The organism is Blautia coccoides, assembly GCF_034355335.1.
Lineage (GTDB): Bacteria > Bacillota > Clostridia > Lachnospirales > Lachnospiraceae > Blautia > Blautia producta.
In genome coordinates this window covers 2,624,923-3,086,295 of sequence record NZ_CP136422.1, presented here as the reverse complement: position 1 = coordinate 3,086,295, position 461,373 = coordinate 2,624,923, and the positions used below count along the sequence as shown (strand labels likewise).

Annotated in this window: 400 protein-coding genes, 1 tRNA gene, 1 other RNA gene, 5 pseudogenes, 1 CRISPR repeat array, 4 riboswitches and 3 other annotated features (2 of these 415 cut by a window edge); of the genes and pseudogenes, 91 read left to right on the top strand and 316 right to left on the bottom strand. The window is 46.2% G+C overall.

Going from position 1 to position 461,373, the window contains the following annotated elements:
- The 6 genes from BLCOC_RS13685 to BLCOC_RS13660 all read right to left on the bottom strand — a co-directional run.
- A protein-coding gene (locus tag BLCOC_RS13685; RefSeq protein WP_115622491.1) for an FtsK/SpoIIIE family DNA translocase crosses the window boundary here: on the bottom strand, positions 1 to 1,596 show its 5' portion. Its footprint begins 939 nt before the window's first position; only the first 1,596 of its 2,535 coding nucleotides appear in the window; its start codon is at positions 1,594 to 1,596; the stop codon falls past the left edge of the window.
- 36 nt (positions 1,597 to 1,632) lie between these two features.
- Complete coding sequence (locus tag BLCOC_RS13680) at positions 1,633 to 2,508, bottom strand: undecaprenyl-diphosphate phosphatase (RefSeq protein WP_018594001.1); 876 nt, start codon at positions 2,506 to 2,508, stop codon at positions 1,633 to 1,635.
- A gap of 144 nt (positions 2,509 to 2,652) precedes the next feature.
- On the bottom strand, positions 2,653 to 3,360 hold the full coding sequence (locus tag BLCOC_RS13675; RefSeq protein WP_115622490.1) for a ClpP family protease: 708 nt from the start codon (positions 3,358 to 3,360) through the stop codon (positions 2,653 to 2,655).
- Positions 3,361 to 3,482: 122 nt separating this feature from the next.
- Positions 3,483 to 4,061, bottom strand: a complete 579-nt coding sequence (locus BLCOC_RS13670; protein WP_018594003.1) for a hypothetical protein — start codon at positions 4,059 to 4,061, stop codon at positions 3,483 to 3,485.
- Positions 4,062 to 4,238: 177 nt separating this feature from the next.
- Positions 4,239 to 4,967 carry a YebC/PmpR family DNA-binding transcriptional regulator gene (locus BLCOC_RS13665; protein ID WP_018594004.1) on the bottom strand — a complete coding sequence of 243 codons (729 nt, stop codon included), beginning with the start codon at positions 4,965 to 4,967 and terminating at the stop codon, positions 4,239 to 4,241.
- Positions 4,937 to 6,316 carry a hemolysin family protein gene (locus BLCOC_RS13660; RefSeq protein ID WP_018594005.1) on the bottom strand — a complete coding sequence of 460 codons (1,380 nt, stop codon included), beginning with the start codon at positions 6,314 to 6,316 and terminating at the stop codon, positions 4,937 to 4,939. Before BLCOC_RS13660 ends, BLCOC_RS13665 begins: the two co-directional genes overlap by 31 nt.
- Before the next feature lie 246 nt (positions 6,317 to 6,562).
- Here BLCOC_RS13660 and BLCOC_RS13655 point away from each other — a divergent pair, with 246 nt between their 5' ends.
- Complete coding sequence (locus BLCOC_RS13655; protein ID WP_018594006.1) at positions 6,563 to 7,534, top strand: uroporphyrinogen decarboxylase family protein; 972 nt, start codon at positions 6,563 to 6,565, stop codon at positions 7,532 to 7,534.
- On the opposite strand, the gene BLCOC_RS13650 is transcribed toward BLCOC_RS13655, so the two are convergent.
- The 4 genes from BLCOC_RS13650 to BLCOC_RS13635 form a co-directional block, all read right to left on the bottom strand.
- A complete protein-coding gene (locus BLCOC_RS13650; protein WP_018594007.1) occupies positions 7,527 to 7,877 on the bottom strand; it encodes a type II toxin-antitoxin system PemK/MazF family toxin in 351 nt (116 codons plus the stop codon). The two genes, BLCOC_RS13655 and BLCOC_RS13650, sit on opposite strands and share 8 nt — an antisense overlap.
- An 82-nt stretch (positions 7,878 to 7,959) precedes the next feature.
- Positions 7,960 to 9,165 (bottom strand): alanine racemase, encoded by a 1,206-nt coding sequence (alr, locus tag BLCOC_RS13645; RefSeq protein ID WP_018594008.1) that lies wholly within the window; start codon positions 9,163 to 9,165, stop codon positions 7,960 to 7,962.
- On the bottom strand, positions 9,162 to 10,664 hold the full coding sequence (locus tag BLCOC_RS13640) for an NAD(P)H-hydrate dehydratase (RefSeq protein WP_115622489.1): 1,503 nt from the start codon (positions 10,662 to 10,664) through the stop codon (positions 9,162 to 9,164). The genes alr and BLCOC_RS13640 overlap by 4 nt, the downstream gene beginning before the upstream one ends.
- A gap of 71 nt (positions 10,665 to 10,735) precedes the next feature.
- Positions 10,736 to 11,380 carry a redox-sensing transcriptional repressor Rex gene (locus BLCOC_RS13635; RefSeq protein ID WP_029469133.1) on the bottom strand — a complete coding sequence of 215 codons (645 nt, stop codon included), beginning with the start codon at positions 11,378 to 11,380 and terminating at the stop codon, positions 10,736 to 10,738.
- 208 nt (positions 11,381 to 11,588) lie between these two features.
- Between BLCOC_RS13635 and BLCOC_RS13630 the strand changes: the two genes are divergently transcribed.
- Complete coding sequence (locus tag BLCOC_RS13630) at positions 11,589 to 13,496, top strand: ABC-F family ATP-binding cassette domain-containing protein (protein ID WP_115622488.1); 1,908 nt, start codon at positions 11,589 to 11,591, stop codon at positions 13,494 to 13,496.
- 21 nt (positions 13,497 to 13,517) lie between these two features.
- Here the strand turns inward: BLCOC_RS13630 and BLCOC_RS13625 are convergent, their stop codons facing one another.
- The 8 genes from BLCOC_RS13625 to BLCOC_RS13590 all read right to left on the bottom strand — a co-directional run bounded on the left by BLCOC_RS13625 (position 13,518) and on the right by BLCOC_RS13590 (position 21,404).
- Positions 13,518 to 14,315 carry an ABC transporter permease subunit gene (locus BLCOC_RS13625; RefSeq protein WP_174717615.1) on the bottom strand — a complete coding sequence of 266 codons (798 nt, stop codon included), beginning with the start codon at positions 14,313 to 14,315 and terminating at the stop codon, positions 13,518 to 13,520.
- Positions 14,312 to 15,211 (bottom strand): ABC transporter ATP-binding protein, encoded by a 900-nt coding sequence (locus tag BLCOC_RS13620; RefSeq protein WP_115622486.1) that lies wholly within the window; start codon positions 15,209 to 15,211, stop codon positions 14,312 to 14,314. Before BLCOC_RS13620 ends, BLCOC_RS13625 begins: the two co-directional genes overlap by 4 nt.
- Positions 15,208 to 15,858, bottom strand: coding sequence for a TetR/AcrR family transcriptional regulator (locus BLCOC_RS13615; protein WP_115622485.1), 651 nt, complete (start codon positions 15,856 to 15,858; stop codon positions 15,208 to 15,210). Before BLCOC_RS13615 ends, BLCOC_RS13620 begins: the two co-directional genes overlap by 4 nt.
- A 166-nt stretch (positions 15,859 to 16,024) precedes the next feature.
- Positions 16,025 to 16,960 carry a CPBP family intramembrane glutamic endopeptidase gene (locus tag BLCOC_RS13610; protein WP_115622484.1) on the bottom strand — a complete coding sequence of 312 codons (936 nt, stop codon included), beginning with the start codon at positions 16,958 to 16,960 and terminating at the stop codon, positions 16,025 to 16,027.
- Positions 16,961 to 17,119: 159 nt separating this feature from the next.
- On the bottom strand, positions 17,120 to 18,331 hold the full coding sequence (locus tag BLCOC_RS13605; RefSeq protein WP_115622483.1) for an NADP-dependent isocitrate dehydrogenase: 1,212 nt from the start codon (positions 18,329 to 18,331) through the stop codon (positions 17,120 to 17,122).
- Positions 18,318 to 19,016, bottom strand: a complete 699-nt coding sequence (locus BLCOC_RS13600) for a GntR family transcriptional regulator (RefSeq protein WP_115622482.1) — start codon at positions 19,014 to 19,016, stop codon at positions 18,318 to 18,320. Before BLCOC_RS13600 ends, BLCOC_RS13605 begins: the two co-directional genes overlap by 14 nt.
- A 28-nt stretch (positions 19,017 to 19,044) precedes the next feature.
- A complete protein-coding gene (locus BLCOC_RS13595) occupies positions 19,045 to 20,433 on the bottom strand; it encodes a beta/alpha barrel domain-containing protein (protein WP_018594016.1) in 1,389 nt (462 codons plus the stop codon).
- A 119-nt stretch (positions 20,434 to 20,552) separates the two neighbouring features.
- A complete protein-coding gene (locus tag BLCOC_RS13590; protein ID WP_115622481.1) occupies positions 20,553 to 21,404 on the bottom strand; it encodes a S8 family peptidase in 852 nt (283 codons plus the stop codon).
- Positions 21,405 to 21,521: 117 nt separating this feature from the next.
- On the opposite strand from BLCOC_RS13590, the gene BLCOC_RS13585 reads away from it, so the two are divergent.
- Together BLCOC_RS13585 and BLCOC_RS13580 are read left to right on the top strand one after the other, a co-directional pair.
- Positions 21,522 to 23,216, top strand: coding sequence for a S8 family peptidase (locus tag BLCOC_RS13585; protein WP_115622480.1), 1,695 nt, complete (start codon positions 21,522 to 21,524; stop codon positions 23,214 to 23,216).
- A gap of 80 nt (positions 23,217 to 23,296) precedes the next feature.
- Positions 23,297 to 23,560, top strand: coding sequence for a chorion class high-cysteine HCB protein 13 (locus BLCOC_RS13580; protein WP_115622479.1), 264 nt, complete (start codon positions 23,297 to 23,299; stop codon positions 23,558 to 23,560).
- A 114-nt stretch (positions 23,561 to 23,674) separates the two neighbouring features.
- Here the strand turns inward: BLCOC_RS13580 and BLCOC_RS13575 are convergent, their stop codons facing one another.
- On the bottom strand, positions 23,675 to 23,833 hold the full coding sequence (locus BLCOC_RS13575; RefSeq protein ID WP_018594020.1) for a hypothetical protein: 159 nt from the start codon (positions 23,831 to 23,833) through the stop codon (positions 23,675 to 23,677).
- 108 nt (positions 23,834 to 23,941) lie between these two features.
- On the opposite strand from BLCOC_RS13575, the gene BLCOC_RS13570 reads away from it, so the two are divergent.
- Together BLCOC_RS13570 and BLCOC_RS13565 are read left to right on the top strand one after the other, a co-directional pair.
- Entirely contained in the window at positions 23,942 to 24,274 is a 333-nt protein-coding gene (locus tag BLCOC_RS13570) for a hypothetical protein (RefSeq protein ID WP_018594021.1), read from the top strand.
- A gap of 14 nt (positions 24,275 to 24,288) precedes the next feature.
- The gene (locus BLCOC_RS13565) at positions 24,289 to 25,167 is read left to right on the top strand and encodes a hypothetical protein (protein ID WP_242998951.1); all 879 of its coding nucleotides are present in this window, start codon (positions 24,289 to 24,291) and stop codon (positions 25,165 to 25,167) included.
- A 64-nt stretch (positions 25,168 to 25,231) separates the two neighbouring features.
- On the opposite strand, the gene BLCOC_RS13560 is transcribed toward BLCOC_RS13565, so the two are convergent.
- The 7 genes from BLCOC_RS13560 to BLCOC_RS13530 all read right to left on the bottom strand — a co-directional run bounded on the left by BLCOC_RS13560 (position 25,232) and on the right by BLCOC_RS13530 (position 30,547).
- On the bottom strand, positions 25,232 to 26,515 hold the full coding sequence (locus BLCOC_RS13560; RefSeq protein ID WP_115622477.1) for a competence/damage-inducible protein A: 1,284 nt from the start codon (positions 26,513 to 26,515) through the stop codon (positions 25,232 to 25,234).
- 45 nt (positions 26,516 to 26,560) lie between these two features.
- A complete protein-coding gene (gene pgsA, locus BLCOC_RS13555) occupies positions 26,561 to 27,103 on the bottom strand; it encodes a CDP-diacylglycerol--glycerol-3-phosphate 3-phosphatidyltransferase (protein ID WP_018594024.1) in 543 nt (180 codons plus the stop codon).
- Positions 27,087 to 28,427, bottom strand: coding sequence for a 30S ribosomal protein S12 methylthiotransferase RimO (gene rimO / locus BLCOC_RS13550; RefSeq protein ID WP_115622476.1), 1,341 nt, complete (start codon positions 28,425 to 28,427; stop codon positions 27,087 to 27,089). The genes pgsA and rimO overlap by 17 nt, the downstream gene beginning before the upstream one ends.
- Before the next feature lie 66 nt (positions 28,428 to 28,493).
- Positions 28,494 to 28,754, bottom strand: coding sequence for a DNA-directed RNA polymerase subunit omega (rpoZ, locus tag BLCOC_RS13545; RefSeq protein WP_018594026.1), 261 nt, complete (start codon positions 28,752 to 28,754; stop codon positions 28,494 to 28,496).
- 3 nt (positions 28,755 to 28,757) lie between these two features.
- On the bottom strand, positions 28,758 to 29,390 hold the full coding sequence (gmk, locus tag BLCOC_RS13540; protein WP_018594027.1) for a guanylate kinase: 633 nt from the start codon (positions 29,388 to 29,390) through the stop codon (positions 28,758 to 28,760).
- Positions 29,383 to 29,655 carry a DUF370 domain-containing protein gene (locus BLCOC_RS13535; protein ID WP_018594028.1) on the bottom strand — a complete coding sequence of 91 codons (273 nt, stop codon included), beginning with the start codon at positions 29,653 to 29,655 and terminating at the stop codon, positions 29,383 to 29,385. The genes gmk and BLCOC_RS13535 overlap by 8 nt, the downstream gene beginning before the upstream one ends.
- Before the next feature lie 13 nt (positions 29,656 to 29,668).
- A complete protein-coding gene (locus tag BLCOC_RS13530) occupies positions 29,669 to 30,547 on the bottom strand; it encodes a YicC/YloC family endoribonuclease (RefSeq protein ID WP_115622475.1) in 879 nt (292 codons plus the stop codon).
- 245 nt (positions 30,548 to 30,792) lie between these two features.
- On the opposite strand from BLCOC_RS13530, the gene BLCOC_RS13525 reads away from it, so the two are divergent.
- Positions 30,793 to 32,541 (top strand): Rqc2 family fibronectin-binding protein, encoded by a 1,749-nt coding sequence (locus tag BLCOC_RS13525; RefSeq protein ID WP_018594030.1) that lies wholly within the window; start codon positions 30,793 to 30,795, stop codon positions 32,539 to 32,541.
- Between the two features lie 45 nt (positions 32,542 to 32,586).
- On the opposite strand, the gene BLCOC_RS13520 is transcribed toward BLCOC_RS13525, so the two are convergent.
- The 17 genes and pseudogenes from BLCOC_RS13520 to BLCOC_RS13440 all read right to left on the bottom strand — a co-directional run bounded on the left by BLCOC_RS13520 (position 32,587) and on the right by BLCOC_RS13440 (position 51,353).
- On the bottom strand, positions 32,587 to 34,209 hold the full coding sequence (locus BLCOC_RS13520; RefSeq protein WP_115622474.1) for an amidohydrolase: 1,623 nt from the start codon (positions 34,207 to 34,209) through the stop codon (positions 32,587 to 32,589).
- Between the two features lie 18 nt (positions 34,210 to 34,227).
- Positions 34,228 to 35,922, bottom strand: coding sequence for a molecular chaperone HscC (locus BLCOC_RS13515; RefSeq protein ID WP_115622473.1), 1,695 nt, complete (start codon positions 35,920 to 35,922; stop codon positions 34,228 to 34,230).
- Between the two features lie 17 nt (positions 35,923 to 35,939).
- Positions 35,940 to 39,236: a J domain-containing protein gene (locus BLCOC_RS13510; protein ID WP_115622472.1), complete on the bottom strand. Its 3,297-nt coding sequence runs from the start codon at positions 39,234 to 39,236 to the stop codon at positions 35,940 to 35,942.
- Positions 39,237 to 39,287: 51 nt separating this feature from the next.
- A complete protein-coding gene (locus BLCOC_RS13505) occupies positions 39,288 to 41,003 on the bottom strand; it encodes a GGDEF domain-containing protein (protein WP_115622471.1) in 1,716 nt (571 codons plus the stop codon).
- Between the two features lie 134 nt (positions 41,004 to 41,137).
- Positions 41,138 to 41,590 (bottom strand): chemotaxis protein CheW, encoded by a 453-nt coding sequence (locus tag BLCOC_RS13500; RefSeq protein ID WP_029469153.1) that lies wholly within the window; start codon positions 41,588 to 41,590, stop codon positions 41,138 to 41,140.
- A complete protein-coding gene (locus BLCOC_RS13495) occupies positions 41,577 to 43,643 on the bottom strand; it encodes a chemotaxis protein CheA (protein WP_115622470.1) in 2,067 nt (688 codons plus the stop codon). Before BLCOC_RS13495 ends, BLCOC_RS13500 begins: the two co-directional genes overlap by 14 nt.
- Positions 43,644 to 43,656: 13 nt before the next feature.
- Positions 43,657 to 44,598, bottom strand: coding sequence for a GGDEF domain-containing response regulator (locus BLCOC_RS13490; RefSeq protein ID WP_029469155.1), 942 nt, complete (start codon positions 44,596 to 44,598; stop codon positions 43,657 to 43,659).
- A 26-nt stretch (positions 44,599 to 44,624) separates the two neighbouring features.
- Positions 44,625 to 45,101 carry a chemotaxis protein CheD gene (locus tag BLCOC_RS13485; RefSeq protein WP_115622469.1) on the bottom strand — a complete coding sequence of 159 codons (477 nt, stop codon included), beginning with the start codon at positions 45,099 to 45,101 and terminating at the stop codon, positions 44,625 to 44,627.
- Position 45,102: 1 nt separating this feature from the next.
- Positions 45,103 to 45,717, bottom strand: coding sequence for a chemotaxis protein CheC (locus BLCOC_RS13480; RefSeq protein ID WP_115622468.1), 615 nt, complete (start codon positions 45,715 to 45,717; stop codon positions 45,103 to 45,105).
- A 47-nt stretch (positions 45,718 to 45,764) separates the two neighbouring features.
- Positions 45,765 to 47,441: a methyl-accepting chemotaxis protein gene (locus BLCOC_RS13475; protein ID WP_029469157.1), complete on the bottom strand. Its 1,677-nt coding sequence runs from the start codon at positions 47,439 to 47,441 to the stop codon at positions 45,765 to 45,767.
- A gap of 13 nt (positions 47,442 to 47,454) precedes the next feature.
- The gene (locus BLCOC_RS13470) at positions 47,455 to 47,826 is read right to left on the bottom strand and encodes a response regulator (protein WP_115622467.1); all 372 of its coding nucleotides are present in this window, start codon (positions 47,824 to 47,826) and stop codon (positions 47,455 to 47,457) included.
- A 4-nt stretch (positions 47,827 to 47,830) separates the two neighbouring features.
- The gene (locus BLCOC_RS13465; protein ID WP_115622466.1) at positions 47,831 to 48,655 is read right to left on the bottom strand and encodes a CheR family methyltransferase; all 825 of its coding nucleotides are present in this window, start codon (positions 48,653 to 48,655) and stop codon (positions 47,831 to 47,833) included.
- Complete coding sequence (locus tag BLCOC_RS13460) at positions 48,642 to 48,968, bottom strand: hypothetical protein (RefSeq protein ID WP_029469160.1); 327 nt, start codon at positions 48,966 to 48,968, stop codon at positions 48,642 to 48,644. Before BLCOC_RS13460 ends, BLCOC_RS13465 begins: the two co-directional genes overlap by 14 nt.
- The gene (locus BLCOC_RS13455) at positions 48,956 to 49,351 is read right to left on the bottom strand and encodes a CheW domain-containing protein (RefSeq protein WP_115622465.1); all 396 of its coding nucleotides are present in this window, start codon (positions 49,349 to 49,351) and stop codon (positions 48,956 to 48,958) included. The genes BLCOC_RS13460 and BLCOC_RS13455 overlap by 13 nt, the downstream gene beginning before the upstream one ends.
- 117 nt (positions 49,352 to 49,468) lie before the next feature.
- Positions 49,469 to 50,162, bottom strand: a pseudogene (locus tag BLCOC_RS13450) (recombinase zinc beta ribbon domain-containing protein); the annotation flags it as partial.
- Positions 50,119 to 50,894 (bottom strand): annotated as a pseudogene (gene mobV / locus BLCOC_RS13445) (MobV family relaxase). The pseudogenes BLCOC_RS13450 and mobV, both read right to left, overlap by 44 nt.
- Before the next feature lie 57 nt (positions 50,895 to 50,951).
- Positions 50,952 to 51,353: a cysteine-rich VLP domain-containing protein gene (locus tag BLCOC_RS13440; protein ID WP_089774948.1), complete on the bottom strand. Its 402-nt coding sequence runs from the start codon at positions 51,351 to 51,353 to the stop codon at positions 50,952 to 50,954.
- A gap of 330 nt (positions 51,354 to 51,683) precedes the next feature.
- On the opposite strand from BLCOC_RS13440, the gene BLCOC_RS13435 reads away from it, so the two are divergent.
- The 3 genes from BLCOC_RS13435 to BLCOC_RS13425 all read left to right on the top strand — a co-directional run bounded on the left by BLCOC_RS13435 (position 51,684) and on the right by BLCOC_RS13425 (position 53,488).
- Complete coding sequence (locus BLCOC_RS13435) at positions 51,684 to 52,097, top strand: DUF3795 domain-containing protein (RefSeq protein WP_057572610.1); 414 nt, start codon at positions 51,684 to 51,686, stop codon at positions 52,095 to 52,097.
- A gap of 21 nt (positions 52,098 to 52,118) precedes the next feature.
- Complete coding sequence (locus BLCOC_RS13430; protein WP_057572611.1) at positions 52,119 to 52,922, top strand: helix-turn-helix domain-containing protein; 804 nt, start codon at positions 52,119 to 52,121, stop codon at positions 52,920 to 52,922.
- Between the two features lie 86 nt (positions 52,923 to 53,008).
- Positions 53,009 to 53,488 carry a GNAT family N-acetyltransferase gene (locus tag BLCOC_RS13425; protein ID WP_330378533.1) on the top strand — a complete coding sequence of 160 codons (480 nt, stop codon included), beginning with the start codon at positions 53,009 to 53,011 and terminating at the stop codon, positions 53,486 to 53,488.
- Positions 53,489 to 54,299: 811 nt separating this feature from the next.
- Here the strand turns inward: BLCOC_RS13425 and leuS are convergent.
- The 3 genes from leuS to BLCOC_RS13410 form a co-directional block, all read right to left on the bottom strand.
- Positions 54,300 to 56,714, bottom strand: a complete 2,415-nt coding sequence (gene leuS / locus BLCOC_RS13420) for a leucine--tRNA ligase (RefSeq protein WP_115622464.1) — start codon at positions 56,712 to 56,714, stop codon at positions 54,300 to 54,302.
- A gap of 93 nt (positions 56,715 to 56,807) precedes the next feature.
- Positions 56,808 to 57,037 (bottom strand) — a binding site (T-box leader).
- 91 nt (positions 57,038 to 57,128) lie between these two features.
- A complete protein-coding gene (locus tag BLCOC_RS13415) occupies positions 57,129 to 58,721 on the bottom strand; it encodes a CvpA family protein (protein WP_115622463.1) in 1,593 nt (530 codons plus the stop codon).
- A gap of 126 nt (positions 58,722 to 58,847) precedes the next feature.
- Positions 58,848 to 60,938: an elongation factor G gene (locus BLCOC_RS13410; RefSeq protein WP_029469162.1), complete on the bottom strand. Its 2,091-nt coding sequence runs from the start codon at positions 60,936 to 60,938 to the stop codon at positions 58,848 to 58,850.
- 268 nt (positions 60,939 to 61,206) lie between these two features.
- On the opposite strand from BLCOC_RS13410, the gene BLCOC_RS13405 reads away from it, so the two are divergent.
- The 4 genes from BLCOC_RS13405 to BLCOC_RS13390 all read left to right on the top strand — a co-directional run bounded on the left by BLCOC_RS13405 (position 61,207) and on the right by BLCOC_RS13390 (position 66,146).
- Positions 61,207 to 62,304: a prephenate dehydrogenase gene (locus tag BLCOC_RS13405; protein WP_018594046.1), complete on the top strand. Its 1,098-nt coding sequence runs from the start codon at positions 61,207 to 61,209 to the stop codon at positions 62,302 to 62,304.
- Positions 62,305 to 62,313: 9 nt separating this feature from the next.
- Entirely contained in the window at positions 62,314 to 63,585 is a 1,272-nt protein-coding gene (aroA, locus tag BLCOC_RS13400; RefSeq protein ID WP_115622462.1) for a 3-phosphoshikimate 1-carboxyvinyltransferase, read from the top strand.
- A 25-nt stretch (positions 63,586 to 63,610) separates the two neighbouring features.
- Positions 63,611 to 64,177, top strand: coding sequence for a dihydroxyacetone kinase transcriptional activator DhaS (dhaS, locus tag BLCOC_RS13395; protein WP_029469163.1), 567 nt, complete (start codon positions 63,611 to 63,613; stop codon positions 64,175 to 64,177).
- 199 nt (positions 64,178 to 64,376) lie between these two features.
- Positions 64,377 to 66,146, top strand: coding sequence for an oleate hydratase (locus BLCOC_RS13390; RefSeq protein ID WP_115622461.1), 1,770 nt, complete (start codon positions 64,377 to 64,379; stop codon positions 66,144 to 66,146).
- Between the two features lie 47 nt (positions 66,147 to 66,193).
- Here the strand turns inward: BLCOC_RS13390 and BLCOC_RS13385 are convergent, their stop codons facing one another.
- From BLCOC_RS13385 to BLCOC_RS13365, 5 genes are all read right to left on the bottom strand, one after another.
- Positions 66,194 to 68,233, bottom strand: coding sequence for an ABC transporter permease (locus tag BLCOC_RS13385; RefSeq protein ID WP_115622460.1), 2,040 nt, complete (start codon positions 68,231 to 68,233; stop codon positions 66,194 to 66,196).
- Entirely contained in the window at positions 68,217 to 68,984 is a 768-nt protein-coding gene (locus tag BLCOC_RS13380) for an ABC transporter ATP-binding protein (protein WP_115622459.1), read from the bottom strand. Before BLCOC_RS13380 ends, BLCOC_RS13385 begins: the two co-directional genes overlap by 17 nt.
- 86 nt (positions 68,985 to 69,070) lie before the next feature.
- Complete coding sequence (locus BLCOC_RS13375) at positions 69,071 to 70,078, bottom strand: sensor histidine kinase (RefSeq protein ID WP_165907224.1); 1,008 nt, start codon at positions 70,076 to 70,078, stop codon at positions 69,071 to 69,073.
- A gap of 13 nt (positions 70,079 to 70,091) precedes the next feature.
- A complete protein-coding gene (locus BLCOC_RS13370) occupies positions 70,092 to 70,760 on the bottom strand; it encodes a response regulator transcription factor (protein ID WP_115622457.1) in 669 nt (222 codons plus the stop codon).
- 92 nt (positions 70,761 to 70,852) lie between these two features.
- Positions 70,853 to 74,023 carry a PAS domain-containing hybrid sensor histidine kinase/response regulator gene (locus BLCOC_RS13365; protein WP_115622456.1) on the bottom strand — a complete coding sequence of 1,057 codons (3,171 nt, stop codon included), beginning with the start codon at positions 74,021 to 74,023 and terminating at the stop codon, positions 70,853 to 70,855.
- A gap of 244 nt (positions 74,024 to 74,267) precedes the next feature.
- Between BLCOC_RS13365 and BLCOC_RS13360 the strand changes: the two genes are divergently transcribed.
- Both BLCOC_RS13360 and BLCOC_RS13355 read left to right on the top strand, forming a co-directional pair.
- Positions 74,268 to 75,134 carry an RNA polymerase sigma factor gene (locus BLCOC_RS13360; RefSeq protein WP_018594055.1) on the top strand — a complete coding sequence of 289 codons (867 nt, stop codon included), beginning with the start codon at positions 74,268 to 74,270 and terminating at the stop codon, positions 75,132 to 75,134.
- A complete protein-coding gene (locus tag BLCOC_RS13355; RefSeq protein WP_115622455.1) occupies positions 75,135 to 75,821 on the top strand; it encodes a DUF2461 domain-containing protein in 687 nt (228 codons plus the stop codon).
- A 110-nt stretch (positions 75,822 to 75,931) separates the two neighbouring features.
- On the opposite strand, the gene BLCOC_RS13350 is transcribed toward BLCOC_RS13355, so the two are convergent.
- The 6 genes from BLCOC_RS13350 to BLCOC_RS13325 form a co-directional block, all read right to left on the bottom strand.
- Positions 75,932 to 79,282, bottom strand: a complete 3,351-nt coding sequence (locus BLCOC_RS13350; RefSeq protein ID WP_115622454.1) for a response regulator — start codon at positions 79,280 to 79,282, stop codon at positions 75,932 to 75,934.
- The gene (locus tag BLCOC_RS13345) at positions 79,279 to 80,556 is read right to left on the bottom strand and encodes an ABC transporter substrate-binding protein (protein WP_115622453.1); all 1,278 of its coding nucleotides are present in this window, start codon (positions 80,554 to 80,556) and stop codon (positions 79,279 to 79,281) included. Before BLCOC_RS13345 ends, BLCOC_RS13350 begins: the two co-directional genes overlap by 4 nt.
- Positions 80,557 to 80,692: 136 nt before the next feature.
- Positions 80,693 to 82,369, bottom strand: a complete 1,677-nt coding sequence (locus BLCOC_RS13340) for a bifunctional diguanylate cyclase/phosphodiesterase (protein ID WP_115622452.1) — start codon at positions 82,367 to 82,369, stop codon at positions 80,693 to 80,695.
- A 151-nt stretch (positions 82,370 to 82,520) separates the two neighbouring features.
- Positions 82,521 to 84,182, bottom strand: a complete 1,662-nt coding sequence (locus BLCOC_RS13335; RefSeq protein WP_115622451.1) for an FAD-dependent oxidoreductase — start codon at positions 84,180 to 84,182, stop codon at positions 82,521 to 82,523.
- Between the two features lie 71 nt (positions 84,183 to 84,253).
- Positions 84,254 to 84,817 (bottom strand): alkyl hydroperoxide reductase subunit C, encoded by a 564-nt coding sequence (ahpC, locus tag BLCOC_RS13330; protein WP_018594061.1) that lies wholly within the window; start codon positions 84,815 to 84,817, stop codon positions 84,254 to 84,256.
- 330 nt (positions 84,818 to 85,147) lie between these two features.
- Positions 85,148 to 85,729 (bottom strand): hypothetical protein, encoded by a 582-nt coding sequence (locus BLCOC_RS13325; protein ID WP_029469173.1) that lies wholly within the window; start codon positions 85,727 to 85,729, stop codon positions 85,148 to 85,150.
- Between the two features lie 382 nt (positions 85,730 to 86,111).
- On the opposite strand from BLCOC_RS13325, the gene BLCOC_RS13320 reads away from it, so the two are divergent.
- Complete coding sequence (locus tag BLCOC_RS13320) at positions 86,112 to 87,326, top strand: FprA family A-type flavoprotein (RefSeq protein ID WP_029469175.1); 1,215 nt, start codon at positions 86,112 to 86,114, stop codon at positions 87,324 to 87,326.
- 57 nt (positions 87,327 to 87,383) lie between these two features.
- Here BLCOC_RS13320 and BLCOC_RS13315 read toward each other — a convergent pair whose 3' ends face one another.
- The 7 genes from BLCOC_RS13315 to BLCOC_RS13285 all read right to left on the bottom strand — a co-directional run bounded on the left by BLCOC_RS13315 (position 87,384) and on the right by BLCOC_RS13285 (position 97,520).
- Complete coding sequence (locus BLCOC_RS13315) at positions 87,384 to 89,981, bottom strand: ABC transporter permease (RefSeq protein ID WP_115622450.1); 2,598 nt, start codon at positions 89,979 to 89,981, stop codon at positions 87,384 to 87,386.
- A gap of 13 nt (positions 89,982 to 89,994) precedes the next feature.
- Complete coding sequence (locus BLCOC_RS13310; RefSeq protein ID WP_018594066.1) at positions 89,995 to 90,660, bottom strand: ABC transporter ATP-binding protein; 666 nt, start codon at positions 90,658 to 90,660, stop codon at positions 89,995 to 89,997.
- Between the two features lie 99 nt (positions 90,661 to 90,759).
- The gene (locus BLCOC_RS13305; protein WP_115622449.1) at positions 90,760 to 91,707 is read right to left on the bottom strand and encodes a sensor histidine kinase; all 948 of its coding nucleotides are present in this window, start codon (positions 91,705 to 91,707) and stop codon (positions 90,760 to 90,762) included.
- Complete coding sequence (locus tag BLCOC_RS13300; RefSeq protein WP_029469178.1) at positions 91,704 to 92,414, bottom strand: response regulator transcription factor; 711 nt, start codon at positions 92,412 to 92,414, stop codon at positions 91,704 to 91,706. The genes BLCOC_RS13305 and BLCOC_RS13300 overlap by 4 nt, the downstream gene beginning before the upstream one ends.
- Positions 92,415 to 92,436: 22 nt before the next feature.
- The gene (locus BLCOC_RS13295) at positions 92,437 to 94,452 is read right to left on the bottom strand and encodes a sensor domain-containing diguanylate cyclase (protein WP_226827543.1); all 2,016 of its coding nucleotides are present in this window, start codon (positions 94,450 to 94,452) and stop codon (positions 92,437 to 92,439) included.
- Positions 94,453 to 94,491: 39 nt separating this feature from the next.
- Positions 94,492 to 96,891, bottom strand: a complete 2,400-nt coding sequence (locus BLCOC_RS13290; RefSeq protein ID WP_115622448.1) for a PAS domain-containing hybrid sensor histidine kinase/response regulator — start codon at positions 96,889 to 96,891, stop codon at positions 94,492 to 94,494.
- Between the two features lie 296 nt (positions 96,892 to 97,187).
- Positions 97,188 to 97,520, bottom strand: a complete 333-nt coding sequence (locus tag BLCOC_RS13285; protein ID WP_029469179.1) for a CGGC domain-containing protein — start codon at positions 97,518 to 97,520, stop codon at positions 97,188 to 97,190.
- 199 nt (positions 97,521 to 97,719) lie between these two features.
- Here BLCOC_RS13285 and BLCOC_RS13280 point away from each other — a divergent pair, with 199 nt between their 5' ends.
- The gene (locus BLCOC_RS13280) at positions 97,720 to 98,289 is read left to right on the top strand and encodes a TetR/AcrR family transcriptional regulator (protein ID WP_029469180.1); all 570 of its coding nucleotides are present in this window, start codon (positions 97,720 to 97,722) and stop codon (positions 98,287 to 98,289) included.
- A gap of 9 nt (positions 98,290 to 98,298) precedes the next feature.
- Here BLCOC_RS13280 and BLCOC_RS13275 read toward each other — a convergent pair whose 3' ends face one another.
- Both BLCOC_RS13275 and BLCOC_RS13265 read right to left on the bottom strand, forming a co-directional pair.
- Positions 98,299 to 99,489, bottom strand: a complete 1,191-nt coding sequence (locus BLCOC_RS13275; protein WP_330412015.1) for an ABC transporter permease subunit — start codon at positions 99,487 to 99,489, stop codon at positions 98,299 to 98,301.
- Positions 99,489 to 100,400 (bottom strand): ABC transporter ATP-binding protein, encoded by a 912-nt coding sequence (locus BLCOC_RS13265; RefSeq protein WP_115622447.1) that lies wholly within the window; start codon positions 100,398 to 100,400, stop codon positions 99,489 to 99,491. Before BLCOC_RS13265 ends, BLCOC_RS13275 begins: the two co-directional genes overlap by 1 nt.
- A 155-nt stretch (positions 100,401 to 100,555) precedes the next feature.
- Here BLCOC_RS13265 and BLCOC_RS13260 point away from each other — a divergent pair, with 155 nt between their 5' ends.
- Both BLCOC_RS13260 and BLCOC_RS27600 read left to right on the top strand, forming a co-directional pair.
- On the top strand, positions 100,556 to 101,143 hold the full coding sequence (locus BLCOC_RS13260) for a TetR/AcrR family transcriptional regulator (protein WP_115622446.1): 588 nt from the start codon (positions 100,556 to 100,558) through the stop codon (positions 101,141 to 101,143).
- Between the two features lie 185 nt (positions 101,144 to 101,328).
- Positions 101,329 to 101,862: pseudogene (locus BLCOC_RS27600) on the top strand (thioester domain-containing protein); the annotation flags it as partial.
- An 808-nt stretch (positions 101,863 to 102,670) separates the two neighbouring features.
- On the opposite strand, the gene BLCOC_RS13250 reads toward BLCOC_RS27600, so the two are convergent.
- The 19 genes from BLCOC_RS13250 to BLCOC_RS13160 all read right to left on the bottom strand — a co-directional run bounded on the left by BLCOC_RS13250 (position 102,671) and on the right by BLCOC_RS13160 (position 128,642).
- A complete protein-coding gene (locus BLCOC_RS13250; protein ID WP_242999123.1) occupies positions 102,671 to 103,105 on the bottom strand; it encodes a hypothetical protein in 435 nt (144 codons plus the stop codon).
- A gap of 151 nt (positions 103,106 to 103,256) precedes the next feature.
- On the bottom strand, positions 103,257 to 104,711 hold the full coding sequence (locus BLCOC_RS13245) for a GntR family transcriptional regulator (RefSeq protein WP_115622444.1): 1,455 nt from the start codon (positions 104,709 to 104,711) through the stop codon (positions 103,257 to 103,259).
- Positions 104,712 to 104,865: 154 nt separating this feature from the next.
- Positions 104,866 to 107,580 carry an EAL domain-containing protein gene (locus BLCOC_RS13240; RefSeq protein ID WP_115622443.1) on the bottom strand — a complete coding sequence of 905 codons (2,715 nt, stop codon included), beginning with the start codon at positions 107,578 to 107,580 and terminating at the stop codon, positions 104,866 to 104,868.
- Between the two features lie 8 nt (positions 107,581 to 107,588).
- Positions 107,589 to 109,037: a sensor domain-containing diguanylate cyclase gene (locus BLCOC_RS13235; RefSeq protein WP_115622442.1), complete on the bottom strand. Its 1,449-nt coding sequence runs from the start codon at positions 109,035 to 109,037 to the stop codon at positions 107,589 to 107,591.
- A 213-nt stretch (positions 109,038 to 109,250) separates the two neighbouring features.
- Positions 109,251 to 110,276 carry a tRNA preQ1(34) S-adenosylmethionine ribosyltransferase-isomerase QueA gene (gene queA / locus BLCOC_RS13230; RefSeq protein WP_115622441.1) on the bottom strand — a complete coding sequence of 342 codons (1,026 nt, stop codon included), beginning with the start codon at positions 110,274 to 110,276 and terminating at the stop codon, positions 109,251 to 109,253.
- 74 nt (positions 110,277 to 110,350) lie between these two features.
- Positions 110,351 to 110,953 carry a histidine phosphatase family protein gene (locus BLCOC_RS13225; RefSeq protein WP_174717614.1) on the bottom strand — a complete coding sequence of 201 codons (603 nt, stop codon included), beginning with the start codon at positions 110,951 to 110,953 and terminating at the stop codon, positions 110,351 to 110,353.
- Between the two features lie 40 nt (positions 110,954 to 110,993).
- Positions 110,994 to 113,411, bottom strand: coding sequence for a phenylalanine--tRNA ligase subunit beta (gene pheT / locus BLCOC_RS13220; RefSeq protein WP_115622439.1), 2,418 nt, complete (start codon positions 113,409 to 113,411; stop codon positions 110,994 to 110,996).
- Positions 113,412 to 113,474: 63 nt separating this feature from the next.
- The gene (gene pheS, locus BLCOC_RS13215; RefSeq protein ID WP_018595864.1) at positions 113,475 to 114,494 is read right to left on the bottom strand and encodes a phenylalanine--tRNA ligase subunit alpha; all 1,020 of its coding nucleotides are present in this window, start codon (positions 114,492 to 114,494) and stop codon (positions 113,475 to 113,477) included.
- An 85-nt stretch (positions 114,495 to 114,579) separates the two neighbouring features.
- Positions 114,580 to 114,810 (bottom strand) — a binding site (T-box leader).
- A gap of 43 nt (positions 114,811 to 114,853) precedes the next feature.
- The gene (locus tag BLCOC_RS13210) at positions 114,854 to 115,825 is read right to left on the bottom strand and encodes a YihY/virulence factor BrkB family protein (RefSeq protein ID WP_242998950.1); all 972 of its coding nucleotides are present in this window, start codon (positions 115,823 to 115,825) and stop codon (positions 114,854 to 114,856) included.
- Positions 115,826 to 115,966: 141 nt separating this feature from the next.
- Positions 115,967 to 117,424, bottom strand: coding sequence for a SpoIID/LytB domain-containing protein (locus tag BLCOC_RS13205; protein ID WP_115622438.1), 1,458 nt, complete (start codon positions 117,422 to 117,424; stop codon positions 115,967 to 115,969).
- A gap of 95 nt (positions 117,425 to 117,519) precedes the next feature.
- On the bottom strand, positions 117,520 to 119,088 hold the full coding sequence (locus BLCOC_RS13200; protein WP_115622437.1) for a spermidine synthase: 1,569 nt from the start codon (positions 119,086 to 119,088) through the stop codon (positions 117,520 to 117,522).
- Between the two features lie 128 nt (positions 119,089 to 119,216).
- The gene (locus BLCOC_RS13195) at positions 119,217 to 120,281 is read right to left on the bottom strand and encodes an aldose epimerase family protein (RefSeq protein WP_018595860.1); all 1,065 of its coding nucleotides are present in this window, start codon (positions 120,279 to 120,281) and stop codon (positions 119,217 to 119,219) included.
- A 148-nt stretch (positions 120,282 to 120,429) separates the two neighbouring features.
- Positions 120,430 to 120,611: non-coding RNA, 6S RNA (ssrS, locus tag BLCOC_RS13190), on the bottom strand.
- A gap of 55 nt (positions 120,612 to 120,666) precedes the next feature.
- Positions 120,667 to 121,437: an HD domain-containing protein gene (locus BLCOC_RS13185; RefSeq protein ID WP_115622436.1), complete on the bottom strand. Its 771-nt coding sequence runs from the start codon at positions 121,435 to 121,437 to the stop codon at positions 120,667 to 120,669.
- A gap of 161 nt (positions 121,438 to 121,598) precedes the next feature.
- Entirely contained in the window at positions 121,599 to 123,290 is a 1,692-nt protein-coding gene (locus BLCOC_RS13180; protein WP_029469232.1) for a phosphoenolpyruvate carboxykinase (ATP), read from the bottom strand.
- Between the two features lie 123 nt (positions 123,291 to 123,413).
- The gene (gene thrC / locus BLCOC_RS13175; RefSeq protein ID WP_115622435.1) at positions 123,414 to 124,901 is read right to left on the bottom strand and encodes a threonine synthase; all 1,488 of its coding nucleotides are present in this window, start codon (positions 124,899 to 124,901) and stop codon (positions 123,414 to 123,416) included.
- Positions 124,902 to 124,921: 20 nt separating this feature from the next.
- A complete protein-coding gene (locus tag BLCOC_RS13170; RefSeq protein WP_018596712.1) occupies positions 124,922 to 125,752 on the bottom strand; it encodes a cell wall hydrolase in 831 nt (276 codons plus the stop codon).
- Between the two features lie 325 nt (positions 125,753 to 126,077).
- Complete coding sequence (locus tag BLCOC_RS13165) at positions 126,078 to 126,809, bottom strand: hypothetical protein (protein WP_115622434.1); 732 nt, start codon at positions 126,807 to 126,809, stop codon at positions 126,078 to 126,080.
- A gap of 177 nt (positions 126,810 to 126,986) precedes the next feature.
- A complete protein-coding gene (locus tag BLCOC_RS13160) occupies positions 126,987 to 128,642 on the bottom strand; it encodes a 2-isopropylmalate synthase (RefSeq protein ID WP_029469234.1) in 1,656 nt (551 codons plus the stop codon).
- 135 nt (positions 128,643 to 128,777) lie between these two features.
- Positions 128,778 to 129,041, bottom strand: a binding site (T-box leader).
- 359 nt (positions 129,042 to 129,400) lie between these two features.
- Between BLCOC_RS13160 and BLCOC_RS13155 the strand changes: the two genes are divergently transcribed.
- The gene (locus BLCOC_RS13155) at positions 129,401 to 129,793 is read left to right on the top strand and encodes a pyridoxamine 5'-phosphate oxidase family protein (RefSeq protein WP_029469235.1); all 393 of its coding nucleotides are present in this window, start codon (positions 129,401 to 129,403) and stop codon (positions 129,791 to 129,793) included.
- Positions 129,794 to 130,039: 246 nt separating this feature from the next.
- Positions 130,040 to 130,113, top strand: a tRNA-Pro gene (locus BLCOC_RS13150).
- A 249-nt stretch (positions 130,114 to 130,362) separates the two neighbouring features.
- On the opposite strand, the gene BLCOC_RS13145 is transcribed toward BLCOC_RS13150, so the two are convergent.
- On the bottom strand, positions 130,363 to 131,244 hold the full coding sequence (locus BLCOC_RS13145; RefSeq protein WP_115622433.1) for a hypothetical protein: 882 nt from the start codon (positions 131,242 to 131,244) through the stop codon (positions 130,363 to 130,365).
- Positions 131,245 to 131,616: 372 nt separating this feature from the next.
- A complete protein-coding gene (locus BLCOC_RS13140; RefSeq protein ID WP_115622432.1) occupies positions 131,617 to 132,648 on the bottom strand; it encodes a uroporphyrinogen decarboxylase family protein in 1,032 nt (343 codons plus the stop codon).
- A 156-nt stretch (positions 132,649 to 132,804) separates the two neighbouring features.
- Here BLCOC_RS13140 and BLCOC_RS13135 point away from each other — a divergent pair, with 156 nt between their 5' ends.
- From BLCOC_RS13135 to BLCOC_RS13125, 3 genes are all read left to right on the top strand, one after another.
- Positions 132,805 to 134,256 (top strand): helix-turn-helix domain-containing protein, encoded by a 1,452-nt coding sequence (locus BLCOC_RS13135; RefSeq protein WP_165907225.1) that lies wholly within the window; start codon positions 132,805 to 132,807, stop codon positions 134,254 to 134,256.
- 142 nt (positions 134,257 to 134,398) lie between these two features.
- The gene (locus tag BLCOC_RS13130; RefSeq protein ID WP_115622430.1) at positions 134,399 to 134,866 is read left to right on the top strand and encodes a TspO/MBR family protein; all 468 of its coding nucleotides are present in this window, start codon (positions 134,399 to 134,401) and stop codon (positions 134,864 to 134,866) included.
- 14 nt (positions 134,867 to 134,880) lie between these two features.
- Positions 134,881 to 135,513, top strand: coding sequence for a DUF3298 and DUF4163 domain-containing protein (locus tag BLCOC_RS13125; RefSeq protein ID WP_029469239.1), 633 nt, complete (start codon positions 134,881 to 134,883; stop codon positions 135,511 to 135,513).
- On the opposite strand, the gene BLCOC_RS13120 is transcribed toward BLCOC_RS13125, so the two are convergent.
- From BLCOC_RS13120 to leuC, 3 genes are all read right to left on the bottom strand, one after another.
- On the bottom strand, positions 135,494 to 135,955 hold the full coding sequence (locus BLCOC_RS13120) for an NUDIX domain-containing protein (protein ID WP_115622429.1): 462 nt from the start codon (positions 135,953 to 135,955) through the stop codon (positions 135,494 to 135,496). The two genes, BLCOC_RS13125 and BLCOC_RS13120, sit on opposite strands and share 20 nt — an antisense overlap.
- An 81-nt stretch (positions 135,956 to 136,036) precedes the next feature.
- Complete coding sequence (gene leuD, locus BLCOC_RS13115) at positions 136,037 to 136,525, bottom strand: 3-isopropylmalate dehydratase small subunit (RefSeq protein ID WP_018596726.1); 489 nt, start codon at positions 136,523 to 136,525, stop codon at positions 136,037 to 136,039.
- Between the two features lie 14 nt (positions 136,526 to 136,539).
- On the bottom strand, positions 136,540 to 137,808 hold the full coding sequence (gene leuC, locus BLCOC_RS13110; protein WP_115622428.1) for a 3-isopropylmalate dehydratase large subunit: 1,269 nt from the start codon (positions 137,806 to 137,808) through the stop codon (positions 136,540 to 136,542).
- Between the two features lie 211 nt (positions 137,809 to 138,019).
- On the opposite strand from leuC, the gene BLCOC_RS13105 reads away from it, so the two are divergent.
- On the top strand, positions 138,020 to 138,916 hold the full coding sequence (locus BLCOC_RS13105) for a LysR family transcriptional regulator (RefSeq protein ID WP_018596728.1): 897 nt from the start codon (positions 138,020 to 138,022) through the stop codon (positions 138,914 to 138,916).
- Positions 138,917 to 139,015: 99 nt separating this feature from the next.
- On the opposite strand, the gene ilvC is transcribed toward BLCOC_RS13105, so the two are convergent.
- The 13 genes from ilvC to BLCOC_RS13040 all read right to left on the bottom strand — a co-directional run bounded on the left by ilvC (position 139,016) and on the right by BLCOC_RS13040 (position 153,869).
- Positions 139,016 to 140,029 carry a ketol-acid reductoisomerase gene (ilvC, locus tag BLCOC_RS13100; protein WP_018596729.1) on the bottom strand — a complete coding sequence of 338 codons (1,014 nt, stop codon included), beginning with the start codon at positions 140,027 to 140,029 and terminating at the stop codon, positions 139,016 to 139,018.
- Between the two features lie 71 nt (positions 140,030 to 140,100).
- A complete protein-coding gene (gene ilvN, locus BLCOC_RS13095) occupies positions 140,101 to 140,613 on the bottom strand; it encodes an acetolactate synthase small subunit (RefSeq protein ID WP_018596730.1) in 513 nt (170 codons plus the stop codon).
- A gap of 133 nt (positions 140,614 to 140,746) precedes the next feature.
- The gene (locus BLCOC_RS13090; protein ID WP_242998949.1) at positions 140,747 to 141,904 is read right to left on the bottom strand and encodes a DHHW family protein; all 1,158 of its coding nucleotides are present in this window, start codon (positions 141,902 to 141,904) and stop codon (positions 140,747 to 140,749) included.
- A gap of 142 nt (positions 141,905 to 142,046) precedes the next feature.
- The gene (locus tag BLCOC_RS13085; RefSeq protein WP_115622426.1) at positions 142,047 to 143,438 is read right to left on the bottom strand and encodes an MBOAT family O-acyltransferase; all 1,392 of its coding nucleotides are present in this window, start codon (positions 143,436 to 143,438) and stop codon (positions 142,047 to 142,049) included.
- 46 nt (positions 143,439 to 143,484) lie between these two features.
- Entirely contained in the window at positions 143,485 to 143,955 is a 471-nt protein-coding gene (locus BLCOC_RS13080) for a DUF4358 domain-containing protein (protein ID WP_165907226.1), read from the bottom strand.
- Positions 143,956 to 143,959: 4 nt separating this feature from the next.
- Complete coding sequence (locus BLCOC_RS13075; RefSeq protein ID WP_044954688.1) at positions 143,960 to 144,739, bottom strand: GDSL-type esterase/lipase family protein; 780 nt, start codon at positions 144,737 to 144,739, stop codon at positions 143,960 to 143,962.
- A gap of 173 nt (positions 144,740 to 144,912) precedes the next feature.
- Positions 144,913 to 146,523 (bottom strand): ATP-binding cassette domain-containing protein, encoded by a 1,611-nt coding sequence (locus BLCOC_RS13070; RefSeq protein WP_115622424.1) that lies wholly within the window; start codon positions 146,521 to 146,523, stop codon positions 144,913 to 144,915.
- 40 nt (positions 146,524 to 146,563) lie between these two features.
- A complete protein-coding gene (locus BLCOC_RS13065) occupies positions 146,564 to 148,147 on the bottom strand; it encodes an ABC transporter substrate-binding protein (protein ID WP_029469243.1) in 1,584 nt (527 codons plus the stop codon).
- Positions 148,148 to 148,195: 48 nt separating this feature from the next.
- A complete protein-coding gene (locus BLCOC_RS13060; RefSeq protein WP_018596737.1) occupies positions 148,196 to 149,014 on the bottom strand; it encodes an ABC transporter permease in 819 nt (272 codons plus the stop codon).
- Entirely contained in the window at positions 149,011 to 150,003 is a 993-nt protein-coding gene (locus BLCOC_RS13055) for an ABC transporter permease (RefSeq protein ID WP_018596738.1), read from the bottom strand. Before BLCOC_RS13055 ends, BLCOC_RS13060 begins: the two co-directional genes overlap by 4 nt.
- 120 nt (positions 150,004 to 150,123) lie before the next feature.
- Positions 150,124 to 152,115: an oxidoreductase gene (locus BLCOC_RS13050; RefSeq protein WP_115622423.1), complete on the bottom strand. Its 1,992-nt coding sequence runs from the start codon at positions 152,113 to 152,115 to the stop codon at positions 150,124 to 150,126.
- An 85-nt stretch (positions 152,116 to 152,200) separates the two neighbouring features.
- Entirely contained in the window at positions 152,201 to 153,079 is an 879-nt protein-coding gene (locus tag BLCOC_RS13045; protein ID WP_115622422.1) for a LysR family transcriptional regulator, read from the bottom strand.
- A gap of 31 nt (positions 153,080 to 153,110) precedes the next feature.
- Positions 153,111 to 153,869 (bottom strand): DUF3784 domain-containing protein, encoded by a 759-nt coding sequence (locus BLCOC_RS13040; RefSeq protein ID WP_165907227.1) that lies wholly within the window; start codon positions 153,867 to 153,869, stop codon positions 153,111 to 153,113.
- A gap of 242 nt (positions 153,870 to 154,111) precedes the next feature.
- Between BLCOC_RS13040 and BLCOC_RS13035 the strand changes: the two genes are divergently transcribed.
- From BLCOC_RS13035 to BLCOC_RS13020, 4 genes are read left to right on the top strand one after another with little or no spacing between them, the layout of a single operon-like run.
- Positions 154,112 to 155,239 (top strand): helix-turn-helix domain-containing protein, encoded by a 1,128-nt coding sequence (locus tag BLCOC_RS13035; RefSeq protein WP_115622420.1) that lies wholly within the window; start codon positions 154,112 to 154,114, stop codon positions 155,237 to 155,239.
- Entirely contained in the window at positions 155,236 to 155,436 is a 201-nt protein-coding gene (locus BLCOC_RS13030) for a PLDc N-terminal domain-containing protein (protein ID WP_018596743.1), read from the top strand. Before BLCOC_RS13035 ends, BLCOC_RS13030 begins: the two co-directional genes overlap by 4 nt.
- Positions 155,437 to 156,339: an ABC transporter ATP-binding protein gene (locus BLCOC_RS13025; protein WP_115622419.1), complete on the top strand. Its 903-nt coding sequence runs from the start codon at positions 155,437 to 155,439 to the stop codon at positions 156,337 to 156,339.
- The gene (locus BLCOC_RS13020; protein ID WP_115622418.1) at positions 156,336 to 157,106 is read left to right on the top strand and encodes an ABC transporter permease; all 771 of its coding nucleotides are present in this window, start codon (positions 156,336 to 156,338) and stop codon (positions 157,104 to 157,106) included. Before BLCOC_RS13025 ends, BLCOC_RS13020 begins: the two co-directional genes overlap by 4 nt.
- A gap of 121 nt (positions 157,107 to 157,227) precedes the next feature.
- Here BLCOC_RS13020 and atpC read toward each other — a convergent pair whose 3' ends face one another.
- The 9 genes from atpC to BLCOC_RS12975 form a co-directional block, all read right to left on the bottom strand.
- Entirely contained in the window at positions 157,228 to 157,641 is a 414-nt protein-coding gene (atpC, locus tag BLCOC_RS13015) for an ATP synthase F1 subunit epsilon (protein WP_018594302.1), read from the bottom strand.
- A 27-nt stretch (positions 157,642 to 157,668) separates the two neighbouring features.
- Complete coding sequence (gene atpD / locus BLCOC_RS13010; RefSeq protein WP_018594303.1) at positions 157,669 to 159,057, bottom strand: F0F1 ATP synthase subunit beta; 1,389 nt, start codon at positions 159,055 to 159,057, stop codon at positions 157,669 to 157,671.
- A 44-nt stretch (positions 159,058 to 159,101) separates the two neighbouring features.
- Positions 159,102 to 160,001, bottom strand: a complete 900-nt coding sequence (atpG, locus tag BLCOC_RS13005; RefSeq protein ID WP_018594304.1) for an ATP synthase F1 subunit gamma — start codon at positions 159,999 to 160,001, stop codon at positions 159,102 to 159,104.
- 4 nt (positions 160,002 to 160,005) lie between these two features.
- Positions 160,006 to 161,514, bottom strand: coding sequence for a F0F1 ATP synthase subunit alpha (gene atpA / locus BLCOC_RS13000; RefSeq protein WP_018594305.1), 1,509 nt, complete (start codon positions 161,512 to 161,514; stop codon positions 160,006 to 160,008).
- A gap of 5 nt (positions 161,515 to 161,519) precedes the next feature.
- Entirely contained in the window at positions 161,520 to 162,029 is a 510-nt protein-coding gene (gene atpH, locus BLCOC_RS12995) for an ATP synthase F1 subunit delta (protein WP_174717612.1), read from the bottom strand.
- On the bottom strand, positions 162,004 to 162,501 hold the full coding sequence (gene atpF, locus BLCOC_RS12990; RefSeq protein WP_018594307.1) for a F0F1 ATP synthase subunit B: 498 nt from the start codon (positions 162,499 to 162,501) through the stop codon (positions 162,004 to 162,006). Before atpF ends, atpH begins: the two co-directional genes overlap by 26 nt.
- Before the next feature lie 19 nt (positions 162,502 to 162,520).
- Positions 162,521 to 162,736: an ATP synthase F0 subunit C gene (gene atpE, locus BLCOC_RS12985; protein ID WP_018594308.1), complete on the bottom strand. Its 216-nt coding sequence runs from the start codon at positions 162,734 to 162,736 to the stop codon at positions 162,521 to 162,523.
- A gap of 71 nt (positions 162,737 to 162,807) precedes the next feature.
- Positions 162,808 to 163,476, bottom strand: coding sequence for a F0F1 ATP synthase subunit A (locus tag BLCOC_RS12980; protein ID WP_026255364.1), 669 nt, complete (start codon positions 163,474 to 163,476; stop codon positions 162,808 to 162,810).
- Positions 163,477 to 163,866: 390 nt separating this feature from the next.
- Positions 163,867 to 164,604, bottom strand: a complete 738-nt coding sequence (locus tag BLCOC_RS12975; RefSeq protein WP_115622417.1) for an SIR2 family NAD-dependent protein deacylase — start codon at positions 164,602 to 164,604, stop codon at positions 163,867 to 163,869.
- A 163-nt stretch (positions 164,605 to 164,767) separates the two neighbouring features.
- Here BLCOC_RS12975 and BLCOC_RS12970 point away from each other — a divergent pair, with 163 nt between their 5' ends.
- Both BLCOC_RS12970 and trxA read left to right on the top strand, forming a co-directional pair.
- Positions 164,768 to 165,643 (top strand): NAD(P)/FAD-dependent oxidoreductase, encoded by an 876-nt coding sequence (locus BLCOC_RS12970; RefSeq protein ID WP_115622416.1) that lies wholly within the window; start codon positions 164,768 to 164,770, stop codon positions 165,641 to 165,643.
- Positions 165,644 to 165,736: 93 nt separating this feature from the next.
- Complete coding sequence (trxA, locus tag BLCOC_RS12965; RefSeq protein WP_018594312.1) at positions 165,737 to 166,045, top strand: thioredoxin; 309 nt, start codon at positions 165,737 to 165,739, stop codon at positions 166,043 to 166,045.
- Positions 166,046 to 166,309: 264 nt separating this feature from the next.
- Here trxA and BLCOC_RS12960 read toward each other — a convergent pair whose 3' ends face one another.
- Complete coding sequence (locus BLCOC_RS12960) at positions 166,310 to 166,981, bottom strand: Crp/Fnr family transcriptional regulator (protein WP_115622415.1); 672 nt, start codon at positions 166,979 to 166,981, stop codon at positions 166,310 to 166,312.
- 100 nt (positions 166,982 to 167,081) lie between these two features.
- Between BLCOC_RS12960 and BLCOC_RS12955 the strand changes: the two genes are divergently transcribed.
- A complete protein-coding gene (locus tag BLCOC_RS12955; RefSeq protein ID WP_115622414.1) occupies positions 167,082 to 167,774 on the top strand; it encodes a GDSL-type esterase/lipase family protein in 693 nt (230 codons plus the stop codon).
- Between the two features lie 407 nt (positions 167,775 to 168,181).
- Here the strand turns inward: BLCOC_RS12955 and BLCOC_RS12950 are convergent, their stop codons facing one another.
- The 14 genes from BLCOC_RS12950 to BLCOC_RS12885 all read right to left on the bottom strand — a co-directional run bounded on the left by BLCOC_RS12950 (position 168,182) and on the right by BLCOC_RS12885 (position 181,939).
- Positions 168,182 to 168,646 carry a low molecular weight protein-tyrosine-phosphatase gene (locus BLCOC_RS12950; protein ID WP_115622413.1) on the bottom strand — a complete coding sequence of 155 codons (465 nt, stop codon included), beginning with the start codon at positions 168,644 to 168,646 and terminating at the stop codon, positions 168,182 to 168,184.
- A gap of 570 nt (positions 168,647 to 169,216) precedes the next feature.
- On the bottom strand, positions 169,217 to 169,309 hold the full coding sequence (locus tag BLCOC_RS27890) for a VapE domain-containing protein (RefSeq protein ID WP_330412013.1): 93 nt from the start codon (positions 169,307 to 169,309) through the stop codon (positions 169,217 to 169,219).
- A gap of 216 nt (positions 169,310 to 169,525) precedes the next feature.
- The gene (locus BLCOC_RS12940) at positions 169,526 to 171,631 is read right to left on the bottom strand and encodes a DNA/RNA helicase domain-containing protein (protein ID WP_115622412.1); all 2,106 of its coding nucleotides are present in this window, start codon (positions 171,629 to 171,631) and stop codon (positions 169,526 to 169,528) included.
- The gene (locus BLCOC_RS12935) at positions 171,615 to 171,803 is read right to left on the bottom strand and encodes a hypothetical protein (protein ID WP_131918328.1); all 189 of its coding nucleotides are present in this window, start codon (positions 171,801 to 171,803) and stop codon (positions 171,615 to 171,617) included. Before BLCOC_RS12935 ends, BLCOC_RS12940 begins: the two co-directional genes overlap by 17 nt.
- A gap of 87 nt (positions 171,804 to 171,890) precedes the next feature.
- On the bottom strand, positions 171,891 to 172,559 hold the full coding sequence (locus BLCOC_RS12930; protein ID WP_115622411.1) for a DUF7225 domain-containing protein: 669 nt from the start codon (positions 172,557 to 172,559) through the stop codon (positions 171,891 to 171,893).
- Positions 172,507 to 173,865 carry an McrC family protein gene (locus BLCOC_RS12925; protein ID WP_115622410.1) on the bottom strand — a complete coding sequence of 453 codons (1,359 nt, stop codon included), beginning with the start codon at positions 173,863 to 173,865 and terminating at the stop codon, positions 172,507 to 172,509. The genes BLCOC_RS12930 and BLCOC_RS12925 overlap by 53 nt, the downstream gene beginning before the upstream one ends.
- A 14-nt stretch (positions 173,866 to 173,879) precedes the next feature.
- A complete protein-coding gene (locus BLCOC_RS12920) occupies positions 173,880 to 176,933 on the bottom strand; it encodes an AAA family ATPase (RefSeq protein WP_272868250.1) in 3,054 nt (1,017 codons plus the stop codon).
- A gap of 250 nt (positions 176,934 to 177,183) precedes the next feature.
- On the bottom strand, positions 177,184 to 178,302 hold the full coding sequence (locus tag BLCOC_RS12915) for an HNH endonuclease domain-containing protein (protein ID WP_242998948.1): 1,119 nt from the start codon (positions 178,300 to 178,302) through the stop codon (positions 177,184 to 177,186).
- 50 nt (positions 178,303 to 178,352) lie between these two features.
- Positions 178,353 to 178,949: a class I SAM-dependent methyltransferase gene (locus BLCOC_RS12910; RefSeq protein ID WP_115622409.1), complete on the bottom strand. Its 597-nt coding sequence runs from the start codon at positions 178,947 to 178,949 to the stop codon at positions 178,353 to 178,355.
- 253 nt (positions 178,950 to 179,202) lie between these two features.
- A complete protein-coding gene (locus BLCOC_RS12905) occupies positions 179,203 to 179,547 on the bottom strand; it encodes an arsenate reductase family protein (protein ID WP_029469260.1) in 345 nt (114 codons plus the stop codon).
- Between the two features lie 368 nt (positions 179,548 to 179,915).
- Entirely contained in the window at positions 179,916 to 180,302 is a 387-nt protein-coding gene (mutT, locus tag BLCOC_RS12900; RefSeq protein ID WP_115622408.1) for an 8-oxo-dGTP diphosphatase MutT, read from the bottom strand.
- On the bottom strand, positions 180,262 to 180,480 hold the full coding sequence (locus BLCOC_RS27885; RefSeq protein ID WP_330412010.1) for a DUF3427 domain-containing protein: 219 nt from the start codon (positions 180,478 to 180,480) through the stop codon (positions 180,262 to 180,264). The genes mutT and BLCOC_RS27885 overlap by 41 nt, the downstream gene beginning before the upstream one ends.
- A gap of 307 nt (positions 180,481 to 180,787) precedes the next feature.
- On the bottom strand, positions 180,788 to 181,129 hold the full coding sequence (locus BLCOC_RS12890) for a nucleotide pyrophosphohydrolase (RefSeq protein ID WP_018594324.1): 342 nt from the start codon (positions 181,127 to 181,129) through the stop codon (positions 180,788 to 180,790).
- Between the two features lie 21 nt (positions 181,130 to 181,150).
- Positions 181,151 to 181,939 (bottom strand): DNA/RNA helicase domain-containing protein, encoded by a 789-nt coding sequence (locus BLCOC_RS12885; RefSeq protein WP_242998947.1) that lies wholly within the window; start codon positions 181,937 to 181,939, stop codon positions 181,151 to 181,153.
- A 223-nt stretch (positions 181,940 to 182,162) separates the two neighbouring features.
- On the opposite strand from BLCOC_RS12885, the gene BLCOC_RS12880 reads away from it, so the two are divergent.
- Entirely contained in the window at positions 182,163 to 183,371 is a 1,209-nt protein-coding gene (locus tag BLCOC_RS12880; RefSeq protein WP_115622407.1) for an IS110 family RNA-guided transposase, read from the top strand.
- 106 nt (positions 183,372 to 183,477) lie between these two features.
- On the opposite strand, the gene BLCOC_RS12875 is transcribed toward BLCOC_RS12880, so the two are convergent.
- The 5 genes from BLCOC_RS12875 to BLCOC_RS12855 form a co-directional block, all read right to left on the bottom strand.
- A complete protein-coding gene (locus tag BLCOC_RS12875; protein ID WP_242998946.1) occupies positions 183,478 to 184,338 on the bottom strand; it encodes a DEAD/DEAH box helicase family protein in 861 nt (286 codons plus the stop codon).
- Positions 184,339 to 184,599: 261 nt separating this feature from the next.
- Positions 184,600 to 184,797 (bottom strand): helix-turn-helix domain-containing protein, encoded by a 198-nt coding sequence (locus tag BLCOC_RS12870; protein ID WP_018594326.1) that lies wholly within the window; start codon positions 184,795 to 184,797, stop codon positions 184,600 to 184,602.
- A 174-nt stretch (positions 184,798 to 184,971) separates the two neighbouring features.
- Positions 184,972 to 185,124, bottom strand: coding sequence for a hypothetical protein (locus tag BLCOC_RS12865; protein WP_165907353.1), 153 nt, complete (start codon positions 185,122 to 185,124; stop codon positions 184,972 to 184,974).
- A 368-nt stretch (positions 185,125 to 185,492) separates the two neighbouring features.
- Complete coding sequence (locus tag BLCOC_RS12860; RefSeq protein WP_115622406.1) at positions 185,493 to 186,938, bottom strand: MATE family efflux transporter; 1,446 nt, start codon at positions 186,936 to 186,938, stop codon at positions 185,493 to 185,495.
- Positions 186,939 to 186,944: 6 nt separating this feature from the next.
- Positions 186,945 to 187,382, bottom strand: a complete 438-nt coding sequence (locus BLCOC_RS12855; RefSeq protein ID WP_115622405.1) for a MarR family winged helix-turn-helix transcriptional regulator — start codon at positions 187,380 to 187,382, stop codon at positions 186,945 to 186,947.
- Between the two features lie 389 nt (positions 187,383 to 187,771).
- Between BLCOC_RS12855 and BLCOC_RS12850 the strand changes: the two genes are divergently transcribed.
- Together BLCOC_RS12850 and BLCOC_RS12845 are read left to right on the top strand one after the other, a co-directional pair.
- Complete coding sequence (locus BLCOC_RS12850; protein ID WP_165907352.1) at positions 187,772 to 188,872, top strand: GGDEF domain-containing protein; 1,101 nt, start codon at positions 187,772 to 187,774, stop codon at positions 188,870 to 188,872.
- 134 nt (positions 188,873 to 189,006) lie between these two features.
- A complete protein-coding gene (locus tag BLCOC_RS12845) occupies positions 189,007 to 190,248 on the top strand; it encodes an IS256 family transposase (protein ID WP_115622403.1) in 1,242 nt (413 codons plus the stop codon).
- 427 nt (positions 190,249 to 190,675) lie between these two features.
- Here the strand turns inward: BLCOC_RS12845 and BLCOC_RS12840 are convergent, their stop codons facing one another.
- From BLCOC_RS12840 to BLCOC_RS12830, 3 genes are all read right to left on the bottom strand, one after another.
- Positions 190,676 to 192,166, bottom strand: coding sequence for an AAA family ATPase (locus BLCOC_RS12840; protein ID WP_115622402.1), 1,491 nt, complete (start codon positions 192,164 to 192,166; stop codon positions 190,676 to 190,678).
- A gap of 191 nt (positions 192,167 to 192,357) precedes the next feature.
- Positions 192,358 to 192,552, bottom strand: coding sequence for a hypothetical protein (locus BLCOC_RS12835; protein WP_115622401.1), 195 nt, complete (start codon positions 192,550 to 192,552; stop codon positions 192,358 to 192,360).
- Positions 192,553 to 192,786: 234 nt separating this feature from the next.
- Positions 192,787 to 193,023: a hypothetical protein gene (locus BLCOC_RS12830; RefSeq protein ID WP_330412006.1), complete on the bottom strand. Its 237-nt coding sequence runs from the start codon at positions 193,021 to 193,023 to the stop codon at positions 192,787 to 192,789.
- A gap of 570 nt (positions 193,024 to 193,593) precedes the next feature.
- Here BLCOC_RS12830 and BLCOC_RS12825 point away from each other — a divergent pair.
- Both BLCOC_RS12825 and BLCOC_RS12820 read left to right on the top strand, forming a co-directional pair.
- Complete coding sequence (locus tag BLCOC_RS12825; RefSeq protein WP_018594331.1) at positions 193,594 to 193,794, top strand: cold-shock protein; 201 nt, start codon at positions 193,594 to 193,596, stop codon at positions 193,792 to 193,794.
- A gap of 475 nt (positions 193,795 to 194,269) precedes the next feature.
- On the top strand, positions 194,270 to 194,860 hold the full coding sequence (locus BLCOC_RS12820) for a hypothetical protein (RefSeq protein ID WP_026255368.1): 591 nt from the start codon (positions 194,270 to 194,272) through the stop codon (positions 194,858 to 194,860).
- A gap of 101 nt (positions 194,861 to 194,961) precedes the next feature.
- Here the strand turns inward: BLCOC_RS12820 and BLCOC_RS12815 are convergent, their stop codons facing one another.
- The 10 genes and pseudogenes from BLCOC_RS12815 to BLCOC_RS12770 form a co-directional block, all read right to left on the bottom strand.
- A complete protein-coding gene (locus BLCOC_RS12815; RefSeq protein WP_115622400.1) occupies positions 194,962 to 195,858 on the bottom strand; it encodes a putative manganese transporter in 897 nt (298 codons plus the stop codon).
- A gap of 194 nt (positions 195,859 to 196,052) precedes the next feature.
- Positions 196,053 to 196,820 (bottom strand): pyruvate formate-lyase-activating protein, encoded by a 768-nt coding sequence (gene pflA / locus BLCOC_RS12810; protein ID WP_029469270.1) that lies wholly within the window; start codon positions 196,818 to 196,820, stop codon positions 196,053 to 196,055.
- The gene (gene pflB, locus BLCOC_RS12805; RefSeq protein WP_115622399.1) at positions 196,807 to 199,059 is read right to left on the bottom strand and encodes a formate C-acetyltransferase; all 2,253 of its coding nucleotides are present in this window, start codon (positions 199,057 to 199,059) and stop codon (positions 196,807 to 196,809) included. The genes pflA (BLCOC_RS12810) and pflB (BLCOC_RS12805) overlap by 14 nt, the downstream gene beginning before the upstream one ends.
- Before the next feature lie 92 nt (positions 199,060 to 199,151).
- Positions 199,152 to 199,231: riboswitch (ZMP/ZTP riboswitch) on the bottom strand.
- Positions 199,232 to 199,376: 145 nt separating this feature from the next.
- Positions 199,377 to 200,186, bottom strand: coding sequence for a bifunctional hydroxymethylpyrimidine kinase/phosphomethylpyrimidine kinase (gene thiD, locus BLCOC_RS12800; RefSeq protein ID WP_115622398.1), 810 nt, complete (start codon positions 200,184 to 200,186; stop codon positions 199,377 to 199,379).
- Positions 200,183 to 200,833 (bottom strand): HAD family hydrolase, encoded by a 651-nt coding sequence (locus tag BLCOC_RS12795; protein ID WP_115622397.1) that lies wholly within the window; start codon positions 200,831 to 200,833, stop codon positions 200,183 to 200,185. Before BLCOC_RS12795 ends, thiD begins: the two co-directional genes overlap by 4 nt.
- Positions 200,830 to 201,489, bottom strand: a complete 660-nt coding sequence (gene thiE / locus BLCOC_RS12790) for a thiamine phosphate synthase (RefSeq protein ID WP_018594339.1) — start codon at positions 201,487 to 201,489, stop codon at positions 200,830 to 200,832. Before thiE ends, BLCOC_RS12795 begins: the two co-directional genes overlap by 4 nt.
- On the bottom strand, positions 201,476 to 202,300 hold the full coding sequence (gene thiM, locus BLCOC_RS12785; RefSeq protein ID WP_115622396.1) for a hydroxyethylthiazole kinase: 825 nt from the start codon (positions 202,298 to 202,300) through the stop codon (positions 201,476 to 201,478). The genes thiE and thiM overlap by 14 nt, the downstream gene beginning before the upstream one ends.
- 97 nt (positions 202,301 to 202,397) lie before the next feature.
- Positions 202,398 to 202,505: riboswitch (TPP riboswitch) on the bottom strand.
- Positions 202,506 to 202,620: 115 nt separating this feature from the next.
- Positions 202,621 to 203,862 carry a GGDEF domain-containing protein gene (locus BLCOC_RS12780; protein WP_242999085.1) on the bottom strand — a complete coding sequence of 414 codons (1,242 nt, stop codon included), beginning with the start codon at positions 203,860 to 203,862 and terminating at the stop codon, positions 202,621 to 202,623.
- Between the two features lie 51 nt (positions 203,863 to 203,913).
- A pseudogene (locus BLCOC_RS27585) lies at positions 203,914 to 204,378 on the bottom strand (YbaK/EbsC family protein); the annotation flags it as partial.
- Between the two features lie 15 nt (positions 204,379 to 204,393).
- On the bottom strand, positions 204,394 to 204,747 hold the full coding sequence (locus tag BLCOC_RS12770) for an arsenate reductase family protein (protein WP_029469277.1): 354 nt from the start codon (positions 204,745 to 204,747) through the stop codon (positions 204,394 to 204,396).
- Between the two features lie 274 nt (positions 204,748 to 205,021).
- Between BLCOC_RS12770 and pflB (BLCOC_RS12765) the strand changes: the two genes are divergently transcribed.
- The 5 genes from pflB (BLCOC_RS12765) to BLCOC_RS12745 all read left to right on the top strand — a co-directional run bounded on the left by pflB (BLCOC_RS12765) (position 205,022) and on the right by BLCOC_RS12745 (position 212,349).
- Complete coding sequence (pflB, locus tag BLCOC_RS12765; RefSeq protein WP_018594343.1) at positions 205,022 to 207,247, top strand: formate C-acetyltransferase; 2,226 nt, start codon at positions 205,022 to 205,024, stop codon at positions 207,245 to 207,247.
- 19 nt (positions 207,248 to 207,266) lie between these two features.
- The gene (gene pflA, locus BLCOC_RS12760) at positions 207,267 to 208,034 is read left to right on the top strand and encodes a pyruvate formate-lyase-activating protein (protein WP_115622394.1); all 768 of its coding nucleotides are present in this window, start codon (positions 207,267 to 207,269) and stop codon (positions 208,032 to 208,034) included.
- A gap of 362 nt (positions 208,035 to 208,396) precedes the next feature.
- On the top strand, positions 208,397 to 209,824 hold the full coding sequence (locus BLCOC_RS12755) for a PucR family transcriptional regulator (RefSeq protein WP_165907244.1): 1,428 nt from the start codon (positions 208,397 to 208,399) through the stop codon (positions 209,822 to 209,824).
- 333 nt (positions 209,825 to 210,157) lie between these two features.
- Positions 210,158 to 211,333: an MFS transporter gene (locus BLCOC_RS12750; protein WP_044953917.1), complete on the top strand. Its 1,176-nt coding sequence runs from the start codon at positions 210,158 to 210,160 to the stop codon at positions 211,331 to 211,333.
- 26 nt (positions 211,334 to 211,359) lie between these two features.
- Positions 211,360 to 212,349, top strand: coding sequence for a uroporphyrinogen decarboxylase family protein (locus tag BLCOC_RS12745; protein WP_115622392.1), 990 nt, complete (start codon positions 211,360 to 211,362; stop codon positions 212,347 to 212,349).
- 50 nt (positions 212,350 to 212,399) lie between these two features.
- Here the strand turns inward: BLCOC_RS12745 and BLCOC_RS12740 are convergent, their stop codons facing one another.
- On the bottom strand, positions 212,400 to 213,500 hold the full coding sequence (locus BLCOC_RS12740; protein WP_115625393.1) for a DUF362 domain-containing protein: 1,101 nt from the start codon (positions 213,498 to 213,500) through the stop codon (positions 212,400 to 212,402).
- Positions 213,501 to 213,801: 301 nt separating this feature from the next.
- Between BLCOC_RS12740 and BLCOC_RS12735 the strand changes: the two genes are divergently transcribed.
- Positions 213,802 to 214,590, top strand: a complete 789-nt coding sequence (locus BLCOC_RS12735; RefSeq protein WP_115622391.1) for an arylamine N-acetyltransferase family protein — start codon at positions 213,802 to 213,804, stop codon at positions 214,588 to 214,590.
- On the opposite strand, the gene BLCOC_RS12730 is transcribed toward BLCOC_RS12735, so the two are convergent.
- From BLCOC_RS12730 to BLCOC_RS12690, 9 genes are all read right to left on the bottom strand, one after another.
- Entirely contained in the window at positions 214,572 to 214,949 is a 378-nt protein-coding gene (locus tag BLCOC_RS12730; RefSeq protein ID WP_115622390.1) for a hypothetical protein, read from the bottom strand. The two genes, BLCOC_RS12735 and BLCOC_RS12730, sit on opposite strands and share 19 nt — an antisense overlap.
- 14 nt (positions 214,950 to 214,963) lie before the next feature.
- Positions 214,964 to 216,211, bottom strand: coding sequence for a DNA polymerase Y family protein (locus tag BLCOC_RS12725; RefSeq protein ID WP_174717611.1), 1,248 nt, complete (start codon positions 216,209 to 216,211; stop codon positions 214,964 to 214,966).
- 90 nt (positions 216,212 to 216,301) lie between these two features.
- Positions 216,302 to 216,889 (bottom strand): SOS response-associated peptidase, encoded by a 588-nt coding sequence (locus BLCOC_RS12720; protein ID WP_018594353.1) that lies wholly within the window; start codon positions 216,887 to 216,889, stop codon positions 216,302 to 216,304.
- 106 nt (positions 216,890 to 216,995) lie between these two features.
- Positions 216,996 to 217,214 (bottom strand): hypothetical protein, encoded by a 219-nt coding sequence (locus BLCOC_RS12715; RefSeq protein WP_018594354.1) that lies wholly within the window; start codon positions 217,212 to 217,214, stop codon positions 216,996 to 216,998.
- Positions 217,215 to 217,378: 164 nt separating this feature from the next.
- Complete coding sequence (locus tag BLCOC_RS12710; RefSeq protein WP_115625391.1) at positions 217,379 to 218,704, bottom strand: replication-associated recombination protein A; 1,326 nt, start codon at positions 218,702 to 218,704, stop codon at positions 217,379 to 217,381.
- 199 nt (positions 218,705 to 218,903) lie between these two features.
- Positions 218,904 to 221,033 carry an aldehyde ferredoxin oxidoreductase N-terminal domain-containing protein gene (locus BLCOC_RS12705; protein ID WP_115622389.1) on the bottom strand — a complete coding sequence of 710 codons (2,130 nt, stop codon included), beginning with the start codon at positions 221,031 to 221,033 and terminating at the stop codon, positions 218,904 to 218,906.
- On the bottom strand, positions 221,030 to 221,542 hold the full coding sequence (locus BLCOC_RS12700; protein ID WP_029469291.1) for a 4Fe-4S dicluster domain-containing protein: 513 nt from the start codon (positions 221,540 to 221,542) through the stop codon (positions 221,030 to 221,032). Before BLCOC_RS12700 ends, BLCOC_RS12705 begins: the two co-directional genes overlap by 4 nt.
- 153 nt (positions 221,543 to 221,695) lie before the next feature.
- A complete protein-coding gene (locus tag BLCOC_RS12695; protein WP_029469292.1) occupies positions 221,696 to 222,736 on the bottom strand; it encodes a HAMP domain-containing sensor histidine kinase in 1,041 nt (346 codons plus the stop codon).
- 2 nt (positions 222,737 to 222,738) lie between these two features.
- Positions 222,739 to 223,410, bottom strand: a complete 672-nt coding sequence (locus tag BLCOC_RS12690) for a response regulator transcription factor (RefSeq protein ID WP_029469293.1) — start codon at positions 223,408 to 223,410, stop codon at positions 222,739 to 222,741.
- Positions 223,411 to 223,758: 348 nt separating this feature from the next.
- Between BLCOC_RS12690 and BLCOC_RS12685 the strand changes: the two genes are divergently transcribed.
- Genes BLCOC_RS12685 through BLCOC_RS12675 form a run of 3 tightly spaced genes read left to right on the top strand, consistent with a single transcriptional unit; the run spans position 223,759 to position 225,469 of the window.
- Positions 223,759 to 224,331 (top strand): TetR/AcrR family transcriptional regulator, encoded by a 573-nt coding sequence (locus BLCOC_RS12685; RefSeq protein ID WP_115622388.1) that lies wholly within the window; start codon positions 223,759 to 223,761, stop codon positions 224,329 to 224,331.
- Positions 224,328 to 224,831 carry a flavodoxin family protein gene (locus BLCOC_RS12680; RefSeq protein WP_115622387.1) on the top strand — a complete coding sequence of 168 codons (504 nt, stop codon included), beginning with the start codon at positions 224,328 to 224,330 and terminating at the stop codon, positions 224,829 to 224,831. Before BLCOC_RS12685 ends, BLCOC_RS12680 begins: the two co-directional genes overlap by 4 nt.
- A complete protein-coding gene (locus tag BLCOC_RS12675) occupies positions 224,828 to 225,469 on the top strand; it encodes an NADPH-dependent FMN reductase family protein (protein WP_115622386.1) in 642 nt (213 codons plus the stop codon). Before BLCOC_RS12680 ends, BLCOC_RS12675 begins: the two co-directional genes overlap by 4 nt.
- A 63-nt stretch (positions 225,470 to 225,532) precedes the next feature.
- On the opposite strand, the gene BLCOC_RS12670 is transcribed toward BLCOC_RS12675, so the two are convergent.
- Entirely contained in the window at positions 225,533 to 225,883 is a 351-nt protein-coding gene (locus BLCOC_RS12670; protein WP_018594359.1) for a DUF2200 domain-containing protein, read from the bottom strand.
- 169 nt (positions 225,884 to 226,052) lie between these two features.
- Positions 226,053 to 226,364, bottom strand: coding sequence for an L-rhamnose mutarotase (rhaM, locus tag BLCOC_RS12665; protein WP_018594360.1), 312 nt, complete (start codon positions 226,362 to 226,364; stop codon positions 226,053 to 226,055).
- Between the two features lie 294 nt (positions 226,365 to 226,658).
- On the opposite strand from rhaM, the gene BLCOC_RS12660 reads away from it, so the two are divergent.
- Complete coding sequence (locus BLCOC_RS12660) at positions 226,659 to 228,758, top strand: M56 family metallopeptidase (RefSeq protein ID WP_115622385.1); 2,100 nt, start codon at positions 226,659 to 226,661, stop codon at positions 228,756 to 228,758.
- 152 nt (positions 228,759 to 228,910) lie between these two features.
- Here the strand turns inward: BLCOC_RS12660 and BLCOC_RS12655 are convergent, their stop codons facing one another.
- The 3 genes from BLCOC_RS12655 to BLCOC_RS12645 form a co-directional block, all read right to left on the bottom strand.
- Positions 228,911 to 230,806, bottom strand: a complete 1,896-nt coding sequence (locus tag BLCOC_RS12655; RefSeq protein WP_369846313.1) for an ABC transporter ATP-binding protein — start codon at positions 230,804 to 230,806, stop codon at positions 228,911 to 228,913.
- 35 nt (positions 230,807 to 230,841) lie between these two features.
- Positions 230,842 to 232,605: an ABC transporter ATP-binding protein gene (locus BLCOC_RS12650; RefSeq protein ID WP_018594363.1), complete on the bottom strand. Its 1,764-nt coding sequence runs from the start codon at positions 232,603 to 232,605 to the stop codon at positions 230,842 to 230,844.
- 65 nt (positions 232,606 to 232,670) lie between these two features.
- On the bottom strand, positions 232,671 to 233,105 hold the full coding sequence (locus tag BLCOC_RS12645; protein ID WP_018594364.1) for a MarR family winged helix-turn-helix transcriptional regulator: 435 nt from the start codon (positions 233,103 to 233,105) through the stop codon (positions 232,671 to 232,673).
- 156 nt (positions 233,106 to 233,261) lie between these two features.
- On the opposite strand from BLCOC_RS12645, the gene BLCOC_RS12640 reads away from it, so the two are divergent.
- Positions 233,262 to 234,149, top strand: coding sequence for a LysR family transcriptional regulator (locus BLCOC_RS12640; RefSeq protein WP_115622383.1), 888 nt, complete (start codon positions 233,262 to 233,264; stop codon positions 234,147 to 234,149).
- Positions 234,150 to 234,190: 41 nt separating this feature from the next.
- On the opposite strand, the gene BLCOC_RS27580 is transcribed toward BLCOC_RS12640, so the two are convergent.
- The gene (locus tag BLCOC_RS27580; protein ID WP_322255281.1) at positions 234,191 to 234,313 is read right to left on the bottom strand and encodes a DUF6783 domain-containing protein; all 123 of its coding nucleotides are present in this window, start codon (positions 234,311 to 234,313) and stop codon (positions 234,191 to 234,193) included.
- On the opposite strand from BLCOC_RS27580, the pseudogene BLCOC_RS27575 reads away from it, so the two are divergent.
- Positions 234,272 to 234,388: pseudogene (locus BLCOC_RS27575) on the top strand (DUF6783 domain-containing protein); the annotation flags it as partial. The gene BLCOC_RS27580 and the pseudogene BLCOC_RS27575 overlap by 42 nt on opposite strands.
- Entirely contained in the window at positions 234,385 to 234,429 is a 45-nt protein-coding gene (locus tag BLCOC_RS27775; protein WP_369846310.1) for a hypothetical protein, read from the top strand. The pseudogene BLCOC_RS27575 and the gene BLCOC_RS27775, both read left to right, overlap by 4 nt.
- A 15-nt stretch (positions 234,430 to 234,444) precedes the next feature.
- Here the strand turns inward: BLCOC_RS27775 and BLCOC_RS12625 are convergent, their stop codons facing one another.
- The 4 genes from BLCOC_RS12625 to BLCOC_RS12610 form a co-directional block, all read right to left on the bottom strand.
- Positions 234,445 to 235,995 (bottom strand): hydantoinase/oxoprolinase N-terminal domain-containing protein, encoded by a 1,551-nt coding sequence (locus tag BLCOC_RS12625; protein ID WP_115622382.1) that lies wholly within the window; start codon positions 235,993 to 235,995, stop codon positions 234,445 to 234,447.
- On the bottom strand, positions 235,988 to 237,088 hold the full coding sequence (locus BLCOC_RS12620; RefSeq protein WP_018594367.1) for a DUF917 domain-containing protein: 1,101 nt from the start codon (positions 237,086 to 237,088) through the stop codon (positions 235,988 to 235,990). The genes BLCOC_RS12625 and BLCOC_RS12620 overlap by 8 nt, the downstream gene beginning before the upstream one ends.
- A 109-nt stretch (positions 237,089 to 237,197) precedes the next feature.
- Positions 237,198 to 238,826 carry a PucR family transcriptional regulator gene (locus BLCOC_RS12615; protein ID WP_115622381.1) on the bottom strand — a complete coding sequence of 543 codons (1,629 nt, stop codon included), beginning with the start codon at positions 238,824 to 238,826 and terminating at the stop codon, positions 237,198 to 237,200.
- The gene (locus tag BLCOC_RS12610) at positions 238,823 to 239,725 is read right to left on the bottom strand and encodes an RluA family pseudouridine synthase (protein WP_115622380.1); all 903 of its coding nucleotides are present in this window, start codon (positions 239,723 to 239,725) and stop codon (positions 238,823 to 238,825) included. The genes BLCOC_RS12615 and BLCOC_RS12610 overlap by 4 nt, the downstream gene beginning before the upstream one ends.
- 162 nt (positions 239,726 to 239,887) lie before the next feature.
- On the opposite strand from BLCOC_RS12610, the gene BLCOC_RS12605 reads away from it, so the two are divergent.
- Positions 239,888 to 241,741 (top strand): ATP-dependent nuclease, encoded by a 1,854-nt coding sequence (locus BLCOC_RS12605; protein WP_115622379.1) that lies wholly within the window; start codon positions 239,888 to 239,890, stop codon positions 241,739 to 241,741.
- Between the two features lie 98 nt (positions 241,742 to 241,839).
- On the opposite strand, the gene BLCOC_RS12600 is transcribed toward BLCOC_RS12605, so the two are convergent.
- The 7 genes from BLCOC_RS12600 to BLCOC_RS12570 all read right to left on the bottom strand — a co-directional run bounded on the left by BLCOC_RS12600 (position 241,840) and on the right by BLCOC_RS12570 (position 249,938).
- Entirely contained in the window at positions 241,840 to 243,738 is a 1,899-nt protein-coding gene (locus BLCOC_RS12600) for a sensor domain-containing diguanylate cyclase (protein ID WP_115622378.1), read from the bottom strand.
- A gap of 82 nt (positions 243,739 to 243,820) precedes the next feature.
- Complete coding sequence (locus BLCOC_RS12595) at positions 243,821 to 244,204, bottom strand: hypothetical protein (RefSeq protein ID WP_044953913.1); 384 nt, start codon at positions 244,202 to 244,204, stop codon at positions 243,821 to 243,823.
- A 2-nt stretch (positions 244,205 to 244,206) separates the two neighbouring features.
- On the bottom strand, positions 244,207 to 245,163 hold the full coding sequence (locus BLCOC_RS12590; RefSeq protein WP_115622377.1) for a tRNA dihydrouridine synthase: 957 nt from the start codon (positions 245,161 to 245,163) through the stop codon (positions 244,207 to 244,209).
- Positions 245,164 to 245,169: 6 nt separating this feature from the next.
- A complete protein-coding gene (gene fliB, locus BLCOC_RS12585; RefSeq protein ID WP_115622376.1) occupies positions 245,170 to 246,276 on the bottom strand; it encodes a flagellin lysine-N-methylase in 1,107 nt (368 codons plus the stop codon).
- Positions 246,277 to 246,292: 16 nt separating this feature from the next.
- On the bottom strand, positions 246,293 to 248,380 hold the full coding sequence (gene glgX / locus BLCOC_RS12580) for a glycogen debranching protein GlgX (protein ID WP_115622375.1): 2,088 nt from the start codon (positions 248,378 to 248,380) through the stop codon (positions 246,293 to 246,295).
- A 180-nt stretch (positions 248,381 to 248,560) separates the two neighbouring features.
- The gene (locus tag BLCOC_RS12575) at positions 248,561 to 249,232 is read right to left on the bottom strand and encodes a YkgJ family cysteine cluster protein (RefSeq protein WP_115622373.1); all 672 of its coding nucleotides are present in this window, start codon (positions 249,230 to 249,232) and stop codon (positions 248,561 to 248,563) included.
- Positions 249,233 to 249,263: 31 nt separating this feature from the next.
- Positions 249,264 to 249,938 (bottom strand): alpha/beta hydrolase-fold protein, encoded by a 675-nt coding sequence (locus BLCOC_RS12570; protein ID WP_165907243.1) that lies wholly within the window; start codon positions 249,936 to 249,938, stop codon positions 249,264 to 249,266.
- Positions 249,939 to 250,310: 372 nt separating this feature from the next.
- Here BLCOC_RS12570 and BLCOC_RS12565 point away from each other — a divergent pair, with 372 nt between their 5' ends.
- The gene (locus BLCOC_RS12565) at positions 250,311 to 250,841 is read left to right on the top strand and encodes a hypothetical protein (RefSeq protein WP_115622371.1); all 531 of its coding nucleotides are present in this window, start codon (positions 250,311 to 250,313) and stop codon (positions 250,839 to 250,841) included.
- 123 nt (positions 250,842 to 250,964) lie between these two features.
- On the opposite strand, the gene BLCOC_RS12560 is transcribed toward BLCOC_RS12565, so the two are convergent.
- Entirely contained in the window at positions 250,965 to 251,852 is an 888-nt protein-coding gene (locus BLCOC_RS12560) for a fructose bisphosphate aldolase (protein ID WP_029469320.1), read from the bottom strand.
- Positions 251,853 to 252,067: 215 nt separating this feature from the next.
- Positions 252,068 to 253,504 carry an aspartate ammonia-lyase gene (aspA, locus tag BLCOC_RS12555; RefSeq protein ID WP_029469321.1) on the bottom strand — a complete coding sequence of 479 codons (1,437 nt, stop codon included), beginning with the start codon at positions 253,502 to 253,504 and terminating at the stop codon, positions 252,068 to 252,070.
- A gap of 569 nt (positions 253,505 to 254,073) precedes the next feature.
- Here aspA and BLCOC_RS12550 point away from each other — a divergent pair.
- A complete protein-coding gene (locus tag BLCOC_RS12550; RefSeq protein WP_115622370.1) occupies positions 254,074 to 255,024 on the top strand; it encodes a LysR family transcriptional regulator in 951 nt (316 codons plus the stop codon).
- Positions 255,025 to 255,078: 54 nt separating this feature from the next.
- Here the strand turns inward: BLCOC_RS12550 and BLCOC_RS12545 are convergent, their stop codons facing one another.
- The 7 genes from BLCOC_RS12545 to BLCOC_RS12515 form a co-directional block, all read right to left on the bottom strand.
- Positions 255,079 to 256,116, bottom strand: a complete 1,038-nt coding sequence (locus tag BLCOC_RS12545) for a uroporphyrinogen decarboxylase family protein (RefSeq protein WP_115622369.1) — start codon at positions 256,114 to 256,116, stop codon at positions 255,079 to 255,081.
- Positions 256,117 to 256,131: 15 nt separating this feature from the next.
- Positions 256,132 to 257,451, bottom strand: a complete 1,320-nt coding sequence (locus tag BLCOC_RS12540) for a GntP family permease (protein ID WP_115622368.1) — start codon at positions 257,449 to 257,451, stop codon at positions 256,132 to 256,134.
- A gap of 158 nt (positions 257,452 to 257,609) precedes the next feature.
- Complete coding sequence (locus tag BLCOC_RS12535; protein WP_115622367.1) at positions 257,610 to 259,118, bottom strand: helix-turn-helix domain-containing protein; 1,509 nt, start codon at positions 259,116 to 259,118, stop codon at positions 257,610 to 257,612.
- A 204-nt stretch (positions 259,119 to 259,322) separates the two neighbouring features.
- Entirely contained in the window at positions 259,323 to 260,021 is a 699-nt protein-coding gene (locus tag BLCOC_RS12530) for an ABC transporter permease (RefSeq protein WP_018594399.1), read from the bottom strand.
- A 1-nt stretch (position 260,022) separates the two neighbouring features.
- Positions 260,023 to 260,877 carry an ABC transporter ATP-binding protein gene (locus tag BLCOC_RS12525; protein ID WP_115622366.1) on the bottom strand — a complete coding sequence of 285 codons (855 nt, stop codon included), beginning with the start codon at positions 260,875 to 260,877 and terminating at the stop codon, positions 260,023 to 260,025.
- 1 nt (position 260,878) lies between these two features.
- A complete protein-coding gene (locus BLCOC_RS12520; protein WP_115622365.1) occupies positions 260,879 to 261,370 on the bottom strand; it encodes a hypothetical protein in 492 nt (163 codons plus the stop codon).
- Positions 261,371 to 261,373: 3 nt separating this feature from the next.
- Positions 261,374 to 261,814: a LytTR family DNA-binding domain-containing protein gene (locus BLCOC_RS12515; protein WP_226828346.1), complete on the bottom strand. Its 441-nt coding sequence runs from the start codon at positions 261,812 to 261,814 to the stop codon at positions 261,374 to 261,376.
- Positions 261,815 to 262,075: 261 nt separating this feature from the next.
- Between BLCOC_RS12515 and BLCOC_RS12510 the strand changes: the two genes are divergently transcribed.
- Both BLCOC_RS12510 and BLCOC_RS12505 read left to right on the top strand, forming a co-directional pair.
- Entirely contained in the window at positions 262,076 to 262,846 is a 771-nt protein-coding gene (locus BLCOC_RS12510) for a C45 family autoproteolytic acyltransferase/hydolase (RefSeq protein ID WP_242998945.1), read from the top strand.
- A complete protein-coding gene (locus BLCOC_RS12505) occupies positions 262,797 to 263,570 on the top strand; it encodes a GyrI-like domain-containing protein (protein WP_242998944.1) in 774 nt (257 codons plus the stop codon). The genes BLCOC_RS12510 and BLCOC_RS12505 overlap by 50 nt, the downstream gene beginning before the upstream one ends.
- A 76-nt stretch (positions 263,571 to 263,646) precedes the next feature.
- On the opposite strand, the gene BLCOC_RS12500 is transcribed toward BLCOC_RS12505, so the two are convergent.
- The 6 genes from BLCOC_RS12500 to BLCOC_RS12475 all read right to left on the bottom strand — a co-directional run bounded on the left by BLCOC_RS12500 (position 263,647) and on the right by BLCOC_RS12475 (position 268,562).
- On the bottom strand, positions 263,647 to 264,330 hold the full coding sequence (locus BLCOC_RS12500) for a peptidase dimerization domain-containing protein (RefSeq protein ID WP_242998943.1): 684 nt from the start codon (positions 264,328 to 264,330) through the stop codon (positions 263,647 to 263,649).
- On the bottom strand, positions 264,297 to 265,091 hold the full coding sequence (locus BLCOC_RS12495; RefSeq protein ID WP_242998942.1) for a M20/M25/M40 family metallo-hydrolase: 795 nt from the start codon (positions 265,089 to 265,091) through the stop codon (positions 264,297 to 264,299). The genes BLCOC_RS12500 and BLCOC_RS12495 overlap by 34 nt, the downstream gene beginning before the upstream one ends.
- A gap of 12 nt (positions 265,092 to 265,103) precedes the next feature.
- Positions 265,104 to 265,769 (bottom strand): hypothetical protein, encoded by a 666-nt coding sequence (locus BLCOC_RS12490; protein WP_115622364.1) that lies wholly within the window; start codon positions 265,767 to 265,769, stop codon positions 265,104 to 265,106.
- Positions 265,770 to 265,773: 4 nt separating this feature from the next.
- Positions 265,774 to 266,499 carry a DUF5058 family protein gene (locus BLCOC_RS12485; protein WP_115622363.1) on the bottom strand — a complete coding sequence of 242 codons (726 nt, stop codon included), beginning with the start codon at positions 266,497 to 266,499 and terminating at the stop codon, positions 265,774 to 265,776.
- An 81-nt stretch (positions 266,500 to 266,580) separates the two neighbouring features.
- Complete coding sequence (locus BLCOC_RS12480; RefSeq protein ID WP_115622362.1) at positions 266,581 to 267,981, bottom strand: MATE family efflux transporter; 1,401 nt, start codon at positions 267,979 to 267,981, stop codon at positions 266,581 to 266,583.
- Entirely contained in the window at positions 267,978 to 268,562 is a 585-nt protein-coding gene (locus BLCOC_RS12475) for a histidine phosphatase family protein (RefSeq protein WP_029469333.1), read from the bottom strand. The genes BLCOC_RS12480 and BLCOC_RS12475 overlap by 4 nt, the downstream gene beginning before the upstream one ends.
- A 181-nt stretch (positions 268,563 to 268,743) precedes the next feature.
- Between BLCOC_RS12475 and BLCOC_RS12470 the strand changes: the two genes are divergently transcribed.
- From BLCOC_RS12470 to BLCOC_RS12455, 4 genes are all read left to right on the top strand, one after another.
- On the top strand, positions 268,744 to 269,418 hold the full coding sequence (locus tag BLCOC_RS12470; protein ID WP_115622361.1) for a response regulator transcription factor: 675 nt from the start codon (positions 268,744 to 268,746) through the stop codon (positions 269,416 to 269,418).
- Entirely contained in the window at positions 269,415 to 270,449 is a 1,035-nt protein-coding gene (locus tag BLCOC_RS12465; protein ID WP_029469335.1) for a sensor histidine kinase, read from the top strand. Before BLCOC_RS12470 ends, BLCOC_RS12465 begins: the two co-directional genes overlap by 4 nt.
- A 125-nt stretch (positions 270,450 to 270,574) precedes the next feature.
- Entirely contained in the window at positions 270,575 to 271,339 is a 765-nt protein-coding gene (locus BLCOC_RS12460) for an ABC transporter ATP-binding protein (RefSeq protein ID WP_018594412.1), read from the top strand.
- The gene (locus BLCOC_RS12455; protein ID WP_115622360.1) at positions 271,329 to 273,362 is read left to right on the top strand and encodes an ABC transporter permease; all 2,034 of its coding nucleotides are present in this window, start codon (positions 271,329 to 271,331) and stop codon (positions 273,360 to 273,362) included. Before BLCOC_RS12460 ends, BLCOC_RS12455 begins: the two co-directional genes overlap by 11 nt.
- A 49-nt stretch (positions 273,363 to 273,411) precedes the next feature.
- Here BLCOC_RS12455 and BLCOC_RS12450 read toward each other — a convergent pair whose 3' ends face one another.
- From BLCOC_RS12450 to BLCOC_RS12425, 6 genes are all read right to left on the bottom strand, one after another.
- Complete coding sequence (locus BLCOC_RS12450; protein ID WP_115622359.1) at positions 273,412 to 274,284, bottom strand: MerR family transcriptional regulator; 873 nt, start codon at positions 274,282 to 274,284, stop codon at positions 273,412 to 273,414.
- A gap of 340 nt (positions 274,285 to 274,624) precedes the next feature.
- Positions 274,625 to 275,341, bottom strand: coding sequence for an anti-sigma-I factor RsgI family protein (locus tag BLCOC_RS12445; RefSeq protein ID WP_029469337.1), 717 nt, complete (start codon positions 275,339 to 275,341; stop codon positions 274,625 to 274,627).
- A complete protein-coding gene (locus BLCOC_RS12440) occupies positions 275,338 to 275,814 on the bottom strand; it encodes an RNA polymerase sigma factor (RefSeq protein ID WP_115622358.1) in 477 nt (158 codons plus the stop codon). The genes BLCOC_RS12445 and BLCOC_RS12440 overlap by 4 nt, the downstream gene beginning before the upstream one ends.
- 38 nt (positions 275,815 to 275,852) lie before the next feature.
- Positions 275,853 to 276,584: a hypothetical protein gene (locus BLCOC_RS12435; protein ID WP_115622357.1), complete on the bottom strand. Its 732-nt coding sequence runs from the start codon at positions 276,582 to 276,584 to the stop codon at positions 275,853 to 275,855.
- 156 nt (positions 276,585 to 276,740) lie between these two features.
- Positions 276,741 to 277,088: a TIGR04076 family protein gene (locus BLCOC_RS12430; protein ID WP_018594418.1), complete on the bottom strand. Its 348-nt coding sequence runs from the start codon at positions 277,086 to 277,088 to the stop codon at positions 276,741 to 276,743.
- Between the two features lie 241 nt (positions 277,089 to 277,329).
- Positions 277,330 to 279,915 carry a glycoside hydrolase family 3 protein gene (locus BLCOC_RS12425; RefSeq protein ID WP_115622356.1) on the bottom strand — a complete coding sequence of 862 codons (2,586 nt, stop codon included), beginning with the start codon at positions 279,913 to 279,915 and terminating at the stop codon, positions 277,330 to 277,332.
- Positions 279,916 to 280,164: 249 nt separating this feature from the next.
- Here BLCOC_RS12425 and BLCOC_RS12420 point away from each other — a divergent pair, with 249 nt between their 5' ends.
- The 3 genes from BLCOC_RS12420 (at position 280,165) to BLCOC_RS12410 (ending at position 282,417) form a co-directional block, all read left to right on the top strand.
- Positions 280,165 to 281,022, top strand: coding sequence for an AraC family transcriptional regulator (locus tag BLCOC_RS12420; RefSeq protein ID WP_115622355.1), 858 nt, complete (start codon positions 280,165 to 280,167; stop codon positions 281,020 to 281,022).
- Between the two features lie 28 nt (positions 281,023 to 281,050).
- Positions 281,051 to 282,046, top strand: a complete 996-nt coding sequence (locus tag BLCOC_RS12415) for an SPL family radical SAM protein (RefSeq protein ID WP_115622354.1) — start codon at positions 281,051 to 281,053, stop codon at positions 282,044 to 282,046.
- A 137-nt stretch (positions 282,047 to 282,183) separates the two neighbouring features.
- Entirely contained in the window at positions 282,184 to 282,417 is a 234-nt protein-coding gene (locus tag BLCOC_RS12410; RefSeq protein ID WP_018594423.1) for a hypothetical protein, read from the top strand.
- Positions 282,418 to 282,501: 84 nt separating this feature from the next.
- On the opposite strand, the gene BLCOC_RS12405 is transcribed toward BLCOC_RS12410, so the two are convergent.
- The 6 genes from BLCOC_RS12405 to bcp form a co-directional block, all read right to left on the bottom strand.
- Positions 282,502 to 282,987, bottom strand: a complete 486-nt coding sequence (locus tag BLCOC_RS12405; RefSeq protein ID WP_115622353.1) for a GNAT family N-acetyltransferase — start codon at positions 282,985 to 282,987, stop codon at positions 282,502 to 282,504.
- 120 nt (positions 282,988 to 283,107) lie between these two features.
- Positions 283,108 to 283,869 (bottom strand): hypothetical protein, encoded by a 762-nt coding sequence (locus BLCOC_RS12400; protein ID WP_115622352.1) that lies wholly within the window; start codon positions 283,867 to 283,869, stop codon positions 283,108 to 283,110.
- A gap of 28 nt (positions 283,870 to 283,897) precedes the next feature.
- Positions 283,898 to 284,677 carry a hypothetical protein gene (locus BLCOC_RS12395; protein WP_115622351.1) on the bottom strand — a complete coding sequence of 260 codons (780 nt, stop codon included), beginning with the start codon at positions 284,675 to 284,677 and terminating at the stop codon, positions 283,898 to 283,900.
- Positions 284,678 to 284,705: 28 nt separating this feature from the next.
- The gene (locus BLCOC_RS12390) at positions 284,706 to 285,044 is read right to left on the bottom strand and encodes a hypothetical protein (protein ID WP_115622350.1); all 339 of its coding nucleotides are present in this window, start codon (positions 285,042 to 285,044) and stop codon (positions 284,706 to 284,708) included.
- Positions 285,025 to 286,116 carry a hypothetical protein gene (locus tag BLCOC_RS12385; protein ID WP_115622349.1) on the bottom strand — a complete coding sequence of 364 codons (1,092 nt, stop codon included), beginning with the start codon at positions 286,114 to 286,116 and terminating at the stop codon, positions 285,025 to 285,027. Before BLCOC_RS12385 ends, BLCOC_RS12390 begins: the two co-directional genes overlap by 20 nt.
- A 9-nt stretch (positions 286,117 to 286,125) precedes the next feature.
- The gene (bcp, locus tag BLCOC_RS12380) at positions 286,126 to 286,578 is read right to left on the bottom strand and encodes a thioredoxin-dependent thiol peroxidase (RefSeq protein ID WP_018594430.1); all 453 of its coding nucleotides are present in this window, start codon (positions 286,576 to 286,578) and stop codon (positions 286,126 to 286,128) included.
- A gap of 337 nt (positions 286,579 to 286,915) precedes the next feature.
- On the opposite strand from bcp, the gene BLCOC_RS12375 reads away from it, so the two are divergent.
- Complete coding sequence (locus tag BLCOC_RS12375) at positions 286,916 to 287,128, top strand: cold-shock protein (RefSeq protein WP_018594431.1); 213 nt, start codon at positions 286,916 to 286,918, stop codon at positions 287,126 to 287,128.
- 137 nt (positions 287,129 to 287,265) lie between these two features.
- On the opposite strand, the gene BLCOC_RS12370 is transcribed toward BLCOC_RS12375, so the two are convergent.
- The 6 genes from BLCOC_RS12370 to BLCOC_RS12345 all read right to left on the bottom strand — a co-directional run bounded on the left by BLCOC_RS12370 (position 287,266) and on the right by BLCOC_RS12345 (position 293,974).
- On the bottom strand, positions 287,266 to 289,674 hold the full coding sequence (locus BLCOC_RS12370) for a transglutaminase-like domain-containing protein (RefSeq protein ID WP_115622348.1): 2,409 nt from the start codon (positions 289,672 to 289,674) through the stop codon (positions 287,266 to 287,268).
- Positions 289,634 to 290,731 (bottom strand): DUF58 domain-containing protein, encoded by a 1,098-nt coding sequence (locus BLCOC_RS12365; RefSeq protein ID WP_115622347.1) that lies wholly within the window; start codon positions 290,729 to 290,731, stop codon positions 289,634 to 289,636. The genes BLCOC_RS12370 and BLCOC_RS12365 overlap by 41 nt, the downstream gene beginning before the upstream one ends.
- A 3-nt stretch (positions 290,732 to 290,734) precedes the next feature.
- Positions 290,735 to 291,682, bottom strand: a complete 948-nt coding sequence (locus tag BLCOC_RS12360; RefSeq protein WP_018594434.1) for an AAA family ATPase — start codon at positions 291,680 to 291,682, stop codon at positions 290,735 to 290,737.
- Between the two features lie 74 nt (positions 291,683 to 291,756).
- Positions 291,757 to 292,368, bottom strand: a complete 612-nt coding sequence (locus BLCOC_RS12355; RefSeq protein ID WP_242998941.1) for a flavodoxin — start codon at positions 292,366 to 292,368, stop codon at positions 291,757 to 291,759.
- Between the two features lie 97 nt (positions 292,369 to 292,465).
- Positions 292,466 to 293,485, bottom strand: a complete 1,020-nt coding sequence (locus BLCOC_RS12350; RefSeq protein WP_029469351.1) for an aromatic acid exporter family protein — start codon at positions 293,483 to 293,485, stop codon at positions 292,466 to 292,468.
- 57 nt (positions 293,486 to 293,542) lie between these two features.
- Positions 293,543 to 293,974, bottom strand: coding sequence for a hypothetical protein (locus BLCOC_RS12345; protein WP_165392493.1), 432 nt, complete (start codon positions 293,972 to 293,974; stop codon positions 293,543 to 293,545).
- 284 nt (positions 293,975 to 294,258) lie between these two features.
- On the opposite strand from BLCOC_RS12345, the gene BLCOC_RS12340 reads away from it, so the two are divergent.
- Positions 294,259 to 295,218 (top strand): NYN domain-containing protein, encoded by a 960-nt coding sequence (locus BLCOC_RS12340; protein WP_029469353.1) that lies wholly within the window; start codon positions 294,259 to 294,261, stop codon positions 295,216 to 295,218.
- 67 nt (positions 295,219 to 295,285) lie between these two features.
- On the opposite strand, the gene BLCOC_RS12335 is transcribed toward BLCOC_RS12340, so the two are convergent.
- From BLCOC_RS12335 to BLCOC_RS12315, 5 genes are all read right to left on the bottom strand, one after another.
- On the bottom strand, positions 295,286 to 295,972 hold the full coding sequence (locus BLCOC_RS12335; RefSeq protein WP_115622344.1) for an L-2-amino-thiazoline-4-carboxylic acid hydrolase: 687 nt from the start codon (positions 295,970 to 295,972) through the stop codon (positions 295,286 to 295,288).
- A gap of 1 nt (position 295,973) precedes the next feature.
- Positions 295,974 to 296,510 (bottom strand): nitroreductase family protein, encoded by a 537-nt coding sequence (locus BLCOC_RS12330; protein WP_115625388.1) that lies wholly within the window; start codon positions 296,508 to 296,510, stop codon positions 295,974 to 295,976.
- A 191-nt stretch (positions 296,511 to 296,701) separates the two neighbouring features.
- Positions 296,702 to 296,962 (bottom strand): hypothetical protein, encoded by a 261-nt coding sequence (locus BLCOC_RS12325; protein WP_029469356.1) that lies wholly within the window; start codon positions 296,960 to 296,962, stop codon positions 296,702 to 296,704.
- Positions 296,963 to 297,308: 346 nt separating this feature from the next.
- Positions 297,309 to 298,166 carry a tyrosine-type recombinase/integrase gene (locus BLCOC_RS12320; RefSeq protein ID WP_029469357.1) on the bottom strand — a complete coding sequence of 286 codons (858 nt, stop codon included), beginning with the start codon at positions 298,164 to 298,166 and terminating at the stop codon, positions 297,309 to 297,311.
- Positions 298,167 to 298,317: 151 nt separating this feature from the next.
- Positions 298,318 to 299,214: an AraC family transcriptional regulator gene (locus BLCOC_RS12315; RefSeq protein WP_115622343.1), complete on the bottom strand. Its 897-nt coding sequence runs from the start codon at positions 299,212 to 299,214 to the stop codon at positions 298,318 to 298,320.
- A 369-nt stretch (positions 299,215 to 299,583) separates the two neighbouring features.
- Here BLCOC_RS12315 and BLCOC_RS12310 point away from each other — a divergent pair, with 369 nt between their 5' ends.
- A complete protein-coding gene (locus BLCOC_RS12310) occupies positions 299,584 to 300,798 on the top strand; it encodes an enolase C-terminal domain-like protein (RefSeq protein ID WP_115622342.1) in 1,215 nt (404 codons plus the stop codon).
- Between the two features lie 96 nt (positions 300,799 to 300,894).
- Here the strand turns inward: BLCOC_RS12310 and BLCOC_RS12305 are convergent, their stop codons facing one another.
- The 3 genes from BLCOC_RS12305 to BLCOC_RS12295 form a co-directional block, all read right to left on the bottom strand.
- A complete protein-coding gene (locus BLCOC_RS12305) occupies positions 300,895 to 301,380 on the bottom strand; it encodes a pyridoxamine 5'-phosphate oxidase family protein (protein ID WP_029469360.1) in 486 nt (161 codons plus the stop codon).
- A 16-nt stretch (positions 301,381 to 301,396) separates the two neighbouring features.
- Positions 301,397 to 302,059 (bottom strand): ECF transporter S component, encoded by a 663-nt coding sequence (locus tag BLCOC_RS12300; RefSeq protein ID WP_115622341.1) that lies wholly within the window; start codon positions 302,057 to 302,059, stop codon positions 301,397 to 301,399.
- A gap of 66 nt (positions 302,060 to 302,125) precedes the next feature.
- Positions 302,126 to 302,263, bottom strand: a riboswitch (FMN riboswitch).
- Between the two features lie 201 nt (positions 302,264 to 302,464).
- Positions 302,465 to 302,902: a hypothetical protein gene (locus BLCOC_RS12295; RefSeq protein WP_115622340.1), complete on the bottom strand. Its 438-nt coding sequence runs from the start codon at positions 302,900 to 302,902 to the stop codon at positions 302,465 to 302,467.
- A gap of 898 nt (positions 302,903 to 303,800) precedes the next feature.
- On the opposite strand from BLCOC_RS12295, the gene BLCOC_RS12290 reads away from it, so the two are divergent.
- Entirely contained in the window at positions 303,801 to 304,757 is a 957-nt protein-coding gene (locus BLCOC_RS12290; protein ID WP_115622338.1) for a hypothetical protein, read from the top strand.
- Between the two features lie 98 nt (positions 304,758 to 304,855).
- Complete coding sequence (locus BLCOC_RS12285) at positions 304,856 to 306,403, top strand: AraC family transcriptional regulator (RefSeq protein ID WP_115622337.1); 1,548 nt, start codon at positions 304,856 to 304,858, stop codon at positions 306,401 to 306,403.
- 10 nt (positions 306,404 to 306,413) lie between these two features.
- On the opposite strand, the gene BLCOC_RS12280 is transcribed toward BLCOC_RS12285, so the two are convergent.
- Genes BLCOC_RS12280 through BLCOC_RS12220 form a run of 13 tightly spaced genes read right to left on the bottom strand, consistent with a single transcriptional unit; the run spans position 306,414 to position 323,622 of the window.
- Positions 306,414 to 307,721 carry a DUF4832 domain-containing protein gene (locus BLCOC_RS12280; protein ID WP_115622336.1) on the bottom strand — a complete coding sequence of 436 codons (1,308 nt, stop codon included), beginning with the start codon at positions 307,719 to 307,721 and terminating at the stop codon, positions 306,414 to 306,416.
- A gap of 16 nt (positions 307,722 to 307,737) precedes the next feature.
- Entirely contained in the window at positions 307,738 to 308,739 is a 1,002-nt protein-coding gene (locus BLCOC_RS12275; protein WP_115622335.1) for a glycosyltransferase family 2 protein, read from the bottom strand.
- A gap of 12 nt (positions 308,740 to 308,751) precedes the next feature.
- Positions 308,752 to 309,828, bottom strand: coding sequence for a glycosyltransferase family 2 protein (locus tag BLCOC_RS12270; protein WP_165907242.1), 1,077 nt, complete (start codon positions 309,826 to 309,828; stop codon positions 308,752 to 308,754).
- Positions 309,829 to 309,841: 13 nt separating this feature from the next.
- Positions 309,842 to 311,155, bottom strand: a complete 1,314-nt coding sequence (locus tag BLCOC_RS12265; RefSeq protein WP_115622333.1) for a hypothetical protein — start codon at positions 311,153 to 311,155, stop codon at positions 309,842 to 309,844.
- Positions 311,152 to 312,651 carry a polysaccharide biosynthesis protein gene (locus BLCOC_RS12260; RefSeq protein ID WP_115622332.1) on the bottom strand — a complete coding sequence of 500 codons (1,500 nt, stop codon included), beginning with the start codon at positions 312,649 to 312,651 and terminating at the stop codon, positions 311,152 to 311,154. Before BLCOC_RS12260 ends, BLCOC_RS12265 begins: the two co-directional genes overlap by 4 nt.
- A 33-nt stretch (positions 312,652 to 312,684) precedes the next feature.
- On the bottom strand, positions 312,685 to 314,127 hold the full coding sequence (gene pelG, locus BLCOC_RS12255; protein ID WP_115622331.1) for an exopolysaccharide Pel transporter PelG: 1,443 nt from the start codon (positions 314,125 to 314,127) through the stop codon (positions 312,685 to 312,687).
- A 1-nt stretch (position 314,128) separates the two neighbouring features.
- Positions 314,129 to 315,550: a GT4 family glycosyltransferase PelF gene (gene pelF / locus BLCOC_RS12250; protein WP_115622330.1), complete on the bottom strand. Its 1,422-nt coding sequence runs from the start codon at positions 315,548 to 315,550 to the stop codon at positions 314,129 to 314,131.
- Positions 315,547 to 317,196: a DUF2194 domain-containing protein gene (locus BLCOC_RS12245; RefSeq protein WP_165907241.1), complete on the bottom strand. Its 1,650-nt coding sequence runs from the start codon at positions 317,194 to 317,196 to the stop codon at positions 315,547 to 315,549. Before BLCOC_RS12245 ends, pelF begins: the two co-directional genes overlap by 4 nt.
- A gap of 10 nt (positions 317,197 to 317,206) precedes the next feature.
- Complete coding sequence (locus BLCOC_RS12240; RefSeq protein ID WP_115622328.1) at positions 317,207 to 317,938, bottom strand: glycosyltransferase family 2 protein; 732 nt, start codon at positions 317,936 to 317,938, stop codon at positions 317,207 to 317,209.
- On the bottom strand, positions 317,928 to 320,183 hold the full coding sequence (locus BLCOC_RS12235) for a pilus assembly protein (RefSeq protein ID WP_115622327.1): 2,256 nt from the start codon (positions 320,181 to 320,183) through the stop codon (positions 317,928 to 317,930). The genes BLCOC_RS12240 and BLCOC_RS12235 overlap by 11 nt, the downstream gene beginning before the upstream one ends.
- Before the next feature lie 10 nt (positions 320,184 to 320,193).
- On the bottom strand, positions 320,194 to 321,102 hold the full coding sequence (locus tag BLCOC_RS12230; RefSeq protein WP_115622326.1) for a hypothetical protein: 909 nt from the start codon (positions 321,100 to 321,102) through the stop codon (positions 320,194 to 320,196).
- Positions 321,103 to 323,235 carry an NAD-dependent epimerase/dehydratase family protein gene (locus BLCOC_RS12225; RefSeq protein ID WP_115622325.1) on the bottom strand — a complete coding sequence of 711 codons (2,133 nt, stop codon included), beginning with the start codon at positions 323,233 to 323,235 and terminating at the stop codon, positions 321,103 to 321,105. It abuts the gene before it with no gap.
- 30 nt (positions 323,236 to 323,265) lie between these two features.
- Complete coding sequence (locus BLCOC_RS12220) at positions 323,266 to 323,622, bottom strand: DUF2304 domain-containing protein (RefSeq protein ID WP_018596195.1); 357 nt, start codon at positions 323,620 to 323,622, stop codon at positions 323,266 to 323,268.
- Between the two features lie 303 nt (positions 323,623 to 323,925).
- Between BLCOC_RS12220 and BLCOC_RS12215 the strand changes: the two genes are divergently transcribed.
- Both BLCOC_RS12215 and BLCOC_RS12210 read left to right on the top strand, forming a co-directional pair.
- Positions 323,926 to 324,651 (top strand): LytR/AlgR family response regulator transcription factor, encoded by a 726-nt coding sequence (locus tag BLCOC_RS12215; protein ID WP_115622324.1) that lies wholly within the window; start codon positions 323,926 to 323,928, stop codon positions 324,649 to 324,651.
- Between the two features lie 774 nt (positions 324,652 to 325,425).
- Complete coding sequence (locus tag BLCOC_RS12210; protein WP_115622323.1) at positions 325,426 to 326,667, top strand: IS256 family transposase; 1,242 nt, start codon at positions 325,426 to 325,428, stop codon at positions 326,665 to 326,667.
- A 171-nt stretch (positions 326,668 to 326,838) separates the two neighbouring features.
- Positions 326,839 to 327,464: direct repeats of the CRISPR family, unit length 32 nt; unit sequence ATTTCAATCCACACTTCCACAAGGGAAGTGAC.
- A gap of 408 nt (positions 327,465 to 327,872) precedes the next feature.
- Here BLCOC_RS12210 and cas6 read toward each other — a convergent pair.
- Positions 327,873 to 328,781 carry a CRISPR system precrRNA processing endoribonuclease RAMP protein Cas6 gene (cas6, locus tag BLCOC_RS12205; protein ID WP_115622322.1) on the bottom strand — a complete coding sequence of 303 codons (909 nt, stop codon included), beginning with the start codon at positions 328,779 to 328,781 and terminating at the stop codon, positions 327,873 to 327,875.
- A gap of 399 nt (positions 328,782 to 329,180) precedes the next feature.
- On the opposite strand from cas6, the gene BLCOC_RS12200 reads away from it, so the two are divergent.
- Both BLCOC_RS12200 and BLCOC_RS12195 read left to right on the top strand, forming a co-directional pair.
- Positions 329,181 to 329,873 (top strand): flavodoxin family protein, encoded by a 693-nt coding sequence (locus BLCOC_RS12200; RefSeq protein WP_115625387.1) that lies wholly within the window; start codon positions 329,181 to 329,183, stop codon positions 329,871 to 329,873.
- A gap of 179 nt (positions 329,874 to 330,052) precedes the next feature.
- Entirely contained in the window at positions 330,053 to 330,982 is a 930-nt protein-coding gene (locus BLCOC_RS12195) for an alpha/beta fold hydrolase (RefSeq protein ID WP_029469378.1), read from the top strand.
- 241 nt (positions 330,983 to 331,223) lie between these two features.
- On the opposite strand, the gene tsf is transcribed toward BLCOC_RS12195, so the two are convergent.
- The 8 genes from tsf to BLCOC_RS12155 all read right to left on the bottom strand — a co-directional run bounded on the left by tsf (position 331,224) and on the right by BLCOC_RS12155 (position 341,903).
- Positions 331,224 to 332,156 carry a translation elongation factor Ts gene (gene tsf, locus BLCOC_RS12190; protein WP_018596187.1) on the bottom strand — a complete coding sequence of 311 codons (933 nt, stop codon included), beginning with the start codon at positions 332,154 to 332,156 and terminating at the stop codon, positions 331,224 to 331,226.
- Between the two features lie 73 nt (positions 332,157 to 332,229).
- Positions 332,230 to 332,970 (bottom strand): 30S ribosomal protein S2, encoded by a 741-nt coding sequence (rpsB, locus tag BLCOC_RS12185; RefSeq protein WP_029469379.1) that lies wholly within the window; start codon positions 332,968 to 332,970, stop codon positions 332,230 to 332,232.
- A 202-nt stretch (positions 332,971 to 333,172) separates the two neighbouring features.
- The gene (locus BLCOC_RS12180) at positions 333,173 to 334,000 is read right to left on the bottom strand and encodes an alpha/beta hydrolase (RefSeq protein WP_115622321.1); all 828 of its coding nucleotides are present in this window, start codon (positions 333,998 to 334,000) and stop codon (positions 333,173 to 333,175) included.
- A gap of 15 nt (positions 334,001 to 334,015) precedes the next feature.
- On the bottom strand, positions 334,016 to 335,968 hold the full coding sequence (locus tag BLCOC_RS12175) for a fructose-bisphosphatase class III (protein ID WP_018596184.1): 1,953 nt from the start codon (positions 335,966 to 335,968) through the stop codon (positions 334,016 to 334,018).
- A 24-nt stretch (positions 335,969 to 335,992) separates the two neighbouring features.
- Complete coding sequence (locus BLCOC_RS12170; protein WP_115622320.1) at positions 335,993 to 337,444, bottom strand: hypothetical protein; 1,452 nt, start codon at positions 337,442 to 337,444, stop codon at positions 335,993 to 335,995.
- Positions 337,441 to 339,078 (bottom strand): serine/threonine-protein kinase, encoded by a 1,638-nt coding sequence (locus BLCOC_RS12165; RefSeq protein WP_165907253.1) that lies wholly within the window; start codon positions 339,076 to 339,078, stop codon positions 337,441 to 337,443. The genes BLCOC_RS12170 and BLCOC_RS12165 overlap by 4 nt, the downstream gene beginning before the upstream one ends.
- Before the next feature lie 173 nt (positions 339,079 to 339,251).
- Positions 339,252 to 341,018 carry an arginine--tRNA ligase gene (gene argS, locus BLCOC_RS12160; RefSeq protein ID WP_115622318.1) on the bottom strand — a complete coding sequence of 589 codons (1,767 nt, stop codon included), beginning with the start codon at positions 341,016 to 341,018 and terminating at the stop codon, positions 339,252 to 339,254.
- A 9-nt stretch (positions 341,019 to 341,027) separates the two neighbouring features.
- Positions 341,028 to 341,903, bottom strand: a complete 876-nt coding sequence (locus BLCOC_RS12155) for a DegV family protein (RefSeq protein WP_026255570.1) — start codon at positions 341,901 to 341,903, stop codon at positions 341,028 to 341,030.
- Between the two features lie 155 nt (positions 341,904 to 342,058).
- Here BLCOC_RS12155 and BLCOC_RS12150 point away from each other — a divergent pair, with 155 nt between their 5' ends.
- Positions 342,059 to 342,694 carry a lactate utilization protein gene (locus tag BLCOC_RS12150; protein WP_029469383.1) on the top strand — a complete coding sequence of 212 codons (636 nt, stop codon included), beginning with the start codon at positions 342,059 to 342,061 and terminating at the stop codon, positions 342,692 to 342,694.
- Between the two features lie 145 nt (positions 342,695 to 342,839).
- Here the strand turns inward: BLCOC_RS12150 and BLCOC_RS12145 are convergent, their stop codons facing one another.
- Genes BLCOC_RS12145 through BLCOC_RS12135 form a run of 3 tightly spaced genes read right to left on the bottom strand, consistent with a single transcriptional unit; the run spans position 342,840 to position 347,604 of the window.
- Positions 342,840 to 344,093, bottom strand: a complete 1,254-nt coding sequence (locus BLCOC_RS12145; protein ID WP_029469384.1) for an ABC transporter permease — start codon at positions 344,091 to 344,093, stop codon at positions 342,840 to 342,842.
- A 56-nt stretch (positions 344,094 to 344,149) separates the two neighbouring features.
- A complete protein-coding gene (locus tag BLCOC_RS12140; RefSeq protein ID WP_115622317.1) occupies positions 344,150 to 346,195 on the bottom strand; it encodes an efflux RND transporter periplasmic adaptor subunit in 2,046 nt (681 codons plus the stop codon).
- A 14-nt stretch (positions 346,196 to 346,209) separates the two neighbouring features.
- A complete protein-coding gene (locus BLCOC_RS12135; RefSeq protein ID WP_115622316.1) occupies positions 346,210 to 347,604 on the bottom strand; it encodes an efflux RND transporter periplasmic adaptor subunit in 1,395 nt (464 codons plus the stop codon).
- A 350-nt stretch (positions 347,605 to 347,954) separates the two neighbouring features.
- Here BLCOC_RS12135 and BLCOC_RS12130 point away from each other — a divergent pair, with 350 nt between their 5' ends.
- On the top strand, positions 347,955 to 348,287 hold the full coding sequence (locus BLCOC_RS12130) for a sporulation initiation factor Spo0A C-terminal domain-containing protein (protein ID WP_018596174.1): 333 nt from the start codon (positions 347,955 to 347,957) through the stop codon (positions 348,285 to 348,287).
- A gap of 101 nt (positions 348,288 to 348,388) precedes the next feature.
- On the opposite strand, the gene BLCOC_RS12125 is transcribed toward BLCOC_RS12130, so the two are convergent.
- The 7 genes from BLCOC_RS12125 to rbsK form a co-directional block, all read right to left on the bottom strand.
- Positions 348,389 to 349,393, bottom strand: coding sequence for an ADP-ribosylglycohydrolase family protein (locus BLCOC_RS12125; protein WP_115622315.1), 1,005 nt, complete (start codon positions 349,391 to 349,393; stop codon positions 348,389 to 348,391).
- A 10-nt stretch (positions 349,394 to 349,403) separates the two neighbouring features.
- Positions 349,404 to 350,327 (bottom strand): carbohydrate kinase family protein, encoded by a 924-nt coding sequence (locus tag BLCOC_RS12120; protein ID WP_115622314.1) that lies wholly within the window; start codon positions 350,325 to 350,327, stop codon positions 349,404 to 349,406.
- Positions 350,328 to 350,386: 59 nt separating this feature from the next.
- Complete coding sequence (locus BLCOC_RS12115) at positions 350,387 to 352,525, bottom strand: ADP-ribosylglycohydrolase family protein (protein WP_115622313.1); 2,139 nt, start codon at positions 352,523 to 352,525, stop codon at positions 350,387 to 350,389.
- Between the two features lie 31 nt (positions 352,526 to 352,556).
- Complete coding sequence (locus BLCOC_RS12110) at positions 352,557 to 353,405, bottom strand: carbohydrate ABC transporter permease (RefSeq protein WP_115622312.1); 849 nt, start codon at positions 353,403 to 353,405, stop codon at positions 352,557 to 352,559.
- Positions 353,398 to 354,282: a carbohydrate ABC transporter permease gene (locus BLCOC_RS12105; RefSeq protein ID WP_131918349.1), complete on the bottom strand. Its 885-nt coding sequence runs from the start codon at positions 354,280 to 354,282 to the stop codon at positions 353,398 to 353,400. The genes BLCOC_RS12110 and BLCOC_RS12105 overlap by 8 nt, the downstream gene beginning before the upstream one ends.
- Positions 354,283 to 354,412: 130 nt before the next feature.
- Positions 354,413 to 355,801, bottom strand: a complete 1,389-nt coding sequence (locus BLCOC_RS12100; protein ID WP_165907254.1) for an ABC transporter substrate-binding protein — start codon at positions 355,799 to 355,801, stop codon at positions 354,413 to 354,415.
- Positions 355,802 to 355,858: 57 nt separating this feature from the next.
- Complete coding sequence (gene rbsK / locus BLCOC_RS12095; protein WP_165907255.1) at positions 355,859 to 356,797, bottom strand: ribokinase; 939 nt, start codon at positions 356,795 to 356,797, stop codon at positions 355,859 to 355,861.
- A 235-nt stretch (positions 356,798 to 357,032) separates the two neighbouring features.
- Here rbsK and BLCOC_RS12090 point away from each other — a divergent pair, with 235 nt between their 5' ends.
- Positions 357,033 to 358,934 (top strand): PfkB family carbohydrate kinase, encoded by a 1,902-nt coding sequence (locus BLCOC_RS12090; protein ID WP_115622309.1) that lies wholly within the window; start codon positions 357,033 to 357,035, stop codon positions 358,932 to 358,934.
- A gap of 96 nt (positions 358,935 to 359,030) precedes the next feature.
- Entirely contained in the window at positions 359,031 to 360,152 is a 1,122-nt protein-coding gene (locus BLCOC_RS12085; RefSeq protein WP_115622308.1) for a hypothetical protein, read from the top strand.
- Between the two features lie 107 nt (positions 360,153 to 360,259).
- Here the strand turns inward: BLCOC_RS12085 and aspS are convergent, their stop codons facing one another.
- The 13 genes from aspS to BLCOC_RS12020 form a co-directional block, all read right to left on the bottom strand.
- Positions 360,260 to 362,056 carry an aspartate--tRNA ligase gene (aspS, locus tag BLCOC_RS12080; protein ID WP_018594945.1) on the bottom strand — a complete coding sequence of 599 codons (1,797 nt, stop codon included), beginning with the start codon at positions 362,054 to 362,056 and terminating at the stop codon, positions 360,260 to 360,262.
- Between the two features lie 22 nt (positions 362,057 to 362,078).
- On the bottom strand, positions 362,079 to 363,326 hold the full coding sequence (hisS, locus tag BLCOC_RS12075) for a histidine--tRNA ligase (RefSeq protein ID WP_029469395.1): 1,248 nt from the start codon (positions 363,324 to 363,326) through the stop codon (positions 362,079 to 362,081).
- A gap of 46 nt (positions 363,327 to 363,372) precedes the next feature.
- Positions 363,373 to 363,921 (bottom strand): HD-GYP domain-containing protein, encoded by a 549-nt coding sequence (locus BLCOC_RS12070; RefSeq protein ID WP_029469396.1) that lies wholly within the window; start codon positions 363,919 to 363,921, stop codon positions 363,373 to 363,375.
- Positions 363,893 to 365,407 (bottom strand): coproporphyrinogen dehydrogenase HemZ, encoded by a 1,515-nt coding sequence (hemZ, locus tag BLCOC_RS12065; RefSeq protein WP_115622307.1) that lies wholly within the window; start codon positions 365,405 to 365,407, stop codon positions 363,893 to 363,895. The genes BLCOC_RS12070 and hemZ overlap by 29 nt, the downstream gene beginning before the upstream one ends.
- Before the next feature lie 24 nt (positions 365,408 to 365,431).
- The gene (locus BLCOC_RS12060) at positions 365,432 to 366,064 is read right to left on the bottom strand and encodes an MBL fold metallo-hydrolase (protein WP_029469398.1); all 633 of its coding nucleotides are present in this window, start codon (positions 366,062 to 366,064) and stop codon (positions 365,432 to 365,434) included.
- Positions 366,065 to 366,077: 13 nt separating this feature from the next.
- Positions 366,078 to 368,387: a RelA/SpoT family protein gene (locus tag BLCOC_RS12055; RefSeq protein ID WP_029469399.1), complete on the bottom strand. Its 2,310-nt coding sequence runs from the start codon at positions 368,385 to 368,387 to the stop codon at positions 366,078 to 366,080.
- Positions 368,388 to 368,404: 17 nt separating this feature from the next.
- On the bottom strand, positions 368,405 to 368,929 hold the full coding sequence (locus tag BLCOC_RS12050; RefSeq protein ID WP_018594939.1) for an adenine phosphoribosyltransferase: 525 nt from the start codon (positions 368,927 to 368,929) through the stop codon (positions 368,405 to 368,407).
- Positions 368,930 to 369,030: 101 nt separating this feature from the next.
- Positions 369,031 to 370,746: a single-stranded-DNA-specific exonuclease RecJ gene (gene recJ, locus BLCOC_RS12045; protein WP_115622306.1), complete on the bottom strand. Its 1,716-nt coding sequence runs from the start codon at positions 370,744 to 370,746 to the stop codon at positions 369,031 to 369,033.
- A 101-nt stretch (positions 370,747 to 370,847) separates the two neighbouring features.
- Positions 370,848 to 373,082, bottom strand: a complete 2,235-nt coding sequence (gene secD / locus BLCOC_RS12040) for a protein translocase subunit SecD (protein WP_115622305.1) — start codon at positions 373,080 to 373,082, stop codon at positions 370,848 to 370,850.
- A 90-nt stretch (positions 373,083 to 373,172) separates the two neighbouring features.
- Positions 373,173 to 374,531, bottom strand: a complete 1,359-nt coding sequence (gene scfB / locus BLCOC_RS12035; protein ID WP_115622304.1) for a thioether cross-link-forming SCIFF peptide maturase — start codon at positions 374,529 to 374,531, stop codon at positions 373,173 to 373,175.
- A gap of 209 nt (positions 374,532 to 374,740) precedes the next feature.
- Entirely contained in the window at positions 374,741 to 374,881 is a 141-nt protein-coding gene (gene scfA, locus BLCOC_RS12030; protein ID WP_018594935.1) for a six-cysteine ranthipeptide SCIFF, read from the bottom strand.
- 274 nt (positions 374,882 to 375,155) lie between these two features.
- Positions 375,156 to 375,530, bottom strand: a complete 375-nt coding sequence (locus BLCOC_RS12025; protein ID WP_115622303.1) for a TIGR04086 family membrane protein — start codon at positions 375,528 to 375,530, stop codon at positions 375,156 to 375,158.
- 93 nt (positions 375,531 to 375,623) lie between these two features.
- Entirely contained in the window at positions 375,624 to 377,567 is a 1,944-nt protein-coding gene (locus tag BLCOC_RS12020; RefSeq protein WP_115622302.1) for a hypothetical protein, read from the bottom strand.
- A gap of 315 nt (positions 377,568 to 377,882) precedes the next feature.
- On the opposite strand from BLCOC_RS12020, the gene BLCOC_RS12015 reads away from it, so the two are divergent.
- The gene (locus BLCOC_RS12015; protein ID WP_018594932.1) at positions 377,883 to 379,166 is read left to right on the top strand and encodes an HlyC/CorC family transporter; all 1,284 of its coding nucleotides are present in this window, start codon (positions 377,883 to 377,885) and stop codon (positions 379,164 to 379,166) included.
- Positions 379,167 to 379,233: 67 nt separating this feature from the next.
- Entirely contained in the window at positions 379,234 to 379,956 is a 723-nt protein-coding gene (locus BLCOC_RS12010) for a YesL family protein (RefSeq protein WP_115622301.1), read from the top strand.
- Between the two features lie 60 nt (positions 379,957 to 380,016).
- Here BLCOC_RS12010 and BLCOC_RS12005 read toward each other — a convergent pair whose 3' ends face one another.
- The 5 genes from BLCOC_RS12005 to BLCOC_RS11985 form a co-directional block, all read right to left on the bottom strand.
- Complete coding sequence (locus BLCOC_RS12005) at positions 380,017 to 380,622, bottom strand: YdcF family protein (RefSeq protein ID WP_029469408.1); 606 nt, start codon at positions 380,620 to 380,622, stop codon at positions 380,017 to 380,019.
- A complete protein-coding gene (locus BLCOC_RS12000) occupies positions 380,622 to 381,179 on the bottom strand; it encodes an NUDIX hydrolase (RefSeq protein ID WP_242998940.1) in 558 nt (185 codons plus the stop codon). The genes BLCOC_RS12005 and BLCOC_RS12000 overlap by 1 nt, the downstream gene beginning before the upstream one ends.
- 12 nt (positions 381,180 to 381,191) lie before the next feature.
- Entirely contained in the window at positions 381,192 to 383,663 is a 2,472-nt protein-coding gene (locus BLCOC_RS11995) for a beta-mannosidase (protein ID WP_115625384.1), read from the bottom strand.
- A 62-nt stretch (positions 383,664 to 383,725) separates the two neighbouring features.
- Entirely contained in the window at positions 383,726 to 384,013 is a 288-nt protein-coding gene (locus BLCOC_RS11990; RefSeq protein WP_018594927.1) for a GNAT family N-acetyltransferase, read from the bottom strand.
- 59 nt (positions 384,014 to 384,072) lie between these two features.
- Positions 384,073 to 385,500: an MATE family efflux transporter gene (locus BLCOC_RS11985; RefSeq protein WP_242998939.1), complete on the bottom strand. Its 1,428-nt coding sequence runs from the start codon at positions 385,498 to 385,500 to the stop codon at positions 384,073 to 384,075.
- Positions 385,501 to 385,707: 207 nt separating this feature from the next.
- Here BLCOC_RS11985 and BLCOC_RS11980 point away from each other — a divergent pair, with 207 nt between their 5' ends.
- Both BLCOC_RS11980 and BLCOC_RS11975 read left to right on the top strand, forming a co-directional pair.
- The gene (locus tag BLCOC_RS11980; RefSeq protein WP_029469412.1) at positions 385,708 to 386,154 is read left to right on the top strand and encodes a MarR family winged helix-turn-helix transcriptional regulator; all 447 of its coding nucleotides are present in this window, start codon (positions 385,708 to 385,710) and stop codon (positions 386,152 to 386,154) included.
- Positions 386,142 to 386,789: a YczE/YyaS/YitT family protein gene (locus tag BLCOC_RS11975; RefSeq protein ID WP_115622300.1), complete on the top strand. Its 648-nt coding sequence runs from the start codon at positions 386,142 to 386,144 to the stop codon at positions 386,787 to 386,789. Before BLCOC_RS11980 ends, BLCOC_RS11975 begins: the two co-directional genes overlap by 13 nt.
- A gap of 79 nt (positions 386,790 to 386,868) precedes the next feature.
- On the opposite strand, the gene BLCOC_RS11970 is transcribed toward BLCOC_RS11975, so the two are convergent.
- Positions 386,869 to 387,708, bottom strand: coding sequence for a DegV family protein (locus BLCOC_RS11970; RefSeq protein ID WP_029469413.1), 840 nt, complete (start codon positions 387,706 to 387,708; stop codon positions 386,869 to 386,871).
- A gap of 153 nt (positions 387,709 to 387,861) precedes the next feature.
- Here BLCOC_RS11970 and BLCOC_RS11965 point away from each other — a divergent pair, with 153 nt between their 5' ends.
- From BLCOC_RS11965 to BLCOC_RS11945, 5 genes are all read left to right on the top strand, one after another.
- Positions 387,862 to 388,365, top strand: a complete 504-nt coding sequence (locus BLCOC_RS11965; RefSeq protein WP_018594922.1) for a DUF5721 family protein — start codon at positions 387,862 to 387,864, stop codon at positions 388,363 to 388,365.
- Positions 388,366 to 388,404: 39 nt separating this feature from the next.
- A complete protein-coding gene (locus BLCOC_RS11960) occupies positions 388,405 to 389,340 on the top strand; it encodes an acyltransferase domain-containing protein (RefSeq protein WP_115622299.1) in 936 nt (311 codons plus the stop codon).
- Entirely contained in the window at positions 389,337 to 390,182 is an 846-nt protein-coding gene (gene nudC / locus BLCOC_RS11955) for an NAD(+) diphosphatase (RefSeq protein ID WP_029469415.1), read from the top strand. Before BLCOC_RS11960 ends, nudC begins: the two co-directional genes overlap by 4 nt.
- A gap of 87 nt (positions 390,183 to 390,269) precedes the next feature.
- Entirely contained in the window at positions 390,270 to 390,953 is a 684-nt protein-coding gene (locus BLCOC_RS11950) for an ABC transporter ATP-binding protein (protein WP_018594919.1), read from the top strand.
- On the top strand, positions 390,950 to 393,619 hold the full coding sequence (locus BLCOC_RS11945) for an ABC transporter permease (RefSeq protein WP_115622298.1): 2,670 nt from the start codon (positions 390,950 to 390,952) through the stop codon (positions 393,617 to 393,619). The genes BLCOC_RS11950 and BLCOC_RS11945 overlap by 4 nt, the downstream gene beginning before the upstream one ends.
- Before the next feature lie 29 nt (positions 393,620 to 393,648).
- Here the strand turns inward: BLCOC_RS11945 and BLCOC_RS11940 are convergent, their stop codons facing one another.
- The 11 genes from BLCOC_RS11940 to BLCOC_RS11890 all read right to left on the bottom strand — a co-directional run bounded on the left by BLCOC_RS11940 (position 393,649) and on the right by BLCOC_RS11890 (position 403,251).
- Positions 393,649 to 394,860, bottom strand: a complete 1,212-nt coding sequence (locus BLCOC_RS11940) for a sensor histidine kinase (RefSeq protein ID WP_115622297.1) — start codon at positions 394,858 to 394,860, stop codon at positions 393,649 to 393,651.
- On the bottom strand, positions 394,853 to 395,533 hold the full coding sequence (locus tag BLCOC_RS11935) for a response regulator transcription factor (protein WP_115622296.1): 681 nt from the start codon (positions 395,531 to 395,533) through the stop codon (positions 394,853 to 394,855). Before BLCOC_RS11935 ends, BLCOC_RS11940 begins: the two co-directional genes overlap by 8 nt.
- 12 nt (positions 395,534 to 395,545) lie before the next feature.
- Positions 395,546 to 395,752, bottom strand: coding sequence for a helix-turn-helix transcriptional regulator (locus tag BLCOC_RS11930; protein ID WP_029469419.1), 207 nt, complete (start codon positions 395,750 to 395,752; stop codon positions 395,546 to 395,548).
- An 11-nt stretch (positions 395,753 to 395,763) separates the two neighbouring features.
- Positions 395,764 to 396,081: a DUF6442 family protein gene (locus BLCOC_RS11925; RefSeq protein ID WP_029469420.1), complete on the bottom strand. Its 318-nt coding sequence runs from the start codon at positions 396,079 to 396,081 to the stop codon at positions 395,764 to 395,766.
- Positions 396,082 to 396,317: 236 nt separating this feature from the next.
- Positions 396,318 to 398,399 carry a molecular chaperone HtpG gene (htpG, locus tag BLCOC_RS11920; RefSeq protein WP_018594913.1) on the bottom strand — a complete coding sequence of 694 codons (2,082 nt, stop codon included), beginning with the start codon at positions 398,397 to 398,399 and terminating at the stop codon, positions 396,318 to 396,320.
- A gap of 184 nt (positions 398,400 to 398,583) precedes the next feature.
- Positions 398,584 to 399,240 (bottom strand): class I SAM-dependent methyltransferase, encoded by a 657-nt coding sequence (locus BLCOC_RS11915; RefSeq protein ID WP_044953999.1) that lies wholly within the window; start codon positions 399,238 to 399,240, stop codon positions 398,584 to 398,586.
- 53 nt (positions 399,241 to 399,293) lie between these two features.
- Positions 399,294 to 400,661: an aldehyde dehydrogenase gene (locus BLCOC_RS11910; protein WP_115622295.1), complete on the bottom strand. Its 1,368-nt coding sequence runs from the start codon at positions 400,659 to 400,661 to the stop codon at positions 399,294 to 399,296.
- A 290-nt stretch (positions 400,662 to 400,951) separates the two neighbouring features.
- Positions 400,952 to 401,215 (bottom strand): hypothetical protein, encoded by a 264-nt coding sequence (locus BLCOC_RS11905; RefSeq protein ID WP_018594910.1) that lies wholly within the window; start codon positions 401,213 to 401,215, stop codon positions 400,952 to 400,954.
- The gene (locus tag BLCOC_RS11900; protein ID WP_115622294.1) at positions 401,212 to 402,000 is read right to left on the bottom strand and encodes an HAD family hydrolase; all 789 of its coding nucleotides are present in this window, start codon (positions 401,998 to 402,000) and stop codon (positions 401,212 to 401,214) included. Before BLCOC_RS11900 ends, BLCOC_RS11905 begins: the two co-directional genes overlap by 4 nt.
- The gene (locus BLCOC_RS11895) at positions 401,978 to 402,661 is read right to left on the bottom strand and encodes an HAD family hydrolase (RefSeq protein ID WP_115622293.1); all 684 of its coding nucleotides are present in this window, start codon (positions 402,659 to 402,661) and stop codon (positions 401,978 to 401,980) included. Before BLCOC_RS11895 ends, BLCOC_RS11900 begins: the two co-directional genes overlap by 23 nt.
- Entirely contained in the window at positions 402,658 to 403,251 is a 594-nt protein-coding gene (locus BLCOC_RS11890; RefSeq protein WP_018594907.1) for a Maf family protein, read from the bottom strand. The genes BLCOC_RS11895 and BLCOC_RS11890 overlap by 4 nt, the downstream gene beginning before the upstream one ends.
- A 293-nt stretch (positions 403,252 to 403,544) precedes the next feature.
- On the opposite strand from BLCOC_RS11890, the gene BLCOC_RS11885 reads away from it, so the two are divergent.
- Together BLCOC_RS11885 and BLCOC_RS11880 are read left to right on the top strand one after the other, a co-directional pair.
- Positions 403,545 to 404,348, top strand: a complete 804-nt coding sequence (locus BLCOC_RS11885) for a Cof-type HAD-IIB family hydrolase (RefSeq protein WP_115622292.1) — start codon at positions 403,545 to 403,547, stop codon at positions 404,346 to 404,348.
- A gap of 117 nt (positions 404,349 to 404,465) precedes the next feature.
- The gene (locus BLCOC_RS11880) at positions 404,466 to 405,002 is read left to right on the top strand and encodes a hypothetical protein (protein ID WP_018594905.1); all 537 of its coding nucleotides are present in this window, start codon (positions 404,466 to 404,468) and stop codon (positions 405,000 to 405,002) included.
- A 56-nt stretch (positions 405,003 to 405,058) separates the two neighbouring features.
- Here the strand turns inward: BLCOC_RS11880 and BLCOC_RS11875 are convergent, their stop codons facing one another.
- The 11 genes from BLCOC_RS11875 to truA form a co-directional block, all read right to left on the bottom strand.
- The gene (locus BLCOC_RS11875) at positions 405,059 to 405,808 is read right to left on the bottom strand and encodes an ABC transporter ATP-binding protein (RefSeq protein ID WP_115622291.1); all 750 of its coding nucleotides are present in this window, start codon (positions 405,806 to 405,808) and stop codon (positions 405,059 to 405,061) included.
- Between the two features lie 23 nt (positions 405,809 to 405,831).
- Positions 405,832 to 406,875, bottom strand: a complete 1,044-nt coding sequence (locus BLCOC_RS11870; RefSeq protein ID WP_115622290.1) for an ABC transporter substrate-binding protein — start codon at positions 406,873 to 406,875, stop codon at positions 405,832 to 405,834.
- 26 nt (positions 406,876 to 406,901) lie between these two features.
- Positions 406,902 to 407,666 (bottom strand): ABC transporter permease, encoded by a 765-nt coding sequence (locus tag BLCOC_RS11865; RefSeq protein WP_029469427.1) that lies wholly within the window; start codon positions 407,664 to 407,666, stop codon positions 406,902 to 406,904.
- Positions 407,635 to 407,931 carry a thiamine-binding protein gene (locus BLCOC_RS11860; protein WP_018594901.1) on the bottom strand — a complete coding sequence of 99 codons (297 nt, stop codon included), beginning with the start codon at positions 407,929 to 407,931 and terminating at the stop codon, positions 407,635 to 407,637. The genes BLCOC_RS11865 and BLCOC_RS11860 overlap by 32 nt, the downstream gene beginning before the upstream one ends.
- 151 nt (positions 407,932 to 408,082) lie before the next feature.
- Positions 408,083 to 408,195, bottom strand: a riboswitch (TPP riboswitch).
- A 112-nt stretch (positions 408,196 to 408,307) separates the two neighbouring features.
- Complete coding sequence (gene pdxR / locus BLCOC_RS11855; protein ID WP_029469428.1) at positions 408,308 to 409,774, bottom strand: MocR-like pyridoxine biosynthesis transcription factor PdxR; 1,467 nt, start codon at positions 409,772 to 409,774, stop codon at positions 408,308 to 408,310.
- A 49-nt stretch (positions 409,775 to 409,823) separates the two neighbouring features.
- Entirely contained in the window at positions 409,824 to 411,497 is a 1,674-nt protein-coding gene (locus tag BLCOC_RS11850) for a glutamine--tRNA ligase/YqeY domain fusion protein (RefSeq protein WP_018594898.1), read from the bottom strand.
- A 231-nt stretch (positions 411,498 to 411,728) separates the two neighbouring features.
- A complete protein-coding gene (ygfK, locus tag BLCOC_RS11845; RefSeq protein ID WP_115622289.1) occupies positions 411,729 to 414,722 on the bottom strand; it encodes a putative selenate reductase subunit YgfK in 2,994 nt (997 codons plus the stop codon).
- A gap of 23 nt (positions 414,723 to 414,745) precedes the next feature.
- Positions 414,746 to 416,080, bottom strand: a complete 1,335-nt coding sequence (ssnA, locus tag BLCOC_RS11840) for a putative aminohydrolase SsnA (protein WP_018594896.1) — start codon at positions 416,078 to 416,080, stop codon at positions 414,746 to 414,748.
- Positions 416,081 to 416,318: 238 nt separating this feature from the next.
- Positions 416,319 to 416,771 carry a PaaI family thioesterase gene (locus BLCOC_RS11835; protein ID WP_115622288.1) on the bottom strand — a complete coding sequence of 151 codons (453 nt, stop codon included), beginning with the start codon at positions 416,769 to 416,771 and terminating at the stop codon, positions 416,319 to 416,321.
- Positions 416,758 to 418,860, bottom strand: a complete 2,103-nt coding sequence (locus tag BLCOC_RS11830; RefSeq protein WP_165907256.1) for an EAL domain-containing protein — start codon at positions 418,858 to 418,860, stop codon at positions 416,758 to 416,760. Before BLCOC_RS11830 ends, BLCOC_RS11835 begins: the two co-directional genes overlap by 14 nt.
- A gap of 154 nt (positions 418,861 to 419,014) precedes the next feature.
- Positions 419,015 to 419,749 carry a tRNA pseudouridine(38-40) synthase TruA gene (gene truA / locus BLCOC_RS11825; protein ID WP_115622286.1) on the bottom strand — a complete coding sequence of 245 codons (735 nt, stop codon included), beginning with the start codon at positions 419,747 to 419,749 and terminating at the stop codon, positions 419,015 to 419,017.
- Positions 419,750 to 420,276: 527 nt separating this feature from the next.
- On the opposite strand from truA, the gene BLCOC_RS11820 reads away from it, so the two are divergent.
- Positions 420,277 to 421,656 carry a TrpB-like pyridoxal phosphate-dependent enzyme gene (locus BLCOC_RS11820; RefSeq protein ID WP_115622285.1) on the top strand — a complete coding sequence of 460 codons (1,380 nt, stop codon included), beginning with the start codon at positions 420,277 to 420,279 and terminating at the stop codon, positions 421,654 to 421,656.
- 94 nt (positions 421,657 to 421,750) lie between these two features.
- Here BLCOC_RS11820 and BLCOC_RS11815 read toward each other — a convergent pair whose 3' ends face one another.
- The 6 genes from BLCOC_RS11815 to udp form a co-directional block, all read right to left on the bottom strand.
- Positions 421,751 to 422,095 carry a hypothetical protein gene (locus BLCOC_RS11815; RefSeq protein WP_131918351.1) on the bottom strand — a complete coding sequence of 115 codons (345 nt, stop codon included), beginning with the start codon at positions 422,093 to 422,095 and terminating at the stop codon, positions 421,751 to 421,753.
- Positions 422,096 to 422,143: 48 nt separating this feature from the next.
- Positions 422,144 to 423,550: an MATE family efflux transporter gene (locus BLCOC_RS11810; RefSeq protein ID WP_115622283.1), complete on the bottom strand. Its 1,407-nt coding sequence runs from the start codon at positions 423,548 to 423,550 to the stop codon at positions 422,144 to 422,146.
- The gene (locus BLCOC_RS11805) at positions 423,501 to 424,127 is read right to left on the bottom strand and encodes a TetR/AcrR family transcriptional regulator (RefSeq protein WP_115622282.1); all 627 of its coding nucleotides are present in this window, start codon (positions 424,125 to 424,127) and stop codon (positions 423,501 to 423,503) included. Before BLCOC_RS11805 ends, BLCOC_RS11810 begins: the two co-directional genes overlap by 50 nt.
- A 102-nt stretch (positions 424,128 to 424,229) precedes the next feature.
- Positions 424,230 to 425,186 carry an adenosine deaminase gene (gene add / locus BLCOC_RS11800; protein WP_131918353.1) on the bottom strand — a complete coding sequence of 319 codons (957 nt, stop codon included), beginning with the start codon at positions 425,184 to 425,186 and terminating at the stop codon, positions 424,230 to 424,232.
- Positions 425,183 to 426,397: a phosphopentomutase gene (locus BLCOC_RS11795; protein WP_115625382.1), complete on the bottom strand. Its 1,215-nt coding sequence runs from the start codon at positions 426,395 to 426,397 to the stop codon at positions 425,183 to 425,185. The genes add and BLCOC_RS11795 overlap by 4 nt, the downstream gene beginning before the upstream one ends.
- Positions 426,394 to 427,191 carry a uridine phosphorylase gene (gene udp / locus BLCOC_RS11790; RefSeq protein ID WP_018594887.1) on the bottom strand — a complete coding sequence of 266 codons (798 nt, stop codon included), beginning with the start codon at positions 427,189 to 427,191 and terminating at the stop codon, positions 426,394 to 426,396. The genes BLCOC_RS11795 and udp overlap by 4 nt, the downstream gene beginning before the upstream one ends.
- Positions 427,192 to 427,390: 199 nt before the next feature.
- On the opposite strand from udp, the gene BLCOC_RS11785 reads away from it, so the two are divergent.
- Entirely contained in the window at positions 427,391 to 429,031 is a 1,641-nt protein-coding gene (locus BLCOC_RS11785; RefSeq protein ID WP_029469441.1) for a potassium/proton antiporter, read from the top strand.
- Between the two features lie 227 nt (positions 429,032 to 429,258).
- Here the strand turns inward: BLCOC_RS11785 and BLCOC_RS11780 are convergent, their stop codons facing one another.
- The 12 genes from BLCOC_RS11780 to BLCOC_RS11725 form a co-directional block, all read right to left on the bottom strand.
- Positions 429,259 to 431,058: a glycoside hydrolase family 2 protein gene (locus BLCOC_RS11780; RefSeq protein WP_029469442.1), complete on the bottom strand. Its 1,800-nt coding sequence runs from the start codon at positions 431,056 to 431,058 to the stop codon at positions 429,259 to 429,261.
- Positions 431,059 to 431,101: 43 nt separating this feature from the next.
- On the bottom strand, positions 431,102 to 431,935 hold the full coding sequence (locus tag BLCOC_RS11775) for a carbohydrate ABC transporter permease (protein WP_018594884.1): 834 nt from the start codon (positions 431,933 to 431,935) through the stop codon (positions 431,102 to 431,104).
- On the bottom strand, positions 431,925 to 432,824 hold the full coding sequence (locus BLCOC_RS11770) for a carbohydrate ABC transporter permease (protein ID WP_029469443.1): 900 nt from the start codon (positions 432,822 to 432,824) through the stop codon (positions 431,925 to 431,927). The genes BLCOC_RS11775 and BLCOC_RS11770 overlap by 11 nt, the downstream gene beginning before the upstream one ends.
- A gap of 94 nt (positions 432,825 to 432,918) precedes the next feature.
- Positions 432,919 to 434,103, bottom strand: a complete 1,185-nt coding sequence (locus BLCOC_RS11765; protein WP_242999084.1) for an ABC transporter substrate-binding protein — start codon at positions 434,101 to 434,103, stop codon at positions 432,919 to 432,921.
- A gap of 688 nt (positions 434,104 to 434,791) precedes the next feature.
- Entirely contained in the window at positions 434,792 to 435,712 is a 921-nt protein-coding gene (locus BLCOC_RS11760; protein ID WP_018594880.1) for an ArsR/SmtB family transcription factor, read from the bottom strand.
- Between the two features lie 107 nt (positions 435,713 to 435,819).
- Positions 435,820 to 437,199: an alanine/glycine:cation symporter family protein gene (locus BLCOC_RS11755; RefSeq protein WP_115625380.1), complete on the bottom strand. Its 1,380-nt coding sequence runs from the start codon at positions 437,197 to 437,199 to the stop codon at positions 435,820 to 435,822.
- Between the two features lie 137 nt (positions 437,200 to 437,336).
- Complete coding sequence (gene fba, locus BLCOC_RS11750) at positions 437,337 to 438,206, bottom strand: class II fructose-1,6-bisphosphate aldolase (protein ID WP_029469447.1); 870 nt, start codon at positions 438,204 to 438,206, stop codon at positions 437,337 to 437,339.
- A 208-nt stretch (positions 438,207 to 438,414) separates the two neighbouring features.
- Positions 438,415 to 439,539, bottom strand: coding sequence for a carboxynorspermidine decarboxylase (gene nspC, locus BLCOC_RS11745; protein WP_115625379.1), 1,125 nt, complete (start codon positions 439,537 to 439,539; stop codon positions 438,415 to 438,417).
- Between the two features lie 3 nt (positions 439,540 to 439,542).
- A complete protein-coding gene (locus tag BLCOC_RS11740) occupies positions 439,543 to 440,745 on the bottom strand; it encodes a saccharopine dehydrogenase family protein (RefSeq protein WP_115625378.1) in 1,203 nt (400 codons plus the stop codon).
- A gap of 66 nt (positions 440,746 to 440,811) precedes the next feature.
- Positions 440,812 to 441,663: an agmatinase gene (gene speB, locus BLCOC_RS11735; protein WP_115625377.1), complete on the bottom strand. Its 852-nt coding sequence runs from the start codon at positions 441,661 to 441,663 to the stop codon at positions 440,812 to 440,814.
- The gene (gene speE, locus BLCOC_RS11730; protein ID WP_026255428.1) at positions 441,653 to 442,504 is read right to left on the bottom strand and encodes a polyamine aminopropyltransferase; all 852 of its coding nucleotides are present in this window, start codon (positions 442,502 to 442,504) and stop codon (positions 441,653 to 441,655) included. Before speE ends, speB begins: the two co-directional genes overlap by 11 nt.
- Positions 442,504 to 443,964 (bottom strand): aminotransferase class I/II-fold pyridoxal phosphate-dependent enzyme, encoded by a 1,461-nt coding sequence (locus BLCOC_RS11725; protein ID WP_029469451.1) that lies wholly within the window; start codon positions 443,962 to 443,964, stop codon positions 442,504 to 442,506. The genes speE and BLCOC_RS11725 overlap by 1 nt, the downstream gene beginning before the upstream one ends.
- 617 nt (positions 443,965 to 444,581) lie before the next feature.
- Here BLCOC_RS11725 and BLCOC_RS11720 point away from each other — a divergent pair.
- Positions 444,582 to 445,808, top strand: a complete 1,227-nt coding sequence (locus tag BLCOC_RS11720) for a 6-phosphofructokinase (protein WP_029469452.1) — start codon at positions 444,582 to 444,584, stop codon at positions 445,806 to 445,808.
- Positions 445,809 to 445,862: 54 nt separating this feature from the next.
- Here BLCOC_RS11720 and BLCOC_RS11715 read toward each other — a convergent pair whose 3' ends face one another.
- The 10 genes from BLCOC_RS11715 to BLCOC_RS11670 form a co-directional block, all read right to left on the bottom strand.
- Complete coding sequence (locus tag BLCOC_RS11715) at positions 445,863 to 446,486, bottom strand: TetR/AcrR family transcriptional regulator (protein WP_029469453.1); 624 nt, start codon at positions 446,484 to 446,486, stop codon at positions 445,863 to 445,865.
- A complete protein-coding gene (locus BLCOC_RS11710; RefSeq protein WP_018594869.1) occupies positions 446,467 to 450,477 on the bottom strand; it encodes an efflux RND transporter permease subunit in 4,011 nt (1,336 codons plus the stop codon). Before BLCOC_RS11710 ends, BLCOC_RS11715 begins: the two co-directional genes overlap by 20 nt.
- A 185-nt stretch (positions 450,478 to 450,662) precedes the next feature.
- A complete protein-coding gene (locus BLCOC_RS11705) occupies positions 450,663 to 451,646 on the bottom strand; it encodes an ABC transporter ATP-binding protein (RefSeq protein ID WP_018594868.1) in 984 nt (327 codons plus the stop codon).
- A 1-nt stretch (position 451,647) separates the two neighbouring features.
- The gene (locus BLCOC_RS11700) at positions 451,648 to 452,622 is read right to left on the bottom strand and encodes an ABC transporter ATP-binding protein (RefSeq protein WP_115625376.1); all 975 of its coding nucleotides are present in this window, start codon (positions 452,620 to 452,622) and stop codon (positions 451,648 to 451,650) included.
- A gap of 13 nt (positions 452,623 to 452,635) precedes the next feature.
- The gene (locus BLCOC_RS11695; protein ID WP_018594866.1) at positions 452,636 to 453,526 is read right to left on the bottom strand and encodes an ABC transporter permease; all 891 of its coding nucleotides are present in this window, start codon (positions 453,524 to 453,526) and stop codon (positions 452,636 to 452,638) included.
- A 5-nt stretch (positions 453,527 to 453,531) separates the two neighbouring features.
- A complete protein-coding gene (locus BLCOC_RS11690) occupies positions 453,532 to 454,548 on the bottom strand; it encodes an ABC transporter permease (RefSeq protein ID WP_018594865.1) in 1,017 nt (338 codons plus the stop codon).
- A gap of 168 nt (positions 454,549 to 454,716) precedes the next feature.
- Positions 454,717 to 456,399 (bottom strand): ABC transporter substrate-binding protein, encoded by a 1,683-nt coding sequence (locus BLCOC_RS11685; RefSeq protein WP_115625375.1) that lies wholly within the window; start codon positions 456,397 to 456,399, stop codon positions 454,717 to 454,719.
- Between the two features lie 685 nt (positions 456,400 to 457,084).
- Positions 457,085 to 457,399 carry a hypothetical protein gene (locus tag BLCOC_RS11680; RefSeq protein ID WP_242999081.1) on the bottom strand — a complete coding sequence of 105 codons (315 nt, stop codon included), beginning with the start codon at positions 457,397 to 457,399 and terminating at the stop codon, positions 457,085 to 457,087.
- Positions 457,400 to 457,666: a DUF1905 domain-containing protein gene (locus tag BLCOC_RS11675; RefSeq protein WP_026255420.1), complete on the bottom strand. Its 267-nt coding sequence runs from the start codon at positions 457,664 to 457,666 to the stop codon at positions 457,400 to 457,402.
- Between the two features lie 59 nt (positions 457,667 to 457,725).
- Positions 457,726 to 458,451 (bottom strand): hypothetical protein, encoded by a 726-nt coding sequence (locus BLCOC_RS11670; RefSeq protein ID WP_174717658.1) that lies wholly within the window; start codon positions 458,449 to 458,451, stop codon positions 457,726 to 457,728.
- 273 nt (positions 458,452 to 458,724) lie between these two features.
- On the opposite strand from BLCOC_RS11670, the gene BLCOC_RS11665 reads away from it, so the two are divergent.
- Complete coding sequence (locus BLCOC_RS11665) at positions 458,725 to 459,900, top strand: ISL3 family transposase (protein WP_115622724.1); 1,176 nt, start codon at positions 458,725 to 458,727, stop codon at positions 459,898 to 459,900.
- 212 nt (positions 459,901 to 460,112) lie between these two features.
- Here the strand turns inward: BLCOC_RS11665 and BLCOC_RS11660 are convergent, their stop codons facing one another.
- Complete coding sequence (locus BLCOC_RS11660; protein ID WP_242999079.1) at positions 460,113 to 460,988, bottom strand: aminoglycoside 6-adenylyltransferase; 876 nt, start codon at positions 460,986 to 460,988, stop codon at positions 460,113 to 460,115.
- A 173-nt stretch (positions 460,989 to 461,161) separates the two neighbouring features.
- On the bottom strand, positions 461,162 to 461,373 hold the 3' portion of the coding sequence (locus BLCOC_RS11655; protein WP_115625374.1) for an NAD(P)-dependent oxidoreductase. 1,012 nt of this gene lie beyond the right edge of the window; only the last 212 of its 1,224 coding nucleotides appear in the window; the start codon falls outside the window, past its right edge; its stop codon occupies positions 461,162 to 461,164.

Below are 461,373 nucleotides of genomic sequence, written 5' to 3'. Positions count from 1 at the left end.
TTCCGGGGTGGCTTTGTAAAGGATACTCATGATCAATGTATTGATACACACAGACTTACCGGAGCCTGTGGCACCTGCTATGAGCAGATGGGGCATCTTGGCAATATCCGCAATGACCGGCTGTCCCGCAATATCTTTTCCCGCTGCAAACGCCAGTTTTGATCCGCACGCGGAAAAGGCTTCGGACTGTATCAGTTCACGAAGCATAACTGCACTGTTTGTGGCATTGGGTACCTCTATTCCCACAGCGGCCTTACCTGGAATAGGTGCCTCAATACGGATATCCGTTGCCGCCAGATTCAATTTAATGTCATCTGTCAGGCTGACAATTTTGCTGACCTTTACGCCTTGTTCCGGCTGAAGCTCATAGCGTGTGACCGTTGGACCGCAGCTTACATTCGTCACTGTGACATTGACACCGAAATTGTGCAGTGTCTCCTGCAGCTTTTTCGCTGTGCTGCGAAGATGGGTATCAGAATCACCTTTTCCGCCGCTTCCTTTTTTCAGCAGTGAGACAGGAGGGATTTCATATTCCTTTTTTATCTCCTGTTCTTTGTCTGCGATCTCATCCTTTATATTTTCAATACCGTCCGCGATCTCATCCTTTGAGGAACGCGTTTTCTTTGAAGAACCTGTTTTGTGGGGCTTTTCCTCCACAGCCGGTTCTTCCGGTATCTCTTCCACGATTTCTTCCACCTCTGCCGGCGCCGTGTCGGAACGGTGGATAGGGAAAGCATTTTCAGGTTTCAGAAGGATATCCTCTGCCGGGATCTCTTCGGCAGGTTCTATAACAGCAGCCTCCGCCGCAGCCGCTTCCTTCTTGATATCACTTATATTTTCAGCAGCCGGATTCGCTGCAGCATTGTCTTCGTTCTTATTTCTTCTTGTTTTCAATTTTAAAGGTTCGGATTCTTCGGTTTTCTCTCCGTGTTTTGCTCTTCTTCCTGAGACAGGTCTATCTTTTTGTTCTGCCGCGTATTGTTTTCTGCGGGCATGTCCTGCTTTTGCACTTCCGTATACACGGGTACTGCCCTTTTTGAGAAGCGCAAACATGGATTTCTGTGTGATCAGGATCAAAGCGATGACCATTGCAATGACAACGATCACATATGTTCCAATGATGCCGAAGGCTTTCCCGAAGATATTGCAGAGGAGACCGCCTAGGATACCGCCGCCGGTCTGGTACGCGGAGGAGTTTTTGTAGTAATCCATAATGGAAGTCCCGTCAAAATAACCGTCTGTCAAAAGCTGCATCAAAGCGCAGGCAGAAAGGAACAGCAAAAGAAAGCCTGCCATTTTCCGGTAAGCTTTCGGATTCCTGTTATTTGATATGACAAAGGATACGGCCAGGAATAAAAAGATAGGAAATATGTATGCCACCAGGCCAAACAGACCGAAAAACACTCCGCTGACGGTCTTTCCTACCAGGCCTCCCATGCCAAAATTGCTCAGTAACAGCAGGATAGAACCTGCCAGTGTTATCCATAATATGATCTCAGTATACAGGCCGATACCCTCGTCCTGTTTTTTCTTATTTCTGCTTCCAGAGCGGGTGCCCGTCTTTTTTCTTGTGTTGTTTTTTTTCGTCGCTGCCATTTTCTTGACTCCCCTTAAAGTTCCTGCGGTCTGTACCTACAGGACAAAATTACACGTTACAGCAGCAATTCCCATAATAAAACAGTAAATACTGAAATACCGGAATTTCTTTCGCTGTATAAGCCGCAGCATTGTCTTGATACAGAAGTACCCCGCTGCTCCTGCAAGAGCTGCTGCTGCCAGATATTCCCCAAACACAGGAAGTGTGACTCCTGAGCCGGGTATGTCCTTAAGTTCCAGGACTGCAGCCCCCAATACAGCCGGAATGGACATGATAAATGAATATTTCACTGCAAATTTTCTGTTGAGACCGCAGAGCAGGCAGGCTGCTATGGTCATACCGGACCGTGAAATTCCGGGGAAAACTGCGATTCCCTGGAAAAAGCCGATAGCCAGTGCGATCCAAAATGATACGTCTTTTGGAATCTTATTACCTGCCGGGAAGAAATCCACCACCAAAAGCAGAATGCCTGTGATAAATAGTCCAACCCCGGGTGCCAGCAGATTGGCGCTGGCCGTCACCACCACATTCTGCAAAAGCAGACCTACAACCGCGGTAGGAATGGTAGAGACAACAATAAGCAGGATAAATTTACGGTAATTGGTGGACACGATTTTTTTATAACGTCTGGCATCGTGTTCCCTTCTGTTATGTGACCATATCTTACAATTCTGAATGATGTCATAGATCATTCCACAGCCGTCCAGAATCAGCTTCTTAATGTCTTTCCAGAACGCGATAAAAATAGCAGTCAGCGTTCCCAAATGTAAAATCACATCGAACAACACGCCTGTATCGGTATTGATGTTTAATAGATTCTGCATAATAGCCAGATGCCCGGAACTGCTCACCGGAAGGAATTCTGTGATTCCCTGCACCAGTCCAAGCAGAAGTGCCTGTAATAATGACATGTGGTCAACCTCTTCATATGTATTTTCTCCATCTGATTTCTGTATACAGACAGCAGATGGAGTAATAAACTTTATCAAATGTTTATTCTATCATAAAATTGCATTTCATACAACTTAAAAGTCTTTACAAAATTTAAGAAATTTCTATTGTTCCTCTTTTTTTCTGCTTTCTTCTATTAGTTCATACAGTTTTTCCAGTGACTGGGATATACCGCCGACTTCGTCGATCAGGCCTTCCTTAACTGCTTCTTCCCCCTCCAGCATAGTTCCCACATCTTTTACAAGCTGGGTAGGGTCCAGCATCAGCTCTTCGATACGCTCCTGGGACATTTTTGAATGAGAGGATACAAATCCTGTAATGCGGTCCTGTATTTTTTCAATATTTTTATAAGACTGCATGACTCCAATGAACATGCCGTTGCTCCGTACCGGATGAATCACCATGGTTGCAGATGGGACAATAAAAGAATAGTCAGCGGAGACAGCCATAGGCACACCGATGGAGTGGCCGCCGCCCAGTACCAGGGAAACAGTTGGCTTGCTCAGGGATGCGATCATCTCCGCGATAGCAAGTCCTGCCTCCACATCTCCGCCCACAGTGTTGAGCAGGATCAGAAGGCCGTCCACATCCTTGCTGTCCTCGATCACGGCAAGCTTTGGAAGGACATGCTCGTATTTTGTGGTCTTGCTGTTGTTCGGCAGGGATTCATGGCCTTCCACCTCTCCAATGATGGACAGAAGATGGATATGATACTGTTTTTCATTGTCGGATAAATCTAACTGCCCCATATCTTCTATCTGTTCATTTTGTTTTTCTGTTTTTTCCAGTTCTTTTCTCTTTTCTTCAGACATAAAACTACCTCCAAGAATTTATTCCTGGAGGTAGGATGCGTAATTTGGTGATTATTATGCATAGTCCGGGTCAGAGACATAGGCTGCATTTTATTCTGCCGGTTTTGCGGGATATTGTAAAATCATCTCTTCTTTTTTTTCTTGTCACGGCCCGGATCAAACCATAATTTGGAAGGAAAACGCTTTAAATAGCGGTTGACAGCAGGATGAAAATTCATGAATATACAGCACAAATATGCCAATATAATATAAGTTATAGTGAGCCATGGGGAAAGCTGCATTTTATCAAATTCTTTTATATATGCGTCTGTCAGCCAAAGCGCTAGTGCACCACCTAATGAAGTGAAAACTGTGCCTCCTATTTTACTCAATCCCCCGATATATTCCCCTATCATAACCAAAACAGGCAGAACAAGCGGGGTGAGAGGATATGTTTCTCTGCCTAATTGGGCTGTGCGTTCCGTGATCGGATAATGAATAGCAGCTTCTATCACACTTATTACCAGACTGATACACCAGGATATCAGTGCTATATTCTGAAAGGCATTAAATGCAGAAATGATCTTACAGGTCTTTTCCGTATGAAGATCAATAAATTCTATTTGTTTCTGTTTATTATACTCATCTACCATGCGCTTAATTTCTTCCGGTTCATATGTAAGTCGGTCTTCAGGTTCCATTTGTTTCTTATCATCCGCCATTTCATCCCCCCATTCTTATCCTCCCGCGGAAAATAAAATACTTCTTTTCAATAACTCGGATACCTGCTTTTATAATACCATTTATCCGGAATCACGTCCAATGGATATAAAAAAAGATACCTCCCTGCACGGCTCTGCATGCAAAGAGATACCTGTTTTTATTGTTCGGAACGTATCTTACTCGTCCCAGTTATGCCATACATACTGCACGTCATCGTCATCCTCGAGCAGATCCAGTGTTCTCTGCAGGTTCTTCACATCCTGCTCATCGGAAAGCTCTACATATGTCTGAGGAATCATGGCCACATCCGCCTCTGCCATAGGGATACCCTCCTTTTCCAGGGCTTCACGGACAGCGCTGAAATCGTCAGGAGCCGTGAGAACCTCGAAGCTGTCCTCCTCCTCAGAGAAATCTTCTGCCCCTGCATCCAGGGCGATCATCATCAGGTCGTCTGCTTCCATCTCGCACTCTTCCTTGTCGATGATGATCTGTCCTTTCTTATCGAACATAAAGGATACACATCCCGGTGTTCCGATATTACCGCTTCCTTTTGTAAATGCGCTTCTCACATTGCTGGCTGTACGGTTCTTGTTGTCCGTCAATGTCTCCACAATAACAGCCACACCGCTTGGACCGTAACCTTCATAGGTGATATATTCGTAATTGTCTGCATTGGCATCCCCTGCCGCTTTCTTGATACCGCGGTCAATGGTATCATTTGGCATGTTGTTGGCTTTTGCCTTGGCGATCACATCACGCAGTTTGCTGTTGTTGGCAGGATCCGGGCCGCCCTCTTTAACGGCTACCACGATTTCCCTGCCGATCACAGTAAATATCTTACCTTTTTTAGCATCATTTTTTTCTTTTTTATGCTTTATGTTTGCGAATTTTGAATGTCCTGACATCTCTCTTCTCCTTCTTCCTGGGGGAGTTTTTCCACCCTTACTTTTTGTATTGTATTATTTCCCACCCCAAGGATGGTAAATAAATATCCATTTGCTCTGACTTCTTTATCTTCCTGAATATTGGGAATATGTCCCAGCAAAGAGGTCAGATATCCATTTAAAGTCTCATAGTCTTCATCCTCAAAATCAATATCCAGCACTTCCCCCACCTCTTCCAGAGGGGTGAGCCCTTTCATCAGATAAGAGTCATCAAGCTGTTCCACAATAAAATGGTCATCTTCATCATATTCGTCCAGAATATTGCCTACGATCTCTTCCAGTATATCCTCCATGGTCACAATGCCTGAAGTCTGTCCATATTCATCCACCACCACAGCCATGTGGATCTTCTTGGCCTGCATCCGCTTGAACAAATCATTGATGCTTCTGGTCTCCGGTATATAGGAGGCCTCACGGATCAGATCTGGGATCTGGCCCACAGGGACATCCCCGTTGTTCTCAAAGGTCATCTGTTTCATGGCATCCTTCAGATGCAGAATGCCGATAATGTCATCCATATCTTCCCTGTATACCGGGTATCTGGAATTACTTCCGTTCAACATATAGGAAAGAGCTTCCGCCAGAGGCGTGTTCACCTCAATGGCGCTGACGTTTTTCCGGTGAGTCATGATATCCTGGGCTTCCTTGTCAGAAAACTCCATGATATTCTGGATCATTTCTGCCTCATTTTCCTCGATCACGCCCTGCTCATGGGCATCATCCACCATAGAAATTATCTCTTCCTCCGTCACATCCTCTTCGTTGTGATGGGGATCCACACCCAGCAGGCGAACCAGTCCGTTGGACAGCTTCATGATCAAAAACGTAATAGGATAAAACAGCTTCACGATCAGCCGTACCAGTCCTGCTGTACGATAAACCCATTGATGGGGATTACAGGTAAACAGTTTTTTGGCGGAAATCACGCCCACAGCAACCAACAGTATCAGCACCAGCAGCACCACGATCACAACACAGATTCCGTGCAGCAAAGCGTCCGGTATGTAAGAGAATGAGGAAACCTTATTCAATGCTCCATACATGTGAGGCACGATTTCACGGATTCCCACATATCCGGCCAGGATACTGAGAAGTGTACCTACTGTGAGGATGGTATTGACCACCATGATCGGATCATTTACCACTTTCAGAAGCCAGCGGGACCTTTTGTCGCCTTCCTGCTGCCGCTTCTCCACTTCACTTTCGCTTACTTTCTGTATGGCAGAGCCAAATCCATATAAAATCCCGTTAATGATGATGAATAATAGAAAAACCATTACCGCCCATAAAGGACTACTCCCGTCATCCATATGATTAAAAAATTCCTTCTTTCTTCCCTCATATTTGCCCTGTTTGCAGGGCTGTCCTATAATAAGATACCATTTTCGTGCTCAGCAGTCAAGAAAAAAAGAGGTACCCGGCAGGCTAGGGGCATATGGGCAGCAGCCTGTGTGTGACAGCCCGGAAATTCCAAAATCAAATTTTGAATAAATCATTGTTTTTATAAAATTCTGGTGTATAATGAAAGTAACTACTATTGGATGGGAGGTTTTTATATGACACCAAAAGAAAATTTCAGAAAATTTTTCCAACACGAACGGGGGGAATGGTTTCCCAGTTTTTTCACAGACGCCAATCTGGCGGTGTTTATAACGGGAATGGATGAGCGTGCACCCCGCAACCAGTCAGGCAAGGATTTCTTTGGATGTACATGGGTGTTTGATCCGGTGGGTAACGCGGCAGTTCCCGACACCAGTGTACCCCCGATTCTGGATGACATCTGTGACTGGCGGGAAAAGGTGGTATTTCCTGATCTGGATGCTGTAGATTGGGAAGAAAGCGCAAAGGCAGACAAGGTGGACCAGTATGACCCGGATAAATTTAATTACACCATGCTGCTGGAAGGCCCGTTTGAGCGTCTGCACACACTCATGGGGTTTGAAAATGCACTCTGTGCCATGCTGACAGACCCGGAGGAGGTTGGTGCCTTTTTCGACCGGCTGACGGATTTAAAGTGCAAAGAACTGGAAATCCTGAAAAAATATTACCACACAGAGGCCGTATGCTTCCATGATGACTGGGGCACCCAGAAAAATATGTTCTTTTCTCCTGACATCTGGCGCAGCCTCATAAAACCGCAGATCAAAAAAATCACTGCCCACTGTCACAGCCTCGGTATGTTTTTTGATATGCATTCCTGCGGCAAGATGGATCAGATCATTGCGGAGTTCCCGGAAATCGGCATAGATTCCTTCCAGGGACAGGGGATCAATGACATTGTGGGGGCAATGAAAAAGACAGGCAGAAGCCTGTCCTATAACATCACACCAAAATATCAGGATTTGGAAGCCGCAGCAGCGGCAGAAACCCTGACAGAAGAGGAAGTAAGAAGCCGTATCCGGGAAGAAGTTTTATCCTGTGCGAAAAACGGTATCTATACAACTGCCTTCGTCCCGGTAAAGACCTGGTGGTTCCCCATCGCCATGCAGGAGGCGAAAGCCTGCGAAAAGGAAATTTTCACTATGTAGTGGGAAGTTCCAGGCTCACGCACAGGGCATGATTGACTTTCTTCAGTATTTCCGCATCCAGATGGCATACCTTGTCTTTTAATCTTCGTTTATCAATCGTGCGAAGCTGCTCCAGCAAAATGACAGAGTCCTTTACAATGGCGTAAGAGGACGCGTCAATCTCTATATGGGTGGGCAGCTTCGCCTTATTCATCTTCGATGTTATGGCCGCACAGATAACTGTGGGGCTGTGTTTATTGCCGATGTCATTTTGAATGATCAGTACCGGACGAATCCCGCCCTGTTCGCTGCCGACTACCGGCCTTAAATCCGCGTAAAAAATATCACCTCGTTTGATAACCACACATTTCACACTCCGATTTTTTTCTGTTCAGATATAATTCTTCCCAATTCTCTCGTGTGTATTCCATGGTTTTTCTTGTTTTTTACTTTTCTGAAGCCCAATCCCCGGAAATAACCGTCGGATCTTCGTTAAGGCACGTCCACCTGACCGGCTCCTGACCAGAAATATAAAGGCGCGGCACACGTTTATTTATACAGCAGGCAAACTCATAGTTGAAGCGGCCGGAGATATCCCCCAGCTCCTCCAAGGTGATGCAGTCCTCCCCGTCTCTTCCGATCAGCGTCACTTCGTCCAGCTCTTCTGCTTCCGGAATATCCGTCACATCCACCATGAACTGATCCATACAGACCCGTCCTATGATAGGCGCACGTTTGCCGCGGATCAGCACACTGCCTTTCCCTGACAGCGCTCTGGCATATCCGTCCGCATAGCCCACAGGTATGGTGGCAACCCTGGTAGGCCGCTTTGTGACAAATGTGCCGCCGTAGCTTATCTCCACACCGGGTTCCACTGTCTTTATGTATACAACTCTGCTTTTGAGAGCCATAACCGGTTTTAAAGGCACCGGCTCCTTTTCCACCTGATCAGATGGGTACAGGCCATACAAAATGATACCTGCCCTCACCGCATCCATATTCGCCTCGGGAATACGGATGATACCCGCACTGTTGGAACAGTGCTTTATGGGCACATGAAGCCCCTTCTCCTCCAGGGCGCGGACAAATTCCAGATATCTTTCGAGCTGTACATACGCCGGTTCCCTGTCGCTTTCATCCGCTCTGGCAAAATGCGTGAACAGGCCCTCCACTTCAAGGCCCGGCATTTTGGAGATCCTCAGGATCTCCGGCACATCGTGCTGCAGATTGCGGAAGCCGATACGCGTCATACCTGTATCCAGCTTGATATGTACCTTTACTGTCTTGTTCAGCCGTCTTGCTGTATCTGATAACTCCTCAGCCATCTTCCCTGTAAAAACAGTAGGCCGGAAATCATTTTCGATGATCGTCTCATAGTCTTCCTTAAAGGTATATCCCAGAATCAGAATCGGTTTTTTGATACCCCCTTTTCTGAGCGCAGCGCCCTCTTCCACACAGGCTACAGCAAATCCCCAAATATAGGGAAGCGGCTCTATATGCTCCGCAATGGGAAGCGCTCCGTGTCCATAACCGTCCGCTTTCAGCACTGCTATGATCTTGGTATCTTTATGGATATTTCTCTTCATACTTTCCAGATTATAGGAAACCGCATCCAAATCTACGGAGACGTAGATCCTGCTTGGTGTATTCATAAAACTGCTCCTCTTTTCTTCAAGATTTCCGCTGTCTGTGTAATGATATCACCGGCTATCATGCTGTATTCTCCCTTTTGGGCAGCAGCCATATCTCCCGCAGCGCCGTGAAAATAGACCCCCAAAGACGCCGCATCTATGGCGGAAAGTCCTTGGGCGAGAAGTCCCATAAGGATTCCCGAGAGTACATCCCCGCTTCCTGCTGTTGCCATACCGCTGTTGCCGGAGGTGTTTATAAAGATCTCTTCACTGCCGTCGGAAATGACCGTTCGCGAATCTTTACACACAACGGTCAGATGGTATTTATGGGCAAAGCGCTTTGTAAGATAAAGAGGGGCTTCCTTCCACTCCTCCACTGACACTCCTGAAATCCTGCTAAACTCCCCAAGATGCGGTGTCACAATGACCGGTGCCGGATACTGGGCCAGCACCTCCATTCTGCCCGCTAAAAGATTCAGACCGTCAGCATCGATGAGCAAAGGTTTTCTGCCCTCTGCCAAAATGGTGTACAGGATATCTTCCGCCTGCTGTCCCGTGCCCATTCCAGGCCCCACTCCGATGACATCAGCCCAGGCAAGTCCTTCCAGGATCTGTTCTTTTTCTATCTCCTCATCATCATAGAAACTGTACATGGCCTCCGGCAGCATTGTGGTCAGTGCCTGTCTGTTTTCCTGCCTGGTATGTACCTTGATCATACCCGCGCCTGTCCTGAGTGCTGCACAGGCAGAGAGGTATGCCGCACCGCTGATATCACGGCTTCCGGCAGCCAGGAATATCTTTCCGAAGGTTCCCTTATTCCCATCCGGCTTTCTGACGGGGATCCGGAACAAATCCTTATCCTCACAACTTTGGATGGACAGTTCAAAATCATTCTGAGGCGGCATATAGATCCCGATATCGGCTGTTTTTATCTTTCTCGCGTAAGAAGCACCCGGATAAAATAAAAGGCCTGCTTTCTCATAGGCAAAGGTTACGGTCACATCAGCTTTCACTGCGCAGCCCAGCACTTTTCCCGTGTCTGCACTGATTCCGGAGGGAATATCCACTGCCATGACCTTGGCATCTGACCGGTTCAGAGCTTCGATGGTGTCTCTGTAAACCCCGCCCACTTCTCTGGACAGGCCTACGCCAAAGACAGCATCTACTATAGTAGTATATTCAACAGGTACGGCATTCTTGACAAAGGATATGTGATAATTTTCTGCAATATCCACTTGTTTTCTCATTTCTTCTGTATAATGATCCTTTTTCCCAAGTATACAGATATCAACGGAAACCCCTGCCGCATGAAGCATCCGTGCCACTGCCACGCCATCCGCGCCGTTATTGCCGGTACCGCAGAGGACCAAAACTTTTTCCAGGGGAAATTCTTCCTCCCGAAGCGCCTGACAGACACTCAGGGCAGCCCGCTCCATGAGTACCAGAGACGGAATCCCCATTTTTTCAATGGTGTAACTGTCCAATAGCTTCATCTGTCCGCCGGTTACGATTTGTTTCATGTCATACACTCCTCTCTTTTTGCGTATTACAGAGCAAAAGGCCGCCGCAAAAGTTCCGCAGCAGCCCTTTCTTACTTTTTATGTTCCGTCACATAACAATTCAGATTATAAGACAATCGCATGAGGCTTTCAGAGAGGTGTACATTTTCCACAATGACATCCTCCGGAACCTCCAGATCCAGATGTGCGAAATTCCAGATGGCCTTGATTCCGTTTTCTACCAGTAGATTAGCTGTCTCCTCTGCGTTGTTCTTCGGCAGAGTAAGCGCTGCTATCTGAACATCATTATCCTTCAGATACTGGGGAAGCTCATCCATCATAAGGATTTCATTCCCACGGATGGAGATGCCTTTCAGAACCGGATTCACATCAAAAATGCCTACCACTTTAAACCCGCGCTTTTCAAACTGTACGTAATTTGCAAGTGCCTGTCCCAGATTACCGGCCCCTATGATGATCATGTTGTGAGTCCGGTCAAGCCCCAGGATCTTACCGATCTCTGTGTACAGGTACTGTACATTATATCCGTATCCCTGCTGCCCAAACCCTCCGAAATTATTCAGGTCCTGGCGAATCTGGGATGCTGTCACGCGCATTTTGGAGCTGAGCTCATTTGAGGAGATACGCTCCACTCCATCCTCCAAAAGTTCTCCTAAATATCTGTAATATCGGGGAAGTCTTCTGATGACTGCTTTTGATATGCATTTTTCGTCCACGACTTTACCCTCCTTATGTCTAAATTTTCTGTTTCATATAGGAATATTATATATAATTGTTAAAATAAAGTCAAATACAATTCCAGTTATTGTTGTTTTTATCTGTTGTCAAATTCTGAATTTCCGATATAATAGGAAGGGTGAACCTAAAGTAACTGACCGGATATCCGGCCAGTTACAGCCTAAAGATAAAGGAGACTCGTAAAAAATGATACTGGCATGTCAAAACATTGAAAAATCATTCGGGGGCATAAATTTGATCCATGATGCCTCCTTCCATATAGAAGAACGCGAAAAAGCCGCCCTAGTAGGCATCAACGGTGCCGGAAAATCCACCATGCTGCGCATTATCATGCAGGAGATACCTGCTGACAGCGGCGAGATCATTTTATCAAGGGGCAAGTCCATCGGTTATCTGGCCCAGCACCAGGAACTGGACAGTGCCCTTACCATCTATGACTCTCTGCTCCAGGTCAAACAGCATATTCTGGATATGGAGCTTCACATGAGAGAGATTGAAAAACAGATGAAGCACGCTTCCGGGGAAGAGCTGGAACGCCTTATGGAGACCTATTCCCGTCTGACCCATGAATTTGAAATGGAGAACGGCTACGCATATAAGAGTGAACTTGTGGGGGTTCTGAAAGGCCTTGGCTTTCCTGAAAGTGACTTTGAAAAAGAAATCTCCACTCTGTCGGGAGGACAGAAAACACGGGTTGCCCTAGGTCGTCTTCTCCTGTCAAAGCCGGATATCATTCTTCTGGACGAGCCTACTAACCATCTGGATATGGATTCTATCTCCTGGCTGGAGACCTATCTGCTGAACTATCCGGGAGCTGTGCTGATCGTCTCCCATGACCGGTATTTTCTGGACAGGATCGTGACAAAGGTCATTGACATTGACAACGGGAAAGTCAGCACCTTTACAGGGAATTATTCTGCCTACAGCGAGAAAAAGGCACAGCTTCGCAGGGACGCTTATCAGGCCTATCTCAATCAACAGCAGGAGATCAAACATCAGGAAGAAGTCATTGCCAAGCTGAAACAGTTCAACCGGGAAAAGTCCATCAGACGGGCAGAGAGCCGGGAGAAAATGCTGGATAAGATCGATGTTTTGGAAAAGCCCGCAGAGGTGAACGCCTCCATGCGCATTTATCTGAAACCTCGTGTGGAGAGCGGTACAGATGTGCTTGCCGTGGAACATCTCACCAAATCTTTCCCCTCACTCCCGCTGTTCTCTGATCTGAACTTTTCCATCAAGCGGGGTGAGCGGGTGGCCATCATCGGAAACAACGGAACCGGAAAAACCACTATCCTTAAAATTTTAAATGAACTGGTTCCCGCTGATGCCGGTGTTTTTCATCTGGGTAGCAAGGTCCATATCGGCTACTATGACCAGGAACATCACGTGCTGCATATGGAGAAAACAATATTTGAGGAAATCTCTGATGACTTTCCAAAGCTCACCAACACAGAGATCCGCAATCTGCTGGCAGCGTTTCTCTTTACCGGAGATGATGTATTTAAGAAGATATCCTCTCTGAGCGGCGGTGAGCGGGGACGTGTATCCCTGGCAAAGCTCATGCTCTCAGAAGCCAACTTTTTGATCCTGGATGAGCCGACTAACCACCTCGACATTTTGTCAAAAGAAATCTTGGAGGAGGCGCTCCGCAATTACACGGGAACTGTACTGTATGTGTCTCATGACAGGTATTTTATTAACCGGACTGCCACCAGGATCCTGGAGCTGACCAACCAAAGCATGGTAAACTATATCGGCAACTATGATTACTATATGGAAAAAAGGGAAGAACTGACCCGCATCTATGCCCCGAAAGAGGCGGAGGAACAGGCGGAAGAAGCCGTCTCCGCCACCAAATTGGACTGGAAGCAGCAGAAAGAGGAACAGGCACGTCAGAGAAAGCGTGAAAATGAACTGAAAAAGACAGAGGAAGCCATCGAACGCCTGGAAAGCAGAGACAAAGAGATCGAATGTGAGATGGAAAAGCCGGAAATTGCCGTCAATGTAGCAGAGTGTGTCCGGCTTGCCAATGAAAAAGCGGAAATAGCGGAAAAACTGGAAGAACTTTATGAAAAATGGGAAGAGCTGGCATAGTGCCAGTTCCTCCCATTTTTGTTATAAGGGCAGGTCCCGTTTGCTGAACCGTACGATCCCGATCCCCATGAAGAGAATACCCGCTATATACAGTATTCCGCACATTATCCACGCTTTCCCGTCTCCTGCGCTGAGTCCTTCAATGTCAAACAGGGTCATAGGCGTGGCATATTTTATTTTCTCGAACTTATCCCCCACCTGTGATATCATCTGTATGAGAATGGAATATACCACCACTGCCGTACTAACTGCGGAGGAGATTTTTGACTCATTGCTGAAGCAGGACGCGCAGAAACATGCGCCTCCGAAAAACACAAGGATCCCCAGCAGGCCCACATTGATCCGAATAAATGCCGCTGTCTCCATTTCACCTGGAAAAAGCACTTCACTGACAACCAATACCAGGCAGGTCACATAAATGACAATGACAAGCAGGGACACCAGCATGAAAACGCACTGTGTCATCATGATCTTCCAGCGTTTGGCAGGTACCGCCAACAGGTAAGCCATGGAGCCGTTGTCCACGTATCTTGCTGCCAGTCTGTTTGAGAGAATTATGATGAATACCGCCGGGAAAGCCACATACAGCATTCCGTACAGGTATCCCGATACAAATTCCAGCAATGTCTGGCCCACATCAGCCATGCCAAATGCCGCGAACAGATCCGGCATGCTGTCAGCCATCATTTTCAGGCTGTCTCCCATTTCAGGATTGAACATCATAGTGATCATACTGCCATAGACACTGAGGACTGCAAGAAAGATGACGAGCAGCAGCCAGTTTGATTTGATCTCTTTTTTAAATAACGTAGCATTCATGATCGTGCTGCCTCCTCTCCGTAAAAATGCATGAAAAACTCTTCCAGACTCTGTGTGCGCACATCTAAATCTGTGATCGTATACGCGCTGGCCTTTTTCAGGAAAAGATCAATATTTTTTCCCACTTTGGCAGTCACTGCTTTTTCCCCTGCCTGATAAGAGGCCTCAGGAAATGCGCCAGCGAACGCTTCCGCCATAGCCGGCTCCCGGAAAGTGATCTCTATCACTTTCTGCCTACCCTCTTTTAATCTTTCTATCTCCTCCACTGCAACCAGGCGACCGTCACGGATGATCGCGGCACGGTCACAGGTTCGTTCAATCTCCTCAAACATATGGGAAGACATAAGTATGGTTTTTCCTTTTTTCTTCTCCGAAAGGATCAGTTCTACAAACCGGTTCTGCATCAAAGGGTCCAGTCCGCTGGTGGGCTCATCCAGGATCAGGATGCTCGCCAGCGGATTCATGAATGCACAGACAATCCCTATCTTCTGCTTCATGCCTTTTGACATTTTCTTCAGCTTGCCGGAGGGATTCAGTTCAAACATTTTCATTAGTTCCTGAGCCCGGCCCAAATCTCTCATTTTCTTCATCTTTGCCACAAAACGGATAAATTCCATTCCTGTCATGGAGTCAATAAATGCAATCTCTCCGGGAAGATATCCAAGGGATGTCTGGATCTTATCCGACTCCTTAAAACAATCCATATCCAGGATAGACAGGCTGCCGCTGTCAGGCTTGATAAAGCCCATGATCTGACGGATCGTTGTGGTCTTTCCTGCTCCGTTTGGACCTAAAAATCCAAGCACCTCTCCTTGTTTCACCGAAAAACTCACGTCAAAAACACCGCGGTTCTGTCCATAGTCTTTTGTTATATGGCTGATCTCTATTACGTTCATATTTCTTGCCTCCTTCCAACCATTTCTGTCAGATACTCCTCTTTGTATGCGATCCGCTTCAGCATTTCTGACCATTTTCTGAATTGCTGCATCAATAAATCCGCATCCACCGTATCGGTACAGAACATTCTCTGATGCATATATCCGTCTGTAAGCCAGAGAAGCATATGCAGGATTTCCCTGGGTTCTGCATCCTCCCGGAACTTTGTCATATCTACATTTTTGAAATAGTCCTCAAACATATTTGCAATCTGGTTTTTCATAAAGGAATTCATTTCCTCCGATACATCCTCCCCGGATGTAAAAAATGCCCGGACGCTGTATTCCATAAGATAGGGAAAATCAGAGAGAATGCGGGCTTTCTTTTCGGTTGTGTAAGCCAACAACTCGAAGAAATCCGTGATTTCAAAAAAATGCGAATCCAAAAGACGTGAACCCACCTTTTCAAAGACGTACTCAAACAGATACATATACAGCTCTTTTTTGTTCTTAAAATAATAAAACAGCAGTCCCTTTGAGATTCCGGCTTTGGCGGCGATCAAATCTGTTGATGCACGTTTATATTCACAGGTGCCGAAAACCTCCAGTGCCGCATTGACGATCGCATTCTTTTTTTCCTCCGAAAGACTGCTAAGTTTGTCCTCCATATTGAGCCCCCTTTTTGTACTTTACCGATTCGGTTAATACCCATTATAAGAAATTGACTCAGATTTTCAACCCCCTGTCTGAAAACTTTTAGAGGATACTTTTTAGAGATACGTTTCGGGTAATAAAAAAGCCTGGCAGGCTTAAAACCTGTCAGGCTGCTTTTTCCTACGGAGTTCCTATATGCGGGTCTTCCAAAAACCGGAAAGTGGAAGTTCTGTAATAAAAGAAGAGAAACACCAACAGCAGCACATTTGCAGCCGTTGTAAGAATCCCGCCTTCGATACCGAAAGCGCCTCCGTTCAACAGATTTGCAGTTGGATAATGGGTGGTCATAAGGCTGTTGAAATTCAAACCGCTGACCGGCATCCCATAAATAATGGATTGAAACAGGTTCCATGTAATGTGGAAACCTATGCACATCCACAGACTGCCGGATCTGTAATACATGTAAGATAACACAAAGCCAATCAGAATAATGTTGATCAAGGACATAGCCGTTACATTTGGGCTGATAATATGAATCGCACCAAAGATCACGGAAGGCAGCAGCATGATAAGGTATTTGTTTTGGGACCTGCGCAGTACGGACATAAGCAGTCCCCGGCAAAACAGCTCTTCCGCAAAACCAACCAGCAGTACGGTGGGGATCAAGCCGATCCAGGAAGGAGACAGCGTCAGATTGACAGAATCAATACGGACGCTGTCTGTCAGAAGCAGGATCATAAATATCAAGGTACACATTCCGAATCCAAGCAGCAGACCAATAACGCCATCCTTTTTAAATCCGGTCTTAAAATCTCTAAGACCTAAATCTTTCAACTGGTACTTCAAAATTTTCCAAATACCTAATGACAGGAGAATGGTTACGATCTCCATTAATATCTGCAGTGCAAGAGGCAGTGCATGATACAGCGTTTCAGCAAGTGGACTCACGTATCCTGTGGTGTCATTAAGGTTGCCGGTCATCATTAAGATCGTGCTTAATAAATACACGCACAAGTCACCCGTCACATATATGAGAAAATAATACAAAAATATACTGATCAAAACAATCCAGCCGGAGCGAAGGAGTCCATAACGGTTTTTAAATAGGTTTATCATAAAGTTCCGTTTCCTCTCTCATCCATGTTCTTATAGAGTATAGGGCAAACCGCTGCCATTCACGGCGAATCCCGCCGGGTATTTTTATGCGCCTGCGCATGAAAAACACCAAGCGGAAGAAAGCTCTTGCGGTATGGAACTGCCGGATCAGACATGCCCCTATTCGTACAAGGATTCCAGGTTTTTTCTGACAGCCAGGATAAATTCGCGGCTGTTGAGCACAGTGGGATCCTGATGCGATGTGATGAGCGCCAGATCTTTTGTCATTTGGCCGTTTTCGATCGCGGTAAGCGTAGCCTTTTCCAGAAGGTCTGCAAACCGGCACAGACTGCTGTTGTTGTCCAGTTCGCCCCTCTTTCTGAGCGCGCCGGACCAGGCAAAAATAGTTGCCACGGAGTTCGTGGAAGTTTCCTCACCTTTCAGATGCTTGTAATAGTGGCGCTGCACGGTTCCGTGTGCTGCTTCATATTCAAAATATCCGTGGGGAGATACCAGAACAGAAGTCATCATGGCCAGAGAACCGAAGGCAGAGGATACCATATCACTCATAACATCCCCGTCATAGTTCTTGCAGGCCCAGATAAAACCGCCCTCTGCTTTCATCACACGTGCCACGGCATCGTCGATCAGTGTATAGAAATATGTAATGCCGGCCTTCTCAAAAGCTTCTTTGTATTCCTTATCGTAAATATCCTGGAAAATATCCTTAAAGGTATGGTCATACTTTTTGGAGATGGTATCCTTGGTGGAAAACCATACATCCTGTTTTGTGGAGAGCGCATACTCAAAACAGCTTCTCGCAAAACTTTCAATCGAATCATTTAAGTTGTGCATCCCCTGTGCCACACCGGCACCTTTGAAATTGTGCACCAGTTCCCTTGTTTCCGTGCCGTCAGCGGAGGTATAAACCAGCTCCACTTTTCCCGGTCCCGGAATGACCATCTCCGTATTTTTATAGACATCTCCATAGGCATGTCTTGCCAGAGTGATGGGTTTCTTCCAGTTTTTTACACAGGGTTCAATCCCCTTTACTACAATAGGAGCACGGAAGACGGTACCGTCCAGCATGGAACGGATGGTGCCATTGGGGCTTTTATACATTTCTTTTAAGTGGTACTCATCCATACGCGCCGCATTGGGCGTGATAGTTGCACATTTAACGGCTACCTTATACTTCTTTGTGGCATTGGCCGCATCCACGGTAACCTGGTCATTTGTCTCATTTCTGTATTCCAGGCCCAAGTCATAATACTCTGTATTGAGTTCCACATAGGGCTCCAGCAAATCCTCTTTGATCATTTTCCAGAGGATTCGTGTCATCTCGTCTCCATCCATCTCCACTAAAGGTGTTGTCATCTTAATTCTTTCCATTGTTGTTATTCTCCTTTCCGTATTCTTCCCGCAGAATTTCTTCCAGATCATAATGTTTCAGATTCTCAACCGTATTAAAAATATGCCTCGCCGCCACCTGTTCCGCCAAATCTGCATCCTTGTTTTTTATGGCTTCCAATATTTCCGTATGCTCATTGCCTGATTTGTTCAGACGCATACGGTTCATGATGGATACCTGCCGCACACGCTGTACATACTGATGGAAATCAGACAGTGTGTGGGAAAGCATCCGGCTGCCGGAGGCTTCGTATAGAAGCTTGTGGAATTTGCCGTCCATCTCACAGACCTGCTCATAATGTTCTTTTTTCGCGTGGTAGTCTGACAATACGATGGCTTCCTCCATGGCTTCCAGCTGTTCCGGTGTTATATTTTCCACGGCCATCCGGGCACAGAGCCCTTCCAGCCGGGAACGGATCAAATAAATATCCGTTACATCCCTTGCGGATATTCCGTTGACAAAGGCGCCTTTGTTTGGAACCAGGCGCACCAGCCCCTCCAGTTCGAGCTGCCGTATGGCCTCCCGCACCGGAGTTCTGCTGACTCCCAATTCTTTTCCTATGGTACATTCCACCAGTTCGTCTCCCTGCTGGTAACGGCCTTTCAGAATATCTGAGCGGATCTTGTCAAACACCTGGCCCCGCAGGGACTTTTCTCTAACTGCCATTTTACTTCCTTCCTCACATGTTATCGCCTTATAAAGTTATGTTCAGCCTTGTGCAGCTCTCCTCAATGACAGATATCAGTTCCTCATCTGTCAGGACCGTAACGCGTCCCTCCTCATACTGGGCATCTACCCAGGCCTTTACCATCTGTACCAGTTCACTGTTCTTCTGCACCTGTTTGTCACCGGCCAGACGGTAGTGATTGTTGATCCAGTGGGCAATGCCTGCCAGACCAGAGGTGTTGGAGACAGCCACCTGAGGGGGACGGCCCAGGAACTTATCTGTGTCAAAGATATTGTAAATCTCTTCGTTCTTCAGCAGGCCGTCTGCATGGATACCGGCTCTCGTCACATTGAAAGCGCTTCCCACAAATGGCGTAGTTGACGGAACCTTATATCCGATCTCTTTTTCGTAGTATTCTGCAAGCTCTGTGATAACCCTTGTGTCCATACCGTCCAGAGATCCTTTGATCTGTGCATACTCAAACACCATTGCTTCAAGAGGTGTATTACCTGTTCTCTCGCCAATACCGAACAGGGAGCAGTTTACACCACTTGCGCCATAGAGCCATGCGGTGGTGGAGTTGCTCACAGCCTTATAAAAATCGTTGTGGCCGTGGAACTCGATCAGTTCTGAGGGAATTCCGGCATGTGTCAGGATTCCATAGATGATACCCGGAATGGAACGCGGGATCACGGCACCGGGATAGTTCACCCCATAACCCATAGTATCGCAGCAGCGCACCTTGATGGGTATGGAATACTCTTCCATCAATTTATTCAGTTCCAGGCAGAACGGGATCACATAGCCGTAGATATCCGCTCTGGTAATATCCTCCAGATGACATCTGGGGCTGATCCCTGTCTCCAGGCATTCCCGGATCACGCTTAAATAGTGCTCCATGGCCTGTTTTCTTGTCATTTTCATTTTATAGAAAATGTGGTAATCCGAACAGCTTACCAGGATACCTGTCTCTTTCAGTCCGATGTCCTTTACAAGCTCAAAATCCTTTTTGCTGGCGCGGATCCAGCTTGTGACTTCCGGGAATTTATATCCTCGTTCCAGACATTTATATACGGCATCTCTGTCTTTTTTGCTGTAGAGGAAAAATTCACTCTGACGGATCCTGCCGTTTGGACCGCCTAATTTGTGTAAGTAATCGAAGATAGTTACAATCTGTTCTGTGCTGTAAGGAGCCCTTGACTGCTGCCCGTCACGGAACGTGGTGTCGGTGATCCAGATGTCATCCGGCATATGGTGGGGCACGATCCTGTCGTTAAACGCGATCTTCGGTACCTCTGTGTAGGGAAAAAGATTGTGAAACACATTGGGGGTCTGCACATCCACCAGCGGATACATATGCTCTTCCAGTTCCAGTAAATTTGTATGGTAATTCATTCTGACAGCTCTGTTTATCATTTTCGTCACTCCTCATCTTAACTTCCGGGATATCCCGGCATCACATTTTTTCAATATGCTATCACTTTATCTCAATGAATTTCTTGTATTATTGTATACAATGATACATTGTTTGTCAACTATAAATTCCAATTCTTTTCATCGTACAAAAAATGCTCTAATTGAAAAAGCCCCCAACCCTGCAGGTTGTGGGGATAGCCTAAATCCTTTGCCGTCTTCATCAGTCTTTTTTTTATTTCCAGATTTGACAGGGATGGATCTTTTTCCAGAAGCAGAGCAATGCCCCCTGACACCATAGGCGTTGACATGGAGGTGCCGCTTTTTACCGCATAGGGCATAGTGCCGCTTCTGTTGGCGCAGGAGACGATTGCATTGCCCGGTGCCACAATATCAGGCTTGATGATACAGTCGCCGGTAGGCCCTCTCCCCGAAATCCCCTGATGACGCACCAGCATGTCGGCAGATCCCACAGTGATGACCTTCCGGCTGCTTCCCGGCGCTGTGATACTGCCCTGGCCCGGTCCCATATTTCCCGCTGCGGCCACAACAATAAAGCCGTCGTCCCAGGCAGATTCCACGGCGCAAATCAGATCCCGGTGTGCTTCCTTCTGGGTAGTGCCCACGGAGATATTGATGACCCTGATGTTGTATTTTATTCTGTTGGCTTTGATCCAGTCCAGTGCTTCGATGACCTGTTCCTTGTTGCCGTTGCCGCACTCATCAAGCACCTTTATGGCGATGATATCACACCCCGGCGCCACACCTTTGTATTTTCCGTTCAGGGCAGTCCCGCTGCCAGCCAGTATGCCGGCCACGTGAGTACCGTGTCCATTGTCATCATAGGGGAAAGTTTTCCCGTGTACCATATCCAGAAAAGCACGGATTCGGCAGTCAAAATCTATATGAGGATAAATCCCGGTGTCCAGGACAGCGACACCGATATTTTTTCCGGTAAGCCATTTCTGCATCATTTCCCAAAGCTCCGTGTGATCGTTCTTCTTTATGGTATTCAGAAAACATCTTTGCTGCCAATATTTTCCCTGACTTCCTCATAGACTTATTAAAACAGACAGTATGGATAATTTTTTATGGCTACAATAAACGAAATGATCTTGTCTGAGGATTATGCCGATTACATCCTCCCCATATATCCCCAGTTTCTGGAAGACTACCGGGATTTTGGGGCTCAGCTCTTCAACAATTATTATGGAATGATACACGGACTTCTCCCCTCTTCTGATATCAGGGATTATTTAGCTAACGGACTCTTCTATAATACGATACCGAATCTCTACTCGCTCCTGGATACAGTCAGCTTGGAGGTTTCGGGAATCACTGCGGTTCAGAACCAGCCGGCCCTTAATCTGAGAGGACGCGGCATCCTCATCGGATTCATTGACACGGGAATTGATTACACCCACCCTGCATTCAGACGTTCCGACGGAGGCAGCCGGATCTACGGCCTGTGGGATCAGACCATCCAGAGCGGCCCGCCGCCTTTTGACATGCAGTATGGAACCGGATATACCCATGAAGACCTGGAAAATGCACTGGCAGCAGAAAATCCATTGGATCTTATTCCGTCACGGGACACCATTGGCCACGGTACCTTTCTGGCAGGTGCTGCCGCGGGAAGCAGCCTGCCGGACAATGACTTTATCGGGGCAGCCCCGTCCAGTATGCTGGCAGTTGTAAAGCTGAAAGAGGCGAAAAATTATCTGAAAGAGCTTTTCTATCACACCAGTGATGATCCTGTTTACCAGGAATCGGATATTATGATGGGTATCCGCTATCTCCTGCTCCTCTCCAATGAACTGCAGGCTCCCCTTGTTATCTGTATTGGTTTAGGGTCAAACCAGGGGGCACATTCAGGACAATCCGCTCTGTCAGTATTCCTCACCGTATCTGCCAATTACTGGGGCGTGTATTCCGTTACGGCCGTGGGAAATGAGGCGGGCAAGGCTCATCATTTCTTTGCGGATGCCCCTGCGCCCAATACCAGCACTGTAGTGGAAATCCTGGTACCGGAAAACACAAGAGGATTTACTGCGGAATTGTGGGGGGCGCCTCCTGAAATTTACTCTGTAGGATTTGAGTCTCCTCTTGGTGAAGTCATACAGCGGCTGCCCACCCGCATTAATTACTCCGACACCATACAGTTTGTATTGGAAGAAACAGAAATCTTTGTCGCTTCGGAACTGATCCAGACCATATCCGGGGATCAGCTTATTTTCTTTCGTTTTTCCAATCCCACACCCGGTTCATGGAAGATCAATATATATTCCAGCTCCAACAATGCAGGGAATTTCCATATCTGGCTTCCTGTCTCCGGTTTTATGAAACCTGATGTCACATTTTTAAGACCGGATCCCAACACTACCATCACTGCTCCTTCAGCGGCAGAGGTCTCACTCTCCACTGCTGCCTATAACGGATACAACAACAGCCTGTTTGTCAATTCCAGCAGAGGATTTACGCGCACTGGTCTCATAAAGCCCGATATCGCCGCTCCCGGTGTAAATGTCTTCGGCCCGGCTCCGGGGGGACGCTTTACAACCATGACAGGTACTTCTGTATCTGCGGCCCTCACTGCGGGAGCCTGTGCACTGGTGATCGAATGGGGCGCGAAAAGAAATCCGCCTAAGATATTCAATAACGCGGAACTGAAATCCCTCTTTATCCGCGGGGCCAGAAGAAGCCAGGCACAGCTCTATCCCAATCGGGAATGGGGATACGGTGCCTTGGACGTGTACAGAATCTTTTCAGTTTTCACGGATATTTAAAATTTTTTGCCAAAAGCTGCACCAATTCCTCCCCGGCACATATCATGTAAGTGTAATCAAAATTCTTTGGAGGATACAAAATGAGTGATTTAGCTGCTACAAACTGTGGTTGTGGATGCGAGGATAACTGTGGAGGAGGATGTGGAGTTTCCCGTGGATTCGGCGGCGACTGCAGCTGTATTATCTGGATTCTTCTTCTTCTTTGCTGTGGTGGAAATGGAAACGGCGGCTGCGGCGGCTGTGGAAATGACTGTGGATGCGGCGGTGGATTCGGCGGCGACTGCAGCTGCATTATCATTATCCTGCTGCTCCTCTGCGGATGCGGCGGACACGGATTCTGCTAATCAACAGAAAATGAATAAACGGAAGAGAGGCTGCCTTTTGGCAGCCTCATCTAAAAGAGCCGGGGTGATAAGCCCCGGCTTTTTATTGCTTTTTATTGCTCTTTACCATATTTTCTAGTTCTCTTTTGTCCTGTTCTTTTCAAATGCCAGCCTTCTCTTCTCATCTGCCTCCATTGCCCTTTTTGCTGCCAGTTGTTTTCTCCTGACACAGTCCATATCTATCTCATAAATGGTGTTGTCTTCTTCCACCAGTTTAATTTCATGCTGTTCCATTTTTATACACCCCTTTCCTTATTATACTATGGCAGAACCGCTTTTTCGTCATATCCTGTACAGAGGAAACATATGGTTTAGAAAGCGGAAGTTTTGGAAGGAGCCAGAATGGAAGAACATAATATACTGGACGAAATGATATCGGAGGATCAGGTGGAAATTCTGAAAGCAGCCATGCCTTATCTTCCGGCGCAGGGTCAGAGATTCATATCCGTATATGCCAAATTTCTGGAATTATCCAATACCATACGTCTCTTCTCACGGCCGCAGGCAGATATGCAGATGCATGCCCAGGAACAGTTTACTGCAGATCCTCTTGAAATGCTGTCTGCCTGCAGCAAAGTATGCCGCGGGCCTGCCAAGGAGCGAATTGAGACTCTCATCAACACCATGGCCATGCTGCAGCTCTTTGAGCTGTCCCAGGATGTGCCAAAACAGTAAAAACGGAGGTAAGTATGAATAATCAGAATTACAGGCAGAACTTCAAAAATTCTGCCGGAAAGCCGGGAACAGACGAGCAGGCGAAAACGCGTGCAGGCGGTCCCAGATATCCCCAGGGGGTTCAGCAGCCATATCACGCCGGACCGCAGCCCGGTTCACAGACGGAATCCCAGCCTTATCAGAATAATACGCAACAGAGAGCCGGGACTTATCAAAATAACACTCAGCAGGGACCAGGGAATTATCAGAACAACTCTCAGCAGGGACCAGGGACTTTTCAGAATAACTCGCAGCAGGGACCAGGGACTTTTCAGAACAGACCTCAGCAAGGACCGGGAACTTTTCAGAACAGCCCTCAGCAGGGACCGGGAACTTTTCAGAACAACTCGCAGCAGGGACCGGGAACTTTTCAGAACAACTCTCAGCAAGGACCAGGACCATATCAGAATAACTCGCAGCAGGGCTCAGGAACTTATCAGAACGGCCCTCAGCAGGGACCGGGACCCTATCAGAACACCCCCCAGCAAGGAGCCGGCCCTTATCAGAATAATGCTCAGCAGGGGACCGGTTCCTATCAAAGCGGACCCCGGCAGGATACACAGCAGCAGGGAAATCCTCAGGAGAACTGGATGAATAACCCCAATTTGAAAGGCATGGACCCTGAAAAGCTGAAAATGCTCAACAATATAGCCAGCCAGGGAAGCCAAAAGGGCATGAATGAACTGCTGCCCTTTCTCATGTCAGCAGTCTCTCAGAACAAAAGTCAATCCGGGGGACTTGATTTTTCGCGTCAGGAGATGGACACCATAATCGAAGTGCTGAAAATGGGAAAGTCACCGGAGGAGGTGGCCCGCATCAACCGTATGATGCAGATCGTCAAAATGATGCATTAGACAGCAGACAGCCGTCCGGCATAGAATACCGGGCGGCTGTCTGTATGACATTATTTGTATGACATTATTTTGTGTTTTCCTCATTGCGGCGCTCAAAATTCTCCAAAATACATTCTCTTAACAGGATCAGCGCATAGGTTACTGCCTGTTCCCTGATCTTGCTGCGGTCTCCGCCAAAGTGGAATTCCCGCACTGCCGTTTTTCCCTTTAAGCAGCACCCGATAAATACAGTGCCCACAGGGGCCTGTTCCGTACCACCGTCCGGTCCGGCAAACCCTGTGATCGAAATGGCAGCGTCGGAACCTGTGACAAAGCATCCGCCTTTTGCCATTTCCTTTGCACATTTCTCACTGACGGCTCCGTATTCTTTCAGGGTACTCTTCTTTACCATGACGTATTTTCTCTTGGCACGGTTGGTATATGTGACGAATCCCTGCTTCAACACATCAGAAGCACCGGGAACATCCACGATCCTGGCTGACAGAGCACCTCCTGTACAGGACTCCACTGTAGTAAGGGAGATATCCTGATTTCTGAGCAGGTCTACCACAGCGCTCTCCAAAGATTTGTCCTCATCTGTTGTATAGATATTGGCCCCGAAACGTACCTTCAGTTCACGCACATAGGGCTTGATCAGCTTTCTGGCTGCCTTTTCGTTCTCTGCCTTGGCAGTTACACGCAGGTGAACTTCCCCGGTCTTTGCATAAGTGGCAATCGTAGGGTTGGACTGCTTTTCAATCAGATCGGAAATGTCAGTCTCCACCTGGCTCTCTCCGATGCCGCACACCTTCACCATCTCAGAGGCTATGACCTCCGGCTGTTTTTTCCTGAGATAGGGATATATCTTCTCTTCAAACATAGGAATCAGTTCATTTGGCGGGCCGGGAAGCAGGATCATAATGGTTTTGTTCTCCTCCATTATGATTCCGGGAGCAGTTCCGTTTTCATTGTCCACAGCAACGGCACCCTCGGGCAAAAGTGCCTGTTTCCAGTTGTTGTCTGTGATCTTAGTGCCCGGATGGCTCTTTACATAGTTATCCATATAGGCCTGGATCCGCTCTCTGGTATGCTCATCCTCTTTCAGCTCTCTTCCCATAACTTTTGCGGCCGCTTCTTTTGTCAGATCATCCTTGGTAGGTCCAAGGCCGCCGCAGAGTATCACCACATCTGAGCGTTTTACCGCTGTACGAATGGTCTCCTCCAAACGTTTGTCATTGTCACCTACAATACTCTGATGATACATGGAAAGCCCAAGGGCGGCACATTTCTTCGCCAGATAGGCCCCGTTTGTATTCACAATATTGCCCAGAAGCAACTCTGTTCCCACACATATCAATTCCGCTGTCATAAGTTTCTCTCCTTCCCAGGCAGCATAGCCATACTTTCTCTTTCTTTAGTCCTGCATGCTCAATACACTTTTATTCTTGGCAATGTAATCCACAAGAGAAATCAGGGTAAGTGCAACTGCAATTACCACAAAAATCTGGATCAGGATCTGGAATGCCTGATTCTGGATGTCCATGATCATCAGAATGATCATTATCATCTGTGATACGGTCTTGAATTTGCCCCAGTAGCTGGCGGCGATGACGATACCGTTGTCCGCAGCCACCAGGCGGAAACCGCTGATGATAAACTCACGGGCGATAATAATAATGGTGATCCATGCCGGAAGTTCGCCTAAACCGGTAAAGCAGATCAGTGCGGAGCAGACTAACAGCTTGTCTGCCAGCGGGTCCATAAACTTACCGAAATTTGTCACCAGGTTATCTCTCCTGGCCAGATATCCATCCAGGGTATCTGTCAGGCTGGCAATGATAAAGACAGCCAGAGCGATCCACTTACCGGCACTGCCCGCAATATCATACATTAAAAAAGCCACAAAGAACGGAATCATAACGATTCTTGCGATCGTCAGTTTATTCGGTGTATTCATCTTTTAACTCTCCTATCAAATCATATTCCAGAGCGCCGGTTATATGCACCATGCATAAATCTCCTGAGATAAGTTCCCTGTCCGTATTCACAAAAATATATCCGTCCACACCCGGCGCATCTCCGTATGTGCGTCCCACATAGGCATTCTCATCCGCAACTTTCCCTTCGATCATGACGAGCACTTCCGAGTGGATCTTCTCCTGGCCCTTATCCAGGGAAATCTCCTGCTGAAGCTCCATAAGCTCTGCCTGGCGCTCCTTCTTCACTTCCTCATCTATCTGATCCGGCATGACAGCGGCAGGGGTATCCTCCTCAGGAGAATAGGTAAAGACGCCGAGCCTGTCAAACTCCATCTCGTCGATAAAGTTCATCAGTTCTTCATGCTCCTCCTGCGTCTCACCCGGGAATCCGGTGATCAGGGTCGTACGCAGTACAATGTCAGGGATTTCTCTGCGGAGTGAGCAGATAATGTCCACAAGCTCCTGTCTGGTGGTGCGTCTTCCCATCCGTTTCAGGATCCTGTCATTGCAGTGCTGTATGGGCAGATCCAGGTAGTGACAGATCTTCGGCTCCTCTTTCATCACCTGGATCAGTTCCGGATAGATTTCTTCCGGATAACAATACAAAACACGGATCCAGGCAATACCGGGGATGCGGCACAGCTCTTTTAAGAGCTTGTGCAGGGATTTCTCCCCGTACAGGTCACAGCCGTATATAGTAGTCTCCTGCGCCACAATGATCAGCTCCTTCACACCCTGCTCTGCCATGTAGCGGGCCTGTTCCACCAGCTTTTCCATGGCTACGCTGCGGTACCTGCCTCTGAGCTTTGGAATGATACAGTAGGTACAGTGCTTATCACAGCCCTCCGCGATCTTCAGATATTCATAGTAACCGCCTGTAGTGATCATTCTCTTTGTCTCTACCTCCGGCAGATAGGAGGTGTCCTTGAACTCCAGATATTTTTCTCCTCCAAAAGCTTTATCAAGGGCTTCGATAATATCGTCAAAGCTGGTGGTTCCCAGAACGGCATCCACCTCCGGGATCTCCTCAATGATCTCCTCCTTGTACCGCTGTGCCAGACATCCTGTCACCAGCAGCACCTTCAAAGAACCTGTCTCCTTATACTTTGCCATCTCCAGAATGTTGGAAATGCTCTCCTCTTTGGCGTCATGGATGAAGGCGCAGGTGTTGACAACAGCCACATCAGCTTCTGTCTCATCATTTACGATGGTATAGCCGTGCTCCACAAGCATACCCAGCATTTCCTCAGAATCTGCCAGATTCTTGTCACATCCAAGAGATATAAATAAAACTTTCCTCATGTATACTCCTTGTCAGTAATGGTAGAAGGGACTGCCCGCATCTGGCGGCAGTCCCTGTAAACATTTTTAGTTTTCTGTTGTCTCCTCTTCCTCCTGGAAGTCTTCAGGCAGAATTCGCACTTTGCCCTGATAGATTTCTTCCACTGCTGTGGACAGAGGCTTCTTTCCTGAAGAGTGAACCATAGCCTCACGGCCTGCAATGAGCTGTCTGGCCCTCTTGCTGGTGGCAAGCACTACAGAGTAACGGCTGGTCACTAAAGGTTCGTCCTCTATATTGCCCTCCTCGTTGATTGCGTCCATTAATTCTGTGTAAGACGGATGTATCATATCTCATTCTCCTTTCGCAAATACTGCTACTTCACTTGTTATTTTTTCTATAAAAGGCGCACTGTTTTTCACAGTGTTGTGCTGGCTCTGAATAATACCGTGCAGTCTGTCAACGCATTCTTCCAAATCGTCATTGATGAGCACATAATCATAAAGGGGCATCCCCTCTGCCTCCTCAGAGGCTCTGCGAAGCCTGGATTCTATAACCTCCGGTGTCTCCGTTCCTCTGTCTGTCAGACGGCGTTTCAGCTCCGCCGCCGTAGGCGGTGTTACAAACATCAAGAGGGTATCCGGCATTTTTTCTTTTACCTTAAGAGCACCCTGGATCTCGATTTCCAGGATCACATCCCTGCCCGCTTCCAGCTGCTTCTCAACATATGCCTTTGGTGTACCGTAATAGTTTTCCACATACTGAGCATATTCAATCAACGCATCCTGGGAGATCAGCTCCTCAAACTCCTCTTTTGAATGGAAAAAGTATTCTCTTCCATGTTCTTCTCCATCCCGCGGTGCCCTGGTGGTTGCGGAAATGGAAAGAGAGTAATTATCATATTTCTCCAGAAGACGCTTCATCAGCGTCCCTTTTCCCGCACCGGAAAATCCGGAGACTACGGTTAAAATTCCTCTGTTATCCATCCTGTTCCCCTTTTAAATCATTTTCGTAAAACGTGCCAAAACGCTTTGCAATGGTTTCCGGCTGCAGCGCGGATAAGATCAGCATATCACTGTTGGTGATGAGCACTGCCTTTGTCTTTCGGCCCTGGGTGGCATCAATGCATCTGCCGGACTCCTTTGCAGACTGTACCATGCGCTTGATGGGCGCGGCGTCCGGGCTGACAACTGCCACAACTTTATCTGTGTTCACTACATTGCCGAAACCAATATTGATCAATTTAGACATATTCTTCCTGCCTTTATTCAATGTTCTGAATCTGTTCGCGGATCTTCTCTATCTCTGTCTTCAGGTCAATGGCAAGATTGGAGGTCTCCAGGTCATTGGCCTTGGATAAAATGGTATTGGCCTCGCGGTTCATCTCCTGAGCGATAAAATCAAGCTTTCTGCCAATGCCCTCCTCCTGCTCCAACACATCTCTCATATGGGAGATGTGGCTTTTCAGGCGTACGGTCTCCTCGTCCGTGCACATTTTATCTGCAAAAAGGATCACTTCCGCGGCAATGCGGCTCTCCTCGATCTGTGCATCCTGAAGAAGTTCAGCCACTTTATTCTCCAGCTTTTCCCTGTATTCACGGAGAATCTCAGGGGAACGCTCCTCCACCTGTTCTACTTTTTTGTACATGCCGTCCAGCTTTTCCAGAATATCGTTCTTCAGATGGCCGCCCTCTTTGATCCTGGTATCCACAAACTGACGGGCTGCTTCTCTTAACACTTCCTCCAGAGAACTCCAGAGTTCTTTCTCATCCACAGTCTGTTCTTCCATGGTGAACACCTCCGGACATCCCAGAAGCCTGGACGCTCTTATGTCATTTTCCAGATGAAATTCTTCACTCATCTGCTGTAAGTATTCTAAATACTGTCCTGCGATCTCCCTGTTGTATTTCACGGAAACACGGGACTGGGTGTAGTCCTCATAGGCGATGAAGAGATCTACCTTGCCGCGCTGGAGGTATTCTTTCAATACGGCACGTATGGAAGCCTCAAAACTGCTCAGCTTCTTGGGCATGCGCATATTGATATCCAAATAGCGGTGGTTTACGGATTTCATCTCAACCGTAACTTTCTTTTCTTCGTCAATCACCTCGGCTCTTCCAAAGCCTGTCATGCTCTTGATCATGTCTTTCTCTTTTCTGCTGTTTATTTGCACATAGCATAATAATGTGTAACTGTCCGGTATCCTCACAGTTACGGACAAAAATGTTACCATCCACAGATGCTGTCCCTGACAACTTCATGAATAGTGACATAAACATACATGGTTATTATAAAGCAATCACAATTACCAGTCAAATCTTTTTTTCATTTGCTTTGTGTTTCTATTTCGTATATAATCGTGATAACGGAATCGGAAGGAGAATTTATATGGCATTTGACGGAGTTACCATTGCAAATATAGTCAAAGAATTAAATGATACCATTGTGGGCGGCAAGATCAACAAGATCGCACAGCCAGAGGCGGACGAGCTGATCCTCACTATAAAAAACAACAGGACACAGTACAGGCTTCTCATATCGGCCAGCGCTTCCCTGCCCTTGATCTATTTTACAGATAAAAACAAAGTGAGTCCCCTCACCGCTCCTAATTTCTGTATGCTGCTGCGCAAGCATGTGGGAAGCGGCAAGATCACCGCAGTGACCCAGCCGGGGCTGGAGCGTGTCATTGAGATCAAGATCGAACATTTAAATGAACTGGGCGATCTGTGCTTTAAAACCCTGGTGGTAGAGATCATGGGCAAGCACAGCAATATTATTTTCCTCAATGAGGAGCGCATGATCCTGGACAGCATCAAGCACGTGTCCCTGAATATGAGTTCTGTCAGGGAGGTTCTTCCCGGAAGAGATTATTTTATTCCGCAGACCCAGGACAAAAAAGATCCTCTGACCATCACAGAGGAAGAATTTTACCGGACGGTATACCAAAAACCGGTAGGCACAGCAAAAGCCATCTATAGTTCGCTTACAGGGCTGAGTCCCATCGCCGCTGAGGAGATCTGCACCCGGGCACTGGTTCACGGGAGCAGTCCCACTGAAGAATTGTCCGATCAGGAAAAAGAACGGGTCTACCGGGCATTTGCGGGCTTTATGGAAGATATCCGAAAAGGACACTTCACACCTAATATTGTATACAGTGAATCCGGGGAACCCGTAGAATTCGGAGCGGTTCCTCTCACCCAGTACACAGATTTTGCAGTTAAAGAATATGATTCCATATCCCAGGTACTGGAACAGTATTATGCCCAGAAAAATATCATCACCCGCATGCGCCAGAAATCCGCTGATCTGCGCAAGATCGTCCAGACAGCCCTGGACCGCAACTGGAAAAAGTTTGACCTGCAGACAAAGCAGATGCAGGACACAAAAAAAATGGACAAATACAAAGTCTACGGGGAGCTGATCAACACCTATGGATATAATCTAGAGGATGGCTGTAAATCCTTCCGGGCGCTGAACTACTATACCAATGAGGAGATCACCATCCCTCTTGACCCCACCATGACACCGCAGGAGAACTCCAAAAAATACTTTGACAGGTACAACAAGCTGAAACGTACCGCCCAGGCCTTAAAAGAACAACTGGAGGATACGGAAAGCGAGATCCGCCATCTGGAATCCATTCAGGCCGCTTTGGATATTGCTCAGCAGGAAAGTGATCTCTCCCAGATCAAAGAAGAGCTGACCGAATACGGATATATTAAAAAGCACTACACCGGGGGTAAAAAGAAAATGCAGTCCAAGGCAAAACCCCTGCATTATATCTCCAGTGACGGTTACCACATATATGTGGGAAAGAACAATTACCAGAATGAGGAGCTGACCTTCAAATTTGCCACAGGCAATGACTGGTGGTTCCACGCTAAAAAAATGGCAGGTTCCCACGTGATCGTAAAATCCAACAATGAAGAGCTGCCTGACCGCACCTTTGAGGAGGCCGGCCGCCTGGCAGGATATTATTCCAGCGGACGCACTGCACCCAAAGTGGAGATTGACTATATCCAGAAAAAACATGTGAAAAAGCCCAATGGCTCCAAGCCCGGCTTTGTGGTATATTACACAAACTACTCCCTGATCATAGAACCTGATATCACAGGGATAAGACTGGCAGATGACTAAAAACAGGAGAGTCCGGTATGTTTGTACCGGACTCTCCTGTCTGTGTCAAAGGCTGTCCCTGCGGTAAATGACCTCACCGTCTTTTATGGTGGACAGTACCCTGATGTCTCTTATCTGCATCTTTTCTTTCTCAAGGGGATTCTCTGACAGGATCACAAGATCAGCTCTCTTCCCCGGGGCAATGCTGCCTCTCTCCCGCTCCTCAAAATACTGGTATGCCGTATGCAGAGTGACTGCCTTAAGGGCATCCGCTGCAGATATGCGCTCCTTACTGCCAAGTATTTTTCCGCTCTTTGTATACCGGTTTACCGCACACCACACGGTCTCTAACATATCCGGCTCTGTCACAGGGGAATCCTGGTGAAATGTGTAGACAATGCCTTCCTTCAGAGCGGAAGCCGCCGGGCTTATATGGGACGCCCGCTCCATGCCGAAATTGTCTGCGTGGATATCTCCCCAGTGGTATACATGACCTGCAAAGAAGGAGGGGATCATTCCCATGGCTTTGACTTTTGGTATCTGGTCAAGGCCCAGAAGCTGGGCGTGTATCATTACCGGGCGGATATCTGCGGGAAGCACGCCGTCTCCCATGGAAACGGCTTTCCTAAAAGCTCCGATATACTGCCCGCAGGCCGCATCCCCGTTGCAGTGGGCCAGAAGCTGCATGCGCTCTTCCATAGCACGCCGCACAAATGCGCAGACCTCCTCATCTGAGTGCGTCGGATACCCCCGGTATCCCTCCCCTTCCGGTCCAAAGGTGTAGGGTTCTCTCATCCAGGCAGTCCTCCCCTGAGGCGAACCGTCCAGAAAGATTTTGTATCCTCCGATTTTAAAATGCCGGTAAAAGCCTTCCCTGTGTCTCTTCATAGCAGCCGAAAATCTTCCGGCACCTGCCATGTCCAGATATCCCACCACATCCAGCTTCAGAATTCCCGCCTCCAGGATTCCCTGATAGAGAGGGAGCATTTCATCTACCACCATTCCCTCCTGGACCAGAGTGATCCCATGGGACGCGTATTTCTCCTGGGCTTTTTTTACAGCACCCAGAAATTCTTCCGGAGATGGCAGCGGAATCTTCTTTTGAAACGCCGCAAACGCATTCTCTTCCATGTAGCCCGTAGGGATATGATCCCGCACCGCGATCTTTCCACCTGATATATTCGGAACCGTTCCGTTCCTGTCCATGGGTATGCCCAGACGAATCAGAGCCTCTGTGTTAAAGACGCCCATATGACCGGACTGATGCTGTATGACCAGAGGGTTGTCAGGCGCGGCCTCATCCAGCAGATGCCTGTCGGGATGAGCTTTCTCCTCCAGGAAATTATGGTCATATCCTTTTCCTGTCAGCCATACTCCTTTTTTTACATGTCTGCTGCCTATATATTTCCTCACCCGGTCTGCTATCTCCCTGAAGCTTTTGGCGCCGTCCAGGGAAATCTGCAGCTCTCCGCTGGCACAGGCCATAAAATGACTGTGAGCATCTAAAAAGGAAGGCATCATGGTCCGCCCCTCTAGATCCACTCTCTCCGCATTCCGGGAAGCAAAGGCCTCCACTGCCTCTTTTCTTCCGACCGCTGCGATCCTGCCCTCTCTGACAAGCACCGCTTCGGCATACATCTGCTTTTCCATTGTCAGGATTGTACCGTTTACATATAATTTTTCTCCCATTTTCATACCTCCGGGTTATTATAGATTGTCCTCTTCTACCTCTTCCATTACCTGGGAAAGATGTTTTGCCGCTTCTTCTATTTTACCCCGGTCTCTGGTATTTAACACCATTTCAAATTTCTGCAGCTCATGTTCCATCCGGCGCCGGTTGTCTCCCACAGTCTCCTCGTAGAGACGTTCTCCTCTCAAAAGCAGCAGCCTGTTTTCTTCCTGCTCCCTGGGATGGATCTTCAGATAGGACAGCTCTCTCATCCGCTCCTCGATCTCCCTGTCCGTCATCTCATTTTCGCGGCCCTTTATGATCTGCCGCTGTCTCTGCCCGCTGGATGTCACACATACCTCCACCTCCAGGATCGAGTTAATATCATACGTATAGGTAACATCAATACTTTCTTCCCCCGCTTTGTTCTTGGGCACCTGGATATTCAGTTCCCCCAGCAAAAGATTATTTTCCGCATATCGGCTCTCTCCCTGCAGGACGCAGATACGGACACGCTCCTGATCGTCGTGCATGGTGTAAAACCGTTCTGTACGGCTGGCCGGAATAACGGTATTCCTCTCTATGATAGGGCAGAAATGTCCCTCGTCCATTTTCCCGTTCTCCAAGCGCACAGAGACCTCTGTTCCCAGAGTAAAGGCACACACATCTGTCAGGATAACTTCACGAACTGCTTCCCGCCTCTCTTTCATGGCTCCCTGGACAGCAGCTCCCAGAGCGACGGCCTCGTCAGGATCCATAGCTGTGTCTGGAAATTTTTTGAACATGCGGATGATAAAGTCTCTTATGACAGGAAGTCTGGTCGCCCCGCCTACCAGTACGATCTCATCAATATCCGAAAGTTTCACATGGGCATCCGATAAACTTCTCTGTACCGGTCTCCTGATCTTTGTAAGCAGCGGTTCACACATTCTTTCATACTCTTTCAGGGAGATCTCCAGTTTCTTCTCCTCCCCGTCTATCCTGCAGTTCATGATGCCGCATGCCGCCTGGCTGTAGGATCGTTTGCACGCCTCCGCCTGTTTTCGTATCTGCCCAAGTGTCTTCTGTGTAAGCTCTGCGGATTTTAGATTCATCCTGTCCATATAATGCTGGACCAACAGCTCCGTGAAATCCTCGCCGCCCAGATAATTGTCCCCGGCCACTGCCCGAACTTCCAGAATATTCTCAAAAAGTTCCAGAACAGACACATCAAAGGTTCCGCCGCCCAGGTCAAAAACCAGGAATTTTGTATTTTTCTGCTTCTCGTATAGCCCGTAGGCAATGGCTGCCGCTGTGGGTTCACTGATGATCCTCTCCACTTTAAGCCCTGCCAGTTCCCCGGCCCTTTTTGTGGCTTTCCGGCGCTTATCGTCAAAGTATGCCGGTACACTGATGACTGCCTCCTCCACAGTCTGTCCCAGATATGCCTCCGCATCCTCCTTCAAAGTTCGCAGAACAAAAGATGACAGATCCTGGGCCGTGAATTCCTTCTCACCCAAGGGGTACTTCCTGTCACTTCCCATATGGCGCTTAAATACAGAGGCGGTCATCTGAGGATATAAAAACCCCCGTTCTTTTGCTGTCTCTCCTACGTAAACCTGATCATTTTCATCCACGCTCACCACCGATGGCGTCAGATGCCGTCCCAGACGGTTGGGGATGACCTTCGGCCCGTCCTCCGAAAAATATGCTGCCAGACTGTTTGTTGTACCCAAATCTATTCCTATGATCACTTATCTGTTCCTTTCTGTCACTGTAGTCTTCTGCGCCCGTAATCTGCCGGTATGTTTAAAAAGCCGCTCTGTATAAGCTTTGTATAATAGTCCAACGCCTCCTGTCTCTTTCCTGTGCATTCACAGATAAGAGCCAGAAGATGAAGGGCTTCCGCGCAGGTTCCTCCCTGTTGTCCGCAGCAGATACCCTCACACTTTGGGGCCTCCATCATAAAATGTACCTGCTCCAAAGCCTCCTGCGACCTGCCTGCAAAGAGATGCAGAAGTCCCAGCTCATACAAGCGCTTTCTGCGGTACTTCCATTTTTTTAGGCTGTCATCTCCATACCGGCTCTGCCATACAGACAGGAGTCCCTCTGCTATCTTTTTCGCTTTTGCTTGTTTCCCGTTTCTCATATATATTTCAGCCATCAGAAAACCTGCCCGGAAATATTCTTCAGAACCTGTCTTTGTCTCCTTCAGAACACTTTTGGCCATTTTAAGAGCCGCCCTCTCCTTATTGAGAAGATAGCAGGCGTTATACGCAGCCAAAAGCCTGGTCCTGTACAGGCTCTCCCTGTCTTTTAAAAGGTCCTGAAGGCAGAGCCGGGCTTTCTCCCCCTCTCCCATTCTGTAATACACCTGGGCTTTCCTGTAGAGAACCTCCCCTTCCTTTTCATAGGCCTGTCCGATCCAGTAAAAGGCCGAATTCAAATCTCCCAGTCTTATATATACCTCCGTGAGGGATTCTTTCGGGGAACGGCCGTTTGGAAACTGTTTCTGGTGTTTACGGTAGTATTCCTCTGCCTGTGTAAGACGTCCGTTCTCCATACAGCAGTCCCCGAGGCTGCCGTATACCCGGACCGTATCCTGTTCTCCCAGTACAGCCTCTGCCTTTTTTCCGGCTGCAATGGCTTTCTCATACTCGCCCATCATTCTAAAACAGATACAGGCATTGTTATACGCATACACATTCTCAGGTTCCAGACGTGATGCCTCCTCAAAGTCCTGCACAGCCCTGCCGTAACATGCAGCAGCCATATGAAGCAGCCCCCGCTCCACATAATAATATGCCTCAGGCTGAAGCTGTATCTGTCTGTCTGCATAAAAAAGACCCTTCTCGTAGAAATCCATATCCTCCTTCTCATCTAGGAGGTCCCTGTAGATCTCTGCCAGCTTGCTGTTGGCCCGTCGGTTTTGGGGATCGATCTCCAGAGTCCTTTTAAAATATTCCGCGGCCTCTTCCATCCCGCCCACCCTCTGATAACATTCCCCGATCCGGAACATGACCATATCACCCTCAGGAAAATCTTTTTCGCAGGAGACCAACACCTGCAGTGCCTCCTGAAATCTTTCCAGATCGAACAAAATGTTTCCTTTCATCCATTTAAAAATGGGTCTGCCGTCCTGGGCCAAAGCTCTGTTAATATACGCAAGTGCCGCTTTGCCGTCACCCATATTGTTCTGTATCCTGGCAGCCTCGGCATAGATTTCCCCCCGGATTTCAGCATTTTTTCGGGTATCTTCCAGGTCTGCGAGCACCCGGGAGGCGTCATCCAGAACTTTTTCCGCTTCCCCTATAGTCTTTGCCTGTCTGCTGCATGCGCGCAGACGAAACAGAGACAGCCTGGGCGTAGATATCTTCTCATTCTCTGCCTGTTTTATGATATCCAGCACATCCTCGTACTGTCCGGCACTGTCAAAGACCTCTGCTGTCATTTCGTATAAGGGAGGATAGGACACAAATATTTTTTTAGCCCGGTAAAAGTCGTCGATAACCCCCTGCCCTTCCTTTAAAGCCAGACAGGCCTCCATCCGGTTCACGTATCCCCAGAAATTCCCCGGTTCCAGCTCCAGAAGCCGGTCACAGGCTTCCCGCGCATCCCGGCTCCGCTTCATTCTGTTCAGAAGAAGCGCTTTCTGCAGAAAGGTATCCCCATTCTTGTCATAAAAAGAAATGGAGGTATCCAGAAGCTTCAATGCGTGGTCATCCTGTTCCATGGTCTGCATCCATGCTCTTCCCATGATATAATAAGCGGCTGCGATCCGTTCCGGTACATGCTGCTTTTCCTCCCGGGAAAGAGAAGGCTCCTCTCTTCGGATACTCTGTATCCAGGCATTCCCCTCCTCCTCAGACTTCTCCGGCATACCGGCAGCGAAATACAGCCGTTCCATCACACTGTGGTATCCCACCGCATTCTTCTCATCCGGCACGATACTGGTGAGATAGTCTATCCCGGTCTGACTCTCTTCATTTTGCAGACAGCACCATCCCAGTTCAATGTAATCCTCTGTATCCGCTGCCTGAAGGCTTATCTTTTCTCTATACTCCTCTATCAGACGACTGTTGATTTCCCTTAGGCATTCCAGCATTTCTTTATCCTGGGCGTTGACACGGCTGGCATCGGTGATAAACTCTTTTGCCTTTTTGTATTCTTCTTTTCCGGCATAATATTTCCCCAGCCGCAGATTTGTCACAAAGTGCTGGGGGAAAAGGCTGTGAATCTTTTCATAGCAGGACGCTGCCCTGTCCAAATCCCCACATTCCCACAGGATCTGCCCTCCCGGTATCAGGATCCTGATTTCGTCCGGATACTTTTTAAGGAGAAGAGATGCCATCTCACAGGACTGTTCTTTTTCCTCCTCAAGCAGCAGAATCCTGGCTTTTTCCATATCCGCCAAAGGATGATGGATTTCCAGATCCTCCATACTCCTTAACAGCTCTTTTGCGCGGACCGGATCCTTCTTCTCCACAGCCTCATAGAGCTGAAAATAAGTGGCAGTCCAGGTGTCATAGTCCCCGTCATCCCTGCCCTCAAAATATTCATACGGAAAATGTATCTCCCCGTGTATCTGACTCAGCATATAACGGACAAATTCGGCGGGCAGATGCTCCTCAAAGTCCGCCTTCTCCTCCTCAATGAGGAAATGCTCATCCAGTATCTTCCAGATATCCGGCAAAAGCCGAAAATGCCCTGACAGAAATCCAAAGAGCTTTGCCCTTACTTCTTCCTCATCTGCCAGACTTTGACACACATCTGCCCGAAGAAGTTCCCGCCAGCACGCAGGATCCATTCTCCTGGAAAAAGAGCGGTAAACCGCCTCCACCTGCTCCATCCAGACATCTGTCTCTGACTTTGTCTCCTGCGTCGGTGCACTCTTTTCTGTGCGTACATACTGCAGTGCCGTCTCATAGGCCCGGCGAAGCCGTTTAAATCCTTCCGGGTCGTCTTCCGGGTTATTTTTTGTAAGAAGCTTCCTGTAAGCCTGCCGGATGTCTGTCTCATCCCCGGAAGGCTCTGTACCCAATATGTGAAATGCCTGTTTATAATCCATATGTCTCTCCTGCTGTCTCTTATGATTCGTAACGGTTCCAAACCTTCACAGTTACCATGATCCTTCTCTTGCCAGTTCCTGCTTCATCTGCATCTTACATGCGTACATTTTTTTATCTGCATATATGAAGGCCTTGTCTATGCCTTCCTCTTTGCTTCTCACATATCCGTAGGCAGCAGAAAAGGAAAACTCATATTCCTTGTCCGCGTCTTCCACCTCTCTGAGGAAATGCTGGACACGCTTTTCAAAGGTCTCATCCGTCTCTCCTTCTGCCAATACACAGAACTCATCCCCACCGATACGGTACGTGCGAAGCGGCAGCCCGAAATGCCGGTCCAAAAGCTGCGCTATGCGGATGATCGCCAGATCTCCCGCTTTATGTCCATATGTATCATTGATCTCTTTTAAACCATTTAAGTCTACGATCATAACCATAGGTTCCTGATCCGGCTTCTCCGTTCTGTAATACTCCATCCGATTCTCAAACGCCGTTCTATTCGGAAGCTTTGTAAGGATATCCATATAGGCTATTTTTTTCAGCGTCTTGTTTTCGATCATCTGAGTCTGTTCTTCCGAGGACTGTTTGACAACGGAATATCCCAGAGAACAGACAAAGCAGATCAGTCCTGCCTGTGTAAATCCCACATTGCTCTGCATGGTCTTTTCAAAATAAAACCGGTAAATATCCACAGCACCAAACCCGGCAAAGGTAAAGCAGGCCACAAAGACAGGAATATCCTGGATCTTTTCTCCTTTTAGCTTATTCCTGATGCAGATTCCTGCCATTCCGATCACGATCAACAGAAAATTTATATGGTTCAGAGATACCGTCTGTGTATAATCCATCACATCTGAAAGCTGCAGAAACTGCATGGCGAAATAACTTGCAATGGTAAACCAGTAAAGTCCCCTCATAAACTTGTTCTTTGAAAAGCTGTCAAAGGTCAGAAGAAAGCTGATGGTGAGAATGGGCATCAGACCAAACAGCAGATAGAGTATATTCATACTCATTAATATATTTCCCGTAAAAATCTGCCCCACTCCTGACTTCAGCAATATCCAGGTGCTGGTCACAATGGCAAAGATTCCGAGATACCGGATCCTGCCTTCCGTATGGGCTGCCCTGAAAAAAAAGCTGCTTATGATCAAAAGTACCCCCATAATAAATAAAAACAGATCCACCAGCAGAGAGATCAGCTTCTGCTTTGCCACCATAAAAACAAGGGATGTTTTGGTTCCCAGATACACTGTCTCCTGGTTGCCAGAATAGGAATCATATACCCCCTTGGTTTCAATACGCAGTTCTTTCCCCTCCCAGTCCTCGGGAAGACGGGTATACTGCCACGCACTACCCACAGAGGCGCGGACAGGCGTACTCTGCCCATACCCAAACGTATAGAGCAATTCCTCATCCAGATATATCTTGATCCGCTGATGGGAGGAGTGGAACATGATCATATTGCAGTAGGAATCCTGCTTTTCCAGTATTTTTGTGTAGGATACCGCCTCTCCTGCTGCCGCACTGTCGTCCACAGGCAGGGTTACGGGCTTCGTCTCCTGCCCCCGTTCCATGGTCCATCCCTCATCCAGTACATATACATTCTCATTGTCAAATCCAATATTGTTTGCCGCGGTTTCCCCATTCATCCAGAAAAGGAGCACAATAACCATGGCTAGTATGAGATAAAGGGCAAACACCCTCAGTCTTTCTTTGCTCTTCTCCTTCAATTCTTCTGCCGGTTCTTTCCTGTTCTGCAGATTCCTCATAGGCTGCTCCTTCCGCTGCCGTTTACACAGTTTATTTCTTAACGCCGTCTGGGCTTTTCTTATACATTATATCATAAGGAAAAATATAAAAAAACACCAACAGAGTCAGTTTTTTCTCTGTTGGTGCATCAATGTCAGGGGTAAAAGACCATACTCTCAAGTGTCCTGGCCACATCAATAACGGAAAATAATTTCTCCCCATATCGGTAAAGCCCTTTCTCTTTCCAGCGGTCAGAAGCTGCCGCCCCCAGAGGATTTGTTATCTTGTCGGCAGCGGTATAGGAGATAATATAGGGTTCCCCGGAAAGACGGATACCCAGAAGATACTTCTGATGTTTTACGATGACCACGATCACACGGCTTTGGTCCCCGTCCTCCGTCTCCTGTATCTCCTGTTCCTCTTCTATCCTTATGACAGGGATCATAACTCCCTTATAGCTGCACACACCCTCAAAATCCGGAGGCATGCAGGGGATTTTTGATATCTTAAAGTCATAGCTGATTTCCACCACACAGGAGAAATCCACCGCATAATTTTTCCTGATACCGGGAAAACACAGAATTTCATTTATCTCATTCTCGCTCATGGACTGCCTCCTTCGTGAATTTTTCAATCATGGTTTCAATATCAAGAGCCGCGCAGATTTTGCCATTTCCCATGATACTGCATCCACTGATGCCTGTGTGCCTCCGAAAGCCGGGGCCAAACAGCGCCGGAAGCTGCTTTACCACAATCCTCTTCTGCTCATACATGGAGTCAATGATAATGACACCCTCCCGCTTGGCACTTTTTACATAGACCAGAAGGGCCGTGTCGGGATAATCTCCCTCTATCTGATAAGCTTCCCTTAGATCCACCAGAGGGAGCATCCTGCTGTCGTACAGGATATATTTCCTGTCGTTTCTTCGGTGTACAAAATTCCTGTTCTCCTCATAGCTTAAAAAGCGCTGTACATATCTGGAAGGAACAGAAAAACGGCATTCGCCCACCCGGAATCTGGTACACTCAATGGTCGCCAGGGAGAGGGGGAGCGTGATGGTAAAGGTACTTCCCTTACCCGCCTCGCTCTGGATATACAGATGGCCCCCTGCCTCCTCCAGAATATTCTTCACCACATCCAGGCCTACGCCGCGGCCGGAATACTCTGTGACCTCCTCATTGGTGGTAAATCCCGGAGATAAGATCAGCTCCAGGATCTCCTGGGGATCGTATTCCTCCTCCGGTTTTGTCATGAGGTGCTTTTCTCTTGCCTTCTCCAGTATTTTGTCCAGGTCTATGCCTCTTCCGTCATCTGTGACAGAGATCATCAGCTCGCCTATGGTATTTTCCGCGCTGAATGTTATGCTTCCCTTGGGATCCTTGCCCGCTTCTGTGCGCTCTTTCGGAAGCTCCAGGCCATGATCTACTGCGTTTCTGATAATGTGGAGCAGGGACTCCGAGACATAGTCCACCACGCTCTTATCCGCCTCAATGTCTCCGCAGTTCACGATCAGCTCCGCTTCTTTTCCTTGATCCCTGCAGATATCCCGGAGAATTCTCTTAAGCTTTGGGATGACCTTTGACACGGGAACCATGCGCATCTCCATAACGGTGCGCTCCATCTCCTCGATCAGGCGGTTGACCTGATAAGCGGTTCCTTCCCTGACGTCATCCATCCCCTGGCTTTTCAATTCCTCATCCAGTGTGAGCATCAGGATCAACAGCTCTCCGGAAAGATTTTGAAGACGGTCCAGACGGTCCGTCCGTACATTGAGGAATTCTGCCTCCTTTGTCTCGGCATGGTTGTCTGCTTTTTTCTTGTTCTCTATGACCTGTGGTTCCGGCTTCTTCTCCTCATCCCTCAGAACCTCATAATCCTTTACAAAAAGCCCGCGTTTGACGGTTTCCAGGACTTGTTCTTTTTTTTCACTCTCAAAGCGGATAAAAACTCCGTTTTTATTGATATATTCCGCTCCCTGCTGGGATTTTTCCAAATCTTTCGGATAGCTCTCCACACTGCTGCAGAGATTTCCAATCTGTCTGAAGATCATAAACGCGCGGATATTCTCCATACGGCAGCCTTCCTCAAAGCGGACCCGTATGACAACACCGCTTTTTTTCAAAAAGCTCTCCGGAATTCCTGCCTGAACAGGCTCCGTTTTCTTCTCTTCTTTTTCTGTCTGTAAAGGGGAATTCTCTCCCAAAACCTGTTCCTGGGCCGGAAGCTCCTGATCTACATCTGTATTCTCCTCCAGACTTTGCAGATACTTCTGTATTTTATTCTCTATCTCTTTTGTATCCTTTGGCGCATAGCTCTCCTCCGGCATCTGCGTCAGTTCACTCTCCACAAAGTCAGACACCTTAAAAAGCAGGTCAAACAGCTCCGGTTTTATACGGCTGATCTCCCCTTTCTGCTCCCTGTAATAGGAAAACAGATCTTCCAGCTTATGTGCCATGCCGGACAGGGCGTGAAGCCCCATCATGGCAGAAGAGCTTTTGATCGTGTGCATGATCCTGAAAACCGTATTGATATCGTCCTCTGAAAATGTCTTATTCCTGTCAGCTTCCAACAAAACCCCGTTCAGCTGTTCCATAAGCTGGCGTGTCTCTAAAAGATACACCTCCAGCATTTCTTCTGCATCCGCATCGAAATATCCCATATCTGCTCACCGCTCACCGTATGTCCTTATACCAGACACTGCAGTTCTTTCCGTTTCGTTTCCCATAGTAAAGTGCCTTATCCGCACAGTTGACGCTGTCCTCTATCCTGTCAGGCTCATGGTAGGTATGAAGCCCCATGGTCAGAGTACAGGAAAATTCCCCGTCCGGATGATAAATGCGGAACGCCTCCACTTCTTTCCTGATGCGCTCACTGATCTCAAACGCCTCCTCCTCCGTAACGGCAAAGAGTACGATAAGAAATTCCTCTCCGCCCCAGCGGATGACTCTGTGTTCCCTGCACTGTTCCTCTAAAATATTGGCAATGCACACCAAAGCCGCGTCTCCGGCATCGTGGCCATATGTATCATTGATCTTCTTAAAGTCATCAATATCCGCCATAATGAGCACTTCTGTAGCCTTTTCCGCATTATGGTCTTTCATGTCATCCATCAGGTTCCCCACCACGTACCGCCTGTTATACAGACCGGTAAGACCGTCTCTGAAAGCCATAAAGTTCAGCTTTTCCATATTGGTAAGCAGTTCTTTATTCTGTCTGTTCAGGATGTCCTTCTGCTTTTTCATTTCAAGATGAGCGTGTACCCTGGAACGAAGCTCTGCTGTGGCGAAGGGCTTCTTGATATAGTCACATGCCCCCATGGAAAACCCCTTTACCACATCCTCGTCCCTGTCTTTTGAGGTGAGGAACAGGACTGCCGCGTCCTTCTGCCCCACCTCCTTTAGTTTCCCGATCAGCTCATATCCTTCTATATCGGGCAGTACCACATCCAAAAGGATCAAATCCGGCTGATACTGCATAGCCATATCCACTGCCTCCTGCCCATTGTGTGCCTCACAGAGAAAAACAGGCTCTTCTTTCAGCGCTGTCTGAATCTGTTTACATACCATCAGACTGTCGTCTACAGCCAGAACGATATTCTTACCATTAAAATCCATATTTGCCTCCCATGCTTCTATCTATATTATAATATCACTGTTTTTCTTTTCACTGTTTTTACTTCTACTTTGCCGTTTTCTGCGCAAAATTCAAGTGTTCTGCCATAATTAGCTCCTGTGTCCTCAGCTATAATATGGATCCCTGCCGAACGCAGCGCATGCCTCACAGCGGCGGTGTTCTTTTCACCGATATCCCAGGCTAAATGGCTTGTGCTGAACATTTTTGCTCCCCCGGCTATCTTTGCTGTTATTCTTCTCTTATCAGCACCATGCCTCTGCATCTCCATGACCAGTGCAGAAACCCCGCTTTTTGCAAACTTATAGGGATTGCTCTTTACGGCAGCGCTGCTCTCGTCCGGCAGCACGATATGAGCCATTCCGGCTATTTTTATTTTGCTGTCGTACAGGCAGATACCTACACAGGAGCCTAATGCATAGGTGACCAGCACCTGTCCTCCAACAGCTATTCTGCCTTCCGCAATTCCTACTGTGATCTTATCCATCTCACAACTCCTCAAGCTTCCTAAGCAGTACCTGCAGAGAATCCATTTCCGGAAGGAACAGGATGCGCCCCGAAAAAGTACCTATGTCCATACGGAACAAATTGTCTATCATTAATAACTCATCACCTGTTCTTAGAAAACGCAGCGCGGCGTCCGTTAGGATTGCCCCGCCCATATCTATCTTGATCTGAGGGACGGACACATCCATCTCTACATCCAAAAGCTGGGACAATGCTCTGATATAAGCGCCGCACATGATATTCCCCAACTCCAGGAGCAGGGATTCTTCCATCTCTGTAAGGCTCATAAAGTCACACATCTCCACACCCAGTGCAAGATGTACGATCTGTCTCGTGAACGTCTCATCTAACAAAAAGAGAAACATGCCCTCCACTTCTTTGAAAACTTCCACCATAATTCCTGCCAGCGGGGTTTCCGCCTCGGTAAGAATTTCTGTCAGCTGCTGAAAAGGCAGTATACGCAGATTGGGCGTATCAATTTCCAGCGGACAGTTCAGAAGCTGCGACAGGGCATTGACCGCGTTTCCGGTTCCAATGTTCCCAAGCTCCCTCATAAAATCTTTAAACATTTCATCCAATTCCACTTCACGATCCATTGTGTTCCCCTTTGTCTTTGAAATCTTGTAACTGTCCGGCACCCTGGCTAAATCTCAAATTGTTCCACCAGTTCCTTCAGCATCTGTGCCTGCGCGGACAGTTCCTCACTGGCAGCAGCACTCTCCTCAGAGGACGCGGAATTTCCCTGTACAATATCAGAGATCAGATCCATGCTTCTGCGCACCTGCATGATGGCATCTGCCTGCTGTACAGACACTTCTGAAATTTCATCCATCATCTGATTGACCTCCTGGGCCTTCTCCACAGATGTCTGTAAAGACTCGGCTGTTGTATGGACGGTATCCATTCCCACATTGACTGCCTCTGTATTTTTATCTACCAAGCCGGCAGTAAGTTTGGATGCCTCCGCTGTCTTGGATGCCAGGCGGCGTACCTCTCCTGCCACCACGGAAAAGCCTCTGCCGGCTTCTCCGGCCCTGGCAGCCTCCACCGACGCGTTAAGTGCCAGGATATTGGTCTGGAAGGCGATATCCTCAATTTCTTTTACGATACCGGTGATTTCCTGGGAATTGTTTTTGATCTCTTTTATGGCTGACAGCAGCCTACGCATCTGCTGGTCATTACTTTCCAGGCTGCATCCCACATTATTTGCCAGCGTGCTGGATTTCACTGCCTTATCCGCATTGCCGCTGATACTTTCCGTGATCTCGTTGATGCTGACAGCCAGTTCTTCGATAGATCCTGCCTGCTGGGAAGTACCCTGGGCCAGGGCCTGGGCAGCATTAGACACCTGCTCTGCGCCTCCTGCCACCTGCTCCGCACTGCTGTTGATCTGCTGTATGGCATTGCGTAGAAGACCGCCGATCTCATCCAGCGCTTCTCCCAGAGCTACAAAGTCACCTTTAAACTTCACTTTGGTGCGGTAGTTCAATTTTCCATTTCCAAGGGCTGTCATTCCTGCCCTGATCTCTGTCACATAGACATTCAGCGCCTTTGTGGTCTCCCGGATACTCTGGGCAAGCTGTCCCAGTTCATTATTGGACACATAGGACAGATCTGACTTGAGTTTTCCCTCTGCCACAGCCTGCGCTGCTTTTTTTATCTCGTTTACTGGTCTCAGAATACTTCTGGTTATGGTGATCCACAAAATGCAGGTGATCAAAATACAGACAAGAGCCAGTACCAAGATCATGATCCTGACATTGCTGTTAAAGGTCAGGGAAGTGTCCAGCATATTCTCCGCATCATCTACGCACTCGCCTATGACCTTGGAGAGAGTATCGTTCAAATTTTGCATTTTTGGTCTGTATTCATTTATGTACAGGTCAAGTGCCTCTTTTCCTTTATTGTTCTCCAGCAATGATACGATCTGGTCTCTCGGGATTCCCATCTCCGCAAACTGTTCACCCAGTTTTTTTATCTGCGCGGTTTCACTTCCGTATCCCGTCTGAAGGAATTCCAGATCATTGAACTCCTTCTGGATCGCTGCTTTCGTCTGTACCAGAAGGGCATCCTCATCCATCACATCATCCGTGGCTGCCATGAGGATCATATTTTTCCCTACCAAATGAAGATTGGATACCATATCCATAGATGCTTCCACATTAGAAAAAGGCTGATTATATAGATTGTCCATCTTTTCCGACATGTTCTGTATAGTATGTACAGCAACCAAAACTGTGATTATGTATAAAACCAGAATAGAGGCAAATGCAGCTATCAGCTTTGTTCCTATCTTTAAGTTTGAGAAATACTTTTTCATTGCACTTGTCCTTTCATTCCTCTATTGGAAAACAGCTGTCCACGATCCTTAAGAATTCATCCTTCCTGAACGGCTTTACGATAAAGTCCCTTGCCCCCATTACTACGGCTTTTTGTATTACCGATTCCTGTCCCATAGCGGAACACATGACAACAGAAGCCTTTTCATCCTGTTCTAAAAGCTCCTCCAGTACCTCCAGGCCTGATTTCCCTGGCATGGTGATATCCAAAAGCACAAGATCCGGGCTGTATTCCCCGTACAGGGCAATGGCCTCCTCCCCGTCTCTGGCTTCCTCCACATTCGTATATCCCCCTTCAGACAAGATTTTTCGGATGGATTTCCTCATAAACAATGCGTCATCCACGATCAAAATTTTCTTTTCCATATACTCACCTTTGCTTTTCTCTATATTTTTTATATACAGCCGGAAAGACCGGTTCCAGCTCGATCTCGCCTCGGTTCAGAAGTTCAGCGTGCCCTATCACCAGATAGCCTCCTGTTTTCAGACCGGCCTCCAGTTTCTTCACCAGGGTTTCTTTTGCTTTCTTGTCAAAATATATCATGACATTCCGACAGAAGATTAGATCAAACTGTTCCGTCCCCGTATAAGGCGATAACAGATTCTGATTCTGAAAACGAATGTTCTGCTTCAGCCTGTCCGCCGCACAATATGTTTTTGCGTCTGTTGCCTGGAAATACTTATTCCTCCACTCGGCTGGAAGCCCCTCTGTTTCTTTTTCTGTGTAAATGCCTTTTCGGGCTTTTTCCAGCACCTGATTGGAAATATCCGTTGCCAGTATCCTGTAATTCATCAGATTCCCGGTACGCTCCTTATAATCCTGCAGGATCATGGCAATGGTATAACATTCTTCCCCAGTAGAACACCCCGCACACCATACATTCAGAAAACCTCCGCTGCGGTTATCCAGGAGGTCCGGCAGGATACGTTCACGCAGGATAGTGAAATGTGCCGGCTCCCTCATAAAGTACGTATAATTGGTGGTCAGCCGGTTCACCATATTGGCGGCAGTCATCCCTGACCTGTCCCTTTTTAAAAGCTCCATATACCTGCCAAAGGAGTCCGCCCCCTGTCTTTCCAGTTCTTTGGACATACGGCATTCGATCAGTGTCCTCTTCTTCTCCAGATTGATGCCGTAATTCTGACGCATATATTCAACTATCTCTGTAAATTCTTCTTCCTTAAGCCTGATCACTTCTTCTCTCCCATATCCCTGGTACCACTTCTGTCAGCTCTTCCCGGTCAATCTCTTCTTCTCCGGCCACTTCTTCGGCAGCCACCCCCACAGCCATGTCACCCTGTGTTTTCATAAGGATCCCGCACTTTGCATCTCTTTCGCTGCCCAGCCGGTAGTACACAGCAAGACGTCCTTTATAGACAGAGACTCCCAGTATCTCTTCACCGGCTCCGGGGATTTTCCATATTTTCGGGTTCATAAAAATGGTTTCTGTCTTTTCTTTCTCTATATACAGAACCCCGCTCCTGGTCTTTACTGTTATAACTTCCATTGTCTCTCCTTCAGAATTTCCGGCTTCAGCACATAGGCCAGCACCTCATCCCCCTGCTCTGTCTGCAGTATAACGGCCGCTTCCAGATAACGGTTAGTCTCATTTAATACCGGCTCCTTCAGAGAGAGGAACGCCCTTTTATCAAGGGTCTGTATCCCTAGCACCTTGTCCGCCGAAAATGCAGCCCGCTCTTCATCTGCAAGAATCAGATATTCCTGCTGCTTTCGCTCCTGACCGCTGCCTGTGAGTCCTGCAAAATCTATGAGGGCGGTTCTCCCTTTTTTTTCCTTTCTCTCACTGATCCTGTCCACCCAGGACAGTGGAATGAGATAATGCACCTCATCCGCAAGAAATACAAGATATTCCTGCTGCTGGTCTCCCATTACATTTCCGCCTTTCAAATTAAATTCCTATTACTTCTATAATACTTTATTGTCACAAAAAGTACAGTTTACAAGGGACTACACAGGGTAACGGTCTGACGGGAGGTGTGCTGCCCGTCAGATTTTCCATGTAATGTTGATGGCTTCGCTTGTGGCGGCTATGGTGGTAATCATCAAATCCACCACCCGCCGCTTGTCGTCAAAGGATACGCTGTCCCAAGTGTCGAGGTAGCCGGAAATCTGGCTGACCTGTTCCGGGCTGATGGCTTCCACGGTCAAGTCCGCTATCCGCTTCACAAGTTCCTGCTTGCGCCCGTCCAGTTCCGCTATCTTCACATTCACATAGGAGAGCAGGACATTGTTCGCCCCCGTCAGGCTGTCCACCAGCTTTTCAATCTCGCCGTCCACATGGGCAAGTTCCACTTGCAGGGCGGCGGATTTTAGGATTAGCCGTTGCCGCTTTCTTCCTGCCCGTCAGCATCTTGTGGCTTTCCAGCTTTTTTACCATCTGCTGATAGACTACCGTTTCCAGTTCGGCGGTGTAAATCTTGCCGCACCCGACGCAGCTTTTGTTGTCCAGCCGTTTCGTACAGCGGAGATATTGACGGCCTACCCGGTTGACGATACTCATAAGCGCATAGCCGCAGTTACCGCACTTGATTTTTCCTGCCAGCAATGTGTGGGTGGCTTTTCGGGCGGACTGGATTTTCATGTTGTTCATCAGCTTCTTGCGGCAGGCCAGCCATGTTTCCGACGGGACAATCCCCTCATGGGGCGCAAGCACTAACATCTGGTCTTTGAGATTGTGCTTCCTCTTTCTTCTTCCCTGCGTTCAGCGGGTTGATGCCATCCAGCGCCGCTTCAATCGCCCTTGCCTGTTTGGAGAGGGAAACCGCCTGTTTGAAAAGGCGGGTGGGGATATGCTTTCTGCCTGTCTTGCTGGCACTCTCCCCACGCTCCAAGTCAGGATATTTCTCTACCATGTAGGCGTGAAAATCGTCCTGCCACTTTGTGAGGTTGGCTCTGTTCCCGATAATCTCTTTGGCGCACAGGCGGTTGTCCTGTGTCAGAGGAACGAAGGTCAAATGCAGGTGGGGCGTTTTCTCGTCCATGTGTACCACCGCCGACACGATATTCTCCCGGCCTACCCGCTGGATAAGAAAGTCAGCCGTCCGCTGGAAAAGGCTTGTATCTCCTTTGGGGGCTTGTCCTTGAAAAACTCTGGGCTGGCGGTTATCAGCGTATCGACAAACCGGGTGCTGTCCTTGCGTGTCCTGCACCCGGCCTGTTCAATGCGGCTCTGAATGAAGTGGTAATAGCGTCCCTCCGGCTTAACGATATGGAAATTGTACTTGCTCTTTGCTGTGTCAATATCCGGGTTGCTGGCATACTTTTCTTTCTGCCGTTCGTGATGGGCTTCCAGCGGCCTTGCCGGGTTGCCCTTGTGCTTTGCAAATCGCAGGATTGCGTATTGCGGCAATCTATCAATCCTCCCTCCTGCGGACAGTTTGGGGGCTGTTTCGGGGGCGGGGCGTACAAACACACAGCCCCGCCCCGAACAGCCCGGAAAAGTCCTTGATTTACGGACTTTTGTCAGCCCCTATTTGTCCGTTTCCCTGCGCCGTTTCCGGTCGCTGGCGTTCTTCTGCCGCCTATGTACCCGTCTGGCGCAGGCTTCACAATATTTTGCCCGGTTGGAACGGGGGACGAAAGCCGCCCCGCATTCGGCGCACCGCTTCACGCTGGCGCTGCGGAATATCTCCGCCTCCAGCGCCTTGTCCTGTGGCAGCACTGCCCAGCGGAACCACTTGCAGCAGACGGAATAGGAGATAGACTGGGGGCAGACACATTCCTCCCCATCGTCCAGCAACAGGCAGTTGCCGTTATCGTAGTTGCAGCAGGTTTTGCGAATGAGGGCGTTTGCCCGTCTGCGCTGCGCCGGGGTCATGCGGGGCAAGCCGCCGCCCGGTGTGCGCTCTATCCCTGGTATTTTTTTGCTCATGCGTTCCTCCATTTTCGCTTTACTGCCGTTTTCCCCGAAAGCCGTTCCTACCCCATTCCTGCGGCGTATCCCGGCATTGGTACGCTCTCCCTACTTCGGGACAGTGGCCAGAAGCGGGGTCACGGCGTACTTCCCCAGCTGGTAATATCTCTTTCGGACGGTCATTCACTTGTGCTTGTCCATCGATGAACTAACACAAGTCTACACTTTTTTGACCGCCCGTCCCGTATATCCGAAAGGTTGGAAATCCCGCTGGAAAACACACTATTTCCACGCTCTCGGAATTGTGGTAGAATGAAAGAAACCGTAAGCTGACAAGGAGGGCGAGCCATGAAAATGCCAACAGAAAAAATGGATACGGCTATGTTTGCCCCCTGCGGCATGAACTGTTTGGTCTGCTATAAGCATTGTTATCATAAAAAGCCGTGTGCCGGTTGCTTGAACAGCGACATGGGCAAACCGGAACACTGCCGCAAATGCAAGATAAAAGATTGTATCAAGGGCAAAGGGCTGTCCTATTGTTTTGAATGTCCCGATTATCCTTGCAAGCTGATTAAAAACCTTGAAAAAAGTTACAACAAAAGGTATCAGGCGAGCCTTATGGAGAACAGCGAGTTTGTTCGTCAGCACGGTTTGGAAAGGTTCATGGAACAGCAGAAAGGGAAATATACTTGTCCCAAATGCGGAGGTATCATTTCTATCCATGACAGAGAGTGCAGCGAGTGTCAAGAAAGCATGAAATAAGCATAAGAGGGGGTGTGTAGATTGGCGTTGACAATACAGGAACGCTTGAAAGACCTGCGTGTGGAGCGTGGGCTGACGCTGGAACAGCTTGCGGAGCAGACACAACTCTCCAAGTCTGCGCTGGGCAGCTATGAAGCGGACGACTTCAAGGACATCAGCCACTATGCCCTTATCAAGCTGGCGAAGTTTTACGGCGTGACCGCTGATTATCTGTTAGGGCTGACCGAAACAAAAAGTCACCCAAACGCCGATCTTGCAGACCTGCGTTTGAGTGATGAAATGATTGACCTGCTGAAAAGTGGGCGAATTGATACCGCCTTGCTTTGTGAACTGGCGGCGCACCCGGATTTTGTCAAGCTGCTGGCCGATATACAGATTTATGTTGAGGGTATCGCCGCAACACAGATACAGAACTTGAACGCATGGGTAGATGTGGCGAGGGCCGAAATTATGGAGAAGTACCAGCCGGGGGAGCATGACAAGACCGCTGGTGTCCTGCAAGCCGCCCATGTGCGGGAGGGCGACTATTTCAGCAGCCGGGTACATCACGACATAGACGCTATTATGGAGGACATACGGGAAGCACACAGGGGCAGGAGCGACAGCGCCCCGGAGAATACCATTGTGGACGAACTCAAGCGGGATTTGGAGGAAGTGGCGAACTTCAAAGGCAGTCGGGCGGAACACCTGTTGATGGTGTTGTGTAAGCAGACAAAACTGCGCTACACCAAGCTGACGGAGGAAGAAAAACAATGGCTGACCCGGATTGTACAAAAATCCGAGTTGACGAAAAGCTATGTGCCGCAACGGGGAAAACGGAAATAGCGAGCGACAATCGAGAAATTGCGAGGTAAAAAGTAATGTGTGGATTGATGTTAGTTAGGCCATGTAAACTTTATGCAGAACAAGTAATGTCATACAAAGAAGAAATGTCACAAAATGGGGATAGCTTTGACGGTTGTGCAGGACTTGAAGATGTCTATTCATTTGATGAATGGATTGATTTTGAAGGAAGATTAAGAAAAAAGTATAAAACTGGATATGTTCCATCAGAAGTGTTTTTAGCGGTAAGACAAAGTGACAAATTTCTTGTCGGAATGATTGATTTTCGTCACCCATTATCGGATTTTCTTAAAAATTATGGGGGCAATATTGGATATAGTATTCGTCCATCAGAAAGGCAAAAAGGGTACGCGTCTGAAATGCTAAAACTGGTTTTGCCCATTTGTCGCGACTTCGGAGAAAGTAAGGTTTTATTAACCTGCGATAAAGGAAATGTAGCTTCACAAAGAACGATTATTAAAAATGGTGGGATGTTGGAGAACGAAATTTCTGATACAGTAGGTTTAAGTAAAAGTGGAATAATACAAAGATATTGGATTTCATTATAACATCTTTCAACAATTCCTCGTCTGGGAGATAGCAAAGCCAGCCGAGCCAGTCAACGGTCAAGATGAACGGCGCTTACAGCGCCGCCGTTGACAGCCTCGCACGTCTTTGCTTATGAGTAATCAAGGCGGGAAAGCCCTAAAATGGCTTTCCCCCCCACTCTAATTTTGAGAGAACGGACAGCCTCAAAATAACTTTGACGGCGGACAAGCACAGTATGGGATTGTCCGTCTTGTCTACCCATTCAGCGGGACGGGCGGCGGCGGTCAAGGTCGGGCGTAAGCCCGTTCATTTCAGCCTTGACGGTTGCCGTCCGTTCTGCTATTTTTGCCGAGTGTCTATACACAACATCGGGCTAACTTGACCCGATGTCCAAGCGGGGGCGAGGGCCGGGGGCTTCATATACGCCCTGTTTGCTGGCGAAAACAGTCCTGCGCTTGTGGCATCCCGCCCCGCAAGCACAGCCTGTTTTCCTGCCGCTTCAAATGCCGTTGCCCTCCACGGCGGCAACGGCATTTTCACGGCAACGCCGACAGAGCGTATAACACACTACACTTTGCTTCGCAAAGTCGTGTGCCAAGGGGCAAGCCCCTTTGGATTCCCCAGACAACAAAACAGGCGGTATGCTGCCCTCTCCGGGAGCATACCGCCGTTTGTTGTCAGCAGCCCGTTTCACGGTCTGCGTGTAGTCTCTTGTAAACTGACCTAAAACACAATATAAATACCAAAAGAATCCTGCCAAATAGGCTTTTTATGATATAAAAAACGGGACGGCCCGGAATCACTTCCGGCCGTCCCAAATCATGAAACGCTTTATTTTTGCACTATATTGATTATCTTTCGAGGAACATAGATCTCTTTTACAATGGTTCCAGTCAGTTTATCTGCAATTGCCTCTTTTCCTGCGACGATAGCCTCCTCCTTGGATGCCTCCGCGCTGATGCTGATGACAGCTCTCGTCTTGCCGTTGATCTGAACCGGCACTTCGATCTCATCATCCTTCATGGCCTCCTCATCTGCTTTTGGCCATTCGGTATGGAATACGGAATCTCCATGTCCGTATGCCTCCCATATCTCCTCTGTCAGATGGGGCGCAAAAGGCGCCAGCAGCTTAACGAAGGTTTCTATGGTCTCTTTGTCAATGCCGCCTGTCTTCTTGGCAAGCTCGATGAGTTTATTGTTGTATTCCATGAATCCGGAGATAACCGTATTCAGGCTGAAGCTCTCCAGACGCTGGGTAATGTCGAAGACAAGCTTATGGCGAAGCTTCACCATCTCTTTTGTCTCAGATACCCCTGCCTCCAGACTGTCCATAGCCAGCTTCCAGAAACGGTTCAGGAAACGGTACACACCGTCAATACCTCTGTCATCCCACTCTGCATCCAGTTCCGGCGGGCCTACGAACAGTTCGTAGAGTCGCAGGGAGTCACAGCCGTAATCTCTTACCAGATCATCCGGAGAAACCACATTTCCTTTTGATTTGCTCATCTTAATACCGTTCTTTCCGGTGATCATACCCTGGTTGAACAGCTTCTGAAACGGCTCATCAAAGTCAATGGCCCCGATATCATATAAAAACTTGGTATAGAAACGGGAGTACAGAAGATGGAGAACCGCATGCTCTACTCCGCCGATATACATATCCACCGGCAGATATTTATCTGCTTTTTCTTTTGAAACAAGGGCTTCGTCATTTTTATTATCCACGTAACGGAGGAAATACCAGGAGGAGCCTGCCCACTGAGGCATGGTATTCGTCTCACGCTTTGCCGCTGCTTTGCAGACCGGACAGGTGGTATTGACCCACTCGTCAATGGCCGCAAGGGGTGATTCACCGGTACCTGTAGGCTCATAGGATTCCACCTCCGGCAGTGTCAGGGGAAGCTGGTCTTCCGGAACCGGAACATTGCCACAGTGCGGGCAGTGGATAATGGGGATCGGCTCTCCCCAGTAACGCTGACGGGAGAAGACCCAGTCACGCAGTTTATAATTGACGGTTTTCTTGCCGATACCCATTTTTTCGATCATGACCGGCGCTTCTTTTTTCAGGACAGAGGACTCCATGCCGTTCCATTCCCCGGAATTGATCATGGTTCCGCTTGCCTCTGTGTAGGCCTCTGTCATATTCTCAATCTCTTTTCCGTCTTTGGCGATAACCTGGATGATCGGAATATTGAATTTTACAGCGAACTCAAAGTCACGGTCATCATGGGCAGGCACGCACATAATGGCACCTGTGCCGTAGTCAGCCAGTACATAGTCGGACAGCCAGATGGGAACCTTCGCTCCGTTTAACGGATTGACAGCGTAAGTTCCTGTGAACACGCCTGTCTTTTCCTTGTCCTGGAGACGGTCTACATTGGACTTCATGGAAGCATCATAGATATACTTCTCCACAGCCTCCTTTGTCTCCGGTGTTGCCAGAGAAGCGGCCAGCTTATGCTCCGGTGCCAGTACCATAAAGGTTGCGCCGTGAAGGGTATCCGGTCTAGTGGTGTAGACCGTGATCTTCTCATCTCTTCCCTCAACTGGGAAATCCACCTCAGCTCCGTAGGACTTTCCGATCCAGTCAGACTGCATCTTTTTCACTTTCTCCGGCCAGTCCAGCTTGTCCAGATCACTTAACAGACGGTCTGCGTATTTTGTGATGCGGAGCATCCACTGGCGCAGGTTCTTCTTGGTCACAGTGGAACCGCAGCGCTCACAGCATCCGTTTACTACTTCCTCGTTGGCAAGACCAGTCTTACAGGAAGGACACCAGTTGATGGGGAACTCCTTCTCATACGCAAGACCCTCTTTGAACATTTTTACGAAAATCCACTGTGTCCATTTGTAGAAGCCCGGGTCTGTAGTGTTGACTTCTCTGTCCCAGTCATAAATGGCTGCAATATCATTGATCTGTTTTTTGATATTTGCCACATTCTGTGCTGTGGATTTTGCGGGATGAACCCCCATCTTGATAGCGTAGTTCTCAGCCGGAAGGCCGAAGGCATCCCATCCCATAGGGTGGATCAGATAATAACCCTGCATCATCTTATAGCGGCTCCACACATCAGAGATCACATAACCTCTCCAATGGCCTACGTGAAGACCGTTTCCTGACGGATACGGAAACATATCCAGACAGTAGTATTTTGGCTTTTGGCCGTCATCTGTGTTCACCGGTTTTTCTTCCCAGTTTTTTCTCCATTTCTGTTCGATCGCCTTATGATTATAAGGTACTGCCATAATTTCATTCCTCCTGGTTTTCATTTCTCAATACCCCGCCGGGCACCTTCTGAATATATGCATAAGCATAGAAAAAGCCCTTTAGTCACTATATTTAGAGACGAAAGGGCTTATTTTTCCGTGGTACCACTCTAATTCATCCGCAATGCCGGATGCACTCATTCAGGTTCTGTAACGGGAACTCCCGCCCGCACCTACCTGCATACGGCTATCAGTACGGGGACTCCGAGGCCAGTTCAAAAGCTTCTCTATACTGCCTCACACCAGCCGGCAGCTCTCTGGAATAGAGGATGCTCTTTACTACTCCTCTTCACAGTCTCTTCAATATTGGCTATTTGTTCATAGACTACCTGTTATTCTACCGATATCGCCAGATTTTGTCAAGACTCTAAGTTGTTTCTTCCCAAAAAAATCCTATTCCTGCAGGGAAATCACCGTGCAGACCGGCTCACCCTCGGTATATTCAATGGTAAGGGTATCTCCCACGTCATATTTTACGATCTCCGGATACTCTGTGACCGGTATGTCAAATACCAGATCCTTGTTCTCCAGCACCACATAGAAGTGGGAATTCCCGTCAATGACTGCCTGTGCCACACGCTTGATCTTACCGGATACGGTCTCCATCGTAAGCTCTCCGCCTTCGGAGGAAATGCCATTTGCTGACAGCAGCTTCACATAGGCCTTCTCACATTCTGCCACAGTATCTCCGATGGCCACATTCTGATACTTTTGTATATTGACCATGGCGTATTTTTTCACCAGGCCCGCGCCGTCCTTCAGCGCCATAAAATATGTTGGCTCTCCGGAAATGTTCAAAAGCAGAGGGAAGGCTGCCGTGTATTTTAAGTTCTGTACCTGCCCTTCTGCCGATTCCATAGCGGAATACTCCTCAGCACCGGCACAGGAATAATATCTTGTCTCCATGGTACGCTGGTTCATCAGGACAAATCCCACGTTGGAACGGTCGCCGCTGACAGAGGTGATGCCTGTGTATACCCATACGTCATCCTCCAGTGCCAGATAATTATAGCCGTCTGTTGTCTTAAGACAGCCCTTCTGTCCCAGAATACTGTTGAAGAATCCGTTTTTCAGCATTCCGTGATAATTGTAGAGCTGGATCAGAAGATCTGCCGGATAGGCACGGTCTACCCACTGGGGACAGTCCTCTATCTTGTATTCTTCTGTTTCGCCTGTGACAGCGTTGCAGAGAACCACCTTTCCGATGGTCTGGCCGCCAAAAAGACCGATGTTAAACTTCTTAACAGGACAGATCCAATAGGGAACTCCCTCGTCGTTGATCTCAAAGCTCAACTGGTCAAACATGTAGGTTGGATAATTGAACCGCAGATGCCTGTAGATATTTCTGTTGAAATATTCGGATTCGGAATATCTAATCCCTTTTTCCAGCTTCACAAGCTCTGTATTCTGTGTTGCCATGTCAATCCGGATATAGGCCGGAATTCCTTCCTTCTGGTTTGTCAGCCACTTAATGGGACTGGCATAGACAAGAGGCGTCACTCTGTAAGGCTGTCCCTGATAGTTGATCTGTGAATAGATGTTGCTGACCTCAAACTGGGAAACCATATCCACCATGCTTCCCATCTTTCTGTTTCCCAGAAGCTCCGCGGAATCTTTATCAAGAAGAGGAATCTGATTGTAGCTGATCTCCTCAATATCTTCTGTAAAATCCCTTTCTTCAGGTGTTGCAAGCTGCTGATACTTGTTGGCGTTAATGATAGGGGAAGAAAGAAGGCTTCCGATGGCATACACAACAACGATGGCTGCGATCACCAGAATTCCGCCTTTCATGACTTTATTCTCTTTCACATCCCCCAAACTGTGGAAGCGTTTTCTGATTCCGTACACTGCCAAGATCACCACTACAATAGCTGCCAGGAAGAACCAGAAACCACTCTCGTGGATATTAATGGCCGGCAGCGTAAAATAGTAATAGAGGAATGCCAGGATCACCACAGCAAAACCTGCTGCAATTTTTTTCTTCATACTTTTACCAAATCCTTTCTGTCTGTTTAGGGTACAGTTTACCATGAGAAAAGACGGGTTACAAGTTTTTTCATAAAAAAGCCCCGGAAAACCGAATTGATCGGTCTCCGGGGTAAAAATATCTGATTATTCATTCTCTTCCGCACTTGCGCGGGCTGCAATCTCTTTTTCCTGGATATCGGAAGGAGCCTGCTCGTAGCGTGAGAACTCAAAGGAGAAGTTTCCGCTTCCGCCTGTCATGGAGCGCAGATCTGTAGAATATCCGTAGATAGAAAGCATAGGTACATCTGCTTCCACTACCGTGCATCCTTTATGGTCAGGATCCGGATTCATGCCCAACACACGGCCGCGGCGTTTGTTCAGGTCGCCCATAACATCGCCGGTATATTTGTCAGGAACCATTACTTTCATGGAGACGATCGGCTCCAGCAGAACCGGAGAAGCTTCCATGAAGCCCTTCTTAAATGCCTGGACAGCCGCTGTCTTAAATGCCATCTCGGAGGAGTCTACCGGATGGTAGGAGCCATCGTAGAGCACTGCCTTCACACCTACTACCGGATAGGCAGCCAGAGGTCCTTTCACCACAGAATCCTGAACACCCTTTTCCACTGCCGGGAAGTAGTTCTTAGGAACCGCGCCGCCCACTACGATCTGCTCGAATACGTAGGGCTTCTCCAGATCACCTGACGGCTCAAAGGTCATCTTAACATGACCGTACTGTCCATGTCCACCGGACTGTTTCTTATATTTGGCCTCCACGTCCGCTTTTTTGCGGATGGTCTCACGGAACGGAACCTTTGGTTTTGAAAGTTCAATATCTACTTTGTAGCGCTCTTTTAACTTGCTCACCACAATGTCAAGATGCTGTTCACCGATACCATAGATCAGTGTCTGACGGTTGGCGGAATCATTCTCCACACGCAGTGTCAGATCTTCCTGCATCATCTTGGACAGTGCCTGGGAAACTTTGTCGTCATCGCCCTTGTTCACGGTCTTATATCGTTTGTATGTATACGGAACGGAAATCTCGGTCTTGCCGAATACAAGTGGTGTGCTCTTAGTGGACAGAGTATCGCCTGTGGCTACGGTGTTCAGTTTGGCAATGGCACCGATATCGCCGGCATGAAGCTCCGGCACTTCGATGGGTTTGGAGCCTTCCAGCACATACAGTTTATTTAATTTTTCCTCGGAATCTTTTGTTGCGTTATATAAAGTGTCATCACCTTTGATAACGCCGGAACAAACCTTGACCAGAGAATATTTGCCCAAAAACGGGTCAACGATGGTCTTAAACACATATGCGGATTTGGCTTTGGCGAAATCATAATTGGCCTGATAGATCTCATTTGTCTTGGCATTCATGCCGGCACATGTTTTCTGGTCCGGGCTTGGGAAATAGCCGCAGATATCATCCAACAGGTTGGCAACACCCTGAACATTCACAGTAGAGCCCATACATACGGGAATGATGCTGCCGTCTGAGATGTTCATCTTAAGAGCCGCGGAAACTTCTGCCACGGAGAACTCTTCTCCCGCAAAGTAACGGTCCATAAACTCTTCACTGATCTCTGCTACGGACTCCATCAGGATGTCATGGTACTGCTCCAGATATTCCTGCAGATAATCGGGAACCGGGCATTCCTTCTTCTGGCCTCTGTCGATGTATCTTCTTCCGGCTTGTTTTACAATATTGACATAGCCTACGAATTCTTCATTTTCACGGATCGGCATATGGATCGGCGCAATTTTCTTTCCGTACAGCTCAGTCAGGCTTTCCACTACTTTCCTGTAGCTTACATTGTCCACATCCATCTCGGTCACAAAGAACATGCGGGGCAGATTGTACTTTTCACACATCTCCCAGGCTTTCTGTGTTCCCACCTGTACCCCTGATTTTCCTGAAACCACAATGATCGCTGCATCGGCCGCTGCTACTGCTTCCTCCACTTCCCCTACAAAGTCGAAATAGCCCGGGGTGTCCAGTACATTGATTTTTACTTTTCCCCATTGAATCGGAACCACAGATGTCGAAATTGAGAATTTTCTTTTGATCTCCTCTTTATCATAATCACTTACCGTGTTACCATCTGTTACCTTTCCCAAGCGGTTCGTAATACCTGACAAGTAAGCCATTGCCTCCACCAGACTTGTCTTTCCGGCACCGCCATGACCGAGCAGGACCACATTTCTAATTCTGTCGCTTCTGAAAACGTCCATATGTAATACCTCCCAATTTTTGATATGTATATATTTTACTAAAAAGGAAGCAACAATTCAAGTATTTTATTCAAATTAGACAAGAAATTTTTCTTTTTTATTGGTCAAAATTACGTTTTATCGCTTTAAAGTGCAAAATCGTTGACAATTGGCGCTCCTTGTCATAAAATAATACTGTTTGGCGGACATAAGATCCGCCGTTTATTACAGCAAAAGCTTCTGATACAGACTTTTTTGCTGTCACAAAAAGAAGAAGGAGCATATTTCAATGGAAACAACTACGATTGGCTTTATTGGTCTCGGTTTGATCGGCGGCTCCATAGCCAAAGCCATCCGGAAATTTCATCCGGAATACCAGATCCTCGCTTATAACCGGACCAGGGACACTTTAGAGGACGCCGTCTTTGACGGTATTGTGGATATTGCCTGTGATGAGCATGATTCCAAATTTGCCCTCTGTGATTTTATTTTCCTATGCGCCACCGTGGACTATAATATAGAATGTCTTCCCTGGCTGAAACAGATCATAAGGCCCGGCTGCATTCTGACAGATGTGGGAAGTGTAAAGGGAGAGATACACAGAGAGATCACCGCTCTCTCCATGGCCCCTAATTTCATCGGCGGTCATCCTATGGCAGGCAGTGAAAAGACCGGTTATGAACATTCCACGGACCATCTGATTGAAAATGCTTACTATATCCTGACACCCTCAGAGGAAGTAGGGCTTGATAAGATAGGAGTTTACACAGAGCTTGTAACCTCCATCGGTGCCCTGCCCATGATACTTACCTGGGAGGAGCACGACTACATTACCGCTGCCGTAAGCCATCTTCCCCACGTGGTTGCAGCCGCCCTTGTGAATCTGGTCAACAAGCTGGATTCCCCCTCACAGCATATGAAATCCATTGCCGCCGGCGGTTTTAAGGATATTACCAGGATTGCCTCCTCTTCCCCTTACATGTGGCAGCAGATCTGTATGGAAAACCCGGAGAATATTTCCCAGGTCCTGGATGAATTCATCCGCCTGATCGTACAGGCAAAATACCTGGTGGACCAGCGCGACGGGGACGGTCTTTATCAGATGTTCTCAGATTCCAGAGAGTACAGGGATTCCATCAGCGACACCTCCAGCGGCCCCATCAAAAAGGAGTATGCCCTCTACTGCGATATCATTGACGAGACAGGTGCCATTGCCACCATTGCCACCATACTGTCCATGAACAATATCAGCATAAAAAACATCGGCATTATCCACAACCGGGAGTTCGATGAGGGCGTACTGAAAATAGACTTCTATGATCAGACAGCCCAGCAGGAAGCAGCAGAACAGCTTGGAAAGCGGAACTACATCATATATGAACGTTAGGAGCCATTCATGAAATTCAAAAAAATAAATGCCCTGAGAGGCGAAGTTACCATTCCCGGAGATAAATCAATCTCCCACCGTGCAGTTATGCTGGGAGCCATCTCCGAAGGCACCACCCGGATCACAAATTTTTTGAGAGGCGCCGACTGTCTCTCCACCATTGCGTGCTTCAGGAAAATGGGAATTGACATTGAGGAGTCCCCGGATCAGATCCTGGTGCACGGAAAAGGCCTGCACGGCCTTCAGGCGCCTGCGGACATTCTGGACGCGGGCAACAGCGGAACCACTACAAGACTCATATCCGGTATCCTGGCAGGACAGTCCTTTGAAAGTACCCTGACCGGAGATGCTTCCATTCAGAAGCGCCCTATGAAACGGATCATCACTCCTCTCACCATGATGGGAGCTGATGTGGAAAGCCTTTCAGGTGACGGCTGTGCTCCCCTGAGGATCCGCGGCAGTCATCTGAAAGGGATCGACTATCACTCCCCTGTGGCATCCGCCCAGGTGAAGTCCTGCATTTTGCTGGCCGGGCTGTACACGGACAGCGTAACCAGTGTCACAGAGCCTTATGTCTCCAGGGACCACTCAGAGCGTATGCTGTCAAGCTTCGGTGCTGCCCTTAAGACAGACGGCTGTACTGTGTCCATACAGCCGGAGCCGCGGCTTATGGGGCAGGAAGTAGCTGTACCGGGAGATATCTCCTCTGCTGCTTATTTTATCGCCGCTGCCCTTTTAGTTCCCGGCTCCGAACTGCTGATCAAAAATGTGGGCATCAATCCCACAAGAGACGGTATTCTCCGCATATGCCGCCGAATGGGTGCTGACATTACAATCCTGAACCGAAGGGAACACGGCAGGGAGCCTGTGGCTGATCTGCTGGTGAAACACAGTCCCCTGAAGGGAACCGTCATTGAAGGGGCCGTCATTCCCACACTCATCGACGAACTTCCCATCCTGGCCGTAATGGCAGCCTTCGCCGAAGGCAGCACTGTCATCCGGGACGCACAGGAGCTTAAAGTCAAGGAATCCAACCGGCTTGATATCCTGGTACATCATTTAAGCGCAATGGGTGCCGACATCACAGGCACAGAGGACGGTATGGTGATAAACGGAGGCAGACCACTGCACGGTGCTGTACTAGAAAGCCACCTGGATCACAGGATCGCCATGTCCTTCGCCGTGGCCGGCATTGCCGCACAGGGCGAGACAGAGATACTGCAGGCAGACTGTGTGGACATCTCCTACCCTGGCTTTTACAGGGATTTACTGAAGAGATAACTGCTGCTGCGGAAAGGAGCGGAATATGTCGCAGACCACAAAACGGGCACTGGCCCAGTCTCTGAAACATCTGATGGAACAAAAACCCCTGGAAAAGATAACGGTGGTGGATATCTCGGAAGACTGCGGTGTGAACCGGCAGACCTTTTACTATCACTTCCAGGATATTTATGATCTGATCGAATGGATCTACATCAACGAGGCGGAAAAGAGACTGGGGGAAAAGACCACTTATGACACCTGGCAGGAGGGATTTCTCCAGATCCTCTCTTACATTTTAAGCAACCGGAATTTTGTCAAAAACACATACCACTCTGTCAGCCGGGAATATCTGGAGCATTTTCTCTTTCAGCAGATGTACCGCCTCCTGCTGGGCGTCATTGAAGAAAAATCAGAGGGTATGTCTGTCCGTGACACAGACAAACAGTTTATTGCCAATTTTTATAAGTACGCTTTTGTGGGTCTGATCTGTGAATGGATTGAAAGCGGCATGAAGGAAAAACCGGAAGCCATGACAGACCGTCTGAGTCTTCTTGTGCACGGCACCATTACCGGGGCATTGGAACGTTTTCGGACAGATAAAAGGCATTGAGCAGGCGTTTTACGCTTACCCATGAGAAGCCTTCTGCCGGAAACACAAGTGCCCCCATATCTTTTTATACATTTTACGCGCAGTGTCTAAACTTTTGACACTGCGCGTTTTCTGTGTATAGCAATCTTTTCTCTCCCCGTTTATAGTAAAGACAGATAAAAAAGCAAATAATGATTCCTATAGACAAGGAGGTATTCATATGTATTACAGCAATGGCAATTATGAAGCATTCGCACGTCCCGTAAAACCCGAAGGTGTTGACCGCAAATCCGCATATCTGGTAGGTTCCGGTCTGGCTTCCCTGGCAGCCGCCTGTTTCCTGGTGAGAGACGGGCAGATGAAAGGGGAACATATCCACATTCTGGAGGAGCTGTCCCTGCCCGGCGGTGCCTGTGACGGCATAAAGGATGCACAGAAGGGCTTTATCATCCGGGGCGGTCGTGAGATGGAGGATCATTTTGAATGTCTCTGGGATCTCTTCCGCTCCATCCCCTCTCTGGAGGTGGAAGACGCCTCAGTCCTGGACGAATTTTACTGGCTGAATAAAAAAGACCCCAATTACTCTCTCATGCGTGTGACAGAGAACAGAGGCCAGGATGCCCACACGGATAATAAATTCGCTCTCAGCGACAAAGCCGCTATGGAGATCATGCAGCTCTTCTTCACAAAGGATGAGGATCTGTATGACAAAAAGATAAACGACGTCTTCACAGAGGAATTTTTCAGATCCAATTTCTGGCTCTACTGGAGAACCATGTTCGCCTTTGAGGATTGGCACAGCGCTCTGGAGATGAAGCTTTATATCCAGCGTTTCATCCATCACATCGGCGGACTCCCGGATCTGTCTGCGCTTAAGTTCACAAAATATAACCAGTACGAGTCCCTGATCCTTCCAATGGTGAAGTACCTGGAGGCCCACGGCGTCCAGTTCCAGTATGACACCAGAGTCACCAATGTGATTTTTGATATCACACCCAAGAAAAAAGCTGCCCGGAAGATCATGATGATCCACAATGGTCAGGAGGAATGTATCGATCTTCTGGATGACGATCTTGTCTTTGTCACCAACGGAAGCTGTACGGAGAACTCCAGTCTGGGAGATGATGAACACGCGCCTGTGTTCAACGACACTCCCGGCGGGTGCTGGGAGCTGTGGAAAAATATTGCGGCACAGGACCCTTCCTTCGGAAATCCTGACAAATTCTGCAGTGAGACGGATAAAACCACCTGGGAATCCGCTACCGTTACCACCTTGGATGACAGGATTCCGCCCTATATCCAAAAAGTCTGTAAAAGAGATCCTTTCAGCGGAAAAGTAGTTACCGGCGGTATTGTGACCTGCAAAGATTCCTCCTGGCTGATGAGCTACACCCTGAACCGCCAGCCCCACTTTAAGGAGCAGCCCAAAGACCAGCTTGTAGTCTGGGTGTACGGCCTGTTCACGGATGTCCCCGGAGACTATGTGAAAAAGCCGATGCGTGAGTGCACAGGACGTGAGATCACAGAGGAATGGCTGTATCATCTGGGTGTTCCCGTGGAGGAAATCCCGGATATGGCCGCTCATTCCGCCCGGTGCATCCCCTGTATGATGCCTTATATCACTGCATTTTTCATGCCCAGGACTGCAGGCGACAGACCCAAAGTGGTACCTGATTCCTGTGTGAACTTCGCATTTATCGGTCAGTTCGCAGATACGGTCCGGGACACGGTATTCACCACAGAATACTCTGTCAGAACCGCTATGGAGGCTGTTTATACCCTCCTCCAAGTGGACCGCGGTGTTCCTGAAGTCTATGCCTCCTGTTACGATATCCGCGCCCTTTTGGATGCCACCTCAAAAATGCTGGACGGCAAGAAAGCCATTGACATGAAAGTGCCCTGGATCATGAAACTGGTTGAGAAACAGGCTCTGCGGAAAATCTCCGGGACCCTGATCGAAGATCTTCTGAAAGAATATAAGGTAATCTGATACAGAGACTAGGAGGCAGGTGATGGATCACCTGCCTCCTAAATTTTCTAATCTCTGTCCAATTTTAATATATTTTTTGTATTGTTATACGTAATAAAGAAATAAGAACCATACACCAATATAAACATAACAGACGCAAACAATACATTCTGGGCGATCACATCTGCAGGAACATTTCCCAGCTCCGTGTACATGACACGGATTCCCACAACAGAGTAGAGAAGTCCCAGCACAAGGGGCACACCGAAATATACCAGAATCTGAGTCCGCAGTGTTTTTCTCATGGACGATTCTTTGGCTCCCAGCCTTTTCAGGGTTTCATAACGGGCTGTATTGTCAATGGCATTGGCTGTCTGCTGCAGTGCCAGAACCGCGCAGGCACATATCAGAAAAATAATGCCGAGATACACGGCAATATAGGAAAGCGTCATGCTGGTGGATGTGATCTCTGTGATGATCAGTCTCTTTGTAGCAATGCGAAGTCCTGTATCATTCAGTTCCATCCAGGCATCCATAAAAGCCTCTTCCATCTGCTCTGAATTTTCCGTATACATGCAGTTTAAAAGGGAACGAAAAGATTCCAATCCCTCTGCCGCCTCATCGGGCACGATCAGAGTTCCCATGTCTGAAAGCACATTTACATTCTGATAAGGCATCTGATAGACACCATTTTTCATAAGAGAGAGGGAATGTCCGTTGATCTCTATGGGCGCCTCCCCATGCTCCGCATAATACTCATATGCCTTACTGATCTCAGATACATCACAGTTGATTAAAAATTCCTGTCCATCCATGTTTATAGGTTCAAGGCCTTGCTGCCTGCGCAGATCATTGAACGCGGAAATCTTCATCACATAAAGCGGCTGATCCATATTTTTGTATCTGTCCTTCAAAAGCTTTTCTTTCCCCGGTGTTCCCGGAAGGAAAAAGCTGCTGATAGAGATGTCAGACTGCTCATACAGATCCACTTCCACAGTGCTGGATGTCAGTTTTTCAAGGGGAAATCCAAGCTGTTCCAGCTTATCCTTGACAGATATCTCCTGCCCCGAATTTTCACGATAGCTTTCTATCACTGCATCTGCAGATGTCATTTTAGAAAGTCCTTTGGACACGGAAACACTTATTCCCAGTCCTACAGAAATAGTGGTAAATGACAGAAACAGAAGAAGGCAGATCACGGACAGCACTTTGTTGGTGGAATTGATCTTGCTGCTCACCTGATGGATGGAGAACATATTCAAATCCTTGTAATACAGCCTCTTCTTTTTGTGCAGCAAAAACAAAAAGATCCCTGCTACCGAGCGGAAGAATAAAAAGGTTCCGATAAAAAGCACCACCACACTGGCAGAGATATACTTCATATTGAATCCGTCTATGACAGAGATAACGGAGCTTACCGCCATACAGATCACAGAGGCTGTCAGCATGAAGAATTTCTCGGCCAGCTTCTCATCCGGAGCCTCCTCATTTTTCTTATCTGCGTAGAGGAATTCTACCAGACTGTGCTTTGCCAGCATTTTTTTATTTCTCCAATTCATAAAAAAGAAGATCAGAGAGTAAAACACAAGGCATTCCACCACAGCCAGAGGAGAGATGACAAACCTGTACTGTGCCCCTTCTATCTGTAAAAATTTTATGGTGATAAGGGATAGTCCCTGGGAGAGAAAAATCCCCAGCAGTATCCCCCATATAAGAGACAGCCCGCCTATGATCACGGTCTCCTTTACCAGCATCCTGGATATATCCTTCTGTCTCATCCCAAGAGTGATATATATTCCCAGCTCTTTTTTTCTTCTGCGCATCAGGAATTTATTGGCATAGACCACCAAAAAACCTAAGATCAGACTGATAAACACGGAGACGCTTGCCATCATACCCGAAGAAAAGGCCAGGTAGCTTCCTCTGTCCGACATATTCAGCATGGAAAACTGTGCGCCGATAGAATTAAACGTATAGAGCATGGAAACGCTGAACAGAAGCGTGATAAAGTATATGAGATAATGGCGCATATTCTTTTTTACATTATTCCTTGCCAGCCTTTGGAACATAACATCCGATACGTTGTTCTTCTCAGATAACATTGCCATGGTCACCTCCCAGGAATGTCACCACATCGATTATCCTTTCAAAGAACTGCTTTCTGCTGTCATTCCCTCTTGTTATCTGATTAAAAATCTTTCCGTCCTTGATAAACAGGATCCGTTTGCAGTAGCTGGCTGTAAACGCATCATGGGTAACCATTAAAATAGTGGCTTCCAGTTCCTCATTCAGCTTTCTGAAATTTTCCAGCAGCATGCCGGAGGACTTGGAATCCAGAGCGCCTGTCGGCTCATCTGCCAGTATCAGGGACGGATTTGTTATGACTGCTCTTGCGCAGGCTATACGCTGCTTCTGTCCCCCTGATATTTCATAGGGGTATTTTTCAAGTATATCGCTGATCCCAAGAATATCCGCTATGGATGCAACCCTGGCCTCTATCTTTCGGGGCTTTTCCCCAAGAATAGCCAGCGCCAGCGCAATGTTATCGTGGGCGTTAAGGGTATCCAGAAGATTAAAGTCCTGAAAAACGAATCCCAACTGTTCTCTTCTGAAGGCGGAGAGCTGTTCTTCTTTCAGCTTTGTGATCTCCTTTCCTCCCACATAGAGCTTACCCGCGGTAACGTTGTCTATGGTGGCAATGCAGTTTAACAGGGTGGATTTTCCGCTGCCGGAAGCTCCCATGATCCCCACATAATCACCTTTTTCCACCTCAAAGCTGATGTTGTCTACCGCCTTGGTAATACTGCCTTTATTTTTATAATATTTTTGAATATTTTCTGCTTTTAATATTGTCTGCATATCTGTACCTCCTTACTCTACACCTATGATACTTTAGTTTTTCCGGGACATCCACAGATATGTCTAACATTTATATTACATTTTTGTTATGTTTCCTTTGGCCCACAGTTTGGAAAACCAATGCAGATACTGGTCCCACGGCCCTGTTGTGAATCAATGGCAAGGCTCAGACCCATTTTAAGACAAAGCTGTCTGCACAGATACAGTCCCATGCCTGTGGCATTTGAGGTTTTTCTGATATTCTCTCCCGTATACCCCCGGTCGAAGACTCTGGGCAGATCCCTGGCGGCAATACCTATGCCGTTGTCCTCCACATATAAAAAAGTCTCTCCCTCCTTCTGCCGCACGTAAAAGCGGAGTTTGGCATCAGGGCCGCAGTATTTTACTGCGTTTTGTATGAGCTGTCCCAGGATAAAGGAAAGCCATTTTTCATCCGTCATCACAGTGCACTCTTGGACCTCTATGGAGGGCATAACCTTGTGGCTGATAAGGTCTCTGGCAAAACGCTTTACCGTCTGCCGGATCACCGGCTCCAGATTTGTCCATTCCAGGTGATAATCCTCCTCCACGTTCTCACTCCTGGCATAATAGAGGACCTGTTCCACATAATTGTCAATCCTGTCCAGCTCCTCCTCCAGACTCAGAGTCACTTCATTTTTGTGGTTTTCAATCAGCAGTTTGGAGGAGGCAATGGGAAGCTTTACCTCATGCACCCAGGATTCAATGTAATTTTTGTATACCCTGAATTCCATTTCCTGCTTAATGGCCTGGTCATTCATGTCCTTTTCCATTTGCCTTAAAATGGAGTGGCATATCTTTCCCTCCAAAAAAGACGGCCTTTCCACCGTTTCAGATAAATATCTTTTTTCATCCAAATCTTCAAATACCTGTAACAGGGATTCATAATATTCCTTTTTCCTGCTGTGATCCAGATACAGGCACAAGAAAAACACAAAGAAAAACGGCAGCTCACACATAAGGATCACAGGCAGCTCTGCGGAGAGTACCAGAAGAAACATACCGGTCGCGATACCTGTCCCTGTAAATAGGATACACTCCATGCTCTTATCTCTCAGATATTGGGAAAACTTCATGCTCCATACTCCTTTACACTTGATAGCCATGCCCTCTTCTGGTAACCAAAAAATCAGTAACCCCCATATTCTCCAGTTTCTTTCGGATTCTGTTAATGTTCACCGTAAGGGTGCTGTCCTCCACAAACTCGTCCTGTTCCCACAGGGCTTTGATGATTTCATTCCTGGGGATTACATTCCCCTTATTTTCCATGAGGATCCGCATGATACCCAGCTCGTTTTTAGTAAGGTCAGCCTGTTTGCCGTCATACTCTATACGGGATTTCAAAATATCCAGGACAACACCTTTGTGGGTCAGACGCAGATCAGGCTTTTGCTGGCCGCCCCAGCGTTTGAGAAGTCTCTCCATACGTGCAAGAAGCACATGGATGTTATAAGGCTTTGTAATAAAATCATCTGCTCCCACATGGAACCCGAACACTTCATCCATATTGGTATCCCGGCTTGTGACAATGAGGATAGGCACCTGGGAGGACTGCCGCACTTCTCTGCAGATGCTGAAGCCGTCACAGCCCGGAAGATTTATGTCAAGAAGGACCAGATCTGGCTCCGCATCCAGGATCTCTTTTGCCATATGCTCAAAATTTTCAGAGCTGACACAGCTATATCCGTTTTTTTCAAGAACTGCCATAAGCTCCCTGCAAAGCTTCCGTTCATCTTCCACCACAAATATCTTATCCATGTAATTCCTCCTTACAGTCCCGCCTTCCCGGACAAGGGGCAGGCTCTCTCTTTGAGCCTGCCCCTTGGACAGAAGTATTATTCCGCGCTCATTCAGTCTTCCTTTCTGAAAATAAAGTCATACAAGGTCTGAAACAGTCTTGCCGGATCTATGGGCTTTGCCAGGTGAGCGTTCATCCCTGCCGCCTTACTTTTTTCAATATCATCATCAAAGGCATTCGCAGTCATGGCAATGATCGGAATAGTCTTCGCGTCTAAATTGCTGAGATGACGGATGTTGGTAGCCGTTGTCAGTCCATCCATGAGAGGCATACGGATATCCATCAATACAGCATCGTAATATCCCTCCTCTGATTTGCTGAACAGCTCCAGGGCACGCAGACCGTTCTCCGCAGTCTCCACAGTAAAGCCTTTCCCCTCCAAAAGCATAACCGCGATTTCCGTATTCAGAGGATGATCCTCTGCCAAAAGCACACGTTTCCCTGTGAAATCATAGTCCATTTCCGCATCTTTTTTCTTTTCCTTTTCCTCTTCCTTTTTACCAAGGGCTTTGGAAAAGGCGAATATGAGGGAGGACTTAAACATAGGCTTGCTGATCAGCAGATTGACACCGGCCATCTTTGCCTCATGCTCAATGGAACTCCAATCATATGCTGTCACAATAATGATCGTCACCTCAGCCCCCACAATGCTGCGGATGCGCCGTGCAGTCTCTATGCCGTCCATCTCCGGCATCTTCCAGTCGATCAGTATCATATCAAAATATTTTCCGTTGTTCCACAGATTCCGTACCCGGGTTACGGCTTTTGGACCGCTGTCCACCCACTCTGCAGATATTCCCATCTCTTTCAGGGTGACCATGGCACTCTCACAGACAGCCACGTCATCATCCACAACCAATGTCTTGAGATTTGAAAAATTATAATTCTGTTTTTTCTGGCTGTGATGCAGCTTTTCCTCCTCTGTGATGCCAAGCTTCACATCCACAGTGAACTCAGAACCGATTCCTTTGATAGAGCGCACAATAATGCGCCCGTCCATCATGTCCACAATGTTTTTGGAAATGGCAAGCCCAAGGCCGGTACCTCCGTAGAGGGCTGTAGTACCTGTGCTCTCCTGGGAAAAAGGTTCAAATATATGAGGAATAAACTCCTCATTCATGCCTACACCGGTATCATTGATGACAAACCGGAGAACCGCATCATTTTTTGTTCTGCGCATCTGGGCAACAGAAAAATTTACTTTGCCGCCCTCACGGGTGAATTTAATGGCATTGGACAAAATGTTGATGAGCACCTGCTGCAGCTTCATGGCATCCCCCATGTAGTAATCATCCAGCACGGGGTCCACAATACACTCGTAATCCACACACTTTGACGCGGCCTGGGCATTGCAGATAGAATTGACCCCATTTAAAAATTCTTCCATGGGGATCTTTTCATTCTTCAGCAGCATCTTGCCGCTCTCGATCCTGCTCATATCCAGAATATCGTTGATCAGTGACAAAAGAAAGCGCGATGAGATTCCTATCTTGGCAATACAGTCTGCCACCTGCTCATCGTCTCCTATGGACTGGGCCGCTATGGCACTCATACCGATAATGGCATTCATAGGCGTACGGATTTCATGGCTCATACGGGAAAGAAAATCTGACTTTGCCGCGTTTGCCTGCTCTGCCGCCACCAGAGCTGCTGCCATTTCTTCCTTCTGGCGCTGCTCCTGACGGACCACATCTGTCACATCCGTTCTTGCCAGGCAGGCCCGTCCCAGTTCCCGATCTATGTAGAAGACCTCGCAGCGCTTGACCCGCGGCTCCTTGGCCTCATTTTTCATCTCTACAATAAAGGAATAGGATTCACATTCCTCCAGCCGTTCCTCCATATAACTGTATTCCAGGTACTTCAGATACGATTCACGGGCTGCTCCCTCCATTGTGCTCTCTGCTATCTCCCTGACCTCCTTTTGGAAGTGCCCGCTCTTTGGCAGGATTCCGTATGCATCTTCGTCAAAGGATATCAGTTGATAGGTATCGCGGCGGATATCAATGTCAGCGATAAACTCAAAGCCAAGATCCGTTATCTTTTTTAAGATCTGTTCCTGGGTTTTCTGCTCCGTCACATCAAATGTATAGAAGAAAACCATAATATCACCGGTCTGGGGATTCTGCTGGAAACGAAAGTTGGTATTACTCCAGAACACACTTCCGTCTTTTCTCCTTCTCAAAAATTCAAACCTGTGATCCACTTTTCCTGCACTGTAATCCGCTAATACCTTCTCCCTGTCTAGGGCACTGCTGATCTTTTCTCCATACTGCCAGTCCACAGCGGACTGGGACATATTCCGCACCGTCTCCTCATAGGTGGCTCCCACATGGGTTATGGCGTCGTCAAGGGCAGATACGTAGCTCTCCACGCAGTTTTTCGTCACGTTCATCCGGCCGCGGAAATTTTTCTCGGAAGAGGACAGCTCCGCAAAGTAAGCCATCTCTTTTTCAAATAATTCCCTGGATTTCTCCTGGATCTGCTTTTCCTCAGTGACATCCACAAAAACACAATAAAAATACTGTTCTCCTGATTTTTCAGTAAAGAGCTGGGCCTTTATGGAAATCCATTTGACGGAACCATCCCTGCAGACCAGCCGGTTTTGGTTATGTATGGTATTGCCGTACTTTAACTGCTCCTTCAGTTTCTCCGTCATGACTGCCAGGTCTTCCGGATAGATAACAGAAGACATCTTATTGCCCATGGCGGCGAACTCCTCTCTGGTGTATCCCAGAAATTCAAAAAGGCCGTCATTCGCTTCAATGACGGAAAAGGAGTCATCAAATCTACAGCAAAATACAGCTCCAGGAATATTGTTATAGATATGTAGCTGCTCCTCCTGGCCACTCTTGGTATCTAAAAGGCAAATGCTTTTGATCCGCCACCCTTCGCTCTGCAGCGCCAGGGTGAAATGCACCCGCATCTGCCAGGCGTACGTCTCGTTTTTTAAATCCACCCTGCAGGAAAGGCTTATGATCTCTTCGCTCAGAGGCTGTTCATCGATAACAGAAACTTCCGGATAAAATGCATCCCTTATATTATGTATGTCCTTACAGAAATAATCCACCACCTTCTGTTTTCCACACGCATATTCCCTGTCTCCTGCCCCTGCAAAGCGTACATCACTGTCCAGAAATTCTGCAGCCAGCTCCGGTTTCCTAAGCATAAAACAGGTATTGCAGAATTCTTTGACAGCACGCCCGGCATCCATTGTCTTTCCCATTCGTTCAATCCTCTCATTACAGCAGCATTCCCGCTGTTTCTCTTTTTTGCCTGTTCATTTTATCTTAACACTTATCGAAAATAATGTAAACTACGCATAGCCCTTCAACAGACTATTTTCTTTCACGATCTTCCATTGCTTTTTGGGGTCCCATCTTTTATGATGTAAATGATCAGCGCCTCAGCGCATTTTATGTGTCACAAACATGTAAATTTCCTGTCTAACTTAATAGGAGGTAATTATAATGAATATAAAAAATAACGAAGAACTGACCGTACTGATTGAGAAGGCAACTGCCGGTCACGAAAAATCCCTGGAAACCATTATTTTAAGCGTACAGGATCTGGTGTTCAATCTGTCTCTCCGGATGCTGGGAAGTTTCCCCGACGCTGAGGACGCCACCCAGGAAATACTCCTGAAGCTCATCACTCATCTCTCCTCCTTCCGAAGAGAGAGTTCATTTACCACATGGGTTTTCAGCATTGCGTCCAACCATCTGAAAAACTATAAAAAAAGTATGTTTTCCCGTCATCCGCTCAGTTTTGAATTCTACGGATATGACATTGAACATGGCAAAGCCCTGGATATCCCGGATCCGGCTCAGGACATAGAAAAGGCCGTGCTGGCTGAGGAGCTGAAACTGTCATGCACCAATGTCATGCTCCAGTGTCTCGACACTGAGAGCCGCTGTATTTTCATTCTGGGCACTATGTTTAGGGCAGACAGCCGTATTGCAGGGGAAATTCTAGGTATCAGCCCGGAGGCATACCGGCAGAGGCTCAGACGTGTGCGTAAGAAAATGGCTGATTTCCTGGAAGAATACTGCGGAGAATATGGCCGTGGAACATGCCGATGCAAAAACAGGGTCAGCTATGCCATTCAAAACCACCGAATCGATCCGTCAAAAACAGAATATACCTCTTATGCAGAAATCCCACCGGATACACTTATGGAGGTTAAAAATGCCATGGAGGATATAGACGGACTGTCAGGGAGTTTTCAGTTCTGTAAAGCCTACAGGACCCCTGACCATACAAAACGCTTTATTCAGGATTTCTTAAAATCCACGCAGATATCCACCATTATAAATAACGAAACGGAGAATGTATAGATGAATACAGAACGAATATTGACTTATCTTACCGATCTGGAACAAAATAACTGCCGGGAATGGTATCACGCCCACAAGGAGGAATACAAAGCCGCCGGCGCGGAGTTTGAAGAACTGATCAGAGAACTGATCCTCAGGATCGGCTCCACTGACACCAGTATCCTCCACAATGAACCGAAGGATCTGACCTTCAGACTTACAAGGGACACCCGTTTCAGCCATGATAAATCCCCCTATAACCCTGCGTTCCGGGCACATATTGCCCCTATGGGAAAGCTGCCTGTACCTGTAGGGTATTATCTCATGATAAAACCGGGAGGAAGCTCCTTTTTAGGCGGCGGACTGTTCGCGGATATGTTCAAAGAGGCCACTTCTATGATAAGAGAGTACATAGCGGATCACCCGGAACAATGGGAAGCCCTCATCACGGATCGGGACTTTACTAAATATTTTACCGTCAGCGGAACTTCCCTTAAAAATGTTCCCGCCGGCTACGACAAGACACATCCCCAGGCTGAATATCTAAAATATAAGAGCTGGTACCTGGAATATCCGGTAAGTGATGAACTCATCAGATCTGCAGATGATTTTCTGGATCTGGCGGAGGATGTATTTACGAAGATGCAGCCCTTTAACCGCTTTTTAAACACTGCATTGGAGGGATTCCAAATGCCCAGGAAACCTTGAGTTTATAAGATTCCCATAAAGGAAAGCCCCATATCCGTAAACCGGATACCGGGCTTTCCATTTCCACGTAACTCGCAGATAATAAACCGCCAATGACTGTACACGGCAATTTAAGATTCTGCTCCCAGGAACTGATACAACAATTTATCCAGCGCATTGATATCTATGGGCTTTGGAAAATGCGCATCCATTCCTGCATGCACAGCGGCCTGGGCATCCTCAGCGAGGGCATTGGCTGTCATGGCTATAATGGGTATTTTCTTCACATCCCTCCGGTCCATTCTTCGGATCGCTTTCGCAGCTTCATACCCATCCATACGCGGCATCTGAATATCCATCAGGATCATATCATAATACCCTTCCCGGGAATCCATAACCATCTTCACAGCTTCCACACCGTCACAGGCTTCCTCTATTTCTGCCCCTGACTCGCCGATCAGTTCCCGGGCTATCTCCCTGTTGATCTCATTGTCTTCCACAAGAAGGATCCGTTTATCCGAATAATCCATTCTGTCAGAAGGACGTCTTATCTCTTCCTGTACGGTTTTGCCGCTCAGCTCACCCAGGAGATTACAGAACTTAGCATGATAGAATGGTTTTGCCAGGAATGCTGTTACACCCGCGGCCTTTGCTTCACTTTCTATCTCTGACCAGTCGTAGGCAGTCAGCACGATCACCGGCGTATCTGCCCCTATGACCTTTCGGATGCGGCGTGTCACTTCTACGCCGTCCATATCCGGCATCTTCCAATCCACGATCACCAGACCAAAGGGATCCGCGTCTTTCTCTGCCTGTAGGACATTTTTAACTGCTGTTCTCCCATCTGTGACAAACTCAGCCCGAAGGCCCATGTCGTCCAGAAGTTCTGCCGCGTTTTCGCAGATCTTCCTGTCATCATCGACCATGAGGCAGCGTACCCCCAGCCACTCATGAGGCACTTCATCTCCCCCGGTATCCTGCAGTTTTAAGGGGAAGGTCACTGTAAATTCAGAACCTGCTCCGGGTGTACTTTCCACCTGGATGCTGCCGTTCATCAGATCAACCACATTTTTTGTGATAGCCATGCCCAGACCAGTTCCAGTAACTTTGCTCTTTGTGGAATCCTGGGCGCGTTCAAAGGGCTGAAAGAGCCGTTCGATAAACGCCTCGCTCATGCCGATCCCCGTGTCCCTGCAGCAAAACACATAGTTCAGATATCCCTTCCGGCCTCCTGCTTTCTGCGTCACAGATACCCGGATACTTCCCCCTGCGGAAGTATATTTTATGGCATTGCTCATAATATTAATACACACCTGCTGAACACGCAGAGGGTCTCCAATGACTTTTTCGTTTTTCAGCCCGGCAAGGCTGACCTCCAGATTCAGTCTTCCTGCATCTGCCTGAGGCTTCAAAAGCTCTGTCAGATCAGAAATAAGCTCCGCGAAATTAAACGGCTCATATCTCAGGGAGAGCTTGCCGCTCTCGATCATTGACATATCCAGCACATCGTTGATCAGACTGAGAAGATGTTTGCTGGAAAGACCGATTTTTTTCAGACATTCAGACACCCTGTCCCTGTCGTTGATATGGGCCGCAGCTATGGCCGCCATTCCTACAATGGCATTCATAGGTGTACGGATATCATGGCTCATATTAGACAAAAACCGGCTCTTGGCGCTGCTGGCGGCCATGGCATTATCAAGGGCACTCTGAAGTGCCTGGCGCTGCTGCTCCTCCTCGTGGCGCTGTTCATCAATACGGCGGGAAATGAGGATTGCCAACCTATCCTCTGAATAGGGATTATCCACATGGATGATCTGCGTGGAGGTCCAGTGATAAATATTATCCGTAAGCTTCTGCTTTGCTTCCAGGAATATCTCTTTTTTCTCCTCCAGTATCTCCCTGATGTTATCAAGGGCAAACCGCTCCATATAATCCTCCATATTGTCTCCATGGATGGTATGGCGCATGTCTTCAAAAAGCTCACTGTATGTTTTCTGTCTTCCTATGCCCAGCATTAGATCCGGATCGATATAGATAAAACCCAGAGTATCTTTTGTAAGATTGATGCTGATGATCACAGGATATGCATTAGAAATTGCTCCTACCAAGGTGAGGCGCTCCTGCAGTTTTGCCCGCTCTTCTGCCTCTGCCCTTGCCTTTTCTTCTGTCACATCGCGGAAGGCAGCGATCAAAACCGGAGAATCATTTTCATCCAAGGTTTTCTCCACAATTCCGGCTGCCCAGAAATAACTGCCGTCCCTTTTCATCACCCTGTTTTCAAAAACATGCTTGTTATCCCTGTCCGGTTTCTCTTCCGAGATCCGCATTACCTGTTCCAGTTCATCCGGATGGATAATGTCATGAAGGCTGATACCCTTTGGCGCATCATTGGACGCACTTTCAGGATAGGACAAAAGGCGCAGCCCTTCCCGGTTGAGCTGAAGCAGATGATACGGCTGTTCCACTGTCATAAGGGCAACCCCCTCGGGTATGGCGTTATATAGGTGGCCGATGTAATTCGCCTGGCTTCTCAGTCTTTTATTGACTTTGTTCACATAGTACAGATAGAAAGCCACCAACAGGAAAATACCAGCCAGTATACTCACGATCAACGCCATGGAACGCATCAGGATCACATTTGTCTGCGCGTTCACCACACGCTTCGGTATGATAGAGATCAGATACCAGTCTGTATCCAGCTTCAGAGGTGTATAGCTGAATACCGTATCCTCACCCTGATAATAAAAGACCGCCCATCCCGTGCGCAGTTCCTTCAGAGACTGCCTGAAGCTGGTTATGCCGACCTCCTCATTTCTGGTCAAAGGCAGCATATCGAACAAATTCTGCACGGTCTTATTGCTGTTTGGGTGAGGGGAACGTATAAGTACATTTCCCTTTGTATTTACAACATAGGAAAATCCCGCATTGTTGTAAAAGGACAGGCTGAAGCTGTCCACAATACTCTCCACCTCATACTGCTTAATGAGATATCCTGTGGTCCCATCTTTAAGCTCTGTCCTGACAAAAAGATCAAAGACATTGACGCCGGTGGCACTGCTGATATGGGGATCCAGTATGCCGGAATCCTTGTCTATATTCTTAAGTGCATCCTCCACGCCCTTATCCTTCTGTGATGCCTCCGGGATACAGGTGCCGTCCGACAGATAGAGATACACACCGTCTTCTATATCACTGTAATTTTCTATCAGTCTGCCCAGCTCTTTTTTCTGTTCTTTTGTAAATCCCTCCGCATAACCGGCTACGGTATCCATAGATTCAAAATTTTTACGTAGCTGCACTTTAAGAGTGCTGCATCCCTGCCGGGTACTTTCCATGATCGTATTGATGGATTGTTCCCAGAGCTGTTTTCTGACCCCCTGCACAAAAAGAAAGGTAAAGAGGAAAAGGACGCTCCCTACGATCACTGCAGCCAAGGCTGTCTTTCTCTTTATGCCGGAAGTTTCTTTATTCTGACTCACCGCATACCCCTTTCCTTTTTATTTTCTTCATCCAGCCATTCCATTGCAGAATCCAGTTTCTCACCGGAAAGCAGTTTAACTGAAACCTCTTTTGTCCATTCCCATATGGGAAGTTCCAGCAGGCCGTCCGTTCCGATCACAGTTCTTCCTGACTGGTAACAGGATACCAACGGTTGGATTTCCTGGACAGAAGAAGGGCTTCCGTTGTTCAGAGGATTAAAGGAAGACTGCTGGTCCGCGAATTTCTGGACGTTATCAGGTCTGGTGAAGTATTCCACGAATTTTAATGATGCTGCCATGTGTTCACTGTCAGCGTTTACACTCAGCCTGGTATCTGCATTGATGACCAAAAGGGAACCGTCTTCCAGCACCGGATACGGAACCACCTCAAACTCAAGATCCGGCACCATACTCTTTACCCTTCCCGCAGCCCAGGCTCCGGTCAGCATAAAAGGGGACTCTCCCCTGGCAAATTCATCTAAATCATCTGAGGTCTTATTCGTTTTTAATGTGTCCGCGGCGCTGACATATCCCTTTTCGATAAACTCCTCAGCCAGAGAAAAACCGGGGTACAGATATTTGCTCAGCATTTCTTGTCCCTCATTGAGCTGTGCAAACACTTCCCTCTGACTATCCTCCTGATATGTATAATAGAACCCTTTTCCGATTGCCAATGTTTTCAGCGAAATATCATTATTGGCTATCACAGGGGTGATTCCCTCTTCTACAAAATGCTCACAGATCTGTTCCCACTGGGCCAGGTTCTCGGGAATCTCCTGCTCATGATCTCTCAGCAGTGTCTGATTGCAATACAGACCAAAGGCGGACACTGTGGTGGGCACCCAGTAAATATCCCCCTGATCCTCCATCTGACTCAGCATGGTATCTGTATAGTCCGTAATAATATCCAACTCTGAAAGCTCCGCCAGTTTCCCCTCTTCTTCCAGTTCCAGCACAATATCGTGATTCACCATAAAGACATCATCACCTTTACCGGCATCCATTCTCTTACGGAGAGCCTCGAAATATTCATTTCCCTTCAGGCTCTCATAGGACACACGAATATCCGGATTCTCATCCATGAATCCGGATATTATCTCTTCGATCACAGTGACATTTTCAGGTTCGTATTTGTTGCCGAAAAAGGTTATGGAAGTGATATCCTCCGGCAGATCCTGATAGTTTGTCACTGTATTCCTCTCACCGCATCCCACAAGCGTACAGCTACCCATCAAAGTCACTGCCAGTAGCAGCGGCTGTTTTCTTTTTTTCATCTTGTCGGTACTCCTCTGCCCCATATACCCTGTATATGCACGGCAATTTTCAAGTTTCTGCAAACCTTGTTCACACTCGTTCTATCTTAACATAAGAAGAAGGAATGTGCAATCGCGGCTCTGCTGCTCTCTGTGCTCATCTCTCTTGAGTCGGGGCAAAATAAAGGCGTTCAAATTCACGGGCACATACCGGCCGTCCGAATAAATACCCCTGTATATAGTCCGGGGAAGCCTGCATAACCGTATCAAATTCCTCTTTCGTCTCCACACCCTCCACACAGACTTTTAGGTGAATGATATGCGCCAGTTTTACAATATATTCCAGAAATATGTACTCATAGCTGCCTTTGCTGAGTCCCTTGATAAAACTGCGGTCTATCTTGATGACATTTGCAGGGAGTTCCTTTAGATGGCTCAGGGAGGAATACCCGGTTCCAAAATCATCTATGGCAATTCCGTACCCCATCTCATGCATATCCCTAAACTCCTGGTTCAGAAAATGAAGATTTGGCACCCAGCAGCTCTCTGTCAGTTCCAGAATGAGATTCTTTGCGGACACTTTTGGCACGTGCTCATTTTTAAGATATTCCAACAGGGCATTTTCTTTTAACTGGACATAGGAAACATTGATGCTCATAGTAAAATCAGGGTCATATTTCTGCCACTCCAGACATTGCTTGGCGCCCTCCTCCAGAACCCATTTTCCAACCTGGATGATCAGGTGATTCTCCTCCAAAAGAGGAATAAATTCAATAGGAGAAACCTCCCCATGCTTTGGAGAATGCCAGCGCAGCAGAGCCTCCGCCCCGATAACCTTCTGGGTAGAAGTGTCGATCTGGGGTTGATAGAACAGCTCAAATTCACTGCACCCGTTATTCACACAGGCGTGCAGGCTCTCCTGCAGCTCCATGATCTTCCGCCTTCTGTTGTACATTTCTCTGGAAAAGAACACAAGCTGGTTCTTTCCGTTCATCTTTGCGATCTCCACTGCATTTTCCGCATGTCTGAATAATTTCTGATAAGTTCTTCCGTCTTCCGGGATCACACAGGCACCTGCTGAGATGGATATCAGCAGCGACTGCTCATCCACTGTGAAATGATTGGCCACAAACATCTGTATATTTTCATAGATCTCCTGAATGATCTCTCTGGTACCGCCCTCCATCAGAAAGGCAAACTCATCACCGTCCAGACGATACATCTGACATCCCGGAGGGAGCAGCTCTTGGATTCGTGTGGAAATCATATTCAAAGCCCTGTCTCCAAAGGCATAGCTGTACTTCTCATTGATATTTTTAAAATTGTCAATATCCAGTACCACCATAACACCCTGCATACGCTTTCCGCATTTCAGGATCTGGCAGACATCATGCTCAAACTGGTTTCTGTTCATCAGCCCAGTGACGTTATCAAATTTGTTCTGCTTGCCAATATTGGAAATCCTGCCTATCATAAAAAGGGGACGGTTCTGTTCATCGGTCTTCACCTTGCCCCTGCAGGACACCCATATGATCTGGCCTGTCTTTCTGTAGACTCTGTACTCCATATCATGATAATCCTTGACGCCGGCCTGGATTAGCTGCAGATCTTCAAGCCAGAGCTTCAAGTCTTCGGCCACCATAACACTTCCCCATATGGTCAGCACATCGTTCTCTATGCTGCGGTCAATACCAAAATCATCATAAGCGTTTTCCGATACGTAAAAAGTCCCGTTCTGAATGTCCCACATATAAAGGTAATCATCCGTTGTCTCAGACAGCAGGTCCAGAAATACACCGGCAGAAAACATTGCTTCTTTGATCAAATTAGGCATACCAACCTCCTGTGTACCTTGATAGATATATTATAGCTTAATTTAAATGTCATTACCAGGTGGTTTTGTGTAATATTTTGCCCTTTCGCGTACAAAAAAGAGCAGAAAACACTTGTCAGCCATTTTCTGCTCTTTCTAAAAAATCATAAACTTAATTACTGTTCAGGATTTCGGCGATATCCCCAATTCCTTTTTTGCCGAAAAACACCTTCTCATCATTGAGGATCAAACAGGGAACACTCATCACTTTATACTTTTCTTTCAACTGCGGGAAATGGGCAAGATCAAACATTTCCGCCTCCACGTATTTGGAAACGGCGGCTGCCTTCTGTGCAGACATGACCGTTTCCGGGCACATGGTACAGGACAGGGAAACCAATACCTTTAGATTGACCGGATGATCCAGGGCTTCCAACTGCTCTCTGATCTCCTGCCGGATCTCCTGTCCCGGTCCGGCCACATTGTAAAGGGCTATGATAAAGGAATTAAACTCATGTCCTCCCGGCACCCCATGAAACTCTATGCCGCTGCTTACACCGTCAGGATAACACACTTCAATAGATGGCAGAATGCGGCTTTCTGCGTTTTCCACATCTTTTGCTTCTTCCCAGGTCAGCATATCCGTCATTCCTTCTAATTCCCGCAAAAATCCGGTGATCTCTCCGGACAAAGGCTCTTCATTCAGCCAAGCCTTTAGCATCACAGGCTGACTGAATTTTGCAAATATACCCTCGAGCTGTTCCCTGACGGTATCGCTTAAAAATCCTTCCGCCTTTCCCTCCGTTCTTTTCTTCGTCTCTGCCGAAGGCTCCGCCTTTTTTGCCTGGTGCAGCCTTCTCTCTGATACCAATTCAGGGATTCCCAACTTTGTGTGAAGCTCAGACACTGCTTTTTCAAGGGCAGTTGCCGCGGCAGCTCCGTCCGAAACAGCGGTCACAACCTGACGTAGATTTTTCACACACACGTCTCCTGCCGCGTAGATTCCGTCCAGATTTGTCTTCTGGTCGTGGTCTGTGATCAGATAACCCTTAGCGTCCTTTTCCACTTCATCCCCGATCCAGTCCGTATTGGGCACATACCCGGCAAACACAAAAACACCGAAGCCCGGATCCTCCCCTGCTTCATGAACCCACTCTTCCTGTGTACGGTTATTTCTGAATCTGGCATAAGACACCATATCCTGACCGCCCACCTCCAAAAGCTCCGTCTCGAAAAGTACCCGGATCGTCCCGAATTCTTTCAGCCGGTCAGAGACTGTCCTGGCACAGGAAAATTCTTTCTTCCGCACAACTATGGTCACCTTCCTGGCGTATTTTGTCAGAAACATAGCTTCCTCCACAGCGGCAAATCCGCCTCCGATGACAAAGACCTCCAGCCCGGAAAAGAATTCCCCGTCGCAGGTGGCACAGTAGGCGACACCTCTTCCCTGAAACTCCCGCTCACCCTTAAATCCCAATTTACGGGGATTTGCGCCGGTTGCCAGCAGCACTCCCAGAGACCTATATTCTCCTTTTGTGGTATAGAGAGTCTTGATCTCACTGTCAAGCTTCATATCCAGCACCTCTGCGGGTGCGAACTCGGCACCGAAATTCTGGGCCTGACGGAACATATTCTCTGTCAGCTCTTTTCCGCTGGTCTTCTCCACTCCCGGATAATTTACAATCTCTGAGGTTATGGTGATCTGTCCGCCGATCTCTGCCTTTTCCAGAACCAAGACCCTGTACTTTGCACGTGCCATGTAAAGGGCTGCTGAAAGACCCGCCGGGCCGCCGCCTATGATCACAAGATCATATAGATTCTTTTCTGTATCCATGACATCTCCTTTCTTTTGAAAACCCTCCGCATCTCAAAGGGAGATGGGAGGGTTCCTTTTCATTATAATTCCTAAATCAAGCCAACCAGATCAAGGCTTGGCTTCAGCGTCTCTGCTCCCGGCTTCCACTTTGCCGGGCAAACCTGGTCTCCGTGTTCTGCTACAAACTGGGATGCCTGAACGCGGCGGAACAGTTCATCCGCATTCCTTCCCACATTGCCCGCGATCACTTCATAGGCCACGATTTTTCCTTCCGGGTTCACAATGAAGCTCCCCCGCTCAGCCATACCATCGGCTTCGATCATCACTTCAAAATCCCTTGCCAGAGCGCCGGTGGGGTCTGCCAGCATGGGATAGGTGATTTTTTTAATGGTCTTGGATGCATCGTGCCATGCTTTGTGCACAAAATGTGAATCACAGGATACACTGTAAATCTCGCATCCGATACCTTTGAATTCCTGGTATTTATCAGCCAGATCTTCCAGTTCTGTGGGGCACACAAAAGTAAAATCCGCAGGATAGAAGAAGAACACACTCCACTTTCCAAGCACATCTGCTTTTGTTACTGTTTTAAACTCTCCGCCTGCATAGGCCTGAACTGTAAAATCTCCAATTTCTTTGTTTATCAATGACATATCTATTACCTCCTTGTAATGTACCGGCGTGTGTCTTATTATTATTTTCGGCATGCTGTACGTTACAATCTGCCGTGTTGAATCTGGAGACACACTATAGCCTTATTATTGTCTGCATGGTGTCAAATCATTCCCGCTGTCTCTTAATCCATTCTTATTTTCTTTCCGCATAAGCTGTTCAGCCTCAGCGGCAATAATGCCAAATGGATGATACCTGCTTGAATTTTACATAGTTAGTTATCACTAACTATTCTCAATATAACAGACTTCCATAAAAAAATCAAGTAGAAAAAACAGGAAATACAAAACCAAAACTGCTGTCTGCTGCATTTACCTGCACAGCACCATGACAACGGAAATTCCCAGCATCACCAGTGCTGCTAAGACTAAGGGCACCATACCGTCATAATAACCGGCCCGGCTGTCCAGGCGGTAATAGAGTACATAGCAGACCAGACTGATAACTGCCGCGGCCACGGCTGCCGCAATAAAAAAAGCCGCCGTTCCCCAGGAAAAGCACTGATAAAAATACAGTGCGTTGATCTCCGCTAATGTAAGCATAGCCCAGCCTACGATAAGCATCAGCTCTGTGGTCACCGGTCTTTTAAAGAAAAACAGGGTGACTGCCACTAACAGAGCATACACCGCGATACCGCCCCACAGCACAACGCTGTCTGAAAATGGTTCTCTGCAGCACTGGGAAACTTTTATGCCTCTAAGGATCAAAAGAATGGCTGCGATACCGGATACTGCCGCTGGTATGAGCAGCCACCCCGTCTTCATTCCCTTGACAGCATTCTTTGGCCTAAATGCCAGCAGCCACCACGCCAGATAGAATATACAGCAGACTATCAACAGAACATTCCCAAATAATATTTGTCTCAAATACGTTTCATAACTGATCAGTCCCAAGCTTGATCACCCTCCTCTTTTCCTGCACATATACAGAATATTTTCTGTGGTGTGCTGTAATGTCTGTACCTGTTATTTCCAGTATATCACATTTCAGCAGCCATCGGCTCCAAAGAAATCTGATATCATGTGCAGCAATGAAATATTTAAAAATAAAAGTTACGAAAAGCAAAAGTTGTTCTCCCGGTTCTATTGATTTTTTCAATAAAATGTTATATTCTTTTATAGGTTAGCAAATTCTAATATTCACAAACATAATACATATTTTACCAACTAACAGAGCAGCCTTTCTGCACATTTCATTTCAAAACCACCGGCATTTTTTTGCTGACTTTAGACATATGGCGGCGGGCTGTTTCTCTTATGAAAGGAGCAATCATTTATGCACTGCACGCGAAAACTCAATGACTCGATTAGCTGGGTGGGCGGCAATGACCGCAGACTGGCACTTTTTGAAAACTTATTTCCTATACCGCGGGGTGTCTCTTACAACTCCTACCTGATCACAGATGAAAAAACTGCCTTGATCGACACTGTGGATGCCTCTATCTCCCACCAGTTCCTGGAAAATATTTACTCAGTTCTGGACGGACGTTCTCTTGACTATCTGGTCATCAATCACATGGAGCCGGATCACTGTGCCAATATCGAAGAGCTTTTGCTTCGCTTCCCGGATCTGAAAATTGTAGGAAATGCCAAAACTCTGACATTCGCAAAACAGTTTTATGATATGGATATGGAGGGCAAGACCATAACTGTCAAGGAAAATGATTCCATCTTTCTTGGGTCACATACACTTCGTTTTTATTTTGCACCTATGGTACACTGGCCGGAGGTTATGGTGACTTATGAGGAGAGCGAAAAAATCCTCTTCTCCGCAGATGCCTTTGGAAGCTTCGGGGCACTGAACGGTCATCTCTTCAGCGATGAGGTTGACTTTGACAGAGACTGGCTGTCCGATGCACGCCGGTATTACAGCAATATTGTGGGAAAATACGGCGTTCAGGTCACATCCGCACTGAAAAAGCTGTCCGCGCTTGACATCCGCATGATCTGCCCTCTGCACGGCCCAGTCTGGAGAGAAAACCTGGATTATCTTCTGGATAAATATTCACATTGGAGCAGCTATCAGCCGGAAGAAAAGGCTGTCGCACTGTTTTACGCCTCCATGTACGGAGATACAGAGAACGCTGCCGATATTCTGGCTGCTGGTCTGGCTGAAGCAGGCGTAAAAAACGTTGCCGTCTACGATATATCCAATACGCATGTTTCCACACTGATCGCAGAGTCCTTCCGCTGCAGCCATCTGGTCATTGCCTCCCCCACTTACAACGGCGGCATATATCCGGCCACACTCACTCTGCTGCATGATATGAAAGCGCTGAATCTTCAGAACCGGACCATCGGACTGATCGAAAACGGCACCTGGGCGCCAACCAGCACAAAGCAGGTGAGAACACTGCTGGAAGAAATGAAAAATATGCAGATCCTGGAACCGGCGGTCACCATCAAATCCGCTCTGAAGGGAGATTCCATGGAACGTCTGAACGAACTGAAAAACAGCATTCTGGAATCCCTCCAAAACGTTTCCCTATAAACAAAAAACATCCGGCACCCTGTTTTCTGACAGGATGCCGGATGTTTTTTTCGGAATCTATTCCACCTTATTCATCTGCTCCATGATCTTTTTTGTCTTCCAGTCCTTTGACAGATGGCCTGCCAACAGGATACACAAAAGAACTGCCATGGCAGAGATCATGAAAAATGCAGGATAGTCAAAATGGTATTTATGGCCGAATGCCCTCATATCCGACTGCTCATACAGATACTTCAGTACAGGAATGGAGCAAAGATATGCCAGAGCCACACCACAAAGTCCCAGCACAGTATTTTCAAATATCATCATCCGGCGGATCATTTTTACACTCATGCCTATGGCGCGGAACATACAGATCTCCTGGGTCCTTATCTGCATCCGATAGCTCAGATTGTTTATCACATTGATCAGTACCAAGATAAAAGAGATCACCGCGATTCCCACCACATATACCATCTGTTTCCTGAAAAGCGTCTCATTTTTTTGGATGTCTGACAGCATACTGCGGGTGGAGATTCCCTGAAACTGGCTGCCCAGCCGGATCAGCTTTCTCTCCAGCTTCTCCCTGCCTTCTTCCGTCAGATTCTCATCCCCGTCCATGTTCAAACGCTGTATGTTGCTGTCCGGGCACAGCTTTTCCACCTGGTCATCACTGGTGATCAAAAGCGGATACACCGTAATATTGCAGTCATACATATATGCGAAAGAAACGATCGCCGCCACTTTATATGTTTTGTAGCAATACTGGGCATCCGTATCTGACAATTGCTCATACGATAGATTCCCGGTGTCAAAATCCTGACGGTACTTGACCTGGATCCGGTCTCCCGCCCGATATTCCATAAGCGGAGTTCCCTCTTTAAAGCTGCCGGGATACGGGTTCTTCTTCCTGGCATCATCCATGCGCAGCACGGAGAGTATGATCTCATCGTCTTTCAGCCCATTTTCATCAAAGTCTCCCTCTATGATATATTTTTTTAATTCCGCCAGTGCATTTTTATTATACCCGTAGATGAGGGATTTATAAATCTGATCCTTTCCATCATTCCCCGCAAGAGGATATCCCTGATGTGTGAGGTACCCCTCGTTCATCTCCTCATAATATGCCTCATTCCGCCCTACCTCTTTATCATCGATCACACGGACAGGAATCCCTGACTGCGTCTTCAGATTACGGACCTCCTTAAGGGAAGCAATCTCCCCGGCAGCCTCCCTGGATATGCCGTCAGATGTACTGTCTAACCGGAGCGTTCCCATATCATACTCCCCATTCAGATAATACATTTCCGCAGTATCTTCCCTGTAATTTTCAGCTATTTTCTTTTGATAGGCCAGACCGGTAAACAGGGTAACTCCGGCACAAATGGTAAGCACAACAAAAACAGAGGTCTTTTTCTCCTTGAAGATATATTTGTTTCCAAGAGAGAACAGTGTATATGCTCTTCCATGCCTGTTATCATTCTTTTTCCAATGAAAATGCCCCATGGGAAAAGAATTTTTATTCTCCTTGTTTCCGTAATTGGCGATCAGATCCGTCACCGGTTCCCGCACCATCTTCTTCCCTGTAAAATACCCCACAAGGCCGATCAGCAGCCCAATGACGATCATACAGATGCCAATGGGAAGAACAGGGATCACCGGCGCAAAGGATACTCTTTTATTGTTCAGATAGATTTCCTGGCTGCTGTCTCCCGACAAATAGGAAATGAGCAGCGCAATCGCAAAGCCCAGGATTCCCCCTGCGGGTATACTGAACAGAAAAATTTCATATAATTCGGACAGGATCAGCCGCCGAAGCTGCCCGGACTGCATGCCTATGGCCCTTAGGATGCCGTATGGACTTCTCCGTGACATCATAGTGATCTGAAAAATCCCATAAAAAACGATCATAGTGATCATCAGCAGAACACTGGAAAACTTCAGATCCGTCAGCCATAGTCCCTGGAAATCTTCCCTGCCCGGACATTTCTTTACCTGCTTTTTCTCTATATCCAGATTCCTGCAGACAGCACTGACTTTCTTTTCATAATCCGTTTTGTCCTGAAAACGGACAAATACGGAATAGTTATCCTCTTCCCCTGATTTTACAGGCGCATAGAGTGTTTTAAGACCGTATTTTTTGTTGCTCGGCACATCCGACAGGATTCCCACTAATTGATGCATCTCCGTATGGCCGGCATTCTCGTCGTATATCTCGATTTCCTGTCCGCATACCGGTTCGACCCCCATATTCAAAAGTGTCCAGCGTTCCGCTACGATCTCATTTTCTGACTTTGGAAGCCTTCCTTTTTCTACCACAGTCGTCAGTGTTATATACTGGTTATCCCCCCGCTCCAGACGAACATCCGCTGAATTTTTTGCGTATTCAAAATTATCAAGCTGTGTCACGGCATACCACACAAGGTCCTGATCAGAAGCCAGTTTTTTCACTTTGCTGCTGTCGATTTCATTGATGCTGCAGTCAGAATCCGTAAAAAGCATCTTTGCCTGGATATTTTCCATCCTGTGGTTCGTATGGACCAGGATCAGCAGGGATGTGATGAGCGTTATACTGAACACAAAGCAGGAAAACAGCGCAAGCGTATTTTTTTTATAGCTTTTCATAAAGCGATGCCGCAGACCGAGCCTGCTGTCCGCTTTTTCTCTTATTTCCATCGGTATCCTCCCATCACATAACTATTTTCCCATCCTCAATACGGACAATGCGGTCAGCCATCTGTGCGATCTCTTCATTGTGTGTGATCATGACAATGGTCTGACAGTACCGTTCACTGGTCACCTTCAGGATTCCGAGCACATCCTGACTGGTCTTGGAGTCGAGGTTTCCGGTTGGTTCATCTGCCAGAATAACAGAAGGCTTGATCGCCATTGCCCTTGCGATTGAAACCCTCTGCTGCTGCCCTCCTGAAAGCTGTCCCGGCAGACTGTCACACTTCTTCTCCAATCCCAATATTTCAATGATCTCCTGGATATATCTTTGATCCACTCTTTTATTATCCAGCTTCAGGGGCAGGATAATATTCTCCCATACATTCAGCATAGGGATCAGATTAAACTGCTGGAAAATAAATCCTATCTTTCTTCTTCGGAAGATTGTCAGTTCATCATCACTGAGTTGTTCCAATTGTTTCATATCCATGATCACACTTCCGCTTGTGGGGACATCCAGACCGCCGAGCAGATGCAGAAGGGTGGACTTGCCGCTGCCGGAAGTTCCTACGATGGCTGCAAATTCTCCTTTTTCCACGGAGAGGTTTACGCCGTCCAGGGCTGTCACCTCCGACTCCCCGCTGCCGTACACTTTTCTTAAATCTTTTGCCTGTAAAATTACCATAATGATCTCCTTCACGCAAAATAGCCTGTATTATTACAATACAGACTATATCATAGAAATATTTCCACCCGGTGTCAGGAATATATCAGTTCTGACACATTATCCCCTGTACAAAAAAATCGAAAATGTTGACCCTTTTTCCGGTTCTGAAGCCAACTTGATATACCCTTTTTCCCTTCTTACCACTTCTCTTGCAAAATACAACCCAATCCCCACCCCCGGCTGTCCGGATACTGTCCTGGAACGGTAAAACCGTGTAAAGACAGATGCCTGTTCCTGCTCTGGAATTCCGATCCCCGTATCCGTCACATCCAGGCGCAGGAACAGGGAATACAAGATCACGCGCAGCCATACCGTTCCGCCCTCCGGTGTATATTTTAAAGCATTATCTACAATATTTCCCACCGCTTCTGTGGTCCACTTCAGATCAAACACTGCCTCTTCCACAGAATCTTCTACTATAAGAGTGACACCCTTCTGCTGTGCTTTTTTTGTAAACTGTCTGCGAATGGCAGTCAAAACCTCCCGGATACAACAATTGTGCGGCTCCAGCTCCAGGATCCCGTTCTCCAGCCGTGACAGCTTCACCAAAGATCCAATGAGAAAATCCAGCTTATCCACCTGGTCTATGACAGCGTCAATTTCCTCAGCGATATCTTCCTTTACAGAACAGTCTCCTGCCTTCCATTTTTCCTGCTGCTCCTTCAAAAGCTCCGCATAGATTTTAATGTTTGCGATGGGTGTAACCGTCTGATGGGAGATATCAGAGATCAAAGACTGTATCCGCTGCTTCTGCTCCGCCTGCTGTACAGAGGATAGGCGGCTGTCATTTAAAAAACGCCACATGGCGCTCTCCAGCTCTGAGATTTTGGTATCCTCAAGCTTTCCCTCTAAAAAAGTGCCCGCAGAGGCATCCTCCAGCATCTCCTGAAGACGCCTCAGCAATTTTTTCTCCCGTGCCCTGCCCGCTGCAAGAACTATGAGAAGCGCTGCCAGAAGACAGAGGATCACGAACACACAGATTCCTGTCATAATATTTGTTTTCATACCTGCGTTCCCTTTTCCTGCCGTTCCCACACATAGCCGATGCCGTAAACGGTCTTGATATAGGCTGCCTTATGCTCCGTTTCCTGCAGTTTGCCCCGCAGCCTCTTTATCACCACAGTCAACGCGTGTTCTTCCACATATTCGGAGTCACCGGACCATATCTCATCTGTGAGGACCTCCCTGGTCAAGACCACACCGGGATTCTCCACCAGCTTTCTCAAAAGCCTCTGTTCCGTCCGGCTCAATTCCACACCGGTTCCGTCTACCCGGAAATCCATTTTGCGGAAATCAAATGAATAGTTTTCGGTCTGAAATATTTCTGCACTTGCTGTCTCATTTTCTCTGAGCTGTACTTCTATTCTTGCGCGAAGCACCATCAGGCTGAAAGGCTTGGTGATATAATCATTTGCCCCCAGCTTCAGGCCAGTGACAATATCCATCTCCATATTATTTGCCGAGATCAGGATCACCGGCACCGCGCTTTTTTGCCGGATTTCCGTCAGCCAGTCCAGTCCGTTTCCATCCGGCAGGTTAATGTCCAGCAAGATCAGATGTATGTTCTCTTTTTGGACTGCTTCTCTTCCGGAAGAGACACAGTCACACTGGATGCAGTCATACTCCGGACCTTTCAGGGCCAGCCGGATACCGTTGTTCAGTTTCAGATCATCTTCTACGATCAATATATTTTTTTTGGAATGAGTTCCCATATGATATCTGTTCCTTATCTCCTTAGTCAACTGTTGTAGTCACATATCTGCTTCTGCCTTGTTTTTTTGCCTTATACAAAGCAAAATCCGCCTTTTTGTAAAAAGTCTCAAAATCTGTCCCCTGTCCCTTAGCAACAGCCACCCCTATACTGGCTGTGATATTGACGCCCTCCTCTGTTCTCCTTCTGAGTGCTGTCAGCAATTTCTCCGCCTGCTCCTCTGCTGCTGCCATATCTTTGACGGCCAAAAAGCCTATAAACTCATCCCCGCCGATCCGGCCCACAACCGCATCCTTCTCAAATGCACCTGCCAGCGCCCGGGAAAATTCCACAAGCACCTGGTCGCCTGCCGCATGTCCCAGCTGATCATTGACCTCCTTGAAATGATCAATATCCAGGATAAAAAAGGCATATAAACGCTCCGGCCTCTGTTCCAGCATTTGACGGACATGCTCCTGCGCAGCTACCTTGTTGTACAGCCCGGTAAGAGAATCCCTCTGCATCTGTTCCATCATGTACAGTTCATGGCGTTTCTGCTCATCTATATTCTGGCGGTATACCAGCATCCGCACAGAGCCATCTTCCTGCCAGCGGAAAATATGAGCCGTAATGCGCATCCAGTAATACGTCTGACCATCTGAGGTGATCATGAAATCATACTGCAGATTTTCCTTCCCGCTTTCAAAGGCTTCCAACACTCTTTCCGGATGAAAGGTATGGATATATCCCTCCCGGTATTCCTCCTTGATCTGTTTTTGCGCGATAATGCGCAGGGCTTCATCAAAAGGAATATCCGGTGGTGAACCAAGACTTTCAAAATACCCTGCCGTGGATTCACTTGCTGCCCGGTTATGGGTAATGTCAATCTCATATATATTTTCATAGAGTTGTTCTGTTGCCTCCTGGAACACTGCCTGGTGCACCTTCTCTGTAGCCACAGTCAGCTCAATGATCTTTTTATTATATCTGCGTATTACAGATGTGATGGTTATCAGCACCAAAAGGATCGTGGCTGCCACGATCAGGATTTCTCTTAAAAGCTGCAGCGCAAGCCTCTTATTGAGCAGGGTTGTATCGTTGTCTATGATCAAATACCAGTTGAGATTTTCAATAAAACGGCTGACAACATATCCATCACTTTTTTTGGAGGAATACCACAGGTCCTGTATTCCTTCACGGCTGCCCAGTATGGTATCTCTAAGCTCTGAAAAAGCACAGGTGTCAAACAGACTGCGGTCGCCCTCAAACCTGGTATAAGCGCCGGAGATCTCCACATTTCCGGATTCATCCACCAGATAGGCGTTGACGCCAAAATCATCCTCATACGTCTGAAGCAGAGACTGGAGAGAATCCACCCGGAACCCTACGCCTACCACCCCCATTGCTGCCCCGTCCTGGTCGGTTATCCGGCAGTTGATAAAAACAGTGACCTCATTCCCGGCACCCTCCACCTGATCATTGTCAATCTGGATCCCATAATCTTTCTCTTGTTTGAGAAAGTTGTAAAACCATAGGTTTTCTGGATCTTCTTCATCCAGGATCCGGTCAAAGCCATTATAATAATAGTAATTTTTTGTTTTTACGGAAGCCAGGAACACAGAGTCATATCCATACTTATCCCGATAGGTATTCAGATAATCCCGCATGGTGTCAATGAATTCCTGATCTCCTATATGCTGTTCTTCCCCTTCCAGGAAATCTTTCAACAGGCTGTCATTTGCCATGGTCAGCGAGATATTGATGGGCTTCGTAAAAATGGAGTCGATCTGATGGTAGATATCCTCTGATGTCAGTCTTGATACACTTTCCATATCTTTTCTGAAGATTCCCTGATTTGACTGGTAACTGATAACTGATGTGACCACAAATCCAATGACGATTACAATACAAACCAGAAAATTCGTCCGCACTAAAACATTTTTCTTCATTCTGACATCCTCTCCGCCCTTTTTTCCTGTTTCCGGCTGTATATTCTTCTGCCAAAATACCGCATTCTGTCTTTCTGTCCGGGATGAAAGCTTTTCATATCCTCTGTCCATTATATCTTTCTTCCGGCACTTTTAAAAGTATTTTTTCCATCAAAGCCATTTATCCAGTACCATCTGCAACTGTTCCATGTCAATGGGCTTTGCAAGGTGTCCATTCATCCCGGCCTTTCTGGTTTTTTGGCGGTCATCCGCAAAGGCATTGGCAGTCATGGCAATGATAGGGACCGACTTCACATCTTTCCGGGGAAGCATGCGGATTTTTTCAGCCGCTGTACAACCATCCATGACCGGCATCTGCATATCCATAAAAATCAGGTCATAGGTACCTTCAGGGGATTCTGTCATTTTCGCAACAGCGGCTTTTCCGTTTTCAGCAGTCTCCACAGCCACACCTGCGTCTGACAGGATTTCTACCACGATCTCCCGGTTCAATTGGTTATCCTCTGCCAGAAGCACCCTTTTCCCACTGTAGGATCCCCGGATCACCGGACGGGAATCCACCTCCTTAAAACTGCCGTCCGCAAACTTCTTCAGTTTATAGATCAGCCGGGAACAAAACAAAGGTTTTGTGATGAATCCATTTGCACCCGCCTGTTTCGCCTCATCCATCTGTTCAGACAGATCATAGGCAGAGATCATGATGATAGGAAGCTCATTTCCGACTTTCTCACGAATCCGCCGTGTGGTCTCTATCCCATCCATGTCAGGCATCTTATAATCTATGATCACAGCAAAGTAGTCCTCCCCCAACTTTTGTGCCTTTTCTATCTTTTCAATGGCCTCCTCACCCTTGGATGCCCATTCTGTTTTAAGTCCGAATTCTGCCAGACGTTCACAGGTATTTTGGCAGATAAATTCATCATCGTCCACGATCAGCACGGAAAATCCTTCCAGCGCGCGCTCATCCATAGGCTCTTCCTGGATCTGGAGGCAAACCGATACAGTAAACCGGCTTCCTTTTTCATAAGTGCTCTCCACCTGAATGGTTCCTCCCATGAGTTCTGCAATACTCTTACAGATGGAAAGTCCAAGGCCCGTGCCCTGGATGGATTGGATCTGCTCATCATCTGCCCGCTCAAAAGGTTCAAAAATACGATTTAAAAATTCAGGCTTCATTCCGATTCCCGTATCTGACACCACAAATTCATAATAGGCCATATCCTTTTTGGGTGAAGGCGTCTCTTTGATCTCCATGCATATACTGCCCTTGGAGGGTGTATATTTTACCGCATTAGACAGCAGATTCAGGATAAGCTGCTGCAGACGCTGCATGTCACTGATCACGATCTCATGGGAGAGGTGATCCACATAGGTTTTGAAGGTAATGTCTTTGCTGTGGATCTGGGGCTGTACCATTGTCACAACGCCGTGTACCAGCTCAGCCAGGTTCACTTCCTCCTCCGCCAATACAATGCGCCCACTCTCTATTTTCGACATATCCAGCACTTCATTGATCAGGCTCAGCAGCAGCTTAGAGGAAACCGTGATCTTTCCCAGACAGTCCTGAATCCTTTCCGGATCATGGATATGGGACTCCGCTATGGTAGTCATACCCAGTATGGCATTCATAGGGGTACGGATATCATGGCTCATTCTGGACAGGAAGTCTGACTTTGCACTGTTTGCTTTCTCAGCTTCCTCCAGGGCTTTTTTAAGTGCCTCTGTCTGTTCGGTCAGTTTCTTCTGCATTTCCCTAAGCTCTGTGATATCCGTGACATCAATAAAGATTGCCAGATAAACGGGACACCCCTTCTGCCAGTCCACGCAGGCGGCATTAACCTGCAGCCAGAGCATCTGGCCCTCTCGGTTCTTCACATGCATAGTGAAATGAAGCGGCTTTCCACTCAGGATATTCTCCCGCTGTCTCGTGATGCTTTCCATATTGTCCTTAATATTTCTCTTATACAGGCTGTTTTCACCTCGTTCCGCTTCACATCCAAAATATTCTGTAAAGCGGGCATTTGCCTCTAGAAGATTCATGTTCATCTCTTGGTCGATCCGGTATTTTGCCACAAAACCGGGAAGGCTTTCATAAGTGACAGACTGTTCCTTTTGGATCTGGACCAGGTCATCAATATTTGTTATCACTGTATATCCTACCTGATAACCGTCCACATATTCATCGGCAAACCTGACAGAGAACTGAACCCAGATATGCTCTCCATTTTTTCTCCTCATACGTGTTGCGAGCTTGTAGCCTTTTTCCCCTCTTCTCATTGTTTCCATGACTACTTCTGTGATCCGTTTCCACTCCTCCCGGTCATTTGCATAATACAGATCAGGTCTGTTATGGAACACCTTTTCATATTCTTCTTTTGGCCATCCGATCAACTGGTAATAAAAATCATTGGCCCAGATGAGAGTAAAATGCTCATCCAGCAGATGTTTGCTCACACTTACCCCCAAAAGCTGCATCAGTGTACTGTATTCGTAATCTTCTGCTGTCTGTCGTTTCACCTGCGCGCCGTCTTTTTCCTCATTTTCCCACATATATTTTATCCCTTTACCTTCTCTAAGTTCTCCGTATCCACGTAATCTTGTTCATATTAATCCTTTTCATCTTATTATAATTCAGAGCTATCAAATACGCAATGTTTTTACTCCCTATCTGTGCTGACAATGAAACCTTCTCTCAAAAAAAGAACCGGAAAGACCATACGGCCCTCCCGGTTCTTTTTTTCGCCTGTGTATCAAAGCGGCGATCATGAGCACGGTAATGTCAGGGAATATCAGAGAAATGATTCCCGTTTTTCACATAGACGTACACATCCGCCTATTTTCATAGATCAGTGGGTATGATCCAGTATCCGAACATCATCTCCCACTGCTTTTTTCACTGCCTCCATCATTGCGGAAGCTGTGGGACACGGAAATCCTATAGGCGTCCCTTTTTTGATGCAGGACGCAAAGGCTATGGTATCCGCCCCCCGCTTCACCAGTTCTTTTGCCCGCAGGACAGCCTTTTTTCCGGGACATCCGCCGCAGTTTATAAAACCAACGATCTCAATATCCTCCTCTATTCCAGCAAATACCCCCTTATGGTCCTGGATCATTTTAAAATCAGCAGTTCCCGGGCAAAAGTCCTCTGTCTGCATACAGCGGATAATTCCAATCTTCATGATCATTTCCTCCCTTTGAATACGCTCAAAATAACGTGCAGAATACCATTCTTCAAAACAGTGTATACCCGCATTAAAACTTTGACACGTGTATGTCTTTTTGATATAGTATAAACACGTAATATGGGATTGTCAATCCATCCATGGCAAGTTTGACATATCCGTATAAATGTCTGATTTTTGGAAAAGGAGAAAATATATGTACCAGGGAAATAATCCATCCGCTCTGCGCTCACGAGAAGAAATCGTGAACGCTTTTATGACGCTTCTGCAGCATTCTTCCATTGACCGGATCACCATTAAACAGATCATGGATACCGCCGGTCTTTCACGGCAGACCTTTTACCAGATTTTTTCTTCCAAAGAAGAAATCCTGGAATATTATCTGGATTCTGTATTCGGAAAATTCACCGCTCACTACAGGATAAACACGGTTCATAATCTTTGTGATGCGGCCAGGCTGTTCTTTGGTTTTTTTGAGGAATACAAGGATTCTCTGGGAGTTATCATCCGCAGCGGAAATAACAGTGTACTGCAAAGCAAATGCCGGGAGTATCTGCAAAGAGAAAAATTTGTGCATTACGCTCTCCGTGAAACCCGCACAGAGCAGGAGCAGGAATATGCCGCTGCCTTTGTCATATGCGGCATGGTGGCAATGCTGGAACAATGGATTCGGGAAGGCGCCGAAAGCAGACTGAGCGCCCAAGATCTGGCGCTGCTCGTCTGCCGTATTACCGGATCATCTAAAAAAGGGGATAAAGAAAATTAAGCTGCTATCTCACAGCGGCAAATCTTTTTTAGAAAATCTGACCGCTCCGATGGTATAACAAACAACTGCCACTGCAAGCAAGATCAAAAGCTTCCATACAAAAGCAGTGTCCACATTACTTGTTCCCACGGTTGCCAAGGCATCTACATCATATAATCCCACCAATGTGAGTTTGTTAAATATACTGAGTTCTTCTACACCCATACCGGTATTGACCATATTCTCTGACCCGAACAGGCCGATCATGGACGCCAGGAAAAACCAAACCGCAAGTCCGCCGCCAAAGGCCATTGACTTTTTGCTCTGTGAGAACAGGCAGCTTCCCATATAACACAGCCCGCATACTGCTTCCACCAGAATATACATTCCGCCAAACAAAGCCAGTATTCCCGGTACATTCACTTCATCATAAAACATAAAGGTGGTTCCTATTCGTGTCGCACATACAACGGCAATCATTAAAAACGGTACAACAAGCATAAATACCATCTGTGTTATGGCAACAGCCGAGCGCTTTGTGGGCGTAGAAAGCACATATGCCATGGAGCCCCGGTCCACCTGGCTTGAGATCAGGGAATTTGCCAGAATGACAATAAGGATAAAGATGGGGAGCAGACCCATTGCGGTATAATACATCTGATTCATCATAGAGGCTGGATTCATTTCGCTCATCTTCTCAACCATTTCCGATGAAACTCCCATCATATCAAGCGTAGTCGTGAGCATTTCCGAAATCGTCAGCTCCTCTTTGTCAAACACACCTTCCGACTGCTTCAAAGCATATACATATTCAAACTGCTTTACATATTTATCAAGGCTGATATCAGACTTAGACAATCCGTCGATGGATGCCTGAAAGCCCTCTGTGCTGAGGTTCATATCAGACTGGGCATTGAGCATCTCAAAAGCAGCTTCATACGCAGCCTCATTGTTCCCATTTACAAAGTCATCGTAGGACAGCTCCTGCTGTGCCATTGTGTCATAAGCAGCCAGCGCACCCAGATATGTGTAAAAATCTTCCTGGTACGATGTAACATCAACATCTGACTTATTACGGATGGTTGTGGTCTTTCCTAAACCATTTGTTCCCACAAAGCCAAAGACTTCTCCTCTGTGGATCTCTAAATCTATATCGAAAATTCCACGGCCTTGACCATAGTCTTTGGTCAGTCCTTTTGTCTCTATTATGACATCACGCATCACTTCACCCCCTCAAAGATCTTATCCTCATGATAAAACTGCATAAAATAATCCTCCAAAGAAAAGGGAAACTCTGTAAAATCACAGATATGATATTGGGCAATATCTGCAAGAAAGGATGTGATCTCGCTGTTTTTTAATTGGATTCTGGCCCGCAGTTTTCTTTCATTTACGGACGTAAAATGATAGTTGTGCGAGGTGAATTCCTGCCACTGTTTTTTCTCTCGGAAGGCAACTCTGTAGATCTTGTCACTCTCTTTTTTTAACACTTCCGGATCAAATTCCGACACGATCTTTCCGTCTCTGATTATGGCGATCCTGTCGCAGGAGGCGTCTACTTCATGGAAGATATGGGAGGACAGGAATATGGTTTTTCCCCGTTTCTTTTCCTCGAGAATATATTCGATAAAGATTTCCTGCATAATGGGATCAAGCCCGGAAGTCGGCTCATCCAGGACCAGGATTTTAGGATCATGCATAAACGCGGTGACCACCGCCAACTTTCGCTTGGTTCCCAGGCTCATCTGCTTTAATCCGATGTTGGGGTTCAGTTCAAACTTTTTCAGCAGTTTATCTAAATAGGACGCGTCAGTGACACCTCTCATTTTCTTCTGCATTTTCAAAAACTGTGTGCCCGTCATTCCGGCAGGCAGAGCAATCTCTCCCGGCAAATACCCGATTTCATGCTGAAGCTCTGCTGAATATTCCCAGCAGTTCTTTCCATCTATGACAGTAGTTCCGCTCTGCGGCTTTGAAAACCCCATCAAATGTCTGATGGTCGTGCTCTTGCCTGCCCCGTTTGGGCCAAGAAATCCAAAGCACTCTCCCTCGTCCACATGAGCAGATACATCGAACACGCCTCTGCCATGTCCGTAGTCCTTTGTCAAATGATCGACTTCTATAACTGACATTCATATCTCTCCTTTTTCTTGATTTATGCAACAATGCGTTGTATGATGTGATTATATATAAGATGATATGGTTTATCAAGCAACAATGTTGAACGCATTGTTGCCTGATAATGCGTGATATTTTTCAAAATTATTATGAAAAAGGAGCTGGTTCTATGAAAAAACAACCGGAAGTAACAGCAGCTACAAGACAAAAATTGATGGATGCATTCTGGACTCTCTACAAGGAAAAAGCAATTGACAAAATATCAATCGCTGAGATCACAAATATTACGGGAAATAACAGAGGGACTTTTTATCACTATTTTAAAGACGTCTATGGGGTTTTAGAGCAGATTGAAGGCGATCTGATAAAAGAAGTGCACATGGAAGTGAGTAATGCTTTTCGCATCAATTCCTTTGAAACGAGTTTAAAAGATTTGAATCTGCTTTATTCCATCAGTATGCCGATTTTCAAAAAACATGAGGAGAAACTTTTTACATTGATCGGAAAAAACGGTGATCCTAAATTCACAAGCAGATTCCGAGAAAGTTTTCAGTCTATGCTGATCCAGTTCTGGAATTTGCCTACTCAGACAAAATACCTGGATTATCTGATGGAATATACCTACTCGGCCATGGTTGGTTTAATGACCAAGTGGTATGAAAATGGGAATAACCTAACTGATGATGAATTTTTTAAACTGGCACAGGGTTTGGTCGCAAATGGTGTTTTGGGATTCTCCATTGAGCAGGATTGTTGATTTTCTATATCCTGCATTTGCAAGGCAATACAGAGGCAGCCACGCGCCAGACTGCGATTTTTGCAGTCTGTGTGCATGCTTTTTACAGACAACATTCTTTTGGACAGTACCTTTAAGCTTTTCCCGCATACTTTATTTATAGGCAAAGGGTTAATTCCTGCTGCCATTTCTATATAAAAGGAGTTATGTTTATGTCTAAAATAGAATTTGTTGCTGCCTCTGTACAGACAAAGGCAGATATGCCGCCAACACGGCCATTTATTATATATCCGGGAACAGATATCAGCGGCACGGCAACCGGCAATCCCGGTGTGGAGAGCTATTGTGCCCTGGATACAACAGAAAATTCCAGATATCGGCTGAATCGTGATGATCACAATCAAATCTTTCAGTTTTTTCTCACTTCCCAGGGAAGTACGCGTATGGCATACTGTCTGGACAAATTTGCCGATGGCCCTTACGGGGATATCCCCTATCAGAGCACATCATTTGAGTCTTTATTTCCTACAGCCACAGCCCGTCAGAAAAAAATGCTGGCCTGGATCATGGCCAACGCTTTTCCAACCGTCACAGCAGACCAGACCTTTTCCCTTGTAGGTGTAGACAGCCAGGAGAGTCCTGTTCTGGATGATAACGATGCCTATGCTGCTGTTCAGGTGGCACTTTGGGTTCTTTTGGGTCAAATCGCCCCGTCCGAAGTGGAATTTTTAGACTGCGGCTCCGACGCGGAACATCCGAAATCACAGCGTATGCGTGCCGCCGTACTACGGCTGTTGGAAATGGCAGGCAGATTTGCCGATGAAGCCTCCAGTGCACCCTCTGTCTCTCTCTCAGCCAACTCCTTTGGCAGCAGGAACTGTTGTACTCAGGACTTTCTTCAGTGCTGCAACAAAGGTGTGATCCCTGGTGACCCCAGCATTCCCTATGTTGTTTTTCATGGTTGTCCGGACGAAGTCCGTACCATCTGCGGGCGCCTTTTGATCGGTCCGTTCTGCCTTCAGTCCTCTTTCACAGGAACTCCATCCATCACCGTTGAGCCGCTCTGCTCCTGTGAAAATGGATTCTCTGCTTCCTTCGCAGACTTCTGTGGAAATGCAGTCTCCTCACCCAAAATAGGTGATGAATTTTATCTGGTAGTACGCGCAGTACGCAAATTTATGTGCTTCCAGATAAACGTCTCTGTTACCGGAAATGTAACACGCGTTGTAACTATGGAGCCAAATGCACAGAACTATCAGCCTATAGGGGCCACTTTTGAAAACACAAATACCACTGTCACGACCTCTATCTGCTTATGCGTCGCTGTCCCCGAGCCTTCGGCAGGTACCTCTCATTCCTGTCAGAGTATATCCATCAACAACAGCAGCCAGTCAAACAACAGTAATAATAGCACTAATAATAACAACAATAATAACAACAATAATAATAACAATAATAACAACGATAATAACAGCAGCAATAACAACAATAATGCTAATAACGGCGGATTTCCCGGGTTTGGATGTATACCCTGCTTCAATTGCATGCCTATATACCCGCCGCAGTGGCCATACCCACCGATACCGCCATACCCGCCGACACCGCCCTATCCGCCGGTATCGCCTTGCAGACCAGGGCAGCCCTGTCTCCCCATAAGACCCTGCTGTCCGGAACCACCTTATCCATCAATACCGCCCTGCTACCCGGAGCCTCCCTGTCTTCCAATACCGCCTTGTCCTCCGAAACCACCCTGCTGTCCGGAGCCTTCCTGCCCTCCAAAACCTCCTTGCTGCCCAGAGCCTCCCTGCCCTCCAAAACCTCCTTGCTGCCCAGAGCCTCCTTGCCCTCCAAAACCTCCTTGCTGCCCGGAGCCTCCCTGCCCCCCAATGCCTCCTTGCTGCCCAGAGCCTCCCTGCCCTCCAATGCCTCCTTGCCCTCCGGAGCCTCCCTGTCCTCCGAAGCAATGCTTTCCCTGCCTGCCAAAACTGCCCTGCCCATGTTGTAAACACCAATAATAGACAAATGCGGTAAAGATACAAACGTAAATATTTACACCAATGATCTATTCCGAAGACACAAACAGCCAAAAGATTAATTCTTCTGGCTGTCTTTCACCGGCAAAATGTTACCATATTTATTTCCACAAAGCACTTCCATCATAGGCCCCCATGGCGGCCTCAAAGTAATCCAGACGCTTACACTCCCTAATTACCAAATGATATATACTCTGAAATGCTTCCGCAGTCTTTTTAGAGAATTCTTCATGCTTTCCTGCGCACAGCAGATCTACCGCTTCTATACATTGCTCATGGATATTACAGTTGGCATCGGTCTTATCTGTATTGAGCAAACCCGGAATACTGCGGCCGATCCGAAGATTTCTTTGCAGGAGCGCATAGACTGCGTTCAGTGCCTCAATCCCTGTATGTTCGATTATGAGATCCAGAAGCACAGCAGGCGTACGTCCATATAAGTATTCTTCGTCCCACAGCAGATGGATCTTTGTTTTTGCTGCTTGGATTTTTTCCTGTGTAACATGGGGCGCGGCACAGGCGGACGTTCCCTCAATGGTCAAAGCCAGCAAATCCAGGCTGTCCAGATATCGCCTGACCTGATTTGCGATCAGATGTGAGGGTATTTGAATCTTCTGCAATCCGGCTGAATCCATCACAACGAAAATGCCGTTCCCTCTGACTGTTTTTACGACACCCCATTCCTGCATCAGTTGGATGGCCTTTCTCGTCGTATCCACACTGACATGGTATATCTCCTGTAGTTCTTTGTGGGAAGGGAGCTTATCCCCTAACTTATAACGCCCCGCCGCGATCAGTCCCAGAATATCCATATACACTGCCGCATATCTGACCTCAGCATCTGTCAGGAGTTTTTCCAGTTGTTTTCTCCCAAGGACCACAGGAGAATCAGAGGGCGCGTGAAATCCGGGTTGTGTCCCACACGTGAGTCCATATAACACAGACATATCATCAAAAGGAACACTTTCCGGAACGCCTCCGCTTTCTACCACTCCCATGAACTCCTGAAGCTGTTCATAATACCTGGTTCTGCTCTCCATCCCATCCCGTAACGGCCTGATATCCGAAAGTCCCATATTACGCGCTACCCAGAAACTCAGATCATTCTCATTTCTTGCAACGAAAAATCTCCAGAAAAGTTTTGACAATTTCCAAAATTCATCTGCATTCCTGATCCGCATATTGTCCAAAATTCTGCGAGGTATTTTCAGATCCTCTTTGCCGCAAAGGGAAATCCCGTTTTGGATCAATGGATAACACAATATTTCGCCGGCTTTCAGCACATCCTTTGTGATCTTAGTATCTATTTTCTCCGGTGCAAGCGCAGTTATCTGTGTGTCTTCATTAAATGTATATCGTACAACAGGACGTCGTCTCTGCTGCGTTTTGATGAGACCATTTTCTTCCAACATCTTCAATACACGTCTTATTGTCTTTTCAGAAGTTCCGAACTCCTCACATAAATTACTGCGTGACGGAAGGCTTGACCCCGCCGGCAGTAGTCCGCATTCAATTTTATTTTTTATAATCTGAAATACCCGCTCATACATCATCATATCGTAATTCTAACCTGTCTTTACCTTTCCTGCTCTGCTGCTTCTTTTTCCAAAGCATTTCTTGGTACCTCAATATATATTATACACGCCCAGGTTATAAAAACAAGAAAATTCAATGATGCGGCGGCAAGCTCTCACAATATGTTTCTTTCTCTCATGCTCCTTCTCCGCCCAAAAAGGAAATTAATTTAGCTCCCGGCATAGGGCGGGCATAGTAATAGCCCTGTATAAACTGCACACCGGAAGAGGCAATGATCTCTTTCTCGGCTCCTCTCTCTACCCCTTCCACCACAACGATCAAGTCATTGACCAAAGACATGCCCACAATGGACTCCAACAGAGCATACTGCTTTTCATTAGTCAGTATCTGTGTGGTCAGAGAACGGTCGATCTTGATGATATCTACTGGCAGATTGGATAAATAATTCAAACTGCTGTAGCCCACACCGAAATCATCCAGCGCAATATGGATACCTGTCTGACGCAGCTTCTGAAGTGTCTCAGCCGCATGATCTATAGACTGGATCAAAATTCTCTCCGTGATCTCAAGAGTGATCCGATGAGGACTGACCCCTGTATCTGAAATCAGATTCAGCAGATGTTCCGCACTGTTCCCGACCAAAAGCTGCTGTACGGAAAGATTGATACATATGCGCTGCAGTCCCAGCAAATCCCCATATTTTTTCATAAACGTACAGGAATGGATCAGCACATAGTCGCCAAGCGCTTCCACTCTTCCATTGCGCTCGGCCAGTGATATGACCTGACCGGCAGAGAAATAGCCGCCTTTTCCGTTTGGCAGACGAACCAGCGCTTCTGCTGCCTCATAACGTCCTGTTGTCATATGCATTAACGGCTGATACCACACCTCCAGGGTATGCTGCTTGATCGCGTCGTTCAGACGATGCAGAATATCAGCTTCTGTACGCAGCAGTTCATCCAGCGCATCGTTGTAAATAACAAGGTTTCTGCCTGACGTCTTGGAAAAGTTCATGGCCGATTGAACGCGCTCAAGCAATTCACCAGGTGTGTTTCCATGTTCCGGATAACTGCATGACACAAGGCGAACCTGCAGAGGAATCGTAAAATTCCCCACCATGACAGGTGTTGTGAATAATTGTCGGAGGCGTTCTGCAAAACTCTCCGGATTCTCTTCTGACAATGATATCCCCAGAAATACATCGCCGTTGATACGATACAGATAGGAGCCGAAAGGCCTCGCAAGGCGCCGCAGCATCTCATGGATGATCTCGTCACCCACATCGGCGTTAAACAGTTCATTATACTGACTGAAGCCGCAGATATCAACGCAAAAAAGACTAAACCGTCTCTTGTGGTCATAAGAGATCAGCATATCTGTATCCCTGAGGTATTTTGGCCGGTTTCCCACATTAAATACCGGGTCAAAGTAGGCTAGCTGTTCCACCTGTTTCCGGTAACGGTTAAAGGTCTTGGATAGCTCTGTCATCTCAAGATCGGTATATTCGTCAAATGCAACGTCGTTTTTACCCTCAATGAGCTGTTCGCATTTCTCCCTCATTGTACGTACCGGGGATTCCTGCATGATCCTGTTATAGTAATCCTGGATCAGCGAATTGATTTCCTCCTCTGCACGCCCGCTGCCCGGCTGGCATTTCACGCATTGATAGTGTGCCAAAAGGAATTGCTTCTCATTGTTGATACGTACCTTCAGCATCATCTCCAGCGACAAGCCTTTTGCAAACTCCAGACGCTGGAGCTCGTTCATGTCGTCAAAGAGAGCAAGAAGAAAGTTCCCCGCTCCCAGGTATCCTGCAAAAAACGGGCTGTGAATATACTCTTTCAGGTGTCCTGGAATGCTTTTTAAAAAGGCCTCCTCCTGTTTTGGGCCGATCATTCTGGCTGCCTTGCTATAGCCCTCTATGGAAAAATAAAACAGCATGACAGACTTCCTGTTTTCGGAAAGCCGCCGTTCCAATTCCTCTGTAAAGCCCCTGCGGTTATAGAGACCGGTAGCCTCATCTGTTGTTTTGAGCGCCTTGACGCTGCGTCTGCAATGGTAATGCCGGCACACATAATAGGCCAACACTGCCAGCAGGCCGGTGAGCAGCAGACAGGTCAGGGTAAGCCCTCTTCTCTGCGACGGACTGAGCCAGCCATCTGTTGGCTGGATACTGAGATTCCATTGGCTCGGCAGATAGAAAATGGTTTTTTCGGCCGTGGAGAAGTCTACATTCTCCACGGTTCTGGCAATAACCTCCTTTGCGCCTTCCTGGGGTTCTACCCGCCAAAGCTCATAATCATACCCCCGAGCACTTAAATCCTCCAAACCAAGCTGTTTCAGAACATATTCCCAATCCACAGCCACAGCTACCACGCCTAAATAGGTTTCGTCCTTCATAACAGGCTGCAGAAACACAAAAACTTTGGACTGTTCCGGATCAACATCCAGTATACACGGCCCTTCCACGACCAGTTCACCCACAACCTTCGCCAGTGTAAATGCATAGGAAAACTCCTGCAGCTCCCTCCCTTTCAGGTCTTTATATTTTTCTTCGGGCTGTGCACTCACCAATTTATCTCCCTCAAAAAGGCCGGCAAAATGTACTTCTTCCCGTGCCAAAAGGGGTTCGGCCGCATGCTTAAACCATTCCGGCCCGCTCTGTCCTGCCACCAGGGCAGTCTCCGCCAAAGCACCGGCATCATTCATAGTGCCCTGGAGCTGCAGCACAATTTTTTCATTATAATAGAATAAAACATTCTTGGCTTCTCTTTGCCGTATCCGTATCATTTCGCTGCGCAAACCTATTCCTATGGCTGTAACCACAGCGAAAATGGACAGTATCACACCGGCATAGAGGAAAATTGTACGTCTGTTTCTTTTTTTCATTCCATTCCTCAATTCTGATGGATATGGTAATATCCTTTTCCATTCTGTTTCACATAATAGAGCGCCTCATCCGCATTGGAAATCATTTCCTCCAGTTTCATTCCCGGCTGGTAAATGGACACACCGATACTGCACTGTACCGGAATGTTCTGGCCGCCGTACCGCCCTACCACACCGTCATATTTCTTTTCATATTCCCTGAGAATATATCCTACACTTTTTAAAGCGATATCCCCGCCGTCATACCCGCAACTGTCGTTGATGTATTTCAGATTATCCATATCCACAAAAAGCAGTGCCTTAACCTTTTCCGGATCTGCTTTTTTTAGGTGGGCTTCCGCTTTATTGAGAAATACGGTCCGGGTGACTACGCCAGTCAAGCCATCAGAGAGGCCATCGCTGGTCAGGCGCAGGATTTCCTGAAAATCTACACTTTCAGGGCGCTCACTCTGATAGACTCGTTTTTCCAGTTCTCCCATGGACTGCACCAGGGTATCCACAACCACCATCTGTTTCGCCATGTATTTTCTAATAAATACCATCAGGCCGATACATGCCAGCATGGTCATACTGGCCACAATGCACAAAAATGGAAACACCTGGGAAAAAGCAGTTTCAAATCTGACCGTACACAGGATATCCCAGTTGGTATTGTCTACACGCCGATAAGCAGTATAGCAAAGACTTCCGTCTTGAATGCTCCAGTAAGTACCGGGCTGAGCGGCAAGCATCAGTTCCTCCAGCCGGTCTGAAGTGACACCAAATAGTGTGTCATCCCTCAGTGCCTCCATCACTGAGTCGCCGTAAGTCAATCCTGCAGTGGAGGACATGATCTGCCCCTTGGAGCCGATCAGGGTGGCATCCGCACGCAGGCTGCCCACTGACTCCTTCAGGATCTGCACAGCCTCATCAAAGTAAATAGCGCAGAAAAGAGCGCCTGTGATATTCTCCTGCTGGTCTTTTAGGGGAACAGCCACCGTATAATTCAAAGTTGTGCCGTCTGCACCTGCGGCAAAACTATCCGTGACCTGTCTCTGACCAGTGGCAAAAAGCTGCTGCATATAGTCGCGGCTTGCAAGACTGGCCGGCTCGGCACCGTCCGAATAAACTATAATATTTTTATCCACATAGCATATCATCATGTATCCAAAGTATGGACTAAGCCGATCCAGCCTTTTTACCTTATCAATTGGCGGAATCTCCGGGTCATAGTAGTCCGGTAAACTTGCCAGAGATTCCAGGAGATTTATGGCTCCGGTGACCCGTTGTGAGATCTGCGCCTGACTGCTGTTCAGAGAAGCCTTGGCGTCCGATCTCATCCGGCTTACCGAGAGCAGCGCTCCTCCAAGCAAAATGAACGCTGTGACAAACGCACAAAACACCAGGCTGTATCGGATGATGGGGGAGAATGATACCTCCCATTGGCTGCCTTTTTTCTCTTTTTTATTTCGTTTCATATTGCTTACCGACTTTCCTTTCAAATTGTTGATGGCTTCTGTAAATCGCACTTGGAACCTAATCCATGTTATTATAATACAAACTGCCTGCGTTTTAACATGAATGACAATATTTCCATGTATAAAAAGAAGCCGGAGGCATAAACCCCTGGCTTCTCTATTTCCTGTTATTTTATTTTGAAAGTGTTTGACGGTATTTTCAGTGAACCGCTGTTACTGGATCAGCATGGCATCCCCAAAGGAAAAGAACCGATATCTCTCCCTCACTGCCTCCTCATACGCCTTCATAATATTCTCTTTCCCCGCCAAAGCCGAGACAAGCATCAGCAGTGTAGATTCCGGCAGATGAAAATTCGTGATCAGTCCGTCAATGATCTTAAACTGATATCCCGGATAGATAAAGATCTCTGTCCATCCACTTTTCGCCTGAAGGTTTCCATCCTCGTCCGCAGCGGATTCCAGGGTACGGCAGCTTGTAGTCCCCACAGAGATGATCCTGCCGCCGTTCTTTTTGGTGTCATTGATCAGTTTTGCCTGGTCTTCCTCCACCACATAGAACTCAGAATGCATATGATGCTTCTCCACGTCATCTACCTTGACCGGGCGGAAGGTTCCAAGCCCCACATGCAGCGTAACATGGGCGATATTGACACCCATTTGACGTATCTCCTCCAACAGCTCCTCCGTAAAATGCAGACCTGCCGTAGGCGCCGCGGCACTGCCTTCATTCTTCGCGTAAACGGTCTGGTATCTGTTCTTGTCTTCCAGTTTGTGGGTGATATACGGAGGCAGAGGCATTTCGCCCAGTTTATCCAGGATCTCCTCAAATATCCCTTCATAATGGAATCTGATCAGGCGGTTTCCCTCTTCCACCACATCAATGACCTCACCTGTGAGAAGTCCGTCCCCGAAGCTGATGACCGTTCCCGGTTTTGCCTTTTTTCCCGGCTTTACCAGTGTCTCCCACACATTGTCACCTTTTCTTTTCAGAAGCAGTATCTCAATCCCTGCATCTGTTCCCACCTTACTTCCGTACAGGCGGGCCGGAATGACCTTCGTGTCATTGATGACAAGGCAGTCCCCCGGGTTCAGATATCTAGTGATATGTTTAAAATCAGTATGTTGGATTTCTCCTGTTTCCCGGTCCAGATGCAGCAGCCTGGAAGCGGAACGGTCGGCAAGGGGGTCCTGCGCGATCAGTTCTTCCGGCAAATCGTAATAAAAATCTGATGTCTTCATTTTTTCTCCTTTATTTCTGCCAACAGCAGACGAACCGGACATGTCCGCCGGCAGCTTTTAAGTAAACGGCTTTCTCAGCCAAATACTACATCCTCTTCCAAAAGTTCTGCCCTTCCATCTGCAACTTCCACAATATTCACACCGCAGTTTGGCGGCACACAGCCGTGCCAGAAATTTTGAATCGCCGCGTCGGAGTAAACATTCTGCAGAAGTGCCCGCACAGCACAGCCGTGGGATGCAATGAGCAGGGTTTTATCCTGCAGCTTTTCCCTGCATATAAGCTCCTGGAAAAAATCCTTTGTCCTTGTGCAGATTTCCCTGATACTCTCCCCGCCTTTCGGAGGTTCGTAGACCTCTGTATGATGGAAAAAGTTGTCCAGCATATGGGCAGGCAAAAGGGCGGAATCCCGCCCTTCCCATTCGCCGAAGGAAATCTCCCTGAGACGTTCATCGTCATATATAGAGATATCTCTTCCTGCCAGTATCAGTTCTGCAGTCATTTTCGCCCGTTTTAACGGGCTGGTAAAGCAGAGATCAAAAGGGATTTCTTTTAATGCTTCCCCGGTCCGCTTTGCCAGAGTAATACCGTTTTCATTCAGATCCGTATCCGAGGCCCCCTGAAGCCTTCTCTGGACATTCCAGGAGGTTTCCCCATGACGGATAATATAAAGCTTCATAATACCTGCTCTCCCAAAATTTCTGCAAACCGCGTACTTTTTATTTACGCAGCTCTATACCAAGGCTTTCCAGCCCGTTTAAGATTTTCTTCATAGCAGCTGTGATCTCATTTTCCTCCAGTGTCTTGTCCTTTGCCCGGAAGGTGATGGAGTATGCCAGGGACTTGAACCCGTCTTTGATCTGGCTTCCCTCATAGATATCGAAAAGATTATAGCTCTCCAGGATCTTGCCGCCGCGCTGTACAAGAACGCGCTCTATCTCTCCTGCCAGTACATCTTTCGACACTACCATACTGATGTCACGGCTCACTGCGGGGAATTTTGCGATCCCTTCGTATTTTCTATCAAAGGTAGCGAACTCCAGGATGGCCGGAATCTCCAGCACAGCCACATAAGCTCTCTCACCAATGCCGTAAGTGTCTGCCACAGCCGGGTGTACCTCTCCCAGATAACCGATCACGGTTCCCTTGTATATAATATCAGCCTGGCGTCCGGGATGCAGGAAAGGTTTGCCTGATTTCGGATCATACTCCTCTTTCTCATGCATTCCGATCTTATCCAGGAACTCCTCAACAACGCCTTTCATGACAAAGAAATCACCGGCACCGTACATGCCCAGAGTAAACATCATTCTCTCCTCCGGCAGATCCTTCAGCGGCAGTTCTTTCGGCAGATATACATTGCCCAGCTCATAGAGACGGACATCTTTATTTCTTCTCTTGTAGTTGGTTCCAAGAGACTGCAACATACCGTTTAGGGGAGTTGTCCTCATAATGCTGAAATCCTCACCCAAAGGATTGGAAATAGTGATCACCCTTCGCAGTTCATCCTCTGCCGGGATCAGCAGCTTGTCAAATACTTTGGGGCTTTCAAAGGAATAGCAGTATCCCTGTGAAAATCCGTTGCATTCCGCCATATCTCTTGCCGCCTGCTCAATGCGCAGCTTAAACGGCAGCTTTCCTGTGGTAGCCTCTCCCTTAGGAAGAGTTGTAGGAATATTGTCATATCCGTAGAAACGTGCCACTTCCTCTGCAATATCCGCAGTACGGAAAATATCTGCGCGGAAGGTAGGTGCTACGATCTCATTTGTCTTCTCATCATATGCCAACTCTACTTTTGCGAGATAAGAGAGCATTTCCTCTTTGGAGAGTTCTGTACCCAGCAAATCGTTTATCTTCTCCGGCTCAAAAGCTACACGAACCGGCTCTTTCACTTTTGAATACACATCAACCATTCCGCCTACGACTTCACCGCAGCCGAATTCTTCGATGAGCTGGCAGGCTCTGTCAATGGCTGCCTGGGCATTGTTGGGATCAAGTCCCTTCTCGAACTTGCCGGAGGCATCGGTTCTGAGTCCTACTTTCTTGCTGGAGAGACGGATATTTACACCGTCAAAGCAAGCGGCCTCGAATAACACCGTGCTCACGGTATCTGTGATCATGGAATTCTCTCCTCCCATGATACCTGCAAGTCCTACAGGCTTTTTACCATCGCAGATCATCAGCACAGAATCATCCAGATCACGTTCCTGTCCATCCAGTGTCACAAATTTTTCTCCTTTTGAGGCACGGCGCACAATGATCTCCTGTCCTTCGATGGTGTCCATATCATAGGCGTGCATGGGCTGTCCGTATTCTTCCATCACATAGTTGGTGATGTCCACCAGGTTGTTGATAGGACGGATGCCGTTGGCAGCCAAACAGCGCTGCATCCATTTGGGTGAAGGTCCGATTTTTACATTTTTTACAACCCTTGCACAGTAGCGCGGGCAGAGGTCTGTATCCTCCACGGTCACCTTGACGTAATCATGGGCATCCTCCTGATTTCCCTTTACCTCCACTGTAGGGGGGATAAACTTCTTATTGAAGGTTGCCGCAGCTTCCCTTGCAATACCGATCACACTGTAACAGTCCACACGGTTTGAGGTGATCTCATATTCAAATACCACGTCATCCAGTCCAAGTGCATGGATGGCACTCTCACCAACCACTGCGTCCTCCGGGAATATATAAATGCCGTATTCCGGAGCTTCCGGGTAAAACTCCCTGGTGGAACCCAGTTCCTCAATGGAGCACATCATGCCGCAGGATTCAATGCCGCGCAGCTTGCCTTTTTTGATGCTGACACCTCCCGGTGTCTTTTTGCCGTCGTGACCGCCTGCAACACGGCCTCCGTCCAGAACCACCGGAATTTTGTCTCCCTCTTTTACATTGGGCGCGCCGGTCACGATCTGAACTGTCTCGGTCCCCACATTGACCTGGCAGATGATCAGCTTATCAGCGTCCGGATGGCGTTCAATCTTCTCAATCTGTCCGATAACGATTTTTTCCAAATCCGCATCCAGCTCCTCAAAGCCTTCCACTTTCGTTCCGGATAAAGTCATTGCATCTGTATATTCCTGTGCCGTGACGTCCAGATCCGGCACATACATTTTAATCCATGATAAAGATGTATTCATTGTTGTTCTCCTCTATAATTAATATTCTGCCTCAGGATTTCCCGACGAGTCATTTCTCTTTGATCAGAACTGTTTCAGGAATCTGGTGTCGTTTTCGTACAGAAGTCTCATATCATCAATCTCATATTTCAGCAAAGCGATACGCTCCAGTCCCACACCAAAGGCAAAGCCTGTATATTCCTCGGGATCAATGCCGCACATTTCAAGAACATGGGGATGTACCATACCACAGCCCAGGATCTCGATCCAGCCGGAACCTTTACAGAAACGGCAGCCCTTGCCGCCGCATTTGAAGCAGGAAACATCCACCTCTGCGCTTGGCTCTGTGAACGGGAAGTGATGGGGACGGAATTTTGTCTTTGTCTCCGGTCCGAACAGCTCTTTCGCGAACTCTTCCAGAGTTCCTTTTAAGTCGGCAAATGTAATATGTTTATCAATGACAAGGCCTTCGATCTGGTGGAAAGAAGGAGAATGGGTGGCATCCACCTCATCAGAACGGAACACGCGTCCCGGTGCGATCATACGGATCGGCAGTTTGCCCTGTTCCATGGTACGGGCCTGTACCGGGGAAGTCTGGGAACGCAGACAGATCTTATCGTCAATGAAGAAAGTATCCTGTTCATCTCTGGCAGGATGTCCCTCCGGGATATTCAGTTTTGTGAAGTTGTAATCCATGTACTCCACTTCCGGGCCTTCCACAACCTCATAACCCATACCGATGAAGATACGCTCCACTTCCTCCAGTGCTATGGTGTTGGGATGTCTGTGGCCGATTTCCATTTTTTTTGCAGGAAGTGTAACGTCGATCACTTCTGTTTTCAGTTTTTCCTCCATAAGGGCAGCTTCCAGCTTTCCTTTTGTATCTTCCAGATACTTTTCGATCTGGGCACGGGTTTCATTTACCCACTGACCAACCTTTGGTCTGTCCTCAGCGGCTACCTCTTTCATGCCCTTTAAAACTGCTGTCAGTTCTCCTTTTTTTCCAAGAAAAGCAACACGTACATCATTTAATTTGTCCAGGGAATCCGACTCCTGGATGCGCTTTGCCGCTTCTTCCTGAATTCGCTGTAATTTTTCTTTCATGGCTATCTCCTTATACTTTTATTTCCGGTAACTGTTCATTACCCTCACAGTTACTGTTTTTGACAATAAAAAAAGACCTCACCCCAAAAGGGACGAAGCCTGTTAAGTCCGCGGTACCACCCTTGTTCCCATCTGTAAAAATACAGAGGGCACTCGTATCTGTTTAACGCACAGTGACGTCATTTCCTACTGCTGTTTCAGAAATGCAGCTCCGGTGGGAATCTCAACGGTTATCTGAACTGAGAGGAGCTTGCAGCCGGTGACTCCTCATCTCTGGCAGAAGATAAACATCTACTGACACCTTCATAGCTTTTTCATGTATTGTCTGTAACCCATTTTAGCCATTAATTCGCATTCTGTCAAGAAGGTTTGTCAGCTTTTATTTCTTTTTCTTCCGATTTTTTTGAAAAATCTCCCATATCCTCCTCATCTTCATCGTCTTCCTCATCGTCTCTCCCGATGAGCTGCTGATATTCTCTCTTGAGGGTTTCGGTTGCCACCTGGTGTACCCATTTGAATTTCTCCTCAAAATAGCAGTTGATCTGTGCGCCTATCATCATGATATTCATACAGAAGTACATCCACAGGAGAATCAATATAATGGTGGTCATGCTTCCGTACATATTGGACGCTCCCTCATAATAGTCAAAGTAGAGAGAAAATCCAAAAGAAAAAGCAGACCAGCTCACCGCTGTAAACACAGCACCGGGCATCTGGCTTCTGAAGGTTGCTTTCCTGTTGGGCACAAATTTATATAGAAACAGGAACACCACACACAGGGCCAGCAAAGTGATGGTCACTCTCATACTGATGATCATGGACACCAGCTTATCGAGAAACGGCAGGCGCTTGCTCAGTTCCCTCTGCAGGCTGTTGCCGAATACCTGAAGGATCAGAGTCAGTACAATGGCAATGACAAAGACAAAGGTGTAAAATACAGACCGGATCCTTGTCACAATGTAATTCCTGGTCTCTTTTACCTGATAAATACAGTTAAAGCCATTGGTCAGTGACTGGATTCCCTTTCCTGCCGACCACAGAGCAATAAAACCGGAAAGCGGCACAACCGTCAGGGATTTCTCATACACTTCATTGACAATTCCCTGGATAAAGGTCTCAAAGCTCTCAGGACAGATCTGCATCACTGCATTGATCACTTCCTGCCTGTTAAGGGGGGTATACCGCACGGAAGTCATGAGAAGGAGCATAAATGGGATAAAAGAAAGTATGATGAAATAGGCAGCCTGTGCAGAATAGGCTGACACGTGATTCTTATTCATTTTTTCCATAAATCCGGTGACTGTGTTCACCATACTTTTTATAATTTTCATTTTATCTGTACCCGCATGTAATTTACGCATTATTTTCCCATTATAGCATGTGCCCCTTCGGATGACAAGTGTCCCGCGAGGTGTTGCCTTGCAAATGCAATGCAGTCCCAAGGCAGCCACGCACCATATGGACAGTAACGGCTAATCCGCTATATCAGCCAGCTCTACATCCTTATAAAAATAGGCAAGTATCTCCTGGTAACTCATCCCCGCTTCTGCCATTCCTTTTGCACCATTCTGGCTCAGACCCACGCCGTGGCCGTAACCGCCGCCGCTTATCACATAGCCTGTGAGGACATTATTTTCATCCCGCTGTTCTTCCAGTGTAAAATAAGCGCTTGGAAGAAGCGTTGACCCTTTCACCACGGAACCATCCTGTCTCGTTATGGAAAGTCCGTCCGGAGACAACAAGGCACGTATATCGTACTCATTACTGATATTGTAAACTCCTTGGTCTGTATCAAGAGTCAGATTCATGACAGCACCGCTGTCACTTGTCTTTGACGCGTCAATATCATGGATTTCCTGTACCCCCGCATATTTAGCCTGTATGGCTGTCAGCATACGTTCCGCCGAAAAAGCAATACTCCACTGATGCCATGGTTCCTGCGCGTCATAACTGCAGTCCACACTTTTCAGATAAGAAGCCGGAGCTGAAACCTCCCACACTTCATCTGTACTGGTCTTTCCGCTGGAAGTAGAAAAGTAGTATGCGGTGATAGGCTGGCCTCCGCTCTCCAGGATTTCTCCTTTTGTCTCATCCACAGCATCATTGGCCTGGGCAGCCTCTCCGCCGTTTTGATAGACCTGATAGGCCACACTGTCATCCACATCCGCACCGAGATCAGACAAGGCACTCTTCTGCATCTGTACACAGGCGTACGTTCTGGCACAGACGGCCTGGGCTTTCAGAGCTTCTATATGGTAAGACGCAGGCATTTCACTGGGTACCACACCGTACAGATACGCTTCCAGAGGCAGTGTATTTACGATACGCAGACCTCCCGCCTCCTGATAGACAGTAAAATTGCCCCTATAAGCAGGATTGCCCTGCTGCCTTTCCACTGACAGCAGGGTCGCCCTGTTTTCCGCTCCACTTGCCTGAAGTTCCAGCTTTCCATCCCCAAAAAGGGGACTGTCTGCAGTCAGCTCCAATGTCTCGCCGTCTGCATAGTCCATCTCCTGGCTGCCCAGAAGATGATAACTTCCATGAAACTGTAACTTTACGCTCTGGTGTGTATATCCTTTATATCCGTCTGTCATAAGAAGTACCGAAATCTCAGGCTCCTGCACTTTTGCTGCTGCCGCTTCACTCTCTGTATCCTCGGCGCCTTTGCTGCTGTCCTGAGCTGTATCATCAGCTGTATCATCAGCTTGGGCCTCTGTATCCCCAGAAGCTTCCGCACTCTTTTGTCCTTTTTCCTCTGTGTCATCGGTGGAGGAAGCCGGCAATGTCACGCCGGCACTGGCCCGCTCATTTTCTTTTATCATATTCTCCTGCAGGCTCTGTGTCCGGTAAACTTCCTGTCTTCTCACTCCAGCCCTGTTCGCCTGCCATACGATCAGGATACCGATCACGGCAAGCAGTATGATCAGCATTTTCCATTTTAGTTTTTGTTTCCAGTCCATATATTAATATATGAAAGAAGAAAAGATTTCATACCCTGGAGAGCGTTTTCCATGCATATTTTAAATTAACCCAGATACAGTTCCCGATAATAATCCAGTTCTTCCCCGATGATCTCATCCAGAACCTTCATACCCAAAAGCTCCACAGGAGCCTTATCATCTGTCAGGATCCTGTCTTTCCCTTCATAATCGGAAATTTCTGCTGAAACTGTCTCCATCATGCTCTTCAACTCCCCCTTTGGAAGTTTTTCCGTATTTTTCTCAAGCATTGCGGGAAGCCCTGCTTCATTGGAGGCAAAAACCTCCATATTGGTACCACCGTCCACCGGTACAGTGTACACATATTTGAACACGGAGGCTATGGTATCACAGAGATAATCATTGATGGAATCCTCAGAACTGGATTTCATATTCATGTTGACCACCATCACTCCGTTATCCTTTAAATGGTTTTTAACCTGACTGAAAAATTCCACGGAAGACATCTGAAAGGGTATGGTGATATCCTGATAGGCATCCACCATGATCACGTCATAAGAATCCTCAGAGGCTGTCAAATAGGCTCTTCCGTCCTCCACTGCCACCTCCACACTCTCGGGCAGCCCGAAATAGTCTGTGGCAATATCAGCAATCTTTTTATCAATCTCTGCCCCCTGGATTTTTGTTCCCGGGAAATACCGGTCACAGTAGTCGGCAAAGGTACCGCTTCCAAGGCCCAGTATCATCACCTGGTTGTCCTCTTTCGTGTTAATACCAGCCATGACCGGAGCTGCCAGCGCATAGTCATAATACATTCCAGTCAGCTCCTGGTTCTTTGTCTTTATGGACTGCACGCCGAAAAGCACGTTGGTGGACAGGATGGTCTGTTCCTCACTGTCTTTGACCTGCAGATAATTATAGATGGATTCGTCTTCCAGTGTCACATCCTTTTCCCAGAAGGCAAAGCTGAAACCGGGTGTCAGCAGGGCCAAAATGAGAAGTACCGCTGCTGTTCCGATGCAAAGCCCTCTTTTTCTCTTGACTGTCACAAAATAAACCACTGCTATTGCTGCCAGAACCGCTGAAAATATCAGGAAGGTAGCCGCTGTTCCAACTGCCGGAATGGTGACAAATGTTGGAAGAAAAGTGCCGATAATACTACCAATGGTATTTAATGCCCCCAATTCTCCCACCGTTTTTCCGTTGTCATCCAGATTGCTCACAGAAAATTTCACAAGGGACGGTGTCACAGTTCCCAACAGTACACAGGGAAACGCAAAAATTGCCAGACAGGTAAAAAGCGCTGCCCACACAAGAAAATTTGACTTGATAAAAATTGCCAAAAGAAGGGAGATTCCCGCGATCAGATATCTGCCCACAAAGGGTATCAGCGCGATCCACACTGCCGCGATCAAAAGCCTGCGGTAGAGCCTGTCCGGATCATGACGCTTATCTGCAGAGCGCCCGCCCCATACATTTCCCATAGCCATGGCGATCATGATCACACCGATGATCACGGTCCATACAATCTGGGAGGAACTGAAATAAGGCGCCATCAGCCTGCTGGCTCCCAGCTCCACAGCCATCACCGACATACCGGAAAAAAACTCAGTTACATACAAAAAATATTTGTTTTTTAATAATCTGGACTCCATTTTTGCCTCCTGTTGTCTCTTGATTTACCCCACCTTCTTATGCGGCAAAAAAACAGACTGCCCCAAGGCCGTCCGCGCCGCGATCCGGCGCCGGCGTACCTGCCCAAGGCAGCCCTTTTCTTTTATGCCTATGCTTCTGTCATAAACTGATAAATTGTGGTAGTATCGTATTCCTCTCCGGCTTTCAGAACAGAGGACTGGAAGTTTGCCTCATTGCAGGCATTGGGATAATACTGTGTCTCCATACAGAAACCGGCACGCTTTGTATAGACACTGCCGCCCTTTCCATTCTCATTATTGATGAAATTGCCGATATAAAACTGCATTCCCGGAAGATCTGTAAATACCTTCATGGTAATGCCTGTCTCATGGCTGTGAACTGACGCAGCCTCTTTTACATCACCCTTTTCTCTGGAGAGTGCGTAATTGTGGTCATAGCCGCCTCCGAAAACAAGTTGTTCATAGCTGTCCTCCACATCCTGTCCTATCTTCTTTGGAGAAGTAAAGTCCATAGGAGTGCCCTCTACTTTTAAAATTTCCCCTGTTGGGATAGCTTCTGAGTCTGATACCGGCGTAAACTCCGGTGCATGGATCTGAACTACATGGTTCAGCATGCTCTCTGCCCCCGCATTATGGCCTGCCAGATTGAAATAGGAATGGTTGGTCATATTCACAACGGTGTCAGCGTCTGCGCTGCCGGTGTAATGCATTACAAGTTCATTGTCCTGTGTGAGCTTATACGTCACATATCCTGTAAAGTTTCCCGGGAATCCCTGGTCACCGTCCGGGCTGAAGATACGGAAGGTAATACTGTTTTCCTGTTCCTCCACTCTCTCCACATCCCATACACGGATGCGGTAGAAGTCCGGGCCGCTATGTAAATTATTTTTGTTATCATTCTGAGCCAGCACATACTCTTTGCCGTTTATGGTGAATTTAGCTCCGCCGATACGGTTTCCGTTTCTACCGATAGGAGAACCAAAATGAGGTTTATTCTCGTAGTATCCCTCTACATTATCATAACCGAGAACCACATCTGTCAGATTCTTATCCTTATCCGGAACCATCACACGGACCAGTATGGCACCGAAATCTGTCACAGAAACAGACATCCCATTTTCATTACTCAGTTCATACAAAAATACATCTTTTCCTTCAGGGCTTTTTCCAAAGCTTTTTTTTGTCACTCCCATGTCTTCATCTCCTGTTTTCATGTTTTACTGTGTTCCTATTGTTGTAAACAAAAAGAGTCTGATTTTTCAGACTCTCGCACCAAATGCGGCGTTCCTGCTGCAAATGTCCACTATTCAATCATATATACAGCCTGACTGCTGTTATATTTATAATCCCAGGATGCCGTTTCCTACTTTCTGACTCCTAGCCTAAGCCAGGTGGGCAACCGCAACTGTTCTTCTGCCTTCCGCTGCGCAATGACGGCCTGACATCTGAACAGAAATATAGGAATCCCGTTTAAAGAAATGTAGGTTCAAAAACTGTAGGAGCATCGCACACCCCAGGATTACTTCGTATCTTTATTATACTCTAGTATATGAACTTTTTCAACAAAAATGCACACACTTAATAAATTTTTTCTTCAATATAAATATTACAGATAGAACGCACTTCTTCCATATCTGCCTTTGTCTTTGCATTCCCATATGGGATGCGGTCTATGTTCCGGTTCATGTAATCCTGTTCTTTAATGTACAGGAAACTGGAACGGAAGTTGAGATCAAAGATAAACGCCAGATAAGAAATCCACATATCCATATGCGTGGTCCTGTCCCCGCGCCGGATGCACCGGTGCTCTCTCACTGCATTCAGGATATTTTCCGAGACAGGTTCAAGACCTACCTCTTCTGCCGAAATTCCAAAGATGGCTTCCGTATTCTCTGTATCTTTTACTCTGAAATTATCCAGTTTATCCGCGTCCCTGATGATCTTGCAGTGAAAAAGCTCTCTTCCCTCAATTTCTTTTGGTATCTCATAGAGGGAATGACAGGCGATGGCTGTCCTGATAATACTGTCATACCTGTCTTCTTCTATAAAGCTTCTGATCATACCCTCTTCAAAAAGGACTTTCACACCAAATTGGGCATGGTCAAACAGATCATCGTCATAGCTGTGGAAGGTTTTCAACTGCTCAAATCTTCCGATGTCATGAAGCAGTGCAATGAGAAGCGCCAGTTCATGATCTTCCCCGGAAATGTTCTCCTGTCTGCAGATAAGGTCCGCCGCGTCCAGGACACAGAACGTATGGACTTCCTTCAGCAGGATCTTGTCATCGCTTCTGTCGTAGTTGCTGAGATATTGCCGGAAACTCTCTTTTGCATATTCCAAATCAATCATATTCTCATCTCCGCTGTCCTAGTAGGCCATAAAGTGTGTAAGAAAACCCATTCCGGCAAAATGTAACACATAGCTTGCCGAAAACAATTCAAATGCTCTCCAAGTAAAGAAAACGGACCGTCTATACTGACGGTCCGCAAGATTTCTATAAAATGTCTGAATTATTTCAGCTCATCAACAACTTTCTGGATTGCCTCTAAAGCATCAGCAGGAAGTTTGTCATATCCATCTTTCTTGGTCTCGAATGCTTTGATCTCATTTACGCGGTCATTCATACGAGCTTTGAGCTGATCAACGTAGTCAGCATCATTCATATCCGGAACGAATCCTTCCCAATCGAAGATTTCGATATCGGAGAACGGTCCCCAAGGTTTGAACTCTGCTTTTTTCTCTACGATTGCTTCCAGGATACCTAAAGTATCTTTCGGCTGAACTTTCTTGCCCATGAAATCGCCTGTGTTGATGATGTAGCAGTCTACATTTTTCTCTTCAACCAGTTTTTTGAATTTCTCGTAGTCATCAGCTAACGGATATGTTCTGAACGGGTTAGCGTAAGGAACAACAACCAGCTTATTCGGGTCAACACCTGGTGCCAGACGCTCTGCTGTAGAACGTTTTGTAGCCAGAGTAGCGCCCATTACGGATGCTAAGGAAGCACCTTTTAATTTAACTACTGGCGGAATGGTCGGGTCTTTCATGATCCAGAAGATAGCGTTAACCGGCTCGTCGATCTTATCAACACGGTTCGGTGCCCACAGTTTGGATTTGATTGCACGTCCGTTACCATTTCTGATATCTTCTGTTACAAGCTGGATGTTTCCATCCTCATCTAATGTAGCAGAGTTATTCATGGATGTCAGGAGGAATTTGTTGTCATCACATCCTGCCGGATAATCCTGTGTTTTATCGAAGTATGTAGGCTCTAATGCTACGGAAGCACAAGTATCTGTGTTGATGATGAAAGCGTCATCATGCAGAACTTTGATTTCGTATTTGCCATTGTGTTTTGCGTGTGTGATGGTGGATTTACCTGATCCTGACAGACCGTATACAGATGCAACGTATTTGGAACCATCAGCCAGTGTGTATTCTTTCTGTCCGCCGTGGCATGCTGCATAGCCGTTTCTGTTGGCAATTGCCCAAGCCATAGTCAGAGTACCTTTTTTGTGCTCACCGAAGTATCTCATACCAAGGATACAAGCACAGTTCTGGTCTGTGTTGAAGTAGCACAGAGTCTGCGGATCGCTTAAGCAGCTGTAGTCAACACCCGGAGTGCTTGCCGGTGACCACTGAGGATCTGAGAAGATGTAAACATCTGCCTCTTTTCCTTCGCCTACAGGCTGAGAATTTTTATACATTTTAACATAGTCATCAGACATATACTGGAAGTTCAGCATCCAGGAGTACATGATGTTCTCTTCACCTTCCGGAATCAGCAGGTGAGCTTTTACCATGAATTCAGGATCCAGTCCTACATATACCTCTGCGTGGTACATGGTTTTCCAGCGAGCTTCATAAATAGCATCCATAGCCACTTTGTCAAGAGCTGCGCAGTCAACACCTGGTTCTCCGGCAATGCGGCGTGCAGCTGCGTAACGTCCTGTGATAGCACCATCGTTAAATAATAAAACTTTAGCATCTCTCTCAAGACCAAACTCTTCGCCTCTATAAACAGGCATATCTGTAACGACTGTTCCAGGTGAGTTTTTCGCTAATTCATATGCCTCTTTTAATGTGTTAACCTTAACAACATTGTTGCCATAGAACGCTGCTTCAATAATGGAACGAGTTTTGCTGAAGCCAGTTTTGCCTGCTCCAATCTCGTTGATTGGGTAATATGCTTTTGTTGACATATGGTTTCCTCCTTAATCTTATCTCAAAGTCAATTCATTATCTCATGTTAGTTTTTAAAAGTCAATACTTTAACAATGTATTTTCTTGACGTTTTTTTTACATTTAATAGAATTTTTATATTTTCAAATTCCAAGAACATTTTTTACCGCTGCCGGCATATCCGGAACATCCACAACTGTATCGTGCAGAACAGGTGCTGTACGGATTTCCTCGATGGCATTGGGCACCTTCACATTTGCAATTTTGGACAATTCATCCACCAGCTCGAAATCACCCATGGAATCGTATTTGCTGTCAATGGCATCCATAACACTTCTTGTGAATTTAAAGGGGCTGGCTGTAGATGCAATAACTGTTTTGGTACTGTCTTTTGTGTCTTTCACGTATTTTTCATAGACACAAGCCGCTACGGCTGTGTGGGTATCAATGACATAGCCGGTATTCTGATAAAGAGCTTTTATAGCATCGGCAGTCTCCTTCTCTGTGGCAAAATTGCCGTAGAAATCTGCGAGCTGGCTGCGCATTTCCTCTGTTATCTGATAGATTCCACCCTTGGAAAGCTGCTCCATCATCTCACGGTTTTTGTCTGCATTTTCCCCTACAATGCGGTAAATAAGCCTTTCCAGGTTGCTGGATATAAGGATATCCATAGATGGGGAAGAGGTCAGGATGAAATCACGGTTCCTGTCATAGCTTCCCGTGGAGAAAAAGTCAAAGAGAACTTTGTTCTCATTGGAGGCGCAGATCAGTTTATCAATGGGCAGACCCATATTTTTTGCATAATAGGCTGCCAGGATGTTTCCGAAGTTGCCGGTGGGCACAGTTACGTTAATTTTTTCACCATCTTTTATCTCACCATTCTTGAAAAGATTCACATAGGCGTAAACATAGTACACTATCTGAGGCACCAGACGGCCGATATTGATGGAGTTGGCAGAGGAGAACTGGAAGCCTGCCTTGTCAAGCTCCTCCTCCATTGCCTTGTCATTGAACATTTTTTTCACTGCGGTCTGGGCATCATCAAAATTGCCCGTGATACCCACTACATATGTATTATTTCCCTTCTGTGTCACCATCTGTTTTTCCTGGATGGGGCTGACACCGTTCTTGGGATAAAAGACAATGATCCTTGTACCCGGCACGTCTGCAAAACCGGCCATGGCTGCTTTTCCTGTATCGCCTGATGTGGCGGTGAGGATGACGATTTCATTTTTCACATGGTTTTTCTTTGCGGAGGTGGTCAGAAGATGAGGCAGAATAGAAAGCGCCATATCTTTAAACGCAATGGTTGCTCCGTGGAACAGCTCCAGATAATACGCGCCTCCTGCTTTTACCAAAGGTGCGATCTCCTGGGTATCAAATTTTGAATCATAAGCTTTGGCGATACATGCCTTTAACTCTTCCTCTGTAAAATCTGTCAGAAAACGGCTCATGACCTCATACGCGATTTCCTGATAAGACATCTCTGCCAGTCTGTCCATGGAAATGTCCAGTTTGGGAATCGCTGTGGGCACAAACAATCCTCCGTCTTTTGAAAGCCCTTTTAAAATTGCTTCAGATGCCTTTACGCATTCCCCTGTTCCTCTTGTGCTTTTGTACAAAATCTCCATCTTTCTATGTCCTTTCTTCTTTACGGATACGTGAAAAAGTCATGTACCCCATATTGGAATAAAAATTTTAAATCCTCTTTAAACCATTTAATATTATGCTGTTCAGCATAAGCCTCTTCCATGAAGAACAGCGCGCCCTGGGAGTAATCCTCCCCGTCAATGGCCCGGTTGACTGCCTCTCTGGTCCCCTCTGAAACGGTAACCGTATCGATTCTGCCGTCAACGGTAGGTGAAAACTGGGGACTTCCGTCCGAATTCTCCCACACTACATCGTGAATGCTGTTGGGGAAATCAGGGCTTTTCACCCGGTTGAAGATCACGTTAGCCACCAAAATGCGGCCCTTGATATCTTCACCTCCGGCCTCCGCCTCCACAATTTTCAGAAGCGTCTCATAATCCTGATCCGTCATCCTTAGAAGACTCTCAGAAGCGCCGATGGAGTGATTCTCCAGTTCAGCCACACTGCTGGCTGTCTCCTCGCTAAAATCGAAACGTGATTCCTGCACCTTTTTTCCTGTTCTCTGTCCTACCAGCACTGCCTCACAGGAGGTGCCAAGCCGATGTACTTCGCTCTGGGTATCCTGACTTATCAGTACGCCTGAAATAATTGCGTCCAAGCCGTACAGTTGTTCCTCCTCCGGCTCATCTTTCTCTTTCGGCGGATCTTTGTCGTCACTCACAGATGCATATACATTATTTTTTCCGCCAGCATGAAGCCCGTGAAAGGTAAATGCCACGGCAGCGATCACCACTGCCCCTGTCACAACCAACGCACAGGTCCTCCGGCTCTTTTTAGATATCTTCCGGATCAAGAATAAAAATCCGGCCGCAATCGTACGAATAATGTCCATACCTTTTTCCTTTGCCTGTTTTCTTAAATCGAATAGACATCAGTTATAACACATAGTTCAATTTCTGATGTCATGAATTATATGGATTATAAAATATTTGGGCAATGGAAGTCAATAAGCCGGGGCCTCTTTTAGCTAATCTTCACAATATTATCTTGTTTAAAGAAAGATATTTTATCTAATTTTTTGTGCTTTTTTCCTCTATTTCACTAAAATCAATAATTATCGGCTCTCACTTTTATTCTATCTGCTCATGACACCCGGACATGGACCATACGATCGGAACCATTGGACAGCTTTGGACCATGAAGTACAGCAAGTCTTCTTATTCTGTCATATATATCTGAGACGCTATTTCATCTAAAGTAAAGCATTCATCTTCTGCACCCGGTAAATGGGCATTTTCCTGTATTTCAGTATTATTCCAGTAATCAGTAAATGCTGCCGCCTGCATAAAATGATCACCTTCAATCTCTACATACTCCCCCTCAGGTCCATTCAGTCTTGCATATGTACCATCTGTATTGTAATAGTTAGACTTCTGTAGAAAATAGATACTTTTCTGGCCGATTTCCAGCATGATATCATTTTTCTCTTTTTGCTGTATGTAAATATGCTTTTGCTCTTCAGCGCTGTACTGTTTATATTTCTGGCGCCAATCTTTCTTTTCCTCCCTGAAATACAGAGAATCTATATAATCCTTTACCGATACATATCCCTGGTCTTTTACTAATTTCATTATTTTCCCTTCTTTAAGATCCCCTTTGAAGGAGCGCAGGACTTTAATATCCGCTTTTGTATGGCACATGCCAAACCAGTCGATATAATAGCGCAGCTTTGTTGTTTCACCATAAATAATCTCTTCGCTGTCGCCGGCCAGTGCCCCAATATCAGGATAAGAATACATATATTCATAGAACATTTCATTGTCAAAGGATACAACCGTATCTTCCGTAATTTCATCTGCATTTATCTTTACCCTTCTGATGCTGCCGCAGCCTGTAAGACATATGGAACAAGTTATCAGTAGGAATATCCATTTTCTTATCTTTCTCACCCCTTTTTACAACATCTGCTGTATCTCAGTATATTTATAAGCAAACAGGGCTGAAGGAATACTCTGTGATATTCATTCAGCCCTGTTACTTCTCATCTACCTATTGCTCTTTAGCTATTATTACTCTTTAGTTATTATTACTTTTTAATTATTACTTTTTAATTGTTATATTTTATCTTATCTGTTATTAATGGCTGTCACCAGTGCGTCAATGGATGCCCGTATGATATCGGAATCAACGCCTGCTCCCCAAGCCAGGCTGCCATCCGGTTTGCGGATTCCCACATAGGCAATGGCTTTTGAACTGGAACTCTGCTCTAAAGCGTGTTCCTGGTAAGTCACCAGGTCATACTGGAAACCGTATTCCTTTTTCAGCGCATTGCTGACCGCATTAAGACGTCCGTTTCCTGCTGCCTCTGTCGTCACTTCACGCCCGTTAAAGCTGGACGTCACCTGTGTGGTGATTCCGCCATCCTTCTGCTGGAAATGAACACTTTGGATCACAAGCGGGGAGGTAACATTCTCAAATGTCTTTTTAAACAGCTCGAAAATCTGTTCAGGCAGCAATTCTTTCTGTGTATGGTCTGAGACAGCTTTTGCTGTATATCCCATAGCCTCCCGCATCTTTGCCGGCAGATTTAAACCATATTTCGTTTCCAGAATATATCCGACACCGCCTTTTCCTGACTGGCTGTTAATACGGATAACATCGGCATCATAATTTCTACCCACATCTTTCGGATCAATGGGCAGATAAGGAACCGTCCAGTGTTCCGGTTTCTTTTCATCCAGCCAGTGCATGCCTTTTGCGATGGCATCCTGATGGGATCCGGAGAAGGCCGCAAATACCAGCGCGCCACAGTATGGACTTCTCTCACCGATCTTCATGCCGGTGAACTCCTCGTATTTCTCACAGATAGCGCCCATATTAGTGAAATCCAGATTCGGCTCAACACCCTGTGAATACATGTTCAGTGCCAAAGTGATAATATCTACATTACCGGTTCTCTCACCATTTCCAAAAAGTGTTCCCTCAATACGGTCTGCCCCTGCCAGAAGCCCCATCTCAGAATCTGCAACACCACATCCTCTGTCGTTATGGGGATGAAGGGATACGATAACATTTTCTCTGTATTTTAAGTTTTCACAGATATATTCCACCTGGCTCGCATATACATGAGGCATGGAATGTTCTACGGTTACAGGAAGGTTGATGATCGGCTTTCTGTCTGCTTCAGGCTGCCAGATGTCAAGCACTGCATTACATACCTCAAGTGCATATTCCGGCTCTGTTCCTGTAAAGCTCTCCGGGCTGTACTCAAACCTGTAATTTTCTCCTGCTTCCTCTGTGAGCTGCTTTAACAGCTTTGCACCTTCCACTGCAATCTGCAGAATCTCTTCCCTTGACTTCTTAAACACCTGCTCACGCTGAGCAACAGATGTGGAATTGTATACATGGACGATTACATTCTTAGCCCCTTTTACTGCTTCAAATGTCTTTTTGATAATATGTTCTCTGGCCTGAGTCAGAACCTGAATGGTCACATCATCCGGGATCAAATCCTCCTCGATCAGCTTTCTGAGGAACGTATACTCTGTCTCTGAAGCTGCCGGGAATCCCACTTCTATCTCTTTAAATCCAATTTCCACCAGAAGTTTGAAAAACTCCACTTTCTGTTCCAGATTCATAGGGATAACAAGTGCCTGGTTGCCGTCACGCAGGTCAACGCTGCACCAAACGGGAGCTTTATCCACATACTCTTTTTCCGCCCACTTCATGCATTTTACCGGCGGCATGAAATACTGTCTCTTGTACTTACTGCAATTTTTCATTCTTTTTTCCTCCTGACTTTTTTGGATACCTATATCTAAGCTTTTATAACAGGTAGTCTGCACAGACCTTCGGGGATTTTGGAGCTTCCCAAACGGTACAAAAAAAGCCCTCCATCCTTATTACAATATGCTTGTAATAGAGACGAAAGACTACTGTCCTGCGCGGTACCACTCTACTTTATGAATATACTTCATACGCTTAATAAGATACAGATATGTACACCTTATATCTTTCCCTTCTGATAACGGCAGGGTTCCGTCTGCGTCTACTATTTCCTTAAGAAAGTTCGGGCAGCTGCTCCAAGGGCAGTTCCAGATTCTGCGTCTGCCGCTTCACACCAGCCAGCGGCTCTCTGAAATCCGATATGAATCTATACTAATCCTTATCTTTGCATTTATCCTATTGCAACAGTTAATTACTGTTGTGTTAAAGTTACGATACCATTCCTTACAGAAAATGTCAAGTGATAAACGTATGTATTTTCCAAAAACTCATTGAACTGACAGGTAAAACACCATGTTTCACACCCCTGCAAAAAGCAGTTCTGCAGACAGTGCCCGTTAAACTTCAATCCATTTGTAGTGGTACTGGCATTTTCTGATATTTTCGCATAAACATTTGACAATGACACCGTGTCCGTCTAAAATCGCCGTTCAAATCTTCTGTCTTTAACAAGTTCACTTCCTTTTTTCTGAGCATTTGCTATAATACTGGTATAGGTGTAAAAAATGTCACTCTCACAAAGGAGGTCTGTTTTATGCAGGAAATCTATGATTTTCTAAAGAAATGCGGAACTTATTATCTGGCAACCACAGAAGGCACTCAGCCCAGAGTTCGTCCTTTTGGAACTGTTGACATCTTTGAAGACAAACTCTACATCCAGACAGGAAAGGTCAAAAATGTTTCCAGGCAGATCCTTGCTAACCCTCAAATAGAAATCTGTGCATTTGACGGCGGACATTGGCTGCGGATCGAAGCCACTGCCGTGTTGGATGACAGAATAGAGGCACAGAAGCACATGCTGGACGGCTATCCTAACTTACAGTCCATGTATCAGCCCGGTGACGGAAATACCCAGGTGTTCTATCTGAAAAATGCCACTGCCACATTTGCGTCCTTTACGGATGAACCGAGAGTGATCCACTTCTGAAGTGATTCTCAATGATTTTACTTCACGTTAATTTGGAGGACTGTTAAAGTGAGAATCTGCAGTCCTCCGAACAGGAAACTGCCTATTTGCCGCCTATACTACCCATATATCGGTGCATTTACCCCCTGTATATCAGAGCAAAATGTACGTTTTTTCCCCTAAATATATTTTAAACAAAAAAAATTAAACTTTTTTTCTATTTTTTCTTGCATTTTCCAAAAATTCTGTTATAATTAATAATCGTTACGGGGTATGGCGTAGCTTGGTAGCGCGCACGGCTGGGGGCCGTGAGGTCGCAGGTTCAAATCCTGTTGCCCCGATTAGAATTAAGATGCTGGAAGCTTATGAAGAATAGGTTCCGGCATTTTTTGTATTTGTTAACTGATTCTCTTAAAGACAGTTAAAGATACTTTTTATCATTTAGTAAGATTTAAAACCCATCCATGAAACGAAAACACTCTACAATATAATAAATTAATATTTACCATCATAATAAATGCTCATTTGAAGTAAGAATCAAGAAATGATGACCTTCCCCCAAACGAGCCCTTCTTCTGATCATATATAAATCATAATCCGGTAACCAGACCATCAATACAATTTACGTAATAGGTTCTCCCATCTTCCATTTCATAGTACCAAACCGGTATATACTCTTCTTCACCATTATCTGCAAAAACCAACTCAATCTTATAGACGGATCTTGCCTCCTCACTATTTTCATCTAATCCCAATTCTTTATTTTCCTTGGTTATTGCATTTGCCAATAATATTTTTGATTGCTCAAAATCAACTATTTGAGCAGTTTTTGTATTTTCCGGCAAATCTATTTTTTTGTATTGATTCCATTCTATCCGTCCGTGCAGTACGCCGGAATCATCAAGCAATACACTGACGCCCTCATATTGTATTCTAACACCGTTATACTCGTTTGGGTATTCAATTCTGTATCCGATAACGGATTCCTCAGATTCATCCCCCAACTGTGTTTTACGCATATCCCCCACTATAGGCTTTATATTATCCAACAGACTTATATCAAACCCTATAAATGCTGTACCGATCCATTCATCCGCCTTTGCAACAGCCTGGTTTTCATTCATACTGACAGCTTTGTCTCCTATCTCACCATATGATATACTGGTCAGACCTTCGCTTTCTGTATAAATTCTACCTCCTACTTCTTTGTTTCCTTCATAATGTTTTAAGATTTTCTCCAGTGCATAGTCCGGAACAGTCTTTTCAGTCAGCTCTTCCATGTCTGATTTAAATATCAATTGTTGACCAGTCAATTCTACATCCGGCTTTTGCGGACTTTCTTTCTGAACTTTCTCTTCAGATACCTGCTTATCAAACGATTCCGGATTTACAGCACATCCTGCTAAAATGCCGCCCATTGCAAGAACCAGAACAGATTCCGCCATAGCTTTCCTCATTTTTTTACTTTTCAATATATCACCCCCTCATAATACTATCCTTTTCCAGTTAGAGCATCAGCTTTGCGCCCATGCCGCATATTGCTCTTTGGATATTGCTCAACATATTGTACCTCATTTAATAAAATTTTTCATTACTATTCATTCAGGATGTATTTATTGCTAAATCCCTTCTTCTCAATAATACCAATTAACCCTTTGGTATTTTTGATCGAATAACGCTTTCTCTGTGGAGGTGCATTTTTCCCAGCACAATTCCCACGGCAGTCCGCTTTATACATTTTATTTTACCAGCCTCCCGTCAAAAAAGCCACCGGATTTATTCACCGGCAGCTTTCATTTCTAAATATTCAGATTAAACAATATGTATCCGTGTATAGACTGATTTTACCTATTCTGGAGATTCGCGTAAAACTGCATCCCGTAGGAAAAGTGTTCCTCTAAAAAGGGTTCCACAAACTCAAATGTTCCGCCAATAGGGTAAATGACATAGCTTCCTCCCGGCGCCAGGGAATCAATCACTCTTCGGTATTCCTTTTTAACTGCTTCTGGTGAAACACCCGGCACATCCAGAACATTCATATTGTTAAAACCGCCGCAGAATGTAATCTTATCTCCATATTTTTTCTTTAGTTCTGCTGTATTTTTATTACATGCCTGAAAGGTATCAATGGCGTCACAGCCGATTTCCACCAAATCAGGTACTATTGGCTCAATAAAGCCACAGCTGTGATGCTGATAAAGCATTCCCGCATCATGACAGGCCTCTACCATTCTCGCCAGCTCCGGTTTGATCAGACTTCGCCACAGATCCGGAGACATGAACATACGGTCATTGCTGCCATAATCATCATGGGCATTCAGAATATCCATATCATAATATTTTCCTATTTTCTTAAAATATTCAATCTTCCAGTCCGCCATGGCGTGAAAATATTCTCTGCAGGAGTCAGGGTCTTCAATCAGTGCCATCAGCGCGTTTTCAAATCCCATGCACGCATGCATACGCTCGAACATGCCGTTTAAAACCATACACACTCTCGCTCTGTCATCATCATATATGGACTTTCCATCCGCTCTTGGATGCAGACCGTATCCCATAACAAACGCAAAAAAATCTGAATGTATATCAATATCCGCCTGTTTTTCCCAGTCTATGGCTTCCAGATCCGGAAACTTCATATTTTCTTTCCAGTCTGCAATATCTGTAAAGAGATACTTTCCCGGTGTGGTAATACAGGCATGGATATTGTCTTCATAGATCCATTCACATCCCCAGTAATCTTCCCCCCGTGAAAGCCCCGTATACCTCTCCATCTGCGGACAGGCCTGTATCAAAGCGATATCTGTAAAGAAGCAGGGAATATAAGCAGGTGTCTTGTGTTGATATGCCAAAAGGCAGTTCTCTCTGTTCGTCATAAATAAAACCTCCCATTTCAAAACCACTTACTGTTTTCTTCTTCATTATATGTATTTTTTGCAATACAATCTATGTATGATGTGCTAAAATAGAAGAAGATAAAGTCATTTCTGATTTGTATGAAAAGTACAAATCAGAAATCCGGAGGTGCAGCAATGAAACTATCTATGTGGATACTGGCCGACTGGCTGAAGAAATATAATCCTCAGATTAATATCAAAGATGGCAGACGTACTCTGAGAAATGTCCGTCTGCTCTCAGAAAATGTGAAAATGGAATCCATGGACGTCTATATGGGAGCCATGAAAAATTTTGTGGACGGAAACAGCGCTCAGGTGATCTGTGTTCAGGGCCACGACATGATACTGCTGGATACGGAAGACACAGATCAGATCTTCAATGAGATCCTGGACGCTTTTGACTACTACAATGGCTGGTCAGACAGACTGAGAGAAATGATCCGAAACGGGTCATCCCTGGATGATCTGCTTGGATCCAGTTATGAAATTTTTGGTCAGAAACTGATCATCACGGATCCCGGATATCTGGTAATTGCACATACAAATCTAGAAGGAGGGCTGCCTAATAAAAATTTAGATGCCATGAAGCAGACCGGAATCATGCCCCTGAAAACTATTATGGCAATCAACAATGATCCACGGATACGTGAAAAGAATCCCCATTCCTATATCATGGATTACGGCGAATTAGGCGCTCCTTGTTTCTGCCGAAATCTATTTTCCAGAAACCATCATATCGGCTGGGTTCTGGTGATCCTGGAAGAACATCCTGCGACAGAAGGAACAAAGCATTTGCTGGATGAACTTGGAAACATAATAGAATACTGGTCAGATATGCATGAAGACAGGCTCCAGCTTTTGTCCTATACTGATATTTTCCAAAAAATCCTCTCGGGTGAAGAGAAAGACAAAAGGCAGCAGGATACACGGCTTCGTTCTATAGGCTGGTATCCTGAAGATGAAAAACAGATATACATCTTAAATGGCGTCCATACAGGTGCCAATATGCAGGATTTTTTTCATCACAAACTGGAACGCCTTGCTGACGGGTGCTTCACCATTTGCTGGGAGAATAAAACGGCACTGATCGTCAATAGAAAGATCGTTCTATACCGGGATTTTCTCCTGAAACTAAAGGATTTTATGCTCCAGACAAAGACTTACTGCGGCACAAGTCCGGAATTTACAGATATCTTAAGCCTGCAGGAATATTTTAAAATGGCAGAAATATCTGCTGCATATGGTGATAAAACACCCGGCTGCATCAATGACTTTGAGTCCTGTGCTGTCTCTTATACAATAGAACTGATACGGAATCATGCCCATGTAAACATTTCCCATCCAGCACTATCGGTCCTTGGCAGATATGACCGTAAAAACCATACAGAACTCAAAAAAACCCTGAAAGAATATCTGAACTGTGAACGAAATTATGTAAAGACCGCAGCCCGTCTGTATATCCACAGGAATTCCCTTCTATACAGACTGAAAAGAATCGAAGAACTGACGGACATTGACCTGGAGAATGAAGAAATCCGTCTGCATCTGTTACTTTCCTATCTGATTGAAGAACGAGACGTAAAATAACTATATAGATCGTGTCCTCTCCGGCATCTGTTCGGAAGAAGAATCAGCTAAAGACACCTTCCAGCCTTCAATCTGTTCTCATAAGCAGTTATAAAACTGCATAGTATTAAATAATTGCCGGTGTATGGAGTATATTACGGACATGAATAAAAATAATAGAAGCGCTTTGGTGATCTCCATTCTTATTCCACTTGCCATTGGATCTTTGTCCACAGTGATCAGCAAAAACAGGTCTATGTATTTTTCAATAAATAAGCCCGCGCTTAGTCCTCCGGCTTTTATTTTTCCGGTTGTATGGACAATACTTTATGTTTTCATGGGTATTTCTTCCTATATCATTTATGAATCAAAGTCACCGGATAAATCCAATGCACTCAGGACATATGCAGTACAACTGTTCTTTAATTTCTTCTGGAGCATCATATTCTTTGGTTTATCACAATATCTGTTTGCTTTTTTTTGGCTATTGGCCTTAATCATCCTTATTGCCGTTATGATTTATCAGTTCTACCAGATCAGCCCTGCTGCTGCCTATTTACAAATACCTTATATTGTCTGGTGCATATTTGCGGCATATCTAAATTTTATGATATATATTATGAATAAATAAACGGAGGAACCAAAATGCAGACAGTCACTACAAATACCTTGAGTGATACCATGTACTATAATGAGATACCCGTATTCACCTACAAGATCAATTACCCTTCCTTCACCACAACATGCAGTGATAATGCCGGTAAATCCATAAACGCTCATTATGCCCAACTGGCGCGGAAGACCGAGGAATACGGCAGAAAAGAACTCTACACGCAGGCCGCAGCAGATGCTAAATACCCCAAAAGCCCCCGGCCATTTCCTATTTATACGCTGGATGTCGTTTATCAGATCACTTATAATACAGGATGCCTCGTCAGTTTATACACAGATACTTATACCTATGCGGGCGGCGCTCACGGCCAAACGCTGCGCACCTCTGACACCTGGGACTTTAACACAGGAAAAAAACTGCGCCTCACAGACTTCTATCCCTTTACCCCAGCCTCCTTGTATCAGCTTCAAAATTCCATGGCGGAACAGACGGCAGAAAGGCTAAAGACAGACCCGGGTATTTATTTTGAAGATTACAGAAAGCTTCTGCAAGACACCTTCAATGCAAATAGTTTTTATATACAGCCGGGAAGGGTGGTCATTTATTATCAGCAGTATGATATAGCGCCTTATTCTACGGGATTGCCTAAATTTTATGTTCCATAATAAACCGCAGGATATCCTGATGCGTCTCTGCGATATTCAGACCGGACAATTCGCTCATACTCAAAAAACGCAGTTCTATGGATTCTTCACTGCATTTCAGTTCCTTGAAATCCTTTACGAAAACCTCATATACCGCTGTGATGATACGCACAATGTTTCCATCAGGGTACGCGGCAATTCTGTAAGGATAGGAAAATACATCCAATAATTTTAAATCTTCCACTACCAGACCTGTCTCTTCTCTGATTTCTCTCTGTACGCACTCCTCCAATGACTCTTCCATTTTCAACCCGCCGCCGATGAAAGCCCACCTCTCAGAATCTGTGCGTCGTTCCAGAAGTACCTTTTCATTCTTTCTTATAATACCTACCGCTCCCATATGTATGGGCCGATTGGGTTTTGGAGCATTGGGAGAATTGTAAAACTTTGTCTGTCTTTTCATACGTATCCCCTTCCCGCTGGACTGGAAAAACGGCCCATTCTGCTCTTTTTTTGCAAAATGAACCGTTCTTTGTCCTGCTTTTTACTGCTGGCTATTAATATAGTTGATTAGACCTTCAGCCTTGATGATCTTCTGCATGAATTCCGGGAACGCCTGGCCTTTGAAGCTGGTTCCCTTTGTCTTGTTGGTAATGATCCCGCTGTCGAAATCCACTTCCACCTCATCTCCTGCCTCAATGTTCTGTGCCGCCTCCGGACATTCAATGATAGGCAGACCAATATTGATGGAGTTTCGGTAAAAAATGCGGGCAAACGTCTCTGCTATGACACAGCTCACCCCTGCCGCCTTGATAGCAATGGGCGCATGCTCACGGGAGGAGCCGCAGCCAAAGTTCTTGTTCGCCACAATAATATCGCCTTTATTAACCTTTTTCACAAATTCCTTGTCAATGTCTTCCATACAGTGCTGTGCCAGTTCCGCAGGATCAGAAGAATTCAGATATCTTGCCGGAATGATAACATCCGTATCCACATTGTCGCCGTATTTAAAAACTGTTCCGTTTGCTTTCATGTCTTCCTTCCCTCCTATAATCCAAGTTCTTCCGGCACGGAAATTTTGCCGGTCACTGCGCTTGCTGCTGCTACGGCCGGGCTTGCCAGATATACTTCAGAGTCCACGTGTCCCATACGTCCCACAAAGTTTCTGTTTGTGGTGGAGATACAGCGCTCTCCTTCTGCCAGGATTCCCATATATCCGCCCAGGCATGGTCCGCAGGTAGGAGTGCTGACAACAGCGCCTGCTTCGATAAAGATTTTCAGAAGCCCTTCCTCCATTGCCTGAAGATAGATGTTTTGTGTTGCAGGTATAATGATACAGCGCACACCTTTTTTCACTTTGCGGCCCTTTAAGATCTCTGCTGCACAGCGAAGGTCCTCGATCCTGCCGTTGGTACAGGAACCGATCACAGACTGGTCGATCACAACATCCTCTGTGATCTCATCCATTGTCTTTGTATTTTCCGGCAAATGCGGGAATGCGATGGTCGGTTTAAGCTGGCTCAGATCAATGGTATATTCTTCATCATAAACCGCATCCGCATCTGCCTCGTAAACTTTATACGGGCGTTTGGAATGTTCTTTCATGTATTCTACAGCCAGCTCATCAACCGGGAAGATCCCGTTCTTTCCGCCTGCCTCAATAGCCATGTTGGCAATGGTAAAACGGTCATCCATACTCAAATTTTTGATGCCCTCTCCCACAAACTCCATGGATTTGTAAAGAGCACCGTCCACGCCGATCATGCCGATGATATGTAAGATCACGTCTTTTCCACTGACCCATTTGGCCGGCTTGCCCACAATATTGAATTTGATGGCTGAGGGCACTTTAAACCATGCTTTTCCTGTCGCCATGCCTGCCGCCATATCTGTACTGCCCACACCTGTGGAAAAAGCGCCCAGCGCTCCGTAAGTGCATGTATGGGAATCCGCTCCGATCACCACATCTCCTGCCACTGTCAGGCCTTTCTCCGGAAGCAGCGCGTGCTCTATACCCATCTCACCCACATCGAAATAATTGGTGATCTCATTCTTACATGCGAATTCACGCACGCATTTGCAGTGCTCTGCTGATTTGATATCCTTGTTCGGAATAAAGTGGTCCATAACCAGCGCGATCTTGTCTTTATCAAATACATTTTTAACCGTCATTTTATCCATCTCGTGAATTGCTACAGGAGATGTAATATCATTACCCAGCACCAGATCCAGATCAGCCTCGATCAACTGTCCGGCTTCCACTTTATCAAGTCCGGCTGCTGCAGCCAGAATTTTCTGTGTCATTGTCATTCCCATGGGTATTCCTCCTTGTTTTCTTAATTTGTGACTGTTTGTAACTCTTCACAGCCACCTTGATTTCATCTATTGCTATCATAGCATATCTTTTGTTATAATAGAAATACATATTAAATATATCTACCATAACTCCAATTTATATAGTTGCCGATCACAGAGAAAACTGCAACTGTATATGGAGTCAAATGCAAAACAGAAATGAGGTTCTACAATGGAGCAAAACTTATCCCTGTACCGCGTTTTCTATACAGTTGCCAACGCGGGCAATATTTCCAAAGCCGCTGAACAGCTCTACATCAGCCAGCCGGCCATAAGCAAATCTATCCGCAAATTGGAGCAGAGTCTGGATGTCACTTTATTTTCCAGAAATTCCAGAGGTGTACAGCTCACCGAAGAAGGGGAAATCCTCTATGACTACGTGCAGAAAGCATTCTATTCCCTGCAGATGGGAGAATCCCGCATTAAAAAAATAAACGACCTGGGGATCGGACATTTACATATCGGTGTCAGCACCACCCTCTGCAAATACATGCTGCTTCCCTATCTGCAGGAGTTTATCAAGCTGCATCCCCACGTGAAGATCACCATAGAATGCCAGTCCACCAACCACACCCTGCAGCTTTTAAAAGAGAACAAAATTGACCTGGGACTTATCGGAGAACCGGAACGGCTGCACCATATACATTTTGATTCTCTTGGAGAGATTGAGGATATCTTTGTCAGTACCAGTTCCTATCTGGATAATCTTTCCCTGCGCACCAACCGCAAGGACGATATCTTCCACACAGCCACTCTGATGCTGCTTGACAAGGAAAATATGACCCGGCAGTATATTGATGACTACCTCTCCATGCACCATATTGAGACAAACAATCTTCTGGAAGTGTCCACTATGGATCTGCTGATCGAATTTGCCAAGATCGGTTTAGGAGTGGCCTGCGTTATCCGTCAGTTCGTGGAAAAAGAACTGAATGACAAAACCCTGGTGGAGATTCCCCTGCCCTTCCCGATCCACAAGCGGAATATCGGTTTCGCCTTCCTGGATAACCTGCAGCAGACCACCGCTGTCAAAGATTTCATTGACTTTTACAACAGCAAGCGGCCGTAAATACGAAACTGCCTGTCCAGCTCATAAAAACCGCCGGGAAAAGGATTTCTCCTGCTCCCGGCGGACTTTTCTTACCACATAATGTTCACAAATGTGCTCTTAGTTCTCGATCAGTTTGCCTGTGTCATTCCAGCTGTATAATTTACGCAGCTCTGCTCCGACTTCCTCTAACTGATGTTCTGTCTCTCTTCTTCTCATAGCGCCGAAGTGCATACAGCCTGTCTGGTTCTCTGAGATCCAGTCTTTTGCAAAAGTACCGTCCTGGATATCGGACAGGATCTTCTTCATGGCTTTCTTTGTATCATCAGTGATGATCTTCGGTCCAGTGATGTAATCACCATACTCAGCAGTATTGGAGATAGAATAACGCATGCCCTGGAATCCGCTTTCGTAGATCAGGTCAACGATCAGTTTCATCTCATGGATACACTCAAAGTAAGCATTCTCCGGTGCATATCCTGCCTCTACTAATGTCTCGAATCCGGCTTTCATCAGTGCGCATACACCGCCGCAGAGAACTGCCTGCTCGCCGAACAGGTCTGTCTCAGTCTCAACTTTGAAAGTAGTCTCCAGTACACCTGCTCTTGCTCCGCCCAGTGCTGCAGCATAAGCCAGTGCTCTGTCTTTTGCTTTTCCTGTGTAATCCTGCTGTACAGCAACCAGACACGGAACACCTTTACCTACCTGGTATTCACTTCTTACAGTATGACCCGGTCCTTTCGGAGCGATCATGGTAACGTCAATGTTTGCCGGCGGTTTGATCTGTCCGAAGTGGATAGCAAAACCGTGTGCGAACATGAGCATATTACCCTCTTCCAGGTTCGGCTCAACGTCGTTTTTGTACATAGCTGCCTGTTTCTCATCGTTGATCAGAATCATGATGACATCAGCCTGTTTTGCAGCTTCTGCTGCTGTATAAACTTTTAATCCCTGTGCTTCTGCTTTTGCCCAGGATTTGCTGCCTTCATAAAGTCCCACAATAACATCCACGCCTGACTCTTTTAAGTTCAGAGCATGTGCATGTCCCTGGCTGCCGTAACCGATGATCGCAACTTTTTTCCCTTCCAAAAGTGCCATGTTGCAATCTTCCTGATAATAAATTTTTACTGCCATTTTAATTTCCTCCTAGCATATTGTTTTATCTTAGGGAATAAAAAATCATTCTCTAGCTAACGTATGTAAAATTACTCTTCGTCCTCTTCTAAGTAGAAGACATCATCAATTCCTCTGGAAAGTCCGGTGATACCCGTTCTTGCCAGTTCCAGGATCTCATAGCCGTCCAGCAGGTCAATAAACGCTTCCAGCTTTGACTTGGTACCTGTCAGTTCAATGATCATGGATTCCTTGCCCACATCAATGATATTGGCCCGGAAAATATCCACGATAGAAGAAATACTCGGTCTCTGCTCAGGCTCCACGCGGACCTTCACCAGAATCAGCTCTCTGTTGACACTCTGTCCATCCCTCAGGACTTTTACTGTAAGTACATCCTCAAGCTTTTCCACCTGTTTGGTGATCTGCTCTAAGATCAGTTCGTCCCCGCTGCAGACAACAGTCATACGGGAATAATTCGGATCTGTCGTGATGCCTACGGAAACGCTGTCAATATTATAACCGCGTCGGCTGAACAAACCGGATACCCGGCTCAGAACACCGGCCGTATTTTCAACCAGAATAGACAAAATTCTTTTGTTCATACAGCACCTTCTCCCATGCTCCTTCGTTTTAACGAAACAGCTTAACTTTTCTTGTAATTCTATCAACTATTCAAATTTTTGTCAATGCATTTAAAGCGTTATAACTAATTAGTATGTAAATCATAACCGAAAGCTATACCGGCAGAACCATCTGCAGAGCGGTGTCGGAAAAGAAGGTATTGGCATTATAAAGATACAATACTTCCTCTATCTCCTCCGCCTGTATCAGTTCTTCCAGATCCCCGTAGTAATACCTGGGGTCCACTACTACGATCTTCCTGTACGAAGCTGCCAAAAAAGGCAGGTAACAGTTGGCATAGGAATCTTTCAGGACCAGAAGCGTCTTATCTGACTGCGTAGGCGTCTCAATGCGGATCAGGGGATGGTTGCCGCCCAAAAAACAGGCATATCCATCTCTGGTGTCCAGCTTTTTCGTGTCATAAAAACTGGCTGTCTTTTTCTGTTCATCCACATAATTGACAACAGAGCCCGCAGCCCCGTCTTTTGGAAGAAACACCTCCAGCTCTTCTTTCTCCCCCAAACGAAACCCGCTCTTTGCAGACAATGTCCCCTGGAACCGCCCGGTCACAGGCAGTACGCTGTACTCTGTCTGGGTCCCCTGATATCCCATGGTCTTCCCAGCCTCCAAAAATGCCAGATATGCCGCTTCTGTGGTCCAGTGATGATCGGTCTTGTAATACAACTTTTTATCCCTGTTCTTTTCCAGAACACTGCGCATATCCAGAAAAGAAATCCCCTGCTTTTCTAAAGTTGTTCCAAGCTCATCCAGATATTCTCCCTGGTCTGCCCCAGGTGCGAATGCAGGAAGTTTGTCGGAAAGGATCTCCACCGCATTTGGAACCACCATGGCATATTGTTTTATATCCTTATGTCTTTCTGCAAAATCCCCCATGGCACGGCAGGTTTTCTCCAGATTTTTTTTATCCGGTTCTGTAAAGCTTTCGATCAAATATCCATCCTTCCCCAGATAGACACCGTTAGATTCCACTTTGCCGGTCAGCCGGTCAAAACCGGCCTTTATCTCGATCCACATATCCCGCAGCAGGAACTGGTCACTGAAATATGTCTCAAATTTCTCCTCATATCTACCGGACACGATCTGTCCCGCATTTATCTTCGGTGCTTTTTCAAGCATTCTGTTCTCTTTTTCAGAAAAGGTCCTGTCTTTTGCGGCCAGGCTGCCCAGAAAGAAAAAGGCTATGACAGCTATAAAAACCCAGCCTGTGATGATTGCCGCCCTCCTGTGTAAGTTTTTATTTCTTTCGCTCATGAGCTTCTCCGTTCCATGGCCGCAGTGCGCCTGCGGCATCTTTTATGATCTCTATTTTACCTCAAAAGTAACGTAACTATAGACTGCTTAACAGTTATCATCTAATAACACATTCCACGTCACCTATCTCTCCGGGACCTGTCTAAAAACGCAGATATAAAAAAGGATGATAGGAACTGAAGACAAGGCTGGCTGTGCTCAGAAGGAACAACGCTCCGTACAAAAGCGCAGAACCCACAGCGGAATCATGGATCCTGCTCTCCACCCACCGGAAAAAACCAGGTCTGCAGGCAGGTATGCAAAACAGGAAGATCAAAAAGTTTGTCTTCAGATAGTACAGTGCCATCCCGTCCGCAAAGCCCGCAGCCCCGATCCCTGCCAGACGCTTCAGATAAATACCCGCGTCTCCCAGAGACTCATGGGAGAACAGCATCCAGCCCACCATCACGAACAGCATAGTGTAAGCCCCGGATATCCAGCCGGGAAGTTTTTTCAGTCTGCTTCCCAGAAAATATTTTTCCCCAATCAGAAGTATGCCGTAATAAAGCCCCCATACAGGAAAATTCAGCGACGCTCCGTGCCACATTCCTGTAAGGCACCAGACAATAAGGATATTGCGTATATGCTTTCCAATGCCTGCGCGGTTGCCGCCCAAGGGTATATAGATGTAATCCCTGAACCAGCTCCCCAGGGAAATATGCCATCTCCGCCAGAACTCAGTAATACTTTTAGATGTATACGGATAGTCGAAATTCTCCTTGACCGTAAATCCCAGCATCCTGCTGATCCCAATCGCCATATCGGAATACCCGGAAAAATCAAAATATATTTCCATAGTAAAGGCAAACATACCGATCCACGCGGTGAGCACGGAAATGTCCCCTGCTCCGGCACTGATCTCTCCATAGAGGGACGCCAGTGTATCGGCCAGAAGCACTTTTTTTGCCAGACCCAGGATAAACCTTCTTGCTCCGTAACCAAGCTGCAGCGCATTTACCCTGCGCTTTTTTATCTGCCTCTTCACATCCTCGTACCGCACAATAGGCCCGGCAGTCATGACAGGGAAAAATACCCCGTAGGCGGCAAAATCCGTAAAATTCTTCTCTGCCTCCGTTCTGCCGTAATAGATGTCGAAAAGGTAGGACATATTCTTAAAAGTATAAAAGGACAGCCCTATGGGAAGCGCCAGTTCCCTGACAGGAAGCTGTGTATGCAAAAGGCTTCCTAACAGTTCTGCTGCAGGTCCGAAATACTTAAAAAAGCAAAGCAGGAACACATCTACTCCTGCGGCAAACAGAAGATCCAATTTCTGCCGCCTTTTTTCCTGTGCTTCCCTTCCAATCTGCTGTCCCATAACGTAATGGAAGACCGTGGAGAAAATCAGCAGGATAAGATAAACCGGGTCTCCCCAGGCATAAAACATAAGGCTGGCTGCCAGAAGAAAAAGGTTCCTTCCCCCGGCAGGCAGCACATAGTACAGAAACAATACAACCGGTAAAAATGCAAAAATAAAAAATAAGCTGTTCAGCAACATATCTATTCTCCCCTGATGTGGGCAGGACCATATCCTGCCTTTTCCGCTATTTGATCAAATCCAGAAATTCCTTTCTCCACTGCTGTGCATAATTTCCGGACGCGTACAGAACATAATTTCCCCTTATTTCCACTACTGCCTCCGAGAGGAGCTTCGTCTGCGACACCCCATATCCCTCAAAGCTTTTTTTCTGTTCCTCCAGACGCTTTTCCGCACTGTCCAATATCTCTTCTGCTCCCTGGGGACTCTCTGCCTTCACAACCAGAAATTCATCCACAGACATGGGGGATTCTGCCTTGTAAAAAAAATACCCTTCAAGATCACCTGTCTCCAATCCATAGAATCTGCTCAGTTCTCTTGCCCCGCACTTTTCCATGGAGGTGATCGTCTCATCCCGCTCCAACTCTGAAGCTATTTTATCTATAGGAATATCCCTCGCCCAGCCTCTTGTACATAAAAAGCCAAGATAGACCGTCAAAAACACAAGGGTTCCCGCTTTCACCCATCTTATTTTCATCCTCTTATAATCCTGCCGTATCCGCCAGATAAGACAGCCATGCCGGATAATAACTCTTAACCACATGGATGCCGTCTGGCTCATAGATTCCGTCTTTTCCTTCTATTAAAAAAGAACAGTCCGCATAGGTATACCCATCCTCTTTGCACATAGCCTGAAGCGCTTCATTGAACTGCCCGCAGTACGCATAGCTAGGGGTCTCTTCCACTGCCTCTTTTGTGGCAGGCAAAATACTGTTGATATAGACTGCAGCATCCGGAAGTCCTGCTTTCAGCCGTTCGATCTGACGCCTGTATGCCTCAATAAACTTTGCACTGTCCCCCTCACAGATTTCCATGTCATTTGTTCCGAAGACAAAGAACACTGCCGAGGGGCGCAGAGAAATGGCCTTGTCCACAAGTTCATCTGCCTGGCTCACACTGAGTCCCCGTTTGAAAAGGACAACATCTGTATCCAGGAAACCATACTCTACTATAGATTCCGAAAAAGAATCTCCCAGTATCACGGCATTTTGAAATGCCCTTTTTAATTCTGCCGTATCCCGCTCCTCGCCCTGACTGTTTTGGGAATCCTCCCCGCCATTCAGCTCCTTTAACGCACGCTCCGTCTCAGAGATATCCGCTTTTTCCAATGCGGCTACGGTCTTTCTGTTTTTTTCATATGGAATTTCTTCAGCGTTTTCAACCTTTTTGAAGATAACAACAACGGCAATGATGACTATCAGCACCACTGCCAGGAGAACCCAAAAACGGGTTTCAGATATGTACTCTTTGATTTTTTTCATTTTCCCTTCAAATCCTATGTCCTTTTCCCCTATTCGACAGATTCCCCGATTCCTGTCGTTTAATAAATTATAGACGCTGAAAACTGAAAGTTCAAGTTGATTATCCCATCTTTTTTATATTTAAAAAAGCTGTCACAAAATCGCCTGATTTTTGTAACAGCTTTCCGATTTCTTTATTTTTCCTGATCCATTTTGATGATACGGTCACTGACATGCATGACCATAGGGAGGTCATGGGCAATGAGCATAATGGTCAGATGGTGTTCTTCCTGGAGCTTTCTGAAAAGGTGCATGATCTGTGCCTGAATGGAAATGTCCAGGGAGGAAATAGGCTCATCCGCCACAATAAACTCCGGCTCCACAGTCAAGGCTCTGGCAATGGCAGCTCTCTGGCGCTGGCCTCCTGATACGTCATAAGGATGACGTCCTCCAAGAGCCGGGTCAAGCTCCACCTGCTCCATCAAGGAACGCACCCGCTCCTTAAGCTCCTGCCTGCCTCTGCACAGCTTCTGTATTCTAAGCGGTTCCCCGATGATCTCTTCCAGTGTCATATGAGGATTAAAAGCCGAGGAACTGTCCTGGAAAATCATCTGTCGTCTGTAGATACGGGCAGTATCCCCATGGTAGAGGATCTTTCCCCCGTCCGGCTCATAAAGCCCTACTATACATCTGGCAAGCGTGGATTTTCCACAGCCGGAAGGCCCTACCACCCCCAGGATCTCCCCTCTGTATACATCCAAGGAAAAATCTTCAAGGACACGGGAAACCGTATGTCTATCCAAACGGAAATTCTTGGACAAGTGCTGGATCTCGATCAGTTTTTCCGGTTCCGGCTCCTTTAACAGCACTACCCGGTCATCCCGGACTGTCTTCTCCTCTACCTGGACAGCCGGATGGGAAATATCCCCCTCCACCCGGGGATGCATGTGATCGTGCGTGCCGCCATGGGTATGGGGCATACCATCGTGGAAGTGTATCCTGCCATGGGTGTGTCCGATGCCCTTTCCGTAATTCCGGTATCCCAGCAGTTTTATGGTATAGGGATTCTGTGCGTGTTTAAAAATATCACCGACACTGCCGCTTTCCACGATTTCTCCCTGATACATGACATAGACACTGTCCGCCACATTTTCTACCAGACCCAGGTCATGGGTGATGAATAAAATGGCAACTCCTGTCTCTTTTCTTATCTTTGCCAAAAGCTCCATAATCTGCTGCTGAGTATCCACGTCCAGCGCAGTGGTAGGCTCGTCCGCCAGCAAAAGGCCCGGACTGCAGGCAAGGGCTATGGCGATGGCCGCCCTCTGCCGCATCCCCCCTGAAAACTGGTGGGGATACTGGAAAAACCGTTTTTCACATTGGTCAAATCCGGTGAGTTCCAAAAGCTCCAGAGTTCTGGCTTTTGCCTCTTTTTTTGAAATCTTTTCGTGAAGAAGGATCGTCTCCATGATCTGCTTTCCGATAGAGATCGTTGGATTCAAAGACAGATATGGGTCCTGAAACACCATGGAAATTTCCTTGCCGCGGAACTTCTGCATCTGCTTTTCCGTGTATTCTAAAATATTGCTGTCCCGGTACAGAATCTGACCGCTTTCCACACGGGTCTTTTTTCCGAGAAGCTGTAATATGGTTTTGCACAGCACAGTCTTTCCTGAACCGGACTCCCCCACAAGGGCGGCCAGTTCTCCCTTTTTAAGCTGAAGGTTCACGTGCCTTGCGGCACGTGTTCCCTCCACATCCTGAAAGGTAACAGACAGGTCACGAATCTCCAATAATGTCTCCATAATATTCTCTCTTTATCTAATAATGTAGTAAAGGTAACTGTTACATATCCCAGTCATATATATTCCAGAAGATGCCTACGCCGTGATGACCGAGTACGGTATCTTTTGTCAGCCCGGTAATATTGTCCTTTGAGACATACATGGCGTCAATGTATGCGATAAAAGTATAAGGAAGGTCTTTTGACAGTTCCACCTGGAATTCCTTATACAGAGGAAGTCTTTCCTCCTGGGTTTCCAGTTCCCTTGCCTGCTGCAGCAGTTCATCTACTTTTGCATTGGAATAGCTGCTGTAATTGGCTCCTTTGTCTGTACCGAACACCTTATAGGTATGGTCATCCGGGTCAAAGGGGCTTCCCCATCCGATCAGGTACGCGTCCTGGTTTGCCCAGTCTGTCTCTGCCACCACTTCCACTTTGCAGTTCACACCAATGTCCTGCAGGTTCTGCGCGCAGATATTGGACATATCAATACGAACCTGGTCTGCCTGACCGTTGGAGATGGTAAACGCGAGCTGGTCCCCGTCTTTTTCATAATATCCGTCATCACCCATCGTCCAGCCATTCTCTTCCAGAAGCTGTTTGGCTTTTTCCGGATCATACTCATATTTTTCAATGTCAGGGTTATTATAAGGCCCCATCTGCAGAGGAGAGTATGCTGCCTGACCATGGCCTAACAGCACGCTGTCCACAATAGACTGGCGGTCAATGGCATAGCTTAAAATATTGGGCAGTTCCCTGTGTTTGCCAAAGAACTCACTTCCAAAATTATAAAGAATACCTCTGTAATCTGCTGTTTTCATAATATCCACAACAAATCCATCCGCGTTCTCAAACTGCTCTGCGTCCTTGGGCGTTACCTGAGCCAGGTCCAGCTCCCCTGATTTTAGCTGAAGGGCTCTTGCCTGTGTATCCTCCACGATTTTAAATACCACTTTATCAATCTTGGGGGCTCCGAGATAAAAGTCATCGAATTTTTCAAGGGTGATGCTCTGTCCTTCATCCCAGGAAACCAGCTTGTAAGGACCGCAGCCCACAGGGTTTCTGTTGAAGTCATCTGTCACAACGTCCTTTCCCTCCAACAGATGTTTTGGCAGGATTCCGATAGTCAGATAATCCAGCATGGCAACATTGGGCGCTTTCAGAGTGATCTTCACTGTGCTGTCATCCGGAGTCTCGATCCCTGTGATATCCTCATAGTTGGATGCGATCTCAGAGGCATTGTCAGGATCCATGATCGTATCCAGTGTAAACTTCACATCTGCGGAGGTAAAGGCCTCACCGTCATGGAATTTTACATCTTTTCTCAGATGAAAGGTGTAGGACTTTGAAGCCTCATCCCACTCCCAGCTCTCTGCAAGGGCAGGCACCACTTTATCCTCTTCATCGTGGGCGGTCAGGCCTGCAAATATCAGGGAATTGATCTCTCCATGCTCGTAGAGCGCAGGATTGATGTTAGTGTAGTCTCCGCTTCCGTAGACAAGAGTTTTCTCATCCGTACTCTTTTCCGCGGACTCTGACTTTGTCTCAGTGTCACCTTTTGCTTTATTATCCCCGCTTCCGCAGCCCGCCAGCAATGCGGCTGTCATAGATGCTGCCAGAAATAATGTCAGTATTTTCTTCTTCATGTCTGTTCTCCTTTTCGTTTACTGCCGGATAACCGGCAGCGGCTTTTTTTATAGATTGCTGTGTTCTCTGTTATTTCTCAGGCGGATATACTCGCCCACATTGGTGATACACACAAGGGTCGTCACCAGGAAGATTCCGGGGATCAGAATGATCCACCAAGAATTGGACAACAGCGCCTTTTGGGACAGAGACATCATACTTCCCCAGGAGATGATCTCCATGGGAAGACCGATTCCCAAAAAGCTCAGGGTCGCTTCCGTTCCGATCGCCGCGCTTACATTTGTGACGATCATGAACATGGTGGAGGAGATAAAATTGGGAAACAGATGTTTCCGCAGTATGTAGAAAAATTTTCCTCCGGCCAGTCTGGACGCCAGGACGAAATCACTGCTCCGTATCTGCCGCACCTCACTTCTGATCACTTTGGAAATGTTCATCCAGCTTGTAAGTCCTATCACCACAGCGATACTGGTAGCTGTGGCCTTCCCGAGAAGTGCCTGCAGGAAGATCACAAGCAGAATGGATGGAATACTTAGAATGATCTCCGTGAAACGCATGAGCAGATCATCCAGCGGATCCGGCACAAGGCCGCTGACGCAGCCGTATACAATGGCGATCCCGGAGGAGATCACAGTTGCCAGTATCCCTATATACAAGGATACCCTTCCGCCCTCCCATATCATGGAGTAGATATCCCTCCCCATGGTATCTGTGCCAAAATAATGCGCACCGCCGGGCGGCAGGCTGACCTCTGTCAGGTTCATATAAAAAGGGTCTCCTGTTGCCAAAAGCTTTCCAAACAGACACCCAAGGATAATAAGCCCCAGGATCACCAGGGAGAAAACAGGGAATTTTTTCTTTTTCATACTGCCTTTTCCCCTCTTTCCTGTTTCATTCTCGGGTCTATCCATTCACTGATGATCTGCCCCGCCACATTTGCCACAATGACTGCAAAACCTGTGATAAGACTTAATACCATCAGCATGTTATAGTCATGGTACTGGGCGCTTTCCATACTAAGAGTTCCCAGCCCCGGATAGGAAAAGACACTCTCTGCAATGTAGGTTCCGCCGATAATATGGGGAACGGATATGGCCATGATACTGATCAGAGAAGGCAGTATTTTTCTCAGGCAGTGGGTGAACATGATGCGGCATTTTCCCATGCCCTTTACCTTACACAGAAGCACATAGTCCTCGCGGATCTCCTCCAAAAGTTTGTTCCTTACCATATATGTGTAATACCACAGATGGGATAACACCATAACCGTTACAGGCAGGATCAGATGCACCAGCCTGTCACCCAGGGAATGCTCTCCTCCCAGGGCATAAGCCCCGCTTGTGGGAAGCACGGCCAGATTCACACCGAAGATTAAGATCAGCACAAGCGCCACAAAAAAGGAAGGGATACAGTTGGTCACTGTCCCAATCTTACATATGCACCTGTCAATAAAGGTATTCTCCCGCATGGCGCAGAAAACACCCAGCAAAACAGCGAAAACAAAGGTGAGCACATAGGATAATCCCCCCAATATCAGAGTATTGGCATATACCTTCTCTATGACTGCCCCCACATCCTGCTTATATTTATAGGAAATCCCGAAATCCCCGTGCAGGGCATTTTCCACCCAGCGCACATACTGTACCGTCATAGGCGCATCCAGGCCCAGACGTTCTCTGGCTTTCTCCTTCTGGCCCTCATTCATCCGCTCCACACTCTCTCCGTAATAGGATTTCAAAGGATCCCCGGGAGAAAGGCGGGCAATAAAAAATACCAATATGGACAGAACCAGCATAGACAACAGGATCTGTATGAGCTTTTTCAGTAAAAATTCAAACTTCTGTGGTGTATTCAATGTAGTTTCCTCTTATCCGGTAAGTTTCTGTTATTTTTTTGACTATCCATAGTATAGCAGACAAAAAATCCCCCCACAAGCCACGTGGGGGGATATAAATTCAAATTTTGATAACTATGATCAGATATGGTTTGCCACTTCAAAGGCATCCCAGATTGCATACATAATATTGGAGACCTTTTTGGCGTCTCCCAGGAGATAAATTTCCGGAATATCAAATTGGAGGTCATTGTAGAGTGTATTTTCTTCTCTGTAACCCACAGATAAAATGACACTGTCACAGGAAATTGTCCTCGTTTCATTCTGTACAAGATATGACAATTCTTCATTCTGAAATCCTGTCACTTTTGCGCCGGTCACCACATCCACACCGTTGTAGGGGATCAGGCGTTCCAGCATATCCTTGTTGGCATGGCACAGAGGGCCGTTGACTGCCATCAGCTTATCCAGCGCCTCCACGATCGTCACTTTTTTTCCGTGCTGCGCAAGCCATAGAGCCGTCTCACAGCCCACCAGACCGCCGCCCACTATCACTGTACTGCTGCCGCAGTCCTTCTCTTTTGTGAGCACCTGCGCCGCAGTGTATACATGTGCATCATCACCCAGAGGGAACACCTTAGGACTGGAGCCGGTGGCAACGATCACTGCGTCATAGTCTGCCTGCAGTACATCCTCTTTTTTAACCTCTGTATGGAGATGCACCGGAACTTCCAACTTTTTCAATGCAGTTTCATACCATTTTGCCAGTGCCAGGTCGTCTTCTTTAAACTCAGGGGCACCGCCCGGGATCAGATTGCCGCCGAGACATCCGGACTTCTCAAACAGCTCCGGCCTGTGTCCCCTGACTGACAGCACTCTGGCCGCTTCACAGCCTGCCACGCCGCCGCCTACAATCATTACCTTTTTACTTTTTAATATAGGCTCGTAGGCAGTCACCCTCTCACGGGCAGCCTGGGGATTCACTGCACAGTTGATCATGGAATATTCCTGTACTCTTCCCATACACCCTTCCTGGCAGGAGATACAGGGACGGATATCCTCTCTGCGTCCCGCCCGGAGTTTATTCACATAGTCGGGGTCAGCCAGAAGAGGGCGGCCAAGACTAACAATGTCACAGGTTCCATTTTCCACAGCCTCAGAAGCCATATCCGGATCATCCATACGCCCCGCACAGAGTACAGGCACGTCCACCACTTCCTTTACCATTTTACAGTAAGGACGGAACAGGCCTTTCTCCTGATACATAGGGGGATGATTCCACCACCAGGCATCATAGGTTCCAACGTCAGTGTCAAGAGCGTCGTAGCCATAACTGACAAGCAGTTTTGCGGCCTCCAGGCCTTCCTCTATATCACGGCCCTTTTCCTCAAAATCCTCACCGGGAAGGGCGCCCTCTCTCCAGTCTTTTATCATGCTTTTTACGCTGTAGCGCAGGACAACCGGAAAATCCTCTCCACAGCGGGATTTGATCTCCTCCACCACTTCTCTTGCGAAGCGAAGGCGGTTCTTAAGAGATCCGCCGTACTCATCCTCTCTCTGGTTAAACATGGAGATAGCAAACTGGTCAAGCAGATATCCCTCATGTACGGCGTGCACCTCAATGCCGTCAAAGCCTCCGCGCTTGGCATTGTAAGCCCCGTCACCGAAAGATTTTACAATGCTGCGTATCTCCTCTTTTGTCAGGGGACGGCAGATCTTGTCCAGCCATCTGTGGGGAATGGCGGAGGGCGCTACCGGCGGGAACTCTCCCAAATTGGTCGGAATCGTCACACGTCCGAAACCACCGGACATCATAAGAAATATTTTGCTGCCGTATGCATGGATCCGCTCTGTCATCTCCCTGCTGGTACGGATAAAATGAACGGGATTGTATGTAGAGTTTGGACAGTTTGGCATACTCTGCGTCTCTACCTGGCAGTCTGAGAAAGTGACACCTGTGATGATCAGGCCGGCGCCTCCTTTTGCCCTCTCTGTGTAGTAATCAATCCCTCTCTGGTTAAATCCTCCCTGAGCATCTGCCAGACCTAAGGGTCCCATAGGCGCCAGCGCAAAGCGGTTCTTAAGAGTAACCTTGCCTATGCTGACAGGGGTATATAAGTTTTTGTACTTCATTGTGTCCTCCTTTTTTACTTGATTCTTTATCTTTTAACACCAGTATACAAAAGGACAACCGCATCCTGCCAGCAACCTTTGTTTGTCAGGTAGAAACTTTTTGTTTTAGAAAGCTGTCAAACCGCCGTATGGTCTCATAATTTTTCGTATCTTCCTTATAAACACCGAACACATCCCAGGTCAGGTGCTCTTCAAAGGGGATGGCGCGCATATGCTCCATTCGGAAATCCTCCAGCATAAATTCCGGTATAACTGCCAGTCCGACTTTCTGACGGCAGAGCTTGTAAAGTACAGCTCCGTCGGAGGTCTTTGCAGTGATGTTTGGAGAAAACCCCTTCGCACGACAGACAGCGGTAAAATCGTGGAACATATGGAAATGTTCATTCATGAGAATCATGTTTTCGTCTCTGAGCAGCTCCGCGTTTACCTTTTCTCTTTCGTACAGAGGATGGCCTTCATAGACCAGCAGAAGAATTTCCCTTCCCTCCAGTTTATGCTGTATCATGCCTTCCCCCTCATGTCTTCCCACAATGAAGCCGTATTCCAGTTTGGAATCCGCCAGCATAGCCTTGACTTCCTCATTGGAATATTCATTCCACTCTGCCCGAATATTGGGGTTCTCCTCTATGAAATTCAAGATCAACTGAAAAGGAAGAACATTAAAGACACCACAGGCGCATCCGATACGAAGGACTATCTTTCTGTTCTCCAGCTGTCTTAAGCCGTTTTCCAGTTCCTCCAGCTCCTGTATGATCTTCTTTGTTCTTCCATAGAGAAAATCCGCGCTCTCTGTTGGGCACACACCCTGTTTGGTGCGCTCAAAAAGAACGGTTTCCAGTTCTGCCTCCAAATTTCTGATATTTTTTCCCAATCCCTGAGGTGTGATATAGAGACGTCTGGCAGCCCTGCTGATACTATTTTCCTGATAGACGGCCTCAAAACATTTTAAATCTTTTGTATTCATGTGTTCGCCTGCCTTTTCTCCCGTGATACTCTTATTGTATAGGGAGAGAAAACCCTCTGTCAACTGCTGTCTGAATGTCACTGTAAAGTTTTCTGGTCGCCGCGTCATCTTTTCCGTTCAGCACCACGATCCCCTGCTCTGTGTCCAGCACCACAAACGTATCACACGATGTATAAGAATACAACATATAATCGCCAAACTCTCCGTTTTTATAATGGCCTGCCTGCAGCGTTGGGCCTCCCACACCGTTTTTCCTGCTGCCGCGCTGTAAATCTTCTGCTAACTTAACGGATCTGATGGAATTATAAGGCACTTCTTTATCCGCCCAATAGGATACCTGGATCTCAATGGAATCCTCATGCATGACCGGGGTTACATGACCGGTAAAAAGCATAAAAGTAACTCCTGCCAAAATGACTGCGGTGAACAGAAAAGAACCATACATGTAAATCTTGTCTCCGGCTGTTTTTTTCTTTTGAACACTTCCGTCATTTGCCTGCGCGCGGCAGATGGTATTGCTCAATATCTGTATGATGATCACTGTGACGATCGTGACAATAAGAAAAACGGATACGGGGAATTTTTCTCCCATAAATCCCCAGCCGATCAGCATAAGAGTGATAACTCCCATGCCTCCACCCACGACCCGGCACAGCTTTTTTTCATCATATTCTTGTTTCTCTTCTTTGCTTGAAGTATTATATCCCGCGATCAAAAAGCTTCCTTTTCCCATCAGCAGAACCACTGTCAATATACCCATGAACACCGCAATACCCCAAATGATCAACATAGAAATCCCCCTTTTCTGAAAAAACTTTATACTCTCTGTATATCTGTACTTTCCTTTAAAAATATTATAACAGAATAAAAAAAGATTGAAATTCATTTGCATAGAATACACTTTTTCGCACCTGAAAAACAGGAGTTTCAGAATGTTTCTTGTTAGTTGATTTTGTTTCCCAAAGTATCGCCGGAATCCATTGATAATTTTCTGTTACCTGCTTATAATCACCATATAAGGAGGTTAAAAAGATGAGTATTCTAAATTTTTCCAATAATATTGTAAATTTACGTCATAAAAAAGGGATCACCCAGGAAGCACTGGCTGATTTCATCGGTGTCACCAAAGCCTCTGTTTCAAAATGGGAGACAAAGCAGAGTATGCCGGATATTACGCTGCTGCCCCAGCTTGCCGCTTTTTTCGATGTGACTGTGGATGAACTTCTGGGGTATGAACCAAATCTCAGCAGAGAACAGATCCGGAAAATTTATTTTGATCTCATGGCTGAGTTCGCAAAACAGCCCTTTGAGGAGGTGATAGCCAAGAGCCGGCAGATGGCAAAAAAGTATTACGCCTGCCACTCCTTCCTTTTTCAGATTTGCATACTCTGGCTGAACCATGTTTCGCTTACCCCTGACCCTGCGAGACAGACGGAAATTCTGGAGGAGGCATCCGGCCTGTGTACCCGCATTATCACCGACAGCAGAGATATTGGTCTATGCAACGATGCTGTTCTTTTAAAAGCCAGTATTGACCTTTTGTGCGGCAAGGTTCCTGAAGTGATCGACACGCTGGAGGAACTTCTGAATCCTTACCATTATTCTTTCCAGGGAGAAACAATCCTGGTTCAGGCTTATGAGATGTCCGGCCAGAGGGAAAAAGCCAACAAGTACAGCCAGTACGGCATGTACACTCACCTGCTTGCCCTCATATTCGGAGCTGTGCAGTATCTGTCCCTCCACGCAGACAATCTGGACACCTGCGAAAAGACCATTGACCGCATAAACCGTGTGATGGAAATTTATGATCTGGAGAACCTGCACCAGAACACAGCCGCCCAGTTCCACTATCAGGCTGCTGTCGTTTACTGCATACATCAGAAACCAAAGATGGCTCTGGAACGTATACAGAAGTTTGCATCCATAACAAAAGCCCTTCTGGGGCGGGATAAGATTTACTTACAGGGGGACAGTTATTTCGATTCCATTGACGATTATTTTGAACAGTTGGATCTGGGCGGGAACCTGGTCCGGGATAAAAAAGTCATCTCCGGAAGCGTGGTTCAAGCTCTGGAAAATCCTGTGTTTGACTCCATAAAAGACAAAGAAGAATTCCGAAAGATCAAAAACATTTTTACAGCGAAAGGAGAATCCCTATGATATTTTCTGACCTTTTACCGTTTCTCATTCCATTGGCCGTTGTGCAGTTCCTTCTGCTTTTTATAACCCTGCGGCACATACTCACCCATAAAAATTACAAGAGAGGCTCACGGGCCTTGTGGCTGGTCATTACCATCATCGGTATGGAATTTATCGGTCCGGTACTGTACCTTCTGCTGGGAAGGGAGGACAGCTAAATGGATATGCTGACCCTCTCCCATTTATCAAAATCCTTCGGGAGCAAAAAAATCATAGATGACCTGAGCTTTACCGTACCGGAACACTCTATTTTTGGATTTATCGGGCAAAACGGAGCGGGGAAAACCACCACTATGAAGATGATCCTGGGACTTCTGCAGGCAGACAGCGGAAAGATCACGGTAAACGGGGAAACCGTCCGCTACGGTCAAAACAGGACCAACCGTTTTATCGGCTATCTTCCAGATGTCCCCGAATTTTACGGATACATGACCCCTTCTGAGTATCTCCGGCTCTGCGGAGAGATTACAGGAATGCCCTCAGACAGAATCCGCCGAAATTCCCATGAGCTGCTGGATCTGGTGGGGCTGGACAAAGAAAATAAGCGTATCCATGGCTTCTCAAGGGGAATGAAACAGCGTCTCGGAATCGCTCAAGCACTTTTAAACGAACCCCGGCTGCTGATCTGCGATGAGCCCACATCCGCCCTGGATCCCCTGGGCAGAAAAGAGATCCTGGACATCCTCCTCTCTGTGAAGGACCATACCACAGTTGTCTTCTCCACACATATCCTCTCAGATGTGGAGCGGATCTGTGATGAGATCGCTCTTCTTCACAACGGATGTACTGCCCTGCAGGGTACCCTGGAAGAAATAAAAAACAAACGAAAAGGCACAGGATTTGATATGGAGTTTTTCAATCCACAGGATGCCGATGCCATAGCGGCATCCATGCCCGGCAGCGAGAGGATTGGCGCTGTCCACCTGTTTTTCCCCGGAAAAAGTGAAAGAGATATGACAAATGCCATGAGGCTTCTGGCGGACAATGAAATCTGTGTCCAGAAGGTGGAAATGCGGGAAGCCACTCTGGAAAATCTGTTTATGGAGGTGGTTGGAATATGAGACAGCTCACAGCATTTACCAAAAAAGAATTTCTGGAATCTCTGCGCACCGGCCGAATGCCTCTGCTTGTGATCCTGTCTGTTTTATTTGGGATCATGAATCCTCTGACTGCCAAGCTGCTGCCCTGGATGCTTAAAACCTTTACCGGTTCCCTGGAAGAAAGCGGCATGGTATTGACTGAAATCAAGGTGGATGTCTTTACATCCTGGACGCAGTTTTACAAAAATATTCCGCTGTTTCTGATCATTTTTATTGTCATCACCAGTGGGATCTTAACTACAGAATATCAGAAGGGCACTCTGATCAATATTCTCACCAAAGGCATGCATAGGTGGAAACTGCTCCTCTCAAAATCCATCGCCGCCTTTCTTCTCTGGACCGGCTGCTACTGGATCTCTTTCGGAGTCACCTATGCCTACAATATGTATTTCTGGGACAACAGCATGGCATCCCATATATTTTTCGGGGCCTTCTGTCTCTATATGACAGGAATATGGCTGATCACGCTTATAATGCTCATGTCCGCCCTGTGCAGTACCAACTATATGGTATTGGCCGGTACCGGAGGCACCTTTTTTGTTTTCTATCTTCTGGCATTTATCCCTGCTCTGAAAAAATATCTGCCTGCACAGTTAATGGCCTCTTACAGTCTGCTTCCGAAGACAGCGGATATCTCTGATTTTACTTATGCAGTGATAGTTACTGCCATTCTCTCAGTGGTGAATCTGCTGCTATCCATTCTCATTTTTAATAAAAAGTCCTTATGATATCAAAGGATCCTATGCTGCCGGGAGTGCGGTGGGTGAATGTAAACATTCGTCCGCTGCATTCCCGGCAGCGGTTAAAAAAAGAGACGAGGAACATTTCCTCATCTCCTGTTAAAACAACTTATATATCATGCTTTTTCGCCGCTTTCATACGGGCCATGGCTCTTGCAAGGGATGCCTTGGATACATAGTATTCCTGCAGACTTTGCTGCTGCCTGAGCTGTTCCTCAGCGCGGTCCAGCGCATCCTGGGCACGCTTCAGGTCAATATTTTCAGGGTATTCACAGCTGTCTACCAAAACTGTCACACGGTTATTGATGATCTGCGCAAACCCGTTTCCCACGATCGCTGTCTTCCACTCCTGGCTGTCAGCGGGTTTAAAACGCATTTCACCGGGTACAATGGCGACCATCATATCCGCATGGTGGGCCAGAATGGAAATCTGTCCGTCCTTTGCAGGAAGCATGATACTGGTTCCTCTGCCGTGATAAAAATCTTTATCACTGGAAACGATATTCAGTCCGAATGTATTCATATACATGCACTCCTTTTCCGCCCGGCATTACTGCTCGGCTTTTGCCTTCTCCACCACCTCGTCAATGCTGCCCACATTAAAGAATGCATTCTCCGGATATTGATCCATCTCACCGTCCACGATCATCTTGAAGCCGCGGATCGTCTCTTTGAGTGGTACATATTTTCCGGCAATACCGGTAAATACCTCAGCCACATGGAATGGCTGTGACAGGAATTTCTGGATCTTTCTGGCACGGGCAACCACTTTTTTGTCCTCCTCAGAAAGCTCTTCCATACCGAGGATCGCAATGATATCCTGCAGCTCTTTGTACTTCTGCAGATACTCCTGCACCCTTCTGGCCACTTCGTAGTGTTCTTCTCCCACCACGTCAGCCTCCAGGATACGGGAGGTGGATTCCAGCGGGTCAACAGCCGGATAGATACCCTGCTCCACGATCTTTCTGGACAGAACCGTAGTAGCGTCCAGATGGGCAAATGTGGTAGCCGGAGCCGGGTCAGTCAGGTCATCGGCAGGCACATAAACAGCCTGCACACTGGTAACAGAACCGTTCTTCGTGGAAGCGATCCTCTCCTGAAGCTCACCCATCTCAGTAGCCAGAGTGGGCTGATAACCAACGGCTGAAGGCATACGTCCCAGAAGTGCTGACACCTCAGAACCTGCCTGGGTAAAACGGAAAATATTATCAATGAACAGCAGCACGTTCTGGTGCTCCTGGTCACGGAAATACTCTGCCATGGTCAGTCCGGTCTCTGCCACACGCATACGCGCTCCAGGCGGCTCATTCATCTGACCGAATACCAGGGCAGTTTTCTCCAGAACACCTGACTCCTTCATCTCTGTCCAAAGGTCATTTCCCTCACGGGAACGCTCACCTACACCGGTGAAAATGGAGTATCCGCCGTGCTCTGTGGCAATATTGCTGATCAGCTCCTGGATCAGAACGGTCTTGCCTACACCGGCACCGCCGAACAGACCGATCTTACCGCCCTTCGCATATGGTGCCAAAAGGTCAATGACCTTGATGCCGGTCTCCAGGATCTCAACTACCGGGCTTTGTTCCTCAAAGCTTGGTGGATCTCTGTGGATTACCCAGTGCTCCGCATTCTCAAGCTGTTCTCCGTTGTCAATGGTTTCGCCCAGCACATTGAACAGACGTCCCAGTGTCTCTTTTCCCACCGGTACGGAAATACCTGCTCCTGTAGCTGTGACCTCCATATCTTTGCAGAGGCCGTCGCTGGAAGCCAGCATGATACAGCGCACCGTATTATTTCCGATGTGCTGTGCAACCTCCATCACAAGCTTCTTTCCATTATTTTCCACAGTAAGGGCATCTTTGATATACGGAAGGTTCTGGTCTTCAAATTCTACGTCTACAACAGGTCCCATGACCTGTACGATTTTTCCTTTTTCCATAACGATTGCATCTCACAGTCGTGAGGAAACCTCCTTCCTGTTCGCTAGTTTTTATTCTTCTGCGCCTTAGCGCCGCTGATGACCTCAGTGATCTCCTGGGTGATCGCAGCCTGACGCACACGATTATATTTTATTGATAAATCTTTCAGCATGTCTTTTGCGCTGCTGGTAGCTGCATCCATGGCCATCATACGGGAATTATGCTCACTGGCATAAGACTCCACCAGACAGCCGTAAATGATACCGTGCAGGTAATTGGGAACAATGCTGTTCAGGACTTCTTCTGCGGAGGGAACCATCTCGATCTCCTCCTGATGAATATCCACCATCACCTGTGCCGGTGTATGGAAGCTTGCCTTTTTAAGGGGAAGAAGCTGCTGCATCTCTGCCACCATATTGGCGGCATTGGCCATTCTCGTGTAGATAATATACACTTCATCCAATTCGCCGGTCAGATAGCTGGCGATCATCTTCTCTGAGATCACCCTGGCCCGGTGCATTGTGGGCTTCTGTACCGTGAACCGGAAATTGGTATCCACATCCACATTTTTCTTGTAGAAATACTGCCTTCCCACCTCGCCCAATACAAAGAGCTGGGGATGCGCGTCTTTTTCCATACATTCTTCCGCTATCTTAAACACATTGTGATTATAAGCGCCGGCAAGACCTTTGTCTGCAGAAACTACGATGTAGCCTGTTCTGCGTTCCTCTTTTGGTACGGATGACCGCTCATCAAAGTAGCGGTTTCCCTCCGTATCGGGAGGCATATGACGAAGGACCCTGCCGATCGCAGACTGCAGAGCGTAAAAATACGGTTCTGTATCTGCCAGCACCTTCCTGGCTCTCTTTAATTTGGAGGAGGATATCATATACATGGCGTTGGTGATCTTCATCGTGTCCTGGATACTATTTATACGGCTTTGTATCTCTTTTGCACTTGCCATCTCATCACCTGCTCTTATTCTTAAATTCCTCTGCCACTTTTAAAATCTTCTCACCCAGCTCGTCAGAGAGGACTTTTTTCTCCTCAATCTCCTGACCGACTTCCGGATGGTTTTTCTCGAAGTATGCAAGCATATCTGCCTGGAATGCCTTCACGTTCTTAATTTCCACATCGGAAAATACCTTATGTGTTGCAGTCCAGAGGGTGATAACCTGCTCATGGTTGGAAAGCGGATGGCACAGAGGCTGTTTCAAAAGCTCCATCAGCGTCTTTCCATAGGAGAGCTGCTCTTTCGTGGCATCATCCAGGTCAGACGCAAACTGTGTAAACACTTCCATTTCCCTGTACTGTGCCAGGTCGATACGCATGCTTCCGGAAGCCTTTTTCATAGCTTTTGTCTGGGCTGCACCGCCTACACGTGATACGGAGAGACCCACATTGACCGCCGGACGGTTGCCGGCAAAAAACAAGTCGCTCTCCAGGAAGATCTGTCCGTCTGTAATGGAAATTACATTGGTCGGTATATACGCGGAAACATCGCCTGCCTGGGTTTCAATGATGGGCAGTGCTGTGATGGAACCGCCGCCTGCCTCGTCGCTCAAACGGCTGGAACGCTCCAGCAGTCTGGAATGCAGGTAGAATACGTCACCCGGATATGCCTCACGTCCCGGAGAACGCTCCAGAAGCAGGGAAAGGGCTCGGTAAGCCACCGCGTGTTTTGACAGGTCGTCATATACGATGAGCACATCCTTACCCTGATGCATAAAATACTCTGCCAGAGCTGTTCCCGAGTAAGGAACAATATACTGAAGGGGTGCACAGTCGCTGGCCGTTGCGGCAAAAACTGTGGTATAGTCCATAGCTCCGTATTTCTCCAGAGTGCCGGTCAGTTTTGCAACTGTAGACGCTTTCTGTCCGATCGCCACATAAATACACATGACATCCTTGCCCTTCTGGTTCAGGATGGCATCAATGGCGATCGAGGTCTTACCTGTCTGACGGTCACCGATGATCAGCTCACGCTGTCCCCGGCCGATAGGAAACATGGAGTCAATGGCCAGAATACCTGTCTCCATGGGAACAGAGACGGATTTACGGTCAATGATACCGGGTGCCTCCTGCTCAATGGGACGGTAATCTTTTGCTTCGATCCCGCCTTTTCCATCAATGGGCGCGCCCAGGGCATCCACGATCCTTCCGATATAGCCTTCACCAACCGGGATACCTGCTCTTTTCTTTGTGCGGACCACTTTTGTGCCCTCTTTGATCCCCATGTCTTTTCCGAATATGATGACACCAATTTCATTTCTCTTGATATCCTGCACCATACCTTTGACACCGTTCTCAAACGTCACGATTTCTCCGTACATCGCATGGTCTATTCCATAAACAGTCGCAATTCCGTCACCGACCCAGATTACGTTTCCCACTTCACGGACACCCGTTGTCATATCGAAATTCTCTATTTCTTCTTTCAGAATGGAAATAATCTCCTCTGAATTGATTGAACTCAAAGCGTTCACCTCCAGGTCAATTTTTGTTGTAGTGCATTGATCTTGCCTTTCAGGCTGTAATCAATCTCCTGGTCACCTACGCGGAGGGTAAATCCGCCCACCAGGTCTTTTTCTTCCTGTAACTGAAATGCTACATCCTTTACGTGGTATTGCCTGCAGAGAAATCTTTTGATTCCTGTAAGCTGCTCCTCTGTAGGAAGTACCACATAAGACAGAGTTGCATTTAAAATATTGTTTTTTTCGTTGTAATATTCCTGATATGCCTTAAAAATCTCCTGTGCCTCACCAGCTTTGTGGTATCTGCACAGTATTTTCATAAAATTATGTATCTCTCTCGGAAAAATCCGGTCTACCACTCTCTGCTTCGCCGCCAGGGATACAACAGGGCTTGAAAGCACTTCCGACACCTGGGGAACTTTCTCTAAAAGTTCTCGTGCGCCGGCTGCAGATTCCGGTGAAATATTCAGCTCATACAGCACTTTCCCGTAATTATTCAGACTCTCTGTCATCTGCATCACCCGCTTCTGCTAAAAATGTATCGTAGAGCATTCTGCTTCCCGCTTCGCTTCCGCCTGCAAGCATCTTCTTAGCTGCTTCCACAGCAAGACCTGCAATCTCGGATTTTGCGCCTGCCAGGGCATTTTCCTTTTCCTGTTCTGCCGTCTTTCTGGCACTTTCCAGGATTCTTGCCGCCTGCTCATTAGCTTCCCGAACGGTACGCTCTGTCAGGGTCCTTGCATCGGCTTTTGCTTCCTCGATGATCTGTGCGGACTCGGATTTTGCACCGCTTATTGCCATTTCATACTGGCCTTTCAGCTCATTCGCCTTTCCTTCTGTCGTTCTGGCATTTTCAAGCTGCTGTGCGATGAGTGTCTTTCTTTTTTCCATGATTCCCAGTAACGGTCCGATCAGGAATTTTTTCAGTAAGAGATAAAGAACTATCAGGTTAATTATGGTCCAGATAAGGCCCCAGCCTAAACTCAGCACCTGTCTTCACCTGCCTTCCTTATTTTACGAATAAGAGTAATAAAGCGATTACGAAACCGTAAATAGCAGTTGCCTCTGCCAGTGCACATCCAAGCAGCAGTGCTTTGCTGATCTTTCCCTCTGCCTCCGGCTGCCTTGCGATCGCTTCTGTTGCCTTAGATGTTGCAAGACCGATACCTAAACCTGCTCCTAAACCTGTTAAAACTGCCATACCTGCACCAATTGCTGTTAACATATCTCTGTTCTCCTTTTCCAAATATATTTTTAATAATCACCCGCAGCTGTTCGCTGTTTTCACAGTTGCGGTCACTCCTCTATCTGCTCCTTTATAAAGAGCGAAGTTAAAAAAACAAATACGTAGGCCTGGATCAGACCATCGAAAATGTCAAAATAAAAGCTGAACGGAATGGGTAAAACAACCGGTAAGATCATTTTGATCAATTCCATTACAACAAATGATCCGATCACATTGCCGAACAGTCGCATACACAGCGACACCGGACGGATGAATATCTCCATAATGTTGATCGGCGTAACAATGGCCATGGGTTCTGCAAAACTGTGCATGAACCGCTTAAACCCTTTCTGCTTCCATCCTGAATATTCAATCAGGAAGATGCTTATGATCGCCAGCCCTGCTGTCACGTTTAAGTCCTTTGTGGGCGGTTTGAAGCCCAGAAGACCAATTAAGTTAGCCACGCCAATATAGATGGCAGCGGTAATCAAGTAAGGAATATACTGTTTTCCTCTCTCGCCCAGAATATCTGCGAAAAAGTCATTCAGAAATCCAATAGCTGATTCCAGAGCCAACTGTTTCTTACCGGGATTTTCCACCTTCAGATTTCTGACAAGAACGATCGATATTATCGTCAATGCTGCCATAATGATCCAGGTGACCACCACAGACTCCGTGACTGGTATCCCGCCAAAAATTGGGATGGTAAATACGGTCTCGCAGTTCAGCTCTTCCGTAATCCTATCCGCTATAGTTCCCGTAGGACATCCTCCCTTTCTATTTTATGATTTTTTAACTTCTCCTTTCTTATTTATTTATGATTCCAGAAAACATTACAGCTAATTTTTTCATTTGTCAATCTTTCTTTATATTTTTTTAGATGTGGCTTTCTTATGATTTTCGAGACATTTTTTCAGACATTTTTTCAATTTCTTTTATGGTTTTCTCTCCGTTTTTGGAAGGTTTTCGTGTACCAATCGGTATACAGAAAAATACAACTGCTTTATTTCACAAATACAAGTTGTATTTTCGTTTAATTTTTGTGAATAATGTGGGCATTTTCTCAAAACCCACATCTAAAAAGCGCCCCATTCACGAAAAACAGGGCGCTTTTTTGTTAGGTTTTCATATTAATAGCCTAGTTTAGTAAAAATATTTCTCGGCTCATCCCAGATCACAAGGTCTGCCCTGCTGTCTGAGTGGTGGTGCTCTTTATGGATAATGACAAGATTCCTTCCCTCAAAGTATTTGATATACTTGGAAAACACCTCTGAATCCAGTGTCGTCCCAAGGAGGATCAGTGTATCCGCATTCTCAATCTCCCAGGTTGCCTTTGTCATGAGCCGGCTGTCCATCATCTCGCCAAATAGAGCTACCTGCGGGCGGATAACACGGCTGCAGTCCTCACACAGAGGTACTTTCTTTGATGCCTTTATATATTTCAGCGGATATTTTCTTCCGCAGTGGGGACAGATATTCTCATAAATACTTCCGTGCAGGTTGATCACATTGCGGCAGCCTGCCTTCTGCGGATACTCATATATATTTCCGGTAATGATACACTTAAGTCTTCCCTTCTGCTCCATTCTGGCGGCTGTCCGAAAGGTTTCACTGGTATCCACATCTCCCTGAAGGACCTCATTCCTGTAAAATTTAAAAAACTCTGCCGGCCTGTTATTGTAATACACACTGGTAAAAATATCCTCCGGTGACACGCCGTATGTCTTTTCAATCTCATATGCCTTTTCCGGCGTCTTCATTCCCATGTATCCACACTCTGCCATCATGCCGGAACCGCTTAAAATAACTGTATAGGCGCTTTCATCAATGATTGCCCTCAGTCTTTCAATCTTTTTTTCCTCTTCCATCAATTTTTCCTCCTCCCGGCGTTTCTTGATGTCTATATTGTACCATTTTTCTCTGTTTTTATAAAGGATTTTTTCTTATGTAACCAGGTCACCAACAAAATCTGTGTCTTTTGGTAAAATCTGTGATAAGATAAGAGTAGAAAGAAAGGAAGTGCCTGAATATATGGAAAAACTGATCATCGCCGGCGCAGGTCCCGCCGGTATCTCCGCCGCATTATACGCAGTACGCTCCGGCATCACGCCGCTCATCATACACAAGGGTATCGGTGCCCTGGAAAAAGCCGCAAAGATTGAAAACTATTACGGACTGCCCGACCCTGTTTCCGGGCAGGAGCTGTATGAAAACGGACTAAAGCAGATCAAGGCTTTAGGTGTCCCGGTTGTAGAGGATGAAATGCTGTCTGTGGAGTATGACGGCGACTACACAGTCCACACGATTCTATCCACTTATCAGACAAAGGCATTGATCCTGGCCACAGGAACAAAGCGAAACACCCTTGCCCTGAAGGAAGCCCGTAGATATGAGGGCAGCGGCATCAGCTACTGTGCCATCTGTGACGGTTTTTTCTACCGTCAGAAAGATGTGGCCGTGATCGGCAACGGTGAATATGCCCTGCATGAAGCAAAGGTTCTGGAACCTCTGGCAGCAAAAGTCACCATCCTCACCAACGGTATGGAGCCGACTTTTGAAAAAGAAGCCTTAGGAACGATCCAGGTTGAGACAAGAAAGATCATTTCTGCCGGAGGAGATCCCACTCTGAAATGGCTGGAGCTGGAGGATCATGAAAAGTTTCCTCTGGACGGACTTTTCGTGGCGCTGGGAACCGCAGGGAGTACAGATATTGCGAGAAAATTGGGATTAATGATTGAAAACAATCATATCATGGTAGAGACTGACACCAGCACTGCCCTTCCCGGACTTTTTGCCGCAGGCGACTGTACCGGAGGCCTGCTCCAGGTATCCAAAGCGGTCTATGAAGGGGCGCTTGCAGGAACCAGAGCTGTGAAATACTTAAAAAAACATACCAGCACAGTGTGACACAGTCACAGAAAAACAAACCGGCATCTGATAGAATATGCCCATAAAGACGAGTAACCAAGATCAATCATAGAAAATAAGGAGTGTATAATTATGGCAATGGTATTTAATGAGAAAAATTTTAAAAGTGAAGTTCTGGAATCTGATGTCCCTGTAATGGTGGATTTCTGGGCCACCTGGTGTATGCCCTGCCGTATGCTCGGACCGGTTATCGAAGAAATCGCAGCGGAATCCGAGGGTGCGTACAAAGTAGGCAAAGTAAACGTGGATGAGAATCCGGGGCTTGCTTCCTCCTACGGTGTTATGAACATTCCAACCGTGCTGGTGTTCAAAAACGGAAAGGTTGCTGAAAAATCCGTGGGTGTTGTTCCCAAATCACAGCTTGTAAATCTGCTGAAATAAGAGCAGTGAGAATATGACAAAAGGGTGTGGCTGAGTGCCGCACCCTTTTGTATATGGCAGGAAGCCGTCAGATTTTGCTGTTCACAGCTCCGCAAAAAATGCAGTTCTGTGGACAGCAACACGCTTCGCGATGTACAGAAATAGAGCATTCTGCTCCATTTCGCGCTGGCTGCCTCGGGATTATCATGCACTGGCACATAAAAATGTCTCGCGGGACAGTGGCTGTGTATAGCAGACATCAGATCACTGTCCGCAGTGTCTGTTTTAAGGCAGCATTTCATAAAGACTGCTCTTATTTTCAATCCTGATCCCGCCGCGGAACAGGGAGATATCCCCCTTTTTAACCATCTGTTTCAAGGTTCTGCTCACCGCTTCCCTGGCGCTTCCGATAGCTTTCGCGATTTCCTCATGAGTCATACGGATGCTGTCATCCTTCCTCTGGGCGGATTCGTCGATGAGAAAAGCCGCGATCCTCTGGGTCAGGCTCAGGAACATGATCTGCTGCAAAGCCTCCACAACGCTTGAAAAACGCTCCGTGGCAATCTTGTAGGCAAAGTTCTCCACATAGATATTATCTGCCGCAAGAGCGGAAAATACAGGTGCAGGTATCAGCAGGACTTCGCAGTCAGCTTCCGCCTCTATCTCCACATCAAAGGTAATGGCCGACAGGGCGCAGGATGCTGTGAGTACACAGGTATCCCCTTCCCTGATCCGATATATTGTCACCTCTTTTCCCTCGTCAGACAAGAGATACGCACGGATGACACCTTTTAAAATAAATACGGTTCCCAGACATTCCCTGGTAGGGGAATAGATCAGACTTCCCGCGGGATACTGCACTACTCTGGAATCCCGGCACACCCTCTCCTGCTGTTCTTTTGTCAAATGTTCCCAGAAGGGTGTCCGCACCAGAACTTCTTTTATTCTATTTTCCATTTTTATATCCTTCCCTTGCAATTCCATTTTTTAGCCCTTACAATAAGATATGTCTGTGAAATATGCCTGCGAAATATGAAAAAAGGAGAAAAATTCCTTTATGAGACAAAAAAAATTCTCTTATCGCCTGCTGTGCATTGCCGTTCTTTTGGCAGTCATACTCTCCGCTCTCTGGCTGGACCATTCCTCCCAGACACGAATCGCCTGTGTGGGGGACAGTATCACATACGGTGCCACGATCAAAGATAAAAGCCATGACAGTTATCCTGCGCAGCTTGGAAGTCTGCTTGGCCGCAAATATACTGTGAAAAATTTTGGTGCCAGCGGATACACACTTCAGGAAAGCTGTGACAGACCTTATACGAGCCATAAACGCTACAAAAAGAGCCTGGATTTTAAACCTAATGTGGTCCTGATCATGCTGGGGACCAACGATACAAAGCCTTACAACTGGATCAGCACAGAAGCCTTTCAGGATGACTACCGGCAGTTGATCCGCTCCTACCAGGAGCTGTCTTCCAGACCGGACGTGATCCTCATGTCACCCGCATCTGTGTTCCCGGAGAATTTCAATCCCGCAAAGCCTTATAAGATACAAGCTGACACAGCCTGTGAAGCGGCAAAAGCAGTCCGTGAGCTTGCAGAAGAGCTAGGACTGCCTTTTATCGATATTCATGAGGTGACTGCCAAACATCCCGAATTCTTCCTCCAAGACGGTGTCCATCCCAACGAACTGGGAGCAGAAGCCATTGCTCAGACCGTTTATGGGTCACTGAAGACTTTGGGGTATTAAGGCTTTGGGGTATTACGCTGTCTCCTCTTATTATCATCAATATACCATATATCCGGAAGTTATTCCAGTCCGGAATATTTTTGATTGTTCTGTTTGTGATTTTTCAATTAACTGCTTTTTCAATTAACCGCTTTTTCATTGCTGTTCACAGTATGCTAAAAATATAGTTTTTATATAGTAATACGCTTCGAGGCGCACAGTTCTGTCCTTTTTTGGGGGAAAATGCAGTGAACTGCATTTTGGCGTTGACGAACTCGGGGGCGCTGCGCATCGCACAGTATTCCCTTGATGAAAATGCGTGGGGGTGTTTTTATTTTTGTTTATTTTTTGATTGACTTTTCCGCATAGTATCAGACCTTCTTTTGGTATTTATTTTGCTGATGGTTTTTCCGCCGCCTGTACTAGAGCTAGATTTTCTTTTGACGCCGCAAAGTCTCAAGAAATGCCTGACAGCCTTCTACAACGTCGGAATAGGTCACCTCGAAATTGCCTGTATACCATGGGTCTGCAATGTCTCTTGGATGCGCAGAAAAATCCAACAAACGACAGATCTTATGATCCGGATCATGGCCTGTAATACGATTCATATTGCGGATATTCCACTCATCCATACCTATAAGATAATCGTATTTTGCATAATCCGATTTTTTCATCTGTACTGCATATTTACCCGCTGTGGAAATGCCTACCTCGCGCAGTTTATTTCGGGTTCCGTGATGTACCGGGTTGCCGATTTCTTCTGTACTGGTGGCAGCGGATGCGATGTAGAACTTGTTCGATAGGTTTTCTTTTTGGGTTATGTCTTTTAGGACAAATTCGGCCATGGGGGAACGGCAGATGTTGCCGTGGCAGACGAATAATACTCTAATCATACTTAAAAAACTCCTTTAAAATACTGATTTCTCTTGATTTTACGCCACTTTCCGGCATTTCCATAACAGAAATACTTACTTTGGCTTCCTTCTTCTGGCAAAAATATGCCGGAAACACTCTTTTACTTCCGGTGTTATTGGCACAATACGCATATCGCTTTTGTTTCGATCACATACATCATGTCCCTTCTCCTCTGGTGCTGATGGTCCACAACAATTCTTTTGTTTCCCGTATCAATATTTTTTATAGTGGGTCCTGCAAACTCAAGGATTCGAAGACTTGTATGGAAAAAATATAAATGCCTTCATAATATTTGCCGAAATGATTATCATTTTTTATAAATTCCAGAAAATCTTTTTCCTGTTTCTTTGTAAGTCAAGAGAATTAGAAGAACCACCAAATACGAATTGTCTCTTGTGGTCTTTCAGATGCAATTATTTCCGGTATTTTAATAATCCAGTGGCCTTGCAATTTTTGAAAAATATTCTCATCATCCAATGTTTACATATCATCGGAAAACCAGTCCTTCTTCACTGCCAGAAAGCAAAAAAAGACGTAGATTCCCCAACTCACTGTCCTCCTGTCAGGCAAAGCATAACATCAAATTTGACACCCGGATGAAAGACTCTTGAGATTGCCCCCAACGCAAAAAGTAAAGTCACCTCGTAATTATAATCACTGATCTCAGCACCGTCAGAAGATTAATGCTGAATGCTCCTTTCAGTTCAGGATCATGCAGAAAAATAATTTTGTAATTTCCTTGAATGTTGGCAACTTATCCTTTCTGATTCGTCTTCAGCATTTTCTTCACTTATTCCGTAGTTTCTTCTATTTCGATTTTCTCTGCTACATGTTTCATTTATGTATACTTCCTTGTTTTATTTTCCCGAAAAATAATTCAACAAATATTTACGCGTAACTTCATCCTCCACATAAATAAATGTCTTTTTCTGTGCTCTTGTCAGTAAAACTCTAAAAGCATTAATGATCATCTTATGTATTTCTTCATTAATGTTATGCGCTTTGATATTTAGATCCGGATTAGCTCTTCTAAATTCTTCTATCTCTTTGTAATAGTAATATATCTGCCCCGCATTTCTGGTATTAACGTCCCAGCCATTATCAATTCTTTTAATTCTTCTACCCCAAACAAAATATACATAGTCAGTTTCTAGACCTTGTGCATTAAACTCTGTTGCAAAGTAGTCCATTTTCGCTCCTAAGTCATTCATGAAAAAATCAAACAATTGTGTGTTTTTTATTGCTACCTTTGGAGTCTCGAAATACGTGCAAATATCTTTCTGATCATATGAATCAATAAAAAGTCTTTGCTTTGCTTTCGGGTCAGCTTTTTTAATAGAGAAGTATTTAGTATTTAAGTCTTTCTTCGTACCTAATACTACAAATGGAATGTTTCCTGATGTTGTAATTTTTTCATTATTTAAAAGAGCATCAACCATGGCACCTGCTTCACAGCACATCTTGTTCCTTTTTTCAGAATGTAAGAATAGCCCCCTGTTTTCTTCTGAGCTATCTTGAATATTTGCACCAAGAGCTTCATATTGTTTCGAAGAGTAAACTCTTGTAATTACTTTATTCTCAAATAACTTGCTCACTACATCAATGGCCTGAACAATTTGATCTTCTCCGAGTTCCTCCCCAGTATAGATTTCTTGTCCATTACCAATTAGAAAAAGCACTGTTTTTGTTTTATTACTTTCTAACGCCCCTTTATAAATATCTCTAAGTACCATTACGGGTTCAGACAACCCATTAGCTAAAACGGTTCTTCGGTCATAGTGGTACGTGTTAATATACTGATCCCCGACCTTTTTAGAGCTATGATCAAAGGCTATTTTCTCTGAAGACCACATACGCTGCGCTTCATCAATTATAATAATATCCTCTTTTGTTTTTGCACGGTACTCTAAATGGCCTGACGGATTATTGATAATGTCATCTATCTTATATAGTTCTCGTATTCTCGAAAAAACAAATGCCGTTGTTCCAGCCGTTTTCTTGTTCTTAGCAGCTTGATTAAACAAGGAATATAAATTACCATTCCCTGTCGCGTATCTTATTCGCTTCGATGATTTTCCATCTTTCCTTCGTTTGCAATATTCAGAAACAAGCGATAATGCAACACCAGTTTTTCCAGAACCTGGTTTTCCATTAACAAAGATGATATTAACTTTTGGAACAGAAATGTTCTTGACTTGAGCATCTTTGTCTTCATCGATGATATCTATACATCTATCTTTGCAAATATCGGGAATATAAATTCCATCAAGCACTTTTTCATCTAAAACATTTATAAAAGCACTTAGAGTTGATGAATCAAGATCAGGATCAAAATTCATCACGGCTGTTTCCAAAACGTCATCCATAGTTCCGCTCAAGCCATCAACAACCTCAGCAAATTCTTCACAGACCTTAACTATTTTTTCTTGAAAACCTATGTTTTTCATTTTCTCACTTGTATATACCAGAAAGCCTCTTGCTTGAAGACCTTTTTCAAATTGCTGCCATACTCTTACATTTGCATGCGACATTTTATTACAGTATGCATCAAGTTGTTCCTCATAGTCGCTTAAATTATCTTCATTTGTACTTTCACCACTCTTAAACTCAAGAATCGTGATTCTATTATTATCTAGAACAACAACATCAAACCAGGCATTATCTGGTGTATGATACTCAAAGCATAATTTCACACCATACAGTTCCGATTTTCCAGCAAAAAATCTCTGTAAAAACTCCAGGCAGTCTATCCAAGACATTACCTTTTTCTTTTCATCAGATGTGTTCGCAGCATAGGTTACTCGCTGATTTTTATAATACGTTTGTACCAAATCCCAAAGAACACTATCCTGAATTATCAATCTCTTTTCAGAATGTTTAATGAGTTCTCTGATAAAATCTACAACCCTTTGATGAGTATTTATTTCTAATAGCTCAAATACTGTTTTACGCACATAATCCATTTTCAAACACCACCTCAATTGAAGTACCTTTAATAGCCGTAATCGCGCCAACACCAAGTGACTTAAACTTCGCCTGTTTACCTACAATATTTGTCGGTATCACTACCAAAGACTTAGGTTCTAGCTTTGGTATAACCAGCGCAACATATACAGGTTTCTTTATTCTTTGCATCAGCCATCATCTTTGTATATTCAGCATCAACATTCTCAATGAAATGTGCATATGCTTTTTCAAATACCTCATCTGTTACCATTCGGCTTAATTCACTTGTATGTTGTTCTTCTGTGCCACGAACATTACAAGTCGTTGTACCTCACCAATACATTCATCTATTGTTTCTAGGTAGTAGTACCAAGTTCCATCTTCAGCAGAATCACAATGATATGATGTACAATCCACCCAATCGGAAGTAACACTATAGATTTTGTAAACTTCCTCCTCAACATTTACCCCGCAAACAAACAGCTCCTGAAAACGAACTAGAACGGCTTTTCCAGATGTAGCTACTGTAACAGGAATTGTTTTAAGAGCTGTTTTCACCCCACTCAACAAATCATTCAAACGCAATTCCGTTGTACCAGCAATTGGTATACCTGCTTCATATACGCCATTGGTCCAAATGCCGCAAACACTATCTTCAGTTTCTCCTCTTCTCCTATAATACACAGGCCCAGAATAAGAATAATCTTCTCCTAAAATGAGATAGTTACCTTCATCAGTTCTTGCAAAAAGATGAACATGCTTCTCGAAATCAATACCTTCATTAGTTCTGTTATAGCAATAATCAGCTGGTAAAAAACTGTTCTTATTCATCGGATAATTCGCTGTTACTAATTGGTACAGCTGTTCTCGATTCATTTCAGACGATGTTCCATTAGAGCTGACATAGTCGTTGATGACCTCTGTTACTTTTTCTTCTATTTTCATACTCAGTCACCTCCAGTTTCTTTTTCAATTCTTCCAGCGTTTCTTCAATATGAGCAACATCGACAAAATGTAATCTCACTGTTGTTCCATCACCAGATTCAAATTTAATCTCTGAATGTCCGCGCATTTCATCGTTTAACGGATAAAGAAGCCAAATCTCTGATGTTTCATATTTCTTTGAGTAAGCATACATCTGATACATGTCACTCTGAGAGATACCATAGTTAGCACGTTCGCTACTGATAAGACTTTTCCATTTTGTATCCATGATGACCGTTCTATCACCACGTTTACAAACGATATCTGGTCTAAGCGCAAACTGACGTCTCGGTTCCGTAAACAAGTAGTAACCCTTGTCCTGACTTGAAACCTCCCATCCCGCCAGTCCTAAAACCTTCTTCATCTGCTGTGCAACGTAACTTTCATACACACTCTCCATCGGGAAAAGAAGCGCTCTAGATGTATTCTTACCGGAGAATGTTGTAAATGATTTATTCATCAGAAATATCTTTGACCATTGCATTAACATCTCATAGTCTTTTGTATTTCTATCTATTTTTATCTGGGAAAATTCCTTCATATGATTTGTTGAAGGTTCCACCATTCCAAATGCGGTTAAAAGTTGTCTGATCTCTTTTGAATTTTCTGCACTTGTGGTTAATTGCTGCAATTTAAGCAATGTCGCTTTAACCAATTTATTCTCTGGTCTATTTGGATGAAACTCATCATAGGCAGCATAGAATCTTTCTTTATGTGTCATATTCGTTTTTATATGCTGACTAGTCAAAAGCTTTCCTTTATAAAATTTCAGATTATCCTCCTGTCTAACATACGCAGACTTAATTCCACGCTTTACCAACTGCCTTACTTCCTGAAGATACATGTTAATAAAAATCTCATAGAGATTCATGCGATCCACTTTTAGACTCGCATCATTAAACACCTTACTTGGAAAATCTTTCATGCTTTTTAGCATTTTTAGGAATACTCTTTTTGTATCTTTGTTTCCTGTATCATCAACAGAATCAAAACTGATCTTTGGAAGCACTTGTACTTGATATCCATTCCTCATTTGAATCAAGCCAACATAATTCTTAATGGTTACAACATCACCAACATTACGTTTATAAGAGATGCGCATGAAATCCAATGCATCAGCATTTTCTTCATCTCCTGAGAATTCATGGATAAATTCTACAAGGTCATGAAAAGCTGCTGTATCAAGATATTTATATTTTTCATCACTTTTAAAGTCAGCGTTTCCGGTAATCGTATCGAACTCTCTCACCTCTAGCAATTTATCCATTTTCTCACCACGCTTTAAATAATCTGCTTATAGCTTTCAAGGTTACCAAATGCTTCTGTATTGATGGTGTATTTCTTTTCTGGCAGATCAACCACGTCATCTGCATTACCCTTGAATATATTTTTTACCTTTACCACTTCATCAAGAATGAACTTTGTTGAAGGGTCAGTTTTTCCATTATCTCCAAGAACCAATTGAATCTTCTGGTAGTCTTCATAAAAGTATTCCTGAAGTAAAGGAATTACTGATTTTTCAAAGATAGATTTCAAAGTTACTAAATCATTATTGCCTGCAAGCTTTGTAAAGAATGCATGACCTATTGTATGTTCTCTGTCGTATAGGAAGGTAATTCTCTCATTGATCTTCTCAAGCATTGCAGCTACATCAATATCCTCTACAAAATCAGCGCCGATATCCCTAAGAACATTTGCATCTGGCATCATTTCAACAAACTGGAATCTTCTGCGAAGCGCTGTATCCATCAATGCAATTGAACGGTCTGCAGTATTCATTGTTCCAAGAATATATACATTAGATGGAACACTGAATGGCTCACCAGAATAAGGAAGTATAGCAGAGGTTGTTTCCTGCATACCAGCACGCTTCGTTCCCTCAATTAACGTGATAAGCTCACCGAATATTTTTGAAATATTACCTCTGTTAATTTCATCAATAATAAAAACATATGGTTTTACGTTTTCTACAACCTCTGTTGTATTATCACTTAAAGAATACTTCTTTGCCACTTCAAGAATATCCTTCAACTGCATATTAGGTACTTTTGCAAATGTCATTCTATGAAGAAGTTTATCTGCATTAATGTTTGTTATATCCTCATCGATATTTATTGCAAGCCAAGTTACTTTACGAGAAAGTTGATAAGTATCCTTTGTAGTCAACTCTTCAATTTCACCAGTTACAACACCAATGCCATCAATTGTCTTTCTAGTTTTAAATGACAGAATAATATCACCAAGTGCCACATCTTCAACGAAAGCTCTAGCATCTGGAGCATCATAATCGAATCCCATTCTGGCATTTCCTTCCTTGAAGCATTCCTGCTTTATCTGATTCATCTCCCCGCTCATAATTGTTAACTTCCAAATCTGAGCATGAGCATTTATTAATGTGCCAGTTTCATTACTATCAATTGACCTTGCATCATCACAGAATTTCTTGAAAACACCTGGTTCTACTGTATACCCAATTTCGTTCTTTGTTTGATCTACAACTGGTTTTATTCCTTCGATGAATTCCTCATATCCATATGACTGATGGAAAGTGGTAAAGGCCACCCTATTTTCTTTCTTCAATCTATCGTATGTATCCATGATATGACTGTATGGTTCGCTTGCAACATCCGAAATAGTTCTACCTGTACAAATAGCAACTGCATAAATAGCAGTATTATATGTCTTTCCAGTTCCAGGAGGGCCATAGAGAATTATGTTCTTATCAAATTCTGTGGTCACGTCTTTTTTCTTTTCAATGTCTATTGAGGATAAGTCCATCTCTTTCAACGCCTCCTTTAGCTCAGTTCTAAACTTCCATGAATATCTTGTTTTCCCTTTTTCTATAACGTTTCTACCTACAAACGGTATTGTGTAATAACGCTCGCGATCTTCATCAACGTATAATGGACATTCTGTCTTTTTATGCACTCTTTCACTAAATGCTCTGCCTAAGCCGTTATAAAAACCTGCGGTACCTCCGTATGTTTCAGCCAAGTTCGCACAAGTAGATTCACCACCTAATTCAAGCATCATCTTAAACATTCCAAGATTCTCCACAGCGGCAACCTCAGAATCACTTAATAACTCGGTCCATCTTTCTTTTGTGATACCTGGATCATATTCTTCTAAACTAGGCCAATATGTTACTTCGTCTGCTTTCTTTCCAATAAGCTCAAGCCACATCTTTTTCAGTTCTGGTAAGACGCTTGATTTAATTTCAATACCAGATCCCATCGGACTCCATTGCTGATCTGGAAGTTTATCTTTTAAGTCATCCTGCATTAACATTGGTTCTGAGTTGTAGTCCTGAATCCAATCGTATTCTGCATCAATATGATTTGACTTAACACCCTGTGCCACTTTTGCTGGATCATAGTGATCAGATTCATAGGCTTCCTTCGATACGTATCCATGAGCAAGAATACCTCTAGGCTTAGCACCAGTCTTAATTAAGAAAATCTCATCGCCTACCGCTGGCTGCTTGCTGGAACAAGTCCAAGGTTCTGTGTGTTTATTACCAAGTTTTGTATCTGCACACCACTCTTTATAATCCGCCCAATACCAACTTGCAGGATTCCATGTCAAAAGCCATGCTCGTCCTGTTGCTGGCATCTTTAATGTTTTTCCAATAACATGCTCGTAATATGGAATAATCCTTTTTACTGCGTCCATCACATCAGCATCATACTGTTCATTTGTTTTATCTGCTGACGATTCAACATAAATACAAAGCTGAACTTTTCGTATTTCTCCAGAATCAATCTTCTTTTTGATCTTGTCTACTGTTTCTGTAATAACATCTGGGTTCCCCCATTCATTACTACCAGACACATATATCATTCCATCTTCCTTCGGAATATCCAAATGAGAATGGTAAATAGCCATTGTCTTCTTATCAGTACCATCATTCTTTATTTCCAAACTGATGCGATATCTGGCCGCATCACCGTTTTTCTCAACGAATAAAGATACGCTAGTAGGATTAGCTGCATAATCCTTATATTTCATCTGTGCCCAGAGATACTTTCTCGTTTTTGTATTTGAACCATCCAACCATGCAATAGGTAAGCACTTATCAAGGCCATATAATTCCTCGCAACGTGCTGCAATCTTTTTCATTTCTGCAGCTGCCGCTTGTCCTTTTTCCTTAACCTTTAACAGTTTAGCCTTAACATCCTGTGCTAAACTAGGTGCTTCCGGATTTGAGTATGGAACTTCCTGGTTATTAGCCAAGTAATCCAACACACCTGTATAATCTATATCTATTTTTTGCATCTTCTTTATCACCTCTGGGTATTGCTCCTTTACAAAGAAGAACCATTCTTCCATTGTCATTTGGAGTCACACATTTCAAATTCATCTGACATATCTAATCCCTTAGGATATGCTTTATCAATAAATTCATCATCATCACGAGTCTTCTTGATGTGAATCCAACATCGAATCTACACGTAGATAATTTAGGGTATGCTTTTCATTATCTGCATTAACCCACCATAATACTCTGGCAGAATCAAACTTATTTTTTACACTTGTTGATTTTCCTCTGACACAAATTGCCCCATTTTACTGCGATAATTCTGCATTATGCGCCAACGCCGACTCGCTCGCCATGGCAAATATAATCCCAAACCTCATACCCCTGCCGTCTTGCCGAATCATAAACCGGCCGCATATTTTTCCACAGGATATTACAGAACTCTTCTCTTGTATTCCCCGGCCGGTACAACTCCTGTCCCGCCCAGATAGAATGTAGATTATCCCGGTAACATGCTTCAAATCTCTTATGCAGTTCTTCCTTTTCCTGAATCACCTGGTACATCAGATATTGATTTTCCCAAAACACTCCAAAGAATGGATCCCATTTGGGCAGCTTATTGCTTTTTACTGAATTTAGAGAAGATTCCATCGGCATCAGGTTCCACAGCTCATCATTCATTACAAAAGACCATGGGATAAAATGATCTACATCGTACTTTTTTGCAGCGATTGGGCGATCGGTGAATACATCTCTCACCTCTCGAATATCCAGGATCCCTTCCCAGAGTCTGCGGACACGGCTCAGCTTACGCACCTTCTCATCCATTGGCGCCAGCTTATAGATCAGGCCCGGGACTTCTGGATTATTGTTCTGCAGCCATTTTACCTTTTCGAACTGGATCCACCCTAGTATGTTTACCGTATTATCCTGAATCATCCGCATCCATTCCTCATTGAAATAGACTTCTTTTTTCAACTTACTGCTGTCTCCGAAGATATAGGGAAGCCGGGTCAGTGTGCTGTCTATACGGCGAATGTATTCTGTCAGTCTGCGAATACTTCCCCACGGTACTTCTTCATGGCTCTTTGCAAAAAATCCTGCCAGGGCACGCCCCGGAACCATATTGGTGAGCTGTTCCTTACATTCCTTTAACTCCTGATTGTATTTTGTAATCTCATTCTTAATTTCAACTTTAGAAGCATTGGCAGAAAGGCCGCTCAGCTCCGTCAACCGCAAAATCACCTTCTCCAGACCATCTCTTACCACTCCGTCTGCTAGTAAGCCGCTTAAATGAATATGGTATTCCCGTACCGAATACCATGCATTGCAGATCATTTCATCAATAATTGCGTCAAAGGTTGTATTCTGTATTCCTTCTGAGATAAGATCTACAATGGCTTCCAGCCAATAGAATTTATAGCAATAGGATGGATCTTTCATCATCTGAGAAAATCCTTCTATATCCAGTGTATTATGATATTCTCCCTCAAGAATCAGCGAATATCCTTCTTTCGAAGTATGATATTGAGCCATTTCTCTTCACCCCTTTCAGGTCTTACATCACCGGTAATCCAGTACTCTTCCACAATCAGACCCGGAACTTCTTTGATGAAATTTCGAAACGATTCTTCTGTAAAATCTGTAAAAAACCTGCCATTTCTCTCTCCTTCAAACCTACCGTATTTAAAGGATGTATAAATCACACCGGACATTTTCAATGCATTGCACATTTTTTGAAAGACCGATAACAATTCCTCTTTTGGCAAATGCAGAATCGAGGAACAGGCCCAGATTCCGTCATATGTCTGCATATCCCTCAACTCCTGAAACAGCATCTCACGCACTTCTATTCCTGTGTATGCGCGGGCCAATCGAACGCACTCCTCCGATCCATCCGTTGCAATAACACAATATCCTTTCTCAAGAAAATACTTTGTATCTCGTCCTGACCCACAGCCAAAATCCAGAATGGTATTCCCTTCATTCAGCAATGCAAGAAACTTTTCCTGCAGTAGATGTATATCTGCCTGTCTGGTGTTTTCTACGTAAGAAGCCGCGTTATGATTATAATAATCTAATGTATGGCTCACAGATTACTCCTCCTACAAATGTCTGTTTAATACGAGTTTCTCTTCCGCTCCATTAGCATACACATATAAAAGATGTGTTCTATCAAATACCGGCTGCTTGGGCCACCAAATGTGAATATGTTCTGTCCTTCAATTTCAAACACCTGCCCACGCATCATATGAATAACTAACGGTCGTATCTTATGAACCTTACACCCGTGCCATTCCTCTACCGGATATTCATAAAGACGGTCAAAATTCTCATGGTTTCCGTCTACAAATTCCATCCTTTCCAGACATCCGGCTGATACCCTACCGTCGCCTGTCCTCCATTTCTAACAACAGGAAGCTTGATAATTTTCTGATTCTCCAGGATCTTTTCCACCTTGTCCTCTTCAGCAATGTAGGTGATCAATGCAAGAAGATCCTTGTCCTTACAATTCTGATCGATCAGATTCTGATATCCACCCACAACCTGGCAAACCGAGTTGAACTCACCTTTGCTCATTCCCTTTTCCTTCATATCGATAAACTGTACTTTGATTCCACGCTCTTTAAAATAGCGCTCTGCTTTCTTGGTATCAAAGTCTTTCTTACTTCCGAAAATCTGTATATTCATATTCCTCTCCTAATTTCAATTATTACCTTTTTTATATGAAACACCAGGTAACGAAATCCGCATACCACCATCCATATCACCTATTTTTGCCAATTCCCCACATATTCTTATTTTTACAAATCAAAAATAATTCTTTCATACCAAATCCTGAAATGCTCCAAATAAGCTTTATACTTATCCTGTGCCGTCAGGCATGTATCTATCAGATATCCGTTTTCATTGTCCCACTCTTCTGCCTACGCGTCACTTTCATTTTTTCTGTCACGCACTCTACTTCTAGCTTTATAGAACTTTTCTTTATTCAAAAATCAAAGTCCTATACAAAGATTCGCATTATGCATATATTTTATTATTCGCTTGCCAACATGCTACATTTCCACTTTAATCTTTTCAATCAATTCCAAATCCGCAGGCAACCATTCCACACTATCCAATTCATCTTTTGAAAGCCATTTCGCAGCTTCATGTTCTTTCAAAACCAAATCTCCGGAAATTATTTCAGCCCAAAAACATTCCATGGATAGATGAAAAGTCGGATAATCATATTCGACACAATCCAATTTTTCTCCTACGGAAATCTTTGTGTCAAGTTCTTCCTGAATTTCTCTAATCAATGCGCATTCTGGTGTTTCACCTACCTCCACCTTACCTCCCGGAAATTCCCAACCATCTTTAAATTCACCATAACCTCGCTGAGTTGCAAATATTTTGTTATTATTTCGTATGATTGCCGCAACCACCTTTACTTTTTTCACGATCTCTTCCTTTCCGTAAATATCCTTCAGCAAATTGATCCCCATACTTCGTCGTTTCACTAATATCATCAGATTTGTCATAATTTATAAACACTGGGAAAGTTTTCGTCTTTTCATCGTATTTATATCCACCCATATTCAAGGGCACTTCACTATTTTCCCAGTTGTAAGTTGACATGCATCCTCGTAAGTATATTTTTGATATAAAACAAAAATCGTATCCTGATACCTCTTACTGAAATATGTCTTATATCTAGATATACCAAATTCAACCAGTTCTTTTATAATTGCATAAAATTCCTCTTTTTTCAACATCTCACCAAAGCTTTTATAAATCCCATGCCGATATGACAATAGACGATTCGGCATTTCAAGCTCATGCATTCACTTACCGGAAGCCAATTTCATGGAAATAAACTCAACAACTTTTTCTTCTTTCTTTATCTCTCACAATAAAGCCCAATAAAAGCTTTTATTTTATAACTTTATTTATCCTTTAATTCCGTATACTTCTCCTTACTCCCAAACGCCTTTTCCACCGGATATTTTTCACTATTCAATTTCACTTTTTCTTGAACGATCTCATCCAAATCCAATCCACAGCTATCTGCCATAAGGATACAGTAATTCACTACATCTGCAAGTTCTTCTCTTATCTTATCAATCTTATTTTCGCACACTACATCCTCAGCACTCCACTGGAACACCTCCAACAATTCAGCAGCCTCCAGGCTGATGGAAATTGCCAGATCCTTGGGATTATGGAATTGTTTCCAATCTCTATCATCCCGGAATTTCAACACTTTGTTTATAGTATCCTGAGTCATTTTGCTATACCTCTTTTCAAATTATACTGTATCTACATACTGTGAAATATATTTTCGTAACTCCTGGTCACATACATATAAATAAGACCCTCGTATTCCTCTGGTCATAAGAACATAATATATGTGCTGTATGTATTCCTTAAGTTCTTCATACCCTACTGTCTTTTTACCGTTTTGATCATAATAGTTTTCAGGCCGGATCATTATTTTTTTCTTGACCGGGTCATATCCGATTTCATCGCCCAGAATGATAAAGGCATAATTCAAATCATAACCCTGCGTAGAATGAATACATCCCACCTCGTTAATTGCTTCTTTTGAATGGACCCAGCCCTCCGTGCAATGATTCCATTGTTTCTTTATGCCCTGAATTTCAATATCAAAAACGGTTTTATCGTTCTTACTGATCCACTCCCAGGCATATCCAGCCACCATTCTTACAAGCTGCACCTCTTCTTCCTTTTGGTACATCAGATCATTAAATGCCTTAAAATCCGTCATCAACCTAAATTCATAATTTTCAAAGTTTTTCTTTTCTCTGACTGTTCCTGACAAAATATTTTTCACATATTCAATATAATCATTGCCGCCATTTACCCGCATCTGTGTAAATAAATTATAGTAAGTTATCATACGTTTAGCCTGTTCAATTTCCATCTTCTTATGAAATCTACTCACATCAATTCCGGACGGGCCAACCACCTGCATCTCATCATAAAACAGTACAGGGCATTTACATTGATGAAGTATCCAATCTACTACAATATGTTTATGGTTAATATCCCTTACAGCCAGTAAGGAATTATCCATCTTGTTGCTTAAGCTGTATAATGATGGAGCAATCGGTATATCGTCTTCCAATCTTGGACTTCGCGTCCGTAAATTAGACTGATAACCAGCTCCTCATTCGCAGCGTTCGTTTTATGCAGGTTGAATCGCCATAGGTGCATTCGCGTCACACCACAGTAGATTGAATAGGCAATGAGTAAAACTGGTATTTATCCATTGCAATAATCTTAAGGAGTGACAATTTATGAACGCAGTAGGTATCGATGTTTCAAAAGGTAAGAGTATGGTTGCTATCATGCGACCTTTCGGTGAAATTGTTTCCGCACCTTTCGAAATCAAACACACAGCCAGTGATATCCATTCACTTGTAGAACTCATCAACTCTGTTGAAGGGGAGTCCCGAATCGTGATGGAGCACACAGGACGTTATTATGAAGTCCTCGCCCATCAGCTTTCAAAGGCAAATCTTTTCGTCAGTGCCATTAACCCAAAACTTATCAAAGACTTTGATAATGATTCTCTTCGTAAAGTGAAATCTGATAAAGCGGATGCTGTTAAGATTGCCCGATATGCTCTTGACAAATGGCAAAATCTTAAACAGTATAATGTTATGGATGAATTACGCAATCAGCTCAAAACCATGAACCGTCAGTTCGGCTTTTACATGAAGCACAAGACGGCTATGAAAAATAATCTTATCGGCATCCTTGACCAAACCTATCCTGGTGTTAATACTTACTTTGACAGTCCTGCACGCAGTGACGGCAGCCAGAAATGGGTTGATTTTGCATCTACATACTGGCATGTGGACTGTGTCCGTAAAATGTCTCTGAATGCCTTTATCGACCATTATCAAAACTGGTGCAAACGTAAGAAGTACAACTTCAGCCAATCCAAAGCTGAGGAAATCTATGGAAAAGCAAAGGAACTTGTTCCTGTACTTCCTAAGGATGACATTACAAAGCTTATTATCAAGCAGGCTGTAAACCAGCTTAACAGTGCTTCTACAACCGTTGAATCACTACGCACACTTATGAATGAAACTGCATCCAAACTCCCAGAGTATCCTATTGTTATGGCGATGAAAGGGGTTGGTGCTTCGCTTGGTCCTCAATTGATGGCTGAGATTGGTGATGTTTCCCGTTTTACCCATAAAGGTGCTATTACTGCTTTTGCCGGTGTAGATCCCGGTGTTAATGAATCGGGAAGTTATGAACAAAAAAGTGTTCCAACTTCAAAACGAGGCTCATCTGATCTTAGAAAGACTTTATTTCAGGTAATGGATGTCTTAATAAAAACACACCCACAGGATGATCCTGTGTATCAGTTCATAGATAAGAAACGGGCACAAGGCAAGCCTTATTATGTCTATATGACTGCAGGTGCCAACAAGTTTCTAAGAATCTATTACGGACGAGTGAAAGAATATCTTTCATCTCTTCCAGAATCCTAATCATCATTATAATTCTCAGACCAGCACTGGTGTGGTGGTCTTATTTTGATACCTAATTTTCAACCTGTATAAAATTTTCAATGTTCTTCAATTTAGCCTTGACTTTTTATTTGCAGGCTAATTCATCACTTTCTATTGTCAATCCAATCTTTTCACAGTTCTTTTTAAAAGCACCCATATATGAAATATTTTTATATTGGTGCAGTCTATGCGCTTCATCCACAAGCAAAATGTCATAAAATTGTTTTGTCACATCCGATGGGGATAATACATCCGAAGATTTGAGTCCGTAAATGCTCCTGAAAATTCCTTTTAGCGTCTTTCTTAGAGAAGTCTGCGGAACAACAAAACCAATCTTTTTATCCTGAAACTCTTCACTGTCCCGCAAATACTTAAGTAAAAAGATTGCAACAATCGTCTTTCCGCTTCCCGGCCAGCCATTTACAATGACTGTCTGATTCTCATCTTGCTTTAGTGAAGTAATGATCTCTTCTACAGCGGTCCTTTGATCATTATTCAGCTCCTTATACGGCGAATACTTAAATAAATCAGAATTCTCCAATTCTTCCAGAGAATGTTTTACTATTTTTTCACGTTGTAATCTTCTCCAGAGGACTTGGAATTTTTCGTCATATTCTTTTTTGCCATAATATTCTTTTTCAGCCATTCCGGCATTCTTATTACGAACTTCGTAAAGTTCATCTGCTACAATATACTGAATAAGTTTTGACTCATAATCAAACGTAACCGATTGATTAAATTTGGATGAATAAATAAAATGCACCTTGTCAAAAATCCTCTTATCCAAAGAACCATGGTGCTGAGACATTCGGTTTTTAACATGGTTAGACTCTCCAATATAAGCTTGCTTACCATTATCTAGTATATAAAGCATTGGCCAATTTGACAGATAGCTTTCCTCTCCGTATTTCTGGTTTTTAAAGTCACCTTCTGTAATTTTAAACATGTTAATCTTCCTTCAAATAATGATTGATTTTTATCAAATCCGAATCTTCGTTTGATATGCATATCTGCAGTATCCGGTATTTCTCTCATAATTTGTCACACTAATTCATGTTCTATTAAACTAAAACTATTCAATTAAATTTCAGAATCATAATCCAGAGTATTTCTTTTACCATTCCAATCAGGTATAGACAGATAACTGTATCACCTTTCGGTAAGTACCTTTTCACACTGAGCACTTTATATGATCCTTTCCATGCAGTCAAAGAATGTCCATGATATCGTCCAATTTACAATTCAAGGCCTCACATATCTTAACTAAAACACCCACACGTACGTCCTCATTTTTCCCGAGCTTTGCCATAGCATTGGTACTGATTTTTGCAGCCTTGATCAAATCTGTTTTTAACATTTTGCGTTCTTCAAGGATTCCCCATAATTTATTGTAACTAACAGCCATTGATCCACCACCCCATATTTTCTGTGTAACCAACAAGTCATTACTAGTATTTTAGCATCTTGCACTGTTAAAGACAATCAAATAATTGAAAATTGCAATCTTCAATTTAAAAGTATCTTGTTATGCTCCGGCATATTGACCTTTACCCGTTACTTTAGCAAAAACAGGCATTTATTATTTTTTATATATTAATTGTAAATATAAAAATGACATGGAATACGAAATCTTCCATGTTATCTCCAAAACAATATTATTGAGGCAGAGTGTGTTTATTTCTGTTGCTGCCCCTATTGCCCTTAAGCCATTTAAAACAATTCTTTCAGCCAAAGACAATTCTCTTAATTCTTAAACAATCCTGCTTATAATAAGTCATCAAATTATAAACCACCTAATCACGTACCATCTATCTTTCAAAACGATGTGATACACTTTTCAGTATTATAAAAAGGGCGCCCTGCATATGCAAGGCGCCATAAATAAAACTTTCCCATTTAATTTCTTAGATGGTTTAATTTTAAAGCTGTTCAATTCACAGACTGCTCAATCCGCTGGTTGCTCAATCCACAGACTGCTCAATTACAACCTATCCAATTCACATACCATCCACTATAAAGATACCGGAAATTGCCGGACTATCCTGTCCCGCTATAACTGACACGCCATTTTAAACGAATTCTCCACAGCCCATAAAAAAATCAGTGTGCTGCATCCGCCGGCTGACAGTTCTCCAACAACAACCCTCTGTTCTCATGTTCCTGTGCTTCCCGTATCTTCCGATTCAATTTTTTTACGGAAGGAATGACAAAGCAGGCTACAATGACCGCAGATCCAATATCTGCCACAGGTCCGGCATAGAGAATGCCATCCAATCCGAAAAATCTGGGCAGGATAAGTAACAGCGGAATCAAAAGGATCAACTGACGCATCATAGAAAGAATGGATGCTTTAAACGGCTGTCCTGTTGCCTGGAAGTAATTAGTTGACACGATCTGGAAGCCGGCATAGAAAAGTCCGCCCAGATAAATTCTCATGCACTTCACAGCAAACTGCGTAAACTGTACGTTGCCGCTTCCAAACAGTTTCAGGATCAGATGAGGCATTGTCTGGCAGATCAGCCACCCCACAGAGATGGACACCGTTGCATAAACGATGGCCTTGAAATAAGTGGTGCGTATACGTTTATAATTTCCCGCTCCATAGTTGAATCCCAGAATAGGCTGGGAACCAACACCAATACCAATACAGAAGGAACCCAGGATCATCACGATCTTCATGACGATACCCATTGCGCTGAGCGCCACATCCCCGGTCACTTCGCTCTGATTTCCGTAATAAACCAGGGAATTATTCATCACCACCTGCATTGCACAGGCAACCAACTGGGAAATACCTGAGGAGGCTCCCAGGGTAAGGGATTTCTTGCAGACACGCGGGACCAGCTTCATGAGCTTTAACTGAAAGCGCATATTCCCCCGCTTCCAGAAATAGTGGCAGAGAATACCGGCTGACAAGATCTGGGACGTTATAGTTGCAATGGCTGCGCCTTTCACACCCCAATGGAAGACAAATATATAGAGCGGATCCAGAATCGTGTTTAAAACTGCGCCAATCAGGATTCCGTACATGGATAGACGGGGATTCCCGTCGGTCCTGGCCATATTTGACATGGTGATTCCCAATACACTGAAAGGTACCCCTGCCAGTACAATAGAGGCGTAATCCTTTGCATAGGGCATGACTGTCTCCGTAGCACCAAACATTTTGAGAAGCGGCTCCAAAAAGATCAATCCCAGTGCAGCGATGGAAATCCCCATGATAAGAGACATGGTAAATAAATTGTTCAAGGTCAGGTTGGCTTCCCGGTCATCCTTTTCTCCCAGCTTGATTGCTGCGTAGGCACCGCCTCCAGAACCTGCCAGTGTGGCAAATGCCATCACAATGGTCATCATCGGGAAAGAAACCGTCGTTGCGGCGTTTCCCAGATATCCTACCCCCTGTCCAATAAAAATCTTATCCACAATGTTATACACAGAATTGACCAGACAAGCAATGATCGAGGGTACAGAGAAAGACAGCAATAGTTTGCCGATCGGTTCTGTACCCAACGGATTATTTTTATGTACTATTGTATTGTCACTCATTCTTATCTAACTCCTTTCATTCATATACCTCCACGCATTTTGTGCCATTTTGTCAAGTAAACGCTCTGCTTCTGTGCATTCATCCGGTGTCAGGCCATTCACCAGAATCTCATTCCACTCCTGACGGATGTCATAGAGCTGTTCTATGATCAAGACAGCTTTCTTGGTAGTATATAAACGCCGGAGCCGCTTGTCTGCCTTGTCTGTCTCCACTCGGATATATTCCTGTTCTTCCAGCTTCCGCATTCCTTTTGTCACAGTTGCCTTGTCAAAATGGCCCAGACGTGCCACCTCATACATACTGATCCCCTCATGTTCATGAATACATACGAGAAAAGAAAGCTGCCCGCTGCCGATATGGTATTCTGCCAGCTTTCTGTCATAAAACCTGTGCACCTGCCGATACATCATAGATATATGGCTCATTATGGTATACTCTTTCATTATGTTCCACCATTCACCGTGTAATTAGTTGGATAGTCAACGAAATAAAATATAACACAAATCAGTTGGATAGTCAACTATCTTTTTCTGCTGTTTACCCTGACGATTCGGACTATCCTGATTTATCATCTGCTCAAATCAGCTAATATCCATCTTCAACCTAAGTTTCATTGAAACCATTTTTTAATAAGCTTTTACTTGGCCTATTCAATTATACGTCATGGATCAAACGCACTATATGGCTTGGAATACGGAAAATTTCAAATCATTGCTTATCCCTGTATTTCTTTTAACTACTGGATATTTTTTTCATAATGAAAAAACATTAATGTCATAAAATGTGATATAATCAAATAATACTTGTAATGAGAAAGGACTCTGCTGCCCTTATGAATACTGATTGTGAAAAAGACACCGACGGTAAGGCCGGGTTTATTAAAGACAAAAATACATATACTTTGTATAAAACAGACATTCAAAAACGCAACTATAAAATGTTGTTTTATGTAAGCTTCAGTCTGCTGTTTTTAGGAATATTATTTTTAACTGTCAATTCATTTTTCCACATATTTAACAGCGTTACAAAATACATCTATCTTTACTGGGTGGGTTCCTCCTGCTGTATGTTCCTGCTCTGTCTCTGGAAGAAGCAATGGATACTCAATCACGCCATTGCCGTATTATACATATATTTAGCCGGCATTATGATTTCCATGATCATTTCCGGCACCTATTTTTACAGAGACAGTGCTTCCGCTGTCATGATCGGATGCATTGCGTGCATGCCTATCCTGCTGTTTGACAAACAATGGCGCTTCTGTCTCTTTGACATCAGTATCTGCTCATTGTTTATTATTTTTTCCTTTATGGCCAAGGATTCTTCCGTTGCTTTGATCGACTGCGTCAATGCATTTAGTTTCTGCTTCATTTCCTGTTTGATCGGAATGTATACTATACAGTTAAAGTTCTTAGATATCCGGACAAAGTATATGATCCTGGAACAGTTAGAGACCGATTCCCTCACAGGGCTTATGAGCAGAAATGCTGCTATAAGAGAGATTGAAAAATACTATCGCTCCCCAAGTTCCGGTATTGGTGCATTATTTATCATAGATATTGACCATTTTAAGGATATTAATGATACCTATGGGCATCTGGAAGGGGATCACATCCTGATCGAAGTCGCACACATTATCAGGGACAGCTTTCCTGAGACAGACTGCAAGGCAAGACTGGGCGGCGATGAATTTCTGGTTTTCATGAAAAATGTGGAGGATACTGCCCGGATACAGACGTATGCGGAAAGTCTGAACCAAAATGTACGGGAAGGCTCCTTCTCGTTCAATAAAAACCTGCACCTTACTGTCAGCATTGGGATTTCACTCTGCCGGGAATGCACAAGCTTTGAGGAGTTGTATGTTCAGGCTGACACCATGCTCTACGAAGTAAAGAATCAGAATAGAAACGGATATAAAATATATGATAAATAATTTATGTTTGTGACTATTAAGTAGGTCTGCGCATTTACTGCGCTGACCGGGGAGTGTGAAACTTTTTCTGTAAATATGTGATTGAAGGGTTCTTCTATGATAAAATCAAAATAATCATAGGAGGGCCTTTTATTATGGCAAGAGAGAAGAAACCTGTACATCGGGTACAAATGACAGAAGGAAAACGTAACATTATCCATCAGCTCCTGGAAGAATACGATATTAAGACAGCTGAAGATATTCAGGATGCTCTGAAAGATCTTCTGGGTGGAACGATCAAAGAAATGATGGAAGCAGAAATGGAGGATCATCTGGGATATGAAAAATCTGAACGCTCTGATAACGAGGATTACAGAAATGGCTACAAACGCAAACGCGTAAACAGCAGTTATGGCACCATGGAGATTGAGGTCCCTCAGGATCGCAAATCCACTTTTCAGCCTCAGGTCGTAAAAAAACGTCAGAAAGATATTTCAGATATTGATCAGAAGATCATTTCTATGTACGCCAAAGGGATGACCACCAGACAGATTTCTGAAACGATCGAAGATATTTACGGCTTTGAAACTTCGGAAGGATTTATTTCTGATGTAACAGATAAGATCCTTCCTCAGATCGAAGACTGGCAGAACCGACCCTTAGATGAAATATATCCGATCCTTTTTATCGATGCGATCCACTATTCTGTCCGGGATAACGGGGTGATCCGCAAACTAGCGGCATATGTGATCCTGGGGATCAATACGGAAGGAAAAAAGGAAGTCCTTACCATTCAGGTTGGAGATAATGAAAGCTCTAAATATTGGCTTTCTGTTCTGAATGAATTAAAAAACCGGGGTGTAAAAGACATCCTGATCCTTTGTGCCGACGGTCTGGCCGGGATCAAAGAAGCCATTGCGGCTGCCTTCCCCAAAACAGAATATCAACGCTGTATTGTCCATCAAGTAAGAAATACCCTGAAATATGTTCCGGATAAAGACAGGAAGGCTTTTGCAACGGATCTGAAGACAATCTATCAGGCGCCAGACGAAAAGAAAGCTCTGGCAGCCCTTGAGAGGGTAACAGAGAAATGGACACCAAAATATCCGAATTCCATGAAACGCTGGAAGGATAACTGGGATTCTATTTCTCCGATCTTCAAGTTTTCAGCAGATGTCCGGAAGGTCATATACACGACCAATGCCATAGAATCCCTGAATTCCACGTATCGGAAATTAAACCAGCAGAGAAGTGTATTTCCGAGCGATACAGCGCTGCTGAAAGCCCTGTATCTAGCCACTTTTGAAGCAACAAAAAGGTGGACTACCACCATCCGGAACTGGGGCCAGGTCTACGGTGAACTGAGTATTATGTATGAGGGACGGCTTCCAGAATAAAAAACAGTTTGGTTAAAACAGGCGGAAAAGCCGCCTGCTATTGACATGCCATCCTCTGGATGGTATATATAAAACAAAGGTGGAATACCTAATTTCTAAGCATTCCACCAAGTCTTATCATAGAAGAATCCTATTTACAGACTTTTCTTCATACCCTCGCTGACCGTAAGAAAACGTTCAGCAGCCAGGCAAAAATCCCATCGCCAACGACGATTTGCATGGATTTCTGCTCGTAACTGTAAGGGTACTATTTTCTTACAGTCCGCATAACAAATGCGCAGATCTGCAAAACAGTTACATTTTCTTTACAACCAAGAGATATTGCCGGCTGCACAGGTGCTTAAGGGCAGTTTGGGGATAATAGACAGAATGTAAGGCATCATTTTGAACTCTAAAATGATGCCTTACATTCTTAAAATATTTATATTTATGCCAGCAGATTTTCTACCATTTCCGCATCAAAAACCACTTCTGACACGCGATTTACTTCTATCTGATACAGCGCATTGGCTGCCATATGTTCTGCTGCCTGCTCCAGATCACGGATTCCGGTTGTGTCCGCATATTTTTCCACAACTGCGTCAACGGCCTCCGAAGTTATGACACATTCATTCTCCTGCAGACCCATACGCCTCAGGACCTTAGGCAGAGCATACCGTGAAAATATGATTTTCTTTTCCTTTGCTGTGTAATCCGGTATATCAATGACGGCAAATCTTGACATGAGGGGCGCGCTGATCTGATCTTTATCATTGGCTGTAGCTATGGGATACACACCCACAGTCGGAACCATACATTCAATATAGTTATCTGTAAAGCCCAGATTGTCAAGGAGAGTCAGAAGGACATCTGCGGGATTTCCATTGCCTTTTCCTGCGGACGCTTTGTCCAGCTCATTGATGATAAATACAAGATTGGACTCTCCTGCCATTGAGAATGCTTCCATAATGATTCCCGGTTTTGCATTGGCATAGATCCGGGAACTGCCTGTCAACTGTTCCGGATCATTGATGGAGCTCATATCCAATGTTGTCCATGGCAGTTTTAAAATACGGGCAACCGCATATGCGATCTGAGACTTTCCAGTTCCGGCAGGCCCCACCAACAGAATGCCATATGCCGGAAGGGTATGAGTACGGTTGATCTGTATGATAGTTTCCATGATGCGCTGTTTCACCCGTTCCATACCGTAAAGTTCTTCATCCAGAATCCTGCGTGCTTCCTGAGGGTCAATGGCTTCAAAATAATTATTTTTCCATTGGATGTTCATCATAATAGAAAGCGCGCGCTGGGCGTGGCGCCTCTCTTCAGGAGAAACCTCATGAGAACGGGCAACTGCCAGATTCCTTCTTGCCCAAAGGCGGATATTGTCAGGCATTGTTTTACCCGCGCAGGTCATAAAGTCTGTAATGCTCTGCAGACTTGTGAGTTTCATGCTGTCACCGGCTTCATCCTGATCCTCGTCCTCATTTTCCTCTGCAGGCGCACTGCCTGACAAAAGTCTTTCTATCATAAACTGAAGGAAACCGTCCTCGGCGGACAGCTTCGTTCCCCCTCCAAAAGCGGTTTCCCGAATCTTGTATACTGCATAGCCCTCTTCCCTGTTTTTGCCGGACAGACGCACATTAATATGGTTTTCGCCCAGCCAGTGAAGAAGGCTGACAAAACGGGCATCTATCTGCAGAATATCCGCGCTAAATGTCCCATCCTCTTCCTTAAACTCAAAAGCCGTCTGCTTGTCCTGATTGGCAAAAACACCACAGGAATGATGTTTCCATGTCCGCTTATGATTGTCCAAAAGCAGGATGGGTTTTTCCGGCGAGGCTGCGTTCTCATTAGAACGGAATACGGTGTACGTGCACTGAAATTCATTATTCTTTTTCTCATCTGAACTGTTGCTGAAATCAAATACTGGCATAATTGCATACTCCTTTTATTTTTTTATTGCTATTACTAACCTCTTTTTAGATTCCTTTCAGGAGTTCAAAATATCCGAACCTAAACCACAAATAAATGCTCCTATTATCTTAACTCCTGAAAAACAAACGCAGCCGCCCTGTCATTTTTACAAATAAGGCATACTTAAATCGGCCCGGCACCCTTAGTTTATTACTCGCTTTTCAAATCCTTTTTTACTTTGTTATAGGTTGTTATGAACAATACAGCCCAAAGCATAGGAACTACTGCATATCCCGCACTGACCTGCCCTTTGTTTAGCAATACATATACAGTTCCCAAAAAAGTTAAAATTGTGAAAAGGATACTTAACAAAAAAAGAATTTTCTTTAATACTTTCTTATCCATATATTGTCCTCCATAAATGCCTATTGAACAAAGTCGCTGCATGATGGCCTTCCCAGGCTGTGGCACAACTACGGGGTAGAAGTAGAATAAGCATTGAAAATAAGAGCTTTACCGGCTTGATTTTCAAATAGCAAGGGAATTATACCTTGGCACTTGAAATCAACCTTTAACTGCATAACATTCCAAATATCATAAATCTGCTATTCATTGTTGGACAGTTTTTCCATTCCTTACCTAAAATCCGCCGCTGAGAAAAAGGACTGCAAAAGTTCCGTAGCAAACTGCAAATTTTTTTATTTTTTCTATACATAATAACTCATCTACATCATTGAAACAGGCCAAAGTAAGATGCGGCCTTGTCTTCCACTCCAAAAACTTTGTGCTGATTTTCTTATCTGCAATCCCTTCGGATAACTGAAATAATTTTTTTTCAGTATCTTTATCATAATATAATTCTATTGCATATTGCATGATTTGACCTCCATGAGATTCCGATTTGTCGAGTATATGTTCCCTTATATCTGCCCATATCGTCTTAGAAAATCCGGACTCCCTTCGGGCACCAAAGCATCAAAAGTCTTTGTTGTTCTAAAAAATTTTTCGATACCGCAAAATCAAATACTATTTTTTAATTTTCCGGAGCAAATTTCTTTTGTGATCCATATATTTCACTTCGCAACAGTTCACTAACTAAAAGAACATCGCTGCACAGTGAGAACCCTCACATTTTAGAGCTCCTGCAAGTATGTAGTATAACGATTTTTTCATTATTTTACAAGCTCATTCCCCTCTCCTGTTAAAATTATCCCTTATAGCCGATTTCCCCTTATAATCGATTTTACTTTATTATTGTAAATTTTACCACAACAAAAATTTTCAATTTCTTCTTGACATTCTGAATTTCATGTGATAGGATACAGGAAGTGTTTTGATAAAGCCTTGATTTCGCATATATCCGTAAGTCATTCTTTTATTAATGATTTACTGCTATATGCTTTTTTTGTTTTGTAAAATGCATATAAAAATTAGGAGGTATCTTTCATGAATAAAGGTACAGTAAAATGGTTTAACTCAGAAAAAGGATTTGGATTTATCACAGGAGAAGACGGATCTGATGTATTCGTACATTTCTCAGGAATCAGTTGTGACGGCTACAAATCTCTTGAAGACGGTCAGAGCGTAACTTATGATTTAACAAGAGGAAACCGCGGTATGCAGGCCGTTAATGTGTGTGCAGCTTAAACCAGAATAATCATTTCACTATTTTCTTAATACCTGTAATCCTCGGTGACAGGAAATAACTGTTCCGCAGGTCTGTACATTTACTGTGCTCCCCTGTGAAAAGTAAAAACGCTCATCAGCCAGGCAAAAATCCATGGTCAAAAGCAATTCTGCATGGATTTTTGCTTATAACTGTGAGGGTACTGAACCGTTGAAGCAGGTATTGAGAACCTGTATATTAATTAGTCAGAGCTATGATTAATCATTACAGCTAAGTCGGCGGGGTTTATCTTATTATTCCTTGCTGGCTCAACCTAAATTTACAGTTAAACTCAAACGTATCATTTATACAGATCGTTTATATAAAATCTTACACTTAAACAATTCTTTAAACCAAAATTTTTCTTTATTCCCCCCAATAACCCAAAGATACACTGGCATTTTTTAAAAGTCCGCATATAATAAGACCAACAAATAATGTTCAGGTACACATATTATGAGTAATGACCCACGTGGTACGATCATTCAGCAGGGTAATATCATGCGCATTGACAATGCCCTGGTGGAAGAAGTTTTTTGTTATGACAATTCTGTCGGACATATTCTGATTTCTTATGCTGTTCGCGATGCTGATCAAGTCACCTCTATACAGACCTTACGTCTGAATACAGGCAGAAATACAGTTATTCTGAATATGTTCGGCAGGCGCATCAACGCATGTCAGCTCAGAAAAGGCATGTGGATAAATGCTGTATTCTCTTCCCGAATGACCAGGAGCATACCTCCCCAGGCAAATGCTTTTCTCATTATTGTCAAAAGAAATCCACGCCCGCAGAACAACACCACAGATGGAAGGATCGCGTCCGTTGACCCTCGAAACAGATTCCTGATCACAGGAAATCCGGATGATATCAACAGCCAGATACGATATACAATTTCAGATGACACCGTTATATTAAACCGTTTCGGAAACCCTATCCCCCTGCGTGCGCTCCGCCCCGGGCAGATGGTCAGGATCACCCATGCAGACTTCCAGACAGCCAGCATACCGCCTCAGACCGCTGCATACCGAATACAGATTATATAACGAACACTGTCATCTTCTCAGAAGCCTTGTCACTGACAAAAAAGCTGGCATTTCACACAGAAATGCCAGCTTTCCACTGTCCGCAAACCAGATTCTTTTTATCAAAGAACAATTCCCAACACTTCTATCAGAATTCCCCAGAACACGCCTGTTCCGTAAAGAATCCCAATGAGTCCCAGATTTTCTTTCATTCCCTTATTGGTTCTGCAAAGTACCAGGATACCCACACCGGCTCCTACCAATAGTCCCGCCATCATCTGCCCGGCTCCCAGAATGCCTGTGAGATAGAGCTGAGTTATAACAACGGAGGACGCGCAGTTTGGAATAAGGCCGACCAATGCCGCCAAAAATACTCCGATAAAGGGCTTGCTGCTGATAAAATATCCGATATTATCACTTCCAACCAGCTCCACGCAGAATCCAATAGCCAGAGATACTAAAAATATAAAAACGGTGATCTGCAGGGTGTGCAGAAAAGCAGATTTGATAATGCTCCCGTTCTCACAGTGGCAATGTTCGGATTCACACAGATCGTGGATATCTTTCTCATGGTGTTCCCTGTGTATATGCCTGTGTTCCTCCCGTTCTCTTCTCTTCCTGCTGCTGAAGCGCCATAATATATCTATGACAAAACCAGAGACAGCTCCCAACACTATTTTCAGTCCCAGGATCCGCAAAATTGTTCCCAAAGCTACAGATTCGGAGATAAAGATAGGAATCATCTCATCAGAGGTGGAGAGAAAAATGGCCAACAGGGTACCCGCGGATATAACTCCGCCGGAATAGAGGCTTGCCGCAGCGGCAGAAAACCCGCACTGAGGAAACGCACCTGCAACGCCGCCTATAAGAGGGCCTAAATGCCCTGACTTCTGCATGATCTGTTTTGATTTATTCTTTGTCTTGTGTTCCAGATATTCCATGACCAGATAGGTCAGGAACAGGAAAGGGATCAGCTTCGCCGTATCCAGCAAAGCATCTGAAATCACATCAAGTATCATTAACACAACTCCCTTCCGCAGCAGAACCCATTACTTTCTCTGCTTAAAATTACCGACGCCTGCAAAGTTCTGCGCCAGTTTCTAATGATAGCACAAAACCGCAATAAACTCAACGGCGGATTGCAATATTTGCACTGACTGTCCAAAACGCAAAACGGCAGCAGAAGTTTTTCGTATTTCTGCTGCCGCACAGTCTATGCGTTCAAATAACCTGTATATTCATTTGTATGAAGTAGTCTGTTCGCGTTCTCCACCCGCTCTTTTGTGGGAGGTTCGATTCCCTGCAGGGGATACGGGATACGCATATCCTGCCATTTGAAAATTCCCAGTGTGTGATATGGCAGCACCTCAAAGCGCTGTACATTGCCCAGGCCTTTAACAAATGCATCCAGTTTCATAAGGTCTTCGTCATAATCGTTCCGTTCCGGTACGAGAACGTGGCGGATCCATACAGGCTTCCTGATTTCAGCCAGATACTTGGCCATATCAAGAATGTTTTCATTTCCGCATCCTGTCAGAATTTTGTGTTTTTTACTGTCAATCTGCTTTATATCAAGGAGCAGCAGATCTGTAACTTCCATAAGGCGGTTGAATTTATGAAAAAACGGGTCATGTCTGGAAAATGGATTGCCCGAAGTATCCAAAACTGTATGCACTCCATTCTCCTTTGCCTTAGTAAACAGCTCCAGTAAGAAATCCATCTGGAGCAGAGGCTCACCGCCGCTGACGGTGATTCCTCCTTTGTCTCCCCAGTATGCCTTATAACGCAGAGCCTGGCTTAAAAGCTCATCGGCTGACATCATATCCATGGAGCTGGTGCTCCAGGTATCAGGGTTGTGGCAGAACTGGCAGCGCATTCTGCAGCCCTGCAGAAAAATCACAAACCGGACACCGGGTCCGTCCACAGAGCCGAAGCTTTCTATAGAATGGATGGAGCCTTTTCTGGAACTATATGCGCTCATGTGCAGAACGAGCGATCACATCCAACTGCTGCTCGCGTGTCAGATCAATGAATTTTACCGCATAACCGGATACACGGATGGTAAAGTTTGCATACTCTTCTTTTTCCGGATGTTCCATGGCATCCACCAGCTTTTCTATGCCGAATACATTTACATTTAAGTGATGTGCACCCTGATCAAAATATCCATCCAGGATGTGCACCAGATTGTTGATTCTCTCTTCCTCGGAATGTCCGATGGCACCGGGATTAATGGTCTGTGTATTGGAGATTCCGTCAAGTGCCCACTCATACGGAAGCTTCGCAACGGAGTTCAGGGAAGCCAGAAGACCGTTTTTCTCTGCGCCGTAGCTTGGGTTTGCTCCCGGTGAAAGAGGTTCCCCTGCTTTTCTGCCGTCCGGCAGCGCACCTGTCGCTTTTCCGTAAACCACATTGGATGTAATGGTCAGGATTGAGGTTGTAGGCTCTGAATTGCGGTAAGTCGGATATCTTTTCAGTTTTTCCAGGAACGTGTGGAGCAGCCATACTGCAATATCATCGGCTCTGTCATCGTCATTTCCATAACGCGGGAAATCACCTTCTGTCTCAAAATCCACTGCCATGCCTTCTTCATCCCTTATAACCTTCACTTTGGCATATTTTACAGCAGACAAGGAATCCACCACATGGGAAAATCCTGCGATTCCTGTTGCGAAAGTTCTGCGGACATCTGTGTCTATCAGTGCCATCTCCGCAGCCTCATAGTAATATTTGTCGTGCATGTACTGTATCAGATTAAGGGTATTTACATACAGTCCTGCCAGCCAGTCCATCATGATCTCATATTTACGGACAAGCTCATCGTACTCCAGATACTCGGAGGTAATGGGTTTATACTCAGGTCCCACCTGCACTCTTGATTTTTCATCCATACCGCCGTTGACTGCGTATAAGAGACATTTTGCCAGGTTTGCGCGTGCTCCGAAGAACTGCATCTCTTTTCCTGTCTGGGTAGCTGATACACAGCAGCAGATGGAATAGTCATCTCCCCATACAGGGCGCATCACATCGTCATTTTCATACTGAATGGAGCTGGTCTCAACAGAGATATACGCAGCATATTTCTTAAAGTTCTCAGGCAGCCTTGAGGAGTAAAGAACAGTCAGATTCGGTTCCGGAGCCGGTCCCATGTTCTCTAGTGTGTGGAGAATCCTGTAGTCTGTCTTTGTCACCATGGAACGGCCATCCTGTCCCATACCGGCCACCTCCACAGTAGCCCATACCGGGTCTCCGGAGAACAACTGATTGTAAGAAGGTACACGGGCGAATTTGACCATTCTCAGTTTCATGATAAAGTGGTCAACCAGCTCCTGTGCCTCTTTTTCTGTCAAAGTGCCGTTTTCCAGATCCCTCTGAATATAAATATCCAGGAAAGTTCCCACACGGCCAACACTCATGGCAGCGCCATTCTGTGTCTTGATAGCAGCCAGGTATCCAAAATACAGCCACTGAACGGCTTCCTTGGCATCCACAGCCGGTTTGGAAATATCATATCCGTAGCTCTCAGCCATCTTCTTCATATCGGCCAAAGCTCTGTACTGCATGCTGATCTCTTCTCTCTGACGAATGATCTCATCTGTCATGATACCGCAGCCGCAGTTATCGTAATCTTCTTTTTTCTTTTCCATCAGGAAATCAATTCCGTAGAGAGCCACTCTCCTGTAATCGCCCACAATACGGCCACGGCCGTAGGTATCCGGAAGTCCTGTGATAATTTTGTTATGACGGGCTTTTTTCATCTCCGGTGTGTAGGCATCGAAAACACCCTGATTGTGCGTTTTGTGATATTCTGTAAAGATTTTATGAAGTTCCGGAGCAGGTGTGTAGCCATTGGATGTACAGGAATCCTCTGCCATTTTGATACCGCCAAAAGGCATAAATGCTCTCTTCAGCGGCTTATCGGTCTGTAATCCTACCACCTTTTCCAGGTCTTTTAATTCTTCACTGATGTAGCCCGGCCCATGGGAAGTCAGTGAGGATACAATTTCAGTATCCATATCCAGAACGCCGCCTTTCGCACGCTCCTCTTTCTGCAGTTTTGAAAGTGCAGACCAGAGTTTTTCCGTGGCTTCGGTAGGTCCTTCCAGGAACTCCTGATCCCCTTCATAGGGTACATAGTTATGCTGGATAAAGTCACGTGTGTTGACTTCTTCTTTCCAGATTCTACCTTTAAATCCATCCCATTGTTTGAAGTTATTCATCTTTGCAAGTCCTCCTTCTAAGACAATAATTGTGTCGGAAACTGTCCTGTAATGTGACCGGATTCATTAAAAAAAGCCGGTCCTCTCCAGACAGCTTCTGCCCAGACGGTCGGCTAAATCAATGTTATACTCCCTGTGGTTCATTCCACTTCCGTCAGTCATATAACACTTGTAGTATAAAGCATTTTTTTAAGGATTGTCAATAAAAGGAATGGAATTTTATGTTCTTTTTAGTATACATTGGTACTGTTCACAGCCCTCAAAAAAGCACAGTTCTGTGAACAGCAGCTATGTATGGCCTCAGAAATAATTACATATTACCGAAACGGATAACCATTGGCAAAAGGTGGTAATCTGTACATATGATTCAAGGGACCTCTGCCATGCCCCAGATCAAGTCCGTCCTGCAGCGCACCGGTCAGATACTTTTTAGCATTCCTGATTCCTCTTTCCAGAGAATATCCAGCGGCAAGACTGCAGGCAATGGCTGAGGACAGGGTACATCCTGTTCCGTGTGTGTTAGGATTTTCTATCCTCTTTGAAGAAAACCAGGTATATTTTCCCTTCTCGTACAGGAGATCATCTGCTCCTTCTGCCAGATGCCCGCCTTTTAAAAGGACCGCACCGGAACCGTATTTTGCTATTTTTTCTGCTGCGCCTTCCATTTCCTGCCGGACAGAGACAGAAAATCCACAGAGCGCAGCCGCTTCCATAAGATTTGGTGTCACCACTGCTGCCAGAGGGAAAAGCTCCTCTTTCAATGCCTCTGCTGCATCCTCGGACATAAGTCTGCTGCCGCTTGTTGATATCATCACCGGGTCTAAAACCACATCTTCTGCCTGATATCTCCTCAGTTTTTCAGCGATCACCCGAATGATTTTTTCATTGGGTACCATACCGATCTTTACTGCGTCAGGACGTATGTCTGTGAAGATACAGTCCATCTGATCTCCCACAAATTCTGCGTCTGCTTCCCGGATTCCATATACACCTGTTGTATTCTGCGCCGTCAGCGCTGTGATCACACTCATTGCATACATTTTATGAACAGTTATTGTTTTAATATCTGCCTGTATCCCAGCACCTCCGCTGCAGTCCGAACCGGCAATCGCCAATACTTTTTTCATGTTTTCCGCTCCCAATCTTCCCAACTTTCAAGGTAAATATCTGCCAGTTTAAGCAGTTTATCTCTGTCTTTTTCCGAATAAAAATCACGTATGACTGCCAATAAAAATCCGGCTTTTTTCGCGGTTTCTGCCGCAAAATATGCATCTTCCACCACCAAAGTCTCTTCTTTTTTTGTATCTAAAAGTTTCATTGCCATCTGGTAAATACGCGGATATCTTTTGCCGGCTCCTGCTTCTGTACAGGTAAGTATCCCATCAAAATACCAGTTGATCCCATTATGCCTAAGCGCTGCTTCTATCAGTGGTCTCTCCGTTGAAGTGGCGATGCACATCCTGACACTGCGTCTCTTTAAACCCTCCAATACCGGCAGAAGCCCCGGCTTTATCCGGATTTCCTTCTCATAGCAGTCGAATATCATAGAATTGATCTCTTTAATGATATCTTCCTGTTCAAGTTCAATCCCGTAACTGCTGCGAAAATATGCCGCGGACTCTTCCATTGTCATGGTTTCCAGCCTCTCACGGATGTCTTTTCCGGGCCGGATTCCCTTTCTCCGCAGATATATCTCCCCTGCCTGATCCCATAATCCCATAGAGTCAAAGAGCGTGCCGTCCGCGTCAAATATGATCCCTTTTATCTCTCTCATTTTTCTGTCATCTCCCTTGCCAGCACCAGCAGTTCTTCACAGGCTTTTCTGATATCCGGCTGCCCGTAAATACCGGATATGACAGATACCCCTGCGGCTCCGCTTCCGGTGAGCTGCATCATATTGTCTCTCCTGATCCCTCCGATCGCCACAACAGGAATGGATACAGCCTGACAGATTTCCTTTAGGGTGTCCCGGGATATCACATCCGCGTCCTCTTTGGTGGAGGTGGCGAAGACTGCACCCACACCCAGATAATCTGCCCCCATTTTCTCCGCCTGAAGAGCCTGTTCCACAGTCCTTGCAGAGACGCCCAGTATCTTGTCCGGCCCCAGTTTCTGTCTGACCCTTCCCGCTTCCATGTCGCTTTGCCCCACATGCACGCCGTCTGCGTCCGCTTCCAGAGCGATCTCTACATTGTCATTGATGATAAACGGCACGTGATAGCTGTCTGCAAGAGCTTTTACATCCTTTGCCTCTCTCAGAAATTCATCATACGCCATACCCTTTTCCCTGAGCTGCAGAAGGGTGATTCCTCCGTCCAGAGACGCTTTCACCTGTTCACAAAATGTCATTTCTCCCACCCAGGAACGATCCGTGACAGCATATAACAGCAGGGCACGCCTCACCCATTCTCTCTTCTCACCGCAGTTCATATCTTGCTCCTCTCTCCAGCTCGCTGCCGGTCAGTTTGTAGACCTCATCGATCAAATGATTTCTGCATCCCGCATTGCCGCTGTTCTCTTTTTTCATCCTCTCATATGCCTTTTCCCCGCACAGACCCATGGAGATAACAGCGGCTGCCACAGCCTCCAGTCTTCTCTTTGGATTGGCTGCCAGATATGCCGCGGTGAGGGAGCTTAGCATACAGCCGCAGCCTGTGATCCTTGTCATGATAGGATGTCCATTCCTTATTATGTACGTGCGGGTTCCGTCTGTCACGATGTCAATGGCTCCGCTGACGGCGATCACAGCACCGCTTCTTTTGGAAAATTCTGCGGCAAATCTTATGGTTTCTTCCAGATTCCCGCTGTTTACCGCATCTGACGCATCTGCGTCTACACCTCTAGAGCGGTTTTTTCCTCCGGCAATGGTCTTGATCTCAGAAATATTTCCCCGAATGGCTGTAAAAGGAATTTCTCTGAGCAGTTGTTCTGCCGTCTCTCTGCGGTACGTGGATGCCCCTGCTCCCACAGGGTCTAGTACAATGGGATGGCCGCAGCTTCCCGCACTTTTTCCCGCCAAAAGTATAGCCTTTACAGACCGCGGATGCAGAGTTCCCATATTAATATTGAGGCCGTCACAGAGACGTCCCATCTCTTCTGCTTCCTCCTCCCCGTCTGACATGGTTGGGGAAGCACCGCAGGCCAAAGTAATATTGGCACAGTCGTTTGCAGTGACATAATTGGTGATGTTCTGGATCAAAGGCGATCTGCTTCTGACATTTTCCAGTATTTCTCCCAACATTTCTATTCTCCTCTCTGTATTTACTGACAAGGCTTCCGAATGAAAGGAGGTTTAAAGAACTTTTTACGCTGCAAAAAGGGAGACGCCAACACGTCTCCCGGAATTGTCCTTCTCTCCCTACGCTGGCATTACCCATATCAGGTTAAAGGGTCGAAGTTGATTACTTCCTCTCAGCCTGCCGCTACAGGCTCCCCTGATGATTTAACTGCTACAAGGATACCACACTCGTCTCTTACTGTCAAATCTGATAAAAAAATATCGCCTTGTACAGGTTACTATTCAGCCTTACGGCTTCATAGCAGCAAAAAATGTTCTGTGATCTATGCATCGTTTTCACTATATACCCGGAAGGAACGTTTTCCTGCCCGCTTTGCCTGATAAAGAGCCTCATCCGCACGCCGGTACATCTCTTCATAGGAGAGCTTATTCCCTGTCTGATAAGATACACCTGCGGACAGTGTCACATTATACTGCCCCACACTCTCATCCTGCAGGGTATAGGAGACAAGCTGTTGCAGCCTTTTCAGACATATTCCCTTGTCCCTTACATCCTCCAAAAACACCATAAATTCATCTCCGCCTATACGGGCACAGATATCATTTTTCCGGAAAGTAGACTGCAGAGCACAGGCCACCTGCAGCAGAACGTTATCACCAAACGGATGCCCATATGTGTCATTGAGCATTTTAAATCCATCCACATCCAGCATGATCATCATGCATGAGGTATTCTGTCCTATGCCCTTCAGCCGCCGTTTGATAAACCGTTCCCCGGATCTTCGGTTGTATATCCCTGTCAGGCAGTCTTTTTCCGCACCCTGGCGGTAATAGATTTCACGCATGGTCTGTTCATGGGTATCAAGCATACGGCCGATTTTTCTGTCATATCCGCTGTCACTGCCCTTAAAATGGGCGATCTGGCATCTGGTCCACAGATTATTGCCTTCCCCGTCCACCACAACCACATCCTGATCTTCCTTGTCAAAATTCTGTTCTTCCATGGAATAACTGTGCACAAAAAGTTTCAATTCTCCCTTTTTCTCACAATTTTCACACATAAACGGGATGAAATCCTTCTTCCCCGGCGGTCTTCCGAAACGCTGCTCAAAGCTGCCGTAGACATCAATGGTACAGTCCTTACAGTGAATGTCAAAGTCCACATCATTGGCCAGTGTGGTGAGAACTCTCTGCAGATGGTCCCTTCGGTTTAAAAGCTTTCTCAATTGGATTTTTTCTGTGGCATCTACAAGAAAGACATAAAAATAAAGCTTGCCGTTCTCTTCCTCCACCAGACGTCCGTAATCTTCAACCCACAAAATAGTTCCGTCTTGACAACAGATCCTATATTCTACATAGTCATACGTGTTTGATGCGATCTGCTCTTTGATCTCATCTTCCACCCGCTCCAGATCCTCCGGGTGCACCATTCCCTTAAAGGAACCGTTGGTGAGTGACCAGAAGGCCTCCATATCCCTGCACCGGTAAAGCTTTAATACATTCTCATTGACATAAGTGATCCTCTCATCACCGTCTGCCTCATAGATAAAGAAGCCTCCCGGCATACGGGAAAGGTATTTTTTCGGCAGTTCCGGCACAGACGGCATTTCCGGCTGCCATCCCCGGCATACGTCGATCCATCCCCTGCTTTTTGAATACTTTTCCATCTCCTCCGGTGTCAGTTCTATGGCACTGTTGGCACTTCCACAGGCCGGAAATATCGTCTCAAACCGCTTCATGGAAATATCTAAAAACACTTGCACATCCTCAGGTATCCCGAATGGGCATACACCGCCCACTGCATGTCCAGTCCTGGCTTCTGCCTCCTGGGGAGAAAGCATTTTTGCCTTTGTGTGGAAATGCTCCTTGTACTTTTTGTTGTCTACCCTGGCATCTCCGGCCATCACTACAAGGACAGCTGTGCCGTCAACCAAAAAAGACAGGGTTTTTGCAATGCGTTCCGGTCCGCACCCGGCAGCCTCAGCCGCCAGCTCCACGGTGGCTGAGGACTGTGAAAACTCCATGATCCGGTCCTCTATGCCAAAACCTCTGAAATACTCCTTTACTTTTTCAAACGCCATCTCTGCACCTCTTTTTTACAGACCGAGCTTCTCCATCCACTCTTTTTCCTTAAATCCTGTAACAACAAAGGATTCTCCCACCAGTACCGGTCGTTTCACCAGCATACCGTCTGTGGCAAGCAGGTCAAGCTGTTGCTCCTCGCTCATATCCGGCAGTTTCTCTTTCAGATTCAGCTCTTTGTATTTCATACCACTGGTATTGAAAAAACGTTTCAGGGGAAGACCGCTTGCGTGATACCAGATTTCCAGTTCCTCCCTGGTAGGGTTTTCTTCTATAATATGGCGGTCCTCAAACGCTATTCCCTTTTCTGTAAGCCATTTTTTTGCCTTCTGGCAGGTGCTGCATTTTGGATACTCTATAAATAACATATATTTCATGCCTCCTTTTCATAGTTCTAGTTTAACATTATACTTTGACGCTTTCAACTGCCAAAAGCCTTCTTTGCCTCCTCTTATTGTATTTTATTCAATACTTTTTTAATCCAGATTGACAAAAGGCTTTCGACTGTGATATTTATATAGCACAGGTAGTTTTTTGTATACAATATACAATTTGGAAATATCTGGAAACTTGTTTTTTAAGACTGTCTGCACATAATTTTGTCAGCATTGATCCATGATCACAGCAGGAGGTAATTACTTTATGAGAACAGAATGGAAATCCTTTACAGGCGGTGCCTGGGAAAAAGAAATCAACGTGCGGGATTTTATCCAGCAAAATTATACACCATATGAGGGCGATGGCACCTTTTTGGAGGAAGCCACAGAGGACACAAAGGACTTATGGAAGCAGGTTCTTTCCCTTACCAAAGAAGAACGGGAAAAGGGCGGGGTTCTGGACATGGATACTAAAACCGTATCCACCATCACTTCCCACGGTCCGGGATATCTCAATAAGGACAAGGAAAAAATCGTCGGTCTGCAGACAGACAAGCCTTTAAAACGCTCCATGCAGCCATATGGCGGCATCCGGATGGCTGTTAAGGCCTGTGAGGATAATGGCTATCATGTGGACCCTGAGGTTGTGGAATATTTCACCACTCACAGAAAGACACACAATGCCGGTGTATTTGACGCTTATACCCCTGAAATGCGTGTCTGCCGTTCCAATCATATCATCACCGGGCTTCCGGATGCCTATGGCAGAGGACGTATCATAGGTGACTACAGAAGAGCAGCACTCTATGGGGCAGACCGTCTGATCGAGGAGAAAGAGGAAGAAAAAGCCACCACCCGAAGCATCATGTATTCTGATGTCATTCGTGAACGTGAGGAGCTTTCCGAACAGATCCGCGCTCTTAAAATGCTAAAGGAACTGGCCCGCATTTACGGCTATGACATCTCAAAGCCCGCCAAAAACATTCTGGAGGCAACACAGGCACTCTATTTTGCTTACCTGGCTGCGGTAAAGGAGCAAAACGGAGCTGCCATGAGCCTTGGCCGCACTTCCACTTTCTTAGACATCTATGCGGAAAGGGATCTGAGAGAAGGAACCTTCACAGAGAGCCAGATACAGGAGATCATTGACCAGTTTATCATGAAGCTCCGTCTTGTCTGTTTTGCCAGGACACCTGACTATAATCAGATTTTTGCAGGGGATCCAACCTGGGTCACAGAATCCATCGGAGGCATGGGGCTGGACGGCCGTCCTCTGGTGACAAAAATGTCTTACCGTTACCTTCACACACTGGACAACCTGGGCGCCGCTCCGGAACCGAACCTGACCGTTTTATGGTCCTCTGCACTTCCGGAAAACTTTAAGGAATACTGTGCCGGAATCTCTATCCGCCACTCTGCCATCCAGTATGAAAATGATGATATCATGCGTCCGGTTCACGGCGACGACTATGGTATTGCCTGCTGTGTATCCTCCATGCGTATCGGCAAAGAAATGCAGTTCTTCGGCGCCCGTGCCAACCTGGCTAAATGTCTGCTCTATGCCATCAACGGAGGTGTGGATGAGATTTCCGGGCAGCAGGTGGGACCCAAATTCCGTCCTGTCACATCGGAATATCTTGACTATGAGGAGGTCATGGAAAAATACAGAGACATGATGAAATGGCTGGCCGGCGTGTATGTAAACGCGCTGAACATCATCCATTACATGCACGACAAATACAGCTATGAGCGCCTGCAGATGGCGCTTCATGACAAGGAGGTCCGCCGCTGGTTTGCCACCGGAATAGCCGGATTTTCTGTTGTTGCGGATTCTCTCTCAGCCATAAAATACGCAAAAGTAAAACCGATCCGCAACGAACAAGGAATTGCCGTGGATTTTGAGATTGAAGGGGATTTTCCCAAATACGGAAACGACGACGACCGCGCAGACGAGATTGCCCAGGAGGTGCTCCACACCTTTATGCAGTATATCAAGGGAAACCACACGTACAGGGGAGGGGTTCCGACCACCTCTATTCTGACCATTACCTCGAATGTGTCCTACGGCAAAAACACCGGCTCCACCCCTGACGGAAGAAAAGCCGGAGAAGCCTTCGCTCCGGGAGCCAATCCCATGCACGGACGTGATACCCATGGTGCTGTTGCCTCCATGGCTACAGTTGCCAAAATGCCGTTTATGGATGCCCAGGACGGTATCTCCAACACGTTCTCCATCGTTCCGGATGCCCTGGGCAAAAATGGAAGTGCCGAAAAAAATCTGGTAGCACTGTTAGACGGCTATGCCGCAAAAGGCGGTCATCACCTGAATGTGAATGTATTCAACAGGGACACTCTTCTGGATGCGCAGAAACATCCGGAAAAATATCCTCAGCTTACCATCCGCGTATCCGGTTATGCCGTAAACTTTATCAAGCTTACCAAAGAACAGCAGGACGAAGTGATCTCCAGAACCTTCCATCAAAATATTTAAGGGAAAGGCAGGTGTCCACATGAAAGGATATATCCACTCTCTGGAAAGCTTCGGAACCGTAGACGGCCCGGGTGTCCGCTATGTGGTGTTTTTCCAGGGCTGTCCCATGCGCTGCCTTTACTGCCACAATCCTGACACCTGGAAGACAGAGGAAGGCCGGCTCATAGATACAGATGAGATCATAGCGTCTGTAAACCGGAACCGGGCTTTCTATAAAACAGGCGGGCTTACCGCTACGGGAGGAGAACCACTTCTTCAGCTTCCCTTCCTGACAGAACTGTTTGAAAAGGCAAAGGCCCAGGGTATCCACACCTGTCTGGACACCTCCGGGATCACCTTTAGAGGAAGCAGTCCCGGATATCTTGAGAAGCTGGACCGTCTTCTCGCGTCCACGAGCCTTATCATGCTGGATATTAAGCATATCCACAGTGAAGAACACCAAAAGCTAACGGGACATGCCAATCACAATATTCTGGAATTTGCCAAATATCTGGACAAACACCGGATTCCCCTCTGGGTCCGTCACGTGGCAGTCCCGGGTATCACCTTTGCCCCGGAGCCACTCTATTCCCTTGGAAAATTTCTTGGTTCTCTTCATAATCTGAGAGCTGTGGAGGTACTCCCTTATCACTCCATGGGGAAAGTCAAATACGAGAATCTGGGGCTTGCATATCCCCTGGGTGAAACAGAACAGCTTACAAAAGAGGATGCGCAAAGGGCATACAAGATTATTCTGGATGGAATGGAAAGCGTGACCCACAGCAGATTCATCTCTGATTTTACCTGACACAACGGCCTGCCGGACTTTTCTTTTCCGGCAGGCTGTTTTCCGTAACAGTTCGTAACAGTTCAGCCTTCCACTGTCCCGCGAGGTGTTGCCTTGCATTTGCAAGGCAATCCCGAGGCAGCCACGCGCCAGACTGCAATTTTTGCAGTCTGTGTGCATTCTTTTGTTGCTATGAAGCCGAAAGGCTGAATAGTAACAACAGTTCAGCTTTTCTCTATGGACAGCTCTCGACTTTTTTCCCGGTTTGTATTATACTTTGATACAAAGCTGCATTTTAACATCAGGAAATTTCTCTGCTTTCATTTCGCCAAAAAAATAAAAGCAGGCAGGATTTACTTATGCAGAACAGGGGGATTTTTATTATGAAACTGAGTATGTGGATGATCGCCAACAGGCTAAAACCGCTGAATCCGGAATTTCAGATCAGCGACGACTCGCCTGCTGTATTAAAAAGTGCCCGGCGTGCTTATGCCACCAACTGTATTTATGTGTTTCCCCGTGGAAGCGATGTTCTCTGCCAATGGGAAAATGACACGATCAGACTAAAGGATATCCAATTTGATGAGGCGTTTGAAATCATACAGGGTATCTTTGATTTTTATGAGGACTGGGATGCCTCTATTACCGCCGCTGCCGAACAGGGCGACTACCAAAAGATCCTGGATGAGAGCTGGCACTGTTTTCACAATCCCATGGTTCTGCTTGACGCCAACTGCAATGTTCTTGCATACAGCAAGCAGTATAAGGAGGTCTATGTGGACGAGGAATGGGCACATCTTATGGAATATGGCTGCAGCTCCATTGACAGTATCCGTTTTATGAGACGTGACTGCACAGACCAAAATTTTTTTAATGTAGGTGCCACCAAATACCATTTTGAAAGAAAAGCGCTCTCTGACTGTCTCTCCTCTTTCATCTACTATAACCGCGCCCAGTGCGGCCGGATTACGCTGGTGGAGCGGAACCGCAGGCTCAATACAGGGGACAGCCAGCTTCTGGACCGGATCACGCGCCTCCTGGCTGTCTCCATGGGTAAAACAGGCCCTGCAGCGCCTCCGGACGGTGACCATTACAGTGTGTTCAGGGATCTCATCAAGGGAATCCCTGTCAGTGACAGGGAACTTGACCGGCAGTTAGAGGTCAATGACTGGTCCACAGAGGATACTTATGGTCTCTGGGTCTTTCAAGGGGAGAACGGAATCCTGGAAGAACAGGTGCTTCTTCTGACTGCCCATATGATATCCCAGCAGCTTCCCCACTGTGAGATCTTCTGTCTGGACGGCGGGGTAGTGCTTCTCTATAATGAAAAAAAGGAAACTTCCGATACCTTAAAGCACCGTCTGAGCCGTTTTGTACGCCATAACCGCATGGCAGCAGGCATCAGCCTGCCGTCCTGTTTTTTAACAGACATTCAATATCATTACAGGCAGGCCCTCTTTGCCCTGGAAGAAAGACTGCCGGACAAGCATTACTATGACTTCTATCCCAGGGCCATTGATTACATTATCAAAAACAGCTCCCCTGATGTACTTCTGGCCGCCTGCCATCCGGATATCCTCCGGTTTCACCGCCTGGATTTAAAACAGCCCACAGAGCGGGTGCGCACCATGGAAGCCTATCTGAACAATGAGCGCTCTCTGCTGCACACGTCCGAGGAACTGTTTGTCCACAGGAACACACTGGTTTACCGGATAAAAAAGATGACAGAGGAATTGAGCTGTAATCTGGAGGAGGGCTACACCCGTGATTACATGAAGCTTTCTATCCGCATTCTAAAGCTTTTTGACTGAATGCCCATGCTTCGTATGTACTGACATTTTGCAGGAATCTGTGCGAAAAACCCGCACAGGTTCCTGTAATTTTTTGAGTATTTTATACACATCCGCTTTTTTCTTATGCAGTACGAATAATGCTCTCCTTTTTCGTAAAATTTCGTATTTTCCAACCATAGTTTTCTTTTTCCCTTTTTCTTATAATCTAACTATAGTTGTTGTACAGTAATTCTGCAAAACTTTCACACAGTATCTGCAGAAAAAATTGATTTTTGCTGTAATTTCCGGAAAATGCGAAACCAACTGACCACAGCGCAAAAAAGGACTTGAAAAGAAAAAGGAGGATTTTGTATGAGCACTTCTAAAAACCAGGTTGGCCTCAAAGAGACCATAGCCATATTGTCTTTGTATTTTATTTCCATGGGATTCACTGTGGTGACGCCTGCCATGGCAAAATTGGCGGCGGCGTTTCCTGACAATAACTTTTCCCTGATCTCCACCCTTCCCACCCTCTTCGTGGTATTTGCCACCTTATGGGCAGGCACCGTGGCCGGGAAAAAGATAAAATACCGTACCCTGGCATTGACTGGATGTATCATTTTCACTGTATCCGGTACACTTCCCGCTATCGTGGGCGGCTCCTTCGCCTTTATCTTAGTGACACGTGCACTGGTAGGCATCGGTCTGGGCCTTATGGCACCTCTTGGAAACGCCCTGATCATCGGCCTGTATGAAGGCCAGAAACAGGCAGCTTACCTGGGATACGGCACACTGCTCATGAACGGCGGCGGCATTATCCTGCAGATGCTTGGCGGTGCATTGGCTGATGTTGGCTGGAAGACCACCTTCTTCGGACATCTTCTGGGTATCATCTCCATTGTATGTCTGATCTTCCTGCCGGAACCCGCCAAAGCCCCTGTACAGCCCGAGACCAATGGAAAACCGGCGGCAAAAGACAAAATATCACCTTTTGTATATGCCATTGCCATTCTATTCCTGCTGTTTAATGTACTAAACTATCCTGTAATGCTGAATATGTCCCTGATGTTTGAAATGAAGGGCGCCGGCGGTGCAACCATGGCTGCAACAGCTCTGTCTCTCTATACAGTTGCCGGATGTGTGGCAGGTTTCCTGTTCGGTACGATCTTCAAGATGATGAAACGTTTCTGCCTCCCCATTGCCTTCTTCCTGTGGGCGATCGGCGCTTACTGCATCTATATAGGCAAGACTATGGCAGTGATGTCAGCAGGTACGATCCTGATCGGCTTTGCATTCTCTGTTATTATGCCTGCTGCTTTCACACTGGTAGGTATGCGCACTCCGCCGTCTACCGTGGCGATCGGAACCTCCATTATCATGGCACTTATGAACCTTGGCGGCTTCCTCAGCAGCTTCTGGCTGTCTCTGCTGAAAACTATCTGTGGTGAAAATATTTATTCTCCGCTTTTGGTAGAAACTGTCATCATCGCTGTTCTCGGAGTTGTCTTCCTGATCTACAACCCATTCCCGAAACAGGCAGAGCAGTAAAATGCCCCTTTACAGGAGGATTCCATATGCTGACCAAAAGAGAGAATTTCCTGGAGACCATCCGCGGCGGCAGACCGGACCGTTTTGTCAATCAATTTGAGGCTTTCCGGATTCTTTACAATCCCATCATGATGCACAGTCCTATGCCGGGTCCCGGTGATTTGGATGTGGTGAATGACTGGGGCGTGGTGAATTCCTGGCCAGCAGGAACACCGGGGCCTTTTCCGGTACACAGGCCGGATACTATTGTCATCAAAGATATCACCCACTGGAGAGATTATGTCCATGCTCCGAATACCAGATATTCCGATGCTGAGTGGGAGCCGTTTATCAGGCAGGCAGAGGAAACAGACAGAAAAGAATATTTTGTTACTCCCTTTGCCGCTCCCGGACTCTTTGAACAGTGTCATCACCTGGGAGAAATTCAGAACACCCTTATTAACTTTTATGAGGAACCTGAATACATGCACGAGCTGATCAATTATCTGACCGAATATGAATTGTCCCTTGGGGAGGAGGTCTGCAGACGTTTAAAACCGGACGCTCTCTTTCACCATGATGACTGGGGCAGCCAGACATCTACGTTCATCTCTCCGGAGATGTTTGAAGAGTTCTATCTTCCATCTTATAAGAAAATTTATGGACTGTACAGATCCATGGGTGTGGATGTGATCGTCCACCACTCGGATTCCTATGCTGCCACACTGGTCCCCTATATGATTGAAATGGGCATTGACGTATGGCAGGGAGTTATGTGCTCCAACAATATTCCGGATCTGATCACAAAATACGGCGGGAAGATTTCTTTCATGGGCGGCATAGACAGTGCAAAGGTGGATTATGAGGGCTGGAGCAGAGAAGTGATTGCAAAAGAAGTACGGCGTGCCTGCGATGAAAACGGCAGACTGTATTTCATACCCAACACTTCACAGGGTCTTCCCATGAGCACTTTTCCCGGTGTCTATGAGACAGTCACCGAAGAGATCAAAAAATACAGTAACGTGGTCTTTGATTAATACCCATAAAAAGGGCGTCCCTAGCTTTGTCTGCCGGGGCGCCCTTCCTTCTATTCTTGTTCCTCTATATAATTTTTCAAAAACTCATATATCTGGTTTTCCGTAGGTGGACACCCTTTCAGGGTGTGCCGGAAGCATCGGGTACAACTGCCGATACCCAGTTCTCCTTCTTTCCCTTGGAATCCCTGTCCGATACAGATCTTTGTCTTCAGTTTTCCGAAAAGCCCCTCCTCCTTTAGTTTATCAAGCGCAGGGATCAGATAGCCGTAGCAGGCACTGCAGGATTCCACCTCCTCCACAGCATCCTGAAGCTCCACAATTTTTCTACCGGCAGGCACGTGAACGGAATGCTCCTGTTCATTGCAGGTACGAAGCACGATCCCGGAAAGATCAGCACTCCCCACTCCCAGTTTCTCCGCCATTTTTATATATGGCACCTCCTCTGTTTCATACTTCAGAAGATGACATACATAGGCATCACAGAGCACCGGGTCAGCCGCCGCTAAGATCCTGTCCATCACCACAGGATTGCCCCCGTCCTCAAAGTCCAGGTCCCCGCAGATGTTGTCCACCACAATAAAATCCTGGTGCAGCACTGTGTTCAGATGGGCAATGGGCTTGTGCAGCCCTATGGCGTGAAAATGCCGTTTCTCCTTATTTGGTATCAGCCCCTTCATATTTTTCAGGGCACAGGTGATCTTTGTCTGGCAGTGTCCCTTCAGCACAGGCACATTGATGAGAAAATCAAGGGCCAGGGCGCTGTCACAGATCTGCAGCTCCATTCCCTCACAGTCACAGGATGTGGTACTGTCCTTCTGGGTATCCAGAAGCTCCACACCGTATTGCTCTGCCAGGCTTTCATATCCGCACACCCGGAAAGCCTCCGCAGTCCGGTCACCCACCCAGGACCCCTCCAGGATCACCAGATTTTCATAGTTTCTCTCCTGCAAATATTCCACGATCCCGGCAATGATCTCCGGGTGTGTGGTGGCTCCGTAGGAGGCCGCCGTGGGAGATACCAGATTGGGCTTTATGCCGATGCGACACCTTCTGTCAGGTATCCGCGTGTCCAATCCCGCCTCTTTCAAAAGGCGCTTTGTCATCTCTTTATAATCTTTTCCATGTATCATCAGAATCTCATTATTTTCCATTTCTCTGCCGGCTCCTTTTTCTCCTGTTTCCCTTAGAAAACAGGGAGATTTTTCGTAACAGTTCAGCCTTTTACCCTCCCGCCAGGTGCTGCTTTGCATTGCATGGCAATCCTTGGGCAGCCACGCGCCAGACTGGGGTTTGTACAGTCTTTGTGCATGCTTTTGCTGCTATGAAGTCCAAAGGTTGAATAAATAGTATCATAATTCCCCTGCATATGCTATACTTGTTTTATGGATTTTCCGCTGTCAAAAGCCTGCGGCAGCGGTACGAAATTACAAAAAGAGAAAAGGATCTAATACTATGTACGAAGAATTGTATGAACCTCTTCCCCAGACAGAGCCTTATCTGAAACGCCTGGGACTTGACACAGTGCCGGCTGCCGACAAAAAAAATCTGGACCGGCTCATCTATGCGCACCAGCTCCATGTCCCCTTTGAGGACCTTGATGTGTGTGAATTCAAGAGGACTGCCTCCCTCTCCATTTCCTCCCTGTATGAAAAGATCGTATGGAAGAAACGGGGTGGATACTGTTACGAACTGAATGCTCTCTTTGCCTCCCTGCTCACTGCCTGCGGGTATGAGGTCACACCCTGTATGGCCAGGATCATCCGGGATTGTGGTGATGAGTTCATTCCCCCCATCTCCCACCGCATCAACCTTGTCCGCATAGACGGACAACAGTATTTCTGTGACGTGGGATACGGCGGTCCCATGCCCGCTGCCTCCATGCCCCTGATTGACGGCTGGGAGGAATGCATCAAAGGCCAGACCTTCCGTCTTGACCAGACAGATACCTACTGGTGGAAGCTTTCCTATTGCTCCAAGGATACCTTTTCCACTGTCATGAGTTTCACCCCTGTTCCCTGCGAACCTGTGGATTTTATAGCTCTCAATGCCTTTGCCTCCACCCATGAACAGTCTGTTTTCCCGCGTCTGCGCATGGTAAATCTGCGGACACCCGGAGGAAGTGTGTCTTTAATGGGAGATATTTTCACCCTCTCGGAAAAGGGTGAAAAGACGATCCGGCAGATAACAGAGGAGGAATTTCTTCCGATCCTGGAACAGTATTTTCATCTCCATATCTCCTGATCTTTGGTACTAAACTCCCCTTCTGCCGGCTGATATCCTGCAGACGGGGAGTTTTTTATCATTGCCCAGCGATGCTCCTCCAGAAAAAAGATGAGTTTTATTTCCGTCTCATATCCCCCTTCTTCTATTCTACAGACATATTCCAGCGTGGGAATACCATTGTAATGTTTTTCCTCCCTGCAAAGGACCCGGATGCTGCGGACCGTGTGGATCTGCCCTTCCTCATCCTGATATTTTAAAAGCTGCAGACTGGTATCCCCCTTGCTGGTGAACCAGCAGCTCACAGCAATGCGCTCTTGCTCCCCACGGATGCTGCCCGCGTCCGCCTTCTCCATATGGATATCTGTACCGAATGCCATGCTCTTCTCTCCTTTCAGTGTTCACAGCGGTAACGTTTCTCTCTGGACATCCCGCCGCTCATATGGTCAATGGGGGATTCCAGAAACACGGCGCGCTTTACCGCGTCTATGCCGTACCGTCTCCGTATGGTATCCACAGCCCGATCCAGGCGCTCCAGTTTCCCGTAATCCCTTGTGTCAAAAAGTTCCATCTGCCGCATAACATTTCCGTCCTGGATCCTGCCCGTGTGTATGCCCAGATGCCGGATGGGAAGTCCGTCCCAAAGCTCCGGGAAAAGGCGGCAGGCATGGCGGTGCAGCTCCTCTGTAATGTTTGTGGGGGCAGGAAGCCTGCACTGATGGGAGGATGTCCGGAAAAGATAATCCTTGATACTCACAGAGATCACCTCCGCTTTCTTTCCGTCCTTTCTAAGCCTGGCACCCACCGTTTCCGCCAGAGCCAGAAGCACCAGGGAAGCCTGGGAAGCGGTGGTCACATCCACAGGAATGGTTGTAGAATTTCCATATCCCTTATTCGGCGGCGGTACAGCCTCCACCAGGGAAAAATCTCTTCCATTGGCAAAATTCCAGATCAGCTCTCCCTGTTTCTTCATATGCCGTTTCAGAATTTCCACATCTGTCTTGGCCAGCTCCCCTATGGTATAGATTCCCAGATCATAGAGCTTTTTTGCTGAGGCTCTTCCCACAAAAAACAGTTCGCCTGCCGGAAGAGGCCACAGCTTCTGTGGAATCTCTCTTGTGAAAAGCGTGTGCGTCCTGTCTGGCTTTTTGAAATCAGAGGCCATCTTTGCCAGCAGTTTATTCTCAGATATGCCTATATTGACTGTAAAGCCCAGTTCTTTCTGGATTCTTTGGCGGATACTGTCCGCAGCTTTCTCAGGGGTTCCGAAAAGCCTTTCTGTGCCGCTCATATCCATATACGCCTCATCAATGGAATACTGCTCCACACTGGGAGAATATTCCCTTAAAATGTCCAACAGGGCATGGGAGCTTCTGTCATAGAGACTGTAGTCCGGAGGTACGATGGTGAGTGAGCCGTACTTCTGCCGCGCCTCCCAGACAGAGTCACCGGTGCGGATCCCATACGCCTTGGCAGGCATGGATTTTGCCAGGATGATCCCATGTCTCTGGTTTACATCTCCTCCCACTGCGGAAGGAATATCCCGCAGATCCAGAGCCTCTCCCCTGTATTTTCTCCTGTATACCGCCTCCCAGGATAAGTAGGCACAATTTACGTCCACATGAAAAATGACCTTCTCCATTTTTATCACCTCATTACATTGTATTCATGTAAAAATTATATCAGAACATATGTTCTGTTTTAAATAGGCGATTCATGGAAAAAGGACCCGCTACTGCAGGTCCAGTGTCTGTTGTTCATATTCTGTGCTGCCATTCAGCATAACCGGTGTCTGACCAAGCATTTCCTCTGCCTTCTCCCTGCTGAAAATCCAGTCCTTGATCTGCCGCTCCTCCAGTATCAAGGGCATCCTGTCATGGACCCGGCTCATGGAGTCATTGGCCTCGGTTGTCAGGATCACAAACCGCTCCTCCTCCCCATACTGATCGTAAATACCCGCCAAAAATAGAATCCTGCCGTCGGATCTTGCAAATGTATATTTTTCTTTTTTCCTGTTCCACTCATAGAAGTTTTTGGCCGGGATCACACATCTGCGGAGAAGAAGACTGTCACGAAAGGTTCTCTTTTCCAGCGCCGTCTCCTGCCTTGCGTTAAAGATCACCCGGCTTTTTTCAAATCCGGGAAATCCCCAGACAAGCTCTTCTCCGCACAGCACCCCGTCCCTTCCCGTAACGGCCGGAGCGTTCTGGGATGGAAACACATCCCGGCTCTTTTCCTCCAGCAGTTTTTTATCAATCTGGCGCACCAGCTTTTCCATCTCTCTGATGGTATCATCATCAATATAATATCTGCCGCACATAAGCCCTCCTTTTTACTTTTCTTTCCTGCCTGTAAGGATGTCCATCTGTATTTCTCTTTATTCCCCGTGCGAAAAGGAGATGCGGAATACCGCATCTCCCCTGTTCTCACGCCTCTGTAAAGGTATATCTCTCTTTCACGCCATTGGTCACAACCTCGTACACAACGGAGCCGTCCTCACGCTCTGTTTTCTCACAGGTGGAAACCTTGCTGGTCAAGCTTTTCATGTAAACATCCAGATCATCCACATCCACTTCTTTGATCTGGGAATCAGGATGTCCGTCACACAGATTATAAATCTCATGGATCAGTTCATAATGTTTCATACACAATTACCTCCTTGTATTCACGGTTTTCATACGTAACTGCTCTTATACTCAGTCAGCACAGTAAATGCGCAGTCCTGCCCAAACAGTTACTTATATACTTTTATTATAAACGAATTTCCTGATTTTTACAAAGCTTCTTTTTGATTTTTCAGTTTTTTCTTTTATTCTTTGGCGTGTTCTTTCTTCCACTGAAGAACAGACTCCAGGTGTTCCCTGACCTTTTTCTCCTCCCCCTGCTCTGTAGGGTGATAATACCGTCTGTCCTTCAAGGAGTCAGGCATACACTGCATGGCACTTAGCTTCTCCCTGGTATCGTGGGCATATACATATCCCTGTCCGTAGTCAAGCTCTTTCATAAGCTTTGTGGGGGCATTGCGAAGCTGCAGGGGAACGGGTTCTGCCCTTTTGTTCTTCACATCCTCTTTGCAGTGCTCACAGGCAGTATATAAGGCATTTGATTTTGGAGCCATGGCAAGGTATGTAACTGCATGAGTCAGGTGCACATCACACTCAGGCATTCCCAGAAAATGACAGGCCTGGTACACGGCCACGGCCACCTGCAGGGCATTGCTGTCTGCCATCCCCACATCTTCACTGGCAAAGCGGACCAGCCTTCTGGCAATGTAAAGCGGGTTTTCCCCTCCCTCCAGCATACGGCACATCCAGTAAATAGCCGCATCCGGATCACTGTTCCTCATGGATTTGTGAAGAGCAGATATGAGGTTGTAGTGCTCCTCCCCTGTTTTGTCATACAGCAGGGACTTTCTGCTGATACACTGCTCCATCCCCTCTTTTGTCACTGTGATGCCATTCTCTGTGATCTCCCCGTTCAAGACTGCCATCTCCAGAGTGTTGAGCGCAGTCCTGGCATCTCCGTTCGCAAAAGCAGCGATGGCTGTGAGCTGTTCCTCCGTGATGTGGACATTCTGTCCCCCAAACCCTGCCGGGTTCTCCAATGCATGTTGTAAAAGCTTCACCAGATCTTTTTCCTCCAATGCCTTCAGAACAAACACCTTGCACCGTGACAAAAGCGCTGCATTGATCTCAAAGGAAGGGTTCTCCGTGGTAGCTCCGATCAGAGTGATGCTGCCCTTCTCCACATAGGGAAGAAACGCGTCCTGCTGGGCTTTGTTGAAACGGTGGATCTCATCCACAAAGAGAACCGTGCGGATTCCCATTCTTCGGCTGGTCTCCGCATGGCTCATCACATCTTTGATTTCTTTGATCCCGCTGGTCACTGCGCTGAAATTGATAAAATCAGCTTTTGTTCTGCCTGCAATAATACTGGCCAGCGTAGTTTTCCCAACTCCGGGAGGCCCCCAGAAGATCATGGAAGAAATCTGATCCCGCTCAATGAGCTGGCGCAGCATCTTCCCTTTTCCCAGCAAATGCTCCTGTCCCACAAAGTCTTCCAGGCGCTTAGGCCTCAGCCGGCTGGCCAGAGGAGCCGTCTGCCCCCGGTCGTCAAATAATGTCATCTGTTCCATATCCGTACCTCCCATTATCCTCCCGGAATCCGTACTTCTGCCATATATAAATATGATCCGTTCAGATATACACAGACCTGTCTGAGTCTCTGTTATTATCTTACCAAACATTTGTTTGTATGGCAATATTTTTATGACATTATAACCGGAATGAAACATGTGGTACAAAAATCTGGCCAAAGCTTTTCCTGTTCACCTGCTATCCCTGCAGTAAGCCTCTTTCCTCCAACTCATCCGCAACATCCTGAAGGCCGTAATGCTCCAGTGTATCTCTTGTGGGAACCCCGTTTATCCATCCTCTCAGGCCATAGTAATCCTGAATGGCTTTTTCAAATTTTTCTTTCGGCAGTCCAAGGGCGCCTGTCTCTCTGTTCCTCACCTCAAACTGAATATCCCAAAATGTATCGAAAACACCGGTCTCCGTATAACCGTCTCTCACCCAGCAGGCCCTTACCATATTTACAGAGGCTTTCGCCTGTTCGATCAGTTCCTCATAGGTGACGGTTTCGCCGGTCACAGCGCTTAAATATTCCGGGCCTCCATTGGGGGAATTCTCAAGAAGTTCCTGAACGGTATTGATCGGTTCACGTGCCATAGACATGCGCAGCACCTTGCGCTGCATGTGGTCAATGTAGGTACAGGTACCGATACTGTCTGTCAGCATGGCATTGTCCTCATGGGCGATAGCTGCTTTTACCTGCTCTATGTTCCAGGCATAATAATCCAGAATATCACGGCTGCCCCCAAACCATTTCTCGATCACTTCCGGAGACTCACTGGGCACCTCATTATGAGTGCCGAACCAATACGGCTCCGGGTTATTGCCCACTCTGTCACTTACCGCGGCATAGATGCTCCTCACAGGATTCGGGGTATACATAGCATGTTTAAAATCATGGCTGCATATAGGTCCAGCTTTCGGACAACACCTGTGGTAAATATCAACAGCCTTGGCTCTGTCAGGGCCAAATTCTTCATGTGAAACAATGTATTCCGTGGCAGGTCCCGGTCCCTGGGCCAGAATATCCCCGAAGCCCTTCCGGTAAGCAATGATCTCACATAATTTGATCAACCATTCTTTTGTGTGATATTTGCCGTTATTGTAAGGCAGTCCCGTGTTCTCCTCATTGAGGATGCCGGCTTCATGCAGCATGGAAAGCCAGTCTCCTCCGTCGAGACCGTGCTCATGGGTATTATCTTCCAGCGTGATCGGTTCTGTCTGGCCGTTGATACAGATGAGCTGCATGATATCAAAGCCGAGATCGATCAAAACCCTCCAGAAGTCGACTACATCCTGGTTGACTGCATCCATGATGTTCATGGCTGCTGCCTGCATGTTCAGATGTTCCTTTGTATTGTTGGCTGCGGCGGCGGCAGAGATTTCATGGGCGCCGCCAAACGCGCCTGCGCATTTGACAACGAGAGTGGAAGAACCATCCGCAAATTTTATCATGGTACGGCAGTGGTAGGGACAGCCCTCACACCCCTGCTTTTTGAATGTGATCTCTCCTCTTTTAGCGGCTTCTACCATGCTTCCGGATAAAAATGGCAGCAGTCCTCTGGACTGCCATGGCGGGTCCATCTCACCTTTGATCTTCCGGCCATCAACCACCTTTTCTTCGCCCACCTTTATTTCAGTAATACTCGCTCTTTTTTTGTTGACCTCTAAAAGTTTGAATGGATCCGACACCTTTATCCTGCCAGTGCCGCCGATAACGATCGCCTTCAGATTTTTGGAACCAAAAACCGCCCCGAATCCGCCTCTGGCAAAGACAGAGGAACAGGAGTTGAAGATTCCGGCCTGAACAGCAAGATTTTCCCCTGCCGGGCCAATACAGGACACCACAACATTGCCGCCATGTTTTTCAAGCAGGGCGTTTCGCACAGCACATGTCCCCTGTCCCCAATATTCCTGAGCATCCAGTATCTCCACCTTGCCGTTATAAATATGTAAATAGACCGGTTTATGGGCTTTTCCCTCAATGATAAGCGCGTCATATCCAGCGCGTTTGATCTGAGGCCCCACATTAGACGCTTCTGTACAGTGGAAAGAATGGCAGGGATACTGATAAGGAGACTTTGATGTAAGATAACTTTTCGATGCTCCCACAGCTCCGGTGCTGTTCAATCCGCCGGGTACAAAAATAAGTTTATTGTCCGGGTCAAAAGGTTCTGTTTCCCGTTTGATCTCATCCCAGTAAAGTCTTGCGGCCAGACCTCTGCCGCCCAGATACTTGGGCAGATACGGAGAACTTGAAAATTCCGTCACTTCTCCGGAAGAAAGATCCACTCTCAACATTTTTCCTGCATATCCGTTTAATTCCTTCATCCCTTTGATACCTCCTTTTCAGCGCCGTAGCCAGTTTGCACACCTTCGGGATCCGTAACGTAAGTTAGAGCACCGGTGGGACAGAGTTTTACGCACTGGGGATCTCCATTGCACAGATTGCACTTGGTGGCTTTTTTCTTGACCGCATCAAAACGGATCCGCGGCAGTTCATAGGGGCAGTGTTTGATACATAATTTACAACCGATACAAATTTCCTGGTTGATAACTCTGGCACCGGTGGTTTCGTCTGCATATATGGCACCCACAGGACAATGTCTCATACATTGAGGGTCGACACACTGGAGACAAGGCTCCGCAAAGGTATCGAATTCATCAATATCATCAGAATTCACCTGTATCCTTGCCAGATCCAGCGCCGCTGCCCCGTCATTTGCCAAGGAACAGGCAAACATGCAAACTTTACACGCACCGCATAACCTCTCATTGACATGTATCACACCTTTGGAAAGAGGTATCTTTTCCTGCATTAACTTTTTTTCTTTTGGCATAAAAATCTCCTTTCTTGTCGTTTTGATACCCGGCGGCCGGATTTTCCGGTTTGTTATATTGTACAATTTCAAGTACAATTTTTCGTCAACTGAATATCAACAATCGTTGAGAAAGGTAGAAAGCAGAAAAACGGCGGAGATTTCTCTCCGCCGTCAAAATTTCTCTGTGACCGGAAGCGTGACTGTGAATTCACATCCTCCATCCTCCCTGTTCTCAACCCTGATCGTTCCGCTGTGAACGGAGATGATCTTTTTAACCAATGCAAGCCCCAGTCCGTTGCCTTCATCCATATGAAAGCTGTCTGCCTGATAGAATTTATCAAATATACGCCTTGCTTCTTCTTCCCGGATTCCCGGTCCAAAATCCCGGATCGTAAAGACAACACTTGCGCAGATCACCTTCAGCCTGATCACAACACTGCCGCCTATGGGATTAAACTTAACCGCGTTATCAATGAGATTTCTCCACGCATGAAACAACAGGGCTTCATTTCCCGTATAAAATACCTCTTCCATCTCCACATCCAGCTCGATCTCCTTGTCTGTCCATTTCGATTCCAAAACCACGATAGCCTGGCGGATCTGCTCATCCAGCCGGTATCTTTCAAATCTTGAGAAAAGCGTCTGGTTGTCTATTTTTGCCAGTAATAATATATTGCTGGTAAGTTTTGAAAGGCGCATTGTATTAAATAGGATTTTATTGACATACTCTGCCTGCTCTTTTGAAAACTGGGGATTGTCCTGCAGCAGCATGGCATACCCCTCGATAGCATTGATGGGAGTTTTAAATTCATGGGATACATTGGATATAAAATCCATCTGCAGCATCTCTGTGGATTCCAGTTCTTTTACCATTTGATTGAAGTTACTGTACAGATCCTGTATCTCGTCTATCTTGCTTTCTGTCTCAAGCTTTAGGTTAAAATCTCCTTCCGCCACCTTTCCCATTTTCTGATTCAGCTTCTCGATGGGGGAAAGTATGATCTTACTGAGAAGAGACGCCAGAATACCGCCCACCAGGATGCTGAGCAGAATCTGAGCTGTTGTCTCCGGTAAAGCAGTTGAAGATTCAAAAACTTTGTTCAGAAACATTATAATGACCAAAGACAGAATATATGCACTGATAAGAATACCTAATATGATGAACATAAAATATCTGCGCATATTGATCCTTGATTTTTTGCCTTTGAATATTTTCATTTCTTCATCACCTTATATCCCACACCGCGGAGCGTAATGATCTGAAAATCAGGGTTATCTCTAAAACGCTCCCGAAGTCTTGCAATATGTACATCTACTGTATGAGTATCTGTATCCGCATAATATCCCCATATCTCATCCATGATCTGCTGTCTGGTGAAAATACGTCCCGGAAAAGAGACCATTTTATACAGCAGCATGAATTCCTTCTGCGGAAGAACATAAGATTTTCCATCGGTAATAACTGTCATAGAATCGTAATTCAGTTCTGTACTGCCTATGACCTGCCTGCGGCTGCTGGCCATTTGAGCACGCCGCAGCAACGCGCCTACTCTCAACACCATTTCATTTACATTGACGGGCTTTACCATATAGTCATCTGTTCCGGACAGGAATCCCAGCTTCATGTCATCAAAGGCATCCTTGGCTGTGATCATCAGAACCGGGTTCTGATATCCGGCGTCACGAAGGGCCTGTACCAGCTCATATCCATCCATTACCGGCATCATGATATCCGAAATGATCAAATCCACATATTCCTGCTCCATGGCATCCAGAGCTTCACGTCCATTGGCAACACCTTTGACGGAATATCCGTTTTTCACCAGTACCCTCTGGAAAAGCTGGCGGAGTTCTGTGTCATCTTCTACGATCAATATTCTGAACATGCTTACCTCCCATAACTTTATAGTCTCTTAATATGCTACTCTCTCTGCATCAATATTCTCTCAACTCAGCATCAACATTTGTTGACAAACAGTAAAGATGCCTAAATTAAATGTTATTGTACCTCATAGTATTTCATAAATCAATGGGATCCTCCCATTTCTTTTTGTCTGCCATCTGACGCGTGGCTTCCTCGGGATTGCCCTGCAAATGCAAGGCATCACCTGGCGGGACAACGGAAGGCTTTACCGTTACTCACAGTCTTCTCAGAAGTAAAAATCTCTTGACAAATCCGCATACACACTGTATAACAAGAGTTATATAACATTCGTAATATTAGAGGTAAGAAAATGCCAAAACAAAAGATCACAAAAGAAATGATACTGGATGCAGCCTTTACACTGCTGCGCACAAAGGGACATGAAGCCGTAAATGCCAGAAGCATTGCCAGTCAGGCCGGCTGTTCCGTTCAGCCCATATACAGTTGCTATTCTAATATGCCGGAGCTGATGGAGGAACTGTTTGTCTACACCCAGCGGTATCTGACAGAATATGTGGAAAAGAACGCTGACAGAAATTATTATTTTGCGTCCATCGGACGGTGCCATATTGGATTTGCCAGGGAAGAAAGGTATCTGTTCTGTTTCCTGTTCTTACCCAGGTATATGAATATCAACAGCCTGGAAGATATATACAGACAGTGTGCCAGGCAGGATGTCACCAGGGATATCATGAGAACACTTTCTATCAGCGAAACTGCCGCCAAGCGGCTCTACCTGCATATGATGCTGTACACACACGGCATTGCCTCCATGATAGCCACCAAAGCCGCCCACATCCCAAACGAGGAGATCCGGGTTCTCACCGATTCCGCATTCCATGCATTTCTCAACCAAATAAGGACGGAGGAACAGTCTAAATGAAATTAATTATCCACGATTTGACAGAAGATACACTGCAGAAGGTTTATCCGCAGATTGCCCCCAACGATATGGTCATTACGGACAGCGGCAGCATACGCCCCTGTATCGGCTGTTTCGGATGCTGGCTAAAAACACCGGGGGCCTGTATCCTCAAAGACACCTATGAACAGATGGGAAAAAACATTGCCATGTGCAGTGAAATGCTGATCATCAGTAAATGTGCTTATGGCAGCTACAGCCCCTTTGTAAAAAACGTGCTGGACAGAAGCATCTCCTATATCCATCCCTACTTTACGGTCAAAAACGGGGAAATGCATCACCAGCAGCGCTATAAAAGGGACTTCCGGTTAAAAGTCGTTTTCTATGGCAATGGCATAACCGCCAAGGAAAAGGAAACCGCGCAAAAATTGGTAAAGGCAAATGCAGTCAATCTTTACTGTACCGTGGAATCTGTCACCTTTCTGGATTCCATTCAAGAAATGGAGGCACTGAAAATATGAAAATTGCCCTGATAAACGGAAGCCCTAAGAGGAAAGACAGTGCTTCCGGCCTTATATTAAAAGAACTGCAGGGGCTTATCCCCTCTGAAAATGAGATCATAAACCTTCACTTTACAAAAAAACAGCCCGGCAGCAGTGATTTGGAACTCCTGCAGGACTGCAGTATAATGGTCTTTGCATTTCCCCTTTATGTTGATTCTCTTCCCTCACATCTGTTGTCATGTCTGGTCCGATTAGAGGAATATCTTAAACACGCTGCCTTTTCAAAGGACTGTACTGTTTATGCTATTGCAAACTGCGGATTTTATGAGGGAAGTCAGAATGCCCTTGCTCTGGATATCATGGAAAATTGGTGCTCCAAAGCCGGAGTCATCTGGGGCGGCGGTCTTGGGATCGGCGCCGGAGGAATGATGCCTGTAATAAGCGGTATGGCTACCGGAAAAGGACCCAAGAAGAACTTTTCCGGTGCATTCAACACACTGTCTGACAGGATACTGCGTCAGGAAACCGGAGAAAACATCTGCTTCTCACCTAATTTTCCACGCTTTCTTTATAAAATGGCAGGGGAGATGGGCTGGCGGCAGGCAGTAAAAAACAATGGTCTGACCCGCCGGGATCTGTGGAACAAACAAGTCTGAATCCACGTCTTTTTACTATAAACAAAAACGGGAAACCGGCAGAAAAATCCATGCCGGTTTCTCTCAGTCTCTCAATATTTTTCCCATGGCTTTTCCCTTGGCAAGTTCGTCGATCAACTTATCCAGATATCGGATCTCCTGCATGAGCGGCTCTTCAATATCCTCCACCTTGATCCCGCATATCTTTCCTTTTATTTGTTTTCTGTTGGGATTCATCTTCGGTGCATTCCCAAAGAAATCTGCATAGGATATGGTCTTTTCAGCCATTGACCGGATCTCATTCTTATTGTATCCCGTAAGCCAGCAGATGATCTCATCTACCTCTTCCTGCTGCCGCCCCTTTTTCAGCGCCTTATTGACCAGGAGCGGATAAATTTTTGAAAAGCTCATCTGATATACTTTATCATGATTCATTGGTCTGTCCTCCACATTTTAAACACACTCGAAAACTTAATCTCCATTGACTTTATGATTTCCTGAATTGTAACTGCTCAGTACCTTCACAGTTACTTTATTGATTCTTTCATACCTGGCAGATGACAGCCGTTTCTGCACGCCGGATCTGTAATAAGATCAGCCCCTGTCAGTCCAGATGGAACATAGGTTTCAGATCCACTGAAACAGGGCTGTTGTCAGGGTTTGTCTCCATAATATCCGCCATATGATCCCACCATTTCCGGTTGACCGCCGTGTCAGCCCCTTTTGCCCACAGCTCCTCATTTTCAATCTCTATACAGCCGAATAAGGTCAGTGTCTCCCGGTCCAGAAAGATAGAGTAATTCTTTCCTCCATGGGCATGGATCATCTCCTTCATCTCAGGCCAAAGCTCATTGTGTCGCCTTTCATATTCTGCCTCACAGCCCGGATATAATTTCATTTTAAATGCCTTGTACATATTTTTCCTCCTGATCATCAATGATATTCGTAATACTTTCTTATGCTTTACATTATACTTTTATTTTACGCCAAAAGCTAGACCCATCTGGTTCCACACCGCTTAGACAGGATAAACTGCTGCTGCCGATTTTAATTTTGATATTATTTCCAAATCCCCTTGACATTTATCTACTATAATTGTAGAATATACTTAACAACTACATTTGTAGAATTTTATATTTCCATACAATACATATAAGATGTCACAAAAGAAAAACCATAGTCATGTCTGCTTTTCAAGGGGGTTTTGTGTATGCAGGAATTTATTATCAATATACTCAGAATAAATATTATGGCGGCGTTCTGTATTCTTATCACCGCAGTCACTGCCAGGTTTTTAGGCCATAAATATTCCGCCCGGTGGAAATGTGCCATATGGCTGCTTTTATCCATTGCATTGCTGTTCCCTATAAATCTAACCGGGCATACCTCACTGGTGCAGATGGAAGTTCCGCTTCCGCAGCTGCACGGCACTGCCTTTTCTAACTGGAAAAATGATGATCCTGAAACTGCCTCTGCCGGCAGCGCTGTTATGAATGAAGGGGTTTCTGCTGCCGATAGCACTGATATCAATGGGAATACTGCTTATGCCCATGGAACTGATATCGGCGGAAATACGGCCAATGCCGATACTGCATCTCATATGCGGTCATCAAAGCAGACCTTTGCGTACCAATCCGCATATTCACAGCAGCAGAGTTTGCAGATTTTTGACAGTATCAAGGCAGCGGATCTCGACCGGATCATTGTCTTTATATGGCTGACCGGAGCACTGCTTCTTTTTACTTTTCATGCTTTTAATTACGCCAATGCACTCCGTAAACTGAGACGCTGGAGTTCTCCCATGCTGGATGAGATCACGCTGGACCTCTACCGTTCCAGATGTAAACTGCTTAAAGTTGACAAAAAACCACGTCTTTTAAAAAGCAGTGATCTGTCCACACCTTTGCTGGCGGGATTTCTGGATACCTGTCTGTATCTGCCAGATCAGGATTACTCTCCCCAGGAGCTGGATTTTATCTTCCGGCACGAGTTATGTCATTATCAGCGCAGAGACCTGTGGTTCAAAGGGCTTTTATTTGTGGTACGCAGTCTATACTGGTTTAACCCGTCTCTTTTATATATGCAGAGAGAAGCTGAGAAGGATCTGGAATTCACCTGTGACGAACATGTGATCCGGGACTTTCCTCAAACCTCCCGCCTACGATACAATGAACTGCTTCTGAGAACAGCCGCCCATTCTGACAAAAAGCTTTCCCGCCTGACTGCCGGGCTGAATGACAGTCTCTCTGGTTTTAAAGAAAGAGTACACAATGTAATGGATGCCGGAAAACGGAAAAAAGGCCGTATTCCCGCCCTGTTCCTTGTGCTGATCTTCTTAAGCTCTGTGCTTTTTATCGGCTGTTCCCTGAAAACCGGTGATACGTCTTCCGAAAATCCATCTGCCGCAGAGCAGGACCGGCCGGATGAAGCATCTGCTGCTTCCGGCAGCGCCAAAAAAGAAAACACAATTTCCCAGGACAGTTCTGCAGAAAAAGAGGAAAACCTCTCCGAAACGAAAAACGAGCCGATAAAAACAGCTTTGAAAACAGATACCCCCGAAAATCAGGATTCTAAAGACACAGACCTGAATATTACGAATCTTAAAGACACGAATCCTAAAAATACAGAGCCTGAAAGTGTAGCGCCTGAAAATACAGAGCCTGAAGCAGAATTAAATCCGGAAGAATTTGTAATATTTGACAGCGGCACAAAAGTGCTTACCCAGCAGGACACAGCCAATCTTTCCACGGAAGAACTGATGTATGCCAGGAACGAAATCTATGCCCGCCACGGTTATATTTTTACTGACCCTGATATCAAAAGCTATTTTGAAAGGAAATCCTGGTATAAACCGAAATATACCAAAGAGCAGTTTTCTGATACACTTTTTAATACAACAGAAGTACAAAATATACAGTTCCTGCTGTCACAGGAAAATGCCGGAGATGGACTGGCTCTTTATCAGGGGGATGGATATTCTTTTGAATATCCGGCAGATTGGCAGGATAAACTTGTTTTTGAGCCAACCCAAGTTGGAGTCGAAGGTGTTTTAAAGGAACAGTATGAACTGCGCCAGAGCGGCCAGTCTGACCTTTACGGAAATATTTTTACTATATCAAAGCATGAAACTAATGACCTTCCTGATGATCTCCAGTATCTCGGACAAGGTCCTGACGGAATGTATTATTACTTTTATATAACACAGGGCGTCACTCACGAAGAAACACCGGAGATGAATGACGCATACAGCAGACTGGATTTTTCCCGGAAAAGAGCGCAGGTCATTCCAGACACCTTCAACTTCAACTGACTGGTATGCCCCTATAAACCCAACAGGCTCCGCTGTCTGTATCAAACATATCTAGGATCATTTAAGCCCCGCCTGATGACAGCGGAAGTGAGAATATATACCGCACACTCTCACTTCCGGCTACCACAAGGCGGGGCATCTCTTTATACTGCCTACGCAGGTTCCTCCGCAAAATTTCCTGTATACAACTGGTAATACTTTCCTTTCTCCTCCATGAGCTGGTCATGAGTTCCACGCTCAATGATACGCCCCTGTTCCAGGACCATAATGCAGTCCGAATTCCGTACCGTTGACAGCCTGTGAGCAATGACAAAGGTAGTCCTTCCCTTCATCAGCCGGTCCATGCCCTGCTGTACCAGTGTCTCTGTCCTGGTATCAATGGAGGATGTTGCCTCATCCAGGATCAGGACCGGCGGGTCAGCTACAGCAGCCCTTGCAATGGCCAGAAGCTGCCTCTGTCCCTGACTTAAATTAGAACCGTCTCCGGTAAGCATAGTGTCATATCCATCCGGCAGGCGGCGGATAAATCCATCTGCATTTGCCAGCTTTGCCGCTGCCCTGCACTCCTCATCCGAAGCGTTCAGTCTGCCGTAACGGATATTCTCCATAACGGTTCCCGTGAATAGATGGGTATCCTGAAGCACCATGCCCAGAGAACGGCGCAGATCTGATTTCCTGATCTTATTGATATTAATATTGTCATATCTTATTTTGCCGTCCTGGATATCATAGAAACGATTGATCAGATTGGTGATGGTAGTCTTACCCGCACCGGTGCTTCCCACAAACGCAATCTTCTGTCCCGGTGTGGCAAATAATTTTATATTGTGAAGCACGATCTTATCATCATTATACCCGAAATCCACATCGTTGAAAGTGACATCTCCCTCAAGTCTCTGATAGGTGACTGTCCCCTCCGCTTTATGGGGATGTCTCCAAGCCCACACACCGGTTCTTTCTTCGCTTTCCGCAAGGCTGCCGTCCGGCTGTTCTTTTGCGTTGACCAGTTCCACATAGCCATTGTCCACCTCAGGCTCCGCGTCCAGAAGCTTGAAGACACGGTCCGCACCGGCCATTGCCATAACAATGCTGTTCATCTGCTGACTGATCTGTGTCACGGGCTGAGTGAAATTCTTGTTCAGTGTCAGGAAGGATACCAGCGTTCCCAGCGTCAGCCCTCCGAATCCCTTTAAGGCCAGAACCGCCCCCAGCACAGCACAGAGCACATAACTGATATTTCCCAGGTTGCCGTTCACCGGCATCATGATATTGGCAAAGGTATTGGCCTTATCGGCACTGTCACGAAGCTCCTCGTTCAGCTTTCTGAAGTCCTTCACACTCTTCTCTTCATGGCAGAACACCTTTACTACCTTTTGTCCCTCCATCATTTCCTCAATATAACCATTTACCCGGCCCAGATTTTTCTGCTGTTCTCCAAAGTACCTGCCGGATTTTCCGCTTAACTGTTTCGTGGTGATCATCATAATGCCGATCATTACCAGTGTCAGTAGCGTCAGAGGAATATCCAGCACGATCATGCTCACAAATGTGATCACAATGGTCACCGCTGAATTTACAACCTGGGGAATGCTCTGGCTGATCAACTGGCGGAGGGTATCCACATCGTTTGTATAGACAGACATAATGTCCCCATGGGCATGGGTATCAAAAAACTTAATGGGCAGGGATTCCATGTGGGTAAACAGATCCACACGCAGATATCTGAGCGTTCCCTGGCTGATGTACACCATGATCCTGTTATAGGCAAAGGCACATAAAACACCGACTGCATAAATTCCGATCAGCATGAGCAGTGCCTTTTTGAGCGGCCCGAAATCCGGATCAGACATTTTTGTCATAGGGATAATATAGTCATCGATCAATTTCTGCATAAACAGGGTCCCGGACAGGGTAGCCAGTGCCGTAGCCACAATACAGACTACTACCACGGCAAAAAGCCCTTTATAATTCTTCATCATATATCCAAGTGTCCGTTTCAGGATTTTCCCCGCATTATCCACTTTTGGTCTTGGCCCATGCGCGTTCATGCCCGGGCCTTTTACAGCTTTTACATTTTCTGCCATTATGCTGCACCTCCTGTCTTATTTCCGGCCTGGTCAAAATCACCACCGCCCCTGATCTGTGTATCGTAAATTTCTTTATAAATTTTATTATTAGCCAGCAGATTCGTATGTGTGTCAAATCCGTTCACTCTACCCTCATCCAGCACCAGAATCCTGTCTGCGTCCTGTACACTGGAAATCCTCTGGGCAATGATAAGCTTAGTGGTTCCCGGAATAGCTTTTGTAAACGCATTTCTGATCTTCGCATCTGTGGCAGTATCAACCGCGCTGGTGGAGTCATCCAGGATCAATATCTTGGGATTTTTAAGCAGTGCCCTTGCAATACAGAGCCTCTGTTTCTGACCCCCGGATACGTTGGTTCCCCCCTGCTCAATGTACGTATCATATTTGTCTGGAAACTGTTCGATAAATTCATCTGCGCAGGCCTGCCGGCACGCCTCTATGCATTCCTCCCTATCAGCCTGTTCATTTCCCCATCTTAAGTTATCCAAAATGGTTCCTGAAAAGAGCACATTCTTCTGAAGCACTACGGCAACCTGGTTTCTCAGTTCCTCCATGTCATAGTTTCTCACATCCTTGCCGCCTACGGATACAGAGCCTCCCGTCACATCGTACAGACGGCTTATGAGATTCACAAGACTTGATTTTCCGCATCCCGTTCCGCCTATGATGCCTATGGTCTCCCCGGCTTTGATGTGCAGATCAATGTCTGTCAGCGTCTCCTTGCCGCTGCCGTGTTTATAGGAAAAATTCACGTGGTCAAAGTCAATCCTGCCGTCCGGTATCACTTTATCCGGATTCTCCGGATTGACCAGATCTGCTTTGTCGTTCAGAACCTCGGCAATACGTCTGCCGCTTGCCGCACTCATGGTCACCATGACGAATATCATGGACAGCATCATCAAAGACATGAGGATTCCCATAATGTAGCTGAACATGGAAGTCAGCTCACCTGTGGTCAGGTCTCCCACAACGATGAATTTTGCTCCGAACCAGGAAAGGGCAACAACACAGAAATAGATGACAAACATCATCACAGGGCCATTCAGGGAGAGAAACTTCTCTGCCTTCACAAAAAGACTGTACAGATTGTTTGCCGCTTTGGTGAATTTCTCATTCTCATGATCTTCCCGCACATAGGCTTTGACCACTCGGATAGCGGAAACATTTTCCTGGACACTGGCATTTAATTCATCATACTTTTTAAACACCACATCAAATATTTTTGTCGTCCTGCTCATAACAAATATCAGGACAGCAGCCAGAACTACGATAGCCACCACGAAAATAAGGCTCAACTTCACGTTGATAAAAAAGCACATAAACATACTGCAGATCAGAGTAAACGGAGCACGGACCGCGATCCTTAAGATCATCTGGTATGCATTCTGTACATTTGTCACATCTGTGGTCATACGGGTCACCAGACCCGCGGTACTGTATTTGTCAATGTTGGAAAAAGAAAATGTCTGTATATTGTCATACATCGCTTCCCTCAGATTACACGCCAGTCCTGAGGAAGCACTGGCTGCATAGCGGCCTGCCAGAACTCCGAAAAGCAGGCTGAGCATGGCAAATACCAGCATCAGGGCACCGTACTGGTACACCTTGGAAATGCTGCCGGCCTCAATTCCCTTATCAATGATCGCCGCCGTGATAAATGGGATCAGAACCTCCATCACCACCTCCAGGGCAGCATATAGGGGTGTCAGCAGGGAAGCCTTTTTATACTGCTTCACCTGCGCAAGTAATGTCTTGATCATATTGTAAGCCTCCTGTTCATTCTACGATAGAAACCGCGCACTGCGAACCTTCCATTCACGGAATCTCATTGTTTCAGATTACTCAGCATCCTTCCCAGAAGTTCTGACAAAAGAAGCTTTTCTCCCTCTGTAAACCCCTGATACATACAGCCTTCCAGATTTTTAAAGCCCTGCTCTATCTCATCCTTCAGCTCATCTGCCCGTTCCGTAAGACAGATATGCTTCAGCCGTTCATCCGATGGGTCCGGCATGAAATCTATATAGCCTCCGTTCTTCAGTTTTTTCAGAAGAGATGACACATTGGCTTTGGAAAGCCCCAGGGATATATGAAGGTCTCTGGCGCATATGTTCTGTTCCTCATGGTCCGTCAGATATCCCAGCACATTACACTGGGCAGCGGACATGCCGTGTTTCACCATCATGGCATTGCCCAGGGACTCCATGGCCAGATTTAGCTTTTTCAGCAGACGCATCACATTTTCATCTTTTACATTCTGCATATTTCATCTCCTTATCTGAAACAAGTTCGCTTGCTGACTGTTTCCTTACAAACTAGTTTTACACCATTTTTCCTTGTATGTGAATTAGAAAAATGTTATCATTGATAAAGAACATTAATTAATATCACTGATTTATTTTTATAAAAAGGAGTTTCTATGAATACCGTACAGTTGGAATGTTATATGGCAGTGGCTGAGAATCTGAGCTTTGCCCGGGCTGCGGAACAGCTTCATATCACCCAGCCCGCCGTTACCCATCAGATCAATTCCCTGGAAGCCGAATTGGATGTCAAGCTGTTCAAACGCACCACCAGAACGGTGGAGCTGACCGCCCAGGGATGGGTCTTCTTCGGCTATGCCAAGGATATTCTGGCCAAGACAGCCCAGGCGAAAAACAGACTGGCGGGACATTTTGAAGACCAGATGCAGCCTTTTGTCATAGGATGCCACAGCCCCTTTGAGCTGACACTGCTGCCGGAGGTACTGCGGATGCTGGTCGAGTCCTATCCCCAGGTGCACCCTGATATTAAAATGGTGCCTTTCCAGGCTCTGCGCAATCTTCTGCAGGAGGAAACTTTAGATGTGATGCTGGGATTCGGTGAGGAAAAAGAAAAGAAAAAGACAGGCACTTATGTGGAACTGACCAAAGCGCCTGTCGTATGTGTGACTGCCCCGGATCATCCTCTGTCCTCCAAAAGCGCAGTCACTTTTGAGGAACTGTATGAAGGCCGCCTGGTTCTGTGTGATCCCCATAAGTCCCCTCCTGTGATCACAGAAATGCAGGGAAAGCTCATCAGCACACGTCCGCCCTCCCGGATGTTCTTCTGTGAAAATATTGAATGCGCTCTTGCTTTTGTAAAAGCAGGCCTGGGGTTTACCATTTTGCCGGATATGCCTCTCATGAAGGACAGCAGCCTGCGCTATATACCCGTAAAAAATGCAGCACCGGCATCCTTTGGGCTTTATTACAAAACCCTCCATAATAATCCGGTGCTGCGCAGTTTTATACATATTATGAAAGAATATTCACAGCCGCAGATATAACATGGCTGTAAACATCCTTTCATACAGCATTACTTCAAGCTTTACGATGGACTAGAGTGTGTTTGAAAATTGCTTTCGGCAAGCTGTGCGTCACACTTTGTGGGAGATTTGACCCTGATGAGGGAGGCGTAGCGGGCTACGTTGACCGAATTGGGGGCAAATATACCGCAAAGTGGGGCGTGCAGATTGTCGGAATGAATTTTCAAACACACTCTAGAGCGTGCAGATCGCGGGAATGAATTTTCAAACACACTCTAGAGCGTGCAGATCGCGGGAATGATTTTTCAAACAGGCTTTAGCCCAAATCTCCTGCCGCCTTTATCTTTACCCGGTTTGTATTGCCTGGGTAGTAGGCAAGGGGAACATCCTCCATATCAATGATCTCCACGGTCTCCTCTATGGCTCCGGCCTCCACAGCCATGGCTATGGCCTCTTTTCTGGCCTGAGCCAGGGCATCCTCTCTGGGAACCACGTCAAAGTCCAAAAGCTTTTCATAAGTTCCGCTCACCTTGGAGATGGCAGAACCGATGGCGTTGGCTGTCTGGGCATGTTCCGGGACCACGCTGCGGCTGGTTCCCTCAAGCTCCTTGGGAAGGATAAGGGAACCTCCTCCTACCATGATGACCTCCACGTCCTGACTGGAAACCTTCATGGCGTCAATGCCTTCCTCCACCATTGCCTTTATAACATCCATGACCCGCTTTGCAAAATCCGGGTCTATATGAGAGACCTTCTCTCTGTCTCCGATCTGTGCCATTCCCAGGCGGACAGCAATGTCTGTGGCAGTCATCACATCACCGCCGAACACCAGGGCTTTCTCCGTGATGCGGTATCCTACACTGTCAGGCCCCACCGTCACTGTGCCGTCCTCCTTCTGATGAACAATAGAACCGCCTCCAAGACCGATGGAAAATACGTCCGGCATACGGAAATTGGTGCGCACACCGCCGATGGTGACGGCAACACTGGATTCCCGAGGAAATCCGTTCTGGATAACGCCCAGATCCGTGGTGGTGCCTCCCACATCGATAACCACCGCGTTCTGTATTCTGCTCAGATAGCTGGCTCCCCGGATCGAATTGGTAGGTCCGCAGGCCACAGTGAGGATCGGATACTTCTTTGCGTATTCCATGGTCATCAAGGTGCCATCGTTCTGTGACAGGTACAGCGCTGCATTAGTCACGCCTTCCTCTTTCAGACTTTTGGCAAATCCATCGGTAAACCGCTCCGCGACTCTGCACAGAGCCGCGTTTAAAATAGTGGCATTTTCCCTCTCGATCAATCCCATAGATCCAATCTCACTGGATATGGAGATCCGCACATCCGGTCCCAGGATCTCTCTGCAAAGCTGTGCTGCCCGCAGCTCATGGTCATTGCGCACTGTAGAGAACACACAGGAAATGGCAACGGATTCCACCTTTCCTTTGATCTCCCGGAAAAATTCCGCTGCTGCCTCCTCATCAAAAGGAGCCAGTTCTTTTCCGTCATACTCAAAACCACCGCCGATCACAGCCACGGCCTTTGCTGCGGCCCTGATATCCTCCGCCCAGTCCACCATGGGAGGTATCCCAAGGGCAGCCGGCGCTCCGATGCGCAGAACGCCAATGTCCGCCAGTTGTTTTCTCTCCACAATGGCATTGGTACACTGGGTAGTGCCCAGCATAGCCATGGAAATCTCCTCTTTATTTACACCGGAGACCTGTAAAACTTCACGCACGGCACATACGATGCCGTCATAGATATCCTCTGAAGTGGGATGCTTAATCTCTGCCATCACCTCTAAATGTTCATTGATCAGGACCGCGTCCGTATTGGTTCCTCCTACGTCAATTCCCAGCTTATACATCTGTACGTCCTCCTTTGCAGCGTTCTTCCAGCGGAATATAATCCGTATCACAGCCAAAATACCGTGGTCCCACCAGATCCAGTCCTGCCTGGCTTCTCCACATCTCAAAGCATTTCAGCCCCACCAGCATGATCCTCTTGCCGTATTTGAGAGCATCCGTGGTGACCGGAACAAAGGTTTCCGTATCCACAAGACAGATAAGATCCGGCACAGTGGCTAAAATTTCTCCATCCACCACTGCGGTCAGATTTTCATTCTGAAATTCCACATAGGCCTGTCTTCCTTTATATTCCCCAATGCCCTCCAGACATACTTTTCCGAAATTAAATGCCCCTCTGGTCTCCCGGAGCACATCACCGATTTTTCCTTTAAAGAGCTTAAATCCCTCTGAAAGCTTCAGGAAATTTTCTTCCGGTGTTCCCTCCTCCATCTCTTTGACACTGCGGATCACTTGACCCAGCTTCTGGCTCCTGGTGACAATATTTTTCACAGCGTATTTCTTCAGCTCCGCACCGCTCATACAGTACAGCGCCACAGAAACAGAGCCGCCGCAGCTCATAGTCACTGATCTGGCCAGTTCCTCTGTCCATTTATTAGTTATGGTGTTGAATATGGCGGAATTGCCCTTCTCATCTGTGAGAGCCATAGGGCTTGCACTCATGCCGCCCATGGTAAATGTCACCATCTGCAGTTCAGGAAAGGCCCGCCCCATGCCATCCGCGTCCACCATGGGAAGTCCTATCCTGGCAGATGCCGCGATGGGGAGCATACTGTTCACACCGCCCGCCTCAATGGGCATAAAGGCATAGACCTCTTTTCCAAAAAACTTGGAGACCATGTCATAGAGCACCCGGTACTCATTTCCTCCGATTCCCTTCTCCCCCAAAATCGTAGGCGCGCCCATCATGGCGATAGGCACTATAAGTGCATCATCCGGCACTTCCTCCGGGTCCAGAAGTGTGACCGGACCGCATTCCCTGACAGCTCCCATAGCCACCAGCTTGCCAATATAAGGGTCTCCGCCCCCACCCGCACCCAAAAGGGCAGCTCCCAAGGCGATATCTTCAATTTCTTCTAATCCTATCTTCCTCAAAATCCCATCTCCCATCCAGCGGCTCAGAGTCTGTCTGAGACTTCTTGACCGCGCATTTTGTTTTTTTCTATTATAAACGCTTTTTCTGCCGCTGTAATTATGGATTGGGTTAAACTTTTTCACTGTCTTTTGTCCTTTTGGACAAAGCTGAGTCTCTGAACAGGCGGAGAACAGCCGCGGCTTCATAGAGACGCCCGGCCTCCGGCATTTTTTGTATCCTGTATCGGAAAAACTCATGGAGCTTTCCCACCCGGTATTTGATCGTATTTTTATGTACATACAGAAGCTCTGCGGTGCGGGCAATATTGCTGTCCGCGTCCAAAAGGAAGGTTTCCAGGGTCTTGTACAGCTCTTGATCCTGCTCCTCCAGCCCTTTGAGACAGGCTGTCTTTTCCAGGATCGCTTTTTCCCCTGCTTCCAGGGTTTGTCTGCAGGCATCTGCAAACTCCAGTTCACTTCCCGTCAGAATATGGCGGCAGGGATAGATACATCTGGCCTCCTCCGCGTATTCCGTACAGAGGAGAAAGGCGCTGCGCACCTGTGCCGTATTTTCAAGTCCCGGACAGCTTATGAAAAGGATATCTTTATCCGCCTCCTCATAGAATCCCTCCAGGATCTGTTCCTGTTCCGTTTTTGTGCGTTCCCGGCCGGTAAAGACAACTCCCAGCCCCTGATGGATGCCCGATATGCAGATATCGTAATACTGATCCAGAAATGTACTGGCGTGCCTCACCTCTTTTTCCAGGCTTCTGTTCTCCTTCTGTCCGTTTCTTTTTCCCGGCAGCAGAAGGAGCATATGATGAATGGATGTTACATCGATCCGGAAGATTTCCGCAAGCCTGCGCATTTTCACCGGTTCGTCATTTAAGATTGCCTTCAAAAGCTCCCCGATTCCCACATTGCCGTATCCCCTGCTCCAGACACCGATGAACAGCCTTACCGCCTCAGCGGCCTGCAGGCAGAGCTGGGCATGGAGCTTTTGGTCCTCACGGACAAGAAACAGGGTAAGTCCCGCATTGTCAGCGTCCCTAACCGGCGCGCAGAACACCCAGCGCCCGGAGGGAAGACGTTCCATCTCCTTTGACGACTCCGGAGCCTCCCCGTGGTAAAACTGCTCCAGTTCCTCCAGGGAGGATTTTCCCGCCTGGGGCCACACGGCCAGATTCACAGGACGGAAGCTGCCGTCAACCAGAAAAAGGGAACAGCGCAGCCTGTCACTCAGCATCCTGACCACAGCCTCCACGGTTCTCTGGCTCTCGGGAAGGTAGCCGAACCGCTCCAGCATCTCCCCCACCAGATAGGTATCCCGCTTCTGCTCACTGATTATGGCATGCATAACCTCTGTGATCACCTCACTATAGCGCAGGTCCATACGGTTTTCAGGCATACAGATAAGGACAAAGCCCAATTCATCCGCAAGGGATATGACTTCCGGGGCAATGCTCTTTAAAAAGATTCCCACATAGTACAGGATCAGACCCACTTCCCCGCCCTCATAGAGTCTGCGTATGGTGGCAAGCTGCAGGGGCACATCCTCCCTTGCATTGATAAATCCCGTTATGGTAATCTCCCCTCCGTAAAAATCACCGGGGAACAGATCGTCGTTTAACATCTGGGGATCCGCATATTCCAGAACAGATATGGATGTGACTACTTTTTTAAGCCCTGATCTCCCCGCTGCCACCCAGGCGTCTCCAAGGGAGGGAAGCTTCAGCAGATCTTCAACTGTGATACTCATCTTATCTCACTCCTCTCTGCTTCAAGGCACTTCTGCATATCCCCGGGAAGCGGCGCCTGTACCCGTATCTTCTCTCCTGTAAAGGGCTGAAAAAGGGTGACACAAAATGCGTGCAGGGCAGCCCGCCTGATTTTCTCCATACTGCCTCCGTACAGACTATCCCCCAAAAGAGGATGACCGGTCCATGCCATATGCACCCGGATCTGATGCGTCCTCCCTGAAGAAAGACTGAGCTTTACCAGGGAACTATTCTCCATTCTTTTAAGAACCTGATACCTGGTTACAGCAGTTTTACCCTGGGGGGACACACACATCTTCATCAGTTCCCCCTGCATTTTGTCTATCTTCCCCCGGATGATCCCCTCATCTTTTTCGGGACAGCCCTCCACGATAGCCAGGTATTCTTTCCTGAATTTCCCCTGCTGTTTCTGTTCTGCCAGTCTTCCCGCTGCAGCCTGATTCTTGGCAAAAACCACAATACCTGAGGTGTCCTTATCAAGCCGCCCTATACTCCGGATCCTGACATGCTCCCCTCTTTTTTGAAAATAATAGGCCAGCATATTGGATAAGGAATCCGTGTAATGCCCGTGGGAAGGGTGCACCACCAGACCTGATGGTTTGTTTACACAAAGCAGATCTTCATCCTCGTATAAAATATCCAGTTTTCCCTGTGTCGGCACAAGTTGCGGGGAGGCAGTGTGCTGCTCCTCCAGTTTTACATCCACCCTCTCTCCCGCTTTCAAGGCATATGTGATCCTCGCTTTCACGCCGCCCACACAGATTCCGTTCTCCCTGAACTTTGCCTGTTTTATCTGCCGTTTTGTAAGACCCATATCGTGAAGCAGAAAGTCTGAAAGCGTACAGTCCCTTCCTGCTGTTTTACTCCATATCTTTTCCATATCCTCATCCCTGTGCGTGTTCTGATTCTTCCTTTTCTATCTTTTTTCATTCTAACAGAGTCCGCCAAATGCGTAAAGAAAATAAAAGAAAACCTCTTTCAGAACCCTTCTTCCCGTGATAGAATGGGGTTATATCAATCCGGGCATAAAGGGGGATATATTATGCAGATCAGCAGCCTACACATAAAGAATTTTAAATACATACGGGACATGGAAATCCGTGACATCGAAAACGCCCTGATCCTGGTGGGGAAAAACAATACAGGAAAAACCTCCGTGCTGGATGCTGTGCGTGCGGTGAACGGTTCTTACCAGGTGCGAGAAAGTGACTTCAATGAAAAAAAGCAGCGGATCGAGATCTCCATGACCTTGTCCATCTCCAGGGAAGACCTGCAGATGCTGCACCACCATGGGCGTGTGAGTGTCTACCGAAGATATACCGCCTGGTATGAGGATTTCTGCAAAAAGCTGCCCTCCTACCAGAACGGAAGCCTGACCTTTACCTACACCGTCAATGTACTTGGGCAGGAACGATTGAGCGATGGTCACGAAAAGCACAACAAGTATATCCGGCAGGTGCTTCCGCAGATTTACTACATCGGAACGGACAGACGGCTGGAACATCTTCAGAAGGACCTGCTGGCCTTTGAGGAGGATGAACAGTTAAAGAGAATGCGCTCCGACGTCTGCCTGTTTGAGAGCAGCAAGCACTGCAGCCGCTGCTTCCAGTGCATCGGCCTGATCGATCAGAAACGCCCTGAAGAGCTGACTGCCTTTGAGACCGCTAAACTGCTGGAATACAAGCTCTGCCAGATGAACTTGACAGATTTTGCCAGACAAGTTAATGCCAGCTTCCACCGAAACGGCGGTTTTGATGAGATCCGCTATACCATGCGCTGCAACATTGACGAAATGTGTTCCGTAACCGCAGAAGCTTACAACACCAAACGCCGTACCGCAACCCCGGTGGAACACATGGGAGAAGGCATGCGCAGTATCTATATGCTCTCTCTTCTGGAGGCCTACACCCAGGACAACAACCGGATCCCCAGCGTCATTCTGGTCAAAGACCCTGAGACCTTCCTCCATCCGGAGCTGCAGAAAAAGGCCGGAGAAATTCTGTACCGGCTGTCCAAAAAGAATCAGATTTTGTTTTCCACCCATTCCCCGGATATGATCTTCAATTTCAGCAGCCACCAGATACGGCAGGTAGTTCTGGATGAGCAATACTATACCATTTTACGGGAACGGACAGATATGAACCGTATTTTAGACGATCTGGGCTTCAACGCCAGTGACCTTTTGAATGTAAGCTTTGTCTTTATTGTGGAGGGTAAGCAGGATAAGAGCCGCCTTCCTCTGCTCCTGAGGAAATACTACTCGGAAATCACAGCTCCGGACGGCAGCCTTTTCCGGATCGCCATTATCACCACCAACAGCTGCACCAACATCAAAACTTACGCCAATTTAAAGTACATGAACCAGATCTACCTGCGTGACCAGTTTTTGATGATCCGGGACGGGGACGGCAAAAGCAGAAGCGAACTGGCTTCACAGCTCTGCCGCTACTATGAGGCAAGGAATTTGGAAGATGTGGACCATCTCCCCAGAGTTGCCCCGAAAAATGTGCTGATCCTGAAATACTATTCCTTTGAAAACTATTTTCTCAACCCTTCTGTTATGGTACAGATTGGGGTATTGGAAAAAGAAGAGGATTTCTACAGGATCCTCCTGGAAAAGTGGAAGGCATATCTCTATAAACTCAGGAGCGGACGCCATCTGACAGAGATTCTGGGTTTTGAAATCCAGACCGAGGAAGACCTCAAAAACCATATGGAAGAATTTAAGATTTATATGCGGGGCCACAATCTGTTTGATATCTTCTACGGTCCCTATAAAGCAGAGGAGCAGGAACTTCTAAAGCGTTATATCGACCTGGCTCCCAGGGAGGATTTCAGAGATATCCTGGACGCGGTTGACCATTTCATCTATTTTGACAGCAGAAAAAAACAGTAAACCAGAATACCGGAGTCTGTGACCGCCATCCGGTCAGGACACCGTGCCCGGCATGAAAAGGGGGCAGCCGCATGAAACAACGTGCGTCTGCCCCTTATTTATGTTTCTTCCATCTCAGGAACATAGACGGCATACCCGCCTTTTCCACTCCTTTTTGCTTTATAAAGAGCAATATCAGCTCTGCGGTACAGCTCTTGGAAATTCTCGCAGCCTTCTGTCATGACCGCTCCCATACTCCCGTGCACCGGGTAGTCCTCTTTTTCACCTGTATAGAGGGTTTCCCATTTCTTTACAATTGCGTCCAGGATCATGGTTAGCTGCTGATTCCTCTGAACGTTAATGAGAAACACCATAAATTCATCTCCGCCGATCCTGCCCACAATATCCGTAGAGCGGAATGTCCGGTGCAGAACATCCGCAAAGCGGACAATCGCTCGGTCTCCCTGGGCATGTCCAAGTGTATCATTGATCCGTTTCAGGTTGTCCATATCCACAACGAGAAGCGCGCAGACACTGCCCCTGTATTTTCTGAGGGCATGGGTGATCAGTTCCTCTGTGGCCATTTTATTATAGAGTCCTGTCATGGAATCTGTCTCGGCACGCAGTCTGAGAGCCTCTTTCTCCCTCATACTTTCATCAATATTCATCATCTTTCCCAGAATACGCACGACTCTTCCCCTGTCATCCGCAAAAATACTGGTAAGGAGTGAAAACCAGATATAGACACCGGCAGAATTGCAGAAACGTATATTCCGGGTCATAACACCCTTTTTGCTGCTGGACTGGGGCAGTATCCTGGAAAACGAGGTCACATCATCAGGATATACCCATTTCCCGTCTAAAAAAGACTGGTAATCCGGTTTTATACCCAGTATCTTTTCAAAGTTTTCATTGAATTCCAGTGTGTGTTCCAGATAATTGATCTCGAATACCAACACATCCGAATCTCTGGCCAAAAGCCTGAATCTCTCCTCAGAGACCTCCAGCTTTTCTTTTTCCTCCATAAGCTTCCGAGTCTGTGCCTTTAAAATCTTTCTCTCTGTCCTGAAGAGATAAAACAAAAGTAAAAAGCTCAGTAAAAAAGAAGCTGCAAATGCAATATTCAGCCTTACTGAATAGGCTCTCACAAATGAATAGGAGGAATCCACCTCACTTCGCTTCATGGCAGACAAAAGCGTCCACCCGTTATATCCAAACGGGGTCTGGGTCACATAATACTGCTGCGATTTTTCCTGAAGCAGGGAGACCATTTTTTTTCCGTCCCGGGCTGCCTGTTTCATATCCTCTACGGAATGCCCATCCAGAAAAGCTTCCTTCTGTGTCTTCTCAAATACATTCTCCTGGCTCTTATCCCCTACCGTGATCCGTCCGTCTTTTGACGCCACTATGACCTCACCCTTCCCATTGATGAGCACACTGGCATCGTTCCGCTTAAAAATATCATGCAGAAACAAGGTTCCGAACTGCTCTGCCGTATAAGATCCGCAGAGCACTCCCGTGATCTCTCCCTGGGGATTTTTAATGGGAACAGCCAGAAGAACACACAGATATCCGTCTTCCATACTGGATATAAACGGCTCTGATATGGTCTGTTCCCCCTGCAGCGCTTCCCTAAATTCCTTCAAGTCTTTGATATTCTTCTGAATACCATCATCCGTCATTCCATTGCCATCCGGATCGGCCATGGTAATGCGGTAAAATTCCTGAGTCTGCCTGATGGCATTGGCTGCGCTCAGAAAGGTATCTGTGTCCTCTATTCCCGCCTGTCCCAGATAGCTTGCAAAAGCACCAAGGGAATTAAACTGGCCTGTAAGCACAGTCCCCACATAATCCGCCTGCTGCTGCGCATAGCTCTCCAGAGTTGCGTGAATCTCTCTGTTCACTCGGAGATTTGTCTTCTGATTATAATACATCACTACCACTGCAAGAAAAACTGCCAATACAACAAACACACACAGCGTCAGCTCTGCCCGGGTATGTTTCCTTTTTTTCGTCATACATGTACCATACTCTTTCCTCCGCTCACATTTCCTTGTACAACTACGCGTATTCCATATTTTTCTTATGTATTTTTATCTGTCAGAAGCGGTTCTGTTCCATTTTTTCCATTTTCTCTTCTGTAAGCAGAAAAATCTTCACCTCTGCCTCGCAATCAGCCAATTCCTCCTCCGTCATTTCAGTTACAGCAGCCACCCGGCTTTTTCCGTCTCTGATCTCCCACTGCGCGTCCTGAAAGATCAGATCATCCCCCTCTGCATCTCTTTCTGTATCCGGCGCAGCGCGAAGTGTCACAGAAAAAGGTGATATCCCCTGCTCCATATTCCGCCTGTGTATGGCCGCCTTCTCAAGCGTCTCCTCCCGAAAAGGATACGCCCGGAAAAGCTCTGCCAGATCTGTCATGGTGACAAACCCTCTGAAATAATAGTCATTTTCCTGTACCGCCTGCTGCAGTCTCAACCTCATGATCATCCCTCATTTCTGCCCGGCATCTGTAGTTCTCTGTCACGAAGCAGGGCATCCACTGCTGCCCTGTATTCCTTCAGATGCTGTGCTTTTTTTATTTTCTTTGCGTATTTAGCGCTGTCGGGAAACAGATGTATCATGTAAAACCAGAGTTCTTTCATTTTAAACAGTACATTTCTGTCTCCTGACATAACTTTCTCGTATTCTTCGCAGAGTATATTGTGGAATTTCTCAAACATCTCTTTATCCAAAACAGTATCCCTGGTGATATGCCCTATAAGGTCCGGGTCTGTCAGTATCCCTCTGCCCAGCATCACTGCCTCCACCTGGGGGAACCCGGCCGTAAATGTCCGGTACTCTTCCCTTGTAAAAATATCCCCGTTGTAGCAGACCTTGTTCCTGCTCAGAGACAGGGCATCTGCAAAAACATCCAAATTCGGTTTGTTTTTATAGTAATCCGTCTGGAGTCTCGGATGGATGATCAGTTCCTCCATGGGATATCTGTTGTAAATCTCTATCAGCTCATAAAACTCCTCCGGATCCTCCATCCCAATCCTGGTCTTTATTGAAAGTTTCATATCCAGCTTGTCAAAAATCTCATCCAGAAATTTTCTCAACAGCTGCTGTTCTGCCAAAAATCCCGCGCCTCTCATTTTCGTCACAACAGTCCGGGACGGACATCCCAGATTCAAGTTGACCTCATCATATCCCATCCTTTGAACCGCAAGGGCTGTCTTCACAAAATCTTCCGCACTGTTCGTGAGGATCTGAGGCACTGTGTACATTCCCCTGTTATGCTCAGGAAGGACATCATTCAGCTCCCTGGTATTAAAACAGCGGTTCTGATTCGGCATGATAAACGGGGTAAAATATTTATCTATATTATTATAACATGAATACAGAGCATTGCGGTAAATATATCCGGTAATTCCCTCCATTGGCGCCAGATAAAATTTCATAATGTGTTATCTCTCCCTTTTATTTTTCTCCAGCCACCGCTCCAGCACTTCCAGGTTCAAATCTGAATGCTCCACTTCCCTGGCGTAGCGGTAAGCTGTCTCCACCATATCCTCAAACCCTATCTTCTTCCCATTCTTCAGCCATATCAGCATGACAAATTCCTGGATCCATTCTGTTGAAAAAACAGCCAAAGCCATTTTAGAATAGACCGCGTCGTCATACACTGCTCCGCAGAAATAGGTGTATACAAAAAACACCATGAGCTGTTCCCCCATACACTCCCATTCTCCGCGTCTGCTGCTTTCATATCCGTATGTGCGCTCAAATTCCCCGCACAGCTCCATATAATGCTCTTCTTCGATTTCATAGAGATCTTCCCAGGCCTCTGCAAGTAAACCGCCCCATTCATCTCTGAGCTGTTCCAGTTTTTGAAACACAGAAAATTCCCGTTTTTTCCTGGTATACCGGCTCTCTTTTTTCTTCTCTGCCCCGGATGGATGCGGGTATTTTCCGATCACTTCATCTATGGCGTAAAATTCCTCCCGGTCTATACACGCCTGGAATTCCTCTGCCAGAGAAAGCGCCTCCTGCGTTCTGGCCCTCAAATCCTTCTTTCTGTCTGTTAGAATTTCAAATATCACATCCCGGGCATCCTCCAACTGGGTAAAGAGAAGGAAATCAAAGTCTTCAAAGTCATCTTCCTCCTCTGTCTCCCATGTGATAAACTCCGCCTTATCCCTGCACGACAGGATCATCCTGGCAGCCTCCGGGCAGGAGAGGGTAAGGGAAAGCTCCCGCAGATCCTCAAACTCCTCCACATGCCGCGGATACATTCTGCAGGTAGTACAGAGCCCCTGGGGTCCCAGCTCTGTATAAAGGTCGCAGAGATTTTCCCGGTTCAGAAACGCACATCTTTTGTCATACTGATAAAAGCTCTCTTCCATCCAATCAATGGAATTTCTCAGTCTTCTGCCGAAATCCCCCTTTACATTTCCATACTTCTGCAGTGATTCCTCGTCGATCACAATCTGCCATCCGGCACAGCAGGTGGCCGGGCATTCGCCGGCAATACAGACAAACTTGTCATAATAGCCGGGTTTTACATATCTCATATTGTATCTCCTCTTACTAAAGTGTGCAGAACTCACACCCTGTCAGCACTATTACACTCCTTGGACCGGCTGACAGGTTTTGGCTGTCCAGACGGACAGGCTGCTTTTTTGTCTCAGATCCGGTATCCCCGGTATTGACGGCCATATGCCAGAGCAGAGGCCTGGGAAGCTCTGGCAGCCTGACCTGAACCGGCTCCCAATAGGCATTCACCAGGAGATAGACAATATCATCCTTCCCCTTCTCCTCATCATAGCCTGCGAACATCACCGCCGTAACCCTGGACTCCTGACCGAAGTTCTCCACCCATGGATTTTCCCTATGGAAGCTGATCTCCGGCAGTCCGAAGCGGTTGCTGCCCAGATTGCCGCTGATGCTCTTATGACTTTTTCTGAACTGTATCATAAACCGGAAGAATTCGTACACATCCCTGTGGGTCCCCAATCTGCTCCAGTCTATCCAGGAAATTTCATTGTCCTGACAATAGGCGTTATTATTCCCGTACTGGGTGTTGCAGAATTCATCCCCGGCATAAAACATAGGCGTACCTCTGCTGCACATGAGAACCGCGCAGGCATTTTTGATCAGGCGCATCCTAAGGGTATTGACCTCCCGGTCCTCTGTATCTCCTTCCACACCGCAGTTCCAACTCCTGTTGTCATCCGAGCCGTCCCGGTTTTCCCATCCGTTGGCCTCATTGTGTTTCCAGTTATAGGAATACAGATCATAGAGAGTAAACCCGTCATGACAGGTCAGGAAATTAACGGAAGCGTTTTTCCCGCGTATCTCTGGTCTGTAAATATCCGTGGAGCCGGCCATGCGCATAGCTGCCGCCTGAGCTGCCCAGAGTCCGCCTTTTAAATATTCCCTCAGATCATCCCTGTACTTTCCGTTCCACTCCGACCAGCGGCAGAAGGCCGGGAACTGTCCCACCTGATACAGACCGCCGGCATCCCATGCCTCCGCAATAAGCCTTGTACTGCTCAGAAGGGAATCGTAAGCCAAAGCTTCCACAAGAGGCGGCCGTTCCATGGGGGAGCCGTCTTCATTCCGCCCCAGAATGGATGCCAGATCAAACCGGAAACCATCAATATGATAATCCGAAACCCAGTATCTGAGACATTCCTGGATCATTCTCCTCACCACCGGATGATTGCAGTTCAGTGTATTGCCGCACCCGCTGAAATTATAGTAATGGCCGTCAGGTGTCAGAAGATAATAAATATTGTTGTCAAATCCTTTGAACGAGATAAAGGGGCCGTCTTCATTCCCCTCGGCGGTATGGTTAAACACCACGTCCAGGATGACTTCTATCCCGTTTTCATGTAGTGCGTGCACCAGTTCTTTCAGTTCCAAACCTTCCCGATTGTACTCTTTTGTCGCCGCATAGCTGGTGTTTGGGGCAAAAAAAGCCACCGTATTATATCCCCAGTAATTGATAACCTGCCTTCCATCCACGATCCTGCGCTCACGCAGTTCATCAAATTCAAAGATGGGCATAAGCTCCACCGCATTGACACCCAAATCCTTCAGATACGGGATTTTTTCTTTAATACCTGCAAACGTCCCGGGATTCTTCACATCCCCTGCCATTTTTGTAAAACCGCGGACATGCATTTCATAGATGATCAGTTCATCCATGGGAACCATGGGCCGCCGTTCTTTTCCCCAGAAGAAATCGTTCCTCACCACTCTGGCCCGGTATCCCTTTTCATTCACCTTTTTTCCCCATACGCTCTGGCCTGTCACTGCCTTTGCATAGGGATCAAGGAGTATGTGGTTTTCATCAAATAGAAGGCCATGTTCCCTGTCCCAGACCCCTCCCAGTCGGTAAGCATACTCAAATTCACCGATATCCAGTCCGAACACCATCATGGAGTACACGTCGCCGATCTTAAAATGCTCCGGGAACCTGAGGACTGCATACGGCTCCTCCTCTGTCCTGTGAAAAAGCAGCAGCTCGCAGAACGCGGCGCCCTTTGAATGCACAGTAAAATTAACGGCAGACTGAAAGACTGTGGTGCCGTAAACGCTGTACAGACCGGGACATACCTGAAACCCCGCCACCTCATCTGTAGGTATCCATTTTTGAAGCTCATCATTCATACTGACATCCCTCCCTGAATCTCTCTGTCACGATGGGCTGTTCCCTGCAAAAGCCCGCTGCCCTCTGACCGGCAGATTTCCCTGCATAGAAGAGGAAAAAGCCCGGCAGCCGCCAGGCTTCACAAGCCCTAAAAACGAAATATTTTACCTGTACGTATCTGCTGCGTTGTCTGTGCAGTATCAATTCTGCTGCAGCACGGACAGCAATTTTCTCATCTGTCCCAAACGCTCCTCAAACTGTTCATAGAAATCTTTGCCGCTTTCATAGGGTTTTGTATAAAAAAGATTCAACACATACATGTTCAGCTCTTTTGTGAGCTGTTCATCTTCTTTTTCTTCCAAAAGATTCCCGACATCTTTCAGCAGAAAGTGCCATTTGGCGGCAAAATCCTCATATTTTTTCAAATCCGGCAGATCCAGCCATTTACTCACCTTTATTTTAGTCTTGTTTTTCTTTGGACATTCCTGATTCTGCAGGTAATAGGAAAAATCTCCGTCCCGGTAATACCTTCCTAAAGGAAACAGCCGGCAAAGCCCCGGACGGAAAGCATGGACAGTGCATCTTCCCTTCTCATTCAAGAATGTACAGCGCTCTTTTGTACCTGACATTTTCAAATTCGGCAGAATGCTGTTCTCTGCCGCGTGCAGCTCTATATGACTGTTCATCAGGCCTTCAAAGGTAAGCCCCAGGTTCGTCTCCAGCCTGTATACATCCAGTGGATCCAGTTTAATAGAATCCCCCATCCCCTGACAACACTCAAAACAGCCCTGACAGCCTCCACAGTCAGCCTTCACCAGATCCCCTGCTTTGTATAATTTCTTTAAGTCCTCTGCCGGAACTTCTCTCTCCATATGTAAATCCTCTCTGTCTTATATATTTTCTTTATGGACTGCCAAAGGCCAAAAGCCTGGAAATCCCTCTTGCCACCCGTCCCTCCGGGTCGTCAAAATGCCCGCCCGGCTCACTCTCACGGATAACCGGCCACGACTTCTCCCAGTAAGCGGCCAGACGTTCCGTGCACGCTTTCACTGAAGCCATGCGGTCATTGCGTACTTTATGCTCCCTTCTGCCAAGCGACACATAGATGACCGGATTTATTGCCTTGATAGTATGGGACACTGCATAATCCTCCCAGCCGTCAAACCAAAGAGAACCTGACATAGTACCGATCCTGTTGAATTTGTCAGAATGATACATGGCATATACGGCAAACAACCCCGCCATGGAATAGCCCGCTATCCCTCTGTCTCTTACTTCAAAGGAAAGAGTCTGTTCTATACGGGGAAGGATATCATTTTCAAAATACAGCAGGTATTCCCCGGCTCCCCCTGAAAAATCTGTGCTCTTTGCAAAAACCTTCTCCGCCCTCCAGGGAGAAAAGTCGCGGTTCCAGTCTCTTCCTGATACCCCCGCAAGGACGCATGGCTCTGTGATCTGCCCCCATATTTTCTCCCCTTCCTCCCGAGAAAAAATATGGCACCAGATTACAGGTACCGCTTCTTTTGTCTCCTCTCCCCAAAGGAAGATCTCACCGTTTTCTTCTTTCCAGCTTTTCATGGCAGTAAAACCTTTCTGTATTACAATTGTCATCCACTACTTGGATACCGGGTAACTGTTCATCGGCCTTACCATTAAGTAATACCATATTCTTTTTAATCAATTATAAAGTAAGGGGTGCAAAACCGCAATCCTTTTATTCAAGACAGCAATGAAGCGCTTGCAGACAGGAAAAAATGTAGTATAATAGTGTTTGGCTGTTCCGGTCGGGCCGTACCCCGCTTTGGACACAAAAGCAGTCTGCATGTTAGTGTCTGGCTGTCCGGGCCGTGCCCACTTTAGACACAAAAGCAGTCTACACGCAGATGATAGGGAACCACACTTTTGATTGGTGCAGCTTATATGAACATTTACACGGGAGGTCGTTTGACAATGAATCTGATATTCCGAAAAAATCTCAAAAATGCGGTGGAACGTATCCTTCACGTTCCCCATAATTATACAGGCGGTATTCTGGAAATGACATTTGTGGTAGATCATGGGCTTCCAAAAGAGATCGCGGTGCCCATGACAAAGGAGATTGCCGCTTTACTCCGCTCTCACAGTCAGGTTTTCCAGAATGTCAGACTCAACCTGCTGCACTGGAAGGAGGACGGATTGCTTACGAATCAGGTAGTTCCAATCTCCATGCTGCAGCTTGGAAGAGGGCTGGAGGACTATGAACCCCTGACCGGAAAAAAATCTCTGGACGCTCTGACCAACACCCTCAAGCGTTTTCATGCCAGGTCTAAGCTGGTCATCTGCCTGCTTGGAGCAGATACCGTGGTATTGGATGAAGAGAAAATAAAAGAAAATCTGCAGCCTTTTCTCGGACGAAAGAGTATCTTTTTATATACGCAGGAGAACGGGGAGGATGTCTGCCCTGAGATCGTGATGGGGGCGGGGATTCTTTCTAAAATATAAGGAAGAAACATATCCGTATCTCCGCCTTTATGCTTACTATAAAAGGTGCCGCAGACTATGCGGCACCTCATCATAGAATATACCCTGCAGCTGCAGGAAATATTGTCATTTGATCAATTACCCTCAGGTAACAGAAGCTCTGTAGATGGAATCTATAGATTCCTCCAGCATCTTATTAAACTCTTGCTCTGTCTGATCCACATTCAGTCCCTGGGTCAGCGCTCTGGAAAAGCTGGCGATCAGACCCGGATTCCTGGCTAATTTTTCATTAGCCTCATCCCTTTTATAACCACCGGAGAGAGCCACCACACGAACCACATGGGCGTCTTCCATAATATCAGAATAGAAGCCGTCCACATCCGGGATAGAAAGCTTGAACATGATCCTTATGCTGTCATCCAGTTTTGCCAGATGTTCTTTCAGATATCCCTTCATGATCCTTTCGGACTCCCCTTTGTCTGCACTGAAAATGTCAATCTCAGGTTCCAGGATCGGTACCAGTCCCGCCTCCGCGATCCGAACTCCCAGCTCAAACTGCTGTTCCACAACAGCGCGTATTCCCGCTTCATTGGCTTCTTTAATGACTGAGCGCATCTTTGTTCCGAAGATATGACGTTCCTTTGCCCGTTCCAGCAGTTCGTCCAGTCCCGGTATTGGTTTCATGCACTGCGCACCGTTCTTTGCAGGTGCAAGTCCTTTGTCCACTTTCAGGATTGGCAGGATATGCTTCTCTTCCCACAGATAATCTGCCGTCAGCTTTCCCTCAACTTCCCGCTCCATGGTTTTTTCAAATAAAATGGCTGCCAGGATATGTTCTGAAGTAAATGCCGGGCTGGTCATGATCCTTGTACGCATGGCGTGGACCAGGTCAAACATCTCTTCATCCCCATGATAGCTGTCCTCAGAGATACCATAAAGCCTTAGCGCCTTTGGTGTACTGCCGCCGCTCTGGTCAAGTGCTGCTATAAACCCCTTGCCCCAACGCATTCGATCCAACTGTTCCGTGTTCATGCTTCCTCCTTTCGCCGTTTGTCAGTATCCATGCTCTGTCCGCATACGGTGAAATCTGACCTTCCTCATACGCAGGCAAACCGGCTGGCTGCGCGGTCTTGCGTTTCTGACAGCAAACCTGCTGCTGTCATCATTGTCATGTCGTCTGCAATACCCGGAATATAGTAATTTTCACTAAATCCATAAGAAAAACATATCACTTTTTATCTATTTTGTCAAATGTTATCCAATAATTCTTCGCCGGAAATCCCCGGTTCTGTCATGGAGTAAGGATTTAAGATCACATTCAACTCTTCCTCACCCAGCAATTTGTCTCTTAAAATAAGACTCCGCACAGAAGCACCTGTCAAGATAGCTTCTTTTGCAAGAACTGCGGCTTTCTCATATCCCACATGAGGACATATGGCAGTGATAATGCCCACGCTGTTCTCCACCATATTTCTGCAGTGCTCCCTGTTTGCCGTGATTCCCGTAATACAGTTATCAACCAAGGTATGCACCGCAAATGTCAGTGTCTCAATAGACTGGAAAAGATTGTAGAATATGATAGGCTCAAAAGCATTCAGTTCCAACTGTCCGGCCTCTGTAGCCATGGCAATGGTCATATCATTGCCAATGATATTAAAAGCCACCTGATTGACCACTTCAGGGATAACAGGATTGACTTTGCCCGGCATGATAGAGGAACCGTTTTGTCTGGCGGGAAGATTGATCTCCCCAAGGCCGGCTCTCGGACCGGAGGACATCAGACGCAGGTCATTGGACATTTTTGACAGGTTTACTGCACATGTCTTCACTGCGCCGGATATGGAAGTATATCCATCCAGATTCTGTGTGGCATCGATCAGGTCATAGGACTGAACCAGGTCCAAGCCGGACACCAGTGCTATATTTTTCACCACCTTCTGAAGATACTGCACATCTGCATTCAAGCCCGTTCCAATGGCTGTACCGCCCAGATTCAGGGAACTCATCTCCTCCTTAGCATGTTCAAATCTTGTAATATCCCGGCGGATCGCCGTGGCATAGGCCCTGAACTCCTGTCCCAGACGAATCGGTACTGCATCCTGGAGCTGAGTCCTGCCCATTTTGATCACGTCGTCGAATTCCTCTGCTTTTTCCATAAGCGCACCGTACAACCGTTCCAACTGCTCTTTTGCCCGATTCAAAAGCTTCAGTGCTGTGATCCTTCCGCAGGAGGGAAATACGTCGTTGGTGGACTGCCCGTAATTTACATGGTCATTGGGATTGACAATGGAATAATCTCCTTTTCTCCCGCCTAAGATTTCAATGGCTCTGTTTGCGATCACCTCATTGGCGTTCATATTTAAGGATGTCCCTGCCCCGCCCTGGATGGGATCCACAATAAACTGGTCGTGAAGCCTGCCGGCAATGATCTCATCACAGGCCCGCACGATGGCATCTGTTCTTTTTTTGTCCAGCCGCCCCACTTCAAAGTTGGTGATCGCTGCCGCTTTTTTTATCTGCGCCACACTGTTGATCAATTCCGGATGCATATTCATGCCCGTTATGTAAAAATTCTCGGCAGCGCGGAGGGTCTGTACCCCGTAGTAGGCCTCTGCCGGTACTTCTTTTGTTCCGATAGAATCGTGTTCCACTCTTGTCTTCATGATCTTCTCTTTTGTTTCCATATCTTCCTTACCTCTTTTTCGGCAGACTTCACCTGTTTTTCTCGCCTGCGGTGTTTTTTTCGTGAGACTTCTATTGCCAACCCGCATCCCCGGCACGGATATCTGAGATCACATTTCAGGTTACTATTCAGCCTTTCGGCTTCATAGCAACAAAAGCATGCACATAGACTGCAAAAACCGCAATCCGGCGCGTGGCTGCCTCGAGATTACCTCGCAAATGCAAAGCAACACCTCGCATAATAGTGAAAGGCTGAACTGTTACCATTTCAGAGCAGCGGCCTCAGCAGAAGTCTTTTGTTATCTACATTATACGTTCGGCTTTTATTAGAAGCTAATACATATATGTATATATTTATTATAAATAACTATTTATATACCGGAACATTCATGGTAAAATAAAAAATAAAATGTAACGGTTCCGCAGATCTGCGCGTTTACAGCGCTGACTGTAAAAAATGTTCGGCAGCCATGCAGAGCTTCCATGGACAACGGCGATTCTACACGGATTTTTGCCCGTAACCGTAAAGGCACTGAACCGTTGCAGTAAATAAAAAATGCAGGTGGAATCTATGTTTGAAGGAAAAAAATACGTTTACGAGGTTTATAAAACCAGAAGCTTTTCAAAAGCTGCCGCCAACCTCTACATCTCCCAGCCCTCCCTGAGTGCAACCATAAAGAAGATTGAAACCCGTCTGGGGACACCTATTTTTGACAGGAGCACCAGCCCGGTCCGACTTACAGAGTGCGGGGAAAAATACATACATTACGCGGAACATCTCATGGATATGGAAAACGAATTTGAGAATTATTTAAATGACTTTGAGGCTCTCTGTACCGGACACCTCTCTGTTGGCGGGAGTAATCTATTTGCCTCCTATGTCCTGCCGCCTCTGCTCTCCGGTTTTATGGGAAAGTATCCATCCATAGATGTAAAAATGACAGAATCCACCACCAACGATCTGGAAAAGCAGCTCTTTTCCGGCAATCTGGATCTGGTCATTGACAACTATACGTTCTCAGACACCATATATGAACGCCACTTTTTCTGCAAAGAACAGCTCCTTTTGGCAGTGCCCGCCGCGCTTGCCCATAAAAAAGGCCTGAAAGCCTTCTGTCTGGATGCCGCCTCTATAAAAAGCGGCTCTTATCAGGACAATGCCGCCTGTCCTGATATCATACAACATTTTTCATCCGACCCTTTCCTGCTTCTGCGGGCAGGAAACGACACACGTGAGCGCTCTGATCTGCTCCTGAAGCACGCGGGTCTCACACCCAATGTTCCTCTGAAGCTGGATCAGCAGGTCACTGCCTACCACCTGGCCTGTTACGGCATGGGAATCGCATTTGTCACAGACACTCTGATCAGACACGTACCTGAGGACTCCAGGATCGTCTTTTATAAACTGGAACCGGAAATTTCCCAGCGGAATATTTACTTCTATCACAAACGCTCCCGGTATGTGACAAGAGCTATGGAAGAATTTTTAAAAATCGCGGATTCCGGCATCCACACATTATAAAAAGAGATGGAGTTCTGCCTCCATCTCTACTTATTCACAACAGTCTTAGCTTTTCTATTTTTCCTTATGATAATACTTCCTGCCATAGGTTCTGGCCTCATCCTCCAACCAGGCGATTTTTTTCTGCATATCCTCTGACTGTCCCACCGGGCTTAAATCCCAGAACACATAGCCGCCGCCCTCTGCAAATTGATCAATGGCCGTTCTCGCGGACTGCCGTACAGTCTCCTGGGATGCCCCGGGCATTCCGGCCTTTCCCTGAGAATCCCAGCCGCCGTTTAGGACAAGACGATTTCCATACCTGGCTTTGATCCCTTTCAGATCGTTCATAACCTGAGCCGGCTGCCAGATATTAACTCCCATTTCCACAAAATCCGGTATGACCTTTTCACAGCACCCGCACATATGAAGTTCAACAGGCAGTTCAAATTCCTTTGCCACATCTATGAGCCTCTGGTAAAAGGGGCGGAACCTGGCCCTGAACGTCTCCAGGGAGATAAAAAGATTGGTGGCAGAAGCCATATCATCATCAATGATCACCACATCCGGTTTATAAATGGGGATCAGATGCCGCATAGCCTCCTCCGTCAGCACAGTAACCGCTTCAAACAGCTCATCCACTGCCTCCGGTTCCTCCAAAAGCGCGCATAGCCCCTCCTCAAATCCCATCATGTTCATGAGAGGAATGAAAAAGTTGCCCCCGCATCCGTCTGTCCTGTAGCCCATGGCCTTGTTGGGATCATGTATTTTTAAGGCTTCTGCTGCCATCTGCTCCCAGTCAATTTTTGATGTGTCCGGGAAATTCACAAAATCTCTCCATTTTGTCACGTCCTCCAGCAGCCTTCTGTTTGGCTTTGGCATCTTGCCTGCCTCGTGTATTTCCCACTCCACATTGAAAATATCGAATTTTCTCTCTTTATTTACATAGTCCAGCATAAACCCAGTAAATACCCAGTCGCAGGCATCAAAATATAAAGGGACCCAGTCCGGTTCTTCTCCCCGGATGACTTTCAGATAGTTCTCTTTCTCCGCTGCCTCGCCGCTTACTGAGCTGCTGAATTTCATCCAGTCCAGTACCATGTTCTCTGCCATATTCCATTCCTCCTTTTACATAAATACCGCAATGGCCGAAAAAATAATATTAATGACAATTGACGGAAGGATAACGCTGGTTATGCAGGCCGGATAAGATTCTTTCAAATCCGTTCCCGCAAACCCCATAACTCCGTGCAGTCCGCCTGAGTGCGGGGATAATGTGATGCCCCCCGCTGTATTTGCCACAGTTATCTGTCGCAGCAGACCTGTGTTTACAGAAGGATTTGCCAGCCATCCCGCGCCAAAGGTTCCTAAAACGGTCTGAGCGGTCACAGCGCCTCCTCCTGTAATAAATCCCGTTACACTTCCCGCTATGAGACACTGCATATACGGATTGCCTCCTACATCCTGAACAGCCTGGGTAAAAAGCTGATATCCATGAGAGCCGGTGATAACGCCCAGAAAACCGGCAATTACCGCAGCGGCAAAGGTGGGACTCAGCCCACCGGCCATACCTTTAAATATAATATCCTTCTCACTGCCCCTGAGCTTTTTCAGATTCAGCAGATAACACACAATGCAGGCTGTTCCCATGGATGCCAGGATACTGTTAGAGGACGCAAGCCTCTGAATGCCGGCAAAAGCAAACCATCCGGACGTCAGGCCGGTATACAAAAGGATCACCAGAATCATAGGAGTCAGCGCTGCCGCCAGTCCCGGAAGATCATCACGTTCCGGTTTCACCATTTGCCTGTCTGACTCTGTCTCCACATATCTGCGTCCTTTTTCCTCCCATCGTTTTTCTGTCCTTCTGATTATAAAATATCCTGCTGCCGCATAGAGCAGAAACATTGCCAGACAGATAAACGGCACTGTCCCTGCGGACACTTCCAGTATCTGGGACACCACAGTATTTACCATACTGGGATTTCCCGGAAAAAGCTGTGCGGTAAACAATCCCAGATAAAAAACAGAGAGCCAGATTCCTCTGTTGATATTGAATTCCTTTGACAGCACCACTGCCATAGGCCATACAATAAATATCTGCACATAAGGGTTTACCCCGCCCAGATTCAGCAGGCAGCACACAATAAACATTACCAGCAGTATCTTTTCTTTTCCAAATACATCCACCAGCTTATACGCAATGGCTGAAACAGAACCGGAACGTGACATGAACTCAGAATATACCGCGCCGATGGTGAAGATCAAAAACCACGAACCGAAAAATCCCACCAGCCCGGGCATATAGTAATCACTGAAGATCGCCCACAATCCAATACCGCTTGTCAGCCCCACGATGACAGCACAGATCAGGCTCACAAGGAGCATATTCCACTGTTTGAACACTAGCAGAGCAATTGCCGCCACTATTCCTATCACACTTACCATATGAATCCTCCCTTTCTCTATTACCTCTAATCTCTTGGCCCGAAAGAAGATCTTCTTTTTATGCTTACATCATAGCATCGGCAAGTGTAAAATAAAATGCTCATAACATCGAAAGCTTTTCCGGCTCTTTCCTATATTTTGTAGCAATGCCAGCCGCCTCACGCATCTATCATCTCAAATAGGATCATAAGATATAATCTCGTCCTGTAATCGTTTAGCTGCCAGCCGGTGATCTCTTCAATCCTTTTGATCCTGTACAGGTACGTGGTCCGGTGCACGTGCAGAATATCCTGGGCAATGACTGCCCTGCCGCTGTTTTCAAGACAGATTTTCAGGGTGTGCAGCAGCTCTGTTCCATGCTTCCGGTCATAATCCATAAGGGCGGACAGGGGCGGAGCTATATAAAATTCTTTGTTGTGCTTCAGACAGGCAGTCTTTACGATATACTCCAGAATATATTTTTCAAATAAATAGACTCTCTTTGAAGGTTCCGTCTGATTGCCTGTCTCAAAAGCAATGACAGCCTGATGAAAATACATGCCTGTTTTTTCAAAATCATGAAACCAACTGCTGCAGCCTATATAAAAATCGTGACGGCCGGCAAAGCTCTCCAAAATTTCATATATTTTTTTGTTTTGTCCGTTTGGGTAGCGAAGAATGAGATGAATGTGGTTTTCGTGAACAAAGGTATAGTTGCTGTCCAGGATCCGATGCAGGTAAAGCATGTGTTCGGCAAGCCTGGAATGACGGTTATTCTCTGAAAAGCTGGAAAGATAGACATAGAGATACGTATCTGACTTTTCCCATCCGTAAGACCGGAGTATTGGATCATATGCCTCCAGATAAGGCCGCTGGGAAAGTGTGAGTTCCCTCACCATATGGTCAAACTCCTTTGTCTCCCCCAGATTGACCGGGCAAATGTCGAGGTACGCCATTTTCACATAGTCAGATATGAGCATTAAAAAGGACAGATCACTTTCTCTGCAGGGACGGTACACTTCATCTGCAACCAGTCTCCCAAGATACTCCTGCCTGTGAAAAATGTTGCAGTAAATCTTCCGAAACCCGTACATCTTCTCAGAAAAGATTCCGGGTATCTTTGTCTTTAAGGTTGCCTTGTACTCAGGGTCTGAGACCACCACCATGTACTCATCTTCCGGAAGATAGGTATTTTCAGCCAGTGAAAAATTCTTATAACTGCTGTTCTTTCCGGGCACATACATCATGATGCGAAATACAGGCGTGGCAAAGGAAACAGGATTCTCCAGTATTTCAAAAAGTATTCTTCCTATCTCGTTCATAGGTGCATGGTCCACAAGACATCTTAAGAGCCTCACCTCAATATCTTGAAACAGCCGGAAAACCTCTGCTGCTTCCTGGAACAGCTTGGCGATGTCCGTCCCCTCCTTTATACAGATATATTCACAGGGAATCTCTGTATAAGCATCCGGAAGCTGTCCTATACAGATAAGGGATACGCTGTCTTTTGTCTCTGGAACACCGGGGAGACTTTTGGCATCTGCTATGCAGAGGCTGGATACCTGCCACATTTTTCCTGTACAGATCTCTATCTTATCCAGATAAAAATCAAAGGGGCGGCTGATCCGCTTTTTTGTCACCTCTGCTCTGTCCAGATGATCAAAAATAATCGTCATATTCAGCTTCATACCTTTTTCCTCCTCAAATTGTGCAGATCCCTGCCTGTCTTTTTTTCAAAAAAAGACAGAACAAGCACAGCTTCTGCCTGTTCCGTCCTCTGTATTCCCACGCTGTTTGCCCCGGAATATATCTGAAGCTTGTCGGGAATGGATTTTCATACACGTCCCGGCATTTTCATTTATTATACTCTCAAACCCGTGTTATCACAATACCTATTCAAGCCCATATCTCCTGTAGCAAAATGTAAAAAACAGCACCACAACAATGAAATTGACGCCTATGATCATGATGCTGCCCGCCTCTGCTGTATGTGATCCCATATCCTCCATGATCCTGCTGACCTGCTGTGAGAAGATATATTTTGACACCTTGGCAATCTTCTCATTGAATGAGGCAAGCATGGGAAGAAAAGAGAGGATCATCATAACCGGAACCGATATGGAAGTGGCCGCCATCTGGCCTTTGCTCCTGACTCCGATCGCGGCTCCCAAGAGAAGGGAGATCATGATCCCAACGCACATGGCAAACACAAAACCGGCCAGCTCCTTTCCCCGGAAATTCCCCATAACCCCGAAGCATATGGCCCCCAGAGTACATATCATAAATACATATCCTCCGGTTCCCAATAAATATTCTCCGGCCTTAACGTTAGACATAAGCAGCACACGCAGTGTATTGCACTCTTTTTCTTCCGAGATAATGGCAGCCATGGCTGTGAGCGGTGCCATGCCAATGTACATGGTGGCAAAGAGCGTGACAAAATAGTTTTTCGGCATTCCCTGTATGTCCATGGCATTCTGCATCACAGCAGTCAGCATGGGAAACATAATGAACTGGATCAGTATGACCTTATTTTTCAAAGTGTCTTTTACCTGTTTTTTCCACACGGCACATATCTTTCTCCCATCCATACTATTCAAACCTCCTTCCGGTCAGTTCCAGGAAGACCGTCTCCAGATTCGGCTCTGTGGAATGGATGCTCTCCACCTGTTCCGACGCAAAAAGCTCCTGGATCCTGCCGGCTTCTTTCTTCTCATTTTGAAGAATGATCTCCCTGCCGTTTTTCAGCAGAATCTTAATCCTGTTCTGGTAATTATATTTCCTGCAGATTTCTTCCGGTTTTCCGTATTCCACGATATTTCCCTCGTGAAGAAGGGCTACATGGTCGCATAGCTTTGCCGCCTCCTCCATATTATGTGTGGTCAAAAAGATCGTCGCGCCTTTCGTCTGTTCTCTGCGGATCAGATCATGGATCTCATTTACTGTGGAAGGGTCCAGGGCACTTCCTGGTTCGTCCAGAAATAAGATTTCAGGACTGTGCATCAATGCCCTTGCCATGACCAGGCGCTGCCGCATTCCCTTTGAAAGTTTGCTGACCGGACGTTTCTCTGCCTCCAAAAGACCTACTTCCCCTAAAATTTCCCGGATTTTCGTCTTGGGTATCCTGTAAATCTGTGCAAACAGTGCCAGATTGTCACGACAGCTCAGCCGTTCATACAATCCTGTGTTGTCAAGCACCATCCCCATTTTTGTGTAAATACTGCTGGTAAGCGCTCTGGTATCTGTCCCCAGCACTTCCGCCCTTCCTCCGGTCTGCACAAGCTGCCCTGTAAGGATTTTGATGAGGGTGGTTTTCCCTGCTCCGGACGGACCCAAAAGGCCAAAGATTTCCCCTTTTCTGAGTGTCAGATCAATACTTTTTAAAACTGTTTTATCCCCGAATCTTTGGGTGATATCCATTATTTTGATGCTGCATTCACAACCCATATTATGATTCCTTCCCTTCCTCTTTCCATTTTTCCTTCATCCGTTTCAGTCCTTCTTCCAGCTTGCGGTCCTCCGCCTTTATCTTCAGTCTCATGACACCTATGCTCACCAAAACGCTGACGAAAAAGCTTAGAAAGAAGCACGCCCACGGCTCCCACATATTGACAGGAAACCATCTGAATTTCCATATTGCCGCACTGGTGATCACAAAAATTGACAGGAGCATGTATACTGTCCGCCTGTTTCCTGACATATGCTTAAAAATCTTCTCCGAAAAAAACAGATACTGCATACATGTGACCAAAAAAGAAGTCAGCAGAAATTCTGCCATAACTTCCAGAGGGATTCCCTGCTTTCCGAGGCGGAACATACCTGAGATTTCCTTGGCGGTTTCACCAAAGGCCAGAGCGAACAGTATGAGCATTGCCGCAGTGATTCCGTAAATGCAAAACATATTTCCCAAAAAGTCAAATACCGTCTTATTCTTTTCCATACACTACCGCACCTCCAGTTTCTCTTTTACATACTCTGCATATTGTCTGGACACGATCAGTTTTTCTCCGTTTGTCATTGTTACAAGAAGACGCCGGTTCAGCTCTGACTTCAAGGACGCAATGTGTCTAAAGTTTATAATGCAGGACTTATTTGCCCTGAAAAAATCAGCGTCCTTCAGTTGTTCTTCCAGTTCATAGAGTTTAAGCTCAGTCTCATATATCTCATTTTTAGTGTACAAAAATGTTCTTTTATCTGCTGTATCAATATACAGCACATCCGCCGCTTCGATCAGATGCATCTCCCCCTCCTTATGTCCCACAAGCTGTTTATTCAGCATATGCAGCATGGAGAGTATCCTCTCGATCTCCGGCGTCATGCCTGGGCAGGTCACGTGGATATTGATCTCTTTCTCTTCTGCGTCCGTGTGCACTGTAATCTTCACGCTGCCATCTCCTTTCCCTTCTGTGTCAACCATAGCAGACTCCGTCCAAATGCGCAACAGGCCGGAAACCCAGTTGCCCCATACGGCAGCTAAGTTGCCGGCGCAATGCTTGTCTGCCTTGAAAATACTTCTGACGGTATCTCCCATGCCCGTCTCCGAAATACCTCTAACGGCTCTCCAGTACATACCGCAAAAAATATCAAGTTTCTATCTCTGTTTCAAATTATAATCCTTTTATCAAAGAAAGGAATGGTAAAAAATATGGAAAAAACCAATGTATTTTTGAAAAATTTTTCGGGAACAAGCTATGAAGTGGGAACACAGATAGGAAACTGGATATTGTCTGCCCCTGATCTGCTGCAGAAAGCTTTGCTTCCTCCAAACACTTATCCCCGGGATAAATACGCACAGATCACTGCTCTTCTGGACAGGTACTGTCCCGGTATCAATGAGGAGATCAGAGGATTTTCAGATACAGTCGGTGTGAGAGGAGAACAGATCATTTTCTATGCAATGACATATCTGGAGCGCGGGTGCAGCCTGATGGCGGCGCTGCCCTCCAAAACAGAAAACGGCCATACTATGATGGCAAGAAATTATGATTTTCATGATGAGTTGGAAGAAATGTGCTTTGCTTATACGGCGATTGAAGGAAAATACAGCTATATTGGCTCGACTCTGCATCTCTTCGGCAGAGGTGACGGAATGAATGAACACGGTCTTGCTGTCTGTCAGGCCGGCAACGGACTTCCCGTGGGCAATTTCGAGGGTGCACAAAAAGCAGGTGTGACAGGCTTTCAGCTTTGGATCGTTGTCCGCAGTATACTGGAAAACTGCAAAACTGTGGATGAAGCGGTCCATTGGGCTATGGATGCCCCGATTGGTTTTAATATCAATTTGATGTTAGCTGACAGCTGTGATAGAATAGCATTATTACAATGTATTGACGGCCATAAATCTTACGAAATCCTGGATGGAAGCAGTGACAAAACGTATCTCACTTCCACAAACCACCAGCGCAGTTATGGGTGAAACCATCGGGAGCTATATAAGAGGCAGGCGCCTGACACAGGCGGCGTGGGAACTGACTCACAGCAAAAAAAAGATAATTGATATCGGGCTGTCTCTGTATTTTGAATCAGCAGAGAGCTTCACCCGGGCTTTTAAAGACAGATATGCCATGACACCTACGGAATACAGAAAACGCGGAATTGATATTTTGATCGGAAACCGGCAGTCAGCACAGATGCCCGACCAATCCATTGTCACCCATGCGGGATTACATCCTGAGATCACGGTCATACCTGCCGTGACTATCATGGGTATCCGGTTCCATACAACGGTCAGCGGCAATGAATCAGTGGCCGCATGGCAGCAGTTTAACACGAAGGTTCCTGCCGAACTGCTGGCAAACAAGCGGTATGGCGTCTATGAAGCCGGATCCACCTGTTCTTCTGATGACTTTCATACAGACAGTGAATCTTCCGCCTTTGCAGGTGTTGAGATTCCCGACAATTATCCGGTTCCAAAAGATATGAAAATAAAAAAACTGTGCGGCGGAACATACGCAAAATTTACCCATAAGGGAACCGTAGACACCCTGATCCGGACATATCATTATATCTGGGTTGTCTGGTTCCCCAAAAGCGGTTTTGAACTTGCCGGACGTGATGACTTTGAATGCTATACAGAACGTTTTACAGGCCCGGATGATGAGAATTCCGAGATTGATATTTATTTTCCGGTAAACGTTTAGCACTTTCATAACTGTTGGCAAAGACTGCGCAGAACAGCCTTCGCCACAGGTAAAGGAAATCAGATCAGCCGGCTGCTCAACAGTTCTTCATAAGCCTGATATAAAATTCAACAGTCTTTACCAGGGTTTTCACAGGAACCCTCTCATTGTTTCCGTGAATCATTCCCCTCTCCTCTTTTGACAGCTTCATGGCAGAAAATTTGTAAACCCTGTCAGTGATCCTGCAGTAATGCCAGGAATCGCTGCAGGCCATCATGAGATAAGGTGAAACCAGTGCCTCCGGCCAGGTGTCACACACTGCCTGGGATAAAAGTTCCCACTCCCTGCAGGAGGTATCGGATTCTGCTGAAGGATTTCTTCCCTCCACCACAGACACCTCTATATCGGGATCATGGATGATATGTGCCAGATAATCCCTGGCGGATTCCACAGTATCCCTGCCGATCAGCCTGAGGTTCATACCCACAGAGGCTTTGGGCGGAATGACATTGTAAGCTTTTCCGCCTTCCATTTTTGTCACGGCACAGGTAGTGCGCATCATGGCGTTCAGCTCACCACCCGACTTTTTGCATACCTTGTCAAATACGCCCTCAAAACACCAGAGATTTGCAAATATCACTTTGTAAAGAAACGTAGAATGACGTCCCAGTATATCCAGCATCTCCCTCACAGGCTTTGTGAGCTGACGCGGAAACGGATGGTTCTCTACCTCTGTCACAGCCTGAGCTAACTGTCCCACAATGGTGTGGACCGGAGGCATAGAGGCATATGACCTCCATTGCTTTTTGCATGGAATTCAATGTTAGTAAGCCCTTTCTCCGCAATGCCGATAAGGGCACACTCCCGCGACACACCCGGAAATACATTTTCCACCACTGCACCGCCTTCATCTACCACCATTGCCGGTGAAATGCCCTTTTTTTCAAACCAATCCACAATGGATGGGCAGCTTGGTCCGTTGATCTCCTCCTGTCCGGAAAAGGCAAAGTAAATATCATGTTCCGGCACATATCCCTCTTTCAGGAGCTGTTCCGCTGCTTCCATGATCCCGCAGAGAGTTCCTTTTGTATCTAGTGTTCCTCTGCCCCATAGGACACCATCCTCCACGATTCCCTCAAACGCAGGCTTTTCCCACTGTGATTCTTCCACAGGAACCACATCGTAATGGGACATAAGCACAACCGGACGCCCTTCATTTTTTCCTTTCCAGTGGTAAAGCATACCGTTCACCCCGATAAACTGCCGGGAAAGACGGCTGTGGATCTCCGGATAGACCTTCGGAAGCAGCTCCTGGAATTTCCGGAATTCTTCCTTGTCTATCAGGCTTTCATCGTTATACGATACGGTTTTACAGCGTATCATTTCAGCCATATCCTGTATTACTTTTTCCTCTTGCACTGTCACCTGTTCCCCCGAAGGCTTCCGCTCCGGTTTCGGACTGAACATAGCGGCCCGCACAAATATAACAGCCAAAAATCCAATGACTGCTGCCAAAAGAACCCATAATATGATCTGCAGCATTTCAAATCCCTCCTATAACTTTCCGTTTTTATATAAAAATCTCGCCGAACCAATGGCGATCAGTGCCCCCACAGGGACCAGCACACCTACCGACCCGGATAGGGACGGCACCAAAAGAAACAGTATGACCATGAACAGCAGCGGGGTAACTGAAATCTTCCAGTTCTTGCTCACATACACAACCGCCAGGCCGCCAAACAGGGATGGAAGTATATTGTCAAATGCCGGCTTCACTGCCGGATTGTTCAATACCGGCGTCAGCGGCACAAGAAGCGCCACGCCCAAGGCGATCACTATGGTAGTGACAATAGAGGAAGTCGCCACTGCGATGGTGGAGATCACCTCACCTTTCTCTGTACCGGGCTTTACTCCCGCATTATCCATAGCGGTGAGCGCCGCAGGAACTTTCAGATTCGTCAAATTCCCTGTGACAAAGGCCAGATAAGACCCGGCTGTCCCCAGCATGGGAACAAAGGTCAGTACCTCTATCAGACCCACTGTCCAGAAAATAGGCGCCACCCCCAATAAGCCTGTGAGCACCGGTTTCCAGCCCGGCCAGGCCTGATAATATATACAGGTGACGATAGGATACGCAAAAATCATGCCCAGGGCACAGAGGATCCAGATCCGTCCGTAAATATGTGTCATATCTTCATATGTTCTGCCGTTTTTCTTCATCTTGTCAGCCTCCTATCATAGGTGTGATCATCGCCGCGAATATCATAGCTCCCAGCATACTGACAGGAAGCGCATAATTCTCCAGCCATTTCCAGCCGCATTTTTTAATGAGTATCCCGCAGATCCCCATAAGAAGCGCGGAAAACAGCAGGACAAAAATGGGGATCCATCCCTTCAGTCCGCTGCGGATGTCAGAGAACACCATTCCGAGAAATGCGGATATCATGCCTAAAAACATGGCAGTCATAAAGATATCGCCCCATTTGCTGTCTTTGTTTTTAATTTTCATAAGACCGCCCTGGATCTTTTTGATAAAAAGCGGCACCCATATAAGACCCGGGAAGATACCCAGTGTCATCACCCAGCAGATCGCTGTGTAGACCCTCGGGTCTGTCACGGTCTCCGACAGGGAAATATGCAGTGCATTTGCTGTGGACGTAGCTGCCGGAAGTTCATATGTAATGGCTCCGATCACGCTCAGCCGCAGCCATGGCAGCGGCAGCCCTAAAAACTTTGAAAGGGTGATGACCCCCAGCAGTATTGACACCGCAGGAGCCAGGGTAAATACGGCTGTTGACAGTATGGTTTTCCTCATCTGTGCCGTTTGTATCCCCAGACTTTTTCCGCGTCTGTAGGCCCTCATCAGAAAAAATACGGACTGGGCAATGACGAACAGGATCACCAGTCCTGCCAGAATAAACAGGAATGTACTGTTTGGTTGAAATTTCATGCTTTCTCCTCCCTCATTTCACAATTCTATTAATAATCTATAAGTATCCATCAAAAAAGTTCTGTCTTCCCTTCCAGAATTCTACAGGGCCGGACTTTCATCCCTGGTCAGCTTCCGTATCCAGTTCCCATAGTGGGATTCCAAAAATGCCGGAACGCACTTAAATATCTGGTCTGCATTCAGACAGCAGACCACCACTGCCGGAGATGCCTTCACCACGAAAGCCATAAAAAATGACAGCGGAAGTACAATGCACCAGATGCTGATCAAATCCATCTTTACCACAAACATGGCATTTCCCCCGCCACGGATAATTCCATTATTAGTGGGCATCTGATAGGACATTCCCACACAGACCACACTTAAAATTATCAGAAATGTATTCGCCATATCCTTTGTGGCAGGCGACAGATCGTAAAGGCTTAGGATTGGAATGCGGAGAAAGAACAGCAGGATGCCCGAAAGAATCCCTATCACCAGGAACATTCTCTGCATTACCCTGGCATAGACCTTTGTCAATGCCATATCACCTGTTCCGATGGTCTTTCCTATGATGATAGATGCAGTGGATGCAGCCCCTACTGCAGTGGACTTGACCATCAAAAACAAGGTGGAGGCAGCACTGTTGGCAGCAATTGCCGCGGATGTCATATGCCCCAGGATCACCGTCTGCAGAGCGGTATTCACTCCCCAGAGACTCTGTACTACCACCATAGGAGCTGTGATCTTAAAGTAATCTCTGCAGAGGACCCTGTCAAAACGGAGATAATCCTTCAATCTGAGATTCAGATTCTTCTCTTTTTTGATCATGTATCCGATCAGCACTGCGCACTCCACGATCCTGGCTGTCAGCGTGCCCACCGCAGCACCTGCTGTTCCCATCTCCGGCGCACCGAAATGTCCGTATATGAGCACATAATTAATTCCGCAGTTGATAAAAAACGTCATGATGGAGAGGCAGAATGCAATCTTTACCACCTCCACGCTTCTGAGCGCTGCCAGCAAAAGCTGGGTGACCGCAAAGAATAAATACGTAAACCGTATAAGATTCAGATACCGTACGCCCTCCTCAATGATGTCCCTGTCAGTAGTGAAAACCCCGACCACCTGATAGGGAAATAAACTGACCAGTACAAACAAAAGAAGGGCCACCACAAGTCCCGCGTGCATGGCTGCGGCGGCAATTTTTTTCATAGGTTCGATCTGCTTTTTCCCCCAATACTGGCTGCAGAAGATCACCAGCCCGTCCCCCAGTGCCATAAGGATCTGCTGAAAGACAAACTGGATCTGATTCACCGCTGCCACACCTGCCAGTGACGTTTCACTGTAAGCACCTAACATCATATTATCCGCCAGATTAACACTGAGTGTGATAACATTCTGCAGCACCAGCGCCGCATAAATGGAAAAAAAGCTGTAATAAAAGGTTTTATTCACCCTGCTATGTATATTCGTGGTCTCTGTCCTGCGTACTCCTGTCATTTTGCTGTCCCCATCCCTCTTATGTCCTGATAATACCCAAACCAACGGCTCTCCTGACTAAAGTCCATCTCTGTCACAGAGCCGCAGGGCACAGATTCCATTTTCACAAACCGCTGTATTACCGTCTCATGGGCAACCAGGATTATTTTTTTGCAGTGTAAATATTTTTTCACTGCAAAAAAGGCGCGTTCTCCCACCTTTGAGAGGCTTTCCCACCGATAACGGCATTCCCGGCACCACTCTCCTCTATACATCTCCATTTCTCTTAATACAGCCGGGATCTCTTCCGGTCCTTCATACATAAAAGACAGATCAGGCATCCACTCGTGAAGATCCGTCTCCACTGTAAGCGGAATCTGCGTGATCCGTGATATGATCGACGCCGTCTGAAGCGCCCTGGTATAGGGTGAGGACAGGATCAGCTCTGCGCCCTGCAGCCTTGTATCCTCAGCCGCCCGCTCTGCCTGCCGCACTCCTTTTTCCGTTAATTTAGCCAGATCACGGCCATGCCCTATATACCCTCTCTCATCAATATCCGAATAATCCGGCTCACCATGTCTGACAAGCAGCAAATCCATCATATTCTCCCCTCTTTCCATTTTCTTTTCTAAAAATTATACCTGTTTTTCCCAATTAGCGCAATGAATTTTCCTTTTCATTGCAAACCTTTGGAAGGAATACTATAATATAAGAAATGTAACGGTTCCTTACCTTTACTGTTACCGGTAAATAGTTACATAAAAAACAGCAGGAGGCCTGAATTTGTATCACATATTAATTATTGAGGACGATACCGATATCCGCAGTGAACTGAAGCTGATGCTGGAAAATGCCCTGTATCAGGCAGACAGCATTGAGGATTTTTCCCATATTCCCGCACAGATAGATAAGCTTTCCCCCGATTTGATCCTGCTTGATATCCAGCTTCCGGGAATTGACGGCCTGTCCCTGTGCAGGGAGATCCGCAGGACCAAAAATACACCCGTCATCTTTGTGACCAGCCGCAGTTCCTCCATGGATGAACTGAACGGCATTATGATGGGTGGGGATGACTATATTACAAAACCCTACGTTGCCCCTGTACTGCTTGCCCGGATAGCAGCCGTGCTGAAACGCTCCGGCAGCCAAAACAAAGCATCTGACTCCTGTATCCTGACCTGCCGCGGATGTGAGCTGAACCTTTTAAACAGCACCCTGACCTGCAAAGGAAAGACAACGGAGCTTACCAGAAATGAACTTCGCATCTGCTGGAATCTGTTTTCCAGATGCGGAGAGATCGTACCGAGAGAAGATATCATTGATGATCTGTGGGATAATCAGATATTTATAGATGACAATACGCTGAGTGTCAATATCACCCGCATCCGCAGCAAGCTGCGCAAGATCGGTGTGGATCATCTGATCGAGACAAGGAGAGGACAGGGATACTGCATATGAATTTTCCGGATTATATAAAAGACAAAACCCTCACCATACTGCTTCATTTCCTGTGCATCACAGGCAGTTTTATTTACTTATACACCTGCGGTCTTAAAAAGAACCAGCTTCTGCTTTTTTATCTCTCCTGGCTCTTTCTTCTGGCTGTCTGCCTGGTGACTGACTGGTATAAGAAAAACAGATATTTCAAGGAGCTGTTCCACATTTTAAATTCCCTGGACAAGCCCTATCTCATCTCAGAAGTTATGCCGGACTCTTTCCGCCTGGAAGACAGGCTTTACAAAAGGGTACTCAGAAGCTCCAACAAATCTGTGATTGACGCTGTCCATCATCTGGAATCTGAGCGCACAGAATATAAAGACTTTATAGAAAACTGGATCCACGAGGTAAAGCTTCCTATCACCTCCATGAATCTCATCTGTGACAACAACAGGACAGCGGAGACAAGGAAGATCAAAGCCCAGCTGGCAGAACTGGAAAATGATGTGGAAAAGGCACTTTTTTATGCCAGATCCGACACGGTGTATCAGGACTATTTCATACACAAAATTCTGCTGAAGGATGTGGTTTTGACTGCCATACAGCGCATCCGTCCCTATCTGATCAAAAACAATGTGCAGATCGATCTGCATGGCTGCACTGAATCCGTATACTGTGATGATAAATGGCTGGAGTTTATCCTGAATCAGATATTTCTCAATGCCGTAAAGTATAAAAAAGAGGATGTATGCCGCATATCTATTGATACATCCAGAGAGAATAACTGTACTGCGCTTACCGTTGAAGACAATGGCATCGGCATTCTGGACAGCGAGATCGGACGCATCTTTGACAAGGGATTTACCGGGACCAATGGCAGACATAACCGGCAGTCTACGGGTATCGGATTATATCTGTGCAGAAAGCTGTGCAGAAAACTGGGGATCTCTATAGAGGCCCGGTCAAAGGAAGGGGAATATACAAAAATCCTTCTTCATTTTCCCGACGGCAGCAGCCATTTTTCAAGAGACGGGCAAAATGCAGAGGCCTGAACCAATCTTTCAAAATTGTAAGGTTACTGCAGACTACATTTATATGAAACGTGTGTACTTTCCGGTATCATAGAAACCAGAACAGGAGAATTCCTGTACACCAACCGGAAAGGAAGGATAGCATTATGGAAGAATTGATCCGTGTAGAAGATATTGAAAAATACTACGGAAGCAAAAATAATATTACAAAAGCTGTGGACCGCATCTCATTTACTGTAAACAGAGGAGAGTTTACCGGCATTATGGGGGCCAGCGGAAGCGGCAAGACCACCCTTTTAAACCTGCTGGCAACTGTGGATATGGTGACCTCAGGCCATATTTATTATGATCAGGAGGACATTACAAAGCTCAATGAGGATAAAATGGCTGATTTCAGGAAAAACAATCTGGGATTCGTCTTCCAGGACTTTAATCTGCTTGACACATTGACCATTCAGGAGAATATTTCCCTTGCCATGTCCCTGACGAAAAAAAGCAAAAAGGAGATCCAGGAGCGGACCAGAAAAATCATGGAACGCCTGGATATTCTGCCCCTCTGCGACAAATTCCCCTATCAGGTCTCCGGCGGACAAAAGCAGCGCTGCGCCTGCGCCAGGGCACTGATCAACCATCCGAAAATCGTATACGCTGATGAACCCACAGGGGCTTTGGATTCCAAGTCTGCCAGAATGCTTTTAGAGACCTTTACACATATGAACGAACAGATGAATGCCACCATACTGATGGTCACTCACGATGCTTTTTCCGCAAGTTACTGCAAACGCATTCTATTTCTGAAAGATGGGAAAATCTTTCATGAGCTGCAGAAAGGCTCCAAAAGCAGGAAAAAATTCCTGGATGAAATTCTAGATGTGCTCTCTCTGACAGGAGGTGATGGGGATGCTGAATAAGCTGGCTCTCCGCAATGCCAAGCGCTCTTTTAGGGACTATCTCATCTATCTTCTGACCATGATATTTACTGCTGCCCTGATGTTCTCTTTTGACTCCATGATCTTCTCAGACGATGTAAAAAAGCTCTGCTCTGAAGCCGGCATGATGGGGGCCATGCTGGGACTTGCCACCTTTTTTATTGTATTGATCATGATATGGCTTGTACACTATATGATGAAATTCATGGCTGAAAAACGCAGCAGAGAATTTGCCACCTACCTGCTTCTCGGCTTTCATAAAAAGCAGATCGCAAGACTGTTTTTAAAGGAAATGCTGCTTCTCGGTCTGGCTGCCTTTTTCATCGGCCTGCTTCCCGGCCTCTTTTTGCAGCAGGTTATCACCACACTGATCTATGCCATTGTGCAGGCAGATTATACGATCCGTATCCGTTGGAATATGGGGACTTTTTTCATGACAGCAGGTATTTTCTTCGGTTCTTATGTACTGGCAATGTTCCGGAGTAACCGGCGGTTTAAAAAGATGAATATCCGCGAAATGATGTATCTGGACCGTCAGAACGAAGAGCTGAAAAACGGGAACAATACGGGAAAACAATGGATGTTTTTTGCATCTCTCATCCTTATTGTCCTGTTTGGGTGGATGTTGTATTTCGGACACTTTAACCAGTGGAATGTCTATCCCATGATCGGGGCACTCATTGCCTCTGTTTATTTTCTCTATATCGGACTGTCCGCTTTTCTTATCAGCTGTATCCGTAAGGGAAAGTCAGTGGTATACCGCGGAGCCAATATTTTTCTTCTCCGGCAGCTTGCCTCCAAAGTGAAAACCATGCAGTTTACACTGGGTACACTCACCATTCTTTTCATGGCAGCTCTGGTAGGAGTATCCGATGCCCTGATGCTGAACCAGTTTCAAAATACCCAGGCAGAGGAAAAGTACCCCTTTGATGTCTGCATTTACAGTGAGCATCCCGGCTATGATTTCTCCAAAGAAAAAACGCTCACTGAAAAATACGCCGGGATCACAGATTTCCTGGCCTATGACATTTATCAGAACAACACCAATGCCTGCAGCCGCTATCTTGTGGAACAGCTCTCACAGACAGACAGCTCCTATTACTTCAAATACGATACCTATATCCGTTTAAGCGATTATAACCGCCTGCGGGAAATGCTGCGTCTTGAACCTGTATCCCTGGAACCTGACCAGTATCTGATACACACAAAAAAGAGGCTTAAAAAGACCATGGCTGCCTTTTGTGCAAAGCCCTTAAAAATCCAAAACACAGATCATACCTGTGCCGGGATCTATACGGAACCCTTTGAGCAAAGCGGTCACAATGGTGCTGATTATCTGCTGGTCGTCCCGGACGAAACGGCTGCATCCATGACACCTTATTACTCTCTCATGGCAGCCAGTATAAAGGGAAGCCTCCCAGATGATTTTTATGATCAGGTGCTGTCCATGCGGGGAATACACATGACAAATGACTCCTATGAAGAGCTTGATGATTATATAGACAGCCTGGACCGGGAAACCGGATCGGACGCCATCTATATCTCGGATAAGCTGGTATTTTTAAAAGAAAATGATACAAGAGAAATGAAATTCCTGCTCTCCACCCTGATCTTCCCGCTATTTTATGTGGGGCTTGTATTTCTCTGTGTTGCCCTTACGGTCCTTGCCGTTCAGCAGCTTTCAGATTCCGGAAAATACAAGTACCGTTATCAGCTTCTGGGAAAGCTTGGTATGCGCTCAAAAGAGCTGAACCAGATAGTTTTCCGGCAGCTTGTCATCTACTACCTCTGCCCCTTTGCAGGTGCTGTTCTTTTGAGCGGAGGCATTGTAGGCTACATCAGCCATAACTTTGTAAAATACTCCGGTATTCAGACCCCTTCCTGGTCTTATTTCGGGCTTGCCCTGCTGTTGTTTGGCGGTGTATATCTGATCTACTTTATTGCTACTTATATTGAATTCAAACGGAATATCATGTCAGCGCAAAAAATGCCTGATGTAGAATAACAAACTTTGGGGAAGCCAGTTTTACCCGGCCTCCCCAACTGTCTGCATCCTATGCTTTTCTGTTTTGAATAAAATACTGATAAGCTCTTCCCACAAATTCAGCAGCTCCTTTGCCATACATCTTATCCATGGCCTTTACTAATACATTTTCATGCAGGTAACTGTCCGCTGTTCTTTCCCAAAAGTCTTTTCCCATCTCCATCCCTTCGTACAGTTTTTCTGTCATTTCCACACATTCCTTTATGATCTCCTGCACTTCCTCCGCCCCCGGATCCCTTGTCAGGTCAGATACAAGCGCTTCGGTCATCTCTTTATTCCGTTCCATTCCACCGGATTCTTTGAGTTTTCGCCCTCTTTCCATCAAATCAGGCATACGTTCCATATTATTTTTCATGGCGGCTACAAATTGCTCCATGCTGCCATAGTGTTCCATTGCCGCATCAACCAGAATTGACTCTTTTCCCTTCCACTTATCCACCCATTCATCGAAGGCCTCCATACTTCCAAAGCTTTTTATAACCGCATCTTCATGCTCTCTCCTGAAATCGGACAGCATATCAAAATATTCTTTTGTATCAAATTCCGCAAAGCTCATACACCTTTCCCCCTGTTCCAGTTTTTCCAGCAGACAGATCATTTTGTCCAGCCTCTTCCTTTTTGCCTCCAACAATTGTTTTTGCTGTCTATACGCTGCCGTTTTATCGTAGGCCGGATCCTCTATGATCCCTTTGATCTCCTTTAAAGAGAAATCCAGTTCTTTGAAAAAGAGGATCTGCTGCAGTGTCTCCAGCGCTCCATCATCGTATAACCGGTAGCCGGAATCTGTCAGCTTCGTTGGTTCCAGAAGCCCTATCTCATGGTAATACTGTAATGTCCTTACGCTGATCCCTGAAAGCTCAGAAACCTGTTTTACTGTTTTCATATGAATACACTCCCTTCTGTCCATAGCTTTATCTTACACTATCACGGGACGTGAGAGTCAATAGGAAATCAAAGTATATTAAAAAATTGGTAACCGTTAAGCTCCTCTGTCCCGCCTGGTGCTGCCTTGCATTTGCAGGGCATTCCCGAGGCAGTAATAAATATACAAAACAGCATAGCCGAAATGGCTATGCTGCAATCAGTGATAAGATTTCACCACGATACTATTTCATTCCTGAACCACAAAGCGTGTCTGGAAAATACTTTCCGTGAGATGTACGGGCACAGTTTGTGGAAGATTTTTCTCGAATGAAGGAGACGCAGCGAACTGCGTTGTATCCTTACTCCCCGTGATGTTTATTTCCATGCCCATGTTCCCCATCCCGGTATCCCGGATCACCGGATGACTGGCCGTCCTGCTGATTTTCCTGATCTCCCTGTATCTCTCCCTGCGGTTCTTCCCGGATATCCTCTCCATGTTTCCCGCTGCTCTGTCCGTTATGTCTTTCCACATGTCCTTCCGTCTCTTCCTCATGTTCCTGGCCATGATGTTGGCGGTATTGCCGGCCGTAAGAATGACATGCCTCATCTGCACTCTTCTGCATATCTGTTTCCTGCTCATTGTCATGACAGGAAACCTTCACTTTTGCCTTTCCCCCCTGACACTCCTGGTAGGAATCGTTCTCCATAATTGCCTGCAGCGCTTCTTGGTAGTGCATTCCTGTGACGTCTACCTGGGAGACGATGTTTTCTCCGTCTGTGTTCAGTCCCTCTGCCGAGATCACTATGTCCTTGCCGTTTACGGACAGACCAATCTCAACCGGACCTTCCATGGTGATATATGCCGCCTCGGCTTTGATTTCGTACGCTCTCATGCTCCCCACAAATACCAATGTCAGCAGCAAGGCCCCGGCCAGCGTCCGGTAAAATACTGGTCTTTGGTAGAAACGACGCTTTGAGCAGTGTTCCAGTTGGGCGGTCAGGACTTCTTTTGTTCTTTCCTTCATCTGTTCTCCTGCTTTCACAGGTTCAAATGCATCTCTGATCTTTCTGCTCATTCTAGGTCACCTCCCACCATTTCCTTCAACATCTGTCTGCCCCGGTTCATCCAGGTATAAATCGTATTTTCTTTTTTATGCAGGATTCCCGCTATTTCCACTGCTGTATAACCTTCGTAATAAAAAAGGTAGATAACAGATTTGTATTTGTCCGGGAGCTTCCGGACAGCCTCCCTGATGTAGGATAAATCCTCCTTTTCCTCTATGGGGATTTCCTGTACTTCCTCCAGGGAAGTATGCCTGTGAAAAATACTTTTCAGGAAATCCTTGCACTCATTGATAGTGACCCGGATGATCCAGGCCTTTTCGTGCTCTTTTGTGTCAAATTCCGGATCAGCACGCATCAGCTTTAAGAACACATTCTGCATAATGTCCTGGGTATCATCATAATTCTTTCCATAAGAATAACAGATACGGGTTATGGTATCTGCATATTCTTCCACAATTAAATTGATATCCCATTTTGTCATCATGTGAATAGAATCCTTTCGGCTTTATATAGTAAAATGTTTTATTCTCCGTGGTGGTTTCCATGATTTCCGCCGTGATGTTCTCCGTTATTTCCGCTGTGGTCTCCGTTATGGTTTCCGTCGTGGTATTCACTGTTGTCTCCGCTGTGATCTCCATTATGGTTTCCGTCGTGGTATTCACCGTTGTCTCCGCTGTGATCTCCATTATGATTTCCGTTGTGGTATTCCCCATTACTACCGCTGTAATTTTCGCTATGGTGTTCTCCATAACTCCCGGAAGCATCCACAACTGTTTCAGTGTATGTGGAATCCACACCTTCACTCTGCTCCTGGCCAACTGTGTTACTAAGGGTGTTCGTCTGATTCTGACCGGAAACATTCTTTACTACATTGACCTGGCTCTGACCAGCAGCACTGTCTGTAAAGTCACTCTGGTTTGGGGAGTCTGATTCGTTCACACACTCCCTCTGATTCTGGCAGTCTGCTCCATTTACACACTCCCCCTGGTTCCCGCAGTCAGTTCCATTTACACAATCACCTTGGTTCCTGCAGTCCGCTCCGTTTACACACTCCCCCGGATTCCGGCAGTCTGCTCCGTTTACACACTCCCCCGGATTCTGACAATCCTCTCCATACACACTGCACACCGTATTCCGGCACCACAGACGGCTGTATTCCCCTTTGCCGCCTGCCATAACCACTGTACTCATAGTACCCGCCAGGATCACACCTGCTGCAGCTGCCGCCAAAACTTTTCTTTTATGAAATTTCATTTTCATTCCTCCAATTTTTCTCTTTTATGATATGGTTTATAAGTTTTTCTTTTCCGGAATTTACCGGTCAAAGAGTGTGAAAAACCTCTTTCTATTAATAAAACGATCGTAATGGAGGAATCCTTTCAAAAATTTAAAATATTTTCCAAAAACATTCTAATCAAAAAATTTACCCTTATAAAAATTTTCATTATCAAGTTTTTTCGCTGTCATTCTAAACATAACACAGCCATCCGGACATACGATATCCTTGCTGTATTTACTGTTCCCGCCGATGTTCTCCAGATCTCCGCCGCTTCTGACAGCCTCCATAACAGGAAACATCATCATCATTACTTTGGAGCAGATTCCCTGCCCATCCGCATTTACAGGACAGCCATAGGTACAGGTATACTTGTCCCCGATCTCTTCACCGTTTCTGCAGTATCTCTCCGTATGTTCACTGCGAAGGAACCCTGTCACCTCAATTTCCCACTCATATTCTTCATTATACCATTTTTTCATGACTACCTCCTGCTTTCTCTTTTTTCAGCATTTCTATATCGCGGTTACCGGTTACGATCCACAGGACTTTGTCAGCGGACAACAACCGTTTCGGAACTGTTTTTATTATAATAAAGGAGCAAAAAAATAGCAATACGAAAGGAGCGGGCATTCATTGCTCCCGCTCCCTCTTTATAAGTTCCTTTTACCGGGCGTTCTTTTTACTTTGCCCTCACCACAAGCCCTATCTTACTCTGACAGCCTAATTTGATCTTTCTACACTCAGGTATGCGTCCAGTCCTTCAAACTGTTCCAGATAGCTGACCGCGTCCTCATACCGGTTGGACTGCAGGATCAGATTTACCGTATTGCAGATACAGCGTTTCAGTTCACGGATATCCAAAGTTCCCTCTTCCAGTTCCCGGCGGATATTTTCATGGTCTTTTGGTATACCCGGCATTACCATATCATTGCCCGCACGCATACAGCCTGCTGCTGTACACTCACCTCTCGGTGAGGCAAAGGTTGTCGTCCAGTCTGTCATAACAGCTCCTGCAAATCCCCACTCATCTCTGGCCGCCCTGGTACAGATATCATAGCAATTGGCGGCATGTACGCCGTTGATCATATTGTAGGAGGTCATAATAGACATTGGCTGGGAATTCTTCACCGCGATCTCAAATCCCTTCAGGTAGATTTCCCGCAGTGCACGTTCGGAGAGTACGGAGTCAGATCCCATACGGTTATCCTCCTGGTTATTGCAGGCAAAATGCTTGATCGTGGTTCCGCATCCCGGCACTTTCTGCACACCCAGAGTCATGGAAGAAGCCATGATGCCTGACAGCAGAGGGTCCTCTGAATAATATTCAAAGTTTCTTCCGCAGAGAGGGTTTCTGTGAATGTTCATACCCGGCGCAAGCCATAAAGTCACCTGGAAAAGCTCCATCTCTTTTCCTATCATTTCCCCCACTTCTTTTACAAGCTCTGCATTCCAGGTCTGTGCAAGGAGGGTTCCCACAGGGATGGCTGTACAGAACTGATAGTACGCGGTTCCCACCTCCGGTGACGGCTCAGCAAAAAATCCTTTTTCAATGGATTTCATAAAGTTTTCACGCACGATCTCCCCGTCCACAACCTGATACTTCTGGTTCAGACGCAGTCCTGCAGGACCGTCTGCCAGAGCTATTGAGGGCAGATTCCATGGCTCACCGGATGCCGCGGAGGAAGTCTCAGCCGCTGCTCCGGGCACAGTGATCCCCGCAGAACCAAGGACTGCATCCTGGCCTTTCCCTGGATCGCCTGCAGACATCTGAATAAGCTGTTCTACGGAAAGAGATTCCACGATTTCTCCCGCCCTGCCGGTAAAACGTTCCGGCAGTTCTGTGTAAACCACTGTCTCTTTTGTTATTTTCTCCGCGTCAATATGTACAGAGGGAAGCCCTGCCGCCTTTTCAAGCCACGCTGCCTCCTTCTCCTTCATCCTGCTGCTGTCCGGTGTCAGCTCTGTCAGCTCCTCTTTTACCGGGCAGATATGTTCGCACTGCACTAAAATGGCATCCTTGTCCACGCACAGACTTCCTGCAAGCTTGGCGCCCTGAATGGAATTTCCGCTCCAGACGCCATAGGTTCCTTCCTCCAGAACCCAGGCTGCATTTTCTTCATGAAAAGAGGCAAGCTGATAAACCGGGAATGTGATAGTTATTCTGCAGGATTCTCCCGGCTTCAGTTCCTCTGTCTTGGCAAATCCGGCAAGACGGCGGTATTCTTTTGCCAGTTTTCCCTGAGGACAGGAAACATAGATCTGTACGACTTCTTTGCCGCAATATGTATCTCCTGTATTGGTCACCTTCACAGTTACCGCGATCTCCGGCTTTCCGCTTTCTGTATTTACTGTTTTAATCTCTTCCGTACAGATCATAAAGTCTGTATAGGAAAGGCCGAAACCAAACGGATAGAGCACGGGTACATCAAATGTGTCAAAGTAGCGGTATCCCACGTAAATGCCTTCCTGATACTTTTCTGTATTCACATCCCCGTTTTTAAAACTGAAGGTTTCACTGTTCGGATAGTCTTTATAATCGAAAGCCCAGGTATCAGCCAGCTTACCGCTTGGTGTCACTTTTCCGGATACCACGTCCGCGAAGGCACTGCCGCCCTCCTGTCCCGCCTGTACAAACTGCAGTACAGCTTTTATATTGTCAAATTCCTGCACAAAGGCCAAATCCACAAGGCCGCCTGTATTGATGACCAGCACCAAAGAATCATAAGCTTTTGAAAGCTGGGCGATCAACGCTTTTTCCTCTGCGGAAATATAATAATCTCCCTCTGTGTCGTGACGGTCCGCGTTCTCTCCTGCTATACGGCTTAATACATAGATTGCCGTGTCCGCGCCATCGGCTGAAGCCTTATCCACATCAACCGGATTCCCACAGGGCATAAAAAACGGTGTGGTGGAATATGCTTCAAAGAAATTGTTGTCATATGCTTCTAATTTCCCCAGTATCTCATCCCGCCATTTCAGCCGTGTTTCCTCATAGAGGGATGCATAGGCCTCCAGCCAGGCGCTGCTCGTGATCTCATATCCGGCATTTTCTAAACCCTGGCAGATATTGACACATTCTCTCTCGTTTACATCACCGGAGCCAGTTCCCCCCTTGATGGTTTTCACCGCACCTGCACCATACAGGCCAAGTTTTATCCCTTTTTTCAGAGGCAGGATATGGTCCTGGTTTTTCAAAAGCACAAAGCCTTCTGCTGCTGCCAAACGTGCAAGCTTTCTGTTTTCTGTCTCTCTGGCCGTCACTTCATTTGAAGTAGTTCCTGTAAATGTCTTGTTTTTTAATTTCATGGTATTCCTCCCGGATCACTTATCTGTATTTACCGTAACTGTTCTGTGTCTTTCCAGTTACTATCTGTCTTTTATTATGACGAATAAATAGGGAAATTTCTACGGCTCTTTTTAACTATTTATAGGCCGATATTGATATTTTCCTCCCGGTTTGCTAGAATATTCCCAGAAGGTTCTCTGTCAGTATTGATAAATCAAACGATAACTGTTCAGTCCCCTCACAGTTACTGTCTAAAAGGAGAAAAGTCCATGCCATACCATTACGAGAAGATCAGTGAGACAAACGGTCTGCCTGCAAAATTCATGCTCTCCCAGTGCAAAGACCTGACTATTCCTGCCCACTGGCATGATTATCTGGAAGTTTTATATATGATGAAAGGAGAGCTGACCGCAGTTGTACAGGCCGGTTCCTATCTGCTCACCCCAGGCAGTCTGATGGTCATCAACAGCAAAGAACTCCACATGACCCGGGCCAATGGCTCTGTCAGCTATATTCTGCTGCAGATTTCCGCCGGACAGCTCCAAAATTTCCTGCCATCCGGCACAAACCTGCATTTTCAGACCATGATCACACCTGCAGAGAAAGCAGATGTTTTTTCCAGTCTGCGCCGGAATCTGGAACATATGCTGGATGCCTATACCTGTCAGGAAAGTGGCTATCAGTTCTTTTTTGCGGCCAACCTCTACGAATTTCTGTACCACCTATATAAAAATTTCTGTTCTGCTTTCCCCTCCGCACCGGAGACCAGGGCCAACAGAGACCTGGAACGTGTCACACAGGTTATGGACTGGGTGCGAAACCATTTTCAAGAGCAGCTTACTCTGGATGACGCTGCCGCAAGCCTGGCTGTAAGCCGCGAATACTTCTGCCGTCTGTTTAAGAGATACACAGGACAGACTTTTCTGGAGTATCTGAATTCTGTCCGCACAATGCATTTATATGAAGATCTGAAAAACACAGACGACAGTATCACTGTGCTTATGGAAAAAAACGGGATCAGTAATTACAAAGTTTTTATGCGCACATTTAAAAAGCTGTACGGCGATACACCTCAGAAGATACGGAGCGGGATCAGAGAATATTTTTCACCGGAACTGCCATCCTAAGTTTATACTAACTTGGAGGTCCGTATATATGTTTCCAGACAAAATTTACTATGAAGAAGCAGCCATGGGCTATGAACTTGGGCATTACCTGAAGCAAAAATATCAGGACAGAACCTGGATTCCCATTGACAGCCATAATAAAATAGATGAACTGCGCACACGCCCAAATTCCGATTTCCGGGAAATGAAGCAGTATCTCATTATCGGCATCCGCAAAACCCATCGGCATGTCCCCAATGCCAAAGTCTCTGACTTTTTGGTACCTTACACTTCATCCGGCTGCATTGCCGCCTGTCTGTACTGCTATCTGGTCTGCAACTACAATAAATGCTCCTATCTGCGTCTCTTCGTAAACCGGGAAGAAATGCTTGATAAGATCATGAAAACCGCAAACCGCTCTTTGGAAAATCTCACCTTTGAAATCGGCAGCAACAGTGACCTGGTCCTTGAAAATACCATCACACATAATTTGGAATGGACCATAGAGCGCTTTGCAAAAAATGAAAAAGGCCGTCTTACATTTCCAACCAAATTTGCAAATATCGCTCCTCTTCTTCCCCTCCAGCACGGCGGCAGGATCATTTTCCGTATGAGCGTAAACCCGGAAAAAATCATCCGCCAAATCGAGCTGGGCACCTCGCCGCTGAACAAACGAATCGAGGCCCTGAATCAAATGTGCGAGGCGGGTTATCCCTGCGGTATCCTCATTGCCCCTGTTATTTTCCTTCCCGGTTGGCAGGATCTGTACCGTGAACTGATCACTGTCCTCTCGGAAAAACTCTCTGAAAAAGTGAAAAAAACCGCGTTTATCGAGATCATCTTTATGAGCTACAGCTTTGTCCATCGTAAGATCAATGAGGACGCATTCCCGGATGCCCCGGAACTTTACGACAAAGAACTGATGCAGGTCCGGGGCCGGGGTAAATATGGGTATCATCCGTCTGCCAGGCAGGAAGGAGAACTGTTTTTCCGGGCGGAGCTTGCCAGGAAGCTTCCGCATATGAAGATTCTGTATTTTAGCTGAGAACTAAACACACGGCACACAGACTTAGGCCGGTCGGTCAAAAAATTTCTGCTGTCATTTTCCGCATGGATACTGGCTATTTTCTTTTCTGTTTGATACAATACTATTTATAGAAAACACAAAGGAAGGAAATGCTTATGCGCCTGGAAAAAATACAAAATCTTCTGAACGAAAAATCTCTGGAATTTCAATATAACGAAGTAGACGGCTGTGGCAGCCTGGACTTTGATTACAGAGGCGTCCCTTATCACATCTGGGAATACCAGGAAAACGGCTGGGGCGTGGAGACGAATGTAAGACACGGGGGATATAATGAAGATATCACCGGAGATTATGAGGATGTGGTCATTCAGGTTATGAAAGACTGGTAAAAAACATATTTCGAGAGAATCGGGGTGCAGAGAAATTACTATCTTGGTTGTATGACCAGTAATTTTTTCGCACCCCAACTTTAATCATTCATCGATTTCTATCATTCGTTTGTATAAACCGGAAGAACACTCTTCAATCATTTTTGCATTTACACATTTTTCATAAAAAGGAATTGCTGATTTTGTGGGCCACCCGATTATTGCATATGCATATCCTAATTCCTCCATAGAATGAAGTGATTTCAATAATAGTGCCTTTCCAATTCCCTTTCTTCTCTCTTCCTCCAACACTGCCATAGGTCCAAAAAAGTCTTTTGCAGTAACCTCAAAACAGGCAAACCCTATGATTTTTTTCTCCTTTGTTGCAATATAACAGGTAATGGGATGATTAGAAAACGCAATTTCTACCTCATCAGAGTAATCTTCATTTGAACATGTCTGGGCAAATTTAATAATTTTACTTTTATCAGGTGCTAAAGCTCTTTTTATTCTAACTCCATGTTCTAACAGCCTATCCTCCTGCTCAGAAAATGAGTTGATATTGTATAATTTGACAAGCATATCAGCCATATTAATCTCTCCTTATAAACTTATTTTAAGTATAATCCCACATCCAACACTATTTCTAATACTCAGCTTTTAATGGGCGAGTATATTCATCCTGCCAGGGCTTCATCATAGGATTATAATTTATTCAATCTTCCTATAAAATTTCTGTATAAGGGTTTTTGTAGCATATATTACCGCCGCGATCATTCCAAATACAACAATAACATAGAAGATCCCATACTCTCTCTGAATAGATTCCGGTGGTTCCGGTATTTCAATGCTGATTTCCCTGCGCGGCAGATCTCCGTTCCATGGCTCATCAATACAAATCCAAAAGTCCCTGTTTCCGAACAAGTATCCTACATTTCCCCAGCTATGCCCGTCTTCGTCTTTGAAAACCGGTCCATAGTAAACCGTGGTTTCACTGTCTATTTCCATACTATACGGGTTCTCAGAGCCTGGATAGTTCCATTCGTAAACAACATCCCCCGCCTGCATTTCCAATTCACCGTTCTCCTTGGTCAGCCGGCTCTCATACTCCTCTTTAAAGGACGTGCTGTCATATACCGGATACATATACGCCAGCGGAACCCATCCCTTTTTTCCATTGCCGTCAATATATCCCCAATCATTATTCTTCTTATCCGTATAGATATATGTAACATTGTAACAGTCACCATTTTTCAATACAGACGGCTTTTTAAAGGAGATGGGGCTGGTGTAGAGACTTGTCCTGCCTTCTCGTCCATTGACAATATAGCTGCGGTTTCTATAGACACACTGTTCGGAATGGATGTGCCAGAAAAAATCACTAGGCTCATAAATAATATCTCCGCGTACAATTTCTGCCTGAAAAATTAAACAGAGCAGTATTGCCAGGAGCATATATTTTCCTTTTTTCATCTGAATCTCCTTTTTAGCAGTCTGGTGATCACTTCTTTTTTCCGTATGTCCCCCAGATCAAACATCCGGTAACCATCATGACCACTGCCACAAGTCCGGCCACAAGCCAGACAGAAACTGTGATCCCTCCGCCTACCCGGTCAATAGATTCCGGCGGTTCCGGCATCTCATTGTCAACCTCCCGAACAGGAAGATTTGAATTGGACGGATCATCCATACATATCCAAAATGTATGCCATCCTTGATAATAATAATTTACATAAGCCCATTTAAGCCCTTCCTCATCTATAAAAACACGGTCATAATTGAGGGAATGTCCTTCCGTTTTCACATTATTCAAATTATAAGGATCACCGGAACCGGGATATGCAAAGTAATAGATCTTCTCTCCGCTGTCAATATCAATACTGCCTTCCTCTTTTTTTATCTGTGATTTATATTCCTCCAGAAAGGAATCTCCTCCATAATGAGAAAACATATACACCATGGGAACCCAGCCCTCTTTATTCTCCGAATCCTCAACAAGTCCCCACTTATTCCCCTTTTCGTCTGTATATACATAAGAAATATAGTGTTCCTCATTATTTTTCATGACTGCCATCACTTTGTCAGACAACGGACTTTTATAAAGTTCTGTTTTCCCTCCATAGCCATTTACAGTATAAGTGTGGTTCACATATTCACATTTATTTGCATGAAGCTTGTAAAAGGCATTCTGCGGTTCAAAGATCAAATCTGCTGAAACATCCGTAACATGAATTCCCAAACAGACAACCAGAATCAAAAATACCCTAACTCCCTTTTTCATATGTATCCCTCCCCTTTCAAATACACTTTCAAATACAAAATCCCAGAAGAAATGAGAATCCGTTTGCCGCCAGTGAAAACCACATTGGATGTCTGCCCTCCTGCAGATACGCTTTGTAAATCAGTCCTTCTGTTATAACCACTGCTGTCTCCACCGCAAGATAGAAAAGGAATCTTCCTCCATACGGCATATACATCCTCCAAATCCATGCAAGGAAAACAGCGGCCGGATTTGTCAGTATATTGACCAGACAGACCAGCAGAAAATCCTTACCGCGCCTTATCCCATAAAACCACGCGGCTGCTTCCTCGATAACAAGTGTAAGCCCCAGCGAAATACCAAACATTTTAATCAGATACAGTACCATCTGCCGCTCCTTTCCCCGAGTCAAGCCCCTTCCGTTTCCGTCTTGTCACAACAACAAGCAGGAAAAGAGAGATTAAGCTTCCCAGACTTCCGATCACCCGATAATCCAATGGCGGCATACAAGGAAAATAAACCGGTAAAAATCCCAAAAACAAGGCAAATGTCAGCATCCCAAAGGCCAGCCCCGGCTGTTCCCGCATCGCATTCCACATGAGATACAGCGTCAGAGGCATAGTCATGTTAAAAAATAAAAGGGCTAATACCCCTGCTCCCCAAAATCTGCCAAATCCATACATCAAAGCCGCTAAAGCAAGAGAACCCACCACTGCCCTGTATATCCCGATCCGGTCAGCCAGAAATCCTCCCGCTGCCTTACCGCCTGCGACAGCCGCGGCACATACCGCTCCCATAAGAACTGTATTCTTCCAGGGAAACGCAGCCGACATCCCCACATAAGACCTCAGAACCACTACCAGAAAACAGCAGATAACTACCATACTTCTTTCCGGCACTGCCTTGTGCTTACCAAATCTGCCCCATGAGCTTCCAAAACCTTTCCCTCGTCCCAGCCACAGGAGCATTCCCCCAAAACACAGCAACAAAAATGTCCCCGTAAAGGCGATCCATGTCTTATATGCAAACCGGCTCCACATATTTCCCAAAAACAGCCCCAAGGCTCCGGGTGCCACAAAAATGCCCAGGCGTGTGCACACACTGCGCTCTCCTTCACTGGTCCATATCGTCCCTACACCGCCCCCTACATGAAACAGTGCATTTCCAATGCCCAGAACGATCACATGTGTAAATCCCTCCGCCAAAGTAAACACAACTCCCAAAACAGCAAACACAGCAGAGCATCTATACTTTTCCACTGTATTCTTCCCTCTGCAGATTCCATCAAGCACCACCCCCAACGGCATCTGCAGAGCAAAAGCACAGAAATTATATAAAAGTATATACCAGTACCAGGCATCCCTCCCCTTAAATACCCCATACATGGCAAACGCGCAGGCAGCATCCACAAGAAAATGCATACACGAAAAAACCCCTAAAACAGCCCTGTCCCTTCTCATTGATGCCTCTCAGATCTCTCCCAGCATCTGCGCCGGGTTATCCGCTGCCTTGACCTTGCCGAAGGCCTTTTCTATGATTCCATCCTCGTTGATCAGGTAGGTGGTCCGCACCACTCCCATAACCTTTTTCCCATACATATTTTTTTCTTTCCATACATCATATTCCCGGATCACCTTAAGCTCCGTATCGGAAAGCAAAGGAAAGGGCAGATGATATTTCTCAGCAAATTTTTTATGGGAAGCTGCCGTATCTTTACTGACACCAAGCACCACAGCTCCTTTCTCCGTAAACTGCGGATACAGCTCTCCAAAATTACAGGCCTGCTTTGTACACCCTGCCGTATTATCCTTACTATAAAAGTACAACACGACTTTCTTCCCCCTAAAATCACTCAGAGCCACTTCCTTCCCATCCTGATCCAACAGTCTGAATTCCGGTGCCTTTATTCCAATTTCCAACATATCTAATCCTCCATTTCATATTTTATTTTTTTTAACTTGATCCTGTCTACCAACATTATAACTTCACTTCCTGCCTAACGCAACAAACTGCGCCTTCATATCCTCACTTTTAAATAAGTGGGTATTCAAACCTCTTCTGTTGCACAGAAATTTTTCCATTTTCTTTTGTAAGTATTTTCTAAAAATATTCTTGACATTCCTTTCTCTCCATGATATGATACAAAAAGTGATTAATTTGAATTTAGAGCCGACCAGACAATGATTCCATTTAATTCATTGTTGAGTTGGCTTTTTTCTATTTTATTACGACCAAATATTATATATGGAGGTACTGATTATGAATAACGGTACAGTGAAATGGTTTAACGCTCAGAAGGGATACGGATTTATTACTGATTCCAATACAGGAGAGGATGTATTCGTACATTTTTCCGCTATTGTTTCCAATGGATTCAAAAGCCTTGACGAAGGACAGAGAGTAACATTTGATACAGAGCAGGATCCGAAAGACAGCAGAAAACTGAAAGCAGTTAATGTTTGTGCAGCATAATTCCTGACTGCCAAAAAGAGGCCGCGCATTTCTATGCGCAGCCTCTTTTTTCGTCTTTTTATAGCTTTTCAATTTCTAACAGTTACGGGCAAAAGCAGGAAGCAGCCCGGATATCCTGCCCTCTGCTGCGAATGCGTTTATCCATATACCTTTCCATACCGGAAATACATTTTTTTATACCACGGCAGGTTTTTATAGACATAAGAACATGCTTTCTTATAGACACGGCGCGTTTCCCTTCCCTGCATTTTAGAAAGCTCTTCATTTCCAAAGCTCTCCTGAAGGGCTGCTCTCTGTATCTGTACGGCTTCCGCCCTGCTGATAGAGGGAACTGCATGGGACAGCTTTTCTGAAAAATCCGCTTCCATTGCGTCACAGTCCTTCATCTTCCCTGCCATCCCAAGAACTTCCAGCATTCTGACCATGATCTGACCAGCGCCGTATTTTTCCTGCCTGCGCAGAATGGCATACCGCCGAAGGCAAATCATCCCCCATATAAAAACAATCCCTGCTGCCGCAGCAAATATTGGTGCCATCCTGACAAAAAAGGAACGAATACTCCCCAGTAGTTTATTTCTACGGTTCTGATCTAAACCGCTGTCTTTCTGCTCCTTCTGTGTGCTGTTCTCATCCTCCTGACCGTTTTCTGTTCCATCAGCAGTCTCTTCCTTCCCCGGTTCCGTCCGGCCTTCTTCCTCATCCGGAACAGCCTGATCATTCTGTTCTGCTCCATTCTCTCGGCTGGTCTCATATTCCGTTCCGGCAGCTTCGGCTGCAGTCTCTGCATTTGGCATGTATTCTCCGTTTTCCAAGCCGTTCCCTGCCTGCTGTGCCCCCGCTGCCGGGGTTGTCTCCACTGGGATCCATCCTTCACCGTCTAAATAAATCTCAGCCCACGCATGAGCCTGCACATCTGTGATAACCGCCTTATATCTGCCGTCCTCCTGCTCCTCAAATAAATCCGGCGCTGCCCTAAATCCCACGGCATAGCGGGATGGGATCCCGTAGATCCGGTACATAAGTGCCGCCGCAGTGGCAAAATGCTGACAGTATCCTTTTCCCTGCTCACATATAAAATATTCTGCCGGGTCCCTTCCAATGGGCGCCACGCCGGGATTCAAGGAGTAGGCTGCATTTGACTGGAGCCAGGCCTGTATGAATCCGGTAACCTCTTCTGTTCCTGAATTATCATAAGACCTGCAGATGCTCACAAGCTGTGGTACCTGTTCCTCAGGAACTGCAAGACAGGACTGCTCCACAAAGGTTTTGTAGGCACGCTCCTCCTCCTCAAATCTGAGTCTTATATCTGCGTCCGCCATAGCCAGCACCGTTTTAAAGTCCTCTTCTGTGTACATGGTTCCCCTGTGCACCTTATCATCCCCATACTCTTCTCCATAAATATAGGGCAGCGATACTGTCCTGTTCTCCAGAGCCAGAGACCGCAATTCCACATTCTTTTCACCCGGCACATTTTCATAGCCATCTGTACCTCCCAAACCGGAGAGAATATAACGGATCATATAAAACTGCCTGTTTTCAAAATATTTTCTGGCGTCCGCGCCCTCCTGAGCCGCGTACTCTCCGTCCAAGCTTTCATAAAAAGCCTCACGGTCGGCTGCCTTCCAGGCACCGCTTTCATACACATCACCCACAAAGCTTTTAAGGTACAGATCCTCCTTGGGTTTTTCCGGGAGAATGACTTCCATCTGCTCTCTGCCGCTTGGATAAAGTCCGCCCCGGTTTACCTGGCCCTTGACGGATTCCGGAAGCCACAGACCTGCCGCCATGCGCCAGGCACGTTCACCGGTCTTTAAGGGGACCTCATACAGGGTATCCATATGCTTTGAAACTCCTCTTCCCGCAATACCCACAGCAGCTAAAAAGAAGACCACAAGCACAAGAACTGCCCTTCCCGCATTTTTATAAATGCCTTCCCTTGGCTGTCCTGATTTCCGGCGGGTCTTGGACGCAACACCGGCCATACGGTTTCCCAAATGAAAAACAGCCGGAAAACAGAGGGTCCATATATCCAAATCTGCCTGCGCCATCATTGCGGCAAACACAAGGGGAAAGGTAATAAAGTAAAAAATCCATCCCTGTTTTGCCAGATTCGCTGTCAGGTAAATAAAAAGCAGACCCAAAATCATGCAGATACACAACAGACCTGTCACTTTAATAACAGAAATCGCTCTCATATTCCACATTCCGGCCGCATACAGCATTTTCATATTGGTAAGATACATACTCCGCTTTGCCCAAAACATGCCTCCGGCGGCGGCAATGCCCACAAATATCACAAAGACCGGTTTACACTTCACAATATCCTGAAGAAGCCAAAGCCCCGCACAGGCTCCAGCCAGGACAAAGGCCACCGGCCACAAACTGTAATTCAGCCTGAAGATCAATGAACACAGCCGCAGATATCCCCAAAGCCCGCAAAAATAACAGACGAAAAAGAGCAGGCCGCTGACCGGTCCACTGGTTTTTCCCGCTTTTTTTCCTTTGTCAGCTGAGTAAAAATCTCTCTTTCTTGATCTCTTCCACATAATCCTCCTCTGAAAACTGAAACAGCAGTTTATTGTATAAATGTAATCTGAGGGACGTGTCCATGGAAAGAACCATTTCCCCTTCCTCCTGCCTTTGGTACATCTCTTTTAAATACAATTCATCCGGATATCCCTTTTCCTCAAAAAGCGCGTCCCTGCGTATCATTTCACACAGATTGTTCATAATATCTTCATGGCACGCAATGGAATACACCTGTATCAGCCCGGTCTGCCTGTCCCAGTATCCTACCGAATGGCTGACTTTTTCCTTCAGAAGGCCTGCGCTCACCCCATAACAAAGCTCCCAGAATGCGTCCATCTGCCCGGTGCTTAAAGGCTTGTCCTCCCTGATATCCCAGAATACGAATACCGGAGCCTGAACCTCTGCACAATACTGCTTGCTGAGCAGTTCACCGCTTCTGGCAGTCAGTTTCCAATGAATATCCCTGAGTCCGTCACCGGGGCGGTAAGCCTGGACCTGATAGATTTCAGGCGGTTGTGCTCCGGGCCTGCTGTTTCCGTTTTCTGATTCCATACCAAAAAGCAGGCTTTCCATAGAAAACTGCATCTCATAACCCTTTGGAAGCACCACTGCCCGAAAGGAAGCCGCTGTCTTTTTCTGTCCGCAAAAGAGACACAGAGGGTCCCAAACTTTCGCCTTCTTTCCGCTGATTTCCAAGATCCCGCAGTGCTTTGGAGAGACTTCCACTCCTATCCTCGCAGTGCCTTTTCCCGGAACATACCCCTGTATCTTTTTCGTTTCGGCATTGGATGTCCCCTGATTCCATATCTTAAGACGTACTTCAAACTTCATGACAGGTATCCGGGAATGATTGACCGCTGCCAGTGTCACTGTCATCGTACTCTCCTTTGACACAGTATTCCTTTCCGGCTCCAGCCCGATTTCCAGTCTGCGTACCAGATACTTAGATAAAATTCCCAAAATTGCCATAAAAACCAGAGATGCCGAGAGAAATATCATAACAGAGGAAGAACGGTAAAGCCCCGCCAGATAAAAAAACAAAATCAGTACCAGCGTTACCAGTAATTTTCTCATCTGTCATCTCCCCTTAAAGAATGGTCTCTCCTCATGTTCCAGAATACCGGCAAGCACATTCTCTTTTTCCACACCGTCCATCCGCGCTCTGGTACTCAGCCTTACCCTGTGATTGACCACAGGAATAAACTGGGCAGACACATCTGCAGGGGATACGAAGTCATTCCCGGCTATCCAGGCTGTGACCTTAGCCATGCGCACCAGTGATATGGTTCCTCTCGGACTGGCGCCGGCTTCAAAATGAGGATTTCTCCTGGTTGCAGTGATTAGCTTCACAATATAGTGATAGACAGAGTCATGGACAAATATCTGTTCCACCTCTTGTCTGATATTCTGAAGCACCTGTGCATTCAGCATAGGCATCAGATGGTCAGTCCTTCGTTCAATTCCGGTTCCTTTTGCCATCTCCACCTCACTGGCAAAATCGGGATACCCCATAGTAGTGCATATCATAAAACGATCCATCTGCGCAGGGGGCAGCATCTGCGTGCCTGCCGTCCCTGTGGGATTCTGAGTGGCTATGACAAAAAACGGGGCAGGTACTTTCCTGGTCACTCCCTCCACCGTCACCTGCTCTTCCTCCATGACTTCCAAAAGGGCAGACTGGGTCTTCGGCGACGTACGGTTTATCTCATCTGCAAGAAGAAGATTACAGAACACGGCACCCGGCTGATAGACGAATCTCTGCAGGTCTTTTCTGTATATGGAAAATCCGGTCAGATCCGATGGCAGCACATCGGGCGTAAATTGTACTCTTTTCCAGTCCAGTCCCAAAAGCTTTGACAATGCCAGTGCCAGGGTTGTCTTCCCTGAACCCGGCAGATCCTCCAACAGCACATGGCCTCCCGCCAGAAGAGCTGCCAGCACCTCTGCCGTCAATGTCTCTTTTCCCAGGATTACCTGATTGATCTGTGTGAGCACCTCCCACACAGCTTCTCTATTTGATTTCATAAGTTCATATCCCCCTATTCCTTTATCTCCTAATCCTCTATCTCTTATTCCTCTATTTCCTATTCCTCTATCTCCTATTCCCTGTCCTGCTCCTCCCCATACAGTCCCAGTTTGTCCAGCCATTCTTTCACCTGATCCTCTGACTGGTCCGCTTTGGAACCATAAACAGCCAGCCCCTCTGCTGCCTCTGCCTCCGGACATATTTTTTTCAGATCCTCCACACTGCTGCCCAGCCCGCTGCCTCCGTGGGTACAGAAGGGCGCAATAACTTTACCTTTAAAATCATATTCCTCCAGAAAGGTATTTACAGCCATGGGCATGCTGCCCCACCATATGGGATACCCCAGCAACACCACATCATACTCTTCCATATGTACCACATGGGAAGCAAGTGCCGGACGTGCGTTCTCCTCCATCTCTCTGGCCGTCTCTTCCAGACAGGTGTCATAATCTTCCGAATAAGATTTTTCAGTTTCTATCCGGAACAGATCCCCGCCCGAATACCGGGCAGCCGTCTCTGCCAGCATTCTTGTGTTGCCGCCGTAGGAGAAAAAAGCCACCAGGACTTTTCCTGTCCCCTCTTCCGCCTGCCGCCCGGCTGCGCCTTCTGCTTTTTCCCTGCCGCAGGAGGACAGGGACAGTGAAACAGCCAGTAAGCATAAGACTGCGGTTATAATTTTTTTCACACTTTTTCCATCCTTTCTGCGTATATTTATGCGAATATTTATACATATGTCTATTCTATCATAAATCATGGGCTTAACTCCAGTGCAAGCCCATGATTCACTGCTTTTTTTCAGTTTCCCAATAGATTTTCTTCTGTTTATCACTCAGGGATTCGATAAACCGCTTTTTATAGAGCAAAAATTCCTCCAGATCCATCATAATGTGATATAAGACAGCCCTTCCCTCAAATTCCTCTCTAGTCACGGGCAGGGGTGCCTCGTGGAACGCATTTTCTACCTGGCGTAGCCGTTCTATCTGTTTTTTCGGAATATTTTTCTCCTCCACATATTTTTTCATGTAAGTAATGTACTCTGCAATGGTCTCTGCCTGGCTGGGCATAGTACGGATCTTCTGTATTTCCCAGTGAAGGCTCTGCAGCATACTGCACTGCCTGGTCCGCATCTCAATATAATGATTGTAATACTCCGTGTGCGGAAGAAATGTATTTCTGTCATACTCATAAGCCCGCTCCATAGAATGAGAGAGATGTTCCTCCAGATGGGCGATCTCCTCCCATACATCCGCCTCGTTTTCCCTCTGCATAAGATAGTCTGCCAACATTTCAAGAATATCCTGGAGTCTGGCCTCTACATACCGCATATCCTGCAAAATCTGCTTTTTTCTGCTCTGGTTGCGCTGAAACAGATTCAGCAGGACAGCCACTGTTATACCGATAAAAACAAGACAGAATTCATTCCATATGGTAGCTGCCCCGAAGTCATGCGTGGTCCAGAAATGTGTTCCGATAACTGCATTGACAGACATGGTATTCTGCCATCCCACAAACAAGCTGATCCCCACCAACAAAAATACAAACACCCCATATGTGATCCACTCCCTGCTCATATGACTGAAGATCATCCAGGCCAGGATCACGGTGGCAAAAAAGGAAATAAGCCTCACAGCAGAAAGCCTGAGGGTATCCCATCTTGTATTGATCAAAGTCAGCAGAGCAATAATACCCGCTGAACTTGCAAAATCCAGGTGAAACTGCTCTGCCGCAAGTATGGCAGTGCAGCTTCCTATGGCTGTTTTCAGGGCAACTGCCAAATATTTTCCGGCTTTCATTTTCAGCATCTCAAAACCTCCAAAGTCCTGTTATCAGACAAAGCATGCCGGACCTGCTCCAAATGCTCAAAGAAACGGCTTTAAATCTCTCATAAAATTTTCTTCTGATCTGACAAGGCGTTTTGCAAGCGCCGTGCTGTCTGTGGAAGCATGAGAGTATTGGTTCAAGGCCTTACTGATTCCCTGTATTCCCATACTGCAGCCCTCTGTCAAAAGTTTTGCGATCTGTCCTCTGTCATCTTTTATCATGAGTTTCACCTCAGTCGTCACCCGTGAAAATGCAGAGGCCATAGGACTCGGTGCTTTTTCCTCCTCCCCTGACTGTTCCAGCAGCCGGGAAGTCTCCAGTTCCAGATCCTGATGTTTGCGGATATATTCATCAGTCAGATCTCTGAGTTTTTCATCTTTGATATACTCTCTGATCTGCTTCATGCTGTTAATACCCATTTTGCAGCCTGAGTTACATTCCTCTAAAAGCTTCTTAGTATGTGTTTCCACGTTCCATGCCCTTCTTTCTTTTTTCCTTTTAGTATGGGCATTTGCAGACATATTATGCGGTATCTTCCTTCTGAACCTGTATAAAAAGTTAATGTTATTGTTCACAGCAAATGATATTAGTCCACAATATGCTGAAGCGTGTCTGAAAGCGTGGTTTTTTGAACAGTAACAAATGAAAACTTCTGTCATATTACGCGCTTTTTTTCTGTACCAGAAACTAATTTTATATGTTATACTTTTGATATGATGTGTGAAAAAACATCGGAATAAGAGGTTAGGGAAATATGGAAGATAAATACGCACTGCTGATCGACGCTGACAACGTCTCAGCCAAATACATCAAGCCAATTCTGGATGAACTCTCCAAATACGGAAATGTTACATACAAGAGAATATACGGTGACTGGACCAGCACTTATAATTCCAGTTGGAAGGAAGTTCTGCTGGAAAATTCCATCACACCGATTCAGCAGTTCAGCTATACACACGGAAAAAACGCAACGGACTCCGCAATGATCATTGACGCTATGGACATGCTGTATACCAGTGAATTAGAAGGATTCTGCCTGGTTTCCAGTGACAGTGATTTCACAAAACTGGCAAGCCGTTTGAGGGAAAGCGGCAAAAATGTCATCGGCATGGGGGAGGACAAGACACCTTCCTCTTTCAGAAAAGCCTGTGATATTTTTACGGTACTGGAGCTTCTGCTTGAAGACAATGCCATAGAAAAAGAGGAAAAGCCCACGATCCATGCCATGGAAAAAGGCACGAAGCAGGACAATGCCGACGTGGTTTCCAAGACACAGATCGAGGAGGCTGTTGTCAAGATCATCACAGAGAATCAGAATAACGATAAAATCACAGGCCTGGGTGAAGTCGGAAGCCGCCTGGTCAAGTTATATCCTGACTTTGATGTGAGGCGGTACGGATACAGCCTCCTGTCAAAATTTTTGGAATCCTTCCCCAAATTAAAACTGCAGCAGGAAGGGACTCAGGTATCCGTCACCCTCTATGAGGACAAAAGCAAAAAAGAAATGCTGGAGGAATATGTGATACAGCTTGTAAGAAATGCAGGCCGCCAGGGTGTTCCTCTGGGTACACTCAGCAATAAGATCCGGAACCGTTTTGGCGATTTTAAAGTGCGGGATTACGGTTTTTCCCAGTTCAAGCAGTATATACAGAGTTTTCCGGAAATCCGTATCCGAGAGGAAGGAGAACAGAACTGGGCGGTTTATGATGTATAAATACCCGTTACTTCACATAAATATTTATGCGGATGCATTGAACATGATTTTCAATGCACCCGCATTTTTAAAACGCGTCACCGCTTATGAGATTAAAATCCGTTTTTAGATATTCCTGCAGTATATCCAGGCTTTTTTCTCCGAATCTGTCCGCGAATTTCTCATCAACTCTTTTTAAAATAATTTCCCCATCTGAAAAAACAGTGCGCACATACTCACTGAAGGTTTTGTAATAATGACCGCAGTGATAATCCCAGCCCTTTTTCGCTTCTTTTGAGACCGGCACACTGTTGTCAAGCCCGGCATTCCTGAATACAAGACGACAACAGGGTGCATTGTGAAGCACGCTTTTCTGTTCAAAGACCAGGTCCGGATTAAATCCTCTGACAATGCCCTTGTCTATTTCTCTGCAGTATACAAGACCGCATTCAGCAAGTCCCATTTCTTGAAAGGTATCATGCCATACACAGCTGTAAACCCGTGTCTCTGCATCAGGATACTCCCCGGCCATCTCCATTTTACCCGGCAGGGTGGCATATATCTCCCCATATGCCATGTATGTATTATAATCCAATGGCTTTTTGTCACGCATGGCTCTCAAAGCCATACGGTGTCCCCGCTGCTCCGCTGTTTTCTGGACAGCCTTCCTAAAACATTCCACTCCGGCCGGGCCTTCTGCTTCCTTCATCTCCTGGTAAAATGATCCAATCAAAAATGCATGTACCTTCTCATTAAAAACAAAGTCTTCCGTCATATTATAATTCTCCCCTATCACTAAAATGTTCAAATGAGGCCAGCTCTTTGATGGTTATTCGGGTTTGCTCATGTCTGTCCGGTGATGAAGGCATCTCGTCACTATAACCCACTGCAAGTATATTGACAGGCTCCAGATTCTCTGGAATACAGAATTCTTCCCGCAATACATCAGGTTTGAAATAACAGATCCAGACACTGCCAAGTCCCAGGTTCGCGGCCTGCAGCATCATATGGTCCGTGAGGATGGAGGCATCAATGTCACAGGTCTGCTTTTTGTCAAAGGGACGTACCCATGCTTTGCTGTGGTCCGCACATACCACTATGGCAAGCGGCGCATGGTAAATATTTGCCGCTTTTGCCAATTTTTTAAGTCCTTCCTCCTGCCGGATCACCAACAGCCGAACAGGCTGCAGATTTGCGGCTGTAGGCGCCGCATGGGCGGCTTCCAGTATTTTTTCTACTTTTTCCTGCTCCACCTTCTTTCCATTGTAAGAGCGGACAGAGTATCTCCTTTTTACCAGTTCCGAGAATTCCATATTATCCATTCCTTTCTTCTTGCATTTTCCTTTGGCTATATTATAATCTTACCACTAATTCTAATTTTGGCAATAACGATAACCCTTCAGGCAGGCTGGACAGCCGTACCTTTTCTATTTCTGCCAGGGAAAATTTTTGAATGAAAGGAAGATCACCGGCTCATCCCCAAAGCCGCAACCAAGATACAAATTCAAAACAGCTCATCCCAAAAATCAAGCTGGAATTCTCTCATCTTTTCCCGCAGCAAAGACATCTCCTTGTCATTCAGCACTACGGTTTCCCGCAGTTCCTTCTCTGTGCATGACAGGATATCCGTGACATACTCAATCCTGTGACTCTTCAGTTTATCTGTCAGTTTTCTGCCAAGTCCCATCTCTTCCACATGGTTTGGCATTCTGTTTTTAATTTCTTTACTTTTTCTGAGGAACTTTTTTCGACCTGTTTCAATCATACCCTGCTCCCTCCGGCTTTCTGTCCTTCCTGCGGCTGTTTTCTAACTACATAATAAGAATTATGTGGTAATAAAAGATCATCTTCTAAAGGAATCTTATGAGAGGTACAGCAGAATATGCCGTCTTTTCTTTTGAGCCTGCTTTTATCTGCCTGCAGGCTTCTTTTTGATATGTATAAGAATTGGAAATCTCAGATAATTTCATTACCCCGCTGTCCTTAAAAGACAAACCGAGCATATTTTGTTGACATTTTTTGCCATATGTATTAAAATTTCTATTAACCAGATGCATTAACGTTCAGATTAACTACATAATTCTTATTATGTAGTGTTAATGTCTCGTTTTTTATGGAACGATCAAATCCAGTTGTTCTATCATTCCCTGAAATTTCTTCAGCGTATCTGCTGTGTAGATCCTTGTCACCTCAAGACTGCTGTGTCCCAGAACGTCTGCCAGTGCAGCAAGATTATTTGTTGTCTTATAAAAAGAACGGGCAAAAAGATGGCGCAGATTATGCGGGAAGACTTTTTTCGGTTTAATTCCTGCCTGCTCTGCCAATAGTTTCATTTCTGTCCATATATTGCTTCTGTCTTTGGGTTTCCCATTTCTGGTGACAAAAATAGGACCTGATTTGATTCCCTGCTTTCCGGCATAACATAAAAGTTTTTTCCGCAGGCTCTCCGGAATCAGGACAATACGTGTTTTCCCTTTATTGGACACTTCCAGACGACCTCCCTGAAGGTTCTTTACTGTCAGATACTTCAGTTCGCTTACCCTGACACCGGTAGCACAGATTGACTCCAGTATCAGGGCAAGCTGGCTTTTCTCCTTTCTCCTTGCTGTCTCTACCAGTTTTTGGTACTCCCTCTTTGTCATTTCTTTTTCCGAATCCAAAAACATACGCTTCTGTACTTTATAACTTTTCACTTTCAATTCTGGAAAACACATATAATCTAAAAAACAGTTGACTGCCGCCAGCATGGAGTTGGCGCTGCTCACTGCATACTGCTGTCTCAGCCATTCTTTGTACTCCAAAAGACGGATTCTGTGTACTTGCCTGTCATTCCCCAGATATCCCAAAAATGTTCTTAAATCTGTGGAATATTTCCTGATGGTTGCCTCTGTCTTCTCCTGTCTGTATAAGTGACAGGAAAATTCTTCGATCAATTCTGTCTTCATGGTAAAGGTAATTTCTTTCTGCATTGGCAGGCCTCCTGTGTATGACGTTATTCCACTATTATAGCTTTTGGGGAGAATAACGCAATCGCTGTAAAGGAATTACCAGCATTTACCAAATAAGTGTTTTGCTGCCGGACTGCAGACTGCTTTTTATTTTTCTACCCGGACTGCAGGCCTATTTCCCCTCACTCATTTTCCTCATCCATTCTCGCATAGACTTCCGGTATTGAAGAGGTGACATCCCCATAATAGACCGAAACTGTCTCAAGAATGTGTTTTCACTTTCATAACCACATTTGACAGAAATCTCAGCCACACTGTCTGTACCGGTTTCCAATAGAGAGGCTGCACGGCAGATCCTTACCATGTTGATGTATTTGTTCAGGTTATGTCCGCAGCAGCGCTTGAATTCCTTGCTGATGGTGGACGGATGGAGATAAAAGCGCCGGCTCAAAGTCTCCAGTGTAAGCCTTTCCTGGAAATGAAGGTCAATATGATCCTTTATTTCCCTCATGGCTGTATCGGCGGCAGATATCTCCCCCGCTTCTCTTTCCATACGAAGAACTCTGAACAGAAGCACTGCTGTCTGGGTCAGGACACCCCTCTGCATCTGTGCCCGGTAATCCTTTTCTCCCTGCTGTTCCTCTGCCAGATCCTGAAGCAGACCTATCAGTTTAGCAAAAATCTTCGGATCTATATGCTTATAAGATTCGACGAAACGTTCTGCAGGCGGCGTGGAAAATACCTTCTGCAAGTCTTTATCCGGTATCATCCCTCTTAGATATGCAGGTTTTATCGTAAGCCCATATCTCTGATACGGTGGATCCGTGATCACGCTTCTGTGGAATTCCATAGCCCCAATGACAAGAATATCATATGGCTCCACATGATATTTCTTTCCCGCTATGTAATAATCCGCCTCCCCTGATTCCACAAAAAGAATTTCGCTTGTGTTGTGGATATGAGACATTGTGAGCCTGTCATAACCACATGTTCTCGAGATATTATAACAGTCCTCACAGATAGCCCGAAAATGTTCCGTCTCCTCATAATCATTTACCTTGATCTGCATCGCTGCACCTCCGGCTGTTTTTATTATTTACTATTTGTAACAGTTCACCGCTCACCGCTTTTATAGCTGTCGCTGCTTTTATAGCTGTCGCTGCTTTTATAGCTGCCGCTGCTTTTACGCTTCAGTATATCTCTTTTTTGATTTTTTGAAAATATCTGACAAAAAAATGGTGATTTTTCACCAAATAATAATCACTATTGATTCACCAAAAATGTTATATATTATAATGTAATATTTACTGCTGCACAGACTGCGAAACACACTCTTAAGTGTGCTTTTAGCAGCAGCTTAAAAAATGCACCTGTCAAACATTAAAAATCATAGCATCACCTAACAGTCCGGCAGGGCATTAAAAATACGGAGGTCATCATGAAAGAAATCACAATTCGGGATATTAAAACCTTTATCACAGCGCCGCAGAATATCAATCTGGTAGTTGTCAAAGTGGAAACCTCAGAACCGGAATTATACGGTATCGGCTGTGCCACATTCACCTGGAGATGTAAAACAGTTGTCACTGCTGTGGAAGAATATTTAAAACCCATGCTGCTTGGCAAGTCGGTCCACAATATTGAAGACATCTGGCAGTCCATGATGGGCAGTTCCTACTGGCGCGGCGGTCCGGTACTCAACAATGCACTCTCCGGTGTTGACGAGGCACTCTGGGACATAAAAGGCAAGCTTGCCAACATGCCCCTCTACAGTCTGTTCGGCGGCAAGTGCCGGGAGGGAATCGCTGTATACCGCCATGCGGACGGAACCACCATGGAACAGGTGGAGGATAAGATCCATGAATATATGGAACAGGGCTACCGTTACATCCGATGCCATCTGGGTCTGTACGGAGGCAATGCAGGCGGCAGTATGCAGACCATAACCCGGCCTGAAAATGCCCCGTCAGGTGCTTATTACCATCCAAAACTTTATATGCAGAGCGTTGTAAAAATGTTTGAACAGATCAGAAAAGACTTCGGATGGGACCTGGAAATCATGCATGATGTACATGAAAGGCTGCCTCTGGCAGATACTCTATGCCTTGCCAAAGATCTGGAACCCTACAAATTATTTTTCCTGGAGGACGCGCTTCCGCCCGAACAGGCCGATTATTTTAAGATCATACGGGAACAGACCACTATCCCTCTGGCAATGGGAGAGCTTTTCACCAATCCTGTGGAGTGGAAGACTCTTGTACAAAACCAGTGGATCGACTTTATACGTGTTCATGTCAGTGATATCGGAGGTCTTACTCCGGCCAAAAAGCTGGCGCATTTCTGCGAAGCCTATGGTGTGCGCACTGCCTGGCACGGGCCTAACGACCTGTCACCTGTGGGAATGACTGCACAGATGCATCTGGATCTGGCATGTACAAACTTCGGCATCCAGGAGTTCAGTGGTTTTAACGAGGCTGAAAAAGCAATTTTCCCCGGATGTCCGGAAGTCATAAACGGGTATGCCTGCTTAAGTGACCGTCCCGGGATCGGAATTGATTTTGATGAGAAGGAAGCGGCTAAATTCCCTTATACAGACATGGACTTTGGCTGGCTTTTCTCACGCCTGCCGGACGGTACTGCTGTCCGCCCGTAAAGTATATCTCAAAAGCAGTTATGGGTATCACAAAGTCCGGTACTTTATGATACCCATAAGGCAGTGGCTCAGTAACTTAATAGTTACCTTTAATCTTTATTTCTTATCGTATGGTTTCACCTCTACAGACTTTTTATCAAAGTCAATAAAAAGCTGATACGCATATCCGTCTTCACTTGTATCCCAGATCTCCACATATCTCGGTGACACTTCTATAAGGATTTCTGTATCCTCGTGGCTGTATTTGTTGTAGCTCTCCCACAGATATTTTTTGTATCCCTCTTCAAATCTTCTTCCTGGTTCTTCCACAACAAGTCCTTTGTTCAAGGCTGTTCCCTCTACCTGGACGCCGCTCCAGCACAGAGCTACATTGGGATTTTCCAGAAGCTGTTTCGTCTTTCTGAAATTCTTATCTGTTTTAAAATAGATCTTATCATCGTAAAAAAGGCAGCTCACATTCCTCACCATAACATAGTCGTCGAGGCTGGACGCCAGTGCCATGATCTTACTGTTTCCCAGCATTTCAAACATACGTCCTACAGCGTCCTCATAGCTGATAGATTTGTCCATTGTAAATTTCATTTTTGTTTATCCCCCTTTATTTTTCTACAATACTCCTGATCACCCTGCTCAATCTTTTGTACAACAGAAATGTCAAAACTGACGTCACTCCATACTTGATCAGATTGAAGGGCAGGATTCCTAAAACTGCCATGGAAAAGGCATTTTTCATAGCCGGATTCACAGCACTGCACATGGATATGATCTCATCCATAGTCATGCCAAACAGACGCACATAAAACGGAATGATCAGGTACAGATTTGTAAAAATTGCCACAATTCCCACCAGTACCGTGCTGACACCCATGCCGGCTAATGCCGTCTTCTTTGTCTTATGCCTGTGATAGATCAGCAGCGCCGGCATAACATAGCAGAAGCTCAGGATAAAATTCTGCAGCTCGCCGGTTCCCAGAGAAAAGCTGCCCTGCATGACAAGCTGCAGCAGTATCTTTACCACAATGATCATGAGTGCCGCACCCGGGCCGAACATAAACCCGCCCAGCATCTCCATCAATCCCGACAAGTCAAAGGACATAAAGGGCGGCATAAAAGGAAGCGGAAATCTGAAAAGCATGAGAACAGCGCTCACTGCCCCCATAAGGCCGATAAATGCTGTCTTCTTCACCCGCATTTTCGTACCGGTTACGGCCCTCATTCCATGGTCAAAAGCTGCATTGGTTGTTTCGTTTGTCTGGTCCATTGTCGTATCCTCCTTCAAAAAAATGAGCCCGGGACATAAGATATGCTCCGGGCGTAGTTTCACAGAAAATGTCTTTTCTCATCCGGACTATACCGTCGGTGCTGGAATTCCCCTTTTTCGATCAAGGAGTCACCAGCTCAGCCGCCAAAGCGGGTCATGGACTATACCATCGGTAGGGACTTGCACCCTGCCACAAAGACTTCAATATTCATTTTTTGAAATCAGAAATGTAGTAAACATCGTCTGTTGTCTTTGATTATATACCATACTTTTCCATATGTAAACAAAAATATGAGATTGCCTCAACGTGCATGATCCAATGCCTTGAAAAGAGCATCCAGATCAACCCTTCCGTACTGTCTTTAGTGTCACCTCAACAGCTTCAAATTTTTAACAAGCTGAAATTCAGCGTTCACTCATATATCCTTTTATTTCATCAGCAGTTAATTTCCGTACTTCTGTATGTGGATATTCTTTATATTCTCCAACTGTAAAGACCGGGGATATTTGTCTGCATTTCTTATCTTTATTTTTTTTCAGGAAAATATGCAACTCCTCATCATCCGCAAATATTTTATAGGATACTCTGCCTTTGCTATTTTCTATTTCATAAATACCACACGGCTTTTTTGTTGTATAGTCAGCCGTTCGTAAATAGAGTTTTGCAATTTCTAACGACCTGAACGGAAAATTCCACCTTTGTAATCCTCTATTTTTATCATGTTCAATACAAATGCAGCGGCCACAGGTTCCACATATATACTGCGTGTGGTTTTCTAAACAGTCCAAGGGATTTAATAATGGAGTAGCTCTATTTTCATCAGAGTAACATTCTTCACACATTTTACTTTTCGCTCCTTTTCAAGCTCAAATTTGTTCACCTTAAAAGCCGGAATTTATAACATTGAAATCATAGGATTTCATGATCTATTCCGACCAGCTTTGTATCTCAATAATATTTCCTTCACAATCAGCCGCATATACAAAGACCGCCTTCATATTCTGCCTTTACCAGTTCTCCAATCTGTTTACCGCCTTTTTCAAGCAATAGCAGCAATGTCTTTTCAACATCGTCTACTTCAAATGCAAGATGCGCTATCCCACATTTGTTCAAGGCCTGCAGGAATTTTCTCTATATTTCCGGTATGATCCCCCTCCTCCCAAGGATGACTCGCTTACTTCTGCCTTTTTAAATCCTGCGCTGCCACTTCCACGGCTTTTGGGAAATCACGATTCTTCTCCCGGTACTTCTCCCCTGTAAAACACACAAAACTTTATTGTATTACAGCGCTGCCTGCTCTGCTTAACCTCTATACTAAATATACCATAATCTCTTTCTGTCAGGCAATGGCAGCTCTGAAAGAATTCCGGAAAGTTTAACTTCGGTTACTGTCCGCAGGCCGCTGTGCCGGAAGACGTTTTGCGCAGGAAAACACTTACTGCCGGATTTCAGTAAAACCGGTACTGCCAAAAAAAGGCCGCTGACTGTACTTTAAAAAAAACCACACTTTAAGCAAAATATTTTTTACGTATGCGCATTTATCCCCATAAGTATAAGCTTTTGTAAGCCATTCTCCTTTTCCTGCAACGGTATATCTTACGATAAAAAGCACACATTTTACCAAAATAAAGATACCGAAAAGAAAACATTCCCTGCTATAATATAACAATAAATGATCAGTGGATCTCTGTCATCCGCATGATTGTAACCGGCAAAAGAAAAGATCAAGGAGGACACATTATGACAAAGTATACCCTTCACCCCATTCACATTGACCCGGAAAAGACCTGGCTCATGGACTTTGACGAATACTACGGTGGAAAAAAGACTTATTCCAAATACCTGATCGAACCATACGGGCCTTACCAGCACAACGAATTGCTGGACACGGTTTACGTGGATCCCAACCATGAGATGTGTTATCATGAACATACCCGCGGTGTAGAAACCTTTCTTGTGGACGGCGGTTCTGTACTGACCGAGATCTGCGGCAAAAAAGCTGTTTGCACCAAAGGCGACATTGTCCATCTGGCAGCCTATACCCCACACAAATTCACCTGGATCGACGCGGGAACCATATGGCGGGAGCTGTTCCAGGAAACCCAGATGGGCGAAGATTGTATTGCCAACCTGCGTTTTAAAGAATATAATAAAACTGAATTCGACATGGCAAAAGACGGCCAGAGCACTGACAGTCTCTACTATACTTATACCCCTGTCACAGAGACAGTTCCCAAAGAGCAGATTTATCAGATTCGTCCCTACAACAGTGGTCTGTGTATCTATAAATTTGAGGGATGCGAACTGCGGCAGAAGGTTGCACGCTGGGAGACAAAGGGACACAAAGAAATCTGGCAGCTCTGTATGGAGCCTGGTTTCCAGTTAAGCTGGAGTGCCCAAAATCCCTTCTACAGTCTTTTCATTGTTCAGGAAGGTTCTGTGGAGGTACGCATAGACGGCATGGAGCCGTTTACTGCCAAGGAGCGTGACGTGCTGCATATTCCCACCCACCTCTCAGGCGAGATCACAGCCCCTGACAAAGCCGTACTCTTTGATTATAACTGTGAAGGTTTCGGGCTTCGGGCCATTGAAGAGCTGTACGCCCTATACGCGGCTGACCCAAAAAAAGCAGAGACGGAAGCGGAAGCCATTCTTTCCAAACATAAATGTTATGTGCGCGGCCATCTTATAAAATAAGCAGTTGAAAACGGCCGGAACAAGGAAAAGGATTCCTAGGTTCCGGCCGTTTTATCATTTAAGATCCAGAGGACAAAAGGGAGGCGGCAAACCGATATATGAAAATCTTAGTTTTTGGAAATGCTGACATGAAGCCCGGCTTTATCCGGGCCGGAAACCAACATGGACATCATGTACTGTATACAGACAGGCTTCCATCTGTGGATGAAACTCTGAGCTTTTCTCCGGTTGCGGTGATCCTGATGATCCAAAGGCCGGCATCCCGCATTCAGGACTGCCTGGCTGCCATCTATCATGCATGTACTGCGCGCCTTTTTCTGTTGTTTGAACTCCACGAGAACGGTGTCTGCTGCTTTGTAGAAACCACACAGCGGGACAACAGGCTCCATGATTTTTTCCTCACCGCAGCCGAAGGAAAACATGTGGTGTCACTGCAATATCCCCATCAGAGCTGGAAGAATCGTTTTCCGGACGCCTTCCGTCATTTGGAGCGAAGGGAAGCCATGAAAATGATGCTGTACGGTGTTACCGAGGAAGAATTTGAAAGCTCCAGAAAACAATATGATCTGCACATTCATTCATCGGATTTTTATCTGTTTATGTGGGAGCTTGACAAAACCGCACTGGTGGATTACCCGGTAAACAAATCGATCCATTATTTCCTTCATGCACTGCGTCTGGAGGATTTCCTGCTGATACTGGAAGAAAACCAGGGAGGAGAAATCATCTTTTCAGATATCTCCTTTGCCTATATCCTTGTGAATGCTTCCCGCCCTTCCTGCGCCCGTACAAGGCGGCAGCAGGCAGACCATCTGGCACTGGAATTTTCAAAAGCCGCCGGACAAATCTCCTCCAACTGTTTTATCAGTGACCTGCTGCAGGGACCGGAGGATATCAGCCGGGGACATCAGGATTTTAAAAGGACCTGTGCCTACCGTTTTTTCTGCCGGGAGGCAGTCGCCATCTCCAATGATTATATCAAGACCCATCAGCGCTGGTTCAGCAGAGATGAGATCCAGAACACCATTGACGCCATTGAACATTATCTCAGTTTTGATATCAGCAATGAGGAGCTTCCTAAACTGATCCGGCATCTTTATCTCAAGATCGTCAAACCCAGTATGAGTTATAAGCTGTATTATCTGGTAAGCGAATCCATTCTGAAGTCCCTGAAAGACGAACTGTCTGTCAAACTGCTGATGGAGACCATTGACAGCCCCTGGCTTGTACTGACCACACAATTAGGCACCATAGAGGAAAGCTATGCCCGCGTGCTGGACTGTATCAACACCCTGGCAAAACAGCAGGTAAAGACACATAATATCAGCAACAGGGTGGTCCGCCAGGTTCTCCGGCATATAGAAGAACACTATACGCAGCCCCTGTCTGTAAGCGATATTGCCAAACGCCTCAACGTAAGCCCGTCCTATCTGAGCCAGTGTTTTAAGGCAGAAACAGGTGTCAGTATAAAACACTATCTGACTATGCGCCGCATGCAGCAGGCAAAGCAGCTTCTGCTCACCACCGATGAGTCTGTCAGTTCCATTGCCATAGCTGTCGGATATGATGACTATCGTCAGTTTTCTAAAATGTTCAAAGTCTATACCGGCGTGACGCCTGTACAATGCAGGAAAGGGGTAATGTGACAACTGCCCCTTACCTGTCATCTCCTATTAAAAACCATCCGCCTTCTGTGAAATACCCTTCATTTGCCAGTCTGACAGGTTCTATTTTCTCTGTTCCGGGCAGTCCGAACATGATATAAATATCAAGCTCTTCTGTCTTCTCATCCTTTCCAAAGCGGCCATCCGGCACAAAATCCACGTAAAATTCCCCTTTGTCTTTGGCGTCTGCTGAAAAAGAAAGAGGAAGTATCTGTTGGGAATCTTCTGACTGAATCTTCAGAAAAGCCTCCATATCAGAGGGAATATAAGAAAAACCACTGTTTTTCACTGTCCCTTCCACGGTAACTTCCTTTCCTTTTTTCAATTTCTGCGGGAAACGAACTTTCTCTACCCATATTCGGTATCCCAGGTGTGACGTAATATAATCATAACCTGACATATCTTCAAAGGTCTGTTCTTTCCATTGGCTGATAACTGCCTGGTCCGCATAGCCGTTTAAATATGAGGCATGCATCATAGAAAGCTCTTTTACCGCATTATTTACATCCGAAACCTCCGAAACATAAGGCATTTCCCCGCCGTTAAAGGAAGTGGAGACTGTCTTCTCAAGAAATTCAAGACTTTCTCTCCTGTCCTTCTCTCCGTCTTTGTAAGTGCCCAGGTCTGTATCCGATCCGAACAGGCCGTCATTATAAATTCCCAGACGGTCTGTTTTGAGATCATATTTTAAAGCTTGCCGGATAAACTGGGGCTTTCTCACCCCGACAGGAATACGTACATCCAGATTCTCCAGCAGATGTTCCAGAAATTCTATCTGAAATGGTTTTTCTTTTGTGTCGTATTCCACATAGTCTGTAGCATGCCATTCTCCCCAGGGCCCTAAAAAGCCGGCCTGCACGCCCATGATCTGCTGTGCATGTCTGTTTAATACCCCGCAGATCTCTCCGGTGTGTGACAGTATATGGCTGCGGGGAGGATCCTCATATTCTCCCTTCCAATCGTATGCCGCCCTGAAGATCACAGAAACCCCAGCCTCCTCTGCTGCCAGAAGCGCCTGCTCCAATGCGTCCAGAATTTCAGCGGAAAGCTGCTCTTTGTCCGCCTCCTTTTTCAGATCCATAGTCAGAAGTACAATCTTAAGTGCATTATTTTTCTCTGCTTCTCTCCGCATAGCCTCTGTGTCATGAATATCATACTGACAGTACCAGCCTGTCCGCGGATTGGTAAAAGCTTCAGAAGTTTCTTCCCCTGTCCATGTCCGATACTTATTCCGTCCCTGATACAGACATAAGATCAGAATGATCAGAAGCAGAACAAATAGAATCATTCTTTTCTTCAATGCAGTTTCCTTTCCTTTAAATCTGAGGATTCAGTTTCAAAACCACCTCACAGATCCCGGCATATATCCTGGGACACAGACGGAATATCATGACAGCGATCCGGTCAGCAGCGTTTTCTGCTCTGCGGATACATCTGTTATATTTACGGTAATATTTTCTATGTTCCTGCTCCAGATGTGTTAGAAGTTTTTTTCTGTTGGGCATGTATTTCCACACACGGTACCAGGATATTTGAACATTCAGCAGATACCGCTTTCTGGCATATGCCGTCTCCCTTCTGTCACCTTTTTTTTCAAAATATTCTGCGCACTCTCTCAGAGCTGCCAGCTTATCCAAACGCCTTTCATTATAGCCTTCGGACATGATACTGCCCTCCCTCTGGCGATAGCAGTAATATTTCCTGGTCGTGACTGCCACATGACGGGATTCATACAAAATCTTGTATGTCACAAATTCATCCTCATTGATCCGCCCTTCAGGATAGACCAGCAGTTCCTTCCACTTCCTATGATACAGCTTTCCCCACGCCACGATCATACCGCGTTCGTTTTTCTCCACGATCCTGGCTGCCGCAGCATGTCCGCTTATGCAGTATTCCATCACCTGTTCCTTTTTCTCTTTTTCTTCAGTGACGGTACCATCCTCATGCTCCCAGGCCAGACGATACCCGCATACGGAAACATCCGCCTTATATTTTATGATATTATGATACAGACATTCCAAATACCGGGGAGCCACATAGTCATCACTGTCCAGATAGGTTAAGTATTCTCCATCCGCATATACGGTCCCCGTATTGCGGGCTGCCGACAGTCCTCCGTTTTTCTGATGGATGACCCGTATGTTATCCTGCTCCGCATACATATCGCACAGATCACCGCTCCCGTCCAAGGAGCCGTCATCCACCAGTATGATCTCATAATCCGAGAATGTCTGTCCCAGTAAAGACCCTATGCATTTTGGAAGATACGGCTTTACATTATAGACCGGAACGATAACACTGATTTTACATTTCATAATGATTTCCTCTTATTTTACTCGGCTTTTAATATATAGTTTCATGACAGGATATGCCAGCAAGAACATGACCGCCAGTATCTCCTGTCTTATTTTCCCGCCCAGCATCCAAAGGCATGAGCTGTAAAAAAAGCGTTCCTCCCACACCGGAAGGCTTGACAACGCAGCAAAGCTGTTTTTATCTCTCACCATTTTAAAAAAGGACGGTTCCTTTAAAAATACTCTGACTCTGCCTTTAAGCCTTTTCAACGAAATTCCTTCATGAGGAATATTTCTCACCAGTGCCCAGCAGAACATACGCATGGCAAGAGGAACAAAAAGCTCCCTGTTCTCATCCTCTTTTTTCTCTTCTCTGAGAAAACGCGAATAGAAAGAAAGGGTTCTTACACTTTTTTCCGCGATCTTCGTGTCCGGCCTTCTGGTGGTGGACGCCCCCGTTACGTCATACTGATACACACATACAGGGCACAGATAATAGACCGGATCTTTGCAGAAAACCTTCAGATTAAATAGGGTGTCTTCCATGTATATTCTTCTGACATCATCAAAGAAAAGCCCGTTTTCATCCAGAAATTCCCTTCTGTATAGTTTATTCCACACATAGCCGAAAAGACTTGAAGTCTTAACCTTGTGATATCTGGATATTTCATCGCGGCTTCCCTTTTTCCCCAGATAACCTTCCGGCAGATCTTTGCCCACTTCCTCTTCGCCTCTGCTGTCAATCCTCTTATAGGAACCACAGACAAGATCGCATTTCCCGGCTTCGGCTTTCTTAAGCAATATGCGGATTCCGCTCCACTCCACCTTGTCGTCTGCATCGGCAAAAAACAGATATTTTCCCTGCGCTCTCTTCATCCCGTAATTTCTTGCTTTTCCCTGTCCCTGGTTTTTGGTGTGATATACTGACAATCTTGGTTCTCTGTCTGCAAGCTCATCACAAAGCCTTCCCGTTTCATCTGTAGATCCATCGTCCACAACAATTACCTCGAAGCAGATATCCCTCTCCCGCAAAATAGAGGACAGCATTTTTTTAATACAGGCTGCCCCGTTATATACCGGGATAATGAAACTGATCTCAGTCCTGTTCATCTTCATCCCTCCTCTATACCGGCATCCCCAGTCTCTGCTTTATGGCACGAAGCAGTACAAAGTACAAATATACTATTTTTCTTCTGACTTTACCGGCATTTTTTTGCAGACTTCCCACCTCTTCATTTTCACGTAAAAGCTCTGCAAAAGCCGCATCCATTGTCTGCCGGCTTTTCAAACAGACAATGCTGTTTCTTTTAAAAATCCCCTGTACTTCCTCCGTCACTTTTTCCCTGTTGTCAAACTCCCTGTCCAGAAATACATAGCAACTGTTATTCTTCTTCAGCCTTTTTATATAGACCGGAGAGCAGAATCCGCTCAATTTCCTATGTAACGGGGCTTCTCTTCTCTTTCCTCTGAATACCAGACAATACATAGGGTGCTCCTCATAATACTTATGAGCCATTTTCAGCAGATCCGCTTCTGCCATTCCCCGTTTTCTGAAAAACAAATAGTCCCAGGTAAATCTGCGTTTTTTCGCAATGTGGTAGATTCTCAGTCTCCTGTCAAAGCACCAGGCCAGCGCAGTGCGGTGGGAACCGTCCAGTGCCGCATAATCCTCATCCACCGGTATGGGATCCCCCGGAATCTCCTGCCCTTCCCGGAACAGCCGGTATAAACTATGCAGTGTTTCCACATATTTTCCCATTCCATCCTTTGCCTGGTTACCGGCTTCCACCACTCTGCCGCCGCAGAAAACTTCTATATGCCGCTTGTAAAGAGCCAGAGCGTCCGGGATATCTTTTTCCTTCTTCAGCGCTTCAATATATATGATCTTGGAATTTAAGTCAAATCTTAAAGGATTCCACAGCACACCCGCGTCCACAGTCTCTTCTTCCGCCAGTTCATGCCCCTTAAGGCGAAGAGAACTGCATACATAGGGATATTTATGAAAAACCTCTTTTATCACTCCCTGGTATTGGCCTGCTGCCTTTTTATTGATCTTTTCCCATGTTTCTTCCCTGCATTTTTCCACCAAATGCACAGAATTCTTCTGCATTTTAAAAGTGTTTCTTAACTCCTGCTTTATCACCTGGATCTGGGGCAGCTTTTTCCCTTCCAGTTTATAAAATACAACCGGATACCCCTCCGCGTAACACCAGGAAGCCTTATTTTTTACATTCTTCCATTTATCCGCCCAGGGCTCCCTGTGATAAACAGAGTAAATAAACTCCGTGAATTCCGAGAGAGTCATACGCATGGATATCTTTTTTTCGTATACAGGAATCTTCCACTGTTCCAGAAGATGTTCTGCCTTCCTCTGCCCCTCCTCGGAAGCACTGGAAGGCCATAGTATCAGAACGGAATACTTCTTTTCCCCTTTCATAGCTGTTTTTCCCCCAACTTTTTTATAATCTTTGATACCACAGCTCCAAACAGAAAAAAGCACACCAAAGAAAGCAGCAGACACAGCATGCCCTTTATGCAGAGCCAAAACCAGGAATGGGCAGGCATAGCCTGCATTGGAATGCCAACGATCCTCAAGATCACATAAGTCAATCCTCCGCTGACGATCTGATAAACAGCCTCCGGTTTCCAGGATTTTCCGAAATATCGGTAAACCATATACGGCTCATAAAAATAAAGAGTTATCACTGATGAGACTGCCGTTGCCGTCAAAATTCCCATAAGGCCGTATACAGCTCCCAGGATATAGGACAGGACAAGATTGAGCAGTCCCTTTCCCAAAACAATGTATCCCACCTTCTGAAACAGTCCCGCCGATTGTCTGTAAGCTGCCGTAGTCTGCCGGATTCCGGTCAAATACAGGTTCAGGGCAACAATAGCCGGGACCTTCATATCCAGCAAAACCTCTGCTCCCATCCAAAGACTGATAAAATCCTGTACCAGCCAATAAAATCCTATGACTGTAATCCCATTCACCATAATATTAACTGCAGAGAGCTTTAAAAAATCACTGTATTGCTTATCCCGGCCATCCAGGCTGACAGAATGTCCTATTTTCGCTAAAATAGAATCAAAAAAGCTTGAGATCATGCTCTGGATCCCCATACTCACAAACATATAATTGGAATAACAGCCTGCTGTGGCTGTGCTGAGAAGATCTGAGATAACAATACTGTCCGTACTGTTCACCAGTACATTTCCTGCCCTGTAAATGATCAGATCTTTTACATTTTTCCGGATTTCTTTCTGTTCTGCCGTACCCGGCATTCCTTCTTCCTGCAGAAGATAAGAATACCTGCGTTTGATATAGCTGTGAAGTATAAAGTATGTGATGATATTTTTAACCAGCACGCAGAGCAAAAACAACGAGTAATTATAAGCTGTTTTCAGCACAAAAACCTGAAACACCAGCGCCGCGCCGTCCACTGTGCTCATAACCAGGCAGCAGATATATCTCTTCTGATCCGCCATGATATAATAATATTCCAGAAACAGGCGGTTATAGATAAGCACAGACCCAAGATAGAGGAAATAAGTGCCTGTGATCTCCATGACTCTGATATCCGCATGTACAACTACCAGTACAAGAAAAACGGCTGCACTTCCTATACTCATTACCGCCACAGTAAGAATACGGTAGATCCTCCTGTAATACTGATAGATCTCCGCCTGTTCCTTCCGCTTTCCAAGTGCCAGCGGGCGGTACAGACTGTACATCATGGCGGTGCCGATCCCCATAAAGGCAAATGTGAAAATGTCGCAGAAATTTCCAAATACGGTCTGCAGTCCCAGATATTCCACACCCAGATATGTTCTGACCGCATATTTGGAAACCATATTGATAAGCAGAGAAAGAACCTGATGAAACACTCCTATGATCACATTACTCTGCAGTCTGCTGTCCCCTCCACTCACTGTCACGCCTCCTTTTCACATTTTATAAGATACTCAAGCCTGTTTTTGATACACGATCCTGCCTTTTTGGGAAGACTTCATCGTATCTATGATTTTATAGTGGCAGAATATATGGGCTTCAAAATTCTTTTCCAGATACCGGATCCTGAAGTAGCTGGCAGTAAAACCACAGAGCATTCCGAAAAAAGCTCCCATCCCGTAAAAAGCCACCGGAAGATTCTTGGAAACAAGTGTTCCCAGAACTGTACCCGCAAAATATGCCAGAGCTGACAGCAGCGTTCCCTTGGTATCGTCAAAATAATACAGATATACCAGATTCCCATACAACAGGAAGATTCCCAGATAACTCACCGCCAGAACAGGATAGATCTCCATGATCATCCCTGAAAAGCCTATATAAGGGCCAAATATCAGCAGCACCAGGAAAATGACAGAGGTAATTGCCAACTGCATACCAAAGACCTGTCCAATCTGCTGTGATAAGGTACGAAACATGATTTTTTTGTTTTTCTGTATGGCTTTGTAGGTTCCTCCGATAATAGATTCCATATAATCCTGATAGGCCTCGTGAAACCTGGTCTCCGCCACCACTGTAAAAAGAATCATAGTGGAAATATTGGTGAACATAGCGAGACAGGAAGCCATATCATATGACTGATGGCTGTGATATGTCTGTGCTACGGTCAACCGCTGCTGTGTTGTCCAGAATATAAAATTGTGGACATACAGACCCAGCATATAAAGCAACTGCGTCAGCCATATCTTCCCATGGTGAACCAGATACCAAAGGCATTCCGTATAATTCTGACTCACTGTCCTGAAATATCTCTTGATATAGGAGAACTCCAGCACAGCGATGGTCAGAAACCCCGCTGCCATCCCGTACAGTATGGAATGTATCCTGTCCGCTCTCAAGACAAACCGGAATACCAGGGCTGTCAGCACTACCACCAGCATACCCACCAGAAAAAATATGGCTATTATCTTATAATCCTTTGTTGCGTGCAGATAGGTGACAGAAAAAAACAACAGGACAGATGACATCCAAAACACATATGCCGCCAATATAAATAGCAGATCAATGCCCCCTCTGAAATATAGACTCAGCATCACAGGTATAGATATTCCGGTTCCCAGAATTCCCAGTATGAGTATACCTGTATAAAATGAGGGCAGAATGTTGGCATATTCGTCCATATAGAATTTATCTGCCAGATATCTGGAGAACACCGCATTGAACGGGGCTGTCAGTATAATAGAAAATATAAACACATACAAAATTGTGGAGGATAAAAGCTCCCTTGTCATAAAAGAAACCTTCATCATGTTCAGGGCAAGGTACAAAAACAATAAGGTGACGATCACCACAACTGTTGGCCCGATCGTGACAACCGAACTGTATATGCCCCCTGCCACTGCTCTGGCTATTCCTTCTTTACGGTATATTTTTTTAAGTTCAAATCCTATTCCAGCCATATTATTTCACCTTTTCTTTTTCTGCCATCCTCTTATATAACTGATAATACTGTTCAAAAATATTTTTTTCGTCATAAAAGGTACAGACTCTGCGGTAGCCGGTTTCGCCCATTCTCTTCCGTTTTTCCGGGCTGCCGGCCAAATCCAGAATTGCATTGGCGATCTTGGAAGTGTTCATTACAGGTGCAATATATCCCGCATCTCCCCAGTCGTCAAATTCTCCCTGGATCAATCCCCGGCAGTTTCCCACATTGGTGGCTATGAATGGTTTTTTAGCCGCAAATCCTTCCAAAATTGCCAGAGGCTGGCCTTCACTTAAACTGGTCAGCAGTAAAATATCCATTTTTCCGATATAATCCTTAATATTTACAATACCGGTAAATTCCACGTCCTGTATATTCAGGTCAGCCACCATTTTGCGGCACTCCTGTGCGTATTCCTCAGACTCTTCCAGAGACCCCATGATCCAGAGCTTCAGTCTCGGCTCTTTGCTTTTTGCAAGGCCAAAAGCTCCGATCATGGTTTTTACATCTTTAATCGGCGTTACCCTCAGTACTGCACCCACATGGATAAAGGGATCTTCCTCCTGTTTTTGGGGAATATTCTCAAACTTGTGGGAATCCACACCATTTGGTATCACCATTGTCTTGTTCTCACTGCATCCAAGCTCGATCTGGAACTGTCTGGCCTCCTCAAATAAGGCAACCACCTGATCCGCGAAATCATAGCAGCACATTCCCACTTTTCTGAACTGCATGATCCACAGATCCTTATATATCCCCTTTACCCAGTCTGCTTTAATGATCTCCTCCTCCCGTTCCCGGGTGTAGATCCCATGCTCAGACATAATAAAGGGTTTGTCATAGAGATATCTCTGCATGGCTCCCCAGATACCTGCGTATCCGCTGGAGGCTGAGTGATACAGATCTGCTTCTGTAGTCCTTGATTTCAGCATGGTAAACAGCGGCAGGTACATGGACCGCATAGTCCAGAGAAAGTCCGTAAAAGGAATCCTTGCAAAATGCTCTTTATAGTAAGCCAGAACCATGCTCAGAAAATCTTCTCCTGACAAAAGCGCATTCAGGGACACCTCCTTCTCCGCAAAAAAGCGGATGATGGTCTTCCAGTCCACCTCTTTGCCGAACAGAAGTCCTTCAAAAGCTTCGTATTCCTCAGAGGTCATTTTCAGTCTCTTTTGGCGCCTGTTGCTCATATAATCATCATCCAGCAGATAAACTTCCTGGATTTCCAGACAGTTATCCGGGATTTGATATTTAAAGCTCCTGGTCTCCTCCCTCTTGGCTGCTATACTCTGTACGATAAACTCTGTATCCTTCATATACAGCATAAGCTGCTGTATCCAGTTGGACATGCCGCCATTTACATAGGGATATGCCCCTTCCACGATCAGACAAACTCTCATTCCATCACTTCCTGTTTCCAGTCAATCTTCACCTGACTGTTATTTGCACGGATCATATAAAGCTCCTCGCCGATTTTTGTTATCTCGCCGCCTTCTGTGCCCGTGATCTTATTGGGTGTCTGCATATAAAAATATGCCTCTTTCTCAAAGTTTCCGATATCTATTCTGACTCCGTCACTGCTGTAGGTATACTTTGGCTCTATAGCCAGCAGATTTTCAATTCTCCCGGCAGCTTCGCTGAGCGTTACCCTGTCAATCCATGGATAATATTTCTTATGTGTACCCATGGCAGTTTCCATGATCTTGCAGTATTCCATCCATTCCAGCTTTTCATCCTCATCTTCATCCTCCAGGATCTCAGGAATGTCTATAAGCCCGGTTATCATTCCAAGCCCCCGCAGACCTCCGTCCACAAACTGCCTCTCCTGGAGATAATCAGACATATTGTCAAGGAGCAGCGGCACATTAAGTCTTTGGTCCTTACCATCCCGGAACTGAAAATCCTCAGTCCATTCAACCGCCCGGCTGCTGCTGTCTACAATCTCCATAGTTCCGTCCAAGAGAATACGACTGATCTCTCCTTTGGCCGCCTCTATTTCCTGACAGAAATAAACCAGTTCCCCTTCTTTTTCAAGGGCATCACTTCCGTAATCAGGAGTAAAGTAAGAAAAACGGATACCATAGATATCTGAGCACCGCTTTAATTCCGGATAAAACAAATCCCTCTGAACGCCTCTTGCATCACGGGAATAGTGTTTTTCCAATATATCTGATCTTATATTTGAAACATAAGGCATGCCTTTTACAGCCACGCAGTATGCATTCACCACAGGATAGATATAGGTTTCCGACAGGTCACAGAAAATCATACTGAGCATTGCGTATCCCAAAGGAGTCTCGGCAAGCTGTCCATTGCTCACATACACAAAGCCGTCGCCTTTCTCTCCCACATAGCTCCAGAACAGAGGTGGCAGGTCTTCATTCTCCACATCCTCATCTTCCAAAAGCGCAGAAATATATATCTGGGTCTGTTTCTTTAACTCTATCTCCCTGGCCGGTATATGAGAATCTTCACTCTCTGAGATCGTGCCGAGAAGCAGGTTCTGGGACGTTCTCATGGCCTCATAAACAGTTTCTTTCCCCAGCCGGTATATCCCCAAAAGATTTCTGAGTCTTCTGCTCTTGAGACTTGTATCATCGGGAAATACCGCAAAAAATACATGTTTTCTCTTTTTCACCTGTTCTTCCAGCCACTCCGTATCCTGTTCTGTTATTTTTTCTGTTGTTATGATCAGGAGCTTTAATTCCGGAAGTTCCCTGTCTCTCAGATCGTCTATGGACTGCACACTGCCAAGGCTCTCTTTCATAACTGTCATCTGAAGACCGATCAATTCCCGCAGATCTGGGTTCCCACTGCCAATGACACAGGCGTGTGCGCGCTCCAGTTCACTGTCCTGTACCGCATCTTCCGCTTTTGCTGTTGCTGTGCTTGGCGGCTTCTCCTTCTTATTCTCTGCCCACATCATGATTTTAGACAGGTTAGCCAGCAGCAGAAATGCAGACAGCAAAAGAAAAAGGATGAGAACAATATATACATAGGTATATCTTTTCAGTTGGTTTTTCGTCTGAAATTTTTTTCTGTCCACAAAATCTCCCTTACTTTCTTTTATAACGAATAAACGCATTAAATGTGCTCAGACACATGAGTATCATATATTTCACAGCATGGGCAGCCCCTGAATGCATGGCAATTCCCTCTGTGCGGATATGCATGATAGCAGGTACCTCTGTTATATGGTATCCCCGAAGAAGCATTTGAAGTATCATGTTGAGATCCGGGTATTTAATATCAAAATTGCTATATGAGGCATAACAGGAAAAGGCTCTGCGGTTCAGTCCCTGCAGTCCGCTTGTGGGGTCAGTCAGGATATATCCCGTCAGTCTGCGGATCACAAAACGGAACATACGGATCGCTACCAGCCTGATCTTAGAGACAGGGTATGTCTGGCTTGCAGATAAAAAACGGGAGCCTATGACAATGTCCGGCTGTCTCTCCTGTATGGCAGTCAGTTTTTTGTAAATCCGTTCTAGATTTCTCACATCATGCTGTCCGTCTGCATCCATCTGCAGCAGATATTCATATCCGTGCTCTACCGCGTATTTATAACCTGTCTGAAGTGCAGCTCCGTATCCCATATTATAAACCTGCCTTATCACTGTAACCTTACACGCCAGGGCCTCACCATAGGTATTGTCAGAAGATCCATCGTCGATCACCACCACGTCCAGCCAGTGATCTGTATTGATCTCCTGTATTTTGCGCAGCACATTTCCGATATTTGCCTGCTCATTATAGGCAGGTATCACCAAAACCACTTTATGATCCATTTCCATCCTCCTCCTCTGCCGGTATACTTTTTGTATAGTCCACTGCAAGATTCAGCAGAAAATATTCATCCTGCTGTATTTTATAAACGGTGACACAGTCATCCTCATAGTAAACAGAAATCTCATTGGGAAAGACCACCTTCATCTGTTCCATCCAGTAATACAGCTTAGACATGACGATCTGCCGCTGAAAATAATACAGTCTGTCCCTTCCTTTGCTGCCCTCCTCGGGAATATCCAAATCCTGCCGTGCCAGTTCAGGAGATACGGGTACTGTGAAATCTATAACATTGCTGCGGTCTATCTTTCTTTTTGAATCGTAATACTGTGTCACATTTTTTTCTGTTACCACAAAAATGTATTTTGTCGGGATGAAAATCTTTCGTTTATTCTTTTCCAGCTTATCCAAAAGATCCAGTATTTCATAATGGTATCCGTCCCTCGATACAGCGGAAAGGTCATTGGTAGTGGACATAACCGTCCAGGTTTCCTTTTTATAATTATCGATCAAATCCAGGCAGACACGCATATCTGCCTCTGTCACGGTCATTTCAAAATATCTCCCTTTTTTAACTGCCCCATGGCTGCAAATCGCACCCATGACTGCACATCCCGCCGCTAAAACCAGATAATCCGCTATTTTCTTTTGTACGCCGCATCTTATCAGACAATCGTAGCAAAACTGCCCCGGCATAGCCAAAAGCGGAACCGTAAATACAGCGAGGAAGGTGGCTGCCCGGTACATCTCCACCAACACGGGCGCTCCCACAAGATAACAGGAATGCAATGCGAATAATGCAACCCAGGCCAATGCCAGAAATACATAAATGAGGTACTGCCACTTCTCTTTTGCGAATATGATCCCGAACAGTCCATACAGCAGAGCAAACGCATTCAAAGCCAGAATGATCTTTGCATAAAACATACTGCTGACAGTCTTTGAGGCAAGCATCTCAAGTACGGTCCGCACTGCATCCTCTGGGGAATGTACCTTGCTCAGATCAAATTCCGGCTCATCCTCATCGTCCTTCTCCTCCCCGGAAGCATTCTGGGATGCCTTCTCTGTTTCCTCCTCATACTGCTGCTCCAGTGTCTCCATTCCATAATCCCCCTGCATAATGGAAAGTGCCCAGTTTATGGAACGCTCAAATGGATACCCCAAAAGATATCCGCATCCGTAAGGAAGCATTGATAAAATGAGAGCCAGGATTCCCCCTGCGATCACTTTGAAAAGCATCTTATCTCTCAGCATCCGCACACAGAACACAATACCAAAGCAAACGCACAGGATCCCTGCTATGATAGCCACATAGAAATGTGCCTGAAAGCACCAGAAAACCGACAGAATAAACATCCACAGAGACGTATTTTCTTTTTCTTTTACATAGGAGATCAACCCCAGAAGCATCAGCATTAAAGCCACAAGCCCGAATTCCATGGGAAAGGAAAACTGAAAGCGGAAATAGGTTACAGTGGTAAAAATGTCAGAGACAGCAAAGACTGCCCAGGCTCCAAGAGCCGCGAATCTGGATCTTATCAGGCTTCTCAACAGTATATAGACAGACAGAAATATCATAAAGGTTGAAAATACAGCGATGTTCAAATATGTACGGACTGCCGAGATACCCAAAACCGTAGAAATAACTCCTGTTAAAAAGTGAAGCCCAAAGGGATACATACCTACCGGAAAAATATTATTGTCCAAAAGGGACTGTATCCAGTATAAATGAGTCTCCTCATCCGTGTGCCCATAGGCTGCGGATGTAAATTTATACATTCCGAAAAAATACAGTACAAAGGCCATGACCAGGAAAACCAGCGCCAATTCCAACAGATTCCCCTTAATATTCTCTCTGTAATAATTCTGTACACGGTCTTTCCCTATCATAAAAAGGTCACGCCTCAGTTTTCTCCTGCCGTAGACGCCGGCGGCAATGTCTTTGATGTTCTTCCTGCGTTCCCTTAAAAAAGCTGCTGCAGACTTACGCCTTACCAAAAGATTCAGGAGCAGAGGGATCAGCACCATAAAGATCAAAACAGACCATCTGTAAAAACATTTCATATAGGCCAGCAAATAGCCTATGCTGATAAGATATACATTGCCTATTGTCTGATAAAAACAGATACGGTACAGCCACCCTTTTTCTCTGACAAAGGTGTGAAAACATAACGACGGCAGAAAGATAACAACCAAAGCGTATCCGGCCGCGAATTCTATTATATTGGTTATATTAGCTGCGATCATTTTCTACCTCTCACTTATGTTCATAAAAGCGTAACCATTCCAGGACTTCCCCGTCCAGTGTCAGGGACGATTTCTTCACTTCTTCCAGAAGTGCAAAGAATTTCTCACGCTCTCCTTTTTTCATGTAATATTTCAGGCAGATTTTCAATGCCTCTAAATCTTTCAGTGCGTATTTTTCCGCAGTCTGCACAAGCAGTTCCTCTTTGCCCGGTTCTCCTAGTTTAGACCACAGTGTCATTGCCCGGGCCAGCATAGTTCCCGTGATCAGAGAACTCTCTTTTTCCTCCAGGCGGTTAAAGGCTCCCTCCAGGCGTTCCAGATAAGTACGGCGTTCCGGCACACTGAAAATATCATATTGCAGCATGTTCAGAAGATACTCTGCATACCGGACCAAGGACTCTTCTTTTCTGTCTTCACAGTTTTTCCTCAGACGTTCTTCCTGTTCTTTATACCGGCTGACCGTATCGGAGATAAAGGAAGATGCAAAATGGGAAATTTCCATATCCTCATCTTCTACCGCCTGCCGTATCACTTCCAGAGATTTCTCGTAATCCTCTTTTTTCAGCAGGTCAATGAATACCTGACGCTTATCTTTTTTATCAGAGACAAGTAAAGCCTCCTCCACAGGGACCTGATCACTGCTTTTTCCTATATCCGGCGCATTCACTGTTTTTGTTCTTTGTTTATTAAAACTCAGCTCACTGCTGTCCAATAAAAAATCTCTTTTACGGAACAAAAGCACATTGATCCCTTCTGAAATGGCCAGAAATACAGCGCCTACTACGGGGACAGCCAGCATAAACAATCCGGCAGTAAGTCCTCTCTGCCATTTCATCCTTCCCATTTGTATCAATACATAAATCAGCGCAGTGACTGCATTGACGATCAAAAGTATAATCAGCCATTTCATAATCCACATCTATTCCTTCCATTCAACTATCTGACTGGACAGCCCGGCCTGCTCTATGCGTGCAATTACATACTGGGCATCTTCTGTTTTGGTATTTGTCAGCAGTATCCACAGCGTTCCCTCATGCAGACCTAGGACATCTGTATCACGTATATATCTGCGCACCTGTTCAAAAACGGAAGCGTCTTTTATCCCTGTCTCCAGAATCACATACTCCAGAAGCCCCTGATTCCGCCCCTCCTGGCACGTCTGAATGGCCTTCGCCATTGCTGTTTCATTCAGCACCTCTGTTCCTTCAAGACAGGCATCCCGAAAGATGGACTGTTCATACAGGATTGCCCGGGTGACTGCCTTCTCGATCAGCCTGCACAGCAGTGCCACCATATTGGTATAGTAGAGATTGATCTTATTCAGGTCTTCCACCCATATCATAATAACAGCTTCAATTTCATCACCGCTGTACGTGGCTCCTGCATAGACCGGATAATCCGGGTTCATTTCCCGGTTTACAAAAACTTCTTTCTTTGAGATGGTTCGGTAAAGACTGCTGCTGCGGTCTATACAGAGAGAACGTCCAAGGCCGGCTGCTTTTTCTGAACCTGAAGCATTCAGCCTGTAATATCCCGACTTCTTGCTTGAAACATAAATGGATACATCTTTTGTGTCCATCATGTTCATGATAACCTTAATGGCCCCGAACATAACCTTTCTGGACTCCATGAAGTCAAGCTGGGCAGTAATTTCGTACAGCTTCGCCATACTGTTTTTATAATTGACCAGTCTCTCCTCATATATCTGTTTGACATAGGCATTGCTGTCATTGATCTTTTCAATATCCTTTAATTCACTGGACAGATATGTATTTTCATCGGAAAGGTCATTATTCTTTCTCTTATATTTGTCCCGCATAAAACCGGTCAAAACACCTACCACAACGATTTCCAGAATACCTACGAATACACTGTAATCATTGGAAAACACCTGAATTCCGCTGCTGCTGACCAGTACGGCGATCTGAAACACAGAAGACAGCGCAGAGGCAAAAAGCCCATGGGCTATGCCATAGGTCGCTGCAATGATGACAACATAGATCAAATAAAGATTCAGACTGTCTTTCACCCATGTGTGGGAAAGCCATCGGGACAACAGGACAATAAGGATAAAAAGGCCCACTGTCTCCAGCGCAGGGATCATTACTTTTTCCCAGGCAGATTCCTTTAGCTGCTTTTTCTTATTTTCTTTTATATTCTTCTGTCTGCATTGATGATAAAGGTGTTCTAGTCCTGTTTCCATTGGATATTTTATTCTGACAAGATCATATCCGCACAATTTATGATCCAATTCCAGCCTGTGCGGTACTTCCTCCGCCTCAAGACTGCATGACTCCCATTCCACCGGACTGCCGCTTTTTTCAGAGATTTTTTTCAGAGTGTCAGCGATCTGTTCTTCTTTGTATTCTTCCCCTCTGATCCAGTACATTGACTCTGTCTTCTCCCGGAAAACGCACTGCATCATACATTCTACCGCGTCATCCATATAGAGGATCCTGTGATAGATTCCCGGATAATATGTGCCTTTTTGATTCTCCACACACTCTCTGACCATTCTCTGACAGACATCAAAGCGGTCATAATCCAGTTTCCCATATATTTCAGGGAACCGCAAAACACTCATCTCAAAGGATTCCTCTGCAAATTCGCTTAACAGCCGTTCTGCCTGAAGAAATGTCTTTAGTCTCAGACTCCCTGCCAAAGGCAGTGTCTCTTTCACAATCTCCTCCCTGCCGTTCTGCTCATAGACATCCAGTGTAGATGCATAGACGATCTGCCTGACTCCCGCATGCTTGGCAGCCAGTATAAGATTGCTGAGACCTGATATGTATTCCACAGACTGCTTCTGTTCATCTCTCCAGCTATACAGAGGATCAAAACACCCCATAACGATCATAATGTCCGGTCTCACATTATTGAAAATTCGGGGGATACTTTCACTGCCATATGGAAAAGCATAAGTCTGGAAAGCAGAATTCTTCTGTGTCTCCTGACTTCCTGTGATGAGATAGATTTCCTGCTTTTCTTTCTTCAGACGCTCGATCAGACGGTTACAGATATCTCCGTAATTACTGCATATCAATATTTTCATAAACTTCCCATTCCTTTTGTTGTTCCCGATTTATGATTCTTTGGCTTCTCTTTGTTCCTTTTCATATTTCAGCAGGCTGACCTGCATGGATAATTCTGTTACCTCTGCTTTCAGTATGGAGATTTCCTTGGCGTGATTAAAGCCTATGAATAAAAGCAGCACGATCAGAAAAAAAATCAGGATTGCCGGTGCCCACCAAACCCCCAGTATATTGGCCATCCATGCCAGCACGCCGGGGAACAGCCCCATAAAGATGATACCTATGGCCCCTATAAACCAAAAAATAGACTGCACTTCATTCATTTTTTTCTGTTTTGCCGTCCTGGTGACCATACACATCATAAAAACTCCCACCAATACAGCAAATATTTTTAAAATCCAACCCATATGTCTCCGCCTCCCTGCATACTTTTCGTATTAATTGTCCCAGATAAGCAACCGGTGCTTCACCTGCATGCTTTATCTCTTCCTGCACTTTTGCTTGTTAAATGTTAATGAATACTAATACTTGCTCAATTTTAAAATATCTGATTCTGTGACCATTTTCAACAGGTTGGCTTGTTTTTGCATTTTCTGGCCTGTTTTAGCGTTTAGCTAAATTTTCTCCGGAAATTGTTGACACAGTGATAATATTTCTGCGATAATGATTAACGAATTTATATTTTACAATACAGAAAGAGGGAATATATTATGCGATTTGCAATTGTTGACGACCTTGCATTTTGCAGGGACGAGATCAAAAAAAATCTTTTCCGATATATCGGAGAAAATTTTGCAGGTGAACACCCTCAGATTGATGAATTTGACAGCGGAGAATTATTTCTGGAGAATTTTTCTCCGGAAACATATGATATGATTTTTATAGATCAGTATATGAATGGAATCTCAGGCATAGACACTGCCAAAAAGATTCGTGAGTCCGACAATCTGGTTGCACTTGTCTTTATCACCACCAGCCGTGACCACGCCCTGGACAGCTACGAGGTCAGGGCCAGCGGTTATCTGGTGAAGCCTTATAAATTCAAAGATTTTTCAAGAACTATGGAATTGGTGAACATGATAAAACTCCGAAATGCACGTTTTATCAGTATTGGCGGCAGGAAAATACTCCTCAGAGAAATCCTGTGGTGTGACCGCGATGAACATTATGTACAGATACATACCGACAGACAGGGAATCCTGCGGCTGCGCCTCTCTTTTGCAGAACTAGAGCAGCTCCTTTTGCCATATATCCAGTTTCTGTCCTGCTACCGCGGCTGTATGGTCAATATGGACCGCGCAGTGAAGATACATAACCTGAATTTTATCATGGACACCGGGGAAGCTGTTCCCTTCCGAAAACGAGACCGGGGAAACATTGAGAAACAGTTCAATAGTTACCTATTTCAACGAGAGAGAGAAGAATGGTTGTTTTAGGCGGGTGGAATCACTGATGCGGTTTTGGTTTTTGACAGTTTGAATACATCGTTTGTTATAACCGAATGTGTAATGACAGAGCTGTTAAGCTTTGGGGTATAAATAACTCCTTTTCGGTAAGAATCCAGTATGGTGATCCTTATCAAAAAGGAGTATTTTTTTCTGCAGAATAGAGTGAAGATTCCTTGTCTTACCCAGGGTGATGTTCGTATTGATTTCTATGCTCATGAATTTTTGTGAAAATATCATTTCTTGTGGCAATCACCATTTTAACTTCCCTTTGGTAACTTATTTTTATAGTTTTATATGTGTAGGTTTTTAAATTCAGCTTTTTATAGTAAATTGCGTGCCGATAGAATAGGGCTATGAAACTGTACTCTGTAAAGGAAGCGGCTTTGAATGTCCGGAAATATTCTATTTAATTTTTATAATGCAAATTTTCGATTTTATATGGTTAGTACGTTCAAATAGATATATGGTGGACAATGGTTAGACAGTTGTGATCTACACTTGTGCATGGGAGGTGATGTTCGTATTACATACAAATAATATCCTTTTTACTTCTTTCAGCCGATACTTTCGCAAGAGAAGTGACAGGTGTCAATGGGGAACGTAAACTGCTGTTGCTGATTTCGATCCACACTTCCACAAGGGAAGTGACTATTATAGGGGAGATACGGAGGATTAGTGGGAGTGTGAAACTTTTTCTGTAAATATGTGATTGAAGGGTTCTTCTATGATAAAATCAAAATAATCATAGGAGGGCCTTTTATTATGGCAAGAGAGAAGAAACCTGTACATCGGGTACAAATGACAGAAGGAAAACGTAACATTATCCATCAGCTCCTGGAAGAATACGATATTCAGACAGCTGAAGATATTCAGGATGCTCTGAAAGATCTTCTGGGTGGAACAATCAAAGAAATGATGGAAGCAGAAATGGAGGATCATCTGGGATATGAAAAATCTGAACGCTCTGATAACGAGGATTACCGAAATGGCTACAAACGCAAACGCGTAAACAGCAGTTATGGTACCATGGAGATTGAGGTCCCTCAGGATCGCAAATCCACTTTTCAGCCTCAGGTCGTAAAAAAACGCCAGAAAGATATTTCAGATATTGATCAGAAGATCATTTCTATGTACGCCAAAGGGATGACCACCCGACAGATTTCTGAAACGATCGAAGATATTTACGGCTTTGAAACTTCGGAAGGATTTATTTCTGATGTAACAGATAAGATCCTTCCTCAGATCGAAGACTGGCAGAACCGTCCCTTAGATGAAGTATATCCGATCCTTTTTATCGATGCGATCCACTATTCTGTCCGGGATAACGGGGTGATCCGCAAACTAGCGGCATATGTGATCCTGGGGATCAATACGGAAGGAAAAAAGGAAGTCCTTACCATTCAGGTTGGAGATAATGAAAGCTCTAAATATTGGCTTTCTGTTCTGAATGAATTAAAAAACCGGGGTGTAAAAGACATCCTGATCCTTTGTGCCGACGGTCTGGCCGGGATCAAAGAAGCCATCGCGGCTGCCTTCCCCAAAACAGAATATCAACGCTGTATTGTCCATCAAGTAAGAAATACCCTGAAATATGTTCCGGATAAAGACAGGAAGGCTTTTGCAACGGATCTGAAGACAATCTATCAGGCGCCAGACGAAAAGAAAGCTCTGGCAGCCCTTGAGAGGGTAACAGAGAAATGGACACCAAAATATCCGAATTCCATGAAACGCTGGAAGGATAACTGGGATTCTATTTCTCCGATCTTCAAGTTTTCAGCAGATGTCCGGAAGGTCATATACACGACCAATGCCATAGAATCCCTGAATTCCACGTATCGGAAATTAAACCAGCAGAGAAGTGTATTTCCGAGCGATACAGCGCTGCTGAAAGCCCTGTATCTAGCCACTTTTGAAGCAACAAAAAGGTGGACTACCACCATCCGGAACTGGGGCCAGGTCTACGGTGAACTGAGTATTATGTATGAGGGACGGCTTCCAGAATAAAAAACAGTTTGGTTAAAACAGGCGGAAAAGCCGCCTGCTATTGACATGCCATCCTCTGGATGGTATATATAAAACAAAGGTGGAATACCTAATTTCTAAGCATTCCACCAAGTCTTATCATAGAAGAATCCTATTTACAGACTTTTCTTCATACCCTCGGATTAGTCAAGTATTTCAATCCACACTTCCACAAGGGAAGTGACCAATCATGTCCTCCTTCGCAGCCCTCTGTATCAAATTTCAATCCACACTTCCACAAGGGAAGTGACATACCTATAATTCCCTGGACGGTAGCAGTAAGGATTTCAATCCACACTTCCACAAGGGAAGTGACTGGCCGTTTTCCTTGTATTCCGTCCCCTGTACAATATTTCAATCCACACTTCCACAAGGGAAGTGACATAATTCAATCCAAAATCAAAATTAGTTGAAAAATTTCAATCCACACTTCCACAAGGGAAGTGACTTTTGTTGTTGTAGTGCGGAGCATGGACGTAGGATTTCAATCCACACTTCCACAAGGGAAGTGACGCGACGCTTCCCGCCAGTTGCGCCGCCGGAGTTATATTTCAATCCACACTTCCACAAGGGAAGTGACGGAGGAGTACAAGAGATATTTTGATGTCATGTGCATTTCAATCCACACTTCCACAAGGGAAGTGACCCACTTCCAGGAAGTCTGCCGGCAGTCCAGCCATATTTCAATCCACACTTCCACAAGGGAAGTGACGATATGTTCTCTGAGGATGCACATGTGCAACCCATATTTCAATCCACACTTCCACAAGGGAAGTGACCGCAAAAATGCACAATATCACTATATAAATATTGTATCTTTCCACTAAATTCTAACCTTTTTCTCTAAAAAATGCAACCTTAAGTTGAAATATAATCCATAAATTCGCCATAACTACACATTTTTATACTTTTTTCAGGTGCGAGTCTCCCTGGAAAACTATGTTCACTCCATATTCGCACCTGACATTTATAAAACTCTTATAACTCCGAGTCCCTATCCTATTACCTTCAATATGAACTGCCGCAATAATGAAGTCCTTATTGAAGTCCATGGAAACACCACCGAATAATGGGCTGATAATTTAGACTCATTCTATTCTGCTTAAAAATGATAAATAAGCAATTTCCAAATATACTTTATTTAAATACGTAAACTACGATTTTAAACTATCTTTTCATTCTTTCCTCTATTTATCATAAGAAATTTCATAGTGTCCAAAGCCGATTGTAGCCCCCTTGCCAACACGCAAAAATTTACCAGCTTCCAGAATCGGCACAAAACTTGATAAATCTCCTTCATAAAGCACCCAGCCTGTTCTGGATGGAAGTTTTAGCTTTCCTTCTTCTTGATTCATAGAATACCTGGTGAAAGGTATTTCCCTCCAGTATTCATCTAAAGTTTTGATTTTTCTGGCCTGGTTCAGCAGTTCCTCCTCATTCCACTCCAATTGATAATCCGTGTATGCTTTTGTCAGAAGTGATATTCTGCGGATAAGAAACTGCATGAAGGTTTCAAAAGGGAGCTTATCAAACAGCTTATCTCCTGATACAATTCTAAGCGGTGTATCAAAAAACAGGCTTGCATAAGATGCATTTCTGCCTGCTGTCTGCAGTGGTCTGGGAGATAGATTACGAATCCAGCTCTTTCCCCCGGCATAGATCACCTTACCCGACCCTGAATCAATCACCTGCATCAACCGAAAGGAAAGTCTTGCTGCTCCCCATCCTTTCTGCTCTGCTGCCAACAGGGCATCTAAATATACGCCTGCTCTTTCTCCTCCTCTTCCGAGTAATGTAAGATCAAAAACGCATAAGTCACCTTTCTTCCATATCTCCCTTCCTTCTCCGTGTACATACAACACATATGGGTTTACTGCGCCTGCCTCCCCACCGGTATTACTGAAACATTGAACATAGAGACATCCTTTCTTTTTCTCACATTGAAAGCATCTTTTAGCAGGATATTCACAGCAGAAATCCCGGATACAATGCCCTAAAATTCCTCTTATAGTAGAACCCAAATAAGAAGGAAGCCTGCCTTCTTCCTGACATTCATATGTTGCACGCAATGTTAAAATATTTATGAACTCGAACATATTTCCTCCCCGGCCCGATTACGGTTTATTTTATTACATTATATCCTATATTTTCCAAAAGAAAAACCTTTTTAATTTCTATTTAAATTCTGTTATGACTTTTATCCGTTACTGTACATAGCACATTAAAATGTAGATTTTATACAACAAGACACTTCGTGGTACACCTGTCTTCTGTTTGTAAAACAGAGACAGCATCAGTCCACCTCCGACATAGCCTGCGATCTTAAGATTCTTTTGTTCTAAAATAAAAGCTCCTCCATAAATCTCCTTCTAAAAGCAACTAAGATACTAAAGATCTTTGTCACAACATAAAATAAAATGAAACATCCTATATTCAAAGCATGTTATAATGTGAATACAAGAATCGGTACCTATAAAATGGAAAGGAAATATAAAATGAAAATTACTGTTATACATGGTCAAAACCATAAAGGTTCAACATATCATATTGCTAAAATGCTTTATGAAAAATTGGACGGTGAAGTCACTGAATTTTTTCTGCCCAGGGATTTCCACTCTTTTTGTATCGGATGCACAAACTGTTTTGAAAAGTCAGAAATCTTATGTCCTCATTATGAAGATTTAAAATATATTACTGAATCTCTAGATAGTGCGGATGTGATCATACTGGCAAGCCCTGTATACGTATATCACGTAACAGGAGCAATGAAAGTTTTTTTAGATCATTATGGATATAGATGGATGGTACACCGACCAGAAGAAAAAATGTTCCAAAAACAGGCAGTATGTATATCTACCGCTGCTGGTGGGGGCATGAAAAGTACAACCAAAGATATGGCTGATAGCACCTTCTTTTGGGGCATTGCCAAAACTTATAAATATGGTGTAGGTGTTGCAGCAGTATCATGGAATACCGTGGATTCCAAACTAAAAAGTCGCATTGACAAAAAAACCACTGTCTTGGCTAAAAAAATCAAAATGAATCTGGGGCATGTATCACCTGGCATCAAAACCAAAGCATTTTTTCACCTCATGCGTTTTATACAGAAAAAAGGATGGAACGATGCAGATGTAAATTACTGGAATAAGAAAGGGTGGAATGGGAAAAACCGTCCATGGAAGTTATGAATATTTCAACTTTCGGCAAACCCTCTTCCCCAGGTCAACAGTTTATTTTTTCAGTCAAATCCAGACCAATATCTTCTTTTCTATTAAGTATATATAAATCCGAATCCGTTTGACACATCCATCTCTGCCCTTTACAATAAAAGTAGTTATAAATTTTATCATAATGGAGGTGTATTTTTATGCTGCATGAAGTAAGCTTTCCATCTTACAACAAACGTGACCAGGTGCAGGGGTGGATTTATGCCCCGGCTGCCAAACCAAAAGGAATTGTACAGATCATTCATGGATTCGGGGAACATTCAAGGCGATATCTGCACATGATCGTAAAATTCATGGATGCCGGTTACATTGTAGCTGCCGACGACCATGTAGGACACGGAAAAACGGCAACGGTCAGCGGTGTATGGGGTGATTGGGGTGATGCGGGTTTCCGCACTATGATGGAGGACGAACATACACTAAAAAAAGTAGTCTGTGAGAAATATCCAAATCTTCCATATTTCATTTTCGGTCACAGTATGGGATCTTTTATTGCCAGAGATTATGCCGCAAAATATGGAGATGATCTGGCAGGTGTTACCATCTGTGGTACAACAGGAATCTTCAGAGGCGCAGATAATGCTGCTGAGCTTCTCAAAAAATCCTTGGATGACGGGCGGGGAATGGACTCTGATCCGGAATTCACAGGCATCTTAATGGGATGGATGTGCGAGCGATGCGATGATGTCACAATCGGAAATGAATGGATCTGTGCTGACCCTTATGTACAGCGCGACCACGCAGAAGATCCTTTTGACGCTTTTACGAAACCCACCAGTAACCGCTCACTCTTTGATTTCACCCAAATGATGATGGCGGTAGAAGGTATACAGTGGGCTGAAAAAGTACCAAAATCTCTTCCATTTTACAATATCGGAGGTGATCAGGATCCCGTAGGAGAATATGGAAAAGGAATCTATGAAGTCTCAAACTGGCTGTGTGATACCGGCCATAATGTGATAACCAAGGTCTATTCGGGATATCGCCATGAAATACATAATTACAGCGATATTAAGGATGACGTTGAGGCCGGAATCATTGCATTTATGAACGGAATACTTGATATTTAAACGAAAATATCTTACAGAGTCTTCTATGATAATATAAAATTCATAGGAGACTCTGTATTTTGCAAAACAAAAGAAACCAATACAGAAAGTACAAATGACAAAAGGAATACCCACGACTCCCCATCAACTCTTTTAACAAGAAAAAAGGCCCAAAAAACCTTACAATCACTAGAAAATATAGTGTTTATAAAGCTTTCGGAACCTTTCAAATACTTGCATTAAAGTTTATTGCAAACTTCGCTTAGTTGCCCATCTGTTTAGCAACTTCCTCAGCAAAATTTTCTTCCTTCTTTTCAATACCTTCGCCAGTCTCAAAACGAACGAAGCCTTTTACCGCGATTTTTGCATTGTTTGCTTTTGCAACTTCTTCTACATATTTAGCAACAGTCTGTTTTCCGTCTTCTGCTTTTACATAAACCTGATCTAACAGACAGATTTCTTTCAGCTCTTTGTTGATACGTCCCATAACCATACCGCTGATGATTTTGTCATTGGCATCTGGTTTTTCGTTCTTAGCTGCTGCTGTCAGGATTTCTTTTTCATGCTCGATATATTCCTGGGACACTTCATTTCTGTTTGTGTACAGAGGTTTCAGAGCTGCTGCCTGCATAGCGATGTTTTTAGCCATCTCTTTTACAGCGTCGTTGACAACATCTGTCTCAACGTCAACCAGAACTCCGATTTTACCGCCCATGTGTGTGTAGGATGCAACAAAACCGTTTTCTTCGCTTACTTTTGTGAATCTTCTGATGTTCATGTTCTCGCCGATAACAGCAATCTGACCTGCCAGAGCTTCCTGAACAGTCTTTGTTGTATCGAATTTCCAAGCCTCGGCTAAGAAAGCTTCAATATCAGCAGCTTCTGTGTCCATAGCCTGCTCTGCAACCTGTGCAACATAGCCCTGGAATTTTTCGTTTTTAGCAACGAAATCTGTCTCTGCATTAACCTCTACAACAACTGCTTTCTTCTCATCAGCAGATACAAGAGTTTTGCACAGACCTTCTGCTGCAACACGGCTTGCTTTCTTCTGTGCAGTAGCAAGTCCCTTTTCTCTCAGGAATTCAACTGCTTTATCCATATCGCCTTCTGTTGCCGCAAGAGCTTTCTTGCAGTCCATCATGCCGGCGCCAGTCATTTCTCTTAATTCTTTTACCATTCCTGCTGTAATAGCCATCGTGATATTCCTCCTGAATTTTATTGGTTTTTTCTAAAGAACCGCCTTGGCAGTACAGCCAAGGCGCTTTGGATTATTCCTCTGTTGCTTCCTCTTCAACTGCTTCCTCGAAGATCTCGCTGTCTTCTGCAGCACCCTGGTTAGCCTCAATAACAGCATCTGCCATTTTGGAAACGATTAATTTTACGGCTCTGATGGCATCATCATTGCCCGGGATAACGTAATCCAGTTCTTCCGGATCACAGTTTGTATCACAGATACCGATCAACGGAATTCCTAATGTATGTGCTTCCTGAACGCAGATTCTTTCTTTTTTCGGGTCTACAATGAAGATGGCATCCGGGAGTTTCTTCATTTCTTTGATACCGCCCAGGTTCTTCTCTAATTTGGTCTGCTCTTTTTTCAGCTCGATAACTTCTTTTTTCGGCAGTACATCGAAAGTTCCGTCAGCTTCCATAGCTTCGATCTCTTTCAGTCTTCCGATTCTGCTCTGGATGGTCTTGAAGTTTGTCAGCATTCCGCCTAACCATCTTTCGTTTACATAGAACATTCCGCAGCGCTCTGATTCTACTTTGATAGCATCCTGAGCCTGTTTTTTTGTTCCTACGAACAGGATTGTGCCGCCGTCAGCTGCGATGTCTGCAACTGCTTTGTAAGCGTCATCAACCATTCCTACAGATTTCTGCAGGTCGATGATGTAGATACCATTTCTCTCTGTGTAGATGTAAGGCGCCATTTTAGGGTTCCATCTTCTGGTCTGATGTCCGAAATGAACACCTGCTTCCAGTAACTGTTTCATTGAAATAACACTCATGTTTTTTCTCCTTTTTGGTTGTTTTCTTCCGTCTATTTCCTCTCCGCAGGGACACTGTCGGACGCTTGTCCGCAGGCACCGTCCTTTGGTATTCATAGACGTGGGTATTTTGCAACGTTGGTATTATAGCATAGCTTTCCCATATGTTGCAAGCTGTTTTTAAGATTTTTTCCTATTTTTACAAGGTTTATACTGCTTTTACTCACTTTCTGCCACAGGCATTCCAAAGCCAGGTGCGCAGAAGCGGCATCCAACTCTGGCACTCCTCCTGTACTCCGGTGCCATCTGTACGCATCAGAACTTCATTTGCCAGGGAAAGACCATGGCTGCCTTTTGGGTAGAGATGGAATTCTGCCGGAACGCCTGCTTTTCCCATAGCTTCCACAAATAAAAGAGAATTTTGGAAAGGCACACTCTGATCTTCAAAGGTATGCCAGATGAAAGCAGGGGGCACATGGATATCCACCTGGTTCTCCAGCGCCATCATTGCTTTCTTTTCCTCGTATTCACTGCCCAGCAGATTATGGATACTTTCCAGGTGTCCGTAATCTTCCCGTGATGTAATGACAGGATAACAGAGGATCAATCCTTTTACTTTTAATATCTCTTTACTGCACCCCACAGCTTCCCGCAGAAAATCCCTGTTCCAAAAGACACCAAAGCTGGCTGCCAGATGTCCTCCCGCAGAAAATCCCATGACAAAGATATTATCGGTATCTACACGCCACGCTTTTGCCTGTTCATGGATCATCTGCACAGAACGTGCCACTTCGGTCAGGGCTGTGGGAAATACACAGGGAGCACAGGAATAACGCAAAACTGCCGCGTGGTATCCCATGCTGTTAAACTGCAGGGCGATCATCTCTGCTTCCCTGTCAGCGGTAAAACGGTACGCACCGCCGGGACAGATTAATATGAAAGGGCGTACCAGATCTTCCGGCTGCTCCTCATAAGCATCCAAAATATAAGTTGTCAAATGTGTCTCTTTTGAAGACCCGGACATTTGAATGGGAATCTTCTCATGTATCATACTCTTATTCTCCTCTTATTCCTTCTCGATTATCTGGCCGTTTCTGTAGGCCTTCAGCAGTTGTTTCAGTTCGTCAATGCTCTCCTGAAGGTGATGTCCGTTGTCTGTATCTCCCACTGTTTTTCGCAGAGAGGTACGTTTTACCAAAATGCTGTCAGAGAGAATATCGCTCTCCCTTGTGATGGCATCCTCTGCTGAAGTAAACGGCTCATGAGCCGCCAGGATCATTCCCCAGGAATTATAGATCAGTGTGTATCCAGCTATTCCTGTCTCTTTCTGATATGCCTTTGAAAATCCCCCGTCAATGACCAGCACCTTGCCGCCGCATTTAATAGGACTTTCCCCTGACGTGTGATGCACAGGTACATGGCCGTTTATAATATGGCAGCAGTCCCCCTCGATCCCGAACTCCCGAAAAATATTATCCACTACGTTCTCATCTTCCAAAAGCCTGTAGTAAGAATTTTTCTTCTCCACATGCGTTTCCTTTTCTGCCAGGAAATACCGTTCAAACGTAGCCATTTTATCCTTACCGAACAGCGGGGAGGCCGGGCTGCTCCAGATAAACCACAGAATATCCCTGCCCCGCTGCTTTTCTTCTTTGTCCAGGGCAAAAAATGCTTTTCTCACATAGGATTCCAGCACATCATAGAGTTCTCTTCCCTTATAGGTCCTGCCATATATTTCAACTTCTTTAAAACTGCCGTCATCGTTGAGAGGTACGCAGCCGTGATAGAGCAGGTTGTTATTATATACCTTGTACAGACTTCCTTTTTTCAGCAGGAGCTGCATATGGCGCTGGAGCTTCTCACAATTGGCAAAAGCAGAGACAAGACGTTCCATGACCTCCTCTTCCTCTTTGGACAGTTCATAGGGATTTTCCGGGTCCACAGTAGGAAACGCATGGTCTAGAAGATTATATTCTTTTCCATACAGGCGTATGGTTCCATCCTCATAATTGATATCATCCAGCAAAGCCCTGTCTGCCATATGGAACTCTTTTCTCCTGATAAGAAGCTGGCCTTCTAATTTAAATTGAATAATAGAAATGGCTTTGTGCATCTTCATATTCAGCACAGTTTCTGCCGGATTGAGTGTATTACCGCCTTTGATCTTAAAGCACTCACAGGGGTCCTCCTGATAATATGTCAGGGCAAAGGTAGCCAATGGCAGCAGATTGATGCCATACCCGTCTTCCAGAAGATCCAGATTCGCGTAGCGGGCACAGATACGGATCACGTTGGCAATGCAGGAGCGCTGTCCTGCCGCTGCTCCCATCCAGACAATGTCATGGTTGCCCCACTGAATATCCAGGGAATGATACTCCTCCAGCTTATCCATAATATGGTGCGGCCCCGGGCCTCTGTCATAAATATCCCCGAGAATATGCAGATGGTCCACAACCAAACGCTGGATCAGCTCTGAAAGGGCTATAATAAACACCTCTGCCCTTCCGATTGCTATGATGGTTTCAATGATCTGCTCATAATAAGCTTCCTTGTCATTAAGTTCTGGTTTCTCAGTGATAAGCTCCTCAATGACATAGGCAAAATCAGGCGGCAGAGCTTTGCGTACTTTGGAACGGGTATATTTGGATGCCACACGTTTACATACCTCAATGAGACGATATAATGTGATCTTATACCAATCCTCCATATTTTCCTCAGTCTTTTTGATCAGCTCCATCTTCTCTTTTGGATAATAAATCAGTGTTGCCAGGGAACGCTTGTCCTGCTCATTGAGTGTATGACCAAATACCTCATTGATCTTCCGTCTCACAGAACCAGAACCATTTTTTAGCACATGGGAAAACGCTTCATATTCCCCGTGGATATCCGTCAGGAAATGTTCGGTTCCCTTGGGCAGATTGAGAATTGACTGCAGATTGATGATCTCCGTAGACGCCTTGGCAATGGTGGGATATAATTCAGAAAGGCGCTCGAGATATTTGTGTTCCAATTTTTCCATTTGATTTCCCCCAATATTTATAGATTAATCCATGCTGCCATTGTAACACATTTTCTTCTCCCAGAAAACAAGAACACTTCCAATCAGTAAAAAAATAATTCCCGCCGGATTTTCTTTCTGCATTTTCACTGCCTCAGGTCCGGGCATTGTATCTGCTTCAGCGTCTTCTTTCAACGGCATGATAAAATCCCATGGCTCCATGTCATTTATATTGCCCGCTGTATCTCTGACAGAAAGAGTAATTCTGTTTTTGCCGCTTTTCAAACATTTGGTGGGAATCCTCAATTTTCCTTCCTCCCACTCATAGAGCACAGGTTCTCCGTTCACCGCGCAGGAAATGATCTGTATGGCATCTGTATTGTCCAGGGTAATCTCCGGGGAAAATCCTGTGCTGTATGTACTCTCCTCCCTGTCGAATAAAAAACTTGTACCCGACTGATTGACGGAAAAGAGAAAACGCTGCTCTGTCTGGTTACCGTATGTGTCAGAAGCCCGGCATATAAGTATATATTCGTCATCTTCTGTCACCGGATCCAGGGTAAGTGACAGGCCATCCCTGTTCTCTTCCTTTTGGAATGAAATATTCCTCTCACCTGTGCGTTTCCCCGTAAGCCGGATCTTCACACTGCTTTTGTCAAGATTTTCATCCTGCACTATAATACATGGCGCCACTCGGCTGTTGTTTGATGAGAGATTTTTCAGATTTGCAAGGGTGACAACAGGGCATCTGCAATCGGGAATCTCTATCTCCGTCATGGAATGCAGGGACGACTGGCCGTTAGTCTTTTGTTTCTTCTCGGATCCATTTTTCCCATTCTCTATATTATACACATCTTTTCCCTTACCTACTTCTGTATCTGATCTACCTCCTTCCGTATCTGGCTTACCTCCTTTCGTATCCGACATACCTTCTTCCGTATCTGGATTACTTTCTTCCGTGTCAGACTTATCCCCTTTCGTGTCAGACTTATCTTCTTCCGTATCTGGCTTACCTCCTTCCGTGTCAGACTTACCTCCTTCTGTATCAGACTTGTTACTTTCCGTATCCGACTTGCCTCCTTCTATTCCCTGTACGCCTTTTTCTGCATCTTTTTCTTCTTCTCCCACCTTATCCAAAGCATCGTTTTCTTTCCCATTTTTATCCGAATGTGTACTATCCGTCTCTTCTTTTGGGACTGTATTTTTTACCCGAATTCTATAACGGACCACCACCTCTGTCTCCCCTTCCTCCAGCGCTTCTATATTTCCATTGCTTCCTGTACAGGCAATGCGTTCATCTTTTATCTGCACAAAGCCGTTGTCAGGCAGGAAAAGTTCCTCTCCTTTCCGCAGTTCCACGATCTGTGTTATCTCCGGCAATTCCTTATCCATATCTCTATGTGCATCTCTATCCGTTTCCGAAGCCAATACAGAAACCGCAGTACATGAATATAATAAAATGACTGCCGCTGCCATAAACATTAAATTTCTCTTCATTCTGTTTCCTCCTTTGTCACTTCATTGATTCTGCTCTTTATTTTTTCACTGTTAAAGCCCGATTTTTCTGCTCCTCTTTGATCCATAAGAGAAAGCAGATGTTCTGCCTTTTGCCAGTTTCCACGTTCCATTGCCTCCATGAGGGCATAGGCGCAATAAGCTTCTGCGTCCCTGGGATAATCCCGTAGATAGTTCTCATACCATTTTTCCGCTTCGCTGTAATTTTTCATCTGTCGGTACATGGCCGCTGCCGAGAGGCGGACTTCCTGTTCCAGGTCCACAGGTATTTTTTCATTCAGGATAAGCTTATAATAGTTTATGCTCTGTACCGAATCATCCAGTTTCTCACAGACCTTTGCCAATTGATACCAGATTTCCATGAGGTATACAGGCGCATATGTCTTTCTTATATTCTCTTTTACATTTATTTCAGCCTGACGAAGAAGATCCCGGGCTTTTTTTGTGCCCTCTTTTTTTGCGTATCCAAGCTCCGTATCGTATGCCTGTACAACATTTGCCAGAAATATCTCTTCCCCGGCCTTTTCCCAGGAAGTACCCTCGCTGTTTTCCAATGCCTTCATGGCCTTCTTTGCCTCTTCCCAGTTTGCTTTTACTGGCATCTCCTCTATGGTGTCCAGGATGATACGGTACATCTCTCCTTTTTCTGTCCCCTCCTGTTCTCTCAGGAAATACCTGCGCGCTTCCCCGTAATCCGCCGTATCCAAAAGACCGGTCCCTTCCCGGATACCCAGCAGTCTCCCCGCGTCAAGCAGCAGCTCCTGCCTCCTGACCTGGGCACCTAACAGCAGCAAAAGCCCCACGGCCAGAAAAATGGAGCCTGCCCGGACACGTTTTCTGTTCTGTGTCCAGTCTTCCAGATTCTGCAGTTCCCTTTTCACTGCGCTGATGTTCCTATACCTTTTCCCCATGGAAGTTTCCATACATTTTTCCGCAATCTGTCTCCACTTTTTATGCAGCTTCGACTTGCCCTCATCCTTCTGCTCCATGTAAAGCAGGATAGCCCCAAGCCCATAAATGTCAGTCCTCTCTTCTGCATTCCCCAGAAACTGTTCCGGCGCGGCAAAACCAGGTGTTCCGTAACCGACCATGCCCCTGCGGTTCTCTGCACTGTGGCTGCTCTCTGCACTATGGCTGTTCTCTACACCGCTGCCCCGTTCTGATAAAAAAGCAATCCCGAAATCAAGAAGCCTCATATCACCTGAAATGTGCACCAGCAGATTGGATGGCTTCATATCCTGGTAAATGATTCCCTTTGCCGGACCATGAAGATATTCCAGCAGACTGCAAATCTGTATAGCCCACTTTATCCTTTTTTTCCAAGGTATTCTTTTTCCGCTTTTCTTTATCTCCTCCAGGGTGAACCCTTCCAGATAGTCCATGACCAGATAGCGGTATCCGTTCTCCTCCAGTACATCCGTGATCCTGGGAAGTGCCGGGTGCTCCAGATGCCGCATGATCTCCGCTTCCCTGCTGCTGCCGTCAGGAATTTTTTTCACAGCCCAATATTTTCTAAGCTTCATGTCAAAGGCCAGGTATACCTTTCCCTGTCCGCCTTTTCCCAGGACTTTTTCCAGACGGTAACGGCCTCCGAGAAGACACTTTTCCTCATACATGAACAGCATCACCTCTTAAATGGTTATCATATTTACAATATTTTCAAAAATGGAATGTTCGGCAGATATGCCAAGAATTTCCCGTAACTGTAAAGAAACTGCACAGTTACAGAGATCAAATATATATTGGGGGGTTCCGCCGTATGCAGCGGAACCGTCCACATAATGTCAGTTTACATTCTCTCAGGTGCTTCAAATCCCAGCAGATCAATGCATGTCTCCAGTACATCTCTTGCCAGAACCAGCAGGCGGATCCATGAAGTTTTCTGTGCCTCATTCTCCTCACTGAGAATCTTTGTTTCATGATAAAAGCTGTTGAAAGCATTTGCCAGGTCATAGATATAGGAGCATATCTTATGGGGCGCTTTCTCCTCAAAAGCAGGCGCGATCACGGAATTGAATCTGGAAAGCTCCAGCATCAATGCCTTCTCGCTGGCATTTGCCGGCTGAAGCATTGTACCTTCTTCTGGGTTCCTGCCCTCCTCCCGGTAGCGCTCCAGGATGGATTTGATACGCACGATGGTATACAGGATATATGGTCCCGTATTGCCCTCAAAGGATGTAAAACGTTCTACGTCAAACACATAATCCTTGGAAGCCTGATTCGACAGATCTCCATATTTGATTGCGGAAAGCCCTACCATCTCGGCTGTCTTTTTCGCGTCATCACCTTTTACACTGCGGTTCTCAACGATTTTCTTATACATTTCCTCATTGATTTCACTTATGAGGCGTTCCAGACGCATGACTCCGCCTTCTCTTGTCTTGAAAGGCTTGCCGTCCTTGCCGTTCATGGTTCCGAATCCCACAAACGCAAGTTCTGTCTTCTCATCTGTCAGTTTTGCCTTCTTCGCACAGCGGAATACCTGGATAAAATGCAGTTCCTGACGCTTGTCCACCACATAGATCATCTCATCCGGGTGATAATCCTCCATACGCTGGACAATGGTAGCCAGATCCGTAGTGTTATAAAGAGATGCGCCGTCTGATTTGAGGATCATACAGGGCGGTATCTCCTTTGCATCGGACTCCTCTTTTACATCTACCACAAGTGCTCCCTGATCCAGATATGCATATCCATTGTCTTTCAGATATGCCACCATATCCGGTATATACGGGTCTGCATCCGCTTCCCCTTTCCAAAGGTCAAAGTCCACATGCAGTTTCTCATAATTCTTTTTCAGGTCAGCAACAGACACTTCCATAATATGTTTCCAGAGAGCGCGGTATCCCCTTCTGCCCTGCTGAAGTTCTAATGTAGCCTCCAGAGCCTCATTTTTATAATTCTCATCTTCTTTTGATCTACCGCTGGCTGTGGGATAAATTTCCTCCAGCTCGCTGACAGTAAACGGTGCCTCTGCCGGATATTCCCCTTCATAAGACTCATCAAAATACACAAGCTCCGGAGAACGTTTTTTTAACTCTGTGATGATCAGACCCATCTGCAGGCCCCAGTCACCCAGATGCACATCACCAATTACTCTGTGTCCCAGGAAACGGCCCATCCGTTTTAAGCTCTCACCAATGATTGCTGAACGTAGATGTCCCACATGCAGCGGTTTTGCCACATTCGGTCCGCCATAATCAATAATAATAGTCTTGGGAGACTTTGCTTTTTCAATGGAAAGGTTCTCGTCCGCCTGCATATCGTTCAGATAAGATGCCAGAAACACAGGGTTCAGCTTCAGATTGATAAATCCCGGATTCACGGCCTCTGCCTGGCTGAACATTTCACTCTCTTTTATTTTCTCAACCACATCGTTTGCAATCATGATAGGTGCTTTCTTATATGTCTTGGCTGCTGCCATGGCTCCGTTGCACTGATACTCGCATAGATCCGGACGGTTGGATACATTCACACGGGCAAATTTTTCGTCATATCCGGAAGCTGTGAATGCGTCTTTGATGACTGCTTCCATGCATTCGATGATTTTCTTCATAACTGTTCACTACTCCACTTCTACTTTTTTAGAAACTGCCACGGCCAGAGCACCCTGTCCAATGTGACAGGCAACACTCAGGGACAGAGGGTCCATATGCACTTCCATGCCGAAATGCTTTTCAAGCTCCGCTTTCCATTCGAGAGCTTCCTCTTCATTGCCGGTATAGGCCGCCTCCAGACACATGAGGCCTTTTTTCTTATGGTCCTTAAACCGGCTCTTCAGATCTTCCTCCATGGCTTTGACCATCACACGCTTTGCCTGCTTTTTACCCCTGGCTTTTGAAAAAGCATCCAGCTTCTCCCCCTGGATCTGCAGGACCGGCTTTAAATTCAGCACAGTGCCCAGTGCAGCAGCCGCAGGTGTGATCCTGCCGCCTTTTTTTAAATACTTCAGTGTCTCCAGAGTGATATAGATACTGGACTCTCCTTTTTCGGCTTCCAGAATTTCCTTGATCTCAACTGCATTTTTCCCAGCCTCTGCAAGCGCAAGCGCGTCCAGCACGGATTGTCTCTGGGTAACAGAAATCCTTTGGTTATCCACCACCTGTACACGTCCCTTATATTCTCTGGCCAGCACAAATGCTGTCTGGCAGGAATTGCTGAGACCGCTGGACATGGGGATGTGTACAATCTCATCATGGTCCGTGAGCAGCCGCTCCCAGGTCTCCAGAACATCAGCGGGAGACGGCTGGGATGTGGAAATATCCGCGTCCTGAGCCAGCCGCTCATAAAAATCCTCCTGGCTGAGAGTGATCCCCTCCAGGAAAAGCTGTTCATTAATATAAAAAGGCATCGGAAGAACTGTAATTCCCAGCTCCCCGGCGTACTGCTGGGTAATGCCGCTGTTACTGTCCGTCACAACTGCAATCTTCTTTTTTTCCATTGCTTCTTTGACTCCTTTTCCCCATTTTGGGTTACTATTTTTAATAATATCATAGACCGGAGTTAAATACAATGTCTCCTCCGGGAAAATTTTGACGAAAAAATCACTGCATGTTATAATAGATTTCAGATAAAATACTGATAAGGAGGATCATCATGTCATTTCAAACAGAATCATATGCCAACACAGCAAAAACTATCATAACAAATCTGGAAAAAAGGAATATGAAAGGGTATTACTGTAAAAATGCCCGGGAAGCCAGAGAACTCATCTGTCAGCTTATTCCCCACAGCTCTACCGTAACCTGGGGCGGTTCAGAAACACTGGTGGAGACAGGTGTGATGGATGTTTTGAAACAGGAAGACTACATACTGCTTGACCGAAAGAACGCCAAAACACCTGAAGAGGCCAGGGCGCTCTATGGAAAGATCGTGACCGCGGATTATTTTCTCACCGGCACCAATGCCATCACTCTGGACGGCGAACTGATCAATGTGGACGGTATGGGAAACCGCGTAGCCTGTCTGATCACAGGTCCCCAGCATGTGATCGTAGTTGCGGGAATGAATAAAGTGTCCGTCTCAGAAGAGGACGGGATCCGACGAGTCCGCAATATAGCAGCACCGCCCAACAGTATCCGTGTAGGGGCAAACACACCGTGTTCTAAGACAGGTGTCTGTGGGGACTGCCAAAGCCCTGACTGTATCTGCTGTCAAACGGTTATCACAAGACGTTCCCGTGTAAAGGACAGGATCACAGTCATTCTCATTGGCGAATCTTACGGTTTCTGATTGATGAATTTCACATTTTCTAATTAGTAAATCTTACTTTTTTTAATTTAGTAAATATTGCATTTTTTGATTAGTAAATTCCACATTTTCTGACAAAGAAATCCGGCTGCTCATACAGATAAGCTGCCGGATTTCTTATATTTTCTTACATTCTTCTCAGTGCTTCTATCGGACTTAGATTTGCCGCTTTTATAGATGGCAGTAAACCAAATACCAGACCGATGATCATGGAAAACACCACTGCTGCTGCTGCTGCCGGGATGCTGATGACCATAGGTGTCTGGGATATTCTGGATATCACTTTTGACAGGATAAAACCTGCTGCCACACCTAAAACGCCGCCTACGCTGGTAAGCACTGCTGCTTCGGTCAAGAACTGACCCAAGATTCTGCGCTTATTGGCACCGATGGCTTTTTTCAGGCCGATTTCACCGGTACGTTCCGTTACAGACACCAACATAATATTCATAACACCAATACCGCCCACTAAAAGGGAAATACTGGCGATCCAGATAAGCTGCCGGTTGGTATTCTCACTGATCTGCTGAAGCCCCTTTGCCTTCTCCATAATATCCTCTGCCTTATATTTGATAGAGTCTGATGAAGATGTTATGGATGTATTCAGGATTTCTGCGGTCTTCTTGCCTGCTTTGCTCATGGCCTCCGGACTGGCTGCCCGGATGACTGCCTGCTGTGGTTCATCGTATTGATACACAATGGGCCACGCTGTATCCGGCATCAGGATCATCCCGCTGTCATTGCTGTAGTACGTATAATAGTCTTCTATACTGTTAATGACCGGCTCATATTCATCTGATTTTTTTATGATCCCCACAACGGTAAAAGGTTCCCCTTTTATCTCTATGGTTTTGCCGATTTCCCTTCCTTTTTCAAAAAAATTGTTGGAAGCGGTCTCATCCAGCAGAATCACTTTGCGGAAATTGGAAAAATCTTTTTGGGAAAATCCCCGCCCACGGACGATCTGATATCCGCAGGTGTCTAAATAATCCTTGTCCACTCCAAGTACCTTGCCGCCGTCCATGCTTTGATTTTGATAATAAATACTGTCCGCATACTGGCGCAGTCTGTAGAGTGACGCATTTTCTACATGATCCAGAGCCAGGATCTGCTGTTTCTGCTCTTCTGTGATAACCGGCACTCCCTGGGGTATCCCCTGATATTCCATCTGATAAATGTTGCTGCCCTCATTCAGGGTGATATCCACAACATTATCACCTTCACCAATCAGGTTCTTTTTAATCTGCTCACTGGTTCCCTTGATCGTGGACACAATGGAAATCAGAGATGCAATCCCAATGATTATGCCCAGCATAGTGAGAAAAGAGCGCATCTTGTGAGCCCAGAGTCCCTGGAAGGACAATCTAATATTTTCTACCATGTTCTATCCTCTCTCCTCCGGTAGTTCATAAAATCTTCCTCTTTCATAATGAACTACTAGTACATGCTGTAAAGGTCTTCTATAGCTGCACGTCTAACCTTGACACCTTCTTTTACCTTCTTGCCATATGGAAAAGCGATATGGTCCTCCTCCGTAAGGCCATTTTTAATCTCCAGCATACTGCCGTAGAAATTTTTTCCCACCTGAACGTTTCGTCTTTCCAGCCTATGGTCCTTGCCCTCCACATAGACAAAGTCTTTGCCGTCTTTATTCCTCACATATTCCTTGCTGATATAAAGACCTGCGGGATTCTCTGTCTCTGAGGGAAGATCCAGGCTGACGCCCTCCATATTTTTAAGTCCGTCACTGTTTTTAATATACGCAGTGAAGGGATAATAGGACACCTCACGGCCGTAGCCATACATGTTATTGGAGGACGGAAAATTAGATATTTCTTTCACTTCCGCCTCGATGGGAAGCCCTGATTCATATGAGAATCCGGTCAGAACTGAGCCTGGCTGGAGCTGCTGAAGCTGATACTCATCTGCCAGACCTTTCACATAACTGCCTTCAGAACTCTCCACAACCAGAAATGCCTCCCCGTCCACTTCACCTTTTCCGGGATCCCCCACTTTTTTAACAACACCATTCAGAATAGATTCTACTGTCTGATTTTCCAGCTTTTTCTCTACATTCTGTATTTTCAGGCTGCTGCCCCGAATATCCAGTTCTGCAGTCTTTATCTCTTTCTTCTTTTCAGTGATTGCTTTGTTCAGTTCATCTTGTGTGTAGCCATCTATGATATCATCCTGAGGGATCTCCTCCATGAAATCCCAGTCATCAGGGAACTCTTCCCCGTCATCACCATCCGGATTTTCCTCGTCTGGAATTTGAGGCTCTTCCTCTGTATAAGTTCCCAGGTGAGTCAGATACCATTTCTCCGGTGCTGCCAACTGGGTTATCTTACTTCCGTCAAGACAAAGCGCTGCTATGAGAAATCCATCCTTGTCATCCTTGTCTCTGACTTCCAGGATACAATATACCGGCTCTTTTTCTTTGGTATTAGAAGTTCCGTAACCTGCTATCTGATTCAAAAAGGCTCCCTGTATCTTTACGTCTTTTTTACAAAGATAGTAATACGGGTCTTCCTTTGTACCTGTTCCTTTATAGGGAATGGCATTTTCTATTTTCTGGCCGGGTATTGTTTCAAGAGTAATGTCTCCGTAAAGTTTATCGTATACCATAGATGGCACTGGTTTGCTCGGTTTCTGGAGGTCACCCGGGTTGTCTGGATTATCTGGATTATCTGGGGTTCCAGGATTTTCCGGTTCTTCTGGATTTTCTGGGGTTCCCGGATTTTCCGGTTCTTCCGGATTTTCTGGGGTTCCAGGATTTTCCGGTTCTTCCGGATTTTCTGGGGTTCCAGGATTTTCCGGATCATCTGGGGTGCCCGGATTATCTGGATTATCTGTATTTCCCGGATCATCCAAATTGCCCGAATTTCCCTGTTCACCGGAATCCGCTGTTCTTCCCGCATTTTGAGAAGTCGCCATTTTGCTAAACGACGCTTCCCATCGTCCGCCTGTTCCTGTATTTGTCTCTTTTAAACCAAGAGGAAGTATTCCCGCTTTGCTGCCGGCTCCAACTATATTACCGCCGGAGCCCTCACCGCCTGCCTCTGACTTCTGGCTGTCAGGGATTATGTTGGCATTTTTCAGTTTCTCCAATTCTTTTTCCAGCCCCTTTTTCTTGACCAGAAGCTGTTCTTTGTTTATCTTTTCCATTTCCAGATCAATGTTGACCAAAGTCATATCATATGAGAGAAGAGGGGTTCCTTCAACCACTTCCTGCCCTTCCTGAACATAGACCTGATCCACGATCTGTTTGTCCATCAGATGGACCTCCTGTGTCACACTGGAGGATATGGTCCCGTCAATGCTGGTACTCATTCCCCATATCTGCTGCTTTAGATCAGCCACGGGATAGACGTCCACTTTGGTCTGATCCATCTTTTTTACGCCATACCAGATTCCTGTGCCTGCCAGCGCTGCCACGCCTACACAGATGACGGCAATAATTATTTTTTTATTTCTCGCCTTCATTTGAATCCTCCCCTCTACTGCGCCTCACCTTCCGGACCGGGTGCTGTCTCCCCATCCGTACCTGCTGCACCGGCCTCACCTTCCGGAGCACCGGCTTCTCCTTCCGGGGCACTTCCTTCAAAGTCAGCACCTCCCGCTTCCCCTTCTGCGGGAAGTACATCTGCCCCGTCTCCTGCCTGTGGAAGGGCTTCAGAACCCTCAGGTATCTCTCCCTCTGCAGGCATTGTTGTCTGATCGTTCATTGGAATTTCTTCGTGTGTTGTCTTCATTCCTTCTTTTAAGAATTCCTGAGGAAACGCAATATAGTCATTTACCTTCAGGCCGCTTTTGATCTGATACTGGAACAGATTCTCGTCGTGTTCACCAAGAGTTACCTGGCGTTTTTCAAGCTTTCCGTCTTTATTTTCCACCCAGATACAAGGCTGCTCGTCCAAATCCATGATAAATCCTTCATCCAGCCATATGCCTTCTCTTTTCTCCATTCCCGTATCATTTTCTATATATACGTGCTGACCTAACATAAGACCGTCAGAGGAGTCCAGGTTTATATAAAAGGGATAGGAGGAGGACATCATCTCACCGCTGTCACTGCTGCCTCCGTACATCATGTTATTGTTGTTTCCCTCTCTGTTTTCCGTATCAACAGCTGTAAAGGTTCCGCTCCACGTCTTGCTCTCATCAACTCTGGAACGGATAACTGCCTTTGTACCTTCCTGAACAGCTCCTATATTCTGTTCGTTTACTTTCCCCTTCACCCTGTATACACCTGTTGCCAGGATTGTCATAAATGCCTGTGGATTGCCGCTGTAAGCATCTGTCTCATTGCCTTCATTAATGCTTTTCACAACACCCTGCAGTTCACTGGTGACAGTGGAATTGGCTATTTTTTCATGTATCTGTGATATTTCAACCTCTTTGCCTTTACGCTCGTATTCACTTTTTTTCAAATCCATCTGTGCTGTCTGGATTTGGGTTGTATAGGAAAACTGGTCATCCTCAGAAGCGGATTTCTTTTCTTTTTCCAATTGTGCGATCTGACTGCGCAGGTTTTCCATGTCCGTATCCGCCCGTTCCAGATCCAACTGTGCCTGCTGCAGATCTGCTTCCAGACTCTCTGTGTCATAGATAAAAAGGGCTGTTCCCACCTCAACCTCGCTGCCCACTTCCACAAGGATCTCTTTTACTTCTCTTTCCGCATTCTTTTGGATCTCCCATGTCTTCTGCGGTTCCACCACGCCAGCCATCCGCTGAACCTGAGAAGACGGGTCCATAGAAGAGACACTGGTCACATAAGCCAGTTCTGTACTTTTGTCCTCTCCCTTTCCCCGCTGCATGTAAATCCCCGTACCGATCACACCTGCCAGCAGAACAACGCCTGCTCCGATGAGAATTTTATTTTTTTTATTCATACATTTCCCCCTGATTCTTTTATTTGTAAGTGTTCAGTCTCCTTACATTAATGAGAAAAATCCATACAGAATCGCCTTCGACAATGAAATCATTGCCTGAAAACAACTTTACACAAAGTATAACAGATTTTAAAGATTCTGTCTTTTAACTTTTTATAACCTTTTGAAATCTTTATGTAATCATTTGTGTTTTGATTTCGTATATAATATAAAGTCGTCTTTTTGTCGTATTTCGTCGAATCATATCTTTATTTAACGAAATATATCTATTTTTATCTAATCAGATATTTTTATGACTTTTTAAGTTATTCTTATTATTAATAAAATAATACAAATGAAGGGGGTATTTTATGAACGTGGAAAGTCTTGTTCACCGTCTTGGTATCTGCTCCATATATCGGGGCTATTCTTTCCTTATTTATGCAGTTGAACTGGCAGTTAGAAATGAAGAATATCTGCTGTACATAACCAAAGAATTATATCCGGATGTCGCGAAACATTTCCATTCCACCAGCACAAGGATCGAACGGTCACTTCGTACGGTTATCACCACATGCTGGAATGAAGGCAACCGAACGCTGCTGGACCGCATTGCCGGATATGAACTGCAGCGCAAGCCTACCACCGGAGAATTTATTTCCATGCTCGCTTATTATGTGAGAAATCATAAAGATGAGGAATAAAAATTTCCTTTATATTGAAAGGGCATCTACAGCTTCTGCGTAGATGCCCTTTCAATATAGCAAATAATCTCTATATTAAATAATCTTTTTAATATACTATTTCAAAGATTATTTCCCAACAGTTTTCCTGTTAATTCCTCAAAAGAAATTTCATTTGTTGTTTCTAAAAGTTCAATATCATCTTTTCTAAAGCTGTCCGCCCCTTTATAAGCACCGCATATGCCACACGCCATTGCAGCAATCGTATCCGTATCACCGCCTATATTTGCCGCGTATTCAGCGCATACTATAGGATCTCCCTTTGACATATAAAATAAAGCTGCCGCTGCCGGTATACTTTCCGCAGATGAAATCCCTGTCCCAACATAATCATAAATATTTTTAAGTGCTTTCCTGGTATCTTGTTCTGCAAAATATCTGGCCAGCCTCATACGGCAGGCTACAGACGGCGAACAACTGGATTCTCCGTACTTGCTTCCTCTTTCTGCCATAACTATCATATATTCATAAATCTTCAGTAAATCTCTCTCCCCATGAACAGCCGCTGCTGCACCTGCCGCGATTGCACATGCTGCACTTATGGCGCAAGAGGTATAATGGGTTGGTCTGCATAATTCGATAACCTCACAAAGCAGATTGTCAGAATTTATTTCTTTTTCTTGACTGCTTCCGGCAAGCAGTCCTATCGGAATAATTTTCATAGCCGCCCCATTGGTAGTTCCTGTACTTCCGGCTTTTTCAATTGGCACACCGGCCTCGATCAATTCCAGTGCCTTAGCGGTACTTGGACCTACAACTGTTATACTTTTCTCTGAATGTTTTATCCAGTACCTCAATTTTTTTATAAATATCTGTGCGTCTGCCCGTCCCCCGTTTTCACTGAGCATCTCTGCAACCAGAATACTGTTTATCGTATCATCTGTCACTTCAGCTTTTGCAAATCCGGCGGATATTTTATTATCAGGATGACCGGGCAAAAAAGAGTTGATATATCCCATTTTCTTCTGTATCATTTCCGGGCTCCACATTTCTGCCGGCATTCCGAAAGCATCCCCATAAGCAATTCCAATGAAAGCACCTTTTACCTGATTAATTTTTTCTTTCATGTACAGGCCCTCATTTCCACACAAACTTTTGGGCAGTTTTAAGATCCGGTGAAAAACGGGCTCCTATTCCGGTACACGTATAGCCTGCGCACATAGTCGCGAATTTCATAGAGTCCTCTATGGGCATACCATTCAGACAATGCTGATAAATAAAGGAACCCATATATGAATCTCCGGCACCTGTAGAATCCACCACTTCCAGATCACAACTCTTAACCATATATTTCCGGTCCTGCTCATCATACGCTACTGATCCTTCTTTTCCGAGGGTAAACAATAATGTGCCCTTGCAATATTGACGGAAATATCTCATGCAGGCGTCTAAGTCCGTCGTTCCTGTGAGTTCATACATGCCGCCTCGACATGGTGCAAAAATATCCGTGAACCTAAGTGCTGATAATATCTCCTCTTTTGACACATTCAATCCCTGCATGGTTCCAAGTCCCACCTGCATGTTAAAGACCGTCTTTACCCCCGCTTCCTTTGCCTTTTTTAGTCCAGTTCTGGCAGGCTCTTTTGGCAGTAAATCTGTATAGAACACCTTCGCTGATGCAATAGCTGAAAAATCCAGTTCTTCGCCTCTCAGACTGTCAAAGGCATCCCCCATATTAAGCATTATAAATTTTCTGCCCTCCTCATCAATGACAATTTCTGTATGCAGAGTTATCATTCCCGGTCTTACCATCATACTTTTTGTATCTACCTTCTCGTCCTGAAGACTTTTTAACACATCCTTACCAAGAGCATCATCCCCTACAGCCCCCATATACCCGCATTTTGCAGAAAGCCTTGCCAGCTGTACGATTACATTTGTACCGCTTCCTCCAGGCTGTCTGTCATTACTTTTTACAATACAGAACCCATCCTCTGAAGGCAGGTTATCAACCTTCATTAAAACATCCATAGCCAATGTACCTAAACCATATACATCCATGTGCCTTCTCCTTTCTTCAAAATCAGGCAGAACAAAATGTTCTGCCTGATCTCCCCCTGTTAACAGCCTGATATTACAATTTTACTATATTTGTCATGCGTTCCATTCTGCATGGACACGCCTACAGCGCCGTAAAGATACGGTTTTTCTTCATCTACAGCATCCAGATGGCAGCCTTCAATTTCAGCGCATATTCTGTTGCCTCTGACCTGAACGTCAACACAGTATTCTTTCCCGCAGCTCCAGTCAAATGAAGTTTCTGCCAGAATCCGGTATCCGTTATCATTTTTCAAAATTGCTGCCTTTCCATCAGGAAGAAGTCCCACTGCATATGAGCGGATAGCTCCCTGCACTCTCACATTTACCATATGATTTTTTCCTGTCAGCGGTGTAAAAAAGAATTTTGCCCTGTAATCTTCCCAGTCATATCTACCTGTATAGGCCTCAGCAAAATCTGAACAGGACAGATGCATTTCCCCGTCACTCAGATACATAAGACCTTTCAATTTTGTAAACTGGCTGATTTCCTTATGAAGACCGGTCCACTGTTCTTCTGTTTCCTTCGCAAACTCAATAGCGTAGTCAGCCTTTCCATCCGCATATAAATCATCTATGAGTCCCACAAAATCAAACACCTGTGTGTGAGTACCCTGAACATGGAAACACAGGCCAATCTCATCGATCAGCGCTCCTTCCAATCCCGGAACTGCAAATTCCAATTCTTTCCACTGGCCTTTACAAAGGATTTCTCTGCTTCCCTCATAGACTTTATCTGCCCGGCTGTCTCTTGCATAGAGACTTACCAGAGCATCCTCTCCGTATTCCGGAATCATTGCGCTTCCATGAAGGGTCTGTCCGGGATATACAAGCGGTGAAAAACACGGATCATATCTGCTGTCATGAAAATCCCTTGGTCTGTAATGTGTCTTTTTATATACAAACACATTTTCTCCCGGCTCCACGGGTTTTGCCACAAATTTCAGGGAACGTGTTCCTGTAAATGCTGATTCATCTGTATTAATCACTGCACACTCACGGTCTTTTCTTGCCCGTTTATCCAGTCCATCCACACGAACACGCATAGCATGAGTAGAACCCGGATACTCAAAATGACAGCTGTCAATCCCATTCTGTATGATGGTGTTCCATGGTTCCGGCATTTTTTCTCCCACCACAGCATATGCCAGTTTTGCGATATAAGACGCGCCGTAAGGGATATCCATAATATTCATGGATCCCATAACGCTGGAGCAGGCCAGGAAATCATTGATCGGTTTTCTCCATTTTTCGTAGTCAATGCCGTCCAGTCCGTTTCTCACGCCCATGATTGTAGCTACATTGCCCACGTTGCAGTCTGTATCCCAGCCGCACATATTGCAGATATTCAGTGTATTTGAGAAATCTCCTTCTCCGTATAACAGTGCCAAAATCATTACCGCGATATTAGGGATAATGTGACAATTACCAGGATATTTGTCATAGCCATAATTGTCAAATATGTATTGGAAACAGGTTCTCCAGTCGCCGGGGTTTTCATCGTAGTATACCATTACTGCCCGCACCACTTTTGCATATTCACATTCCCTTGGAATATAGGAAAGTCCCTTTTCAATGATCTTCCTGATATCTTTCTCCACAAAGGCATAACTGATGCACACAGCAACAAAGATACCGCCGTAAATGCCGTTTCCATCATGAGTCACACTGGCTGCCTCTTTTGCATATTTAGCTGCCAGATCAGGATTTCCTGGTGTCACAAGTCCCCATGTATCAATAAATATCTGTCCGCCTATCTGCTCTGCCGTTGTACTTCCATTCTGTTCAATACTTCCGCTTCTCGGAGCAGGGATTCCGTTTTTCAGATTTAAATACGCGGTATGCTCTGTGGATATTCCATAGCCTCCCCACCAGAAAAATCCATGCTCAAACGGTGCGTAATTCAGGAGTGCCTCAGCTACATCCTGTGCCTGCAGCTCATAATCATGGTGCCCGTCTTCCAATGCCCTCAGGAAAAACAGAGGGCCGTTGCTGTCATCATCAGCGGCAAATTCGTGATAGTCTACAGGGTAATGGTCTAATTCACCGTAGATATTTTTAATTTTTTCATAGGTCCAGCCCTCTACAGGGGCACCCAGGCGGATACCGATGATCTTGGCAAGCCATCCTGCATAAATACCTTCAATAAACTCTGTTTTCATACTCAACCTCCCATCGAGCAATCTGCCAATATTAACCTTTTACACTTCCGCTCGTCATACCTTCAATAAATTTACGGCTGAAGAACAGATACAGAATAATAACCGGTGCAATGGTAATCACACTGGCCGTATAAATACGTGCCATATTGGAACCGTATTCTCCTGTAAATTTAACAAAACGTGTTGCTACAAGTTTAAGCTCTTCTGACGTGATAAATGTATTAGACCATAAGAACTCATTCCACACATTAACAAAAACTAAAATTGCAATTGTGAGAAACATGGGTTTTGCAATGGGCAGTGTCACTCTCAAAAAGCAGTTCAGTTCATTACATCCGTCAATTTTAGCGGCTTCTTCCAGTTCTCGGGGGATACCGGCCAAAAAAGTTCTAAGCAGCAGCATATTGAACGGAATCTGCATTGCAGTATATACGATCATCAGACTCCATCTGGTATCAACCAACCCCAGTTTATTCATAACAAAATAATCCGGGACAATATACAAAAATCCGGGAAGAGAAATCGCCACAAAAAAGTATGCGGTAAAAAAACCTCTCATCTTAAATTCCAGCTTACTGATGGAATATGCTCCAAGCCCAACCACCACGAGAACTACAACAATTACCACAAAGGCCGTTAACAGACTGTTGAAGTAAGCAGTTGCGTATCCTCCTATCTGCCATGTCTCCTGAAAGTTATTAAAAACCCATTCCTTCGGCAGACCCAGCGGCATTGTTTTACATTCCCGATCTGAACGGAAAGCATTTAGCAATACCTGAAATAAAGGAACTGCTGCGAACAATGCCATGATAAGTAAAAATACAAATTTGATAAAAGATGAAATCTTATATTTTGCCCCATTTTTCACTCCGCTATTCATCTTCCATCCCTCCTTTTTTACTGATGTATTTCTGAAGGAAGTACAAAATCACACATATGCCGCTCTGTATTACACAAAGAGCATTGGCATAACCTGCCCTGTATTTTACAAAGGCGTTTTTATAGATATAGGTGGACATGATTTCTGTGGCATTCGCCGGTCCGCCGTTTGTCATAATGTATACATAATCAAAGGTCAGGAATGACCACATTATTGTCATAATTAATACGAATGCGATAGTCTGCTTGATTCCCGGGATTGAAACGTGAATCAATTCCTGGAAACGATTTGCTCCGTCGACTCTTGCCGCTTCATATAAAGTAGGGTCTACCTGCTGTAATGCTCCTAAAAAGAGAACCATAATAAACCCCCACCAATGCCAGTTATCTACAAATGCCACAGAGAACAATGCAATTTTAGGATTACCAAGCCAGAGTACCTTTGACAGCTCTGTCCAGCCAGCTTTGGCAAATACCTGATTAAGTCCATAATACGGATTCATATAGGCAGTCCAGATTTTCCCCGCTACTGCCGCTGATATAACATAAGGAATAAAATAAATCGTTCTGAAAAACATCTGGGATCTACGAAGCTGACTGACTATGATTGCAACAATAAATCCCAAGATCAGTGGAACTGTAATGAAAATAAGCAGCCACTGAATATTATGTACTACGGACAGCTTTACCAAGGGATCTTTGAAAATTTCCGAAAAGTTTTTTAATCCTATAAATTTTGCGTTTCCCATTCCATTCCAGTCAAACAAAGACATCACCAGCGTACTTAATGCCGGTCCTGTAACAATGCATGCATGGATAATAAATGCGGGAAGTATAAATAGGTATGGTACCATATGTCTTTTTTTAACTGTATTCATCTCTCCACCACCTGTAAAGTCTTCTTTAAAAATACCGTACAACCAACGCCTCCATGCAGTGCATACCTCCCACGAAGATTGGTTGCACGGTATTTCTCAGTTACTTAATCACATTTATGTTCCTCTGCCATTACGGTAATACCGGAATTGTATTATCAGCAATTGCTGTATCTATATATGTCTGTGCCTGGGCCAGATAATCATCCACGGTAAGAGAACCAAGGAACAATGCATCTGTGTTCTCATTCATATAAACTCTCATATCAGATGGGTAAAATGTCCAGGAACAATAACCAATCTGTTTATTTTTCTGAGCATCCATAAGCAGTTTATACTGATCCAAAAGCTTTTCATCCATTCCTTCCAGTTTTGTAATATCAAATTCTTTCAATGGATATGGCTGATATCCAGCCTCATTGATGGACTGATAATGTCTGTCAAGTGATGTGAAAAGATAATTAAGTACCTCTGCAGCTAAATCCGGGTTTTTAGAGTTCGCATTGATAGAATATCCGCCGCCTGTGGCAAATGGGAGAATCTCACCAATTTCTTCTTTCTGTGGCATCATTTCAGAATCCCAATTACAATCCGGATATGTAGCCAAAAGCTGATTAGAGGCCCAAGTTCCATCAATCATCATAGCTGCGCGTCCTTCTGCAAAGAATGCAAGCATATCTTCATTTGTGATAGACTGAGATGCTTTGTCACCAAGCCATCCTTCCTGCCACCAGTCAACCATAGTTTGAATGGATTCTTTTATTGGCTCATCTGTATATTTTCCTGTTCCCTCCATTGCAGCTTTCACGGCTGCCGGACCACCGTAGCAGCTTGTAAAGGTTGAATACAGCCAGTCTACAGCACCCTGATAGTTGGAATTACCAAATGTGATCGGAATAATACCTTTTTCCTGTATCTTCTTCATCAATTCTACCAGTTCGTCCTCAGTTTTCGGCACTTCCCAGCCATTTTCTTTCATTACATCCATATTGTAATACATTACCATGCCTTCAAAAGAAGTTGGAAGAGAGTACAACTTTTCATTGTAAAAACAGCTGTTGTAAGCCCAGTCATAAAACATATCCTGCCAACCATACTGCTCTGCATATTTTCCTAAATCAAGTACCCTGTCAGCCTTTGCAAATTCTGCCACATCTGTTGGCCCATCCAAGTCCAGTATATCCGGTCCGCCGCCCCCTGCAACCTCCACCTGAAGGCTCTGTCTGTCGCTATACATTTTGATCTCAATGTCCACGTCCGGAAATGCCGCTTTTAAAGGTTCATCGATATATTTCTCACGTACTGCAACCTGGTTGTCATCTGCCAGGTAACAGGAAATCACCAATTTCTCTCTGTCCTTACTGTCTTTACTGTCTTTGCCTTCATCTGTCTTAGCTGTACTTTCTGTCTGCTTGTCACTATCCCCAACAGCTTTATCATCCCCCGATGAGCCACACGCTGCCATTGTTACTGCCATTGCTCCTGACAAACATAACGCCAAAAATTTTTTCGTGTTTTTCATAACATTCCTCCTAGAATACATTATATTTTCTCTATTTAAATTTTGCTTTCAGCAAAATCAGAGACCAGTATTGATTTTTATTTTGCCGAGTTCTTCCAGCTCATCCCTGCCCGGAATTGAACTCTGTGCCCCTTTTCTGGTAACCGCCAGCGAGGAGGCCAGGTTTGCAAAAACGATTGCTTCTTCAAAACCCATCTCCTCCGCCAAACCGGTGATAAATGCACCATTAAAGCAGTCTCCTGCCGCTGTTGTATCTACCGCAGTCACTTTTCTGGCAGGATATAATTTTTCTTCCTTGTCATTGACAAATAAAACACCTTTTTCCCCCAGGGTAACCAAAATATTTTTCACTCCCTTTTCAAGCAGAACATGTGCGCCGTTTCGGATGTTGTCCATAGTCATTTCCTGCTGCCCTGTCAATTTTAGTAATTCTGTCTCATTTGGTGTCAGATAATCAATCTTCTCCCAAATGTCCTCAGGCAGACTATCTGGCGCCGGTGCCGGGTTTAAGATAACCGTCTTTCCCAATTCCTTTGCTCTTCCAATTCCATAAAAAATAGTTTCATAGGGGATTTCCATCTGAAACATAACATAGTCACTTTCTGCAAACAAAACTTCATTTTGTTTTAAATACTCTACATCGCAGGCCTCATTGGCACCAGAGATAACCACTATACTGTTATCACCATCACCATTTACATAGATAACTGCTGTACCTGTAGACTTGCCTTCTATATTTCTGATATAGGATGCATTCGTTCCGCTTTTTGCCAGATTGTCTTTCAGTTTTTGTCCCAGACTGTCATCTCCAACACATCCGAGCATGGTAACCTTTCCTCCCAATTTACCTGCCGCATATGCTTGGTTTGCTCCTTTTCCCCCAGGTACATATGTAAGGTTTTTTCCAAGAACGGTCTCCCCTATCAATGGCATTCGTTTCATTTCTATGACGATGTCCATATTCAAACTTCCGATAATCAGAATCCGTTTATCCAAGCTATTACCTCCATCAAATTTATTAAGAAAATATTTTCTTAAATTGTTTTCTTATGTTTGTATTGTATAACCACTCTTTCGTGCTGTCAATAGTTTTTCTATTTTTTGTGAATTAAAACTATTTAGGAAAGCGTTTTCTTGTGCATTTTTCACATACACCAATTGTATTTTCCATTGACAAATCCCTTTCTATCCATCATAATAAAAGAAAATAATGGTAAACGAGGGTTCTCATATGACAATCAAAGAAATCGCCAGTCTGGCCGGTGTCTCTATCTCTACGGTTTCCAAAATCGTCAACAACAAAGACGAGAATATCAATCCTGAGACCCGCAGCCGGGTACTGAAAATTGTAAAAGAATATAATTATACACCATACGGCATGGTAAAAAATATATCCAGCGCCAAAAGCTTTCTTCTGGGCGTTCTCCTCCGAACTGCCTCACAGACCAATCTAATGCTGAACGGAATTCTGCAGGCCGCACAGGAGCAGGGATATAATGTGCTGCTTCTGGATAGTCTGAACAGTGCAGACACAGAGCTGAAGCATATTACTTCTCTCTGTAAAAACAACGTGGACGGTGTGATCTGGGAACCTGTAGAGGAGAACAGCTCCCAGCATGAACATTACTTTGCAGAACAAAATATCTCTGTCTGCTATATTAACGGCGCCGAAACACTGCCTGCTTACAACATTGATTTTGAAAAAATGGGATATGTGCTCACACAGAAACTGCTGGAATACAAACACACTAAGATTGCCTGTCTTATGAAAGAAAAGAGCAGACGTTCCGGCATGGTGTTTGAGGGATTTAAGAAGTGCCTGTTTGACAATCAGATCCCTTATCATGACAAGATGAAGCTTTTCATCTCTGACCCGGCCTGCTGTTCTAAAGTTCTGAGCCACGGATTTTCAGGAATCGTCAGTTCACATTTTGCCTCCTCCCTGATCCTGTATGAACAGATGAACAAGCTGCACTACTACGTGCCTTCTGACTTATCCCTGGTCAGTTTAAAGGATGATGTGCGGGAGGCCATCTCCTTCCCCCACATATCCAGTATCAAGATCCCTTACCGGGAGTTTGGATACTATGTCTGCAAAAATCTGATCCAAAAATGTGAGAAAAAGCAGACGGAAGAGCCGGAATATACCTTTGTCTCCCAGTGCGTTTTTGACAAGGAGGACAGTCTGGACATCCCCTCCTTCTTCCGTGCCAAAAAAATTGTTGTGGTCGGAAGCATCAACACAGATATCACCTTCAACGTGGACTGGCTTCCCCAGGCTGGTAAAACCACTACTATTTTAAGCTCCACCACCACACTCGGTGGCAAAGGCGCCAACCAGTCCGTAGGCGCTGCCAAGCTTGGACGCGAAGTATCCCTTATAGGAGAGATTGGCAATGACACGGATTCCACCTTCATCTTTGATATACTGGAAAAAGAACAGGTGACTACCCAGGGTGTGCACAGGGACATGAAGGCACAGACAGGAAAAGCTTATATCTATATTGAGCGCGACGGAGAGGGAACCATCACCATTATGTCCGGAGCCAACGGCAATCTCAGCCCGAATGACATACAGAAACGACAGCATCTGTTTGAAAACGCCGGTTTCTGCCTGCTCTCCACTGAAATTCCCATTCAATCAGTCCTGGAGGCAGCCAAAACCGCAAGAAAATACGGTGCCAAAAACATCGTCAAACCCGCAGCTCTGAAATCCATACCCGAGCAGCTTTTACAGAACACAGATATCTTTATACCTAACCGAAAGGAAGCTGCCGCTTTGTGTCCCCAGTACGGTACTGTGGAAGAACAGGCCGACTACTTTTTCCGGAAAGGGATAAAGGCTGTTATCATTACCCTGGGGCATGAGGGCTGTTATCTGAAAACTGCAGACAGCGCAAAATATTTTTCAGCGGCGGATTTCATCTCCATAGACACTACCGGCGGCGCGGATGCTTTTATCTCAGCACTGGCCTCTTTTCTGATCGAGGGCTATTCTCTGGAAAAATCCATCCGGATCGCCACCTATGCAGCAGGCTTCTGTGTTTCCAGACAGGGAGTTGTCCCTGCTCTGGTAGATCACAACACTTTAGAGACTCATATCAAAAAGCTGGAGCCGGAGCTTCTAAAGTAACAGTATCCTTCAGCAGATAGAAAGGAAAAGTTGACTTTTCCGTCATTTCTGGTAAACTAAACAAATACGGTAACTTCCGCAAACAGGAGATGACACATGAAGATTCGACAAAAGAAATGGTTGTACGCCGCGGTTTTTATGACTTCTGCTCTGCTGCTCACAGGATGCGTCAGCAAAGAGGAGCGCGCAGTAAAGCAGACAGTTTCAGCGGAACTTGACCAGCTAAAAAACCCTGATAAAAAGACCATTGAAAAATACCTGTCCATCCGTGAGCTTTTCCCTGACAAGGGTACATCTGAAAAGGACAATGGAGAGGGCAGCGTAGATCCTGACATTGCCCAAATCTTTACACGGTATTTTAAGGATTTTTCTTACACCGTAGATAATGTCAAAATCAAGGACACAAAAGCCAGCGCCACTGTCACGGTTACCAATCTGGATGCTCATGCCCTTGCTGAGGATTACACAGCCGCCGCTCTGAAAAAACGGATCACCTGTGACGCCAATCCCAGTCAGGTAGAATTTTCGCTGAAGGACTCTTACCTGCTCCTTGGAGAGACACTGAAAAAAAATAAGTATAAACTGGTGGATACCACCTTTGACCTGAAACTAAAGCAAAAAGACGACACCTGGACGCTCGTCCGCAGTGAAGACCTGGACAATCAAATAACCGGTGGTTTTCTCACTTATATGGCAGATTCTGATCTGCTGCCGCCCCAGGAAGTAGTCAAAATACATTTTAATACCATCAAAGAATTTGATACGGAACAGCTCAACATCTATCTGTCTCTGGACAGCCTTCTGGATACAGATGATACTTACAGCAGCTCTATTGCACACGCAATGGCGGAACAGATCCATGCCTGCTTTGATTTTAAGATCCTGGATTCCAAAAATAATGAACGCAATGCTCTGGTGAAGGTTCAGATAACCAGCAGTGATTTTAAAAGCATTGTGTCATCCTACCAGGAACAGCTATCCGGGTGGCTGCAGACTTCCCAGGCCATGGCAGGCGGCGCAGAAGGACGCCGCGAGAAAGAACGGCAGCTTCTCCTGGAAAGCATAGAAAAGAACAATGCCTCCACCACCCGAGAGGTGGACATCGCCCTTGTAAATGACGGAACAAGCTGGAAAATGCAGATGGATGAAAATGTTGCATTGGCCATACTGGGAGGTGTGGACAGCGCTCTGGCGGATGTGTCAGAAGATGTAGAATAGAAAACAGATGCCCGGTCTTTGTTTTACCAAAGATCGGGCATTTTTCATATGAAAATCAGGATGAAATTTTTATTCATTTGTTGGCAGCAAGACAACAGCCAGCTCTTTTACTGCTCATCCTCCTGCACCTTCAGTGCAATTCCCAGTTCATCCAGTTGTTTTTCATCAACCTGGTTGGGTGCTTCTGACATCAGACAGGAAGCGTCCTTCACCTTCGGGAACGCGATCACCTCGCGGATGGATTCCTCTTTTGCCATGAGCATGACCATACGGTCCAGACCGTAAGCCAGTCCTGCATGGGGCGGAACTCCGTATTTAAAGGCATCCAGAAGGAAACCAAACTGCTTGTACGCCTGTTCTTTTTCAAATCCCAGAGCCTCAAACATTTTTTCCTGTACATCGTTCTGATGGATCCTCACACTGCCGCCTCCGATCTCGTTGCCGTTGAGTACAATATCATAGGCTTTGGCGCGGACTGCACCCGGATCTGTATCCAAAAGAGGAATGTCCTCCTCAAAAGGCATGGTAAACGGATGGTGCATAGCTGTGAAACGTTCCTCTTCCTCTGACCACTCCAGAAGCGGGAACTCTGTGATCCATACAAAACGATACTCATCTTTGTCGAACAGCTCCATCTGGCGTGCCAGTTCAAGACGCAAAGCTCCCAGTACATCCCATACAAGCTTGGTCTTGTCAGCCGCAAAGAGAAGCAGGTCACCGGCTTCACCCTGCATAGCTTCTATGAGAGCCTTCATTTCCTCCTCCTGCATAAATTTTGCAAAGGAAGATTTTACACTGCCGTCCTCTTGGATGGCAATATATGCCAGGCCTTTAGCGCCGTAACCCTTGGCGAACTCCACCAGCTTATCAATTTTCTTTCTCGGCATACTGCCCTGTCCCTTGGCATTGATACCACGGACACTGCCTCCTGCCTCCAAAGCATTCTTAAACACTGCAAATTCACAGCCTTTTACCACTTCTGACACATCGGTAAGCTCCATGCCGAAACGCAGATCCGGTTTGTCGGAACCAAAACGGTTCATGGCCTCAGTCCAAGTCATTCTCTGGATCGGAAGCTGCACTTCCACACCCAGAACCTCTTTAAACAGAAATGCCAGCATACGCTCATTTACATCAATGACATCATCTACATCCACAAAGGAAAGCTCCATATCGATCTGGGTGAACTCCGGCTGACGGTCCGCACGCAGATCCTCATCGCGGAAACATTTTGCGATCTGGAAATATCTGTCATACCCGGAACACATAAGAAGCTGTTTAAATATCTGCGGTGACTGGGGCAGCGCATAAAAACTTCCGGGATGTACACGGCTGGGAACCAGATAATCTCTTGCCCCCTCCGGGGTACTCTTGTTCAAGATTGGTGTCTCAATCTCCAAAAAGCCTTCATTTGCCAGGAACTGGCGGACCAGTACAGCCACCTGGGAGCGAAGGATCAGGTTCCTCTGCAGGTCCGGTCTCCTCAGATCCAGATAACGGTATTTTAAGCGCACTTCCTCTCTCGTCTTGCTGTTCTCCTCAATGGGGAAGGGAGGTGTCTCAGACTCAGAAAGGATACGCAGAGCATTGGCGCGCACTTCTATCTCACCTGTTTTAAGATTTTCGTTCACCGCACCGGAACGTGCCTCCACGCGGCCTGTCACAGCGATAACAAATTCACTTCTCAGTCTTCCGGCCTTCTCAAAGCCTTCCTCGTCGATATCGCCGTTTTCAAAGATGATCTGCATGATACCGGAACGGTCACGCAAATCCACGAAGACAATACCGCCTTTGTTGCGGCTCTTCTGCACCCAGCCCATAAGGGTTACCGTGCTTCCGATCTCTGCTTTTGTCACTTCCGTACATCTATGGGTTCTCTTTAACCCGTTCATTGATTCTGCCATTGTGTCAGTTCTCCTTCACTTCCTAGTTGTATACCTCTTCGATGATTTCATATCCCTCTGCCATGAGCTGTTCTTTCTGGAATTTTTTGTTCTTCTTCATGTATACAATATTTACATTCTTACCGGATTTTCTCTCTTCTCCGGCTTTCTTCACAATCTCGATCAGCTTTTCAGAACTCAGCTTCTTATCCAGCAGATATGCTTTCTTATCCATGCTGCCCGGAACCTGGAATCCTCTCTCCATGAGCAGCATTACAATACGCTCAAAACCAATAGAAAATCCGGTTGCCGGAGTCGGGGTTCCTGTAAATTTGCCGATCATTTCATCATAACGTCCGCCGCCGCCTACGCTGCCGGCAAAGCCGTCGATGCAGATCTCAAAAATCGGTCCTGTGTAATAGGACATACCGCGCACCAGTGTGGGGTCGAATACGATCCTGAAGTTGGCTGTCTTAGCCTCTGTCACGCTCTCAATAATAGTGGACATATTGTCTGCCACATCCGGATCCAGGAAGCCTTCCAGCTTCTCTTTACAGTAATTCACACCGTCAATGCCTTCTCCAATGGCATCAAATAAAGCAATATATTTGTCAATGCCCTCTTTGGGGAATCCTGATTCCTCCAGTTCCGCAGCCACACCTTCCTTGCCGATCTTGTCCATTTTATCCAGGATGATGAATACCTGGTCATAAGACTCTTCCGGGAATCCGCTGTAAGCAGCCATGGCTTTTAAGAAACGGCGGTCATTGATACGGATCGCAAAGCTCTCAAATTCCAGCTTGCCAACCAGTGTGGAGGTTGCCAGGATAACATCTATCTCCGCCAGGTTAGTAGGGTCTCCTAAAATATCAATATCACACTGCATAAACTGACGGAAACGTCCTCTCTGCGGTCTATCTGCACGGAATACATTGCCCATCTGCAGAGCCTTGAAAGGAGACGGAAGTTCATTGGCATTGTTGGAGTAAAAACGGCTGAGGGGAACCGTCAGATCATAGCGCAGGCCGCTGTCAACCAGATCATTCTCCTCTTTTGCCTCATCGAGCCTCAGCTTTTCCCCTCTTTTCAGAATACGGAAAATCAGTTTTTCATTGTCACCGCCCTGCTTGCTGGTCAGGTTCTCAATATGCTCCACACAGGGAGTTTCCATGGATGTAAATCCAAACTCTTTGTAGGTCTCCTTGATGAGTCCAATGACATAATCACGGATCTCCATCTCTCTCGGCAGAATATCTTTCATTCCTGTAACTGGTTTTTTCTTTAACTGCATAATTTTCTCTCCTCTTCTCTAATCATTTCGTAACTGTTTGGTTCCTTCACAGTTCGTCCTCTTCATGTATTGCTCTTTGAAACGCAAGAAATACCTGCATATCAAAATTCTTGACTTCATCGATCACCATCTTTACAGCAGTCTCGCCGGAAAACGCGTCACGGTAAGCTCTTTTGGAGGTGAGCGCTGCATATACATCACAGATCCTCAGGATCCTGGCTCCTAAGGGAATCTTTTCCCCTGCCAGGTTCTCCGGATACCCGCTTCCATCGTAATTTTCATGATGATAGTAGATGCTCTCCAGAACAAACGCAGAATATCCCCTGTCCTTCAGGCTCTCATATCCCAGTTCCGGGTGGCGCCTTACATACCTCATCTCCTCCACCACCATGGGATTCTCCTCCCCGGCAATGTAGTTGTAAAGCCGCAGCTTCCCTATATCGTGCAGCACTCCGGCTACTGCCAGTTCATGACAGGTTTCCCCGGAAAGCCCCATCTGTTTTCCCACACGGAAGGCCAGGTTGCTCACCTGGATACCATGCTCAATTTCTTTTTCCAGATTGAAGCTAATCAGATGCTTCTGTGTGTTTGCCATTTCCGCAGTCCCCGCTCTTTATATTCAGATACGTTTCCAGCCCAATCCGTTTTCTGTCCATCATTTCATCTGTTCTGGTGATATAATTTGTCACATCTTTTACATTTTCAGCGCGCTCTATACGCTCGCCGTTTTGAAATACAAACTTGGTGGAGGCTCCAGCCCCTGCTGCCAAGATGGACTGCTTCTCTTCCATGATCAGAATATTATAGATGCCTGCTTTGCCCGGCTTTGCGTATCCCACATTCTCCAGGTTGCCTGACATATTCTTCTGTCTGTACAGATAATATGGTCCCATACCGCTCTGCCGTGCATACTCCATACACATATCCATGATTTCCTGATTGTTTTCAAAGGTCATCTCTTCGTACTGTTCCTTGAACAGATGAAGCCTGGTCGCTCTTTTTACTGCCAGTGAATGTACGGTCAGGCTGTCCGGGTCCAGAGCCTTTATCTCCTCCAGAGTGTGCTTTACATCCTGCGCACATTCCCCGGGCAGACCCACGATGAGATCCATGTTGATATTGTCAAAGCCGCATTCCCTTGCCAGGAAAAAAGCGCGCTTTGTGTCTTCCACCGTATGTTTCCGACCGATCAGATCCAGTGTCTTCTGGTTCATGGTCTGAGGGTTCACGGAGATCCTTGTCACCGGATGCCTTTTGATGGCCATGAGCTTCTCTCTTGTGATACTGTCCGGTCTTCCGGCTTCTACGGTGTATTCCTTCACCTGCTCCACGGGAAAGCACGCTTCAATATGGGTCAGCAGTCTGTCTAACTGCTCCGGCTCCAATGTGGTGGGTGTTCCTCCGCCGATGTATATGGTGTCAAGGGTACGCACTTTCATGGTCTCTCCAATGTAAGTCAGTTCCCTGCAGAGCGCGTCCAGGTATTCATCTACTTTGTCTCTCCATCTCGCTAAAGGAGATGAGCTGAAAGAACAATACAGACAGATACTGGGGCAGAAGGGAATTCCCACATACAGGCTGTAACCATTCTGATAATCGATATCTTTTAACAGATCCCGTTCCCGGTTGGCTATGGTGACCGCCAGCGCAGTCTTTGCATTGCTGGTATAATAGGTACGGCGCATATAGTCCGCGGCCTCCGCATTGCTCATCCCTGACTCAATCAGCCCCATGGCGATCTTGGTAGGGCGTATGCCCGTCAGATTCCCCCAGGGAAGGGTAATGCCTGTCTCCTGCACAAGGCCTCTGTAAAGGATCTGTTTCAGTATGTTTTTTCTCTCTTTTCTTTCCTGCCCTTTTTCAAAGCGGGCCGCTTCTCCGAATATAATTTCTCCATCCCTCTCCAAAGAGAGGTGGGTCTTATCCTCCCCGTAGGTGATTCTCACCAACAGGTCATATCCCTTCTTCTCCTCAACGTCTTCCTCATAGAAATTCTCCACTTCTTCCTGAGGATAGAAAGCCTTGACAAGGGTGTAGGCATCATATTCAAACTCTCTTTTATTAAATGAAATGCCAATCATATAGACTCCTCTTTCCTGGATTTTTTATAGATAGGGATTATATGATCGCTCATGATGGATGCTGGTCTCCTCCCCGTGTCCGGGGTAAATCTTCACATCCTCAGGTAAATGGTTAATGATCTTATCCAGGCTCTCCTGCATTTTTGCAAAATTGCCTCCGGGCAGATCACATCTGCCGCAGTTTTCACAGAAAATGGTGTCCCCGCTCATGAGTACACCTTCGTCCTCAATATAATAACAGCAGGAGCCTTCCGTGTGTCCCGGAGTCAGGTACATTTTGATCTGAAATCCTGCCAGTTCAAAAATCTCTCCATCCTCCAGCAGACAGTCCGCTTTCACCGTATAATCAAGCCCTTCCCAGGACGCAGACAGGTTCATCTGCGGGTCCGTGAGCATATCCTCCTCCGCTTTCGCCGCATAGACAGGCACCTGCCACTTCTCCTTTAGTTCACCCACTGCCATAATATGGTCATAATGTCCGTGTGTCAGAAGTATCCCTGCCGGTTTTCCCTCGATTCTCTCAACAGTGCGGCAGATACGCTCCGCCTCAGCCGCGGGGTCGACCACCAGGATCTCCCCGCTCTGTGTATTTTTAAGGAAATAGCAGTTGGTCATGACCGGACCAACCACGATCCCTCTCAGATTCAGATTCTTCATATATATTGACTCCTTAGCCTGTAGTACGTCCGATATCAAGGACGCTCTCTACCTGTCTGATTTTTTCCACCAGGCTGCCCAGTTCTTCCTTGCTCTTAATATCAAAGGCAATGTTTATGGTGGCACGCCCCTGTTTGCTGGTTCTGGTATTCATGGACGTGATATCTATTTTCCTCTCCGTGAAGATTTTGGAAATGTCAACCAGAAGGCCTGTGCGGTTATTGGCATACACATTGATCTCCGCTGTGTACTGCTCTCCGTCTCCCGCGCTCTCAGCCTGCCACTCCGCATCGATCAGCCGTTCTCTGTCTTCTAAGGACATGTTGATGATATTGATGCAATCCGTGCGGTGAATGGTGACACCACGGCCTCTCGTCACATAACCCACGATCTCATCTCCGGGAATAGGGTTGCAGCATCTGGAAAAACGTACAGATACATCATGGATCCCCTTTACCACAATGCCGCTCTTGCTCTTGTGGATGTGGAGTTTCTCCCGGCTCTCCTCCGCAGCTTCCAGAACCTTCTCGTCTGTCAGTTCACTCTTATGGTCCTTGGTGTAGATCTCCAGGAGCTTGTTGATGACCTGGCCTTCTTTCAGTCCGCCGTGTCCCACAGCCGCAAGTACGGAATCCCAGTCACGGAACCCATATTTCTTCATGACGGATTCCAGATATTTGGGTTTTGTCAGATTCCCCAGCCCGATGCCTTTTAATTTTGCGTACTGGGTGAGCATATCTTTGCCCTTTAAAATATTGTCCTCTTTTAACTCCTGCTTGAACCATTGGTTTATCTTATTCTTAGCCTGAGTGCTCTTCACCACCTTGAGCCAGTCACGGCTGGGGCCTTTGGAGTTCTGGGAGGTGATGATCTCGATCCTGTCCCCGTTCTTGATCACATAGTCAATGGGAACCAGCTTGCCGTTCACTCTGGCACCCACCATTTTGTTGCCAACTGCACTATGTACATTATAGGCAAAATCAATAGGGGTGGAACCGTTTGGAAGTGTCTTCACATCCCCCGCCGGTGTAAAACAGTACACGCTTTCGGAAAACAGATCCAGGTCGCTTTTCAAAAGGCTTAAAAACTCCTTGTTGTCGGACATGTCCCGCTGCCACTCCAGTATCTGCCGCAGCCAGCTCATCTTCTCTTCTTCCTGCTGTGTCACATTGGCCTTGCTGCTGCCTGATGCCTCTTTATATTTCCAGTGGGCCGCAATACCGTACTCCGCGGTGCGGTGCATCTCAAAAGTACGGATCTGGATCTCAAAGGGCTGTCCGTTCGGTCCGATCAAAGTGGTATGCAGTGACTGGTACATATTGGGCTTTGGCATGGCAATGTAATCCTTGAACCTGCCTGGAATGGGCTTATACATCTCATGGATAATTCCCAGGGACGCGTAACAGTCCTTTACCGTATCCACGATAATACGGACTGCGAACAGATCGTAGATCTGATCCAGGGTTTTGTCCTGGTTCACCATTTTCTTGTAAATACTGAAAAAATGCTTCACTCGGCCGTCAATCTGGGCATGGATGCCTGCATTTTCAATCTGCTCCCGGACGCCGTTTACGATACCGCTCACAAAAGCTTCCCGCTCACTTTTCCGCAGGTTGATCTTCTCTACCAGATCGTAATAGACTTCCGGCTCCAGATATTTTAAAGACAGATCATCCAGCTCTATTTTCACTTTGGATATACCCAGCCTCTGGGCTATGGGCGCATAGATATCCATGGTCTCCCTTGCTTTCTCCTTCTGCTTGTGGGGAGGCATGTATTTCAGCGTCCTCATATTGTGCAGCCGGTCCGCAAGCTTGATCAGGATCACCCGGATATCCTTGGCCATGGCAAGGAACATTTTTCTTAAGTTCTCTGCCTGTACCTCCACCTTGTCGGCGGAGTAATTTAATTGTCCCAGTTTTGTGACGCCGTCCACTAACAGGGCAACCTCTGCCCCAAACTCCTGGGTGATCTCCTCGGTGGTCATGACTGTGTCCTCCACCACGTCGTGGAGCAGGCCGGCCACAATGGTCTCCTTGTCAAGCTCCAGATCCGCCAGGATGATCCCCACACAGAGGGGATGAATGATATAAGGCTCGCCGGACTTGCGCACCTGCCCTTCATGGGCATCTCTGGCGATCCGGTAAGCCTTCTCGATCATGGAAATATCGGTGGAGGGATGGTACTTCTGCACACTGGAAATAAGCTCTTCGTACAAAACAGAAGGGCTCGTAAAATCTTCCATTGTCTTCACACTTGCATCTGCCTTTTTTATCTTCGCTATTTCATCATCCTGAAGTGTTGCCTCTTTACTTTTCTCCATCTGCCATCACCTGATTTCTATTTACCTTCATAACATATAACGGAAGCCACATCATAATCTTTCAAACGCTCTCTGCCGTTCAGACCGGCCAGTTCCATGAGGGATATGATCTTCACTACCTTCCCTCCAAGCTCTTCCACCATTCTGGCGGTGGCTTCTATGGTTCCGCCTGTGGCTATCAGATCATCCACCAGCACCACTCTCTGGCCCGGTGTAATGGAATCCTTGTGCATCTCTATAGTAGCACTTCCGTATTCCAGCTCATAGCTGCTCTCTATGGTCTCACAGGGCAGCTTTCCTTTCTTTCGTATCAGTACAAAGGGCTTATGTAAATTGTAGGCGATAGGTGCCCCGAATATAAAGCCCCTGGACTCTGCGCCGGCGATCACATCCACCTCCAAGCCGTCCAAAAGGGCCTGCATGGAATCCACTGCCAGTGCAAATCCATCTGCATCCTGTAATATGCTGGTCACATCTCTGAAAATGATTCCCGGTTCAGGAAAATCCGGGATACTGCGCACATATTCCTCAATCTTCTTCATAACTCTCTCCTGCCTTTAGTTTCATTTGATTATCTCATTATATGTCAATTATACTCTAATTTTAGGTGTAGTCTTTAGTATATCATCTTTTTTTGTCGGAATCAAATATAATTTTGTACGATAATTTCAATACTTTCCCTGCCATTATAGGCATTTATGGATGGATAGTATGCAACTGACCATCTATTCTTCTCTTTTATACGCTCCGCAAAAGCATCACCGTCTCCGAACCATACACCCTCGGCCTCACATCCGTTTTCGTCGTAAAGCTTCATCTTCACCACGTTTCTGTTCTTTCCAAAGACACGGCAGTTTTCAATGCGGACATTTTTCTGGGCAAACAATGGCTTGGTATTTCCTTTTCCGAAAGGCTCCAAAAGGGAAAGCTGACGGATAAGGGGCATATTCACATAGGAGATGGGCATGGGCACGTCGATCAGCACCTTTTCCGCCATATCCTCCTCGGTAAGAGTACAGTTCTCATTCAGCATCCGCCGGAAGGGTTCAACATTTTCCTCCGGAAGGGAAAGTCCCGCTGCCATGGGATGTCCACCGAATTTTGCAAGCAGTTCCCGGCATTTTGTAAGCTCCCGGAACATGTGATAGCTCTCTATGGAACGGCCGGAGCCTTTGACTCCCTCCTCCGCCTTAGTAAGCACAAACACCGGTTTGCTGTAGCGCTCCCGGATACGGCCAGCAATAATGCCTGCCAGACTTTCGTGGCAGTCCGGCAGATAGATAACAAGCACCCTGTCCTCACGAAGGGAAGTGTTCTCCACCATCTCTGCTGCTTCCTCCACACCCTTGGCCGTCATGTCTTTTCTGCTGTCATTGAGTACTTTTAAGTCTTCTGCCAAAGCCGCTGCTTCCTCCTGGTCACGGCAAAGGAGCAGATTCAGCGCTCTTTTGGCTGTGCTCAGACGACCGCTGGCATTCATGCAGGGACCGATAACAAAACCGATGTGATATGCCGTGAGAGGCCTGTCCTCCAGATTATTGACATGAATCAGGGCTTTTAATCCCAGATTCTGTGTGTGGGCGATTCTTTTCAATCCCTCTTTTACCATGATCCTGTTCTCATCCTGGAGATCCATCACATCCCCCACTGTGGCAATGGCCGCAAATTCCATGAGTTCCTCCAGATCCGAAGCCCCGAATCCCATGCGCTCATAAAGTCCGCAGATCACTTTGTAAGCCACCATAGCCCCGCAGATTCCCTTGAATGGATAAGGGCAGTCCTGCTGCTTTGGATTTACAATAGCATCCGCATCCGGAAGAAAAGTCCGCACGCTTCCGTCCTCCAGCTCCTCATAGGGAATCTCATGGTGGTCTGTCACCACCACAGTCATGCCAAGACTTTTGGCATAGGCAATCTGCTCTATGGCGCTGATACCATTGTCGCAGGTCACAATGGTATCTGTACCCGCTTCAAAAGCCAGGTCGATCAGCTCTTTGCTTATGCCGTATCCGTCCTTCATTCTGTCGGGGATATCCACATCCACACAGGCTCCCGCATGGCTAAGCCCGGTGAGCAGAATGTAAGTGGAGCATACACCGTCGATATCATAGTCCCCGATGATCCTGATCTTTTTCCCTTCTCTTATCTTATCCAGCAGAATATCAAGGGCTGTGTCCACTCCTTTTAAAAGCTTCCAGGAATGAAGGCCTGACATCTTTCCGTGCAGATATCTGTCAATCTCCTCATCTGTTATCTGGTCCCTGTTTCTTATGAGCCTGGCAATGACCGGGTCCACTCCAAATTTTCGGCTTATTTCATAAAAATCCGCTTTCTTGGCGGAAATCACCCATTTTTCCATCTTATGTATTCTCCTTTTCCTATACACATCGCATATCCTGCCCGGAGGGCTTTTCTATGTAATAAGAAAGGAGCGCTGCTGTGCAGCACCCCTCTCCGTATTTACGCATATTTCTTTTTGATCTTCGTCTTCATGACATACCACAGGGCACCTGTGATGCATACGGAAGAATATCCGCCGCACACAATACCGACCATCAGCGGCAGGGCGAATTCTCTTACAGAGGAGACTCCCATCACAAACAGCAGGAATACCATGATAAAGGTAGTCAGAGAAGTATAGATACTTCTCGTCAGAGTCTGGGTGATACTGCTGTTGACCAGCTCCTCCATATCCGTTTTCTTTTTGGCTGCTGCCAGGTTCTCACGGATACGGTCAAAGATAACGATCGTCGCATTAATCGAGTAACCCACGATCGTAAGCATACAGGCAATAAAGGTATTACCCACGGATACTCTGGCTACTGCATAGAAGGCCAGAACTACCAGCACGTCGTGAAGCAGAGCCACAACTGCGCTGCTTGCGAACCGGATATCCTTGAAACGCAGCCAGATGTAAAGCAGCATAAGGATGGTGGCGATCACCACGGCTTTTACCGCGTCGGCACGCATCTCACTGCTGACAGTAGAGGAAATACTCTCCGTTGCGATCAGATCCTGGTCCACGCTGAACTTGTCTGCCAGTGCCTGATTGAGAGCTTCCCTTGTCTGTACATCCAGAGTGATGGTCTTGATGATAACCTGATTGGTACCTACCACTTTTGTGGCCTGTACATTGTTGTCACCGGTAACATCCTCCACAACCGGGATCACATTGGCATCAATATCTTTGATATCCATATTTTCATTAAAGGTTACATTGGTGGAGGTACCTCCCTTGAACTCTAAGCTGTATTTCAGTGCGTCCCCGGTGCTGGCTTTAAATGCGCCCATGGCGATAGGCGCACAGAGGATCAGAATGCCGGAAACCACAAAGAAGATTTTTTTCTTCTGCAAAAAGTGGATCGGCTGTCTCTCCTTCTTTCTGCCGTAGAATTTTTCATCACGGATTCCCACAGCGTACATGGCATATGCAATGAAACGGGAAACCACCAGTGCCGTAAACATGGACAGAACAATACCAAGTGCCAGAGTCTGCGCGAATCCCTTAACTGTACCGGAGCCAAGCCAGTTCAATACAAATGCCGCGATCAAAGTTGTGATATTGCCGTCAAAGATGGCAGAAAACGCTTTCTGGAAACCATTCTGAATGGCAGTCCGTACATTTCTGCCCAGAGCTATCTCTTCCTGGATACGGGCGTATATGATAACGTTGGCATCCACAGCCATACCGATGGACAGGATGATACCTGCGATACCGGGAAGTGTCAGAGTAAGGTCAAATGCATTCAGGCAGATCAGATCCAGGCATGTGTAGATGATCAGCGCAATGCCGGAGACAAGACCCGGAATCCTATATACAAAAATCATAAACAGAATGACCAGCGCAAGACCGATCCCTGCAGCTTTCACACTGCTGGCGATAGCCTCTTCACCAAGCTGTGCCGCAACCACATTGGAACGCAGCTCGCTCAACTCCAGTTTCAGACCGCCAATACGGATCGTGGAGGCCAGGTTCTCAGCCTCAGCAGAATCCTTCATACCTGAAATCTGGGCATTGCCGTCTTTGATCTCTGCGTTTACATTGGGAACGCTGACAAATTTACCGTCATAATAGATACCAATGCTGTCATGGCTGTCTTCAAAGGCTGCTTTTGTAGCCTCTGCAAATTTTGTGGTTCCCTCCTCTGTCAGCGTCAGATCCACAACATTTTCTTTGTTCTTCAGATCGTTTTCGATCATGGCAGCTTTTGCTGTCTTAACCTCTGTACCTGTCAGCACAATGGAACCATCTTCCTGCAGTTCCTCGATGGTCTTATTCAGCACATACTCTGTACCGTTATAGCTGTAGTTCTCAGAACCGTCAGCACCCTTGTGCGCAATAAAATACAGGGAACCCGGTTTTCCCAGCTCTTCCAGGATCTGGTTAGCATCTGTCACGCCCGGAATTTCCACGTTGATCCTGTTTGTGCCCTCTTTGTAAACCTGGGCCTCGGAGCTGTACTGCTCCACTCGTTTTTGTAATTTGTAGATGGTATCTGCCATCTCATCATCTGTGGGGTTCTTTTTTGATGCCTCGTAGGTTATACTGACACCACCTGCCAGGTCAAGGCCGGTCTTAATGTGTTTGGCAGCACCTGTTCCGGTGGGACCCACACCAACTGCGGAGGTGAATACCAGAAAACCGGTAATCAGAACCGTCAGCACAAGTACGAGAATACCTCTGCTTTTCTTCATTGTTCTTTCCCTTCTTTACTCTTAGTCTTAATCTGTGTCATGCTGTGATCGCTAGTATCCACGATCCCGTCAGGGAATTTCCCCGGGGACTTACTGATCTGCCATGGCCGCTTTTATCATAATGGCACATTCCACTCTCTTTCGCTGCAGTTCACAGCCAAGATCATAGACATCATTGATAGATCCGTGGAAATTATAGGAATTTGCCGCGCATCCGCCGCTGCAGTAAAATCTGGCGAAGCACTCCCGGCATTTATCCTTTGCATATACATTACACTCTTTAAACTCGTCACGGATTTCCGGTTTCTGTACACCGTCCCATACGTTGCCCATGAGGAATTTCTCCTCACCTACAAACTGGTGGCATGGATACAGGTCCCCCCATGGGGTCACAGCCAGGTATTCCGTTCCGGAACCACAGCCAGAAAGCCTCTTGTACACGCAGGGGCCTCCCGTCAGGTCTATCATAAAGTGGAAGAAATTAAAACCTCTTCCCTCTTTTTCCCTCTTGATGATTTCTTTTGCCAACTTGTCATACTCTCCACAGATCTTCGGAACATCTTCCCACTGGAGTGCATATGCCTCTTTTTCATCTGCCACCACAGGCTCCACAGATATCTGTTCAAAGCCCAGATCAGCCAAATGGAGCACGTCCTTGGAAAAATCCAGATTATGACGGGTGAAGGTTCCTCTGGCATAATATCTTTTCTGGCCTCTGCTGTCCGCAAACTTCTGGAATTTTGGCACAACCAGGTCATAGCTGCCCGCTCCTTTTCTGAAAGGACGCATAAAATCATGGACTTCCCTGCGGCCGTCAATACTGAGAACCACATTGTCCATCTCTTTATTCGCGAACTCCATTATCTCATCATTGAGCAGAACGCCGTTTGTAGTCAGCGTAAAACGGAAATGCTTGTTATGGATTTTTTCCTGGGAACGGCCATAGGCCACTAGGTCTTTGACGACCTTCCAGTTCATCAGAGGCTCCCCGCCAAAGAAATCGACTTCCAGATTCTTCCTGCTGCCTGAATTGGCGATCAGGAAATCCAGCGCCTGTTTTCCCACTTCATAAGACATCATGGCTCTGCGTCCATGATACTCCCCTTCCTCCGCAAAACAGTAGCGGCATGCCAGGTTGCAGTCGTGGGCAATATGTAAGCACAGGGCCTTCACCACAGTAGGCCTGTCCTTAAAACTGTTGATTGCTTTCTCGTACACATCCTCTGTAAACAGCATCTGTTCTTTTTTCAGCTCCGCGCATTCCTCAAGAGCAGTCTTAATATCCTCCTCCTGATACCTGCCTTCCAGGGAAGCGAGTATCTCCTTCTCACTTTTTCCCTCATCGAGCAGTCCAACCATATCGTAAACGATCTCATCTACCACATGCACGGAACCGCTGTTTACATCGAGTACAATATTATAGCCATTATTTTTATAACGATGAATCACAGTGTTTTCCCTTTCTTCTCTTGCAGATCATTAAAATCCACATGCTGAAATTGTTTCGAGACTCCTCCCTCACCTGCGAAGGCCGGAAGGTTCCCCGCTGTTCATGCTGAACAATGAATAAGCAGCGGCTTTTATACCGCTGCTTTTGATGTCTTCCTATGACAGCAAACTACTTTTTATAATAGGAAGCCCGCTGAGTGCGGTTTCTATTATTTATTCTCGCAGCTCTGGTTTCCCACTGTGCAGGATGTTTTGCAGGCTGACTGACAGGATGTCTGGCACTCACCACATCCGCCTTTTTTTACTGTATTCTGTAAGCTTTTTGTATTTAATGTTTTGATATGTTCCATGACATATTCCTCCCTGTGCTTAAATGTAATTCTATGCGTCTGCACGCTTGTGGTTATTATAGCATATCTATAACCGGCAAGGCAAGTATTTCTTTCGTAATTCAGGACAATAAGGTAACAGTTCAGCCTTCCACTTTCCCGCGAAGTGTTGCCTTGCATTCGCAAGGCAATCCTGAGGCAGTCACGCGCCAGACTGCGGTTTGTGCAGTCTGTGTGCATACTTTTGTTGCTATGAAGCCGAAAGGCTGAATAGTAACAAAATAAGGCTGAACCGTTACGACAGCATACCGCCCAGCGCGCCTCCCAGGAAACAGAGGAAATAGGTCACTACCATCTCCTTGAAATCAGCGGTTATCTGGTGCTCCGTCAAAAATGTGACCGCGGTGAGAAGCACTGCATATCCGATCCCCAGCGCCATTCCCCAAAGATATCTCTGGTTTCCCACCTTTTTTCCAAGATAAAATCCTCCCAGAAAACAGGACACTATGTAAATAATCAAAATGCCCAGATTTACCTGGTTTTCTCCCAGTCCCATCTTGTACAGAAGAAGCGCCAGAAGAAGCAGCATAAGGCCTGTTGCCAGGTAAGCCGCCAGCAGCGCCTTCATCATCAGTAGAGGTTTTGATTGTTTTACAACTGTCTGCTCCATAAAGAAACCCTCCCATATGTATATATATGGGAGGGCATTCTAATGTATTACTATGTAATTGCTTCTATAACTGTTCCAAGCTCTCACAGCCGCCTATTTCTTTTTTCTTTTGCTCAGGACCACAAGGATCACTACCACGATGACTGCGACCGCGGCTGCCAGCACATAGGTCAGGATAGGTGTCTCATCACCTGTTCTGGGATTTACGATGACAGTACCGTTATTTTTCTTTACTGAAGTATCCACAGGCTTCTTCACTGTGGAAGAACTGCCGTTTCCGTTATTTTTGTTGACGGAAGAACCTCCGCTGTTACCGGTGGTTCCTGTTGACGGCACTACCGGTTTATGGTTCGGACTCTGTGTACCGATTCCCACAAGCTGACTGCCGCCCACATTAAAAGGACTCAGAGAGCCGGTCTCAAACACCAGGTATCCGTCCACAACATTCATATTGCTTCCCAGGGTAAAATATTCGTAATTTCCTGTCTCTTCGATATAATGTCCGATCAACAGCTTCTTATAGAGGTCCGCGTCTTTTGGCACCGGAATTGAAACTGTGACTTTTTTGCCGTCCGGGATCGTGTATTTTTTATCTGCTTTTAAATCCCAAAGCTTTATCTCATAGGCCTGGAGGATCTGTTCAATATCCGCTTTCGGCATGCTGTCCAGATCTGTATTCACTGAAACCCTGACTTCCACATAGGACGGAATAAAATCACCGGATATTTTAACATCTGTGGCTTTGTCCCAAAGACTGCCCACCGGTTCTTTTTCGGAAGTATCTTCCTTCTTGGATGTGTCATCCTTTTTATCAGAGCCTTCTTTTTTCGGCTCTTCTTTTTTAGATGTATCATCCTTTTTGTCTTCTACGTCTTTTTTATCATCGGTTGGCTTTTCTGTCTTATCTGGGTCTTTTTTATCATCAGCCGGCTTTTCCGTCTTATCGGTATCTGTATTCTTGTCACTGCCGTTAGGATTTTCAGCCGTTTCACTTTTGCCCGTGTCACCGCTGCCTGTATCCTTCTTAGGATCTTCTGTGGCGCTTTCGTCCTTCTTGGGCTCCTCTTTATCTTCTGCTGAAGGCTCCGGCGTCTTTAAAGACTCCACATACACCTTCACGCTTCGGATTACCTGCTGTCCCTCCTGGCTCCAGCCCGGAATTCCTGAATAATCATATGTCTCTGTATCATTTGGTGTAAAAATGATCTGCTGTGTACTCTCGTATGTATCGGGAATCTTCTCCGGCTCCGCAAAGCGGAAGGTACCATCCCCTTCAAATCCATCCCCCATGAACATAGACTCCAGCGTAGCCGGCTCTTTCATCGTCATGGTATCCGGAACTGTCACTGCGGGAGCTTCCTGCTTTTTGGCCGGTGTCTCTTCTTTTGGCTCTTCCTTTGGTTCTTCTTTTTGCTCCTCTTTTGGTTCCTCTTTGGTCTCTTCCTTTGATTCTTCTTTTGTCTCTTCTTTATCAGCTTTATCGGCGCTGTTATCCCCGGAAGGATTCTCTTCTTTCTTCTGTTCCTGGCTGTCTTTGCTCTCCTCTTTTGCTTTTTCTCCCACTACAAAAGCGTCTGCACCCAGATTTGCACTCTTAGTATCCACATCGGAGGCACTCAACCATCCGTAAGTCAGGATAAGCTTACCGCTCCCCTCCACTTTTATAATTGGACCGCTGAATCCGTCAGCACGCTTCACTGTGATTCCCGACGGCATGGCGAGCTTTGTCTCACCGGAGATGGTTATGGTCCCGCATACCAAAATGGTTCCGTTGTCAGCGGCCAAGGACTTGGCTTTTTCAAAGCTGGACACTGCCGAATCCTTAGAAGTGCCGTCTCCGCCTTTCTTGCCGCTGCCGCTCAAATAGACTGTTTTTAACTTTGCCGTGTTGTCTGACTGCTCCGCTGCCGCTGCCTGGGACAATCCCATGTGCATACCGGTGCCCACTCCCTGTACTACCAGCACCGCTGCCAGGGTGATACCCAGTGTCGTTTTTAAGATTCTATTTTTATATGATCTGCTGTTATTTTTCTTCATACTCTGCCCCTTTTTCAAAACTGTCTTGTCATGGTCTGCTCTGAGCAACAGTTCAGGCAAGCTGAACCGTTACGCTTCTCTATCTTTTATATGTAAAAACCGCCGTTCTGCACATTGTGCATATTAGACAATTTAGGTACTCTTTCTTTAGGCATAATCATCATGCCTCTATCGGAGTCATTATAGCATATTTCTGTATGTTTCGACACCCCTAAAATTCAATTTTTTTATTTTTTCTGCTATACTTGCAATCCTTCCCAAAATCATGTATCATTTCTTAATATAATTTTATATTACAAAGGAGTTGAAATTTAATTGGATTCCAGTGACGCCATACAGTTTCTCGTTTTGATCATTCTCATATGTCTTTCGGCATTTTTTTCATCCGCAGAAACTTCTATGACAACCGCAAACAAAATACGTATCCAAACCCTGGCCGAACAGGGAAACAAGAAGGCCAAAACCCTTCTGAAGGTAACAGGCAATTCCGGCAAGATGCTCAGCACCATTTTAATCGGCAACAACCTGGTGAATATTGGGGCTTCTTCCCTGGCTACATCCATGGCGATCCGTATGTTCGGCAACGCCGCAGTGGGCATCTGTACCGGTGTGCTCACACTGCTCATTTTGATTTTCGGAGAAATCACACCGAAAACCATGGCAACCCTCAATGCGGAAAAGCTTGCACTTTCTTATGCAGGACCGATCCATGGACTTATGGTAATTCTCACACCGGTCATCTATATTGTAAATAAGCTTTCAGACGGCGTTCTCTCCCTTCTGCGGATCGACCAGAGCGGAAAAGGCAACCGAATCACAGAACACGAGCTGCGCACCATCGTCAACGTCAGCCATGAGGAAGGCGTTATTGAGAGCGAGGAACGCCAGATGATATACAACGTGTTCGATTTCGGTGATTCCCAAGCCAAGGATGTTATGGTTCCCCGCATTGATGTGGCTTTTGCTGATATCGGAAGCTCCTATGATGACCTGGTATCCATGTTCAGAGAGGAAAAGCACACCCGTTTCCCCGTCTATGAAGATACCACAGACAATGTGGTGGGCATTGTAAATGTAAAGGATCTGCTGCTCATGGGGTCCAGGGAGAATTTTTCTCTCAGGGAGATCATGCGTGAGCCTTACTTCACTTTTGAGTACAAGAAGACCTCTGAGCTTCTGGTGGAAATGAAAGAAGAGAGTGTTTCCTTTGCCGTTGTACTTGACGAGTACGGCGCAACAGCCGGAATCATCACTCTGGAGGATTTGCTGGAGGAGATCGTGGGGGATATCCACGATGAATATGATGACACGGAGGAGGACGACCTGACGGAAATCATTCCGGGACGGGAATATGTTGCTCTCGGCTCTGCCAGACTGGATGATCTGAATGAGGTGCTGCCTGTACAGATTGAATCTGAGGACTACGATTCCATCGGCGGCTACATCATCGAACAGCTTGACCGCTTCCCGGAACCCGGGGAGAGCATCACAACCCCGGATCATGTCCGCCTGGTTGTGGACAAGATAGAGAAAAACAGAATTGAGGCTGTACATATATACCTGCCCGAGATACAGGAACAGCCCGAAGAAGAAGAATGACAGGTAACTGGAAGGAATACCCGACAGCTGCCGCGAAAACACCAAATGGAAAGGACAACAAAGAATTATGAGCGGTTTTTTTAACATGGACAGCCCCGTTATGCGGTTTCTGTCCCGCGTTTGTGACCTGATGATCTTAAATTTTATGTGCCTGATATGCTGCATTCCTATTGTGACCATAGGAGCATCTGTCACTGCGCTTTACTCTGTTACTCTGAAAATGGTAAGGGGTGAGGAATCTTACATCTTCAAAGGCTTTTTAAAAGCATTCAAGGAGAACTTCAAGATCTCCACGATCATCTGGCTGATCCTGGCTGTACTGGGTCTGCTGATCTTCGCCGATTACAAAGCAACCCAGTTTTTGCCTGACAATATGAAGAACATCTTCCGCATTCTGGTAGGCGTTGTGATAACCTTTTACCTCCTGCTGCTTACCTATGTCTTCCCCTATGTGGCAAGGTTTGAGAACAATGTGAAAAACACTATTAAAAACGCGCTGCTTATCAGCATCCTGAATCTGCCCCATACGATTTTGGTTGTCTGTATTCCGGTGGGAATCGTGTTCATCACCATGTTCAATTCCACTACACTTGTTTACGGAAGCCTGTTCTGGTTTTTGATCGGACTCTCCTTTATTGCTTTTTGTAATTCCTATATCTTCCGCAAGGTTTTTGCAAAATATGAACCCGCGGAGGAGGAAGAGCAGGGCAATCCGGACGATTATACTGTTCCTGAAGATGAGATTTCCTCTGATCAGGAGACAATAGAACAAATCCAGGAAAAGAAATAAATCCTCTGACAAAAGAAGGGGCTGCGAAAAATGGAATAACATTTTTCACAGCCCCTTCTTTTATTCATTTCTCATATTTTTCAGTATCTCATGGAACTGCTCCCCACAGCGGGCGATCTCTCCCAGAACGGTCTCACATCCCTTTTCGCTTAAAAACCAATTGTCCCTGGTGATCTCACAGTCATCTGCAGGACAGACAAGAAGCTCTGTCTCCGGATAAAGAAGCTGGTAATACAGAAGCGCGCGCCTGGCATGTGCCGGTTTGCAGCAGATCAATCCACGTTTCACCTCAAGACCTGCTGCGTCTGTCACAGCTCTGGAACGGATGGCATTCTCATATGTATAAGTTGCTTTTTCCTCTCTCCATATATCACATTCTCTCACACCATTTTTCACAAGGACTGTCTTTAAAAATTCCCACTCTGTCCTGTACTCTCCATCGTACTCCTCTTCTTTTGCCCGGACCCCTCCGAATTTTCCCTGCAGAATGCTGTATTTCCCCGACGGCAGAACAAGGGAGGAAAACCCTTCCCCATACAGTTCTGCCGCTTTTTCTGCGATCTGGGGAAAACCACTGCCAGGGACAAAGATAATATCTGCCGTTTTCGGTTCCTGCTCCACAAATATGAACTCTGTCATCTGATCCAAAAATCTCTTGTTAAACATTATTCCTGTCCTCTTTCTGCTCTGCTGTCCGTTTCCGCATTGCTGTACAGGTACTTTTCCGTGATCAGACAAAGGAAATCCAGAATCTCCGGGTAGGTAAAAATTTCTTCTGTCCGTATCATGTGCTCCAGTTCCCCTGCAGACACCCATCTGACCTCTGCCACTTCATCCGGATCCAGAATCAGTTCCCCGGCAGGTATATCCCTCCGCGCGAGAAACACGTCCCAGATCATATGGCTTCCGTCTTCCCTGTTAATATGTGCCAGATGTATCAGTTCTTCCCTATTAAGTTCAAGGCCGATTTCCTCTCTGACCTCCCTGATGCAGCCCTCTTTAGCGTCTTCGCCTGCCTGTATCCTTCCTGCTGTCAGAGACCAGACATTGGGATAGTGTACACATCTGCTGCTTCGTTTCTGGATCAGAAATTCTCCTTTGCTGTTGATGATCCAGGCTTCCACTGCAATATGGTACTCCCCATCCTCAAAAGTTCTGCCCTTTTCAATGGTCCTCCCCGTAGGGATCCCTCTGCTGTCGCGTATGTCCCAGAGTTCCATCATGTATCCTCCCATCTACCGAATGTCATACACACTTCTGAGCCGCAGGTTCTTAGGTTCGCCTCTCAGTACCCTGACGCGCTTCTCCCCGGCATTCATATCAAAATAGTTATCCGACAAAAGCAGATCTTCCTTATCATTCTGGATCTCCACACTCTTGGCATACGCCTGTGCCCGGATAAGGATCTCATTCCCCTCTACCCGGCAGCTAAGTTTTGGATCTTCATAGGCAAAGTATTTTGGCAGAGAGAAGATCACCGTACCTTCTGAGATGATGCTTCCATTCTGCACCAGCTCATAGCTTACATAGTTGTCAAATATCTGAATATGCGGAAACTCTGTCTTGTCAAGCCAGATACTGGACATAGGCGGAACACTGACCATCTCCTCCCGGGACGAGATCATCTCTGCCTTTTGGTTCCTCACCGCCCATCTCACCAGTACCTGCTGTTCTTTTCTGGTCTCATTGGTCACATTTAGGCGGATGGATTTTTCAAATTCAAAATGTTCCCTGTTCATATCAGGCTTTTGAGTCAGCCACCCCTCCTCCTGGCAGGATACCATGACAGGAGTGAAAAAGCGCTTTGCAAAATAGTGCAGTGCCTTCCAGCGGCCAGTGTAGTCAATGGAAGACCAGGAGGCCACAGGCCAGCAGTCATTTAGCTGCCAGTAAACAGCGCCCATACATCTTCCCCTGTTCCTTCTGAAATGTTCCACCCCATAGCGGATCGCCTCCGCCTGCAGAAGCTGTGACGCGTATAGCACAGTCTCGAAGGAGGATGGATAGCGGAACGTCTGCTGCATGTAATTCATGATCTTGCCGTTTGCGCCTGCATTTCTCTGATGCTTTTCCATCACATAGGAAAAAATATTCCAGTCATCCTGGTCATCCGTAAATGTCTTAACCGTGCTCAGGCAAGGGAAGGACTGGAATCCGAATTCCGAAGCATAACGGAAGAAATAATTTCTGTAGTCTGAGAAAGGCTTATTCCCATGCCATACATCCCAATAATGCACATCGCCCCTGTTGGGGTCATTGGGTTCATCAAAGGAACCGCCGGAGGAAGGACTTGCCGGCCAGTAAAAGGTCTGTGGGTCGTATTTCTTCAGCACTTCCGGAATCACCCTCTCGTACATAAACAGATAATCCCTCACCTCCGAATGCTTTGAAACCCAGTTTCCCTCTTTCACAAACATTTCCATCTCATTATTGCCGCACCACAGACCCAAAGAGGCATGGCCGCGGATACGTTTTATATTGTCAGCCAGTTCTTTTCTGATGTTTTCCTCAAAAGCCGGCGTCAGATCATAGACCGCGCAGGCAAACATAAAGTCCTGCCATACCATAAGGCCCAGCTCGTCGCAGATATCATAGAACCAATCCTCAGGATAATACCCGCCGCCCCACACGCGGACAGCATTGAAATTAGCGGCCCTGCAGTCTTCCAAAAGTTTTCTTGTCTTTTCCGGGGTTGTCCTGCCCAGCAGATGATCCTCAGGGATATAGTCAGCACCCATGGCAAATACCTGTACGCCGTTCACTTCATGGGCAAAGCTCTCCCCAAATTCGTCCTTCTCCACATGCATGGTCATGGTACGAAGACCAACGCGCTGTACCATTTCGTCCACCACAGATTCCCCGCACAGAAGCTCTGTCCTGACCGTGTAAAGAGGCTGCTCCCCAAGACCGTTTGGCCACCAGAGACTTGGATTTTCGATACGTATCTCCTCCGGAGAACCCTCGAAGACCTTTGTTTCTTTTTCGGGGTTCTCCACAGTGATCCGGTAAGAACAGCCTGAAGTCTCTCCCTGGATCCTCACGATCTCCCCTGCCGGTTCCTCCTTTACGATCCTTGCGTCCACCTGAGGTTTCAGCAGGACATATCCCTCCCGGTGTTCCTGCGGCAGATATACGCTGTCAAGGCAAGCCTTCTGGATACCGAGCAGAATTACCGGCCGGAATATGCCCGCGTCCGGCAGGTGTGCGCCCCAGTCCCAGCCGAACATGCAGTGGGCCTTTCTGATATGGACAAAACCGTCCATGGCATCCTCAGAACCTCTTGTAGGCGCCTCCGAGAATTTTTCCCTGATGTATGCCAGGGGGGAGTGCAAAAGTATCCGCAGCAGGTTTCCCTCTTCACGGAGAAGATGCCGCACCGGAAACTCCCATATGCGGTGCATATTATCTGTTCTTCCTATATACTCATGATTCACATAGATGTCTGCAATGGTGTCCAGACCTTCAAAGCGCAGCAAAACGCTGTCACATGCCAGAAGATCCGGTTCACAGGAAAATATCGTCTCATATTCATAGTCATTTTCCATCAGCGCCAGGGCCTTGTTCTCATTGTCTTTCCAAAAAGGATCTTCCATATTGCCGTTCCTCAATAGATCTGTATACACAGTTCCCGGAACCTGTGCCTGCTGCCGGTCCTTCTGCCCTGCTGTGTGCATTTCCCAATTTTTATTTAGATTCTGTTTTATCATCCAGCTGCTTTCCCCTTTTTCTTTTTTAACGGTTCCGTACACTCACGGTTCCTTAAGATCACTTATTCTTCACTTCCGTCGATCAGAAGATGGCTATATTCCGGGTGCTTTGCAAACCAGCCCACCGCATAAGAACATGTGGGAAGGACTTTTTTGCCGCTCTCATCCAGATATTCTGCTGCTGCCTGCATAAGCTTTCCTGCAATTCCCTGTCCCCGCAGGGACTCATCTACAAAGGTATGATTTATATTCACCGTATTTTTGTTCACTGCCGGAAATGTGACTTCTGCCAGTATTTCACCGTCTTCATTGTAATAGGCTATTTTTGCTTTTTCCTTCGTAAATTCCATGATCATTCTCCTCTTCTTTTTTTATTTCATAAAAGCCGGCATAACCGGCTTTTATATTTCTATTTTTCTGCTGCGGCAAGTGCTTTTGTTTTCCACTTTCCTCTCCCGTAGAAATACCAGGTGACAACAGCACCCAGAAGCCAGGATACCAGCAGAGAGATAAAGATACACTCACTCCGGCCATTTGGAAGCTCCGGTGTCCTGGTGGCCCAGGAAATCCCATAAGCCAGAGGCACACGGATCAGCACAGTGGTAATGATGGATATCCACATGGGCGTCATGGTATCACCCGCACCTCTCATGACACCGGAAAGGCTCTGAGTTACCGCCATGGCAATGTATCCTGCCGCCAGGATACACATCAGGCGCATACTCAGATCCACAAGCTCAGAGGTACTGGTAAATATGCCCATGAGATTCCTGCCGAACAGCAGGATCAGGGCAGTTATCACAGCGGAGGTACCGGCGGCTATCAGTGTGCCCTGTCTGGCACCCTTTTCCACCCGGTCATAGCTGTTAGCCCCTACATTCTGGCCCGCGTAGGTCGTCATAGTGGTACCAAAAGAAAAGTTTGGCATCATGGCAAAACCATCCACACGCATAACGATCACATTGGCTGCTATGAACATTTCACCAAAGCTGTTTGTCAGTGACTGCACAATGACCATCGCCATGGAAAAGATAGCCTGGGTAAGCCCAGAGGGAAGTCCCAGACGGATAATATTCACGGCATGGTTCTTTTTCATTTTCAAATAATGGAGCTTGAAATCAAAGACATCCTTCATGCGGGTCAGCTTCCACATGCAGAGGATCGCCGATACTGCCTGAGCGATCGCTGTTGCAAGGGCAACTCCCGGCACTCCCAGACCCAGACCGGCTACAAACCACAGATCCAGGATGATATTCAGCACTGTTGCCACAAGCAGATATAAAAGGGCTGATACGGAATCCCCGAGACCTCTTAAAATACCGCTTAAAATATTATAATAAGCCACACCTGCAATACCGATAAACAGTATCCTCAGATAAGAATTGCACCAGTCTATAATGGTATCCGGGGTGTGCAGAAGCTCCAGCATAGGCATAATGACAAACGGTGCCAGGGCCATGATGATCACCGACGCGATGGCAGTCAGTGTAATACAGCTTCCTATGGTGGCCGAAAGCTCTTCCCTCTCCTTCGCCCCGAAATACTGGGAAACCATAACACTGCTTCCCACGGAAATACCGATGAACAGAACCAGCAGCAGGTTGAGGATCGGTCCTGCACTTCCCACTGCCGCCAGGGCATTGTCACCTATATAGCGCCCCACAATGATACTGTCAACCGTGTTATAGAGCTGCTGCGCGATATTTCCAATGATCAGCGGCACAGTAAAAGCCACGATTTTTTCCCACGGTTTGCCCTCTGTCATATCCACAGGGCCAAATAATTTTTTTAGTTGTCCTCCCATAATACGTTTACCTTCTTCTGTCACATTTTTCATAACTGATGAATCTTCACAGTTACGTACAAAAATCCACAAAGGATCATATATCTATCCTACTATAAAAAGGCACTCTGGTCAAAATGTATTTTAAGCAGAAATCCTGTTTTTTCTTTTCCTTACTTGACAAATCCCCGCTCCATGTAATAATATAATAAGCATCCTAACTATTAGAATACTTATTATAATCAAAAGGAGTCAACTCTTATGAAAGAATCATTTCACTACATGTTAATGGTCACTCAGGCTGTTTTTCATAAAAAACTGCTGACAGGACTGCAGGGCACCGGCCTGACCCTGGGACAGCCAAAGGTTTTGGACTATCTGAGGGAACATGACGGTTCCAATCAGAAAGCCATTGCCGCTGCCTGTCACATTGAACCCGCATCCCTCACTTCTGTTCTTGGAGGCATGGAACAAAAGGGACTTATTGAACGGAAAAGCCTGAACGGCAACCGCCGCTCCCTTCACGTATTCCTCACCCAAAAGGGGAAGGAAATGGTGCAGTATGTGGAGAGGGAATTTTCCCAACTAGAAGCGCAGGCCTTCTCCGAACTGACTGTTGAGGAGAGGGATGCCTTTCTTACAGCCTTCCACAAAATATTTGAAACTATAACTGCTTACGAAAGGACAAATGAAACATGGAAAAACTAAAGTCTTATCTCATCTTTACTGCCGGTCTCTTTTTCTGCTCCATGGGAGTGAGCTTTGTGACAAAAGCGGATCTTGGCACCTCCCCGATCTCTTCCATCCCCTATGTACTGAGCCTGAGATTCCCATGGACTCTGGGAGAATTCACCATTGTATTCAGTCTGCTTTTGATCGGGCTGCAGATTCTCATACTGCGGAAAAACTTCAAACCGGAAGACATACTTCAGATACCGGTATCCATCCTCTTCGGATATTTCATAGATCTTACCATGCTCCTCTTAAAAGGCCTGGCACCCTCCGGTTATCCCGCTAAGATAACAGCTCTTCTGACCGGCTGTGTAATACTGGCCTTCGGTGTGTATCTGGAGGTTCTTGCCAATGTGGTCATGCTTCCCGGTGAATCCTTTGTCAGAGCGGTGTCGGTGACCTGGCATAAAGATTTCGGGAACTGCAAGATCGCTTTCGACGCTGCCATGACATTTACCGCTGCTGCCATCTCCCTATTTTCCTTTCACACGCTGAAAGGCGTCAGTGAGGGAACCATCCTCGCGGCATTTCTGGTGGGCTTTCTCGCACGGCTGATAGGCAGACTGTTTGACAGATTGTCTGACACGCTGACCGGTGCCCTGTCTGACTGACGGATATTCAGTATATCTCTGCATAAAAAAGCAAGAGGTGGAAACGGCTTTTCTATTCCGTTTACACCTCTTGTTTTATTTATATCACAACAATGATTCCGCCGTCATTGGCATACATGCTGCTCACGCCTGCGGTATCCAGAAGGACTACGTCTTTCACCGGAATCCGTTTTATAATGGCGTCTTTTACTATCTCGGCCCGTTCCCGGCAGTTACAGTGTGATATGCCCAGTATTCTGTCCGCGCTGTTCTCTGAGCGCTCCACAATATAATCCACCATTTTCATAAGTGCCTTATTAATGCCTCTTGCCTGGTCAAGCTGTATGATGGTACCTTCCGGGGTAGCTCCCATGACAGGCTTTATTTTCAGGGCTGTGGCCACAAATGCCTTCAGATTGCTTAAACGTCCGTTCTTTCTAAGCGTCTCAAGGCTTTCCAGTACAAAATAGGTATTCTGGCTTTCAATATAGGCCTCTACCTCCTGGACAATATCCTCAAATTCCATATTCCTGTTCTCGCACTCCTCGATCTTCAGGGCGATCAGTGTCTCGCCCACAGAAGCGGAACGGGAATTGAAGATGTGGATCTTCTTCTCAGGACAGTTCTCCAACAGCAGATTCCTGCCCAGCACGGCGCTGTTGTAGGAACCGCTCAGTTCTGAGGAAAGTGTCACTGCATACACATGGTCAGCCTCACAGTCATAGGCCTCCATATATCTCTCCGGGGAGGGACATGAGGATTTTGGACAGTTCGGTGATTCTGCTACTCTTTTTAAGAAATATGCCTGATCAAAGCTCTCATCATCCACAATATCTTCTTCGTCGACAGTAAGTGTCAGGGATGCCCGTTCAATGGACGGGTCTTCTTTCCAACGTTCAATTAATTCTCCGCAGCTGTCTATTACTATTTTATATCTCATCTTGCAACCTCTTATATGTAGTTTTTAATACTATGTTTTATGATAACACAAAACCATGCTGTTGAAAAGGCTTTTTTCATGAAAGTGCTTTGATTTTTCCCGTTTTTCGTATATACTATTCCTTAGACTACAACAGGAAGAGGAAATAATATCATGATAGCTTTACAGGTACAGGATGTAAAAGAATTTATGTCCCGTCTGCTTATAGGAACCGACTTCGATGCCTTCTGGCTGTGTGAAGCCAGTGTGACTACCTTCGTCACCTACAATATCGACGGTTCCCTCCATAAGGAGTTCTTTGATTCCGAACAGGCGGAAATGCTCACTCAGACAGAGCGCACCTTCTCATCGTGGAAGGAGATCAAACCCTTCTGCTTCTCCATCATGAAAGGAAAACACACCCCGCTTCACTTTAAGATCATATTCCAGCTCTCCAGACAGAATGTGGAAAAGCTGCTTGTGGGAAGCGGACTTTCCTGGAAACCGGCAGATGTCTTCGGCCTGTATCTGAACCTGCAGTACGATGGAAGTCATGTGACCTGCACAACAGGTACATCCCTTAAAACCTTCACCATGGATAAGTCCCTGGACCGGGTGTGGGATGAAATGGTAACTAAATTTTTCAGGCAGCAGCAGATCCCTGTACTGCTTGTCTGATCATATATTGATAATAGTTTATGTGAAAGAAGGAAAAGTATGCAAAATTATGAAACAAATGTATTAAAACAAGAGTGGATGGAGAATCTGGACCTGTTTACCCGTGAAATGGATTATCCCCGGGAAGCTGCTGTATCTCTCAGCCAGTCCCTGGAACAGGTTTTTAAAAGTCCGGAGGCGCTCTCCATACTCACAGACGCTGATCTGACGTACAGTAATAATATCCATATGGACTATAAAAAAATCTTAAATGAACTGAAAGATGTCTCACCAAGCTGTGGTGTCCACACCTATACACTCCACATGCTCTTTTTCATTATCCTGTCACGCAAAACCAGGAAAATTTATGAAGAGCGCGGTATTGCACCGGAAATCTTCCGCGCTTCCATGATGGATCTGCACTGGAAGCTTCTGGAATGCAAAAAAATGTTCGGCATATGGGGTACCAGCGTGGCTGACTGGCAGATATGGTGGTTTGAGGTCAAACGCTTTGCCCTGGGACGCTTCCAATACGAGCTGGTGCCTTTTGAAGACAACTATGAAAAGAACGGCATCTCTCTGCACCCGGGCGACCTTGTGATCAATGTACACATTCCGTCCTGCGGGCCGCTGAGAAGAGAGGAGTACATGCAGTCCTATGCCATGGCCGCAGACTTTTTCCGGGATTCTTTTGAAGACCGACCCGTTGTATTTTTCTGTGAATCCTGGATGCTGTTCCCCGAACACAGGCTTTTCCTTCCCAAAACTTCCAATATACTGGGCTTTATGCAGGATTATGACATTTATAAAGAGGAGTATAACAACGGAGATCTGTGGAGAATCTTTTATGAGGATCATAAAAAACCGGCCGAGGAACTGCCCCAGGACACGGGACTTCAGAGAGCTTACCGTTCCTGGCTGATGGAAGGACATCAGGCCGGTCTCGGATTCGGCGTTTTTATTTATGATAAAAGACTAACAGGAGAAAAATTATGATTCAGGATATTGCACCACATATTTACCACAACGAATATCTGCCCCATGAACCCCAAAAGGACAGTGTGCTGCTCTGCTATAAAAAAGACCAGATTTTTATGAAAAATGCGGACGGGGAAATCTCCTTTCCCACCTATTCCGAAGCGGAATCTGTATTCCCGGCGGTAAAAGACCTCTGGACTTATCTCTTTACCATAGATGAAACTGCCTATTACCTGGTATCCCAGCTTCCTTTTGAGGAGTTGCCGGACTATTCCCTTGAAAAGACGGACAGCCTTCGCACATTAAGCCCCCGTCATCTTATCTTTGCTGGGATCACGGGACATCAGCTCTATAAATGGTATCAAGGCCGCAGATTCTGCGGCTGCTGCGGCAGAAGGATGAAACCGGACAAAAAAGAACGCATGATGTACTGCCCTAACTGTCACATAATGGAATACCCAAAGCTCTCCCCTGCAGTCATTGTGGCTGTAAGAAACGGGGAAAAGCTGCTTCTGTCCAAATACGCGGGACGTGAATTCACCAACTATGCCCTGATCGCAGGGTTTGCGGAGATCGGAGAACCCATTGAGGACACTGTGAGACGTGAAGTCATGGAGGAGGTTGGCCTCAAGGTAAAGAATCTCCGCTTTTATAAAAGCCAGCCCTGGTCCTTCACAGACACTCTGCTCTTCGGCTTTTTCTGTGACTTAGACGGGGATGACACCATCTGCCTGGATGAGGAAGAACTGTCTCTGGCAGTGTGGATGGAACGCTCCCAAATACCTGTGGATGAATATGAGATCAGCCTTACCAGGGAAATGATGACGCTATTCAAAAACGGACTGGATAACAATTTCTGATCTGCCAAATGACAATATAGTTACAAATGTCACTGTAATGTCATTTTGCCCTGCTATACTGTGTTTCCATAAGGAGGATACACAACTATGGAAATACTTTCATGTAAAAATCTTACGAAAATTTACGGCACAGGCCCAAACGCGGTCACAGCCCTGGATCATGTCACTCTCTCCGTGGAAAGCGGAGAATTCACAGCCATTGTCGGCGCCTCCGGTTCCGGTAAATCCACGCTTCTGCATCTTTTGGGAGGTGTGGACCGGCCCACCGAGGGCGAGATCCGTATTGAGGACACCGATATATCCACTCTGGATGAAGAGGCGCTTGCTGCCTTCAGAAGGCGGAAGGTTGGTCTTATCTATCAGTTTTATAATCTGATCCCCACACTCACCATCAAGAAAAACATATTGCTGCCTGTCCTTCTGGACGGACGCAGACCTGACCTGAAAAGGTTTGACCAGATCGTCACAACTCTTGGGCTTACTGACCGTCTGGAACATCTCCCCGGAGAACTGTCAGGAGGGCAGCAGCAGCGGGCCGCCATTGCCAGAAGTCTGATCAGTCGTCCTGCCATTTTACTGGCAGATGAACCCACAGGCAATCTGGACCGGAAAAATTCCCAGGAGACACTGGATCTGCTGAAGCTGTCACACCGCCGCTTCGGACAGACAGTTCTTCTGATCACACACGACGAAAAATTGGCACTGGAGGCTGACCGTATCCTGACCATGGAGGACGGCAGGGTGATCAAAGACCAGGTGAACCAGTCATGAAGATCCTGAGAGAATATACCCTGGATTTTATCCGGCGCAACAAACGCACAAGCTGTGCCATCATGATAGCCCTCTATCTGGCCAGCACCTTCCTCTCCGCCCTCTGCGGATTTATCAATACCATGTGGAGGGATACCATCACACTCACGGTATTCAAATCAGGAGACTGGCACGGGGAATTGTTCGGTGAGGCCTTCGGCCGGGATCTACCCCTTATAAAGGGGTATTCCACTGTGGACGATGTCCTCATAAAAGGTAATTTTATCACGGCTGATATAGAGGACCCCAGAAGAGAATATCTGTCCCTGCGCTGTGCCAATGCCGCATACTGGAAACACATGCCGGAAAAAAATGAGCTGACAGACGGACGCATACCTGAAGCCTCCAATGAAATCGCCATATCAAAACAATATTTTGAAAACCATCCGGAGCTTAAAATAGGCGACACCATAACTCTACCCATGGGAGAACGAGTAAAAGACGGAACCATCCTGGAGGCCACTGAACCGCTTCGCAGCGGGGAAACCTTTTCCAAAAGAGAGGAACGCACCTTTACCATAGTAGGTATCCTGGACGCTGCCACGCCCTCCACTGTCCCCTCCTATTACGCAATGGGCTATATGGAAGATGATGATATCAGGCCGGAGGAATCCATCACGGTCTATCTGCGGTTCCGGTCTATGCGTGACACTTATGAGGATCTGCCCAAAATAGCAGCTCTGATCGGCTGGGAAAAGGATGAATACGGTGAATATAATTTAAAATACAATGCAGATCTTCTGTCCCAGCATTTTGTCTTTCCCAAAGAACAGTTCCATATGGACAATGCACTGGAGGCGCTGGCATTTCCTATTATGTTTCTGTTCCTGGCTGTATTGGTTGTAGGGCTTTTTGTCCTGATCATCCATAACGCATTCTCTCTGTCTGCCAATTCACGTGTTACACAGTTGGGCATCCTGGCAAGCATCGGCGCCTCTCCCCGCCAGATCCGGCAGTCGGTGATCTGGGAAGGCCTGTTTCTCATGCTTCTTCCCCTGCCGGCAGGACTTGCCACAGGGTGGTTTCTGGATCATTGGCTGATACAGTATGTGAACTCCATCAATGACGCAGCCAGAAGCGGCAATATACCAAAAGTCACTTTTTCGTATGGACTGCCCAGTATCCTGCCTGCCATCCTGCTGACCTTTTTTACCGTATGGTTCTCAGCCAGGATCCCAGCCAGAAAAATAGCCCGGCTTACGCCCATTGAAGCCATCCGCCGGGGTGAAGCCGGAAATATTAAAAAGACCCGCTCCCGGCACATCCTCTCCCGGTTCTTCGGAATCGAGGGGGAATTGGCTTCCAGCGCGCTTTCTGCCAGAAAGAAATCCTATCGGACAGCTACCATCTCCCTGACCCTATCCTTTCTGGTTCTGGCCTGTTTCTGGCATCTGAATGCCTTCCGGACAGTCCAGGCAGAGTTCTCCGCAAAGGAGGATCAGGATCAAGCGGACATTGAGTATTTCCTGGATAACGGTCAAGCGCCGGAAGCTGAGATTCTGAAAGACCTGAAAAGCTTTCCTCATGTAAAGGAAGCGGTATTTTATTCCAACTTAAAATCTGCCCTTTGGATCACACCGGATATGGTATCAGATGAGCTTAAGAACGCGGGAGGAATGGACGCTGTGGTGGATGCAGGAAAATATTATCCCATTAAAAGAGACGGAGAATACCGGGTACAGAACTATTTCATTGGCCTGGATGATGAATCCTTCACCGCATACTGCGATACTCTGGGTATTGACCCTGCTCCATATTTTGATACTGCAGATATACAGTCTATTGTCTGCAACAGCATTGCCGATAAAGTGAATGCCACGTCCACCAGGACGGATATGATAGACTTTCTGAAGATGCAAGAGGGAGACATCCTTACTTATACGGATAAAATTTTGGATGAAGAGGAAGGGGAGTCAGTTATTCAGGTAAAAGCCGGCTACATTACAGACAAAACTCCGCTCCCCGGCGTAGAGTTTCCCGGATATACACTGGTTCAGTTTGTACCTATGAGTACCCTGGATTCCATGGCTGAAAATGTCAGGGAAAAACGGCGTCTGGGGGCCTACCATGCCATTGGTCTTTTCAAAGCCGACCACAGGAAATACATTTCCCAGGTCAGAGATGACCTGGAAAAATTCAGTGACAGATATTACGGTTCCGGTGATTATATCATTTCCGATATCCTGGAGAAAGAAAAGCTGAACAATGACGCCAACAAAATGTACAGTGCGATCATCTTCTTTATCTCAGGACTGATGGCGGTCATCGGTCTCTCCAATGTATGGGCAACCATATCCGGAACCCTGAAAAGCCGCAGAAGGGAACTATCCACCCTGCGTTCCGTGGGCCTCTCTCCCAGAGCGCTGTCCCGCATCTTATCCCTGGAAGCACTGCTGTTCGGGCTGACGCCGTTTCTTATCAGTCTTCCCGTACAGGTGTTGTTCGTAGCCTTCTTCCTGAACGCGTCTGGGCTGCCCTTTAGCGCTTACCTGGTGCACGCGCCGTTTTTAAAGATTCTTGCTTACACTGCCCTGCTGCTGGCTGTTATGCTGGCAACCTATGCCTCCGGCAGCAGGAAAATACGAAAAGAAAATATTGTTGACGCGCTGAAAGACGATACCATTTAGGGCGGGGTGTATGGATCATGGAATTGATTTTAAGATATGCCCGATATGCTCCGGTCCGTATAAAACCTAGCAGTAAAACAGGCTCCCCCATTTGCAGCGTTCTCTGCCCGCAGGGTGCCGTTCTGCCGCTCAACCAGTGCTTTTGACAAAGCCAGACCAATACCAATGCTGTCCTTGCAGGCATTACTTCCCCGGTAAAACCGCTGGAATAAGAGGGGCAGGTCCTCCCTATCAAATCCGGGGCCGTTATCCGCCACCAGGATCTCCGTATAAAGGGGATTCTGGTGGTATTTTATTGTGATCCTCCCTCCATTTCCTGCATGTTCGCTGCAGTTTTTTATCAAATTGGAAAAAATCTCAGCCGTCCAATGCCTGTCACCGCAGAAAACGCATTCCGGCTGCATCTGCAGATCCAGGGTCTGATTTCTTTCTTTTATCTGAGGTTCCAGAGGCTCTGAGGCCTGGATCATCACAGAGGCCGCATCCAGACTTTCCTGTTCCAATTCCAGTGTTCCCGCGTCAAGCCTGGATAGTGTCAGAAGACCGGCAACCAGGTATTCCATACGGGAAATCTGACGCTCCAGGCGCTCCAGATAAGCTCTTGTCTCCCGGTTTACTTCCTCCTCCCGGATCAGTTGTACCATCAGGGACATGGAGGTAATGGGCGTCTTTAGCTGGTGTGCAATATCTGCCAGATTATCCGCCAGATTCTGCCGTTCCCGGCATGCCTCCTCCTTTGTCCTGCGAAGCTCCCTGACGGTCTTGTAGATCTCATCCTCCAGTATGGAAAAAGAGTCCTCCCTGCGTGCCAGCACTGTCTCTCGTCCCTGGTTCACATCCTCCAGATACGCAGTCAGTTCTTCCATACGCTGCGTCCTCCCCCGCTCTGCCTTTGTATACCAAAACAGCCAGATAAGGAATATCACTGCAAGCCCCGCGCAGGATATGCCCATATAGGCGGGCAGAAGACCGCTTCTGTAATATCCGTCCGTGTATCCGTACCTATCCAGCCACTCTTTTCCCTCCCCGGAAACCTCTACACTCCGGCTTTCTTTCAAGATCTTGGCCACCTTTTCTGTAAGTTCCGGTTCCTCCTCCATGGTGTAGGAGATCATATACTCCGCGTTCTCTCTCTGGGTGTGGGCGGAAATCACGGAAAATCCAAAACCCAGAACAGCTCCCAGGAAAAGGGCCGCCGCAAGTGCCCCCAGTATGGTGATCCTCCTTGCTCTCTTATCCATTCTCAGCTATCTCCTCCATCCGATAACCAATCCCCCTAAGCGTCCGGATCTGCTCCGGGTTCCCCAGCTTTTCCCTGAGGCGTTTCATAGTGACTGTCAGGGTATTGTCATTGACAAAATTTCCATCCGCATCCCACAGAAGCTCAAGAAGGCGGTTCCTGGTTATTGCCTGGTTCTTATTCTCCAGAAGCACCCGCAGCAGCCGCAGTTCCCCGGCTGTCAATACCACCTCCTCAGACCCAAGATATGCTTTCATCTTCTCTGTATCCATGGAAATATGGCCGCATGCAAGCCTTCCCATCTCCGCAGTCCTGCTGCTCCTTCTTAGAACAGCACGGATCCTGGAGGAAAGAACCGACAAAAGAAACGGTTTCACAATATAATCATCTGCTCCCATGTCCAGCCCTCTCACAATATCCTTCTCCTCATCCCGCACAGTGAGAAATATAACGGGAAGTGTCTCATCAAAGGCCTTTACCTGCCGACAGAAGGAAAAGCCATTCCCATCCGGCAAATTCAGATCCAGGAGCACAAGGTCTGTCTTTTCATCCAGGCAGGCTCCTGCCTCCTTTAAGGTCCGGCACCAGACAGTGGTGCTCCCCTCTTTTTTCATTGCGCTTTGGATTCCAAAGGCAATGGTCTCATCATCCTCCAGCAGTAAAATACGCGGCATAACATTTCTCCCTCAAAAATAAAATAATTCCTCGAATTTCTTGTCCAGTGCAATACATAAGATCAGTGCCAGTTTTGCTGTTGGATTAAACTGCCCCGTCTCAATGGAGCTTATGGTATTTCTGGATACCCCCACCATCTCAGCCAACTGGTTCTGGGACAATTTTTTCTCACTTCTGGCTTCCTTCAGGCGGTTTTTTAAAATTAATTCATCGTCCATCTGCTGCCCGCCTAAAAAATCTCACTGATATAGCCGACAAACAGCAGCACGGCAGCCAGCACTGACAGGATTCCCAGCCCTATCTCGAACTTCTTGTGAAGCTTCCCCCCGTTATACAGATAATGGATTCCCATGCTCACAAAAAATATGCAGTACACATCGCTCCAGGGCTGCCCTGCCACAATTTTAACGATCATCAGCGCCAAAGTTACCAAGAGAATCCCCATCAGCACAAAACTGAATCCTTTCTGCGAAACCTGCGTTTCCCATTCATCCATGGAGCCTTTCTTTTTCTTCCTGGCCAGCTCCAAAACTTCCTTTTTTTCCATAACGGCACCTTCCTCTCTTTGCCAAGTTTTCTTGTCATCTATATTATATCATGCCAAGTTTTCTTGTCAACACTTTCTGCCAAGTTTTCTTTGCAGTCCAGACGAACAATCTCCTCTTTGCGGGTGCTGCAAATTTCATAAATGCAGGTATCATAAATACAAAATAGTGCAGTTGTAAAAAATCATTTTCACAACTGCACTATGATCGTTCTTATTTATTTCGCACTCTTTTTATCTTATTTTGCAAGCATCATCATGATATCATTGCTGCGTGTCACAAATTTTGTCATTTCCTCCGGTGTGAGCTGTCTGTGGCTCAGCACAGCCAGATCATAAAGCTGCTCACAGATCACATTTGTGTTCTCTGTATCACCGTTCTCCAGGACATACTGTACCAGCTTATTGTTGGCATTGAGTATCAGTGTCTCCTGTCCGCCGAACATGGACGGGTCCATACCGTACATATTATACATTTTCATCATTTCCTGCATACGGCGGCTTTCCTCTGAAACGGTCATCATGGAAGAAACATTTTCATTTTTCAGTTTTTCCACTTTAACGGTCAGGTTTTCTTTGTTCAGCACCTTTTTAAACAGTTCTGAAAGGGTCTTTGTCTCCTCTTCCAGCGCTGCCGCATCATCCTCTTTTACGGAGTCATTGATATCCGCATCAATGCGCAGGAACCTTACATTTTCCTTGATCTGCTCTACATGGGAGATAAACGGGGAGTCAATGTTATGTTTCATGATGACAGCATCCTGGCCCTCTTCTCTGAACATATTAATATACTGGCTCTGCTGTACCTCATCTGTCACATAGTAAATATTTGTCTTCTCAGGCTCTTTCTCTTCCTCGTCTTTCTTGCTGTCCTCTGCAGTCTCCTCTTTTGTTTCCTCAACTACAGTTTCCTCAGTCTCTTTGGCCTCTTCCGGTTTTTCATTGGCTTTGATGCAGTCTTCCAGAGTCAGATACTTGCCGTCAATATTCTTATACAGGATGTAATCCATCATTCTCTCTGAGAATTTTGTATCCTTTAAACAGCCGAATTTGATGAACGGGCTGATATCATCCCAATATTTTTCATAGTTTTCTCTATCTGTCTTGCACATGCCTGACAGCTTGTCAGCCACTTTTTTGCTGATATACTCAGAAATTTTCTTTACAAATCCGTCATTCTGCAGCGCACTTCTGGATACGTTCAGAGGCAGATCCGGGCAGTCAATGACACCTTTTAACAGCATCAAAAACTCAGGGATCACTTCTTTGATATTGTCTGCGATGAACACCTGGTTGTTGTACAGCTTGATGGTTCCCTCAATGGATTCGTATTCCATGTTGATCTTCGGGAAGTACAGGATACCTTTCAGGTTGAACGGATAATCCATGTTCAGATGGATCCAGAACAGAGGCTCCTTGTAATCCATAAATACTTTTCTGTAGAAATCTTTGTATTCCTCGTCTGTACAGTCGTTGGGATGTTTTGTCCACAGCGGATGGGTGTCACTTAAAGATACCGGACGTTTATTGATCTTTACTTTATCCTGGGCAGGAGAAACCTCAACGATTTCCTTCTCGCCGTTTTCGTTCTCCTTCTCCTCTGTCTTGGCCTCCTCGTGGATGTGCTCTACTACCACATCATCCTCTCTTAAATCAGCCTCATCAATGGTCTCATACTCCTGCTCTGCATTGGCCTTTGACAGGAATATTTCTACCGGCATGAAGGAGCAGTATTTTTCAATGATCTCTCTTGCACGGTATTCGTTGGCAAATTCCAGTGCATCCTCATTTAAGAACAGGGTGATCTCTGTACCTACTTCTGTGCGGCTTCCCTCTCCGATTTCGTACTCTGTGCCGCCGTCACATTCCCAGTGTACGGGAACAGCGTCCTCTTTGTAGGAAAGTGTATCAATATGAACTTCATCAGCTACCATAAACGCAGAATAGAATCCCAGACCGAAATGTCCGATGATCTGATCTTCGTTAGTCTTATCTTTATATTTCTCCAAAAACTCTGTCGCACCGGAAAATGCGATCTGAGTAATATATTCTTCCACCTCATCAGCGGTCATACCAAGACCGGTATCAATGAATTTCAGTGTCTTCTCTTCCGGATTCACGATCACCTGGATCTTGTTCTTGTGTCCTTCCGGGAATGTATACTCACCCATAACCTCCAGTTTTTTCAGTTTGGTAATGGCATCACATCCATTGGAAATCATCTCACGGAAGAAAATGTCATGGTCGGAGTACAACCATTTCTTGATGATCGGGAAAATATTGTCGCTATTGATTGATAAATTACCACGCTTGTTAGCCATGATATGCATCTCCTTTGTCTTTTCTCTGTTTTCTTATTTTTATTACGGAAAACTTTACTCCGGTTTCCCGCTGCTAAAAATAATATTAATACCCGGCGGAGGAAAAGTCAAGAGAAAATTAGCACTCATTTTCAGTGAGTGCTAACAAATTTTTATTAAAATTATAAACAAACTATAAAATCAGTTATGTATCATCCCTGTCATCAATCTTCTGCGCCACGATAAAAATATTCGGCGGATTTTTGTGAAGATTTACGATTTCCAGTACCAGAAATCCTTTTTTCTGGATCTTCCGCATCAGGCCGATGGGTGTATCAAAAGCCACATAGGGCATAAGGTGCAGCTTGCTCTTCACAAACTTTTTCACGGAGTCCCTTGAAAAATTCCTTCCCAGACAGTCTGTAGCGGAGATAAACACTCCTCCGGGTTTGAGAAGAGACCATATTTTTTCCAACACCTGATCCCGGTCTGACAGATATAAAAGCACGTTAAAAGCTGTCACCACATCAAAACTCTCCGGTTCACCGCTGAAATTCATCAGATCCGTGTGACAGAATGTGATGTTCCGGCATCCTTCCCCGGCTGCCTTCTGCACTGCTTTTTCCATCATCTCCTCTGATGTGTCAATAGCCACGATCTCCCTCACATTCTGTGAGATGGGAATAGTGGTATTGCCTGTACCGCACCCGAAATCCAGGACTTTTGCCTCCTGGTTCAGGTACGGCAGTGTGCGCTTCACTGTCTTTTTATACGCTTTTTTATAGACCTTCCACACCTGGTCATCGTAAACTCTGGATCTCCTGTTCCAGAAATATTCATTGTCTGATGGTTTCTTTGACATCTTATGTTTCCCCTTTCTGAACTAACTGTAAGCCGCTTTCGCTGTCTGAAATATTATAAAAATCTGCGGAGCAGCCACTCTTTTCCCTCTGTATAAGGCTGATAACGGATAGGCAGGTCTATCATATCTGACTTCCTCACCACGCTTTTTTTGTGACTGAAGGTTTCAAAGCTTTCTCTCCCGTGATAGCTCCCCATGCCGCTGCCTCCCACACCGCCGAAGCCCATATGCGGGGTAGCCAGATGAATGATGGTGTCATTGACGCAGCCGCCTCCAAAGGAGAGATTTCTGAGAACCTTTCTCTCCGTCCTCTTATCCCTTGTAAAAAGATACAGGGCCAACGGCTTTTCCCTCTCTTTCACAAATCCCACCGCTTCTGCTGTCTCTTTAAAGGTCAGCACCGGAAGCACCGGTCCGAAGATCTCCTCCTGCATAACAGGCGATTCTTCCGTGATCCCGGTCAGCACTGTGGGCGCGATCTGAAGACGTTTTTCATCTCCGTACCCGCCGATCTCAATCTGCCCCTCTCTGAGCAGTTCCATCACCCTGCGGTAATGCTTCTCATTGATCATCCGGGGATAGTCCGGATTTTTCAAAGGTGCCTCTCCGAACATCTGCCGGATATAATGCTTTACATATACCAGGAATTCCTCTTTGACAGATTCCTGCACAAGCAGATAATCAGGTGCCACACAGGTCTGCCCGCTGTTCAGATATTTGCCGAACACAAGCCTTTTTGCAGCCATCTTTAAATTAGCGGTACTGTCCACAATACAGGGACTCTTGCCGCCCAGTTCCAGAGTCACGGGTGTCAGATAACGGGCCGCCTTCTCCATGACCAGCCTGCCCACCGTCACACCCCCGGTAAAAAAGATATAGTCAAACCGCTGCTCTAAAAGCTCCTGGTTCTCTGCCCGTCCGCCTTCCACTACGGCCACAAACTCCGGTGGAAATGCCTGACGGATGATCTTAGCGATCACGGCTGATACATGTTCCGAATATGCAGAGGGCTTCAGGATACAGCAGTTCCCGGCTGCTATGGCCCCGATCAGCGGGTCAAGACAAAGCATAAAGGGATAGTTCCAGGGTGCCATCACCAGGACCACTCCGTAAGGCTCATGTGTCACGAAACTTTTTGCGGGAAACTGCGCGAGAGGTGTTGGTACTGTCTTATCCTTCATCCATGTTTTCAGATGTCTTTTCACAAAAGACAACTCACTCAAAACCATCCCCACCTCTGTCATATAAGACTCAAATGAAGATTTATGGAGATCCTGATACAAAGCATGGCGGATCTCTCCCTCATTCTTTTTTATAGTCTTTTCCAGGCGGTCAAGGGCCTGAATTCTGAATGCCCGGGACATCGTACAGCCTTTTCCGAAAAATCTCCTCTGACGCCGGACCAGTTTTTCTATTTCCATATTCATTCCTCTTTTCCGAACTTTTCCCTATTGTAATACATTTTTCCAAAAAGGACAAGGCATGCCAGAGTGTGTTTGAAAAATGCCTTCCGTGAGATGTGCGGGAATGATTTTTCAAACAAGCTCTATCTCAAACAGAAGAGGAGGAAGCGGGGTCATGAAAAAAGCAAAAAGCCGAAAAAGTCATGATTCTCATCATCCCTTTTTCGGCTTTTCAAAAACTATACGGATTTTCCCCGCCGCTATGGCCGGCTTTCAATTCCAAGAACCCATGCCGGTGTTCCCATCCATCAGCCTTCTACGATCAGATACTGCCCGTTCGGCAGCGGAAACACCTCACTTGCCTCCTCAATCTCATCCAGGGACATACCGTCTACATCCATTCCGTTTTCCTCAAAATAGTCCCTGACTTCCTCGATGGAATCAACCACCACTGCCATGCAGTCTTCCAGGAAGGCCTCAGCCTCCTCCACAGTCTCCGCCACCGGCTCGGCAAAAAGCTGCCCCTGTTTCTGTAAAAATGTGAGTAAGCATTCATCACTGAATTCGTTCATTCTGCATATCCTCCTTTAATAATGATTTTATTTAAAACGGTTTCCACCCGTTTTGTTTCTGCTCTGCACGCATTTTTCACCGCTTCCTTTGCATCGCCTGCCGCATAGCTGTACTTTACCCTGGACAGCATCTCCAGGTCATTATAATTGTCACCAAAGGCTGCGCATTCCTCCGGTTTTATATTCAGGCTCTGCTGCAGTATACCCATGGCGTTTCCCTTATCCGCGCCTTTTGGCATCATGTCCAGCCAGGCGAATCCGGAGGTGACAACCGTAGCCCGCTCCCCGAATTTTTCTTTCCAGTAAGGGTAAATGCTCTCCACACCGGCCTCCTCATACACTGATATCTTCAGGTATGGTTCCTCTATACGGAAAATGTTGTCCATAAGAGTCACATCATTTTTTACAAAATTGGCGATATGGTCATAAAAGGACGGCTGCTTTGGCTGGATGTAACATGTGCTCTCACCGGAGACCAGAGCCTCCGCGCTATCTTTTTCCAGTATGCTCTCCAGTATCTCATCTCCTAATGTCCTGTCAAACACATCTTTATGTAGGACTCTGCCCTGATATACCACAAGTGCGCCATTTTCACAAATATAAGCAATATCATCCTTCACAGGCTCAAACAGTCTCCGCAGATTGGGATACTGCCTGCCGCTGGCCGCTGCAAATAAAATGCCCATTTGGGATAATTTTTTTATCATCTCAACCGCTTCAACTGAAATTTCCCTTGTCCCCTGCAGAAGCGTTCCGTCTAGATCACTGGCGATCAGTTTCAGCATGGTTTCTCTCCTTTGCAAACGCCAGTACCTCATCCGGTCTGTCCACTATTTTTTTTGCCTGGTGCTCCACAAGTTCTTCTCTTGGACGGAATCCCCATGTAACGCCGATGGTAAACATACCTGCCTCTTTTCCGGTCTCCATATCTGTGTTGGTATCACCAAGATACAGGCATTCTTCCGGGGTCACTTTAAGCCGGCGGGCAATAGCAAGCGCTCCCACCGGGGAAGGCTTTCTTGGAACCTCTGCAGTCTGTCCCTGTACCTCGTCGAACAGCCCTTCACCAAATATCTGCCTCACAACATCCACTGCTGCGTGGTGTGGTTTGTTGGAGAATACGGCGATCCGTATTCCCTCCTCCTTCAGGCCTTTCAGCATCTCCACTATACCGTCAAAGGGTTTTACATGATAAAACGGGTCCTCCTCAAACCATTTCCGATACAGCACTTTTGCCTCCTCATAATCCACCTTTTCCGTGCCGCCGGAGGCTTTTAAAATCCGTTTTACCAGCTCATCCGCTCCGTCTCCTGCAAAATAATTATACTCCCGGATCGGCTGTTCGGGAAGTCCATAATGGCTTAGAAGCCTGTTCCCCACAACACCGATGGATTCCACTGTGTCCGCGATCGTTCCGTCCAAATCAAATATACATGCCCGAATCATGAATGCCACTCCTTTATGTCTATTCCTAACTGTTTTAATTCCTGGTAGAGCCTTGCCAGGGGAAGACCTACCACATTGTTGTAATCACCGTCTATCTTCTCCACAAACACTGCGGATCTGCCCTGTATCCCATAGGCACCCGCCTTATCCATAGGCTCTTTTGTCTTCACATAGGCGTCGATCTCCTCCTCCGACATGGGATAAAAAACCACCTCTGTCTTCTCATAGAAGCTCTTCTGTATCTTGGCGCCGTCCTGCCGTATGAAAAGGGTGACGCCTGTGTATACCTGATGTCTCCTGCCCTGGAGCCGTCTCAGCATGTCCCGGGCCATGGATTCATCCGCCGGTTTTCCGAGAATAGAATCCTGAAATGCCACCACCGTGTCAGCACCGATCACCAGTACATCCCCTGATGTCTTCTCAAACACTTCCTGACCTTTACAGCGGGACAAGTCCTGAACTACCTCCTGCGGAAGACTGGATGTCATAACTTCCTTTGCACTGCTTGGACATACTTCAAAAACTACCCCTATCTGATCCAGCAGTTCCCTGCGCCTTGGAGAAGCACTGGCTAATATAATTCTTTTCATAAATGTTCCCAGCTTTCTATTTATGCTTTTTTAAGTATAGCCTCTCTCACTCTTCCATGCAATATATTTTTTTGCCAAATTTTTCTTCTGTACTTTTCAATATCTGTTATTATTTTACCAGAACATATTGTAACACTACAACGGGAAATTTGAGAAAGCCCCAAGGCCTGCTGTGATCATATCATTCCCATATGCTGTGGAACTGATTTTTCTTGGAAAACCGGAAGATATGGGATATAATAGACAGATAGAAAACCACTTAACATGCCAACACAGAATAAAAGGAGCTTTCCATGAAAATACTTTTTACTGACCTGGACGGTACACTGCTCAACGATGAAAAACAGATTCCCGAAGTAAATTCCACTGCCATACAAAAGACACTTCAAAAGGGAAATGCTGTTGTGATCTGCACAGGCCGCTCCTATTCCTCCGCGAAAAAATTTGTGGACAGGCTTGGTCTGAACCAGGAGGGGTGCTATGCCATCCTCTACAACGGTGGCATGATCTATGACTGCTGCAGCGGGGAAATCCTCTATAAGCACACCATGCCTCTGTCCTATGTAAAACATATCTTTGAACAGGCTGCCGGCTTTGGCCTTTACTGCCAGACCTATGAAGGAGATCATGTTGTCACCCCGGAAGACCGGCCGGAAGCCGCTCAATACCACTGGTCATCCCAGATGGAGGTCAAGGTGGACCCGAAGCTTCTGGATCATCTCAAAGAGGAGCCTGTCAAAGTCCTGACCTCCTGTCTGGACGACAGGAAAAAACATGAAGCATACCGGGATTTTATGCTCCCGTGGGCCAAGGGAAAGGTTTCCATCTTTTTCTCCAGCGAGTATTATCTGGAACACGTTATGGAGGGCGTGTCCAAAGGAGCTGCCATCCGCTGGCTCTGCCGGTATCTGGACGTACCCATAGAACAGACCATAGGCGCCGGAGACGCGGAAAATGACCTGACCATGCTGGACGCCGCAGGTCTTGCCGTGTGTATGAAAAACGGCACCCAAGAGGCAAAAAGACATGCAGATCACATCACCGAAAGGGACAACAACCAGGGTGGTGTGGCTGAAATCATTGAAAAATTCATGTAATTTAATACTTTATAACAAAATTCATGTAAAATTTATGAATTAGGTCTTCCAATATTCTGTTAAAAAGTATTATAATGGTAATACTAAAAATAGTCATTTGAAAGGAAAGGGATTAATATGGGTAGTTTTGGAAAAAAATTATTGGGGTTCAGTGTGATCGGCGCGGCTGCCGGTGCGGCTTATTATTATTTGAAGAAACAAAAAGAAGAAGATCCTGATTTGGAAGAAGATTTTGCCGACTTTCACGACAATGTAAAAGAAACCGCCGCTTCTGCCAGGAATGTGGCAAGCAAGCTGAAAGAAAAAGTAGAAAAAACGGTTGAAGAGACTGTCAATAAAGTAAAGGAACACACAGACGACATTCTGGATGATCTGGACGATGAGGACATCTTTGAGGATGACGACATGGATCTGGATGATCTGGATCCCGATGATATAAAAGAGGATGTCAAAGAGACCGCCCAGGAAGTAAAAGAGGATTTAAAAGACGCTGCAAAGACTGCCAAAGAGGGTGCTGCGGAGACTGCAGAAGACTTGAAGGAAGCAGTGGAAAAAAGCGTGGAACAGGTGTCTGAGGAATTGAAAACAAGAATGGAAAATGCTAAAAAAGCCATGGAAGACAGCACCTCTGAGGATTCAGACAAAACAGAATAACGAGTAAACCCGGGACGGCTGTACAAGCCGTAACCCGGGTTTTTTCATGTCTTATTTTATTCCTGACCCATATCCAGCTTCTCCAGTATCTGCCGTTTATAGCTTAAAAACTCATCTGTCAGATTGAAATCACTGCGTCTGGGACGTGGTTCCCGGATGTGTATTTCCTCTGTGATCCGTCCCGGCCTGCCAGTGAGCAGGTAAATCCTGTCTGATAATAAGACAGCCTCATCAATGTCATGGGTGATGAAGATCGTGGAGAGATGGATCTGCTCCATCACCTGCAGGTACCACTTATGCATAGCACTCTTTGTCAATGTATCAAGAGCCGAAAACGGTTCGTCCAGAAGTGCCAGTTTCTGAGAAAACAGGTACGTTCTCAAAAGGGCTGCTCTCTGGCGCATCCCGCCTGAGAGCTGGCCTGGATATTTTTTCTGTGTTCCCTCCAGGCCGAATTCCTGAAAATAAGGCTGCACCTTTTCCCTGGCCGCCTTTTTCTTCTCGCCTTTTATGAGAAGGGGAAGGGCTACATTGTCTTCTATCGTACGATACGGAAGCAGCATATCCTTCTGAAGCATATAACTTACATTGCCGGGAACGCCTGTGATCTCCTGGCCGTCCAGATACACATTCCCCGTTTCCGGCTTCTCCAGACCGGAGATCACATTAAAAAGCGTTGTTTTGCCTCCGCCGCTGACTCCTAAAAGGCTTACCAGTTCCTGGTCATGAAGTTCAATGGTGATATCCTCCAGGATCTTCACTCCGTCAAAGGATTTGCTCACATTTGAAACCTTTAATTCTGCCATGTCTTAACCTCCGGGAAGCTCATTTATTCCGGCAGATAGTCGTTGGAGAATCCTGCATTTTCCGGCAGATCTGCCTCTGACAATCCATTTTCATTCAGCCAGGCGTAAAAAGCATTCCATCTGGCCGGATCTATATATCCCCACTGCTCCACTTCTGCTTTATACTGGTCTTTTAAGTATTCCTGACTGGCCTTTACCAGCTTTTCATCCAGCTCCGGGGAGGCCTTTAAAAGAATGTCCGCTGCCCCCTCCGGGTCCTCAACTGCATCTTCATACCCTTCTTTTAAAGCGCGCAGGAATGCTTTTGCTGTATCCGGCTCTGTCTCCAGGAAATCATTATTGGCGATCACAACCGGTGTATAGTAATCAAATACAGGATTGATATCTTTAAAAGCAAAGTAATCGGTATCAAGGCCTGCCACCTCTGTGGCGATCCCCGCCCATGCGTAGAAGATCCAGATAGCATCCACGGAGTTTGATTTCAGTGCGGAGACCTCATCTGTGACCGTGCTCGGGATCAGCTCTACCTTAGAAAAATCCCCGCCGTCTTTTTCCACCACATTCTGCATCATAGCTTTTTCAATAGGTGCATCCCAAGTGGCATATTTCTTTCCTTCCAGGCCCTTCGGACGATCCATTCCCTCTCCCTTTCTGGAAATGATACCGGAAGTATTGTGCTGGATCAAAGCCGCTACCGCTGTATTGGGCAGCGCATGATCCCCCGCCACTCCAGGTGCCATACTGTCCTGGAAGGAGACGCCAAACTGGGCTTTCCCTGATGCCACCAAAGCGTCCGCGCCGTCCTCAGGGGGCTGTACGATCTCCACATCGAGGCCTTCTTTTTCAAAATAGCCCTTTTCTTTTGCTACATAAAGGCCTGTATGATTAGTATTCGGTGTCCAGTCCAATACAAAAGTGACCTTCTCAAGGTCTTTGGAACTGCTGTCTTTATCTGTTGTATTTTCAGCCGCAGAATCCTTATTCCCGCTGTCCTCACCGCTGCCGCAGGCAGTCATGGATGTGAGTACGCAGGCTGCCAGAAACGCTGCCAGAATCTTCTTTTTCATCCTAATATTGTCCTCTCTGTTCTGTCTTATTTCGCCCGCTCCCAGGGCATGGATTTTTTCTGCAGGATATCCACCAGCTTCATGAGTATAAGGCTGATAATGGATATGAGAAAAATAACCGCAAACATTTTATCAAAAGCAAACGCCTTTTTTACCCGTGTCATATACACACCAAGCCCGGAAAAACCGCCCAGCCACTCAGAGATAACTGCGCCCACCACGGAATATGAGGCGGAAATACGCAGACTTGCAAAAAAGCGGCTCATGGCCCCCGGCATCTTAATATAGCGGAATATCTGGAGCCTGCCTGCGCCCATGCTTCTCAAGAGATTCATCATATCCTTATCCGCGGAGCGAAAGCCTTCCAGAAGTCCTATGGTGATAGGGAAAAAAGTCACGATCACGATCAGAATGACCTTGGGCATCATCTCGTATCCGAACCACAGCACCAGAAGAGGCGCTATGGCCACTGTGGGCACTGTCTGTGTAATGACGATCAACGGGTAGAAGGCCTTGTAAAGCTTGTCATACCTGTCCATGAGGACCGCCATGACAAACCCGAAGGCCACACCGCAGAAAAGACCTGCGGCTGCCTCTAAAAGGGTCACTCTGGAATTCTCCATAAGCAGGGGAAATTCACTGATAAAAGCCTTCACCACCTGTATAGGCGAGGGCAGCATATAACCCGGAACCAGACCTGCCATGGAGACAAACTGCCAGATGATCAGGATAACAGCCAGGGCCGCGGCCGCCCACAGCTTACTGGTGGTGCTTTGTAACTTTTTTCTCAATGGTCAGTACATCTCCTTCTGGCTTATAAGATACCTTGATATAGGCCGCAACAGAAGGCGCACCTGCACGAATGGCAATATGCTGACACTCTTTTACGATATCCATAAGCTCGTCATAGTCACCCTCAATGGCTGTCTCAAAAGGCCCTACATAATAGTTCAGACCCGTACCTTTAATATAATCGATCACCTCATCCACAATACGGATCAGTTCCTCATCATTTTTTGCCTCCGGCAATGTCTGGATTGCTACACTTGCATTCATTTTCTTTTCCTCCTTAGAAATCATAATGGTTTACTGCTGTTATTTTACGCGCAGAGCGCTTTCTGCCCGGAAGATTTCTGCAAAACAAAAAGCCCCCGGCAGGTTATACCCGAACAGGAGCTGAATATCAGAATAAATGCGCACCCAAATGCGGTGCCTCTCTTATGCTCCCTACGCCGGCATTACCCGGATCAGGTTAAGGGTGAAAAACGATTACGGTTTTACTCTCAGCCGGACTTCTCTCCAGCTCCCCTGTTGTCTTCTCAAGTGTACTTCATTGTAAAAAAATTGTCAAGATTAATATCTGCACCGCGTAGCGTGCTGCTGTTCACAGAACTGCGCTTTTTGCAGAGCTGTGAATGGTAACGGTCCGCATTTACACCTGTGAACAGCCATCTCTCCAGACATCCGCAAGCCTTCTCATACCTTCCCGCAGATCTTCCTCCGGCATGGTTGCATACCCCAGAAGTACCGTTGCCGGTATGGGAGGCGTCTGACCGCTGACCAGAAATTCAGAGAGTCCATAGACTCTGACACCGGCACCGGCGGCTCTTGCCACAGCTTCCTGTTCAGACAGCCCGTTTTTTAGGTGCACCAGAAGATGCACCCCTGCGTTTTCCCCGGAATAGGCACACACGTTCCCCATGCTGTCTTTCAGCCAGCGCAGAAGCAGGTCATGTTTTCCTTTATAGAGACTGCGCATTCTGTTTAAATGCCGCTCATAGTGGCCGTTCCTCAAAAAAAGCTCCAGGATTTTCTGGTCAGCTCTGGAAACAGTGACGGAAAAGGGATCTTCTCCGCTTAAATACCTCTGCATCAGTTTTTTGGGAAGCACCATATAACTGATTCGTATGGAGGGCGCTATGGATTTTGAGAAGGTTCCCAGGTAGATGACCCGCTCTTCCTTGTCAAATCCCTGTAAGGCAGGTATCGGTTTTCCTTTGTAGCGGAATTCACTGTCATAGTCATCCTCTATGATATAGCGTTCTCCCCGTCCTGCCCATTTCAGAAGGGAGAGGCGGCGTTTCAAAGGCATAACGGTTCCCATAGGAAACTGATGGGAGGGCATGACATATACCATATCCGCTCCGGTCTTTTCCAGGTCTTTCACATCTATTCCCTGTTCGTCCCGCTTTACGATACATCTCTCAAACCCCATATGTCCGAAATCATGCCAGGCACTCCTGTATGTAGGGTTCTCCATGGCAATCCTTCTGTTTCTGCCCAGGATGGTACAGAGAAGCATCAGCAGATAATCATTTCCCGCGCCCACCAGGATCTGTTCCGGTTCGCAGTGAACACCCCTTGCCCGGTAGAGATACTCTGACACAGCCTCTCTTAGAGACAGTTCCCCGCACGGATCCCCCAGGGCAAAGAGAGAATCCTGTGCATCTGTCAGCACCTGCCGCGATAATCTGCGCCAGGCATTGTGAGGAAAACTGCCGGGGGCGATCCCATTCAGGGCAAAATCATAGGAAGCCCCTCCTGCCTGTATAAGCGCCCTGTGCAGACTATCCTCAGAACCCTCTTCCGGCAAAGTATGGTTTTCTGTCTCCTGCACTTCCTGCCTTTTGCCCGTACCGTAATAAAGCCCTTCGATGTGGCATACATAATATCCCTTACACGGTACCGATTCGATATACCCCTCCGAGACAAGCTGGTCATAGGCCAGATCCACCGTGCTTCTGCTCACGGCCAAATTTCCTGCAAGTGCACGGGAGGACGGCAGCCGCATCCCTGCGGCCAGCCGTCCTTCCTGGATCTCCTGTTTAAAATATTCACATATCTGTTCATACAAAGGAACTTCTGCCTTTGTATCCAGTGAAATGATCAAATCATTCATTATTCTCTCTCTGATTGATGGTTCACAGAAGATGCGGCGTACGCATTTTCTATAATTTAAAGGAGCTTTTCAAAGATACGATTCTGTTAAATACCGGTTCTCCCGGTTTGGAATCGTGGCAGTCTGCACAGAAAAAGCCGTTTCTCACAAACTGGAAGCTGTCATAAGCCTGGGCCTCAGAAAGCGCCGGCTCCACATAACAGTCTTTCAGCACCACCAGGGAGTTGGGATTCAGATTCAGACTTCCGTCTTCCTTGTTATACACACCTTTCTCTTCATCTACAATATTCTCATAAAGGCGGCACTCCGCTTTCACTGCTGTTTTCTGTGCCACCCAGTGGATGGTTCCTTTTACCTTTCTTCCGTCCGGAGAGTTTCCTCCCTTTGACTCAGGGTCATAGGTACAGTGAACTACTGTTATATTACCGTTTTCATCTTTTTCAAAACCGGTGCATTTAACAAAGTAAGCATTCATCAGGCGCACTTCATTGTCAGGATAGAGGCGTTTATATTTTTTCGGAGGTACCTCCATGAAGTCCTCGCGCTCAATATACAGCTCTCTTCCAAACGGCACTTTTCTGCTGCCAAGTTCCGGGTTTTCCATGTTGTTGGCAACGTCCAGGTACTCGATCTGATCTTCCGGATAATTGTCGATAACCAGCTTTAGCGGGTCTAAAACAGCCATCATACGAGGCTTTTTCATCTTCAGATCCTCACGGATGCAGTATTCCAGCATGGCGTAATCTACCGAACTGTTGGCCTTTGAAACACCGCAGAGATCCACGAACATTTTGATGGATTCTGGTGTGAATCCGCGCCTTCTAAGGGCTGCAATGGACACCAGACGAGGATCATCCCATCCATCCACAATGCCGTCCTCCACCAGTTTCTTGATATAACGCTTTCCTGTCACCACATTGGTCAGATACAGCTTAGCAAACTCGATCTGCTTTGGCGGATGTGCATACTCCAGTTCTCTTACTACCCAATCGTACAGAGGACGATGATCCTCAAACTCCAGGGTACAGATAGAATGAGTCACACCCTCAATGGCATCCTCAATGGGATGGGCAAAATCATACATGGGATAAATACACCATTTGTCACCTGTGTTGTGATGTGTCATGTGAGCCACACGGTAGATGACCGGATCTCTCATGTTAATGTTCGGGGAAGCCATGTCTATCTTGGCACGCAATACTTTGCTTCCGTCCTCAAACTCTCCCTTTTTCATACGCTCAAACAGATCCAGATTCTCCTCCACACTTCTGTTTCTGTATGGACTCTCCTTACCAGGTTCCGTCAGCGTTCCCCTGTATTCACGGATCTCATCTGCGGTCAGATCACAGACAAATGCCTTGCCTTTTTTGATCAGCTTAACAGCCGCCTCATACATCTGGTCAAAATAATCGGAGGCAAAATAAAGACGGTCTTCCCAGTCTGCTCCCAGCCATTTGATATCCGCTTTGATAGATTCCACAAACTCTACTTTTTCTTTTGTAGGGTTGGTATCGTCAAAACGCATGTTGAATTTTCCATGATATTTCTGTGCCAGGCCATAGTTGAGCAGGATAGATTTTGCATGGCCGATATGCAGATATCCGTTGGGTTCCGGCGGGAAACGGGTACAGATCTCCTGGTATTTCCCTTCCTCTAAATCCTTGTCGATAATCTGTTCAATAAAGTTTTTAGAAACGGTTTCTTTTGCTGTTTCCTTTTCCACTTACAGTTCCTCCATCATCTATATTTATGGTGATTTTTTGTCTAAGAAATATACTACCATAAAAATGGCAATTTTCAAAGGCTTTCTGTCAAAAAATTTGGAAAGGCCGGTGCCCGGCCTTTTCTACAGGTGATTCCTGTCTGAAAAGGCCACAGCACCGGCCTTATGTATCCGTGTAAATGCAGATAAGTCCCACATACCGGATCCTTCGTTATTTATTAAGTAACAATGTTACGGGATCATATATCCGTAATCGCTGATAACGGCGTCCATGATCTTTCTGAGTCCTGCCGGAACTGCGGGATTTTCATCTTCCAGAAGGATTTCCACAGGCTCCCCAAAGAGACGGACTTTTACGCGCTTCTCTTCTCTGTCCAGAACTACGAAACCATTGTTTTCACTGTCACCCAAATCGGTCTCATCCGCAAACAGGGTAAACTTATCCTTATACGGAGCGCTGGAATAAGGACAGAAGGTCTTACAGTTGCCGCACTCGTTACACATGTAATCCACATGGACGATCTGGCGCATAGCCATACCCGGCACCTTCACAGCAATGTTAGCTCTGTTCGGACATACATCTGTACAGTTTTCACAGACTGCCGCACAATTCAGACACCTGCCGCTTTCTTTTGCCGGTTCCTTTTCACTGTCCAGTATGCCCTTTTTGCTGTAACAGGACTCCTCACAGCCGTCCTTTTTCATGTCTGAGACAACATCATTCCCAAGGAACGCTGCTGCCGCTTTCTGGGCATCCCGGATTCCCTCCACTACAGTTGCAGGGCCGCCCAGACCGTCACCGATCACATAGACACCGCTTACCGCCTCCAGTGTCTGGCTGTCTGCCACCACCTTGCCTCTGTTGTCAAGAGGAAGTCCGTTTGCCTGATAAAGCGCTGTATCCACACGCTCTCCAACGGCTGCGATCACGGTATGTGCAGGTACAGTCTCCATCTCACCGGTCTCCTCCACAGACGCTCTTCCCGAAGCATCTATGGCGCCCAGTTTCATCTTCCTGCACAGCAGTTTTCCGTCTTCCATGGAAACAGGGGAGAGCAGTTCCCGGAACTCAATGCCTTCCTCCTGTACCAGTGTCAGTTCCTCTGCATCTGCAGGCATATAGCGTTTTGTTCTTCTGTACACCAGATACACATGCTCCACGCCCTTTGTGCGTTTTGCGGCTCTGGCTGTATCCATGGCTGTGTTGCCTCCGCCGATAACTACCACATGTTTTCCAAGCTCTACATTTCCGTCCTTTGTCTTGAACTCTTTCAGGAATTCAGCGGCGTCCACAGGCTCTCCTTTTTCCAGCTTCAATACACCGGGCATGCCGGCTCCGGCTGCGAAAAATACAGCGTCAAAGCCCTGGTCTTTCAGCTCTTTTGCGGAGCTTATCTCTCTTCCCAGTTCCACTTTTACACCCATTTTTCGGATGATGGCAGCGTCTTTTTCTATGGCTTCTTTTGTGATCCTGAAATCAGGGATCACATGTGCCACAACTCCGCCAAGAGCGTTTTCTTTTTCAAAAACAGTGACATCCGCACCGCCTCTTGCAAGGAAGTAAGCTGCTGCCATACCGGAGGGACCGCCGCCGATGACTGCCGCTTTCCTGCCGTCTGTCTTTTCGGGAACAGCCAGTTTTTCCATAACTGCATCGTATGCTTTTTGGGCTGCCTCCAGCTTCACATTTCTGATATGTACCGGCTCCTCATAGAAGTTTCTGGTACATTTGCTCATACAGTTGTGGGCACAGATGGTTCCTGTGATAAAAGGAAGCGGATTCTTGTCGAGGATCACCTCAAGTGCCTCCTCATACTTTCCGGCAGAAGCCAGTTCCATATAATTGCTCACATCCTGATGGATCGGACATCCCGCCTCACAGGGAGCCATAAAACAGTCCATAAGGGGAACACTGTCTTTTACCTTGCGGTTTGGAAGGGGCTTTATGGGTTTTACATGGTGCACGTCACCTTTTGCGTCCTCCGCAAGTTTTGTGACTGCTTCCACATCAATTCCTGTAAAAGGCTTCAGGCCTTCTTTTACCAGAAGTTCAGCCATCTGCGCACTGCGGTTGTATCCGCCCGGTTTTAAAAGAGTGGTAGCCACTGTCACAGGCCAGATGCCGGCTCCCACGATCCGGGATATATTATAATAATCTGCGCCGCCGGAATAGGCGATCCGCAGGCGTCCGTCAAACTCTTTGGCAAGCTTTGCAGCCAGGGAAATGGACAGAGGGAACAGTGCCTTGCCGGACATGTACATCTCCTCGCTTGGCAGCTCCTGTCTGGTCACATCCACCGGGAAGGTATTGGTTATCTTCACCCCAAAGGACAGCCCCAGCTCTTCGGACAGCTTCATAAGTCTTGTAAACATGGGAACCGCATCTTCATACTGGAGGTCATCCTTAAAGTGGAAATCCCCGAACATCATGTAGTCATATCCCATTTCATCCATGGTCTTTCTGGCAAATTCATATCCCAGAAGGGTTGGATTACATTTTACAAAGGTATTGATATGCTTCTCTGTGAGGAGATAGTTGGCTATACTCTCGATCTCATGAGGCGGACATCCGTGAAGCGTGGAGATCGTGGCAGAATTACAGATATCTTCCGGTATGGCCTCCACATCCTCCTTCGTATATTTATCAAATTTCTCAATATTTTTAAGCAGCCATTTTTTACATTCCGTAAATGTGGCATCCTGTCCCGCGTGCATCATCGTGTCAATAAAATGATTGATCTTCTCTGATTTGATACCTGCCAGGTCATATCCCACGCTGATGTTGAACTGGAATCCATCCTGTGCACCCAGTCCGAATTCTTTTGCCATCACATGCAGGGCAAACCATGCCTTGATGTATTCACTCATAGCATCCGGTACTGTCAGCTCTGTGGACCATTCACAGTTATACCCTTCATCCTCAGCTAGAATACACGGCTTATTCACACAGGCAGAAAGCTCCGCGCCATCCATGATCTGTACTGTCTTCAGCTCAAAAAAACGGCTTCCTGTATAATACGACGCAATGATATTCTGAGCAAGCTGCGTATGGGGTCCGGCTGCCGGACCTATGGGAGTTTCTAGATTTCTTCCGAAGATCTCCGTTTTCTCCTCTCCCGCCACATACTTTTTATGTGTTCCGAACACCGTTTTATTTGCTTTTTTCTCTTCCAGAACCCAGTCCATGATCTGGGAAAACGGCATACATGTCATCTTATCGCCCATAATAAAAACCTCCCATAAATCCCTTATCTTCCATTAATAGAATCTGCTAATTTTTTTGCTTCTTCCCTGCATTTTGCCATAACTTCTGCTTCGTCTGCCACTAAAACTTCCCTGTCTTTCATAAGAATTTTTCCGTTGCAGATGGTGGTATTCACCTGTCTTCCGGTCATGCCGAACAGTACATGGCTGTTGATATTCCCTGCATGCATAGGGGTGAGCGGATCATAATCCATAACGATCACATCTGCTGCCGCTCCCTCTCTCAGTACCCCCAGGTCCTTCTTAAAATAACGGCCCGCGATCTTTGCATTGCCCTCAAAAAGCATTTGAGGAACCTCTCCCCACGCTGCATTAGGGTCACAGAGATGGTGTTTATGAAGAACATTGGCCACTTTGTAGGATTCCAGCATATCATGAGTGTATCCGTCTGTGCCGAGTCCAGTCAGGATTCCCTTCTCCACGATTTTCATGGTTGGCGGGCATCCGCAGGCATTTCCCATGTTGGATTCCGGGTTATGTACTACCATGGTATCTGTCTCTTTCAAAAGATCCATCTCATGCTCATTGATATAAATGCAGTGTCCGAGAAGTGTCTTCTCTCCCAGAATGCCGCAGTCCATCAAACGGTCCACGATCCTCTTTCCATAGTGTTTCAGACAGTGATGCAGATCCTCGATTCCCTCTGCCACATGAATGTGATAGCCGATCCCATCCGGCTTATGTGCTGCAGCCAGCTCCATGGTCTCATTGGAGATGGTAAAGGACGCGTGCATTCCCATCATACCTGCGATCATATCACTGTCATCCGCCAGGGCATAGCGTGCAAACCGCTCATTTTCCATTACAGATTCACGGGCCTTCTCCATCCCGTCTCTGTCAGAGATCTCATAGCAGAGGCAGGTGCGGATCCCCAGGTCTTTTGCCGCTTCACTGATGGTGAAAAGGCTGTCGGATATGCGGCAGAAGCTGGCATGGTGATCGAACACCGTTGTCACACCGTTTTTAATACTGTCAAGATATGTGGCATAGGCACTGTATTTTGTCCCTTCCAGTGTCAGATGCCGGTCAATGGTCCACCACATACCGTCCAGAATATCCAGAAATCCGTGAGGATCGTAGCCGTCTATGGACAAACCTCTTGCAAACGCACTGTAAATATGCTCATGTGCATTGATAAATGCCGGCATGATCACACCGCCCTTTGCATCCACATACTCCGCATCCGGAAATTCTTTTTTAAGTTCTGCTTCATCCCCAGCCTTTTTTACCACATTTCCGTCCAGAACTACTGCCCCGTGTTCAAAAAAAGGTTTCTGCTCATCTCTTGTCACCAGTCTTCCGTTCCCAATCATTAACATAGTTTTACCTCCTTGCAAACTCCATACTTGATAAGTATACTGCACTTCCCATATTTATTAACTCTAGTTTATCATTACATTGAAGTAATAGCAAGTGTTTTTCTAAAAAATTTTGAGGTATCACAAATTTTTTTGTATTCCATTCTGCAGCCCTGTTTTATACCCCTCTGATACAGCAAAAAGCCATCACCGATTTCCCTATGGGACCTTTGGTGATGGCTTTTTATCCGTCTCTTTCTCAATCTCTCTGAAGCATAAAATTGACCATGGCAGATGCCAGGAGCTTCCCGGTCTTCTCAGAGCGGCATTCCGTATGTATATTGGCCAGATGTCTTCCGATCCTGTCTGCTTTGGCGGTCACCAAAAGCGCGTCTTCCCTGTTTCCCGGAAGCAGGTAATTGATGTTAAGATTAATGGTTGGAGTCACAGTACATCCCGTCAGATTGCGCGTAAGGGCGCCGCTGGTGGTGTCCACAGCCGCTGCTATGAGTCCTCCGTGCATGGTGGACATATGGTTCAGCTCCCACTCCTGTACCGGATAGCGCAGTGTCAGAGAGCGTTCTGCAGCACTGCAGGAATGAAATTCCAGACCCATTCGGCAGTAGAGATGCTCGGGATTTTTAGGATACATGTTTTCTATATCCCGCTGGATCTCTGTTTCCATCCTTTTCTGTTTTTCATCTTTTATCATATTCGTCTCTTCTTCCTTTCTGTTTTCGCAGCATTTCTTCCAGTCTCTGCAGGGGGACTGCGGGACTGTACAGATATCCCTGATATAAACTACAGCCCAGGCGCTGCAAAAGGCTGCGGATCTCTTCTGTCTCCACATATTCGGCCATCACTACAAAATCCAGGCTCCTGCCGAGAGAGATAATGGAAGATACGATCTCCTGATTTCGTTTGTTCCCCACAATCCCTCTGACAAGGCTGCCGTCCAGCTTAACGGCATAAAAGCTGTTGTGCTGCAGGTATTTCAGGCTGGTCCGTCCCATGCTGAAATCATCCACAGCCGCCAGAATCCCCGCTGCTTTGAGTCTGCTGATATGATGAGGGATCTCCTCCATTCTGTCCGCTGCAGATTCCTCTGTTATCTCCAGACAGTAATGCCCCGCCACACGGTGCACCTCTGCCATCCGTATAACCTTCTCCACAAACCGGGGTTCATTCAATTGTTCCGCCGTAATATTCGCAGATATCGTGACAGGACTCCCAAGTTCCAGTAGAGCGCTGCACGCTTTCATGGAGGTCTCAATGACGCACTCTGTCAGGCGGTCAAAAAATCCATCTTCCTGGGAAAGTGCCACCGCCAGAGGCGGGTAAACGGCCTCCTCCATATAACGCCATCTCAAAAGGGCCTCTGCCCCTATCATTTCTCCTTCACAGTTAAACTGAGGCTGATATCCCATGTTCAGATTCTTCTCCTCCACATCAATGCGGAGCTGGGCCGCCATATTTCTTGCCAGTATCCCCATGCTGTCCCGCTGCCCCAAAAGACTCACTGCCGTGCCGGCCTCCTGATGTTCTTTCAGATATTCTGTGAGTTCATTCTGCAGCATCTCCGCCTGATGCTTTCTCACCTGTTCAGACAGCTTTACAAAGGGTGCGTAGATCGCAGTGCCCACCAGCACGATCACCACCTGCACAGCCACCCCTCTCCAGGAACCGGAAGCCAGATATCCACTGAAAAAAACTGGTGTAGTCCACGTCACCGTTCCCTTCACAATGGGGAGAAATCCGCTGACTGCCGCGCCGTACGCAAGCAGCAATGAACATAAGGGTGTCAGGATAAAGGGAATGATCATGACAGGATTTAATACAATGGGAAGTCCGTATACGAGGATTTCATTGATATTGAAAAAGACTGCTGGAGCCGCTGAACGGGCCAACTGCCGGTTATCCCTGCTGCCGGCAAACAGCAGCAGGGCTGTCACCAGACAGATCGAAGTACCGCATCCTCCGATCAATGCGAAATTATCCAAAAACGATTTGGATATCACTGCTCCTGACACTGCATCATTCGGCACCAGATATGTCTGGGACACCTGTTCCAGGGCATTGCCGCCGTGAATCCCAAAGGCCCACAACAGATCCAGCACAAGCACATACAACAGCCCTGCCCCCAGACCATCGTTGACATTGTGAAAGAGATCCACAATAAAATTTGTGATCAAATCATTCAGATTATCCGCCTTAAAAACGGCTTTTATCAGCAGATTCAACGCCACAAAGATCAGCGTACAAAGCAATAGCGGATAAATCGTGGAAAGGGAATTCCGATAATCCACTTCCGAACCGGCAGAACGAAACCTGAATGCCGGAGACATCTTTTTACAAAAAAAGTAAAAAATCCTGGTCGCCGCAACTGCAGTAAACATAGCCGTAAAAACTCCAACCGGGCCAAGATCACTAAGTTCCATGGAACCGCCGGCAGCACCAAATGACACTGCAAAACAAATGGCAGAAACCACCATTGCCATGACCTGCAGGAACTGGTCTCTGTCTTTCATGGCGGCCGCGTAATAATAGCTGATACTCATCACCAGGTAAATAGACATAAATCCCACCGTGGCATCAAAGAGAAAGCTCAGGATCTGATACAACACACCTCCTGCCCATTTTTCTATAAACATCTGAAATGCAGGCACTGGAAAGCTTCTAAAAAGCAGCGCAAAGGCCCCCACCAGCAGCGCAGGGATCAGTAGTGTAAACCCCTTTCGGATAGAGGAAATGACACTGTTATTCTCTATTCTATAAATTATCTTCAATACTTTTCCATACATAAAATGCCCCCTTTTGTCTGCCGGATATAGTACCGGGACCAAACAAATACCTGCATTCATTTTACACGCCCGGCCCGACTTTTGCAATCTAAATTCCCCGGACCGAACGCTTTGCTCCTATTCCAAAATATACCAAAGGACGCCAAAACGTCTGTTAATATTCCACCCTGAGAAGCGTGAGGCCCTGGGCAGGAGCCGTGAATCCGGCCGCCTCCCTGTTGCAGGCCAAAAGGATATCCGTCATCTTCTCCGGCTTTCTGACCCCTCTGCCTACTTCCACCAGGGTTCCTGTGAGGATCCGCACCATATTGTAGAGAAAACCATCCCCGGTGTATGTGATCCTCAACTCCCCGGGCAGTGATTCCACGTCAATGCTGTAAATGGTCCGCTCCGTGGATTTTTTCATCCTCTTGTTGGAGCAAAAGCTCTTAAAGTCATGAGTACCTGTCAGCAGCCGGGCTGCCTCTTTCATGGCATCCACGTCAAAGGTCTCATGGAGAGGACACTGATACTTTCTCTCAAATACATTCTTATGATACCCTGCCGCGATCCGATACTGATATATCTTTTTTCTAGCCAGAAGACGGCTGTGGAAGCGCTCCTGCACCTGGCTCACTTCCTTGATCCCTATATCCTCCGGCAGATAGCGGTTTAAGTATTCACATATCTCCTCACAACTTTTTTCTGTGTCCATATGCACATTGGCCACCTGCCCTTTCGCATGGACACCTGCATCTGTTCTGCCTGCACCGTCTATCTGAACCGGTGTCTCCAACATTCTGGACAGAACCTCCTCGATTTTACCCTGAATAGTATTGCCGGTAGTCTTCTGCCTCTGCCATCCCTCATAGCGTGTTCCGTCATACTGTATATCCAATCTGTAATTCATGTTATATCCCTCTTCTCATAATATTCCATCTGATATTCCATCGCTTCTGTCTATTCTATCAGACATCCCATTCGACGAAAAGGGAGAATTTTCAATTTTTCTCTTGACAAATCCACTTTCACCTACTATAGTGATAAACATAAAATAAATAATTGCAACAGCGAAACCGTAGAATAAGAGTAGTAGATATCCAGGTTTTATTGATAACGGCAGCTATACTGCCGGCAGAGAGTCTTAAATTGGTGGGATTAAGATAATAGAACGGATATTGAATGGACTTATGAGGTCGGGAAGAAAGGAATTTTCCAAGTAATGCCCGACGGGATGTTCACCCGTTATCAAGGAACCGTGTATGAAAGTACATGAACAGAGTGGATGATAGATTCATCAAGCCGGGTGGTACCGCAAAAGATTGTATAACAAGCTTTTGTCCCTGCAGAGATTGCAGAGGCAGAGGCTTTTTTTATTGCCGCTGTACCCCTAACTCCATCTCCGGGATTCGCGCCATAAGAAAGGAGAACAATATCATGAAAAAAATTCCGCACAGAGTATATTTAACCGAGGACCAGATGCCAAAACAGTGGTATAACCTGAGGGCAGACATGAAAAATCTTCCCGACCCCCTTTTAAACCCAGGAACAGGCAAACCTATCACCGAGGAGGAGCTTTATCCTGTATTCTGTGAAAAGCTGGCACACCAGGAGCTGGACAATACCACCCGTTACCTTGATATTCCGGAAGAGATCCAGGACTTTTACAAAATGTATCGTCCCTCTCCTCTCATCCGTGCCTACAACCTGGAAAAATACCTGGACACCCCGGCTAAAATTTACTATAAATTCGAGGGCAACAACACCTCAGGAAGCCATAAATTAAACTCAGCAGTGGCTCAGGCCTATTATGCAAAGGAACAGGGCTTAAAAGGACTGACAACAGAGACCGGTGCAGGCCAGTGGGGAACCGCTCTGGCGGAAGCCTGCTCTTTCTACCATCTGCCCCTGATCGTTTATATGGTAAAATGTTCCTACGAACAGAAGCCTTTCCGCAAATCCGTGATCCACACCTTTGACGCGGAAATCATTCCAAGTCCAAGCGAGACCACGGAGATCGGCCGTAAGATCCTGGCTGAAAATCCAGGCACTTCAGGAAGCCTGGGCTGTGCAATCTCCGAGGCTGTGGAAAAAGCTGTTTCCACGGACGGGTACAAATACGTACTTGGTTCCGTGCTGAACCAGGTACTGCTCCACCAGTCTATTATCGGTCTGGAATCCAAGACAGCCATGGAACTGCTGGATGAATACCCGGATGTGGTAGTGGGATGCGCAGGAGGCGGCTCCAATCTGGGCGGCCTGATCGCACCGTTTATGCAGGATAAACTTACAGGAAAAGCAAATCCCCGCATTGTGGCAGTGGAGCCTGCTTCCTGTCCGTCCCTGACCCGCGGCAAATACGCTTATGACTTCTGTGATACAGGAAAGGTGACACCTCTTGCCAGAATGTACACTCTTGGCTGTGACTTCATTCCGTCAGCAAACCACGCAGGCGGCCTGCGCTATCACGGCATGTCTCCTATCCTCTCCAAGCTGTATCACGACGGCTTCATGGAGGCAATTTCTGTGGAACAGAGCAAAGTATTCGAGACAGCCACCATGTTCGCCAAACAGGAGACCATCCTTCCGGCCCCTGAATCTGCACATGCCATCTACGGCGCTGTCCAGGAAGCACTGAAATGCAAAGAATCCGGAGAGGCCAAAACCATTCTCTTCGGCCTGACCGGAACCGGATATTTTGATATGTATGCTTACCAGTCTTTTATGGACGGAACCATGAAAGACTATATCCCAACAGATGCAGAGCTGGAAAAGAGCTTTGCACGGCTGCCTAAAATACCCGGCATCCAGGAATAAAAACGCCTGCCAAAGCCCCGCGTTACAGATTTTCAGTCTGAAACGCGGGGCTTTATTTAAATTTTTCGCCTGTCAACCGTCCATTTTACAGTTGTCAGTTATTACGTCCATCAATTTTTATCGTAAGGATCATGGGAATTACAATAAAAAATACAACAAATCCTCCGATCACTATATTATTATGCATCGTTGAAACTGCATTCGGAAATATAAAAATCCATGTAGGCGCTCCTATGCTGCGGACAAGCCAGGCCACAAATTCTCCCTTGGAAAAAGGCCCAAAATAGGAGGGCGGTCTCTCTATTTTTTTACCGGAGGCATATGTTGGATGGATTTTAATAAATACTTTATGAAAAACATATTCAAAAACTAATAATATGAATATTACGAATAAATAAGATTTAATATACGCAGGAATCATAAAACTCCTTTTCTGCATAGGAACTCTCAATAAAAATGTACAGTTTTCGACCTACAGTATCCTCTTTCATATATCTACTTCTGCCGTCCTCACAGCAGGCATTTCCTCATCTTTGGGCAGTCTTTTTAAAAATGCCGCCACCAGAGGCAGCGAGATGGCAAAGGTCAGAACATCTGCCACTGCCTGCGCGATCTGCACCCCTCGAAGCCCCATCACTGCAGGTAATATAAGGATCAAGGGAATAAAGCATATCCCGCTTCTGAGGGCCGAGAGAAAGGACGCCTTTTTGCTCTCCCCCACACTCTGGAGCATCATATTGGTGCAGACAGACAGAGGCTGAAAGAAGAAGGCAGCACACTGGCATCGGAGCGCAAAGACACCGATGGCGATCACCTCCGGGTCATCCCGGAATATGCCGATGATACCTGAGGAAACCAGAAGGCAGATGATTGCAAAGCTTCCGAGCATCACCTCGCCAGACCCGGCCGTAAACCAGAACCCTCTCTTTACACGGGAATACTTTCCTGCTCCGTAGTTGAAGGCAGCCACCGGCTGAAATCCCTGACCAAGCCCAAGCCCTACAGAAAACACCAGCATACAGATTCTGTTTACGATACTCATAGCAGCCACCGCCGCGTCCCCGTATACCGCTGCCTGATGGTTCAGGAGCATGGTGGAAACACTTCCCAGACCCTGGCGGATCAGACTTGGAAATCCCGTGGCAATGATCAGGCCTATTTCACGGATATCACGTGTCATCAGCCGGAAAGCCAGTCTGCTCTGGGTCTTTTTCGCTACAAACATATAGAGCAGGATAAAGAAACTGATCATCTGGGAAAGGGCTGTTGCCAGGCCGGCTCCCGCCACTCCAAGATCCAGGCCAAACATAAAAATAGGATCTCCTATGATATTCAGGATACCCCCTGTGGTCAGTCCGATCATGGCATAAGCTGCCATTCCCTCATAGCGGAGAATATTATTCAGAACACAGCTTCCTGTCATAAAAGGACCTGCCAGCAATATAAAAAATCCGTATTGTTTGGCAAAAGGCAGGATAGTATCCGTACTGCCCAGCACTCTCATAAACGGGGTCAAAAATGTGATCCCCGCTGCTCCTATCACAATTCCAGTCAAAATAGAAAGGAAAAAACTGGTGGACGCAAACCTGCTGGCACTCTCCCGGTCCCTTTTTCCAAGCTTTCTGGAGATTATGCTTCCCGCTCCGTGTCCGAACATAAATCCAAAGGCCTGCAGAATTGCCATCAGGCTGAAAACCACTCCCACCGCTCCGCTGGCGCTGGTCCCCAGGCGGCTGACAAAATAGGTATCCGCCGTGTTGTAGATATTGGTGATGAGCATACTTATAATAGTAGGAATCCCCAATCCCACGATCAGACTGGACACCGGTGTCTCTGTCATCTTCTCATACTGTTTCCGTTCCCGCTCCTCTGCTGTGATTTCTGCTGCTGTCATGATTTTCTTTCTCCCCCTCTCTCATTATAAGCCCTGCCAGGCTTTCCACCATAAAATGAAAGCTGGCATTGCTGTCTGTCAGTTCATAAGTAAGATATCCTTCCCGCTCCAGGGAAACAAATCCGTGCAGCGCGCTGCGCATCATCCTCTGGAAATGCACCACTTTCTCCTGGTCCTCCACTACCCTGCCGATCAGCACCAGAAACGGATGTATGATACGCTGTATATTCTGACGCAGCTCTTCATTTTCCGAGGTGCGCATCTCAATGACAGCCTGATACAGCTCCGGACTGTCCTTGGCAAAACCCCGGTAGGCCTTGGCCATGACCAAGAGCGCTTCCGTAAAATCCTGAAACCCGTATGCCTGCTCCAGTGCCTTTTCCAGAATTGATATTCCGTGAAGGCCCACTGCTGTATAAACCGCCTCTATACCATTTACATGATTATAGAGAGAAGCCGGCTGTACTCCCAGACGGGCTGCCAGTTCACGCATGGAAAAATTCCGGTATCCCTTCTCCTCCACCAGCCCAATAGCCGCCTCCGCGATCACTTCCGTATTCAGTCCTTTTCTTCCCATTATGCCTCCTTGTTTCTCAGATGCAAAGCAAACTTACTAAATAAAAGCAAAAACTAACACCGTTCGTATTATCTATATTATATACGAACGGTGTTAGTTTTGTCAATTATGGATAAATGCCGCCTGAGCCGCATGCTTCATCAGAAGCTCCATATCGCTGTAAGTGATGTGGTAATATGCCTGAAGCAGTTCCAGTTCCCCGGTTATGGTGGTTTTGCTGACTGTCCGGTTATCCGTATTCACGGTTACGGGAATGCCTGCCTCCAGAAATTCCAGAAACGGATATTCTTCCATGTTTTTAACCGCCCTGGTCTGGAGATTGCTGGAAGGGCACATTTCAAGGGGAATCTGCTTTGCAGCGCACCAAGCTTTCAGTTCTTTATCCTTACTGACGGCGATGCCATGGCCAATCCTGTCAGCCCCCAGCTCTATGGCATCCCACACACTCCTGGGACTGCCGCATTCTCCTGCGTGGATGGTAAAAGGAATTCCCAGTTTTCTGGCGGTTTCAAACATTTTGGCGTGCAGCTTAACCGGAAAAGCAGCCTCATCTCCTGCCAGGTCAAGAGCTGCCACCCCCTGCCCCAGGTATTCCCTGGCAGTTTCTGCAAGCTCCACATTCTGTTCCACCGGCATATGCCGCATACCGCATAGGATCAGATTTCCATCCACACCGTATTTCTCTTTTCCTTCCCAAAGGCCGTCCAGCGCTCCCTCAATGATCTGCCTGCAGGTAAGACCGTCACGCACAGATAAAAGAGGCGCAAACCGGATTTCCATGTATACCACATTTTCTTTTGCCCCGTCACCAAGCAGTTCTGACACAGCGGTCCTAAAGCTGTCCCGGTCCGCCAGGCAGGACAGCGGCAGATCAAATTTTTCCAGATACTCTTTCAGACTTCTGCAGTCCGGCTCCACCTGTAAAAGCTCCATAAGCTTTTCTCCTGCCGGGATCTCCACCCCGGCTCCTGCAGCTAGTTTCCGGATGACTGCCTCAGAAAGAGACCCATCCAGATGACAGTGCAGGTCATATTTTTTCAGTTCCCCAATGGTATTCATCTGCATTCCTCCAGGTAGTTTTTGGATATGGAAATCGTCCCCTTTGGCATAGGTATGCCGAAATTCTCAGCCACGCAGGCGCCCACCACGGCAAAGGAATCCGCCTTGGGAAGCTCCTTTCCCTCCTTAAAAGAGGGGGACCAGATCAGAAACGGCACCTGTTCCCTGGTGTGGTCTGTCCCTGTATAGGTGGGGTCGTTTCCATGATCGGCTGTGATGATGAGCATGTCATCCTCCCTCATAGTGTGAAGCAGGATCCCCAGCTTCTCATCAAATCTCATAAGCTCTCCGGCATACCCTTCCGGGTCTCTCCTGTGGCCCCAAAGGGCATCAAAATCCACCAGGTTCACAAAACAAAGCCCGTGAAAATCATCCTCTTTGGCCTCCTGAATGGTCTGCTCCATACCATGGACAGAGCTTTTGGACTTCAGCGCTTTTGTGATTCCCTCCCCGGCAAAAATATCATTGATCTTACCAATGGAAATCACATCCAGCCCTGCATCCTTCAGAGCGTTCAGCACAGTTTTCCCGAAAGGCTTAACCGCATAGTCATGGCGGTTACTGGTGCGCTTAAATTCGCCTTTCTTCCTGCCCACATAGGGTCTTGCAATGACTCTTCCCACCTTCCACTCATCTCTCATGGTAAGTTCTCTTGCAATTTCACAGCACCGGTACAGTTCTTCAAGGCCAAAGGTTTCCTCATTGCCGCAGATCTGGAGTACAGAGTCGGCAGAGGTATACACGATCATATGCCCGGTTGCTATTTCCTCCTCTCCCAGCTCATCCAGAATTTCCGTCCCGCTGGCGCTTTTATTGCCGATCACCTTATGCCCGGTCCGCTTTTCAAGCTCCAAGATCAATTCCGGAGGAAACCCTGTCTCCGTAAAGGTGATAAAGGGCTTTTCTGTTTTCAGCCCCATCATCTCCCAGTGACCTGTCATGGTATCCTTCCCCCTGCTGATCTCATTCAGTTTTGTGTAATACCCCATGGGATGTTCCACAGGCGCTATTTTCTCCAGTGGGTGAAGATTTGCGATTCCCAGCTTCTGCAGATTGGGCAGGGAGAAGCCTTTTACATGAGAAGCAATATGTCCCAGGGTGTCTGCCCCTGCATCTCCAAACTCAGCCGCGTCCACTGCGCCGCCTACCCCCAAGGAATCTATCACGATCACGAATACTCTTCTGAATCTCTCTTTATTTTCCATAGTCATTCCCCTCTGTCCCTCTTCCCGGCATTTTCCTTCCGTATCAAGGCCCTGACAGCTTCCACTGCCACCTGGATCGCGCTTTCTGTATCGTGCACAACAGGATTTGGCATATCTTTTTTGGCCCGTTCCTGGTTGGCAACCACCAGGAAAACGCTGCCGGCCCGTACCTTCAGATAACTGGCAACAATGAAAAGGGCCGCGGATTCCATCTCAGAAGCTTTGCAGCCCAGCTTCAGCCATGCGTCCCATTTGTTCAGCAGTTCATACCCCACCGGTTTTGTCTCCGGGGAGTGCTGGCCGAAAAAAGAGTCCTTACACTGCACCACTCCCACATGATAAGGTTTTTTAAGTGTCTTTGCTGCACTTACAAGGGCATTTGTCACATCAAAATCAGGTACAGCCGGGAACTCAATGGGGGCGTACTCCCTACTGGTCCCTTCCATGCGGATGGCTCCGTTGGCAATGACAAGGTCACCGCTTTTCACATCCAGATCCATTCCCCCGCAAGTGCCGATCCGGATAAAGGTATCCGCGCCTGACATGACCAATTCTTCCATTGCAATGGATGCAGAAGGACCTCCAATACCCGTGGAGGTTACGCTGACCATCTCTCCCTCCAGTGTTCCCGTATAGGTCACATACTCTCTACTGTCTGCGATCAGCTTTGGATCATCAAAATATTTTGCTATCTTTTCACACCGCTTAGGGTCGCCCGGCATGATGACATAGCGCCCTACATCACCTCTTCCCACCTGTGTGTGATATTGTTTTCCCTCTACTTCCGAATAATTTATCATATATTCATCCCTTTCCTGTAATTTACGTGGCTCATAGATTTATTATAACAAATCACAGCAAATAAAAAAGGTCATGTGTCTCTTTTTTACAAAAACATGATTTTGTGATACAATAATGTCAGGTTTCACTATCCCTGACGCCTGCCCGGCACCGAAAACTTCTGCTTCAACTGCGGACACACACCAGGAGGTATAAACAATGACATGGAATTTGCTCTTGATCTCATCTGTAATTCTGCTCTGTATTCTGCTGCACCGGATTTCCGAAAAAATAGGCGTGCCCATGCTGCTGGCATTTATCGTCCTCGGTATGGCTTTCGGCACAGACGGTATACTGAAAATCCCCTTTGACAATTATCCCCTTGCGGAAAATATCTGTTCCATCGCCTTGATCTTTATTATGTTCTACGGCGGTTTCGGCACCAACTGGAATGAAGCCAGGCCGGTTGCTGTCAAATCTGTGCTCCTCTCCACACTGGGTGTTGTGATCACGGCTGCCCTCACAGGCTTCTTCTGTTACTTTGTTCTTAAATTCAGCTTTCTGGACAGCATGCTCATCGGTTCTGTCATCAGTTCCACAGATGCCGCCTCTGTCTTCTCCATTCTCCGTTCCAAAAATATGGGATTAAAATACGGCACTGCCTCCATGCTGGAACTGGAAAGCGGAAGCAATGACCCCTGCTCCTACATGCTGACTGCAGTGGTCCTCTCCGCCATGAGCGGCACAGCCAGCACAGGCTCTGTCCTTTCTATGATATTTGCCCAGCTTTTCTTCGGGATTCTTTTTGGATGTCTTATAGCCTTTGCCGCCCGTTTTATCCTGCGGCACATGCAGTTCCATATTGCAGGATTTGATATGGCTTTTGTCATCGCAGTCGCGCTTCTGTCCTATACGCTGCCCTCCATGGCGGGGGGAAACGGATATCTGAGCGCCTACATGGTGGGGATCATCCTTGGAAATACTAAGATCAGGAATAAAAAATCACTGGTAAACTTTTTTGACGGGATCACAGGACTTATGCAGATGCTGATCTTCTTTCTCCTGGGTCTTTTGGCAACGCCGTCAAAGCTGCCCTCTATTTTCCTGCCTGCCCTGGCGATTGCCCTGTTCCTCACACTGGTGGCAAGGCCTCTGGCAGTTGCCTCCATACTGACGCCTTTCAAATGCCGCTTCAACCAGCAGGTTCTCATCTCCTTTGCAGGACTCAGAGGTGCTGCCTCTATTGTTTTCGCCATTATGGCAACTGTAGATGACGCCTATACAAGTTTTGATGTCTACCATATCGTATTTTGTATTGTACTCCTGTCTATTTTATTCCAGGGAAGCTTTTTGTCCCAGGCTGCTAAAAAGCTTAACATGAGTGATACGAATGCAGATGTTATGAAGACTTTCAGTGATTATTCTGAGGAGGTGGACCTGCAGTTTATCAGAATCCGTATAACAGAAGAACACACCTGGAGTCATACGGCAGTCAAAGACATCTCCCTTCCCCCTGACACTCTGTTTCTTATGCTTCTGCGGGGAGAGGAAACCATGATACCCAGCGGGGAAACTGTTTTTCTCCCGGGAGATACAGCGGTGTTAAGTGCCCGCGGCTATCAGGAGCAGGAAAATCTGGAACTGACAGAGATGAAAATAACTGCCAAAAGCCCCTGGATTGGCATTAAGATTTCCGACTTTTCCCCTTATCCGGGAGAACTGGTCATTATGATACTGCGCGGGGAGGAGACCATTGTTCCAAAGGGTGACACTGTTATCATGGAAAATGATCTGCTTGTGATATACTCTATACCGGAATACCGTAAAAACCTACCCGTAAAAGAACTTCCCTCCGAATAGAAGAAATTAGTCCTCCAGTCGCTGCATTACAAAAACAGCTCTGCGGTCTATGCTTTTTCCGCAGAGCTGTTGTATATTACAGTAACAGTTCAGCCTTCCACTGTCCCGCGAGGTGTTGCCTTGCATTTGCAAGGCAATCCCGAGGCAACCACGCGCCAGACTGCCGTTTGTGCAGTCTGTGTGCATGCTTTTGTTGCTATGAAGCCGAAAGACTGAATCGTAACATATTACATGTAAGATCTCCAGTACCCCACATGTCTTTCGTTGATCTCTTTGATGATTTCAGGTTCCACCTTGAAGTTTCTCTCCATGTCCATAAGACCGTTGATCTCCTGCTGAACATCTGACACCTGCGTATAGCAGAAGCCGCAGATATAAGGCACCTTTTTCACAGCCGTGGTGATCTCATCAAAACGGCGGATGAACTCTTCTTTGCTGTTCACTTTATTGCCGTATCCCCAACCGCTGTCGTCATTGTTGAAGGCGATCCCTCCATACTCACTGATAAGCACAGGCTGGCCTTTGTATTCGTATCCGTTGGCCATAGCAGATTTGCTGCTGCTGTGATACATCTCTGTATTCAGGATTTCCTCTTTGTGTCCCGCGTACCGGTTATAGAAAATATCGCCGCACTCCTCATAGTCATGAAGGGTAATAATATCAGAAACCGTATGTTCCCACCCGTCGTTGACCACCACAGGGCGGTATCCGTCCATGCTCTTTGTGAGATGGTAAACTGCCTCTGTAAAATGCTGCTGTCTTCTATCCACTTCCACTCTCTGGATTCCCCAGGATTCATTAAACGGGGTCCAGGTGATAATGGATGGATGGTTATAATTCTGACGTACAATGTCAATCCACTCTTTTGTGAACAACTCCACCGCATAATCTGAAAATCCGTAGGCAGCCGCAGCCTCACTCCATACCAGCATGCCCTTTACATCACACCAGTATAGGAAACGCTCATCCTCTATCTTCTGATGTTTGCGCAGTCCATTGTAGCCTAGGGCATGGATTTTGTCGATATCCTCGATCAGCGCCTCCTCACTGGGCGGGGTCAAATGAGAATCTTTCCAGTATCCCTGGTCCAGGATCAGTCTCTGATAAAGGGGTCTGCCGTTCAGCAGAATATTGGGTCCGTCAATTCTGATCTCCCTCATACCAAAATAGGAGCCGACTTCATCCTGGACCTCTCCTTTATAAAGAACCCGGAAGGAAATGTCATACAGGTCCGGTTCCTCCGGAGACCAAGTTCTCACTCCCCAGACAAAGGCATTCTCCCCGGTACCCGAAACATCCAGCACCGTTCTTACATGAGAGGCTGTCATGGCAGACACACTTTTTGCCACAAACATACCATCAAAGCTAACCACTGCCTCCACGAGAAGCTCCTCACCTAGACAGGCGGAATCCCCTTTGATCTCATATTCTAACTCCACCGCGTTGTCTGTAAGGACCGGGGTTATCTTCACACTGTCCAGACTGATCTTGGGCACATATTCCATCCAGACTGTTTTCCAGATTCCCGTTGTCTGCACATACCAGCAGGCAAAGTTTTCTTTTATCCAGCGCTGTTTTCCTCTCGGCTGATGGATGTCAGTGGAATCCTCCACTTTCACCACCAGTTCATTTTCCCCGTCCTTCACAAACTCTGTCACGTCAAAGGAAAAACGGGAGTATCCGCCTCTGTGACTCCCTGCGAAGCTGCCGTTCACCCACACCTTTGTGATAAAATCACTGCCTTCAAAATGCAGAAGAAGTCTCTTTTTGCAAAGCTCTTCCCCTTTTGCCGTGAAGCTGCGTCTGTACCAGACATTTTCGTGGATCTCCTCTTCGCCGATACCGCTCAGGCTGGTCTCATAAGTAAAGGGAACCTGAATCTGTCTATTACCTGCGAACTTCTCATACCACGCCTCTTTTTCTCCGCAGTTCTCGTCATCAAATCCAAAATCCCATGTTCCATTCAGATTTACCCAGTTGTCACGTACAAACTGGGGTCTTGGATAGTCTTTCTTGTAGCATTTCATTTCTGTTTGTCCTCCTTATAGATGAATGTCAATTGCATTTTCGTCATCCTTTGACGCCTGACATGGTGATTCCTTCCACAATCTGGCGTTCAAACAGGATATAGATAAGAATAACAGGCACAGCCGCTATCATATTTGCTGTCATAGGCTTTACATAGTCCACCGTGTAGGTCCCCGCAAAGGTTGGAATACCAATGGGAAGTGTGAACTTGCTGCTGCTCATGGAACAGAGCAGAGGCCAGAGGTAATTATTCCAGCTTCCAATAAAAGCGAAGATGCAGACAGTGGAGATAACCGCTTTTGACAAAGGCAGAACCACTTTAAAAAACGTGGTCAATTCTCCGCCTCCATCAATCTGTACCGCCTCCAACAGCTCATTTGGAAGCCCTTTAAAGAATGTCACCATAATGATCAGATTCATGGAACCTGCAATGGTGGGCAATATAAGGCCTGCATAAGAATCAATAAGATTCAGGCCGTTTGCCGTGATAAAAAGGGGCACGATGGTTGCTTCCCCCGGCACCATCAGACCCAGAAGGAAATAAAAATAGAGTGCACTGCTCCCCTTAAATTTGATCTTTGCCAGGGCGTATGCTGCCATGGCAGACAGGATCACAGTGAGAACTGTGGTCAGCACAGCGATAAATACGCTGTTAAACAGCCATTTAGTCACATCAGACCCCAGGATAAGGTCCGGATAATTCTGGAATGTATACGGCGGTGTAAACCAGTCCAATATACTGTTGATCTGTTTTCCCTCTCTCTGGAAGGACACTGCAAGAGACCACAAGATCGGTGTCATAAATATAACTGCCAGGATTACGGATATCACGGACAGCACAATACTGCCCGGCTTTTTCTTTGCCTTAGAATTCATCTGCCTCTGCCCCCTTTCTCTCAATCGCCTTCTGCACAATGGTCAGCACCACAAGGATCAAAAACAACACATAGGACATGGCGGCTGCATAACCCATGTTGTTTTTCTTGAATGCTGTCTCATATATGTATTGGATCAAAGGCCTTGTGGAGCCTGCAGGTCCACCTCCTGTGATCATGTAGATCTGTCCGAATACTTTGAAACAGGCGATCACCTGCAAAAGCACCACCAGGTAGGTGGTTGGTTTCAGAAGGGGCAGTACGATGGAGAAGAGCTGCTGTCTCTTAGCAGCTCCATCTATGGACGCTGCCTCATATATCTGGGGCGAAATATCCTGAAGCGCTGACAGGTATAAAAGCATGGAAAATCCCACGGTCCACCAGATGGTCATAGTTGTGATGGCCGACCAGGCAAGGCCGCTCTCATTGAGCCACTGCAGTTCCCTGTCCGGGGGCAGCACCTTGATAAAATGCAGAAATCCGTTGATAAATCCTCTGTATGGCGTGAACATATATTTTGCAATAAATGCCGCAACCGATACGGACAGCACACTGGGAAGATAATAACAGATGCGCAGTCCCTTTTTTAATTTGTTTGGTCTGTTGGCAAACAGTGCCAGGATCAGCGCCATGATCACCAGAAGAGGTGTGGTGATCAGCACAAAATATGTGGTATGCCAGAGGGCGTCCAGAAACTTTTTGTCTCCAAGGAACTTTATGTAATTGTCAAAACCCACAAACTTCACTTTTCCCATCAGAGACCATTTATGAAGGCTGACGTAAATCCCTTGGATCACCGGCCAGATGGTAAATACTGTATACAGGATAAAAAAAGGCAATATAAACCCCAGTCCTGCCAGCAGGTTTTTGCGTTTTCTTTTTTTACTCACTTGATTTCCTCCTTACAGCTTAACGCTCACAATAGTTTTGCTGTCTGCAAGGGAAAGGAGAGCCTGTATGCTCCCCCTTCTCTGCCTTTCTTATTTACGGAAGATTGGTATCAAGTTCGTCGTAAAGCATATCGACTGCCTCTTCTGCGTCTGTGTCGCCGGACCACAGAGTATTCAGGCTGTCGATCATACCTGATTTCATGGCATTAAATGTAGAAACCTTTGAAGGAAGAACAGCGGTTTCCAGAGCCTCCATGTAGCTGCTTCTGTACGGCATATCCAGATATTCCTGGCTTTCCCTTACCGCGTTGCTGGAAGGAATCTGACCAGAACCTGCCCATGTAAGACCACCTTTTTCAGAGGCACTTACCATAAATTCCACTGCTGCCTTACTGTCTTCTCCGCTTCTGTCTTTCTTAGTCGGAAGGATCAGAGTATGGGAATCTGCCCAGCACGCGCTTTTGTCGAACATCTGCGGATAAGGCATTGCGCCGAAATTCAGGTTCTCTGTCTTCTCCAGTGCTCCGGTTCCCCATGTACCGCCAATATAAATACCGGCTTTCCCGCTCTGGAAAAACTGCTGATGGTCATCAATCCCCTCTGCCACATAACCTTTGTCATAGAGACTTTTTACAAATTCTGCTGCCTTTATTGCAGTATCTTTATCCATGGTAACTTCGCTGCCATCCTCATTGACCAGAGGAGTTCCTCCCATTTGGAAATACGATGCCCACCATACACGATACGGGTCATCTCCGTTATTTGTCAGAGAAATAACAGATCCTCCCTCCGGAATGACAGCTTTGATCTTGTCACAGACCGCGTAGAAATCGTCTTCACTGGCAATATCAAGCTGGCCCTTGTCATTCAGCGCAACGCCTGCCTGCTCCAGGATATCTTTGTTGAAGTACATGATCTCCGCATGAGTATCCAGGGGAACTGCATAGATGGAACCGTCAAAGGTTACGGATTCCATGGAGGTCTCTGAATACATGGTACTTAAATCTACTCCCAGCTCATCCAGATAATCATCCAGAGGCTCAACCACGCCCTGTTCCACCAACTCCGGAAGGGAAGACGCATGGGAGACGCCAATGTCAGGGCCTTTACCTGCTGCCACTGCTGTCTGCAGTTTTGTATAGTAATCTGCCCATACCAGCATAATGGACTGCACCTGCTTTGTGGGGCTGCTCTCATTGTATTCGCTTATCATCTTGTCCATGAATTCTCCGTCACCACCGCTGAACAGAGACCAGAATACAAGCTTGTCTTTATCCACAGCAACTGCCTCCGGATTATTCACCGTTCCGTCGTCATTTACATCTGCGGAGGCCTCTTCACCCTGCTCTGGTGCTTCATTTTCTTGAGAAGATTTTACCCCCCCCCCTCGCTTTTTTCTGAACTTTCGCTTCCACAGCCGGCAAGAGCCGCTGCAGTTAATGTAAGTGCCATGATCGATGCGATTGCTTTACGTTTCATATTTTCTTTTCCTCCTTAAAAATTGGTTTCTTAACTCTTTTTGCGACCGGTCATAAAAACAATATTACTGTTGGTTGTTGGTATGTAGGCTTCTTATTTAGAACAGTTTTATTGTTCTTTATGTATCCATAATACCGTCATTTCATCCATATGTCAAGTTTAATTTTGCTTTTTTTTGTGTTTTTGACCATTTATAACGGTATTTCTGTATATAAATAACAGTAATACTGTTTTATTTAGGGGATTTCCACTGCCTATTTTCAGTATTTCTGTTATAACTATAGAACGCCTTTTTTACCTTTGGTATGATATGTCATCTGCTTTTCCATTTCTTTTATTCCCTGCGATATACATTTATTTCATAGTTCTCCTCTCAAAGCAATGAAAAAAGCCTGCCAGGCGGAAATCCCGCCATATTTTCTGAAAAACAAAAAACTGCCATACAGAAAAGCTGTAACCCCCACAGCTTTTCTGTACGACAGTTTCACTTAATATTCCACGCTCATCACAATATCCTGCTCATAATTCCCAAAGGACTTCCCAAACAGATTAAATCCGCCGATATACCTGGCATCCTCTTTATTCCCTATCCGCACATCAATATATGGCTTTTCCATCAGCCTAAGGTCCTTCAAAGCTGTTTCCCCGGCCTGGCTTCCATTGATAAAACAGCCGTTTTCCAGCACCTCCCAGGTCATGAGCATACCGTACTGGGTGGAGCCGTCCGGCCATACAGAAGGGTTCAGTCTTCCCCTCCTGCTCCCAAAATCACCGGGACATGTCCAGGTTCCGCAGTCCACGCCGTTTATCCATACGGTAATGTCTGATTTCCAGTCCTCTCTGTATCCCGGTGCCTCAGAACAGATTTCCATGGACAGGCTCAGGCTCCTGGCATGACGGTTCCTGGGAACCGCATTAGCAAATTTATATTCCACATAACCGGCAGATGTCCAGAAAAGCCCTGCCTTTATTTTCTCAGGATCGTAAAAGCTGTATTCTGTATCCTCCATGCCGATAACTCCCTCCGGGGAATACAGTCCGCAGGTGGGATGGACTTTACAACCGGTATAACTGCCGATGGGCATTTCCACACTGACGATCTCATTGACATCCAGGTTCCGCCTCAGCAGACACATGTTCACAAAATCAAATTTTCTGCTGCATACCTTCATGGTTCCTCTGCTTCCGGGCTGTTCCTCCATACGGATCAAATCTGCCTTTTCCAGAAGCTTCAGATGAAAAGCAGCACTGGACTGAGGAATGTCCAGCGCCTTTGCGATCTCTCCTATGATCATATTGTCAGAATAGAGAAGCTTCAATATTTCCACACGCACAGGGGAAGACAGCGCTTTTCCCACATCACAGAGTGTATCCACATTTTCCATGTCCAGCTCTCTTATTTTTGCCATAATACACCACCATCTCTTTTTCTTATATATCTAAACAAGATACTTCAATAGATTTTGTTTTAGTATAACATTATCCCTCTCATCCAGCAAGAAGCTGCTTAGAAATCTCACTTCTTTTCCGTCTTTTTTCCATCCATTATATATCTCACTTCCCGCCCTAAAAAGAACAGTGCCAATAGGTTCGGTATTGCCATCATACCGTTCAAGGTATCGGACAGCTCCCATATAACACCTGGGGAAAGCATACAGCCCGGCAGTGTGAGAAGAATATAGCAGAACCGATATGCTGCCGCGCCTCTCTCTTTACAGAGATATGCGGCTGTGCGCTCACCGAAGCAGGACCATCCCACAATGGTAGCAAAGGCAAAGAGTACCGTAGCGGCTGCCAGAAACTGTTTGCCATAAGGTATGGCTGTGGAGAATGCCATTCCCGTGAGAGTGGTGCCATCAATATTTTCAATTCCTGCCGCAAGATTCTGAATGCAGATTTCTGGCTGATAGACACCGCTTACTAAAATAACAAGAGCTGTAACTGTGCACACTAAAATGGTATCTATAAAAATCTCTGCGATTCCCCACATTCCCTGTGTTTTTGGGTCTTTGACGTCGGATTGGGCGTGTGCGATCACAGAGGAGCCAAGGCCCGCCTCATTGGAAAATATACCGCGGGCCACACCCATCTGCAGCGCTTGGCTGATCCCGTATCCGGCAACTCCGCCCACCGCCGCTTTTACCCGGAACGCTTCCCGGAATATGATCCCGAAGGCATCCGGTATCATTTCCCTATGTACCCACAGCACCACCAAGGCCCCCAGCAGATAGGCTGCTGCCATGACCGGAACCAGTTTCTCTGTGAACGCGGCGACTCGCTTCAGGCCTCCGTTCAGCACATAGGCAGTTGCCAGCATGGTCACAACACCTGTCAGAAAGACAGGTATATGAAAGGCCTCCTCCAGCCCTTTTGCCATGGAGTTCCCCTGTACCATATTTCCCATACCAAAGGACGCGCCCAGACAACAGACGGAAAAAATAACAGCCATCCATTTACAGTGGAGTCCCCTGTCCATATACACCATGGCACCGCCCACCCAGGCCCCGTTCTCATCCCTGTAGCGATACCGGATACCCAGATAATTCTCCGCGTAATTGGTCATCATTCCAAAAAAAGCGGAAACCCACATCCAGAAAATAGCCCCTGGCCCGCCTGCCATCAGCGCTGTTGCCACCCCTGTTATGTTCCCGGTGCCCAGGGTAGCTGCCAGTGCAGTACAAAAGGACTGGAACTGGGAGATGGAATGCTCTTCTTTCGTTTTTCTGACCTCTTCTTTTTTCAGCAGGGAACCCAGTGTGGTGCGAAACCATTCTCCTGCATGGGTAATTTGAAAAAACCGTGATTTTATGGTGAAACGAATGCCGGTGGCCAGGAAAAAAAATAACATTCCGGGACTCCAGACAAACTCATGAAGTGTATGTAATAGATTTGACATACAAAAAAGACCTGCCTAAAAAGATATTCATAGCAGTATATGTGGATGCTGTCCAAACTATGAACAACCGTAACGATTAAAAAAACTGCCCCGGTCATCCCGGAGCAGTTTTAGATTGCATATGTTTTACAGTGGAATTACTCGAAAGCTTTTCCAACAGAACCGAACAGTTCCATTTTCTCTTTGATGGTAGCGCAGATTGCGTCAAAGCCCGGTTTTAATAATTTACGCGGGTCATAGCCTTTGCCCTGATTGTCTTTTCCTGCTTCGATGTACTCACGTGTAGCAGCAGCGAAAGTCAGCTGGCACTCTGTGTTTACGTTGATTTTGGATACACCAAGATCGATGGCTTTTTTGATCATGTCAGCCGGGATTCCTGTACCGCCGTGCAGAACTAACGGCATCTCACCTGTCAGTTTCTGGATGTCATCCAGAACGTCAAAGCGAAGACCTGCCCAGTTTTCCGGGTATTTTCCATGGATATTTCCAATACCTGCTGCCAGCATGTCCACACCCAGGTCAGCGATCATCTTACATTCCTTCGGATCTGCACACTCGCCCATTCCTACAACGCCGTCTTCCTCGCCGCCGATGGAACCAACTTCTGCTTCCAGAGATAAGCCCAGTCCTTTGCAGACACCTGCTAACTCTTTTGTCTTCTCAACGTTCTCTTCGATCGGATAGTGAGAACCATCAAACATGATGGATGAGAATCCAGCTTTGATACATTTGTAACATCCGTCATAAGTACCATGATCCAGATGCAGAGCTACAGGAACTGTAATGTTCAGCTCTTCAATCATAGCTTTTGTCATGTCTGCAACGGTCTTGAAACCGGTCATATATTTTCCGGCGCCCTCAGATACACCCAGGATGATCGGGGATTTGCACTCTTCTGCTGTTAACAGAGCTGCCTTTGTCCACTCCAGGTTATTGATATTGAACTGTCCTACTGCATAGTGTCCTGCTTTTGCTTTTTTAAGCATTTCAGCTGCTGATACTAACATAAATCTAACCTCCACTAATTGAAAATTCTCGCTTTTCCCATCCCTGCCCAAACCATCGGCCTGTTCATTAGGAAAGAACGATTTGTTATTATTATAACACATTTCCCCCTTCTGGCAAGCTTTTCTTACGCAAATTTACCAATAGCGGCAGCGAACTGCTATCCCTTAACGCCGCCGGCTGTTATTCCATGGGGTTATCTGTTTTTATTTACAGCCGTATCTTAAAATCCTCATACCCAAACGCCTTCACCACCTGGCACTCCCCGTTCTCCCTCTCCACTGCGATTGCAGGCAGGCACATTCCGTTAAAGGTGTTATTCTTCACCATGGTATAGATCGCCATATCGCCAAATTCCAGGCGCTCTCCCACGGACAGGGGATGTTCAAAGGAATAGGTTCCTATCACATCACCAGCCAGACAGGTAGGCCCTGCCAAACAATATGTATACGGGTATTCCCCTTCCCTGCCGCTTCTGGCAAGCGGAGGCCGATAGGGCATTTCCAGCACATCCGGCATATGACAGGCGGCAGAGGCATCCAAAATGGCAATATTCCCGTCCTGAAAAAAGGTATCCAATACCCTTGTAAGAAGCACTCCTGCATTTAACGCCACCGCCTCACCGGGTTCCAGATAGACTGTCACCCGGTATTTCTCCTGAATGTTTCTGATACATTCCTCCAAAAGCGGGATGTTATATCCCGGCCTGGTGATATGGTGTCCGCCGCCGAAATTCACCCATTTCATCCGGTACAGGAATTCACCGAATTTCTCCTCCACTGCATCCAGCGTTATTTTCAGATCATCTGCATCCTGCTCACAGAGTGTATGAAAATGTATTCCCTCCACACCATCCAGAAACTCAGGCCGAAACCGCTCCCTTGTCACCCCCAGACGGGACCCGGGAGCGCAGGGATCATAGACCGCATGGCCTTCCTGTGTGGAACACTGGGGATTAACGCGTATCCCCATACTTTTTCCTGCGGCCATCACCCGGTCTCTGTACCTGTTTATCTGCTCAAAGGAGTTAAAAACAATATGTCCGCAGTAAGAAAGGATCTCGTCAAACTCTTCTTCCTTATAGGCAGGGGAATAGATATGATTTTCTTTCCCCATCTCCTGTGCTCCCAGTCTTGCTTCAAATAATCCGCTGGCAGTTGTACCGCTTAAATAATTTCCTATCACGGGATAGAGCGCATACATGGAAAATGCCTTCTGGGCCAGCAGGATCCTGCATCCGGTCCGGTCCATGACACCTTTTAAAATGCCCAGGTTTTTTTCCAGATCCGGCAAAGAAACCAGGTAGCACGGGGTGGGCAGTTCATCTCGTCTCATAGCCTACTCCACCAGACAGGGATTTTCAGATATCCGGTACGGAAGCCCCCATTCATTTAACGCCTCCATAAAGGGATCCGGGTCAAACTCCTCAATATTGTGCACGCCCGGCTTGTTCCAGGTGCCGTTCATAAGCATCATGGCACCGATCATGGCAGGCACGCCTGTGGTATAGGACACTGCCTGGGAACCTGTCTCTTTATAGCATTCCTGGTGGTCACACACATTATAAATATATAGCTTTCGCTCCTTCCCGTCCTTCTTTCCTATGAAGATACATCCGATATTGGTCTTGCCTTTTGTTCTCGGCCCCAAAGTTGCCGGGTCGGGAAGCACTGCTTTTAAAAACTGGAGCGGCACGATCTCTTTTCCCTCATACAGGATCGGTTCAATGGATGTCATGCCCACATTCTCCAGACATTTCAAATGTGTGAGATAGCTCTCTCCAAATGTCATGAAAAAGCGGATTCTCTTGATCCCCGGAATATTCAGCGCCAGGGACTCCAGTTCCTCGTGGTGGAGCAGATACATATCCTTCTCCCCCACTTCCTCAAAATTGTAAACGCGTTTGATCTCCATGGGTTCTGTCTCCACCCAGTGACCGTCCTCCCAATAGGAACCTTTGGCGGAAACCTCCCGGATGTTGATCTCCGGATTGAAATTTGTGGCAAAGGGATACCCGTGGTCTCCCCCGTTACAATCCAGGATATCGATGTAGTTTATCTCATCAAAATAATGTTTCAGGGCGTATGCAGAGAATACACCTGTGACACCCGGGTCAAATCCGCTTCCCAGCAGTGCGGTGATACCGGCCTTCTCAAATTTCTCCCTGTAGGCCCACTGCCATTTGTATTCAAATTTCGCCGTATCCTCCGGTTCGTAATTGGCAGTATCCATATAGTGGGTTTTTGCTGCTAGGCAGGCCTCCATGATGGTCAGATCCTGATATGGAAGGGCCAGATTCAAAACCACCTGGGGCTTTTCCCTCTTGATCAGAGCTGTCAGCTCCGCGACATTGCCCGCATCCACCTGCGCGGTTGTGATCTTTGTCTCTGTCCTGCCCTCCAGTTCTGCCTTTAATGCATCACATTTTGACAGTGTCCTGCTGGCAATGCAGACTTCATCAAATACCTGGCTGTTGGCACAGCATTTACGGATTGCCACTCCTGCCACACCGCCGCAACCGATCACCATTACTTTTCCCATATTTTTTTCCTCCTGTGGTTTACTTTTTTATGAAAGCATGAGGTTTCTGTTTGGCCGGCTGGATATTTACAGCGCAAGCAGCATTTCCCTCACGATTTTTCCCGCTGTTGCTGTGGACACTCCGCTCTGGTCAAAAGGCGGACACAGCTCATTTACATCACATGCCACAACCCTGCATCCCCTGCACACTGCCAGAACTGCCTGCAGAAGTTCCTGAAAGGAAACCCCGCCGGCCTCCGGAGTCCCTGTCCCGGGAAATACAGAGGGGTCCAGCACATCAAGATCCAGTGTAAAATACACCGGTCTTCCCAAAAGTCTTTGGATCACCTCAGAATGCCCATCCAGGTCAAAGGGATGCATCTTCACATGCCCATCCTCTGCCCATAGAAATTCTTCCCTGTCGCCGGAACGGATGCCAAACTGGAAAATGCGGTCATCTCCCACCAGCTCCCAGCACCGTCTCAGCACGCAGGCGTGGGAAAGCTCCACCCCGAGATAGTCCTCCCGAAGATCTGCATGGGCATCAAAGTGTACGATACACAGATCAGGATATTTCTTCACTGCTGCACGCACGCTTCCCAGAGTCACCAGATGCTCCCCGCCGATCATAAAAGGCAGCTTTTTGTCCTTTAAAATTTCTCCGGCCCGGCCTTCAATCTCCTCCAGAACCCGCACGGTATCCCCAATGGGAAGTTCCAGATCTCCGCTGTCAAATATTTTAAAGTCCGTCAGATCTTTTTTCTGATAAGGACTGTACGTCTCCAGCCCGTAGGATTCATTTCTGATGGCCTGGCTTCCAAAACGGGTTCCCGGGCGGAAGGATGTGGTGGAATCAAAAGGCGCTCCAAACAGAACGATCCGCGACTCCTCATACTCCCCGTCACATCCAATAAAATTCACAATATTTTTACTCAACATCTTTTAACATCTCCTCCACATAAGCCGGCAGTGCAAAGACGCCCGCGTGAAGCCTGGGCAGATAATATCTGGTATGTATTCCCAAAAGCTTCCACCGGACCCCGTCCAGGTCATCCACCGGATGATATTTTTTTGAAGCAAAACCGAACAGCCAGTGTCCGGAGGGATAGGATGGAATATGCGCCTGGTATACCCTGCTCACAGGAAAGGATTCCACGATCCTCTTATGCATCCGAAGACACCAGAAAGCCTCCTCATCGTAAAAAGGACTCTCGTGCTGGTTGATCATGATTCCATCCTCGTGAAGAGCGTTGAAGCAGTTCCCGTAAAATTCTTTTGTGAACAGCCCCTCTGCTGCCCCGAAGGGATTGGGGGAGTCAATGATGATCAGATCATAGGCATCCGAACGGCTGCGGATAAACTTCAGGCCGTCCTCATGATAGATATTCACCCTTCTGTCATTGAGGCTGCAAGCCATCTGCGGAAAATACCTTCTGCAGACTTCCACCAGAAGCGGGTCTGCCTCCACCACATCGATCTGCTCCACATCCTCATATTTTGCCAGTTCCCGGACAACGCCGCCGTCACCGCCGCCGATGACAAGGATCTGCTTCACATTGGGATGGACAGCCATGGGCACATGGCTTATCATTTCATGATATATAAACTCATCCTTCTCGGTCAGGGCCAGGTCCCCGTCTACCACCAGTATCTTTCCGAATTCCCTGGAACTCAGCACATCCAGCCGCTGCAGCTCACTGTTGGCGGAAAAAAGCTGTTCATCCACCCGGATGGATAATTTTACATTTGGCGTGTGCACATCGGAAAACCACATTTCCATCATACAGCCCCTCCCTTCAGCACATTGAGATGCCTGATCCCCGGGTCTTCAGGTCCTGTCATGGAACATCCTTTTTCTTTTGCATAGACTATGTAATCCAAAATATCCTCTGTTATCTCTTCCCCGGGAGCCAGGATCGGGATTCCCGGTGGATAACACATGACAAACTCACTGCATATCCTTCCGGCTGTCTGTTCCAAAGGCAGGGATTCCTTTGGCGCATAGAAGGCTTCCTGAGGCGTTGCCACTACCTTGGGATCTATATATTCCTGAGACAGCATGCCGGCCCGGTCTTTTTTGTACCTCCGCTTTACCTCCGCCAGGGCGCTCACCAGACGCTCCACCTCCTGTCTGCGGTCCCCAATGGACAGATAGGCCAGAATATTTCCAATATCACCGAACTCAATCTGGATATCATACTCATCCCGCAGAATGTCATAGACTTCGATTCCCGCAAGTCCAATCTCCAGGGTATGTACAGAGAGCTTGGTTCGGTCAAAGGCAAAGATACTGTTGCCGTTTACCAGGTCCTGGGAAAAGGCATAATAACCGCCGATATTGTTGATCTCCTCTCTGGCATATTCCGCAAGATCGATCACCTTCTCAAACTCCCGGCGTCCTCGAAGAGCCAGATTTCTCCTGGAGATATCAAGGCTTGAGAGCAGCAGGTAGGACCCGCTTGTGGTCTGGGTCAGATTGATGATCTGCCGCACATGTCCGACACTGACTCCCGGGCCTGTCAGAAGAAAAGAACTCTGTGTCAGGCTTCCTCCTGACTTGTGCATACTCACTGCCGTTATATCAGCCCCGGCAGCCATGGCGGATACGGGAAGACCCTCCCCGAAATAAAAATGTGTTCCATGGGCCTCATCAGCCAGCACCAACATACCGTGTTCGTGAGCCAGCTTTACAATAGAGCGCAGGTCTGAACAGACTCCGTAATACGTGGGATTATTGACAAACACAGCCACTGCGTCCGGGTTGTTCCGTATGGCAGCCTCCACCTGTTCCAGCCGCATGCCCAGGGAGATTCCCAGCCTGCAGTCCACATCGGGATTCACATATATTGGCTGCGCACCGCAGAGAACCAAGGCATTGATGGCACTTCTGTGCACATTTCTGGGCATGATAATCTTATCTCCCCGCTTACAGCAGGATAAAACCATGCTCTGTACAGAGGATGTGGTCCCTCCCACCATGAGGAACGCATGAGCCGCGCCGAATGCCTCTGCCGCCAGCTCCTCCGCCTCTCTGATCACAGAGACAGGGTGGCAGAGATTGTCCAGCGGCTTCATGGAATTCACGTCGATCCCCACACATTTTTCTCCCAGAAGTTCCACCAGTTCCGGATTTCCTTTTCCGTGCTTATGTCCCGGAACATCAAAGGGCACGACCCGCATTTTCCTGAAACGTTCCAGCGCCTCATAGATGGGCGCCCGTTCCTGATTCAATTCTGACATTTCGACCTCCTTTTCCGATTCCTGCCTGCACACGGGTGTGCTGTAATTTTGAACACAAAAAAAGCAAGCAGGATCGTATACATAGTCCTATGCTTGCTTCTGTTCATTTTTATAGAAATCCACCGCTCCCCCTGCTCATACCGGCCCTCAAATAAGACCCGTTCAGGGTAAACATGGCTTTTATTCTTTTTTATAAAAACAGATATGGTTTAGAGTCTATATAGCAAATATTTATACTTTTAATACTCTTATTGACCGTTTCACAAGTTTGACGTTTTGTATACGCACTAGTTATAAAGTAACCAACTTATAAAATTTGAGCTTCTAACTCAATCAATAAGGCAATTAAATTGCCGGAAATATTTGCATGGAAATCTTCACCTTTATCTGTCTTCCATACATGCCATACTTTACCACAGCTTTACCAAAATAGCAAGAAAAATATGGAGTATGTTTACAAATTTCTGTTTTCACTCCTGGATATCTATGGTATGATATATTTGTAGCAAAATTTCTGATTCATATGGAAAGGAGGGTATAATTGCCGGAATATTACTAACTGTGAGAATTCCCAACAGTTACATCAAATATTGCAATTATACAGTGGATACAGAATTATGGAAATGAAAAATATGATCGTCGGCCAGTCCGGAGGACCAACCGCTGCTATCAACAGCAGCCTGTACGGTGTGGTATCTGAGGGCCTTCGCCAAAAAGAATTTATCGGACGTGTCTATGGAATGGTAAACGGGATCGAGGGGTTTTTGGAGGGGCATATCCTGGATTTCGAAGATGCTCTTCCCGGTGATACACTGGAAGGACTGAAAACAACACCCGGTGCTTATCTTGGTTCCTGCCGCTATAAGCTGCCGGAGGATTTATCCGACCCGGTCTATCCGGAACTGTTCGCAAAATTCGAGGAACTGCAGATAGGGTATGTCTTCTATATCGGAGGCAATGACTCCATGGATACTGTGAGCAAGCTCTCACGCTATGCCGCTTCTGCAGGCAGTGATATCCGTTTCATCGGAGAGCCGAAGACCGTGGATAACGATCTGGTCCTCACAGACCACACACCCGGTTTCGGAAGCGCTGCCAGATATGTAGCCTCCACTGTGCGGGAAATTGTCATCGACGCCAATGTATATGAGAAAAAATCTGTGACTATCATAGAGATCATGGGACGCCACGCGGGCTGGCTCACAGCCGCTTCCGCCCTGGCAAGAAAGTATAAAGGGGACAACCCTCTTCTCATCTATCTGCCGGAAACAGCCTTTGACCAGGAGGCATTCCTAAAAAAAGTGGAAGAATGCTTTGAAAAGACACCTAACGTCATTGTGTGCGTTTCCGAAGGCATTCATGATGACAAGGGAACCTTTATCTGTGAGTATGACAACAACGTAGGAACAGACACCTTTGGCCATAAGATGCTGGCCGGATGCGGTAAATATCTGGAGAATCTGGTGAGAAACCGCCTTGGTGTAAAGGCCCGTTCCGTTGAATTGAATGTAAGCCAGCGCTGCTCCTCTTCCATGATGTCTGCAGCAGACCAGAAGGAAGCTGTTATGGCCGGTGAGTTCGGCGTCCGCGCAGCACTCAGAGGATATACAGGGAAAATGGTAGCTTACAAAAGGACTTGCAACCTCCCCTACGCCATCACTCTTGGCCTGGAGGATGTAAATGAAATCTGTAATAAAGAAAAGACCGTCCCCGTGGAATGGATCACCAGGGAAGGCTCAGACATAAGTGATGATTTCATCATCTATGCCCTTCCCCTCATTCAGGGAACTGTTGATGTTCCCACAGGTACAGACGGCCTGCCCGCATTTGTCTATAGAAAATAAAACCTTTCATACCAGAGAAGAGGGAATCCTGCGGTAAGCAAGATTCCCTCTTCCTTATTTCTGTATTTCGCTGCTGCCGAAAGACAGCAGAATATTTCTCTGCAAAAAGTCCTTTGTCCGCTCCCTTGGCACCTCCTCTGTTTCCAGGTCCTGAAGCAGATATACAAAATAACTCATAAATCCGGACATCAACACCATGGTCACAAATGTCTCCGGCATATCCGCGGGAATGGTCCCCTCTTTTTTTCCCTGCTCCATCAGAATGTGCAGCACACGTTCCACCTGGCACTGAGGGCCGCCGAATTTTGCAAATTCCCTGTACAAATTCTCTTTCATCTTACATTCCTGTCCCTGCAGGCGCATAAGCTGAGTGCTGCATCTGCTCTCACTCATCTCTGTCTCGATGAAATCCAGCACTGCCATGATCTGTCCCTTCAGGCTTCCGGTCGTTCTCAGGATCCCCATGATCTTCTGAAACAGTTTCTCCCCGGACCAGATGATGGCCTTGGCCACCATCTCCTCCTTACTGGAAAAGTATTCGTAAGCCGTACCTTTTCCGATTCCGGCCCGGTTGGTAATGTCAGATACTTTAATGGAGTGAATATCCACATCTTCCTCTATCAGGTCAATGACTGCCTGAAAAAGTGCCAGTTCTTTCTCACTGAGCTTCTCCTTCATCCACTAATCTCTCCTCATCTTTTTTATAATGACGCCGGTTCAGTATATCATAAATACACGGCACTACAAACAGCGTCAGCAGTGTACCGTAGATCAGACCTCCGATGGTGACGATCGCCATTGGCTGCACCATATCCGCGCCCATACCCATGCCCATAGCCATGGTGGTAAGGCCAAGAATAGTGGTGAGCGCTGTCATCACGATAGGACGCAGACGGGCACGGCCTGCTTCCTCGATCGCCGCCCTCTTCTCCATACCGTCCTTGCGGAGCTGGTTGATGTAATCCACTAGCACAATACCATTGTTTACAATGATACCTGACAGCATGACAAATCCTACCATTGCCACGATACTCACCGGCTTATTCCCCACAAGCAGGCCCAAAAATCCTCCTGTAAACGCCAGAGGAATGGTGAACATGATGATAAAAGGAGAGAGCAGAGACTGGAATTGTGCCACCATGATCAGATACATGAACACCAGTGCCAGTGCAAGCATCTGAAGAAGCTGTCCCATGGCCTCGTTAATACTCTCATCTTCACCTTTCATTTCTATGGTGTAGCCCTCCGGAGGGGTATACTTATCAAGGATCTTCTGAACATCCTGGCTTACAAGTCCGATATTATAACCGGTTGCAATCTCTGCGGTCACGGACATATAGCGTGACTGGCCGTCCCTGTTGATGGCCTGAGGGCTTACGGAGTCTTCAAAGTCTGCGATATCTCCCACTTTGATCTCCTCTGTCTTTCCTTCCGCGTTGGTGGTCTGGATGGTTATGTCCGCAATCTGTTCTCTTGTAAGAGACTCATCCTTTTCACTTCTCACATACACATCATAGTCCTTGGTTGCCGTTTGGATCGTGGTAGCCTTTGTGGCCTCTGCGATCTTCTTGTTGATCTCCTGGAACACCTGCGCCACGGTCAAACCATTGCGCATAGCTTTTGCTTTATCCACGACCACCTTATACTGGGCATCTGTCTCCTCCATACCGTCATCCACATTCTGGGTGCCCTTTACTTTTTCTATTTTACCGGCCAGGTCTGTGGCGATCTCCTGGAGCTGTTCCAGGTCTTTTCCCTTGATCTCGATCTGCAGGCCGCTGCCCCCGAGGGCACTCATATCCATATTGGAAGTGGAGACCACTACCTCACAGCCTTCCACGTCTTTGGTCCTCTTTAAAATCTCCTTTTCCAGTTTCTCATTGTTCAGCTTTTTATCTTCCTTCAGTACCAGATACATGGTAACCTGATTGGTGGAACTTCCGCCCATTGACATGGAGGAACCGCCTGCCATGGCACCGATGGTCTCAATATCGTCTATATCTGAGATCCTGTCTATGATCTCATCCGCCTTTGCGGCGGTCTCCTTCAGAGGTGTTCCCTTGTCCGTGGTCACAGTCATGCTGGCCTGTGTACTCTCCATGGACGGGAAAAATTCTGTACCCTTGCGCACGGAAAGGTACATACTTCCTAAAAATAACACCAGCGCTCCCAAAAGCACCCAGGCTTTATGGGTCAATGTCTTATGGATCATACGCCCGTAAAAGTTCTGTACTTTATCCAGAAGTTTTGACGGTTTCGCCTCAGCTCTCTTCAAAAGTCCCGCAGACATCATAGGCACCAAGGTCAGCGCCACAACAAGGCTGGCTGCCAGAGAAAAGCCGATCGTCAGTCCCATATCCACGAAAAGCTGACGGGTGATCCCCTCTGTAAATACAATCGGCGCGAACACGCACACTGTTGTCAGGGTGGAAGAGACAATGGCTCCTGCCACCTGTTTTGCGCCCTCCACAGCGGCTTTTCTGGCAGGTATCCCCATACTCCTCATACGGTATATATTCTCAATGACCACAATGGAGTTATCTACCAGCATACCTACACCAAGGGCAAGGCCTGAAAGGGATATGATATTTAATGTCACTCCTGAAAAATACATGAGCACCAGAGCTGTCACCACACTGATAGGTATGGAGCAGGCAATGACAAAAGTCGGCTTAATATCACGCAGGAATAAAAACAGTACCAAAATGGCGAGAATGCCTCCGAAGAGCATATTCTGCAGAACGGAATTCACCACCATATCAATATAGATTCCCTGGTTCATCAGCGTTGTAAAATGCAGACCGTCATTTCCCTTCTCCAGTTCATCCATGCGGTCCAAAATCTTATCTGCCACTTCACCTGTGGAATATCCTGTCTGTTTTTCTATGGAAAGCATCACACCCGGATTGCCGTTGATCTTTGCATATACATCCGCAGAGTCATCTGTGACACTAATGTCTGCCACATCAGAAAGGCGTATGGATGCCAGTCCGTCCAGCTTCAGATCCAGCAGGACCAGATCTCCCAGACTGTCCACATCCTGCACCTTGTCTCCAACCCTGACCAGATACTCCTTGCCGTCTTCCGCCACATAGCCTGCGGGCATGGCAAAGTTCTCCGCTGTGAGAATACCTTTTACCATATCAGACGTCAGGATGGTATTCAGATCCGCCTTATCCTGGGCCTGCTCTTTTGCCTCGTCAAGCTGATCCCTTCCTGAGTCAAGCTGGGACTGGGCCGCCTCTAACTGGGCTGTCCCCATGGCAATTTTTGAGGAAGCGGAGCTGAGCTGGATAGAAGCCATGATCTTCTGTGTTTCAAGCTGGATCTGGGCTGCGCTCATCTGGGACTGGCCTGCCTCGATCTGGGCTTTTGCCTCCTGCAGCTTCTGGATCCCTGCGCTTAACTGAGTCTGGCCTTCCACAAGCTGAGCTTTGGCACCTGCGATCTCCTGCAGCCCTTTATTGGCCGCATCCAGGCCTTTATCCACTACCTCTACAGGGTCCAGCTTAGAGAGCTGTTCATTCAGTGCCGCAAGCTGCTGCTCCATCCCTGCCTTTTGGTTCTCCATCTCCTCTTTCGCAGCAGTCAGCTGGTCAATGGCCTGCTGCCACTCTTCATCTGTCATACTGTCAGGCTTCTCCGGCGTCAGGGCACTTAACTGTGCCTCCAGTTCCTCTATCTGTCCCTGGACCGCCGCAATTCCTTCTTCCAGCTTTTGGCTTCCATCCTGAGCCTCCAGAAGTTTATTCTTTGCCTCAGTCAGCTTTTCCACAGTGAGGTTCAGACCCTCCTCTGTGGCCTGCAAAAGTTTTGACTGGCTGTCAAGCTCTGCCTGCTTGCTCTCCAGGTTCTGAAGCTGCACATCCACCTCTGCCGCACTTTTGGTCAGTTCACTCTGTGCCTGTGAGAGCTGTCCGCTTCCCTCTCCGATCTGGGATGCCGCTTCATTCTGGCCGCTTTCCAGTTCACTCTGGCCGTTCTCCAGCTCACTTCTGCCGGAATCAAGTTCGGCCTGGGCATCTTCAAGCTTCTGTTCCTCCTCGGCAAACTTACCGTTTATAGCGTCCTGAACCTTCTGGTTCATGGCATCCAGCTTTTCCTGATCGATCCGCACTTCAACGCTCTCGGTGACGCCGCCGCTCTGGGAAACCCTGGCAACCCCGTCAATACTCTCGATATTGGGCTGTACGTTATCTTCTATGTAATCGGTAAGTTCCGCAGCTGTCATATCATCCACATCCACTGCTGCCACCAGAACCGGCAGCATATCTGGATTCAGTTTCATGATAATGGGATTGCTCACGGAATCATCCCAATATCCCTTTATCTGATCCAGATTCTCCCTCATCTCCAGTGACACGGAATCCATGTTGGTAGTCTCCTCAAACTCCAGGATCACCAGGGATACATTTTCTCTGGAAACAGAGCTTACATTCTTAATATTACTGACTGTCGCCATACTCTGTTCAATGGGCTTAGTAACAGTCTCCTCCACCGATTCCGGGCTGGCGCCCACATAAGTGGTCATTACGATTGCATAGGGCAGATTCATACTGGGAAGTAAATCTGTGTTCATCTTTGTCACAGACACCACTCCCAAAAGAATCACCAGCACCACCGCCACAACGACGGTATAGGGCTTTTTCACACTGAAACGTGATAACATTTGAAGTCCTCCTGTATTCTTTATGGATTGACCGACTGACCGGTCAGTCTAATGTAAAAATTATATGTCTTTACAGGATAAGTGTCAACAAATCTATTTATTAAAGTTACATAAACTTCTTCTTATGAAATACAGCCCCGGCATTTTAAAGTGCCGGGGCTGTATCTGTATTCACAGGAAAGCTTTTATTTGTCATAGAGATGACAGGCAACCAGATGCCCGTTTCCGTTGTCCTTTAATTCAGGGATCACGGTGTCACATCCCTTGGTCTTTTTAAAACAGCGGGAGCAGAAACGGCAGCCTGCAGGGGGATTGATGGGAGTGGGGACATCCCCTGTCAGAATGATCCTTTCTTTTTTCTTTGTGATATCTGTAGAAGGAATGGCTGACAGCAGTGCCTGGGTGTAAGGGTTCAGCGGATCATCATAGATTTCACGCTTATCTGCCACCTCCATCAGTTTGCCCAGGTACATGACTCCCACTCGGTCACTGATGTGCTTTACTACGTTAAGTCCATGGGCAATGAACAGATAAGTAAGGCCAAACTCCTCCTTCAGATCATCCAACAGGTTCAGCACCTGTGCCTGAATGGAAACATCCAGGGCAGATACCGGTTCATCACAGACGATCAGCTTGGGCTGAACAGCCAGCGCGCGGGCAATTCCCACTCTCTGCCTCTGTCCGCCTGAGAACTCGTGAGGATAACGGTTTCTCTGATGGTTTGCAAGACCTACACAGTTCATCAGATATGTCACTCTGTCCTCCACCTGGTCTTCCGGCATCAGTTTATTGATACGGATCGGCTCACCGATAATATCACCAACTGTCATACGGGGATTGAGGGACGCGTACGGGTCCTGGAAGATCAACTGGATATCCTTACAGTATTTCCGCCTCTCCTTTGTGGAGAGCTTGGAGATATCTTTTCCATCGTACAGGATCTCACCCGCGGTGGGCTTATATAGATCCACCAGCATTTTGCCGATGGTGGACTTGCCGCAGCCTGACTCTCCTACCAATCCCAGAGCCTCTCCCTTATAGATCTTAAATGACACATCATCCACAGCTTTCAGAACAGCGGTGGGTTTTCCGAAGAAATTTGTCTCAACATCGAAGTATTTTTTTAGGTGCTTCACCTCCAAAAGAACTTCTTTTTTCTCTTCACTCATCTTACTCACCCTCCACTTCATCACTTATCAGGAAGCACCTTACTTTTCTTCCGTCTTCTGTCCGGGCCAGCTTTGGCATGTGCTCTTTACATTTCTCCATACATTTGTCACACCGGTCAGCAAAAGAGCATCCCTTGGGCAGATGGATGGGGTCCGGTACGATACCCTTGATCATATACAGGCGCTCTTTGTCCTCATCCATTTTGGGGATGGAATCCAGAAGTCCCTGTGTATAGGGATGCAGTGGTTTTGTAAAGAGCTGCTCCACGGTCGCCTGCTCCACCACACGGCCGCAGTACATAACCACCACTTTGTCAGCAGTCTCAGCCACAACACCCAGATCATGGGTGATGAGAAGCACTGCCATACCCAGCTTTTCTCTCAGGCGGTTGATCAGGTCCAGGATCTGGGCCTGGATCGTCACATCAAGAGCGGTTGTAGGCTCATCGGCGATCAGCAGCTCCGGATCGCAGGCCAGCGCCATGGCGATCATGACACGCTGGCGCATACCGCCGGACATCTGGTGGGGATAGTCATTCACTCGCTGTTCCGGTGCGGGTATACCTACCAGATCCAGCATTTCTATGGCTCTTGCCAGAGCCTGTTTTTTACTCATGGTGGTATGTGTCAGAATCGTCTCCATGATCTGATCCTTCACCCTATACACCGGATTCAGGGAAGTCATAGGCTCCTGGAAGATCATAGAGATTTTATCGCCCCGGATCGCCTGCATCTCCTTAGTGTTTTTCTTTAGCAGATTCTCTCCGCCAAACAGGATCTCTCCCCCTGCCACACGGCCCGGGTCACGGATCAATCCCATAACAGAAAGAGAGGTAACACTTTTTCCGGAACCGGACTCTCCGACTACTGCCAGGATTTCTCCCTTGTCCACTTCAAAGCTGACACCGTTTACCGCCTTGACCGTACCTCTTTTTACTTTAAATTCTGTCTCCAGATCTTTTACTTCCAATAACATGATACGGTCCTCCTTATACTCGTTCTTTCGGGTCCAGTGCATCGCGCAGGCCGTCGCCGAACAGGTTGAATGCCAGCACTGCCAATGTAATGGCAAGACCCGGGAAAATCAGGGTGTAGGGCGCAGAGAAAATATAGGTTCTCGCACGTCCCAGCATATCGCCCCACTCCGCCATGGGAGGCTGCACGCCCATGCCTAAGAATCCAAGAGCTGCTGTATCCAAAATCGCAGTGGAGATACCCAATGTAGCCCTGACCACGATAGAGCTTACCACGTTTGGAAGGATGTGGTGGAAAATGATCCTCCTGTCAGAGTTTCCCACAACCTTAGCTGCTGCCACGTAATCATTTTCCTTGACTGACAAAATTGAGCTTCGCACAATACGCGCATACTCCGGAATGGACACCGTACCAATGGCAATGATGGCTTTGTCAAGCCCTTTACCAAGGGCTGCCATCAGGGTGATGGCCAGAAGGATTGACGGGATGGAGAGCATGACATCCATACATCTCATGATAAAGGAATCCACCTTTCCACCGAAATATCCTGCCACAGAGCCAAGAACGGTTCCGATCAGCAGAGAATAGGCCACAGCGGCCACACCAACAAAAAGAGAAATCTTAGTACCTGAAAGCACACGTGAAAAGATATCACGTCCAAGCTGATCTGTACCGAAATAGTAATCCTTGCAGGGTGCCACAAATGTGTGCCCCATGTCAGAATACTCCGGATCATAGGGAGCCAGCCAGTCTCCCATGACAGCTAAAAACAGGAAAAACACAATGACCACAAGACCTGCCACTGCTGCTTTGTTCTTTTTCAGAGTGTCCCACATCACACGAATCTGGGATTCTGGTTTTTCCAGTGCCTCCCCTGTTGTCTGTACCTGTTGTTTTTTCCGCATGACAGTTACACCTCCTTCTTCTCGAATTTAATACGCGGATCCAGAAACGCATAGATCACATCCACGATGAGATTCATCAATACGAATATCACTGCAATGAGCAGGACCACACCCTGTACCACAGGGAAATCTGATTTCATGATACACTGTACTGTATAATTGCCAATGCCCGGCCATGCGTACACAGATTCTGTCAGCACCGCACCGCCCAGAAGGGAGCCGAGCTGCAGACCGATAACGGTAGTGACAGGAAGCATGGCGTTTCTAAGTGCGTGTTTTCTCGTCACTTTTCCCTCACTGATACCTTTTGCCCTGGCTGTACGGATATAGTCCTGATTCAGGGTCTCCAACATACTGGAGCGTGTCATACGGGCAATGATCGCCATGGAATAAAGACTCAGAGTTACTGCCGGGAGAACCATATGGACAGCGGCATCTTTGAGAGCTGTTGTATCTCCCTGGATAATACTGTCTATGATCATAAAACCAGTCACGGTATCCGGACGCAGGGACGGGTCAATACGTCCGCTGGAAGGCAGCCAGTGAAGAACACCGGAAAACAGGATGATCAGCATGATACCAAGCCAGAAAATAGGTACGGATACGCCCACCAGAGACAGCAGCATACCGCCGTTATCAAAAATGGAATTCTTCTTTACCGAAGACACTACACCGATTATTATGCCGAAAATGGATGCCAGAATGATCGCCACAATGGCCAGTTCCACCGTTGCCGGGAAACGGCTGGCAATCTCTTTTGTCACAGGCGCCTTGGTGTAATAGGATGTGCCCAGATCACCGGTGACTGCTCCTTTTATAAAGTTTACATACTGTGTGACCACAGGTTCATTCAGCCCATTGGCTTCCCGCCATTCCTCCATACTCTCCCTGGTTGCGTGCTGACCCAGAACGATAGGTGCAGGGTCCGGTGCGCATACACGCATAAGGAAGAACACGATCAGGGATACACCAAAGAGAACGGGTATGAGCTGTAAAAGCCGTTTTATTATGTACTTAAACATGTCTTGACCTCTCTTTATTCTTTTGTTGAATTTCTTCGGAACAATTCATTTCTCAAGGGGTTAACCTGCAGAGCCCTTTCAGAAATGAACTGTTCCCCGGTAGAACAGGCTTTTAGACCGCATATAAGGGCAGATTTCTCTGCCCTTATGCAATCCCGTTTTACCTGATCAGTTCTTATATGTCTTGCTCAAGAAAACATTTCCTGTCGGATGTGCGATGAAGTTCTGTACATTAGATACATAGCCTGACAGGTTCTGCTGATGGGAAATCGGCAGCCAGACATTCTCGTCCGCGATCTTCTGTTCCATCTTGGCATATGCTGCATTTCTGTCGTCACCATTTTCCATGGATGCTGCTTCTGAAAGCATGGTATTGTACTCTTCATTGCGGTACAGGGCAACGTTCATTTCCGGGTCCTCATGAGCTAACAGATACATAAAGTTATCCGGGTCACCATTGTCACCGATCCAGCCGTACAGACACATGTCATAATCGCCGGCGCCGAGTTTTTCTTTGTATGTTGTCCAGTCATAGGAATCGATGGACACTTTTACGCCTACTTTGTCAAAATATCCCTGCAGAGCCTCTGCCAATGTCTGGCCTGTGGCTGTATTGTAAGGTCTTGGGTTTGTATAAGCCATCATCTTCAGTTCTGTGATGCCCTTTTCTTCCAGAACCTTCTTAGCGTCATCCGGATTGTACTCTGTCTGTTTTACATCTGCACTGTAACCCGGCATAAAGGTAGGAAGAATGCTGGTAGCCTGGGAAGCGTATCCCTTGTAAAGGCTCTCAACCAGTTCCGGCACATTGACTGCTTCAGATAATGCTTTTCTAACCTCAGGATCTGTTACTCTCTGGGTGTTATATGCCATGTAGTTGATATTCATACCCTCTGCCTGATATAACAGACAGCCTGCAGACGTGATCTGGTCAACTACAGTAGCGTCGATACCGTCAATGATATCCACTTCCCCATTTGTCAGGGCAACTACACGTGCGGAGTTATCCGGAATTGTTGAGAAGATGATCTCTTTCGCAACACCCTTGTCACCCCAGTAGTCTTCGTTTCTCTCCATAACTACAGCTTCATTCTTATCCCATCTTACGAACTTGTACGGGCCGGTTCCGCATGGAGCTTCATTTAAGTTTCCATTTGCCGCGTCACATGCAGTGGGGCTTACCATAGGAGCACCCAGGGACATAGCCAGGTTATTTAAGAACGGTGTGGATTTTTTAGTGAGCTTAAATTCTACAGTATAATCATCCACTACGTTGCACTCTGCAACATCGCCATATACGAAGTCAGCGTAAAGCATGTCCTCTGTTTTATTGACAGTCTGTCTGTCAACGTTATATTTTACCGCTTCGGCGTTGAAGTCCGTTCCGTCGTGGAATTTTACACCTTCTCTCAACTTGAAGGTATAGGTAAGGCCGTCCTCACTGATCTCCCAGGACTCAGCCAGGCATGGCTCAACTTCTGTATCACTGTCGCCGTACTTCAGAAGGCCTTCATACATCTGGCAGATAGGTTTGGAAGATTCACCGTCATCGATCATAGCCGGATCAAGTCCACGGGGATCAGCGCCCTGTGCGTATCTCAGTGTCTGCTCTTTGTCAGCATCTTCCGGAACGTCAGCAAATTTTGTCAGCATCTCGCCGCTTGCTTTTTTCTCGGTTGTTCCGGCTTCTGTCTCTGCATCCGCATCCGCATTTCCTTCATCACCGGTAGTTTCTGTCTTTGCTGTGTCACTGGTATTGTCTGCACCAGTCTTCTTGTTGCTTCCGCATCCTGCCATCATGGTGATCGCCATAGACGTGCAGAGTAAAGCCGCAATTACTTTTCTCTTCATAGAAAATCCCTCCTTTGATTCACGCAGTATTCCCTGTGTTCTGTCATTTTGACATCACTTTGACGTGGTAAACACAAAGAACTCTGTGCTAACCATTTTACTATAGAAAGAGAAAAATTACAAGTTTTAATTTCTTTTCCTGCATTTATGGATTTGTTATGCAACTTCTTTTTTCCCCGTTTCAAATCAAATCCGAGCCATAACTGCTGTCCATTTCATAATTACTGGATATTTACTTTTATTTTTTTGCAAGTTCTCCTCTTTTTTCCTGCATTTTATTCGTGTATTATTTTACATACCCAATAGACAAATACACATTTGTCTTTTTGTCAGAGACATTTTTATATAAAACATTATAATTTTCTCTGTTTTCATTGCAATTGTCTTTCATTAAAAGACAAATCTAATACTTATTTCAACAGCCGTTTTTATATTCCTCTGTTATCCTGCAAGTAACAGTCAGGATATGCAAAAACGCTCCACAGATGGACAAATATACAGATACCATGGATATACAACGACTGGATCACATCCGAATTCCTCTGCCTGTCATTTCTAAAATATATTCAATAGTAGGATTTATCATATGCCTGAACCGGCATAGAGATATAAGACAGGGATGCCGCATTTAGATGACTGCAGCATCCGCTTTTAGAATTTTGAACTTTCATAAAAATTAACCTTCTTAGATTTTACTCATCCCGTCAATAAAATCCGCAAGGGAGTCTATATGTGCCGCCAATTTCAGATATTTTAAAAGTATATCCATATCCCTTTCTTCCAGAATATTCTTTCTGAGTTCATCAGGTACAGGGCCGAAGTCATCCAGCAACATAAACCGCTCCTCCATTTCCCGGCTGCCTTTTATTCTTGCCATAGACTCCTGGATTTTTTTCACAAAACCATCCTGGTAGTCCTTGGTACTGCCCGCTAAATCAGCTTTGACAAATTTCAGCAGTTCTTTTCGCAGCACCCAAACTTCTATATGGGATTTCCCCATTTATCTTTCCTGTATGCTGACCTTGATCATATCCCCCGGCTGTTTCCCTGTTTTTTGCCGGATATCTTTCCTTATTCCTATAATGTGGCCGGGTGTTTTCATCCGTACCAGACTTCCGTCATAAGGCTCACCGTCAAAGGTGGCATGGACCTTTACCCTTCCTTTACCGAATTCCTTGCGTACATCAAAAGGAAATTCAATATATGCCCCATCTATGTCAGGCACTTTTTTTATAACCGCCTCAAATTCATATACTCTTGTATTCATGCCTAATCCCTTCACTATTTTAATTTCACAAAATTTCTCCCGCAGGTTACAGGAAATAATCATCCGACAGGCTTCCGTTCAAATAGCGCCCCGTCTGTAATTGCAATTCCCATATTCTCCTCTATTAGAGAGACATCCGCAGATTTTTCCTTTATAAATTTCAATGTATTTTCATCCACTACTTCAAAGACATACCGGCTCCCCTTTTCTTTGTCTGTCGCAACCAGTTCACCATCCACCGTCTCATACGTTCCCATAGGTATATAGGAACTGAGCACATCGTAAGAAAAGACAAAATTCTCCTTGTCAAGGAGAGTCAGACAGGGAAGGCTCTGTTCAGTTTTTCCCAGCTGTTCCGCATTCATATAATAATTTTTCACTGACGAGGTCTCCGCCTTGTCAAGCAAAGGATTCGTATCATCCAAAAGACAGATCCTATTTACTCCCTGTATGTGTACAGGATAGCTTTCCTGATATCCTCCTGAAAAGGAAACGGATATGTTCTGTCCTGGCATCAAATCTGTTAAGGCTATATCTGTATGATGCCATTCTATCTCTGTGTCAGCGGTAACCTGAAACTGAAACTCACCTCTGTAATTCACATCGTTTTCCTTCAGCCCTGATACCAGCATGGAATTGCCGTCTATTTCCCGGATCACAGCGTAAAATGTGGCTGAATCGTTAAAACCGCCCTGAATCATATGGTTCCTGCCAACAGTATATCCTGCCCAAAAGATAAATAAAGCAAACAGCAATATAATAATTCCTTTTAAAAAATCCTTCATACGCGGTCCCCCATATTAAACATTTACTGACAAATAAATATTTCCCCAAAACACTTTCTCCGTTCTCTAATAGTAATTATACCCTTTCTTTTAGCACAGTCCAACAATTATTTTATATAACACCATGCAGCCCACAACAAAAAAAGGGTTCTATAATGAATGTTGGGGTATGTGAATAACGTATTTTCAACATTCATTTTTTGTTATAAAATAAAAGAAGCCTCCCCAAAATGCCGGTCATCCAAAACTAACATTTTAAAGGAGGTTTCAAAAATGCACTCTAATTGTACCAAAAATCTCTTAGATTTAGAAGGGGTTATAATAAAAAAAGTTGTGCATGCGGATCATTATGTAAAGATTTTTATTCAAACAGATCCTTCCTTACAGACTTGTCCTGAGTGCGGCAACCAAACCAAACGCATTCATGATTATCGGTATCAAAAGATTAAGGATCTACCGTTCCAAATGAAACATACATATTTAATACTTAAGAAAAGGCGATATGTCTGTAAATGCGGTAAACGATTTATGGAGAAATATCATTTTCTACCTTCCTATCAACGGCAGACTTTACGTTTATCCTACAAGATAATTGACCTACTTAGAAATCTTGTGAGTATAAAGTCCGTTGCAGATACAACAAATGTTTCAGTTAACACCGTTACCCGACTTTTGGACACCATTAATTATTCTACACCCTCTCTTCCAGAGTGTATATCAATTGATGAATTTAAGGGTAATACAGACGCCGGAAAGTACCAATGTATTCTTTTAGATGCCAAGAAACACCGTATTCTTGATATCCTACCGGACAGAACGCAGAGCCATTTGATTTCCTATTTCAGAGAAACAAACCGAGCTGAGCGCCACCGTGTGAAGTTCTTTGTCTGTGATATGTGGCAGCCCTACGTAGACTTAGCAAGAGCTTACTTCCCTAATGCCACAATCATTATAGACAAATATCATTTCATCCGGTATGTAACTTGGGCAATTGAAAATGTGAGGAAAAGGCTCCAGAAAACAATGCCTGTAAACCTCAGAAGATACTATAAACGCAGCCGAAAGTTAATTCTTACTCGATATGCTAAGCTTAAGGATGAAAACAAGAAAGCGTGCGATCTTATGCTACTTTATAACGATGACTTGAGATTGGCTCATACTCTTAAGGAATGGTTTTATGAGATATGCCAGAGCGAGAAGTACTCCTATCAGCGAACAGCTTTCTGGGAGTGGGTTAAGTCTGCAGAGAAATCAGGAATACCCGAGTTTGAGAACTGTGCAAAAACTTATAGAAACTGGTCAGAAGGTATTTTAAATGCTTTTAAATACAAATATACAAATGGTCCTACTGAAGGTTACAATAATAAAATCAAGGTGCTAAAAAGACTATCTTTCGGAATACGTAACTTTAATAGATTCCGTACAAGAATTATACACTGCTCTATCTAAAAAACGGACGACTGGCAAGAGGCTTATTTGGCATGCCCAAAAACATGAATTATAGACCCAAACATTAAAATGGCCCTAAATGTAGTAAAGGAGCGGGATTCAAAGAATCCCACCCCAACTATTGACATAGAGCCAAAAAAAGACAATCTGAATGGCTTTTATCCACTCCAGACTGTCTCCTATTTTCCATCAATAAAATCTGACCAAAACCTTTACTCAGCAAAAGCATCTTTCTTCATCATTTCCAAATACCGCATGGTACCCTCGTCATCCTTTTCATTATAAAGATACCCCAAATGCGCACCCACTTTCACTGCCAGGTTGCGGAATAGATCACAGCCGTTAAAAACCGCCTGCCACAGATTTGCGTGATCCGCATCGGAATAAGTAGTACAATACTTTTCATAAAGGTCAATGGATAAATACTTCTTAAAATATTTCCCCCACATCCCTGTAGAGACAGAAAAATCATACTCCGCCGCAATATACCACTCCACCATTTTTTCAAGCTCAGCATGAACGACCTGGTGATACATTCTCCATGCGTAGGGCAACTGATCACGGACTATCCCTTTCGCCACATTGTTAAGGCACCAAAAAAACTCATTACAGCAGCTCTCATACTGCGCCTCAGATGGTTTCTTTACATGATACAGACTATCATTCGGCTCTGGGATCTGGGGCAGCAGACCATCCTTATCCAAGAGCTTGATACAGAGCGTATCCGACAGATAATTCTCCACAGCACACGCAGGTGTCTTTATACACAAATCTATACGGTTCCCGTCTTCAAACAGCATAAGCCATGTATAAGAAGACAAAAGATCCAGTTCTATGCCCCACCCCATATCATTCCGATCCGGCTCCTGTACAATGGCTGTTTTACCAAACACGGAAATCCAGTTCCGGTCAGCGAGAAAGGATTCTGTTTCCCTGACCACATACACAATATCAAAATCCCGGTATTTGTCCTTGGCCACATTAGGATTTGTGCGGGACCCATTCATATACACAGCCCTCACGCGCTCATCCTCTTTCGCCGTCTCAAGGATCAGATCATACATCTCCCGTTCTGTTCTCATCCGCATTCCCATCCCTCCGTCATTAATGTACACAACACCTTCGCTCACTGTCAGACAAACAATACCTTCAGTGTAGATTATCCTATAGTATTTGTCAACTCATAACTGTCCAATTATAACTGTCCAGGTAACCGTTCAACCGTTCAGCTTTCCACTGTCCCGCGAGGTGTTGTCTTGTTTCATTCACCACCTCTCATATACAGATCCATAGCCTCTGCCACTTTCTTAGAATGCGCAACCGCCTCCACCACCGTCCTTGCCCCGTTCACCACATCTCCGCTGGCGAATATCTCAGGCCGGGAGGTATGGCCTGAATCGTCTGTCACAAGCAGTCCAAATACATCCGCATCTAAACCGGGGGTAGTTCTGACCAACTGGTTCCGCGGCCCTT

Bases quoted from the DNA above. Each gene is read 5' to 3' on its own strand.
- BLCOC_RS13680 (WP_018594001.1), bottom strand. From the start codon at position 2,508: ATGTCATTATTACAGGCACTTCTGCTTGGACTGGTGCAGGGAATCACA.
- BLCOC_RS13675 (WP_115622490.1), bottom strand. From the start codon at position 3,360: ATGTCTGAAGAAAAGAGAAAAGAACTGGAAAAAACAGAAAAACAAAAT.
- BLCOC_RS13670 (WP_018594003.1), bottom strand. From the start codon at position 4,061: ATGGCGGATGATAAGAAACAAATGGAACCTGAAGACCGACTTACATAT.
- BLCOC_RS13665 (WP_018594004.1), bottom strand. From the start codon at position 4,967: ATGTCAGGACATTCAAAATTCGCAAACATAAAGCATAAAAAAGAAAAA.
- BLCOC_RS13660 (WP_018594005.1), bottom strand. From the start codon at position 6,316: ATGGATGACGGGAGTAGTCCTTTATGGGCGGTAATGGTTTTTCTATTA.
- BLCOC_RS13655 (WP_018594006.1), top strand. From the start codon at position 6,563: ATGACACCAAAAGAAAATTTCAGAAAATTTTTCCAACACGAACGGGGG.
- alr (WP_018594008.1), bottom strand. From the start codon at position 9,165: ATGAATACACCAAGCAGGATCTACGTCTCCGTAGATTTGGATGCGGTT.
- BLCOC_RS13640 (WP_115622489.1), bottom strand. From the start codon at position 10,664: ATGAAACAAATCGTAACCGGCGGACAGATGAAGCTATTGGACAGTTAC.
- BLCOC_RS13630 (WP_115622488.1), top strand. From the start codon at position 11,589: ATGATACTGGCATGTCAAAACATTGAAAAATCATTCGGGGGCATAAAT.
- BLCOC_RS13625 (WP_174717615.1), bottom strand. From the start codon at position 14,315: ATGAATGCTACGTTATTTAAAAAAGAGATCAAATCAAACTGGCTGCTG.
- BLCOC_RS13620 (WP_115622486.1), bottom strand. From the start codon at position 15,211: ATGAACGTAATAGAGATCAGCCATATAACAAAAGACTATGGACAGAAC.
- BLCOC_RS13615 (WP_115622485.1), bottom strand. From the start codon at position 15,858: ATGGAGGACAAACTTAGCAGTCTTTCGGAGGAAAAAAAGAATGCGATC.
- BLCOC_RS13610 (WP_115622484.1), bottom strand. From the start codon at position 16,960: ATGATAAACCTATTTAAAAACCGTTATGGACTCCTTCGCTCCGGCTGG.
- BLCOC_RS13605 (WP_115622483.1), bottom strand. From the start codon at position 18,331: ATGGAAAGAATTAAGATGACAACACCTTTAGTGGAGATGGATGGAGAC.
- BLCOC_RS13600 (WP_115622482.1), bottom strand. From the start codon at position 19,016: ATGGCAGTTAGAGAAAAGTCCCTGCGGGGCCAGGTGTTTGACAAGATC.
- BLCOC_RS13595 (WP_018594016.1), bottom strand. From the start codon at position 20,433: ATGATAAACAGAGCTGTCAGAATGAATTACCATACAAATTTACTGGAA.
- BLCOC_RS13590 (WP_115622481.1), bottom strand. From the start codon at position 21,404: ATGATGCAGAAATGGCTTACCGGAAAAAATATCGGTGTCGCTGTCCTG.
- BLCOC_RS13585 (WP_115622480.1), top strand. From the start codon at position 21,522: ATGGCTACAATAAACGAAATGATCTTGTCTGAGGATTATGCCGATTAC.
- BLCOC_RS13580 (WP_115622479.1), top strand. From the start codon at position 23,297: ATGAGTGATTTAGCTGCTACAAACTGTGGTTGTGGATGCGAGGATAAC.
- BLCOC_RS13575 (WP_018594020.1), bottom strand. From the start codon at position 23,833: ATGGAACAGCATGAAATTAAACTGGTGGAAGAAGACAACACCATTTAT.
- BLCOC_RS13570 (WP_018594021.1), top strand. From the start codon at position 23,942: ATGGAAGAACATAATATACTGGACGAAATGATATCGGAGGATCAGGTG.
- BLCOC_RS13565 (WP_242998951.1), top strand. From the start codon at position 24,289: ATGAATAATCAGAATTACAGGCAGAACTTCAAAAATTCTGCCGGAAAG.
- BLCOC_RS13560 (WP_115622477.1), bottom strand. From the start codon at position 26,515: ATGACAGCGGAATTGATATGTGTGGGAACAGAGTTGCTTCTGGGCAAT.
- pgsA (WP_018594024.1), bottom strand. From the start codon at position 27,103: ATGAATACACCGAATAAACTGACGATCGCAAGAATCGTTATGATTCCG.
- rimO (WP_115622476.1), bottom strand. From the start codon at position 28,427: ATGAGGAAAGTTTTATTTATATCTCTTGGATGTGACAAGAATCTGGCA.
- rpoZ (WP_018594026.1), bottom strand. From the start codon at position 28,754: ATGATACATCCGTCTTACACAGAATTAATGGACGCAATCAACGAGGAG.
- gmk (WP_018594027.1), bottom strand. From the start codon at position 29,390: ATGGATAACAGAGGAATTTTAACCGTAGTCTCCGGATTTTCCGGTGCG.
- BLCOC_RS13535 (WP_018594028.1), bottom strand. From the start codon at position 29,655: ATGTCTAAATTGATCAATATTGGTTTCGGCAATGTAGTGAACACAGAT.
- BLCOC_RS13530 (WP_115622475.1), bottom strand. From the start codon at position 30,547: ATGATCAAGAGCATGACAGGCTTTGGAAGAGCCGAGGTGATTGACGAA.
- BLCOC_RS13525 (WP_018594030.1), top strand. From the start codon at position 30,793: ATGGCATTTGACGGAGTTACCATTGCAAATATAGTCAAAGAATTAAAT.
- BLCOC_RS13520 (WP_115622474.1), bottom strand. From the start codon at position 34,209: ATGGGAGAAAAATTATATGTAAACGGTACAATCCTGACAATGGAAAAG.
- BLCOC_RS13510 (WP_115622472.1), bottom strand. From the start codon at position 39,236: ATGGATTATAAACAGGCATTTCACATATTGGGTACAGAGCCTTCCGGG.
- BLCOC_RS13505 (WP_115622471.1), bottom strand. From the start codon at position 41,003: ATGAGGAATCTGCAGAACAGGAAAGAACCGGCAGAAGAATTGAAGGAG.
- BLCOC_RS13500 (WP_029469153.1), bottom strand. From the start codon at position 41,590: ATGAGCGAGAATGAGATAAATGAAATTCTGTGTTTTCCCGGTATCAGG.
- BLCOC_RS13495 (WP_115622470.1), bottom strand. From the start codon at position 43,643: ATGGGATATTTCGATGCGGATGCAGAAGAAATGCTGGAGGTGTATCTT.
- BLCOC_RS13490 (WP_029469155.1), bottom strand. From the start codon at position 44,598: ATGGATTTTAATGGTAAGAATATCGTTCTGGCTGTAGACGACAGTCTG.
- BLCOC_RS13485 (WP_115622469.1), bottom strand. From the start codon at position 45,101: ATGGATAAGATCACAGTAGGAATTGCGGAAGGCAGAATAGCTGTTGGA.
- BLCOC_RS13480 (WP_115622468.1), bottom strand. From the start codon at position 45,717: ATGGATCGTGAAGTGGAATTGGATGAAATGTTTAAAGATTTTATGAGG.
- BLCOC_RS13475 (WP_029469157.1), bottom strand. From the start codon at position 47,441: ATGAAAAAGTATTTCTCAAACTTAAAGATAGGAACAAAGCTGATAGCT.
- BLCOC_RS13470 (WP_115622467.1), bottom strand. From the start codon at position 47,826: ATGGAAAAGAAAATTTTGATCGTGGATGACGCATTGTTTATGAGGAAA.
- BLCOC_RS13460 (WP_029469160.1), bottom strand. From the start codon at position 48,968: ATGGAAGTTATAACAGTAAAGACCAGGAGCGGGGTTCTGTATATAGAG.
- BLCOC_RS13455 (WP_115622465.1), bottom strand. From the start codon at position 49,351: ATGGGAGACCAGCAGCAGGAATATCTTGTATTTCTTGCGGATGAGGTG.
- BLCOC_RS13440 (WP_089774948.1), bottom strand. From the start codon at position 51,353: ATGAGCAAAAAAATACCAGGGATAGAGCGCACACCGGGCGGCGGCTTG.
- BLCOC_RS13435 (WP_057572610.1), top strand. From the start codon at position 51,684: ATGAAAATGCCAACAGAAAAAATGGATACGGCTATGTTTGCCCCCTGC.
- BLCOC_RS13425 (WP_330378533.1), top strand. From the start codon at position 53,009: ATGTCATACAAAGAAGAAATGTCACAAAATGGGGATAGCTTTGACGGT.
- leuS (WP_115622464.1), bottom strand. From the start codon at position 56,714: ATGGCAGTACCTTATAATCATAAGGCGATCGAACAGAAATGGAGAAAA.
- BLCOC_RS13415 (WP_115622463.1), bottom strand. From the start codon at position 58,721: ATGAAGAAAAAAATTGCAGCAGGTTTTGCTGTGGTGATCCTGGCATTC.
- BLCOC_RS13410 (WP_029469162.1), bottom strand. From the start codon at position 60,938: ATGGACGTTTTCAGAAGCGACAGAATTAGAAATGTGGTCCTGCTCGGT.
- BLCOC_RS13405 (WP_018594046.1), top strand. From the start codon at position 61,207: ATGGAAACAACTACGATTGGCTTTATTGGTCTCGGTTTGATCGGCGGC.
- aroA (WP_115622462.1), top strand. From the start codon at position 62,314: ATGAAATTCAAAAAAATAAATGCCCTGAGAGGCGAAGTTACCATTCCC.
- dhaS (WP_029469163.1), top strand. From the start codon at position 63,611: ATGTCGCAGACCACAAAACGGGCACTGGCCCAGTCTCTGAAACATCTG.
- BLCOC_RS13390 (WP_115622461.1), top strand. From the start codon at position 64,377: ATGTATTACAGCAATGGCAATTATGAAGCATTCGCACGTCCCGTAAAA.
- BLCOC_RS13385 (WP_115622460.1), bottom strand. From the start codon at position 68,233: ATGGCAATGTTATCTGAGAAGAACAACGTATCGGATGTTATGTTCCAA.
- BLCOC_RS13380 (WP_115622459.1), bottom strand. From the start codon at position 68,984: ATGCAGACAATATTAAAAGCAGAAAATATTCAAAAATATTATAAAAAT.
- BLCOC_RS13375 (WP_165907224.1), bottom strand. From the start codon at position 70,078: ATGAAGTTTTCCCAATATCTGAGAGATAAGAGCATGGAGTGTATCCTA.
- BLCOC_RS13370 (WP_115622457.1), bottom strand. From the start codon at position 70,760: ATGGATAAGATATTTGTGGTGGAAGATGAACGGAAGCTTTGCAGGGAG.
- BLCOC_RS13365 (WP_115622456.1), bottom strand. From the start codon at position 74,023: ATGGGAAAGACAATGGATGCCGGGCGTGCTGTCAAAGAATTCTGCAAT.
- BLCOC_RS13360 (WP_018594055.1), top strand. From the start codon at position 74,268: ATGAATATAAAAAATAACGAAGAACTGACCGTACTGATTGAGAAGGCA.
- BLCOC_RS13355 (WP_115622455.1), top strand. From the start codon at position 75,135: ATGAATACAGAACGAATATTGACTTATCTTACCGATCTGGAACAAAAT.
- BLCOC_RS13345 (WP_115622453.1), bottom strand. From the start codon at position 80,556: ATGAAAAAAAGAAAACAGCCGCTGCTACTGGCAGTGACTTTGATGGGT.
- BLCOC_RS13340 (WP_115622452.1), bottom strand. From the start codon at position 82,369: ATGCCTAATTTGATCAAAGAAGCAATGTTTTCTGCCGGTGTATTTCTG.
- BLCOC_RS13335 (WP_115622451.1), bottom strand. From the start codon at position 84,182: ATGGATACAGAAAAGAATCTATATGATCTTGTGATCATAGGCGGCGGC.
- ahpC (WP_018594061.1), bottom strand. From the start codon at position 84,817: ATGTCATTGATAAACAAAGAAATTGGAGATTTTACAGTTCAGGCCTAT.
- BLCOC_RS13320 (WP_029469175.1), top strand. From the start codon at position 86,112: ATGCACTGCACGCGAAAACTCAATGACTCGATTAGCTGGGTGGGCGGC.
- BLCOC_RS13315 (WP_115622450.1), bottom strand. From the start codon at position 89,981: ATGGAAATAAGAGAAAAAGCGGACAGCAGGCTCGGTCTGCGGCATCGC.
- BLCOC_RS13310 (WP_018594066.1), bottom strand. From the start codon at position 90,660: ATGGTAATTTTACAGGCAAAAGATTTAAGAAAAGTGTACGGCAGCGGG.
- BLCOC_RS13305 (WP_115622449.1), bottom strand. From the start codon at position 91,707: ATGAAAACAAATATTATGACAGGAATCTGTGTGTTCGTGATCCTCTGT.
- BLCOC_RS13300 (WP_029469178.1), bottom strand. From the start codon at position 92,414: ATGGGAACTCATTCCAAAAAAAATATATTGATCGTAGAAGATGATCTG.
- BLCOC_RS13295 (WP_226827543.1), bottom strand. From the start codon at position 94,452: ATGGACAGAGGATATGAAAAGCTTTCATCCCGGACAGAAAGACAGAAT.
- BLCOC_RS13290 (WP_115622448.1), bottom strand. From the start codon at position 96,891: ATGTGGGAAAATGAGGAAAAAGACGGCGCGCAGGTGAAACGACAGACA.
- BLCOC_RS13285 (WP_029469179.1), bottom strand. From the start codon at position 97,520: ATGAAGATTGGAATTATCCGCTGTATGCAGACAGAGGACTTTTGCCCG.
- BLCOC_RS13280 (WP_029469180.1), top strand. From the start codon at position 97,720: ATGTACCAGGGAAATAATCCATCCGCTCTGCGCTCACGAGAAGAAATC.
- BLCOC_RS13275 (WP_330412015.1), bottom strand. From the start codon at position 99,489: ATGCGTGATGTCATAATAGAGACAAAAGGACTGACCAAAGACTATGGT.
- BLCOC_RS13265 (WP_115622447.1), bottom strand. From the start codon at position 100,400: ATGTCAGTTATAGAAGTCGATCATTTGACAAAGGACTACGGACATGGC.
- BLCOC_RS13260 (WP_115622446.1), top strand. From the start codon at position 100,556: ATGAAAAAACAACCGGAAGTAACAGCAGCTACAAGACAAAAATTGATG.
- BLCOC_RS13245 (WP_115622444.1), bottom strand. From the start codon at position 104,711: ATGATGATGTATGAGCGGGTATTTCAGATTATAAAAAATAAAATTGAA.
- BLCOC_RS13240 (WP_115622443.1), bottom strand. From the start codon at position 107,580: ATGAAAAAAAGAAACAGACGTACAATTTTCCTCTATGCCGGTGTGATA.
- BLCOC_RS13235 (WP_115622442.1), bottom strand. From the start codon at position 109,037: ATGAAACGAAATAAAAAAGAGAAAAAAGGCAGCCAATGGGAGGTATCA.
- queA (WP_115622441.1), bottom strand. From the start codon at position 110,276: ATGAAGACATCAGATTTTTATTACGATTTGCCGGAAGAACTGATCGCG.
- BLCOC_RS13225 (WP_174717614.1), bottom strand. From the start codon at position 110,953: ATGAAGCTTTATATTATCCGTCATGGGGAAACCTCCTGGAATGTCCAG.
- pheT (WP_115622439.1), bottom strand. From the start codon at position 113,411: ATGAATACATCTTTATCATGGATTAAAATGTATGTGCCGGATCTGGAC.
- pheS (WP_018595864.1), bottom strand. From the start codon at position 114,494: ATGAAAGAAAAATTACAGCGAATTCAGGAAGAAGCGGCAAAGCGCATC.
- BLCOC_RS13210 (WP_242998950.1), bottom strand. From the start codon at position 115,825: ATGAAAATTATAAAAAGTATGGTGAACACAGTCACCGGATTTATGGAA.
- BLCOC_RS13205 (WP_115622438.1), bottom strand. From the start codon at position 117,424: ATGCTGATCATACTGCTTGCCGTGATCGGTATCCTGATCGTATGGCAG.
- BLCOC_RS13200 (WP_115622437.1), bottom strand. From the start codon at position 119,088: ATGGAGTCCAGATTATTAAAAAACAAATATTTTTTGTATGTAACTGAG.
- BLCOC_RS13195 (WP_018595860.1), bottom strand. From the start codon at position 120,281: ATGGGAGTGACAAAAAAAAGCTTTGGAAAAAGCCCTGAAGGAAAAGAT.
- BLCOC_RS13185 (WP_115622436.1), bottom strand. From the start codon at position 121,437: ATGATTGATTTGGAATATGCAAAAGAGAGTTTCCGGCAATATCTCAGC.
- BLCOC_RS13180 (WP_029469232.1), bottom strand. From the start codon at position 123,290: ATGTCAACAAAAGCATATTACCCAATCAACGAGATTGGAGCAGGCAAA.
- thrC (WP_115622435.1), bottom strand. From the start codon at position 124,901: ATGGAGATTTTGTACAAAAGCACAAGAGGAACAGGGGAATGCGTAAAG.
- BLCOC_RS13170 (WP_018596712.1), bottom strand. From the start codon at position 125,752: ATGGACATTATTCGTACGATTGCGGCCGGATTTTTATTCTTGATCCGG.
- BLCOC_RS13160 (WP_029469234.1), bottom strand. From the start codon at position 128,642: ATGAAAAATTGCAGTAAGTACAAGAGACAGTATTTCATGCCGCCGGTA.
- BLCOC_RS13155 (WP_029469235.1), top strand. From the start codon at position 129,401: ATGCAGGAAATCTATGATTTTCTAAAGAAATGCGGAACTTATTATCTG.
- BLCOC_RS13140 (WP_115622432.1), bottom strand. From the start codon at position 132,648: ATGACGAACAGAGAGAACTGCCTTTTGGCATATCAACACAAGACACCT.
- BLCOC_RS13135 (WP_165907225.1), top strand. From the start codon at position 132,805: ATGAAACTATCTATGTGGATACTGGCCGACTGGCTGAAGAAATATAAT.
- BLCOC_RS13130 (WP_115622430.1), top strand. From the start codon at position 134,399: ATGAATAAAAATAATAGAAGCGCTTTGGTGATCTCCATTCTTATTCCA.
- BLCOC_RS13125 (WP_029469239.1), top strand. From the start codon at position 134,881: ATGCAGACAGTCACTACAAATACCTTGAGTGATACCATGTACTATAAT.
- BLCOC_RS13120 (WP_115622429.1), bottom strand. From the start codon at position 135,955: ATGAAAAGACAGACAAAGTTTTACAATTCTCCCAATGCTCCAAAACCC.
- leuD (WP_018596726.1), bottom strand. From the start codon at position 136,525: ATGAAAGCAAACGGAACAGTTTTTAAATACGGCGACAATGTGGATACG.
- leuC (WP_115622428.1), bottom strand. From the start codon at position 137,808: ATGGGAATGACAATGACACAGAAAATTCTGGCTGCAGCAGCCGGACTT.
- BLCOC_RS13105 (WP_018596728.1), top strand. From the start codon at position 138,020: ATGGAGCAAAACTTATCCCTGTACCGCGTTTTCTATACAGTTGCCAAC.
- ilvC (WP_018596729.1), bottom strand. From the start codon at position 140,029: ATGGCAGTAAAAATTTATTATCAGGAAGATTGCAACATGGCACTTTTG.
- ilvN (WP_018596730.1), bottom strand. From the start codon at position 140,613: ATGAACAAAAGAATTTTGTCTATTCTGGTTGAAAATACGGCCGGTGTT.
- BLCOC_RS13090 (WP_242998949.1), bottom strand. From the start codon at position 141,904: ATGAGCGAAAGAAATAAAAACTTACACAGGAGGGCGGCAATCATCACA.
- BLCOC_RS13085 (WP_115622426.1), bottom strand. From the start codon at position 143,438: ATGTTGCTGAACAGCTTATTTTTTATTTTTGCATTTTTACCGGTTGTA.
- BLCOC_RS13080 (WP_165907226.1), bottom strand. From the start codon at position 143,955: ATGAAAATAAGATGGGTGAAAGCGGGAACCCTTGTGTTTTTGACGGTC.
- BLCOC_RS13075 (WP_044954688.1), bottom strand. From the start codon at position 144,739: ATGAAAAAAATCAAAGAGTACATATCTGAAACCCGTTTTTGGGTTCTC.
- BLCOC_RS13070 (WP_115622424.1), bottom strand. From the start codon at position 146,523: ATGGAGACATTATTGGAGATTCGTGACCTGTCTGTTACCTTTCAGGAT.
- BLCOC_RS13065 (WP_029469243.1), bottom strand. From the start codon at position 148,147: ATGAAGAAGAAAATACTGACATTATTTCTGGCAGCATCTATGACAGCC.
- BLCOC_RS13060 (WP_018596737.1), bottom strand. From the start codon at position 149,014: ATGAAAAAGAAAAAATTCCCTGTTTTCTCCCTGGTGATCCTGGGGCTT.
- BLCOC_RS13050 (WP_115622423.1), bottom strand. From the start codon at position 152,115: ATGAAGTACAAAAACTTATATACCCCTGTCAGCATAGGCAAGGTTACT.
- BLCOC_RS13045 (WP_115622422.1), bottom strand. From the start codon at position 153,079: ATGAATACAAAAGATTTAAAATGTTTTGAGGCCGTCTATCAGGAAAAT.
- BLCOC_RS13040 (WP_165907227.1), bottom strand. From the start codon at position 153,869: ATGTTGATCATTTGGGGTATTGCGGTGTTCATGGGTATATTGACAGTG.
- BLCOC_RS13035 (WP_115622420.1), top strand. From the start codon at position 154,112: ATGAGTATTCTAAATTTTTCCAATAATATTGTAAATTTACGTCATAAA.
- BLCOC_RS13030 (WP_018596743.1), top strand. From the start codon at position 155,236: ATGATATTTTCTGACCTTTTACCGTTTCTCATTCCATTGGCCGTTGTG.
- BLCOC_RS13025 (WP_115622419.1), top strand. From the start codon at position 155,437: ATGGATATGCTGACCCTCTCCCATTTATCAAAATCCTTCGGGAGCAAA.
- BLCOC_RS13020 (WP_115622418.1), top strand. From the start codon at position 156,336: ATGAGACAGCTCACAGCATTTACCAAAAAAGAATTTCTGGAATCTCTG.
- atpC (WP_018594302.1), bottom strand. From the start codon at position 157,641: ATGAATACATTCGGACTGAATATCGTTTCCAGTGATAAAGATTTTTAT.
- atpD (WP_018594303.1), bottom strand. From the start codon at position 159,057: ATGGAAAAAGGAAAAATCGTACAGGTCATGGGACCTGTTGTAGACGTA.
- atpG (WP_018594304.1), bottom strand. From the start codon at position 160,001: ATGGCAAGTGCAAAAGAGATACAAAGCCGTATAAATAGTATCCAGGAC.
- atpH (WP_174717612.1), bottom strand. From the start codon at position 162,029: ATGCAGATGACAGAGAGTCTGAATAATTACGGGAAAGTGCTGTATGAG.
- atpE (WP_018594308.1), bottom strand. From the start codon at position 162,736: ATGTTAACAGCAATTGGTGCAGGTATGGCAGTTTTAACAGGTTTAGGA.
- BLCOC_RS12975 (WP_115622417.1), bottom strand. From the start codon at position 164,604: ATGGAAGAGGAAAAAAAGATTGAAAGACTGAGGGCAATCATTGATGAA.
- BLCOC_RS12970 (WP_115622416.1), top strand. From the start codon at position 164,768: ATGGAAAAACTGATCATCGCCGGCGCAGGTCCCGCCGGTATCTCCGCC.
- trxA (WP_018594312.1), top strand. From the start codon at position 165,737: ATGGCAATGGTATTTAATGAGAAAAATTTTAAAAGTGAAGTTCTGGAA.
- BLCOC_RS12960 (WP_115622415.1), bottom strand. From the start codon at position 166,981: ATGGAAAATAGAATAAAAGAAGTTCTGGTGCGGACACCCTTCTGGGAA.
- BLCOC_RS12955 (WP_115622414.1), top strand. From the start codon at position 167,082: ATGAGACAAAAAAAATTCTCTTATCGCCTGCTGTGCATTGCCGTTCTT.
- BLCOC_RS12950 (WP_115622413.1), bottom strand. From the start codon at position 168,646: ATGATTAGAGTATTATTCGTCTGCCACGGCAACATCTGCCGTTCCCCC.
- BLCOC_RS12940 (WP_115622412.1), bottom strand. From the start codon at position 171,631: ATGGATTATGTGCGTAAAACAGTATTTGAGCTATTAGAAATAAATACT.
- BLCOC_RS12935 (WP_131918328.1), bottom strand. From the start codon at position 171,803: ATGCAAAGAATAAAGAAACCTGTATATGTTGCGCTGGTTATACCAAAG.
- BLCOC_RS12930 (WP_115622411.1), bottom strand. From the start codon at position 172,559: ATGAAAATAGAAGAAAAAGTAACAGAGGTCATCAACGACTATGTCAGC.
- BLCOC_RS12925 (WP_115622410.1), bottom strand. From the start codon at position 173,865: ATGGATAAATTGCTAGAGGTGAGAGAGTTCGATACGATTACCGGAAAC.
- BLCOC_RS12920 (WP_272868250.1), bottom strand. From the start codon at position 176,933: ATGACAATGGAAGAATGGTTCTTCTTTGTAAAGGAGCAATACCCAGAG.
- BLCOC_RS12915 (WP_242998948.1), bottom strand. From the start codon at position 178,302: ATGATGAAAGATCCATCCTATTGCTATAAATTCTATTGGCTGGAAGCC.
- BLCOC_RS12905 (WP_029469260.1), bottom strand. From the start codon at position 179,547: ATGAATATACAGATTTTCGGAAGTAAGAAAGACTTTGATACCAAGAAA.
- BLCOC_RS27885 (WP_330412010.1), bottom strand. From the start codon at position 180,480: ATGTCAACTTACAACTGGGAAAATAGTGAAGTGCCCTTGAATATGGGT.
- BLCOC_RS12890 (WP_018594324.1), bottom strand. From the start codon at position 181,129: ATGACTCAGGATACTATAAACAAAGTGTTGAAATTCCGGGATGATAGA.
- BLCOC_RS12885 (WP_242998947.1), bottom strand. From the start codon at position 181,939: ATGGATAATTCCTTACTGGCTGTAAGGGATATTAACCATAAACATATT.
- BLCOC_RS12880 (WP_115622407.1), top strand. From the start codon at position 182,163: ATGAACGCAGTAGGTATCGATGTTTCAAAAGGTAAGAGTATGGTTGCT.
- BLCOC_RS12875 (WP_242998946.1), bottom strand. From the start codon at position 184,338: ATGTTTAAAATTACAGAAGGTGACTTTAAAAACCAGAAATACGGAGAG.
- BLCOC_RS12870 (WP_018594326.1), bottom strand. From the start codon at position 184,797: ATGGCTGTTAGTTACAATAAATTATGGGGAATCCTTGAAGAACGCAAA.
- BLCOC_RS12860 (WP_115622406.1), bottom strand. From the start codon at position 186,938: ATGAGTGACAATACAATAGTACATAAAAATAATCCGTTGGGTACAGAA.
- BLCOC_RS12855 (WP_115622405.1), bottom strand. From the start codon at position 187,382: ATGAAAGAGTATACCATAATGAGCCATATATCTATGATGTATCGGCAG.
- BLCOC_RS12850 (WP_165907352.1), top strand. From the start codon at position 187,772: ATGAATACTGATTGTGAAAAAGACACCGACGGTAAGGCCGGGTTTATT.
- BLCOC_RS12845 (WP_115622403.1), top strand. From the start codon at position 189,007: ATGGCAAGAGAGAAGAAACCTGTACATCGGGTACAAATGACAGAAGGA.
- BLCOC_RS12840 (WP_115622402.1), bottom strand. From the start codon at position 192,166: ATGCCAGTATTTGATTTCAGCAACAGTTCAGATGAGAAAAAGAATAAT.
- BLCOC_RS12835 (WP_115622401.1), bottom strand. From the start codon at position 192,552: ATGGATAAGAAAGTATTAAAGAAAATTCTTTTTTTGTTAAGTATCCTT.
- BLCOC_RS12830 (WP_330412006.1), bottom strand. From the start codon at position 193,023: ATGCAATATGCAATAGAATTATATTATGATAAAGATACTGAAAAAAAA.
- BLCOC_RS12825 (WP_018594331.1), top strand. From the start codon at position 193,594: ATGAATAAAGGTACAGTAAAATGGTTTAACTCAGAAAAAGGATTTGGA.
- BLCOC_RS12820 (WP_026255368.1), top strand. From the start codon at position 194,270: ATGAGTAATGACCCACGTGGTACGATCATTCAGCAGGGTAATATCATG.
- BLCOC_RS12815 (WP_115622400.1), bottom strand. From the start codon at position 195,858: ATGATACTTGATGTGATTTCAGATGCTTTGCTGGATACGGCGAAGCTG.
- pflA (WP_029469270.1), bottom strand. From the start codon at position 196,820: ATGAGCGCATATAGTTCCAGAAAAGGCTCCATCCATTCTATAGAAAGC.
- pflB (WP_115622399.1), bottom strand. From the start codon at position 199,059: ATGAATAACTTCAAACAATGGGATGGATTTAAAGGTAGAATCTGGAAA.
- thiD (WP_115622398.1), bottom strand. From the start codon at position 200,186: ATGAAAAAAGTATTGGCGATTGCCGGTTCGGACTGCAGCGGAGGTGCT.
- BLCOC_RS12795 (WP_115622397.1), bottom strand. From the start codon at position 200,833: ATGAGAGAGATAAAAGGGATCATATTTGACGCGGACGGCACGCTCTTT.
- thiE (WP_018594339.1), bottom strand. From the start codon at position 201,489: ATGAACTGCGGTGAGAAGAGAGAATGGGTGAGGCGTGCCCTGCTGTTA.
- thiM (WP_115622396.1), bottom strand. From the start codon at position 202,300: ATGTTGGGAGAAATACTGGAAAATGTCAGAAGCAGATCGCCTTTGATC.
- BLCOC_RS12780 (WP_242999085.1), bottom strand. From the start codon at position 203,862: ATGCCGGGAGGCTTCTTTATCTATGAGGCAGACGGTGATGAGAGGATC.
- BLCOC_RS12770 (WP_029469277.1), bottom strand. From the start codon at position 204,747: ATGTTATTTATAGAGTATCCAAAATGCAGCACCTGCCAGAAGGCAAAA.
- pflB (WP_018594343.1), top strand. From the start codon at position 205,022: ATGAGAACAGAATGGAAATCCTTTACAGGCGGTGCCTGGGAAAAAGAA.
- pflA (WP_115622394.1), top strand. From the start codon at position 207,267: ATGAAAGGATATATCCACTCTCTGGAAAGCTTCGGAACCGTAGACGGC.
- BLCOC_RS12755 (WP_165907244.1), top strand. From the start codon at position 208,397: ATGAAACTGAGTATGTGGATGATCGCCAACAGGCTAAAACCGCTGAAT.
- BLCOC_RS12750 (WP_044953917.1), top strand. From the start codon at position 210,158: ATGAGCACTTCTAAAAACCAGGTTGGCCTCAAAGAGACCATAGCCATA.
- BLCOC_RS12745 (WP_115622392.1), top strand. From the start codon at position 211,360: ATGCTGACCAAAAGAGAGAATTTCCTGGAGACCATCCGCGGCGGCAGA.
- BLCOC_RS12740 (WP_115625393.1), bottom strand. From the start codon at position 213,500: ATGGAAAATAATGAGATTCTGATGATACATGGAAAAGATTATAAAGAG.
- BLCOC_RS12735 (WP_115622391.1), top strand. From the start codon at position 213,802: ATGTACGAAGAATTGTATGAACCTCTTCCCCAGACAGAGCCTTATCTG.
- BLCOC_RS12730 (WP_115622390.1), bottom strand. From the start codon at position 214,949: ATGGCATTCGGTACAGATATCCATATGGAGAAGGCGGACGCGGGCAGC.
- BLCOC_RS12725 (WP_174717611.1), bottom strand. From the start codon at position 216,211: ATGGAGAAGGTCATTTTTCATGTGGACGTAAATTGTGCCTACTTATCC.
- BLCOC_RS12720 (WP_018594353.1), bottom strand. From the start codon at position 216,889: ATGTGCGGCAGATATTATATTGATGATGATACCATCAGAGAGATGGAA.
- BLCOC_RS12715 (WP_018594354.1), bottom strand. From the start codon at position 217,214: ATGAAACATTATGAACTGATCCATGAGATTTATAATCTGTGTGACGGA.
- BLCOC_RS12710 (WP_115625391.1), bottom strand. From the start codon at position 218,704: ATGGAACAGATGACATTATTTGACGACCGGGGGCAGACGGCTCCTCTG.
- BLCOC_RS12705 (WP_115622389.1), bottom strand. From the start codon at position 221,033: ATGAAGGAATTAAACGGATATGCAGGAAAAATGTTGAGAGTGGATCTT.
- BLCOC_RS12700 (WP_029469291.1), bottom strand. From the start codon at position 221,542: ATGCCAAAAGAAAAAAAGTTAATGCAGGAAAAGATACCTCTTTCCAAA.
- BLCOC_RS12690 (WP_029469293.1), bottom strand. From the start codon at position 223,410: ATGTTCAGAATATTGATCGTAGAAGATGACACAGAACTCCGCCAGCTT.
- BLCOC_RS12685 (WP_115622388.1), top strand. From the start codon at position 223,759: ATGCCAAAACAAAAGATCACAAAAGAAATGATACTGGATGCAGCCTTT.
- BLCOC_RS12680 (WP_115622387.1), top strand. From the start codon at position 224,328: ATGAAATTAATTATCCACGATTTGACAGAAGATACACTGCAGAAGGTT.
- BLCOC_RS12675 (WP_115622386.1), top strand. From the start codon at position 224,828: ATGAAAATTGCCCTGATAAACGGAAGCCCTAAGAGGAAAGACAGTGCT.
- BLCOC_RS12670 (WP_018594359.1), bottom strand. From the start codon at position 225,883: ATGAATCATGATAAAGTATATCAGATGAGCTTTTCAAAAATTTATCCG.
- rhaM (WP_018594360.1), bottom strand. From the start codon at position 226,364: ATGTACAAGGCATTTAAAATGAAATTATATCCGGGCTGTGAGGCAGAA.
- BLCOC_RS12660 (WP_115622385.1), top strand. From the start codon at position 226,659: ATGCAGGAATTTATTATCAATATACTCAGAATAAATATTATGGCGGCG.
- BLCOC_RS12655 (WP_369846313.1), bottom strand. From the start codon at position 230,806: ATGAACGCGCATGGGCCAAGACCAAAAGTGGATAATGCGGGGAAAATC.
- BLCOC_RS12650 (WP_018594363.1), bottom strand. From the start codon at position 232,605: ATGATCAAGACATTACTTGCGCAGGTGAAGCAGTATAAAAAGGCTTCC.
- BLCOC_RS12645 (WP_018594364.1), bottom strand. From the start codon at position 233,105: ATGCAGAATGTAAAAGATGAAAATGTGATGCGTCTGCTGAAAAAGCTA.
- BLCOC_RS12640 (WP_115622383.1), top strand. From the start codon at position 233,262: ATGAATACCGTACAGTTGGAATGTTATATGGCAGTGGCTGAGAATCTG.
- BLCOC_RS12625 (WP_115622382.1), bottom strand. From the start codon at position 235,995: ATGTATAAGCTGGGAATTGACGTAGGAGGAACCAATACGGACGCGGTC.
- BLCOC_RS12615 (WP_115622381.1), bottom strand. From the start codon at position 238,826: ATGAGTATCACAGTTGAAGATCTGCTGAAGCTTCCCTCCCTTGGAGAC.
- BLCOC_RS12610 (WP_115622380.1), bottom strand. From the start codon at position 239,725: ATGGAAAAGATATGGAGTAAAACAGCAGGAAGGGACTGTACGCTTTCA.
- BLCOC_RS12605 (WP_115622379.1), top strand. From the start codon at position 239,888: ATGCAGATCAGCAGCCTACACATAAAGAATTTTAAATACATACGGGAC.
- BLCOC_RS12600 (WP_115622378.1), bottom strand. From the start codon at position 243,738: ATGACGAAAAAAAGGAAACATACCCGGGCAGAGCTGACGCTGTGTGTG.
- BLCOC_RS12595 (WP_044953913.1), bottom strand. From the start codon at position 244,204: ATGAGGTTGAGACTGCAGCAGGCGGTACAGGAAAATGACTATTATTTC.
- BLCOC_RS12590 (WP_115622377.1), bottom strand. From the start codon at position 245,163: ATGAAATTTTATCTGGCGCCAATGGAGGGAATTACCGGATATATTTAC.
- fliB (WP_115622376.1), bottom strand. From the start codon at position 246,276: ATGAGATATGTAAAACCCGGCTATTATGACAAGTTTGTCTGTATTGCC.
- glgX (WP_115622375.1), bottom strand. From the start codon at position 248,380: ATGAATGATGAGCTTCAAAAATGGATACCTACAGATGAGGTGGCGGGG.
- BLCOC_RS12575 (WP_115622373.1), bottom strand. From the start codon at position 249,232: ATGGAGAGAGAAGTTCCGGCAGAGGACTTAAAGAAATTATACAAAGCA.
- BLCOC_RS12570 (WP_165907243.1), bottom strand. From the start codon at position 249,938: ATGAAAAGCTGGAAAGAAGAAAACGGTGAGATCTTCCTTTGGGGAGAG.
- BLCOC_RS12565 (WP_115622371.1), top strand. From the start codon at position 250,311: ATGAATCTGATATTCCGAAAAAATCTCAAAAATGCGGTGGAACGTATC.
- BLCOC_RS12560 (WP_029469320.1), bottom strand. From the start codon at position 251,852: ATGAACACGGAACAGTTGGATCGAATGCGTTGGGGCAAGGGGTTTATA.
- aspA (WP_029469321.1), bottom strand. From the start codon at position 253,504: ATGGAAACAAAAGAGAAGATCATGAAGACAAGAGTGGAACACGATTCT.
- BLCOC_RS12550 (WP_115622370.1), top strand. From the start codon at position 254,074: ATGTTTGAAGGAAAAAAATACGTTTACGAGGTTTATAAAACCAGAAGC.
- BLCOC_RS12545 (WP_115622369.1), bottom strand. From the start codon at position 256,116: ATGGCAGAGAACATGGTACTGGACTGGATGAAATTCAGCAGCTCAGTA.
- BLCOC_RS12540 (WP_115622368.1), bottom strand. From the start codon at position 257,451: ATGGTAAGTGTGATAGGAATAGTGGCGGCAATTGCTCTGCTAGTGTTC.
- BLCOC_RS12535 (WP_115622367.1), bottom strand. From the start codon at position 259,118: ATGAAGCTGAATATGACGATTATTTTTGATCATCTGGACAGAGCAGAG.
- BLCOC_RS12530 (WP_018594399.1), bottom strand. From the start codon at position 260,021: ATGGATGGGAGAAAGATATGTGCCGTGTGGAAAAAACAGGTAAAAGAC.
- BLCOC_RS12525 (WP_115622366.1), bottom strand. From the start codon at position 260,877: ATGGGTTGTGAATGCAGCATCAAAATAATGGATATCACCCAAAGATTC.
- BLCOC_RS12520 (WP_115622365.1), bottom strand. From the start codon at position 261,370: ATGGAAAAGAATAAGACGGTATTTGACTTTTTGGGAAATATGTTTTGC.
- BLCOC_RS12510 (WP_242998945.1), top strand. From the start codon at position 262,076: ATGGAAAAAACCAATGTATTTTTGAAAAATTTTTCGGGAACAAGCTAT.
- BLCOC_RS12500 (WP_242998943.1), bottom strand. From the start codon at position 264,330: ATGCCTCCGGTCCACACCATTGTGGGACAGTTAGCTCAGGCTGTGACA.
- BLCOC_RS12495 (WP_242998942.1), bottom strand. From the start codon at position 265,091: ATGCTGCAGATCATATTATGGGTTCTTTTGGCAGCAGTCATTGGATTT.
- BLCOC_RS12490 (WP_115622364.1), bottom strand. From the start codon at position 265,769: ATGAAGAAAAACGGCAGAACATATGAAGATATGACACATATTTACGGA.
- BLCOC_RS12485 (WP_115622363.1), bottom strand. From the start codon at position 266,499: ATGAAATTTCAACCAAACAGTACATTCCTGTTTATTCTGGCAGGACTG.
- BLCOC_RS12480 (WP_115622362.1), bottom strand. From the start codon at position 267,981: ATGACAGGAGTACGCAGGACAGAGACCACGAATATACATAGCAGGGTG.
- BLCOC_RS12475 (WP_029469333.1), bottom strand. From the start codon at position 268,562: ATGATGGATTTGCTGCTTGTCAGACATGGTGAGCCGGATTATTCGGAT.
- BLCOC_RS12465 (WP_029469335.1), top strand. From the start codon at position 269,415: ATGAATTTTCCGGATTATATAAAAGACAAAACCCTCACCATACTGCTT.
- BLCOC_RS12460 (WP_018594412.1), top strand. From the start codon at position 270,575: ATGGAAGAATTGATCCGTGTAGAAGATATTGAAAAATACTACGGAAGC.
- BLCOC_RS12455 (WP_115622360.1), top strand. From the start codon at position 271,329: ATGCTGAATAAGCTGGCTCTCCGCAATGCCAAGCGCTCTTTTAGGGAC.
- BLCOC_RS12450 (WP_115622359.1), bottom strand. From the start codon at position 274,284: ATGAAAACAGTAAAACAGGTTTCTGAGCTTTCAGGGATCAGCGTAAGG.
- BLCOC_RS12445 (WP_029469337.1), bottom strand. From the start codon at position 275,341: ATGAGCAGAAAGATCAGAGATGCATTTGAACCTGTGAAAGCAGGAGAA.
- BLCOC_RS12440 (WP_115622358.1), bottom strand. From the start codon at position 275,814: ATGATGACAAAATGGGATATCAATTTAATTGTGGAAGAATATGCAGAT.
- BLCOC_RS12435 (WP_115622357.1), bottom strand. From the start codon at position 276,584: ATGAAATTTCATAAAAGAAAAGTTTTGGCGGCAGCTGCAGCAGGTGTG.
- BLCOC_RS12430 (WP_018594418.1), bottom strand. From the start codon at position 277,088: ATGAAAAAATGGTATAATGAAGAATATGAGTGGGAAATTGAGGTGACA.
- BLCOC_RS12425 (WP_115622356.1), bottom strand. From the start codon at position 279,915: ATGAAATTAAAAAACAAGACATTTACAGGAACTACTTCAAATGAAGTG.
- BLCOC_RS12420 (WP_115622355.1), top strand. From the start codon at position 280,165: ATGCCATACCATTACGAGAAGATCAGTGAGACAAACGGTCTGCCTGCA.
- BLCOC_RS12415 (WP_115622354.1), top strand. From the start codon at position 281,051: ATGTTTCCAGACAAAATTTACTATGAAGAAGCAGCCATGGGCTATGAA.
- BLCOC_RS12410 (WP_018594423.1), top strand. From the start codon at position 282,184: ATGCGCCTGGAAAAAATACAAAATCTTCTGAACGAAAAATCTCTGGAA.
- BLCOC_RS12405 (WP_115622353.1), bottom strand. From the start codon at position 282,987: ATGGCTGATATGCTTGTCAAATTATACAATATCAACTCATTTTCTGAG.
- BLCOC_RS12400 (WP_115622352.1), bottom strand. From the start codon at position 283,869: ATGAAAAAAGGAAAATATATGCTCCTGGCAATACTGCTCTGTTTAATT.
- BLCOC_RS12395 (WP_115622351.1), bottom strand. From the start codon at position 284,677: ATGAAAAAGGGAGTTAGGGTATTTTTGATTCTGGTTGTCTGTTTGGGA.
- BLCOC_RS12390 (WP_115622350.1), bottom strand. From the start codon at position 285,044: ATGGTACTGTATCTGATTAAAATGTTTGGTATTTCGCTGGGGCTTACA.
- BLCOC_RS12385 (WP_115622349.1), bottom strand. From the start codon at position 286,116: ATGAGAAGGGACAGGGCTGTTTTAGGGGTTTTTTCGTGTATGCATTTT.
- bcp (WP_018594430.1), bottom strand. From the start codon at position 286,578: ATGTTGGAAATTGGAATAAAGGCACCGGAATTCAGACTGTTGGATCAG.
- BLCOC_RS12375 (WP_018594431.1), top strand. From the start codon at position 286,916: ATGAATAACGGTACAGTGAAATGGTTTAACGCTCAGAAGGGATACGGA.
- BLCOC_RS12370 (WP_115622348.1), bottom strand. From the start codon at position 289,674: ATGTGGAAGAGATCAAGAAAGAGAGATTTTTACTCAGCTGACAAAGGA.
- BLCOC_RS12365 (WP_115622347.1), bottom strand. From the start codon at position 290,731: ATGAGAAAATTACTGGTAACGCTGGTACTGATTTTGTTTTTTTATCTG.
- BLCOC_RS12360 (WP_018594434.1), bottom strand. From the start codon at position 291,682: ATGAAATCAAATAGAGAAGCTGTGTGGGAGGTGCTCACACAGATCAAT.
- BLCOC_RS12350 (WP_029469351.1), bottom strand. From the start codon at position 293,485: ATGCTGAAAATGAAAGCCGGAAAATATTTGGCAGTTGCCCTGAAAACA.
- BLCOC_RS12340 (WP_029469353.1), top strand. From the start codon at position 294,259: ATGGAAGATAAATACGCACTGCTGATCGACGCTGACAACGTCTCAGCC.
- BLCOC_RS12335 (WP_115622344.1), bottom strand. From the start codon at position 295,972: ATGACGGAAGACTTTGTTTTTAATGAGAAGGTACATGCATTTTTGATT.
- BLCOC_RS12330 (WP_115625388.1), bottom strand. From the start codon at position 296,510: ATGGAATTCTCGGAACTGGTAAAAAGGAGATACTCTGTCCGCTCTTAC.
- BLCOC_RS12325 (WP_029469356.1), bottom strand. From the start codon at position 296,962: ATGATTGAAACAGGTCGAAAAAAGTTCCTCAGAAAAAGTAAAGAAATT.
- BLCOC_RS12320 (WP_029469357.1), bottom strand. From the start codon at position 298,166: ATGCAGAAAGAAATTACCTTTACCATGAAGACAGAATTGATCGAAGAA.
- BLCOC_RS12315 (WP_115622343.1), bottom strand. From the start codon at position 299,214: ATGCAGATCAAGGTAAATGATTATGAGGAGACGGAACATTTTCGGGCT.
- BLCOC_RS12310 (WP_115622342.1), top strand. From the start codon at position 299,584: ATGAAAGAAATCACAATTCGGGATATTAAAACCTTTATCACAGCGCCG.
- BLCOC_RS12305 (WP_029469360.1), bottom strand. From the start codon at position 301,380: ATGAAATTTACAATGGACAAATCTATCAGCTATGAGGACGCTGTAGGA.
- BLCOC_RS12300 (WP_115622341.1), bottom strand. From the start codon at position 302,059: ATGGACCAGACAAACGAAACAACCAATGCAGCTTTTGACCATGGAATG.
- BLCOC_RS12295 (WP_115622340.1), bottom strand. From the start codon at position 302,902: ATGTGTGAAGAATGTTACTCTGATGAAAATAGAGCTACTCCATTATTA.
- BLCOC_RS12290 (WP_115622338.1), top strand. From the start codon at position 303,801: ATGACAAAGTATACCCTTCACCCCATTCACATTGACCCGGAAAAGACC.
- BLCOC_RS12285 (WP_115622337.1), top strand. From the start codon at position 304,856: ATGAAAATCTTAGTTTTTGGAAATGCTGACATGAAGCCCGGCTTTATC.
- BLCOC_RS12275 (WP_115622335.1), bottom strand. From the start codon at position 308,739: ATGAAATGTAAAATCAGTGTTATCGTTCCGGTCTATAATGTAAAGCCG.
- BLCOC_RS12270 (WP_165907242.1), bottom strand. From the start codon at position 309,828: ATGAACAGGACTGAGATCAGTTTCATTATCCCGGTATATAACGGGGCA.
- BLCOC_RS12265 (WP_115622333.1), bottom strand. From the start codon at position 311,155: ATGAAAGGGGAAAAGAAGTATTCCGTTCTGATACTATGGCCTTCCAGT.
- pelG (WP_115622331.1), bottom strand. From the start codon at position 314,127: ATGGCTGGAATAGGATTTGAACTTAAAAAAATATACCGTAAAGAAGGA.
- pelF (WP_115622330.1), bottom strand. From the start codon at position 315,550: ATGAGAGTTTGTCTGATCGTGGAAGGGGCATATCCCTATGTAAATGGC.
- BLCOC_RS12240 (WP_115622328.1), bottom strand. From the start codon at position 317,938: ATGGATCATAAAGTGGTTTTGGTGATACCTGCCTATAATGAGCAGGCA.
- BLCOC_RS12235 (WP_115622327.1), bottom strand. From the start codon at position 320,183: ATGATCGCAGCTAATATAACCAATATAATAGAATTCGCGGCCGGATAC.
- BLCOC_RS12230 (WP_115622326.1), bottom strand. From the start codon at position 321,102: ATGTGGATTATGAAATGGCTGATTATACTTTTGATCGTCAATGCAGTC.
- BLCOC_RS12225 (WP_115622325.1), bottom strand. From the start codon at position 323,235: ATGAAAATATTGATATGCAGTAATTACGGAGATATCTGTAACCGTCTG.
- BLCOC_RS12220 (WP_018596195.1), bottom strand. From the start codon at position 323,622: ATGGGTTGGATTTTAAAAATATTTGCTGTATTGGTGGGAGTTTTTATG.
- BLCOC_RS12215 (WP_115622324.1), top strand. From the start codon at position 323,926: ATGCGATTTGCAATTGTTGACGACCTTGCATTTTGCAGGGACGAGATC.
- BLCOC_RS12210 (WP_115622323.1), top strand. From the start codon at position 325,426: ATGGCAAGAGAGAAGAAACCTGTACATCGGGTACAAATGACAGAAGGA.
- cas6 (WP_115622322.1), bottom strand. From the start codon at position 328,781: ATGTTCGAGTTCATAAATATTTTAACATTGCGTGCAACATATGAATGT.
- BLCOC_RS12200 (WP_115625387.1), top strand. From the start codon at position 329,181: ATGAAAATTACTGTTATACATGGTCAAAACCATAAAGGTTCAACATAT.
- BLCOC_RS12195 (WP_029469378.1), top strand. From the start codon at position 330,053: ATGCTGCATGAAGTAAGCTTTCCATCTTACAACAAACGTGACCAGGTG.
- tsf (WP_018596187.1), bottom strand. From the start codon at position 332,156: ATGGCTATTACAGCAGGAATGGTAAAAGAATTAAGAGAAATGACTGGC.
- rpsB (WP_029469379.1), bottom strand. From the start codon at position 332,970: ATGAGTGTTATTTCAATGAAACAGTTACTGGAAGCAGGTGTTCATTTC.
- BLCOC_RS12180 (WP_115622321.1), bottom strand. From the start codon at position 334,000: ATGATACATGAGAAGATTCCCATTCAAATGTCCGGGTCTTCAAAAGAG.
- BLCOC_RS12175 (WP_018596184.1), bottom strand. From the start codon at position 335,968: ATGGAAAAATTGGAACACAAATATCTCGAGCGCCTTTCTGAATTATAT.
- BLCOC_RS12170 (WP_115622320.1), bottom strand. From the start codon at position 337,444: ATGAAGAGAAATTTAATGTTTATGGCAGCGGCAGTCATTTTATTATAT.
- BLCOC_RS12165 (WP_165907253.1), bottom strand. From the start codon at position 339,078: ATGTATGAGGAAAAGTGTCTTCTCGGAGGCCGTTACCGTCTGGAAAAA.
- argS (WP_115622318.1), bottom strand. From the start codon at position 341,018: ATGAAGAAAATCATCGAATGCATGGAAGCAGTCATCAAAGACGCATTC.
- BLCOC_RS12155 (WP_026255570.1), bottom strand. From the start codon at position 341,903: ATGGAAAAAAAGAAGATTGCAGTTGTGACGGACAGTAACAGCGGCATT.
- BLCOC_RS12150 (WP_029469383.1), top strand. From the start codon at position 342,059: ATGTCATTTCAAACAGAATCATATGCCAACACAGCAAAAACTATCATA.
- BLCOC_RS12145 (WP_029469384.1), bottom strand. From the start codon at position 344,093: ATGGTAGAAAATATTAGATTGTCCTTCCAGGGACTCTGGGCTCACAAG.
- BLCOC_RS12140 (WP_115622317.1), bottom strand. From the start codon at position 346,195: ATGAAGGCGAGAAATAAAAAAATAATTATTGCCGTCATCTGTGTAGGC.
- BLCOC_RS12135 (WP_115622316.1), bottom strand. From the start codon at position 347,604: ATGAATAAAAAAAATAAAATTCTCATCGGAGCAGGCGTTGTTCTGCTG.
- BLCOC_RS12130 (WP_018596174.1), top strand. From the start codon at position 347,955: ATGAACGTGGAAAGTCTTGTTCACCGTCTTGGTATCTGCTCCATATAT.
- BLCOC_RS12125 (WP_115622315.1), bottom strand. From the start codon at position 349,393: ATGAAAGAAAAAATTAATCAGGTAAAAGGTGCTTTCATTGGAATTGCT.
- BLCOC_RS12120 (WP_115622314.1), bottom strand. From the start codon at position 350,327: ATGGATGTATATGGTTTAGGTACATTGGCTATGGATGTTTTAATGAAG.
- BLCOC_RS12115 (WP_115622313.1), bottom strand. From the start codon at position 352,525: ATGAAAACAGAGTTTATTGAAGGTATTTATGCAGGATGGCTTGCCAAG.
- BLCOC_RS12110 (WP_115622312.1), bottom strand. From the start codon at position 353,405: ATGAATAGCGGAGTGAAAAATGGGGCAAAATATAAGATTTCATCTTTT.
- BLCOC_RS12105 (WP_131918349.1), bottom strand. From the start codon at position 354,282: ATGAATACAGTTAAAAAAAGACATATGGTACCATACCTATTTATACTT.
- BLCOC_RS12100 (WP_165907254.1), bottom strand. From the start codon at position 355,801: ATGAAAAACACGAAAAAATTTTTGGCGTTATGTTTGTCAGGAGCAATG.
- BLCOC_RS12090 (WP_115622309.1), top strand. From the start codon at position 357,033: ATGACAATCAAAGAAATCGCCAGTCTGGCCGGTGTCTCTATCTCTACG.
- BLCOC_RS12085 (WP_115622308.1), top strand. From the start codon at position 359,031: ATGAAGATTCGACAAAAGAAATGGTTGTACGCCGCGGTTTTTATGACT.
- aspS (WP_018594945.1), bottom strand. From the start codon at position 362,056: ATGGCAGAATCAATGAACGGGTTAAAGAGAACCCATAGATGTACGGAA.
- hisS (WP_029469395.1), bottom strand. From the start codon at position 363,326: ATGCAGTTAAAGAAAAAACCAGTTACAGGAATGAAAGATATTCTGCCG.
- BLCOC_RS12070 (WP_029469396.1), bottom strand. From the start codon at position 363,921: ATGGCAAACACACAGAAGCATCTGATTAGCTTCAATCTGGAAAAAGAA.
- hemZ (WP_115622307.1), bottom strand. From the start codon at position 365,407: ATGATTGGCATTTCATTTAATAAAAGAGAGTTTGAATATGATGCCTAC.
- BLCOC_RS12060 (WP_029469398.1), bottom strand. From the start codon at position 366,064: ATGAAGAATCTGAATCTGAGAGGGATCGTGGTTGGTCCGGTCATGACC.
- BLCOC_RS12055 (WP_029469399.1), bottom strand. From the start codon at position 368,387: ATGGAGAAAAGTAAAGAGGCAACACTTCAGGATGATGAAATAGCGAAG.
- BLCOC_RS12050 (WP_018594939.1), bottom strand. From the start codon at position 368,929: ATGAAGAAGATTGAGGAATATGTGCGCAGTATCCCGGATTTTCCTGAA.
- recJ (WP_115622306.1), bottom strand. From the start codon at position 370,746: ATGGAAAAATGGGTGATTTCCGCCAAGAAAGCGGATTTTTATGAAATA.
- secD (WP_115622305.1), bottom strand. From the start codon at position 373,082: ATGAAGAAAAGCAGAGGTATTCTCGTACTTGTGCTGACGGTTCTGATT.
- scfA (WP_018594935.1), bottom strand. From the start codon at position 374,881: ATGGAACATATCAAAACATTAAATACAAAAAGCTTACAGAATACAGTA.
- BLCOC_RS12025 (WP_115622303.1), bottom strand. From the start codon at position 375,530: ATGGAGCAGACAGTTGTAAAACAATCAAAACCTCTACTGATGATGAAG.
- BLCOC_RS12020 (WP_115622302.1), bottom strand. From the start codon at position 377,567: ATGAAGAAAAATAACAGCAGATCATATAAAAATAGAATCTTAAAAACG.
- BLCOC_RS12010 (WP_115622301.1), top strand. From the start codon at position 379,234: ATGAGCGGTTTTTTTAACATGGACAGCCCCGTTATGCGGTTTCTGTCC.
- BLCOC_RS12005 (WP_029469408.1), bottom strand. From the start codon at position 380,622: ATGTTTAACAAGAGATTTTTGGATCAGATGACAGAGTTCATATTTGTG.
- BLCOC_RS12000 (WP_242998940.1), bottom strand. From the start codon at position 381,179: ATGATGGAACTCTGGGACATACGCGACAGCAGAGGGATCCCTACGGGG.
- BLCOC_RS11995 (WP_115625384.1), bottom strand. From the start codon at position 383,663: ATGATAAAACAGAATCTAAATAAAAATTGGGAAATGCACACAGCAGGG.
- BLCOC_RS11990 (WP_018594927.1), bottom strand. From the start codon at position 384,013: ATGGAATTTACGAAGGAAAAAGCAAAAATAGCCTATTACAATGAAGAC.
- BLCOC_RS11985 (WP_242998939.1), bottom strand. From the start codon at position 385,500: ATGAAAAATGTGACAGAAGAAGGTAAACGTATTATGGGAGGACAACTA.
- BLCOC_RS11980 (WP_029469412.1), top strand. From the start codon at position 385,708: ATGAAAGAATCATTTCACTACATGTTAATGGTCACTCAGGCTGTTTTT.
- BLCOC_RS11975 (WP_115622300.1), top strand. From the start codon at position 386,142: ATGGAAAAACTAAAGTCTTATCTCATCTTTACTGCCGGTCTCTTTTTC.
- BLCOC_RS11970 (WP_029469413.1), bottom strand. From the start codon at position 387,708: ATGAGATATAAAATAGTAATAGACAGCTGCGGAGAATTAATTGAACGT.
- BLCOC_RS11965 (WP_018594922.1), top strand. From the start codon at position 387,862: ATGATAGCTTTACAGGTACAGGATGTAAAAGAATTTATGTCCCGTCTG.
- BLCOC_RS11960 (WP_115622299.1), top strand. From the start codon at position 388,405: ATGCAAAATTATGAAACAAATGTATTAAAACAAGAGTGGATGGAGAAT.
- nudC (WP_029469415.1), top strand. From the start codon at position 389,337: ATGATTCAGGATATTGCACCACATATTTACCACAACGAATATCTGCCC.
- BLCOC_RS11950 (WP_018594919.1), top strand. From the start codon at position 390,270: ATGGAAATACTTTCATGTAAAAATCTTACGAAAATTTACGGCACAGGC.
- BLCOC_RS11945 (WP_115622298.1), top strand. From the start codon at position 390,950: ATGAAGATCCTGAGAGAATATACCCTGGATTTTATCCGGCGCAACAAA.
- BLCOC_RS11940 (WP_115622297.1), bottom strand. From the start codon at position 394,860: ATGGATAAGAGAGCAAGGAGGATCACCATACTGGGGGCACTTGCGGCG.
- BLCOC_RS11935 (WP_115622296.1), bottom strand. From the start codon at position 395,533: ATGCCGCGTATTTTACTGCTGGAGGATGATGAGACCATTGCCTTTGGA.
- BLCOC_RS11930 (WP_029469419.1), bottom strand. From the start codon at position 395,752: ATGGACGATGAATTAATTTTAAAAAACCGCCTGAAGGAAGCCAGAAGT.
- BLCOC_RS11925 (WP_029469420.1), bottom strand. From the start codon at position 396,081: ATGGAAAAAAAGGAAGTTTTGGAGCTGGCCAGGAAGAAAAAGAAAGGC.
- htpG (WP_018594913.1), bottom strand. From the start codon at position 398,399: ATGGCTAACAAGCGTGGTAATTTATCAATCAATAGCGACAATATTTTC.
- BLCOC_RS11915 (WP_044953999.1), bottom strand. From the start codon at position 399,240: ATGTCAAAGAAACCATCAGACAATGAATATTTCTGGAACAGGAGATCC.
- BLCOC_RS11910 (WP_115622295.1), bottom strand. From the start codon at position 400,661: ATGGAAATAGAAAAACTGGTCCGGCGTCAGAGGAGATTTTTCGGAAAA.
- BLCOC_RS11905 (WP_018594910.1), bottom strand. From the start codon at position 401,215: ATGAACGAATTCAGTGATGAATGCTTACTCACATTTTTACAGAAACAG.
- BLCOC_RS11900 (WP_115622294.1), bottom strand. From the start codon at position 402,000: ATGCTGAAACTGATCGCCAGTGATCTAGACGGAACGCTTCTGCAGGGG.
- BLCOC_RS11895 (WP_115622293.1), bottom strand. From the start codon at position 402,661: ATGATTCGGGCATGTATATTTGATTTGGACGGAACGATCGCGGACACA.
- BLCOC_RS11890 (WP_018594907.1), bottom strand. From the start codon at position 403,251: ATGAAAAGAATTATATTAGCCAGTGCTTCTCCAAGGCGCAGGGAACTG.
- BLCOC_RS11885 (WP_115622292.1), top strand. From the start codon at position 403,545: ATGAAAATACTTTTTACTGACCTGGACGGTACACTGCTCAACGATGAA.
- BLCOC_RS11880 (WP_018594905.1), top strand. From the start codon at position 404,466: ATGGGTAGTTTTGGAAAAAAATTATTGGGGTTCAGTGTGATCGGCGCG.
- BLCOC_RS11875 (WP_115622291.1), bottom strand. From the start codon at position 405,808: ATGGCAGAATTAAAGGTTTCAAATGTGAGCAAATCCTTTGACGGAGTG.
- BLCOC_RS11870 (WP_115622290.1), bottom strand. From the start codon at position 406,875: ATGAAAAAGAAGATTCTGGCAGCGTTTCTGGCAGCCTGCGTACTCACA.
- BLCOC_RS11860 (WP_018594901.1), bottom strand. From the start codon at position 407,931: ATGAATGCAAGTGTAGCAATCCAGACATTGCCGGAGGCAAAAAATGAT.
- pdxR (WP_029469428.1), bottom strand. From the start codon at position 409,774: ATGAATGATTTGATCATTTCACTGGATACAAAGGCAGAAGTTCCTTTG.
- ygfK (WP_115622289.1), bottom strand. From the start codon at position 414,722: ATGGGCGATAAGATGACATGTATGCCGTTTTCCCAGATCATGGACTGG.
- ssnA (WP_018594896.1), bottom strand. From the start codon at position 416,080: ATGTTAATGATTGGGAACGGAAGACTGGTGACAAGAGATGAGCAGAAA.
- BLCOC_RS11835 (WP_115622288.1), bottom strand. From the start codon at position 416,771: ATGATAAAAGATGAAAAACAGAAAAGGATGGAAACAGAGATCCAGCGG.
- BLCOC_RS11830 (WP_165907256.1), bottom strand. From the start codon at position 418,860: ATGTATGGAAAAGTATTGAAGATAATTTATAGAATAGAGAATAACAGT.
- truA (WP_115622286.1), bottom strand. From the start codon at position 419,749: ATGAATTACAGATTGGATATACAGTATGACGGAACACGCTATGAGGGA.
- BLCOC_RS11820 (WP_115622285.1), top strand. From the start codon at position 420,277: ATGAAAAAAATTCCGCACAGAGTATATTTAACCGAGGACCAGATGCCA.
- BLCOC_RS11815 (WP_131918351.1), bottom strand. From the start codon at position 422,095: ATGCAGAAAAGGAGTTTTATGATTCCTGCGTATATTAAATCTTATTTA.
- BLCOC_RS11810 (WP_115622283.1), bottom strand. From the start codon at position 423,550: ATGACAGCAGCAGAAATCACAGCAGAGGAGCGGGAACGGAAACAGTAT.
- BLCOC_RS11805 (WP_115622282.1), bottom strand. From the start codon at position 424,127: ATGGGAAGAAAAGGACTGAATACGGAAGTGATCGCGGAGGCGGCTATT.
- add (WP_131918353.1), bottom strand. From the start codon at position 425,186: ATGAATACCATTGGGGAACTGAAAAAATATGACCTGCACTGTCATCTG.
- BLCOC_RS11795 (WP_115625382.1), bottom strand. From the start codon at position 426,397: ATGACTATGGAAAATAAAGAGAGATTCAGAAGAGTATTCGTGATCGTG.
- udp (WP_018594887.1), bottom strand. From the start codon at position 427,191: ATGATAAATTATTCGGAAGTAGAGGGAAAACAATATCACACACAGGTG.
- BLCOC_RS11785 (WP_029469441.1), top strand. From the start codon at position 427,391: ATGACATGGAATTTGCTCTTGATCTCATCTGTAATTCTGCTCTGTATT.
- BLCOC_RS11780 (WP_029469442.1), bottom strand. From the start codon at position 431,058: ATGAAATGCTACAAGAAAGACTATCCAAGACCCCAGTTTGTACGTGAC.
- BLCOC_RS11775 (WP_018594884.1), bottom strand. From the start codon at position 431,935: ATGAATTCTAAGGCAAAGAAAAAGCCGGGCAGTATTGTGCTGTCCGTG.
- BLCOC_RS11760 (WP_018594880.1), bottom strand. From the start codon at position 435,712: ATGGCAAAAATAAGAGAGCTGGACATGGAAAATGTGGATACACTCTGT.
- BLCOC_RS11755 (WP_115625380.1), bottom strand. From the start codon at position 437,199: ATGTCAAATCTATTACATACACTTCATGAGTTTGTCTGGAGTCCCGGA.
- fba (WP_029469447.1), bottom strand. From the start codon at position 438,206: ATGTTAGTATCAGCAGCTGAAATGCTTAAAAAAGCAAAAGCAGGACAC.
- nspC (WP_115625379.1), bottom strand. From the start codon at position 439,539: ATGAGACGAGATGAACTGCCCACCCCGTGCTACCTGGTTTCTTTGCCG.
- BLCOC_RS11740 (WP_115625378.1), bottom strand. From the start codon at position 440,745: ATGGGAAAAGTAATGGTGATCGGTTGCGGCGGTGTGGCAGGAGTGGCA.
- speB (WP_115625377.1), bottom strand. From the start codon at position 441,663: ATGTTGAGTAAAAATATTGTGAATTTTATTGGATGTGACGGGGAGTAT.
- speE (WP_026255428.1), bottom strand. From the start codon at position 442,504: ATGGAAATGTGGTTTTCCGATGTGCACACGCCAAATGTAAAATTATCC.
- BLCOC_RS11725 (WP_029469451.1), bottom strand. From the start codon at position 443,964: ATGTCAGAATTGAATCAGGAACGGGCGCCCATCTATGAGGCGCTGGAA.
- BLCOC_RS11720 (WP_029469452.1), top strand. From the start codon at position 444,582: ATGGAAATGAAAAATATGATCGTCGGCCAGTCCGGAGGACCAACCGCT.
- BLCOC_RS11715 (WP_029469453.1), bottom strand. From the start codon at position 446,486: ATGAAGGAGAAGCTCAGTGAGAAAGAACTGGCACTTTTTCAGGCAGTC.
- BLCOC_RS11710 (WP_018594869.1), bottom strand. From the start codon at position 450,477: ATGTTATCACGTTTCAGTGTGAAAAAGCCCTATACCGTCGTTGTGGCG.
- BLCOC_RS11705 (WP_018594868.1), bottom strand. From the start codon at position 451,646: ATGAGTGAAGAGAAAAAAGAAGTTCTTTTGGAGGTGAAGCACCTAAAA.
- BLCOC_RS11700 (WP_115625376.1), bottom strand. From the start codon at position 452,622: ATGTTATTGGAAGTAAAAGATCTGGAGACAGAATTTAAAGTAAAAAGA.
- BLCOC_RS11695 (WP_018594866.1), bottom strand. From the start codon at position 453,526: ATGCGGAAAAAACAACAGGTACAGACAACAGGGGAGGCACTGGAAAAA.
- BLCOC_RS11690 (WP_018594865.1), bottom strand. From the start codon at position 454,548: ATGTTTAAGTACATAATAAAACGGCTTTTACAGCTCATACCCGTTCTC.
- BLCOC_RS11685 (WP_115625375.1), bottom strand. From the start codon at position 456,399: ATGAAGAGAAAAGTAATTGCGGCTTTACTCTGCACGTCTATGGCGATC.
- BLCOC_RS11680 (WP_242999081.1), bottom strand. From the start codon at position 457,399: ATGGGGAAATCCCATATAGAAGTTTGGGTGCTGCGAAAAGAACTGCTG.
- BLCOC_RS11675 (WP_026255420.1), bottom strand. From the start codon at position 457,666: ATGAATACAAGAGTATATGAATTTGAGGCGGTTATAAAAAAAGTGCCT.
- BLCOC_RS11670 (WP_174717658.1), bottom strand. From the start codon at position 458,451: ATGAAGGATTTTTTAAAAGGAATTATTATATTGCTGTTTGCTTTATTT.
- BLCOC_RS11665 (WP_115622724.1), top strand. From the start codon at position 458,725: ATGCACTCTAATTGTACCAAAAATCTCTTAGATTTAGAAGGGGTTATA.
- BLCOC_RS11660 (WP_242999079.1), bottom strand. From the start codon at position 460,988: ATGCGGATGAGAACAGAACGGGAGATGTATGATCTGATCCTTGAGACG.